The following is a 435,981-nucleotide window of genomic DNA, read 5'->3' as shown; positions in this document are numbered from 1 at the left end:
TCGGCCGTCGTGCTGCCCGCATTTCCATTCAGCACGTAGTTGCCCGCATCGGCGCCCGTCAGCTGGCCCGTCGCCACCTGATAATCGACCACTTTTCCGGTGCCCACATGCTTGTCGCGGAAGCTGCCCTGCAAGCCGGCCATGCTGACCTGGTCGCCCGTCACCAGGCCTTCAAAGTAGCCGTTCAGGCCAGCCTGCAAGGTGCCGTCGTAGACGCGGCTTTGCGCGCCCGTGACGCCATAGTTCAGCACGCGCGCGCTGATGTACGCCGTGCCGTCCGCCGTGGTCGCGGCCAGGCTGTAGTTGCCCAGCTCATTGCCGCCCAGGGCCAGGCCGCTGGCATGCACGGCCTTGCCGTTGCCCGCATTCTTGTCGAGGAAGGCGGCGCTGCCACTGATGCTGATGTTGTCGCCCGCCACCACATTGCCCAGCACGAAATTGGCGCCGTCGTAACCCAGGGTGCCGTCATAGATCTTGCCATTGCCGCCGATGCTCACCGTCAGCGCGCGCGGCGTGATGGCGAAGGTCGTCGTGCCGCCCAGGCTGATGTCGTACTTGGTCGACCACAGGCCTGTCGCTGCATAGCTGCCCACATTGCGCGCGTTGCTGCCGTAGCCGAGGCTGCCATTTACGCCCGTGTCGCCGTCGATCAATCCCACATAGCCGATCGAACCGAGGAAGGCAGCCAGCTGGCCATCGTAGACCTTGCCCGCAGCATTGCCAGAAAGATTCACTTGCAGCGGTTTCAGGAAAGCCTTCAGCATCGGCGTCGTGTAGCCATCGTAGATGCGCCACACGCTGCTGAAATTGTAGTCGTTGAACATGCCCTGCTGCTTCATCTGCGCCGTGCTGCGTCCGCTGGAACCACCGCCATCCATCAGCACCAGCGATGTTTCATAATTAAAAAAACCATAGCTGAACGGGGAACCGGAAGACACGCGGCCGGCTACCGCGCCCACTGCCGCATAGCCGCTGCCAGTCACGGCGCCACTGCTGAAGACATGGCTGACGCTACCCGTGCTTTCGCCGACCAGCCCGCCCATGTTTTCCCAGGCGAGGATGGGATCGGCAACGCCGGCCCGGCCCACGGCACCGCTGGCATACGCATCATCGATGCTGCCGCCGTTCAGGCCCACCAGGCCGCCGATGCTGCGCGCGCCAGTAACATTGCCGGTGGCATAAGACTGGCTCAGCGCGCCCTGGTTATTGCCAACCAGGCCGCCGATCATTTCACGCGCGCCCGTCACCACGCCGGTGGCATACGAGGTCGTGATGCTGGCGCCGGACGCATTCAATCCCGCCAGGCCGCCGATGGCGCCGCCGCCATCGGCATTGATGCCGGTGACGGCGCCGCTGCTGGCGGACAGCGTGATGGCGCCCCCGTTGCTGCCCACCAGGCCGCCAACATTGCGCTGGCCGCTGACGGCCATGCTGCTGTTCACGCCATCGATGTTGCCGCTGACGACCTCGCCCGCCAGCGCGCCCACGTTGGCCGTACCGGTGACGCTGCCGCCGCTCAACGTCAGGTTGCGCAAGGTGCCGCCCTGGACGGTGCCAAACAGGCCTGCCGCCGAACCGGACGCCAGGCTGCGGTCGATTTTCAAGTTACTGAGAGTAAATCCGGCGCCATCGAACACGCCGGAAAAACCGCTGCCGCTGCCGGCAATCGGCACAAAACCCTGGCCATCGTTCCAGTTCGCCGTGCCGCTGGCGTCGATATTGCCCGCCAGGCGATAGCTGTTGCCAAGGCCAAGGCTGCCGATGCCTTGCAAGCCATGGATATCGGCGATCAGATAGGGCGAGGACGAGCCGCCGTCGCCGCCGGCCGCGCGCAGGAAGCTCCCCTGCGCAATGCTGAAACCGCGCGCGGAAAACGCGGGCAGGCTGGCGCTGTTCTGCACCCATTGGCCGCCATCGAGCAGGAAGTTGCCGCCCACGCTGACGGCGCCGCTCGCACTGATGTTGCCGCCGGAAGCCAGGGTCAAGCCCTTGGCCACGTTAAGGGGGCCGTTCAGGTTGATATTGCCGCCCGTGCGCAGCACAAGCTGGTTCAACTCGCCTTGCGACGCCAGGTCCATCGCGCCCACGAGATTGACGACGCCGGCAAAACTGTCGCCGCCCACCTGCACGGTGCCAGCGCTGATGGTCTTCAATTCCGCTTCGCTCAAACCCAGGCTGCCGGCATTGTCCGCCGCGCCCGTGCCCAGGGTGATGGCGCCCACGCTGGAACGGCGGTTCAGGCTGACGGTGCCACCCGCCGTGGCCGCTATCGATTGCGCGCCGCCGCCCAGGCTCATATTGTCGGCAACCAGATTGACCGCGCCGGCGGACAAGCCGCCGCCACTGGCAAGCGACAGCAAGCCGCCGGCCGTGGCGGTGAGACTGCTGCCGTCCTGGCGCAGCGCCAGCGTGTTCGAGACGAGCACATTGCCGCCGCTTTCGAGCACCAGGTTTTTCACGCCGCCGCCCGCCGCGACCGTTGCCAGGTCGATCGCCTGCTCCACCGTCAGGTCGCCGCCTGCAGCGCTGCCGATATGCACGCTGCCGGCGGCGATGCGGTTCAGTTCGGCGTTTGTCAGGCGCAGGCCGCTGCCGGGCTTGTCACCCAGCGCGATCTGCCGTCCCGCGCTGAACGCTTGCAGGGTTACCCCGGCATTGCCGGCGGCGCCGCCCACATTGATGGCGCTGTTGATGCTGATGTTGTCCGCCTCCAGCAGCACCGTCTGACCGGTGACGCCACTGCCCAGCAGCTGATCGCCGCTGCCCGTCAGGTCGATGGATCCACCGGCGACATTCGCGCGCAAGGTCAAATTGCCGTTGCCGACATTCACGGAGCCGACGCCGAAAGTGACGCCGGCGCCGGACAACCGTACATCGCCATTGCCGCTGCCGAGCGCCGCGTTCAGATTCACATTCGAGCCGGCGCCATAGGCCATGCCAGCGGCCGCATCATTGGCCGACAGCGTGATATGGCCGCCATTGGTGGTGATGGGCGCATTGACATTGATGATCTCGCCCGCCTGCGCCGTCAAGCCCACGCCTTGCTGCGCGATGTTGATGGCGCTGTTGAAATTGATGCGGTGCAGGGCCTGCAGCGTGACGTTGCTGCTGGCGCCGGAAATGAGGTCGGCGCCGATGCTGGCGTTGCCGGTGGCCGGAGAGTCGGCGAATTGATCGAAGGAACTCAACTGCCCGCCCGAACCGGCGACCACGGTGATATCGTAAGGATCGAGCAGCCAGTTGCCCCGCTTGCCATGCTCCGCGCTGGTATTGACGCGGATGCCATCGACGGCCAGGTAATGGCCGGATGTTTCCACGAAGCCCCCGTCGCCGCCCTGCGCGCCGCCGCGCGCGGAAATGCTGCCGTGTACCTGGGCCGATTCATTGCCCCAGGCGATGACCTTGCCGCCGTTGCCGCCATGGACGGCATCGGCATTGACGCTGGCGTCCTTGCCGACGAGCACCTGCCGCGCATTCTGCACGGCCGCGTTCTTGCCCTGGTAGTCGCCGCCCAGCAAGACCGTGCCGCCGCCCGTGGCGCCGCTGGCGTCGATTGCCGCATTGCCCAGCAAACCCACCTGCTCGCCCAGCACCTGGATGTCTCCCCCCCTGCCCACCGCGCCAGTGGCGCTGGTGACGCTGCCCGCCTCGAGCAACGCCTTGCCGCTGGCCTTGAGCACGATCCTGCCATTCTCGCCGACGACGGCGCTGTTGGCGTTGAGCACGCCGCGCTGGCTGACCAGCGCGCCGGCCATGCCGATGCTGCCGCCCTGGGCGATGATCTGGCCCAGGTTCAGGGCCTGATCCGCTGGTGCCGAGACCAGCACGCGCAATTGCGGATTGCCGGGCTCGGCCAGCTGCACGCTGCGTCCGGCCGCCAGGATCACTTCGCCATTTGGCGCCGTGATGATGCCCGTGTTTTCCACGTTCGGCGCGATCAGCAGCACTTGCCCGCCCTTGCCCGCCTGGATCAGGCCCGCATTGCTGACACCGCCGGCCACGCCGCCGGCCGTGAACTGGCGCTTGCCGGCCAGGAAATCCTCGTTCGTCATGCCCAGGCTGGACGCCACCAGCCCGTTCACGTCCACTTTCGCGCCCTGGCCAAAGACGATGCCGTTCGGGTTGATCAGGAAGACCTTGCCGTTCGATTCGAGCGCGCCCAGGATCTTGCTGGGGTCTTGTCCCGTGATGCGGTTGAGTACGGCGCTATTGCCGTTCTGCTGGATGAAACGCGTGATTTCGCCCGCATGGATGGAAAAGCTCTGCCAGTTGATGATGGTGTTGGGCGTGTTCGTGATCGAGAAGATGTTGCCCTGCTGGTTGAACGTCGCCTGTCCGTTGACCACCTGCGGCAAGGCGGGGTTGGCCTGCGCCGCGCCGAAACAGCCGGCCAGCAGCAGCGCCAGCGCCGTGCGGCGCAGGGGCAGCGCAAAGGGTGACGAAAAGGATGGCGTCAGGATGAAAACGGAAGCGTGCTGGACATGGTTGTGCATGGTGTTCATCCTGATACTAGTAGGCCAAGGCGAGGCGGAAATGCAGGCGGTTGGCGCCCCGCTGTCCCGTGTCGCCGCCATTGACGACATGGGCGTAATCGAGTTGCAGATTGGCATAGCGGCTCAGCAGTAAACGCAGGCCGAGGCCGCCGCTGCTGATGCCTTGCGACGCGCTTTCGCCGGGCAGCCCATGGTTGCGGCGCAGCCATGCCGTGTCATAGAACGCCAGTGCGCGGCATTGGTAGCCGAGTGCCTGGCCGCACCAGTTCGGCGTATACAGTTCCAGGTTCAGGTTGACGCCCGAATCATTCGATACCTCGCGCTCGGCAAAGCCGCGCACGGACGCGGCGCCACCGGCGCCGAACTGCTCGCCCGGCACCAAGGCGTCGGGCGTGACTTGCGCGTTGACGAGCGCGCGCCATTGCCAGTCGCCGGCCATCACGCGCCCCGAACTGGCGCTCAGGCGCAGGGTGTTGTAGGCCGCCTTGGCATGCGCGCGCACGCGGTCGAAATCGGCTTGCGCGCCATGCTTGCCGCCAGGGATATTGTGCGCGAAGGTAACCGCCACGCTGGTCTCGCCCGTGGGCAAGGTCCAGCTGCCGATGTAGCTGACGCTGAGCGGATGCACGGTGACGTCGGCGCCCAGCTCCATGCCGAACAGCTGCACGCTGTTGCGGTAAGCCTTGTAATCGACGCCGTACACGAGCTTGGGTTCGAAGTCGCCGCTGCGGGCAAAGTTCTGGTTGTAGCGGATGCCGGCCATGCTGCCCTGGCCGCTGACGGCCAGGTCGAAGATGCCGGCCGAGACGCTGCCCGAATCGACGTTCGAATAGCTGGCAAAAAAGTCCATCGAGTCGCCCAGCGCATACAGCGGCAGGTGGTAGCCGGCGCCATACACGCCCACCTGGTCCGGCTTTTCCAGGCTGCTCGTGTATTGCAGGCTGGCGACATGGTCGCGGCCGAACAGGTTGGCATGCTGCAGCACCACGCCCACGTGCGTCTTGCCCGTTTGCGCATTGCCCGTATTGTCGACGTTGAGCATGGCTTTCCAGGGCTTTTCATCAGCCACCGTGACGATGGCGTCGATGGCGCCCGCCGGCTCGTCCGCTTGCAGGCGCACTTCGATCTTGCGCGCCGGGTTTTCATTGGCCAGCTTCAGGCTTTGCGACAGGGCCGGCACGTTCGGCGTCTCGCCTTCGCGCAGGGACGGCAGGGCGCGCCGCACGTTGGCCTCGTCGACATGCGCGTTGCCGCTGATGGCGAGCTTGCCCAGCGGCGTTTGCAGCACGCTCAGGCGCACCACGCCCCGTTCCAGTTCCTGCTCGGGCAATTGCACCTGCACGGCGCTGTAACCGCGCTCGCGGTAGGCCGCTTCCAGCGCCTCGACGGCGCGGGCGATGTCGGAAAAATCGCGCTGCGCGCCCGTGTAAGGTGCCAGCAAGGCTTGCACCTGCGCGGACGTGAGCAGGGTATTGCCCTGGACGTCGAAGCGGCGGATCTCGAAGCGCGGCACGCCGTCTTCCTGCGTGGCAGGAGCAACTTCATCCATGGGAACGGTAGCGCCGGCGGCGCCGACGGCGAACAGCAGCGCGGAACCCGCAAGCAGGTGCACCAAACGATATGTCATGTGAAGGATTTCTTGTGTAACCGGACAAGCGCGCGGCCCGCAGGCGCCAGCATGTCCGGCAATGGATTGAAGACAAATTTTAGACGGCTTTTAGTTTCCAGTCAGAAATTTCTAACATTTCTCCCTGATTTTTATCGCAGCGCAACAAACCGTGCGCCGGCGAGGGTGAAAAATGCCGCCATCGCTTGCATTTTCGGGCGCGATGGCGGGCTATTTGCTATGCAATGCTGTCACGCCATCCCAGTCGGCGGGCGGCGGCGCGTTGCGGTACTGCTCCAGGCGCGCCGCGTACAGCCGGTACAGGCCGTCATCGGGAAAGTCCGCCTGCAAGCGGGCCAGCTGCGCGCCAGCCTGCTCCCAGTCGCGCGCGCGCAGACTGGCCAGCACCGCATGCCAGCGTTCCAGCTGCGTCAGCTCCGCTTTGCCGGCGTCGGCCAGCAGGCCGCGCGGCTCGAAGATGGCCACCGCTTCCTGCTTGCCCAGCACGCGTATGCGATCGAGCTCGCGGTACAGGAAATCCGGGGCGGCGGCGCGCGTGGCCTCGCCCACCACGATGCCCACGCCATACAGCTTGCTGGCGCCTTCCAGGCGCGCGGCCAGGTTGACGCTGTCGCCCATCACGGTATAGGCGCGGCGGATGCGCGAGCCCATGTCGCCCACATGCATGGATCCCGTATTGATGCCGATGCCGATGCGCAGCGCCGGCCAGCCGCGCGCGCAAAACTGCCGGTTCAGCCGCGCCGCGCTGCCCTGCATCAGCAAGGCGCTGGCCACGGCCCGGCGGGCGTGGTCGGCGAAGGCGACGGGCGCGCCCCAGAACGCCATCACGGCGTCGCCGATGTATTTGTCCAGGGTGCCGCCATGGCTGTCGCGGATATCTTCCGACATGGCCGTCAGGTACTCATTGATGTATTCGCGCAGCGCGGCCGGCGCCAGCTGCTCGGAAATGGCCGTGAAACCGCGCACGTCGGCAAACAGCACCGTCAGTTCGCGGTTCTCGCCCTCCATGGTATAGCGCTGCGGATCGTCAGCCATCTCGGCCACCAGCTCGGGCGCCACATATTCGCCGAAGCGCGCCACCAGCGCGCGTCCCTTGCGCACCTCGAAAAAATAGCCCCACGCCAGGTTGGCGATGAACAGTGCAAGGATCAGCAGCAGCAGCACGGCGCCGCCCAGCACCAGATCGTGCGCGGCGTACAGGTATAGGTTGATGCCGATGGCCACCGCCAGCGCGCCCACGGTGGCCAGCATCACGCCGGCCGGCGGCAGCACTGCCAGGGCGCCCGCCAGCAGCAGGCCACACAGCACGATCTGCACCAATTCCAATGCCAGCGCATAGTCGGGCCGCGCCTTGAAGCGCCCGTCGAGCATGGACTTGATCAGGTTGGCGTGCACCTCCACCCCCGGATACTCGGCATTCACGGGCGTGGCGCGGATATCGTTCAAGCCGGGCGCCGTGGTGCCCACCAGCACGATGGCGCCCTTCAGCAGCGCGGGCGGCACCGTGCCGGCCAGCACGTCGGACGCCGAGACGTAGCGGAAGGCGCCGCCGTCGGGGCCGCCCGTGCCGCGGTACTGCACCGTGGTGGTCAAGGCTTCGCCCACGGGAATCGTCATCGCGCCGCGCGGGGTGAACAGCATGAGGTGTTCGAGTCCGCCGTTGGCCAGTTCGCGCGCCGACAGGGTGTCGGCCGTGCCCGTGAAGCGGGGAGCGATGGCGCGCGCCTGCAGGTAGACGGCGACGGTGGCCAGCGACAGCGAAGGATAATAGCCGTCGCCGATGCGCTGCAACAGGGTCGAGGAACGCACCACGCCATCGGCGTCGGTCAGGGCCGTGAAGATGCCCGCGCCTTGCGCGGCCGCCTGCAGGGGCGCGATATTGGCTTCGTAGCCGCGCGCCACGTAGGCCGTGACGCTGCGCCCGTTCAAATCGGCCACGGTGAAGGCCGGCTTGGGCAGCACGCCCTTCCTTTGCTGCTCCGAGACGCTGTAGCCGAGCACCACGGGCTGGCCGCGCATGGCCTCGGCAAACAGGCCGTCGTAATCCATGGCGGGGCGCAGCTTTTCCAGCTGCGCCGGCAAGCCGGCCACGCCCGCCAGTTCGCCATGCGCCAGGCCTTGCAGCACGGCGTAGCCGGAACTGGTGTCCGCTTCGGGAAACGCGATATCGAAGCCCAGCGCAGACACGCCGTAATGGCCGGTGAGCTGGCGTACCAGACGCGCCTGGATATCGCGGCTCCAGGGAAAACGGCCCACCCGGGCCAGGCTTTGCTCGTCGATGTCGACGATGACGATGCGGCGGTCGAGCTGCGGCTTTTCCGCGCGCATGCGCCAGTCGCCCAGCATGGCGTCCAGGCGCGCGATGTTGTCGTTGCCGGCCAGGCACAGCACGGCCGCCGCCAGCGTCAGCAGTATGCCCAGCAAGCAGCGCGCCCCATGCTTGCGCAAGGCCAGCGACGGCGTCAAGGGGTATAGCCTGGAATGGCCGCCTCGTCGACGGCATCGATCTGGCTCGGATGCATGTGCTTTTCAGCGAAGGTCAGATAGACTTTGCTGCGGATGAAGACGTCGAACAGCTCCGGGTCGATATGCCCGTTCAGGCTGAAATTGCCGAGGATGCGCAGGGATTCGGACAGCGGCTTGCCCTTCTTGTAGGGCCGGTCGCGCGCCGTCAGGGCCTCGAAAATATCGGCGATGGCCATCAGCCGCGCCGGCACCGACATCTGTTCTTTCGTCAGCCCGCGCGGATAGCCCTTGCCATCCATGCGCTCGTGGTGACCGCCCGCATACTCGGGCACCTTTTGCAGGTGCTTGGGCCACGGCAGCGCTTCGAGCATGCGGATCGACACGCTGATATGGTTGTTGACGATGGCCCGCTCGGCCGCCGTCAGGGTGCCGGCGCGGATGGTCAGGTTTTCCGTCTCGTCGGCATCCAGAAAATCGCGCAGTTCGCCATCGGCCGCGCGCCAGCGGCGCCTGGCGATCTGCCGCACGCGCTCCTGGTCCGCCTGCGCCATGCTTTCGCCGCCGATGTTCACCCTGCGGATGAAGTCGCGCTCTTCGCGCAGCGCGGCCTGCTCCTGCGCCAGCGCGCGGGCAATGGCATCTTTCTGCTGCGGCTGCGCCGCCTGCTGGCGCAGGGCCGCGATCTCGGCGTCGCGCAGCAGCACTTCGTAGCGCGTATCGATCAGGGCGATGCGGTCAAAAATGGTTTCCAGCTTGGTCGCCTTGTCGACCACGTGCACGGGCGTGGTGATCTTGCCGCAATCGTGCAGCAGGCCGGCCAGCCACAGCTGCTTGCGCTCGTTGTCGCTGAGCCGGAAATCGGCCAGCGGCCCGGTGTCCGTCGCATGCGCGGCGTCCGCCAGCAGCATCGTCAGCTCGGGCACGAACTGGCAGTGGCGTCCCGTGTACGGCGACTTTTCATCGATGCCGATATTGATCAGGGTAACCAGCGATTCAAGCAACTCTTCCAGCTGCGAGATGAGCAGTTGATTCGTCAGCGCCACGCCAGCCTGCGCGGCCAGCGCCTCGATGAAGCGCTGGTCGGTGGAGGAAAAGGCGCGCACCTGCCCCGTTTCCCCATCCTTGGCATTGACCAGCTGCAGCACGCCGATCAAGTCGCCCTCGTGGTCGCTCATGGGCACCGTCAGGATCGATTGCGTGTGGTAGCCGTGGTGGCGGTCGAACTCGCGCATGCCGGAAAAATTGAAGCCCTCGTCGCGGTAGACGTCGGCGATATTCACACTGCGGCGCAGGTTCGCCGCATACGCGGCCACCGATGCCAGATTCGGCTGGCCGGCAGCGTCGAACAGGGGCACGCCAGGCAAGCCCATGTCCGCCCCCTGCGCGATGCCCAGGCTGTCGTTGACGCTGATGTCGAACGCCAGCTGGCGGCCCTCGGCCATGGGCCGGTACAGGGTGGCGCCATCGGCGCCGCTCATGCTTTTTGCCAGCAGCACGATGCGCTGCAACAGCGCGCCGATATCGTGCCCCTCGCCGCCCAGGCCATGGCCGAGCGCGACACTGAGTTCGGTCAATTGCTCCAGTCTGTGGGCGATTTTCTCAGGGTGCAGCTGAGGCATGTTGGCGGCAATCAGGTAATGGGCAAGCAAAAAAGGGGAAGTCGGCAAGCGCCAGTGTAACGGCCACCCTGCGCACTGTACATTACTTAGTTACAACAAAATGAAATAACTTTCCGTATCGCAACACGCATAAATGTTGCCGCCAATCTCATTAATTAGAATAGAATCAACAATAATTACACCGTAACAAGGTACTGAATGAAATTCACGTTCAGGGGCGTGCGCGGCTCCATCCCCTCTCCCGGCCCGCGCACGGCGCGCTATGGCGGCAACACCACGTGCATCGAAGTACGCACCGACAGCGATAGCCTGATCATTCTCGATGCGGGCAGCGGCATCTTCTCGCTGGCGCAGCAACTGCCGCCAGGCGAGCCTGTCGACGCGCACGTCTTCATCACGCACAGCCACTGGGATCACATCCACGGCCTGCCCATGTTTTCGCCCCTGTTCGTGGCCGGCAACCGCATGCGCCTGTACGGCGCCCACGATGCCGTCGCCGGACGCGGCATCGAGCACGTGATGGCGGTGCAACTGCAAAACAGCTATTTTCCCGTCAGCGAAGCGGCCATGGCGGCCTGCATCGAGTACCGCACGCTGGCGCCCGGCGAGGCCGTCGAGGTAGGCGGCGCGCAGGTGCGTGGCGCGGAAATGAACCACCCCGTCGTCAACCTCGGCTACCGCATCGACTGTGGCGGCGCCGCGCTGTTTTTCAGCGGCGACCATGAACCGTTCTACAACCTGCATCCGCCCGGCCATGCCGAGCATGCGGCCTGCGCGGCGCGCAATGCACAGCGCCAGGCCGGCATCGACGCACTGGTCGCCGGCGTCGATGCGCTGATCATGGATTGCTCGTACACGCGCGAGGAATACCCGGGCAAGCAGGGCTGGGGCCACGGCACCTTCGACGCCGCCTTCGACCTGGCCCTGCGCTGCGGCGCGCGGCGCCTGTACTGCACCCACCACGAACCGACCCGCAGCGACGAGCAGCTCGAAGCCGTGTTTGCCGACGTGATGGGCCGCTATGCGAGCCGCCTGGACGGCTTGCAGGTGTTTCTCGCCTATGAGGGGCTGACGGTGGAACTGGCCGGCGCATAAAAAAAAGGAACCTTGCGGTTCCTTTTTTTGAATGTGCCCAATTGGCCCAAGGCCCTTTGAAAACCGTAGCGAGCAAGCCCGATATCGGATTGAGTAGCGGAGCTGTACTTTAGTACAGTGAGCAACGGAGATTCGATAGGGGGCTGCGCAGTAGGTTTGCAGAGGCGCCTTACATGATGTGGTGGCCAATCCACCAGGCAACTGCGGCAACGAAGGCGGAAGCAGGAATCGTGAAGATCCAGGCCCACACGATATTGCCCGCCACGCCCCAGCGCACGGCCGACATTTTTTGCGACGAGCCGACGCCGACGATGGCGCCCGTGATCGTGTGCGTGGTCGACACGGGAATGCCCAGCGCCGTCGAGACGAACAGGGTGATCGCGCCACCGGTTTCGGCGCAGAAGCCGCCCACCGGTTTGAGCTTGGTGATCTTCTGGCCCATGGTCTTGACGATGCGCCAGCCGCCGAACAGCGTGCCGAAGCTGATGGCCGTGTAGCACGAGATGATGACCCACATCGGCGGCATGGCATCGGCCGCGCTCGAGTAGCCGGCGGCGATCAGCAGCATCCAGATGATGCCGATGGTTTTTTGCGCATCGTTGCCGCCGTGGCCCAGGCTGTAGGCGGCCGCCGATACCAGCTGCAAACGGCGGAACCACTTGTCGACCTTGCGCGGCGTCGAACGCACGAATATCCACGACACGAGCAGCATCATGATCGAACCGAACACAAAGCCCAGCACGGGTGCGATGACGATGAAAGCCACGGTTTTCCACAGGCCGGCCGCGACCAGCGCGCCCGTGCCCGATTTGGCGACAGCGGCGCCCACCAGGCCGCCGATCAGCGCGTGCGAGGACGACGAGGGAATGCCGTAGTACCAGGTAAACAAATTCCAGAAGATGGCGCCCATCAGCGCGCCGAAGATCACGTACTGGTCGATCACCGCCGGGTCAATGGTGCCCTTGCCCACCGTGGCGGCCACGGTCAGCTGGTGGAACACGAAGATGGCGACGAAGTTGAACGTGGCGGCCATGGCAACCGCGGTCTGCGGTTTCAATACGCCCGTCGAGACCACCGTGGCGATCGCGTTGGCGGCATCATGGAAGCCGTTCATGAAGTCAAACAGCAGCGCGAGGACGATCAACAGGCCTAGCACGTAGATGCTGATTTGTATGGTCATTGTAGTTTCTTTTCTGATTCTGGTTCAGGACAGGCCCAACGCTTACGCGTTTTCGACGATGATGCCTTCGATAATATTGGACACATCTTCGCAACGGTCGGTCACGGTTTCCAGAATTTCGTAGATCGCTTTCAGCTTGATCAGGTTGCGCACGTCCGGCTCATCGCGGAACAGCTTGGACATGGCGGCGCGCATCACGTGGTCGGCATCCGATTCCAGGCGGTCGATCTCTTCGCAGATGGCGACGATCTTGCGCGAGTTGTCCATGTTGTGCAGCATGGCGACGGCGTCGCGCACTTTTTCGGTACAGGCCAGCACCAGTTCGGCCAGGCGCTTGGCTTCCGGCGTGACGGCTTTCAGGTCGTACAGCGAAACGGTTTGCGCCGCATCTTCCAGCAGGTCGAGGATGTCGTCCTGGCGCGTGATCAGCTGATGGATGTCGTCGCGGTCGATCGGCGTGATGAAGGTCTTGTGCAGCATTTCCACGGTGGCGTAGGTGACTTTGTCCGCCTGTTTCTCGATGCTTTCGATCGCATGCACGCGGTTTTCCAGGTCGTCGAAATTGGTCATCAGGCCGAGCATCTCTTTGGCGCCCTTGACGCACAGTTCCGCGTGCTGGTTAAACAATTCAAAAAACTTGCCCTCAGTGGGCATCAAGCGTCCAAACATGTCATTCTCCGTTAAGCATTGAGTCGTGTTATTTACTACAGAAAGCCGCCCCTTTTGATGAAGGGGCGGCCAATGGAATATCAGTGCTGCTGTGTTAGTCGCCTTGGTAAAGCGCCAGGCCACCACTGTAATTGCCAAATTTGGTGTACTGCCCCATGAAGGTGAGGCGGATGCTGCCGATTGGACCGTTACGTTGTTTACCGATGATGATTTCGGCCGTTCCCTTGTCTGGCGAGTCGGGGTTATACACCTCGTCGCGGTAAATGAACAGGATCACGTCGGCATCCTGCTCAATAGCGCCCGATTCGCGCAAGTCGGACATGACAGGACGTTTGTTCGGGCGTTGCTCCAGAGAGCGGTTCAGCTGGGACAGCGCGATCACGGGGCAACCGAGTTCTTTCGCCAGGCCTTTCAAGCCCCGTGAAATCTCGGAAATCTCCGTGGCGCGGTTGTCGCCCGGCGTATTGGCCGACATCAGCTGCAAGTAATCGACGATGATCAGGCCCAGCTTGCCGCATTGACGCGACAGGCGGCGCGAGCGGGCGCGCAATTCGATCGAGTTGAGCGCAGGCGTTTCATCGATGTACAACTGCGCGTCGTTCATCTTCTGGATCGCATTCGTCAGGCGCGGCCAGTCCTCGTCGTTCAGGCGGCCTGTGCGCAGGCGGTGCTGGTCGAGCTGTCCGACGGAGCCGAGCATACGCATGGCCAGCTGGGCGCCGCCCATCTCCATCGAGAACACGGCCACGGGCAAGCCGCTGTCGATGGCCACGTTTTCGCCGATGTTGACGGAAAACGCCGTCTTGCCCATCGACGGACGGCCCGCCACGATCACCAGGTCGCCCGGCTGCAGACCGGAGGTCATGCGGTCGAGGTCGATGAAACCGGTGGGCACGCCCGTGATTTCACTCTGGTTGTCGCGGCTGTACAGTTCGTCGATGCGCTCGACCACTTGCGTCAGCAGGGGCTGGATGGCGGTCCAGCCCTGAGCGCCGCGCGCGCCCTCTTCGGCGATGGCGAAAATCTTCGATTCGGCCTCGTCAAGCATCTGCTTGACTTCCTTGCCTTGCGGGCTGAAGGCCGTGCCGGAAATATCGTCGGCGACGGTAATGAGCTTGCGCAGCACGCCGCGGTCGCGCACGATCTCGGCGTAGCGCCGGATGTTCGCGGCCGATGGCGTGTTTTGCGCCATGGCGTTCAGGTAAGCGAGTCCGCCCACATCATCGGCCTTGCCGAGCTGGGTCAGGGTTTCAAAAACAGTAATGACATCGGCTGGCTTGGAAGCGTTAACCATCTTGACGATTTGCTCGAAGATGATGCGATGGTCATAGCGATAGAAATCCTCCGCATGCATGAAGTCGGCGATGCGGTCATACGCGGCATTGTCGCGCAGCAGACCACCAATGACGGATTGTTCTGCTTCGATCGAATGCGGCGGAATACGGAGGGAATCCAGTTGCGGATCAGAGGGGGCGTTCATGGCGCGAATTATACCCGCTTCGGCGTGCTGGCAAAAATAAAGGGCTGAAATTGAGCGAAAAAAAGGCCACAAAAAAGCCGGGCGAACCCGGCTTTTCATAGTGCGGCAGCGCTTGCGGGCAAGGCCCGCAGACGATTACGCGTTCGCGTCTGGTACGACAGCGATAACAACTTCCACAACCACGTCGGTGTGCAGAGCAACCGAAACGTTGTGCTCGCCAACGATCTTCAGCGGGCCGGTAGGCATGCGGATTTGTGCTTTTTCAACAGCAAAACCTTGCTTGGTCAGCGCTTCAGCGATGTCGAAGTTGGTGACGGAACCGAACAGACGGCCATCAACACCAGCTTTTTGAGCAACTTGAACGGTCAGGCCGCTCAGTTTTTCGCCCTGGGCTTGCGATGCGGCCAGTTTGGCGGCAGCAGCTTTTTCCAGTTCGGCGCGCTTGACTTCGAATTCAGCCACAGCGGTTGCCGTAGCACGACGTGCCAGGCGTTGCGGGATCAGGAAGTTACGTGCGTAACCGTCTTTGACTTTGACGACTTCGCCGAGGTTACCGACGTTAACAACTTTTTCTAACAGAATGATTTGCATAGTTCTTCTCCAGGAATATCTGACCGATTAAGCGTGGTGCAGATCGGTGTATGGCAGCAGCGCGAGGAAGCGAGCGCGCTTGATTGCGGTGTCAACTTGGCGCTGGTAGTGCGCTTTGGTACCGGTCAGGCGTGCTGGCATGATCTTGCCGTTTTCTTGGACGAAGTCTTTCAGCGTGTCGACGTCTTTGTAGTCGACTTGCTCAACGTGAGCTGCGGTGAAGCGGCAGAACTTCTTGCGTTTGAACAACGGGTTTTGCTGTTTGCGTTTTTCTTTAAGCTTGAGCTTATTTTTGTCGAACTTTTTACCGAATGCCATGTCAGGCTCCTGTATCTAAAATGCGCTAGTCAGAATTGACTGCACTAAAATCAATGATGTGAAACACCAAACTCTTGCTGTTGCGGCTCTTCCTGGCCAGGAAACCCGTGAACTGATACACCCCGCCCAAGCTTGCCTGACTGAACCTGCCTGAAATTTCGCCAGCGGCTAGCGCGGCAACATCAAACTCGGTCAAACGGGCAATCCCTGCTTCCATCTGCTGCGAACTGTGTTGCAATACTGCATTCACAATCGGCAGCCCTGCCGGGGTATAGCGCAATATTTCGCGCTCGGCAATGATGGCGGTGACTTGTAGCTGGTTCAGCGCACGATCCTGGTCAAGAATTAAGCTGCTGCTGCGGCTGGAGCGGCTGCTGGTGCTTCGGTGCGGTGGCTTTTGGCCGCGTCTTCGCGTTGTACCGATTTCATCATCGGCGAAGGAGCTGTTTCAGCTTTCTTCATTTTAACGGTCAGGTGACGCAACACGGCATCATTGAATTTGAATGCTGTTTCCAACTCGACCAGGGTCTCGTTGTCGCATTCGATGTTCAGGCAGATGTAGTGTGCTTTAGGCAGCTTTTGGATCGAGTAAGCCATTTGACGGCGGCCCCAATCTTCCACGCGGTGAACCGAACCGCCGCGGGTGGTTACGCTGGCTTTGTAGCGTTCGATCATCGCGGGCACTTGCTCGCTTTGGTCCGGATGGACGATAAAGACTATTTCATAATGACGCATGCAAACTCCTTCAGGTCGGATTGATAATCGCCCACCCCGGCGTCAAGACGGGTGTGGGAAGGTCAGCCGAAGATTATAACCGCCTTTTGCAAACGTTTCAATCATTCCTTCCACAAGCGCCCGAAAAGCCCGCGCGCCACCGTGCTTTCCGCCCATGGACAAGTATTTCTTGCGAAATTCGCCTAAAACACGGAAATCCCCTTGCATAGTGGGCGATACTGTACAAAAATACAGACTGTTCATATAGACAGCATTTTAGTATGCACCCACCGCTCATGATCAAGCTGACAGCACGACAAGAACAAATCCTGAACCTGATCAAGGACGCGATTGAAAACACGGGCTTTCCTCCCACCCGTGCCGAAATCGCCAATGAACTGGGTTTCAAATCGGCCAACGCGGCCGAAGAGCATTTGCAGGCCCTGGCCCGCAAGGGCGCGATCGAGATTTCTCCCGGCACCTCGCGCGGCATCCGCCTGATCGGCGCGGCCGCTGAAGCCCTGCCATCGAAAGTGCCGGCAGCGCTGCTGATGTCGCTGCCCCTGATCGGCCGGGTGGCGGCAGGCTCGCCCATCCTGGCACAGGAAAACCTGGAAGCGAGCTACAACGTGGACCCCGCCCTGTTTTCGGCCAAGCCCGACTTCCTGCTGAAGGTGCGCGGCTGGTCCATGCGCGACGCCGGCATCATGGATGGCGATTTATTGGCCGTCAAGAAGGTCGATAGCGCCAAGAATGGCCAGATCGTCGTCGCCCGCATCGGCGACGAAGTCACCGTCAAGCGCTACAAGAAAACGGGTTCCGTCATCGAATTGCTACCGGAAAACCCCGACTTCAAGGTCATCACCGTATCGCCGGAAGATGAATTCGCCCTGGAAGGTTTGGCGGTAGGCTTGATGCGCAGCTGGCATTGATTGAGCGCGCCCTCATAAACCTACTGCGCAGCCCACTCTCGGGCATCCGTTGCTCGCTGTACCAATGTACAGCTCCGCTACTCAACCCGATATTGGGCTTGCTCGCTACGGTTTCTGAAGGCACGAAGACATTACCATTGAACGGCGAAAAACAAAGGGCCGCAACAGCATGACTGTTGCGGCCCTTTTCATTTATCCGGCGACTTATACATCGAGTGCCTGACGGAAATCCTCGAGCAAGTCCGCCTCATCCTCGATACCCACCGACACGCGGATCAGGGATTCGGCGATGCCCATGCTGGCGCGGCGCTCGGCGCCCATCTCGTAAAAGATCGTATGGGCGACGGGAATGACCAGGGTGCGCGTGTCGCCGAGATTGCTCGCTGGAATGGCAAGATTGAGACGATTGAGGAAATCGAAGCAATCGATGCCATCCTTCAGCTCAAAGCTGAACAGCGAGCCATAGCTGCGGAACAAATCCGTTGCCAGCGCGTGCTGCGGATGCGCGGCCAGGCCCGGGTAATGCACGGCCGCTACCCGCGGGTCGGCAGCCAGCATGGTGGCCAGCGCCAGGGCGTTCGAGCAGGTACGGTCCATGCGCAAGGCCATGGTTTCCGCGCCGACGGCGATATGGTGCGCCGCCTCCGGCCCCAGGGAGGCGCCGAAATCGCGCAAGGCCTTGGCGCGGATTTGCGCGATGCCCCACTGCGCCGGCGCCGCCTTCTTGTAATTGTCGAAAATGTTCGGATACTGCGTCCAGTCGAACACCCCCGTGTCCGTCAAGCTGCCGCCCAGGGCATTGCCGTGGCCGCCGATGGATTTTGTCAGCGCATTGACCACCAGGCCCGCGCCCACGGCTTTCGGGCGGAACAGGTAGGGTGTCGTCATCGTGTTGTCGACGATGTACAAAATGCCGCGTTCCTTGCACAACGCGCCGATCTTCGCCAGGTCGGCGATCTGCGTGCGCGGATTGGCGATGGTTTCGACAAACACGATGCGCGTTTGCGGCGTGATGGCGGCGGCCACATTGGCCACGTCCGTGGCGTCGACGAACGACACGGCGACGCCCTGCCCCGTCACCGTTTGCCACAGGCTGTTGGTGTTGCCAAACAAAAAGGCCGACGACACGACATGGTCGCCAGCGCGCAAGAGCGCCTGCACCACGGCGCCGATGGCGCCCATGCCGGTGGCGAAGCACAGCGTGGCGACGCCATCTTCCATCTTGTTGACCTTGTCTTCCAGCGCGGAGACGGTCGGATTGCCCTGGCGGCCGTAGCGGAAGCCGGGCTCCTTGCCCTGGAATACGGAAGCGAGCTGGCGCGCATCGCCGTAGCCGAAGGCAACGGAAGTATGCACGGGCTTGTGCAGGGAACCGTGCTCGATGCCCTTGCGGCGGTCGTTATGCAGGATGGTGGTGGTAAAGCCGTAGTTTTTTTTATCGTTCATGATCGCGGAGCAAAAAAAGCCCGGCGCTAGCCGGGCAAGATAATTACGCTTCTGTTGTCGCCAGGTTCAGGTTCAGCTGGGAACGCGGCGTATCTTCGGGCGCTGCCGCCTTCGGATGGTGGCGCGCATATTCCAGGCGGTCCAGGTATTCCTGCGACACGTCGCCCGTCACGTACACGCCATCGAAGCACGACGCTTCGAAGTTGGTCAGGGCCGGGTTGACGTCGGCGATCGCCTGCTTGAGCGCGCCGATATCCTGGTACACCAGGTAGTCGGCCGTGATTTCGCGGCACACTTCTTCCGTCGTGCGGCCATAGGCGATCAGTTCGTCGCGCGTCGGCATGTCGATGCCGTACACGTTCGGGTAGATCACCGGCGGCGCAGCCGAGGCGAAGATGACTTTCGTCGCGCCCGCTTCGCGCGCCATCTGCACGATTTCACGGCTGGTGGTGCCGCGCACGATGGAATCGTCGACCAGCAGCACGACCTTGTCCTTGAATTCGGACGGGATCGCGTTGAGCTTCTGGCGCACGGATTTCTTGCGCGCCGCCTGGCCCGGCATGATGAAGGTACGGCCGATATAGCGGTTCTTGATGAAGCCTTCGCGGTACTCGATGTTCAGCGCCATGGCCAGCTGGATGGCGGCCGGACGCGAGGAATCGGGAATCGGCATGACCACGTCGATATGCACGCCTGGCAATTCGGCGCGGATCTTCTCGGCCAGGTACTCGCCCATTTTCAGGCGCGTGGCGTACACGGAGGCACCGTCGATGACGGAGTCGGGACGGGCCAGGTAGACGAATTCGAACACGCACGGGTTCAGGCTGGCATTGTCGGCGCATTGGGCGCTGTGCAATTGCTTGTCAGCATCGATGAAGACGGCTTCGCCGGGACCGATGTCGCGCACGAAGCGGAAGCCCATGCCTTCCAGGGCCACGGATTCGGAAGCGATCAGGTATTCCGGACCTTGCTCCGTTTCATTGATGCCCAGGCACAGCGGGCGGATGCCGTGCGGATCACGGAAGGCCAGCAAGCCCACGCCGGCGATTTGCGCGACGGCGGCGTAACCACCCTTGACGCGGCGGTTCAGCACGGTAACGGCCTTGAAGATGGCTTCCGGGTCCAGGTTCAGGCCCGTCGTCGCTTCCTGGATTTCATGCGCCAGCACGTTGAGCAACACTTCCGAATCGGAATCGGTATTGATGTGGCGGCGGTCATTCTTGAACATTTCCAGTTTCAACTGTTCCCAGTTGGTCAGGTTGCCATTGTGCGCCAGGGTGATGCCGAACGGCGCATTCACATAGAACGGTTGTGCTTCCTCTTCGCTCGACGAACCGGCCGTCGGGTAGCGGCAATGGCCGATACCCGTCGTGCCTTGCAGCGAACGCATGTTGCGCGTACGGAAGACGTCACGCACGAGGCCATTGGCTTTGTGCATGGAAAACATACTGCTGTGATTGGTCGCAATCCCTGCCGCGTCCTGACCGCGATGTTGCAGGAGCAACAATGCATCATAGAGCAATTGATTGACAGGTTGATGGGAAACGACGCCGACGATGCCACACATGGTGTGCTCCTAAACTGTGCTACTGATTTTAAAAAAAATTCAAAATTTCACATGCTGCGCGTAAGCGGCAGGCAGATAAGGCTTGATGGCGCGCGCGCCCTGCTCCGCGAGCGGGCTGAGCTGCGCGTTTTTCCAGAATGGCTGCTGCGGTATGGAAGTCATGCCACACAAGATGACGGCGGTCAGCACGATCACAAGGCCCCGCGCCACGCCGAACAGGCTGCCCAGGGTGCGGTCGGCCAGGCTCAGGCCCGTCACCTTGACGAGCGCGTCAACCGTCATGGACAGCAATCCCATCAAAATGCGTACGCCGATGAACAGCACCACGAAAGCCAGCAACAAACGGACGGCTTCGCCCGGCACGGCTTCCGGCAGGAATTTCGCCAGCGTGGCGCCATAGGCGTTGGCAATGACGAAAGCCACGATCCAGCTGACCAATGACAGTATTTCCTTGACCAGGCCACGCATCATGCTGATCAGCACGGACGTCACCAGCACGAACAGCACCAGGTAATCGAATATCGTCACGCGCGCTCAGCCTTGCAACATCACGCCGGTACCAGGCTGCCGCCCAGGCCCAGCTTTTGCAGCTTGGCGCGGGTCTTTTCGGCGTCTTCGCGGCTGCCGAACGGGCCCACGCGCACGCGGATGCGCTCGCCCGCCGGGCTGGAGACTTTTTGCGTGTACGACTTGATGCCCGCTTCGCGCAGCTTGTCCTGCAATTCGTCGACCTTGTCCTGCGTCGCCAAGGCCGCCACCTGCACCACGAACTTGCCGCTGCCGGCGTCGTGCGCCTTGTCTTGTACTTTCTCTTGCGGCTTGCCTTCCAGGATAGCCAGCGCGCGCGCGGCATCGTCGGCCGATTGCGCCGGCTTGGCAGGCTTAGTCTCGGGCTTCGCTTCCGGTTTTACCTCATGCTTGGGCTCGGGCTTGGGCTCGTGTTTCGGCTCAGGCTTGGGTTCGTGCTTCGCTTCCGGTTTCGGCTCCACCTTGACCGGCTTGGGCTCAGGCTTGGGCTCAGGTTTCGGTTCCACATAGGTCGGCTTGACCGTTGCAGGCTGCACGGCGGCCAGCACGGGTGCCGGTGTGGGCGTAGGCTTGGCTGCAGGCGGCAGCGGCGCATCGACGATTTCCTCGGACTGGTCCAGGCCATTCGCTGCGGCCTGGGCCGGAACGGCCGGCACGGGCGCCGGTGCAGGTGCGGCGGCCTTTTCCTTCGACGGAATGTCGATGGCGATATCGTTGAAGGGCGCCTTCGGCTCGGAATCGAGCAGCATCGGCAAGCCGACAGCTACGCCCAAGGCCAGGGCAATCGCCCCGACCAGGCGGCGGCGTGCGCGCTTCTTTTCAGGCAAGACCGGATCCGGCGCTTCCTTGCCGCCACGGCGCGATCCGCCGCCACCGGAGGTGTTGGCTGCGCGCTTGCGGGTCGGCGACTGTGCTTCGCCAGGGACATAAAAGCCGCTGTCTTCGCCAGAGGATTCTTGCTTGTTTTTAAACAGTTTCGAGAACAAGCCCATGCGTGATTTTCAGTCGAGTGCGTTTCAGTGAAGTGAGGATTTTCGGGCCTTCATCACGCCGGCAACGGTGAGGAAAGAACCAAAGACCACAATTCTATCATTCTCACCGGCCCGGCTCATTGCATTTGCAAAAGCTTGTGCCGGATCATCGAAAATAGACACAGTATGTTCGCTGCTGTCGGGCTTGTCTTCGAGCATGATCTGCACCTTGGCGGCCAGTTCGGAGGCCGTGGCCGCGCGCGGCGAAGGCAGGCCCGTCAGGCACCAGTGGTCGACGTGCTCGCTCATCGCGGCCAGTACGCCATCGATATCCTTGTCCAGCATGGAGCCGAACACGGCATACGTGTACGGGTGGAAACCCATATTGCCCAGGTTCTGGTTCAGCGCCGAGGCTGCATGGGGGTTGTGCGCCACGTCGAGGATCACGCTGGGGCGGCCAGGCAAGACCTGGAAGCGGCCCGGCAGTTCCACCGTCACGAGGCCCGTGCGTACTTCCTGCGCACCCACGGGCAGTTTCAGCTTCAGCACTTCCAGCGCGGCCAGCACCGCCGTCGCATTGAGGATCTGGTTGGCGCCGCGCAAGCTCGGGTAAGCGAGCGAATTGCGGCGCTGCTCGCGCCCGCCATAGTTCCACTGCTGCTTGTCGCCCGAATAATTGAAATCGCGGCCCATCAGCCACAGGTCGGCGCCGATGGCTTCCGCATGGTCGATCAGCGACTGCGGCGGCACGGGGTCGCTGCAAATGGCCGCCTTGCCCGGACGGAAGATACCCGCCTTTTCAAAGCCGATCGCTTCGCGCGTGTCGCCCAGGTAATCCGTGTGATCGATATCGATGCTGGTGACGATAGCCACGTCGGCATCGATCACGTTGACGGCGTCGAGGCGCCCGCCCAGGCCCACTTCCAGGATGGCCACGTCCAGCTTGGCCTGCGACAGCAGGTGCAGGATCGCCAGGGTGGTGAATTCGAAATACGTCAGCGGCGTGTCGCCGCGCACGGCTTCAACAAAGTTGAAGCTGGCAACGAGCTGTTCGTCGCTGGCCATCTCGCCCAGCACGCGGGCGCGCTCGTTAAAATCAAGAAAGTGCGGCTTGATGTACAGCCCCACTTTGTAGCCGGCACGCAACAACACGGATTCCAGCATGGCGCAGGTGGACCCCTTGCCATTCGTGCCTGCCACCATGATCACGGGGCAAGTAAACGCCAGCTGCATGCGCGCCTTGACGGCTTGCACGCGGTCCAGGCCCATGTTGATCTGGGTTTCCGAATGGCGGGTTTCCAGCAGGGCTAGCCAGTCCGGCAAGGTGGTGGGGAGGTTTTGCATGGGAGACTTCTTGAAAAGAGTGCGCGAGGCGGAAAAGACATGAGACCCAAACCGAAGACTGGGGTCGGACCCTGAGGGTCCGACCCCGGCAGTTCAGGTTTTGGGGTAAATCAAATTACGCAAGTACTTCGACAGCCTGGTTTTGCAACAAGGCCAGCAGGCGGGCGATTTCTTCGCGCATCTTGCGGCGGTCGACGATCATGTCGACGGCGCCCTTGGTGACGAGGAACTCGGCGCGCTGGAAGCCTTCCGGCAGTTTTTCACGCACGGTGTTTTCAATCACGCGCGGGCCGGCAAAGCCGATCAGCGCTTTCGGTTCAGCGATGACCACGTCGCCCATGAAGGCGAACGAGGCGGACACGCCGCCCATGGTCGGGTCGGTCAGCACGCTGATGAATGGCAATTTCTTTTCCGACAGCTTGGTCAGCATGGCCGTGGTCTTCGCCATCTGCATCAGGGACAGCAAGCCTTCCTGCATGCGCGCGCCACCGGTGGCAGTGATGCAAATGAACGGCACCTTCTGTTCCAGCGCGATCTGTGCGCCGCGCACGAAGCGCTCGCCCACGACGGAGCCCATGGAGCCGCCCATGAATTCGAATTCGAAGCACGCCACGACAACCGGCAGGCTCATGATGGCGCCGCCCATGACGACCATCGCATCCGTCTCGCCCGTCGCTTCCATGGCGGACTTCAGGCGGTCCGGGTATTTCTTGCTGTCCTTGAATTTCAAGGTATCGACGGGCAAGATTTCCTGGCCGATTTCATAGCGGCCGCCCGCGTCGAGCAGGCTGTCGAGGCGTTCACGCGCGCGGATGCGCATGTGGTGGTCGCATTTCGGGCACACGTGCAAATTCGATTCCAGGTCCGTACGGTACAGCACGGCTTCGCACGACGGGCACTTGACCCACAGGCCTTCCGGCATGGTCTTGCGCGCGGCAGCATCAGAACGCTGGATGCGCGGTGGCAGCAGTTTTTCCAACCAACTCATATTTTCTCCTTGGGCCCTTGTAGGGGTAGCGTCGGTGGACGCCCCCGGCAGACGGTAAACGGCGACGCCCCCGCAGGGCGCCACCAAAAATTTTATCTATTGCACAATAACAGGCAAATCAGTGGCCGAAGTGTAGCCGTTTATCGCCGGGCTGTCGAACTTTGCCGCCACCCGAGCTTGCGTAAACAACAAGCTTACTCAGGCGTCCAGTGCGGCGCGGATGCTTGCAGTAAAGCTGCGCACGGCGTCGACGGCGCCACCTTCCGGCGCATTTTCAATCTCCTGGATGATGCGGCTGCCGATCACGACGGCATCGGCCACCTTGGCAACGGCCTTGGCCGTGGCGCCATCGCGGATGCCGAAGCCCACGCCGATAGGTAATTTTACATGCTGGCGGATGGCCGCGAGGCGCTCTGCCACCTGTTCCGTATCAATGTTGCCGGCGCCCGTGACGCCTTTCAGCGACACGTAATAGCTGAAGCCGCCGCCAACCTTGGCCACTTGCGCAATGCGCTCTTCGGTCGAGGTGGGCGCCAGGAGAAAAATCAGGTCGAGGCCCGCCGCGCGCATGGCGGCGGCGAATTCCTCGCACTCTTCCGGCGGATAGTCGACGACGATGGCGCCATCGGCGCCGGCCGCTTGCGCCGCATCAATAAACGCGGCGCTGCCGATGCGTTCGATGGGATTCGCATAGCCCATCAGCACGACGGGCGTCGTCTGGTTCGTTGCGCGGAACTGGCGCACATAGCCGAACACATCGTGGATGCCCACATTGAATTTCAAGGCCCGTTCGCAGGCACGCTGGATGACGGGGCCTTCGGCCATGGGGTCGGAAAACGGCACGCCCAGCTCCAGCACGTCGGCGCCGCCCTCGACGAGCGCGTGCATCAGGGGCACGGTGGCGTCAGGGCCGGGGTCGCCGGCGGTAATGAAAGTGACCAGGGCGGTCTTGTTGTTGGATTTTAAGTTGGCAAAAGTGGTGGCGATACGGGACATGATGAGCTTTCTTAATGATGGATAGATGGAATGATTTCAACCCAAAGCAAAGGCTGGGGTCAGTCCCTGCGGGATCGGAATGCGCACCACTGGCGCGCACTCCCCCGGCGGGTCTGACCCCGTTGACACGCTGTTAGTTGAAATTGAGTCCCATGCGCTCCGCCACGGTATGCATGTCCTTGTCGCCACGGCCCGACAGGTTGGCCAGTACGATCTGGTCTTTCGGCAAGGTGGCCGCCAGCTTGGCCGCGTAGGCCAGCGCGTGCGACGATTCCAGGGCCGGGATGATGCCTTCGATATGGCAGCAATCGTGAAACGCCTGCAGCGCCTCGTCATCCGTGATCGACACGTATTGCGCGCGGCCCGAATCTTTCAGCCACGCATGTTCCGGGCCCACGCCCGGATAGTCGAGGCCGGCCGAGACGGAGTGCGTCTCGATGATCTGGCCATTTTCGTCCTGCAGCAGGTAGGTACGGTTGCCGTGCAGCACGCCCGGAAAGCCCGCCGTCAGCGAGGCCGAGTGCTTGCCCGTATCCAGTCCTTCGCCGGCCGCTTCCACGCCGATCAGTTTCACGTCCTTCTGGTCGATGTACGGGTAAAAGATGCCCATGGCATTCGAGCCGCCGCCGATGCAGGCCAGCACGTAGTCGGGCTGGCGGCCCGTCATTTCCGGCATCTGCACCAGGCATTCCTCGCCAATCACGGACTGGAAGTCGCGCACCATCATCGGATACGGATGGGGCCCGGCCACGGTGCCGATGATATAAAAGGTATTTTCGATATTCGTGACCCAGTCGCGCATGGCTTCGTTCAGCGCATCCTTGAGGGTCTTGGAGCCGGATTCGACGGGCACGACGGTCGCGCCCAGCAATTTCATGCGGTACACGTTCTGCGCCTGGCGCTTGACGTCTTCGCTGCCCATGTAGACCACGCATTCGAGGCCGAAGCGGGCGCAGATGGTGGCCGTGGCCACGCCATGCTGGCCGGCACCCGTCTCGGCGATGATGCGCGGCTTGCCCATGCGCTTGGCCAGCAGGGCCTGGCCGATCACGTTATTGATCTTGTGCGCGCCCGTGTGGTTCAAGTCTTCGCGCTTGAAATAGATTTGCGCGCCGCCAGCCATCTCGGACCAGCGCTTGGCGTGGTAGATGGGCGACGGACGGCCAACAAAGTGCTTGAGCTCGTAGCGGAACTCTTCGAGGAATTCCGGGTCCGCGCTGTAGCGCGCGTAAGCGTCCTTCAGCTCGGCCAGCGCGTGGGTCAGCGTTTCGGCGACAAACGAGCCGCCGTACGGGCCGAAGTGGCCGCGCAGGTCAGGAAATGGGTAGTCGGTAGCGTGGAACAATGCGGCGGCGGCGCCGGGCGCGTTGGTATGGTCATTCATGGTGGTTTCCTCTGGCAATGATGGCATCGGCATCCTGCACCGCGGCGATAAACGCGCGGACTCGGGATGCGTCCTTGATGCCCTTGGACGCTTCGACACCACTGCTGATGTCGACGGCGTAAGGGCGCACGCGCACCACTGCGTCAGTCGCGTTTTGTACGCTCAAGCCACCACTTAAAACGACCCGAGGCGCGAGTTCTTTTGGAATGAGGGACCAATCAAATACCTTTCCTGCACCGCCGTAGGCATCCACATAGGTATCGAGCAAGAGGCTGGAGAACAAGGGACTGGCGGCGCGATAGCGCTGTTCGTATTCTAGCAAATCTTCAAAGGAGGTGTCGGGTTTGACGCGGAACACTTGCGTAAAGGGCGTATTCACGGCGCCCGCCAGCGCGGCGCTGTGTTCGGGCGTCTCGTCGCCATGAAATTGCAGCAGGGACAAGGGCGCCACGGCCCTGGTGGCCCGCACCTCGTCCAGCGTGGCATTGACGAACAGGCCCACCGTCGTCACGTAGGGCGGCATGGCGGCGATCAGGCTGGCGGCCTGCTGCGGCGTGACGTAACGGGGGCTTTTCGGATAAAACACGAAGCCGATGGCGTCGGCGCCCGCGGCCACGACGGCCTGGATGTCTTCGGCGCGGGTCAGGCCGCAGATCTTGGTGCGTGTGCGAGGCATGGCAATCCTTTACTTGATTTGATGCAGATCAAAACCAGGGCAAAGCGCTACTACTGTCTTGCGGCAATGCCCATTTCGGATCGTAATCGATCTGCGCCAGGTACAGGCCGTCCGGCATGAAGGTGGGCGCCGCCGCGTGGCGGTCTTTACTTTCAAGCAAATGCCCCAGCCAGTCCGGCTTTTCGCGCCCCGTACCGATGTAGACGAGCGAACCGACCAGGTTGCGCACCATGTGGTGCAGGAAGGCATTGGCCGTAATGGTGAAAATCACGCAATCGCCGCGCCGCTCGATGCGGATATCGTGCATCAGCTTGACGGGCGACTTGGCCTGGCATTGCGCGGCACGGAAGGCCGTGAAATCGTGCCAGCCCAGCAGCGGCTGCACGGCTTGCCGCATCAGTTCCACGTCCAGCGGACGGAAAAAGAAACCGGCGCGCCCTTCCACCAGCGGCGAACGGGTGGCGTTGTTGTACAACACATAATGATAGGTGCGCGCGCGCGCGCTGAAACGGGCGTGGAAGAAGTCATTGACCGTCGGATCGCCTTCGAGTTCCTTGGCCCAGCGCACGGCGATGGATTTCGGCAGGAAGGCGTTGACGCCGCGCACCCACGAATGCACGTCGCGGTTCAATTCCGTATCGAAATGCACGACTTGCTCGAGCGCATGCACGCCCGTATCCGTGCGGCCGGCGCACGTGGTGGCCAGGCGCACGCGGGCAAATTGTTCCAGCGCGTTTTCCAGCTGGTCCTGCACCGTTTGCCCGTCTTCCTGTTTCTGGTATCCATGCCAGGCCGTGCCGTCGTACTGCAGGCCGAGGACGATACGCTTCAATGGCGTTGCTGTCGTAATATTTTGCATCGAAGCATTATACCGGCGCAAAGGCGGCCCCGCCTTCCGGCCACACAAGCGCCTGAGACGGCGTTCAGGGCAAGGCGCGCGGTCGAAGACAGTACGAATAGTACAAGGTGAACGCCATGACCGTGCAACGCCGCCATGGACGTCGTATCAGGTGCTTAACTGAGCAAAGCTCTCATGGTATTCGCTTTCTTCACCTGCTCTTCGCTGCCGCCCTTGATAACCTCATCGATCAGCTCGCGCGCGCCTTCCTTGTCGCCGATTTCCTGGTAAGCGATCGCCAGGTCCAGCTTGGTATCCATTTCCATGTGGATGGCCGACAGCGGGTCGTCCACGCCAGCGCTGGCCGTCTTGCCATCGTTGAGGTCCAGGTCGATGCCGGACAGGTCGAATTCCTGTGCCGGCGGTATGGCTTCCGGCAAGGTGGCGGGCGTTTGCGCGTCGTCGAACAGGCTGTCGAGGGAAGGCTCGGCCGCCGCGACCGGCGCGGCAGCTGGCGCCACCGGTTCGTCGAGGTCGAAATGGGCCAGGTCGACATCCTTCAACGGATCAGGCAAAGGCGTCAGGCCGGCGCCTACGCCATTCACGGGACCGGCTGGCGGCTCGAGGTCCAGGCCGAAATCCATGCTGGCGTCATACTGCGCATCCTGCGCGGCGGAGACCGGCTTGCTGTCCGGTCCCGGCATGACGATCGGGTCGCTGGTGGAAACGGGCTCGAAATCGAGGCTGTCGAGGTCGAAGTCGAGGGGCGCGCGCGTATCGCGGGCCGTCACGGAGGACACGGGCTCGGCGGGCGCCAGGTCAGCCGCCGGCGCTGACTCAGGAGCAGACAGATCGTCGGACAAGTCCATGCTCTGGCCATGCAAGTCGTCGCCCGCAGCCTTGCTCAGGCTGACAACGGCGTCGTCTTCCGTATCGCCATACAGGGGATTGGTGGGATCGAGCGCCAGGCCCAGCGCGGCCGCCTGCGGCCACTCCTCGCCCTGGCCACGCGTCAAGCTGTACAGCTCGCTGGCCTGGTCTTCAAATGCGCGCACGTCGTTGCGGGCCGAATAAATCTCAAGCAACTTCAGGCGGGCCGCATGGCGTTCCGGGTGGATACGCAAGGCTTCCTTGAGGATATCTTCCGCCTGGCCATCGCGGCCGTAGGCGATATACACGTCCGCTTCGGCGACCGGGTCCGTTTCATTCGCATCGAGCATGCTGGCACCCGCTACGGCGGCCACGCCGGCAGCGGCGGCACCCGTGCCGAACAGGTGGTTGCTCGCTTCGGACTGCTGGTCTTCCGGCGCCAGGCCGGCCGGCGGCGTCACCGGCGCTTCCGGCTCGAACACGGGGGCAACATTGTCGGTGGGCGGCGGCATCTCCTTGCGGCGGCGCGCAATCACCAGCGCGGCCACGGCGGCCAGCAGCGCGGCCAGGCCGATGCCGATGGCACCCATATGGTCATTGATCTTGTCGGCGAAGGTCGGTTCCAGCGGCGACGGTTTTTTCACTAGCGGCACCGGTTTCGCCTTCGGCACGGGCGGCTGCGCCTCGGCGGCCGGGGCAGGAACGCTGGCCGGTGCGCTGGCAGCGGTCTCGGCCGGCTTGGCGGGCGCCGGGGCGCTCTTGTCCGCCATGGCCTTGCTCTTGACCGCCATCAACTTTTCCAGGTCGCTGACGTTCTTTTCCAGCTCTTTGACGCGCGCAGCAGCTTCATCGACCTGCTTCGCCTTGGCGATCTTGTCTTCCTCGCTGGCGACGGCGCTCTTGCCGGCCGACTTGGCCGCTGGCTCCGCCTTCGACAGTTTCAGCTTGTCTTGCGACTCGCTCACGGCCGTCGGCTTTTCCTGCACCTTCGTCGCGCCGATCTTGCCAGCCGTGCTTTGCGTCGCTTGCGCCGCCTTGGCCGGCTTGCTTTGCGACACCTGGCCCGCCAGCTTGTTGCGGTAGGCTTCGAAATCGATGGCGTGCGCCGTCACGATGCCCTTCGCTTCAGCCGCGCCCGTGGCGCGCACGGTGTCCGCGCCCGGCACGGCCAGGATGCGTCCGGCCTGCATGCGGTTCATGTTCTCGCCCTTGAAGGCATCGGGATTGGCGCGGTACAGGGCGACGAGCATCATGTCGAGCGAAACGCCCGAAGGCTTCAGCTCGCTGGCGATGCGGCTCAGGGTATCGCCCGCCTTGACCTTGTATTCGCCTGCCGCCTTTTTCGCGGCCGGTGGCGCAGCATCGGCCGCGGCAGCCGGTTTGGCCTTGCCTGGCTCGACTGGCGCCGTCACTTGCGCGCCGCGCGTCTGGCGCGCCTCGGGCGTGTCGAGCACAAACGCATATTCGCGCACCTGGCGACCGCTCTTGCTGCTCAGCTCCAGCAAAAGATCCACCATGGGTTCGGCCACCGGTTGCGCCGAGCTGATGCGGATGAAGGGCTTGCCATTGCGGTTTTCCACGGCAAACGTCAGCGCGTTCAGGGCGGGATTGAATTCCACGTTGGCCTGGCGGTAGGCGTCCGGCGGCGCCAGCTTGGCCAGCAGGTTCGCGGCCTCGCCTGGCTTGACGGCCGATAATTCGACCTCGGCGCGCAGCGGCTGACCGGCGGCGGACAGCACCGTGATCTTGCCCAGCTCGGCTGCGGATGCCGCCGGTGACAATAACACCGCACAGGCGACAGCACTGCTGAGTGTTTTAATGGCAAGGGAGGCGACCCGGGGACGAGTGTGTACAGGCATAGTTGGCGGCATCTTAGTTGACATGGGAAAACTGTTACTTTTCCAGAGGTATCAACATATCATCATGCCCAGAGCTATGCAAGCTCCGCATCGTTGAGCCTTGAGGGGCTCAGGACGAAAAAAAAGCCGGGAAAACAGCCCCGGCTTGATCTGGATCAGCAATTTATTACTGATTTATTGCCCTTACGCGTCCAGCAGGATGCGCAGCATGCGGCGCAGCGGCTCGGCCGCGCCCCACAGCAACTGGTCGCCCACGGTGAATGCGGACAGATATTCGCCGCCCATGCTCATCTTGCGCACGCGGCCGACAGGAATCGTCAGGCTGCCCGTGACGGCCGCCGGCGACAGGTCGCGCACGGACGCTTCGCGCGTGTTCGGCACGAATTTCACCCATTGATTGTTGCTGGCGATGATGTCGTTGATTTCATCGAGCGGCACGTCTTTTTTCAGCTTGATGGTCAAGGCTTGCGAATGGCAGCGCATGGCGCCGATGCGCACGCACAGGCCGTCCACCGGGATTTCCTTGGTGCCAAAGTCGATGCCGCGGCCCAGGATCTTGTTCGTTTCCGCGCCCGCTTTCCACTCTTCCTTCGACTGGCCGTTGCCCAGGTCCTTGTCGATCCACGGGATCAGGTTGCCGGCCAGCGGCGCGCCGAATTGCTTGATTTCATCCGGGGAATAGCCGTGCTGGGTGGCCAGCACCTGGCGGTCGATTTCCAGGATGGCGGAAGCCGGGTTGTCCAGCAGCGCCTTGACGGAACCGTTGATGGTGCCAAATTGCGTCAGCAGTTCGCGCATGTGCTGCGCGCCGCCGCCCGATGCCGCCTGGTAGGTCATCGACGTCATCCAGTCGATCAAATCGTGCTGGAACAGGCCACCCAGGCCCATCATCATGCACGACACGGTGCAGTTGCCGCCGATGTAATTCTTGACGCCCTTGCCCAGCGCATCCTTGATGACGTGCAGGTTGACGGGGTCGAGCACGATGACGGCGTCTTTTTCCATGCGCAGGGTCGATGCCGCATCGATCCAGTAGCCATTCCAGCCCGCTGCGCGCAGCTGCGGGAAGACAGCGCTCGTGTAGTCGCCGCCCTGGCAGGAAATGATGATGTCGCACTTGGACAGTTCGGCGATGTTGTTGGCATCCTTGAGGATGGTTTCATTCTTCGCCATGGCCGGCGCCGCGCCGCCCGTGTTCGAAGTGGTGAAAAACACCGGTTCGATATGGGCGAAATCGCCCTCTTCCTGCATGCGCTGCATCAGGACCGAACCGACCATACCGCGCCAACCTACCAAGCCAACTAATTTCATTACCATTCCTCAAGATGAGACGGCGACTGCCGTCATTAGACTATTTTATCCCAGCGCTTTTACAACTGCATCACCCATCGCCTCGGTACCGACCAAAGTCGTGCCCGCTTCATGGATGTCGGCCGTGCGCAGGCCCTGCGCCAGCACTTGCTTGACAGCAGCCTCGATACGGCTTGCCTGCTCTTCGCGGTTGAGCGAATAGCGCAGCATCATGGCCGCCGACAAGATCGTCGCCAGCGGATTGGCGATGCCCTTGCCCGCGATATCGGGCGCCGAGCCGTGCGACGGCTCATACAAGCCCTTGTTGTTGGCGTCCAGCGAAGCCGACGGCAGCATGCCGATCGAGCCCGTCAGCATGGCGGCCGCATCCGACAGAATGTCGCCGAACATGTTGCCGGTCACCATGACGTCGAATTTCTTCGGCGCCCGCACCAGCTGCATGGCCGCGTTGTCGACATACATGTGATCGAGCGCCACATCCGGGTATTCCTTGTGCACGTCGGTGACGATGTCTTTCCAGAACTGGAAGGTTTCCAGCACGTTCGCCTTGTCCACGCTGGTGAGGCGCTTGTCGCGCTTTTGCGCGGCCTGGAAAGCCACGTGGGCGATGCGGCGGATTTCCCCTTCCGCATAGCGCATGGTGTCAAAACCTTCGCGCTGGCCCTTGAACGGACCGTCCGGGCACTCGCGCACGCCGCGGGGCTGGCCGAAATAGATGTCGCCCGTCAGTTCACGGATGATCAAAATGTCCAGACCGGACACCACTTCCGGCTTCAGGGTCGAGGCGCCCGCCAGTTCCGGATACAGAATGGCCGGACGCAGGTTGGCGAACAGGCCCAGGTTCTTGCGCAAGCCCAGGATCGCCTGCTCCGGACGGAACTGGCGCTCCAGGTTGTCGTACTGGTAGTCGCCGACAGCGCCGAACAGCACGGCATCGGCCGCTTTCGCCAGGGCCAGGGTGCCTTCCGGCAAGGGATGGCCATGGGCCGCATAGCCGGCGCCGCCCACGGGCGCCGTTTCCAGCTCGAACGATTCGCCCAGCACATTCAAGACCTTGACGGCTTGCGCGACGATTTCAGGACCGATGCCGTCGCCGGGTAAGATTGCAATTTTCATATTTTAATCGTTTAAATGACGTTGGCCAGCCAGGGCTGAGCAGAAAGATGGCGTTCTTCGAAGGCGCGGATATCGTCGGCGTGGCGCAGGGTCAGGCCGATATCGTCGAGGCCATTCATCAGGCAATATTTGCGGAAGGCGTCGATCTCGAACGGATACGAGACGGAACCATTGCTGGTGCGCACGCATTGCTGCTCCAGGTCCACCACCAGCTTGAAGCCGGGGAAAGCCTTGACTTCATTGAACAGGTGCTCGACCTGGCTTTCCGACAGCACGATGGGCAGCAAGCCGTTCTTGTAGCAGTTATTGAAGAAGATATCGGCAAACGATGGCGCGATGATGGCGCGGAAGCCATATTGATCCAGCGCCCACGGCGCGTGCTCGCGCGAGGAGCCGCAACCGAAGTTCTTGCGCGTAAGCAAGATCGAAGCGCCCTGGTAGCGTGGCTCATTGAGCACGAACTCCGGATTCAGCGGACGGCGGCTGTTGTCCTGCCCAGGCTCGCCATGGTCGAGGTAGCGCCATTCATCGAACAGGTTGGGGCCGAAGCCGCTGCGGTGGATCGATTTCAGGAATTGCTTCGGGATAATCGCGTCGGTGTCGACGTTGGCGCGGTCCAGCGGGGCGACCAGGCCTTCGTAAATCGTAAATTTATCCATGCTGTTTCTACTCGGTAGGACGCGCGGCGCGGGGCGCCGGCACGTCGCGGTTTATTTTCCGCCGGCGCCAGTGACGACCTGGCCGACTTTCTGCACATCGCGGCCGATGCCGGAGACGGTGTTGCAGCCAGACAGGATGACGGTGGCGATGAGGAGGGCGAAGAGTTTTTTCATGATGATTTCTTGATAGTAAGTAAGGGACCGGGAACGCTAGTGTAAACCAGCGACGCCGGTCCCTGCCGTCATCGCAATCCCCGCACGTCGACAAAGTGGCCGGCGATGCCTGCCGCCGCCGCCATCGCGGGCGACACCAGGTGGGTACGGCCGCCCTGCCCTTGCCGGCCTTCGAAGTTGCGGTTCGACGTAGACGCGCAGCGTTCGCCCGGCTCCAGGCGGTCCGCATTCATGGCCAGGCACATGGAGCAGCCCGGCTCGCGCCACTCGAAGCCGGCATCCTTGAAGATGCGGTCCAGTCCCTCGCGCTCGGCCAGGTCCTTGACGAGGCCGGAACCTGGCACCACCAGCGCCAGGGTGACGTTCGAGGCGCGGTACTTGCCGCGCACCACGGCGGCCGCCGCACGCAAATCCTCGATGCGCGAATTGGTGCAGGAACCGATGAATACCTTGTCGATGCGGATGTCTTCGATGGCCGTGTTGGGCTTGAGGTTCATGTAAACCAGCGCCTTTTCCATCGCATCGCGCTTGACGCTGTCTTTTTCCTGGTCGGGGTCCGGCACGCGGCCATCGACGCCGATCACCATCTCGGGCGAGGTGCCCCAGGTCACTTGCGGCACGATGTCTGCCGCGTTGAGCGTGACGACCAGGTCGAAGCGGGCGCCAGGGTCCGAATGCAGGGTGCGCCAATAGGCCACGGCGCGCTCCCAGTGCGGACCTGCCGGGGAAAACGGACGGCCCTTGACGTAATTGATGGTGGTGTCATCCACGCCGATGATGCCGGCCCGTGCGCCCGCCTCGATGGCCATGTTGCACACCGTCATGCGGCCTTCCATCGACAGCGCGCGGATGGCCGAGCCGCCGAACTCGATACAGTAGCCCGTGCCGCCGGCCGTGCCGATCTTGCCGATGATGGCCAGCACGATATCCTTGGCCGTCACGCCGGCCGGCAAGGCGCCGTCGACTTGCACCAGCATGGATTTGGATTTCTTTTGCAGCAAGGTTTGCGTGGCCAGCACGTGTTCCACTTCGGACGTGCCGATGCCGTGCGCAAGCGCGCCAAACGCGCCGTGCGTGGACGTGTGCGAGTCGCCGCAGACGACCGTCATGCCGGGCAGGGTCGCGCCCTGTTCGGGGCCGATCACGTGCACGATACCCTGGCGCTTGTCGTTCATGTTGAAGTAGGTCAAGCCGTAGTGCTTGGCGTTCTTGTCCAGCGTTTCCACCTGCAGGCGCGAGACCGGGTCGGCAATGCCGTCGACGCGGCTGGTGGTGGGCACGTTATGGTCGGCCACGGCCAGGTTGGCGGAAATGCGCCACGGCTGGCGGCCCGCCACGCTGAGGCCATCGAAGGCTTGCGGGCTGGTGACTTCGTGCAGCAGGTGCCGGTCGATGTACAGAATTGTCGTGCCATCATCTTCGGCCCGAACAACGTGGGATTCCCAAAGTTTGTCGTAAAGCGTCTTCATCATGATTTATGCAGCGTTGCCACAGCCTGTTTAAGTGATCAAGTGATACCAGTTCATACGGTGATCCACAAGGATTATGCCATATATTGGGAAATACAGAACCGAAACAGGCAAAAGCGTGGGATTGGCGATACAAAGTTTGGCCGCATTGTTCGATATGAGCTGGAAATTGCCGATATCGGCTTATCAGCGCCATCACAAGCCCATCCGCATGCGGCTTGCCGAAGGACTGACGGCGGCGGCAGAAAGGCATGTTTTTTCCTCAATCTTTCGTGTATTGTGTTTCGACAATAATGACCGGCGCACGCGCGCCACCACACTGGGGACTTCGATGAAACTGAACTTGTTGGCGCTGGCCGCCCTGACCCTGGCCGGCGCCCATGCGGCGGCGGCCACGCCGGGAGAAACATGCGTACAGGACTTGCGCGCCATTGCGCCCTTCCTGCTGGAAAATGACACGGGCGCGCGCCAGCACCTGGAACAAAAAGGACAGGCGTATTTCGACCTGGCGCTGGCCACGGCCACCACGGCGGCGGCCGGCGCGGCCGATGGTCAGGCCTGCGATGCGGTCCTGGAAAACTATGCGCGCATGTGGCGCAAGGGCCACCTGCATGTGAAGCCGGGCAGCGCGCTCGATATCGCCAAACCGGCGCCGGCACGGCCCGCCGCGCCGGGACAGGCGGCAGCATCGAAGGAACCGGCGCTGCGGATATTGTCGGACTCGACTGTACTGCTGACCTTGCCCAGCTTTCACGGCAGCTACCGCGCCGCCGTGGCCGCCCTGCTCGATACGCATCGCTCGGCACTGGCGGCGCGCCCCAACTGGATCCTCGACGTGCGCCGCAACGGCGGCGGCAGCGACAGCACGTATGCGCCGCTGCTATCCTGGATCAGTTCGGGAGAGATCGTCCGCATGGGCGCCGAATGGCTGTCCACGCCGGCCAATATCGCAGGCCAGGAAAACGTCTGCGCGCTGCTGGCACCCGGCGACCAGGCCTGCACCGCCTTTGCGGCCCAGGCCGTGACGCAGATGCGCAGCGTCAAGCCGGGCCAATATGCGCCGCAGCAAAGCAGCGGCACCATCAGCTATATGCGCGCGGACACGCCGGAACCGCGCCGGCCTGCGCGCGTGGCCGTGCTGGTCGACCGCGACTGCGCCAGCTCCTGCGAAGAATTCCTGCTGGCGGCGCGGCAAAGTTTTCATGTGAAATTGATCGGCCGCAACAGTTACGGTGCACTCGACTACTCCAACCTGCGCCTGCACGCCCTGCCATCGGGACAGCGCCACCTGCAATACGCCACCTCGCGCTCGGCCCGCTTGCCGCAGCTGCAGGTGGATCTCGGTGGCATCATGCCCGATATCTACCTGCCGCCACCGAAGGACGAGGCGGAGCGCGCTCAGGAAGTGCTGCGCGTGCAGCGCTGGCTTGAAGGGGGCACGCTACGCCCGGACAACATCTGACATCGCTGGCGCCATAAAAAAAGCCCGCTATACCTGGCGGGCTTTCTAATGAATAAGGCAAGACTTAGGCTGCCAACCGGACGCTCCCCCGGCACCCATCCATCAGGAACGACAGGCCGACAACCAGCACCAGCTCGCCCTCGGCCGAGCGGGCCGTACCCGTGATGCCTTCCACGGTGATGGCCGTCATCGGCTTGATCACCAGGTCGGCCGTGCCATCGACGGCTTCCACGGCCAGGATGTACGGCTGTGGCGCAGCGACCACGATGCCGACACGCTCGCTGCACGATTCGTAGCCCAGGGAGCCAGCCAGCGACCGCACGGGCAATGGACGGCCCTGGTCTTTCAGCACGGGCGCGCCGCCCACTTCCATAAAGGTTTCCGGCAATTCGACGACGCGTTGCACCACCGCCATCGGCAGCGCCAGCGCGGCACCCGACGTCGACACCAGCATGGTCGGCACGATCGACAGTTCGATCGGCAGGCGGATGGCAAATTTCGTGCCCTTGCCCAGCGCCGACTCGATATGAATGGCGCCGCGGTTTTTCTCCACGGCCGTTTTCACCACGTCCATGCCCACGCCACGGCCGGAGACGCTGGACGCGACTTCCTTGGTCGAGAAGCCCGGCAGGAACACCAGCTGGAAGCATTCATCATTGCTCAATTGCGCGTTTTCGCTGATCAAGCCCTTTTGCTGGGCCTTGCTGCGCAGGAAGGCCGGATCCATGCCCTTGCCGTCATCCTGCAGCACGATCATGACACTGTTGGCTTCCTGCCATGCCTTCAGTGAAATATACGACTTGGCGGGTTTGCCGGCAGCCAGGCGCGCTTCCGGCGATTCGACGCCATGGTCGAGCGAGTTGCGCAGCATGTGCACGAGCGGATCGTACAAGCTGTCGACCACCACTCGATCGACTTCCGTCTCCGCGCCCTCGATGGTCAGCTCGACATCCTTGCCCAGGTCCTTCGCCAGCTCGCGCACCAGGCGCGGGAATTTCTGGAACAGACGGCCCACGGGCTGCATGCGCGTGGCCAGGGTGGCCCGCTGCAGTTCCGTCGAGTAGCGCGAAGCGCGTTCCAGGGTTTCCGCCAGAGTCGCCATCAGGGTGGCGGCCTGGCCTTCGAATTTGAATTGCAGCAAGCGCTCAAGCAGCACGGCAGCCTGGTTGGCGGCCTGCACGGATTCGCCGGCCACTTCCAGCAGGGCGTCGAGCTTGACGGCGTCGACGCGGATGCTATCTTCCTTGACGGGCGCGGCATGGCGCACTTCCGGACGCTCTTCGCGTCGTTCGGCGCCATCCCAATTCTTGGCGGCCGGCTTGGCGGCAGCGGCAGGGGCTGGCGCGGCGGCCACGACGGCAGGTGCAGCGGCGACGGCGGACACCGGCGCGGCAGCGACCCGGCTGCCCTCGGGCACGACGGCGTTATACATGCCTTCCCAGTCCAGGCCATCGGCGCCGGCGGTGGAAACGGCGGCGACGGGCGCGGCCACGGCAACTTCTGCGACCTCGGCAACGACCACGGCCGCTTCCGCCACCACGACGGCGGCCGGCGCAGGCGCGTCCATGCCCTTGCCTTCGATGGCGTTCGTCAGGATATGTTCCAGCTCTTCCGGCATGGCCGGCAAGCTTTCCGGCGCGGCGCCATTCGCCAGTTCCGTCAGCTGGTCAGCCACGAAACCGGACGCTTGCAGCGCCGCCTCGATGGCGATGGGGGTTACCGGCGCGGCGCCCGTGCGCAAGGCGTCAAACAGGTTTTCCGTCAGATGGCAGGCCGCCACCAGCGCGGGCAAGCCCATGAAGCCGGCGCCACCCTTGATGGTGTGGAAAGAACGAAACACGGCATTCAGTGTTTCCTTGTTGTCAGGATCACGCTCGAGGCGCAATAAGTGCTCTTCAACATTAACCGCAAGATCCATCGCCTCAACGACGAAATCTTTGAGCATATCGTCCATTAGAATCCCAAATCCGCAAGAAGGTCGTCTACATTATCCTGGTCCAGCGCCACCGACGGCACGGACGGGCCCTGCATCAGCGGCACCGGCTTTTGCGCCAGCTTTTCGCGCACCTCGGCCGGCGCGTTGTCGCGCAGCAGCTGAGCCAGCTCGTGCTCCACCGTCTTCGTGATGTTGACCACTTTTTTGATCAGCTGGCCCGTGATGTCCTGGAAGTCCTGGGCCATCATGATTTCCAGCAAGCGTGCTTTTTCCGCTTCCGTTGCTTCGGCAACGGCTTGCGCGAACTGGCGTGAATCGCCGGCCAGGGCCTTGAATTCTTCCAGGCTCAGCTTGCCATCGAACAAGGCTGTCCAGCGGCTGTCCATGTCCTTGGCTTTCTTCGACAGCACGTCTTGCGCCGGCATGCCTTCGTCGAGCGTATTCAGGACCTTGTTGGCGGCCTGCTCCGTCAGGGTGGCGACATATTCCAGGCGGTCCTGAGCGTCGACGATCTGCGACGACGCTTCCGTCAATGCCTTGTCGTAGCCCAGTTCGCGCAGCGAGTCGTGCAGCAGGCGCACGATGCCGCCCAGGCGCTCGAACATCGGCTTGTCGGACTGGTCGACCGGATCGGCCGCTTCGCCAGGCGCGCCGGCGCCGGCCACGGGGGCCGCTTCCGCTGCGGCTGGCGCGGCAGCCACCGGCGCCGCTGCGGCTGCAGCTGCCGGTGCGGCGGCGCTGGCCGACACGGAGTCGAACAGCGCGTCAAAATCGTCATCCGCGATCACGGCGGGAGCGGGCGCGGCGGCAGGCGCCGGCGTGGCTGCGGCCGCGCTTTGCGCGGATACTTCATCGAATAATGCATCGAAATCATCAGCGGCGTTGGTCATATCCCTGCTTCTCCATAATTTGTCAAAATTCCGCCTGAACTGTGCGTTTTACAGACTGATACCCACAATTTCTCGATTAAGATGATTTGAGGCAATACCGCTGCGATGGTGCGAGTGTAGCAGGGCGCCGCCCTGTTGGTAAATCTCAAAACGCGCTTCCCGGTGCAAAGCGGGCCCACAAGAGCTTTTCCGCCAGGAAATAAGTGTTCCTGCTGTTGTATTTTGAAATACTACCATTGGCGTGCGTGCAAGACCACGCGCCGCACACGAAATCCTGCCCGCGGGCGCCTGCGCAACAGCGCCATATGGATATCGCTGGGACATCGTTGCACCTTAAACACGATCTTTCTGCCAATGTTGTCTATACTGAAGGTGCAGTAGTATTGACAATTATCAAGTCTTTACATGAATACAATGCTGCCGCCACGTCTACAATAAGAGGCGTTGCGCGCGCTGAGTCATCGCCAAAGGACCTGCCATGTATAAGAAAATTCTGATCGCCACGGACGGCTCCACCGTCTCCAACTTGACGGCCTGCGCCGGCGTTGCCTTTGCCGAACAGATGCACGCCGACATCCTTGCCGTGTACGTGGCACCCGAGTACCAGTACCCGGTGTATATCGAAATCATTCCGCCAAGCTATCCCAGCGAAGAGGAATACCGCATCGCCATGCGCAAGGCGGGCGCCGACCACTGGCAGCCCATCCTCGACGCGGCTGCCAAGCGGGGCCTGCAGGCGACGGGCTTGACGGCCTTTTCCGACAGCCCGGCCCTGAAAATCGTGGAAGTGGCGCAATTGCAGCAATGCGACCTGATCTTCATGGGCTCGCATGGCCGCAGCGGCTGGGGCCAGTTGCTGCTGGGCAGCGTCACCAACAAGGTGCTGTCGCACTCAAAATTGCCCGTGCTCGTGCATAGGCTGATCAAGGAACCCCCGGCAAAATAAGGGGTCACATGGCCACGGAGGCCGCCGTTGCCGGCACAGCAAGAAAAAGGCAAACGTGCGGCCACTTCAGTTAAAATGACAACATTTCTCGTTTCTTAACATTTGATTGTCCGGTAACGGACACAGCAGATTACACGCCACCAGATTGCCCGCCTATGATACGTATTGTGATTGCCGACGACCACACCATCATGCGTGAAGGATTAAAGCGCATCCTTGACGGCGCGCCGGATATCGACATCGTGGGTGAGGCCATCGACGGTTTTGAAGTCCTCAACCACGTGCGCCAGGGCGGCTTCGACCTGCTGCTGCTCGACCTGTCGATGCCGGGCCGCAGCGGCGTCGACCTGATCCGGCAAATCCGCAGCGAGGCGCCCAAGCTGTCCATCCTGATCCTCACCATGCACGAGGAAGAGCAATATGCGGTGCGCGCCATCCGCGCCGGCGCGCAAGGCTATCTGACCAAGGAAAGCGCGGGTACCCAGCTCGTGGGCGCCATCCACAAGGTGGCGTCGGGACGCCCCTACATCAGCGCCGAGGTGGCGGAGCAGCTCGTGCTCAACATCATGATGCCGAATGAAAGCTTGCTGCATAAACAGTTGTCGGACCGCGAGTTCGAAGTCTTTTCCCTGCTGGTGGCCGGCAAGTCGATCACGGAAATTGCCAACAATCTTCATCTGAGCGTGAAGACGGTGAGTACGCACAAGACGCGCATCATGCAAAAGATGGGCATGAGTTCCCTATCGGAAATGGTCCAGTATGCCGTCGCGCACCGCCTGCTATCGCCCTTCAAGACGTGATCCTCCTGGCGCGCGTCCGCGCGCCAACTGTAGGAACAATCCTACCTCACCTACCGCAGCTCCTACTGCCATATTCAGCCACTGCTGATATTAATTGCATACGGTTGTTGGCATACTGAAACCAGTCATCAAGTTGCTGGAAAGTTATTTCATCACACAGCAAGTCTTCAGCGAATTGAGCATTACCTGCCTGGACGCGCGCCGCCGACCCTTGCCCGCCCGCCGCCCCGAGCACCCCGTCATTCAACTCTGAACTACCTGTCACCAGGAGATGAACATGCTGTCCACGCAAACGCCCGACACCCGCGCTGCCTCACCGTCGCTGGCCCCCTCCTCCCCGATGGAAGCGGGACGCCAGCGCCAGGGCCGGCTCTGGTCGAACCTGAAGGAGGTGTGCGACCTGCTGCATATCTCCAGCGCCTGCACCATCGCCGCTGACGAACTGCTGTTCCAGCACGTGCAATTCAAGACGGGCCAGCGCGTGCATACCATCGGCCAACCGTTCGACACCCTGTACATCGTCAATTCGGGCTTCCTGAAAACCGTGCTCATCGATGAATTCGGCAATGAGCAGGTACTCAGCTTCCCCATGAAGGGCGACATGCTGGGCGTCGACGGCATCCACTCGCGCCATTACTCCTCGGAAGCGGTGGCCCTGTCCGACTGCGACCTGATCCTGCTGCCGTTCAAGAAGCTGACGGCGCTGGGCAGGGTGCACCTGGAACTGGAAAACGTCATGTATGGCGTGATGAGCCGCGAACTCGTGCGCGAGCAAGCCATGATCGGCATGCTGGGCGCCCTCAGCGCCGAAGCCCGCGTAGCGCGCTTCCTCGTCTCGCTGGCCGACCGCTTCGCGCAGATGGGCTATTCGAGCAAGCTGTTCAACCTGCGCATGACGCGCCATGAAATCGGCAGCTACCTGGGCCTGACCCTGGAAACGGTCAGCCGCACCTTGTCCGCATTCAATGAAATTGGCCTCATCACGGTTGACCAGCGCACCATCGGCATCAAGGATCCGGATGCCCTGAAAACCCTGCGCCGCTTGCCGCCGTCGCGCTCGCGCGCCAAGCAGCTGGCCGCCGCCAAACTCAAGGCCGATACCACCGCGGCCGCCACCGCCTCGGCGCAATTGCTGGCCACCATTTAGCGCCATCCCGATTTCTTCAAGCTTGGCACAGGCTTGGCCCGGCCAAGGCGCGCAACGCCTTGCCGGGTCTTTTTTGCGGCCACTCCCCTTCCGCGCCGCGCCAGCGGCCACCTTTGCGCAGCAGCATCTTCCACGCTGCCATCTCACCGCAAAAAAGCGCGGATTCCACACAAATAAGCCTTGCTTTTCGGGCCACATTCAACAATAATGCAAATACGAATCATTCTCAACTGAGATAAAGAAAGCCCAACATGCAAAGCTCAAAACCAGCCTTGATCCAGGATGCCGCTACCGCCCACGTCCGTCCTCCCGTCAGCATGGCCCAGCCGGCGCGCCGCATTACCAGCGAAGCGCTGCTGCAGCAGGGCCGCGAAGTGGAGATTGAGCACAGCGGCAAGATCTATCGTCTGCGCGTCACCCAGTTGAACAAGCTGATCCTGACTGCCTGAAGCAGCACGGCAGCCAGTCACCACACTCGCCAGCCAGTCGCGCTCCGTGCGCGCAGCCAGCCAAACCACCGCACAGGAGTGTTTGATGGCGAACGACCGACCTTCCACGATGTTTCCTTCCCCGCAAGGCCAACAGCCTGAATTGCTGCTGTCGGCCGTGCTGCATCTGATGTCGCACTACCATGCGGGCAGTCCCTGCGAGAAACTGGCCGGTGTCATCGAACGCCATCTGCAAGTGCTGTCGAATTCGCCCAGCCTGGGCCCCGTGCTGCAAGCGACGTGCCAGCAGCTGTCGCAGCAGTGGGCCGCCCTGGTGGTGCTGCACCGGCCCGCGCCGCCGAAGACCACATTGCTGGAGCGCCTGGCACGCATGCTGAGCGCCAAGCGCCCTGCCTCGCCCCTGCCGCAATAATTTCTCTTCAACACTGCCACCGCCCAACAGGATACCGCCATGTGTGACAAAGACCAGTCCTTGCCCGTCATCAGCAATTGTTCCAGCGACGGAGCCGAAACGGCCGCGCTCGCTTCGCGCCGCCGCCGGCTGTGGGAACTGTCGCATACCTGCCATTGTCCGCTGGTCGGCGTGGGCTTGCCATTGGGCTACCTGCGCAAGCTGGTGGGCAAGATGACGGGCGGGCGCGTGCTGGCAGACGACTACGAAGTGCACGTGGGCGCCGTGACGGAATGCGGCGCGCGCAACCGCCTGTCCGAAGCGCTGCAAAAGGAACTCGAACGCCGCTACGCTCCCGTCATCCTGCGCTTTCGCGGCGCCAAGACCACGGAGCAGGTAGCGCAACTGTGGCGCACGGCCGTCGCCAACGGCGACGTGTCGGGCGCCTTCTGGGCTGGCCTGACGCACCCGCGCTGCGATGCCGAGCTGGAAGAGCAGATGTGCAGAGACTTGCACATGATCCAGCACCAGGCCGGCGCCTGCGTGCGCGCCGACATGGGCAAATTTACGGCCTTGCAGGAAGAAAACGCGCGCCTGGCGCATGAACTGGCCAAGCTGCAACAGCGCAGCCAGGCCGCACTGATGGAAAAAACGGGTGAGCTGGAGCGTCAGGAAGCCGTGCTGCTGCGCACGCGTGCCGAGGCCATCGGCAAGGATAGCGTGATCGATGGCTTGCGCGCGGAACTGGCGCAATTGCAGGCCGCCATCCCGGCGCTGGAATCGCGCACGCGCCTGGTCGAACGCCTGGCGCAAATGGATGAGCGCGAAAAGGAATTGCGCCAGCAAATCGCGGAATTGAAACAGGCCCAGCCACGCCCAAGCGCGGCCGTGCCGCCACCGGCACCGAAGCTGGAAGTGCCGACCGGCGGCAAGCTGAAAATGCCGATCCGCCTGGTCGATCAAAGCGTCCTGTGCGTGGGCGGGCGCAGCGGCAATGTCGCCACCTACCGCGCCCTGATCGAGCGGGTCGGCGCGCAATTCGCCCACCACGACGGCGGCCTGGAAGACAATGCCAACCTGCTCGATTCGAGCCTGGCGGCGGCCGACCTGGTGATTTGCCAGACGGGCTGCATCAGTCACAGCGCCTACTGGCGCGTCAAGGATTATTGCAAGCGCACGGGCAAGCGCTGCGTCTTCATCGACAACCCCAGCATCTCCAGCCTGGCACGGGGCTTGCAGGAAGTCAGTGGCGAGATGGAGCCAGCCGCACTGGACGCCTCCGACTAAAACCTAGGCCTGCAACTCGCGCGCGATGGCTTCGCGCAAGATCGCATCATCGGTCGTGGTGTCGGGCGCGAAACGCCCCACCACCTTGCCGTCCTTGCTGATCAAAAACTTCTCGAAATTCCACAACACGTCGCTCGGCTGCTCCTGCGTGATGCCGTAACCGGCCAGCTTGGCGCGGAAATCGCTGCCCGGCTTTTCCTGCGCCCGCGGCTGCTCTTGCACCAGGCGCTGGTACAGCGGATGCTGGCCCGGACCCTTGACGACGATTTTCTCAAACATGGGAAATTGCACGCCAAACGTGCCACGGCAAAAGTCCGCGATCTCGGCATTGGTGCCCGGCTCCTGCGCACCGAATTCATTGGCGGGAAAACCGGCCACCACCAGGCCCTCGGCCTGCTTGTCGGCGTAGAGTTTTTCCAGTCCTTCGTACTGCGGCGTCAAGCCGCAGGCGGAGGCCACATTGACCACCAGCACGACCTTGCCGCGATAGGCGTCCAGGCTGGTGGGTTCGCCATTGATGCGGCGCAAGGGAATGTCGTAAATGCTGTCGCTCATGATGTGTCTCCTCGGATGAAACAATCATGATAGCCGTGTGTGCGCGAACGCGCTGGCGGCGTCAAAAACTCAATACACGTCGCGCCGGTAGCGCCCTTCGGCCGCCAGCGCGTCGAGCGCGGGCCGACCCAGCATCTCTTGCAGGGCCTGGTCGACGCCGCCCGCCATACCGGCCAGGCTGCCGCAAATGTAGATGGCGGCGCCCTGTTCCAGCCACAGTTTCACCTCGTCGGCATTGCCGCGCAGGCGGTCCTGCACGTAGGTCCGCTCCGCCTGGTCGCGCGAAAACGCCAGGTCCAGGCGCGGCAAGTCGCCGCTGGCGTGCCACTGTTCAATTTCATCGCGATAATGGAAATCGTGGGCCAGGTTGCGCTCGCCAAAGATTAGCCAGTTGCGCCGCTGCCCCGCCAGCACGCGGCTCTTCAGATGGCCGCGCAAGCCGGCGATGCCGCTGCCGTTGCCAATTAAAATCAGGGGCCGCCGGGCATTGTCTTCCAGGCGGAAACGTTTGTGCTGGCGCAGGCGCAGCTGCACCACGTCGCCGACCTTGGCTTGCGCCGTGAGCCAGCCCGAGGCCAGGCCCAGGCTGCCATCGGGATGCGCATGCTGGCGCACCAGCAAGTGCACGCCGCCATCATGCGGAATCGAAGCGATCGAGTATTCGCGCGGCTGCGACGGGTCGGCCGGGGCGGTCACCTGCACCAGGTCGCCCGATTGCCAGTCAGGCAAGCTGCCCGCCACCGGCGCCAGTTCCACGTGGTAGATGGCGCCGCCGGCGCTGCCAGGGTTGAGGTGGCGCCGCTGCGTCAAACGCCAGTCGCCAAAAGCGGGGGCGCTCCAGTCGGGCGCGTCGCTGGTGCCGGCCAGGTGGCTCAGGTGCTGGAACCATTGCTCGATGGCGGCGCTGGCGCTGCGGTCGACTTCGATGCGTTCGAACAGGCGCGACCCGCCCTGCGCCGCCAGCCAGGCATCGAGCGCGCGGCCGAAGCCGCAATAATGGCCATAGCTGCGGTCGCCCAGGGCCAGCACGGCATAATGCAATTGCGGCAGCGCCAGCTCGCCCGTCATCAGGCGGCCCATGAAGGCGGCCGCATTGTCGGGTGCGTCGCCTTCGCCATACGTGCTGACCAGGAACAAGGCCCGCTCGGCTTGTTGCAGATCAATGGCCGTGACGTCGGCCAGCGCACACAGGCGCACGGGGATGCCGGCCAGTTGCAGGCTCTGCGCCGTTTGCGTGGCCAGTTCCTCGGCATTGCCCGTCTGGCTCGCGTACGCCACCAGCCAGGCGGGATTGTTGGCCAGCGCCGCCCTGGCGGCGTCGGACGCGCGGCGCTTGGCGCGCGCGCGCAGCCAAGGCGCCAGGCACACGCCCGCATAACTGAGGGACAGGGCGGCCAGCAAGGCCAGCCGCGTCGTATCGTGCGTAAAAATCATGGAATCAATCGTTCATTCGTCGAGCATGGCCAGCATGTGGCTGCTCAGCGTTTCGTGGTAGCCCTCGCCGTTGCGCTGCAGGAAGCGCGCGGCCAGGCCCTGCTCTTCGGCCAGCGCCATGCCGGCTTCCGGCCCCAGCACGGTCAGGGCCGTCGACCAGGCATCGGCCGCCATGCATTCGGCATGCACGACGGTGACGGAAGCGAGTTGATTGGCGATCGGCATGCCGCTGCGCGGATCGATGGTGTGGGAGAAGCGAACTGTCCCGTCCTGGAAGAAACGCCGGTAGTCGCCCGAGGTCGCCACGGACAAGCCGTGCAGCGCCAGCAGCATTTCCGCCGGATGCTGTGCAGCATCGGCGCTATCGACCTGTTCCAGCATGACCCACCACGGCTGGCCATCGGGCTTGCTGCCAGCGCCGCGCAGCTCGCCGCCCACTTCCACCAGGTAATGGTGGATACCCTGGCTTTCCAGATAGCGGGCCAGGCGGTCCACGCCGTAACCCTTGGCCACGGCGGACAAATCGAGCTGCAAGCCGCCCGGCTGGCGCGCGCGGCGGGCCGGCAAGTCGAGTTCCAGGCGGCGGCGCTGGCGCTGCGCCAGCAGCAGCGCCACGGTATCGTCTTTTGGCGGCAGGAAGCCAGGCTCGTCATAACGGTTGCGGGGGCCGAAGCCCCACAGGTTGACGAGCGCGCCCGCACCCGGGTCGTACGCGCCGCCGGACGCTTGCGACACGTGCATGGCAAAGCCCAGCACCTCGCAAAACGCGGCGGGCAGGCTGTGCCAGCTGCCAGGCTCGGCCCGGTTGAAGCGGCCCAGGTCGGACTCGTCGCTCCAGTGGCTCATTTGCGCCACCACCAGATCCAGCTGCTGCTGCAAGCCCTGCTGCAAGTCGGCGCTGCCCGCGCGTCCCGGCATGACGGACTCGAGCAAGCGTACCGACCAGCTGGTACCCATGCTCAGGCCGCGCAAGTCCCGGATCGCGGCGCCGGGCGGCGCGACCTGATCGGAAATATGCTGCGGCAGCAGGACCCGGCGCATCGGCGCTCTCGTGACGATGCCGCCGCTTACTGCGGCAACACTTCCACGGTGGCCGCGTACGTCATGCGGCGCTCGGGCATGGCTGGCGGCTGGCCGGCCACGGCCGGTGCGGCCGCTGGCCAGGTGCTGCTCAGGTAGTACATGCCAGCCGCCGGGACCGTAAACGTGATCTCGCCCTTGGCATCCGTGCTCTGGCGGATTTCACCGAGCACGCCACGGTAGCGCACGCCGCCTGGCACGAGGCTGAAGGCCTGGTTCGCCGCCGGCTTGCCGTCGACCAGGAAGCGCCACGTGGCTTTCTCGCCGGCGCGCAAGTCGTTCGGGTGCGTCACCGGCACGAATTCCAGGCCCACGCCTGTCGGCTTGAACACTTCCGTGCTGGTTTCGCCATTGCTGAAGAAGGTTTCCAGGCGCGCTGCCGTGCGCGTGATTTTCAGTTCTTGCGCGTCAGCCGGCACTTCCTTCTTGAACGTTTCCTCGTTGCCACGGAAACGCTTCTGCTCGCCATTGAGCTTGTAGCTGCCCATCACGTTTTGCGACACGATGGCCGCTTTATACGTGCCAGGTTTTTCCATTTTCACATCGAAAACGCTGCGCAAACGGCCCGTGACCGTGTTCGCCGGCGTGACTTTGGCGCCGTCCGGACCGGTGACTTGCAGCGCGTCCAGGCGCAGCGGCTGGTGGTCGATCTCGAACAGGCCGTCGGACACGGCTGCGTCCACCGTCACCCAGGCGTCCTTGCTTTCCACCATCGTGCTCGATGGCACCATCCAGCCGCGGTGGGCGTGGGCGTTCATGGCCAGGCCGGCCAGGGCCAGGGCGATCAGGGATTGGTTGAATCGATTGAACATGATGTGCGCCTTATGGTTTGAGTTGGACGACGACATTGCCGAGTTCTTCCTTGCCTTTGGCAGGCACGGACTGGGCCGACTTCAGCGGCCACTGGAACGGCACGCGCACCAGCTCGCGTCCACCCGCTTCACGCGCCGCTTCCACCACCACCTGGTATTCGCCGGCCGGCAGCTTGTCGAGCAAAGCCTTGGCACCGGGGAAAGTCAGGGTATGTTCGCCCGGCGCACGCGTGGCGCCGCTGACGCCGTCAACGGGCATGGCCAGGTCGCGGCCGCTCTTGCGCCACCATTGACGCATGTCCTTCAGCCATTTTTCTCCGGCCTTGTCCTTCTTTTTCACGTCATACAGCACCGTCAGATTGCCGACGACCTTTTGATCGGCCGTTTCCAGCCATGCCGCCACGTAGGGACGGTGGTACTCCGCCACGTTCAGTTGCGGGATTTCAATCTTGAGGGCCAGGTCGGCCGCCATCGCCGAAGTGCCGATCAGGGGAAGGCCAAGCGCCAGGGAGTAGCGTAATTTCATGGTGTGCCTGTAAAAAGGAAAAATAAAAACGATCAGTGAATAAACAGCAAGGCGATCGCGCAAGGTATCAAGATACCGAGACCAACCATCGGCCAGGTAAATGGCCGGTTGGCCGCGTGGAACTTCAAAATCAATAGCCCCGTCAGGCAAAACACGATGCAGGCGCCGGCAAAGATGTCGATGAACCAGCTCCAGGCCACGCCCGTGTTGCGGCCCTTGTGGACATCGTTGAGCCAGGATACCCAGCCCCGGTCCGTCAATTCATATTCGGCGGCCCCGTCTTCCAGTCCGATGCGCACCCAGGCATCGCCGCCCGCCTTGGGCAGCGGCAAATACACTTCGTCGAGCGACCATTCGGCGGGACGGCCGCCCGCATTGAGCGACCATTGCTGCTTGAGCCAAGCTTCGGCGGCGGCCGGCATGGGCGCATTGGTACCATCGTGCTTGGCGGCATACGCGGCCAGTTCCGTGACGAGGGGTGCCGGCAACTCCGCCTTCTGGCGCGTGATCGCCGGCTTGGATTCGATCTGGCCTGCGTGGTTCAGGGTGATGCCGGTGATGGCGAACAAAAACATGCCCAGCAAGCAAAGCGCTGAGCTGATCCAGTGCCATTGATGCAAGTTCTTCAGCCAGACGGCGCGGCTGGCGTTGTTCTTGGCCTTGTCTGCGGCGCCCGCATTAGCCATCGAGCGCTCCCGGCAAGGAGCGGGCCAGGTGGCGCGACAAGTCAGTGTGCTTCATTCCCATCCTTCAATCAAAGTTCATGCCTACATTTTCAAACAAATGATAATGATTATCATTTATTAAGTCAATACATGGGGCGCCCCGCCGGGCCAGCGTTTTGTAACAGCTTTGAAACATGCACAACACGACAGGGCCATGCGCGCCGCTACGTAAGCTGCCGTACAGAGCCGCGAGCCATGCCCGCCTATGCTGTTGTTCAGGACAATCAAACAGGAGCACAATATGCAAGCGTATTCCAGCGAACAACTGGCCAGCATCGCGGCCAAGATCAAGGATGTCAAATTCGGCATGCTGACCACCAGCGACGACATGCGCACCCTCACCAGCCGGCCGCTGACGCAGCAGCAGGTCGACAAGGAAGGGCAAATCTGGTTCTTTGTCTCGGACGAGGCCGCCTACACGCGCGATTTGCTGAACAATCCACAAGTCAATGTCAGCTTTGTCGACACGGGCGACAGCCTGTATGTATCCGTCTGCGGCCACGCGCAGCTGCTGAAGGACCGCGCCAAGGCGGAGGAATTGTGGAACCCGCTGGTCAAAGCCTGGTTCCCGGGCGGACTCGACGATCCGAAGCTGTCGCTGATCAAGGTGACGATCCAGTCGGCAGAATACTGGGATAGCAGCGCCAGCAAGATGATGCAATTCTATGAAATGGCCAAGGCCGCCATTACGGGCGAGCCGCCGAAGGACCTGGGCGAACACGGCAGGGTCGATCTGTAGCCGAGTCGCCAATGTTACCCGCGCCGGCAAGCAGCCGGCGTTACTCCCCGTATGGTGAAATGGCCAGCCGGCGTGCGCGAACACGTCCAACGGCTGGCCCTGCGGGGATTACCAGACAGTCAAGAAGGGAAGCTCAGACGCCGGTACTGCCCGTGGTATCCGGCCCATCGTCGGCACTCTGCCTGCTCTGCCCGGCGGAACCGGACTGGTGATGGGGCAAGCGGTCGGCGCGCCGCACTTCGCCGATGGAAAACAGATCATCGCCGATATCGAGACCTTGCTCGCTATCGACCAGCACAAAGTTTTCAGCCGAGTCGGCCGTGCTTTGCTTGCTGCCCGCCGTGGATGGCGTGCCGCCCTGGCTATTGCCCGGTTGCGGCGTATTCGAGTTGCCCATTATCTTCTCCCTGATCATCGATGCGGTTGACTGCGAGGTGATTGCCAGGTGATCGCACATTGCCGGCGCAGCTCATTCATCATAGTCCATGCCTGCTGCATTGCATCAAAATTTTGCGGCTGCCGGACAGATGCGGCCATGGCCAGCGGCGTGCCTGCCTGCCGCTGGCCATGATCACTTGCTACTGCTCATGACTACTACTTGCACTACTGCTTGTTGCGCGACCCCGAGCTCGATCCCGAACCGCCGCTTTGCTTGTTGCCACTGTCGCGGTTGCCTTCCTGGTTCATGCTGGCATTGTCGCGCGAGCCGCTGGAGCTGGTTGCGCTTTGCCGGCTGGCATCGTTCTTGTGACTTTGGCTGCCTGCGCGGCGGGCCTCTTCCGAGGTGAATTCATGCGCCGTGCCTTTTTCATGCGCGGCACGCCCCCCTTCGCTGGCGATTTCGCGCTGCTGGGCGGGGTCCATGGAAGCGAAGCCCCGTTTGCTGGTATCGCTTTGCTTGTTGCCGCCGCTGCTACTGCTACTGGTTTTACTACCTTGCTGTTTATTGTCGCTCGATGTGGCCATGATGATCTCCTTGATCGATGGAATCAGAAACAGTGCAAACCATGCAATTCTTCCCCCTCGCATGGCAAGGGAACAGTCATCTTAGTGCGCACATGGGGCACAAGAAATAGGAGGATGGCAAGAGCGTATGTAGGATGTGTCCCGCCTACGGTAACGCAGTTACTTTCAGTTTTCCACCAAAAGTACCAGACACTCAGCAGTTAGCGGGTAGTGCGAAAATCGCCGCGTCGGCCGTCACGTAGACGCGCTCGCCAGCGGCTGGCCGCACCGCATGGCCGCCCGTGAATGCGCCAAACGAGGGCAGGATGGCGCGATGCTGGCCCAGCAGGAAACACGGCAGGCGCAAGCCGCCCCTTTCAGCGCGCAAGTGAAACACGGGATGCACGTGGCCGGCCAGCACATAACCGGGCGCGGCGGTGTCCGGGTGATGGCAGAACGACAGATTGCCCACCTGATGCGGCTCATCGACCATGCTGATCCCCAGCGCGGCGGCCGGGTCGCCCGCATGCGCATCGTGGTTGCCGCGCACCACCGTCAGTCGCACGTCCGGATGGCGCGCGCGCCAGGCCAGCATGGCGGCCACGGTGGCGGCCCCATGCGCGGCGCGCGCGTGCAAAAAATCGCCGAGAAAGACGATTTCCTCGCAAGCGTAACTGGCCAGCAAGACGTCGAGCGCCAGCAGGTTTTGCGTGGTGGTGCCGCGCGGCACGGGCACACCCAGCGCGCGAAACGCCGCCGCCTTGCCGAAATGGATGTCGGCGATGACCAGCATCCTGCGCGCGGGCCAATACACGGCCTTGTGCGCCAGCAGCCACAGGATCTCGCCGGCCAGTTCCACCACGCAGTGCGCTTGCTGCGGGCCGCTCATGCTGCCGCCTTTTCCAGCGCGCTGACCAGGCGCGCCACCCGGTCCGACAGCTTTTCCGTCGTCAGCTGTTCGCGGAAGCGCTCGACCATCAGGCCGAAGGCAAACGGCGATGCCCGCTCCAGCGCTTGCAGGGAAATCTGCCGGCCGTGCAGCTCGCGCAAGGTGGCGCGCAAGCGCGTCAATTCCAGTTCCTGTTCCAGCACTTCGCGCTGCGCCTGCGTGAGCAGCAAATTTGCCGCGTCGTGCTTGCGGAACACTTCAAAGAAGAGCGAGGAAGACGCCTGCAGCTGGCGCGCGCTTTTCGGCTGGCCCGGATAACCCTGGAACACGAGGCCGGCGATGCGGGCGATTTCGCGGAAGCGCCGCTGCGACAATTCCGTCGCGTTCAGGCTGGCCAGCACGTCTTCCAGCAGATTGTCCGTGCTGAACAGGGCAATATCGGCGCCGCTGGCGGCCGTCAACAGCGGCGCATAATCGATGTCGTCCGCGCCCAGCAATTCAAAGCCGTAATCGTTGACGGCAATCGACAAGGTCGCCGGCTGCACGCGCGCGATGCGGTACGCCAGCAGCGACGCCAGGCCCAGGTGCACCGAGCGGCCCGCAAACGGATACACGAACAGGTGCTGGCCTTCGCGGCTGGACAAGGTTTCAAGCAAGAGGCTGGCGCGCGTGGGCAAACTCGACCATGCCTGCTGGATGGCCAGCAGCGGCGCCAGCGCGCGCATTTCCGGCCCGCTGGCCTTCCCTTCTTGCGCCAGCTGCAACTGGTCCAGCACGGCATGCGCGAGTTCCGACGACAGCGGCATCTTGCCGCCCTGCCAGCGCGGCACGGCGCCGCGGCTGCCTGTTGCGCGCCGCACGTAGGCCGTCATCTCGTGCACGCGCACGAATTCCAGGATGCGCCCGCCAAACAAAAAATGGTCGCCCTGCTTCAGGCGCGCGATGAACGATTCCTCGATGCTGCCGATGCGCGCGCCACCGAGAAACTTGACCTGGATCGCCGCCTCCGACACGATGGTGCCGATGCTCATGCGGTGGCGCCGCGCCAGGGCCACGTCCGGCACGCGGTACACGCCCTCATCGTCCGGCAGCACTCGCCGGTATTCCGGATACACGGTCAGGCTTTGCCCGCCGCGCGCAACGAAGTCGAGCGCCCATTGCCACTCGTCCAGGGTCAGGTGGCGATACGACCAGGCGGCGCGCACTTCCTCATACAATTGGGCCGACTGGAAGCCGCCGCCCAGGGCGATCGTCACCAGGTGCTGCACCAGCACATCGAGCGGCTTGTCCGGCACGGGCCGCGCTTCCAGGTGGCCCTGCGCCAAGGCAGCACGGGCAGCGGCCGCTTCCAGCAATTCCAGGCTGTTGGTGGGCACCAGGGTGACGCGCGAGATGCGTCCCGGCGCGTGGCCGCTGCGCCCGGCCCGCTGTACCAGGCGCGCGATGCCTTTCGCGCTGCCCACCTGCAAGACCCGTTCTACGGGCAGAAAATCGACGCCCAGGTCCAGGCTGGACGTGCACACGACGGCTTTCAGTTCGCCCGTTTTCAGGTGCTGTTCGACCCACTCGCGCACTTCACGGTCCAGCGAACCGTGGTGCAGGGCGATCAGTCCCGCCCAGTCGGGCCGCGCATCGAGCAAATGCTGGTACCACAGCTCGGCCTGCGAACGCGTGTTGGTGAATACCAGGGTGGTGGCGCTGCCCTCGATCTCGGCGATCAGGGGCTGCAGCATCTGGATGCCCAGGTGGCCGCCCCAGGGAAAGCGCGTGGGGTTGACGGGGATCAGGCTGTCGACGAGGATGCGCTTTTTAATTTTACCTTCCACCAGCACGCCGGCGTTTTCCTCGCCCAGCAAGACGTCCTGCGCCTGCTGCAAGTTGCCCAGGGTAGCCGACAAGCCCCACGTCATCAGGTCTTCCTGCCAGCGGCGCAAACGGGCCAGGGCCAGCTGCACCTGCACGCCGCGCTTGCTGCCCATCAATTCGTGCCACTCGTCGACGATCACGGTTTCCAGCAGGCTGAAACGTTCCCGGGCGTCCGCCTGGCTCAGCATCAGGGACAGGCTTTCGGGCGTCGTGACGAGCACCTCGGGCCAGGCCTTCGCCTGCCGCGCCCGCTGCGCGGCGCTCGTGTCGCCCGTGCGCGCCTCGATGCGCCAGCCGGGAGCGAGCTCCGCGCTGGAGCCTTGCAGCGCGCGCACGGTGTCGGCGGCCAGTGCCCGCATGGGCGTGATCCACAGCACGCGCAAGCCCTGCTTTCTCCCCTTGCGCGCCAGCCGCCCGGCGCGCAGCAAGGCGCCGAACCACACGGCATACGTCTTGCCGGAACCCGTGCTCGCATGCAGCAGGCCGGAGCGGCCCTGCGCGCCAGCACGCCAGACGGCGCGCTGGAACGGAAACACCGTCCAGCCGCGCGTGACAAACCACGCATCGATGCGCTGCGCCGGCGTGCTCATCGCTTGCTCATGTGGTCTGGGCCAGCATGGCCTTCAGGGTGGCCAGCGTGTCCGCGTCGGCGATGGCCTTGTCTTCGCGCAGGCGCAGGATGCGGGGAAAGCGCACGGCGATGCCCGCCTTGTGGCGGCTCGACGCAGCGATGCCTTCAAAACCGATCTCGAACACCATCGTCGGCCGCACGCTGCGTACGGGACCGAATTTTTCTATCGTCGTCTTGCGGATGGCGGCATCGACCTGGCCGATCTCCGCATCCGTGAGGCCGGAATACGCCTTGGCGAACGGCACCAGCTTGCGCTCCTCGCCCCCCTCCTCATCCCACACGGCAAAGGTGTAATCCGTGTACAGCGACGCGCGCCGGCCGTGGCCCGCCTGGGCGTAGATCAGCACGGCGTCGATGGCATACGGGTCGATCTTCCACTTCCACCAGGTGCCCACATCCTTCGTGCGGCCCACGCCATACGCGGCCGACACGGCCTTGAGCATCAAGCCTTCCACGCCGCGCGCCCGCGATTCAGCGCGGATGGCCGCCAGCGCCTCCCAGCTTGCCGCCTCGATGCGCGGCGACAGGCGCAGCGCGGGAGAATTCACGCCGGCCACCACGGTTTCCAGCAGCGCGCGGCGCTCCAGCTGGGGCAGCTGGCGGACATCGACGCCATCGATTTCCAGCACATCGTAGGCCACCAGCACGGCAGGCAGCTCGGTCAGCAGCTTGGGTGACACAGTCTTGCGGCCCATGCGTTGTTGCAAGTCGGCAAATGGCGCAGGCACGTCGCCCGGCTGCCAGATGAGGATTTCGCCATCGAGCACGGTCCCCTCGGGCAAGGCCAGCTGCGCCAGTTCGGGAAAGCGCTCCGTGATCAATTCCTCGCCGCGCGACCACAGCCAGTTCACGCCCTCGCGGCGCAGCAACTGGGCGCGCATGCCGTCGTATTTCCATTCGGCCAGCCAGTCGCCGATGTCGCCCAGCGTCTCCGGCCCCGCCTGCAAGGGGTGCGCGAGGAAGAACGGGTAAGGCTGGCCGCCGCGCAGCGCATGCTCGCCCTCCGACTGCGCGGCGATCAGTTTGAGAAAGCCCGCACCCGTGGGGCTGACCTTGCCATCGGTCCAGCCCATCAGGCGCTGGGCGATCAGCTTGCTGTCGACGGCCGCGATGGATGCCAGCGCGCGCGTCACCAGCAATTTTGACACGCCCACGCGAAAGCCGCCGCCTATCAGTTTGATCAACAAAAACCGTTCGCGCGTTTCCAGCTCGTCCCAGTAGGCCAGCAAGTCGGCGCGGATGGCGTCGGGCGCCGCGCCGCGCAACGGCGCGATGCGCTGCTCGACCCACTCGGCCAGGCCGATGTCGCTGCGCCTGGCGGGCGCGGGCAGGATCAGGGCGATGGTTTCGGCCAGGTCGCCCACGGCGTGGTAGGCCTCGTCGAACAGCCAGGCATCGAGGCCCGCCCGCTCGGTCGCGTACTCGCGCAACAACCTGGTGGGCACGGCCTGGCGCGGCTTGCCGCCGGCCAGGAAATACACGGCCCAGGCCGCATTTTCGGGCGAGGCGCCGCGAAAATAGGCTTGCAGCGCCGCCAGCTTGCGGCTGGTGGAGGTGGTTTCGTCGAGTTCCGCGTACAGCCGGGCAAAGTCACGCATGGGTGACGTCCTCCGCTGCCGTGGACGCACCGGGCGCATTGTCATCGGCCTCGTCGTCGCCATATTCCGTCTCGAAGCCGCCCGCCTGCCAGCCGTTCTGCTGCAGCCAGCGCACCATCACGGGAATCGAGCCATGCGTGACGATGATGCGTTCAGCCTGCGTGGCCCGGATGGCTTGCATCAGGCCGGGCCAGTCGGCATGGTCGGACAGGACAAAACCCCGGTCCACGCCGCGCCGCCGGCGCGCGCCGCGCAGCAGCATCCAGCCGCTGGCAAACGCATCGCTGTAGTCGCCGAAACGCTTCATCCACGGCGAGCCGGCGGCCGACGGCGGTGCGATCACCAGCGCCGTCTTCAGGGCCGCCTTGTCCGTGACCTCATCGACCATGACGGTGGCGGGCAAGGCCACGCCGCACTCGCGGTAGACCTGCGTCAATGCCTGCGCCGCGCCATGGCAGATGATGGGACCGATGGTCGCGTCCAGTCCCGCCAGGATGCGCTGCGCCTTGCCGAAGGCATAGCAGAACAGCACGCTGGTGCGTCCCTCGGCCGCATTCCTGCGCCACCACTGGTTGATATCGTCATAAACCTCTTGCGGCGCCTGCCAGCGGTAGATGGGCAGGCCGAAGGTCGATTCCGTGATGAATGTATCGCAGCGCACGGGCTCGAACGGTGCGCAGGTGGGGTCGGGCTGCAGCTTGTAGTCGCCGGACGCCACCCACACTTCACCGCCATGCTGCATGCGCACCTGGGCCGAGCCCAGCACGTGGCCGGCCGGATGCAGCGACACTTGCACGCCGTGGTGTTCGATCGTGTCGCCATACGCGAGTGCCTGGATGGAAACGGCGCCCATGCGCGCGCGCAGCACCTGCTCGCCGGGAGCGGCGCACAGGTAATGCCGGTGTCCGACTCTCGCATGGTCGGCGTGCGCGTGCGTGATGATGGCGCGCTCGACGGGGCGCCACGGGTCGATGTAGAACTGACCCGGCACACAATACAAGCCTTCCTTGCGCACCACCACCATATCTGCCATGCCCTGCTCCCTGCGTTAAAAAAGCGCGTTGGAATGGGCTGATTCTAGCGCGCTTGCGCCAGATCACTGTTCGGCAGCGCACCATGGCTTCATGCGGGGACAACGAATTCCGCCATGAAGGTACGCGTGGTGTTTTCTGGAAAGGCAATGGTGACCTGGTCGCCCGCCACGGACAGCACGGTGCCGATCTGATAGCGGGGCACGCGCACGCGGCTGCCGACGGCGATCTGGGGCGCCGGTGCCGGCGCAGGTACCTGGACAGGCGCCGGCGGCAACTCGTCCAGCGTGATGGGCGCGGCCAGTGCGGGCGGCGACAGGCAATTATCGCAAGTGCAGCAGCGCTCGAAATCGCCGGCATCGCCGGCATCGCCAAAGTAATCGAGCAGCAGTTTCCAGCGGCACAGGCCACTTTGCGCATACGCCACCATCTGCTCGAGCGCCTGTTTGTCGCGCTCCTGCTTGTCGACATAGACTTGCGCCAGCTGCGCAAACGAGGGCGTGGCGGCCGAGGGGGCTTTCAAGCTGTAGCCCAGCTTGCGGTCCTGGCGCAGCAGCTTGCCGTCTTTCAACAGTTTCAGGCACACCTTCAAGTGGCCATCGGAAAACTCGGGCAGGCTGGACGCCAGCGCAGCGAAAGCAAACGTGGCTGGCAGTTCTTGCGCCACCGCCACGATGGCCGCCAATTCCCCTTCCGTTGGGTAATGCTTCGCCAGAAAGAATTGCTGCACCCGCTTGTCTTCCTGGAAATACAACAAGGTGCAGTCGGCGGGCAAGCCGTCGCGCCCAGCCCGGCCCGATTCCTGGTAGTACGCTTCCAGGTTGGCCGGCACCTGCAAGTGGATGACGAAGCGCGTGTCGGGCTTGTCGATGCCCATGCCAAAGGCGTTGGTGGCGACCATGATGCGGCGTTCGCCATTCATGAACAAATCCTGGTTGTGCTTGCGCTCGCGCGCCGCCAGCTTGCCGTGGTAGCACGTAACGCTCTCGCCCAGTTCCGCCAGCCGCGCCGCCAGGTCCTCGACGGCCTTGACGGTGGCCGCATACACGATGCCCACGCCCGCCGTCTCGCGCAGCAGGCGCAAGACTTCGTCCTGTTTCTCTCCTGCATTCGTGACCTGGATCACGCGGTAGCGCAAATTGGCCCGGTAGATGCCGGTATTGATGACCTGCAGCTTGCGCGCTTCCAGTTGCGCGTCGATATCGTCTACCACTTCGCCGGTGGCCGTGGCCGTCAGCGCCAGCACGGGCGGACGGCCCAGCCCGCGCAGGGCGGCCGCGATTTCCAGGTAGGCGGGACGGAAGTCATGGCCCCACTGGGAAATGCAATGGGCTTCATCGATGACGACCAGGCTGGGCGGCGAGGCTCCCAGCAGGGACAGGAAGGCGGCACTGGTCAGGCGTTCCGGTGTGCAAAAGATGATGATCCTGCCGCCCTGGCCGATGCGGGCGATGGCCTCGTCCTCTTCCGCGCGCGACAGACTGCTGTTGAGCTGCACGGCCGTGATGCCCAGTTCTTGCAGCTTTTCCAGCTGGTCTTTCATCAGCGAAATCAGCGGCGACACGACCAAAGTCGCGCCGGGCAACAGGGCGGCGGGCAACTGGTAGCACAGGGACTTGCCGCTGCCGGTGGGCATGATGGCCAGGGTGTCGCGCCCGGCCAGCACGCTGTCGATGACATCCTGCTGGCCCGTGCGCAGCCGCGCCACGCCAAAGACCGAGCGCAGCAAACGCTGGATGTACTTGCCGGGCTTGCCGGGCTGGCCGGATTGGTTCGCTGCACTGCTCATCATTGTCGTCCCGAAAGTAACACTGCGATAAGGTGCAGCTACTTTAAGGCCGGGCCTGGCGCACCGCCATAGGACGGGCGCCACAGCCGGCGTAGGAATTCAGGAAGCAAACAGGATGGCCCAGAACAGCATCAGCAGACCGGCAATCGACACGCACCAGACGAGCGTGCGCACGACAGGCACGCCAAACGCGTACAGGGGCAAATACAGCACGCGCGCGGCCAGGTACAGGGCGGCGCCGTACAGGGTCAGCGCGCTTTCCTGCGCCGTCACGTGGGCGATCAGCACGGCGGCGGCGAACAGGGGCAGGGTTTCGAACAGGTTCGCCTGGGCCCGCCGCAAGCGGCCCGTGATCTTGCCCACGGGCGGCCCGTCGCCGTCGCGCGCGCTCACGTTATAGGCCGTGCCTGTTTCGCGCGTGCGAAACAGCGCGGGCAGCAGGATTTGCAGCAGCGCCAGCACCAAAGTGCAGGCCAGCATCGTCAATTCAGGGGTCATCCTTTACCTCTGCGGGTGAGACAGGCAAGCCGTGCCGGCGCATGCCTGTCAGGGTTGGTCGAGTGCCGCTTGCAACTCCATCAAATCATAAGGCTTGCGCAGGACGCTGGCGGAAAAGCCCAGCTCATCCATCGATTCCTTGCCATAGCCCGTGGAAAAGATGATGCGCATGTCCGGTTTATCGCGCAGCACCATGCGTGCCAGGGCGATGCCGGACATGCCGGGCAGGCTGACATCCGTAAACAGGATATCGAAGTCTTGCTCGTTGAGCAGATCCCACGCCGCCTCGCCATCGGACACGCCGCTGACCGTGTGGCCCAGCATACCCACCAGTTCGCACACCATCAGCTGCGAATCGAGATTGTCTTCCACCACGAGTATTTTCATCGATGTCGGCATGTCACCCTGCGGTGTTGGCGCATGGCCCGTCAAGTCCAGCCCCGGCGTGCCGCCGCCCCGCACGCTGGCCGAGGTGCTGCCGGCCACCGGCGCGCCGGACCGTTCAAACTGGCGCGCGCGCATTTGCTGCTGGCGGTTGGCCAGCACATGGCGCAGCTTGCGCGCCAACTCTTCGCGCCGGTACGGTTTGCTGAGCAATTCGACCCCCGCGTCGAGACGCCCTTCGTGCACGATGACATCCTGCGCGTAGCCCGAGGTAAACAGCACGGCGATATCGGGCTGCAACTCGCGCGCCTGGCGCGCCATTTCCGTGCTGCTGACGGGACCGGGCATGATCACGTCCGTAAACAGCAAGTCGATCTGCGCGCCGCTGTGCAGCACGGCCAGCGCGCTTTCGCCATCCTCGGCCTTGAGCACCTTGTAGCCGAGCGCCCCGAGCATGTCGACCACGGTGGTGCGCACGCCCACGTCGTCTTCCACCACCAGCACCGTTTCCGTGCCGCCCGTGACGACGCCGCTCAATTCCAGTTCCTCGTCCGCTTCCGCCATCAGCGAGCGGGGCAAATAGATTTTGACTCCCGTGCCCACGCCAGGTTCACTGTAGATGCGGATATGGCCGCGGCTTTGCGTGACAAAGCCATACGCCATCGACAAACCCAGGCCCGTGCCCGCGCCTTCCGGCTTGGTCGTGAAGAACGGCTCGAACGCGCGCTGCAGCACGGGGCCGCTCATGCCGCGGCCCGTATCCGTCACCGACAGCATCACGTACTGGCCTGCCGGCACGTCGACCAGATTATGCACATACTGTTCGTCGAGCACGACGTTGCCCAGCTCGATGGTCAGCTTGCCCACGCCATCCATGGCGTCGCGCGCATTGATGGCCAGGTTGAGGATGACGTTCTCGATCTGGCTGCGGTCGATCAGGGTATTCCACAGTCCGCCGCCGCCCACGAGCACGATGTCGATCGCTTCGCCCAGGGCGCGCCGCAACAGCGCATCCATGTTGCGCACCACGCGCGCCAGATCGGCCACCACGGGTTGCAAGGGCTGGCGCCGCGCAAATGCCAGCAAATGCGACGACAGCTTGGCGCCCCGCTCGACGGCGGCAATCGCCGTGTCCAGGCGCTGGCGCATCAAGCCATCCGTACCCGCCAGGTGATGCAGCAAATGCAAATTGCCGGAAATGATTTGCAGCACATTGTTGAAATCGTGCGCGATCCCCCCCGTCAGCTGGCCCACGGCTTCCATCTTTTGTGCCTGGCGCAAGGCGTCTTCGGCCTTGGTGCGCTCACCCACTTCCTGTTCGACCCGGTGTTCCAGCGTTTCGTTCAATTCATGCAGCGCTTTTTCCACGCGGCGCCGGTCCGTGATATCCGTCTTGACGGCGATCAGGGAACGCGTATGACCCTGCTCATCGACCAGGCGGCTGACATTGCTCGACACCCACACTTGCGAGCCATCGGGCTTCAGGTAGCGCTTTTCCAGCGAGAACGACTCGCCCGTTTCCACCAGGCGCTGGAACAGCACGCCGTTGCCAGGCACGTCTGCCGGATGCATGATGTCGTTCATGTTCAAGCTCAGCAGCTCTTCGGCGGAACGCCCCAGCATGCGGCACAGGGCGCCGTTGACACGCTGGAAGCGGCCATCGAGGCCCAGCTCGGACAAGCCCACGGAAGCCTGGCCGAAAATGGCGGCCATGCGCTCCTGGCTGGCGTTCAGTTCATCTTCGATGTGGCGCCGCTCCGTCACGTCGAACGACACGCCGACATAGCGGCGCTGGCCCGGCACGCGGCCGGCCACCACCTCGCCCTGGCGCGCGATCCAGCGCAGCGCGCCATCGGCGGGACGGCGGATCCGGTACTCCACGTATTCGAGGGGATTGGGCGCCAGATCCAGCTTGCTGGGTCCGACCTTTTGCTGGTCGCGCGCATCGACCAGGCTCACCAGCAGGCGTTCCGTCACCACTTCCTCGTCGGCAATGCCCCACAGGCGGCGGAAGGTAGGCGACACCACCATCGCGCCCGTATCGGGGAACCATTCGAAGGTGCCGATGCCGCCCGCCTGCTGGGCCAGGCGCAGCCGCTCCTCGCCTTCCATGCGCTCGGTGACGTCGATGCCTTCGACGAGGATGCCCGTGACCACGCCCTCGTCATCCTTGATGGGCTGGTAGACGAAGTCGATATGGCGCTGGCCCGTCAGCCCGTCAGCCGTCTGCAAATCCACCTTCACCTGGCGCCCTTCGAAGGGCACGCCCGTGCGGTAGACCTGGTCGAGCAGCTCGATGAAACCTTGCGCCTTGACTTCGGGCAAGGCCATTTCGACTGTCTTGCCGAGCAAATCGCGGTGCCCCACCAGGCGCAGATAATGTTCGTTCGCCAGCTCGAACACATGCTGCGGCCCGCGCAGCATGGCCATGAAGCTGGGTGCCTGCTGGAACAGGGCGCGCAGCAGCGCGCGCTCCTCGCCCAGGCGGCGGTTGGCCTCGCGCACGGCCTCGCCCTCGGCCTGCAAGGTGGTGTTGAGTTCGCCCAGCTCGGCCGTGGCCAGCTTCAGCTGGCGCCCCTCCTCCATGCGCGCCGTCAATTCCAGCGCCGTGCACAGTACGCCATCCACCTGGCCGTCGGCGCCATGCACGGGCGTGTAAAACAGGTCGAAACAGACGTCCGTGCGCTGTCCGTCACGCAACAGCGGCAGGCAGCACTCGCGGTGCACCTGCGTCTCGCCGCGCAGCCCCGCTTCGAGGATGCGCGCGTTCCAGTCCCATATCTCGGGCCAGACGGCCGGCACCGTGCCGCCCAGCGCCGCCGGATGGCGCTCCCCGGCGATCTGGATGTAGTCGTCGTTGTAAATCATCACGTGTTGCGGCCCCCACATCAGCACCATCGCCATCGGCGAATGGAGGACGATGTCGACGCTGGTGCGCAAATTCGCGGGCCAGCCATCGAGGGCACCCAGGCTGGTGGCGGACCAGTCGCGCCGGCGCAGCAGCTCGCCCATGCTGCCGCCGCCGCGCGGCCAGGCTGGCGCGCTCATGTGGACAGTCCCGCTTGCACGCGCACCTGGCACTGGCGCGGGATGCGCACCGTCGCCACCGTGCCCTGCGTCGCCGTCGAACTGAGCTCGACCGTGCCACCGTGGGCCTTGACGAACATATTCACCGTGTACAGGCCCAGCCCCAGACCCTGCCCCGTCCTGCGCTTCTCGCCCGCCTGCTGGAACGGTTCGAACAGGGTCGGCAGCAAGGCGGCCGGGATGACACCACGATTGGCGATGCGCAATTCAATGCTGTCGGCATCGCGTCCGTCCAGGGCCAGTTGCACCGGCGTGCCCGCCTCGCCATGCGTGATGGCATTGCATAACAGATTCGAGATGACTTGCGACAACAAGCCCGCATCACATTGCCCGTGCAGCTCGCCCACGCTGCTGATCTCGACCAGCGGGGCCTGGCCCGCCGTCTCGAACTCGTCGACGATGGCGCGCGCCAGCGCCAGGTAGTCGTGCGTGCTGCTGCGCAACTCCATCGTGCCCGAGCGGATGCGCGCCAGGTCCAGCAACTGGTCGACCATGCGGCCCATGCGCTTGGCGCTGCTTTCGATGCGCTGCGCCGTGACGACCACTTTAGGGTGGTCGCTCATCATCGGCAACAGCATGGCGCCGTTCATCACCACCGACAGGGGCGTGCGCAAGTCGTGGCCCAGCACGGCCATGAACAGTTCATTGAGGTGCAGCGCATGCTTCAGCTCGTCGAGCTGGGCCGACAACTCGCGTTTCTGCTGGTACAACTGGACCAGCACGGCCACCTTGCTTTGCAAGGCTTTCACGTCGATGGGCTTGTACAGGAAATCGACGGCGCCCGCCTCGTAGCCACGGAAGCTGTAGCTCGGTTCGCGCGACGCGGCCGTGAGGAAAATCAGGGGAATGCTGCGCGTGCGCTCGCTGCCGCGTATCAGCTCGGCCAGCTCGAAACCATCCATCTGCGGCATTTGCACGTCGATCAGGGCCAGCGCCACTTCATGCGTCAACAGCAATTCCAGCGCTTGCGCGCCCGAGCTGGCCTTCAGGATGATAATACCGGGCCGTGCCAGCACGGCTTCGGCGGCGACCAGGTTTTGCGCGATGTCATCAACGACGAGGATATGGATAGGAGCGGTCACGGATCGGTCTTCAGGCATCGTCACGGCAGTGCCATAATGTTTTGATATGGAAATTAATATTGTTTCAGTCTTTGCATATATATTACACGCACTGTCATGCCGCCATTCACTTGTCCTCCCCGTTGTCCAGCAGAGCCAGGCTGGCGGCCATCTGCGGCAAATCGAGCACGCGGTCGGCGCCAGCCCGCTTGAGCGCGGCGGCCGGCATGATGCCATAGCTGGCCCGCTGCGGGTCTTGCACCCAGGCACTGCCGCCCAGCTGCCGCACGCGCGCCAGGCCCGCCGCGCCATCGGCCGAGGCACCCGTCAGGATGATGGCCAGCATGGCGCGCCGGTAGGCGTACGCGGCTGTTTCAAGCAGAACATCGATGGACGGGCGCGAAAAATACACGGGCGCTTCCTGCGACAGGGAAAAACAGCCATCGGGTTCGACTTGCAGGTGGTAATCGGGTGGGGCGAAATACACGACCCCCGTCTCCAGAGGTTCCTTGTCCTGCGCCTCGCGCAAGGGCAAGTGGCAACGTTCCGCATACAGATGCGGCAACTGGCTCGAGCGGCCCGGCGCCAGGTGCAGCACCACCACCACGCTTGCGCGGCAGGTGGCGGGCAAGGCGCGCAGCACGATGCCCAGCGCTTCCACGCCGCCGGCCGAGGCGCCGATGGCGATCAGGCGCAGGCCGGCGGGCGGTGGCGCGATGTCGCTGGTCGGCAACATGTCAGGCACGCTGGAAGATGCGTTCAGCCGGGCTCAGCTCGTTGAAGCTGGCCGCATGGCGGCTGAAGTGCAGGCTTTCCTTCATGCCCAGGCCCAGGAAGCCCCGGTTCACCAGCGCTTCATGGAACAGGCCCAGGCTGCGGTCTTGCAAGTCTTTATTGAAGTAAATCATGACGTTACGGCAGGAAACCATGTGCACCTCCGAAAACACGCTGTCCGTCGCCAGGCTGTGGTCGGCGAAAACGAACTGGCGCCGCAAGCGCCGCTCAAAAATGGCGCCCTTGTAGGCGGCCGTGTAATAGTCGGACAGCGAGCGCTTGCCGCCCGCCAGCTGGTAATTCTCGCTGAACTGGGCGATGCGCTCGATCGGATAGATGCCCGCTTCGGCCGCAGCCAGCGCTTCCACATTGATATCGGTCGCGTAAATCATGCTGCGCTCAAGCAAGCCCTCTTCTTCCAGCAAGATGGCCAGCGACCACACTTCTTCCCCGCTGCTGCAGCCGGCCACCCAGATCTTGATGGAGGGATAGGTATGCAGGATGGGCACGACTTTTTCGCGCAAGGCGCGGAAATACGCGGGATCGCGGAACATCTCGCTCACTTGCACGGTGAAAAACTGCAGCATCTGCGCGAACATGGCCGGCTCGTGCAAGATGCGGTCCTGCAATTGCGACAGGCTGGCGCAGCCGAAGCGCTCCATGGCCTGGCGCATGCGCCGGCGCAGCGACGCGACGGAATAGTCGCGGAAATCGTGCTGATACCGCAGCAGTATTCCCTCAAGCAATAACTTCAGTTCTATATCGAAAATATCGTCATCTAACAACATCCACCTCATCGGATACCAGACCGTTGAACACAGTGCAACGCACACCATGCAGCACTGCCAAATGCTAGCAGATCACTGGCGATTATCCCGCAGGGAAAGTATCAGTTAGGTACGCTGGCGTACACTGCGCCATCTTTTTCAGGCATCCACGCCTTTCATCCCTTCCTCCGTGTAGCGCGCGCCCGCTGCCATGCCCAAGGGAAAGGCGGCGTTCATCGCCGCCAGTTCGGCCCCGTCCAGATGCACGGTCAGCGCGCCGAGGTTGTCGTGCAGGTAGGCGATGCGCTTGGTGCCGGGAATGGGAATGATGTCGTCGCCTTGCGCCAGCAGCCAGGCCAGCGCCAGCTGGGCCGGCGTGCAGCCTTTTGCGCGCGCGATGCCCTTGACTTGCGCGACGATGGCCTGGTTGCGCGCCAGGTTCCCAGCCGCGAAACGGGGATTGAACTGGCGAAAGTCGCCCGCGTCGAGACTGGCCCCATCGGCAATGGCCCCCGTCAGGAAACCGCGCCCCAGCGGGCTGTAGGCAAAGAAACTGGCGCCCACTTCGCGGCAGGCGGCCAGCACGCCCTGCTCCGGTTCGCGCGTCCACAGCGAATATTCGCTCTGCACTGCGGCCACGGGGCAAAGCGCCGCCGCGCGCAACAGGGTGGCGGCACTTACTTCGCACAGGCCCACGGCGCGGATCTTGCCCTCTTGCAGCAGCTGCGCCAGCGCCCCCATCGATTCCTCCAGTGGCGTCTCCAGGTTCAGGCGGTGCAGGTAGAACAGGTCGATGCTCTCCACGCCCAGGCGCGCCAGCGACGCTACACATGCCTGGCGGATGTAGGCGGGGGAATTGTCGACGCGGCGCGCGTAACTGCCCGCCTCGCGCGCCAGGCCGCACTTGGTGGCGACCAGGGCCTGTCCGCGATGGGCTGCCAGGAAGCGCTCCAGCAATTGCTCGTTGTGGCCGAAACCGTAGGCGTCGGCCGTGTCGAACAGGGTCACGCCCGCCGCCAGGGCCGCTTCCAGGGTGGCCAGCGATTGCGCCTCGTCCGTCGCGCCATAGAATTCCGACATGCCCATGCAGCCCAGGCCCATTGCCGAGCTGGTCAAGCCGCTATGGCCGATCCGTCGTTGTTGCAGTTGCATGTAGATCTCCCTCACGTTGACTCAATGCAGCCAGTCTAGGCCGCACCGGCTGGCGGGGGAATGCGCGATTTCGTGATACCTTTCTGGTATGAGAGCCCTCGATACCCATGCCTTGACCCTGTTTTGCGCCGTCGCCCGCTGCCTGAACTTCCGCCAGGCGGCAGAACAGTTGCACATGACCCAGCCGCCCTTGTCGCGCGCCATCAAGGGGCTGGAAGAGCGGCTGGGCACGCGCCTGTTCGAGCGCGACACGCAGGGCGTGGCCTTGACGCAGGCGGGCCGCACCCTGCTGCCGCAGGCGCTGCACATCCTCGATTTGCTGGAGACGGCGCAAGAATCGCTGCAGCGTGACAGCGCGCCCGCGCGCCTGCGCCTGGGCCTGACGAGTGCCGTGGCGGCCGGCCTGTTCCGCCCGCTGCTGGCGGCGCTGGAGGGGCAACTGGGCAATATTCGCCTGGAACTGACGGCCGCACCATCGCCGCGCCTGGTCGCGGCCGTGCGCAAGGGCCAGCTGGACGCGGCCCTGCTTGCCTTGCCCAGCGCCACCTTCGAGCTGGCCGTGCAGCCGCTGGCGCGCCAGCCCATGATGCTGGCCCTGCCCGCCGGGCACCGGCTGGCGAAAAAGCGCAAGCTCAGCCTGGCCGACATCGCGGCAGAATCGATTTACTGGTTCGAACGGGCGCGCCAGCCCGCCTTCTTCGACCATTGCCAGGTAGTTTTCCGCCGGCATGGTTTCGCGCCGCTTTTCCTGCGCGAAGCGCCCGACCACCATGTGCTGCTCGGCGATGTGGCGGCCGGCAAGGGCATGGCCCTGCTGGCCGATTCCTTCCGCGCGCTGCGCCTGGCCGGCGTGGTCTACCGGCCATTGGTGGAAGGCGAGGAATTGGCGGCCGGCATCGGCCTGGCCTGGCGGGAAGAGCATGGCCATGCGGCCCTGCCCCTGCTGCGCCAACTGGCGCAAGAACATCTGAAAAAATGAAGGCCGGGCGCGGATGCGCCAGACGCGCTACCATGGTGCCTTCCCCATTTTCGAGCGCCACCACGACCATGACGTTTACCCTCAGCGACGCCGCCTACGGCACCGATACTCCCGCAGCCAAGCAAGCCATGTATGCGGACCTGCGCTCCCAGCTGCAAGGCTTGCTGTCGGGCGAGAGCGACTTCATCGCCAATACGGCCAACTTCAGTTCGCTGGTCTTCAATACGATGCCGGGTCTCAACTGGGCCGGCTTTTACTTCCTGAAAGGCGAGGAACTGGTGCTGGGTCCGTTCCAGGGCAAGCCGGCCTGCATCCGCATCAAGAAGGGGCGCGGCGTGTGCGGCACCACCGTGGTCGAAGGCAAGTCCATCGTCGTGCAGGATGTGCACGCGTTTCCCGGCCACATCGCCTGCGACGTCAATTCCCGTTCGGAACTGGTGGTACCCGTGTTTGCGCAGGGTCAAATCATCGGCGTGTTCGACCTCGACAGCCCCTTGCCCGGCCGCTTCGACGATGTCGACGCGCAAGGCGTCGAATCGCTGGTGCGCGTGCTGGAAGCGGCTATCGTCGCCGAGTAATTAACTAGTTGCCCGCCTTGACGGCGATGAATTCGCCCTTGCCGACCGTCGCCAGGCACGTCGTGTAGCGGCTGTCGGCGCGGATGGCCTCGACAAAACCGGCCATGTCCGCGTAGTGCGAACTGGCGTTGTCGACCACCAGCACGCCGCCGGCCGCCAGCACCCGGTCCAGTTGTGGCCACCAGGACTCATATTGCTGACGCGCGGAATCGAGGAAGATGAAATCGTAGGCGCCGTCGGCCGCATCGCGCAGCACGTCGCCCGCGTCCGCCAGCAGCTGGCCGATCACGCCCTGCAATTGCGCGCGCACAAAGTTGGCATGCGCCATGTCGAACTTGTCCTGCGCCTTTTCCACCGTCACCACGCTGCCGCCCAGCGCCTGTACCGCGCGCGCCAGCCACAGGGTGGAATAACCGTTCGAGGTGCCGATTTCCAGCACCCGTCGCGCACCGCGCGCGTGCACCATCACGGCCAGCAATTCGCCCGTGTCGCGCGTGATGTTGAGCATGCGGCTTGCCCGCTCCACATGCGCCGCATCATTGGCGTTGCCGAATGCTTCCAGTTCGCTTAATAAGGTATCGAGGGTATCGATGCTGTGCATGCCGCCTCCTTGTGCAAAGCATCAGCATAGCAAGAAAACTAGGCTTTGGCACGGCGCAGGGGGCGCTTCAGGTATTGCACCATCACCACGCCCAGCAGGGTCACGCCGCCGCCGATCACATCGTAGCTGTGCAAGGTTTCACCGAGGAACAGCATGGCGATGATCACCGTGAACACGGGCAGCAGGTTCATCAAAGTAGTGGCGCGGCTCGGTCCCAGCTTGGCCAGGCCATGCATCCACAAGAACGGCGCGATGATGGACGCGGGGATGCCGGCAAACAGCACCAGCGGCAAGCCGGCGCCGGTCACGGGCGGCGCGGACTGGCTCAGGTAATACACGAACAGCACGGGCACGGCGCACCACACCTGGATCAGCAGCGAGTGCCAGTTATTCAGGGGAATCTTCCAGCGCTTGAGCAGCACGCCATAGCCCGCATACGACAGGCAGGCAAGCAGCATCAGGGCGTCGCCCACGGCCGCGCCATGGGAAATCAGGGCGGCCGGATCGCCATGGCTGAGCAGATAGCCGAGTCCCAGCAGCGACACGAGGCCGCCAAACACGCCGCCCACGGTGGGCGCTTCTCCCAGCAGCAGCACGGACAGGCCCACGGCCAGCAGCGGCATCAGGGAAGCGAGGATGCCCATATTCGTCGCCGTCGTCGTTTGCGCGGCAATGTAGGCGAGGCACTGGTACATGACCATGCCCAGCATGCCCAGCACAAACAGTTTTCCCAGATACGGTTGCACCACGGCCCGCTGCTTCCACACGGCGCGGCTGAAGACCAGCGCCAGCAGCACGCCGGCCAGCAGCCAGCGGTAGAACGAGATGGCGGCCGGATCGATCACGCCCACGGCCATCTTGCTGACGATGGTATTGATGGCCCAGATCAGCACGGCGATCACGGGAAACAGGTAATGCTTGGCTTGCATGCGGCGTACTCCATTATTCAACGAGCGTCATTTTCGCATGGTCTGATTCCATGGATATAATGAATACCGGACAAATGATGCGAAGAACAGGACAAAGACACCATGGCCAGCAACCAGCATTTCCCCGCCGTTTCCGACGCCCTGCCCTATCCCGTGTATTTCCGCCTCGACGATTACCACGCGCACCAGCAATTCGATTACCAGAGCCATCCGTGGGGCCAACTCACGTATTGCTCCACGGGCGTGATGGAAATCATGGTGGCGGGCCAGCGCTATCTGTCGCCGCCCCAGTACGCCGTGTGGATACCGCCCGAGACCTTGCACGACGGCTATATCCGTCAGGATGTCGTATTTCACTCGGCCTATATCGATGCCAGCCTGTGCGCGCAGCTGCCGGCGCAGCCGTGCGCGCTGGTACTGAGTCCCTTGCTCAAAGCCATACTCGGCGACTTTGCCGAACGCGGCGTCACCACGCCCGCCACCCTGGCCGACCAGCGCCTGGCGCAAGTGCTGGTCGACCAGCTGCAGCTGGCGCCGTGCAGCCGCAACTACCTGCCGGGCAGCGACGAGCCCGTCATCGCGGCGCTGCTGGCGGCCCTGCAGGCGGAGCCGGGCAGTAACCGCTCACTGGCAGAGTGGGCCGCGCAACTGCATGTCACGGAGCGCACCCTGGCGCGCCGCTGCCAGCGCGAACTGGGCATGCCGTTCGGCGAATGGCGCCAGCGCCAGCGTTTCCTGGCCGCCCTGCCCCTGCTGGAACAGGGAGACACCGTGCAAGCGATCGCGCTGGAACTGGGCTACAGCACGGCCTCCGCTTTCATCGCCATGTTCCGGCGCCAGAGCGGCGGCACGCCCGACCAGTTCCGCCGCGGCCTGCGCTGAAAAAGCGGACCAGGGCTGTCGGCTTTGTCATATGGGGATGCTAAAATTCAAACATCTTTCCAGAGAGCAAAAGGACGCGCATGAACCCCAGCACCGACACGGCCACCGATACCCAAGGCAGCGAGGACATGCCCCAGGCATCAGCAACGGCCGTAACGGCGCCAGCGCCCATCAAGCTCGACAAGGAAGAGATACCCACCGTCCTGGGCAAGCTGCGCACCCTGGTGCAGGACAAGACGCGTTTCGAGCCGCACGACATCACGCCGCTGGGCGAAGAAGACGTGCTGCAGGATTTTTCCCTGCAAGCCAATTACGCACTGGAAGCGCGCTTCGAGCAGCGCGTCATCAATGGCTATTTCGCGCCAGCGGGCAATGACTGCCACTGTGGCTCCCACGAGGTGGGAGCACTCGCTCACGCGCAGGAAAAGGAACGGCTGCGCCGCGCGGCGGGCAAGCTCGACAATGCCTTGCGCCAGGCGGGCCAGGCCTACAACGGCGTCGAAGCGGGCGTCTACCTGCCCCATGCCGTCAAGTACTGGCACCTGGACACTTGCAGCAACTGCATCGGCAAAGGCCGCATCAGCTGCCACACCTGCCACGGCGCGACGACGGAAACCTGCTGGAGCTGCCACGGCGGGCGCACCGTCAGCTGCGACGCCTATGGCTGCTACGGCAGCGGCAAGGTATCGTGCTCGTATTGCAGCGGCAGCGGCACGGTGTCCGAGCAAGTCACCGACTACATCACGGTGCAAGTGCCCACTACCACCTACAGCAACGGCAGCTCGCACACCAGCTACCACAGCGAAACGCGGCCCCAGTACCGCACCGAATACCGCTCTTGCTACCATTGCAACTACGGCAAGGTCAGTTGCAGCACTTGCCACGGGTCCGGCAACATCAATTGCGGCACCTGCCGCGCCAGCGGCAGCGTCACCTGCCGCACCTGCAGCGGCGTGGGCGACTTGCGCTGCAACCCCTGCGACGGCTCCGGCAAGGTGGGCAAGGCGGCCTGGGTCGACGTGCACGTGGCGCCCGGCTACAGCGTCAGCCTGCCCAAGCAGGCGCCCGACGACGCGCGCCGCATCCGCGACAAGGAAAGCGTGCACTCACTGGCCGCCATCGCCAGCAGCCTGACCCTGGCGAAAGTGAGCATTTACAATGAAGACCAGCCGCAGGAAGTCGACGCCCTGTATGCGGCCAAGCTGCGCATCGTGCGCCTGGACGCATCGTGCAACGCAGAAAAGCACCACCTGGTGGCGTACGGCACGGACTTGCGCTGGCTGACCCTGGACGACATCGTGGAAAAGCTGCTGCGCGGCGACCTCAAGGCGCTCAGCGATGCGCTGGCCGGCAGCGCCGACGACGGCCTGTTCTCGGCCCACGTGCAGGGTTTATTGACGCCGCTGCGCGACGTGGCCGCCTCTGAACTGAATGCGGACGTGATCGAGTCTGTCCTCAGCGGCGACGCGGACCACGCGCACGTCGATGTCGTCTCCGCCGACTATGCGCAGAATGTGCGCACCTGCGTGCTCGGCGCCCTGCGCCAGGTCTACACGCGGCTGGCCAAGCAATTCTGGTGGAAAAGCACGCTGGCCGCCCTGGCCGCCGCCATCGCCACCTGGTTCTTCGCCGGTCGCGGTGCGGCCGCCGTCGCCGGCTTGCTCGTCACGGGCGCCGGCTACTGGCTGTTCAACCGCAAGGTGAAGGCCGTGCTCAGTGAAGCGCTGGGCGGCGAGCAGCAAGCCGAACGGGCCATGGGCATCGCCGGCAAGGGCCGCCGCAACCAGCTGGCGCAAGTGCTGATCCTCGTTCCCGCCAGCCTGGCCGTGCTGGCCGCCAGCTATGGCTTGCCTGTGCGCGTGCGCCCGGTTTCTGCGCCGCCGCAGGCGGCCATGGCGTCCGTGCCTGTCGCGCCCCATGCGCCGGCCGCCGTGCCGCCGGACGCCAGTAGCGCCAAAGCCGTCAAGCTGTACGAAAATGGCGACAAGGCGCAGGCGCTGGCCATGCTGGAAAGCCTGGTCGGCAAGGGCGACGCCGGCGCGTATGGCCTGTATGGCTGGATGCTGCTGATGGGCGAAGGCAAGCCCGGCCCCGTCACGGCACCGACGGCGCAGCAGCGCGAAGCGCGCCAGCTGGCCGCCAAGCCCCTGATCGGCAAGGGCCTCGTGAAGAACGACAGCTATGCGCTGACGGCGAAAGGCGTGATGCTCGCGGAAGGCTGGCAGGAACCGCGCAACATGGCGCGCGGACTCGACCTGCTGAAACAGGCCGCGAACAAGGGCAATGCGCAAGCCATGCACTTATTGGGGCTGTACCATGTGCGCGGCTACCAGATCCCCGTCAACCACAAGGAAGCGCGCAAATGGTTCACCCTGGCCGCCGACAAGGGCAGCGCGGGCGACATCTACAACCTGGGACTGATGGACTGGGAAGGCGCGGGCTTGAAACGCCCCGACCGCGCCAGCGCCATGCAGCGCTGGAAGATCGCCGCCGCCATGGGAGAAGAGCGCGCGATCAAGGCCGTGGCCCAGGGACAGCCTTAAGGAGCACCTGAGAAAAAGCCCATGGCGTTGTTGCGTTGCCTGGCCGTACGTTCGTACTGCCTGCGGCAACGCGCCTAGCCCTGAGCATTTTTCAGGCGCTCCAGCAGAGCGGCGGAAAAAGTCGCCGCTTTTTGATTTTTACACCGCCGCCAGCGCCTGCAAGGCCATCGGGTTCGGCGTCGGCTCGCCGACTTTGGTCAGCAGGTTGCGGTCCGTATGGTGGAACGGTTCATCCTTGCCACGGATCAGCATGACCGTGTCTTCGTCGTAGCCCCAGGTGCCATCGGCGTGGATATCGACCTTGATGCGGTATTCGACGGTGGTGAACGCATGTTCGAGGAAAGGGTTCGAGCAGATGCCGTAGGCCGTCGAATCGCGCTTGGCCACCAGTTCGAAACTGGTGGCGTCCGCCGTCGTCGTGCCGGACGCCATGGCGATCTGGCCGCGCGGGATGGCCAGGGTCTGGATCACGGCGCCCGTGGCCGGCTCCCACAGCCAGTAGCCGACCTGTTCATGATACGTTTTGACCTGATCCGGCTTGGTGATGTGGATGTAGTAGCGCAAGCCGTAGAACAGTTGCGGGCCGTTGGTGACGGGGTCGATCGGTTGCAGTTCGATGCGCTCGACGAAAGCCTGCTTGCGCGGGCCGTCGGCCTTCGGCTTGACGTCCAGGCCGCGCGTGCCTGTCCAGATGCCGGCCATGCCGGTCAATGGGCCCAGGTTGTTCAGGGTGTGCACGTCGGCGGACGGCTCGGTATAGATATCTTCGGGAAAATCGCTCATGCGGAAATCTTCAAAATGGGGCAACAGTGCTTGCCGCCATTGTAAGATGCGCGCCGCCCGGCGGCAAAGCGCCAGCCGTCAGGGAAACTGCGTAGTGTGGCGCTCGATAAACAGCAGGGCCGCGGCAGCCAGCGCGGGGCGCTGCGTTTCAAACACGGCTTCATCGCGCGTTTGCAGCAGGTTGGCAGCCACCTTGGGCAGGCCCAATGCACCGGCGATGATCGCCGCCACCGCGTCGATATTCGCGTACAGGGCGCTATCGAAGCCTTCCCAGTCCACATAGGCCAGCCACTCGGCCAGCGTGAGCACGCATGCCACTTCCGGCGCCAGGGCCGCGATACGTTCGGCACGCAGCACGCTGTCGCTGCGGATGCCTTCCTGCTGCAGCACGGCCAGCGCCACGTGCTGCAGCGCGTCTTCCGGATCGCGCCGGTACTTGTTCAGCAGACGCTGCGTGAGCGTGTAGCGTTCCACGTCGATGCCGCGCAGGGCGGCCGCCACGTCATCATCATGCAGCGCCAGGTGGCGCGCCGCGCAAGCGACATCCACGCCGGCTTTCGCGGCGACGATATCGGTGAGCTGCTGCCGGCGCGCGTCATCCATGCTTACACCAGCGGCGCGGTCGAACCGGTCAGGGTGAAGATTTCAAAGCCCGTTTCCGTCACGGCCAGCGAGTGTTCGAACTGCGCCGACAGCGAACGGTCTTTCGTCACCGTCGTCCATTTGTCCGGCAAGACCTTGACCTGGTAGCTGCCCACGTTGAGCATCGGTTCAATGGTAAAGATCATGCCCGGTTCCAGCACGATGCCCGTGCCGGCGCGGCCATAGTGCAGCACTTGCGGCGTGTCGTGGAAGACCTGGCCCACGCCATGGCCGCAGAAGTCGCGCACGGAGGAAAAACCCTGTGCCTTGGCCACCGCTTCAATGGCGGCGCCCACGTCGCCCAAGGTAGCCCCGGGACGCACGGTGTGGATGCCGGCCATCATGGCGTCATACGCCGTGTTGACGAGGCGGTTGGCCAGGATGGAGACGGCGCCCACCTTGAAGGTGCGGCTGGTGTCGCCAAACCAGCCGTTGAACTTCGGCGTCACGTCGATGTTGAGGATGTCGCCCACTTTCAGGATCTTCGTTTCGGACGGGATGCCGTGCGTGACCACGTGATTGACGGAGATGCAGCTGGCGTGCTTGTAGCCGTGGTAGTCGATGGTGCCGGGGATGGCGCCGGCGGCGCGCATGAACTCTTCGCACAGGGCGTCGAGTTTGGCCGTCGACACGCCCGGTTTCACGAAGGGTGCGATGTAGTCGAGCGTGTCGGCGGCGATGCGGCCGGCCGCGCGCATGCCGATGAAACCTTCTTCGTCATGCAGGGGAATTTTCTTGCCGTGTTCAAGCTGGGTGGAATAGCGCATGGTTTTCTTCTTGGTTAGTGTGTGGTGTGGGCGGCCCAGCCGCGCACGGCATCGTGCGAGGCGCGCAGCATGGCGTCGACGCTGGCCGGTATCGGCCGCTCCTGGGTCAGGTAAGGCTTGACGACGGCCACGGGGGCGTCGATCAGGACGAATTTGAGCAGCATGTGATCGAGGTCCAGTTCCGTGGTGGCGGGCATGGCTTCGGCGCAGCGGACAAAGCAGGCGTCGAGCGCGGCCTGCTCTTCTTCGACGGCGGCCAGCAACTCCTCGCTGAGGCCACTGCTGAAATCGGGGCTGTCCGCGCATTGCAGCAGGAAGCGCGCATACACGGGCTTGCGCCGGCACCAGTCCAGCAAGCCGTGCACGCCGGCCCAGGTGTCGCCGCCGAGCCAGCGGCTGGCTACTTCCTCGCGGAAGTCGCTCTTCACGCGCAGCCAGGCGCGCGCCAGGATGGCGTTGCGCGAATCGAAGCGGTGATACACGGAGCCGATGGGCGCACCGGCCTTGACGGCGATGGCGGCCATCGAGACGGCACCCACGCCGCACTGGGCGGCGACGGCAATCGCGCTGTCGATGAAGTTGTTTTCGTTGAATTTGGCTAGTCTGACCATTCAAATAGAATACAGATTCTATTTGAATCCGTCAAGCGCTCCCGTTCGGCGAAGACGGGACAAACAAGAGTTGCCTCGCTGCCTTACAATGGTATGCACGAACCGCCACAAGGAGAATCCGCTTGCTTACGCCCCCCTTCATCGCCTCCTCCCGCTTCGACGATCCACGCCTGGCGCTGGAACAGGTGCAAGCCATCTACCGCAGCAGCATCGAACACTTGCGCGATGCGCTGCAGCGTTTTGTCGCCGGCGAAGACATGCACGAAAGAGTGCGCGCCTGCTACCCCTTCGTGCGCATCCAGACGGACACCGTGGCGCGCGCCGACTCGCCGCTGGCCTACGGTTTTGTCGCCGGCCCCGGCGTATTTGAAACCACCCTGACGCGCCCCGACCTGTTCGGCGATTATTACCTCGACCAGTTCACCCTGCTGCTGAAAAACCATAACAGCGGCCAGAAGGTGCACCTGGAAGTGGGCGTGAGCGCCCAGCCCATTCCCGTGCACTTCTCGTTCGCCGAGCATGACCATATCGAAGGCAATATGGACGCGGGCCGCCGCCTGGCCATGCGCGACCTGTTCGACCTGCCCGACCTGTCGGCCATGGACGACGGCATCGCCAACGGCACGCACGAACCGGCGCATGGCGAAGCGCAGCCGCTGTCGCTGTTCACGGGGCCGCGCGTGGATTACTCGCTGCAGCGCCTGCGCCACTACAGCGGCACGTCGCCGCAGCATTTCCAGAACTTCGTCCTGTTTACCAATTACCAGTTCTACATCGATGAATTCATCCGCCTGGGCCACGCCATGATGGACCGCGCACCCGATGCGGCCGCGCCATCGGACGACGATGGCTATATCGCCTTCGTCGAACCGGGCAACGTCGTCACGCGCCGGGTCGGCCAGACGGTCGAAAGCGAGGATGCGCTGGGCGCCGCGCCGCCGCGCCTGCCGCAGATGCCCGCCTACCACCTGCTGCGCGCGGACGGCAGCGGCATCACCATGGTCAATATCGGCGTCGGTCCCGCCAATGCGAAGACCATCACCGACCATATCGCCGTGCTGCGTCCGCACGCCTGGCTGATGCTCGGCCATTGCGCGGGCTTGCGCACCACGCAAAGCCTGGGCGACTACGTGCTGGCGCATGCGTATGTGCGCGAAGACCATGTGCTCGACGAAGACTTGCCGCTGTGGGTGCCGATCCCGCCGCTGGCGGAAATCCAGCAGGCGCTGCAGACGGCCGTGGCGGAAATCACCCAGCTGACGGGGCACGATCTGAAACACATCATGCGCACGGGGACCGTGGCCAGCACGGACAACCGCAACTGGGAACTACTGCCGCAACGCACGCCGGAGCGCCGTTTCAGCCAGAGCCGCGCCATCGCGCTGGACATGGAAAGCGCGACGATCGCCGCCAACGGCTTCCGCTTCCGCGTCCCCTACGGCACCCTGCTGTGCGTGAGCGACAAGCCGCTGCACGGCGAAATCAAGCTGCCCGGCATGGCCAATCACTTCTACCGCGAGCGGGTCGACCAGCATCTGCGCATCGGCATCCGCGCTGTGGAACTGCTGCGCCGCCAGGGCGTGGACCGGTTGCACAGCCGGAAATTGCGCAGTTTTGCCGAGGTCGCGTTCCAGTAACACCCGCCATGCGCCACGTCAGCCGCCCTCGCCGGGCGGCTTTTTTTTGCCACGCACCCAGTCACGGCAATGCCGCACCCCGCCTTATACGACGAAAATATCGTCACAAAAAAACAACAGCTGTCTAGACAGGCAACAGACAAACACCGAACTTTCAACGATCATTTTTCCTAATGGCAAATTTAATTTATTTAACAATTGGAATTTAATACTTTCCTGCTCATCACAAATTCAATTCATGTCTCGTCATTCTGGCGCGTGCCATGCGCATGCACAAATGCCCGGCAGTTCTTGACAGTCAAGATCAAAAAATGGTCTGATGAATTGCAAATTTAAAATACTAAATTTGTAAACATGGTAACTTTGAAAATAATTTCAAATAGCTAAATAAAACCCTAAGGAAACTAAAGTTTCCTAGTTGGAGGACAGACAATGATTGAAAAGAAATTAAGCAAATCCTTGCGCATGATGTTTGCCGGTACCTTGGTCATGAGCGCAGGTTTCATGCACCAGGCCGCCCAGGCGCAGGAAGCCAAGGCTGACGAGAAATTGCAGCGCGTGGTCGTCACCGGTTCCGCCATCAAGCGCGTGGATGCGGAAACCGCCGCGCCAGTGGAAATTTACAGCAAGAAAGATATCGAGCGCACGGGCGCCACCAGCGTCGCCGAGCTGGTACGCAACCTGGCCTCCATCGACATCAATGACCAGGGCGAACTGAGCGCCAGCTCGCCGTCCGGCTCCGGTACTACCAACATCAAGATGCGCGGCTTGAGCGAGCGCAACGTGCTGATCCTGTTGAACGGCCGCCGCTTGCCGACCAATGCGCTGGCTGACGGTTCGGGCGCGGGCGCCGCGGTCGACGTCAACGCCATCCCGCTGAGCGCGCTGGAACGCATTGAAATCCTGAAAGATGGCGGTTCCGCCATTTATGGCGCCGATGCGGTGGCCGGCGTGATGAACTTCATCACCAAAAAGAACTACCAGGGCCTGGAAGCGAAAACCAGCTACGGCCAAAGCTCGCGCTCGGACGCCAAGGAAAAGACGGCCAACCTCGTTTACGGTTTTGGCGACTATGACACCCAGGGCTTCAACGTGCTGGCCACGGTCGACGTGTTCAAGCGCGATCCGATCTACCGCAAGGACCGCGACCTGACCCGTTCGGCCGACTTCCGCCGTTTTGGTGGTCCCGATGGCCGCAGCGGCTTCCATCCTAGCGGCAATATCGCCGGCGGCGGCACCCTGGTGCCATGCCCACCGGGTGATCTGAGCGCCGGCTCCTGCCGTTTCGACGTCAACAAGACGTTGCTGACCTCGACCAATGGCGCCGACCGCGCCAGCGGCATGCTGATCGGCAGCCTGAAAATCAGCGACAGCATCCGCGCGTTTGCGGAATTTACGTATTCCGAAAGCAAGGATGACTTCGAATCCCAGGCCGCACCTGGCAATTTCCAGGTCAACGGCAAGACTGTTGCCGGCCGCTTCATGCAAATGGGTCCGCGCAAGACCAACCGCAAGGGCACAATGACCCAGTTCTCGACGGGCCTGGAAGGCACGACGCGCGGCATCGACTGGGATGTAGCCATCGGCAAGGGCGTGAGCAAGGCTACCAACCGCGATTCGAACTACGCGCACTACGATCTGTTCAACGAAGCGATCGAGAATGGCTCGATCGACCCGACCCGTACCGACAACGCGCAGGCAGCCGTCGACAAGATCCGCCTGACGCCTACGCGCGCCGGCAAGTCGGAACTGACCTTCTTCAATGCCAAGGCTTCCGCGCCGATCATGGACCTGGCAGGCGGCGCGATGGCTTACGCCGTCGGCGTGTCGTACAACAAGGAAACGCTGAGCGACCAACCCGACCAGAACCAGATCGATGGCGTGGTCTTCGGCAGCATCCAGCAGGCTGCCGTCAAGGCGGACCGCAATTCCAAGGGCATCTTCGGCGAACTGTCGATTCCATTTCTGAAAAACGTCGAAGCACAGGTCGCCGTGCGCTATGACGACATCTCGAATGTCGGCAGCAAGACCAGCCCGAAACTGGCCTTGCGCTACCAGCCGCTGAACAACCTGATGTTCCGCGGCTCGTATGCGGGCAGCTACCTGGCGCCATCGCTGAAACAGATGTTCGGCGGCGTCGATGCCGGCGCCTACACGACGAACGACAAGGAAGTCTGCAATGCCTTCCCTTCGATCTCGGGTAACTGTACCAACTTCTCCTACTACCAGGTCTCCGGCTCCAACAAGGACTTGAAACCGGAAACGGGCAAGACCTACAACCTGGGCATGGTGTTCTCGCCAGTGAACTCGCTGACGGTCAGCATCGATTACTTCAAGATCGACAAGAAGAACGAAATCGGCACCCTGTCGGAACTGAAGGCCATCGAACGCGGCAACGTCGAAATCAAGAATGGCGACGCCCGCATCCTGCTGAACAACCAGAACCTGGCCACCACCGAAGTGCGCGGTTTCGATACGGACCTGCGCTACACCTCGCCGCAAACGATGTTCGGCAAATTCACGATCCGCAATGCGTCCACCATCTACACCCGCATGGAAACGCAGGATACAGAAACCGATCCGGTGCAAAGCACGCTCAAGACGTTCATGAATCCGAAGTACCGCAACACGTTCACGGCCAGCCTGGAAAAGGACAATATGTCCGGCTCCCTGGTCATCCGCACGACAGGCGACATGATCGACTCGGACTTGCGCCGCGACGAAATCAAGCCTGGCACCCGCACGATTCCTTCGCACACCGAAGTGGATCTGACGGGCCAGTACGTGGCGATGAAAAACCTGACCTTCACGGCCGGCGTCAAGAACCTGTTCGACAAGATGCCGCCGTTTAGCATCATGGGCGCAGGCAACCAGTACGGCACCCTGGGCTTTGCCCAGTTGTATAACGTGCGTGGCCGTTACTTCTACATCGGCGCAGGCTACAAGTTCATGTAATGCAGCGCAATCCCCCGGTGGCCTGAAATGGCTGCCGATACTCTCCCAAAAGCCGCATATTCATGCGGCTTTTTTCATTCCCTGCAGACGAAAAAAAACCGCTGCAGGCAGCGGTTTTCAAGACAGGCAATCGCTTACAGGAAGCGGTCGAGTATCTTCCGTGTCGTCTTGTCGATATTAAACATGTCGCGGATCAAAAAGTGAATGCCGTGGTTATCGGCGATCAGCAGCGAAGTGGCGCCGATGCGGCGGATGTCTTCCTCGCCTTTCAGCACGAACTGCGTCTCGCCCCGGTCCGTATCGACATGCCAGGTGCATGGCGTGGCGAAGCTGCTGACGCTTTTCACGCGCGCGATCTCGGGCATGAATTCGCGCCCTTCCAGCTCTTCCTGCAGCAGGCTGCGCGCCGGCTCCGGCAAGGCGTCGATGCGGTCGATCCACGCCACTTCCTTGCCATTGCCCAGCACCAGCGAAATGCCTTCGTCGGGCGACTGGATGGGGAAGGCGCGCACGGGCGCCACGCCCTCAAAGACCTGGCCGTCCGTGTCCGTCATCACCAGCTTGCCGAAGGTGTCGCGGCTTAATGTAAAAGTTGTACTGGCCATGCTTATTCCTTGTCATCCAGGGCGAGTTCGTTGTTGCGCGCCTGTGCTTCGTAGAGGCGGAAATAGGCGCCCTCTTTCGCCATCAGTTCATCGTGGCTGCCCACTTCGACGACCTGGCCGCGGTCCAGCACCACCAGGCGGTCGGCCCGGTGCAAGGTCGACAGCCTGTGCGCGATGGCGATCGTCGTGCGGCCCTGCACCAGGTTGTCCAGCGCCTTCTGGATCTCTTTTTCCGTTTCCGAGTCGACCGACGATGTTGCTTCATCCATGATCAGGATGCGCGGGTCGATCAGCAGGGCGCGGGCAATCGAGATGCGCTGGCGTTCGCCGCCGGACAAGCCCTGGCCACGCTCGCCCACCATCGAATCGTAGCCCTGCGGCAGGCGCAGGATGAATTCGTGCGCATGCGCGGCGCGCGCGGCGGCGATGATCTCCTGGCGCGTCGCATGCGGCTTGCCGTAGGCGATATTTTCCGCGATGGTGCCGAAGAACAGGAACGGCTCCTGCAGCACCAGGCCGATGTTGCGGCGGTAGTCGGACACGGCAAACGAGCGGATGTCGACGCCATCGAGCAGGATCGCGCCTTCCGACACGTCATAGAAGCGGCAAATCAGATTGACCAGCGTGCTCTTGCCGGAACCGCTGTGGCCCACCAGGCCGATCATCTCGCCCGCCTTGATGTTCAGGGTGATGCCGCGGTTGACGGCCCGGTTGCCATAACGGAAACCGACTTCGCGCAAATCGATGCGTCCTTCGATCTTGTCCAGTTTGACGGGCTGCGCCGGTTCCGGCACGCTCGACACATGGTCGAGGATGTCGAAGATGCGCTTGGCGGCGGACGCCGATTTCTGCGTCACGGAAACGATGCGGCTCATGGAATCGAGTCGGCCATAGAAACGCGTGCTGTAGGCGATGAAGGCGGTCAGCACGCCGACGGTGATTTCGCCGCGCGACAATTGCCAGATGCCGAAGCACCAGATGACCAGCAAGCCCATCTCCGTCAGGAAGGAAACGGTAGGCGAGAACAGCGACCAAACCTTGTTCAGCTTGTCGTTGACGGCAAGATTGTGCGCGTTGGCGTCGCGGAAGCGGGCCGCTTCGCGTTTTTCCTGCGCAAACGCCTTCACGACGCGGATGCCGGGGATGGTATCGGCCAGCACGTTGGTCACTTCGCTCCACACGCGGTCGATCTTTTCAAAGCCCGTGCGCAAACGGTCGCGCACCAGGTGGATCATCCAGGCGATGAACGGCAATGGCGCCAGAGTCATGATGGCCAGCCACGGATTCATCGACCACAGGATCACGCCCGTCATGATGATCATCAGCACGTCGGACGCGAAATCGAGCAAATGCAGCGACAGGAAGACGCAGATGCGGTCGCTGCCGCTGCCAATGCGCGCCATCAGGTCGCCCGTGCGCTTGCCGCCGAAAAATTCCAGCGACAGCTTCATCAGGTGTTCATAGGTGGCCGAGCGCAAGTCGGCGCCCATGCGTTCGGACACCAGGGCCAGCACATAGGTCTTGCCCCAGCCCAGCAGCCAGGCCAGCAGGGCCGAACCGAGCAATCCGCTCATGTAGTACACCACCAGCCAGGGGTCGATATGCTTGCCGTTCTGATACGGGATCAGCACATTGTCCATCAGCGGCGCCGTCAGGTAGGGCGGAATCATGTGCGCGGCCGTACTCAGCAGCATCAGCATGAAGCCCAGGGCCAGCTGGCCACGGTAGGGGTGGGCGAAGCGCCACAGGCGGAACAGGGTCCAGGTCGATGGCGGCGTGTGCAGTACCTTGGCGCAGATCGGGCATTCTTCCTGCTCCGGTTCCAAGGGCGCCTTGCAGCTGGGGCACACTTCCTGCTCCGCTTCCAGCACGGGCTGGCCCGTCAGGTGGCTGTCGAGGCGCTCGACGAACTGTTCCAGCACACGGATCGCATGCAGGTTCTGGCCCAAAGTAAAACGCCACGACGCCAGGCGACCGTGGTCGTCGAACAGTTCCAGGTGGCCGACACCGGCGTGGTCATGGTGCGTCAGGCGCAGTCCGGGGCGGAAAGACCAGCTTTTCCAGACGGTATCACCCGGGGAACGGGCCAGTAAACGCTTCTCTGTGACAACAATTATGCCTTTTGTGAAACGTAATCGCGCATCGAGGTCAACCTCAACGCTACTTAAAACGTTCTCCCCTGGAGAAAGGTTGCTTTCCACTTCCGCCAGCCAGTGTTCCGGCAGCGAAGTGAGGGGAATAGTTGTTGCAGGAACACTCAGTTCAGTTGTCATCGTAAAGCATACTCCGGCTCGAGGCCAAGCCCTTCAGGGCGGGATTTGGGGGATGGGGCAGACGCCCGATCAATGTTTGTGTACTGCGCGATGGCGAGGCAGATGCACCAGTGGCAATTTCCTGTATTGTATCGAATGGATGCCTGCCGGTAAGGAATGATGGCAAAACGGAGCAAAAAAATGAGCGGCCATCGACCAGCGGCAAGTATACAACAGCCCGCTGTTGCGCAAATGCTCCAGCTTAGCCCAGAGTCGGTATCTTTATAACAAGTATGGCAACAATTAGTAACAATTAGAATGACAACACCAGCAGAATACGAGAAGCAAACGCGACAAGAGGCCGCTAAAAGTGGCACACTGCGCATACCCGGGATAAAGAACCAAGCACGAGCCTGAAAAGACTCTGTAGAGCCAACATAAAGTATCTGGCGCCCAGACGCCTGGCTTGTTATCAAGAAACCACTTACATGATCAAGAAGAAGAACATCGAATTTGCCCGCGTCACCCACTTGCGCGGCCCCAACATCTGGACTTACCGCCCGGTGATTGAAGCCTGGGTCGACATCGGCGAACTGGAAGACTATCCATCCAATACCTTGCCCGGCCTGTACGAGCGCCTGGTGGCGTGGCTGCCCGGCATGATCGAGCACCGCTGCGGCGTGGGCGAGCGGGGCGGCTTTTTCGAGCGCCTGCGCGAAGGCACGTGGTCGGCCCACATCCTCGAACACGTCGTATTGGAACTGCAAAACCTGGCAGGCATGCGCACGGGCTTCGGCCAGACGCGCTCGACCAGCCAGCGCGGCGTCTACAAGATGGCCTTCCGCACGCGCGAAGAGCACGTGGGCCGCGCCGCCCTGGCCGCCGCGCGCGAACTGCTGATGGCTGCCATCAATGATGAAGCCTACGACCTGGAAGCGGCCCTGGCGCCCCTGCGCGACATGGTCGACGCGCGCTGCCTGGGCCCGAGCACGGCCAGCATCGTCGATGCGGCCACCGAACGCGGCATCCCTTCGCTGCGCCTGAACGACGGCAACCTGGTGCAACTGGGTCACGGCGCCGCGCAGCGCCGCATCTGGACGGCCGAAACGGACCGCACCAGCGCGATCGCCGAAGGCATCGCCAGCGACAAGGACCTCACCAAATTCCTGCTCAAATCGTGCGGCGTGCGCGTCCCCGAAGGCAGCCTGGTACGCAGCGCCGAAGCGGCCTGGGAAGAAGCGCAAGACATCGGCGTGCCCGTCGTCGTCAAGCCGTATGACGGCAACCATGGCCGCGGCGTATCGCTGAACCTGATGACGGAAGCGGACGTGAAGGCAGCCTACGAACTGGCCGCGCGCAAGGGCGACAGCTCGGCCGTGCTGGTGGAAAGCTTCATCACGGGCGACGAACACCGCCTGCTCGTGGTCGGCAACAAGCTGATCGCGGCCGCCAAGGGCGAATCCCTGTGGGTTGACGGCGACGGCGTCTCCACCGTGCTGGAACTGGTCAACACGCAGATCAATACCGACCCGCGCCGCGGCGAAGGCGAAGATTTCCCGCTGGGTACCGTCAAGCCGCATGAATCGGGCGAAATCGTGCTGGAACTGCAGCGCCAGGGCATGACCGCCCTGTCCGTGCCGCAGGCGGGCCAGAAAGTGCTGATCCAGCCGAACGGCAACGTGGCCATCGACGTCACGGACGAGGTGCATCCGTCCGTCGTGCATGCGGCCCTGCTGGCCGCCAGGGTCGTGGGCCTGGATATCGCCGGCATCGACCTGGTCACCACCGACATCACGCGTCCGCTGGAAGAGCAGCGCGGCGCCATCATCGAAGTCAATGCCAGCCCTGGCCTGCTGGCGCACATCAAGCCGGGCGTGGGCCTGCCCCGCCCTGTCGGCGCGGCCATCGTCGACCACCTGTTCGCGCCCGAGGAAACGGGCCGCATTCCGCTGATCGGCGTGACGGGCACGCGCGGCGCCAGCCTGATCGTGCGCATGCTGTGCAAGCTGCTCAACCTGTCGGGCCTGCACACGGGCGCCGTCTGCAGCGAAGGCATGTATCTGGACCAGCGCCGCGTCGTCAGCAGCGATTGCGTGAACTGGGACGCGGGCCAGCGCCTGCTGCTCAACCGCACCGTGCAGACGGCCCTGTTCGAGAGCAATCCGCGCATGATCCTGGCCGAAGGCCTGGCCTACGACAAGTGCCAGATCGGCGTCGTCACGGACATGGGCAGCCTCGATAGCGTCAAGGATTTCGACGTGCTGGACGAAGCGGGCCTGTACAAGGCCGTGCGCAGCCAGGTCGACGTGGTGGTGCCAACGGGCGTGGCCGTGCTCAATGCCGCCAACGCGCACGTGCTGGAACTGGCCGAGCTGTGCGACGGCACGGTGACCCTGTATGCGCAGGATGGCAGCCTGGCCGCCATCGCGGCGCAACTGGCCGCCGGCCAGCGCGCCGTATTCGTGCGCGGCAACCACATCGTGCTGGCCGAAGGCGGCATCGAAACGGTCTTGCTGTGTCTGGACCTGCTGAAACCGGCCACGGCCGGCAATGTCGACAGCGTGCTGGCCGTCGCGGCGGCCGCCTGGGCCCTGAACCTGCCCGTCGATCTGATTTGCGCCGGACTGCGCACCTTCGACGCGGCCCCCGGCTGCATCGGCAACTGACAGCACAGGCAAAGCAGCACTCAAGCCCGGCCATGAAGGCCGGGCCCACAAGAACACAACAGGATTACGGTTTAATTATGGAAGTATCTCGCGTACGGGCCTTGCGGGGCCCTAACCTCTGGAGCCACGACACCGCCGTGGAAGCCATTGTTTCCTGCACCACGCAGGAACTCGACATCGCCCAGCTGCCCGGCTTCGAAGCCCGCCTGCGCGCGCGCTTTCCGCAACTGAGCCCGCTGCAACCGCTGGGCAATTACAACGCCGCGCCGATGGCGCAGGTGCTGGAACTGGCGGCGCTGGGCCTGCAGGCGCAAGCCGGCTGCCCCGTCACCTTCAGCCGCACTACGCCGACCCTGGAAACGGGCATCTTCCAGGTCGTCGTCGAATACTCGGAAGAAGCCGTCGGCCGCCTGGCGCTGGAACTGGCGCAGCAGCTGTGCCAGGCCGCGCTCGACGATGCGCCGTTCGACCTGGCCGGCGCGCTGCACCAGTTGCAGGAACTCGATGAAGACGTGCGCCTGGGCCCATCGACGGGCGCCATCGTCAACGCCGCCGTGGCCCGCAACATCCCGTTCCGCCGCCTGACCGAAGGCAGCCTGGTAACGTTCGGCTGGGGCAGCAAGCAGCGCAAGATCCAGGCCGCCGAAATGGACGGCACCAGCGCGATTGCCGAAGCCATCGCGCAGGACAAGGAACTGACCAAGAAGCTGCTGGACTCGGCCGGCGTGCCGGTGCCGCACGGGCGTGTCGCCGTCGACGCGGACGATGCCTGGGCCGCCGCCTGCGAGATCGGCCTGCCTGTCGTCGTCAAGCCGAAGGACGGCAACCAGGGCAAGGGCGTGACCGTCAATGTCACCACGCGCGAACAACTGACGGCCGGCTTCCTCGCGGCGCAGGAATTCCGCGACGATATCCTCGTCGAACGCTATCTGCCGGGCCACGATTTCCGTTTGCTCGTCATCGGCAACAAGATGGTGGCAGCCGCCCGCCGCGACCCGCCGCAAGTGGTCGGCGACGGCCAGCACACGGTGCGCGAACTGGTCGACCAGGTCAACCTGGATCCGCGCCGCGGCAGCGGCCACGCCACCTCGCTGACGAAAATCCGCTTCGACGACATCGCCCTGGCCAGCCTGGCCAAGCAGGGCTATGTGGCCGAATCCGTGCCGCCCGTGGGCCAGCGCGTGATCTTGCGCAATAACGCCAACCTGTCGACGGGCGGCTCGGCCACCGACGTCACCGTCGACGTGCATCCGGAAGTGGCGGCGCGCGCCGTCGCGGCCGCGCACATGGTGGGCCTGGACATCTGCGGCGTGGACGTCGTCTCCGAAAGCATTCTGAAACCGCTGGAAGAGCAGAACGCCGGCATCGTGGAAGTGAACGCCGCACCGGGCCTGCGCATGCACCTGGCGCCGTCGTTCGGCAAGCCGCGTCCCGTGGGCGAAGCCATCATCGCCGCCATGTTCGCCGAGGGCGACGATGGCCGCATTCCCGTGGTCGCCGTCACGGGCACCAACGGCAAGACCACCACCGTGCGCCTGATCGCCCACCTGCTGACGGCTTCCGGCCTGCGCACGGGCATGACCAACACGGATGGCGTGTATATCGAAGGACGCCAGATCGACAGCGGCGACTGCAGCGGCCCGCGCAGCGCGCGCAACGTGCTGCTGCACCCGGACGTGGACGCGGCCGTGTTCGAAACGGCGCGCGGCGGCATGCTGCGCGAAGGCCTGGCCTTCGACCGCTGCCAGGTCGCCGTGGTGACCAACATCGGCGCCGGCGACCACCTGGGCCTGAACTACATCACCACCGTGGAAGACCTGGCGGTCCTGAAGCGCGTGATCGTGCAGAACGTGGCCGACAGCGGCGTGGCAGTCCTGAACGCCACCGACCCCGCCGTGGCGCGCATGGCCAAGAATTGCAGCGGCACGGTGACCTTCTTCGCCGCCGACAAGACGCATCCGGTGATGGCCACGCACCGCGCACAGGGCAACCGCGTGGTGTACGTGGAAGACGGCAAGCTGGTCGCGGCGCAGGGCAAGGAACGCCACGAAATCGCCCTGTCGCAGGTGCCGATCACGCGCAACGGCGCCATCGGCTTCCAGGTCGACAACGTCATGGCGTCGCTGGCCGCCGCCTGGGCCGTGGGCCTGGACTGGAAAACCATCGCGCTGGGCCTGAAAACCTTTGCCAATGAAGCCGACAATGCGCCGGGCCGCTTCAACGTCTTCGATTATCGTGGAGCCACGCTGATCGCCGACTACGGCCACAATCCGGACGCCATCCTGGCGCTGGTGCAAGCCGTGGAAAGCATGCCGGCCAAGCGCCGCTCGGTGGTCATCAGCGGCGCCGGCGACCGCCGCGACGAAGACATCCGCCAGCAGACGGAAATCCTCGGCGCCGCCTTCGACGATGTGCTGCTGTACCAGGATCAATGCCAGCGCGGCCGCGCCGACGGCGAAGTCGTGGCGCTGCTGCGCCAGGGTTTGAACGGCGCCAAGCGCACCAGCCATATCGATGAAATCAACGGCGAATTCGTCGCCATCGACAAGGCCCTGGCGCGCTTGAACGAAGGCGATCTGTGCCTGATCCTGATCGACCAGGTGGAAGAAGCGCTGGCGCACATCGCCAAGCGCGTCGCCGAAGCATAAGCGCAGTATCATCGCGCACAAGGGCGGCCTGCGGGCCGCCCTTTTTTATGCGCGCGCGCCGCCTCCCTGCGCGCACCCGCATGGTGCAAAAGCCCCCTTGCAAGCTTGTAAATTCAGGCATGGAAATTGCTCAAAAGAAAACATAAATGGGCTGACAAGAAGGTGGGGCACGCATGGTGGGCAGAATCTCGCGCATGATCGGGAAATTGACGGTGGGGCGCAAACTGGCGCTGATCTATTTGCTCGACCTGTCCGCCGTCATCTTCATTTCCGGCATCCTCATCAACGAAAAATACATCGCCATCGATTTCTCGCGCAAGGAGATGGCGGGCAACGACTACATCGCCGCGATCCGCGATGCGCTGCTGTCCCTGGCACGCGCGCAAGCCGATGCAGCCGGATCGGCAGCTGCCATCGAACTGGCCGAGCGCCAGTTCGGCAGCGATATGCGCAGCGCGGAATTGAGCAGGGAATTTTCCGCCCTGCTGCGCCAGTCCGGCAGTACGCCCGTTGCGCCGGACGACGGCATCGCGCCCTCGCCCGCCTTCGTTGCCGGACGCGCACTGCTCACGCGCGTGGGCAACCAGTCGAACCTGATCCTCGACCCGGACCTGGACAGCTACTACACCATGTCGCTGGTGATCCTGCGCTTTCCGGAACTGCTGGAAGTGATCAACAGCACGCGCGCCCTGGCCCTGCAACTGGCGACGGCCGAAGGCGCGCAGCGCCAGCGCCTGCAAACCCAGTTCCTGATCCTGGAAGGGCGCATGGACGCCACCATGGGCGGCATCGGCAGCGACTACACGGAGGCGTTCGCGGCCAGTACCCCGCTGCTGCGCCAGCACCTGGACGGCTCGCGCGCGGCCCTGCAGCAAGCCGTGGCGCAGTTTCGCGCCAGCACCCAGGCGCTGGCCGGCGCGCCTGTCCGTGCCGCTGGCAGCGCCGCGCTGCTGCGCCACGATGCAGCCGCCTCTGCGGCCCTGCTGCATGCCTGGCGCGAAGCGGAAGGCGAATTGCACCGCCTGATCCAGCTGCGCGTAGACGGCTTCTTTACGCGCATGTGGCTGCACCTGGGCACGGCCGTGCTGCTGCTGGTAATGATATTGGGCCTGGTGTTTTTCGTCGCGCGCCAGATCGCCCTGCCCATCCGCCGCCTGGCGCGCGTGGCGCAGGAAGTGCGCGAAACGGGCGACCATAGCCTGCGCGCCATCTGGGACAGCGAAGACGAAACGGGGCGTCTGGTCAGCGCCTTCAATACCATGCTGCAGCAGCTCGACTTCCAGCGCATGGCGCAGCAGGAACTGGTGGCCAGCGCCAGCGCGGCCGATGCACAACGCCAGCTGGTCGACGCCATTCCCATCCCGCTGATGGTCACCTCGATCCCTCATCACCAGGTGCTGCACGCGAACCAGGCCGCGCACGCGTGGCAGGGCGGCCTGGAACTGGACCCGTGGGTGGGCGGCATGAGTCCGCAAGCCCGTTCGCGCTTCTTCCAGCGCTTGAGCGACCTGGGCGCGGTCGATGAATTCGAAGTGTGCTGGAGCGGCAGCGGCACGCCAACGTGGGCCCTGATTTCCGCGCGCCTGATCGACTACCAGGGCCAGCGCGCCGTGCTGTCGACCTTCACGCCGATCAACAAGATGAAGCTGATGGAGTCGCGCCTGGAACTGTGGGCCAAGGTCTTCGAGGCGTCCGCCGAAAGCCTGATCGTGATGGACGCCGGCATGCGCATCATCACCGTCAACCAGGCCTTCCGCCGCCATTCGCTGTACGACATGGTGGAGCTGATCGGCAAGCGCCCGGCCTTTTTGCTCGCACCCGACAATAGTCCCGAGCAGCTCGACAGCCTGCGCCGGACCCTGGCGCGGCGCGGCTACTGGCAGGGCGAGATCCGGGTGCAGCGCAAGTCGCTGGAAAGCTATCCCGCCTGGCTGGTGATGAACGCCGTGCGCGACCTCGATGGCGTCACCACCCATTTCATCGCCAGTTCGCTCGACATCAGCGAACGCAAGGCCAGCGAGCGGCAGATCGAGCACATGGCCCACCACGACGCGCTGACGGGACTGGCGAACCGCCACGTGTCGAACCTGCGCCTGGCGGCAGCCATCGCGCAGGCGCGCCGCAGCGGCGAAAAGGTGGGCGTGCTGTTCGTCGACCTGGACCGCTTCAAGCACGTCAACGACGCGCTGGGCCACCACGTGGGCGACGCGCTGCTGCAATCGGTGTCGGCGCGCCTGCTGCAGCTGGTGCGCGAAGGCGATACCGTCAGCCGCCTGGGCGGCGATGAATTCGTCGTCATCCTCAATGGCATCGGCGACGCCGCATCCATCGCCGCCCTGCTTGACACGCGGCTGATACCGGCCATGCGCCAGCCGCACCAGGTGGAAGGCAACGAGCTGTATGTCTCGTGCAGCGTGGGCGTGGCCATCTATCCGGACCACGGCGGCGACATGGATACCCTGATGCGCCACGCCGATGCGGCCATGTACCAGGCCAAGAGCGGCGGACGCGATCACGCGCGCATGTTCACGCCGCAGATGCAGGAGCAGCAGTTGCAGCAGTTGCACCTGGAAAGCGATCTGCGTCACGCCATCGAACGGCAGGAACTGGTGCTGTACTACCAGCCGCGCATCGATGCGAAAAGCAGCCGCCTGAATGGCGTGGAAAGCCTGATCCGCTGGCAGCATCCGCAGCACGGCCTGATCGCGCCCGACAGCTTCATCCCCGCCGCCGAGGAATCGGGCCTGATCGTCTCCATCGGCGCGTGGGTCATCCGCGAGGCGTGCCGCCAGCAAGTAGCCTGGCGCGAGGCGGGCGCGGGCGACATCGCCGTGTCGATCAACCTGTCGGCCATCCAGCTGAAAAGCGGCGGCCTGGTGGCCACCTTGCGCGAAGTGCTGCGCGAATTTCCCGTCACGCCGGGACAGATCGAATTCGAGCTGACCGAGTCCATCCTGATGGACAACGTGGACGACACCATCGCCACCCTGCACGCCATCAAGGCGCTGGGGTTTGCGCTGTCTATCGACGATTTCGGCACCGGCTATTCGAGCCTGAACTATCTGTGCCGCTTCCCGCTCGACAAGCTGAAAATCGACATGAGCTTCGTGCAGGACATCCACGGTTCGCCGCAGAATCTGGCGGTGACGAAAACCATCATCGGCCTTGGCCATACCCTGGGTCTGACGGTCACCGCCGAAGGCGTGGAAAGCGCGGCCGATGCCGACGTGCTGCGTCATGCCGGCTGCGATGAATTGCAAGGGTATTACTTTGCCCGCCCCATGCCGCAGGCGCACTTCATGGCCTGGCTGGCGCACAGCGCCGCACCCTGCGCCGCCTGACACCTCCTGTGGAGCGCCCGCAACGCGCAGGCGCCAGGTTCGACAACGCACGGCGGCCGCCAGGGCGCATGAATGCAGCAGGGATACCGGAATCGGTATTGACATCGCAAAAGAAGTCATTTGTGGGGCAAAGTCATTCCCACCTACCATGTTTCTGAGCAAGTTCCAGCTCTGGCGGCGACTGCCGCAGCGTTCTCAACATAACTAAAATACAGGTGGAGACAAGATGAAGCAATTGATGGCAACGGGCACCCGCACGTCCCGACAAAACACACGGTTGACCTTGAAGGCCACGGTGGCCGCCCTGGCCGGCGCCGGCCTGCTGAGCAGCGCTTCCGTCTGGGCGCAACAGGCACCCGCCGTGGACACGCCGGTGGAAGAAACGGCACCGGCAGCAGCACCGGCGGCCGACAATGCCGGCATCGCCGTCGTCGCCGTCACCGGTGTGCGTCGTGCTGCGCAAAGCGCGCAGACGATCAAGAAAAACAACGACCAGGTGGTCGATTCCATCGTCGCCGATGAAATCGGCAAATTCCCCGACAAGAACGTGGCCGAAATCCTCGGCCGCGTGACGGGCGTGCAGATCCGCCGCGAAGGCGGCGAAGCGGGTACCGTCATCATCCGCGGCTTGCCCGGCGTGGTGACCTTGCTCAACGGCCGCGAAATGTTCACCTCCGTGGGCCGCAGCCTGTACCTGGCCGACATCCCGACGGCCATGCTGCAGCGCGTGGACGTGTACAAATCGCAGGGCGCCGACATGGTCGAAGGCGGCACGGCCGGCGTGATCGACGTGCGCACCAACCGCCCCTTCGACTTCAAGGGCTTTACGGCATCGGGCAACGTGCGCGCCGAGCACCGCGACAAATCCGGTTCGACGGACCCGAACGTCAGCGGCATGGTCTCGAACCGCTGGAAGACCCCATACGGCGAATTCGGCGCCCTGCTCGGCCTGTCCTACCAGCGCGGCAAATACTATGACGAGACGATCTGGAATGCCGAACCCGTCAAGCGCCCCGAAGCGGGCAATATCACGGGGCCCGATTCCGTCGGCATGATCCCGACCGTGGGCGACCGCAAGCGCTATGCGGCGAATGCCGCCTTCCAGTGGCGCCCGAACTCGCAGGTGGAAGTGTATGCGGAAGGCATGTCGACCCTGATCAAGCACGCGTTCGACAGCCAATTCTTCGTCGGTTCCCTGCCGTGGGGCCAGAACCCGGACATCACCCTGATCCCCGGCACCAATCAGGCGGCCACGGTGGGCAAGATCGACGGCCCATGGTCACCGTTTACGCTGGGCTCGACCCAGGCGCGGCGCGACCGCTCGATCGGTTCGCAAGGCGCCATCGGCGCGCGCTGGGACATCACGCCGCAGCTGCGCGCCACCACGGAACTGGCGCGCACGGTCAGCAACTTCGAGCGCGAATTTCCCATCCTCGACTTTCTCGCCCATCCGACCAGCGTGATCGGCAGCACCAACGTCAACGGCGGCGCGCAGATCAGCTACCCCGGCTACAACATGACGGATCCGAAGAACTACACCCTGCTCGGCTTCTACGACAATCACAGCCACGACGAAGGCAGCTCGACCGACTGGCGCGGCGACGTTACCTACGACATGGACAGCACGGGCTTCTTCCGCGAATTCTCGGGCGGCGTGCGCCTGGCCAAGCGCAAGGCGGAGTCGATACGCGAAAAGAACGTGCAAGGCGGACTGACGTCGATCATGACTGCCGATGCCCTGCCCGGCCTGGCCTGCACTTCGCACAAGAACACGGGCAATTTCGGCCTGCAAAGCTGGCTCACGCCATGCCGCGACTTCATGCTCAACAACACGGATACCTTGCGCCAGCTGTTTACGGGCAGCAGCGAGCGCAGCCCGGACGATCCGATGACCCACTTCAAGGATGTGGAAAAAACCAATGCCGTCTACGGCAAGGCGCGCATCGGCTTTGACCTGGCGCAAGTACCGGTCGATGGCACCCTGGGCGTGCGCGTGGTGCAGACCAAGCAGGACTTGCAAGGCAATTCCTCGCAAAACGGCATCATCACGCCCGTACGCGTGAAGACTTCGGATACGGACGTGCTGCCCAGCATGACCCTGAAAGCCATGCTGCGCCAGGACCTGATCGCCCGCATGACGGCAGGCAAGGCCGTGCAGCGCCCGAACTTCGCCGACTTCAACCCCGGCGTGACCCTGGGCCAGAGTCTGGAGATGGTGCGCCCGACGGGCAACGGCGGCAATCCCGACCTCAAACCCGTGGAAGGCAAGAACCTCGACGTGGCGCTGGAATGGTATTTCGCGCAAACGGGTTCCGTCACGGCCACCGTGTTCCGCCACAACTTCAAGAATTACATCCTGTCCGGTTCGGCCAAGGAAACGTATGGCGGCATCGAGTACGACATCACGCGTCCGCGCAACACCTCGAAAGGCCATCTGCAAGGCGTGGAAATGGCTTACCAGCAGTTCTACGACAAACTGCCCGGCTGGATGAGCGGCCTCGGCCTGCAAGCGAACGCCACCTACATGACGGGCGAGCTGGAAGAATTGAATGGCAGCGTGCATCCGTTCACGGGCATGTCGAAATGGTCGGCCAATATCGTCGGCCTGTACGAACAGGGACCGTGGTCGGCGCGCCTGGCCTACAGCTGGCGCGACAAGTACGTCGACGACTACAACTACCGCGGCAAGGGCATCCACCTGACCGTCGCGCCAACCAAGACCCTGGACGCGTCGGTCTCGTACAAGCTCAACCCGAACACCACGGTGACGCTGGACGCGAACAACCTGCTCGACTCGACCTACCGCGACTACCACGACACGCCGGAGTATGTGCGCGATGTGCGGCGCTACGACAAGGTCGTGGGACTCTCCGTCCGCTGGAGCTACTAGCCCGTCCCCCACCCTTTCTTCCTTGCGAGGGTTTTCAGCGCCAGCCGGCAACGGTTGGCGTTTTTTTTCTTTGCGGAATCTATCCGACAGTGGAATTGATTTAACGCAAAATGGCGCCGCCGGGGGCTTTTATGCTGGCAGCTTGACTAGCGAACCCGGCGGGGACAGCATGCGCAATGCACGGCACGTCGACACACAGTTATTTCAACCCGACATCCCGGTGCGGCTCGACATGCGCACGGCGGCGCTGGTCGAGCATGCGCTGGCCTTGCAGGAAATGGCCGGCACGGGCGCCGCCGCCCTGTTTTTGCACTGCCACGACGTGCCGCTGCCCACCGCCCTGCGCGTGCTGACGACGGGACCGCGCCGCAAACCGGCCGGGCCGCACCTGTTTGCCCGCCTGCGCCCGCGCACGGCCGCGCTGGCGCAAGGCTTGCCGCTACCGGCGCGCTGACGAATCCTGTACCATCGCCGCAACCGATCACATGAGGCACGGCGATGCAGGCAGCGACACCCCACGACTCCTATGCGGCACTGATGGACCTGATCAAGGCACGCCATGCGGAACTGAGCCCGCAATTCCAGGCCGGCGCCCGCTACCTGGCGGACCATCCGGACGAAGTGGCCGTCTCATCGATGCGCAGCATCGCCGCGCGCGCGCAGGTGCAGTCGGCCGCCCTCGTGCGCCTGGCGCAACAGCTGGGCTTTGCCGGCTGGCCGGAACTGAAAGCCATCTTCGTCGAGCGCCTGCGCACCGCACCGGCCGGCTATGCGGCAAAGGCGGACGCGCTGGCCGACAAGGACGGGAACCTGGTCACCGAAGTGTTCACGGTGCAGCAGCGCAACCTGGCCGCCACGGAAAGTGCCAACCACGCCGCCCTGGATGCGGCCGCCAACCTGCTGCAGGCGGCGCCGCGCGTGCATGTGGCCGGCTTTCGCGCCGCCCACCCCATCGCCTACACCCTGCACTACCTGTACCGCTTGCTGCGCCCCAGCGTGCAGCTGCTGAGCGGCCAGGGCGGCACCCTGGAAATGGACTTGCGCGCCCTGCAGGCAGACGAAGCCGTCGTCGTCGTCAGCTTCGCGCCCTATTCCAGCGAAGCGCTGCTGGTGGCGCAGACGGCGCGCCGGGCTGGTTGCCAGCTGGTCGCCATCAGCGACAGCCCCCTGTCGCCGCTGGCCCTGCAAGCCGATGCCAGCATCGTCATCGCCGTCGACAGCCCCTCGTTCTTCCCCTCCATCGTGGCCGGCGTTGCCGCCGTCGAAAGCCTGGTGGAACTGCTGGTGGCGCGCGCGGGGCCCGATGCCGTCACCGCCATCGGTGCGGCGGAAAGCCAGCTGCGGGCGCTGGGCGCCTACGCAAAAACATCAAATGATGCAAATTAAAAACAAATACATCAAACGTTGCCAGGCAGCGCAACGCCTTCTATAATCGGTCTTCCCCTTGCCGATAAGAAAGCGATGCCATGAGCCATGTCTTCCACCGCAGCTTGACCGCCAGCTATCCCGTCGCCACGGGCGGCGATGGTCCCTACCTGATCGACGCCGACGGCAAGCGCTACCTGGACGCCTGCGGCGGCGCGGCCGTCTCCTGTCTCGGTCATGCGGATGCGGCCGTGATCGCGGCAGTGCAGCAGCAGGTTGCCAGGATGGCGTACGCGCACAGCTCGTTTTTCACCAGCGAGCCGATGGAGCAGCTGGCCGATTTCCTCGTCGCCCGTGCGCCTGCCGGCATCGACAGCATGTATTTCGTCTCGGGCGGTTCGGAAGCGGTGGAAAGCGCGCTCAAGATGGCGCGCCAGTATTTCGTGGAACGGGACCAGCCGCAGCGCCGCCACGTCATTGCGCGCCGCCAGAGTTACCACGGCAACACCCTGGGCGCACTGGCCACGGGTGGCAACGCCTGGCGCCGCCAGCAATTCGAACCGCTGCTGATCGACGTGACGCACGTGTCGCCCTGCTACGCCTGGCGCGACCAGCCAGCCCATGAAACGGATGGCGACTACGTGGCGCGCCTGGGCCAGGAACTGGAAGACACTATCGCCGCTCTGGGCGCGGACAAGGTCATGGCCTTCATCGCCGAACCCGTCGTCGGCGCCACGGCCGGCGCCCTGCCCGCCGTCGCCGGCTACTTCCAGCGCATGCGCGACATTTGCCAGCGCCATGGCATCCTGCTGATCCTCGACGAAGTCATGTGCGGCATAGGGCGCACGGGCAGCCTGTTCGCCTGCGAGCAGGAAAGCATCACGGCAGACCTGATCTGCATCGCCAAGGGCCTGGGCGCCGGCTACCAGCCCATCGGCGCCGTGATGGTCTCCAAGGACATCCGCGACACCATCCGCGCCGGCACGGGATTCTTCCAGCACGGCCACACGTATATCGGCCACGCCACGGCCTGCGCCGCCGCCCTGGCCGTGCAGCGGCAGATCGAGGAACGCGGTCTGCTGGTCAACGTGCGCGCGATGGGCAGCTTGCTGAAAGAGCGGCTGCTTGCGCGTTTCGATGGCCATGCGCACGTGGGCGACATCCGCGGCCGCGGCCTGTTCCTGGGACTGGAACTGGTGCAGGACCGTGCCAGCAAACAGCCTTTCGACCCTGCCCGCCGCCTGCATGCGCGCATCAAGGCGCAAGCCATGCACAACGGACTGATGTGCTACCCCATGGGCGGCACCATCGATGGCCTGCATGGCGACCACATCCTGCTGGCGCCGCCCTATATCATCGACGCCAGCCACGTCGATGAAATCGTCGACAAGCTGGGCACGGCCATCGATGCTTGCGTGGCGTAGCCGCGCATGCATCGATGGCAGAAATGCGCCAAGGCCTCGACCAGCAACTTTTGTTCACTCCTTGCCAATATTAATTGACTTATTTTAAACAATCGTTTTAAATCAGGAAGTTACTCAAAATCAATCATCTTGAGCATTCAAACATCGCATTACCCTTTTCGATGCTGGAAGCCCACGTTGATGCACTCTGAAGCCAAGGTATATGGAACTGCTCGACTCCCTGCGTCAGCCCCCACTGCAAGACGACACGATCAGCGGGCACTATGAAGTGCGCCGCTTGCTGGGCGAAGGCGGTTTCGGCCATGTATTCGAAGCCTGGGATGCCAAGCTGTGCCGCAGCGTGGCGCTGAAACGCCTGAAACCGCAAGCCGACGTGCTGCATCCGGAAAAACTCATCAATGAAGCGCGCCTGGCCGCCTCGCTCAAGCATGCCGCCTTCGTGCGCATTTTCGCCATCGAAGGCCAGGGCACGAGCCAGTCCATCGTCATGGAACTGGTCGAAGGCCAGACCTTGGGCCAGTTCATGCACAGCGGCAAGGCTGACCTGCAAGCCGCGCTCGACATCGCCTACCAGATCGCCGACGCCATGGACGAGGCGCACGCCATGGACCTCGTGCACGGCGATCTGAAACCATCGAACCTGATGCTGGAGGCAAACGGCAAGGTGCGCATCCTCGACTTCGGCCTGGCCCGGCACATCGACCCGCAAGCAACGCAAACGACCACCCTGTGCGACTTGCAGGGCACTATCGCCTACATGGCGCCCGAGCGCCTGATGGGCCGCCTGCCCGACACGCGTGGCGACGTGTATGCCCTGGGCGCCATGCTGTACGAAATGCTGGCCGGCCAGCGCCACTTCGCCCACCTGAACGGCCTGGCCCTGGCCGCCGCCCACATGCAGGCGACGCAGCCGTGGCCCGACCTGCCCGACTCCGTCCCACCCGCCATCAACGCCCTCGTGCGCGCGATGACGGCGCACGCCCCGGCGGAACGGCCACGCACCATGCGCGCCGTGCGCGAGGCGCTAGGCGCGCAGCGCGGCGAACCGCTCACCTTGGCTGCGCCCCTGGCCGACGAGCCGCCTGCGAAGGAAGAGCCGCCCGCCAGCGTCTCCATCCGCCTGCCCCTGCCCCGCAAGCGCACCCTGAAATGGGGCGCGGGCGTGGCACTGCTGGCCGTGCTGGCAGGATGGCAGTTGCCCAATATTGTTCCTGCCGTCAAATCGTTCGTCACAGGCGAAAAGGCGCCCGCGCCATATTCGGAAATGGCCAGCATGGCGGCGGGGATGGAGGCGTTGCGGGTGTTTGATCGAGACACCAACCAGCAACTAGCCATCCAGGAATTTACCAAGGTTCTGACACATACTCCAAACCATTCAGCGGCGGCCGCCGGTTTGTCGCTGGCATCCGGCCTGCGCTACATCGGCAATGGCCGCGATCCCACCTGGCTGCAGCGTGCAGATATCAGTGCCAAATTGGCATTAGCAGCGGACAATCAACTTGCACTCGCCCATGTGGCGCAAGCCTGGGTCCTGGAATTTCAAGGAAAACGCGCCGAAGCCATGCAACTGGCCAACGCGGCCCTGAACCTGGAACCCAACAATGTCATGGCGCTGTATGGGAAAGTGCGCCTGTTGATCCATGCACAAAGATTTGAGCAAGCACAGGCTTTGTTGGAACATGCCATTGCGACCTATCCACAGGAGCGTCTCTTCATATCTCAGCTTGGCGCCATGTACTACAAGCAGGCTAACTATATGGCTGCCGAGCATGCTTTTCGCAAAAGCATCAAAATGGATCCGCAAACGCCCGGCTCCTATGCCCAGCTGAACGCCGTCCTGCTACGCCAGAATCGTCCAGATGAAGCATTGCAAGTATTGCAGCAGGGATTGCAGGTACGTCCTGACTGGGAGCTATACACTAATTTGGGGACATCGCTATTTGCCAAGGGCGACTATTCGGGTGCCGTCCAGGCATTCGAGAATGCCGTTTCCGACAATAAGGGAAATCCCGGTAACTATTGGCTGTGGGCAAATCTGGCCGATGCCCAGCGCTGGGTGCCGGCCCAGGCGAAAGCATCGCAGCGCTCCTACGAACGGGCCATCGAACTATTGACGCCGCTGCTGAAACGCCTGCCCCATGATCCCACATTCAACTCCAGGATGGCATTGTATTGCGCTTACGCAAATATCAAACAGTCAGCCCTAGCTCATGTGAAACAGGCTGTCACGCTGGCGCCCGAGGCGCCCGATATCCATTTTCGCGCCGCCTTGACCTATGAACTCATAGGAAATCGAGCTGAAGCATTCACCGCCCTGACGCAGGCGATCAAGCGTGGCTACCCTATCAATCTGATCGAATCCACACCCGATCTGTTGAATCTTCGGCGAGATACTCGCTACCAGCAATTACTTGATATAGAAAGAAACGATAAAAAATGACCTATGTAAGCCCTTGGATGAAATTGTCCGTGCATTTTGACGCAGATCAGATCACCAATCAACTCGACTACAGCTTCACCTCGTGCGATGGTACGGCCGATCCACGTCACGGCCCCTACATGGGCGGCGTGCACTTCCAGAAAGGCCAGCATGTCTATCTCGACGTCACCTGCTGCGGCTCCAAGGAAAGCGGCTTCACCTCGTTCCAGATCGTCGACTGCTGCATCATCAGCGTGCCGCAGCTGACACAGATCGGCCCGAAAGTAGCAACCATCTACTCGCCGCCTTCGCCCTTCCTGCAAGCCGTAGGCGCCACTTATAGCTTGCCGCTGGACTTCGAAATCCAGCAAATACTGGGCGAACCGGAACTGCCGGCCCTGCACCGCATCCGCCAGGAATGGAAGCACAATCTGGATGTGGGATATGCAAGCGGCCGCTGGGAATTGTCTTTCGTCATGACAGTGCGCATCATGCGCGGCGAAGGCGTTCAACCAGAGCTACGCGTTTTTTCCTTCGACCCGGAAAGCTCAGTTGGCGGCAATACCGACTGGTAAAACTCCTTGTCCCGCCATATGCCAGCATGGCGGGACCCACCAGCCAAAAACGCATCGGTAAACACAGGCTACCTACAGGCACTCACCGGGGCCAGGGTCAGTTCTGCCATCCAGACACGATCCGTGTCGTCACGCTCTCCGTTGAGCACAGCATAGTCAACTCCCAGGCCCCCACACCGGCGCGGCTTTTTCACATCCGCACGCAATACGCCGCCCCGCCCGCCGAAAGCGGTAAAATGACGGCCTTGAAGCCAAGCTCCGCCCCCTGGCGCGGCCTTGAACGCACACAGCACCACCCACAGCCCGGCAGGCACGCATTTTCCGGCCGCCGGACCAACGACAAAGAACACATGACCACCGTCCCAAAAGAAATCAACGCCGCCGCGGCAAAGAAAAATTCGGCTGAAAAGCTTACTCCAATGATGCAGCAATATCTGGGTATCAAGGAAAACCACCCGACGATGTTGGTTTTCTACCGCATGGGCGATTTCTACGAGCTGTTTTTCGAGGATGCGGAGAAAGCCTCGCGCCTGCTGGGCATTACCCTGACGGCGCGCGGCGTGGCCAGTGGCAACCCGATTAAAATGTGCGGCGTGCCGTTTCATTCGCTGGACGGCTACCTGGCCAAGCTGGTCAAGCTGGGCGAGTCGGTGGCCATTTGCGAGCAGATCGGCGACCCGGCCACCAGCAAGGGTCCCGTCGAACGCAAGGTCATGCGCGTCGTCACGCCCGGTACCCTGACGGATGCGGACTTGCTGCCAGAGAAGGCCGAGCGCCCGCTGCTGGCCATGTGCAGCATCACGCAGCGCAAGACGGTCACCACTGGCCTGGCCTGGCTATCGCTGGCCAGCGGCGCCTTGAAGCTGATGGAGTTTTCCGGCGACAGCGGCACCGTGGCCGTACGATTGCAGCAGGAACTGGAACGCATCGTGCCGGCTGAAATCTTGAGCGGCGACAATGGCAACCTGTTCGACGACTACGCGGGCACGCACATCAACCGCGTGCCGGACTGGCATTTCGACGTGGTGGGCGGCCACAAGGCCCTGCTCGATCAACTGGGCGTGGCGACCCTGACGGGCTTTGGCGCCGATGGCCTCGGCGCCGCATTTGGCGCGGCCGGCGCGCTGCTGCGCTATGCACAGTCGACGCAGGGACGCGGCTTGCAGCACGTGCGCTCCCTGACGACGGAAACGGAAAGCGAATTCATCGGACTGGACGCGGCCACGCGCCGCAACCTGGAACTGACGGAAACCATCCGCGGCCAGGAATCGCCGACCTTGTTCTCCTTGCTGGATCATTGCCGCACGGCCATGGGCTCGCGCATGCTGCGCCACTGGCTGCACCATGCGCGGCGCGACCAGAACGTGGCGCGCGCGCGCCATGAAGCCATCGCCGCGCTGGCGCAAAGCGAAGCGGCCGGTCCGCTCGCTGCCACCCTGGCGCAAGTGCCCGACATCGAACGCATCACCACGCGCATCGCGCTGCTGTCGGCGCGTCCGCGCGACCTGGCCGCCCTGCGCGACGGCTTGCTGCAACTGCCGGCCCTGCGCGGCGACGTGGTCCGTTGCTATAGGGGTGAACAATGCGGCCAGGGCGGCGAAACCGGTTTGCTGGCCGCCATCCATACGGCCTTGGCCACGCCAACCGCCTGCCTGGACTTGCTGGTGCGCGCCGTGGCGCAGGAGCCGGCCGCGATGGTGCGCGACGGCGGCGTCTTCGCCACCGGTTTCGACGCCGAACTCGACGAATTGCGTGCACTGTCGGAAAACGCGGGCCAGTTCCTGCTCGACCTGGAAACGCGCGAACGGGCGCGCACGGGCATCGCCAACCTGCGCGTGGAATACAACAAGGTGCACGGCTTCTACATCGAAGTCACGCACGGCCAGACGGACAAGGTGCCGGACGACTATCGCCGCCGCCAGACCTTGAAAAACGCCGAGCGCTACATCACGCCGGAACTCAAGGTGTTCGAAGACAAGGCCCTGTCTGCGCAAGACAAGGCGCTGGTGCGCGAAAAGCTGCTGTACGACCTGCTGCTGGCCGACCTGGCGCCGCACATTGGGACTTTGCAGACCATTTCGCAAGGCCTGGCCCAGCTCGACACCCTGAATGCGCTGACGGAACATGCGCAGCAACACAACTGGGCCGCGCCGCAACTGGTCGAGGAACCGTGCATCAACATCGTCGAAGGCCGCCACCCCGTGGTGGAAAAGCAGATCGAACGCTTCATCGCCAACGATTGCCGCTTCGTCAACGAGCGCCGTTTGCTGCTGATTACCGGTCCGAACATGGGCGGTAAATCGACCTTCATGCGCCAGGTGGCCCTGATCACCCTGCTGGCCTACGTGGGCAGCTACGTGCCGGCCGCTTCCGCCACCATCGGCCCCATCGACCGCATCTTCACGCGTATCGGTGCCACCGACGACCTGGCGGGCGGACGCTCGACCTTCATGGTGGAAATGACGGAATCGGCGGCGATTTTGAACGGCGCCACCGAGCACTCGCTGGTGCTGATGGATGAAGTGGGCCGCGGCACCTCGACCTTCGACGGCCTGGCCCTGGCCTGGGCCATCGCGCGCCATCTGATCGATACGAGCCGCAGCTTCACCCTGTTCGCCACGCATTACTTTGAGCTGACGCAACTGCCGGACAGCCACCCGAGCGCCGCCAACGTGCATCTGTCTGCCGTCGAGCACAAGGACAGCATCGTCTTCCTGCACGCCGTGCAAGCCGGTCCCGCCTCGCAAAGCTATGGCTTGCAGGTGGCGCAACTGGCTGGCGTGCCGCAGCCCGTGATCAAGGCGGCGCGCAAGCACCTGGCGCGCCTGGAAGCGCAGGCGCTCGACGCCACGCCGCAGCGCGACCTGTTCGCCGCACCGGCAGCCGATCCGTATGCACAGGAGGAAGAAGAGGAAGCGGCGGCGCCGCTGGCCGCGCTGAACGCGGCGCAGCAAGCCTTGCTCGATGCCATCGCCGACCTCGATCCCGATGCGCTCACGCCGCGCGATGCGCTGGAACAGCTGTACCAGCTGAAACGGCTGGCCGCCGCATGACCTGCCGGCGCAGCTCGATACGCCTGCTGGCCGCCGGCTTGCTGGCTGCCAGCCTGCCATGGCAAGCGGCGCTGGCCGCCCCGGGCGACCAGGCCGGCTTCGAGTTTGCCGTGCTGGGCCATTCCTTCAACGCGGGGCCGGACGATGGCCCCCTGAAAAAAGCCATCGCCGACACCAGCGCCTTCAATGCCTCGTTCGTCGTGGCCACCGGCATCAAGGCCGCCAGCGAATCGTGCAGCGACAAGCTGTATGGCCAGCGCAAGGATTTGCTGGACGCCAGCGGACCGCCGCTGATCGTCTCGCTGTCGGCCAGCGACTGGGCCAACTGCCGCAATTCGCGCGGCAGGGTCAACGCCATCGAACGCCTGAACCGCCTGCGCGACGTGTATTTTGCCGATGATCAGAGCCTGGGCCAGCGCAAGCTGACCCTGTCGCGGCTGTCGTCGACGGCGAAGTTCCGCAGCTATGCGGAAAACGCCCACTGGGAATACGGCGGCGTGCTGTTTGCTACCGTCAACCTGCCCGCGAACAACAACCATTTCTTGCCAGAAGCGGGACGCAACAGCGAATTCGAAGACCGCCTGGTCGCCAACCGCTCCTGGCTGCAGCGCCTGTTCGCCATGGCGCAGCGCAAGCAGCTCGACGGCATCGTGCTGTTTTCCGATGGCGACGCGGGCGTGCTCGATGAAGACGACAATTCGCTGCTGCCCAGCTTTAGTTCGAAACAGGACGGCTTTGCCGGACCGCGCAAGCAGATCCGCACACTGGCGAAGAAGTTCAGCGGCAAGGTGTTATTGGTCGATACGCAGCGCGATGGCGACACGGATGGCAAGGAGGGGAAAACCAAAAAAGCCGCAGCCAAAACAGGCGGGCCGAAGATCAGCTGGAAAGGCAACCTGGGCCACGTCAGCATCAACAACGACTGGGCCGCCATCGCCGTACGGCCAGGCAAGACGCCCTTCTTTGAGGTGCGTCAACGCGCCGTCAGGCCATCGGCGCAAGCCAGGGCCAGGGCGTCGACTGTGCGCCGTTAGCGCATAAGCAAACAGGCCGGCATGTAGCCGGCCTGTTTTCATTCAAGCAGCGTCACGCCCAACAGACGTCACGACGCCTGACAAAACCGTAGCGAGCAGCTGCGCGGCGTGACCGAGAAGCGCAACCGTACTAGAGTACGGTGAGCATCGCCGGCCGCGCCCCGCTGCGCGCAGCAGGTTTGGTCAGGTGTTAATGAATAGGGTGGGTGCGGAAGTGATCGCCCTCTTCGCCTTCATCATCTTCATCGCCATGGTCATGGCCGTGTGCGCCATGCACGTGGCCATGGGCGATTTCTTCGTCGGTGGCTGCGCGCACGTCAGCGACGGTCAGCGAGAAGCGCAGCGCGATGCCGGCCAGAGGATGGTTACCGTCCAGCACAACCTTGTCGTCGGCGATATCGGTGACCGTGAAGATCATCGCTTCTTCGTCCGGCGAGTCGCTTTCCGGCATGCCTTCGAACTGCATGCCCACTTCCAGCGGCTCAGGCAGGCGATTGCGCGGCTCGACCTTCACCAGGGCTGGATCGTATTCACCGAAAGCATCATCCGGTTCGATCTGGATCGTGTTGGAATAGCCAACTTCCTTGCCGTCGAGCTCTTCTTCGATCTTCGGCAGGGTGTTTTCATAATCACCGTGCAGGTAGACCATAGGCTGACGGCCGTCTTCGATCAGATTGTCTTGCGCGTCTGACAGTTTGTAGTTGACAGTCACGACCGTATTTTTGGCAATCTTCATTATGCTTCCTTTCATTGTATAAGCTGGCAAATTATACCTTCACGCTGCCAACGGCAGGCGCATTCCTGCATTTCCGGTTGTTATAATGGGCGCATGAAAAAATTAACTCTCCTCGGCGATATCACGCCGGCGCAATTCCTGCGCGACTACTGGCATAAAAAACCCTTGTTGATCCGTCAAGCCGTGCCTGGTTTCAAGGCACTGTTCGATTTCAAGGCCCTGGCCGAGCTGGCTACCCTGGACCACGTCGAATCGCGCCTGGTCAGCCATGCGGATGGCCACTGGAACATGCAGCAAGGTCCATTGACCAGCCTGCCCTCGCTGAAACAGAAGGAATGGACCTTGCTGGTACAGGGCGCCAACTTGCACAGCGCCAAGGCTGACGCCCTGCTGCGCCAGTTCCGTTTCCTGCCGGACGCGCGCCTGGACGACCTGATGGTCAGCTTCGCCACCGATGGCGGCGGCGTGGGCCCGCATTTCGATTCGTATGACGTGTTCCTGCTGCAAGGCCAGGGCAAGCGCCATTGGCGCATCGGCGCGCAGAAAGACCTGAGCCTGATCGACGGCTTGCAGCTGAAAATCCTCAGCAACTTCACGCCCGACGAAGAATTCACGCTGGAACCGGGCGACATGCTGTACCTGCCGCCCCACTACGCGCACGACGGCGTGGCCATCGGCGACTGCCAGACGTATTCGATCGGCTTCCGCTCGCCATCGTTCCAGGAACTGGGCGAAGCCTTCCTGCAATTCATGGCCGACTCGATCGACTTGCCGGGCATCTATAGCGATCCGGACCTGAAGGCGTCGGGCAAGCCGGCGGAGATCCCCCGTGAAATGCTCAGCACCATCACGGAAGAAATGAACAAGGTGCGCTTCACGGAAGAAGATGTGACCATTTTCCTCGGTGAACACCTGTCGGAACCGAAGCACAATGTATTTTTCACGCCGCTGTCCAAGCCGCTGACGGTGGGCCGCTTCGCGGACGCCGCACAGAAAAAGGGTGTCGTGTTGTCGCGCAAGACCCTGATGCTGTATCGTGGCAAGAATGTCTTCATCAATGGCGAATCGTTTGCCATTGGCAAGGCCGATAAAACGGCCCTGGAAACCCTGGCCAACGAACGCGCCCTCGATGGCACAGCCGTAGCCCAGGCTTCCGATGACGTGATGGATGCCTTATATACCTGGTATCAGGATGGCTGGATCGAACTGGCTTGAATGGGTGCAGCGTAGTAAAAGTGGTATTACAGCAGGGGGAGTATCGGCATCTGCGCTAGCGCAATAAAACATATTATTTTTATATCGTTTTGTCGCGCTTTCGCAAATCGCTTACACTTGCTTGCAATTTGCTTCGGCAAATATTGCGATATCACAAAATAGTTGCGAATTTGCCTCTTGCTCCTATTGCGACGCACCAAAAATCGCTATAATATTCGGTTAGGAAGTTTCCGTTGTCTGGCAGGCACCACCTGGTACGAAAAGCCTTCGAAGACGACCTAACGAGCGATAATTACCGGTAATTATTCATCGCAACAATATTGATTTATTTTTTGAAATAATTAAGGAAAACAAATGAAAAAATCCCTGCTGATCGCCTCCCTGATGGTTGTTGCTCTGGCTGCTTGCAGCAAAAAAGAAGAAGCTCCTGCACCAGCACCAGTAGTTGAAACCCCAGCACCAGCACCAGCAGTTGAAGCTGCTCCAGCTGCTGCTGCTGACGCTGCTGCTTCGGCCGCTACCGACGCTGCTGCTGCTGCTTCGGCTGCCGCTTCGGCCGCTACCGACGCTGCTTCGGCTGCTTCGGCTGCTGCATCGGCTGCTAAGTAATTTAGCACCCTGCACTAAAGAAAGCCGGCCTTCGGGCCGGCTTTTTTATTGGGCAAACGCCCAAGCAAACCTGCTGCGCGCCGCGCTTTGCGGCCTGCGATGTTCACCGGCTCGGCGCCCCCGTACTAAAGTACGGTTACGCTTCTTGGCCACCAATCACTGTCGCTCGCCACGGTTTTGCTGGGCGTCGCAAACACCTATTGCATACCCAAAATAAAAAGGCTGACCCGGTTTGCACCGGACCAGCCTTTTTTATGATGTGTGACAGCTTTTGATAGCCGCCACTCAGCGAACTTATTTCAACTGGTCGTTCAGCAGACCCAGGATCTTCTCTGCCACTGGCGAGACATCCGGCTGGCCTTCGTTGCTGAGGATGCTGACCAGGCTGGTCGAGCCATTGCCTGCCTTGACCAGAACGCGGTAGCGCTGCGCGCCCTTGTCCTTGTCGGACGACGAGCCCCAGCTGAACAGTTTCGAGAAGAAGCCATCTTTCTTGACGGCATCCGGATCGACGTAACGCACGAAATACGTGCCTTGCGTGCGGTCGCGGTCTTCCACGGTGAAGCCAACGCGGTCCAGTGCCAGGCCGACGCGGCGCCAGGCGCGGTCGAAACTTTCATCGACTTCGATGGCGCGCGCCGGCGTGGCGGCGTCGCCCACCAGCTTGGCGTGCTGCGGCTGCACGATGGCGGCATCGACAGCCGTCTTCGCCTGCGCATCGTCGCTGGCCGCGCCCAGGCGCGTCATCAGCTTGGCAAGGAATTGCGCTTCCAGGCCCGGATCGTTGGGACGCGCGGTCCAGGTGGTGGTTTCCTTGTCGCGGCCCGTGACAACCTCTTCCACGCCACGGTGGCTGATGTAGATCTCGGTCGAACCATCGGCCAGGCGCTCCACGCGGGTACGGTATTTGTCTTTTTCACCGCTCGAATACAGGCCGTCGAAAGCCTTGCCGATGGTGCTGCGAATAAAGTCCTGCGGGATCTTGGCGCGGTTTTCGTTCCACTCTGTTTCCATGATGCCAGCCGTCGGCTGGTCGATGGCAATGGTAAAGCCCGAATCTTCCCAGAATTGCTTGAGCTGCGGCCACAGCACTTCAGGCGACTGCTTGACGACCAGCCAGCGCTGGTTGCCCGCGCGCTCGACCTTCACGCCGCCTGCCGTGACCGGCACGACGCCCACCACGCCGTCGGCGCCCACGACGACGGGCGTACCGGCCGTGGCGTTGCGCTGCGCGTTGTAGCCGGAAGCCGTGGCCACGCCATTTTTCGAATCCGGCAAGGAATAACGGTTGTCCTGCTGCAATTGCGTCAGATCAGGCGGCACGTCCAGGGTGCCGGCTTTCTTGACCGACTTGTAGTCGACCTTGTCGCCGCCGACTACCGAACTGATCATGCCACAGCCCGCGAGGCTGGCTGCGACGGCGCCGATGACGATGCCGCGGACGGCGATGGTGGCAGGCGCCGATTTGGTTTTCTTGCAATTAGTCATGTCGTAACTGGATAAGAAGCTAAGTAGCAGCTGGAATCAGGGAAGGTCCGGACTGGTCGAGTCCGGGCTTGAAGTTCGGCTTAAGACAGGATGCCAGCGTCGCGCAAGGCATCGCGCACGGTGGCATGGCAATTCTCAGCCAGCGGCACCAGTGGCAAGCGTATGCCGGCTGGCATCAGGCCCATTTCGGCCAGCGCCCATTTGACGGGCACCGGATTGGGCTCGACAAACAATTTCTGGTGCAAAGGAAAAACTTTGTTATTGATGGCAATCGCCGTGGCGCGCGCGCCCGCCATGGCCGCGACGCACATGTCGTGCATGGCGCGCGGCGCGACGTTGGCCGTCACGGAGATATTGCCGTGGCCGCCGCAGAACATCAGTGCCATGGCGGTCGGATCATCGCCCGAGTACACGGCGAAGTCGGCCGGCACGAGGCGCAGCAGATCGATGCCGCGGCCGATATTGCCGGTCGCATCTTTCACGCCAACGATATTCGGGATGGCGGACAGGCGCACGATGGTTTCGTTGCTCATGTCGGCAACCGTGCGGCCAGGCACGTTGTACAGGATGACGGGGATGTCGACGGCTTCGGCGATGGCCTTGAAGTGCTGGTACATGCCTTCCTGGGTAGGACGGTTGTAGTACGGTACCACTTGCAAGACAGCATCGGCGCCCGCTTCTTTCGCGTAGCGCGTCAGTTTGATGGCCTCGGCCGTGGAGTTGCCTCCGGCGCCGGCGATGATAGGAATGCGTCCCTTGGCATGTTCGACGGTCAACTGGATCAGTTCGCAGTGTTCTTCCACGCTGACTGTTGCCGATTCGCCCGTCGTGCCAACGATGACGATGCCGTCCGTACCCTCGGCGATATGCCAGTCGATCAGCTTGCGCAGGCCTGGAAAGTCCAGACTGCCGTCTGCGTGCATCGGGGTGACGATTGCTACAATGCTGCCCTTGATCATAGTAAGTTTATAGCGCCGATAAATAAAACAACGATTGTAGCGGATAGCCCGCGCCTGTGGTGCATTCTGACATAGTATGGCCGCTCAAAACGTCGGCAGCAGGGCTGCCAACCGTGGAAAATCCGGCCGGACGGCACAAATTCGTTGCACCAGAGCAGCTTTTGGCTGTTCCACGCGCCCATCCTCATACGCTACCACACGCAAGCCGTGCTGGACCGCCCAGGTCAGCATTTCGCCTTCCTTCAGCAGGAACTTCGGATTCGACGGCTTGCCGAACTGCTCATTGCCTTCAGCAAACGTTTCATACAGCAGCACGCCATCGGGCGCCAGGCTGGCAATCATGGCTTCCAGCAGGGGCCGGTGCAGGTAATTGGTGACGACGATGCCGGCAAAACGGCCGGGGGCGAAGGGCCATACGGCGCCCGGCCCTTCCAGGTCCACCAGCGACGTGGTGATGCCCGCGCCGGCCGCCTTTTCCAGCATTTCCGGATCATGGTCGAGCGCGATCACGGGATGGCCCAGGCTCACCAGGTGACGCGCGTGGCGGCCCGCGCCGCAGGCCAGGTCCAGCACTTCGCCGCCGGGGATCAGGGGCGCCCAGCGGCGCAGCCAGCCGGAAATCGCTTCGGTTTCTAAAATTGGTTCAGTTACTTGCATCGGTACTTCCATCAATTATTTGCGTCCATCCAGTTGCTTGCATCAAGTCAACAGGGCCGTCAGGGGCGTGACCAGGGTGACAAAAATGCCAATGACAAATTCGATCGCCGCCAGCAAGGCGCGGTTCAATACGCCCGTGTACATCAGCAGCACCAGGGCGCCGAAGACATACAGGCTGTAGCGCTCGATACTGGCGTAAGGACGCGCCAGCTGCATCGGCAGCAAGCCCGTCATGATGCGTCCGCCATCGAGGGGCGGCACGGGAATCAGGTTAAAGACAAACATGGCCGCATTCACGCTGACGCCGGCGCCCGCCATCTTGCGGAAAAACATGCCCATTTCCGTCGGCGGCATCACGCTGAGCACGACAAAAGCGATCATCCAGCCCAGGCCCATGACGAAATTGGCGCCAGGACCGGCAAACGCCACCCAGGCCATCTGCTTCTTCGGATTGCGCAGGCGGCTGAAATCGACAGGCACCGGCTTGGCATATCCGAACGGCACCTGGATCGTGAAATACAGCATCAGGGGCAGCAAGATCGTGCCGAAAGGGTCGATATGCCGGATGGGATTGAGGCTCAGCCGGCCTTCGTTCGAGGCCGTGGGATCACCGAAATAACGGGCGGCATAGCCATGCGCCGCCTCATGCAGGGAAATGGCAAACAGCACCGGCACCAGGTAGACCGCAACGGTCTGGACTATCGTATTGAAATCGCTCATGACCGCGATTCTACCAGAGGCGTCCCAGCCCCTTTCTTACGTTGTCATTAAGAACACCTGCCAAAACCTACTGCGCGTCGCGATTTGCGGCCTGCGATGCTCACTGTGCTTCTTAGCCACAACTCCCTTCCGCTCGCTACGGTTTTGTCAGGTGTTGTAAAGATAGGTAAATGCAATCTCCTACAAACCCAGCACGGCCGGGTCGCCGCGTCCCACGCGCACCACTTCCGGCTCCGCTCCCGTCAGGTCGATCACGGTGCTGGGGCCATGCGCGCAGACGCCGCCATCGATGATCAGGTCGACCAGTTTTTCCAGCCGTTCGCGGATCGTGTCGGCGTCCGTCAGGCTGTCTTCATCGCCGGGCAGGGTCAATGTCGCGCCCAGCAGCGGCTGGCCCAGCTCTTCCAGCAGGCATTGCACGATGCGGTGCTGCGGCACGCGCAGGCCGATGGTCTTGCGCGAAGGATGGCTGAGGCGGCGCGGCACTTCCTTCGTCGCTTCCAGGATGAAAGTGTAGGCGCCCGGCGTGGCCGCCTTGAGCAGGCGGAACTGGCGGTTGTCCACGCGGGCATACACGCCCAGCTCGCTCAAGTCGCGGCACAGCAAGGTTAAATGGTGCTTTTCATCCACGCCACGGATGCGGCGCAGGCGCTCGACGGCACCCTTGTCGTCGAGCTGGCACACCAGCGCGTAGCAGGAATCGGTCGGCAAGGCCACGACGCCGCCGGACTGGATGATCTGCGCCGCCTGCTTGATCAGGCGCATTTGCGGATTGTCAGGGTGAATCTGGAAAAATTGACTCATGTGTAAGCGTTCTGGCGAACCAGCTTGTTAAGTTAGCATTATTGTACGCCGCGCAGTGCGGCGATGCGTTGTTCGAGGGGCGGATGGGTGGCGAACAGCGCGCCCCAGCCGCCATTGCCGCCGCTGATGCCCAGCGCCTGCATCGATTGCGGCAGCTCGCCCGGCGGCACGCCGCCCAGGCGGGCCAGCGCGTGCATCATCGGCGTAGGGCTGCCCAGCAGCTTGGCGGAACCGGCGTCGGCGCGGAATTCGCGCTGGCGCGAGAACCAGGCCACGATGATGGAAGCGAGCAAGCCGAAGATCACTTCGCACACCATCACGGTCACAAAGTAACCGATGCCGCGTCCGCCGCCTTCGCGGTTGTTATTTTTCAACAGCACGTTATCGACAAAGAAACCCACCACGCGGGCCATGAAGACGACGAAGGTATTTACCACGCCCTGGATCAGGGTCAGGGTCACCATGTCGCCATTTGCCACGTGGGCGATTTCATGGCCCAGTACGGCTTCGACTTCATCGCGGTTCATGCTTTGCAGCAAACCGGTGGAGACGGCCACCAGCGCGGAATTCTTGAAGGCGCCCGTGGCAAACGCATTCGCGTCGCCCTCGTACACGGCCACTTCCGGCATGCCGATGCCGGCCCGCTCGGATAAGGCGCGCACGGTATTGACCAGCCACAATTCCGTCGACGAAGTCGGGTTGTCGATGACGCGCGCGCCCGTGCTCCACTTGGCCATGGGCTTGCTGATCAACAATGAAAAGATCGAACCCGTGAAGCCCACCACCAGCGAAAACACCAGCAGGCTGCCCAGGTTCAGGGTGCTGCCGCGTGCCGGATTGCCCACGCCCAGCAAACTGAGCACGAGCGACAGCACCAGCATCACGGCCAGGTTGGTTGCGATAAAAAGGACGATACGTTTCATGGGCGATGGCTCCGGATGACTATGTATAACAAGAATAACAAAAAGATATGCACGCTAACGCAGATTTCAAGCAGCGACACGACGGCGCATCGGCAGCCAGGAAAATCGTCGCGAGCGGCAGTGATTTGTGGCCGAGAAGCGCAACCGTACTGGAGTACGGTGAGCATCGCCGGCCGCAAAGCGCGCCGCGCAGCAGATTTGCCTGGCTGTCAGCTAAAACCAGTCGTGCCAGATCGGGGTGACGTTGGCTGGCAAAGGCGGCAGCATGGCAAAATCCACGCGCGACTCGCCCGGCGCATGGAAATCCGTGCCGCGCGAGGCGAGGAAGCCGTAGGCGTTGGCCAGCTGCGCGTATTCCGGATACTGGTCCGGACTGTGGCTGCCCGTGACGACTTCGATGGCCACGCCGCCGAGTTGTTTGAATTCATCGAACAGCACGCCTTGCGCCATGTCGCTGAAGCGGTAGCGGCCCGGATGGGCGATGACGGCCACGCCGCCCGCGCCGCGTATCCAGCCCACCGCTTCGGCCAGGGTAGCCCAGCGGTGCTCGACGTAGCCCGGCTTGCCTTCCGACAGGTATTTCTTGAACACGTCGGGAATGTTCGCACATTTGCCCGTTTCCACGATGTAGCGGGCAAAGTGCGTGCGCGACATCAGGTCTGGGTTGCCGACGAACTTCAAGGCCCCTTCATAGGCATCGGGGATGCCGGCCAGGTCCAGCTGGCGGGCGATTTCGCGGCCGCGCGCGTCGCGCCCGGAACGCGTCTGGTGCAAGCCCTGCACCAGACCCGGATTGTTTTCATCGACTTGCAAGCCGACGATGTGCACGGTTTCGCCGGCCCACGTAATGGAAATTTCCACGCCCGCCACGAAGCGCATGCCCAGGTCCAGCGCGGCCGTGCGCGCGGCGGCAATGCCGGACACTTCATCGTGGTCCGTCAGCGCCCACACGTCGACGCCCGCCTTGCGTGCGTGCGCAGCCACGGCGGCGGGGGACAGCACGCCGTCGGAGATATTCGAATGACAATGCAGGTCGACTTTAAGCATGTGAAAACAATACCCTGCACGGGCTCAGCATGGAAGAAGTTTTCATTGTACGCTGCTTGTCAAATAGCGCTGCAGCGTTCCCGACACACATCAGGCCAAAAAGGCTTCCACCAGCCGTGCCAGTGCCTGCGGCTGGTCATGATGCAGCATGTGGCCCGCGTCCAGCATCAGCTCGCAGCGCACATCCTTGATGCAGGCCAAACGCCGGTCGATCTCGACGCGCGCCTGCTCCTTGGGCCCCATCCATTGCCACATATTCGTGTCATCGGCCTCCACCCACAGCACGGGCGCCGTGATGCGGCGCCAGCAGGCCATCACCTCTTCCACCTGGTACAGGATGGGATTGACGCGCTTGTGCTGCGGGTCGCCCATGATGTCCCACTCTCCCGCCTCATTCTGCGCCGACCAGTGTTCGGCGAGAAAAGCCGCGCGCTCGTCCGGCAGGCGCGGATTGGTCTTTTGCAGACGCCCGGCCACGGCCTGTTGCGTGGGATAGCTGCGCATGGCGGGCGGCTCGCGCAATTCGTCCAGCCACTTGGCGTAGCGGCCCGGCGCCTGCTCCGGCTTGGTGGCCATCATGCCGAAGCCTTCCAGATTGATGAAGCGGCTGATGCGCTCGGGCCGCACGCCCGCGTACAGGCCGGCCACGTTGGCGCCCATGCTGTGGCCCAGCAGGTTGACGGGTGCGTCCGGCGAATAGTGCAGCAGCATGGCGTCCAGGTCGGCCAGGTAGTCGGGGAACCAGTAAGTATCCGATTGCGTGTAGTCGCTGAGGCCAAAGCCGCGCCAGTCGGGCGCGATCACATGCCAGTCGCCTTGCAACTCGTCGACGACGAACTGGAACGAGGCGGCCACGTCCATCCAGCCATGCACCATGAACAGGATGGGTGCGCCTTCGCGGCCCCAGTGGCGCACATGCGTGCGTGCGCCGCGGATGTTGATGAATTCGGAACGGGAAAGTTTCATGGGTTTCATCGGATGCCTGCCTTGAAAGTGGCGCAGATGGCGCCACATGCTGTGTCTGTAGATAGGGCGCGTATAAAAGTACGACCGTTCGATAATTATACCGGATTAACGCCCGGCGCTCGGACTTGCCCTGCAACAGCGTAAAATAGCGCAAAACTTCCGCGTCCGGCCGTGCCCGGCGCTTCCACCACCGCCACAGGCTAACGATGACACTCTACCAATTGGGCGCCGATGCGCCGCTGATTGATGCTTCCGCTTTTGTTGCCGACACGGCCAATGTGATCGGCAAGGTGACCCTGGAAGCGAATACGTCCGTATGGTTCGGCGCCACGATTCGCGGCGACAACGAACGCATCACCGTGGGCGCCAACAGCAATGTGCAGGAAGGCGCCGTGCTGCATACGGATCCGGGCTACCCGCTCGACATCGGCCGGAACGTCACCATCGGCCACCAGGCAATGTTGCATGGCTGCACGATCGGCGATGGCGCCCTGGTCGGCATCCAGGCCGTGATCCTGAACGGCGCGAAGATCGGCAAGAACTGCCTGGTCGGCGCGGGCGCGCTGGTCACGGAAGGCAAGGAATTTCCCGACAATATGCTGATCATCGGCTCACCGGCGAAAGCCGTGAGGGCCCTGACGGCAGACGATATCACCAGGCTACAAGGCAACGCCGTGAACTATGTGCAACGCGGCCAGCTATTTAATACGCAACTCAAGAAGATTGGATAAAAGAATGACGACTGAAACCACGGGCGCAGTCAGCGCAGCCCTTACCGGCCAGGATACCCTGCAAAAATTTATTTTCGACAACGCCGCCGTGCGCGGCCAGTTCATCGACGTTTCCGGCACCTGGCAGGAAGTGGTCTCGCGCCACGCCTACCCGACGGCCGTGAAAAAAGTGCTGGGCGAAATGGTGGCCGCCGCCGCCCTGCTGTCGGCCAACCTGAAATTCAACGGCTCCATCATCATGCAGATCCACGGTGACGGTCCCGTGCGCCTGATGGTGGTCGAGTGCGATTCCGACCTGCGCCTGCGCGCCACGGCCAAGCTGGACCCGGATGCAGCCATTCCCGATGTGGCCACCGTGCCGCAACTGCTCAACGCCACGGGCAAGGGCCGCTTCATCATCACCCTGGACCCGGCCGACAAGGTGCCGGGCCAGCAACCGTACCAGGGCATCGTGCCGCTCGACGGCGACGACATGGCCACCGTGATCGAAAACTACATGTTGCGCTCGGAACAGCTCGACACGCGCCTGTGGCTGGCCACGGACGACACCGTCTCACGCGGCCTGCTGCTGCAAAAACTGCCCCACCATGGCGGCAAGGCCGAAGCGACGCCCGTGTCGGAAGAAGATGCGCTGGACACGTGGAACCGCGCCGTGATGCTGGCGTCGACCCTGAAAGAGGCGGAAATCCTGTCGACGGACATCGATACCCTGATGCAGCGCTTGTTCTGGGAAGAAACGATCCGCGTCTTCGACCCGCTGCACCCGAGCTTCCATTGCACTTGCACGCGCGAAAAAGTGGGCAATATGCTCAAGATGCTGGGCGAGGAAGAAGTCAACAGCACCCTGGAAGAAGTGGGCCAGGTGGGCGTGAACTGCGATTTCTGCGGCCAGCACTACGAGTTCGACAAGGTCGATTGCGCGCAACTGTTCATCACGGATGCGCCGGCCGAAGTGCTCATCCCGCCAGCCGCCAGCATTAACTAATTGTAATAATCCCCGCGCCGCCCCTCAGGCGGCGCAATTATTTCTACTGTCATTTTCCCGTCATCAGTTCGTCATCAGCCCGTCACGCGCCGCCGTTACGCTGCGCAGCTTGTATTACTTCCCACTTTCCACAGGCTGATGATGACCACCCACTTGACGCTGGCCCTGCGCCGCCATTCCTTTCACGTGTTGCTGGGCGCTTGCGCCGCTGGCTTATCCTTGCCGGCCCTGGCGCAAACGGCCGTCGCCGCCGCCGTGGCGTCCGCCGCCACCGACATGGCCGCTGCTGCCCCGGCTGCCGAAGACAATGCCCCGATCACCACCGTGGAGATTTCCTCGCGCAAGACGCGTTCTTCCGTCGCCCTGAGCAAGAGTGAAATCCAGAAGATCTTGCCCGGCACGAATCCCCTGAAAGCCTTGCAAACCTTGCCCGGCGTCAGCTTCCAGACGGCCGATCCATGGGGCAACAACGAGCAGAACCTGTCGCTGTTCGTGCATGGCTTTTCCGGCCAACAACTAGGCTACACCATGGATGGCGTGCCGCTGGGCGACCAGCAGTACGGCAACTACAACGGCCTGTCGCCGCAGCGCGCCGTGATCAGCGAAAACGTGCGCAGCGTGGTGCTGTCCTCGGGCGCGGGCGACCTGGCCACGGCCTCGACCAGCAACCTGGGCGGCACCATCGAAACCTATTCCAGCGACCCGCTGGCCACGCAGGGCGCCAGCGTGCAGCAAACGGTGGGCAGCCACCGTACCTCGCGCACGTTTGCCCGCTACGACACGGGCGCCTTCGGCGACGGCAGCAGCGCCTATTTTTCCATCCTGCACCACGAAGCGCGCGCCTGGGACTTCGATGCGCGCCAGGGCGGCGACCAGTTCAACGCCAAGTACGTCAACCGCAGCGAGGCGGGCAAGCTGACCCTGTTCTTCAATTACTCGGACAAGATCGAACCGAACGAAGACAGCACCGTGCACGTGGCCGGAGAAACGAGCTCGCCGTACACGCGTCCCTTCCTGTATCCGGATTTCAAGGCGGCCCTCAATTACCTGTCGCCGACGGGCGCGACGCCTGCCGCCGACGGCAACAATTACCGCAATTACTACAGCGATGCGCAGCGCACCGATTACCTGGCCTACGCCAAGTTCGACGCCAATTTGTCCGAAGGCATGACATGGTCGAACCAGGTGTATTACCACAAGGATGACGGCGCGGGCGTGGTGGCCGGCCCCATCGGCGTGGCCGGCTTGCCGGGCCTGTTCAGCGTGTACTACCCGAAGCAGAACCTGAAGGAAGTCTTCGGCAACTCGGGCTACGCCGTGCGCACGACGGAATACGACATCAAGCGCGGCGGCTTCATTTCCACGCTGCGCAAGGAAATCGGCGAGCATCAGCTGGAAGCGGGCCTGTGGCTGGAACAGAACCGCTCGTCCGCCTACCGCCGCTGGTATGCGCTGGACGTCAACAATCCGACTTCGCCGTACGACCGCCCCAGCAATCCCTTGATCACGCAATACGGCAGCGAGATCGACAACAAGGTGGTGCAGTTGCACTTGCAGGATGAGTGGCGCATCCGTCCCGATATCGCCCTGCAGGCCGGTTTCAAGTCCAGCCTGCAGTTTGCCGATGGCCAATTCCCCGTGCAACCGGCCAAGGGTGCCATTTCCGGCGGCTCGACGGCCTTGCCGGTCGGCACCATCAATACGAAAAAATGGTTCTTGCCGCAAGTGGGCGCGCGCTGGGATTTCACGCCGCAAGACCAGCTGTACTTCAATATCCAGAAGAACATGCGCCAGTTCGTCACCTACGGCGGCGGCGGCGCCTCGCCGTGGAGCTTGTCGAGCCAGGCCGCGTTTGATTTGTTCAAGCGCGATGCCAAGCCGGAAACGGCCCTCACCTATGAAGTGGGCGTGCGCGGCAGCCACGCCTTGAACCTGGGCGCCATCACGGCCATCGATGGCCAAGTCAATGTGTACCACGTCGATTTCAGCAACCGCTTGCTGCAGATCAGCCCAACGCCCGTGATTTCCTCCATCATCGGTGGCAACCCCGTGCTGGCCAACGTGGGCAGCGTGCGCACGGACGGCATCGATATCGCGGGCACCGTCCACTTTGGCAACAATTTCTCGTTCTACAATGCCCTGTCGTACAACCGCTCGCAGTACGCGGACAATTACAACAATGGCGCCGCGCTGGTGCAGACGGCGGGCAAGAACGTGCCGGGCTCGCCGGAGTGGCTGAACAAGTTCGTGGCCTCGGCCACGTTTGGCGACATCGAAGTGCAACTGACGGGAGACTATGTGGGCAAGCGCTACGCGACGTACACCAACGATCTGTCCGTGCCCAGCTATTTCCTGATGGGCCTGGGCGTGTCGGGCAAGCTGCCGGCCATGGCCGGCTGGCTGAAAAATCCGCGCTGGAGAGTGAATATCAGCAACCTGGCCAACCGCGAAGGCTCGCTGAACGTGGTGGTGGGCGCGGCCGACAAGACGTATAACACCTTCCCCATCGCCCCGCGCCAGGGCTTCCTGACCTTGACGGCGGATTTCTGATGCGCGCGCCCGCTCTTCCCCGGCGTCACTTTTCGCGCCGCAGCTTCGTCCAGGCGGCCGTCGGCGGCCTGGCCCTGGCCGCCGCGCCCGGCTTTGCGGCCGGCCTGCTGGAAACAAAACCGGCCCGTCCGCTCGTCTTCGCCCACCGCGGCGCCAGCGCCCTGCGCCCTGAACACACGCTGGCGTCCTACGCCAAGGCCATCCTCGACGGCGCCGACTACGTGGAGCCTGACCTGGTCGCCACGCGCGACGGCATCCTCGTGGCGCGCCATGAAAGCAACCTGGTCGACACCAGCGATGTGGCGCGCCGTCCCGAGTTCGCCAGCCGGCGCGGCAAGAAGCTGGTCGACGGCGAATGGCACGAAGGCTGGTTCGTCGACGACTTCACCCTGGCCGAGCTGAAAACCCTGCGCGCCATCGAGCGGCTGCCGAAAGTACGCACCGGCAACACCTTATACGATGGACAATTCCAGATCCCGACGTGGGAAGAAATCATCGATTTTGTTGCAGCGCAATCGGCCGCCAGCGGGCGCATCATCGGCCTGGTGCCGGAACTGAAAAGCTCGACCTACTTCCGCGATGCGGGCCTGGCGCTGGAAGACCGTTTCCTGTCGACCATGCTGGCGCACGAGTACACGCGCCGCGCGCCGATCGAAATCCAGTCCTTCGAAGTGGCGAATCTGAAATACTTGCGCGAAAAGCTGGGACGGCGCGCCAACGTGCGCCTGATGCAGCTGGTGGTGGGCGGCGATGTGCGCCCGATGGACGTGGCCAAGGCGGGCGGCAAGCTGACCTTCGGGCAAATGATCACGCCGGCCGGCCTGCGCGACATCGCCGCCTACGCGGATGTGGTGGCGCCGCCCACGCGGGGTGTCATCCCATTGGGCGCCGACCAGCGCCTGGCCAAGCCCTCTTCCATCGTCGACGATGCGCACCAGGCGGGCTTGCTGCTGCACACGTGGACCTTCCGTCCGGAAAACCGTTTCCTGGCGGCCGACTTCCGCGACGGCAATGGCGAGAATGCGCGCAACGAGGCCGGTTCCGTGGCGGAAATGCGGCGCTATATCGAGACGGGACTCGACGGCTTTTTCAGCGACGATCCGGGTCTGGGACGCATCGCCGCAGGATAAACATTTCGTAACAAATTCATTTTCAGGGCGTGGCCGATGGCTACGCCCTTATTATGCGTTTCTTGAATTTCTGAAATTGGAATTTGAAATTGGACGCATATCGCAAACTCCATTATTGTGCAATGCAACAACAGACCATTCATGGAGGGCATATGTCCACTTTTACCAACACCTACAGCAACGACAACAACAATTACTTCAGCAACCTGGGCCGCGCCACGCGCGCCTTCCTGGGCGCCCTGCTCGCTTCCAAGCCATACAGCGAACTGGCGCAGAAGGAAGTCATCGCCAGCAGCGTCACCGATGAAGAACAGCGCTATGTGCGCCCAAGCAAGCGCGATTTCGCCCTGCTGAACTCGGAAGCGAACCGCTACGAAAAGCTGATGCCGAATCTGGCCGCAGAACTGCGCTTCCTGGCGTCGCGCGGTTAAAAAGCGTTCATGGCGGCATTGCCTGCGCCTTGCCGTACTGACGTACTGTCTTCGGCTTGGCGCCTGGCCCTGGACGTTTTTTAGCTCACTAAATATTAACAAGGAATTTTTATGATGTTTCTCGAAACCGCATTGATCGCCGTGGCCGTCGTGGTCACCGGCATCCATTTTTACCTGATCACGACCGGCAAGGCCCGTTTCTGATCAGCAAGCAGCAAGGCAGTAGCAGCACGCCGCGCCATGCGGCCAGTCGTGTGCAGCAGTACAAGGTAATAAGTACAAGGTAGTCATGTGATATGTCAGCCTGGCAATCGGTCCAGGCTGGCAAGTGGGAAGTTAGTACTGTCTTAATGTGGCGCAGCAGCGTCCACCGGCGTTTCCAGCAGTGGCGGGGTCTGGCCCTTGCGCACGATCTGCACGAAAATCTCATTCTGTTTGACCATGCCCAGCTCATAGCGGGCACGCTCCTCGACGGCGCCCGTGCCATCTTTCAGGTCGCGCACTTCGGATTCAAGCTTGGCGTTTCGCGCCTTCAATTCCACGTTCTTCTTGTTGGCCACCGCCACTTGGGCTTCCATGTCGGCAACACGCAGCCAGCCGCCTTTACCCAGCCAGAGGGGAAATTGTATCAACAGCAGCAGGGCTGCCAGGGCGAGCGTAATCAGGCGCATGGGGCATTCAGTTAAAAAACCGGCCGGAACATCTCCGGCCGGCCAGTGGGTTTTACATCAGCTTACTTCAGATTATAGAACGCATCGCGGCCAGGGTAGCTGGCGATGTCGCCCAGGTCTTCCTCGATACGCAGCAGCTGGTTGTACTTGGCCATGCGGTCCGAACGCGACATCGAGCCGGTCTTGATCTGCAGGGCGTTGGTGGCAACGGCGATATCGGCGATGGTCGAGTCTTCCGTTTCGCCCGAGCGGTGCGAAATGACGGCCGTGTAACCGGCGCGCTTGGCCATTTCGATGGCGGCGAAGGTTTCCGTCAGGGTGCCGATCTGGTTGATCTTGATCAGGATCGAGTTGGCGATACCTTTCGAGATGCCTTCTTTCAGGATCTTGGTGTTGGTGACGTACAGGTCGTCGCCGACCAGTTGCACTTTCTTGCCCAGTTCCGCCGTCAGGATCGCCCAGCCGTCCCAGTCGCCTTCATGCATCGCGTCTTCGATCGAGATGATCGGGTACTTGTCGCACCAGGTCGCCAGCAGGTTGGTGAATTCGGTGGCCGTCAGGCTCAGGCCTTCGCCTTCCATTTCGTACTTGCCGTTCTTGTAGAACTCGGACGCGGCGCAATCGAGGCCGATGGCGATCTGCGTACCTGGCTCGTAGCCCGCTTCTTCGATGGCCTGGATGATCAGCTTGATGGCTTCTTCATGGTTGGCCAGCGATGGCGCGAAACCGCCTTCGTCGCCCACGTTGGTGTTCAGGCCCTTCTTGTGCAGGATCTTTTTCAGCGTGTGGAATACTTCCGCGCCGTAGCGGACGGCTTCCTTGAACGACGGTGCGCCCACGGGAATGATCATGAATTCCTGGATGTCCAGGTTGTTGTCGGCGTGTGCGCCGCCGTTGATGACGTTCATCATCGGCACTGGCATCTGCATGGCGCCCGAACCGCCGAAATAGCGGTACAGCGGCAAGCCCGCTTCTTCAGCGGCAGCCTTGGCGACAGCCATCGAGACGGCCAGGATGGCGTTGGCGCCCAGGCGCGATTTGTTTTCCGTGCCGTCCAGGTCGATCAGGGTACGGTCCAGGAAAGCCTGCTCATTGGCGTCCAGGCCCATGATGGCTTCGGAGATTTCGGTATTGATGTTTTCGCATGCTTGCAGCACGCCCTTGCCGAAGTAGCGCTTGGCGTCGCCATCGCGCAATTCCACGGCTTCGCGCGAACCGGTCGAGGCACCCGACGGCACGGCCGCACGGCCCATCACGCCCGATTCCAGCAACACATCGCATTCGACGGTCGGGTTACCGCGCGAGTCCAGGATTTCGCGACCGATAATATCAACAATAGCACTCATGTCATTCTCCAAAGTTAAGCGTAACAGGGGCTGCACACTGCGTTCTGATGCGCAATTGCACAAAGTGGGCAAAGAAACTCCCGGCGGAGACTATCAGGCCGGGAGCTGTCTTACAGGTAATACTGTCGCTATCGACCGGCGTTATTCAGCGACGGCGTTGGCTTCCTTGTGCGCCAGCGCTGCCTTGATGAACGAGGTAAACAACGGATGGCCGGTGCGTGGCGTCGACTTGAACTCAGGATGGTATTGCACGCCCATATACCATGGGTGGGCATTCTCACCCGTGCGTGGCAATTCCATGATTTCGCACAAATCTTCGCTCGGCGTACGGGCCGACACGATCAGGCCAGCCGCTTCGACACGGGCCAGGTAGTGATTATTGGCTTCGTAGCGATGACGGTGACGCTCGGTCACCACGCTGCCGTAGATCTCGGCGGCGAGGGTGCCCGGATTGACGGCGCAGGTCTGCGCGCCCAGGCGCATGGTACCGCCCAGGTCCGAGTTTTCATCGCGCAACTCGACTTTACCATCGTGGTTTTGCCACTCATTGATCAGCGCAACGACAGGTTGATCCGTATCAAGGTCGAACTCGGTCGAATTCGCGTTCGGCATGCCTGCCTTGTTGCGCGCGTATTCGATCAGGGCCACTTGCATGCCCAGGCAGATGCCCAGGTAAGGGATCTTGTTTTCACGGGCGAACTGGGCGGCCTTGATCTTGCCTTCCACGCCGCGCTTGCCGAAGCCGCCCGGTACCAGGATGGCATCGTACTTGCCCAGGTTGTCGCAACCCGTCGTTTCGATTTCTTCCGAATCGATGTACTCGATGTTGACGCGGCTTTCCGTGTGGATGCCGGCGTGGCGCAGCGCTTCGATCAGCGACTTGTACGACTCGGTCAGTTCCACATACTTGCCGACCATGCCGACGGTGATTTCCGCCTTCGGATGTTCCATCGTATAGATCAGCTTGCTCCAGATCGACAGGTCGGCCGGCGCAGGATCGAGGTCCAGCGCGTCGCAGATGATCTTGTCGAGGCCCTGGTCGTGCAGCATTTGCGGCACTTTGTAGATGGTGTCGACATCCCACACGGAAATGACGGCGTCTTCCTCGATGTTCGAGAACAGCGAGATTTTCGCGCGCTCGTCTTCCGGGATGGCGCGGTCGGCGCGGCACAGCAGCGCGTTTGGCAAGATGCCGATTTCGCGCAGCTTTTGCACCGAGTGCTGGGTCGGCTTGGTTTTCAGTTCACCGGCCGAGGCGATGTAAGGCACCAGGGTCAGGTGGACGAAAGCCGTGTTCTTGCGGCCGGCGCGCAGGCTCAGCTGACGCGCCGCTTCCAGGAATGGCAGCGACTCGATATCGCCGACGGTGCCGCCGATTTCGCACAGGGCCACGTCGTAGCCTTCGGCGCCACGGCGGATGTAATCCTGGATTTCATTAGTGATATGCGGAATCACCTGCACGGTCTTGCCCAGATATTCGCCCCGGCGTTCCTTGCGGATCACCGATTCATAGATCTGGCCAGTGGTGAAGTTATTCACCTTTTTCATGCGGGTGGAGATGAAGCGCTCGTAGTGACCGAGGTCGAGGTCGGTTTCGGCCCCGTCATCGGTAACGAATACTTCACCGTGCTGCATAGGGCTCATCGTGCCAGGATCGACGTTGATATACGGGTCGAGCTTGAGCATGGTGACTTTAAGGCCGCGCGATTCGAGGATCGCGGCGAGGGAGGCGGCGGCAATCCCTTTTCCAAGGGAAGACACAACGCCACCAGTGACGAAGACAAATTTGGTCATTGCAGATGGTGCCGAACGGCACGTGCGGGAAATTGAAATTATACACTAAAGCCCGCCTGCGTCGCTCCCCGCGCGCGGAAATTTGCGCCAAATGACGACTATCCCTCCCCCTCCTGCTGTCTACGCGCAACAAAATTACCCAATAACAATAATTGAAATATTTCCAATTCCATATTTTGTGTGGGAGACCGAACAGACCCTGCCACGGCATACGTCCAGACTGGAATTTTTCAACGGAGGTACATCATGAGCTACGAAGAACGCGACGCCTACGGCATGTATGTCAACCGCGGCCACAAAGGCCCCGGCCCTGAACTGATGGGTGCAGACACCCTGATCGGCGACCATGTGCACAACGCCAAGGATGAACATCTGGGCGAAATCAAGGAAATCATGATCGACATGCGCAGCGGCAAGATCGCCTACGCCGTCATGTCGCACGGCGGCGTCTTCACCATCGGCGAAAAGCTGTTCGCCGTGCCGTGGGAAGCGCTGCTGCTCGACACCGTCAACAAGCGCTTCACCCTCAACGTCGACAAGGAACGCATCGAAAACGCCCCCGGCTTCGATACGGATAACTGGCCGAACATGGCCGATACCACATGGGTCAATTCCATCCATAGTTACTACGGAACCACACCACGCTGATAACACCTGACAAAACTTACTGCGCGGTGCGCTTTGCGGCCGGCGATGCTCACTGTGCTATAGCACAGCTGCGCTTCTCGGCCACAAATCACATCCGCTCGCTACAGTTTTGTCAGGCGTCGCCGCTTTGCTAAAAAACTAGAAGCGGTACTCCAGCCCCGCCACATACGTCCTGCCCCGCGCCGTACTCATCGGCGTATTGTCGTTCGACTGCGACGGCATCGAGTTCAAGCGGTTCAGCGCTTCCGAGTAATTCTTGTTCATGGCGTTTTGCACCGACAGGCGCAGGAACAGGTTTTTCGTCACCTGGTAGCTGGCATACAAATCGATCACGGCAGGGATCTTCGGATTGTCGGCCTTGAGCACTTCGCCCGTCGCTTCATCGGCTTCATTATCCGGCGACAGGCGGCGGTTCGATCCCGTGTGCTTGATGATGGCGCCCACTTCCAGCTTGTTGTCCAGCAAGCGCGTGCCCACGTCGAGGTTGTAGTACACGCTGGGCAGCTCGCTGATGTCGGCCGCGCCAAACCACGCGCTGGCGATCGAGGTGGGCTGGCTGGTCTTTTCACGCGTGTACGACAGGCGCGCATAGGCAGGCCCCAGCTGGTACTGCGCTTCCAGTTCCCAGCCGCGCGTATGCACGGGTGTGGCCGAGTTAATGTAGATATACATATTCGTCACGTAGGCATCGACGGTCTCCCAATCCGTGGCGATCACTTCCGATATATTGCACTTGCGCCCGTTATCGCACACGAGGAAGGATTGGCTGGTGATATAGCCATCGATCTTGCTCTTGAAATACAGGGCCTTGAAGTTCAGCGCATCGTTCTTGCTCAGCAAACCATGCAGGCTGGAATTAAAGCCCAGCTGATAGGTCGTCGCTTTCTCGCCCTTCAGGAAGGGGTTCATCGACGCCCCGCCGTCATTCGAGAAAAACACTTCCTGCGGATTCGGGCCGCGCATGGTGCGCTCGGCGCTGGCAAACGGCTGGAACCAGGGCGTGAACTGGGCCGACAGCAGCAGCGACGGATTGATGCCGTGTTCGTTCAGCGCGATATGCGCCGCCCCTTGCGGGAAACATTTCACGCGCTCGTCGCAAGCCGGCTTGTAGCCCGTCAATTCGAAACGCGTGTAGTTCAGCCCCGCATTGAGCTGAACAATGCCGCGGTTATATTGCAGGCCAGCATACAGGCTGTCGATCTTTTGCTTGCCGGCGGGACCAAAGGTATTGTTTTCAATCGATTGCAGGTTCGCGTCCGGGTTGTCCGGGTCATCGACGAGGCTTTCCACGTGCTTGCTGTATTGATTGCGCATCAGCTTGCCGCCCACGGTCACCAGCGCATCGCCGCCCGCCAGCTTGAAGCTGCTGGTGTTGTTGATATCGAAGGCGTCGGCGCGGTTGGCCGTGCTGGTGTTGACGAAATTGATCAGGGCTTCCGGCATGTATTTCTGCTTGCCGCGGCTGCTGCTGGCCACCACATTGAGATCGATCAACTCGGAAAACGGCGTGTAGTGATATTTTACGTAGTAGTCATCGCTCCGGATATCGCGGCGCGTGAACGTATTGCGGTAATCGCGCGCCGACAGTTCCAGCGCATGGAAGTCGCTCAAAGCGAGGTCCAGTTTGAGCAGTTGCGACTTCGGCTTCTGCTTATAAAAACGGTGGTAGCCGAAGCCGAATTCCTCGCTGTCCGTGCCATTGCCATTCTTGTAGTTGTTGCCGATCACGCTCGCGCTGGTGGCGGCCATGAAACCCACGCTGCCGCCGTCGAAGGCCGGATTTCTCATGCCCACGGCCAGCATGGCGCTGCGCCCCACGCCATTGCTGCCGGCGGACATCTTCGTGCGCGCCCCCGCCTTTTCCCCGGCGAACACGACGTCATCGACGCCGATGGCGCGGAAATTGGCGCTGCCGCCCAGCGCATTGACGCCGTCGCCGCCGACGGCATTGCCGCGCGACACATCCACGCCGATGATGAAGTTCGGGTCGATCAGGGCGCCGAACTGGCTGCTGGGCACGCTACCATGCGCCACTTCCGATGGCGCGCTGCCATAGTAATTTTGCGTCACGCCATCGACCATGGTGTTGACCCGGCCAAAGCCGGACAGGCCGCGGATATTCACGCTGACGGCACCCTGCGCCGGATCGATCTGGGTAAACGTGCCCGGCATGCCGCGCAGGATCTGGTCGACGGGCTGCAAGCGCGTGTCCGGCCCGCGCGCACTGAAGGCGCCCGGTTTTTCCAGCGCCTGCTGTTCCACGGGAACCGTTTCTCCCGAAACATTCAGCGGCGAAAACTCCACCTTGCCCGCCGCATTTTCCTGCGCCTGTTGCGCCCATCCCTGCTGCGCCAGCAACGCCATGCAGACGCCCACGGCTCGCGCCATTGTCTTGATATGCATACACCCTCGATTTGTTATGGATAGATTTTTGAATGAAAAACAATCGGCATCCTCATGCCTTGTCCTGTCCTGGCTCCAGCTTGAACGAGACGGGCAAGGTGACGGTCACCGTGCCCTGGTGCAGGACGTTATCGGGTGGCGCCGGCAACGGTTGCGCGCGCTCAAGCACTTGCAGCGCTTCGCGGTCGAGCAGCACCGTGCCCGATGAAGTGACCAGTTCGCTGGCCAGCAGCTTGCCGTCGCGGTCCACCTGGAAGCGTACCCAGGCGGCGCCGGCCCGCTTGCGCTGGCGCGCATCGCCCGGATAGCGCTTGAAGTGGGCCAGATGGCCGAGCACGCGGCTTTGCCAGCTGGCCGGCGCCGCGCTGGCGGGCGGCGTGTCGCTATTGAACGGCGCCGCCTGCGGACCGCGCACGGCGGCCGGTGCCGGCGTGGCGCTGCTGCTGGCCTGCGCGGGCACGGATGCTTCCTTGGCGGCATCCTTGCCCGGCTCCGTCGACGGGCTGGCAGCCGCCTTTTCCTCTTTTTCCGCCGCGACGATCTCCGGCGCGGCGGCGCGCGCCAGCACGGGCAACGCCTCTTGCCGGATGGCGCTCCTTGGCGGCCGGGCCGAGCTGGAGGCAGCCGACTGGCGCGCGCCCACGGCATGCGCGACCTGTATTTCCGGCGACATCGCCTGTGCGGCAAATACCACCATCACGCTGGCCGCCGGGTTGGCGGGCGCCACGGCGACAGGCTGCCAGCTGGCCCACAGCAGCAACGCCAGCATGCCCGCTACCACTAGCGCCGTGGCGATGCCCCAGTTCAATACGGGGCGCGGATTCACCCACCCTCCCGGCCGACCAGGCCCACTTTCAGATAACCGGCCTGGCGCAGGGCATCCATCACGCCCAGCACGTCTTCATACGCCGCTTGCTTGTCGGCCTGGAAAAACAGGGGGCGTTGGCGGTCGCCGCCCGTCTGGGCGTCAAGCAAACCGCCCAGCTGCTCACGCGCCACGGGCGACTCGCCCAGATACAGGCTGTGGTCCGCTTTCAGGGAAACGAACAGGGGCTTTTCGGGGCGCGGTTCCGGCTTGGCCGTGGCGGCCGGCAAGTCGATTTTCAGGTCGACAGTGGCCAGCGGCGAGACCACCATGAAGATGATCAACAGCACCAGCATCACGTCGATGAAGGGCGTGACATTGATCTCGCTCAACTCCGGCATGTCGGCCGTGTCGTCGTCCGATGAAGGAAAGAGGCTGGCCATGGCTCAGGCCTGCTTGCGCGTGTCGAGGTCGCGGCTCAGCATCAGCAGCACTTGCGCGGAAGCGGCCCGCAGCTGCGCCTTGTACTGGTTGATGCCACGGCTGAGCACGTTATAGATGACGACGGCGGGAATCGCCGCCACCAGGCCCAGGGCGGTGGCCAGCAAGGCTTCCGCGATGCCGGGCGCGACGGTTGCCAGATTCGTGCTCTGGCTGACGGCGATGCCGATAAAGCTGTTCATGATGCCCCACACGGTGCCGAACAGGCCGACGAACGGCGCCACGGCGCCGATGCTGGCGAGCAGGCCGATGCCTTGCGTCATGGCACGCACCTGCTGCGCAATGAACTGTTCCTGGCGAAAGCCGGCCCGCTCTTTCAGGGCCGCCGTCGGCGCGCTGGCGTGCGACAGATCCAGCTCCTGCTGCACATCGTCGAGCAACTGCTGCGCCAGCGAAGTGCTGCCTGCCCCCTCCACCTTGGCGGCCGCGTCAGGCAGCGAGGTGGCCGTCTTCAGCATGGCGACGGCTTGCGCCGCTGCGCGCCGGGCTTGCAGCAAACTGGCGCCCTTCACCAGCAACACCACCCAGGTGGCCAGCGCGGCAATCAGCAAGCCGATGAGCACGCTTTTGACAACCTGGTCGGCGGCGAAAAACATGCCCAACGGCGACATATCGTGCGGCAAGGCGGACGCTTGCGCGGTGGCGTGGAACAGGGAAAGAAACATGCCGCCAGCGGCGGCTTTGATACGGAACAAGGGGGTACGCATGGGAGCTTCAACAGGTAACAGGCATGGCTGCGCCAACGGCGCGCACGCGCATGCAAAAAAATCGGACGGACTACCTGGCTGCTGCGGGGAAGCTTGCTGGGGGAGAATGCCGGGCTGACCGCCCGGCGGAGGTGAAACGGCTTACTTGGCGCTGGCGATGGCGGATGCGGCAACCGGCGTGAACCAGACGAAATCCGCCTGCGGCGCCAGCACCGTGGCGCCCTTCTGCGCCAGGACCAGCACCAGCGGCGCAGGTCCGCCCGTCAAGTCCTGCACGTGCAGCGGCACGCCCAGGTCCTTGTGCGCATGGTAGGCGCCGGCGATCAACACGGCCGGCGCGGGCGCGGCCAGCAGGCGCTCGGCCATGCGGCGGTCGCGCTGTTGTTGCACCGACAGCATGGCGGCCAGGCGCGGTTCGTCGATCTGGTTGTCATGCATGACGCGGATGATGTCTTTCAGCTTGGCATGCACCTTGCCATCGTTGGCCAGGTTCGAGTGCTTGCCCTGCACGGCCGGCTTGTCGACAAACATTTGCTTGATCTCGCTGCGGTCCAGGTTGGCCGACCAGACGGGATACGGCGCGCGCATCACGGTCATGACCATGTCGCCATACTGCTCCCACTTCCAGCTGGGCTGCCAGGCCAGCAGCTCGGCCACGTGCTCGGGGCGCACGACGGGATCCGTCTGCAGCCACGGCTTGACCTTGTCCACCTTGGCTTGCTGGTCCGGGTTCAGCATTTCCAGCAGCACGCTGCCTTGCGGGCGCCGGCCCTGCAACTGCAGCAGCAGCCATTGCTCGATCTGGTGATGGCTGAGCTGGTCATGCTGCTCGCCCACGATGATCCTCGGCGCGGCAGCCAGCTGGGCCAGCAGTTGTTCGGCAGTCACGCGCTGGCCGCTGCGCAAGTCGACGATCTCGCCCAGCTGGCGCACATCCTGCGCGGCGGACGTCGCGGCGGCGCCGGTGGCCGCGCCAGTTACGGGGGCGACACTGCTGCAGGCGCTCAGGGCCAGCACGCAGGCGGGCAGGACGGCAGCGATGGACAGAGAGAATTTCATGGGCATGGCCTTTCGGGTTGAAGCACGCATTGCAAAATAACTACTGGCGGGTATTTTAATAGAAATGATTCTCATTTACAACCAATGCATGGCGAACCATACAGATTTTTTTACTACTGGCAAAAACCAATATGCTGCTTCGGTGAAATCCCCGGGCGCGGAGTAGAATAAAAAAAACGGAGGACTTGCGTGAATCAAACTGACCAGTTGGCGGTACTGAAAAAACCGCTGCCCGTATCCCTTGCTGCCGTACTTTCCCTGATCTTTGCCGACCGCTTTTCCATGACCCAAGCCATGCGCGAACACCATGGCCGCGACGAGTCGAGCTATCCTCCCATGCTGCCGGACGCCGTCATCTTCGCCCATTCCACCGAGGAAGTGGCCGCCGCCGTCAAGCTGTGCAGCGCGCACGACGTGCCCATCATCGCCTACGGCAGCGGCACTTCGCTCGAAGGCCACGTGCTGGCCCTGCATGGCGGCGTGACGATTGATCTGTCGCAAATGCACCAGATGGTGGCGGTGCATGGCGAAGACTTGACGGCCACCGTGCAGGCAGGGGTGACGCGCAAACAGCTGAACGAGGAAATCCGCGACACGGGCCTGTTCTTCCCCATCGACCCGGGCGCCAATGCGTCGCTGGGCGGCATGGCCGCCACGCGCGCCTCGGGCACGAACGCCGTGCGCTACGGCACCATGCGCGAAAACGTGCTGGCCCTGACCGTGGTGACGGCCGATGGCCGCATCATCAAGACGGGGACCAGGGCGAAAAAATCGTCGGCCGGCTACGACCTGACGCGCCTGTTCGTCGGCAGCGAGGGGACGTTGGGCATCATCACGGAAGTGACCGTGAAACTGTATCCGCTGCCGGAAGCCATCTCGGCTGCCGTGTGCTCGTTCCCCGGCACGGGCGAAGCCGTCAGCGCCGTGATCCAGACCATCCAGATGGGCATTCCTGTGGCGCGGGTCGAGTTTCTCGATGAAAATGGCGTGAAAGCCATCAATGCCTACGACAAGATGGCGCTGCCGGAAAAGCCATTATTACTGTTTGAATTTCACGGCACGCCGGCCAGCGTGGCCGAGCAGGCGCAGTTGGTGCAAGCCATTACGGCGGAGCATGGCGCCAGCGATTTCGAGTGGGCCAGCCGTCCCGAAGACCGCTCGCGCCTGTGGGCCGCGCGCCACAATGCGTATTTCGCCCTGCTGCAACTGCGCCCCGGCAGCCGCGCCATTTCCACTGATTGCTGCGTGCCGATTTCGCGCCTGGCCGAATGCATCCTGGCCACCAAGGCCGATTGCGAAGCGCAGGGGCTCGTCTACGCCATCATCGGCCACGTGGGCGACGGTAATTTCCACGTGCAGATGCTGGTCGATCCCGATGACCCGGCCGATATCGCGCGCGCGGAAAAGGTCAACAGCGACATGGTCACGCGCGCCATCGGCATGGACGGCACCTGCACGGGCGAGCACGGCGTGGGCATGCACAAGATGGCCTTCCTGGTGGAAGAACATGGTGCAGGCGCGATCGACACCATGCGCGCCCTCAAGCACGCGCTGGATCCGAAGAACATCATGAATCCGGGAAAGATCGTGCGCTGGTAACTATAATGCCATGCGCATCGGCACGAAAGCGATGCCGCCCTCCTCCACCTTCGGCCCCGTGGCGACAAAGCCCAGGCTTGTGTACAGGGGCAAGGCGTACAGGGAGGAATTGACGGTAAACGCCGTCACATCGCCTTTGGCCAGCGACGCATCGCGGGCTGCCTGCCACAGGCGGCGCGCCATGCCGCGCCGGTGCCAGGCGCGCGGCACGAACATGTGGAACAGATGCGTGTTATCGCGCATGGCCACCACGCCGGCCAGTGCGCCGTCGATATGCGCGAGCTGGTACGCATAGCGAGTCTGCGACAGATAGCCTTCGATGGCCGGCTGGCGGCAATGTTCGATGAATTTTTCCGCTCCCGCGCCATCCGGGTGCAGGGTCAAAAAAGGCATCAGGTCGTCGATCAGGGCGACGATGGCGGGCGCGTCGGCGACCAGGGCGGGACGCAGTGTCGGTTCGGGCAAGGTTGTCATATTCAAATAATGCCATGCCCTCCTCCCCGCCGGCAACTCTCAACAGAAATCGCGGCTGCTGGTCCGCAAGCGTCCCAGCAAATGCGACATGTCGACCAGGCGCTTGGCCACCAGGTTGCGCACGATGCCTTCGCGCTGCCACACGCCGTACACGCCCAGCAGCGGCGCGCTCAGCACTTCGCGCCGCTGGCTTTCCACCAGGTCGGGCCAGACGATGACGTTGACCGTGCCCGTTTCGTCTTCCAGGGTCATGAAGATGACGCCCTTGGCCGTGCCCGGCCGCTGGCGCACGGTGACGATGCCGCAGGCGCGCGCCAGCTGTCCGCTCGTGTAAGTCATCAAGGTGGACGCGGGCAGGAAACGCTGTTCCAGCAATTGCCTGCGCAGCAGCGCCAGCGGGTGGCGGCCCAGGGTCAGGCCTTGCGCGCGGTAGTCGCTGACGATGCTCTCGCCTTCCGTCGGCGCGGCCAGCACGGGCAAGTCTTCCTCTTGTGTAGTGGCGCGCAGCAAATCCCTGTCGGGCACGGCGCCGGCCGCCTGCCACAGCGCCGCGCGCCGGTGCCCGGCCAGCGCGTGCAGGGCATTGCCGTCGGCGAGCACCTGCAAATCATGACGGTCCAGGCCGCCACGGAGGGCCAGGTCGGCCACGTCGGCGAAAGCAGCAATGGCGCGCGCATCCTCGATGCGCCGGGCCGCTTCCGCGCGCATGCCGAACAGGCTGTTCAAACCCAGGCGCACGGCGGGTGCGACACCCCGCCCCCCCTGCTCTTCCAGCTCCGCCTCCCAGCCGCTGATGGCCACATCGACGGGCAGCACTTGCACGCCATGCCGGCGCGCATCCTGCACCAGTTGCGAGGGACTGTAAAAGCCCATGGGCTGGCTGTTGAGCAAGGCGCACAGAAAGGCGGCCGGTTCGTGGCATTTCAGCCAGGAACTGGCGTACGTCAGCAGCGCGAAACTGGCCGCGTGCGATTCGGGAAATCCGTATTCGCCAAAGCCCTCGATCTGGCTGAAGATGGCTTCCGCAAACGTCCGATCGTAATCATTTTTGACCATCGTTTCGACGATGCGTTTCTTGTAATTGTTCATGCCGCCCTTGCGTTTCCAGGCCGCCATGGCGCGCCGCAACTGGTCCGCTTCGCCGGGCGTGAAATCGGCCGCGATGATGGCTACCTGCATCACCTGTTCCTGGAAGATGGGGATGCCGAGGGTGCGTCCCAGCGCCTTTTCCAGGCCCTTCGGATAATCGATTGGCTCCTTTTTCTGGCGCCGCTGCAGATACGGATGCACCATGCCGCCCTGGATGGGGCCGGGGCGCACCAGCGCCACCTCGATGACGAGGTCGTAGAATTCCCGGGGGCGCAGGCGTGGCAGCATGCTCATCTGGGCGCGCGACTCGATCTGGAACACGCCGATGGTGTCCGCCTCGCACATCATGTCGTAGGTGACGGGGTCTTCCGCGGGAATATCCTGCAGGCGGAATTCCTCGCCGCGCCGCGCCCCCACCAGTTCCAGCGCACGGCGCAGGGCCGACAGCATGCCCAGCGCCAGCACGTCGACCTTCATCAAGCCCAGCTCCTCGAGGTCATTCTTGTCCCACTCGATGACGCTGCGTTCGGCCATGGCCGCGTTTTCAATCGGCACCAGACGCGACAACTTGCCCTGGGCAATGACAAAGCCGCCCGGATGCTGCGACAAATGACGGGGAAAGCCCAGCAACTGCTGCGCCAGGCCAGCCCACTGCTGCGACAATGCCGCTTCCGGGTCGAGCCCGCATTCGGCCAGGCGCTCGAGCAGATCGCGCTTGCCATCGAACCAGCGGTGCGCCTTGGCCACCTTTTCCACGATGGCCAGGTCGATCCCCAGCGCCCGGCCGCTGTCGCGCAAGGCGCTCTTGGGCCGGTAGCTGATCACCACGGCCGCCAGCGCGGCCCGCTCGCGGCCATATTTTCCGTAGATATATTGAATCACTTCTTCGCGCCGCTGGTGCTCGAAATCGACGTCGATATCGGGCGGCTCGTTGCGCTCGCGCGACATGAAACGCCCGACCAGCGAATTGCCGCGCGCCGGGTCCACTTCCGTGATGTGCAAGCAATAGCAGACGGCCGAATTGGCGGCCGAGCCCCTGCCCTGGCACAGGATATTTTGCGAGCGGGCAAAGCGCACGATGTCGTACACGGTCAAAAAGTACGCTTCATACGACAGCTCCGCGATCAGTTCCAGCTCCTGCTCGACCTGCTCCTGCACGTTCGCCGGAATGCCCAGCGGAAAGCGGATACGCGCGCCCGCATACGTTTCTTCGCGCAGATACGTCGCCGGCGTGTGGCCGTGCGGCACCAACTCGTCGGGATAGTCATAGCGCAAACTGTCGAGCGAGAATGTGCACAGCTCCGCGATGCGCAGGGTTTCCGCCAGCGCCTGCGGCGGATACACATTGGCCAGGCGCAAGCGCGCGCGCAGGTGCTGCTCCGCGTTTTGCGCCAGCGCATAGCCGCATTCGTCCACGGGTTTACCCACGCGTATCGCGCACAGGGTGTCGAGCAGGGGCTTGCGCGAACGCACGTGCATGCACACGTGGCCGACGGCCACCACGGACAAGCCCAGCGCTTGTGCCGCGTCCTGCACGGCGCTGCGGTGCGCGTCATCCTGCGCCCGCTGCAGCAGGTTCAGGCCCACCCAGCTGCGCTCGCTGCCAAAGGTAGCCGCCATCCATGCCCCCTGCGCGCACACGGTTTCCGGCTGGGCCGGATAGCTGGGCAGCAAGATCATCAAACAGCCCGGCAGCCCCCGCAAATGGGCAAACTCGGGCGATGACGCGGCGAAATCATCGGGCGTCAGCAAATAGCGCCCCTTGGCCGCCCGCGTGCGCGCCATGGTGATCAGTTCCGACAAGTTGCCGTAACCGTCGATGTCTTGCACCAGCGCCAGCAAGGACAAGGCCGGACTGCCGTCGGACTGCGTCAAATGAAAATGCGCCCCGATAATCAGGGGAAAATCGGCCCGCTTGGCCACCGCATGGGCACGCACGACACCCGCCAGCGAACACTCGTCGGTAATGGCCAGCCCCTTGTAACCGAGCTGGACGGCGCGCGCAACCAGCTCTTCCGCATGCGAGGCCCCATGCAGGAAGCTGAAATTACTCAGGCAGTACAACTCAGCATACTCGGGTAAGACTGCGCCCCACATGATCTACCTCAATACTGTATATAAACACAGTATATTATACTTATCTGGAATCGGGCTTATCGTTTATGCTGGTGTTTTACCTCGACATCGACCGCCATGATCGTCCATCTCTTGAAATGTTTCGGCGCCGCACCCGGTGGCGGCAATGCGGCACTGGTCGTGGAAAACGACGACAGCAACGAAACGGCGCGCCAGCAATTCGCCCAGGAGCGGCAAGTGAGCGCCTGCGTCTTCATCGACCGGCAGGCGGACGGCGCGGAGGGATGCCTCGTGCTCGACTATTTTTATCCGCACACGCGCAGCCCCCTGTGCCTGCACGCCACCCTGGCGGCCGCGCATGTGCTGCTGACGGCGCCCGGCGCGCCGGCAACCCTGACGGTCGCCACGGCCATGCGCGGACAAGCCTTGCAGCTGGTGCGCCGCGCGGAGGGATTATTCATCGGCCTGGCGCCGCAGCCGGCGCCTGCTGTCATGCTGGAAAAATATGTGCCGTCCGAACTGATGGGCCAGCATATGCACTTGCTGTCGCCGCCGGTGATCGCCTCCGTCGGCAGCCCGAAGCTGCTGCTGGAGGTGGCCGACCGCACCACCCTGCGCGCGCTGCGGCCGAACCTGGAACTGATCGCCGACTGGAGCGCCTTGCATCAGATCAGCGGCTGCTATGCGTATTGCCGCACGGGCGAGCATGAGTATGAGGGGCGCAACTTCAACCACCTCGATCCGGCGCTGGAAGACAGCGCCACGGGCGTGGCGGCGGGCGCGCTGGCGGCGCATTTGCAACAGTCGCTGCGTCTGCACCAGGGCCACGTGACGCAGCAGCCGTGTTTGATCGAGGTGCAATACAGCGCGCAGACCATCCGGGTGGGCGGCATGGTGCAACGCAGCACCTGAATGGGGCGCGCCGCACCAGCACAAGGCAAGCCAGGCAGAGGCCAAAAGATAATCAACCAGGAAACAACAGTTACAGAAAATTTGTAATAACAAAACAAAGTATCGCTGGTGAATGCTGAAATGATGGCACTAGAATCAAGTCACGAATCTTGCTCATCAGCCACTTGGAGATACTGCGTGCCGACCCTCACCACCTTGCGTAAAGCAGTCCTCATCAGCCTGTACGGCAGCGCCGCCCTGGCCGCCTTCAGCCCTGCCGCCATGGCCCAGAACACGGAAGCGGCCGCCACAGAAGGCCCCGTGCAAACGGTCAGCGTGGTCGGTTCGCGCCGGGTCGCCAGTTCCGCTACCGATACGATGGTGCCGGTCGATATCATTCCGATTTCCAAGGTGGCCGAGCAAGGCGGCCAGTTTGACCTGGCGCAATCGCTGCAATACATCTCACCCTCGTTCAACTCCACACGCCAGACAGGCGCCGATGGGGCCGACCTGATCGATTCGGCCGCCCTGCGCGGCCTCGGCTCGGACCAGACCCTCGTGCTGGTGAATGGCAAGCGGCGCCACACGACGGCCCTCGTCAACCTGTTCGGTGCGCGCAACCGCGGCAACACGGGTACGGACATGAATGCGATTCCTTTGCTGGCGATCAAAAACGTGCAAGTGCTGCGCGACGGCGCCGCCGCCCAGTACGGCTCGGACGCCATTGCCGGCGTGATCGACATCGAACTCAAGAAAAGCCTGGGCTGCGAAGCCGTGGCCGGCTACAGCCAGTATTCCGAAGGCGACGGCAAGAATTACATGACCTCGGCCTATTGCGGCATCGCCCTGGGTGACAAGGGCACCCTGGCCATCACGGGCGAATACCTGGACCGGGGCCGCTCGAACCGCGCCGATGCCGACAGCATGCGCATCATCGGCGACACCAAGTCCAGGAACAAGACGCTGTACCTGAATGGCGACTACGCCACCAGCAGCACAGGCAAACTGTACTTCACGGCCGGCGCGCAGACGCGCGACGCCTCCAGCGCCGCATTCGGCCGGGGCGGCATCGGCAGCGACGATATTCCGTCGCGCAATTCCGCCGCCATGTATCCGGACGGTTTCGTGCCTTTCATTAACGGCAAGATCGACGACCAGTACGCCACCATCGGCCACCGCAGCCAGATCGGCGAATGGCATGCTGACTTTTCGCAAACCTATGGCTACAACAAGATGCGCTACGACATCAGCAACACGCTGAACGCATCGATCGCCAATCTCGACCTGATGAATGGCGGCAAGGGCGTCAGCGCCAGCAGCTATGACGCAGGCGGCTTTTCGTTCCAGCAGCTGACCAGCAACGCCGACTTCAGCCGCTATTACGACACGGTGATGCGCGGCATGAACGTGGCCTTCGGCGCCGAATACCGCAGCGAGGAATACAAGATCATGGCCGGCGAACCGGGCTCCTACAGCGACGCCGACGGCGTGGGCGTGGGCGGCAATGCGGGCAGCCAGGGCTTTCCCGGCTTCCAGCCTGGCGACGCCACCAAGGCCAGGCGCCACAGCATCGCCGCGTATGGCGACGTGGAACTGGACTGGTCGGAACGCCTGAAAACCCAGGCCGCCCTGCGCTATGAGAAATTCAGCGACTTCGGCTCCACCGTGACGGGCAAGCTGGCCGCCAGCTACAAGCTGGCGCCGAACGTGCTGCTGCGCGGTTCGGCCAGCACGGGTTTCCGCGCGCCATCGTTGCAGCAAGTGTATTTCTCGTCCACCTTCACCGACTTCATCGGCGGCGTGCCTACCGACGTGGTGCTGGCGCCGAACGGCGGCGCCGTCGCCAACGCGGCCGGCATTCCCAAGTTGAAAGAGGAAAAATCCACCAGCTTCACGTTTGGCACCACCTGGACGCCGACGCAAGCCATTTCCGTGACGGCTGACTTGTACAACATCAAGATCAAGGACCGCATCGTGCTGTCGGGCCGCTTCAATGCCGACAACTATCCGGACCTGGCCGCCCGCCTGGCCCTGTTGGGCGTGGGCGAGGCGCAATTCTTCGTCAACTCCATCGACACGCGCACGCGGGGGCTGGACCTGACGGCCTCGCACAAGGGCGAGCTGGCCGGTAACCGCCTGAACACCTTCCTGGCCTTGAATTTGAGCAAAACGGAAGTGACGAAAGTCAAGACGCCCGCCTCGCTGACGGGCTTCGAGGATGTCCTGCTGTCCGAACGCGAACGCCTGTTCATCGAACAGGGCGGCCCGCGCGCGAAAGCCACCTTGGGCTTCGACTACATCACGGGCAAGCTGGAATCCGACCTGCGCATCATCTACTTTGGTCCGCAAACCCTGGGCACCTTCAGCGGCACGGCCGAAGGCGTACCGAATGCCCGCTACAAGGCCAAGACGTCCGCCGACCTGAGCTTTACCTACAGCATCAGCAAGAACACCAAGCTGACCTTTGGCGGCAACAACATCTTCAACGTCAAGCCCACCACGCAGAACGCGGACGAAACGGATAACGGCTTCAAATACGACAGCGTGCAGTTCGGCCTGAACGGCGCTTCGTACTTCGGGCGGCTGTGGGTGAAGTTCTGATCACCGTGTCCGCATAAAGACAGCGGCTGCGCCAGCTTGGGCAGCCGCTGTTTTGTATGTCGGCATCAATACCCGCATGTCCAACCTGGATTGTCGCTGGACTTGAAATGATTAAAGAGCGACTCGTAACGCCAGCCGTCCTGGGCCACGACACTGCAATCGGTGGCGTGTACGCAGTCATGGAGCAACTTGACTGGATCAGCAATGACTGGAACAGCTAAGGTATCCAATATCCGTTTCTTGGCAGCAGGAAATTCAGCGTACTCCTCCAGGTAGTCCTGCTCGCTGAACCGCGCGGTCCGTCGCATCTCTTGCAGCTTGCCACTATCGGAAAATTTGAGCAGGTCACGCCAGTAGGGCAGTGCCAGCATCATGGCAATCAGTTCAGTGAGATTGGCAGCGATACAGCCAGCCTGTCCCTCGGATGTGACATGGAGGATAGGGCATCGTTCGATCTCGCCGTCGCCGTACGCAAGAAAAACGCCACCGCCGCTTTCACCGGCCAGTACCATGAAAGCCTTTTCTGGCAGCAGCTTGATCCAGGAGCTGTCCCGCGCAGCACGGCCAAGGTCAAAATCGAACTGCGATGCGAGCTCGTCCATCAAAGCTTGCGTTTTTTGTATATCAGCAAGAAGAATCATGGTAGAGAGATAACTTTCAGTGCGGTAGGTGAAAAACCATGAACTATCAGCCTGCTTCATAGGGGAACATGCCTCTTCGACCTGGCCCCGGCGGCTCCCCGCCAGCCCGGCCGCCGCGAACAATCTTTGCCCTGCGGCGGAAAGCACGGATAATAGCGGCTAACTTACTTATGCACATATTGGATTACCATGGAAATTAAAGTCAACTTTCTCGACAAGCTGCGTCTCGAAGCCAAGTTCGACGATTTTACGGTCATCGCCGACCAGCCCATCCGCTACAAAGGCGATGGCTCGGCGCCAGGCCCGTTCGATTACTTTTTGGCATCATCGGCACTCTGCGCGGCCTACTTCGTGAAGTTGTATTGCGATACGCGCAATATTTCCACGGAAAATATCCGTTTGTCGCAAAACAATATTGTCGATCCAGAAAACCGTTACCAGCAGATTTTCAAGATCCAGGTCGAGTTGCCGGCCGATATCTCGGCCAAGGACCGCCAGGGCATCCTGCGCTCGATCGACCGTTGCACGGTAAAAAAAGTGGTGCAAACGGGCCCCGAGTTCGTGATTGAAGAGGTCGCAAATCTGGATGCCGATGCACAATCCTTGCTGATGCTCAATCCGGCCGGCGAAGCCCGCACCTATATCGTCGGCAAGGACTTGCCGCTGGAACAGACCATCGCGAATATGTCGGGCCTCCTGGCGGGCCTGGGCATCAAGATTGAAATCGCCTCGTGGCGCAACATCATCCCTAACGTGTGGTCGCTGCATATCCGCGATGCGCATTCGCCCATGTGTTTCACCAACGGCAAGGGCGCGACCAAGGAAAGCGCGCTGGCGTCGGCCCTGGGCGAGTATATCGAGCGCCTGAGCAACAACCATTTCTACGCGGGATCGTTCTGGGGTAACGACATCGCCAACGCGGATTTTGTCCATTACCCGAACGAGCGCTGGTTCAAGCCGGGCCGCAAGGATGCGCTGCCGAAGGAGATTCTCGACGCCTATTGCCGCGACATCTACGATGCCGATGGCGAGCTGCGAGGCTCGCACCTGATCGACACCAACTCCGGCAATGCCGAGCGCGGCATCTGCTCGCTGCCGTATGTGCGCCAGTCCGACGGCGAGGTCGTGTATTTCCCGTCCAACCTGATCGAAAACCTGTACGTCAGCAATGGCATGAGCGCCGGCAATACCCTCGTCGAAGCGCAGGTGCAATGTCTGTCGGAAATTTTTGAGCGGGCCGTCAAGCGCGAAATCCTCGAAGGCGAGATCGCCCTGCCCGACGTGCCGCAGGAAGTGCTGGCGAAGTATCCCGGCATCCTGGCCGGCATCGTCGGCCTGGAAGAGCAGGGTTTCCCCGTGCTGGTCAAAGATGCGTCGCTGGGCGGCGTGTACCCGGTGATGTGCGTCACCCTGATGAACCCGCGCACGGGCGGCGTGTTTGCCTCGTTCGGCGCGCACCCGAGCCTGGAAGTGGCGCTCGAGCGCAGCCTGACGGAATTGCTGCAGGGCCGCAGTTTTGAAGGCTTGAACGACTTGCCGCAACCGACGTTTGCCAGCGAAGCCGTCACCGAGCCGAATAACTTCGTCGAGCACTTCATCGATTCCAGCGGCATCGTTTCGTGGCGCTTCTTCAGCGCCAAGGCCGATTATGATTTTGTCGAGTGGGATTTTTCCGGCCACGGCGAGAACTCGAATGCCGAGGAAGCGGCGACCCTGTTCGGCATCCTCGCCGGCATGGGCAAGGAAGTGTACACGGCCGAGTATGACCAGCTGGGCGCCAAGGCCTGCCGCATCCTCGTGCCCGGTTATTCCGAGGTATATCCGGTCGAGGATTTGATCTGGGACAACACCAACAAGGCGCTGCTGTTCCGCGCCGACATCCTGAACCTGCATGGCCTGGACGATGCCAGCCTGGAAGACTTGCTTGACCGTCTGGAAAACAGCGAGCTCGACGAGTACGGCGACATCGCCACCCTGATCGGCATCGAGTTTGACGAAAATACTGTCTGGGGCCAGCTGACGACCCTGGAATTGAAGCTGCTGATTCATCTCGTCCTGCAGCAATTCGAGGAAGCGAAGGAGCTGGTGGAAACCTTCCTGCAGTACAACGACAACACGCTCGAGCGCAAACTGTTCTATCAAGCCTTGAACGTGGTGCTGGAAGTGGAACTCGATGACGAGCTGGAGCTGGACGATTACGTCGTCAATTTCCGCCGCATGTTTGGCGACGCCCGCATGGATGCGGTGCTGGGCTCGGTGGACGGCAGCGTGCGCTTCTTCGGCCTGACCCCGACCAGCATGCAACTGGAAGGCCTCGACCGGCACCAGCGCCTGATCGACAGCTTCAAGAAATTGCACGCGGCGCGCGCCAAGGCGGCGGCGCGCTAGGACGACAAGCGGGGGCCGGCGCGGCAGTCGCGCCCCGGCGCAGGAATCAACCCTGCGCGACCGCATGGAAAAGAGACCATGGCCACACTGGAATTCTGGTTCGATTTCGGCAGCAACTACAGTTACCTGAGCGCCATGCGCATCGACGCGCTGGCGCGTGAAAAGCAGGTGCAGGTCATCTGGAAACCCTTCCTGCTGGGCGTCGTCTTCAATGCGCTGGGCTGGCAGACATCGCCCTTCATCTTGCAAAAGCTCAAGGGCGATTACACGTGGCGCGACATGGCGCGCCAGTGCGAGAAATACGCATTGCCATGGCAGCAACCGAGTTCCTTCCCCCGCACGGCCCTGCTGCCCATGCGCGTGGCGCTGATCGGCGCGGACCAGGGCTGGATTGCGCCCTTTGCGCGCCGCATGATGACGATGAATTTCGCCGAAGACCGCGACATCGACCACATCGAAGCCGTCAGCGAAGCCCTGGAGGGGCTGGGCCTCGATGTGCGCACCGTTCTGGCGCTGGCTGTGACACCGGACAACAAGCTGCGGCTGCGCCGCCAGACCGAGCAGGCACAAGCGCTGAACCTGTTCGGCGCCCCCAGCTTCGTCAGCGCTGGGGAATTATTCTGGGGCAATGATCGGCTCGAGGATGCACTGCTGCATGCGGTAGCCAGCCGCCGTTAAACCCCACTCCCCGCCAGCGCCGCAATCTCCTTCTGCATGTTTTCAATGGCCCGCTCGTTGTACTGGTCGGCAAAGTACGCATCGCCAAACAGCTGGCCCGCCTGCGCCTTGCCGCACAAATGCTGCAGGGCCAGGCCCCGCTGCTCGTTGAAGCGCACCGGGTCCACGTGCGCGTATTCGCGGACGATGGCTTGCGTATAGGCCTGGTACACCTCGTCATCCTGGCCCAGGATGGCCAGGTCGGCGCTGAGCATGGCGTCTTTCAGCGGATGGCTGATGCCGGGGCCCTGGAAATGGTCCGTAACGCGTATCAATTGCGCCACATCGAGGTTGTCGCCCGCATCGAGGCCGCTCGCCAGCCACAGCTGGGCGCTCGCCTCTTCGCTCGAATACAGGGCATCGTCGTCGTGGCTGTAAACGGCGTCGTGGAACCAGAACGCCTTCTTGACCAGCGCGCTGTCGCGCTTGGGCGCAAAAGTATTGTCGGCCCACACGCGGATCTCGGACAGGCCGTGCACCAGGTGGTCGAGGTTGTGATAGTGGCGGTCCGCGCCGCCATACGCCTGCGGCCCCGTCAGGTACGCGAACCAGTGGTCCGCCAGCGCGATGTCCGCTTGCGAGGCGGTGGCGTAGTTCCACAGCGCTTCCCACTCCTTGCGCAGGCAGTCGAGTATCCACGCCTGGTAGGCCGGGCCGGGGACGAATTTCTTCATGGTCCAGTTCCAGCCGACGGGACCTTCCAGCGCCTTGACGAAGCTGGAACTGACGGAGCCGAGGTCGCGCGGCGGCATGACGAAAATCGTCTTGGCGCCCTGCAGCACGTCCACATTGGTTTGCTGGATCAGGTTTTCATAGTCGAAATCGGCCGTCGTGCGGATGCCGCGGATCAGGTAGTCGCAGCCATGCTTTTTTGCCGCGCGCGCCGTGTAGTCGCCCTTGACGATGACCACCTGCACATTGTCCCAGCCGCACTCGCGCGCGCTCTGCTCGATGATGCGCTTGCGGTCTTCGGCGGGAAATTGGGGGCGTTTGGCAGGGTTTTGCGACAGGAACACGATCACCTCGTCGGCGAGCGAACGCGCTTCGCCGATCACCCACATGTGGCCGTTGGTGATGGGGTCGAGGGTTCCTGAAAAGCCGATCTTCTGCATGCTGCGCTCCATTTGCTTGAATGCTTATTGCGCAGACAATATATGCCAGCGGCGCGCGCGTCAATGCAACATGCCAAAGATCATGATCAAAACGTTATTTTTTCACGGCTTGCGGGAATTCCACGCGCACGCACAGGCCGCCCAGGCGCTCGGACTTGTCCAGCACCAGGCGCGCGCCGTGGCGCTCGGCGATGGCCTTGATGATGGCCAGCCCCAGGCCGCTGCCGTTGGCATCCGTGCCGGGCACGCGGTAGAAGCGGCTGAAGACGCGCTCGCGCTCTTCGGGCGGGATGCCGGGGCCGTTGTCTTCCACGGACAAGGTCACGCCGACGGGGCTGGCGCGCAGGTCGATGTCGACCGTGCCGCCCTGCGGCGTGTACTTGATGGCGTTGTCGACCAGGTTGCGCAGCATGATGTTGAGCGCATCGGCCTGGCCCGCCACCTTGGCCGCATCCATGTGATGCAGGCCCAGGTCGATCTTGCGCGCCTGCGCGATGCCGGCCATGTCGCCCAGCGCGCGCTTGACGACATCGTTCAAGTCCACAGCCTGCAGCTGGTCGCCGCTGGCGGCGCTCGCTTCCTGGCGCGCCAGCACCAGCAACTGCTCGACCAGGCGCGTTGCCCGCTCGATGCCGGCGCTCACGCGGGAAATGGCCAGACTGCGCTTTTCTTCCGATTCGGCCCGCTCCAGGCTCAATACCTGCAGTTTCAAGGCCGCCAGCGGCGTGCGCAATTCATGCGCGGCGTCGGCAACGAAATGCTGCTGCGCGTCGAACGCCGTCTTCACGCGACCGAACAGCAAATTCAGTTCATGCACCAGGGGCCGTACTTCGTCGGGCAAGCCCGCTTCCGAGACGGGCGACAGATCGTCCGCCTGGCGCGCCGCCACCTGCTTGCGCACGCGCGAGACGGGTGCCAGCGAGCCGCTGACAACCCACCAGACGACCAGCATCAATATCGGCGCCATCAACGCGATGGGCCCCACCGTGCGCAGCGCCAGGCTGCCGGCCATGCGCTTGCGCACGGCCATGTCCTGGGCAATCTGCACGGTCTGGGAACTGGTTTGCACGGAGAAGATGCGGTAGGTCGTGCCGTTGGCCTTCACATTCGAAAAGCCCAGCACGGCGCGCTGCGGCAGTTCCGCGCGCGTGATCGAGCGGAACACCTGCACGCCGTCCGGCGTCCATACCTGCACCACCATGTCGTTGTTGACGGGGTCGGCCGGCAAGGCTTGCGCATGGTTGGCCAGCGGCGCGCCGGAGCGCAGCGACAGGGCCATCTGCTGCATGTGATAGTCAAAAATCTGGTCGGCGTCGTACAGGGCGCTGCGGTAGGCGATCGACGCCTGCGCCAGGGCCGCCATGATGATGGCCGCCAGCAAAAACCACAGCAGGCGACCGCGCAGCGAGTGCGTCACCGTGACCTTCATCCTCATGCCTTGGGCACCATGTAACCGAGGCCGCGCACGTTCTGGATCAGATCGCTGCCCAGCTTCTTGCGCAAGCCGTGGATATACACTTCCACGGCATTGCTGTTGACTTCATCCTTCCAGCTGTACAGCTTTTCTTCCAGCTGCGCGCGCGACAGCACGATGCCGGGACGCGCGATCAGCGCTTCCAGCACGGCCCATTCGCGCGCCGACAGGTTGACGGGATGGCCCTCGGCGATCACTTCGCGCGTCAGCGGATTGATACTCACACCCTGGTGCTCGAAGATCGGTTCCGGCCGGCCCGAGGCGCGCCGCAGCAGGGCGCGTATGCGCGCCAGCAATTCGTCGAGGTCATACGGCTTGAGCACGTAATCGTCGGCGCCCGCGTCGAGGCCGGCGATGCGCTGCTCGATGGCGTCGCGCGCCGTGGCGACCAGCACCGGCGTGTCGAGCTTGCGCAAACGCATCGAGCGCAGCACATCGAGGCCATCCTTGCGGGGCAGGCCCAGGTCCAGCAGCACCAGGTCGTAGGTTTGCGTCTGCAGGGCCGTATCGGCCATGTCGCCATCCTTGACCCAGTCCACCGCGTAATGCTCGGCGCGCAGCAGATCGAGCACCACCTCGCCGATCATCGTATCGTCTTCTACCAGCAATAAGCGCATGGCTTGCCTCTCTCTAGTTACTCTTGTTTTCAGCCCAAACGCACGGGAATGAAGATCTTGTCCGGTCCCCGCTGGATCAGCAAGGCCACCGACTTGGCGGATTTTTCCACCACGTCGCGCACCTGCTCGACCGTGTTGACGGGACGGCCATTCACCGACAATAGCACGTCGCCCGGCTGCACTCCGGCATTCGCGGCGGCGCCGCCCGCGTCTTCCACCAGCAGGCCGGCACTGATGCCCGCCTCGCGTTTTTCATCCGATTGTAACGGACGCAGGGCCAGGCCCAGCTTTACCTTGCCGGCGGCGCTGTCGCTCTTCGCCACTTCGGCCACCTTGTCGGCCGCATTGCCCAGGGTCGCCGTCAGGCTGACGATCTTGCCGTCACGCCAGACATCCATGCTGATCTTGTCACCTGGCAAAGAGGTGCCCACGAGCGCCGGCAAGTCGGCCGAACCGATGATGCGCTGGCCATTCACCTTGCGCACCACGTCGCCCGATTTCAGGCCCGCCTTGTCGGCCGGGCTGCCCCGCTCCACGTTGGCCACCAGGGCGCCTTCCGGCGTGGCCAGCTTGAACGAGTCGGCAAAGCCCTGGTTGACTTCCTGCACCGTCACGCCCAGCTTGGCATGACTGGCCTTGCCGGTGGCGACGATCTGGTCCTTGATGCGGCCCGCCAGGTCGATGGGGATGGCGAACGACAGGCCCTGGAAGCCGCCCGTCTGGCTGTATATCTGCGAATTGATGCCGACCACTTCGCCGCGCGTATTGAACAGCGGGCCGCCCGAGTTGCCTGGATTCACCGCCACGTCCGTCTGGATGAACGGCACATTGCTATCGTCCGGCAAGGAACGGCCCTTGGCGCTGACCACGCCGGCCGTCACCGTGCTGTCGAAGCCGTATGGCGAACCGATGGCCAGCACCCACTCGCCCACCTTCAAGTCGCTGGAATGGCCGAGCGGCACGATGGGGAGGTTGTTGGCGTCGATCTTCAGCACGGCGATATCGGTCTTCGGATCCGTGCCGAGCACCTTGGCGCGGAATTCGCGGCGGTCGTTCAGCTTGACGGTCACTTCGCGCGCATCGCGCACCACGTGGGCATTCGTCATGATGATGCCGTCCGGACTGACGATGAAGCCGGAACCGAGGCCATGCGTGGGCACGTCGCGGCCACCGCGCTGCCCGCCTTGCGGACCCTGGAAGCGGCGGAAGAACTCGAAGAAGGGGTCGTTGCCGAAATCGTCGTTGCCGGCCTGGGCCGAGGGGTCGTATGCTACCTTGGTGCTGCCCGTAACACTGATATTGACGACGGCCGGGCTGTTGCGCGCGGCGATCTGGCTAAAGTCGGGCAAGGCCACCAGCGGCGCGGCGGCGGCGGGCGCCACGGCGGCAGCCACGGGAGCGGCAGGTACGCCAGCGGCGGCATTCGCGCCAGCATTATTCTGATGCACCACCATGGCGCCACCGGCGCCCAGCACACCGATCGCGGCCAGCGCGGCTACGGTGCGTTTGATTTTCAGGGATGCGATATTCGTTTGCTGTTCCATGAATTGCTCCTCATTCAATGAGATTTTGATGTATGCAATATTGGGCCACGAGTCTTAGGCGGTGCTTAACATTTTTCTATTTGGAAACAGGCATTTGCGCCTTTAAGCATGGTTTAATCTTGCGTGGCATGGGCAACCAATGGAAGCCCTCAATGCGGCCCGAACGGACTCCAGACGTGACACTGGCCGGATCAACCGGCCAGTATTTTACTGCATGGGGAAGCGCTGTTCCCTCCCGCCGATGCCAGCGCGTGGCGCCGGGATCAGCTCAGATCACATCAGGCTGCCTGACGCTGTTCCAAAGTGCTGACGGTGGCGCCAGTGGTGGTGCCGATCTCGATCTTGCGCGGTTTCAGCGCTTCCGGTACTTCACGCACCAGGTCGATGGTCAGCATGCCGTTTTCAAACGTGGCGCCCGTGACCTTCACATGGTTGGCCAGCTGGAAGCGCTGTTCGAAATCGCGGGCAGCGATGCCGCGGTGCAAGAACGTGCGCTCGACGCCATCTTTCTGCTTGCGGCCCGTGACGTGCAGGGAATCGCGTTCGGTGATGATGTCGATCTCTTCACGCGAGAAGCCGGCCAATGCCATCACGATGCGGTACTTATCTTCCGACACCAGTTCGATGTTGTACGGCGGATAGCTCGGTTGCGCATCGGCGCGCTGTTCGTTGAGGAGCTGTGCCAGGCGGTCAAAGCCAATGGCGGAACGGTACAGGGGAGCAAGGTCAAAAGTACGCATGATAAATATCCTTTTCAAATGAAGCGATAAGAGGGGCGGACCTCTCCATGAGCATCCGCTTGTTACCGATATACGGCCTCTCCAGCCCCTTTCAAGGCCTTGAAATTGGCGAAAAGCGCCCCAGACGCCGCCAAATTTGTAAGAAATTTTTACATGGCCAGCCCAAGAGGATTTTGCATGGCGTCCCCCATGCGGCACCGGCTTTTGGTGTATGCTGGCGGCATGAACAATGACACCGACATCCAGCTCAGCGGCCCCTTCAAGGCCACCGACGGCTCCGGCCGTGCCCACGACATCAAGGCCATCCGCATCTTCGACGAAGGTTACGGCATCATCGACGTCTACGTCGATTTCGCCGCCCCGCTCGAAGCGGGCGCCTATAAGGACAAGACCCTGGTCGGCCACATCCTGGCGCGCCTGCGCAGCCTCGGCTACGTAGGCCCCGACTTCGGCCATGGCGACCTGGGCTTGCAAGACAAGAAACTGATCGTTCTGGAAGCGCCCGAGGAATTTTCGGCCTTTGCCGTAAGCAAAGGCTGGACGGATCTTTCGGCGGAGTTTGACGAAGACTGATCCTCTTTCTCCCCATCTGCGCCGTACCCGCGACTTGCCGGTACGGCGTTTTTCATGGGCGACCGCTTGCTTACTTAGCTGATATAGCGCGCGCTCCAGGCAGCGATGACGTTGGCAACGTAGGCCGCGTCATCGCGCCCCGTCAACAGATGGTCGGCATCGTCGAGCGAAACGAAACTTTTCGGGTGCTTGGCGGCCGTGAAGATGTCCATCGCGTTCGACAGGCTCACCGTCGTGTCGTTCGGCGCGTGCATCACCAGCAGGGCGCGGCGCAGGCCGGTGATGTGGGTCTTGAGGCTGTGGCTGCCCGCGTCGTCGACGAATTGCTGGCGGATGCGGAAAGGCCGCCCTTCCAGCTGCACCAGCGCTTCGCCTTCGGCGGCGATTTGCTCCAGGTGGTCGCTGAACATGCGCGTCACGTAGGCGGGCGTGCTGGGTGCGGCCAGGGTGGCGATGGCGGTCGCTTCCGGCACTTGCGCGGCAGCGGCCAGCACGGCCGCGCCGCCCAGGCTATGGCCGATCAGCAATTGCGGCGCGGCGTGTTTTGCCCGCAGAAAATCCGCGGCGGCGACCAGGTCGTCGACGTTCGACGAGAAATTGGTGGCGGCAAACTCGCCCTCGCTGGCGCCCAGTCCCGTGAAGTCGAAGCGCAGCACGGCGATGCCGTGTTCCGTGAGACCTTGCGCGATGCGCCGCGCGGCCAGCACGTCCTTGCCGCAAGTAAAACAGTGGGCGAACAGCGCATACGCGCGGATGGCGCCGTCGGGCGCATCGAGGCGCGCCGCCAGCACATGGCCGTGCGCGCCAGGAAAATCTTGCCGGGTGGATTTCATTGTCTCAGATCAAAGCTGCCGCGCAGGGCGGCCGATGGCGCATTGTAGCGCCGCCCGGCCACTTCCTGCTTTAATCCCGCTTGGGAATATTGACTCCTTTGGCAACGGCTGGCCTGGCCAGAAACGCGTCCAGCGCGCGCTGCACATGCGGGAAATTGCCAAAGCCGACGAGGTCGCCCGCACCATAGAAACCCACCAGGCAGCGCACCCACGGGAAGATGGCGATGTCGGCAATCGTGTACTGGCTACCCATGATCCAGTCGCGGCCCTGCAGGCGCTGCTCGAGCACGCCCAGCAGGCGCTTGGCCTCGCCGATATAGCGTTCCAGCGGCCGCTTGTCCTCGTAATCCTTGCCGGCGAATTTATGGAAGAAGCCCACCTGGCCAAACATGGGGCCGATACCGCCCATCTGGAACATCAGCCACTGTATCGTTTCATAGCGCAGGCCTGCGTCCTGGGGGATGAACTTGCCCGTCTTTTCGGCCAGGTACAGCAGGATGGCGCCCGACTCGAACAGAGCCAGCGGCTTGCCATCGGGACCGTCCGGGTCGAGGATGGCGGGAATCTTGTTGTTCGGATTGAGGGACAGGAAGGCGGGCGACAGCTGGTCATTCTGCTCGAAGCTGACCAGGTGCGGCTCGTACGCCAGGCCCAGTTCTTCCAGCAGGATCGAAACCTTGATGCCGTTCGGCGTGGGCAGCGAGTACAGCTGCAGGCGCTCGGGATGCCGGGCAGGCCATTTTTGGGTGATGGGGAAGTCGGAAAGCTGTGTCATGGATATCCTTCATTTCAATTAAAGATGCGGCGCCGGGCAGCCAGTATAGCCAAGCATGGCAGTTTCAGCAGGACAGCGCATTCAGCCAAACAAGCCATGCAAAAACCAGCGCGGCGCGGCATCTTCTCCGCTGCCGGCGATGCGTTCACGGTAGACCCAGTAGTGGGCATGGTCGAGGCCTTCGGCGATGAAGTAATCGCGCGCCTGCGACTGGCCCCACCAGCCCGCTTCGATGCGCTCGGCGACAGAGACCATTTTCAGGGGCGAGCCATAGAATGGCCGGTGCTCGCGCATCAAGAGCGCGATGGGCTGGGCCAGCAGCCAGCCGGGACGGGGCATGCCGGGCAAGCCGGGCGGCAAGTCCGGCACCGCGTTTCTGCCGCCGGCCTTGGCAGGCAGCGGCAGCCACTGGTTGGCCGCCTCGGGACGGTAATCGGCGCGCGGCGCGGCCTGCAAGACATTGTCCGTGCCCAGGCGCGCCACCAGCAATTCCATCAAGCGCTGGCGCTCTTGCGGCGTGCCGCCCGGTTCGGGAAACAGGGTGTCGCTGGGCGGCGCCATCGGCTGCACCTGCAGCGCTTCCAGGGTGAGGCCGATCACGGGCGCGTCCAGCGCCAGCTGCGCCAGGCGTTCCTTGAGCAGGCGCACCAGGTGCTTGTCGCGCCAGACGGCCTCGCCCAGCGCCAGGTCGATGACGGTGGGCGCACGCGCCACCCGGCCCCGCTCGTGCGCCAGCAACAATTGGATGCGCTCGACGGCAAATTGCCGCGCGCACAGCCAGCCCGTCATTTGCTGCAGCAGCCGGCGCGCGCCGAACAGCAGCGCGTCGGCGTGCTCCACGCGGTCGAACAGTTCCAGGCTGGCGCGGAACGTGGGCGGCGCTTCGAGCCACAGGTACAGTTCCGTGCCGTGGCCATGCGCATCGTCAAGCATGTCGAGCAAGGCCCCGCCGCAGCGGCGCTGCAAGCCGGGCCGGGGCAAGTGGCGCAGCTGCCCCAGGGTGCGGCAGCCGATGCCGTCCAGCCATTCCAGGTAGGGGCGCGCCGGCGGCAGCAAGGCGCACGGCAGGCGGTCGAGGCGGCGCACCAGGCTGGCCATGCTCAATGTCCGGCCCCGGCGCGTCCCGGCGCGCGCCAGCAGCCAGGCGCCGCGCGCCGTGGGGGCGCAGGACAGCTGGGCCGTGTAGCCGAGCGCGCGCAAGCTGGCCGCGATTTGCCGGCACAGGGCGCGCACGCCGCCGAACAGGCGCAGGCTGGCGCCCGCATCGACGAGCAGGGTCGCTTCCTCGCCCTGCGCCACCAGCGGCGAATATTGCAGCAGCGCCAGCGCTACCGCTTGCAGGGCTTGCGCTTCCAGTTCCTGGGAGCGTTCGTGCAGGCGCGCCTGCGGCGCCAGCATCAGCGCGCCGGCGCGGCGCATGCCCGGCCGGATGCCGGCTGCCCGCGCCAGCGGCGACACGGCCATCACTTGCTCCTGCTCCAGCACCACGCCGAGGCTGTCAACCGACCAGCGCGGGCAAAACACTTCGAGCGGGAGCCGGGGCAGGCACAGGCCGATCCAGAGTCGCATGGCGTAGCAGTAATGAAGGAGGTTGCAGGGGCAGGAACAGGGGCGCGTCGCGCTGCGGTCCCCGGCGCTTGATGAAGCCGATCTCGATGCCGCCGGCGGCCGGACGCACGGACAGGCGCAGCGGCGCCGGCGATGCATCCTGCGCGCCGTGCAGCGGGCGCAGCATGCAAAACAGGGTGTTGCCGGACTGCGCGGCCAGGTGCAGCCGGCGCAGGCTGTCGGCGCGCACGTGCGGCTGCCAGAACAGCAAGGCGCCGCAACTACCGCTGCGCAAGATGTTTTCCGCCGCCCACAGGGCATCCTTGCTGCTGGCGCTCTTGAGCCACAGCAGCTGCGACGGCGCCAGCCCCTGCGCGGCCAGGGCCAGCGCCTGCGGCGGATGGGGCGGCTGCAGCAGCACGATGGGCAAGCCCGGCAGCTGCGCCAGCGCGGGCGCCAGCAGCCGCAATTCGCCGCTGCCCGGCTGCTGCACCAGCAGATCGATGAGGCTGCCGCTGGGCCAGCCGCCGCCGGGCAGTTGCGCGGACAGGGCGGCAAAGCCCGTATCCAGGCAGCGCGTGGCGCCCTGCCCCAGCTGCGATGCGCGCCACAGGGACGGGTGCAAGGCTTCCGGCGAGGCCATCAATTGGTAATGTTGCATAATTGTATATAAATATAAATACTGTATGCATATACAGTACTATCCAGCCCCGCATTTGGCAAGGCTTATCTGCGCCGCAGCTCCCCGGGGGACGTCCCGCCACGTCCGAAAAACACCGTTTTTCACATCGATTGCTGTACCATAAGCACTCTCCTTACCGTCTGGCAACGTACCAGTCGGCCTCCTCCGTCCATAAGGAAACGCATTTGACCACCATCCAAATCATCAGCGCCATCGTCTTCGGGCTTGCGCTCATCCACACCTTTGCCGCCAAGTCGTTTGAAACCTTGTCGCGGCGCCACCCCCGCCATGCGGGCCTGCTGCACTTGCTGGGCGAAGTGGAAGTCGTGTTCGGCTTCTGGGCCTTCATCTTGATCATCATCATGGCCTTTGTCTCGGGCGGCGATGCTGCCATCGAGTATGCCGAGTCGCGCCATTACACGGAGCCGCTGTTCGTCTTTGTCGTCATGGTCGTGGCTGCCTCGCGCCCCGTGCTCGACGCCGTGCAGCGCCTGTTGAAAGGCGTGGCGCGCGTGATGCCGCTGCGCACGGAACTGGCCCTCGTCTGGCTGGGCCTGGCGCTTGTGCCCCTGACGGGTTCGTTGATCACGGAACCGGCCGCCATGACCCTGGCCGCGCTGATGCTGGCACCGCAAATCTTCCGCCCGGGCATCCCTGAATGGCTGAAATACGGCGCGCTGGGCGTGCTGTTCGTCAACGTTTCCATCGGCGGCACGCTCACCTCGTACGCGGCGCCGCCCGTGCTGATGGTGGCCACCACGTGGAACTGGGATAGCGCCTACATGGCTAGCCATTTCGGCTGGAAGGCGGCCATCGCCGTCCTCGTCAACGCCACCGGCGTGAGCATTTTGCTGCGCAAATACCTGCACAGCAACACCTCCGACATCAAGCCGAAGGCCGGTGAAGTCGAAGCGCCAAAAGTGCCGCTGGCCGTCAGCCTGGTGCACATGATCGTGCTGGCCGGCGTCGTCGCCCTGGCGCACCATCCCGTGCTGTTCATCGGCCTGTTCCTGTTCTTCCTCGGCTTCGTGCAGGCGTATGAGCGCTATCAAAGCCCGCTGATCCTGAAAGAGGGTTTATTGGTCGGCTTCTTCCTCGGCGGCCTGGTGGTACTGGGCGGCATGCAGCAATGGTGGCTGCAGCCCATCGTTTCCAGCCTGAAACCGCTGGCCCTGTTCTTCGGCGCCCTGGGCTTGACAGCCATTACCGACAATGCGGCCCTCACTTACCTCGGTTCGCTGATCGTCGGCATGACGGACGAAGCGAAATACATGCTGATGGCCGGCGCCGTGGCCGGCGGCGGCCTGACCGTCATCGCCAATGCGCCGAACCCGGCCGGCGTGGCCCTGCTGCGCCGCGGCTTCAAGGATGAATCGATCGGCGCCGTCGGTTTGCTGGCCGGCGCCCTGCTGCCGACGGCCGTGGCGGGCCTGGCCTTCCTGGCCCTGTAAGCCTCATCACGGGGCGGCTGCCGGCCGCCCCTGCTCTCCCTCAGTTCCCCCCTCAGTTACCCTCATACACGAGGAAATGCAGCCGGTCATAGAACAGGCTGTAGGCATAGTCGAACGTGCCCACGCTGCGAAAACCCTTGTGCAGATACACTTGCAGCGCTTCGCTTTTTTCCCATACCGTCAAGGTGATGCGCGCACAGCCCTTGCGGCTGGCCAGGTCGCGGATTTCATGGAACATCTGCCGGAACAGGCCCTGCCCCCGGTATTTCTCGTCGATGGCCAGGCTGCTGACGAAACAGTCGTCGGTGCGCGCATGCGCGAGCACGAATGCGTCATACGCATCGTCGAGCGCCTTCATGTCGTCCCGGTAATACGAGACGGCGCCGCAGGCCTGGAACTCGGCCATCGTGGCGGCCGTGAAGAAGCCGATGAAACGCCCGTCTTCGTCATGCAGGCCGTGGATGTGCTGCAGATACGGGTCGATATTCTGCCGCCGCTGCAATTCGACGAACTGCAGATTGAGTTTATTACCGAACGAGCAGTATTCGAGATAGCTGGTGGCAAACAGCAGTTTCGCCATGCGGTTCTTCGTCTCATCGCCCAGCAGTTCACCCGGCACCAGCTTGAGCGGCGCATGCGACAGCAGACCCGCCTGCGTCTCGTCGCCGGACGGGACGGCATCGCTGGCGACCGGCATGCGGCTGCCGTGGCGGCCCACGGTCGGGCGCCAGAAATCGCCAGCGGCAATATGCCGCGAACGGTGGGCCAGCAGGTAGCGGCAAAAGACGCCATTCACGCGATCGAGCTGCGGGTCGTCCGACAGCACCGAGTAATAGTGAAAATGGTCGATGTCCGCCCGCAGCTGGGCCGCATACGCCATGCGCGGCACTTCCTCGATATCGAACACATCGACGATGTCGGGCAGGCTCAAAGGATCGTCAAGCTGCCAGCCGATTTCGTCGAGCCTGGCGACGCAGCGCGCATACGCGCGCCGTTCCTCGTCACTGAGGGGAATGTGCACGTCGGTAATGATATCGTCCAGCAAGCGCATGCCCCGGATGCCGCCCGCCACCGCTTCCCGCGCACCGTCATACAGCACGCAATAGCGCTGGTAGAACTCGGCATGGCTGAGCAGGGTCACGCCCAGGTTTCTCTTCCATTCGGCATAGAACTGGCCAAACAGCTGCGCCTCGAATTGCGGGCAGGAACGAGGAATCCGCGCATCGATACCCGCATAGGCGATGTTCACATTGCGCTGGATCACACGCAGCGCGGCATCGTTCTTCTTGGCGATCAGCATGCCCGTTTCATCGAGAAACAGATTCATCCAGCTGACATGCTGGCGCTCTTCGCTGTCGCCATCCTTGCGCTGGAAATAATCGGGCACTTCCGGCTTCATCAGGAAAATCGTCGCCGGATTGTGCGGGATCGTATCGACATCCATATACATGCCGCCGTATTCGCACATGATGAGGATGCGGAAATAATCGGATAAGGTGGCGAAGTAGCGCTGCATATGCAGGGTATCGAGTACGCCGAAGCGGGCCGGCGCGAAATCCAGCGCCAGCGCGCGCAGCGAATTGATATGCAGGGTCGTGCCGCCGATGGCGTAGCGGCCTATCGTGTAGCGCCCGGCGCCGCCCGTGGGGCTGAAGCGCTCGTCATTGCGCAGCTGCTGCGCATCCCACACCCACAGGATGGAGACGTACGGCGCGCCGCCGTTGTGCCGCACCGCTTCCAGCGCCGCGCCCCACTGCTGGATCGCTTCGGCTGCGATGGCCGGCAACGGTCCGCCCATCCAGATGCGGTGCAGGTAGCGCTCATCGTCGCCGAGCGCGCGCGTGGGAATGCAGCTCAGCGACGAGCAGCTTGCTGCATTGAAATGGTTGAAGTTCAGGGCGACGAAGCTGCGCAGGGCCGCGATGCCCGCCTGGTGCTCCACGGCCAGTTGTTCCAGGTCGCTGCCGGCCGGCCGGACATCGGCCAGGGTGATGTAATCGAGTTTCAGCCGGTTGATGCGGAACTCGTATTCCAGGTTGAAAATCTTTGCTTGATCGTGTTTCGAGGCCAGGTCATCTATTTTCATGGGCGCACCATTTTCCGCAGGAGAGTGTCAATAAACTTCGCAGGAGGTAAAACAAGGTCGACAACATGCGCATCGCTGCGCCATCAGTGCCGGGCGAGCAGCACCTCGCTTTCCCGGCGCCCCGCCATGCCCCGCGTAAATAGCAGCAGGCAGGCGGCGATGACCACGATGACGGGGATATTGAGCAGCGCATACGTTTCCAGCGCATAGCCGAAACGCTGGCACAGCACGTTATAGAGCTGCAGCCAGGCGGACAGATAAATGCAGTACAACAAGCTCATGGCAGCCGTCGTCAAGGTCACCGATTCCTTGCTGGCCGTAATCGCGCTGCGTATCAGGGCGCCATTGAACAGACCGAAGCCGATGGAATAGACAAACATGCAGGCGGCGAACACGTCGACGTGATGGCGGCCCGCGCCGGCGCCCAGCATGCCGGCGGCCGCGACCAGCCCGCCCAGGCGCAGCAGATGCACGAGGGGGAAATCCTGGCGCAGGCGCTGGATGGCGATGCTGCTGAGGACAAAGCCCGACAAAATCACGCATTGCAGGGCGATATACGTGGCGTAGGAGGCGCCCATTTCCTGCAGCACGAAGATGGGCGAAAAGCCGATCCAGGCCGTCAGGGGCACGGTGGCCAGCCCGGCCGTAAACATGCCGAACATGAAGCGCTTGTTGCTGAAAATGGCCGCGTAGCTGCGCACGATGGCGGCAAGGTCCAGGCGCGTGACCCTGGGGGCCGCGCGCGGCATGGTCTTGAACAGGCCCAGCAAGGACAGCAGCGCCAGCAGGCCGGAGAGGAAAAAGACGTAGCGCCAGTCCAGCCGGCTGATGATGGCGCTGCCGAGGATGGGGCCGGCCAGGGGCGCGAGGATGGTGGTGCTCGACAGGATGCTGCTCAGCTTGACGGCAGCCATGTCATCGAACAGTTCATGGATCATGGCATAGCCGACGAAGATGAAGCAGCAGCCCATGCCCTGGATGAAACGCGCGGCGAGAAATTGCTCGATCGACGCGGCAAATGGCACGGCCAAGGTGGCCAGCAGGAACAAGGCATTACCCGTGAGCACCAGCTTGCGCTTGCCGATGCAGTCGGCCAATGGCCCCAGGAAAATCTGCAGGGAACTGCCGCCCAGCAGATACAGGCTCAGGGACAGGGGGACGAACTTTTTCTCCGCCTGGAACTCCTCGACGATGCCCAGCATCGCCGGCATGATCATGTCATTGGACAGATAAATATTCAGTTCAAAGACGAGAAAAAACGCAAAAAACCACAGCAACTGCTTGGACTTGATGGACATGGCGCGTTCCGTAACGTGGGTGGCTGCCGTCAGTGCGTGCCCGCCGTCGGGGCATGGGACGGTGGACACGGTTTCACACTGAAAACGTGTACCAATTGTATACCAGTTCGTATTTTTAACGCCGATTTTTGTGTTTTTTAAATACCGCAGCAATACCACTTACAATAACTCCGTGGCATTACAGCATGTAGCGCCTGCCCTGAAAAGGGCGCGGCCAGCATGCCGGCGCGCTGGCGCGGGCATGCCCGGAAGGGAAGATCGATGCGTACCAGTGGGCGCGCGGCGCGGCCGCTTACCGGCGGCGGTGGCTGGCGAAGAAATCGAGCAGCATCTTGCTGGCGTCGGGCTTGGCCTTGTCGTTGAACGGCAGGCTGGCGTCGCCGCCGCTCCACGCATGCTCGAGGTGCTCGACCTGCGCCACGCGCAGCAGCACCTCCTTGCCCACCTGATAATCGTGCAGCGCATACGCATGGGCCGGATTGCGTCCGCCCGCCGCGCCGCCAGGCAGACGCTGCGCCGTCACCACGGTATCAAACGGCAAGCGGTTCACGCGCACGCTCTGGCGGACCAGCTGCGTCTGGTTGATGGGCCGCACCACCTTGTCGGCCAGTCCTTGCAGCAGGATGGTGGGCAGGCCGGGAAACGCGGGCTGGCGCGCCAGCACTTCATCGATGGCCGCGTCGGCACGGGCGGCAGCGCCATGCTGCATCACGCCCAGCGCGCCGATCAGGTTATGCCCGGCGCCAAACACGGGCCCGGAATGCAGGCCCAGCGCGGCGAACAGATGGGGATGGTTCAAGGCCACGATATGCGCCATGCCGGCGCCGGCGGAAATGCCGCAGATATAGATGCGCGCGCGGTCGATCGCATAGCGGGCCGCCACCTGCTCGATGGCGCCGACGATCAGGCGCACGTCGCCGCCGCCCTCCTGCGTCAGCTTGTCGTACCACTTCCAGCAGCGGCGCGCATGCGAGCGCAGCGATTGCTGCGGATACAGCACGGCATAACCCTTGCGTTCGGCCAGGCGGTTCATGCGCGTGCCTTCGGCAAACTGCGTGGCGCTCTGCTCGCAGCCGTGCAGCATCACCAGCAGCGGCCGGCCACGGCTGCGCATGGCGGCGCTCGGCGCCTTCTCGGGCAGGTACAGGAAATAGGGCAGGCGCCGGCCCGGCAACTGTCCCAGTTCCGGCAATGGCGCATAGTGGGCGGCCAGCCACTTGCCTGGCGGAGGCGGCGTTCGCTTGCGCACGCGCGGGGGCGACAGGGGCGTGGCAAAGGGCGCCAGCGAGGGCACGGCGTCGCTGGCGGGCCTGGCGCGCGGCGTCGGCCTGGTCTTGGCCACGGGTTTGCTGCGGGGCTTAGGTTTAGATTTAGGCGTGGGCTTGGCCGGCACGGGCCCGAACAGCACCTTGGCCAGCTTGGTCGCCGTGCGCTGCTGCGCCTTACCGGCGCGCAATAACCCGCGCAGCCATTTGGTGGCGGGCTTTACCATGGCAAGCGGCGCCCATGTCGTGGTGGAGCGTACCGCAAGTTCATCCCACTGCATCGTTGCATCGTCAGCATGTGCGGCCTCCTCTTTAGAACGCATAGAGTACCGCAATTGGCTGACCACACCGTACGCTTGCACACCGATAAAAGTGCCGCTGGCACCATTGAGGCAGATCAAGCGCGACTTGGTGCACATGCGTAATCTGGGTGTTCGATCAGCACTTCACGAGGAGAGAACACCATGAGCTATCTGGACCGCGACATCCTGGGCATGTACCGCAACCACGACGGCCCGGGGCCGGCCCTGATGGGAGCTGACACCCTGCTCGGCGACGATGTCTACAATCACAACGACGAGGAACTGGGCGACATCAAGGAAATCATGCTCGACATGCGCACCGGCCAGATCGCCTATGCCGTGCTGTCCTTCGGCGGCATGCTGGGCATGGGCGACAAGCTGTTTGCCGTGCCCTGGGAACGCCTGACCCTGGACACCGTCAACAAGCGCTTCCTGCTCAACGTGGACAAAGACTTGCTGAAAGAGGCTCCCGGTTTCGACAAGAACAACTGGCCCGACATGGGCAGCGATGCCTGGAACCAGCAGATGGAAGCGTTCTATGGCAGCGGCATGCGCTACGGCAGCGGCGCCATGGCAGGCAGCCGCATGCCATCCGGCAGCGACCTGCGCAGCGGCGCCAGCCTGCAATCGGGCAGCGAAGGCAGCCTGACCGGCACCTCCATGAGCGGCAGCCGCGCTGGCACGGGCAGCAGCCAGGGCGACCTGGGCTCGCGTTCGGCGCTCAGCGATGATGAGTTCGATAAACATGGGTCGGGTAGGTCGGATTAGCGGCTAGCCGCGTAATCCGACACCACCAGCGACACCGTTAACACCGTTGACACGGCACCACCGGTCGCGCCAACGATGTTGTCGGATTACGCGTGGCTTTGCCCCGCTAATCCGACCTACCGCTGCATCGACTCCCACACTTTCTGCAAACGCTTGGCAGAAACAGGCATCGGCGTGCGCAACTCCTGCGCAAACAGCGACACGCGCAGCTCTTCCAGCATCCAGCGGAAGTCGACCAGTTTCGGGTCCGTATTCTTGCCGGCCTGGCGGTCCTTGGACTGGCGCAGATACGGCGCGGCGGCCGATTGCCATTCGGCCATCAACTTGGTGTCGCGCGCGGGGTCGGCGCGCAGCTTTTCCAGGCGCACATTGATCGCCTTCAAATAGCGGGGGAAATGCGCCAGCTGCGTGTACTCGTTTTCCGTCAGGAAGCGCTTATGCACGAGGCCTTGCAGCTGCGACTGGATATCGGTCGCCGCCGCTGCGGGAATGTTTTGCAGCCGCTTGGGCAAGCCGTGGAATTCCGTCAGCACTTGCGACAGCAAACGGGCGATTTCATTGACCAGCAAAACGAGGCGCGACTTGCCCTCCGCCTGGCGCTTGGAAAACGAGGCGGCGTCCAGCGGCAGCGGATCTTGCAGGCAAGCGATGTCGAGCGCCTTGTTGATGATTTGCTCGCGCAACTCTTCCTGCGAACCGAGAGCCATGAATTGCATGCCCATCTGCTGCAAACCAGGGATGCTTTTCTCGACGTACTTGATCTGTTCCTTCATTTGCAGCGCGAACAATCGGCGCAAACCCACCTTGTGCGTGCGGGCGGCTACGGTCGGATCATCGAACACTTCCAGGTCGCAATGCGTACCCTTGTCGACCAGGGCGGGGAAGCCGATCAGGGTCAGCTTGCCCTGCACGATTTCGAGCAACTCCGGCAACTCGCCAAAAGTCCAGCCCGTCAAGCCCATGTGCTGCGAGACGGTGGCATTCGGGGACGCCGGCGCTGCAGCGGCAGCCACTCCCTTTGCCGGCGCGCCGCCCTTGCCTGCTGCCGCGTTGGCGGCGGCGCCCTGGGCTTGCGCCTGCAGCCGCGATGCCACTTGCGCGCCCGCCACCTTGGCACCGGGCGTGCCCGTGCCGGAAACGCCCGACACTTCGGCCAGCTTCTGGAAACTCTGGCGCGCCTGGCCGCCGAATTCCGCCTGCAAAGTGGCCAGGTTGCGGCCCATGTCGAGCTGGCGGCCATGCTCGTCGATCACCTTGAAATTCATGAAGTGATGGGCAGGCAGGGTTTCCGGCTTGAAGTCCGTCGTCAGCACATTGATCGTGATCTGCGTGCGGATGTCGGCGATGATGGCATCGATCAGGTCACCGCGGCCAAACACGCCCGCCTCATGCACGCGCTCGCAGAACTTGGCCGCGTAATCGGGCAGCGGCACGCAGTGGCGGCGCAGCTTTTGCGGCAGGGATTTGAGCAGCAGATGCACTTTTTCCTTCAGCATGCCCGGCACCAGCCATTCGCAGCGCTCGCGCGGCAACTGGTTCAAGGCATACAGCGGCACGCTCAAGGTCACGCCATCGCGCACGCTGCCCGGCTCGAAGTGGTACGTCAGGCCCATTTCCAGGCCCGTCACGGACATGGTCTTCGGGAACAGGTCCGTCGTCACGCCGGCCGCCTCGTGGCGCATCAGCTCTTCGCGGTTCAAATACAGCAGCTTCGGGTTTTCGCGCGTGGCTTCCTTGTGCCATTTCTCGAAACCGGCGCCATTGCACACGTCCGCCGGCAGCAGCTTATCGTAGAAGGCGGCGATCAGTTCATCGTCGACCAGCACGTCCAGGCGGCGCGATTTGTGTTCCAGGTTTTCGATATCCTTGATCAGCTTGTGGTTGTGTGCAAAGAATGGCGCGCGCGTGTCGAAGTCGCCGCCCACGAGAGCATCGCGGATAAAGATTTCGCGCGCTTCCGGCAAGTTGAAATTGCCGTAATTGATGCGCCGCTGGCTGTACACCACCAGGCCATAAAGAGTAGCCCGTTCGGACGCCGTCACTTGCGCCGAGCGTTTTTCCCAGCGCGGTTCACCCCAGGATTTCTTCAGCAAGTGTACGCCGACTTTTTCCAGCCATTCGGGCTGGATCTGCGCCACGCAGCGCGCGTACAAACGCGTCGTGTCGACCAGTTCGGCCGCCATGATCCACTTACCCGGTTTTTTCAACAGCGAGGAACCGGGCCAGATGTGGAACTTGATGCCGCGCGCCCCCAGGTAGCCGGCGCCCGGTTCGTCTTCGCCCTTGAAGCCGATATTGCCCAGCAAACCGGTCAGCAAGGCCATATGCAGGTTGTCATAGGTGGCCGGTGCCTCATTCAATCGCCAGCCCTGCTCCTTGACGATGGTCAGCAACTGCGAATGCACGTCGCGCCATTCGCGCAAGCGCATCTGAGACAGGAAATTCGTGCGGCAATTATCCTGCAACTGGCGGTTGGTTTTCTTGTGCTCGATGGCGGACTCGAACCAGCGCCAGATTTTCAGGTAGCTGAGGAATTCCGACTTTTCATCGGCGAATTTCTTGTGCGCCTCGTCGGCCGCCTGCTGGTGTTCCATCGGACGGTCGCGCGGGTCTTGCACGGACAGGGCCGAGGCGACGATCAGCACTTCCGTCAGGCACGCGTTATCGAGCGCGGCCAGAATCATGCGGCCCACGCGCGGGTCCAGCGGCAGCTTGGCCAGCTTGTTGCCCAAGGGCGTGAGTTTATTGACTTCATCGACGGCGCCGAGTTCCTGCAGCAACTGATAACCGTCCGCGATCGCGCGCGCCAGCGGAGGTTCGATGAACGGAAAGGTTTCCACGTCCGTCAGGTGCAACGATTTCATGCGCAGGATGACGGCCGCCAACGAGGAGCGCAGGATTTCCGGCTCCGTGAATTTGGGCCGCAGCAAATAATCCTGCTCTTCGTACAGGCGGATGCAGACGCCGTCGGCGACGCGGCCGCAACGCCCGGCGCGCTGGTTGGCGGCCGACTGGGCGATCGGCTCGACCTGCAGCTGCTCCACCTTGTTGCGATAGCTGTAGCGTTTCACCCGCGCCAGGCCCGCATCGACCACGTAGCGGATGCCGGGCACCGTCAGCGAGGTTTCCGCCACGTTAGTGGCCAGCACGATGCGGCGCGCATTGCTGGTTTTAAAGACGCGCTCCTGCTCTTCGGCCGACAAACGGGCGAACAGGGGCAAAATCTCCACGTGCGGCGGATGGTGCTTGCGCAGCGCCTCGGCGCAGTCGCGGATTTCGCGCTCGCCAGGCAAGAACACCAGCACGTCGCCCGAGCCGATGCGGCACAGTTCTTCCACGCCATCGACGACGGCATCCATCAAGTCGCGTTTTTCACGCGCGGCGGCCGTGCGCTGGCCCGGCTTGTCGGCGTTCGCGCCCGAACCAGGCATGGCTACCTGCTCGCGCTCCACGGGACGGTAGCGCACTTCGACCTGGTACAGACGGCCCGACACTTCGATCACGGGCGCCGGTTTTTCCGGCGTGCCGAAATGGCGCGAGAAGCGTTCCGCATCGATGGTGGCCGACGTGATGATGATTTTCAGGTCCGGCCTGCGCGGCAGCAGCTGTTTCAGATAACCGAGCAGGAAATCGATGTTCAGGCTGCGTTCGTGCGCCTCATCGATGATGATGGTGTCGTAATTTTTCAACAACGGATCGGTCTGTGTCTCGGCCAGCAAGATACCGTCCGTCATCAGCTTGACGGACGCGCCACGGCTCAGGGTATCGGTAAAGCGGACCTTGAAGCCCACCGTTTCGCCCAGCGGCGTACCGAGCTCCTGCGCGATGCGCTTGGCCGTCGAGGAAGCGGCGATACGCCGCGGCTGCGTGTGGCCGATCATGCCCTTCTGGCCGCGTCCCAGTTCCAGGCAAATCTTCGGCAACTGGGTCGTCTTGCCGGAACCCGTCTCGCCCGAAACGATGATCACCTGGTTTTCCATCAGGGCCTTGGCGATTTCCGCGCGCCGGCCCGAGACGGGCAAGTCTTCCGGATACGTAATCGGCGGCAGCGGATTGCGGAAAGCCTTTTCCGCCTCGCGCGCGGCGCGGGCCGCATCGCGGGCTTCGCGGCTTTCCTGCCCCTCGCGCGGCGGGCGCGCGGCCTGTGGCTTGCCGTCTCCCGATCGCTGCTGCTGTTGCTGTTTCTGCTGCTCCGCGCGCGGCGGCTGCTGCCTTTGCTGGCTCACGGGCGGGCGCTGGCGGCCCTGCGCAGGCGTGGCGGCAGGCGCGGAAACATCCCCGCTGGCGGGCACATTTGCAACGTTGGAAGGAGGGGAAGACTTATTGCTGGCTGAAGACATTGTTTTTTACAGGTATTTTAAGCGCGCACATCGCGCAGCGAATTATAATGCGCTTAATGGAAAACCCTACCCAATTCGTCCAATGGCTGCGCTCAGTCGCGCCCTACATCCACGCCTTTCGCGGCAAGACCTTCGTGGTCGCCTTCCCCGGTGAACTCGTCAGCGCCGGGGCGCTGCAGGTGCTGGCCCATGATTTGTCCCTGCTGCATGCGCTGGACATCAATGTCACCGTCGTCTACGGCTCGCGGCCGCAGGTGGCGGAACAACTGGCCCTGCGTAACGTCGAAGGCCGCTTCCACAATGGCGTGCGCATCACGGATATCGCCGCGCTGGAATGCGCGAAGGAAGCCGCCGGCGAGCTGCGCCTCGATATCGAGGCAGCGTTCAGCCAGGGCTTGCCGAACACGCCCATGTCGCATGCTGCCATCCGTATCATTTCCGGCAACTTCATCACGGCGCGCCCGCTGGGCGTGATCGATGGCGTGGACCTGGAACTGACGGGCATCACGCGCAAGGTCGACGCCGAAACCATCCATTCCATCCTCGGTTCGGACGGCCTGGTGCTGCTGTCGCCGCTGGGTTTCTCGCCGACGGGCGAAGCATTCAACCTCACCATGGAAGACGTGGCGTGCAGCGCCGCCATCGCCCTGCACGCGGACAAGCTGATTTTCATCACCGAAACGCCGATGATGGAAGACGCCACGGGCGTGGAAATCCGCGAACTGTCGTCGCACCAGGCCGAAGCCGTGCTGATGGCGGGCTTCCTGCCCGACGCGACGGCGTTTTACCTGAAACATTGCGTCAAGGCATGCCATAACGGCGTCGAGCGCTCGCACATCGTGCCGTTCTCGATGGATGGTTCTGCCCTGCTGGAATTGTTTACCCATGATGGCGTGGGCACCATGATCAGCCATGAAAACCTGGAAAGCCTGCGCCAGGCCACCATCGAAGACGTGGGCGGCATCATCAAACTGATCGAACCGCTGGAAGCGGACGGTACTTTGGTGAAGCGGGGCCGCGAGCTGATCGAACGCGAAATCGATTATTTCTCCGTCATCGAGCATGATGGCGTGATCTTCGGCTGCGCCGCCCTGTACCCGTTCCCCGCGCAAAAAATGGCGGAAATGGCATGTTTGACGGTCAACCCGGAAGTGCAAGCCCAGGGCGACGGCGAGCGCATCCTGAAACACATGGAAAACCGCGCCCGCGCCGCCGGCCTGAACAAGTTGTTCGTGCTGACTACGCGCACCTCGCACTGGTTCAAGAAACGCGGCTTCGTGCCGGCCACCGTCGACGATTTGCCGAAGGATCGCCAGCATATGTATAACTGGCAACGTAAATCCCAAGTGCTCATCAAGACACTGTAAAACTGAAAAAGCCCGGCATGCCGGGCTTTTTTTACATTCAGATCGTTATTTGATATTCAATGGGGCAAACGACTTGACCAGGTCGTCCAGCGCCTTCAATTGCGCCAGGAATGGCTCCAGCTGATCCAGCGGCAAGGCGCTGGGGCCGTCGCAGCGGGCGTTGTCGGGGTCAGGATGGGCTTCCAGGAACAGGCCGGCGATGCCGACGGCCAGGCCGGCGCGGGCCAGGTCCGCCACTTGCTGGCGGCGGCCGCCCGAAGCGGCGCCACCGGGATCGCGCTGCTGCAGCGCATGCGTGACGTCGAAGATGATCGGCAAGTCGTCGCAGGTTTTCTTCATCACGCCAAAGCCCAGCATGTCGACCACCAGGTTGTCGTAGCCGAGGCAGGTGCCGCGGTCGCACAGGATCAGTTGATCGTTGCCCGCTTCCTTGAATTTCTCGACGATATTGGCCATCTGGCCAGGGCTGAGGAATTGCGGCTTCTTGATGTTGATGACTTTGCCCGTTTTCGCCAGGGCCACGACGAGATCCGTCTGGCGCGCCAGGAAGGCGGGCAATTGCAGCACGTCGACAACTTCGGCCACCTGCTGCGCCTGCCATGGCTCATGCACGTCGGTAATCACGGGCACGCCGAACGCCGCCTTGACGTCCTGGAAGATGCGCATGCCCTCTTCCAGGCCCGGACCGCGGTAGGAATGGATCGACGAGCGGTTGGCCTTGTCGAAGCTGGCCTTGAACACATATGGAATACCCAGTTTTTGCGTCACGCGCACATATTCTTCGCAGGCGCGCATGGCGAGATCGCGCGATTCGAGCACGTTGATGCCGCCAAACAGCGCGAAGCTGCCGGTATTGCTGACATCGATGCCATGGACTTTCACTGAGGTCATAGGGATTCCATCTTGGTTAATTACTACTACTTGGTTGGAAGGGGCGCAGCCAGCGGCTGGCGCGATAAGGCATCTTACTAGCTAGGGCGGCGCAGATCAAATTTGATCCAGCGCAAGGGCGCGGCAAACGGCGTGCAGCCAAGCCGCGACGACCCCGCGAGGGCAGGCGCAAAGTGCCTTATAATCACGCTTTATCTCTACACTGATTCAGGAGCACAGATGGCCCGCACAATCCACTGCATCAAACTCAACAAGGAAGCCGAAGGACTGGATTTCCCGCCGTACCCGGGCGAACTGGGCAAGAAGATTTACGAATCGGTGTCGAAAGAAGCCTGGGCTGCCTGGCTCAAGCACCAGACCATGCTGGTCAATGAAAACCGGCTGAACCTGGCCGACGCGCGCGCCCGCAAATACCTGGCCACGCAGATGGAAAAACATTTCTTCGGCGATGGCGCCGATGCGGCCATGGGCTATGTCCCGCCGACCGAGTAAGTTTTTCCGTATTCCCGCCCGTGGCCACCGCGCCGCGGGCAGTTTCCCCTTGATTCTCCCCTTTCCCTTTCACGCCGCCTGACGCTGTTTCACGGCTGCCCTTTCCCGTTTCGTCGCACACGGCTCGCCGCCCCCGCCGCCGGCTGGCACAGTACGTCCATCGACAACCTCACACCAAGGCGGACACCATGTTGCAGCAAATCTTCAGCCACACTCCCCTCTACGTCTGGGCCATCCTGGGCTTTCTCGTCTACCGCGGCGTGCTGGCCAGCCGGGCACGCGAAGTGAGCTTGCGCAAGCTGTGCATCATTCCCCTGGTCATGCTGGCCCTGTCCCTGAGCGGCGTGTACGGCAGTTTCGGCCTGGCCGGCGTGGCGCCGTTCGCCTGGGGCGCCGGCGCGCTGGCTGGCGCGGCGCTGGCATGGTCGCTGACCAGGACAGCCACCATCGTGGCCATTCCCCAGCGCGGCAGCGTGCAGCGTCCCGGCAGCTGGGTGCCGTTGATCTTGATGATGAGCATTTTCTGCCTGAAATATGCGGTCGCCGTGACCCTGGCCATCGCGCCGACCTATGCCCATGCGACCAGCTTCATGGTGCCTGTCTGCCTCGCCTATGGCTGCTTCAGCGGCATCTTCCTCGGCGGCTTGCTGCGCACCGTGGCCGTGTACCGCGAAGCGCAAATGACAAGCGGCCCGCAAGGGGCCGCCGTTTAAAACATCTATGCCGGCGAACGCCGGCTATCATCTTAGTACGCCAGGGTACGCACGCCTTCCGGCATGCCCAGCAGGCAGACATTCGCGCCGCGCACGGCGAACAGGCCAACGGCAATGACGCCGACGATCTGATTGATCTGCTGTTCCAGCGCCACCGGGTCGGCAATTTTCAAGCCCAGCACGTCGATGATTTCGCCGCCGTTATCCGTAATGAACGCTTCGGTAGTACCTGCCTTCAGGCGCAGGCGGGGCGTGCCGCCCAGCGCAGCCAGCTGGCGCGATACGGCAGCGCGCGCCATCGGCACCACTTCCACCGGCAGCGGGAATGCGCCCAGCGTTTCCACCAGCTTGGAACCGTCGGCGATGCAGACGAACTGTTTCGCGACGGAAGCAACGATCTTTTCACGCGTCAATGCCGCGCCGCCACCCTTGATCATGGCGCCGCTGGCCGTGATTTCATCGGCGCCGTCGATATAGACGGCGATCGACTCGACATCGTTCAGGTCGAAGACGGGAATGCCATGGCCAGCCAGGCGCGCGGCCGTCGCTTCGGACGAGGCGACCGTGCCCTTGATGGTGTCCTTGATCTTGGCCAGTTCATCGATGAAAAAATTGGCGGTGGAACCGGTGCCGACGCCGATGATTTCACCTTTTACTACGTAGTCGATGGCGGCGCGGGCTACGGCTTGCTTCAATTCGTCTTGGGTCATGGCATTCAGGCTAAAGTGAGGAATGGCGCTATTTTAACGGATTGCCAGCCTGGCCAGCCGGCCAGCATGCCCGGCGATGCGACTCAATACAACAGGCAAGCGGGAAAACTTTGCCCTAGGGCAATCGCGCACCCAAATACACTCTATGCCCTCTAAAATATGCGAAAATGGCACGATAGCCCGATATGACGTTTCAGGAATAGCACATGAATCACAGTAAACAGGTACTTGTTGTCGATGACAGCCGGGTTTCACGTTTGATGTCGCATCAATTCATCCTCAGCAAACATGCCGACTGGCAAGTGATTGAGGCGGCGACGGGTGAGGAAGCCCTGGAAAAAGTCAAGACCGTCAACCCTGTGCTGATACTACTGGATGTCAACATGCCCGGCATGGGCGGCATGGCGGCGGCAGAACAATTGCGCGTACTGTGCCCGCAGACGCACATCATTCTCGTCACGGCCAATGTGCAGAACGCCACCCGCAACCGCGCCAGCGAACTGGGCGTGGGCTTCATGGAAAAACCGATCACGGAAACGCGCATCCACCAGTTGATCGAATCACTGGGACTGTGAGCATGGTCAATCTTTCCGAACTCGAGAACGACGCCCTGGTAGAGATATTCAACATCGGGGTGGGCCATGCGGCGGCGGCCATGAGCGAGATCGTGAATGAAGAAGTCACCATGTCGGTGCCGTCGATCACCTTCCTGAACCGTGCCGACGCGGCAGCCTTGCTCGGCAGCAAGAAGGATGGCGAACGCATCTGCGGCGTCAGCCAGCATTACGATGGCGCTTTCGCCACCGAAGCCATTCTGATGTTCCCGGAAGACAAAAGCCTGGAAATCGTGCGCCTGATGGTGGGCGACGCCATGCCGCTGCAGGAGCTGACGGAGATGGAACAGGAAGCGATGAGCGAGATCGGCAACATCATCCTCAATTCCTGCGTCGGGACGTTGGCCAACCTGTTCGACAGCGAACTGCATGGCTCGCTGCCCCTGTACCACGTGGGCACCAGCGCGGAAATCCTCTCCTCGTTCGGCGGCCAGGATGACGAAGCCGTCGTGCTGATGCTGCATATCGACTTCGTGCTGTCCAAGCACCAGATCCACGGTTATGTAGCATTCGTGCTCGACCTGTCCGCCTTGCACGACCTGAAACAGCAAGTCAGCCGCTACCTGGCCAAGGTGCTGGGACAGGCGTGACGATCATGCCGGATGCCTTGCATCGACTCGCCCTGCTCGAGAGCATACTCGGCGCCGTCAACCTGGGCGCCATCGTGCTCGATGAGCAGCATCGCATCGTGCTGTGGAACAAGTGGATGGCGCGCCACTCGGCCTGCCAGGCCGACGCCGTGCTGGGCCAGGATTTCTTCGCCGTCTTTCCGGAACTGCGGCACAAGCGCATGGATTCGGCCATCACCCAGGCACTGCGCGACAATTTCCAGTCGCTGCTGTCGCAAACCCTGCACAAGGCGCCGTTTGCGCTGTACACGCATGGCTCGGCCACGGGCGGCAGCGACGGCGAGGAACGCATGCAGCAAGCCATCGCCGTCACGCCGATCAACCTGCCCGGCTCGCCACGCCATTGCCTGATCCAGATCAATGATGTCACCATCGCCGTGGGGCGCGAAAAGCTGCTGCGCGAACAGACCATGGTCTTGCGCTCGCAAACCTTTTCCGACGGCTTGACGGGCATCGCCAACCGCCGCCATTTCGACGTGGCGATCGAGAAGGAAATGCGGCGCGCCATGCGCACCAGCAGCCCGCTGTCGCTGCTGATGATCGATATCGACCATTTCAAGGATTACAACGACCATTACGGCCACCAGCAGGGAGACGATTGCCTGATCCGCGTGGCAGCCGAACTGGCCGCCATGCTGCAGCGCCCCACCGACCTGCTGGCCCGCTATGGCGGCGAAGAGTTTGCCGCCATCCTGCCCGACACGGACGCGGCGCAGGCGCTGCGCATGGCCGAGGCGATCCGCCAGCACGCGGCCGAGCTGCGCATTCCGCATGCCAAGACGGGCAATGACGTCAAGCACATCACAGTGAGCATCGGCATCGCCACGCAGCAGCCGCAGCAGCCGCTGGCCATCCCCGCCCTGATCGGCGCGGCCGACCGCGCCCTGTACCTGGCCAAGCGCGCCGGACGCAACCGCGTGATGGCGCAGCCGCTGTAAAAAAAGCAACATCGAAGAAAGGATTCCAGTAGACATCTTTACGGCGTGTGCGTAGACTCGTCATTGCTTGCAGCAACAATAACAAGAATTTATCTGTGGTATCTATCCCTGCGCATGGCCCCACCATGCGGGACATGGCCAGGAGCGCTTGTGAATCTCGATCCTCCCCTCAGATCAGGCTTGCCGGGTGCCGGCATGGATACGACCATGGTGAACGGCATGCGCCTGCTGCTGTCGAGCGCCACCCTGCTGACCCTGTTCATCGATCCCGAAAGCGCCGGCAAGCTGACCAAGATCACCTGGCTGATCTTTTCCGCGTACACCATGCACAGCCTGCTGCTCTACGTGCTGGCCCTGCTGGGCCTCAGCCTGCCCCAGGACATCTTGCTGTACTGGCTCGACGTGGCCTGGTATGCGCTGATCGTGTTTTCCACCAGCAGCCACAACAATTTATTCTTCCTGTTTTTTTTCTTTGCCATCCTGACATCGTCGTTCCAACGGGGCTTCGAGGAAGGCGCGCGCGTCACCCTGGCCTCGGCCGGCCTGTTCGCCGCCACCGCCCTGTTCGGCGAAACGGATGCGGAACTGTCGCGCCTGCTGCTGCGCACCACCTTCCTGCTGGCACTCGGCTACATGATCGCCTACTGGGGTGGTTCGGCCATCACCCAGCGCAGCCACCTGGCGCTGCTGCGCGATGTCAGCCAGCTGTCCAATCCCCGCTTCGGCGTCGACCAGACCATCACCTCGGTGCTGGAAAAAACCCGCAGTTATTTCAACGGCCGCAGTTGCCTGCTGATCATGCAGGACAAGGGCACGCGGGTCTGGTCGCTGCGCAGCGTGATTCACACGGGCACGGGCGTCGTGCATACCAGCTCGCTCCTCAGCGACGACGCGGCCAGTCCCCTGCTCGCTTTCCCGCACGATAAAATCGCGCTGTACAACCAGCCCGCCGGCCCTTGGCTGCCATGGATAGGCGGCGCGCGCATGCTCGAGCCAAACAGCGGACGCTGGCTGCGGCATGACGACGCGGCGGGCGCCCGCCTGGCCGAACTGCTCGAAGCGCACGCCTTCATCAGCGCGCCGCTGCCCCTGCGCAATGGCAAAGGCCGGATCTTTATCGTGTCCGCCACCAGCATGAGCAAGACGGACGCCCTGTTTCTCAGCCATATCGGCGCGCAGGCGTTTCCCGTCATTGAAAACATCAACCTGCTCGACCGCCTGGCGTCGCAGGCGGCCTCGCGCGAACGCGAAAAGATCGCGCGCGACCTGCATGACACGGCCGTGCAACCGTATATCGGCTTGCGCCACGGCCTGGCCGCCCTGCGCAACGAAGCCACGCCGGGCAACCCGCTGCTGCCGGAACTGGAAAAGCTGATCATCATGTCGGGCCAGGTGATCACCGACCTGCGCAGCTACGCGCGCACGTTCAAGAATGGCCAGGTACAAAGCGAGCCGGAACTGCTGGTCGCGCTGCGCCGCCAGGCCACGCAGATCCGCGAATTCTATGGCATCGACATCGCCCTGCATATCGAAGGCGACCTGCACATCAACGACCGCCTGGCGGCCGAGGTGTTCCAGATCGTCAACGAAGGCATGAGCAATATCCGCAAGCATACGTCGGCGCGCCACGGCGCCGTCAAGCTGACCTGCGTGCAGGGCGCGCTGCACATCAGCATCGACAACGAATGCGCCGCCGCGCACGTCCCCGATTTCCTGCCCGACTCGCTGGCCGAGCGCGCCGCCGCCCTCGGCGGCACGGCCCGCGTCACGCATGGCATGCTAGGCAACACCTCCGTCCAGATCGAGATCCCCATATGAATGACGTACGCCACATGCCACCGGCCAGCCATGTCATCAGCGTCATGCTGGTCGACGATCACAAGACCATGCTGTGGGGGCTGGAGCGCCTGATCGGCGGCGAGCACTCCGGCATGCGCGTGGTCGCCACGGCGTCCGACGGCACCGAGGCGCTGGAGCAGGCGAAGGCGCTGCAACCGGACGTGATCGTACTGGACCTGGACCTGGGCGGCATCAGCTCGCTGGCCATCCTGCCCGCGCTGGCGCAATGCGGCGGCACGCGCGTGCTGGTGCTGACGGCCAGCCACGACCAGGCCGTCCTGGACCAGACGGTACTGAAAGGCGCGCGCGGCATCGTCAGCAAGGATGCGCCGGCGGAGATGGTGTTGAAGGCCATCGAAAAGGTGTACCAGGGCGAGCTGTGGCTGGAACACGCGATGCTGGGACGCATGCTGACGCAGTTGACCCAGCCCGGCGGCGGCTCGGCGCAAGCCATCGCCATCGCCAGCCTGACCCTCAAGGAAAGAAAGATCATCGCCGCGCTGGTGCACGGCAGCGGCACGCCGGCCAAGCTGCTGGCGGACCAGCTGTTCATCTCCGAACACACCTTGCGCAATCACCTGACATCGATCTACCGCAAGCTGGGCGTGTACAACCGCCTGGAACTGTACGCCTACGCCACCAAGCATCAGCTGGGCCAATTGCCGCCCGGCGCCTGATACCACTGTCCTCCTGCACGGCCGCTGCACGGCCGCGCATTCCCTCCCTCCCATCGCCAAGCAGCGGCGCGGCATGCGCCCCTGCGCTCCTGCGCGCGCCAGACTCGAGCATGACAATTGTCACGAAAAAAACGAGCAGTTCCTCCTTGCAATAAAAGGATGTTCTTCTGATGTAGATCAAGGTGCCGACTTCTATAGTGGATTTACCGGAGTGCAAATCACCGCGCGGCCCACCACGACACGGAGCACAGCATGCGCCTTGACAAGTTTCTTCCGACAGCCCTGATCACCTATTTACAGGGCAAGGAAAAGGCTGCGTTCTATCGCTATGCCCTAGTGGCGGCCCTCATGGCGGTGGTCTGCATCATCGGACTGCTGGCACTGGGCGAAAGCCCATGAGAGCCAGGTCGTAGCACCAGGAAGCAACGCTGCAAAACCGTTTCATCCACCGCAGTACCTTAACCACCACCAGGAGTTGTCATGAACCTCATCAAAAACTTTATCCGCGAAGAAGATGGCGTCACCGCAATCGAATACGGCCTGATCGCTGCCCTGATCGCCGTGGTGATCATCGCCGCCGTCACCATCGTCGGTACGCAGCTGAAAAAAACCTTCAGCACCATCGGCACCAAGCTGACCACCGCCAATGCCTGACGCGCTGCTGTCCGGGCCGGCCCAGCGCCAGCCCGGACTACGCTGCCCAATATTCCCGGCACGCCCACCTTGACGAACGCATAGCGAGGCCCATCGTGAAATCTTTCTTCAGCCGTTTATCCGACGAGTCCGCCGTCACAGCGATCGAATACGCGCTGCTGGCCGGCCTGATCGCGGCAGTGCTGGTGGTCACGATCACCGTGCTTGGCGACCAGGTCAAGCTGCTGTTTGTCTACGTCAAGGACCAAGTGGTCCTGGCCCTGTCATGAACACCCTGCGCGCCTCGCTGCGCACCCACCGCGCCCTGCTGCTGATCGTGCTGCCGTACGCCGCCGTGGCGACGCTGCTGGCCGGCGGCCTGCCCAGCGCATCGGACACCCTCAACGTGCTGGCCGGCTTCTTCATGGCCATCCTGATCGGCCCCGTCTTCATCCTGTGCGGCTACACCATCCATGTCATGGTGATGAAACGCCCGCACCGCCTGTGCCACTATCTGTACCACGATCTGCGCCGCTACCTGAGCAACGAGCGCCTGCTGCACGCGCTGCCGGCCATGCTGCTGATCCCCGTCTTCGCCTCCAGCTTCACCGTCATCAAGGGCGCCATCCCCCGTCTGCATCCCTACACCTGGGATGCCACCCTGTCCGCCTGGGACATCGCGCTGCATGGCGGCAAGGCCCCATGGGAAAGGCTGCAGCCACTGCTGGGCCACCCGCTCGTCACGGGCTTGCTCAACTTCAGCTACCACTTCTGGTTCTTCCTGTTCTACGCCATCCTGTACTGGCTCATCCTCGACACGCGCCGCCCCCTGCTGCGCATGCAGTTCCTGCTCAGCTTTGCGCTGACCTGGATCGCCCTGGGCAGCATCCTGGCCGTGCTGTTTGCCTCCGTCGGCCCCTGCTACTACGGCCACCTGCATGCCAGCGATCCGTATGCGCCGCTGATGGTCTACCTGCATGACGCCAACCAGCACGTCCCCGTCTGGGCCCTGCAGGTGCAGGAGATGCTGTGGCAAGGCTATCAAAGCAAGGGCGCGAACGGTGAACTGGGCATCTCCGCCATGCCCAGCATGCATGTGGCCACGGCCGTGCTGCTGGCCATGATGGGCTGGCGCGTCAACCGCGCCGCCGGGATCTCGCTGACCGCCTTTGCCGTACTGATCCTGCTCGGCTCCATCCACCTGGGCTGGCACTATGCGCTCGACGGCTATGTGGGTGCGGCCGGCGCGGCGCTGGTGTGGCGCCTGGTGGGACGGCTGCTGGGCAGCCAGGCCGCGGCGCCGGCCATGCACATGACCACGGCGCCCTGCATGAGCAAGGAAGGACTGACATCATGAACGCCCACCTGCCCATGCTGCTGTGCCTGGCCGTACTCGCCACCCTGCTCGCCGCCGCCCTGTGGCACGACCTGCGCACGCGCCGTATCCCGAACCGGCTGGTGCTGTGGGGCACCCTGGCGGGACTGATCATCAACAGCTTCGTGCCGTCCGGCGCCGGACTGTTCGACGCCTCCTTCGGCGGCCTGGGCCTATTGCAGGCGCTGGCCGGCGCCGCCGCCGGACTGGCCCTGCTGCTGCCCATGTATCTGCTGCGCGCCCTGGGCGCCGGCGACGTCAAGCTGATGGCCATGTGCGGCGCCTTCCTCGGTCCCGACGCCGTGCTCGAAGCGGCCCTGCTGACCTTCCTGTGCGGCGGCGTGCTGGCCCTGGCCGCCGCGCTGGCCGGTCAGCGCCTGCGCCAGGTACTGAAAAACACCTATCACATGATGCTGGGCGCGCTGCTGCACAGCCTTGCCGGCGGCGCCGCCACGATCGCCGAACCGCCGCCTGCCACCGGCAAGCTGGCCTACGCCTTCGCCATTGCCAGCGGCACCGGCTTGCAGGTGTTCCTGCACTACACCCACCTGTGGAGCCTGCGCTGAAACGCGCCGCTCCGACGACCAGCCCCCTAGGACCTGACCATGCACACCCTCGCCACCCTCTGCCACTCGCGCCACGCCAGCCTGTTCACCAGCATCGCCATGGCTTGCCTGTGGACGTTCTTCGCCAGTGCCCACGTGATGGGATTCCTGCACAGCGGCGACTGGAGCTATCTGCTGTTCTGCGCCGCCGAAACCCTGGCCGCCCTGTTCTTCATCGTGCGCACAGCCCCCGTCAGCGTTTCCACCGATGCGGGCGACTGGCTGCTGGCCATCGGCGCCACCTTCGCGCCCTTCCTTTTGTCTCCCGCCGACATGGCCATCTGGCCCGGCGCGCGCTACCTGCTGGCCGTCGGCAGCCTGCTGCAGATCGCCGGCCTGCTGTCGCTGAACCGCAGCTTCGGCCTGGTGGCGGCGCAGCGCGAAATCAAGACGGGCGGCGTCTACCGCGTGATACGCCATCCGCTGTATGCCAGCTACCTGATTTCCCTGAGCGGCTACCTGCTGGCCAACACCTCGCCCGCCAACACCGTCATCTATGTCGCGACGATGAGCATGATGGTGATGCGCCTGCTGCGCGAAGAGCGTTTCCTGTCCACCGACGTGCGCTATCGCGTCTACATGCGCCAGGTGAAGTACCGCCTGCTGCCTTTCATCTTCTGATATCCGGCCACCCGAACGAGGAGTACCCATCATGCCTGACACCTATCCAGAACGCAGCGACGGCGGCGGCGTCGAACCGGCGGCCAAGCGCGCGCCACGCACGGTCGAGGAAACGGGATTGCCCTTCCTGTTCCTGGTCGAACTGCTGGTCAAGATACTCTTCCTGCGCGGCCAGATCGGCCTGCCCGCCCTGTCGACACACGTGAAACTGGGCGCCGGCGTGCTCGAACCGCTGCTCACCTTCATGCGCGCCGAAAAGCTGTGCGAAGCGCGCCGCAACGGCGGCAGCGGCACCGACGCCGACCTGTGTTACCTGCTGGGCGACCAGGGCCGGCTGCGCGCCGCCGAGTACATGCGCCGCAACGCCTACAGCGGCCCCGCCCCCGTCACCCTGGCCGACTACAGCAACCAGGTGCTGGCGCAAAGCGTGGCGGACATGCAGGTCACCCGCGATGACGTGCAGCGCGAGTTCCGCGACGTGGTGGCCAGTTCGGCCGTGCTCGACCAGCTGGGCGCGGCCATGAATTCCGGACGCGCCCTGTTCTTCCACGGCCCTGCCGGCAGCGGCAAGAGCTACCTGGCCGAGCGCCTGAACGGCCTGCTCAGCGGCGCCATCGCCCTGCCTCATGCCGTGATGGTCGATGGCGAAGTGCTGCCCTTCCTCGACCCCATGCTGCACACCCTGTCGCGCGGCGGCCTCGTGCCATCCGACCCGCGCTGGGTGCGCGCCGAACGCCCCGCCGTGCTGACGGGCGGCGAGCTGACGCTCGACATGCTGGACCTGCAATTCGACCATGGCAACCGCTTGTACCAGGCGCCACCGCACCTGAAGGCCAACAACGGCATCTTCGTCATCGACGACCTGGGCCGCCAGCGCTGCTCGCCCGTGGAACTGATGAACCGCTGGATCGTGCCGATGGCGCGCCACATCGATTACCTGTCGCTGCACACGGGCTACAAGTTCCCCGTGCCCTTCGACGTCATCGTCGTGTTCTCGTCGAACCTGGCGCCACAGCACCTGGCCGACGACTCCTTCCTGCGCCGCATCGGCTACAAGATCCATGTCGGCCCCCTGAGCGCCTACCACTACCTGGCCGTGTTCCGCAGCACCTGCGCCCAGCTGGGCATCAATTTCGACGAAGCCTCCTACACCTACCTGCTGCACCTGCATAGCCTCTACAAGCGGCCCTTGCTGGCCTGCTATCCGCGCGACATCCTCGCGCAGATCTGCGACCAGGCGCGTTATGAAGACCACCCGGCGCAACTGTCTCCGGAAGTCCTGTTCTGGGCATGGCAAAACTATTTCGGCAGCGATGACGACCTTGCAAGCACACACACCGGACCGGAAGCGGTCCAGCACAAAGGGGAAGCAAAATGAGAAACGCACGCGCTCTGACGATGATGGCCATTGCGGTCATCCTGGCGTTCGCCGCGGTCATCGTGGCCGCGCGCTGGATCAATGCCCAAGCCTCGGGCAACATCAACAAGGTGGCCGTGGCCCAGGTCGACATCAGCCTGGGCGCGCGCCTCACGCCCGACATGGTGCGCATGGTGGACTGGCCATCGAACGCGCTGCCGCCGGGCGCCGTCAACGATCCGAAACTGCTGGAAACGCGCGTCACGCGCACCAGCATCCAGCACGGCGAACCGATCATGGAAGGCAAGCTGGCGCCTCCCGGCACGCAAGGCGGCCTGTCGGCCGTCGTCGCCGAGGGCAAGCGCGCCATGACCGTGCGCGTCAACGATGTGGTGGGCGTGGCCGGCTTCGCCCTACCCGGCAATTTCGTCGACATCCTCGTCAATACCCAGGGCGAAGGGGCCCGCAAGACGCCGGACCGCGACCCGAACATTTCCAAGATCGTGCTCGAACGCATCCTCGTGCTGGCCATTGCCCAGGAATCGAGCCGCGACGACACCAAGCCCAAGGTGGTCAACGCCGTGACCCTGGAGCTGACGCCGGAGCAGGCGGAAAAACTCGACCTGGCACGCAGCGTGGGCACCCTGTCGCTGGTGCTGCGCAACCAGGTCGAGGACAAGCCCGTCAACACGGAGGGCGCCACCAAGTCCAGTTTGCTCGATGAAAAGGTCACCATGGCAGCCCCCGCCGCCATGGTGCAAGCCAAGCCGCTCCCGCGCCGCCGTCCTGCAGCCACAGCCGCGCCACAGGCCGGTCCGCGCGTCGATGTCATCAAGGGGCTGGAACGCAGCTCCCAACAATTCTAACCTGCACCAGAGGAGTCACGCCATGAGCACATATTGCACAGCAAGCGGAAGCCGGGTACTCAGCCTGGCGCTTGCCCTCGCCATGATCGGCGCCCTGGCGCCCCAGGCACGCAGCGAACCCGTTGCCGCCACCGCCGTTGCCGCCGACACCGGCGCCGCCCGGACCAGCCGGGCCGCCGCCCGCCCCAAGGCCACGCCGCCGCAAAGCGAATCGCGCGCCGGCCGCACCGAGATGGCGCCGCAAATGAGTCTGGCCGAAGGCAAGTCGACCCTGATGCGCCTGCCGTTCGCCGCCAGCCGCATGTCCGTCGGCGACCCGCGCATCGCCGACGTCATCCTGCTTAATCCCAACGAGGTGTACCTGCTGGGCCGTTCCGTCGGCACCACCAACCTGATCCTGTGGAACAAGAGCAATGACGCCACCATCATCGACCTGGCCGTCGGCATCGACAGCAGCAGCCTGCAGGCACGCATGGCCGAGCTACTGCCGAACGAAAAGATCAACGTCACGGTGGCGGGCGACACCCTGATCCTGTCGGGCATGGTCAGCGATGTCGTCAAGGCCGACCAGGCCCTGTCGCTGGCCAACGCCTATGTGCAGCGCAGCGCCCGCAGCGGCAACGCCGCCTCCGGCGCCGCGCCGGCCGCAGGCGCCGCCGCGCCCGCTCCCGCCGCTGCACCGGATGCGGGCATGCCGCGCGTGATCAACCTGCTGTCGATCGCCGCGCCGCAGCAGGTGATGCTGGAAGTGAAGGTGGCCGAAGTGTCGAAAGTGCTGGTCGACCAGCTGGGCGCCAGCCTGGGCATCAACAAGACCATCGGCAGCTGGTCGTACTCGCTGCTGTCCAGCCTGCTCAGCAACAATCCCAGCGGCTTGAGCGGCGCCAGCAAGAACAACTTCTTCAACCTCGACGCGCAAAAACGCGATGGCCTGATCAAGGTGCTGGCCGAACCGAACATCATGGCCATCAGCGGCCAGGAGGCCAGCTTCCTGGCCGGCGGCAAAATCTTCATTCCCGTCAGCCAGACCAACAATAACGGCGTGCCGACCATCACCCTGGAAGAGAAGGAATTCGGCGTGGCCGTGAAATTCACGCCCACCGTGCTCGAAGGGGGACGCATCAACCTGAGGGTGGCGCCGGAAGTGTCGGACCTGAACAAGGACGGCATCGGCATCACCGCCACCGGCATCTCGGCCACGGCCATCCTGCCATCGTTTACCACGCGGCGCGCCACCACCACGGTGCAGCTGTTCGACGGCCAGAGCTTCGCCATCGGCGGCCTGATCAAGAACAACGTGACCAGCAATATCAAGGCCCTGCCAGGCCTGGGCGAAGTGCCCGTGCTGGGCGCCCTGTTCCGCAGCACGGACTTCCAGACGGACCGTTCGGAACTGGTCTTCATCATCACGCCGCACCTGGTCAAGCCGCTGCCGCCCGACTACAAGCTGCCCACCGACGGCTATATCCAGCCGACGCGCGGCGACATGTTCATGCAGGGAAAAATGGAAGGCAGCGCACCGGCGCCCGCCCCCGCAGCGGCACAGGCACCGGCCCCCATGCAGCCGCAAGCGGCCGCGCCCCAGCCTGCCGCCGGCTTCGACCTCAAATAGGAGAACACCATGAAAACCGCACATCGCCTGCCTTGCGCCGCCCTGTTCTGCCTGCTGACCGGCTGCGCCGCCACCACCACGCCCGTGCTCGATTCGCATTTTGGCGAATCGGTGGCCCTGCTCAAGGCGCAGCAGATCATGTATCCGGACGCCTACCGCAATGCCAACCCGGTCAGCGGCATCGACGGCAAGGCCGGCGTCAGCGCCTACCAGCGCTACCAGAAATCGTTTGCGGCGCCGGAACCGCAACCGAATGTCTTCACCATCGGCGTGGGCGGACGCCAGTAGGCGCCAGTCCCGCGATGCACCCACCCAAGGCCACCAGGAGACAGCCATGAACACCGCATTTCGCAGGCACGACAAGCAGCAGGGCGCGATCGCCATCGTGCTGGGGCTGACCCTGGTGGTGCTGTTTGCCATGGGCGGCCTGGTGCTGGACCTGGGCCACCTGTACATCGCCAAGACGGAGCTGCAGAACGGCGCCGACAGCGCCGCCCTGGCCGGCGCCGTGGAACTCAACCAAAGCGCCACCGGCATCGACAACGCGCAGGCCAAGGCCATCGCCATCGCGCAAAAGAACCGCTACGACTTTTCCACCACGCTGACCCTGACGGCCGCCAACATCAGTTTCGGCCCCAGCCCCGACGGGCCGTGGTCTTCCGGCGCCAGCGCCCGCACCAGCCCGCAGGGCCAGACCTTCATCCGCGTCGACACGGGCAGCAAGACCTTCGCCACCTACCTGATGGGCATCGCCGGCATCGCCAGCACCAGTACCTCGGGCGTGGCCGTGGCGGGCCGCTTCGTCAACGACGTCACGCCGATCGGCGTGTGCGCCGTCGATCCGGCCAACAAGACGGCGCAATACACGTATCCGGCCGCGCCGGCCGGCACGGGCCTGACGGAACTGCTGGAATTCGGTTTCCGCCGCGGCGTCACCTACAACCTGTTCGGCCTCAATCCGCTGGGCGGCCCGTCCGACCCCTACCTGATCAATCCCGTCGACGCCCCGCCCGGCAGCTGCAGCGCCTCCCATTCGAGCGCCGCCTCCACCGCGCCGTTCATGTGCACGGGCAGCAGCGCCGTCATCACCAGCGGCACGGGCCAGGTCTACACGAACACGGGCATGTCGGCCTCGCTGGCCGCCTCGCTCAATTCGCGCTTCGACGATTACGGCGGCCCCTCCGTGTGCGACCCCGCGACGGCGCCGCCCGATACCAACATCAAGGAATATCCCTGCGTGGGCGGCGCGTCGCCCTGCGCCGCCACCGCCGCCAACTCGCCGCCCGCCGGCTGGATGCAGCCGGGCGCCAGCACCCTGCCCAGCCAGCAGTCCGTCAGCCTGTCCGGCAACAAGCCGAATTACCAGCTGCCGTCGGCCGGCGCCGTCCCCGCGCCCTCGGCCACGTTCGCCCAGTTTGCCGGCTACGGCGTGCTGTGGTCCTACGGCCCGGCCTACCAAAGCAATGGCGCCACTCCGGCCAAGGCCGGCACGGCGTACAGCGTCGCGGACGCCAACGCCAACCCCATGTACAGCACGGCCAAGGCGAATTACTTCGACACGGCCAGCTACCCCGTCAGCCCAGGCGCAGGCTTTCCTGCCAGTACGCCGCCTTCGCCGTACAACCAGACCAGCGGCCCCACGTTCCAGGCGCCTTCGGCCGCCCATCCGGGCCAGCGCAACCGGCGCATCCTCAACGTGGTGCTGGTCGACTGCCGCACGGCGCCCGTGGGGCCGGCTTCGTGCGGCACCATGAATGCGGTGGGCATCGGCAAATTCTTCATGACGATGAAAGCCGATTTCAGCGGCGGCACCAAGCGCCTCGACGTCGAGTTCGCGGGCCTGATCGAGCCCGTGCCGAATTCCGAAATCAAACTCTACAAGTGAGGCGGCCATGCGCATCCACCTTTCCCCCCTCAGGCAGCGCGGCGGCGCCGCCGTCGAATTCGGCATCGTGCTGGCCCTGCTGATCACCCTGCTGGCGGGCATCTTCGGCTTCGGCCGCGCCTTCTGGTACTACGACGCGCTGACCAAGGCCACGCGCGATGCGGCGCGCAACATGTCCGTCAAGGCCAAGGCCGGCATCGCATCGCAGGGCGTGCCTGCCGCCAAACAGACGGTCGTCGATGCGGCCACCAGCGCCGGCATCAGCGGCTTCACCACGGCCAACGTGACGGTCACCTGCCTGGATGCGGCGTTCAACGACAGCAGCTGCACCGATGGCACGGCGCCGGGCGGCATCCGCGTCGAAGTCGTCAACTACACGCTGTCGGTGGGCCAGTACCTGCCCTTCGTGATCGGCGCGGCCAGCAGCTATGCCACGCCGCTCTCGCCGCGCACCACCATGCGCTACATGCTGTAAGGAGAACGCCATGCGCCACCGCCTTTCATCGTCTCCTCCAGCCGGCCGCCAGCGCGGCGCCGCCGCCGTCGAATTCGCCCTGGTGGCACTGCTGTTTTTCACCCTGCTGTTCGGCATCCTCGAATTTGGCCGCATGCTGTACCTGTACAACACGGTGCAGGAAGTGAGCCGCCGCGCCGCGCGCGAGGCGGTAGTGCGCTGGATCGACCAGACGGACACCGTCAAGACGCTGGCCCTGTTCGGCGGCACAGCCCTGCCTGCCGCGCCGGAACTGACGGCCGCCAACATCACCATCCGCTACCTGAACAAGAGCGGCGCCGAAGTGACCTTGCCGCCGCTCGATCCGGGCGACAACCTGTCGGCCTGCGGCGACATCACGCGCACGGCCAGCTGCATCGACAGCGTGCGCGTGTCGATCGACAACGTCAGCTATACGCCGATGGTCAGCCTGTTCGGTTTTCTCAATATCGCCGTGCCAGCCTCGGTCGTGGTCATGCACGCCGAAAGCCTGGGCTTCCAGATCAACTGAACGCCATTACCGGGAGTACCAAGTGAATATCGTCATCGTCTCGAAGAATGAAGTCCAGCTCAAGCGGCTCACCCGCTTGCTGCGCGAACGCAGCGCGGCCGACCGCGTCGCGCTGCTGGCGAGCATACCGGATGTATTCGACAACGGCGCCACGCCGGACTTGCTGCTGCTGGAGCAGGAGCAGGCGGGCGAGACGGAGCTGGAACGGCTCGAACTGCTGGGCGGGCGCCATCCGAACCTGGCCATCATCGTGCAATGTCCGCAGCAAAGTCCTCAATTCCTGCTGCGCGCGATGCGCGCCGGCGTGCGCGAAGTGCTGCTGCCGGACGACGACGCGGCCCTGTGCGCCGCGCTGCGCCGCATCGAGGACAAGCTGCAAAAGCAGGTCACGCGCAAGGGCCAGGTGCTGGCCTTCGTCTCGTGCAAGGGCGGCAGCGGCGCCACCTTCATCGCCGCCAACCTCGGCTACGCGCTGGCCGCCGGCGAACAGCGCAAGGTGGCGCTGTTCGACCTGAACCTGCAGTTCGGCGACGCCGCCCTGTTCGTCTCGGACCACAAGCCGGCCACCACCCTGTCGCAGCTGTCGCAGCAGATCGTGCGCCTCGACGCCTCGCTGCTGACCGCCAGCATGATCCAGATCACGCCCGCCTATAGCGTGCTGGCCGCCGCCGACGATCCCGCCCATGCGGCCGACGTCGAGGCGGACCATATCGACCGTTTGCTGACCCTGGCGCGCAGCCAGTACGACTACATCCTGCTCGACGTGGGACGCGGCCTCGACCCCGTCAGCGTGCGCGCGCTGGACCGGGCCGACCTGATCTTCCCCGTGCTGCAGGCCACCTTGCCGTATGTGCGCGACGGCAAGCGCCTGCTCGACGTATTCCGCGGCCTCGGCTACCGCGAAGACAAGATCCGCCTGATCCTGAACCGCTATGCCAGCAGCGACAGCATCCGCGTGGCCGACCTGGAAGCGGCGTATGGCAAGCACGTCTACAAATCCATCCCCAACCACTACGAGGCGGTGGCCGCCTCCGTCAGCCAGGGCGTGCCCATCCTCAAGCTGGCGTCGCACAATTCCGTCTCGCGCGCCCTGCAGGAACTGGCCGCCAGCCTGGCCGGCGAAACCCCGCCCGCCGCGCAAGGCTGGGTTTCGCGGCTGCTGGCGCGCGCTTGATTCCCTACAGCGCGCCTGATACCCCATTCACCGGAGACCGACCATGACTGCCGAAAAACTCACCCTGCGGGACCGCCTGGGCTATGCCCAGGATGACGCCAGCCTGAATGACGATGCCGCGCACCAGGGCGCATCGAGCCAGAGCTACCAGCAACTCAAGCACCGTACCCACCAGGCGCTGCTCGATCGCGTCGACCTGGAAGGCATGCAGCGCCTGTCGCGCGAGCAGATCCGCGAAGAGCTGAAAATCCTCGTCAGCGACGTGCTCACGGAAGACAATGTGGTGATCAACGAGCTGGAACGGCGCTCGCTGATCCGTGACATCCAGGACGAGGTGCTGGGCTTCGGCCCGCTCGAACCGCTGCTCGCCGATCCCGGCGTGTCCGACATCCTCGTCAACACCTACCGCCAGGTGTATGTCGAGCGCCACGGCCGCCTGGAGCTGAGCGACATCTGCTTTACCGACGACGCCCACCTGATGAAGATCATCGACAAGATCGTCTCGCGCGTGGGCCGGCGCATCGATGAATCGAGCCCCATGGTCGATGCGCGCCTGCCCGACGGTTCGCGCGTCAACGCCATCATCCCGCCGCTGGCCATCGACGGACCGGTGATGTCGATCCGCCGCTTCTCGGCCCAGCCGCTGCGCCTGGCCGACCTGATGCTCAAGCACAGCCTGACGGAGGAAATGAGCACCACCCTGCAGGCGCTGGGCAAGGCCAAGGTCAACATCCTGATCTCGGGCGGCACGGGCAGCGGCAAGACCACCATGCTCAATGCGATTTCCGGCTTCATCAGCACGGCCGAACGCATCGTCACCATCGAGGACGCGGCCGAACTGCAGATGCAGCAGCCGCACGTGGTGCGCCTGGAAACGCGGCCCGCGAACATCGAGGGCAAGGGCGAAGTGACGCAGCGGGCGCTGGTGCGCAATGCGCTGCGCATGCGTCCCGACCGCATCATCCTGGGCGAGGTGCGCGGCGCCGAGGCGCTCGACATGCTGGGCGCCATGAACACGGGCCACGAAGGCTCGATGGCCACCATCCATGCGAACACCCCGCGCGACGCGCTGACGCGGCTGGAAAACATGATCAGCATGGCCTCGGCGGGCCTGCCCGTGAAGGCCATGCGCCAGCAGATCAGTTCTGCCGTCAGCGTGGTGGTGCAGGTGGCGCGCCTGACGGATGGCAAGCGCAAGATCATTTCGATCCAGGAAATCACGGGCATGGAGGGCGAGATGATCACCATGCAGGAAATCTTCACCTTCCGCCAGACGGGCATCGGCGAGGACGGCACGGTGCAGGGACATTTCCATGCCAGCGGCGTGCGGCCGCACTTCCTGGAACGCCTGCGCGCCTTCGGCATCAGCCTGCCGGAAACCCTGTTCGATCCCGCCCGTCAGTACCATTAAGGGGAGCATCATGGACTATCTCTATTACGTATTCGCCATCCTCACCTTCATCGCCGTGGTGCTGCTGATCGAGGGGGTGTACCTGGCGTGGAACACCTCGCGCGGCCCGGAAGCGGAAAGGGTGGCGCGCCGCCTGCGCATCATGTCGGCCGGCGCGCATGGCGACACGGGCAGCTCGATGATCAAGAAGCGCCTGCTGAGCGACACCCCGGCCCTGCAGCGCCTGCTGCTCAGCGTGCCCCGCGTGCATGCGCTCGACCGCCTGCTGGAGCAATCGGGGCTGACCTGGAGCGTAGCCAGCTTCGCCGGCGTGATGCTGGCCACGGCCGGCGCCGCGTTTTTGCTGTTCAGCTACTTCGGCGTGCCGTGGATGCTGCGCCTGCCGCTGGTGGCTGGCGCGGCCCTGCTGCCGCTGCTGGTAGTCTTGCGCGCCAAGGCCAAGCGCCTGCAGCGCATCGAACAGCAATTGCCCGATGCGCTCGACCTGATGGCGCGCGCCCTGCGCGCCGGCCACGCCTTCCCCACCGCCCTGAAAATGGTCGGCGATGAAATGAACGCGCCGCTGGCCGTGGAATTTCGCGCCACCTTCGACGAAGTCAATTTCGGCATCGCCATGCAGGACGCCCTGATGAACCTGGCCACGCGCGTGCCCAGCACGGACTTGCGCTACTTCGTCATCGCCGTGCTGATCCAGCGCGAAACGGGCGGCAACCTGGCCGAGCTGCTCGACAGCATCAGCCGCATCATCCGCGAGCGCATCAAGCTGCTGGGGCAGGTACGCGTGCTGTCGGCCGAAGGCAGGCTGTCGGCCTGGATCCTGTCGCTGCTGCCCTTCGGCGCGGCGGCCATGATCCACCTGACCAATCCGCAATTCCTGGAAATGCTGTTTGTCGACCCGGGCGGACGCAAGATGCTCGTCGGCGCCCTGCTGCTGATGGTGTGCGGCGTCCTTGTCATGCGCAATATCATCCGCATCCGTGTCTGAGCCCGCAAGGAGAACCCTCATGAACCCCGTCCATTTTGCCTTTCTCGCCCTGCTCTTCATTGCCGTCTTCGGCACCGTGCTGGTGGCCATGCGCAGCTTTGCCCCCGATCCCTTGCGCCAGCGCATGGACAACGCCACCGGCAAGAGCGCGGCGGCGCCTGGCGCATCGGCCCCCAGCCCATGGCTGGCGCGCATGGTGCGCCTGAGCGGTCCGCTGGCCAAACTGTCGCTGCCCGACCAGGGCTGGGAAGGTTCCGTGATGCGCCGACGCTTCATGAATGCCGGCCTGCGCCAGGCATCGGCGCCCATCCTGTTCTTTTCCGCCAAGACCATGCTGGCCATCGGCCTGCCCCTGCTGCTGTTCCTGGGCTTGAGCGCGTCGGGCAGCCAGATGGCGGGCAAGGCATTGCTGTTCTGGCTGCTGATCGTGGCCGCCATCGGCTACTACCTGCCCAATATTGTCCTGGCACAAATGATCAAGCGGCGCCAGCGCGATATCTTTGAAAGCTTTCCCGATGCGCTGGACTTGATGACGGTGTGCGTGGAAGCGGGCCTGGCCATGGATGCCGCGCTGGCCCGGGTGGCCGCGGAGATCGCCCTGAAAAGCAGCGTGCTGGCCGAGGAATTGCACCTGGTGATGCTGGAACTGCGTGCCGGCAACACCAAGGAGCGGGCCCTGCGCAACCTGGCCCTGCGCACGGGCGTCGAGGATGTCGACGCGCTGGTGGCCATGCTGATCCAGGCCGAACGCTTCGGCACCAGCATCGCCGCCTCGCTGCGCGTGCAGTCGGACCAGCTGCGCACCAAGCGCCGCCAGATGGCCGAGGAAGAAGCGGCGAAGATCGCCCTCAAGCTGCTGTTCCCGCTGATCTTTTTCATCTTCCCTTCGCTGCTGGTCGTTTTGATGGGACCAGCCTTCCTGCAAATCTACCGCGTGCTCCTGCCCAGCATGGGCAGCGGCAGCTGACCGGAGAACCGCCATGTCACAGCACACCACCCTGATGCTCATGCTCGCCTGCGCCGGCCTGCTGCCCGCCTGCGGCCACCTGCCCGGCCCGGCCAGCCAGAGCAATCATGTTGCGCCACCCCAGGCGCACATCGATGACAGCCCCGCCACCCGCACTGCCGCGTTCTGCAAGCTGGGCAAGCGCATGCTGGAACTGGGCGACCCGCGCGCGGCGCTGGCCGCCTACCGCGAAGCCCTGCTGCTTGAGCCCGACTCGGCCGATGCGCGCAATGGCGCCGCCGTGCTGCACGCGCAGCTGGGCCAGCTGGAAACGGCCCGCAGCATGCTGCAGGCGCTGGCGCTGCAAGCGCCGACGGCCAGGACCTACAACAATCTCGGCTACGTGCTGTACCTGCAGGGAGAGTATGCCCAGGCGGCCGATGCACTGCGCCAGTCGCTGCAGCTCGACAACGGCCAGCAGCCGGCGCGCGCCAACCTGGACCTGGCCATCGCGGCACTGGCGCGCAGCATCGGCACAGTCGATGCCACCGCGGAGGCCATCGCGCCCGACCTGGCGCCCGCGCCCATGCCAGCGGCGCCGGCCAGCCGCTTGCAGCTGACGCAATTGCAGCCGAATATCTTTGCGCTGAGCTGGCGCGACGCGCCCGTGGTGGCGCAAGCCGCGCCAGCGGCTATCCCCGCCCTGGCCAAGCCGGCGATGCCGCTGCCACGGCTGGAAGTCATCAACGGCAATGGCGAAACGGGAATGGCGGCGCGCATGCGCGGCATGCTGGGCGGCATGGGCATCAGCGTGCTGCGGCTGGGCAACCAGCGGCCGTACGGCATCCAGGCCAGCAGCATCGTCTACCGTCCCGGCCACGCCGAGGCAGCAGCCGCCCTGGCCCTGGCATTGGGCGGCATGCCGCAACTGCAGGCGGCCGGCGACAGCGGCATCGGCGCGGGCGCCGACCTGCGTTTATTGCTGGGCAAGGATGCGGCGGCCAGCCTGCGCGCGCCGGACATGCGCCTGGCATCGAACACGGCGCCGTAGCAGTGGCATCAGCGACGGCGTCAGCGTGGCAGCAGGCGGCGGTCGGCAGGGTTGATCAGGAAGCCCTGCAGGATATCCTGCAGCTGCGGCAGTTTCGCCACGTAGGCGGGTATGCCCAGCTGGCGCGCGCCGAAGTAGTGGGCGATGATGTCGCCCTGCTGCTCCATGTTGAAGTCGGACAGGACGCCGCCAGCCTGCGCATCGTAGCGGTAGGCGCGTTGCCCGATGTAGCCGCCGCGCAGCGCCAGCAGCACGCCATGCAGCAGCACGCCGTAGCCGAGCTGGTACTGCCACACGTGCACCATCTCATGGATGAAGAACAGCTTGCCGCTGTTGCCTTCGCGGGAAAAATCGTCGCGGTACTGGGCCGGCATGAAGTGCAGGCTGCCACGCGGCGTCATGGCCGTGTTCTGGTCCTGCAAGCCAAACGGAAGAAAGGAGCCGCGCACGACGCGCACGCGCGCGTAGTCGATGGCGCCCTGGAAGACGCTGCGGGCCATGGCGGTTTCGCCGATGGTGAGGGGACGGCGCAAAACTCGCATGAGAGAAAGAAATAAAGCGCGGCAAGCGGGAAGCCTGCCGCGCCGGAGCCGCTTACGCTGAACGCAGGCCGCTGGCCGCTTTCGCGATTTCCGTGATGCGGTCCCAGTTGCCGGCCGCGATCGCGTCTTTCGGCGTCAGCCACGAACCGCCCACGCAGGCGACGTTCTTGCACGCCAGGAACTGCGACGCCGTCTCTTGCGAGATGCCGCCCGTCGGGCAGAACGTGATGTCCGGCAGCGGGCCGTAAATCGCGTTGAGCATGCCGATGCCGCCCGCCGGCACGGCCGGGAACAGTTTCAGCTGCTGGAAGCCGTTTTCACGCGCCGCCATCACTTCGCCTGGCGTCATCACGCCTGGCAGCAATGGCAGGCCGCTGCTTTTCGCCGCCGCCACCAGGGCGGAAGTCAGGCCTGGCGAGACGCCGAAGACGGCACCCGCATCGCGCGCCTGCGCGAATTCCTCGGGACGGGTCAAGGTACCGACGCCGACGATGGCGCCCGGCACTGCCGACATGGCGCGGATCGCCTCGAGGCCGTGCTTGGTGCGCAGGGTCACTTCCAGCACGCGGATGCCGCCCGCCACCAGCGCGCGCGCCAGCGGTACGGCGTGTTCAGGATCGTCGATCGCAATCACGGGGATCACGCTCGAAGTGCGCATAATTTCCAGTAGTGTCATGGTCATCTCTTATTTCCTAGCCAAAAAGTCTTCATCGGAACCCGGTACGGTATCACCGACATTGTCGGCGTCGTGCAAGGCGACGGTGGTGGGAATCGGCGACGGCAGGCCGAAGGTGGTGGCACCCTCTTCCGCCGCGCTGACGGTGGAACGGAACATGGAAAACAGCTCGCGGCCCATGCCGACGTGGTTCGGCGACAAGTCGGCCGTGACCAGCGAACGGGCGTGCCAGACATCGGCCGGCACCAGCGCTTCCAATACGCCGGTAAAGGCGTCGAGACGGATGATGTCGCCGTCACGCACCAGGCCCAGCGGGCCGCCGGCGAGAATCTCCGGCGAGACGTGGATGGCGGCCGGCACCTTGCCCGACGCGCCCGACATGCGGCCATCGGTGACCAGCGCCACGTGACGGCCCGCATCCTGCAGGTTGGCCAGCGCTGGGGTCAGCGCATGCAGTTCCGGCATGCCGTTGGCGCGCGGGCCCTGGAAGCGCAGCACGGCAACGAAATCGCGGTCCAGGGTGCCCGCCTTGTAGGCGGCCATGAAATCTTCCTGCGAATTGAACACCAGCGCCGGCGCTTCCACCGTGCGGTGCTGCGGCTTGACGGCCGAGACCTTCATCACGGCGCGGCCCAGGTTACCCGCGACCAGGACCATGCCGCCGTCCGGCGCGAACGGGTTCGAGGCGGGGCGCAGCACGTTTTCGTCGGCGCTGGTGGCCGGTGCATCTTTCCAGAAGACCTTGCCGTCTTCGCCGAGGAACGGCTCCATGCAGTGGGCGCGCAAGCCGTGGCCCAGGATGGTGTTGACGTCGTCGTGCAGCAAGCCCGCGTCCAGCAGTTCGCGGATCAGATAGCCCGTGCCGCCGGCCGCGTGGAAATGGTTCACATCGGCGTCGCCGTTCGGGTAGATGCGCGTGAGCATCGGCACGATGGCCGACAGTTCATTGAAATCGTTCCAGTCGATGACGATGCCGGCCGCCTTGGCGATCGCCACCAGGTGCAGGGTGTGGTTGGTCGAACCGCCCGTGGCCAGCAAGCCCACGACGGCGTTGACGATACATTTCTCGTCAACGATATGGCCGACCGGCAAGTAGCTGGCGCTTTGCGCCGTGATGACGGCGGCGCGCTGGGCGGCCGCTCTTGTGAGCGCATCGCGCAGCGGGGTATTCGGCGTGATGAAGGCGGCGCCCGGCAAGTGCAGGCCCATCACTTCCATCAGCATCTGGTTACTGTTCGCGGTACCGTAGAAGGTACAGGTGCCGGCGCCGTGGTAGGCTTTCGATTCGCCTTCGAGCAAGTCTTCACGCGTGGCCTTGCCTTGCGCATACAGCTGGCGCACCTTGGCTTTTTCCTGATTCGACAGGCCCGACGTCATCGGACCGGCCGGCACGAAAACGGCCGGCAAATGGCCGAAGTGCAGCGCGCCGATCAACAGGCCCGGCACGATCTTGTCGCACACGCCCAGGTACAGGGCCGAATCGAACATATTGTGCGACAGCGCCACCGCCGTCGACATGGCGATGGTGTCGCGCGAGAACAGCGACAGTTCCATGCCCGGCTGGCCTTGCGTCACGCCATCACACATGGCGGGCACGCCGCCGGCGAACTGGGCCACGGCGCCTACTTCGCGCACGGCTTGCTTGATGATCTGCGGGAAGCCTTCAAACGGCTGGTGCGCCGACAGCATGTCGTTGTACGAGGAAACGATGGCCACGGAAGGTTTCTTGTATTCCTTCAGCGACAGCTTGTCGTTGGCGGGAAAGGCGGCAAAGCCGTGCGCCAGGTTGGTGCACGACAGGGCGCCGCGCTGCACGCCCTGGATGCGGGCAGCATCCAGATGCGCCAGGTAGGCGCCGCGCGATGGCCGGCTGCGCGCGATGATGCGCGCTGTTACGGATTCGACTACTGGATGCAGCGCCATATGGATTTCCTTAAAAATGAGTATTTCGTGAAATTTTACTACAAAATGGTCGTGCAGAAGCACTCTTGCAGTGGCCAGTGGCAGAAATAATCCATTTTTCCACGACCTTTCAAGGCAAAACAACAGCGTGCCACGCCCACTCGTCTTGCGTGCCTATCTATTACAGCACGGATAAAACGCTGAAAAAACGCTGAAAATGCCAAGCGCCTGCACAAACTGTAGTGAAATTACGTTTTTCTGATGTATTATTCTCATACCAATGCCGGATCCGCTGTTCGCCATCACGAACGCGCCGCGCCCCTTTCAACCGAGACAAGCACCCAAGCCGACCGCCATGCGCCAGCCAGCACCTACTCCTGCCATCACCGCCACCGCCAGTTTCCAGTCCCTGCAAGCGTATGGCGCCAGCCTGCGCGACGTGCATCTGCGCCAGCTGTTCGCGGCCGACCCCGCGCGCTTTTCCAGCATGACGGTCGATGCGGCCGGCCTGCTGCTCGATTACTCGAAGAACCGTGTCGACGCCACCGCCATGCGTCTGCTGATGGACCTGGCCCGCGAGCGCGGCGTGGAAGCGCAGCGCGAAGCCATGTTCACTGGCGAGAAAATCAATCTTACCGAACATCGGGCCGTTCTGCATACCGCCTTGCGCGCGCCACGCGGCACCAGGCTGGTGGTCGACGGCCAGGATATCGATACCGACGTGCAAGATGTGCTGCAACGCGTCAAGGCGTTTACGGACAAGGTGCGCAATGGCAGCTGGCTCGGCTACACGGGCAAGCCGATTTGCGACATCGTCAACATCGGCATCGGCGGCTCGGACCTGGGCCCGAAAATGGCTTGCCTGGCCCTGCGCTCGTATGCCAACCCGGGCCTGGAAATGCACTTTGTTTCCAACGTCGACGGCCACGACATGGAAGCGACCCTGTCGAAGGTCGATCCGGAAACGACCCTGTTCATCGTGGCCTCGAAAACCTTCGTCACGGCCGAAACCATGCTCAACGCCAACACGGCGCGCGCCTGGTTCCTGCTCGAAGGCGACGAAAAGGATCTGGCCCAACATTTTGTGGCCGTTTCGACCAACACGCAAGCCATCGTCGACTTCGGCATTTCGCCGGACAACATGTTCCCGTTCTGGGACTGGGTCGGCGGCCGTTACTCCGTCTGGTCGTCGATCGGCCTGGCCGTGGCCCTGTCCATCGGCTTTGAATACTTCAGCGATTTCCTCGCCGGCGCGCATGCGATGGACCAGCACTTCCGCCAGGCGCCGCTGGAACAGAACATGCCCGTCGTGCTGGCCATGGTGGGCTTCTGGAACCGCCAGTTCCTCGATTGCGGCTCCGTTTCCATCGCGCCATACCACCAGGACTTGAGCCGCTTTGCCGCCTATTTGCAACAGCTGGACATGGAAAGCAACGGCAAGCGCGTCACCAAGGATGGCGTGCCCGTCGACGTGCCGACCGGCCCCGTCATCTGGGGCGACTGCGGCACGAATGCGCAGCATGCGTACTTCCAGCTGCTGCACCAGGGCACGGACATCACGCCCATCGATTTCATCGCCGCCCTGCGCGCCACGCACGATTTACCGGGCCACCACGACGCCCTGCTGGCGAACTGCTTTGCCCAGTCGGAAGCCTTCATGACGGGCAAGACGGGCGATGAGGTCCGCATTGATCTGCAGGCGCAAGGCTTGCCGGACAGCGAGATCGAGGCGCTGGTACCGCACAAGACGTTCCCCGGCAACCGCCCCAGCAACACCATTTTGATGGACCAGCTGACCCCGACCACCCTGGGCGCCCTGATCGCGCTGTACGAACACAAGACCTTCGTGCAGGGCGTCTTGTGGAACGTCAACAGTTTCGACCAGTGGGGCGTGGAACTGGGCAAGGTACTGGCCAAGAAAATCCAGGCCGAACTGACGGGCGAAGCCCGTCCCGACCACCACGACAGCTCGACCAATGGCTTGATTGCGCTGGCTAAAGCTGCAAAAGCCGCATACTAAAAGAGATAGATGAATATTTACGAAATTAAAGTAGTCAGCGACAAACCCATGCAAGTGGGCGAATGCCCGCTATGGCATGGCAAGGAAGCGGCCCTGTACTGGGTCGACATCGATGGCCGCGCCGTGCACCGCCTGCACCCGGCCAGCGGCAAGCATGACCAGTGGAGCATGCCGACGGAACCGTCGGCGCTGGCGATCAACGCGGGCGGCGGCCTGATCGTGGCCTTGCGCAGCGGTTTTGCCCACCTCGACACGAAGACGGGCAGCCTGGCGGAAATCGCCCCGGCGCCGTTCGACATGGCCACCACGCGCTTCAACGATGGCAAGGTCGACCCGGCAGGCCGTTTCTGGGTCGGCACGATTTTCGAGCCGCGCAACGCCGATGCGGCGGAAATGTTCGTGCTGGAAAAGGGACAAGTGCGCAAGGTCTGGTCGGGCGGCATGACCGTCTCGAACGGCCTGGGCTTTTCCCCCGACAAGCGCACCATGTACCACTCGGATACCACCACGCACCGCATCGACCGCTACCATTTCGATGCGGCCAGCGGAGCCATTTCCGCGCCGCAGCCGTTCCAGCGTTTTTCCATGGACAAGAAAGCTGCGGACTACGGCGGGCGCCCCGATGGCGCGGCCGTCGACAGCGAAGGCAATTACTGGTCGGCCATGTTTGAAGGCGGCAAGATCTTGCGCTTCGCCCCCGATGGCCAACTGCTGGGCGAAATTACCGTGCCCGTGCGCTGCCCCACCATGGTGACGTTTGGCGGCCCCGACCTGCGCACCCTGTACATCACCAGCGCCAGCCATAACCGCTCGGCCGAGGAAATTGCCAACTACCCTTTGACCGGCCACGTGCTGTCCGTGCGCGTGGACGTGGCGGGCCAGCCGGAGACGGCTTACCAGGCGTAATCGTTCCAGACATGAAAAAGCGCCGGCACCTGCGAGGGTCCGGCGCTTTTTTTACGCTCACGTAGGTCGGATTAGCGGGGCAAGGCCCCGCTAATCCGACAACAGTGTTGGCCATGGTGGCGTCGGATGACGCGGCGTACACCGCTAATCCGGCCTACGGTTGCTTCAGCTTACCGCGCCAGCACCTTGCGGATGGTTTCAGCCAATTCGGCCGCCACAAACTTGGCCACATAACCATCGGCGCCCACGCCCTTGACGTGGTCTTCGTTGGTCGAGCCCGTCAGCGACGAGTGGATCACCACGGGGATGTTGGCGAAGCGGCCATCGTTCTTGATGTTGCGCGTCAGGGTAAAGCCATCCATTTCCGGCATTTCCAGGTCGGTCAGCACCAGCGCCACCTTGTCTTTCGCCGTCTTGCCTTCCGTGGCCGCCTGGGCCGAGATGGCCTGCAGGCGTTCCCATGCTTCCTTGCCTGTCTTGGTCATGATGAAAGGCACGCCCATCGCTTCGAGGCCCTTTTCGATCAGCGAACGGGCCAGCGAGGAATCGTCGGCCGCGAGGATCACGGCGCCGGCAGGCAAGCGCACTTGCGGGCCGATGCTGTTCTCGTCCACGTCCGGGTCGCCCGACGGCAGCACGTTGCGCAGGATTTGTTCCACGTCCAGCACTTGCGCCAGGCGCGTCTTGTCCGTATCGCCATCGAGGCGCGCGATGCTGGTGACGAGACCGCCGCCGACGCTCGATTCGGCCGACAGCACTTGGTTCCATTCCAGGCGCACGATTTCATCGACCTCTTCCACGGCAAACGCCTGTGTCGAGCGGGCAAATTCGGTCACCATCAGTATCTTCAAGCCATTGCTCTTGCAGCCGACCGCCATCGGCAAGTCGATCACGGGCACGATCTGGCCGCGGATGTTGACCACGCCCAGCATGTGCGGGTGCGAACCGGCCACGGCCGTGATGGCCGGCATTTCCATGATTTCACGGACTTTGAACACATTGATGCCGAATAGTTCGCGGCTGGTCGAGTGATCACTGGTACCCAGCTTGAACAGGAACAGTTCGAATTTGTTATTGCCTGTCAGGCTGGTGCGTTCATCGACATCTTGCTGCATTGAATTCATTGTGTCCCCTTGAGCCGTCTTGTAAAGTTAAGTCGCCTGCCCTGATGCTGCGGACAGTGCGGACTGCACGTCGCATGGACGTCGGATGGCGGGTTCGGGGCATGGCCGGCGCTAGCGGTGCAGTGTATATCGTACAATTTCTTACAACCAATAGTTGCTATCGATTCGAGCTTGAATTATACGGTTTTTTACTTTCTTCAAAGCTACTTTACGCTGCCAACAGCGATCCTGACAGCATTTCTTGATTTGCTTGTTGCTACAGCGCAAATGATGACGGAGAGAACTAGAAATTTCCCTGGTAACCATGGTTGCTTTGAAAAGGCTATGAAAAGCAGGACACCGCGCCGGCACCGGCGAACGGCATATAATGGCCATGCCGGCGCCGCTGGCGGGCATACCGGGCAAAATGGCGACGGCAGGGGATGGAATGTAGTAAAATTTCTTGCAATTGCCTGTTCTACGTAGTAAATTTACACCACCGATTATAGTAGCGACAGACTGGCACTTCCGGTCGGCTTCCTCCCCGCTCCGGCCCTTTTACTTTTGCGACGACACTCACTTATGGCACTTACCGATTTTGACCTGGTCCTGTTTGGCGGCAGCGGCGATTTAGCAATGCGCAAATTGTTGCCTGCAATGTATGCGCGCGACGTCGCGAACGATTTGCCGCCGACGGCGCGCATCATCTGCGTGGGCCGCCAGGACAGCGGCCAGGATGCCTTCCTGAAAATGGTGGAAAGCAACTCGCGTCCCCACATCAAGGCCAGCACCCTGAATGCCGCCACCTGGAGCAAATTCTGCGCGCGCATCGTGTATGTGTCGCTCAACGCCAGCGATGCGGCCACGTACGCGCCGCTGGTCGAAGCGCTGCGCGGCGATGCCGACCTGACGCGCGTGTATTACCTGGCGACGCCGCCGCATCTGTTCGCCCTCATCTGCGACAACCTGGAAGACAACGGCCTGGTGACGCCGAACTCGCGCGTGGTGCTGGAAAAGCCGCTGGGCCGCGACCTGGCCAGCGCCAAGCAGATCAATGCCGAAGTGGGCAAGGTTTTCCAGGAATCGCAGATCTACCGTATCGACCATTACCTGGGCAAGGAAACCGTGCAGAACTTGCTGGCCCTGCGCTTCGGCAATATCCTGTTCGAACCGCTGTGGCGCCGCGAGTGGATTTCCGACGTGCAGATCACCATCGCCGAGAAACTGGGCGTAGGCAACCGCATGGGTTACTACGACACCTCGGGCGCGCTGCGCGACATGCTGCAAAACCACTTGCTGCAACTGCTGTGCATCGTCGCCATGGAACCGCCGACCTCGATCGCGCCGGACGCCGTGCGCGATGAAAAACTGCAAGTGCTGCGCTCGCTGAAAAAATTCACGCCCACCACCCTGGCTCAAAACATCGTGCGCGGCCAGTACCGCGCCGGCCACGTCGACGGCGCCACCGTGCCGAGCTACCGCGACGAGCCGGATGCGCCAGAACATTCGCGCACCGAAACCTTCGTGGCGCTGAAGGCGGAAATCGACACCTGGCGCTGGGCCGGCGTGCCGTTCTACCTGCGCACGGGCAAGCGCATGGCCGACAGCCTGGCCGAGATCGTCGTGCGCTTCAAGCAGATTCCGCACTCGATCTTCAACCAGCCCACGTCGAGCTTCCAGCCGAACTGCCTGGTGATCCGTTTGCAGCCGGACGAAGGCTTGCGCATGAACCTGATGGCGAAAACCCCGGGCGACGGCATGCGCTTGAAACCGGCGGAACTGGAACTCGATTTCCGCGAATCGTTCAAGACCCCGCGCATGGACGCCTACGAGCGTTTGCTGCTCGACGTCCTGCGCGGCCAGCTGACCCTGTTCATGCGCGGCGACGAACTGGAAGCGGCCTGGGAATGGGTCGAGCCGATTCTCGACAACTGGGAACAGAACGACAGCGCGCCGATTCCGTACACGGCCGGCACCTGGGGCCCTGCGGCCGCCAGCGCCCTGATCGGCCGCGATGGCTTGCAGTGGCGTGAAGAAGCGCTTCCTGAAGACTAGTTTGGAAGCGCAAGGAGTCTGGCCTTGCAAGGCCAGACCGTTACGCAGGCGTGGAGCGGTGCTCCACGAAACCCCTGCTTCACCCCTGCCTGAAGACTAGTTTGGCAGCGCAAGGAGCCTGCCCATACATGGGCAGGCCGTTACGCAGACGCGGAGCGGTGCTCTGCGAAACCCCTGCTTCACCGCTTCCCGAAAACAGAAGACAAATTTAATGCTGCTTGACTCCATCCGCACACAGCTCGATTCGCTCTCCAAGTCGGAGAAGAAGGTCGCGCTGGCCGTGCTTGACCAGCCTAACCAGACGGTTAGCCAGAACATCACGGCGCTGGCGAAAAGCGCGCAGGTATCGGAACCAACCGTGGTGCGCTTTTGCCGCACCCTGGGTTATGACGGCTGGCATGAATTCAAGCTGAAGCTGGCGCAGGGCCTGGCCCTGGCCATGCCGGGTGCAAACGAACAGCCGGCGCAGGACGACCTGGCGGCCGACCTGGTAAATAAAATCTGCAGCCGTTCGATCAACACCCTGCTCGACCTGCGCAATAACCTGAACCCGGAAGCGATCCAGCGCGCGCTCGACATCCTGTCGCGCGCCAGCAAGATCGAATTCTATGGCCAGGGCACGTCGGGCATCGTGGCGGCCGACGCCCAGCACAAGTTCTTCCGCTCGGGCGTGCCGACGGTGGCCTACAGCGACCCGAACATCCACAGTATCGCGGCGGCCCTGCTGCGCGGCGGCGACTGCCTGGTGGCCATCTCGCAGCGCGGCAACAGCCCCGCCCTGGTCCGCTCCGTGAAACTGGCGCGCCGCGGCGGCGCCGACGTCGTCGTGCTGGCCCCATCAGGCACGCCGCTGGCCGACCTGGCGACCGTGCTGATCCCGATCGACCTGGTCTTCAATACCGATCCCTACACACCGATTTCCGCCCGCCTGGCCTACCTGGTCGTGATCGACGTGCTGGCCGTGGGCCTGGCCCTGCAACGGGGCCCCGAGTTCCGCAAGAAGATGCAGAATGCACAGAAGGCGCTGCAGGAATTCGACATGCAGTTCGATTCCTTCATCGGCTGATTCCATGCCGGCGCCAGCCGGTTGCCTATCCGTCATTCCCTGTGAGGCTTGCGGGGAATGCCATAGAAGGGATTTTCAATTTCTTGCCTGCAAAACTGCCCCCGGCGAAGGCGGTGTCACTTAGGGGAAATTTGCCAAACTCCGCCGGGCCGCACGGGTAGCTCAATGACTTAGCCTGACTTACACCGTCTTCGCTTGCTCCACTGCATCGGCAGATCTGTGATGGGCCACCGCGATACCGCGCTGTTCCTTGTGCAAAACAGGTAGCATGCCCGCATACTGAGCGCCCGACGGCTTGAAGGTATCCGATCCCATGTAAATTGACCGAAAACGCAAGTAGCCACCTCCCAGGAGTCTGTTCTCGCGTCCGCCCTTGTCCGGCTCGATCGCATCCATTTCATTTTCAGTGCCTTTGACAGCTTTGTATCGCAGCAATTGCTCTTTTTCCTTATTGCTCAAGCTATAGGGATTGGGTTTACCAGGGTCGGCATTCGGTCCGTTCTCCCAGTCACGGGCTCGCTCTTCCTGAGCCACAAGCAATTCCAGCGCGTACCACAAGTCGGGAATGTCTTTCCCCAACGGCTTGAACCACGCGCGCGAGTCATGCACGAATTGTTCAAAAAAATTGTTTACTTCCGCGGGTGGTACTGGCTTGTCCCAAAATTCGGCGATAGGTTCCCATTCAGGATTACGGGGCCGCCCTCTACTGCTGGTCGTGCGCTGATTGGCGCGCCATTTTTCAAAGCTCGCAACCTCTTCTTCCAGCTCCTTGTCCGCCATAGTGAGATCAGTAAAATCGAATTTCCCGCTTTTATAGCTTGTTGCCAGATTCTTGACATTCGGTAAATCTCCCATCTTGCCTAGCATTTTCTTGCGCCACTGTATGTACAGCATGTGCTGGAATTCCATGACCCTATGTAGCCGCAATGATGGCTCGGCGCCTTGCTGCGCATGGCAAAAGCCGATATACGCATTGAAAGTGGCTATTGTGCGCGGATCGATGCGAAAGGCCCGCTTCGTCGCTTCACTGGCCTCTTCCAGCTTCAGCGGCACCCCGGCCAGGCGGGCAGCCCGATACATCGTGGCCAACGTAATGCGCGACATCAAGTCGCCCCCGCTTGGATCTGTGCCGCGCCCTTGTTCTCGCGGCAAATAGCCGCCCCCGATGTCCGAATGAACGCCAGGAAAAACAATTTCCGTGCAATTAGGGGGAATATTGCCCAGGTGAGCAACGGAGTCCAAGGGAAAAGACCGGCGTACTTCATGCGCCGACACCAGATGCAGGCATTTGCTTGGCCCCGGTGATGTGGGTATTCTGAGCGACACTTCGGCGTCGGCCCAGCCGCCATGTCCATCCACCATCCTGTTCGGGAGGGGCACTGAAGCCGCCAAGCCAACCGAAGCGACGGTATCGAACAGGCCCATAAAGTCGAAGGTCACCTCGATAGTGCCAATACTTAACTGGCGAGCCTTGACGCCCTTGCTAGCGGTCAGTTGCGCATCGAGCTTGCATAACCAGATGAACCAGTTGGCAAACGAGCGCGCTTCGGCCGCGCCACGCGAGAAACCGAACATCGACACGAAGATATTGAGCACCTTGCCTTTATTGACGCTTTTCGCCGGCGCATCGGTTGGCACAAATGGCCGCAAATTGCCGTGCAACTTTTGCAGAGCCTGCGTGAAAGCGTTCACCAGCGCCTCTGAAGGCTGCACTTTGCTGGGCAAACTGAGCGTATTGAAGTCCTTTTTAAAGGACTTATCGTCCACCAGTGGAGCATCGGTATAATATCTGTGCACATTATTGAGTGCTTCCACCAATGCCCAGATGATGCGATTTTCTCCCTTGTAGGCAAAGGCCAGGCCACGCGCCCGGTCGCTGGTGAGAGCGCTAAATCCCTCTCCCGTATCACCAACCTCGTCGAAACGTGTTCCCACTCCGGGAACGTAGGTACGAAAGTAACTCTTGTGGTATTTTGCATCCAAGTCCGGCCACGCCTCGCTGCCATGCGTATCTTTATCACCTGGAAATGCATGATACAGGCGCGCCACATTACTATGCGAATGAAAAGCCAGATCCCGTTTCATATTATTATTGGTGCCATCGAAGAAGAAACCGAAAAATAGATTCGCATCGCATGATGGGGGGAATCCTGGGGTGGGGCATTCCCTTTTCCTGACTAAATCACCTAATATTTTTAGTTCTGTCTCATCATCAAAAAACTTAGCTGAATCTGCTGGTTCATTTTTCTCAGCAGAATAAATAGTGGCCAAAAATGCAGTCATGGATGCATTCCCTCAAGGCTCTGGATGAGTTTCTTCTTATACTCAATTACATCCTTTAATTCATCAACTTCAGCAGCCGTCATCTTATGACTATTACGCTCCAATCCTTTTTCCATTGTATCTAACCATTTTTTTTCCAATTCTATTTTTGCCTTACGACGCTCGTCCCGATACTCCTTCGTCGGCACCGGATATCCCTTGATTTTCCCCGGCCACTCCGGCCGGCTCGGTCCGTAATGCGACGCCACAGCTCCCACGCTGCCATCTTCATAGACGATCAGCCAGATATCACCGCCCCTCCCATCCGGATAAGGCGGAATGCTGACCGTCTCGCGATGAAAGGTCGGGTCCGGGGACAACTGATAGACCACCACCACCTTCAAATCCGCATGCCACTTTTCCGGCACGCTGAAACAGCATATCGATCCGCCCTGCCCATATGGACGGATCGAATCGCCACCGCCGCCGCTGTTGGTATTGCCCGGATTTTCAACCGCAATATAATTGACCTCGCGCGAAGAATAATTCAATGCCTGAATACTCGCGGCCATGGCGACGCCGGGTAAACATGCGGCCAGCAAGACACCTCGCCACAGCCACTGCCTGAACAAGATAATCATGACTTTGTCTCCACTGATAAGGTCGGCACATCGACAGAGGATTGCTCTGCCATCCATCGTTCAAACAATGAATCTGGCGTTTGTGCCCGGGCAGGTTCTGCGAGCCAGGACGCAAGTTGCGGCCGCGCTTGCAGACCTGGGTTTTCGAGGCCAAATATGCATACGTCCAATCGATCTGGCGGTGTTTCGAGCCGCGCATGATCGGCACAACCCAGCCAATATTCGACCAGGGCATGGGCCTGTTCTGCAGCATGGGGCTCTAACAAGCGAGGGCTGGTCGCGCGCACCTGGAACAGGATAGCGTCGCCTTCCGCCGCGCGCATCAGTTGAGCGCATTGCTGCTCGCTTAACGATATGCCAACCGCCGCCGGAAGCGCTTCTGCAGGCAAGATCAAATCACCCCAGTCACCGTTGCGCGTGACATATTGCCAATGGTGTGCCGGCCCGCAAAACTGGCCCAGTTGCTGCACCGTCAAGGTCTTGAAAAGTTGCGGCAAAATGCGGGTATCGGCAAACGACAATGCCACCGTATGGTCTGCCGCATCGACGATGCACCATGGCGCCAAGCGGGCTGCCAGTTGATGCAGCGGCTCCGGCGTGACGATTAAGCTGAGCGCCGGATGACCATTGGCTTTCTCAAGCAGCCGTTCCCAAGTAAAGCGACCTGCATCGCAAAACTCAACCAGCAGCGGAGAAACTGTCAACGTTTCTTCATCAGCACATGGCGTACCTGCAAACAACGCCTCATATCGCAGGTGCCGGGCACGCTTAAGCAATGGATAACACGACTCGTCAAAAACGCCATCGATCAGCGCATAAATATACGCCTCGGGAAACTGACGTCGAAACGCCTGCAATCGCGTGTGCAATGACACCTTCCAGTCAGAGGGAAACATATTGATACCCACTTAGTCATGCTCCTCTAACGTTGTTTTGGCTATTCACTCTTCCACCATGGAAAAAGGAGAACCTGATTCGGCGGCGTTAAGCCTGCATCGTTTGCATATGGAACGAGAAAATCTGGGCAATGGATAAGCCAGCCGTGTCGGCCCGACAAAACTCTTCTTGCCTGCAAATACGGTGATCTTGCCCGGACACTGGATGGTGATGTTCCCGCCCTCGACGGTGATGTTGGCGCCCCCCGCCGTCGACAGGCGGATGCTTTTTGCCGCGGCCCAGTCGACATGTGCGTTGGCGCTAACGATATTGACCTCGTCGCGCGCCTGGAGCCGCAAGGTGTCGCCTTGCGCCTGCGCGTCGATGATGCCCTGGGCGGCGATCAGCTGCACCCCGGCATCCCCCTCCCCGGCCTTGACGGCGCCGCCCAACATGCCGATGGCCTGGCCCGTGTGCAGGCGCCACTGGCCGCCGCTGCTCCATTGCGTGTCCTGCCCGCTCATCAGGACGACGCTCTCGCCATTGGCCAGTTGCAGGTCCTGCCCGGCGATCAGGCCCAGGTCAGCCTTGGCGGCAATCGCGATCAGCGAGTCCTTGGTGTGCGGCAACTGTTCATGCATGCCCGCCACGCTGGCCTGCATGGCTTTCAGGGGCGCCGCCTGCTCGTCGAGTTCGCTGGCATTCGGTGCGGTGACGCCCACATGGCTGGCGTAGGCCACCGTTTCGTGCGTTTTGGCGGCAGCGCTGAAGGTGTCGCCCAGCATCACTGCCTGCTTCAATAGCGCGATGCCGCCGGCATTGTCGCCGGCCGGATCGCGCTGCGACGCGTCGTGCCCGAGCAGATAGCTGGTCACCAGCAAGCCTGCCCTGGCGCGCACCACGCCATACGCATCGGTGCGCAGCTCGGCGCCGGCGCCGCGCAGGCTGCCACGGTAATTGTCGGCGCCGTGGATCAGATGGCCCAGGCTCAGCTCGCTGGCCGCATGGCTGCTTTTCAACTGTACCCGGCCCTGGCTGTCGGTATCGTCGAACAGCAGCTGGTTGTAACCGGCCATGCCGCCCGCCTTGCCGAACTCCTTGCTGCGAACTCCCCATTGCGCGCTGGCATTGCGGTGCGCCGCGCTGGCGCCTGCGGCGCCATGCCACAAGGGACTGTTGCCGCCCGCCAGATTACCCTGGCCCGCTACCGCATGATCGTGTGCCGGCTGGAACACGCCAGCGTCACCTGACTCGCCCCCGACGCCGCCCGGGGTCGGTTTGGTGCCGCCCTCGCCCTGTCCGTTGTACAGCGCGCCGATGATGACGGGCCGGTCGATATCGTTTTCCAGGAATTGCACCAGCACTTCCTGGCCGATGCGCGGCAGGAACTGGCTGCCCATGCCGCCGCCGGCCGCGCGCTGCGCCACGCGCACCCAGCAAGTCGCGCCCGTCTCCTGTTGCCAGTGGAAACGGATGCGCACCCGGCCCAGCCTGTCGCAGTAAATTTCATCGGCGCCGCTGGCCACGTCATTGCCATCGGCGCCGACGACGATGGCGCTCTGGCTGCCCAGGGCGGTCCGCGTGGCGTGCTGGCGCGCATCGTTGCCATCCTGCAACGGACGCCACGGCGTGCTTGCGGTGATCATCTCGATGCAGTTGGCGTAACCGCTGGCTTGCGCCTGGGCGATCGCGGCAGCGACATCGGGAAACCCTGCGCCCCACTCTGCCACGGTTTCTTCCAGCAATTCCGGTATCGGGCCGAACAGTTCCGCCAACCCCTCCAGGGCAGGCGCCGGCAGGTTGTTGACACCGATGCTGGCCACGCGCAGCACGACATACTCGGGCGCCGCCCCATCGGCTGGCTGCAACGGTCCCTGCGTCAGGGTAAAGCGCGTGCCGGCGCGCAGGGTGCGCACGGTCGAACGGGCCTGCCACAGCTGGGCGCGCGCTTCATGGGCCTGCATCTGCAACTGGGCGTAGCGCTGCGCCTGGGCGGCGCTGGCGTACCAGTACTGGCCCGGTGTGTCGTAGCTTTCCAGCACCGGCGCGTTCTTGCCGCCAAGCGCGATGTTGGCCGGCACGCTGGCGGTCACGGCCTTTTTCGCCTTGTAGTCATAGCTGAGCACGCTGCTCAGGCCCACCTGCAGACTGCGCCGCGCGCTCAAGGCTTGCACGCTGTCGCCCGGCTCGCCGACGCGCGCGCCATGAAAGCGCAGTCCGCCCGCCTGTGCGCTGCTGGCGTCTTCGGGCGTGGCGCAGGGCTGGCTACTATCGGCGAACAGGACCAGTGTGTGCGCCTCGAAGCGCCAGGCGATGCCCTCTTCCGTCAGCAGGCGGCGCACGAAATCGAAATCCGATTCGCGGTACTGGCAGCAATAGCTGCGTTCGCCCGCGTCCTGCATGAAAGATGCGACCTCGTCGCTCCAGCGCCACAGCGCATCTGGCGCATACGCCTGCAATACCTCGTCGATGATGGCGCTCACGCTCCGATCTTGCCAGACGCGGCTGTTACGCACTTGCGTCAGCAGAAACAACCAAGGCGTGATGCGCAGCCGGTAGCGCGCCAGGCCGCCATTGCTGCCCAGCATGGCCGCTTCGCTGACATAGCCGGAAAACTGCGTGCGCGTACCATCCGCCAGGCTGATATGCAAGGCGGCGGGCTGGCCCAGCAGGGACGCCAGCGCAACATGGGCGCTGGTCGACAAGGCAATGATGTCGCGCGCGCCGACCTCCTGCAGCCCTTCGTCAGCGGCAAAGGCTTCGACCAGCAAGCCGCTGTCCTGGCCATCGTCGCCGATAGCCAATGCATACAGGCGGGCCGCGCCGTTGAAGGCGGCCACTGCGCTAACGATATCTTGTGTCAAAAGATGCTCTTCATCTGGAGTGTGGCATCGCACATTGCTTATCAGAACAGTGTGCAAAATAAACAAGTCCAGGCAATTATGCGCGAGTTCTCAAAAAAGCAAGATTCAATTGAGCAAGTAGCGCACGGGGAAGACATTAGTCGATGCTTGATGCAACGGATTCGGTACAATACTCCGGCAAGCCCATTCACTCTTTCCCGTGCAGCCATGAACCAACTCGAACAACTGAAGCAATTTACTACCGTGGTGGCCGACACCGGCGACTTCCAATCGATCCAGGCTTACACGCCGCGCGATGCGACGACGAATCCGTCGCTGATCCTGAAGGCCGTGCAAAAGGATGAATACAAGCCGCTGCTGGAAAAGGCCGTGCGCGACCATCCGAACGCCTCCACCGCCGAAATCATCGACCGCCTGCTGATCGCGTTTGGCGTGGAAATCCTGCAAACCATCCCCGGCCGCGTCTCCACCGAAGTCGATGCGCGCCTGTCGTTCGACACGGAAGGTACTGTCGCCAAGGGCCGCGACCTGATCGCCCTGTATTCGAACGCCGGCATTCCACGCGAGCGCGTGCTGATCAAGATCGCTTCCACCTGGGAAGGCATCCGCGCCGCCGCCACCCTGGAAAAGGAAGGCATCCGCTGCAACATGACCCTGCTGTTCTCGCTGGCCCAGGCCATCGCCTGCGCCGAAGCGGGCGCGCAGCTCATTTCTCCGTTCGTCGGCCGCATCTACGACTGGTACAAGAAATCGACGGGTATCGACTATGTGGGCGCGGAAGATCCGGGCGTGCAATCGGTCCGCCGCATCTACAACTACTACCGCAAGTTCGGCTACAAGACCGAGGTGATGGGCGCGAGCTTCCGCAACACGTCGCAAATCCTCGAACTGGCCGGCTGCGACCTGCTCACCATCAGCCCCGACCTGCTGCAAAAGCTGGCCGACAGCGATGCGCCGGTGGAGCGCAAGCTGAGCGCCGAAGCGGCGCCATCGACCAACATCGTACAAATGTCGCTGAACGAGGAAGCCTTCCGCTTCATGATGAATGAGGACGCGATGGCGACGGAAAAACTGGCTGAAGGCATCCGCGCCTTCTGCGTCGATTCCGGCAAGCTGAAACAGATGATCTCGGCACTGCGCTAAGAGCCTATCCCGGTAGGGAGCGTCTTCTGCTGGCAGCACATCAGGAGCGCGGACAAGGCGTGAGGAGGACGCGTGGCGAGCCACGCGACGACGATCAACGCAGTCCCCGCTTCTGAGGCGCGCCAGCGGGGGATGTATTCATCTACCGGGATAGGCTCTAGGCACGACGTGCATAAAAAAAGCGGCGCCCGTGCAATGCACGGCGCCGCTTTTTTCATGCCCGCGTGATCAGGAACAGCGGAAGGTGGCCACGCCCTGGTAATTGGCGCCATTCGCCATGACCACCTTGTAGCCGCCCGTGACGAGATAGGTTCCCGTGCCGCCGTCACCCAGCGCCAGCAGCATGCCCGAGCTGCCGCCCAGGAAGCCACCGCTGATGACCGTCATGTCCGGCGTATTGATCGTGCCGGTGCCGCTGGCCTTGCCGGTGCTGCCGCCAGCCGTGGCATCGACCGTCATGGCCAGTGCGGCGCCCGCCGCGCCGAAGGACAAGGTGGCGCTGCCGCTGGCCGTGCCGAAATAGCCATCCTGCTGCACGCTGCTGCCGCCCGTATAGCTGGGCGCCGTGAACTTGCCCGCATCGCATTGGAAGGCGCCGGTGAAGGGCAAGGCCGCCACCGTGTTGTAGACGCTGTAATGGGCGCTGGCATTGTTGCCGCTCATGACCGTGCTGCCGCTGCTGCGCGTGATGGTGCCGGTGAACCAGCGCCCCTGCGCAAATGCCGCGTCGCCGCTGATGTCGCGCGTGATGGCGGGTGTGCCGCCGAAGCTGGCGCCCGATATCTCGCTCAAGGCGCCGGAACTGTCTTGCGCCACGCTGCCCAAGGTACCGTAGGCCTGATTGGCAACGGCCAGCAGCAGGTAGCGCGGGCTCAGTCCCTTCGCAAACGGCGCGCTGATGCTGCCCGTGTCGCTGCCGGAGGGCAGCGGGGTGACTGGCGTTACCGGGGCGACTGGATTGACTGGCTGGGCCGGATTCACGGCAACCTGGGCATCGGAGGAGGAAGAGCCGCCGCCGCAGGCACTGAGGGTGGCAGCCAGCAAGACTGGCAGAACAAGGAAGGAAGCGCAGATTGGTTTTTTCATGTATCTCTTATCAGTCAAAAAAAGGCAAGGACGGCACGCTTGCAAAGCATCTTTAGTTTTCAAATAATATTGCTTTTTCCTCTCAACTGTCGCACGCCTGCCACCTTCCTTTGGCGCGGCATGACGCTACAATAGGCAATCGCCACCAGCCGCCACGCGCATGTCCTTCCCCCTGCCTACTTCGTCCGCCATCACCATCCGCCTGGGCCGCCGCGCCCGGGCGCGCATCGCCGACAACGGCTTGCGCGCGCTTGACGTCGCCATCGTCCCTGCTGCCGCAGGCGGGCCAAAAGGCTTGATCCTGCACCAGCTCGATTGCTGGCTGTTCGGCGACTTCCTGGCCCAGGCGCCACGCCCGCGCCATTTCGTCGGCGCCTCGATCGGCGCCTGGCGCATGGCCGCCGCCGTGTTCCCCGACCCGGTGGCCGCGCAGCGCCGCCTGGTGCGCGAATACGTGGGCCAGCGCTATCCCGACAAGCCCGATGCGGCGCACGTCAGCCGCACCTGCCGCGCCCTGCTCGACGCGGTCCTCGATGGCCAGGATGCACAGCTGCTGCGGAACGAACGCCATAGCCTGTCGGTGCTGGCCGTGCGCGGCATCGGCGCGCTGGCGCAGCCGGGCAAATGGCGCGACCGGCGCGGCTTCCTGCTGGCCGCCGCAGGCAATGCCGTGGCACGGGCGCACTTGGCCGCCTCGCTGGAACGCGCGGTGTTCCATGCGGGGCCGGACGGCGCCAGCTGGCTGCGCTCGCGCTTCGACGCCTTTCATTCGCATTTCGTGCCCCTGGCGCAAGAGAACCTGCGCGACGCGCTGCTGGCCTCCGGCTCCATCCCGCTGGTGCTCGACGCCGTGACGGACATCGCCGGCGCGCCGCCCGGGCGCTACTGGGACGGCGGCCTGGTCGACTACCATCTGCACCTGCCCTACCAGCGCGAACCGGACCTGGTGCTGTACCCGCATTTTGCCGACCATATCGTGCCGGGCTGGCTGGACAAGGCCATGCCCTGGCGCCGCGCGCGCAGCGGCGATAGCGCACTCGACAACATGATCCTCGTCTCGCCCTCGCCCGCCTTCGTGGCCAGCTTGCCGAATGGCAAACTGCCGGACCGGCGCGACTTCCCCCATTACGGGCAAGACCACGCGGCGCGCATGCGCGACTGGCGCCGCGCCATCGCGGAAAGCGAGCGCATGGCGGCCGCCTTCGCCCGCTGGGCCGAGCAGCCGGACCTGCGCCAGGCGCTCGATCTGTAGCAAGGGCGAGACTGCAACACGCGCAAAAACAAGCGCGCTTTTCCCTCGCCTATTGGTCACTTATCAGTGCATACTATGTCGCACAGGCAACCTTCAATCCCTCTGCGACAGGAGTTTCAACCATGCACGCCCTCTCCCACCTTCGTATCGGCACGCGCCTGGCTGCAGGCTTCGCGCTGGTGCTGCTGCTGTCCGTGATCTCCACCTCGTACGCGCTGTACAGCGCCCATGTGAATGCCGAAGCGACGCGGCAAATGATGGAAAAACCGCTGGCCAAGGAACGCCTGGTATCGGACTGGTACGTGCTGATCTACTCGGCCATCGCGCGTACCTCGATGATCGCCAAAAGCACGGATGAAACCTTGTCGAGCGTGTTTGCCGACACCATCGCCGACAGCACGAAACAGGGCAGCGAACTGCTGAAGAAGATCGAGGCGCTGCTCGACAGCGATGAAGAAAAAGCCATCTTCAAGTCGTCCATCGCCGAACGCGTCAAGTACCAGGATGCCAAGACCCTGGTGATGAATGCGCGCAAGGCCGGCAACGCGGCGCAGGCGGAAAGCGCCTACCGCGACAGCTTCGCGCCGGCCGCCGCCAAATACCAGAACAACGTCAAGGCCCTGCTGTCGCAGCAGCGCCAGGCCATCGACGCCACGGCGCAAGCGATCGAGGAAGCCAACGGGCGCAGCTTCACCCTGCTGCTGACCTTGTGCGCGCTGGTGGTGGCGCTGGGCAGCGTCTGTGCCTGGCTGATCACGCGCTCGATCACGCAGCCATTGAAGGCCGCCGTGAAGGTGGCTGAAACGGTGGCCGACGGCGACTTGCGCACGCATTTCGGCACGCCCGCCAGCGATGAAATCGGCGACCTGATGCGCGCGCTGCACGGCATGAACGAGGCGCTGCGCAAGGTGGTGTCGGAAGTGCAGACGGGCACCAATGCAATTGCCACGGCCTCCGGCGAAATCGCCGCCGGCAACCAGGATCTGTCGGCGCGCACGGAGCAGCAAGCCAGTTCGCTGGAAGAGACGGCGTCGTCGATGGAGGAATTGACCAGCACCGTCAAGCAGAATGCGGACAATGCGCGGCAGGCCAACCAGATGGCGGTGGCCGCTTCCGGCGTGGCCGAACGGGGCGGCAGCATCGTCAGCCAGGTGGTCGACACCATGGGCGCCATCGACACGGCATCGACGAAAATCGTCGACATCATCGGCGTCATCGACGGCATCGCCTTCCAGACGAATATCCTGGCCTTGAACGCAGCCGTCGAAGCGGCGCGCGCCGGCGAGCAGGGGCGCGGCTTTGCCGTCGTCGCCACGGAAGTGCGCAGCCTGGCGCAACGCTCGGCCGCGGCGGCGCGCGAAATCAAGACCCTGATCGGCGACTCGGTGGAACAGGTCAACAATGGCACGCGGCTGGTACATCAGGCCGGCAGCACCATGAACGAAGTGGTCGACAGCGTACGCCGCGTCACCGACATCATGGCCGAAATCACCGCCGCCAGCGCCGAGCAAAGCATGGGCATCGACCAGGTCAACCAGGCCATCGCGCAGATGGACCAGGTGACGCAGCAAAATGCGGCCCTGGTGGAGGAAGCGGCGGCAGCGGCCGAAAGCATGCAGGACCAGGCCGCGCGCCTGGCGCAGGTGGCGGCCGGCTTCCAGCTCGAACACATGGCGACAAAGGCGCCGGTACGCGCCGCGCGGCTGGCGCCCACCCAGCTGGCCAAGCCGGCGGCCAGGAGCGCCGCCAAGCAGCCAGCCATCGCGGCCAGGAGCGCGCCTGCTGCGCGCAAGCCCCAGGCGCAGGTGGCTGGCGAGCAGGATTGGGAAGAGTTTTAAGACTGGCAACAGGGCCAGTCAAAAGGGTTTGACAGCGCCGTGGCGCGCGAGGATACTTGTTTCAGGTGGCAGGGCGCACCACCGGCAGCAATACGTGTTGCGCCTGACATCGTTCTGCGGGAGCACGAACATGAAATGTATCCGCCGCGTCAGCGCACAACTGCGCCTGGGCCTCCTGTCCCCCTTGCTGCTGTGTGCAGCCCTTGCCGGCTGCGCCACGGCACCCGCCACCCCGCCTCCGCCCGACCTTTTCAACGATGCCAGCTTTGCCGCGCCGGCCGTGCCGGTCGACCCGCGGCAGGCGTTTGCCATGAGCGACGCCATGCGGCAGTATGTGCGCGTCGATATCGCGCGCGAGGGGCGCAGCAAGAATCCCCGCCGCGCGCTGGCCGATGCCTTGCGCAACAGGGCCGGGCTGCAGCTTGAATATGATGCCGCCATGACGCGCACGGCGGCACAGGCGTTCGATGCGCGCAGCGGCAATTGCCTGTCGCTGGTGCTGATGACGGCCGCGCTGGCCAAGGAAATGGGACTCAATGTGCACTACCAGCTGGTTCTGGGAGAAGAGAGCTGGAGCCGCAGCGGCGGCATGTATTTCGTCGCCGGCCACGTCAACCTCGCGCTGGAACGCCGTGCCGCCGGCAATACCGTCGGCTACGAGGCCGACGCCATCATGCTCATCGACTTCCTGCCTGGCGAAGACCTTGCCGGCCAGCGCACGCTGCAAATCAGCGAGGCGACCATCCTGGCCATGTACCTCAACAATCGCGCCGCCGAAACCATGGCCAGCGGCGAGCTCGATCAAGCCTACTGGTATGCGCGCGCCGCCATCCTGCAAGACCCCACGTTTGCGGGCGCCTTCAATACGCTGGGCATCATCCAGCTGCGCCACGGCGACATCGAGCCGGCGCGGCGCACGCTCGCTTACGCACTGGAACGCTCGCCATCGAATACCGTGCTGCTGTCGAACCTGGCGCAGGCACTCGACGGCCTGGGGCGCGCGAACGAAGCGCAGCTGCTAAGGCGCAAATTGCTGGCCCTGCAGCCGGAACCTCCGTTCCACTTCTTCAACCTGGGCCAGCGCGCCATGGAGGCCGCCGACTATCAGGAAGCGGCGCGCCTGTTCAAGCGCGAGATCGCGCGCGACCCGTACTACCATGAATTCCACTTCTGGCTGGCGCAGGCATATGCGCGCATGGGACAACTTTCGCAGGCGGGCAGGCAACTGGAACTGGCGATGGACAACAGCACCACGCGCAGCGAGCACGGGCTGTACGCGGCCAAGCTGCAGCGCCTGCGCGCCGCCACCGCGCACTAGCGCATCAGACCGCGTCAGTCTTCCAGGAACATCTGCTGCAGGTCGTTCAGGAAGCACAACCCCCGCTCCGTCGGGCGGATGACCTGGTGGTCGCGGTACAGCAAGCCTTTCGCTTCGGCCGCGTTCAGCGGCTGCTCGATGGCGTTGATGGCCAGGCCCGTGCGCTCGGCGAACAGGTTCGGTGTAAAGCCCTGCGTCAGGCGCAGGGTATTCAACATGAACTCGAAACCCATCTCCTCGCGCGCCAGTTCGCGCTCTTCCTGCACCGGCTTACCGGCCAGTACCGCGTCCATGTAGGCGCGCGGCTGCTTGTAGCGGGCCTGGCGCAGCACGCGGTGCGGGAACGAAATCTTCGAGTGGGCGCCCGCGCCGATGCCCAGGTAGTCGCCGAATTCCCAGTAATTGCGGTTGTGCTTAGCCTGGCGGCCCGGCTGCGCATAGGCCGACACTTCATAGCGGCCGTAACCGGCCTGCGCGGCGCGCGCGGCCACCATGTCGGCGATGTCGGCGCTCTCGTCGTCGTCCGGCAGCACGGGCGGATACTTGGCGAACAGGGTGTTTGGTTCGAGCGTCAGGTGGTACAGCGACAAGTGCGGCGGCGCGAACGACAGCGCCGTTTCCAGGTCCTGCTGCGCCTCGGCCAGGGTTTGCGTGGGCAGCGCGTACATCAGGTCGAGGTTGAAATTGTCGAAATTGGCGTGCGCGATGTCCACCGCGCGGCGCGCCTCGTTGTCGTCGTGGATACGCCCCAGCGCCTGCAGGTGGCGGCCATTGAAGCTCTGGATGCCAATCGACAGGCGGTTGATGCCGCTGGCCCGGTAGGACTTGAATTTTTCCGCTTCAAAGGTACCCGGATTGGCTTCCATGGTGATTTCGCAGTCGGGCTCCAATGGCAGCAAGGTGCGCACGTCCGACATCAGCCGGTCCAGGCCCGCCGCCGACATCAGGCTGGGCGTGCCGCCGCCGATGAAGATGGTGTGGATCTTGCGGCCCCAGATCAGCGGCAGCGCCATTTCCAGGTCCAGCCGCAGGGCCGCCAGGTATTCCCCTTCCGGCAAGTCGCCGCGCACCTCGTGCGAATTGAAATCGCAGTACGGGCATTTTTTCACGCACCACGGGAAATGGATGTACAGCGACAGCGGCGGCAGTGCCGTCAGATTCAGCGCGCCCGGCTGCAGGTATTTCAGGGCCGCCCCGGCCGCGCCGGAAATGCCTTCCTGCGGCGCGGGAGCGGCTCCCGCCCTGGCTGCCGGCTTGGCGGCGGCGCCCACCAGTTTGATCGGGATCATCGCAGTTTTTCCACCAGCGCGCGCAGGGCCTGGCCACGGTGCGACAGCGCGTTCTTTTCATCGGACGTCAATTCGGCCGCGCACTTGCCCAGCGCGGGGAGGAAGAAATGCGGATCGTAGCCGAAGCCGCCGTTGCCGCGCGGCGTAGCAATCATCTCGCCATTCCAGCGGCCGTCGGCGATCACCGGCTGCGGGTCGTCCGCATGGCGCACATACACCAGCACGCAGTAGTAGTACGCGGACTTGTCGGCATGCGCTTCCAGGTCGGCGATCAGCTTGACGCTGTTGGCCGCATCCGATTTCGGCTCGCCGGCATAGCGGGCCGAATACACGCCCGGCGCGCCACCGAGCGCATTGACGCATACGCCCGAATCGTCGGCCAGCGCCGGCAAGCCCGTCAGGCGCGACGCATGGCGCGCCTTTTGCAGGGCGTTTTCAACGAAGGTGTGGAATGGTTCGTCGCTTTCCGGCACGGCGTACTCGCCCTGGGCGTGGACGGAAAAACCGATGGTCGAGAGCAGCTCGTTGAATTCCTTGAGCTTGCCGGCGTTATTGGAGGCGAGGATGAGGCGTTGGGTCATGTCAGTAGTCCGGTTGAAGTGCCGACATTGTAAACCTTTTGCGCCCCCCTCACCCTGGCCTGCCGCTGCCGCAAAAAGCGGCAGCCGTGGGCTTTTTGCCCGGCGTGGCGGGCAACAGGATGTAAATCTATGTAAAGATCAGATCCCCAATGCCTGCTTCTGCAGGGCGATGAGGTCGGCGATGCCGCCCTGCGCCAGGTCCAGCAGACGGTTCATGCCGGCGCGGTCGAACGCGGCGCCTTCGGCCGTGCCCTGCACTTCGATGAAGTGGCCCGCCTCCGTCATGACCACGTTCATGTCCGTGTCGCAGCCCGAGTCTTCCACGTAGTCCAGGTCCAGCACCGGCATGCCCTGGTAGACGCCGACCGAGATGGCGGCCACAAAGCTTTTCACGGGAATGGCGGCAATCGCGCCGCGTGCCTGCAACTGGGAAAACGCGTCATACGCGGCCACCATGGCGCCCGTGATCGAGGCCGTGCGGGTGCCGCCATCAGCCTGGATGACGTCGCAATCGAGGTGCAGGGTGCGCTCGCCGAACGCCTGCAAATCGAAGGCGGCGCGCAGCGAGCGGCCGATCAGGCGCTGGATTTCCTGCGTGCGGCCGGACTGCTTGCCGCGCGCCGCTTCGCGGTCCATGCGCGTGTGCGTCGAGCGTGGCAGCATGCCGTACTCGGCCGTCAACCAGCCCTGGCCCTTGCCTTTCAGGAAACCCGGCACCTTGTCTTCGATGCTGGCGGTGCAGATGACCTTGGTGTCGCCGCACTCGATCAGCACCGAGCCTTCGGCATGCTTGGTGTACTGGCGGGTGATGCGGATGGCGCGCAGCGCGTCGACGGCGCGGCCGCTCGGGCGGGATTCAAATGTCATGGGATGTCCTGTGTGATTGGGGTTGCGGCAGCGATTTTACCACCGCGCGCCCGTCTATTTGCAGTCATGCAACAGCGCAAGACGCAATGGCAGGCGGCGCACACATGATCCCTACAATCCTGCCCCGCCAAACACAATTTTCTTTACAATGCCGTAAAACGCACACTATTCAGCAATTTTCAGGCCATCGTGCTCTTCGGTCCTGTTTTGCGGCGCGGGCGGTATTGCCTGCGCTGGCTGATTAAGTGTATAAGTGACTGTATACAAGATCAAATCGGGGAATCCTTTGAGCATTTCAAGCATGACAGGCTACGCGGTTGCCACCAGCGAAGGTGCTGCAGGCACACTGACAATTGAAATCAAGAGCGTCAACTCGCGCTTTCTCGACCTGCAATTCCGGATCAACGACGATCTGCGGGCCCTGGAGCCAGACTTGCGCGCCGCTGTCATGTCCGCCATCACGCGCGGCAAAGTCGAGGTACGCCTGAGCTTTGGCCGCAAGGCCGCGACGGCAGGCACGCAGGCCCTGAACCTGCCCCTGCTGGCCGAACTGGCGCGCCTGCAAAACGAAGTAGGCCAGCATTTTGTCTCCGCCCCCGTCATGACGGTGGCCGAACTGCTGCGCTGGCCTGGCATCATCGAAGAAGCGCAAGTGGGGCAGGAGTCCTTGCAGGCGGACGTGGGCGCACTGACCAAGCGCACCGTGGCGGCCTTCGTCGACAGCCGCAAGCGCGAAGGCGCGGCGCTCGAAGCGGTGCTGGTGTCGCGCATCGAAGCGATGGAAGCCATCGTCAAGCGCATCACGCCATTGATACCGCAAGTGGTGGCGGCCTTCCAGCAAAAAGCCATCGAACGCATGCAGGATGCGCTGGGCCTGGCCAGCCAGGGCTCGAATTCGGCCCTGTCGCGCCAGGACGCCATGGAACGCATCCGCCAGGAAGTCATCCTGTACGGCATCCGCATCGACGTGTCGGAAGAACTGGCACGCCTGTCGGCGCACCTGGGCGAAACGCGCCACATCCTCACCAAGGGCGGGCAAGTAGGCAAGCGCCTCGACTTCATGATGCAGGAACTCAATCGCGAAGCCAATACGCTGGGCGCCAAGGCGTCCGTCAAGGAGCTGGCCGACGCCTCGATGGACTTGAAGCTGCTGATCGAGCAGATGCGCGAACAAGTGCAGAACCTGGAGTAAGCCATGGCCACGCCACGCACAGGGACATTCGCCGCCTTGCTGGCGCTGCTGGCGGCCGGAGCGCAGGCGCAAACGGCGCAGTTGCCGTCGCCATATGCGATCGAAAGCTGCACGGCCGGCTGTTTTGCCCTCAAGGAGCGCGGCGCATCCATCTACACGGGCGCCGATGCCGCCTCCTACCGCATCTGCTCGCGCAGCAGCCTGGGCGCGGAAGTGTCGGTCGACAGCACGGTCGTGCGCATCAGCAACCGCGACTGTACAGATGTGAATGGCCGGGCCATCGTCCTGAACACGGGCGAAATCACGCTGGGACGGCTGCCCCGCTGAAACGCCCCGGCCAGCTTGATTTTTTACCATGTCGCCAGCGGGGGCTGGCCCGCCGCCTTGCCTCTTGGTAAAATACCGGATTGGGCGGCGCCCGTGCAAGCGCAAACGCCGCCATCACACGCATATGGAAAGATCCGCATGAGCCACCCTACCGCCTTCTCCGGCAGCCTGTTCGTGGTCGCCGCGCCATCGGGCGCCGGCAAATCGACACTGGTCAATGCATTGCTGGCGCAAGAGCCCGGCATCAAATTGTCGATCTCGACCACCACGCGCGCCCCCCGTCCGGGCGAGCAGCACGGCCGCGAGTACTATTTCACGACGGCGGAAGACTTTGTCGCGCGCGCCGACCAGGGCGAATTCCTGGAATGGGCGGAAGTCCATGGCAATTACTACGGCACCTCGCGCATCATGGTGGAACAGCAAATGGCCGCCGGCACCGACATCCTGCTGGAAATCGACTGGCAAGGCGCGCGCCAGGTGCGCAAGCAATTCCCCCGCGCGGCCGGCATTTTCATCCTGCCGCCATCGATCGATGCCCTGGAAGAACGCTTGAACAAGCGCGGCCAGGACGAGCCACACGTGATCACGCGCCGCCTGCTGGCGGCTGGCGGCGAAATCGCACACGCTCCCGAGTTCGAGTATGTTATTATCAATGAAGAGTTTACGGTCGCTTTGTCCGAACTGAGCGCGATCGTGAGAGCGGCCCGTTGCCGGTTTGCGCAACAAGCGGCCCGCAACGCATCGCTATTCGCCCAGCTGGGCCTGCACGCAGAGTAATTAGTCTGCACGCCAGTTCACACAGCGCCCCGCACCACGCATAAAATTTAGGAGTTACTATGGCCCGTATCACAATCGAAGATTGCCTGAAGCAGATCCCTAACCGTTTCCAGCTGACCCTGGCTGCGACTTATCGCGCACGTCAGTTGTTGCAAGGCCACACCCCAAAGGTGGAAGCCAAGGACAAGCCTACCGTTGTCGCACTGCGTGAAATCGCTGCCGGTAAAGTCGGCATCGAAATGCTGAAAAAGGTCCCGATGTAGTGGGAAGCCGCGTGCCGGAACAGTGCTGACCCCTGGTTCTACCGTATCCTTTATTCACACTGTGAAGCAACGCGACGTTTTATGAGTCTGACCCCAGCCGACACGACTTCCGCAGCACTGCCGTCCCTGGCCTCGCGCCAGGCGGCAAAATCGCAGGGCGCTTCCGCGCCCGGCACCGGCACGTCCGGCAGCAACACCCCCGCAGCACCGCCAGCGCCCGCCTTGGGCGTGGCCTCCGTTAGCCACCTGGCCGACAAGCTGGCCGAATACCTTTCCCCTGCCGACCTGAAAAAAGTCAAGGAAGCCTACCGCTTCTCCGACGAAATGCACCTGGGCCAGATGCGCCGCTCGGGCGAGCCGTATATCTCGCATCCGATCGCCGTCGCCGAAATCTGCGCCGACTGGAAGCTCGACGCGCAAGCCATCATGGCCGCCCTGCTGCATGACGTGATGGAAGACCAGGACGTCAAGAAGGATGAATTGATCGAGCGCTTCGGCGCACCCGTGGCGCACCTGGTCGACGGCCTGTCGAAGCTGGAAAAGATCGAATTCCAGAGCCAGATCGAAGCACAGGCGGAAAACTTCCGCAAGATGCTGCTGGCCATGGCGTCCGACGTGCGCGTGATCCTCATCAAGCTGGCCGACCGCCTGCACAATATGCGCACGCTGGATTTCATGACGGCGGCAAAAAAGCGCCGCATCGCCAGCGAGACCATGGAAGTGTACGTGCCGATCGCGCATCGCCTCGGCCTGAACAATATTTACCACGAGCTGCAGGACCTGTCGTTCTCGCACCTGTACCCGATGCGCTACCGCACCCTGGCGAAAGCCGTCAAGGCGGCGCGCGGCAACCGGCGCGAAGTGGTCAACAAGATCATGGAAGCGGTGAAAAGCACCTTGTCCATGGCCGAGCTCGATGCCGACGTCACGGGCCGCGAAAAGACCCTGTACGACATCTATAAGAAGATGCGCAGCAAGCATTTGTCGTTCTCGCAAGTGCTGGACGTGTACGGCTTCCGCGTGGTGGTCGGCAGCTTTGCCGACTGTTACGTGACCCTGGGCACCCTGCACAGCCTGTACAAGCCCATGCCGGGCAAGTTCAAGGATTACATCGCGATTCGCAAGCTGAACGGCTACCAGTCGCTGCACACGACCGTCATCGGCCCCTACGGCACGCCCGTCGAATTCCAGATCCGCACCCAGGAAATGCACCGCACGGCCGAATCCGGCGTAGCGGCGCATTGGCTGTACAAGAGCGGCGAATCGAACCCGTCCGATCTGCAGCAGCGCACCCATGCGTGGCTGCAATCCTTGCTCGACATCCAGCAGCAGACGGGCGACTCGGCCGAATTCCTCGAACACGTCAAGGTCGACCTGTTCCCCGATTCCGTCTACGTATTTACGCCGAAGTCGAAGATCATCGCCCTGCCGCGCGGCGCCACGGCCATCGACTTCGCCTACTCGATCCATACGGGCATCGGCGACCAGACCGTGGCCGTCAAGATCAACAACGAAACCTCGCCCCTGCGCACCGAGCTGCACAATGGCGACATTGTCGAGATCATCACCGATTCCTCGTCGCGCCCCAGCCCGACCTGGCTGTCATTCGTGCGTACAGGCAAGGCCCGTTCGGCCATCCGCCACCATTTGCGCACGATCAACCTGCCCGAATCGATCGCCCTCGGCCAGCAATTGCTGTCGCAGGCGCTGCACACCCTGAACATCGACGCCGACCTGCCGGCGCCATTGATCGAACGCCTGCTCAACGAATCGAGCGCCAATTCCATGGACGAGCTGTACGCGGACATCGGCATCGGCAAGCGCATGGCCACCCTGGTGGCGCGCCATATCTTCGGCCTGATCGGCGGCGAAGCGGCCAGCATGCCGGTGGAACACAATAGCGGCAGCGAGCTCGACCCCGTCACCATCTGCGGCAGCGAAGGCGTTTCGGTACAGCTGGCGCCATGCTGCCTGCCGATCCCGGGCGACCAGATCATCGGCCAGCTGCGCCGCGACCAGGGGCTGCTGGTACACACGAGCGACTGCTCGCAAGCGAAGCGCCAGCGCGCCAAGGAACCGGACCGCTGGATCGCCGTGCGCTGGGGAACCGAACTGAACCGTCGCTTCGACTGCCGCATCAAGGTGCTGATCAACAGCGAACGGGGCATCCTCGCCCGCGTGGCCGCCGAAATCGGCGAGTCCGACGCCAACATCATCTATGTCGGCATGGACGAAGACAAGGACAACGTCCTCGACCAGCTGCGCTTCACCGTGCAAGTCAAGGACAGGGTCCACCTGGCCGCCCTGCTGCGCAATGTGCGCCGCGTCGCCGGGGTCAACCGCATCCTGCGCGAACGTAACTGATGCACGCGGCAAAGAGCCGGGGTCAGACCCGCCGGGTCTGACCCCAATTTTCCGCTGCAGGCTACCCGATACTTTCCGTAACTCGTCGTAAAAACGCCTGATCTCCTACCGCAAATTCGGCATTGATTGCTTCACGCAGTTGCCCGAGACAACGCTCGCCTAATGCATCCTGAAATAACGATTGGTATGTTTTTTGCCGTTCAGACGCGTCATGTCCAAGCATCCAATACAAGGAATGCGGAGACAGCAGATCATCCTGCCCATCAAGAAAGCATGCTTGGCGATTCACTCCACGCTGCATCACATGCAGCGGAACGCCGGGCAAGACGAGCCGAAGGCGGCGGGGCATGGCAACTCCTGATACCGACTAAATGATCAGTGTGCCTGTACGCGCATCAGACACTCTGCGCCACCGCAAACTACCCCTCCCCCGGCGCCGGATACGTCACTTCCAGCAACTCCAGTTCCTGCTCGCCCAGCGGCGTGGTGAGGGTGATCACGTCGCCTTCGCGCGCCTTGGTGATGGTGCGGGCCATGGGCGAGATCCAGCTGATCTTGCCGTTCAGGGGGTCGAATTCATCGATGCCGACGATGGTGATCGTGTGCGTTTCGCCGTCGCTGGTGCGGTAGCTTACCGTGGCGCCGAAAAACACCTGGTCGTTGCCATGGTGCACGCTGGGGTCGACGATGGCGGCCAGGTCCATGCGTTTCGTCAGGAAGCGGATGCGGCGGTCGATTTCGCGCAGGCGCCGCTTGCCGTAGATATAGTCGCCATTTTCCGAACGGTCGCCATTCGACGCCGCCCAATGGACGATGCGCACCACTTCCGGACGGTCGACGTCGATCAGCTGCAGCAGCTCATCCTTGATGCGCTGGTAACCGGCCGGCGTGATGTAGTTCTTGGCGCCGGCGGGAATGGCCAGCGCCAGCGCGGCCGCTTCTTCATCGTCGTCGTTGTCGGATTCTTTTACAAAGGCTTTATTCATCTGCCTATTGTAGCCCCGCCAGGGACCCGCAGGCACACGGGATGCGGGGGCAGACGGGCTTTTTTGACGTATCATCGTGGCAATCGCGGCAAACCTGCGCCGCACACGGAGACGGATGAAAAAATTCTACAGAGTCAGGCGCTGGCTGTTCGCGCCGCTGGTCTACCTGGCCGCCATCTTCCTGCTGATCGAGGAATGGCTGTGGGCGACCGGCGCGCGCATCATGCAGGTGGTGGCGCAATTTCCGCCCCTGCATGCACTGGAAGCGTGGATCAAGCGCCTGCCGCCGTACTGGGCGCTGGCCATCTTCGTGCTGCCCGCCGTGCTGCTGTTTCCCGTCAAGCTGCTGGCCCTGCTGGCGATCGCGCGCGGCCATGCGTTTTCCGGCATCGGCGTGATCGTCATCGCCAAGCTGGGTGGCGCGGCCGCCGTGGCCCGCCTGTACAGCCTGACGCGCCCCACTCTGCTGACCTTGCCGTGGTTTGCGCGCTGGCATGGCCTGTTCATGGAAACCAAGGACCGCTGGATCGCCCGCCTGCGCGCCACGCGTCCGTGGCGCAGGATCAGCCGCCTGTCGGCCGCGCTGGGCCGCGCCCGCCGTGCTTGGTGGCAACGCTTGCGCAAGGGCACGCCAGGCCGGCATAATTCCCGCCCAGCCAGAGTGCTGCGCCGCTTCGCCGCCTTCTGGCGCGCCCGCCGCTGATGAAGAAAGACGACTCCATGCACGACACTCTCCAGCTGGCCCCCGCCATGCGCGCGGCGGCGCCGGAAATCTACCTGTACGACTCTGCCAGCTTGCAATTGCTCGATGCCAACGACGCCGCCTGCGACAACTTGCAGTACACGCGCCAGGAATTGCTGGCGATGACGCCGTTCACGCTGGCGCCGCAGCTTGACGCGCAGCACTTGGCCGCCGTGCTGGCGGCCCTGGACGACAGCATCGGCGCGCAAGCCCGGCTGCATGTACAGCAGCGCCGCCGCGATGGCAGCCTGTATTCGCTCAGCCTGCAACTGTCGCGCGCCAGCCGCCAGGGACGCGCCCTGCTCCTGGCCGAGGGCGAAGACTTGCACACGCCGCAGGCGACGGCGGCCGCCCTGGCGCAGGTGCAGTCGCGCTTCAACGCCATCGTCTCGAATACGCCTGGCCTCGTGTACCAGTTCTGCCTGCATACGGATGGACGGGCATCCTTTGCCTACCTGAGCGACGGTTGCCAGGCCCTGCTGGGCCTGGGGCCGGCACAGCTGCATGCGCGTCCGGAACTGTTCTATCAATTGATCCTGGCCGACGATCGCGCCTCGTATCTGGAATCGATGCAGGCCTCAAAAAACGCCTTGTGGAGCTGGAACTGGGAAGGCCGCATCTGGATCGATGCCTGGAAAGACGTCAAATGGATCAACCTGCGCTCCACGCCGCGCGCGCTGGCCGACGGCACGGTGCAGTGGGAAGGCATCATGACGAATATCACGGAAAGCCGGCTCGAACAGATCGAAGTGCGCCAGTCGCGCGCCCGCCTGGCCGAGCTGACTGCGCATATCGACAAGGTCAAGGAACACGAACGCACGCGCCTGGCGCGCGAACTGCACGATGACCTGGGCGGCAATTTGACGGCGATCAAGATGGCGCTGGCCATGCTGGCGCGCCGCCTGCCGCCGGACGACCCGCTGCTGCAGGAAAAGGCCGACTATGTCGATGCCCTGGTCGACCGCAGCATCGACGCCGTGCACCGCATTTCGCTGGACTTGCGCCCCTCCATGCTGGACCTGGGCCTGGTCGCCGCGCTGGACTGGCAAGTGAAGGAATTCGCGCGCCAGGCCGGCATCGAATGCCAGTTCATATCGAACCGCCAGCACATCGAACTGGAGCTGGATCAGGCGACCAGCCTGTTCCGCATCGCCCAGGAGGCGCTGACGAATATCGCCAAGCATGCGCAGGCGAGCAAGGTCAGCGTGCGCCTGGCCCGGCAGCGCCAGCATCTGCGCCTGACCATCGCCGACAACGGCGTCGGCATGCGCCTGTCCGACCGCGCCAAGCCGCAATCGTTTGGCATCCGCGGCATGGCCGAACGCGCCAGCGCGCTGGGCGGCACCTTGAGCCTCATGGACGGGCCGGACGGCGGCACCATCCTCAGCATAAAAATCCGGCTGACCACGCCACGAGAGGCGATAATAGCGGCTGCAGCCAGTGCGCCCGCGCACAGCGGGCCGCCACCAGAAGCGGCCAGTGGGTGAATTAGATAGGAAACAACGCAGTCATGAAAGAAAAAGCCACCATCCGGGTATTCATCGCCGACGATCACGCGATCGTGCGCGAGGGCTTGAAACAAATCCTCGCCGATACGAAGGACATCATCGTGGCCGGCGAGGCCGAAAATGGCCACGACGCCATCAAACTGTTCCGCGGCTCGAAATGCCAGGTGTTGCTGCTCGACATCTCCCTGCCCGACCGCAGCGGCATCGAGGTGCTCAAGCAGATCAAGAAGGAAAAGCCGGAACTGGCCGTGCTGATGCTTTCCATGCACCGCGAGGACCAGTACGCCATCCGTTCGCTCAAGGCGGGCGCAGCCGGCTACCTGACGAAACAGAGCGCGCCGCGCGAACTGGTCACGGCCATCCGCCAGGTGGCGCAGGGCTTGAAATACATCAGCGCATCGCTGGCGCAGGAACTGGCCAACACGGTGGGCGAAGACCACGAAACGGCCTTGCACGATACCCTGTCGGACCGCGAATACCAGACCCTGGTCATGATCGCCTCGGGCAAGGCCGTGGGCGCCATCGCCGAAGAGCTGAAATTGTCCGTGAAAACCGTCAGCGAATACCGCGCCCGCCTGCTGGTCAAGATGAAACTCAAGAACAGTGCCGAACTGACACATTACGCCATCCGCAACCAGCTGGTGGATTGACGGCAAAGCGGCATGCATGCTGGCATCGGGCGAATTGACAGGACTTCTCCTTGCTTCTCGCACAATAAGTTCTTTGCCAACTCGCATATCATGAGGATAATGAGAAATATCTAAAAAGGCTGTGCCTACATGTCCAGTAAATTGCCATCTTCACCAGCAAGCGCTCCTGCTGGCGCCACGAGTACTGTCGCCGCTGCGGCGATGAACCCGGCCGATATCGCCCGCGAAGCGTTTCGCCGCCTGGCCACCCGCCGCATCGCCCCCACGCCGAGCGCCTACCGCGATATCTACAATGAAATCGCCGGCATCAGCGAACCGGCGGACAGCCCTGCCGCGCCGGGAGCCGTGCTCGCTGCCAGCGCCAATGTAGAAAAAGGCGCGGAAAGCGGCGCGGAAAACGTCCTGACGCAGTTTGCCGCCAAGATGAGCGAATCGGCGGGCGAACTGGGCGACTTTGGCCGGCGCTTCCAGCGCGCCCTGAAAGCGCGCGACTGGGACAGCTATGCGCGCACCCTGGCACAACTGGCGGAAAAACAGGTCAAGAAAGGCGGTGGCATCGAATTGCCGCCCCTGCCGGACGGCGAACAGACGCGCACCCTGCGCGAATTGCTCAGCCGCACCCTGGGCTTTGCCGTCGCTACCTTGCTGACGGGAACGCCCGCGCTGGTGGAAGAAGCCGAATCGCTGGGCGCGGCCATCAAGCTGGCCCACACGGAAGAAGCGCTGAACGAAGCTGCCCTGCGCCTGAAACAGCTGTGCTACCAGATCGAATTGAAAAGCGGCGACACGGCCGAACAGCAGGAATTGCTGCTGCGCCTGTTCAAGTTGCTGCTCGATAACGTCAGCCAGTTGCTCGACGACGACAGCTGGCTGCGCGGCCAGGTCGATGCCGTGCAAAACCTGATCGCCGGCCCGCTCGACCAGCGCGCGCTGGAAGACGCCACGCGCAGCCTGAAGGAAGTCATCTACAAGCAAGGCCAGCTCAAGCACAGCCTGTCCGACGTCAAGCTGACGGTCAAGAACATGATGATGACCTTCATCGACCGCCTGGGGCAAGTGGCGGCCAGCACGGGCGACTTCCATGAAAAGATCGGCGGCTATTCGGAAAAGATCAGCCAGGCGGAAAATATCAGCGAACTGAACAGCGTTCTCGACGAAGTCTTGCGCGAAACGCGCATGGTGCAGAACGAAGCCTTGCGCGCGCGCGACAAGATGGTGCTCGCGCGCCAGGAAGTGCAGGATGCGGAACAGCGCATCCACACCCTGGAAGCGAAGCTCCAGCATATGAGCGAACTGGTGCGGGAAGACCAGCTGACGGGCAGCCTGAACCGCCGTGGCCTGGACGACGTGTTCGAGCGCGAGACGGCCCGCTCCGACCGCCGCGGCACGCCGCTGTGCATCGCCATGCTGGACCTGGACGATTTCAAGCGCCTGAACGACACGTATGGCCACCTGGCTGGCGATGCGGCGCTGAAACACCTGGTAAAGATCGTCAAGGAAACCTTGCGCTCGATGGACGTCATCGCCCGCTTCGGCGGCGAGGAATTCCTCATCCTGCTGCCGGAAACCACGGTCGAGGCGGCCTCGTCTACGATGACGCGCCTGCAGCGCGAACTGACACGGCATTTCTTCCTGCACGACAACGAAAAGGTCTTGATCACCTTTTCCGCCGGCGTGGCCCTGCGCCTGCCCAACGAAGACCAGGCCGAGCTGGTCAAGCGCGCCGACCGCGCCATGTACCAGGCCAAGCAGACGGGCAAGAACCGGGTGGTGGTGGCGGACTGAGCCACTTCACACGGTACGCGCCAATAGAAATGCCGCTCATCGAGCGGCATTTTTGCATTCCGGCGCCAGTTGGGCACTTGGCGGGGAGCATCAGCGGTAAGGATGCTCGTCGGCAAAGAAATCGATCAAGCCACCTTCGTGCTCGATCAGGATGGACTTGGCGATAATGCCCTCGCGCGCCATTTCCGCGGCGATATCGCGCGCGCGCCATTGCGTGGGGATGATGACCACGTCGACGGGCGCTGTTTTCAGCACGTCGCGGTAGACGATTTCCTGGCCCAGGCCCGGCACGAAGGTGCCGGCCTTGTCGGGATCGGAATCGACCACCAGCGGGAAGCGCTGCGCATCGGCGCCGAACTGGTGCATGAAGGCGGCGGCCTTGCCCGTACCGCCCCAGATGGCCACGCGCTGGCCGCCCGTGGCCAGGGTGTCAAGCTGGGCGGCAATGGTCTTGCGGCTGCGCTGGGCGGCAACGGCAAACGCATTGCTGTGGCGCGCCTGGTCGCGCAGCGCCTTCGGAATCTGCAGGCGCACCAGCGCATACACCACTTCGCCGTCATAGCCATGCGCCAGTTGCACCACCTCGCCTGCGCGCTGCATCAGGGTACGGAACGATTCCGTCGTGAAATGCGACATGTGCTCATAGAAGAAATCGGCCAGGCGGCCCGTGGCGAAGACCCGGTCGATGCACGGCACTTCGGCAAACAGCCAGATTGGTTTGTCGGAGCGAGAAGCGGCCCACGCCATCTGCTCGACCAGCGAAGCAGGATCGGTCAGGTGTTCCAGCACATGGCGGATCACCAGCGCATCGGGCGCGAATTCGGGCACGTCCTGCAGCGGCTGGAAATAGCGCGCGTGAAACTCCACGCCACGGCCCGTTTCCGGCGTGGCGTTCGGATCGAAGCCGATGAAACGCCCCTGCTCGCTGCGAGCGTCGGCCAGCGCGCGCACGAAATGGCCTTCGCCGCAACCGATGTCGATCACCGTGGGCGAAGCCGGCAACTGGGCCAGCAGCACGTCGCGCGTATCGGCCAGGTGGCCTTTCCAGATACCGCCCTTGTTGAACATGCGGTTAGGATTGTTTTGATAGGGAATGGCGTCATAGGAAAACGCGCGGTTCCATACGTGGGTGCACTGAGGGCACTGCACGAAATCGTGTGGCTGCACGGCCATTACCTGCGCTTCGGCCGCACTGGCCGGCCAGCCCAGGGTAGCCAGGGCTTGCTGGCCGCCGTCGAAAAACGCTGCCGCCACCGTGTGGGCACAGACCGGGCACACTGCCGGGAGCAATTGCTGTTTCATGCGAAGATCACTTTCTTGAAATAGGCAATAGTTTCTTTCAAACCATCATGCAGGCTCACCGTCGGCTCCCATTCCAGGGCGGCGCGCGCCTTGGCGATGTCGGGCTGGCGGCGCACGGGATCGTCGGCCGGCAAGGGACGGAAGACCAGTTCGCTTTTCGATTCCGTCAGGCGCAGCACCAGCTCGGCCAGTTCGCGGATGGTGAATTCGGCGGGATTGCCCAGGTTCATGGGGCCGATTTCCTGCGTCTGGTTCATCATGCGCACCATGCCTTCGATCAAGTCGTCGACATAGCAGAACGAGCGCGTCTGCTGGCCATCGCCATACAGGGTGATCGGATCGCCGCGCAGCGCCTGCACGATGAAGTTGCTGACCACGCGGCCATCGTTCGGATGCATGCGCGGGCCATAGGTATTAAAGATGCGCACGACGCGGATATCCACGGCCGACTGGCGGTGATAATCGAAGAACAGGGTTTCGGCGCAGCGCTTGCCCTCATCGTAGCAGGCGCGCGGGCCGATCGGATTGACGTGGCCCCAGTAATCCTCGCGTTGCGGATGCACTTGCGGGTCGCCATAGACTTCCGAGGTGGACGCCTGCAGGATGCGCGCGCGCTTGCGCTTGGCCAGGCCCAGCATGTTGATGGCGCCCAGCACCGAGGTCTTGGTGGTCGAGGTCGGATCATTCTGGTAATGCACGGGGCTGGCCGGGCAAGCCAGGTTGTAGATGCGGTCCACTTCCACGTACAGCGGCAGCCAGACGTCGTGGCGCAGCAGTTCGAAGCGCTTGTGGCCCAGCAGGTGGCGGATATTGTCCTTGCTGCCCGTGTAGAAATTATCCACGCACAACACATCGTGGCCATCGGCGATCATGCGGTCGCACAGGTGCGAACCGAGGAAGCCGGCACCGCCGGTAATCAGGGTGGTACGGGCCATCATTGTTCTCCTGCGTTGTCAATCACAGCCATCCGCGCCTGCCACATGCCCCACATGGCGTCTTCGAAATGGCGCGCAAAACGGGGCGCATCGTACAGGGGCGAGGCCAGTACCTGGGCACGCAAGCCGGCGCGCAGGGCCGCCAGCTGCGCCAGGTCTCCGGCTTTCCGGGCCGCGATGGCCACATATTCCTCGTCGTCCGCGGCGACCCAGTCCGGCAAGCCCGCATTGTGCAGTACCGATTCCCCTAAATGCGACAGGAAACTTTTGCCGCAGCGCGTGACGATGGGCAAGCCCATCCATAGTGCTTCCATGCTGGTCGTGCCTCCCGGATACGGGAAGGGATCGAGCACAATGTCGGCTTGCTGGTAGGCGGCCAGCAGTTCGTCGCGCGGCAAGGCGCCCTCCAGGCGCAGGCGGTCGGCGCCAATGCCACAACTGGAAAACCGGGCAATAGTACGGCTGCGTACGGCTGCGTCACCCAATTGCAGCGCTCTCAGAAACAGTCGGGAACCGGGCACGGCATGCAAGATCCTGGCCCACACGGCCACCACGCCATCATTCATCTTGTTCAGTTTATTGAAGCAGGCAAACGTGACAAAGCCGTTTTCCAGGGCGGGCAAGGGGCTGACGGAAATATCAAAGTCTGGCGGAGTGAAGCACAAATAGCTGTCCGGCATATGCCACAGCGTTTCCGTGAAAGCGCCGCTCTCTTCCAGCGGCGCGACAAAGCGGTCGCCCAGCAGATAATCCATCTGCTGCACGCCCGTGGTGGCGAAATAGCCGAGCCAGGTGGTCTGCACGGGAGCGGGCCGCCAGGCAAACAGCGGCAACCGGTTATCGGCCGTATGGCCAGACAGGTCGAGCAAGACATGCACGCCATCAGCTTCGATCATTTTCGCGGCCTCCTCGTCTGTCTTGTTGACAATGGGACGCCAGGCGGAAAAATGCGGAGCGATGCGGTCCGTCAAGTCATCCACCTTGATCACGGTCGGATAGGCAATCAGTTCGACTCGCCGCGTGTTCAGCGATGCCAGCATGCTTTCCAGGAAATATCCGACCGGATGCTTGCGCAGGTCGCCCGAGACGATGCCGATGCGCAAGCGCGCGGCATCGCGCCGGCAAGACCAGCTTTCGAAAGGCTTGCTGGCACTGGACGCCACCGCTTTGCCGTACCGCCTGGCTTCGGCCAGGTGGCGACCTGTGGCGCTCGTGGCGCTGTAACTTTGCAACATCAGCAAGTTACTATGGGCACTGAAAAACTCGGGCATCATGGTGATCGCCCGGCGATAGCTGAGCTCCGCCGGGCCGAGCCGCCCCAATTCCTGCAGAACCAGCCCCATATTGTTCTGCACTTCCACATCGCGCGGCAATAGCCGGATAGCCTTTTGTATGCACGGCAACGCGGAGCGGAGCTGCCCCTGCATCAACAAGGCCAGTCCCAGCATCTTCCAGGCCACGCCGTCATTCGCCTTGCGGCGCGTCAGCGCGCGCGCCTCACGTTCCAGCTCAGCATAGCGTTGCTGATCGAATAGCACATTCATGTGGGCATTCGGCTGTTGATCGGACTCGGACGGGGTCCTTGCCGGCGTCGATTGCATTGCTGCCCCATCGGGTATGCCATTCATGCCCAAAAGCAATGCCTGTTGCAAGCGGTCCGCGTCCAGGCTATCGAGCCCATGCTTGCGCCCCAGCGCCAGCATTTGCTGTGCCGTTTCATGCTGGCCAGACAGGATCAACGCTTCAATATAGTCGAGCCAGCTCGTGGATTGATCAGGTTGCGCCGCGAGTACGACAGCAAAGCAAGGCACGGCAGCGGCCGCGTCGCCAACCCGCATCCACAACAAGCCAAGTTGTCGATTAGCAAATGGCTCCTGCGGCGCCAGTTCGAGGACCGCCAGGAACAGTTGTGCGGCTAGGTCCAGCTCGTTGTCACGCAAATGCTGCTGCGCCATGTCCAGCGCCGCATTGATGGCCTGTGTTACCTCTTGCGACAGCGGCGCGGCGGCGGAGCTGTTTGCGTCCATATCAGTCGTTATCATAAAAGCTCGAAGTTAGGCCAGATCGCGCTGCCACGACAGCCACGGCAGGCGGAATGTGCGATTTGGTAACAATATTACCAGCTACGCCTTGCGCCAAGACGAGGAGTATGAGGGGAAAGGGGGGGGCTTATAGATGCTTTGCAGAATGATGAGGAAGGCCCTCATCACTCCTGTGCACGTAAAGCAGCCGCCCAAAATACTGAAAATAAAAAATTTTCCACCCTCAAGTTTTTCCCACACCTGTCGTCTAGCGTGCCGCGGCACGGAAAAATGAGGGTGAAAAAATAAAATAAAGAATGTTTTTCCCTATCAACTTTTTCAGGCAGCCACCGATAAACATTACAACGACGGTTTGATTGCTTCAAAGTATAGAGGCAGACCAACGTGACTAGCACATAGCGCAATGTAGTACCTGTCTGGAGAATTAAAATGGCTGCAGTAATTAACACCAACATCGCTTCCCTGAACTCGCAACGCAACCTGTCGACCTCGCAATCGGCCTTGAGCACCTCGCTGCAACGCCTGTCCTCCGGTCTGCGTATTAACAGCGCCAAAGACGATGCCGCCGGCCTGTCGATTTCCGACCGCATGACGTCGCAAATCAACGGCATGACGCAAGCCACCCGCAACGCCAACGACGGCGTATCGCTGGCGCAAACGGCTGAGGGCGCACTGTCGAGCTCGGGCGACATCCTGCAACGCATCCGCCAACTGGCCGTGCAATCGTCGAACGCCACCAACTCGGCCAGCGACCGTCAAGCGCTGCAAACCGAAGTCGGCCAGCTGAATTCGGAACTGAACCGTATCGCTACCACCACCTCGTTCAACGGCCAGGCTTTGCTGGACGGCACGATGGGTACGGCGAACTTCCAGGTCGGCGCCGATGCCAACCAACTGATTTCGGCCAATGGCGCGAACTTCCTGACCAGCACCTACGGCAACAACCGCGTGGAAAATGCCGCAGTCCAAGCCGGCACGGTCAGCAAAGCCGCCGCTGGTGCCCTGGCAATTTCGGGCAAGTTTGGCGCCGCAACCGTTGCCACCGCAACCACTTCGTCGGCCAAGTCGATCGCTGCCGCCGTGAATGCCAAAACTGCCAATACCGGCGTAACGGCTGACGCGCGTACCGACGCCAACCTGACGTTGGGCGTGGAAGCATATTCCTTCAAGATCAATTCGGATAACTCCGCCCCAGCGGACGCCGTCACCGTATCGTTCGCCGTCACTGGCACTGCCGGTACAGCTGCCGACTTCGCCGCTGGCATCAACGCAATCAATGCGCAAACGGCCAAAACCGGCGTGACTGCCCAGTACGATGCTTCGCAAGGCGGCATCAAACTGAGCAACGCAAGTGGCGCAGACATCCAGATCACCAACACGCAAACCAATACGGTATTGAGCGTGGGCACCTATGATGAAAAAGGTGTCAAGCTGGCTTCGCCGCAAACAGTTGCAGCGTCGACGGCATCGGCAGTTGCCAACGGCCGCGTCACCTTCGACGGCGACAGCAGCTTCTCGGTCAGCGAAACAACCGCAACTGGCTTGGGCCTGTCGGGTGCAGCTGCTGGCGTGAACAAGGGCTCGACCCTGAAAGCAGTGTCCACCCTGGATGTGACGACCTTTGATGGCGCTCAGCTGGCACTGAAGATCACGGATGCAGCCTTGTCCACGGTCAACAGCCAACGCGCACAGTACGGCGCTTTGCAATCGCGCTTCTCCTCGGCGATCAGCAACCTGCAATCGACGACGGAAAACCTGTCCGCCTCGCGCAGCCGCATCGTCGATACCGACTTTGCTGCAGAAACGGCCAGCCTGACCCGTGGCCAGATCCTGCAACAAGCTGGTACCGCCATGCTGGCACAAGCGAACTCGCTGCCAAACGGCGTGCTGAGCCTGCTGCGCGGCTAATCTTCGATTAGCAACGCCACATCGCTGGACTCAGGTTCCCCTGCCGGATTTCTTCGGCAGGGGAATTTTCACTAGGGGAGCAACATGACTATCGACACCATAGCTGCCGCCTCCGCAGCGCGCATCGACAAGAACTATCCATCCGCGGAAGCGGCTATCGCACGCCCGCAGACGGCCCGCAGCGCGAACACCGGCATCGACGCGACGGCCAACAAAGCCAAGGAACCGAGCCGCGAAGAGTTGGACCAGGCCGTTTCGGAACTGAACCAGTCGCCACAGGTCAAAACCCAGGGTTTGCAATTTTCCATCGACGAAGACAGCCAGCGCACCGTGGTCAAAGTGATTGATCAGGAAACGCAGGAAGTCCTGCGCCAGATCCCCACCCGGGAAGCGCTGGAAATCGCCAAGTCATTTGCCTCGGCAAAAGGCCAGCTGATCAGCCAGAGCGTCTAGGCCCATGCCGACAGCAAGCGCAGAACCAATGCAGTATCGCAACATAGCAAGGGAAGCGCGAGCCAGGGCCAGCCAGATAACCTCCGGTCTGGCCCTGCCTTTTATCATGCCACTCATGCAACAGTCCTCCGCATTTCCCGCCTGACTTTTCCGCAAATAGGAAACAGGGCCATAAAAGCCCCTCTCAAGTCCTGATTAATTCTGCCGATAACAGCTTATATTAGTGTTTTCCTAGGAGCAGACAGTGGCCATCGCACCAACCTTATCCTCTCCGGGCATCGGCAACAGCATCCTGGACGTGAACTCCATCATCGAAAAGCTGATGACCGCCGAATCGGCGCCCCTGGCAGGCTATGACAAGAAAACCGCTTCCTACCAGGCCAAGCTGAGTGCGCTGGGCACCCTGAGCGGCGCCGTGGGCGCCTTCCAGACGTCGCTCTCCGGCCTGAGCAACAGTAACAATTTCCGCGCCGTCTCGGCAATGCCTGGCGACCCGCTGGTATTTACGGCCACGGCCGGCGCCAAGGCCGTGGCCGGCAACTACAATATCAATGTCAGCCAGCTGGCGCAATCGCAAACCTTGACCTCGGCCGGCTACGCCAGCAAGATTTCCACCATCGGCTCGGGCGCCAAGACGACCATTTCCTTCCAGCTCGGTAAAGTTGCCGGCGGCACCTTCGGCATGAACGGCACGGCGCTCAGCGGCGCGACTTTGCAAAATGGCATCAGCAACGGCTCCCTGACACTGAATGGCACGGCCATTCCCACGGATAGCACGATCAAGAGCGCGCGCGCGCTGGCCGAAGCCATCAATGCCAAGAGCAGTACCACGGGCGTGACGGCCACTGCACAGCCGGCCGCCAGCAGCGCCACCCTGTTCGCCGGCTATGGCAATGTTGCCACCGGTGCCGATGGCACCTATGCGCTATCCGTCGGCGGCATCAATATCGTTACGCAAGGCAATGGCGTAGCTGCGGGCGCCGGCATCACTGGCGCCTCGCTCGACACCACCCTGGCCGGCCCCAACGCCATCTCGAATGCGCTGGCCGATGCCAATATCACCGTCACCGGCAAGGCTGCCGACGGCACCTTGCAATTTACGCGCGCCGACGGCACGAACATCCAGATCGAGGAAGTGGTGACGGGCGACGTCAAGGGCGGCATCGGCCATGCGTCCACGGCCACCAACACGGGCTTCAACGTCACCGTCGCCAGTTCCATCACGCTCAGTTCGACCAACGGCAGCCCCATCACGGTTGCCGGCAGCAATCCGGCCGCGGCCGGACTGACGGCCGGCACGGGCGGCGCCTATATCGGTAGCGGCTTTACGCAGGATGCGACGCAGGCGACGGGCACGGTGGTCATCGATTCCACGAACAACTCGCTGCAAGGCATCCGCGACGCCATCAACAATGCGGGTCTGGGCGTGACCGCCAGCATCGTTTCCGATGGTTCGGACAAGCCCCACCATCTGGTGCTGAGCTCGGCAAAGTCGGGCGCCAATTCAAGCATGAAGATTTCACTCAGCGGCAGCGATGGCCAGCCAGCCGACAGCGCGCTGAGCGACTTGCTGTCGTACGACGCGTCGGGCACGCAAAACCTGAAACAGAACAGCGCCGCGCAGAACACCATGCTCAGCGTCAATGGCATTCCCATCACGAACACTTCGAACAGCATCGACAGCGCCATCGAAGGCGTCACCCTGAACGTGCTGAAGGTGGGCAGCAGCTCCTTGTCCGTTTCCAAGGATACGTCGACGGTGAAGACCAGCGTCACCGCCTTTGTCAAGGCTTACAACGACTTGAACGCGTCGATCGCCAAGATGACGTCCTACAATGCGGAAACCAAGCAGGCCGGCGTCATGCTGGGCGATTCGACCACGCAATCGATCCAGTCCCAGCTGCGCAAGCAGCTGAGCACCTCGATCAGTGGCTTGGCCGGCAACTTGAAGACCCTGGACCAGGTCGGCATTACCTTCCAGAAAGACGGCAGCCTGGTGCTGGACTCGGCCGTGCTGGACAAGGCCATCAGCGCCAACTTCTCGGACGTGGCCGGCCTCTTCTCCGCGCTGGGGAAAACCACGGACAGCAACGTCAGCTTCACCAGTTCGACGGCCGCCACCAAGCCTGGCACGTATGCGCTGAACATCACCAACATGGCCAGCCAGGGCACCCTGAAGGGCGCCCTGACCTTGCCAGCATCGACGACGATCGCCAGCGACACCACCTGGAGCGTCACCCTGAACGACACGGACCCTGCGGCGGCCAAGAATACGGCCACCGTGACCATTCCTGCCGGTAACTATACGCCCGCCCAGCTGGCTGGCATGATCCAGTCGTCGATCAACGGGGTGAAGACCTTCAGTGAAAACGGCGGATCGGTGACGGCTTCGATCGATGGCAGCGGCCGCCTGGTAGTAGCGTCGGCCCGGTATGGTTCCGTCTCCAACCTGGCCGTGGCCAGCGTGACCGGTACGGGCGTCGAGTCGCTGATCGGCACCGGCATCACCCCCACCAAGGGCACGGACGTGGCCGGCACCATCGGCGGCCAGCCCGTCATCGGTTCGGGCCAGACCCTGACAGGCGCGCCCGGTTCGCCGGCCGACGGCCTGAAGGTCGAAGTGACGGGCGGTGGCCTGGGCGACCGGGGCACGGTGAGCTTTTCGCAAGGCTATGCCTACCAGCTGAACAACATGGCCGCCTCCTTCCTTGGCACGGACGGCCTCATCACGGGCCGCACCGCGGGCATCAATAACAGCATCAAGGATGTGGCCGACCAGCGCCAGCGCTTTGCCGACAAGCTCAATACCATCGAGGCGCGCTACCGCGCCCAGTATTCGCGCCTGGACGTGACGCTGAGCAAATTGACGTCCACGCAAACTTATTTGACCCAGCAGCTGGCCTCCATCGCCGCCAACCGCTAAGCCCAACCATCAGGAGAACATATGTTTGGAACCCAACAACGCGGCGTCAATGCCTATGCCAAGGTCGGCCTGGAAACGGGCATCGTTTCGGCCTCGCCGCACAAGCTGATCGTGATGCTGTACGACGGCGCCCTGGTGGCCGTGCTCAGCGCGCAGATGCACATGAAATCGGGCAATGTGCCGGAAAAAGGCAAGTCCATCTCGAAAGCCATCCAGATCATCGACAATGGCTTGCGCGCCAGCCTGGACAAGGAAGCGGGCGGCCAGATCGCCGAAGGCCTCGACGCCCTGTATGAGTACATGAGCGCGCGCCTGCTAACGGCCAACCTGAACAACGATGTTACCCTGCTGGAAGAAGTACAGCGCCTGCTGACCGACCTGCGCGAAACCTGGAACGCCATCGGCGCCACCCCCGCCGCCATTCCCGGTGCCGATTTGAAACGTATGCCCAGCCTTGCGAGCGCCTGACCCATGATGACGAATCAAGAAGTCCTGACCACCTACGAAGCCATGCAGACCCTGACGGGCCAGATGGTAACCGCCGCCACCAACGCCGACTGGGACGAGCTCGAAGCGCTGGAACAGCGCATCAGCGCGCATGTAGCCACGCTGAAGGCGAATGAAGAAAAAGTCGTGCTGGAAAGTGCTGGCCGCCAGCGCAAGGTTGCCCTGATCAAGCAGATCCTGGAAGACGACCGCAAGATCCGCGACCTGACCATGCCATGGATGGCACAATTGTCCAAGCTGATCAACAGCACCGGCACTGAACGGCGCCTGGCCAACGCCTACGGCGCGTAAGCGCACACGGGGGCGCCATGTTGCCGAAGATGGATGCGATCGGCATGACGCCCTTGACCCCGGTCAAGGCCACGCGGGTGGCCGATGCCGTCGCCGACCCGCGCCAGGCCGAGTTCCAGCGCTCGCTGCAGGGACTCATCGGCAAATCCATGCAGGGACAAGTACTGGCCCGCATGGGCGACGGCAGCTTCCTCGTGCGCGTGGCCGGCACTCCGGCCCGCATGCAGCTGCCCGCCGGCGCCCAGCCGGGTACGGAAATCCCCCTGACCTTGATCGGCATCAATCCCCGCCCCTCTTTTCAGATCGGCAATAACCGAGACCAGCCCGCCAGCGCCCTGCTGACGTATGCGGATGCGGACGCAGAACCGGACGCGGCCGAAACGCGTGGTCCCCAGGCCGGCGCCGCCCAGGCGGGCACGCGCGCCAGCAGCACGGCCGCCACCCTGCTCAGCCGTGCCCCCCTGACGCCAGCCAATCTGCTGCCCGCCCTCGCAGGCGACACGCCTGCGCCCGAGCTGAGCACCACCGCGCGCGCCATCAGCAGCGTGCTCAGCCAGGCCGAAAGCGTGCCCGGCGCGCCCCTGTCGCTGGTCGGCAAGACGCCGCTGATGACCACGCCGGGCGCCGCTCCGGCCCAGGTAGCCCAGAACCTGCGCGACGCGGTCGGCAGCAGCGGCCTGTTCTATGAATCGCATGTGGCGGAATGGGCCGAAGGCAAGCGGCCGCTGGCGTCGCTGCTGCTGGAGCCGCAAATGCAGAAGGCGGCACAGGGCGACATGGCCAAAACGGGTACCGACCTGGCCTCGGCGCAACTGATCAATTTACAGCTGCATACGCACGAACAGGCGCGCGTGCAGTGGCAGGGCGAAGCCTGGCCCGGCCAGAAGATGCAGTGGGATATCAGCAAGGATGCGCCGGAAGGACAGCAGCACGATGGCCGCGATGGCGACGAGGAAGCGACGGCCTGGCGCAGCAATGTGCGCTTCCAGTTTCCCCTGCTGGGCGATCTGGCCGCGCACGTGGTCTTGCAGGGCGGCCGCGTGGCCATCCAGCTGCAAGCGGGCAACGAAGGCAGCGCCGACACCTTGCGCCAGCATGCGGCGCGGCTGGAAGCGTCGCTCGACGCGGCGGGATGGCCATTGTCGTCGCTGACGATCGCCGGCAAGCCGGACGCTGCCGAGCCAGCGGAAGCAGATGATGCTTGACGACACCAGGCGCAAGGTGCCGCAGACGGCCGTCGCACTGGCCTACCAGAGCGGCACGCCGGCGCCCAAGGTGGTGGCCAAGGGCAGCGGCCTGATCGCGGACCAGATCATCAGCACGGCGCGCGAACACGGCGTCTTCGTGCATGAATCGAAGGAATTGGTGGCGCTGTTGATGGATGTCGACCTGGACCGCCAGATTCCACCCGGCCTGTATCGGGCGATTGCGGAACTGCTGGCCTGGTTATATCATATTGAATCTGCGAATGGCGGGCCGATCCCGCCGCCGCCCGACACCAGCGTCAACCTCACCGATACATAGACAGGCATCAATGCAAGCACATATTATGGATTCCGGCCTCGAAAACTGGCATGATTTTGAAGTGGAATCGCGGCGGGAAATCATCGCCTTGCTGCGCAGCATCAGCGAAAAGAACCAGCTGATCCGCATGCTGATCCACGGTGAATCCGATGTGTGCGTCACCTCCATCCTGGAAGTCGATGCCGAACGCGATACCGTCATCCTCGACCGTTCCGTGAACGCCGACCAGAACCGGCGCATGGTGGCCGCCACTGGCATCTCGTTTGAAACCTCGCTCGACAAGATCCGCATCCTGTTTGCCAGCGCCCTGGTGGAAGAGTGCACTTACGGCGGCACGCCCGCCTTGAAAATTGCCATTCCAGAAACGCTGATCCGCTTGCAGCGGCGCGAGTATTACCGCATGACGACGCCCGTGAGCAATCCCGTGCGCGTGGCGATTCCCCTGCCGCCATCGCTGGGCGGCGCCGACACCCTGTTCCCGCTGGCCGACATCAGCTGCGGCGGCATCGCCATCCTCGACAATAAACTGATGCTGGGCGAAACCATCGGCAGGGACTATCCCGGTTGCCGCATCGATTTGCCCGACGTCGGCATCGTCACCGCGACTTTGCAAATTCGCAATTCGCTGGACATGACCCTGCTGAACAACAAGCTGAACCGCCGCCTGGGCTGCCAGTTCGTCGACCTGCCGCGCAGCATGCTGGCGCACGTGCAGCGCTATATCACGCGACTGGAGCGCGAACGGAATGCACGCATGGCGGGGTTGGGCTAAGCGTCAGTTGACCCAGAACGCAAGGGCTGGGTCATCAACAGTTAAACCTGCATATTCATGATCTCATGATATGCCGAGACTAACTTATTGCGCACCTGCACCGTCGCCTGGAATTCGATGCTCGACTTTTGCATCGACACCATCACGTCCGACAGGCTGACCTTTTCATCGCCCATGGTAAAGCGCTGGCCCAGCGCCGACGAGGCCTTTTGCGCGCCGCTCACGGAGTCCAGCGCGCTCTTGAAGGCATCGGCAAAATTCACCTTCGCTGCCGGCACCTCGGTCTGGATCGCCGGTATTTTCGCCTCCGGCCGCGTGGCCGCCGACTTCAGTTGCGCGATCATCGCCTCGATCCTGCTGCTATCGATACCGCCTGTTTTCACTTTGCCTCCCGATTCTGGTCTGCTGCATAACTGTTCCTTGCCTGTTGCACCCAGAGAACAAAACCCTGGTTTGCCAGGCAACGACGGGTACAATAACTTCCGTCACATGTTGCCAGGGTTCCACAATACCAGCGCCAACGCCAGCCGCTCGGCCGAGCAGGCGGCAAAAGCGCCTTCTATTTGGACGATTGAAGCGCGTGACAGTGGCGGATAATTCTGCATATCGCCCCTCCTCCCGAGGAAGCGGCCCCACGCAGCACCGAATACCCGTCAAACCACACGCCCTGGAAGGCAATCATGGCTGTAGCCGAAGAAATCGATGTAAACCGCATACCGCCTGAACCGGCGCCTGCCCGCTCGCCCGTGGAATCCGTGCAAGCCTTCGCCAAGACGCCGATGGGCAAGAATTTCCTGCGCGGCCTGGGCGTGGCGGCATTGATCGCCATCGGCGTGGCCCTGTACATGTGGAACCAGCCGCCCGAATACAAAGTCCTGTTCTCCAACTACACGGACCGCGACGGCGGCGCCATCACCGCGTCGCTGGACCAGCTGGGCATCAAGCACAAGTTTTCCGAAGGCGGCGGCGCCATTCTCGTGCCATCCGAACAAGTCCACGATGCGCGCCTGAAACTGGCCGCGCAAGGCTTGCCGAAAGGCGGCAACGTGGGCTTCGAGCTGATGGAGAACCAGAAGCTGGGCGTGTCGCAATTCCTGGAACAGGTCAATTTCCAGCGCGCGCTGGAAGGCGAACTGGCGAAATCGATCGAATCGGTATCCGCCGTCGACACGGCGCGCGTCCACCTGGCCCTGCCGAAACCGTCCGTCTTCGTGCGCGAACAGCAAAAACCGACGGCTTCCGTGCTGCTGAACCTGCACCCGGGCCGCGGCCTCGACCAGCTGCAGGTGAGCGCCATCGTGCACCTGGTGGCGTCCAGCGTGCCGGAATTGCTGCCAATCAATGTCACCGTGGTCGACCAGGCCGGCACCCTGCTGTCGAACCAGGAAAAGGACAAGGACCGCGCCAACGGCATCAAGAGCCTGGACCCGAACCAATTAAAGTACGTGCAGCAGTTGCAGCAAAGCGTGATCAAGCAAGTCGAATCGATCTTGCTGCCCATCGTCGGCGAAGGCAATGTGCGCGCCGAAGCGACGGCCGACGTGGATTTCTCGCAAAGCGAACAGGCCGCCGAAACCTACAAGCCGAATTCGCCACCGGAAGCGTCCACCATCCGCAGCCAGCAAACGAGCGAATCGACGGGCGCCGGCAATGCCAACCCGTCCGGCGTGCCGGGCGCGCTGTCGAACCAGCCGCCAGGCGTGGCAACGGCGCCACTGACGGCCGAGGCACCAGGCGCCCCGGGCGGCGCACCGACGGCGCCGACACAGAAGGAATCGACGACGAATTATGAAGTTGATAAGACCGTGCGCTACGAACAGAAATCCATGGGCGGCCTGCGCCGCCTGTCGGTCGCCGTCGTCGTCAATTACCGCCGCACCTTCGACAAGGATGGCAAGGTCACGGTCAAGCCGATTTCCCCTGCCGAAATGGTCCAGATCAATAATCTGGTGAAGGAAGCGATGGGCTACAACAAGGAACGCGGCGACAGTTTCAGCGTGGCCAACTCGCCCTTCGACGGCATCGACCGCGCGCCGGAAGGCAAGCTGGAGTGGTGGCGCGACCCGGCCAACTTGCCGCTGGCCAAGGAACTGGCGAAATTCCTCATCACCGCCCTGATTCTGCTGTACATCTTCATCAAGATCGTGCGTCCGATGCTGCGCCCCGTGATGCGCAAGATCGACGATTTCGGCGCGCCGCCGCCCGTCATCGAGCCGGAACTGGCCAAGGACGGCGAAGAAAACGAAGTCCTGCTCAGCGAAGCGGAGCTGGAAGAACTGGAAGAAGATACGGCCCGCGGTTATCGCGAAAACCTGGCGATGGCCAGGAAGCTGGCGCAGGAAGACCCGCGCGTGGTGGCCAACGTAATCAAAGCATGGATAGGCAATAATGACTGAGACAACGGGACTGCAAAAAGCATCGATCCTGATGCTGGCACTGGGCGAGAGCGAAGCGGCCGAGGTCATGAAATTCCTCGGCCCGCGCGAAGTGCTGAAACTGGGCGCCGCCATGGCCACCATGAAGGGCATCGCGCACGAGCAGGTGGTCGAGGTGCTCGACGACTTCCGCGCGCAAACGGAACTCAACTCCACCGTCGGCCTCGATTCGGACGAATACATCCGCCAAGTCCTCACCAAGGCGCTGGGCGATGACAAGGCGTCCGTGCTGCTGTCGCGCATCCTGGGCGGCAAGGATGCGTCCGGCATCGAATCGCTGAAATGGATGGATTCGCAATCCGTGTCCGAGCTGATCCGCAACGAACACCCGCAGATCATCGCCACCATCCTCGTCCACCTGGAACGCGACCAGGCTTGCGAAATCCTCGGCCACTTCACGGACCGCCTGCGCAACGACGTGGTCTTGCGCATCGCCACCCTGGACGGCGTACAGCCGGCCGCCTTGCGCGAACTCAACGACGTGCTGACGAAACTGCTGTCCGGTAACGAAAACATCAAGAAATCGTCGCTGGGCGGCGTGCGCGCGGCGGCCGAGATCCTGAACTTCATGAGCGGCGAGCAGGAAGGCTCCGTCATGGACAATATCAAGAATTACGACAACGACATGGCGCAAAAGATCATGGACGAAATGTTCGTGTTCGACAACGTGATCGATATCGACGACCGCGGCATCCAGCTGCTGCTGCGCGAAGTGCAGTCGGAAATGCTGATCATCGCCCTGAAAGGCGCCTCGCAAGAGCTGCGCGACAAGATCTTCAAGAACATGTCGCAGCGCGCCGGCGAGATGATGCGCGAAGACCTGGAGTCGAAAGGCCCCGTGCGCCTGTCGGAAGTGGAATCGCAGCAGAAACAGATCCTGCAGATCGTGCGCCGCCTGGCGGACGAGGGGCAGATAGTCTTAGGCGGAAAAGGCGAGGATTCGTTTGTCTAATTTGATTCCCAAAGAGCAGCAAACCGCCTACCAGCGCTGGGAAATGACCTCGTTTGGCGACGAGCGTCCCAGCGTGGTGGCGGCGCGCAAGCTGCTCGAACCGGACCCCGAGCCCGAGTTCGACCCATTTGCCGAGCTGCACGAGGAAGAACCGGCTCCGCCGCTCGAATATCCGACGCAGGAAGAACTCGATGCCATCCGCGAGGAGGCGCGCGCCACGGCCTTCGACGAAGGCCGCGCGGCAGGCTATGCGGAAGGCCATGCGGCCGGACATGCCGATGGGCACGCGCAATCGTATGTGGAAGGCAAGGCGGCTTCCGCCATCGAGCTGGCGCATCTGCAAACCATCGCCGTCGACTTCGGCACGGCCGTGCACCAGGCCGACGAACTGATCGCCAATGACGTGATGGAACTGGCCCTGCAGCTGGCCAAGGGCATGCTGAAGACGGCCTTGCCCGTGCGTCCCGAACTGATGCTGCCCGTGGTGCGCGAAGCCATCGAATACTTGCCTGTACTGCAACAACCTGCCTTGCTGATGCTCAACCCGGAAGATGCGCAAGTCGTGCGCGACGGCATCGGAGACGAGCTCGACAAAGGTGGCTGGCGCGTCATCGAAGACCCCAGCGTGGAACGCGGCGGTTGCAAGATCGACACGGCCAGCAACCAGATCGACGCGCAGACGTCCACCCGCTGGCACCGCCTGACGCATGCGCTGGGCAAAGACCTGGACTGGCTGGCGCCGTGAGCGAGCCCGTCAAAGGCTCCACAGCCCATGCGGCGCGCTGGCGCGCCTACCTGAGCGACTGTTCGGCCGTGGTCGGTTTTGTCGAACCGATGCAGATTTCAGGCCGGGTCACGCGCGTGGCCGGCCTGGTGATGGAAGCCGTGGGCCTGCGCCTGGCCGTCGGCGCCGCCTGCACCGTACCGCTGCCGAATGGCGGCCGGGTCGAGGCGGAAGTGGTGGGCTTTGAAGGCGAACGCCTGTTCTTGATGCCGCAAAGCGACGTCGAAGGCATCGTGCCCGGCACGCGCGTGTTTTCCGTCGAACCGGCCATTCCCCGCCCCGGCAGCGTGGCGCACCCGCGCCGCCGTCCCAGCGACCGCGCGCGCCACCTGCCCGTGGGCCCGCAACTGCTGGGCCGCGTGCTCGATGGCGCGGGCCGTCCGCTCGACCAGCTGGGCCCGCTGCACACGACCGACAGCGCCCCCATCAACGTGCGCCCCGCCAATCCCCTGGGCCGCGCGCCCATCGTCGACACGCTCGACGTGGGCGTGCGCTCGATCAATGCCATGCTGACCGTGGGCCGTGGCCAGCGCATGGGCCTGTTTGCCGGTTCCGGCGTGGGTAAAAGCGTGCTGCTGGGCATGATGGCCCGCTACACGGAAGCGGACGTGATCGTCGTCGGCCTGATCGGCGAACGGGGACGCGAAGTCAAGGAATTCATCGAGCAGATTCTCGGCGCCGAAGGCCTGGCCCGCTCCGTCGTCGTGGCCGCGCCGGCCGACACGCCGCCGCTGATGCGCCTGCAAGGGGCCGCATATGCGACGGCGATTGCCGAGTATTTCCGCGACCAGGGGCAAAACGTGCTGTTGATCATGGATTCACTGACCCGCTACGCCATGGCGCAGCGCGAAATCGCCCTGGCCATCGGCGAGCCGCCTGCCACCAAGGGCTATCCGCCGTCCGTCTTCGCCAAGCTGCCCGTGCTGGTGGAGCGGGCCGGCAATGGCGAGGAAGGCGGCGGCTCGATCACGGCCTTCTACACCGTGCTGACCGAGGGCGACGACCAGCAGGACCCGATCGCCGACTCGGCGCGCGCGATTCTCGATGGCCACATCGTGCTGAACCGCCGCCTGGCCGAAGCGGGACACTATCCGGCCATCGACATCGAGCAATCGATTTCGCGTGCGGCCCATTCGATCACCACGCACGAGCACCAGCAGCAGGCGCGCAAGCTGAAACAGCTGTATTCGCGCTATGAACGCAGCCGCGACCTGATCAGCGTGGGCGCCTACAGCGCCGGCACCGATCCCGTGCTGGACCAGGCCATCGCCCTGCATGAAAAGATTGAAGCGTTTTTACAACAGCAAATCACGGAGCGGGTCAGCATGGACGAGAGCTTGGGGCAACTTACCGCTCTATTCGAGTGATTAGGGCTTGCATAGCGGGAATATAATCAGTCATGGCTTCTCCTTCCCAACTTGCAACCCTGATCGACCTTGCCCAGCGCGAAACGGACGACTGTGCCAAGCGCCTGGGCGCGGCCCTGAAAGCGCTCGACGATTGCCGCGAAAAGCTCGACATGCTGTCCGGCTACCGCGACGACTATGCCAAGCGCTTCGAGGCCAGCATGAGCAGCGGGATCACGCCCATGGCTTACCGCAACTTCCAGGCCTTCATGGTCAAGCTCGACAGCGCCATCCTGGGCCAGCAGCAAGTGGTCGAGCATGCGCAGGCGCGCAGCGACAATGAAAAGATGCGCTGGCAGCTGGCCGAACGCAAGCGCATGTCGTACACCACCCTGAACAACCGGGCGCAGGAACAGGCGCTGAAGCTGGAAAACAAGCGCGACCAGAAAGCAATGGATGAGCACGCGGCGCGACAAGCCTATTACAAACGCTAAGCAACACTGAGGCAGCATCATGCAAACCCAGCCAACCCCGATTTCCCAGATAGTCTCGCCGAATGCCACGCCGGGCGCCGCCAACCGCAGCCAGCCAGCCACCAGCGGCACGGCGGGCGACTTCCAGCGCACCCTGAACCGCCAGATCGAGCAACGCCAGGCCAGCCGCAATATGGCGCCAGCGCAAGTACAAGCACCTGCGCCGACGGCCCGCCCTGCTGCCACGCCAGCACCCGCCCAGGCGCCAGCGACCGAAGCGAAGCCGGCGCAGGCAGACACCGAACAGGCGGCCAGCAGCGAACAGCCGCCAGCGCCATCGAGCGAGGCGGCGACACCCGACAGCGCCACGGCCAAAGCCAGCGTGCCTGCCGCCCCCGCCGTAACAGTCACGCCGCCAGCCGATCCGGCCGCCGAGATGCTTGCCCTGGTGGGCAGCATCCAGCTGGCCATCCAACCGCCAGCGGCCAAGGCCGCGCCGGAACTGCCGGCGCGCGCCAGCGTCAAGGCCGAGGGCAAGAACCTGGCAACAGGGCCCTTGCTGGCAGCCGGCCAGGGCAGCGGCAAGGCCGCCGCCACCGTCATCGCGCAAGCCGACAGCGGCGACTTTGCCGACAGCCTGCTCCAGGCCCAAGGAAAGACAGCCGCCACGCCAGGCGCCAGCGTGCCGGCCGGCAAGGCCGAACCTGGCAAGCTGGCCATCGATGCGCAACTGGCAGCCACCGCCAAGGCTGGCGCCGCCATGGCCGAGCCGATCATCAAGGAAACACCTGCCGACCTGAGCCGCCTGGCGGCCCAGTTGCAGCCGGGCGCGCTGCAGCAGGCCGCGGCCGCCGTGGCCGTGCCGAGCGACAAGCTGGCGGGCCGGGTCGGCACGCCGGCCTGGGACCAGCAACTGGGACAGAAAGTCGTGTGGATGGCGGCCGGCGGCGACCAGAGCGCCACGCTGACCCTGAATCCGCCCGACCTGGGCCCCGTGCAAGTGGTACTGACGGTCACCAATGACCAGGCCGATGCCGCCTTCATGTCGGCCCAGCCGGAAGTGCGCCAGGCGCTCGAAGCGGCCATGCCGCGCTTGCGCGAAATGATGAGCGAAGCGGGCATCGCCTTTGGCAACGCCACGGTCTCGGCCGGCACGCCGGAACAGCAGGACCAGGGTAACCGGGAAGCATCTGGCGGACGCCGTGGCAATGGCCAGGGTGGCGGCGTCTCCGGTGGCGAGATCGCCATCGCGCCGGCGGCGGGCGGACGCAGCCGGCCCAGCCTGAGTGCCGTGGATACCTTTGCCTGAGGACAATTCGTCGTCCGCCAGCCACCGGCGCGCCCCAAGGCGTAACTTTTCGTCTAAAAACAGCGAGTTGAGGGCGCTTCCGCCCTCTTTTCACTGCATCCTTCTGCGCAGAATTTGCCGATAATGACATAATGGCGTCGTGATCCACTTCCATGCACTCGAGTACCATTGAAAGCAAATCCAAAAATGAAAGCAGATCCGAAAGCAGATGCAGGCCTGGCCCCGGCCGGCGCCTCGAAAAAGAAGCTTCTGATCATCGTGCTGGCCTCGGTGCTGGTGGCTGGCGGCGTCGGTGGCGGTGCCGCCTGGTATTTCCTGCATGGCAAGGCCGATAAGGAAGAAGCGGCGCCCAGCAAGAAGAAACATGCCGCTTCCAAGGCAGGTCCGCCCGTCTTCGTGCCCATCGATGCCTTCACCGTCAATTTGCAGCCGGAAAATGGCGAGCAATACCTGCAAATCGCGTTTACCTTGCAGGCCAGCAGCCCGGAAGAAATGGACTTGATCAAGATCAACATGCCGAAAGTGCGCAGCCGCTTGCTGCTGCTGCTGTCCGGCAAGAAGGCGTCCGAACTCAATACCGTGGAAGGCAAGCAGCAACTGGCGGCCGAAATCATCAATCAGGTGAACCAGCCGTTCGAGGACAAAGGGCCGGAGCAGGACGTGACGGACGTATTATTTACCGCATTCATCATTCAATAAGCAGCCATGGCCGATAATTTCCTCTCCCAGGAAGAAGTCGATGCCCTTCTGAAGGGCGTCAACGGAGACCAGGACGACGCGCAGGCGCCGGAAGATGTCACGGGAGTTCGTACCTACAACCTGGCAACCCAGGAGCGCATCGTGCGCGGCCGGATGCCAACGTTGGAAATTATCAACGAGCGTTTCGCCCGGCTGCTGCGCGTGGGCCTGTTCAACTTCCTGCGCCGCAGCGCCGAAGTGTCGGTCGGTTCCGTGCGCGTATCGAAATACAGCGAGTTCATCCGTAACCTGGTGGTGCCGACCAACCTGAATTTGGTGCATATGAAGCCGTTGCGCGGCACGGCCCTGATGGTCTTCGATCCGGGCCTCGTGTTCTTGCTGGTCGACAATCTGTTCGGCGGCGACGGACGTTTCCATACGCGCGTCGAAGGGCGCGACTTTACGCAGACGGAGCAGCGCATCATCCTGCGCATCCTCGACATCGTCTTCGAAGCCTACACCAAGTCGTGGGAGCCGGTCTTCCCCGTCGAGTTCGAATATATCCGTTCAGAAATGAACACGCAGTTCGCCAACATCGCCACGCCGAACGAAGTGGTGGTGGCGTCCACGTTTACGGTGGAATTGGGCTCCGTTTCCGGACAAATCCACTTTTGCATGCCGTATTCGATGATCGAGCCGATCCGCGATTCGCTGACCTCGAGCCTGCAGGGCGAGGCGCTGGAAGTGGACAAGCGCTGGATCCGCCTGATGACGCAGCAGATCCAGATCGCCGAAGTCGAGCTGGTGGCGTCGCTGGGCACGGCGCGCGTGTCGTTCGATGAAATCCTGAACATGAAGGTGGGCGACATCATCCCCCTGAATATTCCCGAACTGATCGCCGCCACCGTCGACGGCGTGCCCGTGATGGATTGCACCTACGGCGTGTTGAACGGACAATATGCATTGAAGGTGGAGAAACTCCTCGCCAATGCCGATAACATGAATAACCACTAAATAAAATACCCGGGCCGCTGCGGTCCGTATCTGTACAACAGGAGAAACACATGTCTGACAACCAAGACGACCAAAGCGCGGAAGACGATTGGGGCGCGGCCATTGCCGAGCAGGCCAAGGCGGAAGCCGAAGCGCTGCAGAACCAGGCCGCCAATACGGCCAGCGCGGCCAGCGCCGCCGTGTTCAAGGACTTTTCCAAGCAGGCATCAAAGTCGGAAACGCACAACGATATCGATTTCATCCTCGATATCCCCGTGCAACTGACGGTCGAACTGGGCCGCACCAAGATCGCCATCAAGAACCTGCTGCAGCTGGCACAGGGTTCCGTGGTCGAGCTCGACGGCCTGGCCGGCGAACCGATGGACGTGCTGGTGAACGGCTGCCTGATCGCCCAGGGCGAAGTGGTGGTGGTGAATGACAAGTTCGGCATCCGCCTGACCGACATCATCACGCCTTCCGAACGCATCCGAAAATTGAATAAATGAAGCCTGGCCTGTTGATTTCCACCGTGCTGCCGCTCCTGGCGGCATGCAGCATTGCCCAAGCTGAACCGGCAGCGGCCTCAGCGCCGGCGGCCAGCACCGCCAGCGCTTCCGTGGCGGTGGCAAGCGAGACGCCGCCAGCCGCCGCAGCGGTGCCGGCCTCCGCGCCTGCCGCCGTCCTGCCCGCCATGCCGCCCGGCGCGCCGATGACGATGGCTCCGACCAGCTCGGCCGGCAGCCTGCTGCAAACCATCCTGGCGCTGATGTTCGTGCTGGCCCTCCTGATCGGCCTGGCCTGGTTCATGAAGCGCTATGGCCCCAAGGTTATGGGCGGCAACAACAAGATGCGCGTCGTCAGTTCGCTCAACCTGGGCGGACGCGAACGCATCGTCCTCGTCGAAGTGGCCGACCAGTGGATCGTCGTCGGCGCCTCGCCCGGCAGGATCAACGCGCTGGCCACCATGCCGCGCCAGGAAGGCGATCTGCCGCAACTGGCCACGGCGCAAAACGGCCCCGCGGCCGCCAATTTTTCCGAGTGGCTGAAACAGACCATCGAAAAACGCAATGGGAAATAAGCAGCAGATGGCGTGGTCCACCTTGAAGACTCCCCTGACCTGGCTGCTGGCGGCGGCCGCCCTGGCCTTGCCGCTATGGGCCATGGCCCAGCCGGGCATCCCTGCCTTCAACAGCACCCCGGCGCCGGGCGGCGGCCAGAATTACTCGCTGCCGGTGCAGACGCTCATCCTGATGACGTCGCTCACCTTCCTGCCCGCGGCCTTGCTGATGATGACCTGCTTTACGCGCATCATCATCGTGCTGTCCCTGCTGCGCCAGGCCATCGGCACGCAATCGGCGCCGCCGAACCAGGTGCTGGTGGGCCTGGCCCTGTTTTTGACCCTGTTCGTCATGGGCCCCGTGTTCGACAAGATTTATACGGATGCGTACCAGCCCTATCAGGAAAACAAGATCACCATGCAGCAGGCGATGGACAAGGGCGTCGATCCCCTGAAAACCTTCATGCTCAAGCAGACGCGCCAGGCCGACCTGGCCCTGTTCGCCAAGATGTCCCGCTCGCCGGCCCTGCAAGGTCCGGAAGACGTGCCGCTGCGCATCCTCGTGCCGGCCTTCGTCACCAGCGAACTGAAGACGGCGTTCCAGATCGGCTTTGCCATCTTCATCCCGTTCCTTATCATCGACATGGTGGTCGCCAGCGTGCTGATGTCGATGGGTATGATGATGATGTCGCCAGCCACGATCTCGTTGCCGTTCAAGCTGATGCTGTTCGTGCTGGTCGATGGCTGGCAGTTGCTGCTGGGCTCGCTGTCACAGAGTTTTTACTAGGGGAAATACGATGACACCCGAAAGCGTCATGACCCTGGGCCGCCATGCGATGGAAATCACCCTGATGGTGGCGGCGCCCATGCTGCTGGTGGCCCTCATCATCGGCTTGATCGTGAGTATCTTCCAGGCGGCCACGCAGATCAACGAGGCGACCCTGTCCTTCATCCCCAAGCTGGTCGGCATTTTCGTCGCCATCGTCGTGGCGGGCCCCTGGATGCTGTCCGTCATGCTCGACTACATGCGCCAGGTCTTCACGGGCATCCCGAACCTGGTGGGTTAGTGCAGCCATCGCTGATCCTCCTATGCTGACCCTGTCCAGCATCGAACTCAATACCTGGATCGCAGCACTGCTGTGGCCGCTTAGCCGCATCCTTGGCCTGATCGCGGCCGCTCCCCTGTTCGGCAACGCGGCCGTGCCCGCCACCGTCAAGGTGACTCTGGGCGGGCTGCTGGCCATGATCATCGCCCCCACCGTGCCGGCCTTGCCGGCCGTCAACCCGATGTCCTTGCCCGGCTTGCTGATCCTCACGCAGGAGATGCTGGTGGGCCTGGCCATGGGCTTTTCCATCCGCATCGTGTTTTCCGCCATCGAAATGGCCGGCGAGATCAGCAGTCTCACCATGGGCCTGGGCTTCGCTTCGTTCTTCGATCCGCAAACCAAGGGCAGGTCTTCGGCCATCAGCCAGTTCCTCGTCATGCTGGCCACGTTGATGTTTTTGACCGTCAACGGCCACCTGGTCTTGCTGGCGGCGCTGGCGGAAAGCTTCGTCAGCCTGCCGATTTCATCGAGTCCCATCAGCGGCGGCGGTTTCCAGCAATTGGCGGCCTGGGGCGGGGAAATCTTCCGTTCCGGCCTGCAAATTTCACTGCCCATCATCGCTGCCTTGCTGCTGACCAACGTGGCGCTGGGCATCTTGACACGGGCCGCGCCGCAGCTGAACATTTTCGGTATCGGCTTCCCCGTCACCCTGGGCGTGGGCTTGCTCGTGATCGGCATGGTCCTGCCCTACCTGGCCACGCCCTTCCAGAACATGTTCCTGCGCGGCATAGAAACAGCGCGCCTGCTGCCGCGCGGCTTTGCCACGCGCGACCGGCCACCGCCGCCCGCGCCGCCGAATCCATTACGCCCTCCGGCGCCGGCCGCGCCGGCGCGCTAACTCACCGCTGGTCGCTGCTGAGCGCGAAGCGCCAGCGCCGCAGGTCGACATTCAAACGCAACTGGTGATGCCTGACCAGGTAGCGCACGCCGACGAGGGCCGCCGCCAGGCCCGACAGGGCGGCTATGCCCAGCGCCCAGCGCGGGCCGAAGGTGTCGGCCACCCAGCCCACGATAGGTGCGCCCAGCGGCGTGCCGCCCGCCGAGATGGCCAGCAGTATCGCCATCACGCGGCCCCGCATGGCGGGCGCCGTCGACAGTTGCACGCTGCTGTTGACGCTGGTGGTAAAGGTTTGCGCGGCGATGCCGATAACCACCAGCATCATGCCGAACAGCCAGTAATTGGGCATCACGGCAGCCAGCGCGCAGGCCAGGCCGAACAGCGCAGCCGCCCCCAGCAGCAGGGCCAGCGTGGGCTGGCCGCGCCCCGCCGCCAGCAAGGCGCCGGCCACGGAACCGCACGCCATGATCGAACTGAGCACGCCATACTGGCCGGCGCCCGCATGGAAGGCCGTCACCGACATCGTCGACAGGAAAATCGGGAAGTTCAGTCCGAAGGTGCCGATCAGGAACAGCATCAGCAGGATAGCCATCAGGTCGGGCCGCTGGCGCACATAGCGGAAACCCTCGCCCAGGCTGGCGCGCGTGGCCTTCAGGCGCGGCGCGCGGCGCAGCAATTCCACGCGCAGCAGCAACAGCGAACCGATCACGGCGGCAAACGAGACGGCGTTGATGATGAAGACCCAGCCGCTGCCAACACTGCTGATGAGCAAGCCAGCGACCGCCGGGCCCAGCATGCGCGCCGCATTGAACGAGGTGGAATTGAGCGCCACGGCATTCGTCAAATCTTCTTCGCCGACGATTTCGGCAACAAAAGTCTGGCGCACGGGCGAATCGAAGGCCGTCACGCAGCCCAGCAGGAAAGCAAACACATACACGTGCCACAGTGCTACCTGTCCACTGATGCACAATATCCCGAGTCCCAGCGCCAGCAGTCCCATGGCCGCCTGCGTGCACAGCAGCAATTTCCTGCGGTCAAGCAAATCGGCCGCCATGCCAGTGAGCGGCAGCAACAGCAGTTGCGGGCCGAATTGCAAGGCCATGACGATGCCGACGGCGCTGGCATTGTGCTGCGTCAATTCGCTCAGCACCAGCCAATCCTGCGCCGTGCGCTGCATCCAGGTGCCGATATTCGACACGAGGGCACCGCCGGCCCAGATACGGTAATTGGGAATGCGTAGCGAACGGAATGTGTTGTTCATCTGGGCGTGCGGGCTCCTTGCCGGGGTCGTGGTGAAAAATTCAGCGGATCACTCCGCCAAGCGTTTGAGTAATGCCACCGCCTTGTCCAGTTCGGTGACTTCGTCCGGCGTGAGCCGGGTTTCGATGGTGCGCGCCAGCCAGTCTTCGCGCGCGGCGCGGCTGGCCGCGATCCAGGCGCGGCAGCTGTCCGTCAGCGTCAAGATGGTTTGCCGGCCGTCAGCCGGATCGGGCGAGCCCGTCACCATCTGCGCTTCCGTCAACGCTTGCACGGTGGCGGCCATCGACTGGGGCCGCATGCCTTCGGCGCGCGCCAGGCTGCTGGCCGTGGCCGGACCGTCGCGTTCGAGGCGGCTGAGCACGGATGCCTGCGACATGCTGACATCGCCCAGGTGCGCCTCTTCGCGCAGGCGGCGGCGCAATTTGCCGACCAGGATGCGCAATTCGCCGGCCAGCTGCAGAACTTGTTCGTGGTCTTCTTGTGGGGTGCGCATGCTAGCCGTGTGGTGGATCAACAGCCTCTACTATAACAGATAGACAGGTAGACTGCACAGTTTGACTGCACATCTTGTCAAGACGGCCATCTTGCAGACGCAAAAAAGCCGGGGCGGGAGATGTCCTCCCTGCCCCGGCTTGCCGCTCATTCTGCGATGCCGGCCGCTTAGCTGATGTAGTTGAACAGCGACAAGCCCGAGATGGAAGTGAATGACTTCTGCGCCGCCTGCAGGGTGATCTGCTGCTGGCTGAACAGGGAAATCGCCTTCACCATGTCCAGATCCTGCAAGCCCGACAGGGTGCTTGCATATTGCAGGTCGAGGTCGTCGCCGGCGCTGTCGAGGGTATCGAGTTCCTTCAGGCGCGAACCGACTTCCGCGCGCACCGACAGCACGTTGTCGTAGGCCGTGTCGAGCAGATCGTGCGCCGCGTTCAGGCTGGCCGTCAGGCGTGCCTGCCCCGCGTCGCCCGTGGCCGGCTGGCCCAGTGCGCCGATCAGGTTGGTAATCGTGGTAAAGATCGATTCCTTGCTGCTGGGCTCCAGGGTGAACTTGTCCAGGTCGGCCGGCTTGCCCGCGATATTGACTTGCTGGCCGTCAAAGTTGATGGCGTCGCCCGACTTGTAGGCCACCGGCACGGCGGGATTCGGGATGGTCTGGCCCAGGGTCACGTCCGTCACGGTATAGGTCGTCTTGGCATCCGTGCCCGTGCCCGTCACCTGGAAGTCGATCGTGTACTTGTGTCCCGTCAATTTTGTGGGATCGGTGACGGTGCCGCCGGAAATGATGCCTGCGCCGCCGCGCGTGAAGTTGCCCGGATCGGCCGCCGTGGTGAACTTGCCGTTGCCCGTCAAATTGTTCTCGAATACGGTCGCGCCCGAGTCGCTGGTGGCCAGGTAGCGCGCCGAGCCCACTTGCAGCTCGCGCTGGCCCTGGTCGCCCACATAGGTGGCGCCGCCCGGCGTCTGGCTGAACGGCTGGGTGGTCGATTTGTAGCCGGAAAACAGGTAGCCACCCGCGTTGTCGGACGTGTTGGCGATGCCCATCAGGTCGGTCAAGCGGCCTTTCAGCTCCGTGGCCAGGCTCTGGCGGTCGATATCCTTCAATGCCGGATTACCAGCCTTCAGCACCAGTTGCTGCACATCGGCGATCAGCGAGGTGGTGCTGGCCAGCGCCAGCTCTTCCTGCGACAGGAAATTCTTGGCGTTCGAGCGGTTCGTCACGAATTGCGTGTTGATCGTCTGCGACTGCGTCACTTCCAGCGCGCGCGCCGAGGCGATCGGATCGTCGGCCGGCGTCAGGTTGCGGCGATTCGCCGACAGCTGCATCTGGGTGCGGTTCAACGCGCCCTGCAGATTGTTCAGCTGCGTGCTGCCCGCGTCATAGATCATTTTGGTACTGATGCGCATGATGCTGCCCTTCCTGATGGCGGCGGGGCGCTATGCGCCGCCGCTTGAATAATTAACGTCCGAGGCCGATGACCACGTCGAACAGGGTACTGGCGATCTGCATGACCTTGCCGCAAGCCTGGTAGGCTTGCTGGTAGCGCAGCAGGTTGGCCGCCTCTTCATCGAGATTGACGCCGGAAACGGCCTGCTGCTGCGTGCTGGTTTGTTGCAACAACGCAAGACTCGCCAGGCCGCTGACCTGTACTTCGCGCGTCTTGTTGCCGACATAGCTGACGGTTTCCGCGTACGAACCCTGGAACGTGGCCTTGCCGCCATCGAGAATGTTCTTCGTCTGCAAGCCCGCCAGCAAGGAGGCATTGCGGTTGTCGCCCACGCCGCCCGAGTTCGGCGCGATGGTGAATTTATCGCCCTGCGCAGGCGCGCCCGTCATGTTGACGTTGATGCCGCCAAAGCTGAAGCTGTCGCCTTCCGTGTACGGGATATTCGCCGTGCCGGCCGGGTACGTGGTGGTGGCACCGTTCAAGCCTTTCACCGTCACGGCCTGGCCCGCCGGGAAACCCGACAGCGAAGTGGTCGCCTTGTCGTACGTCAGGGTGACGGTGCCCGTCAACGCGTTGCCCGGCGTTAGATACGCCTTGTCCACGCTACCTGCGCCGAGCTTGCCGCTGCCCGTGTTGCTGACGGGCGCGCCCGTGGCGATCGGCGCGCCGGCGGCCAGCTTGTTGCGGTCGGTAATCGCCACGGCCAGGTCGGAAGCGCCGTGCGCGGTCGGCCTGACCATGAAGTTGTCGCCTTCGGCAGCCGCGCCCGTGATCGAGAAATCCACGCCGTCGATGGTTTGCGGCACGGTTTGCGGATAGGGGTTGATGGTCGTTTTCGCGCCGTCGCTCTGGCGCGTCACCACATAATTGGCGCCGTCATACTTGACGGCATAATCGCTGGCCGTCAGCTTGGTCGGATCGCTGACCTTGGCCGACAGCACGGTCGTGCTGGTTGCGTTATTGCGGTAGTCGGCGCCGATGACGGGATCGGGCAACTTGAAGAAATCGCCCCCCATGTCGCCATTCAAGTCCTGGCCCAGCTTGTGCTGCTCATTGAAGGTGGAGGCCAGCGCGATGGCGACCTTGCCCAGCGAATTCTGGATGCGGTCCAGGCTGCCGCTGCGGAATTCCAGCAAGCCGCCCAGCGCACCGCCACTGAGGGAACTTTCCGACAGCTTGGTGACGGAAGTGCCCGTCACATAGCCCACGTCCAGGCGGTTCGGGTCCGTCGGCGACGGCGTGGTGGCCAGTTCAAAGTTCTTGTCGCCCACCACCAGCGGCTGGCCCGAGCCGATCGAGACAGTAATCGAGTTGCCGGCGCCAGGCTGAACAGTTGCCTTGACGTATTTGTTCAGCTCCGTGATCAGCTGGTCGCGCTGGTCCAGCAAATCGTTGGGCTGATTGCTTTCATTCACGGTGAGGTTGGTAATCGCGGTATTGAGTTCCGCGATCTGCTTGGCGTAGGAGTTGATCACCTTGACGTTCGAGGTGATCTGCGAATTGACGCCGTCGCCGATTTCCGTCAGGCGCGCGCTGAGGCCCTGGAAGCGCGCGGTCAGCGAATTTGCGCTCGACAACAATGCCTGGCGCGACGAGACGGAAGATGGATTCGAGCTGAAATCCTGCACGCCCTTGAAGAAATCGGCCATCGCCGGCGACAGCCCGGCCGTGGGGTCGGCCAGCATATTGTCGATCTGGCTGATCTGCGTGTAATACGCATCGAGCGAACTGGTGGCCGACTGCGCGCCATTCACCTGGGCCGCCATGAAACCGTCGTACTGGCGCTTGACTTGCGATACCTCGGTACCATTGCCAACAAAGCCATAACCGGCATTATTGAACTGCGCCGTCTGCTGCAGCACCACCTGGCGGTTGTAGCCGTCCACGTTGGCATTGGTGATGTTATGCCCGGTCGTCGACAGGCCCACCTGCGCTGCAAGCAAACCGCTCTTACCGATGCTGAGTAGATTCGAAGTCATGGTGTCTTATTGGTTACCGTCAAATGTATTTACGGCAGCCGCGGCGAAAACTTGAAGCGCGCGGCCTGCACAAGGGTATGGACGCGGCTTAGCCGACCAGCGAATTCTTGATGATTTTTGTCAGTTTGGCAGCGTAATTCGGATCCGTCGCGTAGCCGGCCTTTTGCAAGCCGTGGGCGAACGTGCTGGCGTCGCCCGCGCTGGCCAGCACTTTTTCGTAGCGCTTGTTGTTGGTAATCAACTGCGCATAATCCTTGAAACTGTCCGCGTAGCTGTCATAGGCGCGGAATTTTTCCACCTTGCGCTGCGCCTTGCCATTCACGTATTCCGTGGTGACGGCTTCCGTGACCTTGCCCTTCCAGTCGCTTGATGCCTTGATGCCGAACAGGTTGTGGCTGCTGCTGCCGTCGCGGGCGATGATTTCGCGCTTGCCCCAGCCCGTTTCCAGCGCCGCCTGGCCCAGCATGAACTTGGCCGGGATGCCGGTGGCGCGGCTGGCTTCTTCCGCATGCACGCCCAGTTTTTCCTGGAAGGCGCGCACGTGCGGCGCCTGCGTGGCGTTGGCCTTGTCGCTCAGGGTCTTGCCGCTGGCGGCCGCGCTGCCGGCGCCTTCCGTCAGGGCGCCCTGCTGCTGGCGGAAGGCGGCCAGCGCCTGCGCCATGCTCGATGAACGGGGCGACGGCGCTTCGGCGCCATCGGCGGCCAGCGCCTGGTTCGACGACGACAGTTGGCGGATCAGCACGTCGGCCAGGCCCGTGCCCCGCTTGGCCAGGTTCTGGCTCGTCTGCTGGTCCAGCATCGAGGTGTACATCTTGCTTTGCTGGCTATCCATGATGCCGTCCTGCGGCGTGGCTTCGCGCATGCTTTTCATCATCATGTTGATGAACATGGCTTCGAATTGCGTGGCCGCCTCTTTCAGGGCGGCGGGATCCTTCGCCTTGGCGGACTGGCGCAAGCCATCCATGCCCTTGACGTCATAGGCGGCGGTATTGCTGAGGTCGGTTTGACTGATCATGGCGTGCCCATCAAATGATTTCGAGTTCGGCGCGCAGCGAACCGGCCGCTTTCATCGCCTGCAGGATGGCCAGCAAGTCTTGCGGCGAGGCGCCGATGGCGTTGAGGGCCTTGACCACGTCGGACAGCGAGGCGCCGCCCTTGACCAGCATGACTTTGCCCGGTTCCTTCTTGATATCGATCTGCGCCGTCTGCGTGACCACCGTGCGCCCGCCCGACAAGGGCGCCGGCTGGCTCACTTGCGGCTCGACATTGATGGTGACGGACAGGTTGCCGTGCGAAATGGCGCATGTTTCCAGGGTCACGGACTGGTTCATCACGACGGAACCGGTGCGCGCATTCATGATGACCTTGGCCGCCAGGCGGGCCGGATTGACTTCGATGCTTTCCAGCTGGCCCAGGAAGGATACGCGCTGGTCGCTGCCGCTGGGCGACTGCACCTGGATCACGCGGCCGTCGAGCGCGGCGGCCGTACCGGCGCCGTAGCGGCTGTTGATGGCGTCGACCACGCGGCTGGCGGTGGCGAAATCGGTGGCATTCAATTCCAGGCGGATGGTGTTGTTGGCGCCCAAGGCCGAAGGCACGCTGCGCTCGACGGTAGCGCCGCCCGAGATGCGGCCCACGCTCAGGTGATTGATGACGACGGAGCTACCGGCCGCCTGCGCGCCCACGCCGCCCACCAGCACGTTGCCCTGCGCCATGCCGTACACCTGGCCATCGGCGCCCTTCAATGGCGTCATCAGCAAGGTGCCGCCGCGCAAGCTTTTCGCATTGCCCATCGACGATACCGTCACGTCGAGCAACTGGCCCGGCTGGGCAAACGCGGGCAAGGCCGTCGTCACCATCACGGCGGCCACGTTTTTCAGCTGCAAACTGGTGCCTTGTGGCAAGTTGATGCCCTGCTGCTGCAGCATCGCCGCCACGCTCTGGATGGTAAATGGGGTTTGCGTGGTCTGGTCGCCGCTGCCGTCGAGACCGACGACGAGGCCATAGCCCATCAGCTGATTCTGGCGCACGCCGGCGATGCTGGCCAGGTCCTTGATGCGCTCGGCATGCGCCACGGGCGCCAGCAGCGAGGCAGCCAGGCCGCAGATGGCGAGAAAACGGGGAAAGGTCAACGTTGCCATGATCAGAAAGGCAGCAGGCTGAGGAAGAAGCGCGACGCCATCGAGGCCATTTCGGCGCGGTCGATCTGGCTGTTGGTGCGGTATTCGACGCGCGCTTCGGCCACCTGGGTCGATGGCACGACATTGCCCGTGCCTATGGTGTCGGGATTGACCATGCCCGAGAAGCGGATGAATTCCGTGCCCTTGTTCATGGCGATCTGTTTTTCGCCGGCGACGATCAGGTTGCCATTCGGCAGCACTTCAATGACCGTCACGCCGATCACGCCGGAAAACGTGTTGCTGGCGGACTGGTTGTCGCCATCGGCAAATTTCGTCGCGCCATTTGCCGCCACGGCGCCGCCCAGGCGGCCCTGCAGCATGCCCGGCGTGCTGAAGCCCACGCTGCCCGACTTGTTGCCGGAACTGGCGCCCGCCTTGACGGCATTCGTGCGCTCGGTGATGGCGATCGTCATGGTGTCGCCCACGTGGCGCGCGCGGCGGTCTTCGAAGGCGGGACGGTAGGTCGACGGCTGGTAGATGGAGCCGTTGTTGACGACCACCGGTTCCGGCATCGGCGCGCGCGTGCTGGTCGGATATTGCACGATGGACGTAGGCGTGATGGCGCAGCCGGACAGCAGGACTGCAGAGAACAAAGCGATGATGGGGTATTGCATGGCGAACCTCCGCTGCCATCCGGCGGCGGATGGCATGACGACTATGAAAATTAAAGTTGCGACAATTTCTGCAGCATTTGATCGGATGTGGTGATGGCCTTGCTGTTGATCTCGTAGGCGCGCTGCGTCTGGATCATGTTGACCATTTCTTCGGCCACGTTGACGTTCGATGTCTCGATATAGCCTTGCATCAGCACGCCGGCGCCGTTCGTGCCCGGGGTGTTGGTTTGCGCCACGCCGGAAGCGCCCGTTTCCATGTACAGGTTTTCGCCCTTCGATTCCAGGCCGGCGGGATTGACGAAGGTGGTCAGTTGCAGGGAGCCGATTTGCGATGGAGCAACGGTGTCGGGCAAGGTGACGGACACAGTGCCGTCGCGCGCCACGGTCAGGCTCAGCGCATTGGTCGGCACGGTGATGGCGGGCTGGATGACGAAGCCTTCCGAGGTGACCAGCTGGCCGTTGGCATCCGTCTGGAACGAGCCGTCGCGCGTGTAGGCGGTGGCGCCGTCCGGCATCAGCACCTGGAAAAAGCCCGTGCCGTTGACCATCACGTCGCGCGAATTGCCCGAGGCCTGGGGATTGCCCTGCGTATGGATGCGTTCGGTTGCCACGGTGCGCACGCCGGTGCCGATCTGCAAGCCCGATGGCAGCTGGGTTTGCTGCGACGATTGCGCGCCCGGCTGGCGCACATTTTGGTAGAGCAAGTCTTCAAACACGGCGCGCGACTTCTTGAAGCCCGTGGTGCTGACGTTGGCCAGGTTATTGGCGATCACGTCCATCTGCGTCTGCTGCGCTTCCAGGCCGGTCTTGGCAATCCAAAGGGAACGAATCATGATTTTTCTCCAATAACAGCGCTAACCAGCCCTGTAGACTATTTCTATGTGACCATTATGCGGTGGCCCCCGTCAATTCAAAGCGAGGATCTGGGTGGCTTTCGCCGCGTTATTCTCGGCATTCTTCAACAAGCTCATTTGCGTTTCGAACTGGCGCGCCAGGGCGATCATGCTGACCATGGAGTCGACGGGGCTGACATTGCTGCCTTCCAGCGCGCCCGTGGTCAATTTGACGGCCTGGTCGGCTTGCGCTACCGTGCCATCCTTCAGGCGGAACAGGCCGTCATCGCCGCGCACCAGTTGCTGCTCGGGCGGGTTGACCAGCTTGATGCGTCCCAGCACCGTCGACGGGCCTGGCGGCACGTCGGTGGAAATCGTGCCCACCGTGCCATCGCTGGCGATGGCCACCGTCACGCCGGGCGGAATCGCCATGGGGCCCGTATCGCCTTGCACCATCAGCCCGCCCTGCGTTTGCAGCATGCCGTTTTCATTGAGTTTCAAGGCGCCGTTGCGCGTGTAGGCTTCGGAACCGTCGGCCGACTGCACCGCGATCCAGCCGCCGTTTTCCACGGCCACGTCGAGCGCGCGGCCCGTGTGCTGCATCGGACCTTGCGTGAAATCGGAACCGACCGTCGAATCGACGACAAAGGCGCGCGTCGGCATCATGCCGTCGGCCACCACGGGCACGGCGCGGAACGAGTCGAGCTGGGCGCGGAAACCCGTGCTGGTGGCGTTCGCCAGGTTATTCGCCGTGGTCGCCTGCTTGTCCAGGATGTGCTTGGCGCCCGAGCCGGCGGTGTAGATGAGACGGTCCATTTTTTATTTCTCCTGTTGCCTTCAACCCAAGGCAAAAACCGGGGTCGGACGGGGACGCCAAGTCCTTAAGGTCCGACCACAGCCTTTCGCCGTCAGGGGTTCAAACGATTAGCGCAAGTTCACCAGAGTCTGTAAAACGGAATCCTGCGTCTTGATGGTCTGCGCATTCGCCTGGTAGGCGCGCTGGGCCGTGATCATGTTGACCAGTTCCGCCGTCAGGTCGACGTTCGACACTTCCACGGCCGAGGCGCGCAAGTTGCCCAGGTTGCCCGTCTTGGGCTCGCCCGTGACGGGCTTGCCCGAGGCCGAACTTTCCACCCAGGCGTTGTTGCCCAGCGGCTCCAGACCGTTCGGGTTGACAAAGTTGCTCAACACCACCTGGCCCAGGCTGCGCGTCTTGCCATTGTTATACTGACCCTGGATGACGCCGTCGTCGCCGACGATGAATTGGCTCAGCTGGCCCGCCTTGTAGCCGTCCGCTTCCGTTTTCTTTTCCGCCGTGGCGGTGCCCAGCTGGGTCGACTTGGTGAAGTCGACCTGGACCGACAAGGTCGCATTCGCGCCCGTGGCCGGGAAGATCGGCAGGTTGACGGTGACAGGCAAGGTTTGCGGCGGCGTCAGGGCCAGCATGGCGGCCCGGTCCAGGCTGCCGACCGTGTTGAAGACCAGCGAACCGGTCTTGACGGCTGGCACCACGGTCACGGCGCGGATGGCAGCGTCGATCTGGTCGGGCGTGCGGCTCGAGTTGACGCCATTCGGCACGGCACTGCCGTAGGTGGCGGCGATGGCGGCCAGTTGCGCCGGCGTGGCGCCTGCGGCAGCGGCGGCGGCCGAGACGGCGGCACCGACCGCATTGCCATAGGCGACGGCGGCCGTCGTCACATTGGCCGGCACCAGCGGCACGGCCGTGGCGGCAGCCTGGTAGGCGGCGCGCGCGGCCAGCGAGGCCGGGTCCGTCTGCAGGGCGGCCGCAACCTTCATGCTGGTTACTTCCGTGCCGTCAATGGCCGAGTAGACATCCCAGGTATTGGTGCCCGTCTTGACGTAGAAATTGGCCATGTTGTGGGAATTGCCCAACGAATCGAAGACTTCGACGGGGAACTGCTTGTGGTACGAGGTGTCGTCCGTCGACTTGAACGGCACCGTGGTCGGCATGGCCGTGTTCGAATTGAGGTTGACTTGCGTGTCGACCTTGGTCGTTGCCTGGGGCTTCATGTCCGACTGGTCGATCTGCAGGGGCACGACGGCGCCGGCGACGATCTTGCCGTTGACGTCGGCCGGATAGCCGGTCAGCTGCGCCAGCTGGGCGTTGACGATGAAGCCGCTCTTGTCGACCTGGAACTGGCCATTGCGCGAGTACTGGATGGCGCCGTTGACGCTGGTACGGAAGAAGCCGCCGCCATTGATGGCGATGTCGAGGGGATTCGACGACGTTTCCAGGTTACCCTGGTTGAATTGCTGGGCGATTTGCGAGACCGACACGCCGATCCCCGCCTGGTTGCCGCCCACGCCGTACAGCGAGTTGGCATAAATGTCGGCGAACTGGGCCTGCGACTGCTTGAAACCCACGGTCGACGAGTTGGCGATGTTGTTGCCGATGACGTCCAGCGATTTGGCGGCGCCATTCAAGCCGCTCAGGCCTTGTTGGAAAGACATTGTGTTCTCCTGGTAGAAATTAGGGGTAGAGGGTCACGCTAAGGGGAAGCGGCTTACAGAATCTGTTTCACGTCGGCCATGGTGATGCTGCCCACGCCCGGGACATTCAATTTCACGCCATTCGCGCCCGTCGACACGCTGGCGACCGAACCGAACATCAGCGCCGTCGCATCCTTGAGCTTGGTGCCACCGCGCGTGGCTTCCACCGTGAAGGTGTAGGCGCCATCGGCCAGCACGACCGGCTTGCCATCCTTGTCGAGATCGGCGGTGGAACCGTTCCAGCCCAGCGGCAAGGTGCCCGCCGCCTGTGCGCCCAGGTCGATGGAATGGACTTCCTTGCCATCCTTGTAGATGACGACCTTGACCTTGTCGGCTGCCGTGGCCAGGTCCACGCCCAGCAGCGCGGCGCTCTTGCTCAGGTTGATATCCTTGCCCGCTGTCAACACGCCATGGCCGATGATGTTGGCCGCCTGCATCGATTCGGCTTGCTGGTAGCTGGCCTTCAGGGTTTCCAGGGTCGTGTTGAGCTTGTTGACGCCCGTCACGGTGGACAATTGCGCCAGCTGGCTGGTCAATTGGGCATTGTCCAGCGGATTCATCGGATCCTGGTTTTTCAGCTGGGTGACCAGCAAGGTGAGGAATTTGTTCGTTTCCGCTTCGACACTGCCTGCCTCGGCCGTGCTCTTCTTCGGATTCATCGTCGCCATCAGGTCGGTGGTGACGGCGGTATTGGTATCGATGGTTGCCATAATGATCAGTCAGCCTTATTGGCCGATGGTGAGGGTTTTCAGGAGCAGCGACTTGGCCGCGTTCATGGTTTCCACGTTGGTCTGGTACGAGCGCGAAGCCGACAGCATGTTGACCATCTCGTCGACCGTATTCACGTTCGGCATGGTGACGTAGCCCTTCTCGTCGGCCAGCGGGTTCTTCGGGTCGTAGACCAGCTTCATCGGCGACGGGTCTTCGATCACCTTCTGCACCTTGACGGCCGTGGCGCCATTGGCCATGGGCACGGCTTCGAACACCACCTGCTTGGCGCGGTAGGCTTCGCCCGTGGCGCTGGTGGCGCTGTCGGCATTGGCCAGGTTGCTGGCCACCGTGTTCAGGCGCTGCGCCTGGGCGCTCATGGCCGAACCGGAAACATTGAAGATATTAAATAGCGACATGATTATTGTCCTCCCTGGATGGCCGTCAGCATGCCCTTGATCTGCGAGTTAAGGAACGTCACGGCCGCCTCGTAGCGGATGGCATTGTCGGCAAAGGCGTTGCGCTCGAGATCCATGTCCACCGTATTGCCATCGACGGCGCCCTGGGCCGGCGCGCGGTACAGCAGCGGCGTGCCGTCGGCCAGGGTCTCGACCTTGCCGCCGCCGGCTGCGCCCGCAGCCGCGGCCACGCCCTTGCCCGGCATATGCTGCGGCGCCGTGCCCTTCAGGGCCGGCGGCACGCCATCCTTGCGCGCCATCGCGCCCTTCAGCGCGGCGGCGAAATCGACATCGCGCGCCTTGTAGTTGGGCGTGTCGGCATTGGCGATATTCGAGGCGAGCAATTCCTGGCGCGTCGAGCGCAGGCTCAGCGCCGTCTCGTTGAAGCGCATGTAATCGTCGAGTTTCCCTATCATGTCAGGCTCCGGAAAGATCTGCCACTGGCGCCCGAGATGGCGGAAGGATGGCGGATTAGTGATGACAGGAAACATAGTACGGCGCCCACCAGCAAGACCATCGCCGGATCAGACCGTACTTTTACCCCTTAATCGGGGCTTCGAACGGGGCCGCGCGCACTATCATGGCACTATTCCAGAGGCCTATCACCATGAAAACACCGCTTGCTTTCCTCTTCGCTCTTGCCTCCCTGCCACTGCTGGCCCAGGCGCAAAACGCCGGCCGCCAGACGCCGGAAGCGCTGCGCAACAGCGTGGAACAATTCCTGCAAGTGCAAAGCAACGGCTTGCCCGGCAAGGTGACGGTGACCGTCGGCGCCGTCGATCCGCGCCTGAACCTGGCCGCCTGCCCCGCGCCGCAAGCATTCATGGCGCCGGGCGCGCGCGCCTGGGGCAAGACCACCGTCGGCGTGCGCTGCACGGCGCCAAGCAACTGGACCATCTATCTGCAAGCGAACGTGGCCGTCGTCGGCGATTACGTGGCCAGCGCCGTACCGCTGGCGCAAGGGCAAGCCATCGACGCCAGCCAGCTGGTAACGATGCAGGGCGACCTGGCCGCATTGCCGGCAGGCATCGCCACGGACATGGCCCAGGTGGTGGGCGCCAGCACGAATATTTCCTTGCCACCCGGCACGCCGATGCGCCTCGACACCCTGCGCCGCAAGCCGGTGGTGATGCAAGGCCAGCTGGTACGCGTCGTTTCCAGTGGCAATGGTTTCCAGGTGGCATCAGAAGGGCGCGCCATCGGCAGCGCCGGCGATGGCCAGACGGTGCAGGTACGCACGCAGAGCGGCCAGCAGATCAGCGGCGTGGCGCGCGCAGGCGGCTTGGTCGAGGTCGCCTTTTAAACACGGATGGACAGCGATATTGTGGTCTGGCGCACTAAAGTTTCGGGAGAAGGTGCCGATAATGACACATATCCCGGAGTTTTTTGACTTCGACCAGACGAGGATCACGCTGTGAAAATTACCGACAACACCATTAAAAGCAATCCCGGCCTGCCGGTAGCGCCCGCGAGTACCTCCGGCGCCCGGAATGCCGAGAAAGCCCAGGCAACACCGACAACGTCGGACAATGTACGCCTGTCGCCGCAAGGACAGGCATTAGCGGCCAGTGCAACTGCCGGCAGCGGCGCCGTGTTCGACACGAAAAAAGTCGAACGCATCAAGCTGGCGATCGCCGACGGCCAGTTCCAGGTCAACTCAGAAAAAGTGGCGGACGGTCTCCTCGACACGGTCAAGGACTTGCTGCACTCACGAAATAGATAGGTTCCCTCATGCAATCAGTGACTCCGTTTTCCAGCCTGCGCGACGAGCAACAGCTCATGACCACATTGCTGGCATTGATGAAAGAAGAACAGCGGCATCTGGTTGCCGCTGACATCGATGCAATCACGGAGCTCACGGTGCGCAAGACGGCACTCGTAGGACAATTGAGCCAGCTGGCGGCGCAACGCCACCAGGCGCTGGCGGCGGCCGGTTTCATGGCGGCCGAAGCGGGCATGGAAGACTGGCTGGTGGGCGCCGGCGAAGCGGAAGCGGCGCCCCTGTGGAAGGCCCTGCTCGAGACGACGCGCGAAGCCAAGGAACAAAACCGCCTGAACAGCCTGCTCGTCAACAAGCATATGGTACATACGCAAGGCGCCCTGAACGCCATGCGCCCCCCGGCCCAGAGCGGCAATTTCTACGGCCCCAGCGGCCAACCGACGACGAACACGGCCAGCCGGCGCGTCGTCATCGGCTAGTCCCCCTTAGTTAACAGCAACCCGGCAAGGCGCAGCGGCCTTGCCAGCTCAACCGTGCGCGGGACGCCCCGCATGCTGGCGGTATTTCGCCACGATGGCTTGCGCCCTGGCGCTGGCCGCGGCTTGCTGCTCCGGCGTCAGCTCCGCCTGCAGCCAGTGCCAGTACTCATCCTGATACGGATTGGTGACGCCGGGCGCGAGGATATCGTCGTAGACCTGGCGCAGGGCCAGCAGGTAGCCATACGCTTGCGGCGCATCCTTCCGCACCACCTCGCCATCGCGCAAGTACGCCATCATCAGGGTAGCCACGCTGGTCAGTTCCGCCTCGTCCGCCTGCGCCGTCAGCTGGGCGATGGCTTGCCGCTTCCATGCCTGCACCAGCGGATCGTCGGGACGGTTGCGCAGCGCGCTGCGGTCGCCGAACGGACCTTCCGACAGGAACAGGGTGGCCGCGCCCGGCACGCCCGCCTTGGCGGCGGTGGCCAGATAGCCGAGCCGGTCCTCGCGCTGGCGCTGTGTCAGGCCCGCGCACAGCTGCTGCTGGGCGGCTTTTTCTTCCACCGTCATCTCGCGGCCCAGCTCGAATTCCATGCCCGGCAAGCGCCCTTCGTGCTGGAAGACGATGCAGTCGTCGATCAGGCTGAACGCCGCATACGCGTCTTCCGCCCTGCCGCTGGCGGCCAGGCGCGCAAGCTGCCGCGCCAGGGTCACGGGAACGGGTGCGGCATCGGCGACGGGGGCGGCGTCGATATTCAGATACGACGCCAGGCTGCGCCCCGCCGGCGCGCTGGCGGCAGCCGCATCCGCTTGCGGCGCGCCGGCGTCGGGCGCGGGCCAGTACACGAGCGCCAGCGCTGCCGCGATGGCAGCGGCGCTGGCGATGCCGGTCAGTTTGCTATTCATGATGAGGTGGCGCATAAAAGGAAATGCACGTTACCACAGGCCTGCGGCAGCGGGCCGCACGCCTCCGCACGCTCAGCCGCCGGCCTTTTTCGGCTGGTGGCCCAGCTTGACCAGCGCGGCAAGGATGGTGTCGACATGGTCGCCCTGCACCTCGATCACGCCATCCTTGACCGTGCCGCCCGAGCCGCACTGCGTGCGCAACTGCTTGCCCAGCAGGGCCAGCGCGATGGCGTCCAGCGGCAAACCCTTGATCACGGTGACGCTCTTGCCGCCACGGCCCTTGGTCTGGCGCGAGACGCGCACCACGCCATCGCCCGCGGGCGCCGCCTTGGCTTGCGCCTTGCATGCGCATTGCGCCAGCGGCTGGCGGCAGGCGGGACACATGCGGCCCGTTTCGGTGGAATAGACGAGACCGCCCAGGGAGCTGCTTTTCATGATGGAGAGAAAAAAGGGAGAAGGCGCGATTGTACCAAGCGGCAGCCCGCAATTGACGAGCGTCAGTTGGCTGGCGCAGGCGCCACCGGCGCCGTCGGCACTTCCGTCACCGTTTCGGGGATGCCCGACAAAATCGTCACGGCGACCCGGCGGTTGCGCGCGCGCCCTTCCGCCGTTTCGTTCGGCGCCACGGGGATGTTGTCGGCGTGGCCGACGGCCGTCAGGCGCGACGCCTTGACGCCGCTGGCGATGAACAGGCGTACCACGGCGCTGGCGCGCGCGGCCGACAATTCCCAGTTCGAGGCAAAGTTGGAATTACTGATCGGCTGCACGTCCGTATGCCCTTCCACCTGCACGTCGTGCGTATCGTCCTTGAGCAGCACGGCGACGGCGCGCAGGGCCTGGTCCGATTCCACCGTCAGGCGCGCCGCGCCCGGGTCGAACAGCACGCTGGCATTGATTTCCACGCTCACGCCGCGGCTCGTCTGCGTGACCCGCACCTTGCCTTCCTTCACCAGCGGCGCCAGGGTGGAGGTCAGGTCCTGCGCCAGGCGCGTCATGTGTTCGCGCTCGCGGCGGATGGCTTCCGTGCGGCGTTTCAGGGCCGGGTTCGGCAGCGGAATGGCTTGCGGCGCTTCCATGAGGATGGGCGGCGCGCCCTTTTCCAGGCTGAAGGCCTGGCCGATGGCATTCTGGAAGACGCGGTATTTGCCTTCGTTGACTTGCGAAATCGCGTACATGACAACGAAGAAGGCGAACAGCAGGGTGATGAAGTCGGCATACGAGATCAACCAGCGGTCCTGGTTGTCCGGTTCCTCGTCATACTTCCTGCGCGCGCGCCGCATCATGGTCAGTGCTCGCTCAGTGCTCGTGAAGCAGGCTGGCGACGCGCTCTTCGATGATGCGCGTATGGTCGCCCGTGGCGATGTCGTACAGCACGGCGGCCGTGATTTCGTACTGCAGCACGCGGCGCGAGACGATGGCCTTGAGTTTATTCGCCACCGGCAGGAACAGCAGGTTGGCCAGGCCGACGCCATAAATCGTCGAGACAAACGCCACGGCGATGCCGCCGCCCAGCTTGCTCGGATCGGTGAGGTTTTCCATCACGTGGATCAGGCCCAGCACGGCGCCCAGGATACCGATGGTAGGCGAATACCCGGCCGCCGATTCCCACACCTTGACGGCCTGGCGTTCGGCCATTTCATAGGCGGAGATTTCCACGTCGAGCAGCTGGCGCAGCTTGTCGGGCGCGATGCCGTCGACGATCATCCTCAAGCCTTTGGCGTTGAAGCGGTCGGCCGTGTTTTCCATCAGGCGCTCGAGCGCCAGCGGGCCGTCGCGCCGCGCCGTCAGGCTCCACTGCCCGATGTCGCGCGCCAGCGCGGCACGCGTGTCGGCCGGTGGCAGGAAGACCCAGCGCAGCATTTCCAGGCCGCGCACGAAGGTGCGCAGCCGCGTTTGCAGCAGCACGGCGCCGAAGGTGCCGATGACAACGATGGCAAAGGCGGCCGGCTGCAGCAGGGAGGCCATCTTGCCGCCTTCCAGTGCCTGGCCGACCAAAAGGCCCGCCAGCGCCAGCGCCAGCCCGATTACGCTGGACCAGTCCACGCCTGCTCCCTCAAGGTTGCGCGCAGGCGCGCGACGGCCTGGGTATGCAGCTGCGAGACGCGCGATTCCGACACGCCCATCACCGCGCCGATCTCCTTCAGGTTCAGCTCTTCTTCGTAATACAGGCCCATGAGTATTTTCTCGCGTGGTGGCAGCGCGTCGATGGCATCGATCACGGATTGCCGGAAATCAGTATCGAGCAGGGAACGCAAGGGATCGCTGTCTTCGTCCACGCAGTGGCGGTCGAGGAAGCTGTCATTGCCGTCCGGGTCATGAAAGTCTTCGTAGTACACGAGCTGGTGGCCGCCGCCGTCGCCCAGCATTTCCTGGTAGTCGGCCAGCGACATCTTCAGCAGCTTGGCCACTTCCGACTCCGTCGGCGGATGGCCGAGGCGCTGCTGCAAGGTGCTCATCGCCTCTTCGATCTTGCGCATGTTCTGGCGCATGCTGCGCGGCAACCAGTCGCTGGTGCGCAATTCGTCGAGCATGGCGCCGCGGATGCGCAGCACGGCATACGTCTCGAACTGCGCGCCATGTGTCTCTTCATAGCGGCTAATGGCATCGAGCAGGCCTATCATGCCGGCCTGGATCAGGTCATCGACCTCGACCGAAGGCGGCAATTTCGCCTTCATATGGTGCGCCAGACGCTTCACCAGCGGAATGTGCTCCGTCAGCAAATAGTCCTTGTTCGATTTCCCTTTGACCGTGTACATAGGCTGCTTATTGTTTTCTCATCTTATCTGGTGCTACGGTTCGATTCAGGCGCTGAACTGGTGCGGGCTCCCCGTCTGGTACAAGGTGCCGCCAAGCACCGGTGCCGCCGAACGGGCCAGCCGCTCGGCCAGTCCGCGAAACGCCACCGACGCGCCCGCCAGCGGAAACGCATCGACCACGCTGCGGCCCAGCCGCGCCGCGCGGTGCAGATACTCGTCGGCAGGCACCGAACCCATCGAGGTCAGCTTCACGGCCAGGTAGCGGCTCGCCGCCTGCGCCATATTATCGTATACCACTTTTGCCTCGGATTCGGAAGCGCCGGTGACGAGAATGCCGAACGGACGGCGTCCCAGTTCCTGGCTCAGGCGCTTGATCAGGCAGTACGCCGCCTTGATCGAGGTAGCGCTGGTCGAGACTTGCACGACGATATCGGACGACGCCATCAGCGGCACGGGGAAGCAATCACCCTCGTCTGCCACGACGCCGTCGACCAGCACGATGCCGCTCTGGCGCGCCAGCACCTCGAACGTCTTGCCCAGGCGGCGCAGTTCGTCCTCGCCCGCATAGTCCATGCTGTCCATCAAATGGTTGCGCGCACCCAGGCTGGCCACGCCAAAGCCTTGCGGCACCTGGTGGATGACCTGGTTCAAACCGCACTGCTGGCGCGCCACGTCGCGCAGGCTGGCGCCGTGCGCCAGGCCCAGGCGCGCCGCCACGCCATCGCTGCCGCCGCTGGCGTCGAGCAGCAGCACGTCATTGCCGCCGTAGACGAGCGACGCGCCCAGATTGACCAGCATGGCGCCCTTGTCGTCCTGCGGCGTGGCCGAGAGGAACGTCATGACGCGCGGCTGCGGGCCGGCCAGCATGCGGCGCAAGCCTTCGGCCTGGTCGAAATCGAAATTAGCCAAGGTGCACCCCGCGCGCTTCACTGTTGCGGGCGGCCGCCTGCGCCATCAGGAGCGGCAGTTCAGCATCGGAAAACTGCGTCGCCGCCGCATCGCGCTTGAGCTTGAAGGCGCGGTCGATCAGGTAGCCGCGGTCGGCCAGGTACAGGTCTTCCGGCACGCGCTGGCCGTTCGACACATAAAACAGGTTCAGCTTCTGGCGGATCACCACGTCGAGCACGTTGCCGATCGAGGCCGCTTCATCGAGCTTGGTCATGATGCAGCCGGCCAGGCCGCTGCCCTGGTAGGCGCGCACCACTTCGTTGAGGGTTTCCTGGGTCGCCGTGGAGTTCAGGCACAGCAGGCGTTTCACATCGGCGCCGGCGCCCGACAGCATGGCCACCTGCTCCGTGACCATCTGGTCGCGCTGGCTCACGCCGACCGTATCGATCAGCACCGTGTGCTTGTTCTTCAATTCCTTCAGGGCGATGCGCAAGTCCGCCTCGTCCTTCACGGAATGCACCATCACGCCGAGGATCTTGCCGTAGATGCGCAGCTGCTCATGCGCGCCGATACGGTAGGCATCGGTGGTGATCAGGGCCAGCTTTTCCGGGCCGTGGCGCATCACGCAGCGGGCCGCCAGCTTGGCCGTGCTGGTGGTCTTGCCGACGCCGGTCGGGCCCACCAAGGCAAACACGCCGCCCTGCTCCAGCATGGCGTCTTCATTGGCCACCGTATTCAGGTTGCGGCTGAGGACGGTCTTGATCCAGCGCATGCTTTGCGCACCATCGAGGCCGGCCGGCAGCTTGTCGATCAGGTAGCGCGCCAGGCTGGCCGAGAAGCCGGCGGCCAGCATTTCGCGCAGCACGACGGCTTTTTGCGGCTCGCGCTGCTGCGTCGAACCCCACGAGATTTCCGCCAGCTGGGTTTCCATCATGCCGCGCATGGCGCGGATTTCATTCATCATGCCGCTCATCTCGGCGGCGGCGTTCTCTTTGACGTGCGCCAGCGCGCTGGCCATCATCTGCTGCATGCGGGCCATGTCCACTGGCTCGGAGGCAGCCTGGCGCGGTGCGGCGGGACGTGGCGCAGCCGGGCGCTGGGCCGGGGCGGCCGGACGCTGCGGCGTGGCGAACTGGGTCTGCAACTGGGGACGGGGCTGGGCCATTTCGGAGGCGGCCGGCGGCGACGCCAGCGAAGCGGCATCGTCATTGGCCAGCGCGAGGATTTCCACCACGCCATCGGCCTGGCGGTTCGACAGGATCACGGCATCGGGGCCCAGCGCTTCACGCACCTTGCGCAGCGCATCGCGCGACGAGGCGCCCGTAAATTTCTTCACATTCATGACCGGCCTCCCACGGCGGGGGTGGCGCAATATTGGCTGAACTGTGTGACCATCATCGACTCCTGTTGCTTGAGTGCTGTCTTCCACATGGACACAGATCACCCGGACAGTTTCCATTATTAGCGATGCTTGCAGGAAACGATCGAAGGAACAGGACGGGAAAGTACCCGTTATTCAGTTTGCCGAGAGGAAATTGATGTTTATTTGACCAAAGGCAAGGGCCGGGGTCAGACCCGGCGGGTCTGACCCGGTACTAATGCTGTCAACTACTGCGCCCCCACCAGCGCCGTGACGCGGATGGTCTTGGTTTCCGGCACTTCCGCATGCGACAGCACTTTAAGCTGCGGCAAGGCGCGGCGCAGGAAGCGCGACAGCAAGGCGCGCAGCGGCGCCGGCACCAAGAGCACTGGCGTCAGGCCCAGCGCTTCCTGCTGCTGCGCAGCCAGCCCTGCCTGGTGCGCGATGGTGTCGGCCAGGCCCGGCTCGATGCCGGCGCCGTCGCCGCCATTGCCCATGGCTTGCATCAGCAGGCGCTCCAGGCGGCTGTCGAGGGTCATCACGGACAGTTCGGCCGAGCCGGGGAACAGTTGCTGCACGATGGCGCGGCCCAGGGCCACGCGCACCAGCGCCGTCAGGTCGTTCGGGTCTTGCGTGCTGACCGTATGCTCGGCCAGGGTTTCGATGATGGTGCGCATGTCGCGGATGTGCACGCCTTCGGCCAGCAGGTTCTGCAGCACCTTCTGCAAGGTCGACAAAGACAGCATCTTCGGCACCAGGTCTTCCACCAGGCGCGGCGACTCCTTGCCCAGGTGGTCGAGCAGCGACTGCACTTCCGCGCGGCCCAGCAGCTCGGAAGCGTGCGAGGTGATCAGGTGGTTCAGGTGCGTGGCCACCACGGTGCCCGCATCGACCACCGTGTAGCCCATCGACTGGGCCTGGTCGCGCAAGCTGGCGTCGATCCAGGTGGCGGGCAAGCCGAAGGCGGGGTCGTTCGTGGCCAGGCCCGGCAAGGTGCCGCTGGCCATGCCGGGATTAATCGCCAGGAACTGGCCGTTGAACGCTTCGCCCACGCCCACTTCCACGCCCTTGAGGGTGATGCGGTAGGCCGATGGCTTGAGTTCCAGGTTATCGCGGATATGCACGGGCGGCGCCAGGAAACCCACTTCCTGGGCAAATTTCTTGCGGATGCCCTTGATGCGCTTGAGCAATTCGCCACCCTGCGTCTTGTCGACCAGGGGAATCAAACGGTAGCCCACTTCCAGGCCCAGGGTATCGACGGGCATGATGTCTTGCCAGCTGGCTTCTTCCTGCTCGGGCGCCACGGTCGCTTGCGGCACTTCAGCCGGTTTTTCGGCCGCCTCTTTTTCCTGCATGCGTTTCTTGCTGATCAGAAAGGCGGTACCGGCCAGCAGCGAGGCCAACAGCAGGAAGACCATGTTCGGCATGCCGGGAATGAGGCCCATGCCGCCGATGATGGCGGCGGTAATATACAGTACTTGCGGTTTCGCAAACAGCTGCCCCACCAGCTGGGTGCCGATGTCCTGTTCGCTGGCCACGCGCGAGACGACGATACCGGCCGCGGTGGAAATGATCAGCGAAGGAATCTGCGCCACCAGGCCGTCACCGATGGCCAGCAAGGTGTAGTTCTTGAGCGCGTCGGCAAAGCCCATGTCGTGCTGCAGCAAGCCCACCAGCAAGCCGCCGACGATATTGATGACGGTAACCATGATGCCGGCGATGGCGTCGCCGCGCACGTATTTGCTGGCGCCATCCATGGCGCCATAGAATTCCGCTTCCTGCGCCACTTCCGTGCGGCGGCGGCGCGCTTCGTCTTCACCGACCAGGCCGGCATTCAGGTCGGCATCGATGGCCATCTGCTTGCCAGGCATGGCGTCCAGCGCGAAGCGGGCGCCCACCTCGGCGATACGCCCCGCGCCCTTGGTCACCACGGTAAAGTTGATGATCGTCAAAATGATGAAGACGACGATACCGACCGTGTAGTTGCCGCCGATCAGGAAGTGACCGAACGCCTCGATCACTTTACCGGCCGCGTCGGCGCCCGTATGGCCTTCCGTCAGCACCACGCGCGTGGACGCCACGTTCAGCGACAGGCGCAGCATGGTCGACACGAGCAGGATGGTCGGGAAGGCCATGAAGTCGAGCGGCTTGACCGTGTACAGCGCCGTCAGCAGCACGATGATCGACAGCGCGATATTAAAACTGAAGAAGATGTCGAGGATGAAGGCCGGCAGCGGCAGCACCATCATCGCCAGCAGCATGATGATGATGACCGGCGCGGCGATGCCCTTGCTGGCGTTGTTGCCCATTCCACTGAGCCAGGCTGGCATTCTCAGGCCGTTCATGGTGTACTTCCTTTATTATTGTCTGCCGCGCCTGCTGCGGGCGGTGTCTGCGATGCGGGGTTCTGCGGGTCGAGCTCGGGCGGCACGTCGAGCTTCTTCGGCTTGTCGGGACGCTCGCCCTGACCCTTGCCATAGCTGCGCAGCTGGAACACGTAAGCCAGCACTTCGGCCACGGCGCCATACAGCGCCTCGGGGATCTCGTCGCCGATATCCGTGTGCTTGTACAGCGCGCGCGCCAGGGCCGGCGCTTCCAGGATGGCAACCTTGTGTTCGCCGGCCAGTTCGCGGATCTTCGCCGCCACCTCGTCGATGCCCTTGGCCACCACCTGCGGCGCGCCGCGCGAATTCTCGCCATACTTCAAGGCCACCGCGTAGTGGGTAGGATTGGTCACCACCACGTCGGCCGTCGGCACATCGGCCATCATGCGGCGGCGCGACATTTCATGCTGCATCTGGCGTATCTTCGCCTTGATCTGCGGATTGCCGTCCGACTCTTTCGACTCTTGCTTGACTTCCTGCAAGGACATTTTCATCTTGTTGGCGTAGTGCCACATCTGGTACGGACCGTCGATGGCGGCAATCAAGCCCAGCGCGCCGACGATCAGCAAAAAGGCCGTGATCAGCAAGCTGATCAGATGAGCCGATCCGGCGCGCAAGGATTCCACCGACAAGCCCAGCACGGCGTCCTTTTGATGCTGCATCACCATCCAGGCGACGACGCCGACAACGAGGGTCTTGGCGATGGCCTTGAGCAATTCCACCAGCGCATTCTTCGAAAACATGTTGCCCAGGCCGCGAATCGGGTTGAGCTTGCCAAAATTGGGGGTGAACGCCTTGGAACTGAACAGCCAGCCGCCCACCAGCACGGGCGAGGCCAGGGCGACGAGCATGATGGCCAGCGCGTACGGCAGGCAAGTCAGCAAGACGGAGCCCACGTCGTAGCCGATGCGCAACATCATCGCATCGGGATTGAGTATCTGCTCCCGGTCCAGGGTCAGCCCGGAAACCATGACGGCCGTCAACCGCCGCACGATGGCGTCGCCGGCAAACCACAGGCAGCAGCCGGACGCCATCAGCACAGTGAACGTTGCCACTTCACGCGATCGCGGAACGTCGCCTTCCTCACGCGCCTGCTCGAGGCGCTTCGGTGACGCGGCTTCGGTCTTTTCTGCGTCGCTGTCTTCCGACATCAATCAACTCCGGTGAAGTCCTGCGGCCTGGCTAGGCGCAATACGGACTGGGCATGTGGCATTATCGGTTCAATTACCGCAACGCCATCAAGGGAAAAGGAGGGCGAATCCCCTGCTTTTCCTTTGCCTAAATGAAACAGCCGCAGGCGCCCACTTCAAAGGAGACCGAAAAATGGTCAGGGCAAGGCGCAGCCCCGAAGACAGTACGAACAGTACGGCGAGGGGTTGCAACGCAGTCATGGCCATTTTCTCGGGGCTCCTAACGGCTTTTTCTCGCCTCGGCCTGTTTCACGGTCTGCTCGATGGCGCCAAACAAGGACTTGCCGTCGTCCCCCAGCATCTCCAATCGAACAACATCACCAAACAACAGAAATGGCGTGCTGGCGACGCCATCGGCGATCATCTCCTGGTTACGTCGCTCAACGATACTGGAAAACCCCTTCTTGACTTCCTTGTTGGCGACCCCGCCCGCGCTGACCACGCTGCCGGCGCGCGCGTTGCGCGTCTGGCACAGATGGGCGAGCAATTGCGGGTAATTGAACGCCATGTCGGCGCCCGCGTGGGGCTGGCCCGTCAACTTGCCGTTCAGGCTGCAGCGCAGGGCGTGATGCACCTTGCCGCCGCGCCAGGCATCGCCCAGCTCGTCAGGCGTGATGGCGACAGGAGAGCAGGCCATGGCCGGTTTCGCTTGCAGGAAACCATAACCACTCGCCTGCTCGTCCGGCACCAGGTTGCGCAGGGTGATGTCGTTGACCAGCATCAACAGCTTGATGTTCAGGTGCGCCTGGTCGGGCGTGGAGCCCATGGCCACGTCGTCCGTGATGGCGGCGATGCCTGCCTCGTAATCGATGCCCCATTGCTCGTGCGCCAGGATGATCTCGTCGTGGGCACCGAGAAAATCGTCGCTGGCGCCCTGGTACATGCGCGGTGCGTCGCGCAAGTTGGCCGGTACCTCGCGGCCTGCGGCCTTGCAGGCCCGCTCGATCTGCGGCAGGTAGGAGGCGCCGGCCACGCGCAGGCTGCTGCGCGGCAAGGGCGCCATGCAGTTGGCGGGGTCGAACTCGAAGGCGCGATGGCCGCGGCCGCTATTGATGGTCTGGTACAGCAAATCGAGCTGGGGCGCGATGAAACTCCAGTCGTCGAGCGCCTTTTGCAGGCTCGAGGCAATGCCATCGGCCAGATGGGCCGTTTTCAGGTCGCGCGACACGACAGCCAGCTGGCCGTCGCGCGTGCCATCCTTCAGGGTAGCTAATTTCATGGGCGGGAAACTTCGTCAAATGCAGGCAATGGAGGCTAAAGACGCCAAAAAGCCGGGGCATCCCCGGCTTTGGCGATCAGGAAGGGACTAGGCCAGGAGCGCGATCTGCTCGGGCGTCAGGTAGCACCACTCGCCTTCGGCGATGCCCAGCGATTCCAGGGTCAGGCTGCCGATGGCGGAACGGTGCAGCGCGCTGCAATGGTTGCCGGCGGCGGCCAGCATGCGCTTGACCTGGTGGTACTTGCCTTGCTCGAGCACGATTTCCAGTTGGTGTTCGCCCCGCTTGACGCAGACGAGGGCCGCCAGCGGGGCCGGCTCGTCGTGCAATTGCACGCCGGCCAGCAGCAGGGCCACCAGCTCATCCGTTACGGGTTCTTGCGTGGTGGCCTGGTAAATCTTGGGAACGTGGCGCTTCGGCGACGATTGTGCATGGATAAACGGGCCATCGTCGGACATCAGCAGCATGCCGGTCGTATCGTGGTCGAGCCGGCCGACGGGCTGGACTTCGCGCCAGGTGAATTGCTCCGGCAGCAAGGTCAACACGCCAGGGTGATGACTGGGCTTGCGCGAGCATTCGAAGTTGGCGGGCTTGTTCAGCGCCAGGTACAGGTGCTGGCGGACCACCCACTCTTCTTCGAACACGTGCAGCACCAGGCCTTCGGTCTCGACGGTGGTGCGGTAATTGGTCTGGGTGACGCCATCGATGACGACATCGCCATCCTCGATGAGGGAACGACAATATTTACGGGTGCCAAAACCCTGCGATTGCAGGATGCGGTCTAGGGATAATTTACTCATGGGCGTGACTTTACCAGAAGCGGCTGGCAGCGTGAAGCGGCGGCACCTGGCGCCCGCGCGGCGGTCCAGGCAGCATGAAACCATGGCACACGCAGAAATACCAAAAAGAACAAGGTGAGATTTGGCGAGAAATGGTTGATTCCTTTGAGAAATATCAAGCGCTCGGAATATCGCATTGATAGACTGAAACTTCGGTAGGAATCCGCCTAACGAGCTTTAGGAATAATAACCAGGCAACGACCCACAAGGACATTGTATGAAGCATACCGATACCATCGCCTTACAAGGCAGCATCGCCGACATGCGCCAGCGCATCGCTGCGGAACAGGCGGCCATGCACAAAGTCAGACTCGGCGTGGCACGCTGGAGCAGCACCCCTGCGCCGCAGGATGCGGACGCGCCGCCATCACCAGCCAGCCAGACGCACTGGCATGCCGAGGCGCAATGCCATTTCATGTGCTGGCTGGAACTGGGTGGTTTTGCGCACGCGGATGCGGAAACCGACAGCGTGACCGCGCCTGCCATGGCGGACACGCCGTCCGACACCAACGCCAGCGTCGGCGCTGCGGCAGCCAGGCAGCCGCTGCCCGCGCACTGCAACGGCTGCGCCGTCTGAGCGCGGCCCGTCCGACCAGCCATGCCCTGCCTTCGCATGCCTGCCTTGCCAGCGCACCCAGCCCCATCCGCCGACACCGGCCCATCCAGCACACACAAAAGGAAACGGCGGCATTGCGCCGCCGTTCCCAAGCCCCATCGGGACTTTAGTGAGGAATGTAAATTCACTCAAAACCACATCTGCGATGCGGCGAGTAGTTCCAAGACCTGCCAATCAAGTTAGTACTGACAACATAGTTGATATATCGCCCCTCCTTGAAAAGAACTACGCTTTCACTATAGCCCAAGCAGCCCCGTTTTCAAGCCAATTTACCACCTTATTGAAAATCATTCTCGATTGGCTTGCCTGCCAGCCAAGAGTGATGTCCTCACCGCAACGCCGGTTGTGACTGCTGCACGGCCGCCTTCATGGCGCCTGCGCCCATGGCGGCGCCAAACTTTTTGAGCACCCGTTCCGGCAAGCCTTCATGCTGCGTGTAGTCGACGATGTCTTCCGCCTTGACGATATCGCGCGCCACGCTGTCGACCGTGCCGAAATCGTCGGCCAGGCCCATTTCCACGGCTTTCGCGCCCGTCCAGTACAGGCCGGAGAAGGTATCGGCCGTTTCCTTCAGGCGCTTGCCCCGTCCCGTGCGCACGACGTCGATGAATTGCTGGTGGATTTCATTGAGCATGCTCTGCGCATACGCCTTGTGTTTTTCCGTCAGTGGGCTGAACGGGTCCATGAAGCCCTTGTTCTCGCCCGCCGTCAGCAAGCGGCGCTCGACGCCGACTTTTTCCATCACGCCCGTGAAGCCGAAGCCATCCATCAGCACGCCGATGGAACCGACCACGCTGGCCTTGTTGACGTAGATGCGGTCGGCGGCGGCGGCGATGTAATAGCCGCCCGAGGCACACATTTCATCGACCACCACATATAAAGGCTTGTCCGGATAGCCCTTGCGCAGGCGCTGCATCTCGTCGACGATCATGCCGGCCTGCACAGGACTGCCGCCCGGACTATTAATATGCAGCACCACGGCCACCGAACCGGCATCGGAAAACGCCTTGTCCAGCGCGGGGATGACGACGGCGGCCGAGCCGCTGCCTTCGGACTCGATGGCGCCGCTGATGTCGATCAGGGCCGTGTGGCGGCCCAGGGTTTCGCTGTCGTCGGCCGTGTTGTAGTCATAAAACACCCACAGGGCGAACAGCACGATCAGCAGGCTGAAGACCTTGAAAAAGATGCTCCAGCGGCGGTGTGCGCGTTGCTCTTGCAAAGTGGCAAATACCAGCTTTTCCAGCACGTCGCGCTCCCAGTGTCCCGCAGGGGCGCCGTGGCCGGCGGCTGGCGCGCTGCTGGCCAGCTTGTCATTCGTGTTATCGCTCATGGTTCACTTTGCTTAAATTACAGAAAGCCCGTCACGGCCTCAGGCCGGCAGTGGCTGGACATATTCGTCGGGTTGCCAGTACAGCTGGCCATCGCGCTCGGCCACGGCAATCGGACGCAAGCGCCCGCCCTTGCAGGGGCCGCCCGCGCACAGGCCGCTTTCCGGCACATAGATGGCGCCATGCGTCGAACACATCAGGTACAAGCCGCTGGACTCGAAAAACTCGCCCTCGGCCCAGTCCAGTTCGATCGGCACGTGGGCGCAGCGGTTCAGGTAGCCATACGCCTTGCCGCCGTGGCGCACGACAAAACCGGTGGTCGCTTCGCCACCGGCCGAGACGGGAAAGCGCACGCCCTTGCCGCCATCGGCCACGGCGTCGGCGGCGCAAATGAATACATCGACAACATCGTTCATCATGCGTGCTCGCTCAGCCATTGATGCAGGTCGGCCACCGTGGCGGCCGAATACAGGGGATGGCAAGCTTGCAACTGCTCCACCGGATGCGCTCCATACTCTACGGCAATACTGGCCGCGCCTGCATTGCTTGCCATCAACAAATCATGACTGGTGTCGCCGATCATCACGGTGCGGCGCATATCCTGCCCCAGTTCGCGCGTCAGTTCCTGCAGCATGGCCGGATGGGGCTTGGAAAAGGTTTCGTCGGCGCAGCGCGTCGCATCGAACAGGGACAGCAGCTTGACGGCATTCAAGGAGCGGTTCAGGCCGACACGGCTCTTGCCCGTGGCCACCGCCAGGAAATACGCCTGCTGCGACAGTTCCTGCAGCATTTCGTAGACGCCCGGAAACAGGGCCAGCTCATGGTCGCGCGACAGGTAGTGATAGCGGTAGCGCTCGGCCATGCGCGCATGGTATTTCGGCTCCACGTCGGGCATCACCAGCTGCATGGCTTCCTGCAAGCCCAGGCCGATCACATGCGAAGCGAGCAACTCGGTGGGAATTGGCAAGCCCAAGTCTTTGGCCGAAGCCTGGATGCACTTGACGATGGTCGAGGTACTGTCTATCAGGGTACCGTCCCAATCGAAGACGATCAGATCAAATTGCTTTCTTGCCATGTTTCCCGACGGCATAGCCGTCGGCTCCTTGAGAATGAATAATGGCCTGACTATCTTGTGGATAGTCCCGGCCACACTTAACGTGGGGCAACGGCCAATGGTTTGCCCAAGCTTACCAAGAAACGTTCGCATTCGGCAGCCAGCGGCGCGTTCAGGGTCATCGTCTTGCCCGTTTCCGGATGCGTAAACGTGATCTGGTGCGCGTGCAGGAACATGCGTTTCAGGGCGCCGCGCGTGCTGTCGGCTTTCAACAGCGCACGGTTGAGGGCAAAGTCGCCATATTTATCGTCGCCGGCGATGGGAAAACCGGACGAAGACAGGTGCACGCGGATCTGGTGCGTGCGTCCCGTCTTCAATTCCGCTTCCAGCAAGGCGAAGTTGTGATATTTATGCAACAGTGAAAACACCGTGTGCGACGCCAGGCCATCAGCCTGCACGGCCACCCGTCGCTCGCCTTCGGCCGTCGTATATTTATGCAGCGGCAACTTGATATGCTGGCGCGCATTCTTCCAGTCGCCGGCCACCAGCACCAGGTAGCGCTTGTCGGTGACGCCATCGCGCATCTGCTCGTGCAAGTTCGTCAACGCCGAGCGTTTCTTTGCCAGCAACAGCAGTCCGGACGTGTCGCGGTCCAGGCGGTGCACCAGTTCCAGGAACTTGGCGTCGGGGCGCGAAGCGCGCAATTGCTCGATCACGCCGAACGACACGCCCGAGCCGCCATGCACGGCCACGCCGGCCGGCTTGTCGATGACGAGCAGCTGCGCATCTTCAAAGATGATCTTGAATTCGGCGGCCGGCGCGCCCGTGGGCGCCTTTTCGGCCACGCGCACGGGGGGAATGCGCACCACGTCGCCGGCGGCGAGACGGTACAGCTGATCGATACGGCCTTTATTGACCCGCACTTCTCCCGATCGCAAGATCCGGTAGATGTGGCTTTTAGGCACTCCCTTGCACACTCTTAATAAGTAGTTGTCGATGCGCTGGCCTGCTTCTTCCTCGGCGATCGTTACGAATTGGGCTTGCGGCTGAACCGGGGGTGTTGAAGGGGGAACAACATCATTTTGACTCTTCATTTACTATGTCTTCCCAGAAATCTCTCTAAGTCCTTCATTTTGAATATATAATTGTTTTTGCTGCGGCCCTGGCTGCTGCGAGTGTAAGAATAAAAGCACATTTTACACAGGGGCGTCTCCACCGGCCTCGCCAAATTGCAAATTCGGTGGAAAAAAATGTATATGCACCATCCCTGCGCGAATCAAGGTTGCACCGTAGTTGTAATCGGATAACGCGTGGAGATGCTGAAGTGAGTGTATTGGATTATAAGGATAAGTACCCGTTAGCGCGACTTATCGAGTCGGGCTCGCGGGTTGATGAAGTTGATAACGCTTGCCGTTTTCGCCAAACCCCGTATGCGGCCACAATACTGAGGGTTGTCGATGAATAGGCTGAGGCCAAGCCTCGCCATCGCGATCCCTGTAATGAGCCGGCTTACGATTTGGCTCTGAATTTGCTGACCACTTGCATTCTCTGCCCCCGACATCCGGGCTGCTTCAGATGAGTTGCAAGTGTCCTGTGCACTCGGCATGACGATCGACCTCACCGCGCCTGTTGCGGCCGTAACGTATACCTCGTACGCGTTGTTGCTCCGCACGCCTAGGCATTTCCCCCGCCAGCACTCCCGTTCTCGCATATATCCCTGTACTTCGCCGCTTCCCCGGAAGCGGCTTTGAGATGGCCTACGGGTCGCGGAGTTATAAAAATGAAACGCATGTTGTTTAATGCCACGCAGCAAGAAGAACTGCGCGTAGCGATTGTCGACGGACAAAAACTGATCGACATCGATATCGAGACAGCCGGGCGCGAACAGCGCAAATCCAACATCTACAAGGGCGTGATCACGCGCATCGAGCCATCGCTCGAAGCGTGCTTCGTCAGCTATGGCGAAGACCGCCACGGCTTCCTGCCTTTCAAGGAAGTTGCCCGCACGTACTTCCGTGAAGGCGTGGACGTGCGTAACGCTTCCGTCAAGGAAGCGCTGCGCGAAGGCCAGGAAATCATGGTCCAGGTGGAAAAGGAAGAGCGCGGCAACAAGGGCGCCGCCCTGACCTCGTTCGTCTCGCTGGCCGGCCGTTACCTGGTCCTGATGCCGAACAACCCGCGTGGCGGTGGCGTATCGCGCCGCGTGGAAGGTGAAGAGCGCCAGGAATTGCGCGAAACCATGGATAAACTGGACTTGCCTGCTGGCATGTCCGTCATTGCCCGCACGGCAGGCATCGGCCGCAACGTCGATGAGCTGCAGTGGGACTTGAATTACCTGATGCAACTGTGGCGCGCCATCGAAGGCGCCGGCAAGTCGGCCAACGGCGCCTTCCTGATCTACCAGGAATCGTCGCTCGTCATCCGCGCCATCCGCGACTACTTCCAGCCCGACATCGGCGAGATCCTGATCGACACCGACGAGATCTACGACCAGGCGCACCAGTTCATGAGCCACGTGATGCCCGACATGGTGCACCGCGTAAAACGCTACAGCGACGACGTGCCGCTGTTCTCGCGCTTCCAGATCGAACACCAGATCGAAACGGCGTACAGCCGCACCGTGCCGTTGCCATCGGGCGGCGCCATCGTGATCGACCATACCGAAGCACTGGTCTCCGTCGACGTCAACTCGGCCCGCGCCACGCGCGGCTCGGACATCGAGACGACCGCCTTCAACACCAACTGCGAAGCGGCCGAAGAAGTGGCCCGCCAGCTGCGTCTGCGCGACTTGGGCGGCCTGATCGTCATCGACTTCATCGACATGGAAGTGGCGAAGAATCAGCGCGAAGTGGAACAGCGTCTGAAAGATGCGCTGCACCATGACCGTGCCCGTGTACAAATGGGCAAGATTTCCCGCTTCGGCCTGATGGAACTGTCGCGCCAGCGCCTGCGCCCTTCGCTGTCCGAAGGCTCGCACGTGACGTGCCCGCGCTGCTCCGGCACCGGCCACATCCGCGATACGGAGTCGTCCGCCCTGCAGGTGCTGCGCATCATCCAGGAAGAGGCGATGAAGGAAAACTCGGCCACCATCCACGTGCAGGTGCCCGTGGACGTGGGCGCCTTCCTGCTGAACGAAAAGCGCGGCGAAGTACTGAAAATCGAGAACCGCCACCGCATCGCCGTGATCCTGATTCCGAACAAGCATCTGGAAACGCCGCACTACAAGCTCGAGCGCATCAAGCACGACGATCCGCGTCTGGAAGACAGCCAGGCCAGCTACAACCTGGCTGAAAGCGCTGAAACCGACATGGCTTACAGCAAGCGCCAGAAGGAAGAAGCCAAGCCGCGCCAGGAAGCCGTCGTCAAGACGATCACCCCTGACCAGCCGGCACCGCTGGTCGAGCGCAAACCCGTCGAAGCGAAACCGGCTCCAGTGGCCGCGCCTGCCGCACCACAGGGCCTGATCGCCAAGATCATCAGCTTCTTCACCGGCGCCCCGGCACCGGTGGCACCGGCACCCGCCCCTGTCGCACCAGCCAAGCCGGCCGGCGCCGACCGCGGCGACCGCAACAGCCGTGGCCCGCGTGGCCGTGGCCGCAACGGCAAGCCTGGCCGCGAAGAGCGTGAACCGGGCCAGGGCCGTCCAGCCCAGGACGATGCAGCAGCGGAAGCACTGGAAAAAGCGGCACGTCCGCCACGCCCACCGCGTCCGCCACGCGAACCGCGTGAGGCCCGCGAAGGCGGCGATGCAACGGCAGCGCCACGCGAACGCGGCGAACGTCCTGAGCGCGCCGAGCGTCCGGAACGCGCAGAACGTCCGGAACGTGCAGAACGTCCGCCGCGCCAGCCACGCGAAGGCCGCGAACCGCGCGCCGACAAGGCTGTTGTTGCTGAAGTGAAAGCTGAAGAGCTGGCACTGGTTGGCGCCACCGCCAGCGCAGTGAATGTCATCGTGCCGTCCCACGGCCCGGAATCCGACGCCGCACCGGCGAACCTGCTGAAAGCGCCGGCCAATGCCGGTCCTGAAGGCGAAGAGACGGAAAACGACGTGGAAGGCGAAGAACCGCGCCGCCGCCGCCGCCGTGGTGGCCGCAACCGCAACCGCCGCGACCGCGAAACGGGCGAGCTGATCGAATCGGCAAACGGTGAAAACGAAGGCCAGGACGCACCGGTAATCAGCTTCACGGTTGCTCCGGCGCCGGAAGCTGCCGCCGAGGCCGCTCCAGTAGCCGTCGTGGCTGCCGCCGCTGTCGTCGCCGTCGCTGCGCCAGTGGAAGCTGCTGCCGAAACCGCTCCTGCCGTCGTGGCTGAAGTGGTCGAAGTGGTCGAAATCGCCAAGGTCGCGGACATCGCCAAGGTCGAAGAAGCCGCACCAGCCGCTGAAGTGATCGTAGCGCCAGCCCCTGTGGAAGCGGCTGCAGCGCAAGCTGAACCAGCCGCTGCCGAACCAGTGCCAGCTGCCGAGTACAGCTTTGCCGAGAAAACGGAAGCTGCACCGGCGCAAGCGCCTGCTCCAGCGGAAGTCATCGTCGAAGCGGCGCCAGTCGTGGAAACGGTTGCTGTCGTGGAAACCGTCGCCGTAGCTGAAGAAGCGCCAGTCGCCGAAGCGGCACCGGCCGTGGTGGAAGCGGCCCCGGTGGTTGCCGAAGTGGCTCCTGCACCTGCTCCGGCGCCAACCCCTGTGGCGGCTCCTGCTCCTGCTCCGGCTCCTGCTGCGCCAGTCGCCGCGCCGCTGGACTTGAGCGCAGTGCTCGGTTCGGCCGGCCTGACCCTGGCTGCCACCGATCCGGAAAAACTGCGCCTGGCGCAGGAAGCGGCCGCCAAGGCAGTCGCTCCGGTCCGCAAGCCGCGCGAACGCAAGCCATTGCCGCCGCAATCGGATGAGCCGTTGATCCAGGTCAACACGCAACGTCCATAAGCGCGCCGGGTTCGCCCAGCCGCCAATGATGAAAGGGGAAGCTCAGGCTTCCCCTTTTTTACGTCCACTCGCCAGCCATCCGCCCGCCATGCACGAGAACGCCAATCAAGCTCCCGCCCCCGTCAGCCTGCGCAACGCCTTCCGCTACTGGCTCAAGCTCGGTTGCGTCAGTTTTGGCGGCCCTGCCGGGCAAATCGCCATGATGCATGCGGAGCTGGTGGAAAAGCGGCGCTGGATTTCCGAGCAGCGCTTCCTGCACGCCCTCAACTACTGCATGCTGCTGCCGGGGCCGGAAGCGACCCAGCTGGCCATCTACATCGGCTGGCTGATGCACCGCACGCGCGGCGCGCTGGTGGCGGGCCTGCTGTTCTTGCTGCCCTCGCTGCTGGTGCTGATCGTGCTGTCCTGGCTCTACATGGCGTATGGCCACGTGGGTGCCATCGCCGGCGTCCTGTACGGCATCAAGCCGGCCGTCGTCGCCATCGTGCTGGCGGCCGCCTGGCGCCTGGGCCGGCGCACCTTGCGCAGCCCCGGCCTGATCACCATCGCGGCGGGCGCATTTGTCGCCATCGCCGCGCTACAGCTGCCATTTCCGCTGATCGTGCTCGCCGCCGCCCTGCTGGGCATGGCGGGCGGGCGCTGGCTGCCGGGCCACTTTCATCTGGGCGGCACGCAACATGTCGGCGCAGCCCGCTACGGCGCCGCCCTCATCGATGACGACACGCCCACGCCGGAGCACGCGCGCTTCAGCTGGCCGCGCCTGCTGGCCACCTGTGCGCTGGGCCTGGCCCTGGCCTTCCTCGCCTGGCTGGGCCTGGCGCTGGCGGGCGGCGCGGACCAGCCGCTGGCGCAGATGGGCGTGTTTTTCAGCAAGGCGGCCCTGCTCACGTTTGGCGGCGCGTATGCCGTGCTGCCCTACCTGGTGCAGGGCGCCGCCGACCACTACCACTGGATCACCAGTGCGCAAATGATGGATGGCCTGGCGCTGGGCGAAACGACGCCCGGCCCCCTGATCATGATCGTCGCCTTCATCGGTTTTGTCGGCGGCTGGAGCCATGCCGTGACAGGGGAGCAGCTGTGGCTGGCGGGCGTGTGCGGCGCGCTCGTCGCCAGCTGGTTTACCTTCCTGCCCTCGTTCATCTTCATCCTGGCCGGCGCGCCGCTGGTGGAAGCGTCGCGCGGCAATCTGCGCCTGAGCGCGCCCCTGACGGCCATCTCGGCGGCCGTGGTGGGCGTCATCGCCAGCCTGGCGCTGTTCTTTGGCCGCCATGTCTTCTGGCAAGAAAACCCGCTGCCGCACTGGGACTGGCTGGCGATGTTCATCGCGCTGGCGGCCGGCGTGGCGCTGATCAGGTTTCAAGTGGGCACCATCAAATTGCTGCTCGCCTGTGCCATCTTCGGCCTCGTGCTATCGTATCTGCCTTGAACGACTCAACGTAAGTGGTATCACCTTTCATGGCTGACAAGATTATCTACCTCGCCGAAGCCCGCAACGGGGCACCGGCGATCCCTGCGCAGCTGGAAAGCCCCAGCGGCAATGTGGCCGACAGCCTGGGCCGGCCCCTGCACGACTTGCGCATCTCGATTACCGACCGCTGCAATTTCCGTTGCGTGTATTGCATGCCGAAGGACGTGTTCGACAAGAACCACGTGTATCTGCCGCACACGGATTTGCTGTCGTTCGAGGAAATCACGCGCATCGCGCGCCTGTTCGTCGCGCACGGGGTGGAAAAGATCCGCCTGACGGGCGGCGAACCGCTACTGCGCAAGAATATCGAAAAGCTCATCGCCATGCTGGCCGAACTGCGCACGCCGTCGGGCCAGCCGCTGGACCTGACCTTGACAACCAACGGCTCATTACTGGCAAGAAAGGCGCAGGCGCTCAAGGATGCGGGCCTGAACCGGGTCACCGTGTCGCTCGATTCGCTCGACGATGCCACCTTCAAGCGCATGAACGATGTGGACTTTGCCGTGGCCGACGTGCTGCACGGCATCGATGCGGCGCACCAGGCAGGACTCGGCCCCATCAAGATCAACATGGTCGTCAAGGCCGGCATGAACGAGCAGGAAATCGTGCCCATGGCGCGCCACTTCAAGGGCACGCCGTACATCCTGCGCTTCATCGAATACATGGACGTGGGCGCCTCGAACGGCTGGAACTTGCAGGAAGTCATCCCTTCGGCAGAAGTCGTGCGCCGTATCGGCGCGCAGATGCCCTTGCTGCCCATCAACCCGAACTACACGGGCGAAACGGCGGCGCGCTGGCGCTATGCGGATGGCAGCGGCGAAATCGGCCTCATTTCCAGCGTCACGCAAGCGTTCTGCGCCGACTGCAGCCGCGCCCGCCTCTCGACCGAAGGCAAGCTGTACACGTGCCTGTTCGCCAGCAGCGGCCACGACTTGCGCAGCCTGCTGCGCGGCGGCCACAGCGATGCGGAAATTTCCTCGGCCGTGGCGCAGCTGTGGCGCGGCCGCGGCGACCGCTATTCGCAATTGCGCACCAGCCAGACGGATTTGACGGGCGGCGCACTTGAGCACGGTAAAAAGAAAGTGGAAATGTCGTACATCGGCGGCTGAATCGGGAGCGGCGCACGCCTGCCGCTGCTACCATGGCGTATGCATCCACATTTTCGCCTCTCATGATCAATCAACACGACATTACCGGCCTGATCCTGGCCGGCGGCCTCGGCACGCGCATGGGCCAGCGCGACAAGGGCATGCTGCCCCTGCATGGCCAGCCCCTGGTCCGCCACGTGCTTCAGCGCCTGGCGCCGCAAGTGGGCCAGCTGGCCATCAGTGTCCATGCGGATGCCGGAGATTATGCGCGCTTCGGCCTGCCCGTGTGGCCCGATGCGCTGCCCGGCCAGCTCGGTCCGCTGGCAGGCTTGCACAGCGGCATGCAGCATGCCACCGCCCCCTATCTGCTCACCGTGCCGTGCGACTCGCCATTGCTGCCGCACGACCTGGCAGCGCGCCTGGCCGCCGGCCTGGCCGAGCACAATGCGGACCTGGCCATCGCCGTCACCGAGGACATCGATCCCGCGACGGGCCAGACGGTGCGCCGTCCGCACCCCGTCTTCTGTCTCGTCAAGACTTCCGCCCTGTCCCAGCTCGATGCGTATCTGCGCGGCGGAGAGCGCCGCATGCGCACCTGGCATGGCCCCTTGAAACTGGCCGAGGTGCTCTTCGAGAACAATAGCGCGTTCGGCAACATCAATACCCCGGACGAGCTGGCGGCCCTGCAGGCGCAGGGCCTGTCCGTGCCGATGGCGCAAGCCATCCTGGCCGACACCGTCGCGCCTGTCGCCGAGATCGAGGAACTGCCGCTGCCGCAAGCGTTCGAGCGCATCCTGGCGGCCGACATCATCTCGCCCATCAGCGTGCCCGCTCACGACAATTCCGCCATGGATGGCTACGCCCTGCACGGCGCCGACCTCGGTGGCGACACTGCTGTCACCCTGGCCGTGGTCGACACCATCCTGGCCGGGCGTCCAGGCACGGTCAACATTGGACGCGGCCAATGCGCGCGCATCATGACGGGCGCCGTCATGCCGGACGGCTGCGACAGCGTGGTGCCGCAGGAACTGGTGCAGCACGCCAGCGCACAGCACATCACCGTGGCGCCGGACTGCATCCGCCCCGGCGACAACCGCCGCTTCAAGGGCGAAGACCTGATGCAGGGCCAGCCTGCCCTGCTGCAGGGCAAACGCCTGGGTCCTGCGGAACTGGGGCTACTGGCTTCGCTGGGCATCGCCACGGTGCCCGTGCGCCGGCGCCTGCGCGTGGCCTTCTTTTCCACCGGCGACGAATTGCGCTCGATCGGCGAGCCGCTCGACGCGGGCTGCATCTACGACAGCAACCGCTACACCCTGCTGGGCATGCTGACCCGCCTCGGCTGCGAAGTGCTCGACATGGGTATCGTCAAGGACAATCCGCAAGCGCTGGAAGCGGCCCTGCGCGGCGCCTGCGCCTCGGCCGACGTCATCATCACGTCGGGCGGCGTGTCCAGCGGCGCGGCCGATTTTACGCGCGACATCCTCGCGCGCCTCGGTGAAGTGGCCTTCTGGCAAATCAACATGCGCCCGGGCCGCCCCATGGCCTTCGGGCGGATTGCCAGCGAAGGCGAATCGGCACTACTGCTGGGCCTGCCCGGCAACCCCGTGGCCGTAATGGCGGCGTTTTATTTCCTCGCCCGCCCGACCCTGCTGCGCCTGATGGGCGCCGCTGCGGACACGGCCAGCCTGCCGCTGCTGCAGGTGGCGGCGCAAGCGCCCATCCGCAAGAAGCGGGGCCGCACGGAATACCAGCGCGGCATCGTCGAACGGGGCGCGGACGGGCGCCAGCACGTGCGCGTGACGGGAGCGCAAGGCTCCGGCATCCTGCGCTCGATGACGCAAGCCAATTGCATGATCGTGCTGCACGAAGCGCAAGGCCACGTGGCGGCCGGCGACCTGGTCGATATCGTGCTGTTCCATGGATTGACCTGATGTCCTACCACCGACCAGGCTGACGCGCTGGCCGGGCCGCATTCCACGCTGCGTCACCTGCGTTTCGCCCTCCTCTTCATAACGGCCCGCCCTGCGCGGGCCGTTCGCATTTCCCCTTCGCAATCAATTTATCCTGCACGGCAACTGTTCGGCTATCAAGATAAAAATATTAATCATTTCCACAACGAATAAATCAATAAAGACAACACTAATTGTAATAATTTTATTTATTAGTTGATATTGAAGTTTCTTTGGTGATAACATTCAAACTTGTATAAAATTCAATTTTGATATTGTTTTCATGAGGAAACTAACAATGAGACACAGCTCATGGATCGCGGGAGCCAGCATGCTGGGCGTGGCATGCCTGCTTGCTACCTTGTCCCTGGCGCCCTTGACCGCCAGCGCGAAAGGCATCGCGCGCGCCGGTGTGCTGGATAACTGTAACTGGAACCGTCCAGGCGTCGACCCGTTCATGGGTGACGTGGTGGCGGCGGTAGACCGCTATACGGATATCGCGCCGCCAGTGCGCGAACAATTGAAGGAGCGCATGCGCGCGCGCCAGTATGATGAGATCGTGGTGATCAGCCGCGACGCCATCCGCGGCAAGGGCAACTACAACACGCGCATCAGCGACATGCATTTCGGCCCTGGCCGCGTTTGCCGCAATGTCACACGTGCAGGCTGGAGCGAACAGATGCAGGAACGGGGACTCGTGTATTGCGTACAGGGCCAGTGCATCCTCGTGCCGACGATTTGCCGTAACGTCAGCCGTATCACGCAGGCACCCGCGTCGGCGCCGCCGGCGGCAGGCGCCGCGCCCGGCGGTGCAGCGCCTGTTGCGGCCGCCCCCGCCGCCCCGGAAGCGGCAGGCGTGCCACTGATCGACAATCCCGACGCCTTGCGCGGCGGTTCTTTCACGGGCGGCGCCATGCCGCCCGAGGTGGCCAGCATTCCATTACTGCCTTTCAACAATTATGTGCGCACCGTCGGCGGCATCACGCCGCCGGCCGGCATGGGCGGCGGCGGTGGTGGCGGCGGTCTGCCGCCGGACCAGGGCAGCAGCATCATCGTGCCGCCCACCGTGATCATCCCCACCTTTCCGCCCACGGTGCCGACGGTCTTGCCGGCCGTGCCCGAACCGCAAACCTGGGCCATGCTGCTGGCGGGACTGGCGCTGGTCGGTTACAGCGCGCTGCGCCGCCGCACTGTGCGGGCGGCCTGAGGCGGCGCGCTACTCGCCGTCGACGGCGTCCGCCTTACCCAGCAGCAAGGCGGCCGCCTCGCCCGGCAAGGCTTCCACGGATTTCAATTTGCGCGCCATCTGCCGGCTGCGCACTTCCGCGCTTTCGATATTCTTCGCCGCCTTTTCCAGGGTCAGCCGGGTTTGCGACAGCACGTCGCCGAACTTGCCGAACTCCGTCTTCACGGCGCCCAGCACTTGCCACACTTCCGACGAGCGCTTTTCCAGCGCCAGGGTGCGGAAACCCATTTGCAGGCTGTTGAGCAAGGCCGTCAACGTGGACGGTCCGGCGATGCTGACCCGGTGCACGCGCTGCAATTCGTCGGCCAGGCCCGGGCGGCGCAACACTTCCGCATACAAGCCTTCCGTGGGCAGGAACAGGATGGCAAAGTCGGTGGTGTGCGGCGGCGCCAGGTATTTCTCCGCGATGGTTTTCGCTTCGCCGCGCACGGCCCGTTCCAGCTCGCGTCCGGCCAGGGCCACGCCGTCGGCATCGGCCCGCTCGGCCGCCTCGACCAGGCGCTCGTACTGTTCCTTGGGAAACTTCGCATCGATCGGCATCCACACGGGAGGGCCGCCATCGGAGAGGCCCGGCAATTTCAAGGCGAATTCCACGCGCGCGCCGCTGCCGGCCACGGTTTCCACGTTCTTCGCATACTGGTCGACAGTGAGTACCTGCTCCAGCAGCATTTCCAGCTGCACTTCGCCCCAGGTGCCACGCGTCTTCACATTGGTGAGTACCCGCTTCAAATCGCCCACGCCCAGCGCCAGCTGCTGCATCTCGCCGAGACCCTGGTGGACTTTTTCCAGCCGCTCCGACACTTGCTGGAACGACGCACTGAGGCGCGTTTCCAGGGTGGCGTGCAGTTTCTCGTCGACCGTCTTGCGCATCTCTTCCAGGCGTGCGCCATTGTCGGCCTGCAAATCGCGGATCTTGTTCTCGAGCGTGGCGCGCACTTCCAGCATGCGCTGCGCATTCGATTCCGTCAGTTGGGCCAGGGTTTGATTGGTACTCTCGGCAAAGCGCGCCAGGCTTTGCGCCTGCTCTTCGCGCCCGACTTTCCCCTGCGCCTGCATCTGCGTGCGCAGGCTGTCGAGCTGTTGCAAGGTCGCCGCCTGGAATTGCGCCAGGCCGGTGGCCAGGTCCTGGCGCGTCGCTTGCGCCGATGCCTGCAGTTGCAGCCGCACTTCGCGCTCGACCCGGTCGATGCGCTCCAGGCTTTGCTGCTGGTGCTGTTGCACCAGGGCCAGGGTGGTGGCACCATCGCCGGCCGCGCCACGCGGGCGCAGCAAGATCAATAGCAACAGGACGATGGCGACGATGGCGGCGCCCAGCAGGCTGTAAAACTCGATTGGGCTCATGGGTGTCAGTCAGGCTTGTTGCGCATCCAGTCGGCCGTCTGATAGAACGATTCCATCAGGCGTACGCGCAAGGATTCTTCGATGCCCGTGTCTTCCATGGCCCAGGCCATGGCGCGCAGCCACTGGTCGCGCTCGCTGGTGCCGATGGCGTAGGGCAAGTGACGGGCGCGCAGGCGCGGGTGGCCGAATTTCTCGATATACAAATCCGGTCCGCCCATCCAGCCCGTGAGGAAGAAATACAGCTTGTCGCGCGAGCCGTCCGTCGATGGCGGATGCATGACGCGGATGCCGGCGAACTCGGCTTCGAGCTCCATCAAGTCATAAAAACGGTCGACCATTTCGCGCAGCACGGGGGCGCCGCCGATGGTCTCGTACAGGGTGGGGGCAGTGGTATCAGTCATGGCCGCCATGATAGCGCAAGCGCTGGCGCCTCATGCGGCGGCAGCTGTCGCTGCCACAATAAAAAGCAATATACTTGACTACTCAAGCTTATATCAACTACTATGCAATCTTTAAACACGGGAAGATACAGCATGTCGACCACCGCAGAATCCCACTTGATGCGCAATACCAACTTCCGCTGGCTGCTGGGCGGCGGCCTCGTGTCCATGCTGGGCGACCAGTTCAGCATGCTGGCCCTGCCGTGGCTGGTGCTGAGCCTGACGGGCGATAGCCTCAGCCTGGGCATCGCCGTGGCCCTGATGGGCGCGCCCCGCGCCGTGCTCATCTTGTTGGGTGGCACGGTCGCCGACCGGCATTCGCCCCGGCGCGTACTGCTGGCAAGCAAACTGGCCAATGCCGCCATCCTGCTGGCGCTGGCCGGGCTGCTGCTGCTGGACCAGGCCAGCCTGGCGCTGGCGTATGCGGCCGCGCTGGCGCTGGGCATCGCTTCCGCCTTCGGCATTCCCGCCGGCACGGCCATCCTGCCGCAAGCCGTGCCGTCGCAGTCACTGCAAGCGGCCAACAGCCTGCAGATGGGCGCGCGCCAGTTGTCCTTGCTGGCCGGCCCCCTGCTGGCGGCGCTCGTGCTCGGCACCCACGATGGCGCCCGGCACACCGGCATGGCGTTGCTGGCCGCCGCCTTTGCCATCGATGCGCTGACGTTCCTGTTCTCGGCCTGGACCTTGCGGCAAGTCAGCCTGCGGCCACTGGCCGCGGCGGCGGCGCAGGGCATGTGGCGCGACATGGCGGCGGGCCTGGCCATGGTGTGGCGCGACATTCCCTTGCGCAGCTGCTATGTGTACTGGGCGGTGGTGGCCTTCTTCGTCATGGGGCCGCTGCAAGTGGCCTTGCCCGTGCTGGCCAGCGAGCGTCTGCACGGCGCCGCGGCGCTGGGCGTGCTGATGGGCACGCACGGTGCGGGCACCCTGGCCGGCATGCTGGCGTCCAGCCTGGGAGGCGCCTGGCTGCGCCGCCGCTTCGGCGCCACCCTGCTGCTGGTCGATGCGGTCGTGGGCCTGCTGCTGATGGCGCTGGGGCAAATCGGCACGGTCTGGCAGGGCGCGGCCTTGCTGGCCGTCACGGGAATGCTGGGCGGCCATGTGCAGGTAGCCATCTTTACGTGGATACAGCGGCGCGTGGCGCCCGCCATGCTGGGCCGGGCAATGGCACTGTTCATGGGCATCTTCCTGGGACTGGCGCCCCTGTCGGCGGCGGCCACGGGCGCGTTGCTGCGCCACCTGAGCGTGGGCGAGCTGTTCTGCGCTGGCGGCGCCCTGCTGCTGGCCGCCGCCTTGGCCGCCATCCTGTGGACGGATATTCCCCGCATCGGGGCAAGCGATTATGCAGTTCAACCTTAAGGCAGTCACAGCATGGATAAACCACGACAAGCGGCCCTGAAAGCGGCCTACCGGCAACAAGCGCCCGCGCTGGGCATCATCGCGCTGCGCCACTTGCCCAGCGGACGCACCCTGCTCGAACGCAGCCGCAATGCCCCTGGCGCGCTGAACCGCCATCGCTTCGAACTGAATCTGGGCAAGCACCGCAACGCCCTCCTGCAGGCGGACTGGCAACGCGACGGCGCGGCGGCCTTCCGTTTCGAGCTGCTCGATGCCGTCAAGGTGCCCGACGATCCCGCCTTCGATGCGGATGCCGAACTGGACGCCCTGCTGGCGCTGTACCAGGCACAGCTGCTGGAGCAGGGACAGGCACGCTATTGAGCGGCCATGCTTTACACTTGCGCACTCAAGCACTTCGCAGCGAATTGAAAGGACGTCATGATCGATCACACTCCCCCGCCGCCGGACGGTGCCAGCGCGCTGGACTTCTGCCTGCGCCTGGCGCGCGCCCAGGCCGTGCTGGTGCGCCGCTTCGACAGCATCCTGGGCAATCTGCATGGCCTGAGCTTCAGCGATTATCAATTGCTGTACCACTTGCAGCGCGCGCCTGGCGGCCGCCTGCGCCGCATCGACCTGGCCGAACGCCTGGCGCTGACGGCGTCCGGCATCACGCGCTCCTTGATGCCGCTGGAAAAAATCGGCCTGGTGGCGCGCCAGGCCGATGCGCGCGATGCCCGCGTCGGCTATGCCGTCATCACGGAAGCGGGACAAGCCCTGCTGCTCCACGCCGATGCGACAGCGCAGGCACTGGGCCAGGAATTGCTGGGCAGCGCCAGCGCGGAACAGCTGACACCGCTGTCCATGCTGCTGGCCGGCATCGCCGGCAGCCAGCCAGCGAACGGCTGACGCATCGCCCTTACACGAGCGCCAGCTTGCGCAGGCGCCGTGTCGACTGCCAGTGCTCCACGCCCGTTTCGTCGCGAATGGCGGCGCAGGCGGCCAGCACTCTTGCGCACTCATCCTCGCGCAAGCCCGCATTCAGGGTCAGGCGCACGATGGCGCGGTTCTTCGCCGTAGCCGGGGCACAAAACATGGCGCCGTAAATGCCGTGCCGTTCCAGCGCCTGGCGCAGGGCCAGGGTGGCCGGTTCGCCGCCAGCCTCCAGCGCCACGATCTGCTCCGTGCCATCGCTGACGTTGTAGCCCAGCTCGCGCAAGCCGTCACGCACCTGCAGCGTGTGGCGCCGCAAGGTGGCGCGGCGCTCATCGGCGGCCATGATGAAATCGAGCGCCGCGCCCAGCCACGCCAGCTCATGCGCCAGCAGGCAGGAACTGAAGATGGCGGGGCGTGATTCGGACAAGAAATACCCCTTGAAGCGGCTGGAACAGCTGATGAAACCGGCCCGTCCCGCGAAGGCCTTGGCCAGCGATGCCGTGCGGAAATGCACGCGGTGGCCCAGTCCCCAGGCTTCCACCAGGCCCGCGCCCTGCGGGCCGTGCGTGCCCAGTGAATGCGACTCGTCGACCACCACCACGCAGTCGCTGCGCTCGGCGATATCGAGCAGCTCCAGCAGCGGCGCCAGGCTGCCGTTGGTGCTGTACAGGGCATCGACGACAATCACCCCGCGGCCATGCTTTGCCACCTGCCGCCGCAGGTGCGTCATGTCGTTGTGCAGGAAGGGCACGGCCTGGGCCTGGGCCGACAGCACGCCTTCCCACAGCGACGCGTGAGCCTGCATATCCAGGTAGACGGGAATGCCGGGGCCGGCGATACACTGCAGCAAGCCGATGTTGGCCGCCATGCCGGACTGCGCCAGGATGCCATCCTCGCAGCCCATGAAGCGGGCCAGCCGGCTTTCCAGCCGGTGCTGTTCGCTGCCTTCCTGCAAGTACACGGCCGACATCAGCATGCCGCCCGCATGCGCCTGCAGGCATGCCACCTGCGCCGCCACCAGCGTCGGCTCGGCGGCGATGGACAGGTAGTCATTGCCCGCCAGGAAAATAGCATGGGCGGGGGTCGGTTGCCATGCATGGGGATGCTGGCCGCCCAGCAGTTTTTCGATGCGCGTGATGTGATGCGCATCCATGCGCCGCACGATGTAGTCGGGCAGGCAGTGTTCGGCACGGGCGAAAGATGGGGTATGCACGCTGGTAGCGATGGTCATGGTTTTTCTCCTAGGGAAAGGTTTGCTGCAAATTAAAGCCTTGACCGTGTTGCAAACCCATCCATTGACGTATATCAATGTCCGACGAGATAACCGTTCAACCAGGAAAATTTACGCGATGATAATGTTCTGAAGAGAATCTAGGCAGAGTCATGACGCAGCAATTGCAAGGACGATGGACACACTGGCGCAGGCGCCTGCTCCATTCGCTGCTGCATGAGCGCGTGCCGCATGAGGACCTGGCCGGCCGGGTCGCCATGCTGGCCGCCGTGGGCACGGTGGCGATGCCGCTGTACTACCTGCTGTGGCATTACTTTTTTCCGCAAGCCTATGAAAACCTGACCCTGCGCCTGACGGGCGTGGGCATCTGCATGGCTGGCCTGTTTGCCCGCCGCTTCTCGGTCCGCTGGCTGTCGCGTTACCTGCTGTTCGCGCTCAGCTACATCCTGCCCTTCTTCTTTACTTTCATGTTTCTGATGAACCATGCGTCGTCCATCTGGAGCGAATCGCTGCTGATCGGCCTGGTCGTGCTGTTTCATTTCGAAACGAAACTGGCGTGCTGCGCCTACCTGATCGGCACCAGCGCCGCCTGCCTCGCCGTCATCCTGCAGGGGGAAGGCGACTTCCTGCTGCAACGTGAAGTGCTGCAGCAACTGCCCGTGCACTGGTTCACCATTGCCGCGCTGTCCGTGGTGAAAGTGGGCAGCAAGGTGCTGGAACTGGAACGGCTGGCAGGCCTGGCGGCCGGGCTCGGTTCCGTGGCGCACGAGCTGCGCACGCCGCTGACCAGCGTGGAAGCCAATGTGCGGGGCATGCGCCGGCTGCTGCCGCAGCTGGCCGACCAGGCGGACGACATGCCCCCGTTACAGGAAGCCCTGTCGCGCATCCAGTTCGAAGTGCGCCACATGCATCACATGATCGATCTGTTCCTGATGAGCGCCAGTGCCGTGAACCGCAACCTCCAGCCTAGCCAGGCGCTATCGATGCTGGAGATGGTGAACGCCGTGCTCAAGCGCTACCCATTTACCAGCAACAGCCAGCGCAGCAGCGTCAAGGTGGACGTGCGTGCCGACTTCCAGTTCGCCGGCCAGGACGAACTGTGCGTGGTGATCCTGCTGAATCTGCTGAGAAACGCGCTGAAAGCCATCCAGCGGGCAGGCAAGGGACGCGTGCGCATCATCATCGACGGCGCCCGCCCCGTGCCCAGGCTGCTGTTCATCGACACGGGCTGCGGTATCGCGAAGAACCGCCTGCCGCTGATCTTCGAGCGTTTTTACTCCTATCCCGTACATAACGGCAGCGGCATCGGCCTGGCCCTGTGCCGGCAGATCGTCACCGCCTGGCAGGCGCGCATCCGCTGCGTGTCGCGCGAGCATGCCTATGCGATTTTCATTCTGGAATTCCCCCAGCCCGTGCCTGCCCGCTTCCAACCCTCTTCCCCCGCAAGGTGACGCATGCAACTGCCCGTCTACACCCATCCGACCCTGACCGTATTGATCGACGACAGCGATTCCTTCCTGAAAAGCCTGGCGTTCCAGCTCGATCCCGGCCTGGCGCGCAAGACCTTCCACGACACCAGCAGCGCCCTGCACTGGTTGCGCCAGAGCACGCAGCCGGGCGAAACGCCGCTGCACGTCAACTTCGACACGCAAAACCTGCCGCCCGACCAGTGCAACGTGGCGCTCGACATCGAACGCATCTGGCGCATCAGCGGCCAGGCGCAGCGCTTTGCCGTGCCCTCCGTGCTGGTGGTCGATTATTCGATGCCGCAGATGAATGGTCTGGAATTTTGCCAGGCCGTGCGCGACTTGCCGTGCAAGAAGATTCTATTTACGGGCGCGGCCGATGAAAAAGTGGCCGTGACGGCCTTCAACCGGGGCTTGATCGACCGCTACATCAAGAAGAGCGACGACGATGCGCTCGACATCCTGGAACAGGAAATCGTTGCCCTGCAGCGCGAGTTCTTCCTGCAGCAATCGGAAACCGTACGCGACTTGCTGATGCTGCACGACTACAGTTTCCTGCAAGACGAAGCGCTGGCCGCCGTCGTGCACGAGCTGTGCCAGCGCCATGGCTTTGTCGAATACTATATTTTCCCCAATCCCAGCGGCATCCTGTTCTTCACGCGCGAAGGCCACGCCAAGCTGATGATCATCGAGACGGAACGCAGCCTGCATACGCAGTACGAAATGGCGCGCGACAGCGACGCGCCCGAGTCACTGCTGCTGGCCCTGCTGGAAATGCGCGTGATTCCCTACTTTTCCGACGCCGACAGCGACGGCATGTACGCGGCGCAGATCGGCGAAAACTGGTTCCGCTACTGCGCCGCGCCCACCATCTGCCTGGGCCGCATGACGTATTTCTGGGCCCTGTTCGACGTGCCGGCGCACCAGCTGGGGCAGCCGGTGATGTCCTACGCGCAATTTCTGCGGGCGGGCGCAGGCGATAGTGTCAGCGCTTAAGACTAGCCTTCCCGCAAGGTCTGCAGGGGCGGATGTTTCAGCACGTTACGCAAGCCCAGCCAGCCGCCGGCAATCGCGCACAGGGCGCCGGCCAGCAAACCAAAGGCCCACACGCCGGGCGCGAAGCTCCAGGCGAACTTGAACTGGTACGTGGCCAGCGCCCAGCCCATGGCGGCCGCGCCCGATGCCGCCAGCAAGCCGGCCAGGGCGCCGACGAGCGAAAACTCGATCAACTGGGCCTGCGCCAGCTGGCGCCGCGTGGCGCCCAGCGCGCGCAGCAGTCCCGCTTCGCGCGTGCGCTCGTCCTGCGATCCCATCAGGGCCGCATACAGCACCAGCAAGCCCGATGCCAGCGTGAAGGCAAACAGGAATTCGACGGCCGTGACCACCTGGTCCAGCACGCCCTGGATTTGCTTAAGCACGCCGCCCACGTCGACCACCGTCAGGTTCGGATAATCGCGCAGCAAGGCATTGCCCAGGTCCGCCTGCGCGGGCGGCAGGTGAAAGGCCGTGATCCACGTCTGCGGCGTGTCCGCCATGGCGGCCGGATTGATGATGACAAAGAAATTGACGCGCATCGAGCCCCATTCCAGCTTGCGCAAGCTGGTAATGGCCGCTTCCACGGGCTGGCCGGCGATGTCGAAGCGCAGCTTGTCGCCCAGTTTCAGTTTCAATGTCTTGGCGATGCCCTCCTCCACCGATGCCTCGGCCGGCGCACCGGGCCCATTGCCGAACCACTTGCCGGCGACCAGCTTGTTTTCTTCCTGCATGGTGGCCATCGTCGACAGGTTGAATTCGCGGTCGGCCAGGCCCTTGGCCCGGTCATCCTCGTAGGTGGTTTCCGTGATGGCGTTGCCATTCACGGCCACCAAACGCCCGCGTATCATCGGATACAAGGGCGCGTTGGCCACGCCGGCCTGGGCCAGGCGCGCGGCGATCGGGTCTTTCTGTTCCGGCAGGATATTGATCATGAAGCGGTTCGGCGCGTCCGGCGGCGTGGCATTGCGCCAGGCCACCATCAGGTCGCCGCGCACCACCGTCAGCAGCAGCAAGGCCATCAGGCCCAGCGCCAGCGACACCACCTGGATGACGGTGGCGCCCGGGCGGCGCTGCAGGGAAGTGACGGCAAAACGCCAGCCCTGGTGATTGAAGGCGCCGCGCAGGGTTTTCAGCGAGCGGATGCCCAGCCAGCCGGCCAGGCCGAACAGGGCGAAGCCGCCGAGGAAGCCGGCCGCCGTCAGCAGCGCCAGTTTCACGTCGCCCGCCTGCCACAACAGCAGCACGACGAAGGCGGCGATGCCCAGGCCGTACGTGGCCACGGCCAGCGCCTGCGGCGGCTCCTGTTCGCGGCGGATCACGCGGTTATGGGGAACATTGCGCAACTGCAAAATCGGCGGCAGGGCAAAGCCCAGCAGCAACAGCATGCCGGTGGCCACGCCCTGCAGCGCGGGCAGCATCGAGACGGGCGGCAAGTCGCTCTGCACCAGCTTGCCCAACAGCTCCAGCAATACCAGGTGGCCGCCGAAGCCCACCATCACGCCGACCACGCTGCCGGCCAGGCCAACGAGCAGGAATTCGATCACGTACATGGCCGTGACCTGGTTTTGCGTCAAGCCCAGGCAGCGCAGCATGGCGCAGGCATCCAGGTGGCGCAGCATGAAGCGGCGCGCCGCCATGGCCACGGCGACGGCCGCCAGCATGGCCGACAGCAAGCCGACGAGCGACAGGAAACGGTCGGCGCGGTCCAGGGTCGACTGCATCTGCGGACTGCCCGATTCCAGCGACTCGATGCGCACGCCCTTGATGGCCTGCGTCTTGATCTGGCTTTCCAGCCAGGTTTGATATTGCGCAAGCTCGGCCGCCTTGGCGGGTGGAGCCGACAGCAGCAGCCGGTATGACACGCGCGAACCGTTCTGCACCAGCGCCGTGGCGGCAAGATCACTGAGGGGCAGCATCACGCGCGGCGCGAAATTGAGGAAGGAGGCGCCGCGGTCCGGCTCGCTGGCGATCAGTTGCGTGACCGTAAATGCCTTGTCGCCCAGGGTCAGGGTGTCGCCCAGCCTGGCGTTCAGGCTGGACAGGATGGCCGCATCGACCCACAGGGTGCCGGGCGCCGGCACCTGGTCGGTTGGCCGTCCCACGGCATCCTGCGCCTCGCTCGGTTTGGTCGTGATTTTCAGCTTGCCCCGCTGCGGGTAGCCGGGCGAGACGGCCTTGATGGACGCCAGCTGCGACAGCGACTGTTCGCCCTCGCCCGCCTGCGCCATGCTGGGAAACGTCACCGTGTCGGCCAGGAGGAAGCCGCGCTTCTGCGCTTCCGCGCGCCATGCGGCATTGACGGGCTGGTCGGCGCTGATGACCAGGTCGGCCCCCAGCAGCTGGTGCGCGTCGCGGTTCAGGCCCGCGCGCAGGCGGTCGACGAAGAAACCCACGGCCGACAGGGCCGCCACGGCGACGATCAGCGCGACGAGCAGGAAACGCAGTTGCCCGGCGCGCCAGTCGCGGCCGGTCATTTTCAGGGAGAGGCGGAACATGGGCGGCGGGTCTTTATGAAGATGTTATTGCGCGCTGCCGTGGGCGGCCGCGTGCTGGGCGAAATACGCATCGACGGTAGCGAGGAAGGCGTCTTTCTGCGCTTGCGGCAGGAAGGCGGCGATGAAACCGTTGCGCGCCAGGCGCTGCGCGTGGGACAGGCCCAGCGGCAAGGCGTCGAAGATGGCGTCGAAATTGTCGTTCATGTAGCCGCCGAAATACGCGGGATCGTCCGAGTTCACCGTCACCAGCAAGCCCGCGTCGAGCAGTTGCACCAGGTTGTGGTCATGCATCTGGTCGAACACGCGCAGCTTGGTGTTCGACAGCGGGCAGACCGTCAAGGCGACCTGTTCGCGCGCCAGGCGGGCCGTCAGTTCCGCGTCTTCCAGGCAGCGCACGCCATGGTCGATGCGTTCGACCTGCAAGTCGTCGAGTGCCGTGCGGATGTAGGCTGGCGGACCTTCCTCGCCCGCGTGAGCCACCAGGTGCAGGCCCAGCTCGCGGCAACGGGCAAACACGCGCGAGAATTTCTCGGGCGGGTTGCCCACTTCCGACGAGTCGAGACCGATGCCGATGAATTTGTCGCGGTGCGGCAGCGCGTCTTCCAGGGTCTCGAACGCTTCTTCCTCGCTCAGGTGGCGCAGGAAGCACAGGATCAGGGCCGCGCTGACGGGACTGTCCTGGCAGGCGCGGTGGATGCCGTTGATCACGTCGGCCATGGCCACGCCGCGCGCCGTGTGGGTTTGCGGGTCGAAGAAGATTTCCGTGTGCAGCACGTTATCGGCTTCGGCGCGGCGCAGGTAGGCTTGCGTCATGTCATAGAAATCCTGCTCTTTCAAGAGCACGCTTGCGCCAGCGTAATAAATGTCGAGAAAAGACTGCAAATCCGTAAAAGCATAGGCGCTGCGCAAGTGTTCCACCGATTCATAGCCCAGCGGCACGCCATTGCGCTCTGCCAGTGCGAAAATCAGTTCTGGCTCCAGCGAGCCTTCGATATGGATATGCAGTTCGGCCTTCGGCATGCCGCGGACGATCGCGCGCAATTGGGGGTTCATCATGGGTGTTCCTTATAGGGTGACGATAAAAATGCTGGCTCGCACGCGCCGGGCGCGGCGCGGAAGACGCACGCGCGGCGCGCAGGGCCATCAGACATGCAGGCATCTTAGCGCAAGATGGCCGGCCTCACCGGCGCCCGGCCGCCATGGCGCAGGCCGCGGCAACGCCATGGCCGGCTCCGGCACGCGCTGGCGAATTGTCGTATGATGATTTAAAAGGTACAAAAAGGTTCATTGAAATTGATGGAAAATCTGATGATTTATCCAATTAAATCAACAATTTACAAACAAGTATTAAGGATATGCTGACATATCTTTTGACTTCCTGATCCTTTAGAGCAATAATAAATTTCATGGGGTAAAGGTAGGTGCAACAAGCGCTATCAACAGTGAAAAAAAAGCCGGCTGGCTACGTCAGCACACGGCATCAAGCGCCAGTTTTTTGGTCCGGGCAATCCGGACTCGCAAAGACAGCCGGGCTTGAAACAACAATAAAAATCGATACGGGGTACAGGAAAAGTTCAGACGGCAAGCCCAGGCGAGTGCCAGGCGGGCGGCCATGGTGACTGGCAGTACAGGTTTACATTAAAGGACATTGACATGACCATTTTTGATAACTATGCAGCACGCTACGAGCGCACCCGCGAAGAGGAAATGTCGCTCACCGAATACCTGGCCCTGTGCAAGAAGGACAAGCTGACCTATGCCAGCGCGCCTGAACGCATGCTGGCCGCCATCGGCGAGCCGCAACTGGTCGACACGCGCAACGACACGCGCTTGTCGCGCATCTTCGCCAACAAGATCATCAAGATCTATCCCGCCTTCCGCGAGTTCTACGGCACCGAGGAAGTCATCGAGCAAGTCGTCTCGTATTTCCGCCACGCGGCGCAAGGCCTGGAAGAACGCAAGCAGATCCTGTATCTGCTGGGGCCTGTCGGCGGCGGCAAATCGTCGATCGCGGAAAAGCTCAAGTCGCTGATGGAGCATGTGCCCTTCTATTGCCTGAAAGGCTCGCCCGTCAACGAATCGCCGCTGGGCCTGTTCAACGAGGAAGAGGACGGCACCATCCTGGAAGAGGATTACGGCATCCCGCGCCGCTACCTGCGCAACATCCCCAGCCCGTGGGCCGTGAAGCGCCTGCATGAATACAATGGCGATATCAACCAGTTCCGCGTCGTCAAGCGCTACCCGTCCGTGCTGAAACAGATCGCCATCTCGAAAACGGAGCCGGGCGACGAAAACAACCAGGATATTTCTTCGCTGGTGGGCAAGGTCGACATCCGCAAGCTGGAAGACTATGCGCAGGACGACCCGGACGCCTACAGCTATTCGGGCGGCCTGTGCCTGGCCAACCAGGGCTTGATGGAATTCGTGGAAATGTTCAAGGCGCCGATCAAGGTCTTGCATCCGCTGCTGACGGCCACGCAGGAAGGCAACTACAAGGGCACGGAAGGCTTCGGCGCCATCCCGTTCGACGGCATCATCCTGGCCCACTCGAACGAGTCGGAATGGAAGACCTTCAAGAACAACCGCAACAACGAGGCGTTTCTTGACCGTATCTATATAGTCAAGGTGCCGTACTGCCTGCGCGTCTCCGATGAAATCAAGATCTACGACAAGCTGGTGGCCAATTCCTCGCTGGTCAAGGCCCCATGCGCGCCCGGCACCCTGCGCATGATGGCGCAGTTCGCCATCCTGTCGCGCCTGAAAGACCCGGAAAACTCCAGCATCTTTTCGAAGATGCTCGTCTACGATGGCGAGAACCTCAAGGATACGGACCCGAAAGCCAAGTCCATGCACGAATACGTCGATTACGCGGGCGTGGATGAAGGCATGAACGGCTTGTCGACGCGCTTTGCCTTCAAGATCCTGTCGAAAGTGTTCAACTTTGACAATTCCGAAGTGGCCGCCAATCCCGTGCATCTATTATATGTACTGGAACAGCAGGTCGAGCGCGAGCAGTTCGCGCCGGAACTCGAGCAGCGCTACTTCTCCTATATCAAGGAGCACCTGGCGCAGCGCTATGTGGAATTCATCGGCAAGGAGATCCAGACGGCTTACCTGGAAAGCTATTCGGAATACGGACAGAACATCTTCGACCGCTATGTGACGTTTGCCGATTTCTGGATACAGGACCAGGAATACCGCGATCCGGACACGGGCGAAAGTTTCGACCGCGAATCGCTGAACAATGAACTGGAAAAGATCGAGAAGCCGGCGGGCATTTCCAATCCGAAGGATTTCCGCAATGAAATCGTGAACTTCGGCTTGCGTGCGCGGGCCTCGAACGGCGGCAAGAATCCCGCCTGGACCAGTTATGAAAAGTTCCGCACCGTGATTGAAAAGAAAATGTTTTCGAATACGGAAGAATTGCTGCCCGTGATTTCCTTCAATGCCAAGGCCAGCGCCGACGATGCCAACAAGCACGCCGACTTCGTGGCCCGCATGGTGGAAAAAGGCTATACGGCCAAGCAGGTACGCCTGTTATGCGAATGGTACTTGCGCGTACGCAAGTCGTCATAGCGCGGACAGCGAAGGCGCGCTCCCGCCCGATGGATGGCGGGGCGCGCGAGACGAGAGGCAAGGAGGCACCCTTTGACATATCTCATCGACAGGCGCTTGCAAAGCAAGAATAAATCCGCCGTCAACCGCGAGCGTTTCCTGCGGCGTTACAAGGGCCAGATCAAGGATGCCGTGGGGCGTGCCATCAAGGGGCGCTCGATCACGGACGTCGAGAATGGCGAGAAGGTCAGCATCCCCGTCAAGGACGTGGGCGAACCATCGTTCGGCCACGCGCATGGCGGCGTATGGGAAGTGGTCAACCCCGGCAACAAGGAATACCTGAAAGGCGACCAGATCGCCCGGCCGAAAGGCGGCGGTGGCGGCGGGCGGGGCAAGGCGGGCAATAGCGACGAGACGACGGAAGACGATTTCATCTTTGAATTGTCGCGCGAAGAATTCATGAATTATTTCTTCGAGGACTTGGAATTGCCGCATATGGTGAAAACCCAGCTGACGGCCACCACGGAATTCAAGAACCAGCGCGCCGGCTACAATATGTCGGGCACGCCATCGAACATCCATGTGCTGCGTTCCTTGCGCGGCGCGCTGGGGCGGCGCATCGCCGTCGGCGGCGGCGCCCGCAAGCAGCTGGCGCAGGCCGAGGAAGACCTGGCCGAACTGCTGCACGAAGGCGCGCCCGACAGCGACCCGCTGGTGACGGAACTGCGCCGCCTGATCCACCACCTGCACACGCGCCTGCTGGCCATTCCCTTCATCGACCCGTTCGACTTGCGCTACAGCAACCGCGTCAAGGTGCCCAAGCCGATGACGCAAGCCGTCATGTTCTGCATCATGGACGTGTCCGGCTCCATGGACGAATCGCGCAAGGACACGGCCAAGCGCTTCTTCATCCTGTTATATCTGTTCCTCAAGCGCGTCTACGACAAGATCGAAGTCGTCTTCATCCGTCACCATACGGCGGCGGCCGAAGTGGACGAGCATGAATTCTTCAATTCGCGCGAGTCGGGCGGCACCGTCGTATCCTCCGCCCTGCACTTGCTCAACACCATCATCGACGAGCGCTATGGCGCCGGGCAATGGAACAGCTATGTGGCGCAGGCGTCCGACGGCGACAACTGGGACAACGATTCCGTGCTGTGCCGCCAGTTGCTGATCAACACCATCATGCCCAAGGTGCAGTACTACACCTATGTCGAGATCACGGATGGCCCGCAGCAAAACCTGTGGGAGCAATACGCGGGCGTGCTCGACCATCACGCCCATTTCGCCATGCAAAAGATCGTCACGCCGGCCGATATCTACCCGGTCTTCCGCGAACTGTTCAAGAAACAGGTGAAATGATGAGTGCAGCCTTTGACCGCGCCAGCAACACCCCGGGCGAACCGTTCGTGCGCCTGCGCCACCCGAACGCCCTGCCCGAGCAGTCGGAATGGACGTTCGAGCTGATCGAGCAAATCCACGAGGAAATCCGCCGCGTAGCGAAACAGTTTGGCCTCGATACCTATCCGAACCAGCTGGAAATCATCACGGCCGAACAGATGATGGATGCCTATACCTCGGTGGGCATGCCCGTCTCCTACAACCACTGGTCTTTCGGCAAGCACTTTCTGTCTACCGAGAAAAGCTACAAGCGCGGCCAGATGGGCCTGGCCTACGAGATCGTCATCAACTCGAACCCCTGCATCGCCTATCTGATGGAGGAAAACAGCCTGACCATGCAGTCGCTGGTGATCGCGCATGCGGCCTACGGCCACAATTCCTTCTTCAAGGGCAATTACCTGTTCCGCGCCTGGACGGATGCGGACGCCATCATCGACTATATGGTGTTTGCCAAGAATTACATCGCCGAATGCGAACAGCGCCATGGCGTCGATGCCGTGGAATTGTTGCTCGACTCGTGCCACGCCATCCAGAACTATGGCGTGGACCGCTACAAGCGCCCGGCGAAACTGTCGATGGCGAAGGAATATGCGCGCCAGAAAGAGCGCGAAGCCTATGTGCAGTCGCAGATCAACCAGCTGTGGCGCACCCTGCCCCGGCGCGAGGATGACGAGGAAGAGGACGATCAGCGCAAGGCCGCGCCCCGCTTTCCGCCCGAACCCGAGGAAAACCTGCTGTACTTTATAGAGAAGTATGCGCCGCTGCTGGAACCATGGCAGCGCGAGATGGTGCGCATCGTGCGCAAGATTTCCCAGTACTTCTACCCGCAACGGCAAACCCAGGTCATGAACGAGGGCTGGGCCACCTTCTGGCATTACACGATATTGAACCAGCTGTATGACGAAGGCGTGGTCGGTGACGGCTTCATGATGGAATTCCTGAAAAGCCATACCAATGTGGTCTACCAGCCGCCCATCGACAGCCCGTATTACAGCGGCATCAACCCGTATGCGCTGGGATTTGCCATGATGAGCGACATCCGCCGCATCTGCGAGCACCCGACGGACGAAGACCGCGCCTGGTTTCCCGACATGGCCGGCAGCGACTGGCGCAAGAGCCTGGACTTTGCCATGCGCAATTTCAAGGATGAAAGCTTCATTGCCCAGTATTTGTCGCCGCGGCTGATCCGCGAATTCCACTTCTTTGCCGTGCTTGACGACGACAAGAATGAAAAACTGGCCATTTCCGCCATCCATGACGATGCCGGCTACCGCTACGTGCGCCAGCAGCTGGCCGAGCAGTACAACCTGGGCAACCGCGAGCCGAACATCCAGGTGTGGTCCGTGAATACGCGCGACGACCGCGCCTTGACCCTGCGCCACACGCAATTCCAGCGCCGCCCGCTGAACCAGCAGGCAGCCGAGGTGCTCAAGCATGTGGCGCGGCTGTGGGGCTTCGATGTGCACCTCGATACGGTCGATCCCCAGGGCGTGGTCCTGGGCACCCTGAATTGCCGGCGCGAGAAGCGCAACCGGCGCGATGACCCGGTTGTCCGGCCATGAAATGTTTTGTTGATAATAATCAATAGCAAGAATATAAGCGCTTCCTATGCCCGTATAGGAATTCAGTATGGCCTGACGGCCTCAAATAGGCCTCCAGGAGCGCCTTTTTTGACCTGGGTGAAGTGCGTTCCGCACCCGTTTGGTGCGCACCGAAGGCTAAGTGGTCTGGTTCAGAGCCAAAACATTTCCATAAAGAAAGATTTTTCTCCAAATTTAGCAGTTTCCATATTGGATATCACGAAATATAATTCCGCCATATAGGCACATCGGAGAACTTAGCAGCGGTCGTCCAAAACGGCTGTAAAAAACCGATAAGACCGCCTTTTTTTCTGTCCGAAAGCGTGCAAAGATGACATAAGCAAGTACGTTTTCAGGGCGCAAAAGCGCCAAAAATTTAACCGGTTTTAGGCGTTAAAAATCTGTGTAAAATAAAGAATTCGTATGTATAATTCGGCGACGTCCCGGATACGGCTGGAGCTTTGTGTCGTCATTTTGGGGTTCAGTTGCAAGACAAGAGATGGTATTTGGAGAAAGCAGGCATGAATTTTTCGAACGAGAAAAGTCCCAAGAACTACACAGGCATAACTGTCGTTGTCCTGCTGCACGTTCTCGCGGCTTACGGGATCGCGACGGGCTTGGGCAAGCGGTTAGTTACCAAAATGATGGAACCGGTTGAAACCAAGATTATCGAGGAAGTCAAACCGCCTCCACCGAAGGATCTTCCACCGCCACCACCGCCGCCAGAAATGAAGGCGCCACCGCCGCCATTCATTCCGCCAGTCGAGGTGAACGTGCAGCAGCCGCCGCCACAACAGAACGTGATTGCAAATACGACTGCTGTGAAGCCAGCCACGAATGTATTGGCACCGCCAGCACCGCCTGCACAGCCTGCGCCAACTCCTGGACCAGCCAAATCGGTGCGTACACCGGCCGTGGTTGACTTCAGTGTCTGCGAAAAACCGGCTTATCCAAAGTCGTCGCAGCGCAATGAGGAAACCGGTGTGGTGACACTGTCGTTCCTGATCGGTGTAGACGGCAAGGTCGCTGATTCGAAGATCGTGAAGTCCAGCGGCTTCAGAGACCTGGACAAAGCCGCGGTGCAAGGTATTAGCCGCTGTACATTTAAGCCGGCAACAGTTGACGGCAAGCCGGAACAAGGCTGGCAGCAAATGCAATACGTTTGGTCGCTGGATTAAAACCCGAGACAGTTATCCCCTGTCTCACACTATGATTTCGTTGTCATTACGTTCAGCGATCTGTTATTTTTAATTTTGGAGGAAGCATGTTTAAGAATACCCGTTTGTCCGCATTTTTTGCCGCGGTTCTGTTGTCCGTTACCGCTACTACCGCTCTGGTAGCAGCTCCGGCATTCGCTGACGCGCCAGCATCGGCTGCCGCTTCGGCTCCTGCGGCAGACGCTGCACCAGCACCAGTTGCTGCAGATGCAGCCGCTCCAGCAGCAGACGCAGCAGCTCCAGCCGCTGATGCAGCAGCTCCAGCCAAAACCGAAGAAGTGCACAACCCGTTCGGCCTGTCCGCAGTATGGGACGGCGGCTTCGTGCCACGCGCTACCCTGATCATCCTGTCCATCATGTCGATCGGCAGCTGGTACATCATCATCACCAAACTGCTGGATCAAATGAAGATCTTCAAGCAAGCCAAAGAAGCCGCTTCCAAATTCTGGAAAGCTCCTTCGATCGCTGCTGGTTCGGCAACCCTGAGCGAAGGCTCGCCATTCCGCTTCATCGCTGAATCGGGCACCAAGGCAACCGCACACCATGACGGCGCCCTGCTGGAACAAATCGACCTGTCGACCTGGGTGACGATGTCGATCCAGCGCGCTTCGGACAAAGTCCAATCGCGTCTGCAAGATGGCCTGTCGTTCCTGGCAACCGTTGGTTCGACCGCACCGTTTATCGGTCTGTTCGGTACCGTTTGGGGTATTTACGGCGCGCTGACCGCTATCGGCATGACCGGTAACGCATCGATCGACAAAGTTGCAGGTCCAGTTGGTGAAGCACTGATCATGACCGCTTTCGGTCTGCTGGTCGCCGTTCCTGCCGTTCTGGGTTACAACTGGCTGGTTCGTCGTAACAAATCCGCAATGGAAGACATCCGCTCGTTCAGCGCCGACGTTCACTCGGTTCTGGTTTCCGGCGTAATGTCGACCAGCGAAGCTGGCCGTGCTGCCGGCGCTAAAAAGATCGGATAAGAATCATGTCGATGTCCGTCGGCTCCGACAGCGGAGATGAAGATCAAGTAATGTCAGAAATCAACACGACGCCGCTCGTCGACATCATGTTGGTTTTGCTGATCATTTTCTTGATCACCAGTCCGGTTGTCCTCAAATTGCAGAAAATCGATCTGCCGATCGAGGCCAACCAAGCCCTTCAAAGCAAGCCAGAAAACGTCAACATCGTTGTTAACAAGGACGGTGAGATTTACCTGGGCCAGACCAGACTGAAAGACACGAACGAATTGTTCGATTATCTTAAAGTTGAAGCAGTGAAAGTACCGCAGCCGGAAGTACACGTTCGTGGCGACCAAGAAACACGCTACGAATCGATCGGCCGGGTTATTTACACGACCCAACGTGCCGGGATCCAGAAGGTCGGCTTCATCACCGAACCACCTGACAAGGGCTGATAGCGACTGGCGGCGGCGTCCCGGCAACATGGGGATGCCACCGCCAGAAGCTGACCGGGCGGCAGTTTCGCCCGGTGCTTCGTTGGACTTCTTAAAGGAAACACTATGAGTATGAATGTCGGTTCGGGAAGCGCAGCAGGCGCGGATCCGGAACCAATGATGGAACTGAACATGACGCCCCTCATCGACGTGATGCTGGTGCTGATTATCATGTTGATCATCACGATTCCTAAGCAAAACCACTCGGTGAACTTGAACATGCCGGTCGGCACCCCGCCGCCACCGACAACCGAACCAGTGGTCGTCACGATCGATGTCGATTTTGACGGTACGATCTTGTGGGACAATCAGGTCATTCCTGACCGCGCTTCGCTGGAAGCCAAGCTGAGCAACGTTGCTGCGCAAGCAGACCAGCCGGAAGTGCATTTGCGTCCGAACAAGCTGGTGGAATACAAAGTCGTCGCCGGTGTGATGGCGTCGGCGCAGCGTCTGGGCGTGACCAAAATCGGTCTGGTCGGCAACGAGCAATTCCAGTAAGCTGCAGCAATCAGGTTCTCTTTACATCCGAATAGGCAGGACTTCCTGCCTATTCGCTTTTTACTGAAAGACTTTCTTATGTCCAAGTTTCGTCTCGCTCATCTCGGCCTCGTCATGGCCGCTATCGGTTTTACCGCAGCAACTCCCGTAATCGGCCTGGGCTCGCTGGCATACGCCGCGGACACCGTGCGTGCCGAAGTGGGCAAGCCACTGCAAGAAGCGCAAAAACTCGCTAGCAGCGGCAAAAACAAGGAAGCGCTGGCCAAGCTGCGCGAAGCTGACAGCGTCGGCGGCAAGACCGCCTTTGAAAGCTACCAGATCGAACGCGTGCGCGCTTCGGCCGCTGCCGCCGCCGGCGACAACGGCACCGCCATCAAGGCCTTTGAAGCCGTCATCAATTCCGGCCGCCTGAGCGCCGCCGAAGCCCCGAAATTCACGCAAGCCCTGGCCGGCATGTACTACCGCGCCAAAGACTGGCCGAACACCATCACCTGGATCAAGCGCTCGCTGAAAGACCGCGACGATGCCCAGATGCGCGAACTGCTGATCCAGACCTACTACGTCAGCGGCAACTACGCCGAAGCGGCGAAAGAACTGCAATCGCGCGGCGGCAACTCGGAAGCAAGCCTGCAAATGCTGGCCAACATCCAGTTGAAGCAAAACGACAAGGGCGGCTACGTCGCCACCCTGGAAAAACTGGCATCGAGCTATCCGAAAACCAGCTACTGGGCTGACCTGCTGAACCGCGTTTCGGGCAAGCCTGGCTTCTCGCAACGCCTGGCCCTGGACGTCCAGCGCCTGCGCCTGGCCAACGGCCTGTTCAGCAAACCTTCCGAATACATGGAAATCAGCCAGCTGGCCCTGCAAGCAGGCAATCCTGGCGAAGCGCTGAGCATCATCGAGCAAGGCTACAAAAAAGGCGTACTGGGTACCGGCGCCGATGCGCCACGTCACCAGCGCCTGAAAGACCTGGCCCTGAAAACCCAGGCCGAGCTGAAAGCCAACGCCGCCAAGTCGGAAGCGGAATACGTCAAGAACAAGGACGCCGACAGCTTGAGCAAGCTGGGCTTCGCCCTGGTCTACGACGGCCAGGCCGACAAGGGCCTGGGCTTGATGAACGATGCCGTGAAAATGGGCACCGCCAAGTATGCGGAGGAAGCCAAGCTGCATCTGGGCATCGCTTACATTCACGCCGGCAAGAAGTCCAATGCCTCGACAGCACTCAAAGCCGTCAAGGGCACGGATGGCGCTGCGGACCTGGCCCGTTACTGGACCTTAATGAATAAATAAGACAACACGTCCAGGGCGTTGTTGCCGCGTCTCGCCGTACATTCGTACTGTCTTCGACGCGGCGCCTAGCCCTGAACATGTTGTCAAGCCGTTAGTTCCCGAAAAGCGTTGCCAGCACACCCGCCGGCAACGCTTTTTGTTATTTCAGCAGTGAAATTCGCCCTGTGCCCGCCCTGCCGGGTGTGCATCCCTGAAACAGTCCGTATAATCCCCCTTTTGGCACAGTTTTTCATCAGATTCCTATGAAGGTATTCCGCGGACTTCCCAATGCCCAGGCACGAGCGCCTTGCGCTCTGACCATCGGCAATTTTGACGGTGTCCACATCGGCCATCAGGCCTTGCTGGCACGCGTGCGCGGCGCCGCGACCGAACTCGGCATTGAAGCGGCCGTGATGACGTTCGAGCCGCACCCGCGCGAATTCTTTGCGCAGCGCGCGGGCGACCTGTCAAAGGCCCCGCAGCGCATCGCCAACTTGCGCGACAAGCTGCAATCGCTGGACGATGCCGGCATCGACCGTGTCGTCGTCGAGCACTTCAGCGCCCAGTTCGCCGCCTTGACGCCGCAGGAATTCACGGAAAAAGTCCTCGTCGACGGCTTGCACGTGAAATGGCTGATGGTCGGCGACGACTTCTGCTATGGGGCCCGGCGCGCCGGCGACGTGGCCATGCTGCAGGAAGCGGGCCGCCAATATGGCTTCCATGTAGAAACATTGCCTACCGTGATGAGCGGCAGCACGCGCATCTCGTCCTCGGCCGTGCGCCTGGCGCTGGCCGCTGGCGATTTCCCGCTGGCCACGCAGTTGCTGGGCCATCCGTACGCCATTTCCGGCCACGTCATCCACGGCCAGAAGCTGGGCCGTACCCTCGGCTTCCCCACCCTGAACCTGCGCGTGGCGCACCGCCCCGCCCTGTCCGGCATCTTCATCGTGCAAGTGCATGGCCTGGGACCGGTGCCGCTGCCGGCCGTGGCCAGCCTCGGCGTGCGTCCCACCGTCGACGACAGCGGCCGCGTCTTGCTGGAAGTGCATCTGTTTGATTTTGCCCAGTCCTGCTATGGCAAGCTGGTGCGCGTGGAATTCCTGGAAAAACTGCGCGACGAAGAGAAGTACGACGATTTGCCCACCCTGACGGCCGCCATCGAGCGCGACTCGAACCAGGCGCGCGCGTATTTTGAGCAGCGCAGCGGCGCCATTACCGCCACCGACCGAATTTGACGCCGGCCAACTCCACCGCCTGGCGGCACCTGCCGCCGCCAACCCGCTGCAAAAATATACTCCATACCATTAAAGAAGATTATGTCCGATCAAAACAAGCCAGCCACGCCCAAGCAGAACAAGAAGCCTGAAAGCAAATACCCGGTCAACATGACGGAAACCCCGTTCCCGATGCGCGGCGACATGGCCAAGCGCGAGCCGCAATGGGTACAGCAATGGCAAGACAAGAAGATTTACGAGCGCGTGCGCAAGGCTGCCGCCGGCCGCCCGAAATTCATCCTGCATGACGGCCCGCCGTACGCGAATGGCGATATCCACCTGGGCCACGCCGTCAACAAGATCCTGAAGGACATGGTCGTCAAGTCGCGCTCGCTGGCCGGCTTCGACGCGCCGTACGTGCCGGGCTGGGATTGCCACGGCATGCCGATCGAGATCCAGATCGAAAAACTGCACGGCAAGAACCTGCCGACGGCCGAAGTGCTGGAAAAGGCCCGCGCCTACGCCAACGTGCAGGTCGAGCGCCAGAAAAAGGATTTCATCCGCCTGGGCGTGCTGGGCGAGTGGGACAACCCTTACCTGACGATGGCGCACGGCAATGAAGCCGACGAATTGCGCGCGCTGGGCAAGCTGCTGGAAAAAGGTTATGTCTACCGCGGCCTGAAGCCCGTCAACTGGTGCTTCGACTGCCAGTCGGCCTTGGCCGAGGCGGAAGTGGAATACGCGGAAAAACGCGATCCCGCCATCGACGTCGGATTCAAGTTTGAAGAGCTTGAACGAATCGCGCAAGCCTTTGGCTTGCGCTCCCTGCCGACCGATAACGGTTTCATCGTCATCTGGACCACCACGCCGTGGACCATCCCGTCGAACCAGGCCCTGAACGTGCACCCGGAAGTCAAATATGCGCTGGTGAAAGCCGAGCGCGATGGCCAGCCGCTGCTGCTGATCCTGGCGCAAGACCTGGTCGTCGCCAGCCTGGCGCGCTTCAAGCTCGATGGCACGACCATCGCCACGTGCGACGGCGCGGCCCTGGCCGGCATCAGCTTCCGCCACCCGCTGCATGCGGCTGACGCGTTCTATGACCGCTTGTCTCCTTTGTACCTGGCCGAATACGTGACCACGGAAAGCGGCACGGGCGTGGTGCACTCGGCACCAGCCTACGGCCTGGACGACTTCATCTCGTGCAAGGCGCACGGCATGAAGGACGACGACATCATCAAGCCCGTCATGGGCGATGGCAAGTTCGCCTCGACCCTGCCCCTGTTCGGCGGCATGACCATCTGGGAAGCGTCGAAGCCGATCTGCAACGCCTTGCGCGAAGCCGGTGCGCTGTTCGAAGTCAAGATGTTCGACCACAGCTACATGCATTGCTGGCGCCACAAGACGCCGATCATCTACCGCGCCACCTCGCAGTGGTTCGCCGGCATGGACGTGACGCCGAAGGACGGCGGCGCAACCCTGCGCGAAACGGCCTTGCAAGGCATCGCCGACACCGAGTTCTTCCCGGACTGGGGCCAGGCGCGCCTGCACGGCATGATCGCCAACCGTCCCGACTGGACCCTGTCGCGCCAGCGCCAGTGGGGCGTGCCGATGGCCTTCATCGTGCACAAGGAAACGGGCGACCTGCATCCGCGCACGCCGGAACTGCTGGAGCAAGTGGCCAAGCTGATCGAAAAGGACGGCATCGAGGCATGGCAGGCGCTGGACTTGAAAGACCTGATCGGCGACGAAGCGGCTATCTACGCCAAGAACAAGGACACGCTGGACGTGTGGTTCGATTCCGGCGCCACGCACCAGACGGTGCTGGGCGGCCCGCAAGGCCATGGTTCGCACTCGACGCAGCTGCAATTCCCGGCCGACCTGTACCTGGAAGGCTCGGACCAGCATCGCGGCTGGTTCCACTCGTCCCTGCTCGTATCGTCGATGCTGAACGGCCGTCCGCCGTACAAAGCCCTGCTGACGCACGGCTTCACGGTCGATGGCGAAGGCAAGAAGATGTCCAAGTCGCTGGGCAATACCCTGGCGCCGCAAAAGATCTCGGACACCCTGGGCGCGGACATCCTGCGCCTGTGGATCGCGTCGACCGACTACACGGGCGAGCTGTCGATCTCCGACGAAATCCTGAAACGCGTGACGGAATCGTATCGCCGCATCCGCAACACCCTGCGCTTCCTGCTGGCCAATACGTCGGACTTCAATCCGGCCACGGACGCCGTGCCGGTGGCGGAAATGTTCGAAATCGACCGCTATGCGCTGGCCAACATGGCGTCGCTGCAAACGCAGATCGAGAACAACTACGCGCGCTACGAGTTCCACCCGGTGGTGTCGAAGCTGCAGACATACTGCTCGGAAGACCTGGGCGGCTTCTACCTCGACATCCTGAAAGACCGTTTGTACACCTCGGGCCTGACGTCGCACGCGCGCCGTTCTGCGCAGACGGCCCTGTGGCACATCACGCAAAGCCTGCTGCGCCTGATGGCCCCTGCCCTGTCGTTCACGGCCGAAGAAGCATGGGCCGTCTTCGCAGGAAGCGAAGCCTACGCCGCCAGCGATGAAACCATCTTCACGCAAACCTGGTGGCAGCTGCCGGAAGTTTCGGACGCCGCCGGCCTGCTGGAGAAATACACGGCACTGCGCGCCGTGCGCACGGACGTGACAAAACAGCTGGAAGACCTGCGCACCTCGGGCGCCATCGGTTCGTCGCTGCAGGCGGAACTGACGATCAAGGCCGCGCCGATGAAGTACAAGCTGTTGACCACCCTGGGCGAGGACTTGAAGTTCGTCTTCATCACCTCGCAAGCCACGGTGGCCGAGGTGGCCGACGAAGCGGCCGAGGAAGTGGTCGTAACCGCGTCGACGGCGCCGAAGTGCGAGCGCTGCTGGCACTACCGTAGCGACGTGGGCACGGACGCCGCGCATGCTACCCTGTGCGGCCGCTGCGTCAGCAATCTGTTTGGCAAGGGCGAATCGCGCCGTTTCGCATAGACTGTCACCCCGGGGCGCTGCCTGCGTCCCGCTTCCAACCGCCGCCTGCCACCAGGCGGCGGCTTTATCTTCCCTGGAAAAATATGGCCACTAAAAACCGTTTTTCATCGAAATCGTCATCCTCGGCGTCGCTCGTGCCCTGGCTGGGCATTGCCGCCATCGTCATCCTGTTCGACCAGATCACCAAGATCACGATCCTGAAGACCTTCCGCTATGCGCAAGAGATGGTCATCACCTCGTATTTCAACCTGGTGCTCGCGTATAACAAGGGCGCCGCGTTCAGCTTCCTGTCCGACCAGGGTGGCTGGCAGCGCTATTTCTTCACCGGCATCGCCCTGGCGGCCGCCATCTACATCATCTATCTGCTGAAAAAGCACGCCGGCCAGCGCATGTTCTGCTGGGCCCTGGCGCTGATACTCGGCGGCGCGCTGGGCAATGCCATCGACCGCCTGATGTACGGCCACGTGGTCGATTTCCTCGACTTCCACTGGAAAAGCTGGGGCCATTTCCCCGCTTTCAATATCGCCGACAGCGCCATCTGCATCGGTGCGGCCCTGTTCATCATCGATGAACTGCGCCGGGTAAACAAATAGACACGCAGGAGAACGGCATGGAATTGTCCGGCAAAAAAATCGTTCTGGGACTTTCGGGCGGCGTCGCCTGCTACAAGGCGGCGGAACTGTGCCGCGCGCTGACAAAGGCCGGCGCCTCGGTGCAAGTGGTGATGACGGATGCGGCCAGCCACTTCATCACGGCCGTCACGATGCAGGCCCTGTCCGGCCACCCCGTGCACACGAGCCAGTGGGATGCGCGCATCGACAACAACATGGCGCATATCGATTTGACGCGCCATGCGGATGCCATCCTGATCGCGCCGTGTTCGGCCGATTTTCTGCGCAAGCTCGCGCACGGCGTGTGCGACGACCTGCTGTCGACCCTGTGCCTGGCCCGTCCTTCCCACCTGCCCCTGCTGGTGGCGCCGGCCATGAACGTGGAAATGTGGCAGAACCCGGCCACGCAGCGCAATGTGCAGCAGCTGCGCGACGACGGCATCAAGCTGTTCGGCCCGGCCGCCGGCGAACAGGCGTGCGGCGAAGTTGGCCTGGGCCGCATGCTGGAGCCGGAACAGCTGCTGACGGAGCTGATCGCCGCCTTCCAGCCGAAAGTCCTGGCGGGCAAGCGCGTGCTGGTCACGGCCGGCCCCACTTTTGAAGCCATCGACCCCGTGCGCGGCATCACCAATCTGTCCTCGGGCAAGATGGGCTATGCGGTGGCGCGCGCGGCGCGCGAAGCCGGCGCCGAGGTGCTGCTCATTTCCGGCCCCACGGCGCTGGACGCGCCCTTCGGCGTGCGCCGCATCGACGTGCAAAGCGCGCAGCAGATGCATGATGCCGTGCTGGCCCACGTCGACGGCCAGCATGTCTTCGTCGCTGTCGCCGCCGTGGCCGACTGGCGCGTCGCCAACGCCAGCGACCAGAAGATGAAAAAGCAGGCCGATGGCTCCGTGCCCGAACTGCAGTTCGCGCAAAACCCCGACATCCTTGCCACCGTGGCGGCGCGCACCAACCTGGCCGGCTATCCGTACTGCGTGGGCTTTGCCGCCGAATCGGAAAACCTCGTGGAATTCGGCTCGACCAAGCGCGAAAAGAAGGGCATCCCTCTGCTGGTCGGCAACATCGGCCAAAACACGTTCGGCCAGGACGACAACACCATCATCCTGTTCGATGAAGAGGGCCATACCGTGCTGCCGCGCGCCTCGAAACTGAACCTGGCGCGCCAGCTGATTTCGGAAATCTCGAAGCGGCTGGCAAAAAATTCACTGCTCAAATAATCCATTTTTAGACGACTTAGCTTCAATGAAAAATATCGACATCAAGATCCTCGACGCCCGCATGAAAGAACTGCTGCCAGCCTACGCCACGCCGGGCAGCGCCGGCCTGGATCTGCGCGCCTGCATCGATGAAGCCATCACCATCGAAGCCGGCCAGACCGTGCTCATTCCCACCGGCCTGGCCATCCACATCGGTGACCCGTCGTATGCGGCCATGATTTTGCCGCGCAGCGGCATGGGCCACAAAAACGGCATCGTATTGGGGAATCTGGTAGGCTTGATCGACTCCGATTATCAGGGCCAGCTGATGGTATCGACCTGGAACCGGGGCCAGAGCGCTTTCACGCTCAATCCCATGGAACGCCTGGCGCAACTGATTATCGTGCCGGTGCTGCAAGTGGGCTTTAACGTCGTCGAGGAATTCGGCGACAGCGAACGCGGTGTTGGCGGTTTCGGCAGCACCGGCAAACATTAAGGATTTTCTCATGCCAGGTTTCCGCCATCTGATCCCAGCCCCGACTTCGCTGCGCCATCTGGCCTCGCCACTGCTGGTGGCTTGCGTTGCCCTTCTCTCTGCCTGCACCACGCCAACGACGCATGTCAGCGGCCCGTTCAACGTCGTGCCGGCACCCGATGCGCCCGCCCCGACGGCGCAGCAAAAGGCGGCGCAGGAAGAACTGGTGAAGATGGTGGCGCTGCAGGACCGCCTGTCGAAAGTCTCGGCGCCCCTGCTGATCAACAATGCGGACCTGTGCAAGACGTATGCGCGCAACCTGCTGGGCTTCACGGCGCAGAATAAGTATTCCTACCCCGGCATCTATGCCGACGCGGCCCAGGCGGCCCTCGGCTACGGCGAACAGATGCAGGTCTCCGGCGTCTTGCCGGGCAGCGGCGCCGCGCGCGCCGGCTTGCGCAAGGGCGACGGCTTGCTGGCCGCCGAAGGCAAGCCGCTGCCGGCCGGGCCGAAAGCGGAAGGCCCGTTCGGCGCCATCGTCGGCCCGCTGGCCTCGAAAAGCGCGAGCCTGAACATGACCATCGCCCGCGATGGCCAGCAGCAGGACCTGAAAATTCCCGTCACGCGCGCCTGCGCCTTCCGCGTCGCCCTGGGCAATGCGGACAATGTCAACGCGTACTCGGACGGCGCGCGCATCATGCTCACGCGCGGCATGGTCAATGCGGCGCAAAACGACGAAGGCATCGCCTTTGTCATCGCCCGCGAAATGGCGCACAACATCCTCGACCACGCGCGCAGCCAGCGCACGGCAGGCACGGCCGGCAGCATTATCGACAGCCTGGGCGCCGTGCAGCCCGACGTGTCGATGCTGACGGGCGCCGCTGGCATCAAGGCCATGCCGCAGGAACTCGACGTGCAAGCCGACACCCTGGCCATCTACCTGCTGGCGCGCGCCGGCTACAACGTCGACAACGCGGCACGCTTCTGGCAGCGCCTGGCCACGCAAGTGCCGGCGACAGTCGCCAACGGCTACACGGCGCTGCATCCCGGCACCAACTCGCGCATGGCCGCCGTCAACCGCGCCGTCACCGACGTGCGCGCCAAGCAGGCGGCGAAGAAACCGCTCAAGCCTTAGAACGCCTACCATAACCTACTGCGCGTCGCGCTTTGCGGTTTGCGATGCTCACTGTGCTCAAGCACAGTTGCGCTTCTCGGCCACAAATCGCTGCCGCTCGCTACGGTTCTGTCAGACGTTCTTCATCCTGATCAAACAGGGTTTGCTCAGGCGCCCGGGAAGTTGGGGAAGTAGGTGCCCATGATCCAGGTCAGGGCACCGCAGAACACCACGGCTAAAAACAGGACGATGAGCAGCTTGCCGAACTTGGGAATACCCTCTTCTTGCGTCTTGACTTCATTTGACATGAAAATTCTCCGCAGGGTGATGGAACAGGTAGTATATCCACAATCTTGAATACTTTTCCATACTTTGCCGCGTACCTGCGGCTTTCCTCCTGCGCGCCATGGACAGCATCGACCTTGAAGTTCTGAAAACCAGCGCCGCCTGGCTCGACGCCGGCCACCGCTGCGAACTCGTTACCGTCATCAAGACCTGGGGCTCCAGCCCCCGCCCCGTGGGCGCCACCCTGGCCATCTGCGACGATGGCACGGTGGTCGGTTCCGTCTCCGGCGGCTGCATCGAAGATGACTTGATCGACACCGTGCGCGTGCACGGCATCGTGCGCACGCAGCCGGAAATCGTCAGCTACGGCATCAGCGCCGACGAGGCACACCGCTTCGGCCTGCCCTGCGGCGGCACCATCGAACTGGCCATCGAGCCGCTGCATGCGGGCAGCCGCGTGGCCGAACTGCTGGCGCGCCTGGAAGCCCATGAACTGGTCGAGCGCCGCCTCGACTTGCGCAGCGGCGCCGTTACCCTGCAGCGCGCCACGCCGGGCGCCGTGCTGGCCCTGGACGATGGCGTACTCACCACGCAGCATGGCCCGCGCTGGCGCCTGCTGATCATCGGCGCCAGCCAGCTGTCGCGCTTCGTGGCGCAAATCGCCACGGCCATGGATTACCACGTCATCGTCTGCGACCCGCGCGAGGAATACCGGGGCGGCTGGAACGTGCCCGGCGTGCCCCTGCTGCACGCCATGCCCGACGATCTCGTGCTGGAATTAAAGCTCGACAGCCGCAGCGCCGTCGTCGCCCTCACGCACGATCCCAAGCTCGATGACCTGGCCCTGATGGAAGCGCTCAAGTCCCCAGCGTTTTACGTGGGCGCCATCGGCTCGCGCGCCAACAACGCCAGGCGCCGCGAGCGGCTGCTGCAGTTCGACGTCAGCGCGGAACAGCTGGCGCGCCTGCATGGCCCCATCGGCCTGTACATCGGCAGCAAGACGCCGGCCGAAATCGCCATTTCCATCCTGGCCGAACTGACGGCCGTGAAAAATGGCGTGCCCGACGCCCTGCAGATCCAGCACGCGGCAGCCCTGAGTCCGCCCACCACCGACATCTGCGCGCGCTGAAGGCAAACAGCAAGAAACGCGGTGCGTCCGCATCGCCTCCCTGATACCGTCCCTGACTTTGGCCCACCATGACCCTGCTGCACTGGACCCTCCCTCTGCCCGCCGGCTACCGCCGCGACGATGTCATCGCCTTCCACAGCCGCGACGGGGAAGCCGTGGCCGAACAAGTCACGCCGACGGGCCTGCGCAAGGGCATTTTGCTGCGCGGCGTGCCCGTGGTGCTGGACGTGGCGTTCACGGACGCTGCCGCCGTCTGCCGCACCGAGATCGACAGCGATGACGCTGCCGGTCTTCAAACGCCGCTGCACGGCGCCCTGCTCAATATCCTCGGCCTGCGCATCGACCCGCAGCCGTTCGCGCAACTGGCCGCCGGCGACACGCTGCTGGCGCCTTTGGTCCGGCGCAATCCGGGCTTGCGCATCGTGCAGTCGGCCAGTCCCTTCGAGGCGCTGACCTGGGCCATCATCGGCCAGCAGATCAACCTGCCGTTCGCCATCGCCCTGCGCCGCACCTTCATCTTGCAGGCGGGACGCCAGCACGGCGACGGCTTGTGGTGCTATCCCGAGGCGCGCGACGTGGCCCGGCTGGAAATCGAGGATTTGACCAGCCGCAAATTCTCGCGCGCCAAGGCCGAAACCGTGCTGCGCCTGGCCCACCTCGTCAACGACGGAGCGTTGTCGCTGGAGCTGCCGCCCTCCGGCGACGTGGCGGCCATTTCGCAGGCGCTGCTGGCCGTGAAGGGCATCGGCCCGTGGACCGTCAATTACGCGCTGCTGCGCGGCTACGGCTATGCCGACTGCTCGCTGCACGGCGACGTGGCCATCCGCGCCGCCCTGCAAAAGCTGCTCGGCGAAGAGAGCAAGCCGGACATGGCGCGCACGGAGCAGTGGCTGCGCCAGTACGCGCCGCACCGCACCATGGCGGCCGCCCACCTGTGGGCCAGCCTGCATGCGCCGGAAATAAATATTTTGCCTGCGCGGGAATAAACGGCGGGCGGCACGCGTCTATCCCTTGCAAGCCCTCAAAACCTCAAGGAGACCATCATGCGCTTTACCACTTTTGCCGCCACCGCCCTTTTCACCGCCTTGTCCGCCCCGCTGGCCTTTGCCGCCGACGTCATGCCGGCCAACGGCATGCTGGTCAACGCCAGCGGCATGACCGTGTATGTGTTCGACAAGGATGTCGCCGACAGCGGCAAGAGCGCCTGCAGCGGCGGCTGCCTGGTGGCCTGGCCCGCCGTCATCGCCACCGAAGCGGCGCCCGCCGCCCCGTATGGCAGCATCAAGCGCGAAGACAACGGCGCCATGCAGCTGACCTACAAGGGCAAGCCCCTGTATTTGTACAAGGAAGACAAGAAACCGGGCGACGTGGCCGGCGACAACTTCAAGAACGTGTGGCACGTCGTCAAGCCCTAAGCCCCCCATCCCGCCGCCACGATGACCACGCAAGAGGACAGCCGCACACTGCAAGCCTGCCTGCCCGGCCTGCGCCGCTATGCGCGCGCGCTGGTGGGCGCCGTGCACGCGGACGACCTGGTGCAGGACACCGTGGAGCGGGCCTGGCGCAAGTTCGACCAGTGGCAACGGGGTGGCGAGATGCGGCCCTGGCTGTTTTCCATCATGCACAACCTGCACGTGGATCAATTGCGCCGCCCCGGCCTGGCGCTGCAGGAACTCGACGACGACGCCCTGCTGCCCGCCCCGGAGCACGCGCCGGGGCAAGCCATCGCCATCGGCGAAATGGATGCGGCGCTGGCCCGTTTGCCGCTGGGGCAGCGCGAAGTCATCCTGCTTGTCGCGCTTGAACAGATGCCGTATGAGCAGGTGGCGTCCACCCTGGGCATCCCCGTCGGCACGGTCATGTCGCGGCTGTCGCGCGGGCGCGAGCGGCTGCGCGAACTGCTCGATGGCCGCCCCGCCGGCAGCCATGGCGCCCCTACCCTGAAAGTCGTGAAATGACAACGCAAGCCATCAGCGAAGCGCAATTGCACGCCCTGGCCGACGGCGTCCTGCCCCAGGCGCAGCGCGCGGCTGTCGACGCCCACCTGCACGCACACCCCGAGGATGCCGCCAGGGTGGACGCCTGGCGCGAACAGAACCGGCAATTGCGTGCCCTGTTCGACCCCGTGCTGGACGAAGCCGTGCCGCCGGACCTGCTGCAAGCGGCATCGCCACCGTCGGCGAACGGCGCCTGGCAGCGCCACGCCATGCAGGCGGCAGCGGCCATCGTGCTGGTGATCGCAGGCGGCATGGGCGGCTGGATGCTGCGCGGCGATGGCGGTGACATGCGGACCACCAGCGCCAGCCCGATGTCCCTGGCGCGCAGCGCCGCCATCGCCCATGCCGTCTACACGCCCGAAGTGCGCCACCCCGTGGAAGTGGGTGTCGAACAGGAGGCGCACCTGGTGCAATGGCTGTCGAAACGCCTGGGCAGCAAATTGCAGCCGCCCGCGCTGTCACCGCTCGGCTATCACCTGATCGGCGGCCGCCTGCTGCCCGGCGATGGCGACGGCCCCGTGGCGCAATTCATGTACGAGGATGGCAGCGGCAAGCGCCTGACCCTGTATGTGGCGAAAGAACGGGCCGGCAGGCAGGAAACAGCCTTCCGCTACACGCAGGAAAAGGAGCTGAGCGTGTTTTACTGGATCGACGGCCAGCTTGGTTACGCCCTCTCGGCGAGCCTGCCCAAACGGGAGCTGGGCAAGATCGCCAACGCCGTGTATGCGCAGCTGGAGCAAGCCCGCTAAGCCCCGCCATCCATGCGCAAGTGCGCTGAACGCCAGCCCGGTATCAGTCCAGCGCACGCCGCAGTTCCGCATACGCGTCGACCAGCCGCTCCTTCGAATAGCCGCGATTGAGCCCACTGGGATTGGGTAATATCCACACGCGCGCGCCGCCGAAGCGCTCCGGCTGTTCGCCCCACGCCAGCTGGCGTTTCCCCGTCATCGCCGCGTAGGCAGCTTTGCCCAGGAAGGCGATCCACTGCGGCTGCAGCAATGCCAGTTTATGCTGCAGGCCCGCCGCCGCTTGCGCAAACTCGTCCGCCCCCACCTGGTCCGCGCGGCTGGTCGGGCGCCCGACGGCCGCCGTCAAACCCAGCCCGAAACCGAGCACGCTGGCATCGTCTTGCGGCGCCACCAGATGCGGCGTGAAGCCGGCCAGGTGCAGCACCGGCCAGAAGCGGTTGCCGCGGCCGAGAAAATGGTGGCCGGCCGCCGCCGCGTCCACGCCCGGATTGAGGCCGCAAAAAACCACTTGCAAGCCGGGAGCGAGGATGTCGGGCAAGCCCGGCGCCGTTGTGAGGTATGTCATAAAAACTCCGCTATCAGAAGCCGCAGTATGCCACCGGCCCCATGTCCTGCAGCGCAGGACGGGCGGTGCTACCATCCCGTACTGATGCGCTCATCCGTATGGTGGATGGCCGTCGCGCTTTCCCGCACCATCCCACACCGAGGAATACACATGACGACCCTGACCATCAATGGCAAGCAGCACGAGCTTGCGCTGCCTGAAGACACGCCCCTGCTGTGGGCCCTGCGCGACGAACTGGGCATGACCGGCACCAAATTCGGCTGCGGCATGGCCCTGTGCGGCGCCTGCACCGTGCACCTCGATGGCGAAGCCATCCGCTCCTGCGTGACGCCGATGTCGGCCGCCGCCGGCAAGAATATCACCACCATCGAAGCCGTGGGCGAAGACAAGGTCGGCCTGGCGCTGCAGCAGGCCTGGCAGGAACACGGCGTGCCCCAATGCGGCTACTGTCAGGCCGGGCAGATCATGTCGGCCACGGCCCTGCTGCACAAGACCCCAAGGCCGAACGACCAGCAAATCCGCGAAGCGATGAGCGGCAATATCTGCCGCTGCGGCACCTATACTCGCATCCACGCGGCCATCAAGCAGGCCGCGACCAGCATCCACGCGAAAGGAGCGGCCAAATGAGCATGCATGACACTCCTGCCGCACATTCGCCTGCGCGGCGCAACTGGCTCAAGGCCGCCGGCGCGCTGGCCGGTTTGACCCTGGTGGCCGGCCCTTCCGGCCTCGTGATGGCGGCCGATGCCGTCAAATACGGCGGCGAGAAGATGGCGGGCGGCGTGGTCGACGACAGCCTGGTCTTCCTGTCGGTCGGTGCCGACGGCATCGTCACCATCGTGGCGCACCGCTCCGAAATGGGCCAGGGCATCCGCACCAGCCTGCCCATGGTGGCGGCCGACGAACTGGGCGCCGACTGGGCGCAGGTGCGCGTGCAGCAGGCGCCCGCCGACGAAGCGCGCTACGGCAGCCAGGATACGGATGGCTCGCGCAGCATGCGCCACTCGTTCCGCGCCATGCGCCACGTGGGCGCCACGGCGCGCCTGATGCTGGAAACGGCGGCCGCCGTGCGCTGGGACGTACCCGTGACGGAAGTCAAAGCCGTCAACCACGCGGTCGTGCATGCGGCCAGCGGACGCTCGCTGTCCTTTGGCGCCCTGGCCGAAGAAGCGGCCAAATTGCCGGTGCCGCCACGCGCGCGCATCAGCCTGAAAACGGCGGGCGAGCTGCGCTACATCGGCCAAACCAGCACGCGCGGCATCGACTTGCACGACATCGTCACGGGCAATACCCACTTCGGCATCGACACGCGCCTCGACGGCATGGCGTACGCCGTCATCGCCCGCCCTCCCGTCTTTGGCGGCAAGCTGAAAAGCGTGGACAAGACGGCGGCCCTGAAAGTGCCGGGCGTGCTGCGCATCGTCGAACTGGCGGGCAGTCCGCCGCCAGCCATGTTCAATCCGCTGGGCGGCGTGGCCGTCATCGCCAGCAACACCTGGGCCGCCATCAAGGGCCGCGAAGCGCTGGTGCTGGAATGGGAAGATGGCCCGAACGGCAGCTACGATTCGAAGACCTTCCGCAAGACCCTGGAAGCGGCCGTGCGGCAGCCGGCCAGCCCGGCGCGCGACCAGGGCAAGACGGTGGCCACGCTGGCCGCCGCTCCCGCCGCGCGGAAATTCAGTGCCGAATACTATCTGCCCCACCTGGCCCACGCCACCATGGAGCCGCCCGCCGCCACCGTGCGCATCGCCAACGGCAAGGCCGAAGTGTGGGCCTGCGTGCAGGCGCCGCAAGCGACGCGCAGCAATGTGGCCAAGGCCCTGGGCCTGGCGTATGACGACGTGACCGTCCACGTGACCCTGCTCGGCGGCGGCTTCGGGCGCAAATCGAAACCCGATTTCGCCGTCGAGGCGGCGCTGCTGTCGAAAGCCATGGATGGCGCGCCCGTCAAGCTGACGTGGACGCGCGATGACGACCTGCAGCACGACTACCTGCACACGGTATCCGTCGAACGGCTGGAAGCGTCGCTGGACGCGAAAGGCATGCCGACGGCCTGGCTGCACCGCACGGCCGCACCCACCATCACGTCGACCTTTGCCGCCGGCGCGAACAGGCAGGCGCCGTTCGAGCTGGGCATGTCGGCCATCAACGTGCCGTTCGCCATTGCAAACATCCGCGTCGAAGTGCCCGAAGTGCCGGCCCACACGCGCATCGGCTGGTTCCGTTCCGTGTCGAATATCCCGCACGCGTTTGCCATCCAGTCGTTCACGGCCGAACTGGCGCATGCGGCGAAGAAGGATCATCGCGACTACCTGCTCGCGCTGCTGGGCCCCGCGCGCAAGATCAACCCGGCCGACCTGTCGGACGGCTGGAACTATGGCGAAGATCCGGCGAAGTATCCGGTCGACATCGGCCGCATGCGCCACGTGATCGAGCTGGCGACGGCCAAGGCGGGCTGGGGCCGCAAGCTGCCCAAGGGACGGGGGCTGGGCCTGGCCGTCTCCTACAGCTTTGTCACCTATGTGGCGGCCGTGATCGAAGTGGAGATCAATGCGGCCGGCGAAGTCATCGTGCCGAGGGTCGACATCGCCATGGATTGCGGGCCGCAAATCAACCCGGACCGCGTGCGCTCGCAGATCGAGGGCGCCTGCATCATGGGCCTGTCGCTGGCCATGAGCGGCGAAATCAGTTTCAAGAATGGCCGGGTCGAGCAAAGCAATTTCCACGACTACGCCGTGCTGCGCGCCGCCGACGCGCCGCGCGTGATCCACACGCACCTGGTGCCGGGCACCCTGGACATGGAGTTGGGCGGCGTGGGCGAACCGGCCACGCCGCCCATCGCGCCAGCCCTGTGCAACGCCATCTTCGCGGCCACGGGCAAGCGCATCCGCGCCCTGCCCGTGGGCATGCAGCTGGCGAAAAAGGCTTAAGTCCGCCGCGCGGCAGGCAACTGCAGTAGCAACGCTGCGGCGGCGACCAGGGCGGCACCGGCCGCCAGCAGCCACATGGGCCAGTCGAGCAGGAGCAGCACCCCGCCGGTGGCCGCGCCAATGGCGCTGCCCAGGTACAGCGCCGATTCGTTGAGGGCGATGGCCAGGTTGCCATCGCCCTGCCGCGCGCGCACGGCCAGCAGTTGCTGGTTTTGCGGCACTTGCAGGGCCCAGCCAGCCGCACCCCACAGCACGATCGGCGCGAGCATCAGCCAGGCCGACCAGCCGGCCGCCAGCGGCAGCGCGCACAGGGCCAGCGCCAACAGCAGCAAGATGAAGCAGGTCAGTTTCGGCGCCGCCACCTTGTCCGCCCACGGTCCGACCAGCACGCTGCCCGCGATCCCCCCCACGCCCCAGGCCCACAGGAAGGGAGTGGCGGACAGCGCCGCCCCCTGCGCCGACCACGCCAGCAACGGCGCGATAAACGTGTACATGCCCAGGCTGGCGATGGCCGCCAGCAGCGATACCAGCAGGATGGACAGCACCTGCCCATCGGCCAGCAAGACCAGCTTGCGGCGCAGAGTCGTGGCCGGCACCGCCGGCAGCGCGGGCAGCTTCCACAGCAAGCCCGCCAGCGCCAGCCCGCCAAGGACGGCGACCAGCCACAGGGCCGCGGTCCAGTCCAGCTGCTGCGCCAGCAGCAAACTCAAGGGCACGCCCAGCACCGTGCCGCCCGCCATGCCGCCCATGATCACGCCGATGGCCTTGCCCCGCTGCTGCGGCGCCGACACGCCGGCCGCCGCCGCGATGCCCAGCGCCAGGTAGACACCAGCACCGACGCCGGCAATGGCGCGCCATGCCAGCAAACCGCTGAAACCAGGCGCCAGCGCGCTGGCCCCGTTCGCCAGCACGAACACGGCCAGGGCGATCAGGAGGCCCGAGCGCTGCGCGCGCGCCGGCAGCAAGGCCACCACCAGCGGCGAGCCGAGGCCATAGGCCAGCGTAAACGCCGTCACCAGTTGCGCGGCCATCGCCAGGGAGATGGAAAAGGCACTGGCAATCATCGGCATCAGGCCCGCAGTCACATACGACGCCATGCCCAGCGCGAACGCGCCCATGGCGATCAGGTAGACGGTGGCAGGCAGCGCGGCGATGGCAGGCGCGAGGCTACTGGAGGAGGAAGAGTCGGACATGGGCAAGCTTTCGGAAAGAAAGCAGGCATTCTGGAATACAATATAAACAATTACAATTTAACTGTTTATGCTATTACTGATAGCAACAGGCTTACCGGAAAGGCATCACCATGCGCACCTTGGCCCGCACCCGCCACGAACTGGCCACCTACCTGCAGGCGCGGCGCGCACGCCTGTCGCCGGAAGACGTGGGCTTGCCCGGCGGTGGAAGGCGGCGTACACCAGGCTTGCGCCGCGAAGAAGTGGCGGCGCTGGCCGGCGTGGGGCTGACCTGGTACACCTGGCTGGAGCAGGGGCGCGACATCGGCGTCTCGAGCGCCTTTCTCGACAAGCTGGCCGAAGTGCTGAAACTGGACGCGGGCGAGCGCCGCCACCTGTTCCTGCTGGCGCATGCGCGTCCGCCGGCCGAAGAGGGCAAGACGTTTTGCGTGGTGCCGCCGCTGGTGCGCCGCCTGATGCACGAGCTGGCGCATCCGGCATATGTGCTCAATTTGCGCTGGGACGTGCTGGCGTTCAACGGGGGCGCCGACACCCTGTTTGGCTTCGGCGCGCATGCTGCCTCGCGGCGCAATCTGCTGTGGCTCTTGTTTACCGACCCGCTGCTGCGATCCCGCTTCGCGGCGTGGGAAGAGCAGGCGCCGCTGATGCTGTCGAGCTTTCGCCGCGACTATGCGCGCGCCACGCAGGAAGCGGATATCCACGCGCTGGTGGAGGAACTGGAAAAAGTCTCGCCCGAATTCAAGTTATGGTGGCGCCGCCACGACGTGCATGCGCCATGTGCCGGCGTACGCCGCCTGACAATCGACGGCGGGGAGGTCGCATATGAACATACCTCGCTCACCATCGATGCGGACCGCCATCTGCGGCTGGTGGTGTATGCACGCCAGGCGCAGGAGTGAACTGCAGCGCACAACGAAAAAACCGCTGATTCTCTTGCGAGAAATCAGCGGCTTCGAATTGGTTGCGGGGACAGGATTTGAACCTGTGACCTTCGGGTTATGAGCCCGACGAGCTGCCAGACTGCTCCACCCCGCAGACGAATTATATACCAGATTGTTGCGCGGCGTAAAGGCGTGAATTGACAATGTCATTCCTGCCCCGTCTGCCGGATATTGTCGTTGTCCAGCAATGGAAAAAGCCGCTGATCTTTTGCAAGAATCAGCGGCTTTCCGGTATTGGTTGCGGGGACAGGATTTGAACCTGTGACCTTCGGGTTATGAGCCCGACGAGCTGCCAGACTGCTCCACCCCGCACAAGAATTATAAGGGCAAACGGGTGGCTTAGGCAATAGCTATCTCAACTTAGGCTGCAATAGAGCTATTTAATTAAAAACCCCGGCCAATTGCCAATTGGCATTGTGTCCTCCCGACACGCCACGCCGCGTGCAATCGGTGTACAGTAAGCGTTACACTAGACTTCCATTTTCCCAAGCCCGCCCATGAAATTCTGCTCCGAATGCGCCCATCCTGTCAGCCTCTCCATTCCGGAAGGCGACAACCGTCCGCGCTATGTCTGCGCCAACTGCGACGCCATCCATTACCAGAACCCGAAAATGGTGGTCGGCTCCATCCCCGTGTGGGAAGAGGATGGCCAGCTGCAGGTCTTGCTGTGCAAGCGCGCCATCGAGCCGCGCCTGGGCTACTGGACCCTGCCTGCCGGCTTCATGGAAAACGATGAAACGACATCCGACGCGGCCGAACGCGAAACGGTGGAGGAAGCGGGCGCGAATATCGAACTGGGCCCTCTGTTTTCACTGCTGAACGTGCAGCGCGTGCACCAGGTGCACCTGTTTTACCTGGCGCGCCTGCGCGACCTCGATTTCGCGCCGGGCATCGAAAGCCTGGACGTGCAGATGTTTACGGAAGCGCAGATACCCTGGGATGACCTGGCCTTCCCCACCATCCGCGCCACCCTGGAACTGTTCTTTGCCGACCGCGTGAAAATCCGCGAAGGCGGCAGCTATGGTTTCCATACGGGCGACATCACGCGCCCGATGGCGCGCACGGATGCAGAGCAAGCCCCCGAGTAAGCCTCCACCAACTGCCACCTTTGACGCCGCATGATTCCCTGGCTCGATACCCACACCCCGTTTCCCGACGTTTCGCGCGCCCTCACCGACGAGGCGCCCGGCCTGCTGGCGGCCGGTGCCGACCTGTCGCCCGCGCGCCTGCTCGACGCCTACCGGCGCGGCATCTTCCCCTGGTTTTCCGAAGGCCAGCCTATTTTGTGGTGGAGCACCGATCCGCGCATGGTGCTGATGACGGGGGACTTCAAGGTCTCCGACAGCCTGGCCAAGGCGATCCGCAAGGTCGAACGCAGCGCCGCCACGGACGGTCGCTGGCAGCTGCGCTTCGACGGCGATTTCGACGCCGTCATGCGCGCCTGCGCAGCGCCGCGCAAGGATGGCCCGGGCACCTGGATTTCCGACGAAATCATCGCCGGCTACACGGGCTTGCACAAGCTGGGCTACGCGCACTCGTCGGAACTGTGGCTTGATGGAGAACTGGTCGGCGGCGCGTATGGCGTGTCGATCGGGCGCATGTTCTATGGCGAATCGATGTTCGCGCGCGTGACGGATGGATCGAAGATCGCGCTGGCGCACCTCGTGCGCTTTCTGCATGCGCGCGGCGTGGCCATGATTGACTGCCAGCAAGAAACGAAGCACCTGGCCTCGCTGGGCGCGGCGCCCATTTCGCGCGCGCGCTTCCTCGCCCATGTGCGCGTCGCCATTGAAGCAGCGCAAATCACGGATTGGCAAGCTGCACCACCGGCATAAAAAAGCTATGATATCTCCACGCAGACTTCCATTGCCGCGGACAGACCAGACAGGATCAGCATGACGCACCTGAACGAACTACCGTTTGCCACCCTGCAGTTCTACACGACGGCGCCCTACCCGTGCAGCTACCTGGACGACCGCCAGGCCCGCTCGCAGGTGGCCACGCCTTCGCACCTGATCAACAGCGACGTGTATTCGGAACTGGTGCGCAACGGCTTTCGCCGCAGCGGCATTTTCACCTACCGCCCGTATTGCGACGGCTGCCAGGCCTGCATTCCCGTGCGCGTCGTGACGGGCGAGTTCACCCCGAACCGCAACCAGCGCCGCGCCTGGAGCCGGCACGCCGACCTGCAGGCGGGCGTGGCCACCCTCTCCTTCCTCGACGAGCACTACGAACTGTACCTGCGCTACCAGAGCACGCGCCACGCGGGCGGCGGCATGGACCAGGACAGCCGCGACCAGTATGCGCAATTCCTGCTGCAAAGCCGGGTCAACACGCGCCTGGTGGAGTTCCGCGATGCCGAAGGCATCCTGCGCATGGTCAGCATCATCGACGTGCTGGCCGATGGCCTGTCGTCCGTCTACACTTTTTTCGATCCCGACGTGCCGGGCGCCTCGTACGGCACCTACAACGTGCTGTGGCAAATCGCCCAGGCGCGCGAGCTGGGCCTGCCCTACATCTACCTGGGCTACTGGATCGCGCAAAGCCCGAAGATGGCCTATAAAATCAACTTCAAGCCGCTGGAAGCACGCATCAAGGGGCAGTGGGTGATCCTGTAAAACCTGGGATTATTTAGTAGGTCGGATTAGCGCGCAAGCGCGTAATCCGACACTGCGATGCCAACAATGGTGTCGGATTACGGCGCTTCGCGCCTGATCCGACCTACTTGCTCTTGTCCGGAAACGCCGGACGCTTGGGCTGCGCGGGCGGGTTCTTCGCCAGTTCGGCCTTGATCACCTCGATCGCCTTTTCCAGCTGCGGATCACGTCCGGCGATGACGTCGGCCGGCGTTTGCTCGACTTCGATATCGGGCGGCACGCCTTCGTTTTCCACGCCCCAGCCATTTTCGCGCGTCCAGAACGCCAGGTTCGGCGCCGTGATGAAGCCGCCATCCATCAGCACGGGGAAGCCCAGCACGCCCACCAGGCCGCCCCAGGTGGCCTTGCCGATCAGCGGGCCCATGTTATTTTTGCGGAACATCCACGGCAGCAGGTCGCCGCCCGAACCGGCCGTCTCGTCGACCAGCATGGCGCGCGGCCCCTGGATCGAAGCGGATGGCGTCTTCATGTCGGCGCCATAGCGCATGGTCCACCAGGCGATTTCCTTCTTCTGCAGGATCTCGATGTAGTAATCGGCCACGCTGCCGCCGCCATTGAAACGCTCGTCGACGATGATGGCCTGCTTGTCCGCCTGCGGGAAGAAATAGCGCTTGAAGTAGGTGTGGCCCAGGCCCGCCGTATTCGGCACATACACATACGCCACCTTGCCGCCGGTGGCCGCATTGACCTTGCGCATATTGCCTTCGATCCAGTCGCGGTTGCGCAAGGCATCCTCGGTCGGCACGGGCACCACGGTGATGGTGCGCGCGCCCTTGCCGTCGGCCGATGGCCCCACGGTCAGGTCGATGGCCTTGCCGGCCGTGTTCTCGAAGGCGCTGTAGATATTCGTCGGCGGCAGCAAAGGACGGCTGTCGACGGCCAGCAGGTATTCGCCCGCCTTGACGTTCAGGCCCGGCTCCGTCAGCGGCGCGCGCAGGGCCGGATTCCAGTTCAAGCCGCCATATACCTTCTTGAAGCGGTAATGGCCATCGCGCACTTCATAGTCGGCGCCCAGCAAGCCCCCCGGCACCTTCTTCGCCTCGATAAAATCATCGCCGCCGCCACCGCGGTGGTGGCCCACGGCCAGCTCGCTGCACATCCACTGGATCAACCGGTTCAGGTCCGCACGGCTGGCCAGCTCGGGCAGGAAGACGGCGTACTTGTCGCGCATGGCTTTCCAGTCCACGCCATGCATGCCCGGGTCATAGAAATAATCGCGGTTGATGCGCCACACCTCGTTGAAAATCTGCGTCCACTCGGCGCGCGGATCGGCCTTCACTTCGATGGCATCGACCTTGATCTTGCCTTCGCCCGGCGCCAGCAGCTTGCCCGTGGCGCTACCCATGGCCCAATTCTCCTTCTGGCGGTACAGCAGCTTCTTGCCATCGGCCGACACTTCGAATTCATCGGCTTCCGCCACCACGGTTTCCGCCTTGCGCTCCTTCAGGTCAAAACGCTGCACGGCCTTCTTGCCGTCGCTTTCGCGCAGCAAAAAGATCTGCCCTGCGGCGCCCGCCGTCAGGCTGGAGAACTGCGCGGCCGGCAGCGGCAAGTCGACGATGCGCGTGGCGATGCCGTCGAAATCGATGCTGATCGGCGCCACGGGCGGCACCAATACTTTCGGGTCGTCGCGGCCCGTCTTCGGATCGACCTTCGGTTCGTTCTTCGCTTCCGGCTCCGCCTTCGCCGTGTCTTTTTTACTCTCCGCGCTGGCGGCCTTTTCCTCGTCGCTTTCCTTGATCAGGGGCGATGGCAAGTCGCGCCGCAGCACGGCCATCCACACGGTGCGCGTCACCAGGTTGTCTTCATTCTGCTGCGAGAACCAGTTGTTGCTGGGACCAGCGTTCGTCGAAGCGAAGAAATACAGGTATTTGCCGCTCTTGTCGAACACGGGCTGGGCCACGTCGGACAAGCCGTCGGTCACGGGCATCGACTTGTTCTGCTCGACGGAATAGATGTAGGCGCTGCGCGTATAGGTGGGCGAATTGAGCGTGTAGGCCAGCCAGCGCGAATCGGGCGCCCACGAGGCGCGCATGCTCTTGTCGACGCCATACATCGGTTCCGTGGCGACCTTCTGCACCTTGCCCGTGCCGACATCGATCACATACATGCTCCAGCCATTGTCGGCAAACGCGATCTTCCTGCTGTCGGGCGACCAGACGGCGCTGTCATAGAAGCCGCTGCCATTCAGCTTGAACTTGCGCACGGCACCCTTGCCATCCTGCGCCCGCACATGCAGTTCATACTCGCCCGACTCGTCCGAGAAATACGCGACCGAGCGGCCATCGGGCGACCAGATCGGCGTGCGCTCGTGGGCGCCGGCCGTCTGCGTCAGGTTGCGCACATCGCCCTTGTCGGCGGGGATGGTGACGATCTCGCCCCGGTACTCGAATGCGATGCGCGCGCCCGACGGCGAAATCGACGCGTCGCGGATATATTTCGCGTTCTTGACCCAGCGCGGGCGCGTCTGCCCCAAGTCGCTGGCCACGGCGATGCTCAGCTTGTGCGCCTGGCCGCTGGCGATATCGAACGAGTGCAAATAGCCGGCCTGCTCGTAGACGATGGTGCCGTTCGCGGCCGACGCGTTCAGCACGGGGAAATCCGCATGCTGCGTCAGCTGGCGCACGGCTTTCGTCTTCACGTCATACGCAAACAGGTTGAATTCGCCGTTGCGGTCCGAGCGGAAGTACACGGTGTCGCCCAGCCACATGGGGTCGACGTCGTTCGAGCGCGTGGTGGGCTGGGGGATTTTCTCGATCGATTTGTCGGCGGAAGAGAATAGCCACAGCCAGGAATTGGTGCCGCCCCGGTAGCGCTTCCACTGCTTGAAGGCCGGCGCCAGCGGGTTGTAGGCGATGCGCTTGCCATCGGGCGAATAGGCGGCGCGCGAGGCGTTGGGGATTTCCAGCTGGGTTTCCACGCCGCCCGCCACGGGCACCGTAAACAGCTTCTGGAAGCGGTTGTTGAAGGCGGCGCGGGGCGAGGTGAACATCACTGCCTGGCCATCGGGCGTGAACGACTGCGCCAGGTCCGCGCCCGGGTGGAAGGTCAGGCGGCGCGGCACGCCGCCGGCCGCCGCGATCACATACACGTCGACATTGCCGTCGATGTTGGCGCTATACGCGATCTGGCTGCCGTCGGGCGAAAACACGGGATGGGATTTGTCGCCTAGGTCGGAAGTGAGGCGCCGTGCGCCGCCGCCATCGAGGTTCGACAGCCACAGGTCGCCCGCATAGATGAAGGCGATGTGGCGGCTGGAGACGGCCGGTTCGCTCAGCATGCGGGTGTCTTGCGTATTGGGCAGGGCCAGGGCCGGGTGGCTCAGCAGCAGTGCGCTGGCGGCCGCGATGGCCGTCAAGATGCGTGTCTTTTTCAATCGATGTCTCGCTTATGAAGTAAACAGAACAGAGAAGAAACAGGAAAGTCCAAGGCCGGATGCGGATTATCAATGGGTCAATATTGCATTTGGCCAACAAGAACTATACACCCGACCGCTGCGTGGAACACGGTAAAATACGGCACTTATTTCGCGTGCCGCCAGCCCTTCCCGGCGACACGCACACCTACTCAAAGCGCCCCATGTCTGAAAAATTCCTGTACTCCCTCGCTCGCCCGCTGCTGTTTTCGATGGATGCCGAAGCGGCCCACCATCTCACCCTGCCCGCCCTGAAACGCGCTAGCGCGCTGGGCCTGACGAAGCTGGCCGGCAAACCGGCAACGGACCCGCGCACGGTGATGGGCATCACCTTCCCCAATCCCGTGGGCCTGGCCGCCGGCCTGGACAAGGATGGCGCCTACATCGACGCGCTGGCCGACCTGGGCTTTGGTTCCATCGAAGTGGGTACCGTCACGCCGCGCGCGCAGGCGGGCAATCCGAAACCGCGCATGTTCCGCCTGCCGCAAGCGCAGGGCATCATCAACCGCATGGGCTTTAACAATGGCGGCGTGGACGCCTTTGTCGCCAACGTGCAGGCGTCGAAGTTCTACCAGGACCGCGCCGGCGTGCTGGGCCTGAACATCGGCAAGAATGCCGACACGCCCATCGAGCGGGCGGCCGACGACTATCTGCTGTGCCTGGAAAAAGTCTACCCGTATGCCAGCTATGTGACGGTGAACATCTCGTCGCCAAACACCAAGAACCTGCGCCAGCTGCAGGGCGCGTCGGAACTCGACGCCCTGCTGTCGCAGCTCAAAGATGCCCAGGCGCGCCTGGCGGACAAGCACAAACGCTACGTGCCGCTGGCCCTGAAAATCGCGCCGGACATGGATGGCGAACAGGTGAAAAGCATTGCCGAGTCGCTCACGCGCCACCGTATCGATGGCGTCATCGCCACCAACACGACCCTGTCGCGCAGCGCCGTGGAAGGCATGCCGCACGGCGCCGAAGCGGGCGGCCTGTCGGGCGCGCCCGTGTTCGAACTGTCGAACAATGTCATCCGCCTGCTGAAGGCCGAACTGGGCGATGCGCTGCCCATCATCGGCGTGGGCGGCATCATGCAGGGCAGCGACGCCGTGGCCAAGTTCGAGGCGGGCGCGCAGCTGGTGCAGCTGTACAGCGGCCTGATTTACGCCGGTCCCGCGCTGATCAAGGATTGCGCGCGCGCGCTGCGCGGCAAACAGGCGACATGATCGCCAGGGTCAAGCTCGGCGCCAGCAACCTGGAAGTGAGCCGGATCTGCCTGGGCACGATGACCTTCGGCGAGCAGAATAGCGAAGCCGAAGCGCACAGCCAGCTCGATTACGCGCTCGAGCGGGGCATCAACTTCGTCGACACGGCCGAGATGTATCCGGTGATGGCCAGCGCGCAGACGCAGGGCAGCACGGAGCGCTACATCGGCAGCTGGCTGAAGAAAAGCGGCAAGCGCAGCCAGATCGTCCTGGCCAGCAAGGTGGCCGGGCCGAATTCGCGCATGCACTGGATACGCAAGGGCAAGACGGACCACGACGCGGTCAACATCCGCGCCGCCGTCGAGGACAGCCTGCGCCGGCTGCAGACGGAGCACATTGACCTGTATCAATTGCACTGGCCCAGCCGCAACCTGCCCATCTTCGGCGCCAGCGTGTACAACCCGCGCAAGGAGCACGCCTCGGTCGCCATCGAAGACACCCTGGCCGTGCTGGGCAAGCTGGTCGACGAGGGCAAGATCGGCCATATCGGCGTGTCGAACGAATCGTCGTGGGGCGTGTGCGAATACATCAAGCAGGCCGAGCTGAAAGGCTTGCCGCGCATCGCCTCCATCCAGAACCTGTACAACCTGACGGCGCGCCATTTCGAGACGAGCTTGCTCGATGAAACCTGCCACCGGGAAAATATCAGCTTGCTGGCCTACAGTCCGCTGGCGTTCGGCCAGCTGACGGCGAAATATATCGATGATCCGCAGGCCAAGGGCCGTTTGACGCGCTTCCCGGCGGGCTGGAGTCCCCGCTACGTGCGCCCCGCTACCATCGCGGCAGCCAGCCAGTATGCGGCGCTGGCCCGCGCGCACGGCTTGACGCCGGCGCAGCTGGCGCTGGCCTGGTGCTACTCGCGCTGGTTCGTGGCCTCGACCATCATCGGTGCCACCAGCGTGGCGCAGCTGCAGCAAAATATCGACGCCCATCAAGTTACCCTGTCGCCGGAACTGGTGGCGGCCGTCGACGCCATCCACGCCAGCCTGCCCAATCCGGGACAGTAGGCGCGCTCCGTCTGGCGGCGCATGCCGCCGCCAGGCTCCCCACGCTCATCGCAGATAGTCGTATTTATACAACAGCTGGCAATTTACTGCTGTGCAGCATTGCGGCCTTGCCGTGCCCGGTCGTATGCTGGAAACGAGGCCATATGCGCTACCCGCGCCATTTGGACGTGTATCAGACATTTATTGCATATCGATAGACAGAACGATTCGTAAGCACGCCACAGGCCCACTGTTACTCTGATGTCATCACCGGACCGCCATGGTTCGCGCATCCACCAACCGAAGAGATATTGTCGATGAGTTCAAGCACCGCCCGCTCCCAGCTTCCCGCCCTGCCCGTGAAAACCGTTATCGCCGCCAGCCTGATCGCCTGCTTCAGCCTGCCAATGCAGGCGCAAGCGCAGCAAGAGCTGCCGGCCGAAGGTGAACTGCAATCGGTGGTGGTCACCGGCACCTTCGCCAAGAACCGCCGCACCATCGATTCCGAATCGCCTATCGACATCCTCACCTCGCGCGACCTGCAAAGCACGGGTTCGGGCGAGCTGGCCACCGTGCTGGCGCGCCTGCTGCCATCGCTGAACTTTGCCCGCGCCACGGGCGCCGACGCCAGCGACGCCGTGCGTCCGGCCCAGCTGCGCGGGCTGTCGCCCGACCAGACCCTGGTACTGGTGAACGGCAAGCGCCGCTACACCTCGGCCGTCGTCAACGTCAACGGTTCCCTGGGCCGCGGCTCGGCGCCCGTCGACCTGAACGCCATCCCGCTGGCCGCCATCGACCACGTGGAAGTGCTGCGCGATGGCGCGGCGGCCCAGTACGGTTCCGATGCGATCGCCGGCGTAATCAACATCATCCTGAAAAAAGGCGCGGCCGGCGGCGACGTCGAAGTGGGCTATGGCCAGACGCAGGAACGCGACGGCAAGCAAAAATCCATCAAGGGTTCGGCCGGCTTCGCCCTGGGTGACGACGGCTGGGTGCGCGTCTCGGCGGAAGTGGCGGAACGCGACCCGACCAACCGTGCCGGCGCCGACTTCCGCAATCCGCTGGAACCGCGCTACGGCAAGGTCAACCAGCGCTATGGCGATCCGGAAAGCAAGCCGGCAACGATTTTCCTCAACAGCGAATACCGCATCAACGACAATATCGACTGGTATGCCTTCGGCAATTATGGCAAGCGCGACACGTCGGCCGCCGCCACCTGGCGCACGGCCCTGATCCAGGACCCCGTCACCAAGGTCTACTCGCAGCGCACGCCGATCTATCCGGAAGGCTTCTTGCCGCTGCAAAACAGCACCCTGACGGACCAGTCCCTCGTCACGGGCTTGCGCGGTGAAGCGGCCGGCTGGCGCTGGGATGCCAGCATCAATTACGGCAGCAACAAGTTCGAACTGGACCTGGACAACACGGTCAACCAGTCGCTGGGCGCGAACAGCCCCACGCATTTCTATGCCGGCTCGCTGAAGAATGAACAGACCGTATTCAACCTGGACGCGGCGCGCGAGTTTCCCGTCTCTTACTTTACGGGTCCGCTGACTGTAGCCGTCGGCGCGGAAGCGCGGCATGAGAAATACAGCATCGGCGCCGGCGACGCAGCGTCGTACACAGGCGGCGGCTCGCAAGGCTTTGCCGGCTTCCGCCCTGTCAACGCAGGCAGCCACTCGCGCCACAACGAATCGATCTATGTGAATCTGGAAGCGGAAGCGACGAAGAAACTGTCGGGCGGCGTGGCCCTGCGCCATGAGCGCTACAGCGATTTCGGCAGCACCACCTCGGCCAAGGGCTCGGCCCGCTACTCCTTCACGGACGCGCTGTCCCTGCGCGGCACCGTATCGAGCGGCTTCCGCGCGCCATCGCTGGCGCAGCAGTACTACACCATCACCACCACCAACTTCCAGGTCATCAACGGCAACAATACGGCCATCGAGACGGGCACCTTTGCCGTCAACACGCCGCAGGCGCGCGCCTTGGGCGCACAGGACCTGAAACCGGAAAAAGCCCGCAACTACAGCCTGGGCCTGCAGTTCCAGCCTAACCGCAACTTCACCACGACGGTAGACGCCTACCGCATCGACATCGACAACCGCATCCTGTTCTCGGCCAACCTGGCGCTGAACGACAAGCTCAAGGCCCAGCTGGCGACGCAAGGCTCGAGCGTGGGCGCGGCGCGCTACTTCACCAACGCCGTCGACACGCGCACGGAAGGCGTAGACATCGTCAGCACCTACCGCATCGACCTGCAGGACAAGGACCGCCTCGATCTCACCGTGGCCTACAACCATAACAAGAGCACGGTACAGAAAATCGCCGACAATCCAGCCATCCTGACGGCCAACAACCTGAAACTGATCGACCGCCAGAGCATCGACCGCATCACGGTGGCCTCGCCGAAGGACAAGTTCAGCCTGGCCGCCGACTACGGCTTCGGCATCTGGAATGCGCATGGCGTCGTGACGCGCTACGGCAGCTTCACCGTGCCGCAGAACGATGTCAAGCTGGACCAGACGTATGACCCGCAATGGGTGCTGGACGTGTCCGGTTCCGTGAAACTGGGCAAGAACTGGCGCCTGGTGGCCGGCATCGACAACGTCACCAACCGCTACCCGGCGCAAGTGACGAGCGCGGGCAACCTGAACGTCAACGGCACCCAGCCGTACAGCATCTTCGCGCCGAACGGTTTCAACGGCCGCTACTACTACGCCAAGGCTGGCTATAGCTGGTAAATAGTGCTCTGCCATGCAAAAAGCCCGGAACGCATCGCGTTTCCGGGCTTTTTCATGTCTTGCGCCCGCAGGCGCATCAGGCTCAGGCGCGGCGGCGGCGCGCGACAAAACCGACCAGGCCCAGACCCAGCATCAGCATGCCGTAGGTCGCTGGCTCAGGCACGGCAGAGACGGAGTTGTACGCGCGGAAATTGCTCAGGCCACGCGGCAGGTTGGCAATGCTGAAGACCGTATTCGCGGCAAGCGGCGTGTCCCAGTGGAACAACAGTTCGCCACGGCCATAATGCACGGCCAGGTAGTCAAAGCTGGAGTTGACGGTAAACGAACCGGACTTGCTGCTGGCCAGGTCGCCCTGGGAGGCAAAGACCAACGAGCCTGCGCCGCTTGAGGGCAGGCCAAACTTGCTGCTGACCAAGCTCTTGATGGCGGCCGCGCTTTGCGCACCGGCCGGGTTGGCGCCGTCATAGACCCAGACCGCGTCCGCTGCCACGCTGCCATAGGTGACGGTATTGCCGCCCACCAGGAAGCCGCTCATGGCAGGGTCGGTGATTTCCACCCAGCTAGCAGCCTGTGCCAATGGCGCCAGGCAAGCCGAGACAGCAAGGCAGAGACCCAGCACGGTATGTTTAGTCATGTTCATAGTTTCCCCTATCGATGAATTTCAAAAACTACAATGTTGATTATATTTTTGTTATATTTTTTTGCGATTGGACAAAAGATATCATCCAGGAAATCTAAATGCAATAAAAGAAACATCTTCGGCCATTGAAAATTTCAATTGGTCTTATCAATTTATTGGCGAGGCCTGCTATCACGGGGCTTGCCGCCATCGTTGCCATGAGCGCTCGCCGTCCCGGGGAACAGGATTGTTGTATCTCAGCACATGTAAAGCGGCAGGGTCGCCCTGTACCAATGGCAAGCCGGAAGGTATGCGTGGTCATCCTGACAGGCAATCGGCTACCATGGGTCTTACTCTTTTTGATCACGGATAAGCAACCATGCCCAGCTGGCACCTGGCCGACGCCGCCGAACTGGCGGCGCGCCATCCCTACACTTTTTATAAATCGCCACCCGAGGCCATCGCCCAGGTGCGCCCCGGCGAGGTGGTCAAGCTGATCTTCGCCTTCCACAGCGACGATCCGCAAGCGCCGGGCGCCGAGCGCATGTGGGTGCTGGTGGATACGGTCGAACCGCATGGCCACTTCACCGGCAAGCTCGACAACATGCCCGGCTACATCCAGGATTTACAGGCCAAAGACCCCGTCGCCTTCGATGCGCGCCACATCATCAATACCCAGCACGACGATGACGATAACCTCGTCAACCGCTACGCGGGCCTGTGCTTCGTGACGAAAAAAGTGCTGGAAGACGGCGCGCCCGTCGGTTATCTGTACCGCGAGGAGCCGGACAACGACGACGACAGCGGCTGGCGCTTCACGGCCAACGACGAGAGCGACGACTACATGCACGACAGCGCCAACGTGGCCCTCGTGTCGCTGGGCGCCGTGCTCAGCGTGGACGACCGTTTTATTGCCCTGCTGGATGCTCCGGCCGGCGCGGCCTATGCCTTCGACCACAACACGCAACAATTCATGGCGGTTGATGAATGACAATAGATGAATTGAAGGAATTTTGCGCGGCCCTGCCCGGCGCGCAAGCCATGCTGTACGGTGCGCCGTCAAATATCCTCGTGTATGCAGTGGCGGGGAAAAAATTTGCGTATTTCAAGACCAGCATGCCGGAACAGTGGCGCTTCAGCCTGCGGGTCAGCGCCGGGCGCTTTATCGAACTGACGGACATGCCGGGCGTGAAACCGGCCCGTTACATGGGCCGTTTTCACTGGGTGACGATCGTGGATGTGGCGCGCTTCCCGGCCGATTATCTGGCGGAACTGGTACAGGATAGCTACGCGCGCGCCGTGGCCAGCCTGACGCGCGCGCAAAGGGCAGCCATCGCCTAGAGGGCGTCCTCGCCCGCCATGGCACGGTCGATGTCTTCGCGCGTCAGGTCCGGCGCCAGTTGCAGGATGAACTCATAGGCGTACGCGCGCAGGTAGGCGCCGCGGCGCACGGCCAGGCGCGTCGTGTTGGTGGCGAACAGATGCGACGCTTCCACGGCCCGCAAGCCCTTGTCGCGGCCATGGTCAAAGGCCATCGAGGCGACGATGCCCACGCCCAGGCCCAGCGCCACGTATTGCTTGATGACGTCGGAATCCATGGCAGTGAGAATAATATCGGTCGCCACGCCCGCCTTGGCGAAGGCGTCGTCGATATGGCCGCGTCCCGTGAAACCCTTGTCGTAGGTAATCAACGGATATTTCGCCAGGTCTTCCAGGCGGATGGGCGAATGCTCGAGCAGCGGGTGGCCGTCCGGCACGACGATCAAATGGCTCCAGCGGTAGCACGGGAACGACACGAGGTCGGGGAACTGGCTCAAGCCTTCCGTGGCGATGCCGATATCGGTCTTGCCGGACAGCACCCATTCCGCGATGTGCTCGGGCGCGCTTTGCTGCAGCGCGATACGCACGTCGGGGAAAGCGGCGCGGAAGCTTTGCACCACTTTCGGCAGCGCATAGCGCGCCTGCGTGTGCGTGGCCGCCACGGACAAGGTTCCGCTGGTCTGGCCGCTGTATTCGAGGCTGGCCTGCTGCAGGTTTTCCGCCTCGATCAAGAGGCGGTCGACGATCTTCAGGATACCCTTGCCCGGCTCCGTCAAGCCCGTCAAACGCTTGCCGTTGCGCTCGAAAATCACCACGCCCAGCTCATCCTCGAGTTCGCGGATTTGCCGGCTCACGCCCGGCTGCGACGTGAACAGGGCGTTGGCCACTTCCGTCAGGTTATAGCCGCGGCGGGCCGCTTCGCGGATCGATCGCAATTGTTGAAAGTTCATGGCTATCCTGTATCAAGTTCGGGTGGGTTCAACAAATACATGGAGGCGTTTCGGGCGGACAACCAATGTCTCGCCTTCCTTCAGCTGCAGATGGGTAAAACGCTCGTTCGACATCACCGCTTCGATCAGCTCGCTGTTATCCACGCGCTGCAAATCCAGCTGGGCCAGCGGGCCGATCGCATGGGCGCGGCTCAGTTTCACAACGATGCCTTCCGCGCCCTGCGTGTAGCGGTCGATTTCCAGGTCATGCGGACGCACATAGGCCGTACCCTTGCTGTCGCTCACGCCCGCGTAGTCGGGCACCTCGAAGCTGGCGTCGCCGGTGGCCATCACGCCGTCGTGCACGCGGCCGTGGAACAGGTTGACGTTGCCGAGGAAACCGTAGACGAATGGCGACGCGGGATGGTTATAAACTTGCTCCGGGGAACCGAGTTGCTCGACGGTGCCCTTGTTCATCAGCACCACCTGGTCCGCCACTTCCAGCGCTTCTTCCTGGTCATGCGTGACGAAAATGCTGGTCACGTGCAAGTCGTCATGCAGGCGGCGCAGCCAGCGGCGCAATTCCTTGCGCACCTTGGCATCCAGGGCGCCGAACGGTTCGTCCAGCAGCAACACGCGGGGCTCGACGGCCAGCGCGCGCGCCAGGGCGATGCGCTGGCGTTGCCCGCCCGACAGCTGCGGCGGATAGCGGTCGGCCAGCCAGTCCAGCTGCACCAGTTCCAGCAAATCCTTCACCTTGCGGCGGATCTGGTCTTCCGAGGGGCGCTCGCTGCGCGACTTCACGCGCAAGCCGAAGGCCACGTTCTCGAACACCGTCATGTGCTTGAACAGTGCGTAATGCTGGAAGACGAAACCGACTTGGCGCTCGCGCACGTGGCGGTTCGACGCGTCTTCCGCGTCCAGCAGCACCTGGCCGCTGTCCGGATGTTCGAGGCCCGCAATAATGCGCAGCAGGGTGGTCTTGCCGCAACCGGACGGGCCCAGCAGGGCCGTCAATTCGCCGGCGGGAAAGTCCAGCGAGATATTGTCGAGGGCGACGAAATCGCCGAAACGCTTGTGGATGTTTTTAACTGCGATGGTCATATCAGTGCTCCGTAGAACGTAAGGCGGAATCGTCGGCGTCGCTCTCGTTCAAACGCCACTCAATGAAGGCTTTCAAGGCCAGGGTCACCAGGGCCAGCAGGGCCAGCAGCGAGGCGACGGCGAACGCGGCGGCGAAGTTGTACTCGTTGTACAGAATCTCCACCTGCAGCGGCATGGTGTTCGTTTCACCGCGGATATGGCCGGAGACCACGGACACGGCGCCGAACTCGCCCATGGCGCGGGCGTTACACAGGATCACGCCATACAGCAGACCCCACTTGATGTTCGGCAAGGTGACTCGGCGGAAGGTATTCCAGCCCGACGCGCCCAGCACGATGGCGGCCTCTTCCTCTTCGCTGCCCTGCGACTGCATCAGCGGGATCAGTTCACGCGCCACGAACGGGAAGGTAATGAAAATGGTGGCCAGCACGATGCCGGGCACGGCAAACAGGATCTTGATGTCGTGCGCCTGCAGCCACGGGCCGAACCAGCCCTGGGCGCCAAACATCAGCACATAGATCAGGCCGGAAATCACGGGCGAGACGGAAAACGGCAAGTCGATCAGGGTCAGCAAGATGCTCTTGCCGCGGAAGTCGAACTTGGCGATGCACCAGGATGCAGCCACGCCGAACACCAGGTTCAGCGGCACGGCGATGGCTGCCGTGATCAGGGTCAGCTTGATGGCGGAAATCGCGTCCGGATCGATGATGGCGGCGATATACGCTTCCCAGCCCTTCTTGAACGCTTCCGCAAACACGGCCACCAGGGGCACAATCAAAAAGGTCGTCAGGAACAGCAGGGCGATGGTGATCAGTACCGTGCGCACCCACAATGGTTCCAGCACGACGGGGCCGACATTCGGCTCGAAGCGGCGCGCCGTCGGGCGCGCATTGTCCACGCCAGCGATGGCAGTCGTATTCGTACTCATGATTTCTTCGCCTTTCCGCGCGTCCATGCTTGCAGCAGGTTAATCGTCAACAACAGCAAAAAGGAGACCACCAGCATCACCACGGCGATGGCCGTGGCGCCCGCGTAATCGTATTGCTCCAGCTTGGTAATAATGAACAGCGGCGTGATTTCCGACACCATGGGCATATTGCCGGCGATAAATATCACGGAACCGTATTCGCCCGTGGCGCGGGCGAAAGCCAGCGCAAAGCCCGTCAGCAAGGATGGCAAAATCGTGGGGAAGATGACGCGGATAAATGTTTGCAGGGAATTGGCGCCCAGGCTGGCGGCCGCTTCTTCCAGTTCCTTTTCCGCGTCTTCCAGCACCGGTTGCACGGTGCGTACGACAAACGGCAAGCCGATGAAGGTCAGCGCCACCACCACGCCCAGCGGCGTGAATGCCACCTTGATGCCCAGCACGCCTTCGATGAACTGGCCGAACCAGCCGTTCGACGAATACAAAGCCGTCAGGGTGATGCCGGCCACGGCCGTCGGCAAGGCGAACGGCAAGTCGACCAGCGCGTCGATGATGCGCTTGCCGGGGAATTTATAGCGCACCAGCACCCAGGCCAGGATGCCGCCAAACACCACGTTCAGCAGCGCGGCGATCAGCGAAGCGCCAAACGTCAGGCGGTACGACGCCATCACGCGGTCGGACGTGACGGCGCTGAAGAAGGCGTCCCACGTCATGGTGAAAGTTTTCAGGAACACCGACGACAGCGGAATGAGGACGATCAAGGCCAGGTAAAAGAGCGTGAAGCCCAGTGACAGCTTAAACCCCGGCATGACCCGAAACGGCGCTCCGCGCGCCTTGAGCGGTGCTGCTGATGCTGCAGACATAGAAACTCCTTCTTATTACATTTTTGAGTTATAGGCTGCAATAATCACATGCAATCGTTATAAAAAGAACTAACCATTTCTCATTTGCTTAGATGGATTTTGCATACTTGCCGATGGAAATGCTGGGCGAAAAAAAAGGGGTCGGACCCTGTGGGTCCGACCCCGGCTTTTGGGGTGGGGTTGGGCACACACTTAACCCAACACCTTGACGGCTGAGGTCAGACCCATTGGATCTGACCCCGTTCTTACTTGTTCGGCTGCGGCGTGAGGCGCAAGTATGGTTTCGCTGCCGTAAAGCCCTTCGGATATTTCTGCTTGATCACGTCCGGGTCTTGCACGGTCAATGGAATGATGACGTCGTCGCCATCTTTCCAGTTGCCGGGCGTGGCCACCGTGTAGCCGTCCGTCAGCTGCAGGGCATCGATGACGCGCAGGATTTCATTGAAGTTGCGACCCGTGCTCAGCGGATACGTGAGGATCAGGCGCACTTTCTTGTTCGGATCGACGATGAAGACGGAGCGCACGGTGGCCGTGACGGACTGTTCCGGGTGGATCATGTCGTACAGCACCGATACTTTCTTGTCGACGTCGGCGATGATGGGGAAGCCCACCACCGTGTTTTGCGTCTCTTCGATATCCTTGATCCAGCTCTTGTGCGATTCGGCCGCGTCCACGGACAGGGCGATGGCCTTCACGTTGCGCTTGTCGAATTCCGGTTTGAGCTTGGCCGTCAGGCCCAGTTCCGTCGTGCACACGGGGGTAAAGTCGGCCGGGTGGGAAAACAGCACCACCCAGGAATTGCCCGCCCACTCGTGGAACTTGAGCGGGCCGATCGAGCTGTCTTGTTCAAAATCAGGGGCGACATCGCCCAGGCGTAAAGTCATCGTGATCTCCTTGTGAGGTTGTGTGGCAATGGGATGTGCGTCGAATCAGGCTGCCTGACGGTGGCGCTTCTCGCTTTGCGCCAGATCAAACAGTGTTTGCAGTTGCGCCTGGCCGTAGACCCAGTCACCGAGGCGCGACTCGGCGTTGATATGACCCAGCGCACCGCCATCAATATACTTGCAATTCCAGCGCCGTGCCCACTGCGCCGCGTGTTCGGCCGTCATCCATGGGTCGGTCTGGCTGGCGATCAATATGCCGGGGCAAGGCAACCGCTTTTGCGGCAATGCCTTCGCCACGCCAAACTTGTCGGGATCGGCCGGCCCCACCAGCAGCACGCCAGCCACGCCCTGCGGATCGCGGGCCAGGCTGTGCGCCGTCGTCAGGCAGCCGAAGCTGTGGGCGACGATCAGGGTCGGGCGCGCATCCTGCCGCCGCACCTGGTCCAGGCGCGCCGACCAGGTGGCCAGGTCGGGAGCGTTCCAGTCGTCCTGCTCGACCCGCTCGAATTGCGGATACAGGCGCTGCCAGCGGCTCTGCCAGTGCTCGGGACCGCTGTTATGCAAGCCCGGCACGATCAGTACCCGGTAATCGGAAAAGCTGCGCAGCGCCATGGTGGATCCTTTTAGTAACGGTCTGGCAATCGTGCCATCCGATCTTATTTAGGCTGGTAGATCTGGTCGAAGATGCCGCCGTCGGCAAAGTGCGCCTTCTGTGCCGCCGTCCAGCCGCCCGCCACTTGCTCGATGGTGAACAGGTTGACCTTGGCAAATTGCGACGCGTATTTCTTCGCCGCCTTGTCCGTTGCCGGACGATAGTAATTCTTCGCGATGATGTCTTGCGCTTCGTCCGTGTACAGGTAGTTCAGGTAAGCCTCGGCCACCTTGCGCGTGCCGTGCTTGTCGGCAAACTTGTCGACGACGGCGACAGGCGGTTCGGCCAGGATGCTGACGGACGGCGTGATGATGTCAAACTTGGTCGGACCCAGTTCCTTGACGGCCAGGTAAGCCTCGTTTTCCCAGGCGATCAGCACGTCGCCGATGCCGCGCTCAACAAACGTGGTGGTGGCGCCGCGCGCGCCGGAATCGAGCACGGGCACGTTCTTGTACAGTTTACCGAGGAAATCCTTGGCCTTCGCTTCGTTGCCGCCCGGCTGGCGCAGCGCGTAGCCCCACGCTGCCAGGTGGTTCCAGCGGGCGCCGCCCGAGGTTTTCGGGTTCGGCGTGATGACGGAGACGCCCGGCTTGATCAAGTCATTCCAGTCCTTGATGCCTTTCGGGTTGCCCTTGCGCACCAGAAACACGATGGTCGAGGTGTACGGCGAGCTGTTGTGCGTCAAGCGCTTTTGCCAGTCGGCGGCCAGCAGCTTGTGCTCGGCCAGCGCATCGATGTCATAGGCCAGGGCCAAGGTCACGACGTCCGCTTCCAGGCCATCGATGACGCCGCGCGCCTGCTTGCCGGAACCGCCGTGCGATTGCTTGATCTTGACGTTGTCGCCCGTCTTGCCTTTCCACTCCTTGGCAAATGCCGTGTTCACATCCTGGTACAGCTCGCGCGTCGGGTCATACGACACGTTGAGCAGGGTGATATCGGCAGCCTGCGCCGTTTGCAGAATGGCAAACGCGCTGATGGCGGCGGCAATGATGATTTTTTTCGACAGCATCTAAGATCCCCGAGTGGTTGAACTTTCAGAACCACCAGATTACGGCGCTATGGCCGCAAAGAGAACGAAGCGTTTCGCCGTTTGATATGCGATTTTCGCATATGGATGGCGCGCACCGGGGATAAAGCAGTTAAAACCAAGGACACCTGACAAAACCGTAGCGAGCGGAAGGGAGAGGCGGTCGAGAAGCGCAACTGTGCTTTAGTACAGTGAGCATCGCAGGCTGCCTATACCGACGCGCAGTAGGTTTTGACAGGTGTTCAATAGAAACGGTTAAAGAGGACCACTGCCCAGGCGGCGAAGGCCAGGATGCAGGTCAGCAACACGGCCGCGCTGCCGAAGTCCTTGGCGTTCTTCGACAGCGGATGGCGTTCCAGCGAGATGCGGTCGACCACGGCTTCCAGCGCGGAATTGATCAGCTCGACGATCAGTACGAGCAGCAGCACGCCGATCAGCACCAGCTTTTCAAAGGCGGAGATGCGCAGCAGCAAGGCGATCACCGTGCCGACGACGAACAGGCCCAGTTCCTGGCGGAACGCGTGTTCATGGCGCCAGGCCGCCTTCAAGCCATCGAGCGAGTAGAAAAAAGCGGAAAAGATCCGCTTCAAGCCACTCTTACTTTTGAATTCATTTACAGGTTGCATAGTTTTCCATATGTAAATCAAGTGCAGTGGGCACATTATGGGGGCGACATAGCACTGTGACCATTTATTCGCTGAATATCTCGGAACATTTCACTATTTTTTCACATTATGGTATAAAGAAGCATGAATACTGCATTGCACCAAATCCATCATGAAAATTGAACCGGTCGCGGCCCCCAAGACAACGATACAGGTGATCGAACGCATGGTCGCCCTGCTTGATGCCCTGGCGAAATATTCGGACCCGGTCAGCCTGAAGGAATTGTCGAAGGTTTCCGGCCTACACCCCTCGACGGCGCACCGCATTCTCAACGACATGGTGCTGACGCGCTTTGTCGACCGCATCGAACCGGGCACGTACCGGCTGGGCATGCGCCTGCTGGAACTGGGCAATGTGGTGAAAAGCCGCCTCAGCGTGCGCGAAGCGGCGCTGGACTTCATGCGCCAGCTGCACAAGAAAACCCAGCAAACCATCAACCTGTCCGTGCGCCAGGGCGACGAGATCGTCTACATCGACCGCGCCTTTTCCGAACGCTCGGGCATGCAGGTGGTGCGCGCCATCGGCGGCCGCGGCCCGCTCCACCTGACCTCGACCGGCAAGCTGTTCCTGTCGGTGGACGAGCCGAAAGCCATCCGCGCGTATGCCACGCGCACGGGCCTGGCCGGACACAACAAGAATTCCATCACGGATCTGCAAAAACTCGAGCGCGAACTGAGCCTAGTGCGCGAGCGCGGCTATGCGCGCGACAATGAAGAGCTGGAACTGGGCGTGCGCTGCATGGCCGCCGGCATCCGCGACGACTCCGGCAAGCTGATCGCCGGCCTGTCGATCTCGGCACCGGCCGACCGTCTGCAGGATGAGTGGCTGGTGGACCTGGTGGAAACGGCGAACCAGATTTCCGTCACGCTGGGCTATATCCCGCAAGACTAAATATACAGGGCAGCTACGCTACCCTGTATATTTTTAGCCGCCGGGCAGGCTCATATTGGCTGGTTTCAGTGCTTCGAGCCACTTGCGCATGCGTCCCGCATCGGCCGTACGCGACTGTTTCCCCTTGGAATCGAGGAAGACCATGATCACGGCCCGCCCTTCGATGACAGCCTGCATCATCAAACAACGCCCCGCCTCATTGATGAACCCCGTCTTTTGCAAGCCGATCTCCCAACCGGGGTTGGCCACCAGGTGATTCGTATTGCCAAACTGCATGGGCTGGCCGCTGGCTTCGACGATGGCTTTCGGGTCCGTCGAGTATTCGCGCAGCAGCGGATGGCGGAAAGCGGCCATGGCCAGCTTGCCCAGGTCGCGCGCGCTGGCCACGTTCATTTTCGACAAGCCGCTGGAATCGACGTAATGCGTATCCATCATGCCCAGCTGGCGCGCCTTGCTGTTCATGGCATCGACAAACGCCGGCAAGCCGCCCGGATAGTTACGGCCCAGCGCCGAGGCGGCGCGGTTTTCCGAGCTCATCAAGGCGATGTGCAGCATATTCGCGCGCGTCAATTGCGAACCCACTTTCAGGCGCGAACTGCTGAACTTGGCGCGGTCAACGTCCTCGTCCGTGATCGTCAGCACTTCATCCATGTCCTGGCGCGCTTCGACCACCACCAGGCCCGTCATCATCTTGGTGATGGAGGCGATGGGCAAGGCCACATTGGAATTCTTTTCAAACAGCACTTCCGCATTGGCCTGGTCCAGCACCAGCGCCACGCTGGACTTGAGGTCGAGCGGATCGCGCGTCAGGTTCAGGCCGGCCAGATCGCCCATGGTCGGCATCGGTGCGGCCATGGGCACGGCCACGCTGCTGACTTTTTGATAGATGACTTTGCGCTTGCCGCGCACCATGACGACCCGGCGCACGGTCTTTTCGCGCGGCGCGGCCGTCGCGCCCTTGCGCAGCACGACTTTGACTTTCTTGGTATTTTGTTTCTTGGACGCAGAGGATTTGCCGTTCGCTTCCTTGGCTTGCACGGCCGCAGCCGGCGCCAGCGCAAACAGCAGGGAAGCCAGGATACCCAGCGCAAGTTTAAACTTAGCCATTCGATAATTCCCCGTGAAGCTGTTGCCTTATTGCAGTGTAGCGAAATGCAGAGTAATCGCAAGTCTATTTAACAGTTAGGACAGTATTTATTGCAGCAATGAAATACAAATCGTTGGCGATCAGCAAACAAACTCATCCTTAACCGCTTGTTTGACCGTGTCCGTCGCCAGTAATGTCTATTTGTCCATGAATTTAACAAAGCCGGCCAGCGGCTCGCGTTCCGTGTTCAGGCGGTTCTCGACCTTGTCCGGGTCGGCATAGCCGAGGGCCATGCCGCACACCACCATTTCGCTGGCCGGCACGCCCAGCTCGTCGCGGATGATGTCATGGTAATGGATGAAAGCCGCTTGCGGGCACGTGTCGAGTCCCCGCGCACGCGCTGCCAGCATGATGTTTTGCAAGAACATGCCGTAGTCGAGCCAGGAACCCTGTTCCAGCACCCGTTCGATAGTAAAGATCAGGCCCACGGGCGCATCGAAAAACTGGAAATTGCGTCCATGCTGGGCCGCCATGCCGGCCGTGTCGCCACGCTCCAGGCCCAGCAGCTGATACAGGTCCAGGCCGATCTTGCGGCGGCGCTCAATGAACGGCGCCGTCCACTGGCGCGGGTAATAGGTGTACGACGCCGTGCGCGCGGGCGCATCGGCTGCCTTGGGCGCGTCGTAGGCGGCCAGGATGCGGCGCGACAGGCGCAGGCGCGCTTCGCCCGACAGCACATACACTTTCCACGGCTGCATGTTGGCGCCCGATGGCGCGCGCGCCGCCACCTCCAGGATGCGCGCAATATCGTCCTGCGCCACCGGCGTGGGCAAAAAGGCGCGGATCGAACGGCGCGACACGATGACGGCGTCCACGGCTTGCTGCGCCGACTGTGTTTCAGATGCTTGCTTGCTCACTGCCCTGCTCTCCCGCTATATCTAGTCTATTTCTTGACCACGAACACCACACCGACCACGGCCACCAGCATGCCGGCGATACCCAGCATATTGAACGCTTCGCCAAACATCAGCCAGGCCATCACGGCCGTCGTGGGCGGCGTCAGGTACAGCAGGCCCGTCACTTTTGTCGCATCACTGCGGCGGATCAGGGCGAACAGCAGGAAGATGGCACCGATGGACAGCACGAGTACCGACCACAGCAAGGCGCCGATAAAATTCGCCGTCCATTGCACATTGCTGAAATGCAAATCCAGTCCTTCGTAATACAGGGCGAATGGCAAGACCACCACGATGGAGGCGGCAAACTGCACCACCGTGCCGGTGCGCAAGTCGAATTGCGGGCAGTGGCGTTTTTGGTACATGGTGCCGGCCGTCATCGACAGCAGGGCGAACACGCACAGCAGCACGCTTTCCACCGTCAGGCCCACGAGGTTGATCTTCGCATACACGACGAGGGCCACGCCCAGCAAGCCAAAGAACAGGCCCAGCCACTGGCGCGGACGCACGGATTCGCCGATCAGGGGCGCGGCGCAGGCCGTCAGCACGGGCTGCATGCCGACAATGAGCGCGGAAAGGCCGGCCGGCATGCCCAGCTTGATGGCGCACCAGACGCCGGCCAGGTAGCCGGCCTGCATCAGGATGCCGGCCACGGCGATCTGGCGGAACTGTCCCACGGGCCATGGCGCGCGCAACAGCAGCACCAGCGGCAGCAGGATCACCAGCACGCCCAGGAAGCGCAGCAGCAAAAAGGTCAGCGGCGGCGCATATGGCAAGCCGAACTTGGCGACGATAAAACCTGTGCTCCATAACAACACAAAGAAACCGGGCAAGGCCATCGGCGCCAGAGTGGTCAGTAAAGAGGCTTTGCCGCTGGCGCCAGCCGCGGCGGGGAGATTGGACATGGTATCAACTCGGGAAACGGGGGTCGGCACCGGGGCGCTGCGCCAGTGCGGGAGGCAAAGTCTAGCATGCTGCGCCGCGATCGTCCCCGCAGCCTGTGGAAACGATAGTTTAAGTCCAAACCATTAACAGGTAGAAATCAAATATTTCTCTTTAGAAACAATGACTTTTGACGCAAATCTATTCAATTGTTGCATCGCACAAGAATCGCTTGACTTCGTTTTTTTTCGCCGTAGAATAGGGTTTGTTGCGTTGCACAATTCTTGTTCAGCTTGAAAAATTTAGATTCACCTGCTTTCCCAAACGGTACACGCAGCATCAAATTAACCAGATTTCGATTTTTTGGAGATTTATATGTTTTCAATTCCTGAGCAATTTTCGTCCGCTACCAAAGCCAACCTGGAAGCCCAATTCGCCCTTTTCTCGTCGCTGACGGGCAAAGCCTTCGAAGGCATCGAAAAGATCGTCGAACTGAACCTGACCGCTGCCAAGGCAACGCTGGAAGAATCGACCGCCGCCGCCAAGCAATTGCTGTCGGCAAAAGACCCACAAGAATTTTTCTCGCTGAGCGCAGCCCAAGCCCAGCCTAGCGCCGAAAAAGCCATCGCTTACGGCCGTCACCTGGCTGCCATCACGTCCGGCACCCAAGCTGAATTCAGCAAAGCAGCTGAATCGCAAATCGCTGAAACCAACCGCAAAGTCCTGTCGCTGGTGGAAGAAGTGACCAAGAACGCGCCAGCCGGTTCGGAAAACGCCGTTGCCATCCTGAAAAGCGCCATCGGCAACGCCAATGCAGGCTACGAGCAATTCTCGAAAACCAGCAAGCAAGCCGTCGAAGCCATCGAAGCGAACCTGACTTCGGCCGTGAACCAGTTCACGCAAGCGGCTGAAAAAGCCGTTCCGCGCACTGCCAAGTAATTCCTGCGCGACCGCTACGGCGGTCCGTTGTTAACAGCTCCTCCAGGCATCCATCCCGTACTTCCCCGACGGATGCCATTATGCCCCAGCCCAGCTGGGGCATTTTTTATGCCTGATCCCTCTTACTCCCCCAGATACGCCGCCTTCACGCGCGGGTCGTCGAGCATGGCGGCCGCGTTGCCGCCCATGGTGACCAGGCCGGAATCCATCACATAGCCGCGGTGCGCCGCCTGCAGGGCCAGGCGGGCATTTTGTTCGACCAGCAAAATCGTGATGCCTTCGGACGACACCTTGCGGATCACCTCGAAAATTTTCTCGACCATGATGGGCGACAGGCCCATCGATGGCTCATCGAGCAGCAGCAGCTTCGGATGACTCATCAGGGCACGCGCCATGGCCAGCATCTGCTGCTCGCCGCCTGACAGGGTGCCGGCCATCTGCGCCGCCCGTTCCTTCAGGCGGGGAAACACGTCGAACCAGCGGGCGATATCGTCCTCGACGCCCGCCTTGTCCGTGCGCGTGTAGGCGCCCATCATGAGGTTTTCGCGGATCGACATGCGGGTAAACACGCCCCGCCCTTCCGGCACCATGGCCAGTTTCCTTTCCACCAGGTGAAACGATTTCGTGCCCTTCAGCGACTCTCCCAAGTAGCTGATCGTGCCCTCGATCTTGCAGGCAGGCAAAGTACCCGTGATGGCTTTCAAGGTCGTCGTCTTGCCGGCGCCGTTCGCGCCGATCAGGGCGATCAGCTCGCCCTCGTTCACTTCCAGGTCGATGCCTTTCACTGCCTTGATGCCGCCGTAGGCCACGTGCAGGCCCGCCACCTTCAATATATTACTCATGCGTGCGATCCCCCCAGGTAAGCCTCGATGACGGCCGGATTTTGTTGTATTTCGGCCGGCAAGCCTTCGGCGATGCGCTTGCCATACTCGAGCACCGTGATGCGGTCGCACAGTCCCATCATCAGTTTCACGTCGTGCTCGATCAACAGCACGGTCTTGCCTTCTGCCTTGATTTTCACCAGCAACTCGCGCAAGGCCAGCTTTTCCGTCGCATTCATGCCCGCCGCCGGCTCATCGAGGGCCAGCAGGGTCGGATCGGTGGCCAGCGCGCGGGCGATTTCCAGGCGCCGCTGGTCGCCATACGACAGGAAGCGCGCCGTGCGGCTGGCGAACTGGGCGATGCCGACGAAATCGAGCAGCTCCATGGCCCGCTTGCGGATGGACGCCTCTTCCTCGCGCGCCGCCTTGTGGCGAAAGATGGCGCCGAACACGCCCTGGTGCGAGCGCACATGGCGCCCCACCATGACGTTTTCCAGCGCCGTCATGTCGCCAAACAGGCGGATGTTCTGGAAGGTGCGCGCGATGCCCGCCTTGGCCACCTTGTGCGGCGCGGACGGCGAATACGGCTTGCCGGCCAGTTCGAAGGTGCCCGTATCGGGCTGGTACAGGCCGGTGATCACGTTGAAAAACGTCGTCTTGCCGGCGCCGTTCGGGCCGATCAAGCCGTATATCTGGCCTTGCCGGATGGTGATGCCCACGTCGGTCAGCGCCTGCAAGCCGCCGAAACGTTTATTCACGCCGGCAATATTGAGAATGATCTGTTCGCTCATGCTATCCCTCCCTTAAGCGGACACGACGCCGGTGGATTTGTTAGGCTGGTCCACATCGTGGTCGGGCCGGTCTTCGTGCTTCGGCGATGGCCACAGGCCGGCAGGACGGTTGAGCATGATCAACACCATGGCCAGGCCATACAGCAGCTGGCGCAGCACTTCCGCCTCGATCACCACGTGGCCAAACAGCGCCTGCTGGGCCGGTTCCACCACGTGGCGCAGCACTTCCGGTATCGAGGCGAGGATCACGCCACCGAGGATCACGCCGGGGATGTGGCCGATGCCACCCAGCACCACCATGGCCAGCACGGCGATCGACTCCGTCAGCGAGAACGATTCCGGCGAAACAAAACCCTGGAACGAGGCAAACATGGCGCCGGCCACGCCGCCGAACGAAGCGCCCATGGAAAAGGCCAGCAATTTCACGTTGCGCGTATTGATGCCCATGGCCTTGGCGGCGATCTCGTCTTCGCGGATGGCTACCCAGGCGCGGCCCAGGCGCGAATGCTGCAGGCGCTTGGTGACGAACACGACGGCGATGCACAGGAAGAGGAACAAAAAGTAATAGGCATTCACGGACGGCATGGAAAAGCCCGCCACCATGACGGTGCTGTTGGTGCCCGCCTCGCCCGCCAGGTTGACGCCGAAGATGCGGATGGGGTCGATCAGATTGATGCCTTGCGGCCCATTCGTGAAATTGATCGGGTCGTTCAAATTGTTCATGAAGATGCGGATGATCTCGCCAAAGCCCAGGGTCACGATGGCCAGGTAGTCGCCGCGCAGTTTTAATGTGGGCGCACCCAGCAGGGCGCCGAACAGGCCGGCAACAAAGGCGGCCAGCGGCACGATGATCCAGATCGACAGGTGGATGCCGTTTTCGCGGATTTCCGGACCCATCAGCTGCACCAGGGTTTCGCCCAGCACCGGATACTGGTTCACCACCGATTCGAGCAGGATGGCGAACTGGGGCGAGGCCAGCAAGGCCGTCAGGTAGGCGCCCACGGCATAGAAGGCGATGTAGCCGAGGTCAAGCAGGCCGGCAAAGCCGACGACGATGTTCAGGCCCAGGGCCAGCATGATGTACAGCAAGGCCATGTCGATGATGCGCACCCACGAGTTGCCGAACTGGGCGGCAAAAAACGGGAACACCATCAGCAGCGCGGCCAGGCCCAGCATGCCGGCGTAGGCTTTGGTCGGATTTTTCTTAGCGTCAAAATCGAGTAGTGCCATGATTTATTCTCCCAGTTTCACATCAGGCACGGTCGGCCACGCGTTCGCCCATGATGCCGGACGGGCGCAGGGTCAACACGATGATCAGCACGACGAAGGCAAAGATATCCTGGTAGTGGCTACCCAGGAAACCGCCCGTGATGTCGCCGATATAGCCAGCGCCCAGACTCTCGATAATACCCAGCAAGATACCGCCCAGCATGGCGCCATAGATATTGCCGATGCCGCCCAGCACGGCCGCACAGAAGGCCTTCAAGCCGGGAATGGCGCCCATGGAGAACTGGATGGACGCGTAGTTGGCGCCCCACATCACGCCCGCCACGGCGGCCAGCGCGGCGCCGATGGCAAAGGTGGCAACGATGACCTTGTCGGAATCGACACCCATGAGTCCAGCCACGCGAGGATTTTCCGCCGTGGCGCGCATGGCGCGGCCCATTTTCGTTTTTTCCACCAGCAACACCAATCCGCCCATCGACAGCGCGGCCAGGGCCAACAGCAGCACTTGCGTTTGCGAAATCACGGCACCGCCTATGTTGATGGGGTCGGTCGACAGCAATTGCGGAAAGGGCAAGGGATTGCGCGTCCAGATCATCATGGCGAAGGTTTGCAGCAGGATGGAGACGCCGATGGCGGTAATCAGGGGGGCGAGGCGGGGGGCGTTGCGCAGGCGGCGGTAGGCGACCCGCTCGATGATGATATTGACCAGAATACAGATGGGAATGGCGCCGAGGATGGCGGTGGCCAGTTTCAGGTAACCGGGCCAGTCGGGCACATAGATGCCCAGCAGCTTGAGGATGGTCAAGCCCACCATGGCGCCGATCATGAGCACGTCGCCATGGGCGAAGTTGATCAGGTTCAGAACGCCGTACACCATTGTGTAACCGAGGGCGACTAAGGCATACATGCTGCCCAACACCAAGCCGTTAATGATCTGCTGGATGAATGTATCCATGATTGCCCTATCAAATATGCATTTTTCGGGAACAACTTCCGCCAGAACATGGGTCGCTGATACAAAAACGGCACCGGAGGAAGAATTCCTGCAGTGCCATCCCTGGACCGTTCTCACCAGCATGGTGCACGCACTGAAAACGGGCGTGACCTTGCTTAGTCATAACGACAACATATTCAAGCTTGAGGCAATCATAACGATCTTTTGCAAAAACTAAGCTTGGAATAAATCGATCATTTCCGAATTAAATTCGGTTTTGAGGTAACTATTTCATCGATACTCAACAGCCATACAGACTCAGGCGACGTCGCGCTTGATGCCATCGAGGCCTTTCGGCATCGGGAACGTGACGGCTTCCTGCACGCCGTCGAGCGGACGCACGCTACGCACGCCGCACTCTTTCAAGCGGTCGATGACGGCCTGCACCAGTACCTCGGGCGCGGAGGCGCCAGCCGTCACACCCACGCGCAGCTTGCCTTCCAGCCAGGCGGGGTCGATTTGCGAGGCATTGTCGACCATATAGGCAGGCGTGCCCATCTTCTCGGCCACTTCGCGCAAGCGGTTCGAATTCGAGCTGTTCGGGCTGCCGACGACGATCACCACTTCCACTTGCGGCGCCATGAATTTCACGGCTTCCTGGCGGTTCGTGGTGGCGTAGCAGATGTCGCCTTTTTTCGGCTCGGCGATATTCGGATATTTCGCTTTCAAGGCCGCAATAATGTCGCTAGTGTCGTCAACTGACAACGTTGTTTGCGAAACATAGGCCAGGCTCTCCGGATTGGCGACCTGCAGTTTCGCCACATCTTCGAGCGTTTCCACCAAATGCATGCCCATATCGGCCTGGCCCATGGTGCCTTCGACCTCGGGATGGCCATCGTGGCCGATCATGATGATCTCGCGGCCTTCGCGGCGCATCTTGCCCACTTCCATGTGCACCTTGGTGACCAGCGGGCAAGTCGCATCAAAAATGCTCAGGCCGCGCGATTCCGCCTCGGCGCGCACGGCTTTCGACACGCCATGGGCGGAAAACACGAGCGTATTACCAGCAGGCACGTCATCGAGGTCGTCGATGAAGATGGCACCCTTGTTGCGCAAGTCGGCCACCACATAGGCGTTGTGGACGATTTCATGGCGCACATAGATCGGTGCGCCAAATTGCTGCAAGGCGCGTTCGACGATTTCGATCGCCCGGTCGACGCCAGCGCAGAAACCGCGGGGCTGGGCCAGTAACAGTTCTTTATCCATCGCTACTCCTTACAGGACCGAAATAAGCTTGACTTCAAAGCGCAGCGGCTGGCCAGCCAGCGGATGGTTGAAGTCGAACAGGGCCGAGTCGTCGCGCATTTCGCGCAGCACGCCGGCAAAGCGGCCGCCACCCGGGGCGGCGAAGTCGACCAGGTCGCCGATCTTGTAGTCGGCACCGGGCACCGAGTTCTCGTCCAGGGTAGCGCGCGAGACGGACTGCACCAGCTCCGGATTGCGCTCGCCAAAGCCTTCGCCGGCGGCCAGCTCGAATGTCTGGTGCGTGCCTTCAGGCAAACCCAGCAAACGCTGCTCGAGGAATGGCGCCAGTTGGCCATGTCCCAGCATCAAGGTAGCAGGATTGCCGCTGAAGGTAGTGACAATATCAGTACCGTCAACAGTAGCAAGACGATAATGCAGGGTGAGGTAAGCCGCTTCGGTAACGACTGCTGGTTGCTCGTTGGACATAGTAGTTTTCAGGTAACTGGTGCAAAACGATATTGTAAGCCACCCTGAGCCAGCGCGCCCCATGCCATCTCGGCGCGGCCATGCTTTTGTCAAAAAACATGGCCGCGCAACACATCCGACGCCGGATCGGCGAATCAGACGTTGACGTACGTCAACCCGCCCGCCGTGCTGGCGTGATTGCCGAAGCCGGAGCTGTCCTCCAGGTTGCCGTCGAGCTTCCAGCGTCCCACGGGCCGGTGCACGATGCCATACTGGCCATAGTCATACACTTCCTTGGGCGTCAGCACGCGGTCGTACAGGATGACGTCCGACAACTGCCAGGCGGGCGCGCCCTGCTCCAGCGCATCCACGGTGCGGCCGATCACCAGGGGCGCGCCGCTGGCCTGCACGAATGGCGTCGCCATCTTGTTGCCCTGCGACATCAGGAAATCGTCGACATACAGGCTGATGGAACCATCATGCTTGACGGTGTAGGTGCAGCGAAACCAGCGGTTGGCGCTATCCACGTTCACGCCGTGACCATTGTTATTGAAGCCAGCACCGGCACTGTTGCGCAGGAACAGGAACGTCTGGATATCCTGCGTCAGCAGCGTCCATCCTTTCAGGTTCGCCTGGCGCGCGACAAACGCCCCGCCCCGGCCCACCATCGTGGAAAATGCCTGTTGCCGGATGCAATACGACAGCGAAAAATCGGCGCTCTCGTAGCGCACGGATGACGGCACGGTAAGCAGGAGGCCCGGCTGGAACTGCAAGGTTTTCTTGACGCCGAAGCAAGGCGTGGGCGGCGCCTGACGGACGGCGTCGTCGCCGCGCAAGGCGTCCCAGACGGCCTTGCGTCCGTTGCTGTAGGCGGGTGTTTCCACCAGGTTCAGACCGGCGTCTGCCATGGGCTTGCCGCCGTTCCAGTCCCAATAGCATGCCAGTTGCACGCCCGTACGGCGTATGGCGCTCAGCAAGGCGTGCAAGTTGTCTTGCCGTTCGGTATCTTGCAACGCCTGCTCCTGCTTTTCCGACAGGCAAAAGCTGCCAAGATAATACGGCTTGCCCAAGGCCTTGGCCGCGCGCTGCATCACTTGCAGGTAAGCGAGCGAAGACGAGACGAAGTCGGCCGGCAGATCCGCGCTGTTGTCCAGGGCGCTGCTCACATATTCATTACCCAGAAACAGGTTTTCACAAAGACAGTCGACCGGGTCCGGATTCATCAATGGCAAGGTTTCCGTGACGTATTGCTGCAACGAGCCTTGCCGGGACGAAGTATGGGCAATGCCCGCGTTACCGGAAGAAATCATGCGCGCCAGGCCATCGTTGCCACGCAGCAATTGCGCCGTCTCCTGGATGATTTCCCGGCAAACGCTCAAGCTCATGTCCGTCACGCCCATCAGTTCCTGCGCAGCCATCCAGGCGGCGATGCCGGCATGGTTGCTGTAGTGCTGCGCAAAAGCCTGCGCAAAGGCACGCATGTAGCGGCGTGTTTTCGACTGCGGATTGGCCAGTGCGACGCGCGCGGCGGCGGCCTGCTCGTCTTTTTTAGCGCCCGCAGGGCCCGCCTCGCCCACCAATTGCGGCACGGCGTAGGGATTCCAGAATGGGCAGGCGATGATGCCGATGCCATTGGCCAGCGCGCAATCGAGCAGCGCCTGGATCGCGGCCCAGTATTCAGGCTTGATATTGAGCGCGGTCAGCGTGTTGTCGGTGGCGAAATTGGGCTTGCCAACGACCTCGCCCCAGTTCCAACCGCCATCCTCGCCGTTGAAAGGCGCCAGCATCACCTGGAGGTACTTGAAGCCGTTGGCGGCAAGATAGGGAAAATCCGTGCTGTAATCAGGATTCTTCACGTCCGGCGTCAGAGGTGCGGTAACGCTCCAGTTGCGGTGCTCCAGATACGCGTGCGCATTGAGGCCGATGCCGCTGACCTTGCCCGTGTTGACGCCGGCGGCGTTGAACTCTTGCATGACTCCATTGATAACTTTGATGTACGGCATGACGACTCCTGTAAAACAAGTGGAAGACATTGAGTTCAGGGCCCTGACTCTCCGCCGCTGCAACTTGCATGAAGTGCAACGACAGGCAAATCATAGCGCTTGAAAATGGCCAGGCCGGGCATCTTGGTTTTTGTTTTTTTCATATGATTCGCCATGAAGACGAGCTAGCGCAGCATGGCCGCCCGGGGAAGGCGCGACAATCGTTGGCAGGCGCCACGACGAGCCGGGCGCGAACGGGAGGCAAGATGGGCATCAAGGATTGGCCGGCCGGCGAACGGCCGCGCGAGCGCCTGATCGAGGATGGCGCGCAGTCGCTGTCGGACGCGGAATTGCTGGCCGTCTTCCTGCGCACGGGCGTGCGCGGCAAGAGCGCCGTGGAACTGGCGCGCGACACGGTCGAGCACTTCGGCTCGCTGCGGGGTCTATTCGGCGCCAGCCTCGTGAGTTTTTCCGCCGTGCACGGCATGGGCAGCGCCAAGTTTGCCCAGTTGCAAGCCGTGCTGGAACTGGCGCGGCGCGCCATCATCGAAGACTTGCAGGCGGGCCAGGCCCTCAATTCGCCGCACGCCGTGAAAGACTATTTGCGCCTGACCCTGGGCCACCTGGCGCATGAAGCGTTCCACGTGTTGTTTTTGGACGTCAAGAACCGCCTGATCACCACCCAGGAAATGTTTCGTGGCACCCTCACCCACACCAGCGTGTATCCGCGTGAAGTGGTAAAGCAGGCCCTGCTGCACAACGCGGCCAGCGTCATGCTGGCGCACAACCACCCGTCCGGCACGCCCGAACCCAGCGAATCGGATCTGTTACTGACGCGCGCGCTGGTGCAAGCGTTGTCGCTGGTGGACGTGCGCATCCTCGACCATTTCGTCGTGGCCGGGCGGCAAGTACATTCCTTCTCGGAACACGGCCAGATCTAGGCCGGGGCTGGCCAGGCAGCAGTTAACCATGTGTAAACAAGGACATACGTGACAGCAGCAAGACGCTTATCTAACAGTAAACAGGGCTGTTTACCAGTGCTTCCACCTATGACGAAGGGGAAAAGTCAAATTGTTAAATTATTTCAATACAACATGACACAATTGTTTTTCGCAAGTCATTGATAAATCTGCTTATTTTGGATATACTCTCGTTTTTCCAATTTGGAATATCTTTAAGGAGTGCGCCATGGCACGTGTTTGCCAAGTCACTGGGAAGAAGCCGATGGTCGGCAACAATGTTTCCCATGCAAACAACAAAACCAAACGTCGTTTTTTGCCTAACTTGCAGAATCGTCGTATTTTTGTTGAATCTGAAAACCGCTGGGTCTCCCTGCGTTTGTCCAACGCCGGTCTGCGCGTCATCGATAAAGTCGGCATCGACGCCGTATTGGTCGATATGCGCGCTCGTGGCGAAAAAGTCTAATTAGCAGAATAAGGGAGCTATCATGGCAAAATCAGGCCGCGACAAAATCAAGTTAGAATCGACCGCCGGTACGGGTCACTTCTACACGACCACCAAAAACAAGCGTACGACGCCTGCGAAAATGGAGATCATGAAATTCGATCCTAAAGCACGCAAGCACGTAACGTACAAAGAAACCAAAATCAAGTAATTGATATTGTGTTCTGTAAAAAGAGCCGCTCCGATGAGCGGTTTTTTTTCGCCCTGATTTTCATCTCGCCGTTCTCCCCTTCTGCCTGGACGAAAAAAAAGGCCCTGGAAACCAGGGCCTTGATATGACGCGACAGCTTACTCAGGCATAGCTGCGCAGGCGCAAGGAGAAATCTTGCAGCGACTTGATGCCAGACGCTTCGGCGCGCGTGCACCAGTCTTGCAGCTTTTGCAGCAATTGCTCACGCGTAAAGTGCGAACGTTCCCAGATGGCGCCCAGCTCCACGCGCATGTGGTGCATGGTTTCCAGCGCCTTGCTGTGCTGGAACAACTCCGACAACTGCTCATGGTGCGCATCGGCCAGCTTGCCCGGCTCGCGCTGCATCAGCTTGCGCGACGATTTCAGGAAGCGCTTTTCCAGCTCGGCCTTGTGCTTCAGGTGTTCCAGCTCCTCCTTCCAGGCATGCTTGATCGATTTCGCATACTTGGCCATCACGTCGTAGCGGTTGGCGATGACGGACTGCAAGGTCTCGAAATCCGCTTCCAGCTTGCCGTGCGAGAACTTCGGCTCCGGCGCCAGCTTTTTCACCTTCGCCAGGCCCAACATTTCCAGCGCGCGGATATACGCCCAGCCGATATCGATTTCATACCATTTCGACGACAGCTTGGCCGACGTCGCATAGGTATGGTGATTGTTGTGCAACTCTTCGCCGCCGATCAGGATACCGAACGGAATGATGTTGGTGGCCGCGTCCGCGCAGTCGTAGTTGCGGTAGCCCCAGTAGTGGCCAATGCCGTTGATGATGCCGGCCGCCGTGATCGGGATCCACATCATTTGCACGGCCCACACGGAAATGCCGATCACGCCGAACAAGATGAAATTGATGACGAACAGGGACACCACGCCCAGCCAGCTGTATTTGGTGTACAGGTTGCGCTCGATCCAGTCCGTCGGCGTGCCATGGCCGTACTTGGCCATGGTTTCCATGTTCTTCGATTCAGCGCGGTACAGCTCGGCGCCTTCCCAGAAGACTTTCTTGATGCCGCGCGTCACGGGGCTGTGCGGATCTTCTTCCGTATCGCATTTGGCGTGGTGCTTGCGGTGGATGGCCGCCCATTCCTTGGTCACCTGGCCCGTCGTCAGCCACAGCCAGAAACGGAAGAAATGGCTAGGGATGGCGTGCAACTCCAGCGCCCGGTGGGCCTGGTGGCGGTGCAGGTAAATCGTGACGCTGGCGATCGTGATATGCGTGACCACCATGGTGTACAGGAAAACTTGCCATGCGGACAGATCGGTAATGCCAGTTGCCATGAACTGCAAAACGTCGTGTAAAACGGAACTCAATGTCATTACTGCTACTCCAAGTGGACAGGGCGTGCGCACGGTCGCTCCAGTGATTCTGGAGGTCCGGCAGAGTTAATTTTAGGCGTGATTGTACGCCCTAATGGGTGCGGTCAGGCAAAATCGGAGGCAGGCAGCGAGGTTAAGGCTGGGTGCCGGATGGGGCGGACTCACCCTCTGCCGCGCTGGCGAGCGGGGCAGGAGGCGTACCAACAATACGCAATTCGCGTTGCGGAAACGGTACAGTGACCTTATGTTCCTGCAAGGTGCGCCAGATGGCGCGGTTCACATTCGACTTCACGCCGCCGGTGCCGTTTTCCGGGTCCGCGATCCAGAAGCCGATCTGCACATCGAGGCCGTCGGCGCCGAAACGCACGAGGGTGGCCGATGGCGGATTGCTTTGCGACACACGCGGCACCTTGGCCGTCGCCGCTTCCAGCAAGGGGAAGATGACATCTAGATCCGTTTCATAGCCCACCGACACGGCCGTCGACAGCCAGACCATGCGGTTGCTCAGCGACATGTTCTGCACGCCGCCGGAAATCAGCATTTCATTCGGCACGATGGATTCAACGCCATCGCCACCCAATAACACAGTATAGCGCGTATTGATTTGCGTGACCTTGCCCGTGAACTGGCCCACCGTGATCATGTCGCCGATGGTGAGGCTGCGGTCCAGCAGGATGATGAAGCCGGACACGAAGTTCGCGGCGATCTTTTGCAAGCCAAAGCCCAGCGCCACGCCGAAGGCGCCGCCAAACACGGACAGCACCGTCAGGTCGATGCCCACCAGCGACAGGCTGACCAGCACGGAAACGAGGATCAGCACGGCGCGGCCCATGCGCGACATCACCACGCGCAAGGAAGTGTGCAGGCCCTGCATTTTCATCAGGCGCTCGTCGAGCGAGGTGCCGGCCCACATGGCCAGCACCAGCAGCACGGCCACGGAAATAGCGGCTTGCAAGATGGCAGCCACAGACACCTTGTTGCGTCCCAGCGGCACGACGATGCTTTCCAGGAAGGTATGCAATTCCGGCCACAGACCCGTGATGTACAGGGCCATGCCGGCCCACACCACGACTGTAAATATCTTCTCCAGCAGCAGCATGGTGGGACTGATGTCGCCATGGCGGGCAAAAATGCGGCGCAGCACATAAAACCCGAAGCGCACCAGCGCCATCGACGTGCACAGGGGGATGGCAATGCTGAGCAGATTGACCGACTGGAACTTGGCGAGGAAATGCTGCGCAATGCCCAGCAGCATGGCCGCCAGCACGGGCGTCAGGATGCGGATGAAACTATCGGTGCGCTGCAAGGTTTCCGGCGTGGCCGGCGTGGCGGCCGCTTCCGCGCGCTGGTGCAGGAACACGCGCAACTGCCGCACCAGCAGCCAGCTCAGCGCCAGGCAGGCGACGATGACCAGCGCCTGCCACAGGATGGCCGGTTGACGGAAATCGTCGACAAAGTCAGTGATCAGGTTGAGCAGCGGGGTTTCGTTCATGGCGGATGGAGTCTGGAAGATGGTGCGGGGGAATAACCGGGCGGGGCGCCCACAGCTTGCGCCAGACAGGCCGGCGCAAGTGCATGGCCACCGCTGCGATGCTGCAGCGGTGGCCCGTGACAGCCTTATTCGGCTGGTTCAGCGTCAACGTCGTCGGCCGGCTTTTCATCGGCGTAGACTTTTTTCGGCATGACCTTGCGTTCGAACACGGCGGCGAAGAAGCCATCGGTCTGGTGCAGATGCGGCAACAATTTCAGGTAGTCGCCCATTTCCAGCTCGATCTTCTGTTCGGCCAGCACTTTGCTCATCGGCACCAGGGTGAAGTCCGGATGGGCCGCGAGGAATTGCTCGGCGATAAAGTCGTTTTCTTCGTTCAGGAAGCTGCAGGTAGCGTACACCAGGCGGCCGCCGCCCTTAACCAGGCGCGCCGCGCCGGCCAGGATGGCAGCCTGCTTGGCTTGCAATTCCACGATCGAGTTCGGCTGCTGGCGCCATTTCACGTCCGGATTGCGGCGCAGGGTGCCCAGGCCGCTGCATGGCGCATCGACCAGCACGCGGTCGATCTTGCCGGCCAGGCGCTTGATCTTGGCATCGCGCTCATGCGCGATCTGCACCGGATGCACGTTCGACAGGCCGCTGCGGGCCATGCGCGGCTTCAGCTTGGCCAAACGCTTTTCCGACACGTCGAAAGCGTACAGACGGCCCGTGTTGCGCATCAGCGCACCCAATGCGAGGGTCTTGCCACCCGCGCCGGCACAGAAATCGACGACCATCTCGCCGCGCTTGGCGCCGACGATCTGCGACAGGATCTGGCTGCCTTCATCCTGCACTTCGATGGCGCCGCTCTGGAACAATGGCAGGTTTTGCAACGATGGCTTCTTGATCACGCGCAAGCCCAGCGGCGCAAACGGCGTCGGCGTGCTGAGGATAGGCGCTTCGGCCAGGGCCAGCATCACGTCCTCACGCGTGGCCTTGAGCGAGTTCACGCGCAAGTCCAGCGGCGCCGGCGCGTTCAGCGCATCGGCCAGCTTCATGGTTTCCGCTTCGCCGAACTGGGCGATCAGCTTGTCGAACAGCCAGGTCGGCATGTTGGCGCGCATATTCGACGGCATCAGGCTGCGGTCGATCTGCGTGATGCGTTCCAGCCATTCCACTTCTTCTTCCGTCAGGCCGCCCAGGGAGTCCGCCCCGACGGCTTCGGCCAGGCCGAGGATGGTCAAACGGCGCATGGTCGGGCCACTGCCCGCTTCGGCGAAGTCCGTGAAGAACGATTTGTTGCGCAGCACGGCATAAATGCCTTCGGCGATGGCGCCGCGTTCGCGCGAACCGAGGCGCGGATGGTCGCGGAAATAGCGCGACAGGGTGGTGTCGGCCGGGGCCGTGAAACGTAAAATTTCGCGCAATACTTCTTCAGCATTGGCAAGTATCGCTGGTGGCAATCTCATTGTTATTCTTCCTGTAATATTTTATTGAGGGTCCACGCGGACCTGGCCATGCTCGACTGACAGTTTATCGTCAATGAACAGGCGGATGGCGCGCGGGTAAAGCAGATGTTCCTCTACCAGCACGCGCGCCGATAAGCTCTCTTCTGTGTCGCCTGGCAAGACGGGGACTTTCGCGCTCGCCACGGCCGGGCCATGATCGAGCTCGGCAGTCACGAAATGCACGGTCGCGCCGTGTTCCGTTACGCCCGCCTCGAGCGCCTGGCGATGCGTCGCCATGCCCGGGAACAGCGGCAGCAGCGACGGGTGGATATTGAGCATGCGCCCCGCGTAATGCTCGACGAAGGGCGGCGTCAGGATGCGCATGAAACCGGCCAGCACGACCAGGTCGGGGGCAAAGCCGTCGATCACGGCTTGCAGCGCCGCATCGAACTGTTCGCGGCTGGCATAATCCTTGTTGGCAACGACTGCCGTCGCTATCCCGTGTTCCGCGGCAAAAACCAGTCCCTGGGCATCGGCCCGGTTACTGATGACGGCGGCAATACGGGCTGGCCATTGCTCGGCTTGCGCCGCGCGCACGACCGCTTCCATGTTGCTGCCGCGTCCGGAAATGAGGATAACGATATTTTTCATAGCGCGCATTGTACCCGCTATGGCGATGCGAATCTAGAAAGGCCGGCATTATTGTTGCGGCGCAACATGGGCGCCGGCGCGCCGCAGCCGCCCGAAGATGCCGATTCTCACCTGCGCGGGAAGCCGGTTTGACGGCGCCGCGGCAAGAGTAAGTATTTACTCGAACGAATAGAAGACGCGGAACGGGACTTTCTTCTCGGCCCAGTAGTCGGCCGCGTCGCGGAATACGTCGAGCAGGATCTCGCGCGCTTCCTTGTCGAATTTTTGCGTATTTGGCAATTGCTCGAGCACCACCAGGAAACCCGTCTGCGTGCCGGCCTTGAACATGGTGTCCGTCAGGCACAGGCGCAGGGCATCGAAATTCTTCGCCAGGTTTTTCGGAAACAGGAATGCTTCTGCAATAATGCCGATGACTTGTTGTTTGGTCTGTCCAGCGTTGCAATGCGCATATAAAAAGTGCTGCCCGAGACGGATCGCCTCGTCTTGTAATTCGGTCACGCGAAAGGCACGGATGGACTGGACAAGGTTGGGCGGCACGGTTAGTAACAAACTCATTTTTCCCTCAAATCGACCTGTTATGTATGGATCTCTTCTAGCTGCTCTTCTTATTGCATCCCCGCACGCGGGTCAATGCGCACGCGGTGATTCGATCTGTATCAACTTTTATGCGATTCAGTGCGATTTTATATAAGCCATACGCGTATTAGGGTAACGTGTTGTCCTGCATGAATCAACCCGAATATGATGTCAAACGCAAGATTTGTTACAAACCGCTGGTTTCAAGTCATTTCAACATCTTGTATCGATTGAAAGTGCATGTTACAGACTGTGGGGCAAGGGGCTTGGGCTGTTACATTTTGTTGCCATGCGAAACACTTGTCCCCGTCTGGCGGGATTACTATAGTCCCAAGTTGTAAAAAATACCCTGAAAGATTCTCTAAATAACGAGGTTACAAATGAACTTGCAAGCCAAATTGATGATGTCAGCCCTTTGTATCGGTGCATTGCCACTCGCCCAGGCCGCCGACTTTGAAGATTTCGGCAAGGTCGTGCGCGTCGTGCCGCAAGTGGAACAGATCAACCGTCCACGCCAGGAATGCCGCACGGAATACGTGCAAGTCCAGGCCCCGCCGCAACAGCGCAGCGCTGGCGGCTCCATCGTCGGCGGTATCGCCGGCGCCCTGCTCGGCAGCCAGGTCGGTGGCGGCAATGGCCGCACGGCCGCAGCGGCCGCTGGCGCGATTGCCGGCGCCGTCGTCGGCGACCGTGTCGACAACCAGAACAATTACCAGGGCGGCATGCAGGAACAAGCCGTCAAGCAGTGCCGTCAGGTCGACCACTGGGAATCGCGCAACAATGGCTACCAGGTCACCTACGACTACCGCGGCCGCAACTACACGAGCATCATGTCCTACGATCCGGGCGAACGCATCCGCCTGCGCGTCTCGATCGAGCCCGCTCAACAGTAACGCCTGACATAAGCTGCTAGGCGTCGTTGCACAGCAATTTAAAATGCCGGTCCCAGTCGTTCTCATGGGGCCGGCATTTTTTATGCCCCCCCGGCGCGGGCTATAATGCGGCACACTTTCAGGCCGCCTTATGCTTATCAAACGAAAATCCATCGAACAAGTCGAATCCTCGCGCCCTGCGCGCAAGCCCCGCTATGCCCCTGTCACCCTGTCGGAAATGGATGGCGTGCGCTATCTGCATTTCGGCACGGAATGGGTGCAGGGCGCCATGCGCATCCGCAAGCCGGACTGGCCGGAGCTCGAGTACGCGCAGCAGATGATGGCGTGGATGCTGTGGATCGAACAGCCGCAGCGCCTCGCCCAGCTGGGCCTGGGCACGGCCGCGCTGACCAAGTTCTGCTACCGCCAGTTCCCGCAGGCGCAGGTCGATGCCATCGAACTGAATCCGTCCGTCATCACCATCTGCGCCTCGATGTTCAAGCTGCCGCCCAACGACGAGCGCCTGCACGTGCGCGAGATGGATGCGCTCGACTACGTCAACGACGACGCCAACCACGGCACTCTGGACGCCCTGCAGGTGGACCTGTACGACGCCACGGCGCGCGGCCCCGTGCTCGACAGCGCCGAGTTCTATTCCGCCTGCTGCGCCTGCCTGGCGCCGCACGGCATCATGACGGTCAACCTGTTCGGCGACCATCCCAGCTACGCAAAGAACATCAAGGCGATGAAGTTTGCGTTTGAACAGGTGATCTGCCTGCCGGAAGTCCATGATGGGAACGTGGTGGCGATCGCTTTCAAGACGAAAGTGGCACTCGATACGGAAGCGCAAGCCGCCCTGCTCGAACGCGCCAAGCAGATCGTCGCCGAGACCAAGCTGCCCGCCAAGTCCTGGGTCAAGGGCATCGTCAGCACCCTGTAACCGCCGGCAAGTCCAGGCAAGGCCGGCAGCCCGGAAAGGCGCCGGCCATGCCCGCATCCCCTCCTTCTCCCGATACGCCGCTGCAACTGCCCCAGCTGCTGGCCTGGCTGCAGGAAGACGGCTTGCTCGATGCGGCACAAGCGGCCGCCATCGACGCCCAGGCCGCCCTGCTGCCGGCACCCGCCCTGCATCCGCTGTGCAGCATCGCCCACGGCGCACTCACGCTCGATACCCTGTGCGCCTGGCTGGCGCAACGCTCCAGCCTGCCGTATGTGCGCATCGATCCCCTGCACATCGATTTCAGCCAGGTGGCCGACGTCATGACGGCCGGCTATGCGGCCCGCTTCAACATCCTGCCCGTGGAAAGCACGCCTGAGCGCATCGTCATCGCCACCGCCCAGCCATATGCGCTCGCTTGGCAGGCACAGCTGGGAAACCTGGCGCCGCGCAAGCTGAGCCTGGTCATCGCCAACCCGCTGCACATCGCCGACGCCATCGCGCAATTTTTCAGCCTGGCCAGTTCCGTCAAAGTGGCCTGGCAAGCCTCCACGCAAGACCTGGCGCTGCGCCACAATTTCGAACAACTGGTGGAACTGGGGCGCAACAAGACCAGCCTCGACGCCAACGACCAGCACGTGGTGCGCATCGTCGACTGGCTGTGGCAATACGCGTTTGCCCAGCGCGCTTCCGACATCCATCTGGAACCGAAGCGCGACGCGGGCCTCGTGCGCCTGCGCATCGACGGCCGACTGCACCAGGCCTACCAGTTGCCGCCCGTGGTCTTGCTGGCCATGACGGCGCGCATCAAGTTGCTGGGGCGTATGGACGTGGTGGAGAAGCGCCGCCCCCAGGATGGGCGCATCAAGACGCGCAATGCGCAGGGCCAGGAAATCGAGCTGCGCCTGTCGACCTTGCCCACAGCCTTCGGCGAAAAGCTCGTCATGCGCATCTTCGACCCGGAAGTGGCCGTCAAGAGCCTGGCCGAGCTGGGCTTTCCGCCGACGGACGCCGAACGCTGGCGCCAGTTGACGGCGCGCACGCACGGCATCGTGCTGGTGACGGGACCCACCGGTTCGGGCAAGACCAGCACCCTGTACAGTACCTTGAAGGCGCTGGCCGGCAGCGAAGTCAATGTGTGCACGGTGGAAGACCCCATCGAAATGGTCGAACCGGCCTTCAACCAGATGCAGGTGCAAACCCAGGCCGGCATCGAACTGTCGTTTGCCGATGGCGTGCGGGCGCTGATGCGGCAAGACCCCGACATCATCATGGTGGGCGAAATCCGCGACCTGGCCACAGCCGAGATGGCCATCCAGGCGGCGCTGACGGGGCACCTGGTGCTGTCGACCCTGCACACCAACGACGCGCCCTCGGCCGTCATGCGCCTGCTGGAACTGGGCTTGCCCGCCTATCTGCTGGAAGCGTGCCTGGCCGGCGTGCTGGCGCAGCGCCTGTTGCGCTGCCTGTGCCCGGGCTGCAAGCAGCTGGACACGGCTCCCGGTGCCGCGGCGTGGCAGCGCCTGACAGGCGGCCAGCTGGAGCGGCCAGCCGCCGCATACCGCCCCGTCGGCTGCGCCCTGTGCCGGCACAGCGGCTATCTGGGACGCGCCGGCATCTATGAACTGCTGGGCGTGACGGAAACGTTCGGCCAACTGGTCAAGGCAGGCGCCGACCTGCATGCCCTGCGCCGCCAGAGCATCCTCGACGGCATGACGCCGCTGCGCATCGCCGGCGCGCGCAAGATCATCGATGGCACGACCAGCATCGACGAAGTGCTGAAGCTCACGGCAGCCCTGCATTAGCGGGCCAGCACTTTCTCACAGGAATGCTTTGCATTCTTTTTCAACTGATATATAATGCGGCCTCTTTCGGGTCGTTAGCTCAGCTGGTAGAGCAGCGGACTTTTAATCCGTTGGTCGCAGGTTCGAATCCCGCACGGCCTACCACGAATACAGCAGTACAGATCAGGGCTACCCGCTTCGGCGCGTAGCCCTTTTTTGCGCTTGCCGCCTGCCCAGCTTAGCGCTGGCCGCTGGCATGCTCCAATGCAGCCACATCGGCCCGCCCGTCGGCCAGCCGCCCGCACACGAATGCCGACACATAGTTTTGGGTCGCCTGTCCATTGACGCCGACGCCGCGCTGCGGAAGGAAGTTACCGACCGGATAGGCACTGGCGATCTTGAAGAGCATTTCCCGCTCAAGCGGATACGCCTGGTCGTAGCGCATGATATTGCGATGCACGTTGTAGCCATTGTTATTGTTCATGTCTTGCGACAGGGGCTTGACCATCACGCGCCCCACGCCCAACTCGCTGGCCCGCATGGCAATGTCGCGCGCCAGCGACGTGGCAAAGGCATAGCGCGCCTGCTCGCCATCGCCTTCACACCAGAAGATGTCGAGCGTGACGCCATCGTAGCGATCGCGCACCATCAGGCGCTTGCGGCTGACGGTCGCCGCCACGTTGCGCGGCGCGGCTGACATGCCGGCCTTGAGCGGATTGAACTTCAGGGCGGAGAAGGCAGGGCCAACGTTGGTTTCGGCATAAGTGTCGCGCTTGCCGCTGTCGTACAGGCGCCAGACGCGGATGCCGACGGCGGCCATGATATCGCCTATGTCGCCGCCTTTCGACAGTTCGTCGGCCAACACCAGCGCATAGGCGCTATGGCCCTTGCCGTCGTTGTCGGGCGTGCGGTCGCCGGCGGTGGTGGCGTACTGGATCAGCGTGTTCGGCCCGGTGCGGATCGACACGGCCTCGCTGTAGGTGACCTTTTCGTCGACCGGCACGTCGCGGCATTTGTCCAATGCCACGACGAGTGCCACATTCTTATCATCCGGCAATTTCTGCAGCATCTCGGCGACGTTGTTGGCATTCTTTTGCAGCAGTTTGAATTGCTCCAGGTCGCCGTCATTCTTGAATGCGGCATGATCCATCCGGAACAGCACCGGCACCGTGAACGCGTGGCCGTGATACTGCATGCCATGGCCGGAATAAAAGAGGAAGACAATCGATCCCTTGGGCAAATCCGACAGGCTGCTGGCAAAGTCGGCGACACGGGCGTTGAAGGTTGCCTGGTCCACATTGCAATAGTCATGGATCTCGAACCCGAATTTGGCCAGCTGGCTCTTGACCAGATCCGAATCGCTGCAAGGATTCTTGAGGTCGGCAATGTAATCGCCCGATGGCGTGGGATCGAATTTCCCGTTCTGGTCGTAATCCCAGTTGCCGATCAATAAGGCGACACGCTTGGGCGGACCGGATTGTGCCTGGCAGGGAAAGGCCAGCAGCAGGGACACGGGGATACAGAGCAAGGCTAGTACGCGTTTGAGCGGATACACGATATCACTCCTCGGTTGGCCAGGGTGGATGCCGGGGCGGACCTAAGCGCTTTTCAGGCCACGCTCGAACAGCGCGGCCTCAAGCTCGCGCCGCAGCACGAGGCCGCGCATATTCGGCACGCCTGTCCACAGCCGCGCCATGGCCCGCAACTCGGCGGGGATGGCATCGTAGGCTTCGTTGACCATGTGCTGGCGGATCATGCGCATCTCGCGATAGCGCAGGCCATCCTTGCGGAAGCTGGCACCGCGGTTGTAGACCAGCGACACGAGCGCGCCCAGGCTGTCATCGGACAGCTTGTCCGTGTTGGGAAGGCGCGCCAGCGTCAGCGCCACGTAGCGCGGCAACAGGCGCGTACGAAACTGCTGATCGGCGATGTCCCACGGAACCGCTACGTCGCGTACCTGCGCCAAGGCATCGCGGGCCTCTTCCGCCCTCAAACCACAGACCTTGCGTAATGTTGCCAGTTCGCCGTCAGCGAGCCGGGCTTCCCAGTCTTCGTTGAGCCAGTCGGCCGTGACGTATCCCAAATCATAGCCAATGCCTATCGTGACGCCCGACTCGCCGGCAGGCCAGATCGGCTGCTGGAACTTCGCCTCGTAGCGCGCGCGGTCGGTCACTTCGAAGGTGGTAATGAGCGTGATGGCGGCTTCCGAGATTGCCCGCGAAGACAAGGGAGTACGCGGCGCAATGGCCCGCGATTCGTACTGCTCGCCGAAGCCCTCGCGACTAGTGCGCGTCGCTTCAAGCAGCGACGGATCGTTGATGGCTTGCCGCAGCAAGGTATCGAATGCATCCGACTGCGCCAGCACCTTGCCGCCAGCGAGCAGGCCCATGGCTCCCAGCGCGACCGCCGCGCCAACAAATTCTCGTCTGGAATGCATCGCATGCTCTCCTCTAGTGTCCGGCAAACATGGCGATACGCCACTTGCAGGCAAAACTATGCGGGATGGCGCGCAGCGCGCCATTGATGCACTTCAATATACAGATATTTATTATTTGAAAATACACAGTTTATTGCACTTGTGCTTGCTTTGTCAGCCCATGCTTTTTTGCTGAAGCATAGCCGCGCATGGCAGTTATACTGGTGCATCCCATGCCGATCCGGAAAGATACACCGTGAAACTTGCCGCCCTGCTGTCCACCCATCTCCTGCTGTGCGCACTGCCGCTGCTTGCGCAGGCGCAAACGCCCATCGTGCTCGACGGCCAGTACAGCGCACGCACGGACGAGATGAGCCTGCAGATCATCGGCAACCGCGTCTGCTTCGCGCCCGACAAGGCCCAGTGGGGCCGCCTGCTCCGCCCTGCCGCCACGCACGATGCATGGTTTTGTTTCAGCAACGATGGCGAGGCGCGCCGGCTGCTGCGCGTGCCCGCGCGCCAGGCCGACAATTGCGGCTGGCAAGCGCGTGCGCGCATCGTCATCGACACCTATCAACCGTATGTGGAGCAAGGCGATGGCAACGACATGGCGCGCCTGGCGTCGGTGGTGAAGGTGGCGCAGCCAAACGCCATCGCCTGCGAGTAATCAGCCCAGTTCGTATTCCTGCAGATACCGGGCAAACAATTCCCCATCGGACAGCGGACACGCCAACCCTGCGCCCCAGTCGGCCAGCAGGAGCTGCTCTTTCAAGGGCAGCAGCATGAGTTCAGGCATGGCGTCGCTGCACCACAGGTCGCACACGATGTCGTCGCCGTCCAGGCCAGCAAACAGGGTCTCCGTCGTCTCGCCGCCAAAGGCCAGCACATTCTTGCATTCCACCCGGTAGCTGCTGTAGCCCGTGTAGACGGCGTCGTACGGCGGCAAGGCATCGGCCAGCGCCAGGCGCAACTGGTCCGCCGTGAGGCCCAGCGCGCGCAGCGGCGATGGCGGCGCCTCGGGCACGTACATCTGCGTCCAGCCGGCGCCGCTGCGGTGCGCGTCGGCAAATGCCTGCTGCTCGCCCATCTGCGTCAGACAGTGCTGCAAATTATCCAGCGGCAGCAGTTCGATCATGCAAAAATCATCTTCGTGATAATAGGCTTCACGCATGCTTCAATTCTCCAGCAAGTCGTGCAGTTGCACATTGCGCCGCGACGTCAGCAGGCCGGCCCAACTGTCGCTCGTCACGGACGGGTAACGCACGGCACCAAAGTTCATCCACGCATCGCGGTATGCCAGCCACAGGCGCTGGGTGGCGCGGATGCCATCCTTGCCCACGGCGCCCGCATGGGTTTGCGCCGGCTTCTTCATGAGCTTGCCGTAGATGGCGTTGAGTTCCTTGTCGAGCGCCGCCGCCTGTTCCCTGGACATGCTGGCCGGCAGCTTGCCCGCTTCGTATTCGCGCAGATCGTGCGCCAGCAGATCAAGTTCGGCCGTGCGGGCGGCGATGCTCAGGGCGGCGCGGGCCGTGCCGCTCAAATCCGTTTCATAGTCCGCGCGCGCATCGGCAAACTTGCTTGCCGCCGCCTGCAGTTTTTGCAGCGACGCTTGCGCCGCGGCAGGCATGCTTGCGCTGGCTTTACCTGTCGCCTGCGTGCGCACGCGTTGTTTCTGGCGCGCATCGATGGCGCTGCACACCCCCATCATGTAGCCGCTGGTGATGTCGTCGCACAAATCGATCATGCCGCGTCCACTGGCATTGATCTTCTGCAAGTGTTCAATGCGCCCTTGCATCTCGGCCGGCGCCGCATCGATGCTGCACGCGTACTTCAGCGCCAGCAACGGGTCTTTCTGCACGCCCTGCCCATTCTGGTACAGCATCATCAGCACGGCGCTGTTCTGCGTGGCCATGGCGCAATGGCGCGCGGGACGCCAGTCCGCCGGCTTGGGCGAGGACATACTCTTGGTATCGTAATACAGGTCTGTTGCCTGGCACTGCTGCAGCGATGCCACGGCGGACGGCGCCGGCAGGTCGGCGGGCGGCGGCGCCGCATCCTTGACCTTCAGGCAACCCGCATACCAGGCCGTGCTTTCCGCGTGACCGACGCCCATGGCGCTGGTATTCGGGTACGGTGCGGGCGCCGCGGCAAAAACCGGGGCGGCCAGCAGGCAGCTCGCGCCCAGCAATATCGTTTTCAATAAGGGTAGACTAATTTTCATGGCCGGCCACAGGTAGCATCAGTAAAAGAACAAGTTTAACTGATCAGCCATGGCGCGCCCGCCCGATACGCGGCCGTCCCACGTGGTAAGTAACGGTACACAACCTTGGCAGTGCAGGAAACGATGGGCAATAATGTTGCCCGCTGTACTTTTTTCACTACCGGACCACGCCCATGACCTCACCCCGTCTTCGCCGTTCCCTCGGCTCCCTGCTGATCGCAGCGGCCTGCGCCTCGCTGGCAACGACCGTCCACGCCGCCGATACCAAGGCCACCACCCCAGTTGCCGCCACGCAAACCGATGCCAGGCACGCCATCACGCATGAAGACGTGTGGCTGATGAAACGCGTGGGCGCGCCCGTCGCCAGCCCGGACGGCAAGTGGGCCGTGTTTTCCGTGGTCGACAGCGCCTACTCTAGCCAAGACCAATCGTCGGATCTGTGGATCAAGTCGCTGCTTGACGACAGCCCTGCGCGCCGCCTGACCTCGTCCAAGGGCGGCGAAAGCGCCGTGGCCTGGTCGCCGGACAGCCGCCAGCTGGTCTTCGTTGCCAAGCGCGACGGCGATGACGCGGGACAGATTTACCGCCTCGACGTGGCTGCTGGCGGCGAAGCGCAGCGCCTGACCTCGCTCACCCTGGGCGCGCGCATGCCGAAATGGAGCCCGGATGGCAAGCAATTGCTGTTCATCAGCGATATCTATCCAGGCAACAAGACGGAAGCCGACGTCAAGCAAAGCGCGAAAGAGCGCAAGGAGCGCAAATACAGCGCCCGTTCGTATGAAACGACGGCGCCCCGCTATTTCGACAAATGGCTGACCGACAAGCAGGTGCGGCTGTTCATCGTCGACGCCGACGCCGCAGCAACCCCGCGCGACATCCTGTCGGGCACACAACTGGTCACCCTGCCGGGCTTTGGCGGCGGCCAGGGCGACGAGGGGCAATCGCTGGATGCCGTCTGGACGCCGGACGGCAAGGCCGTCGTCTTCAACGCGGCCACCAACCGCGATGCGGCCCAGCGCGAAGCCGTCTACTCCCAGCTTTACTTGCTGCCCGTGGCGGGCGGTGAAGCGCAGCGTTTGACGCAGGACAAGCACAGCTATGGCTCCCTGAAATTCGCGGCCGACGGCAAGACGCTGTTCGCGCTCAGCGACGCGCAAACGCCGGGCAAAGTGTATGACGTGAAACGCCTGGCCAGCTTTGCCTGGCCGATGAGCAACCCTGCACCGACCATCCTGACGGCCAAGCTGGACCGCTCCATTTCGCGCTTTGTGCTGCCCGAAGGCAGCAAGCGCGTCATCTTCAGCTATGAACATGCTGGCCTGGAAAAGCTGTACTCGATCGACGCCAGGGGTGGCGACGTGCGCGAGGAACCATCCTTGCCGACGGGTACCATCAACTCGCTGAGCAGCGGCGGCAAGGCCCTGGTGGGCGTGTGGGAATCCGCCATCAATCCGCCGGAAATCTACGCCTTCAACGGCAAGCAGCCGAAGCGCCTGACGACCTTCAACACGGACAAGGCAAGTAAAATCGACTGGCAGGCGCCCGAGCACTTCTGGTTCACCACGGCCGACGGCCGCCAGATCCACAATATGCTCGTCAAGCCGGCCAACTTTGACCCGAACAAGAAATACCCGCTGTTTACCGTCATCCACGGCGGCGCGGCCAGCATGTGGCGCGACCAGTTCGTGCTGCGCTGGAACTATCATTTGCTGGCCAAGCCCGGCTATGTCGTGCTGCTGACGGACTACAAGGGTTCCACCGGCTATGGCGAGGAATTCTCGCGGGCTATCCAGTTCGATCCGCTGAAGGGCCCTGGCGATGAAGTCAACCAGGGCGTCGATGAAGCCATCAAGAAATATCCATTTATCGACAGCACGAAACTGGCTGCCGGCGGCGCCAGCTATGGCGGCCACCTGGCCAACTGGCTGCAAGCGACCACCACGCGCTACAAGGCCATTGTCTCGCATGCGGGCGAAATGGACCTGATCATGCAATGGGGTACCAGCGATGGCGGTTTCGGCCGTGAAACCAATGCAGGCGGCCCCGTGTGGTCGAACCTGCCCGTGTGGCGCGAGCAAAGCCCCGTCATGCAAGCGGGCAACCACGAAAAAGGCACGGGCTTTACCACGCCGATCCTGATCACCGTGGGTGAACTCGACTATCGCGTGCCGGCCAACAATGCGCTGATGAACTTTGCCGTGCAACAGCGCCTGAACGTGCCGGCGAAATTGCTGGTCTTCCCGGACGAAAACCACTGGATTTTGAAGGGCGAGAACAGCCGCTTCTTCTACAGCGAAGTCGAGGGCTGGCTGGCCAAATACTTAAAATAAGAACACCACAGAACAGTCCATGGCGGCGTTGCATTGCCTAGTCTTACTATTCGTACTGCCTTCGGCAATGCGCCTTGCCCTGAACGTGTTCTGAGGCGTTCTTGAAATCTTGAAAAAATGAAAAAGCCAGGCTCCGCTCATGCGGGCCTGGCTTTTTTCATGCGGGCTGGGCGGAGGCCACGGCCGCCTTCTGCCGCTGGATCGCCAGCACCAGCAGCGCGGCGACGAGGCAGGCGGCGCCGGCCGCGAACAGGGCAGGATTGTAGGTCAGCATCAGGGTGCGGATGCGGCCCGCGCCGTAGGCGGCCACGGCGGCGCCCAGCTGGTGGCCGGCGAAGATCCAGCCGAAGACCATGCCCGCCCGCTCCCGGCCAAACGTGGCCCCCACCAGCTTCACGGTGGGCGGCACGGTGGCGATCCAGTCCAGGCCGTAGAACATGGCGAACAGGGACAGGCCGTACAAGGTGAATTCCGAATACGGCAGCCAGAACAGCGACAAGCCACGCAAGCCGTAATACCAGAACAGCAGCTTGCGGTTGTCATAGCGGTCCGACAGCCAGCCGGACAAGATGGTGCCGAACAGGTCGAACGCGCCCATCATGGCCAGCACGGACGCGGCCGGCACGGCTGACAGGCCCGAGTCGCCGCACAGGGAAATGAAATGCGTCTGGATCAAGCCATTCGTGCTGAGGCCGCAGATGAAAAACGTGCCGAACAATATCCAGAAGGTGCGGTTCGCCGCCACGCTGCGCAGGATCATGAACGGCGTGGCAAACGTCATTGTCGCCGCCGGCGCCGCCACCAGGGGCGTGGCCGGGTCGGCGCCGTAGGGACGCAAAGCCACGTCCTGCGGGCGGTTGCGCATGCACAGGAAGGCCAGCACGGCGACGATGGCGCAGGCGGCGAACACGGGCATGACGGCCGTGCGCCAGCCGTAGTGTTCGATCAGCCAGGCGCCCACGGGCAGGAACAGCAGCTGGCCCGTGGCCGAACTGGCCGTCAGCACGCCCACCACCAGGCCACGGTGCGTCTCGAACCAGCGGTTCGCCACCACGGCGCTCAAGACCAGCGCCGTCATGCCCGAACCGAGACCCAGCAGGATGCCCCACAGGGCGACCAGGTGCCAGAACTGCGTCATGCGCGTGGCCAGCAGCATGCCCGCTGCGATCAGGCCCAGGGCCACGCAGATGACATTGCGCAAGCCGAAACGCTCCATCAGGATGGCGGCAAACGGCCCCATCAGGCCGAACAGTACGAAGCGCACGGCCAGGGCCGAGGAAATCTGCTCGGCATCCCAACCGAACTCGCGGCTCAAGGGCTGCATCAGCGCGCCCGGCAAACCCAGCGCGGCCGACGACGTCAAGGCGGTGAGGAAAGTAATGGCGACGATGACCCAGGCAAAGTGCACGCCGCGCCGCTCCAGCCATTGCGAAAAAGATAGGGAAAGCATGCCGTCCTCATGAGAAAAAGTGAATGCCGGTCAGCATCAGCCGACTGGATTTTTCTCATGTTATATTATGATCGTAATTTATACAATCAAAAAAAACTGGAGCCACACTGCTGCGTGCGGCTCCAGTCCCGGCTTTAACGCATCGACAGAATGCGGCTTACTTCACCTTCAAGCCATTCTTCACATCCGTCACGCCTTCCACGCCACGGGCCAGGTCGGCGGCTTTTTTCACTTGCGCCTGCGAAGGCACGAAGCCGCTGAGCATGACGACACCGTTGACCGTTTCCACGTGTACATCGAGTGCTTTCAAGTCGTTGTCCTTGACGAGGTCAGCCTTGATTTTCGTCGTGATGACAGAGTCGGCCACGGCCGTCTTGGTGCTGCCGGCCGCATTGCGCGTCACGCAAGCGGCCTTGGCGCGCGCCACCTTGGCTTCCTCCACGCAGACTTTTTTCGCGTTGCCGCTGTGGGCGTCGCAGGCGGCCTTGGCCTGCTTGTAGTCGGCCGATGCCTTGTCCGTCAAACTCTTGTACGAGGCATCCTGCGCATACGCGGGCGTGGCGGCAAGCAGGGCGCTGGCACTGGCGGCCAGCATGAGTGCGATCATTTTGTTCATGATGGTTCCTCTCTGGTTAGTTGATGCCCAGATTAGACCCCTGCCGCGCGCAAAGCTCCGTGCGACAGCACACGCTGACAGTCCATTCGCATAAAAATCATCGCTTATTTGTCGCCGCTCAAGCCCTTCCGCCACAATACTTGCGCCTGTTCAAATGGTGAAACGGAGTCATCAAATGCACCCGCGCCAGCGGCCAGCGTCAGCCAGGCTTGCGTGGCGTGCGAACCGCCTGCGCCATCGCCAGCCGCGCGCACGCCGCGCATCCAGGCCAGCACATCCTGATACTGCCCGGGGTGGCGTCCATGCATCCACGCCAGGGCCACCAGATCCGCATAGCCCTCTTCGCGGCGCGTCTCGCGCAGCTCCTGCGCCAACGGTGTCAACTTGCTCCGCTGCATGCTGCGCGGCTCGACAAAGCCGCGTGGCAAGGCATGCCAGTCGCCCTGCGCATAGCGCTGGCAGTGGCCGATCTCATGCGCCGTCATCGCTTCCATCATCAGGCCGTGGCGCATGGGTAGCACGCCTTGCAGGACACTGTCCGCCTGCGCATTGCCGCGCAAGGAGAGCACCAGCTTGCAGCGCCCTGCTGCGTAGCCCAGCGCCAGCGGCACGGCGCCGGGGGCATCCTGCGGCTGCACGATGATATCGATGGGCAAGCCTTGCGCACGCGCAAACGCGATGACGGCTTGGCCCGCCTGCAGCCAGCGGGTTTCCAGGTCGGTGAGCTTGGCGGCAGCCACGGCGGACACAGGAGACAAAACGATGAGCAAGCTCATCAGCAAGAGCGGATTTGGCATGGGATCGGCGGGAAAAAGAGGATATACCGCTGCAGAGTAAGCGGTGAAAATATTTCCACAAGGAAAAACTGGCAACTTTTCATAAATAAAGACGAAAAAAAACCGGCGCAGAGGCACCGGCTTTTCACACTGATAATAATCAAGGTCAGCTTATTTCTTCGCCGCCTTGTCCAGCGCGCGGGCCGTGACGAATTCCGGGCGGATATCGTTGGGCACGGCCTTCATCTTGTCGAGCGCCACCTGCACTTCGGGGCGGATCACCACGTACTTGGTCATCAGGTCTTTCGCGCGCGCATAGTCGCCCGTCGCCTCAATGGTCAAGAATTCACGGTCCAGGTCGATCACGGCCTGTTTGATCTTGCCAAAATCGACGCCGAACTTGCCGTCGCCCAGCGATACAAAGCCGCCCTTGTCGAGGATGTAATTCATCTGGATGGCCATGCCGCGCGCATGCGAATCCGTCAAGCCGAAATGCAGGGTGCGGAAACCGGAGGCAAGGAAAGTGTTATACAGCTTGCGCTCGGCCGCCTCGCCCTGGCCCAGGGTGTCATTCAGTTGCCCCTTGTCCATCATGTAGCGCAGCGCAAACAATCCCGTGATGTCGGCCTTGGCTTCCTCGATGGTCGAATAGGCTTCCTTCAAGTCCTGGCGCGGTGTCGATGGCTTGCCGTCGACCACGGTCGCATGCGGACCCAGGCCGTGCATGATTTCATGCGCGAGGATGTGCGTGAAGAAGGAATTGAAATCGACATCCTGCTGCGCCTCGGGCGTGAGCACCAGTTTCGAGATCGGCGTCAGGGTGGCCTTGAACTTGGCTTCCTGCACGTTTTTCAGCATGACGCGCTTGGAGCCGCGCGCGCTGATGATGCGCTCGTCGTTCGGCAAGTTGTAGGCGGCCGTCTGCACGGCCATGTTGCCGTCGCCGGCGCCGTACACCTGGTTGACCACCACCATCGGCGCCAGCGCGCCCACTTTCGGGTTGCGGTAGCGGGCGTCGAGCGGCAGGTTGTCTTCCAGTTCCTGCATGTGCCTGGCGAAGAAATTGAGCTTTTGCGTCTCCGCCTGGTCGCGGATGTTCACGTAAGCCTCGAACGCGGCCTTGTAGCCGAACAATTCGTCGTTATACGTCTCGTACGGGCCGATGGTGATGTCGACGGGCGAATCGAGGTCCATCCAGGCGAAGTCGGACGGCAGATAGTCGTTGTCGAGGAAAGCCTTGGCGCGCAGGGTCAGGAATTTCTTCAGCGATGCGTTGTCCGTGGCGGCGGCCGCCTCGTCGAGCAGCTTGGCCAACTGCTTCAGTTCCACCTTGTACTCGTCGGAATACTTGACGGTCTTATAGGTGCCATCCTTGCCCGCGCGAATCGTCGTGAAGAACCATTGCGCCTGCTGCTTGTCGTCCGCCGTCAAGCCGTTCATCCACGTTTCCAGGCTGGCCTTGGTGGCGCCCTGCGGATAGAAATTGCCCGCTTCCGGCTTGTGCGCGGGAATCGCGATGCCGGCATAGCTGGCAGGCATGAAGGAGGCATGGGCGTCGAGCACCGACCATGGTCCCTTGTTGATCCAGAAATAGTTCAAACGGGCCTGGCCCAGGGCCGACTTGTCTTTCTTCAGGGCTGCCCACAGCGCTTCATTGCCGGACCAGCGCTGGCGCAGCTGCAGCACATCGACCAGCTTGGCCGCTTCGACCAGCTTGGCGATGGCCTGGCGGTCGCCTGCGGACAGGTGCGTGACATCGGCCGTCAGCGCGACGGGCGCATAGCGCGCGCTCATGGCCGTCAGTTGTGCGGCGGTGGCCGGGGTTGCGGGTGCGGCCGCTTGCGTTGCGGCGCAGGCGCTGCCGACGGCGGCGGCCATCAGCAGGGGAATCAGGATGTTTTTCATGGGGCCTCGGTGTGTGGTTCACAGCAAGCAAGCGCCCCGCACCATCACGGCGCGGCCGCTTCCTTGTTCAGCCTGCGATTGTCCCACCTGCCCCATGGCATGGCAAGCGGCTTACCAGACCTTGTACACCTGCCCCGTCTGCGCCCCTTCCACGCTGCGGCTGTAAGCGAGCGCCACGCGGCTGGCGGCGACCGGCTCGAAGCCATAGAAGAAGGGGCCATACGCTTCCAGCGATTCGGCCAGCACCGTGGGGCTGACGACATTGATGCGCACGCCGCGCGGCAACTCGATGGCGGCGCCCCGTACAAAACCTTCCACGGCCGCGTTGGTCATGGTGGCGGCCGTGCCGAAGCGGATCGGCTGCTCGGCCACGATGCCACTCGTGAGGGTGATCGAGCCGCCGTCGTTCAGGTATTCCTGCGCCACCAGCGCCACGTTGACCTGGCCCATCAGCTTGCTGTCCAGGCCCAGCTGGAATTGCTCGGGCGTGAATTCGGCCAGCGGGCCGAAATGCAGCTTGCCGGCCGTGACGACGACGGCATCGACCTTGCCGATGCGCTTGAACAGGGCGCGTACCTGTGCGATGTCGCCCATGTCGGCCTGGTGCGTGCCGCTGCGGCTGCCCACTTCGATGATTTCATGGCGTTGCGCCAGTTGGGCGGCGACGGCCGTGCCGATGGTGCCGCTGGCGCCGATGATAACGATTTTCATGATGCTTCCTAGTCTGGTTGAACGATGGAGCCAGTATGCGCCGCTTACAAAAAGGAATAAATACGCTAGAATTTACAAGATTACTAATCTACAGTTTGCAATCAAGGCGCCATGGATAAATTGCGCAGCATGGAAATTTTTGTCGCCGTCGTCGATGCGGGCAGTTTCACGGCTGCCGCCGAGGCGTTCCAGATCTCGCCCGTGATGGTGGGCAAGCACATCAAATACCTGGAAGAGCGGCTGGGCACGCGGCTGCTGGCGCGCACCACGCGGCGGCAAAGCCTGACGGAAATCGGCCAGCAGTATGTGGAGCAGTGCCGCCAGATTTTGGCCAGCATCCATGCGGCCGAACGGGGCGCGGAAGCCATGCGCACGGCGCCGCGCGGCAAGCTGAAGATCACGGCGCCCGTGTCCTTCGGCAGCGAGTGCATCGCGCCGCTGCTGGCCGACTACCTCGATGCGTATCCGGAAGTGAGCCTGGAATTGAACCTGAACGACAGGACGGTGGACCTGGTGGAAGAAGGATTCGATGCGGCCATCCGCATCGGCAAGCTGGAAGATTCCGCCATGGTGGCGCGCGCGCTGCGGCCGTATGCCATGGTGATCTGCGCCGCGCCCGCCTACCTGACCAGACACGGCACGCCGCGCACGCCGGCCGACCTGGCGCGCCACGAATGCCTGGACTTCATGCAATGGACGCGCCATGTACGCTGGCGCCTGGCCAGGAGCGGCGACGACGATGGCAGCCCCGTGCGCGAGAGCCGCTTCCGCTCGAACAATGGGCAGGCGCTGCGCGTAGCGGCCCTGCACGGCTTCGGCATCGTCATGCAGGCGGAAATCCTGATGGCCGGCGATATCGCCGCCGGCAGGCTGGTGCCGCTGCTGGCCGACTACGTGCCGGCGCCGCGCCCCATGCACCTCGTGTATGCGCGCGACCGCCAGCCCACGCCGAAACTGACGACCTTCATTGATTTTCTGCTGGAACGCTACGGGCCGGCGGCGACACCGCCGCCGGCCACGCTCACGTAACCGGGAAGCTTAGTTCACCTTTGCGGCGGGCGCCGACGCCAGCTTGGCCAGTTCGCCGTCCGGCTGCCAGCCGGCACCTAAAGACCTCGCCACGGCGACGGTCGCCAGCAGGCGCTGGGTCTTGATCTGCGCGGCGGCGCGGTCCGCTGCCAGCGAACTGCGCTGCGCGTCCGTCACGTCCAGGTAGGTCGAGATGCCGCGCTCGTAGCGCGTGCGCGCCACCAGGTAGGCGCGCGCCGCCGCTGCCTGCGACAGGGCCTGGGCGTCGCCCTGCAACTGGCGCTGCTCCACGTCGGACAGCGCATCTTCCACTTCGCGCAAGGCCGTCAGCAGCTTGGTTTCATGGTTCGCCACGGCTTCCGCATAGCGCGCCTTGCTCAAGTCCAGGTTGGCCTGGTTGCGGCCACCGTCGAAGATCGGCAGGGACAGGGCCAGCGGACCAAAGCTGAACTGGCGCGAACCGCCCTGCGCCAGGTCGCGCAGCTTTTCGGAGGCGTAGCCGAAATTGCCCGTCAATTGCAGCGTCGGATAAAACGCGCCTTCGGCCACGCCTACTTGCGCATTCGCCGCGCGCAGGCCCGCCACGCTGGAAACAAGGTCCGGGCGGTGCGCCAGCAGGCTGGCTGGCAGGCCGACAGGGATACCTGGCGGCAGCGGCAAGATGGATGGATCGGCGGCGACCGGCAATTGCAGCGCCGACGGCGGCTTGCCCGTCAGGGTGGCCAGGCTGTTTTCCAGCTGGTTGCGCTGGCGCTTGACTTCATGCAGGTCGGCCTGCGCGTTCGACAGTTCGACTTTCGCGCGCGCCAGGTCCAGCTCATTCGTCAGGCCCGCGTTGAAGCGCGCCTCGACCAGCTGCGCCGATTCGCGGCGCGTATCGAGCGCACCATTCAGTATCGCCATTTCCGCATCGAGGCCGCGCAGCTGCCAGTAGTTGCTGGCCACTTGCGCCGACAGCATCAGCAGCACGCCGTCGCGGTCCGCCTGCGCCGCCAGCGCCTGCGAATCGGCCGCTTCGACCATGCGCTTGACACGCCCCAGCAAGTCGACTTCGTACGACAGCGTGCCACCCACTGAAAAATTGTTGCCGCTGATGGAGCGGTTGCCCAGGGCCAGGCCCTGCGAGGTGTTGGCCGAGGTGCGCGAATTCGAGATGCCCGTGCTGACGTTCACGCTGGGCCCCTGGTTCGCACGCGCCGTGCCGCTTTGCGCCAGCGCCTGCAACAGGCGTTCGCCGGCCGCTTTCACGCTCGGGTTGTCGCGCAGCGCGGCTTGTTCCAGCCGGTTCAGGGTGTCGTCGCCGAACACGTTCCACCATTCGGCCGGCAATTGCGCGGCGTCCGCGCTACCCGCGCCATGGCGGAACGTGGCCGTGTCGATGCCGGCCAGATTGGCGGGCGCCTTGAAATCCTGGCCCACGGTGCCGCAGGCGGCAAGCAGGACGGCCAGCGAGGCGGCTGCGGCGATTTTGGTCATAACTGTGTTCATGATGTGTACCTTCTTGTTCTTGAGGTGTTTGCGTACGCGGTCAATGACCGCCGCCACCGCCACCGGGGGCTTTGAGTTTGTCGGCCAGCCACAGGGGCACGATGCAGGCCAGCAGGATGGCGCCGATCAGGAAGAAGCCGTCGTTATAGGCCATCACATACGCTTCGCGGCGCACGATGCCATCGATCGCCTGCAAGGCCTGGTTGCCGGCCGTGACGGCGTCATAGCCCTTGGCCATGAACGAGGACGTCAACTGGTCGATGCGCAGCTGCGTGGCGCTGGAATAGGCATTGATCGCTTCACCCAGGCGCTGCGAATGGAAGTGCTCGCGGGTGCTCAGGGCCGTGGCCAGCAGGGCGATGCCGATCGAGCCGCCGAGGTTGCGCGTCATGTTGAACAGGCTCGAAGCGGATGCCATGTCCTTCGGCGCGATGCCCTTCATGGCGAAGTTCGACAGGGTCAGCATGACGAAGGGCTGGCCCAGCGCGCGCACCACCTGCGACCACAGCAGCTGGTCGTAGCCGGTGGAAGCGTCCATGTAGGCATTCATCATGCACGAGCCGCCAAACAGCAGCAGGCCGATCGAACACAGGATGCGGTTATCCACCGTCGACGACAGCTTGGCGACGAAGGGCATGATGAACAGCTGCGGCAAGCCCACCCACATGATGACTTCACCGATCTGCATCGGCGAGTAGCCGGCGATCTGGCCCAGGAACAGCGGCAGCAAAAAGGCCGAGCCATACAGGCCCATGCCCGTCACGGCCGACAGCACGGTGGCGACCAGGAAATTGCGCTGGCCGTACAGCGCCAGGTTGACGAACGGTTCGGCGCGCGTGGCGCTGGTGACGACCCAGCCCAGGATTCCCGTCAGGGCCAGCGCGGCAAAGGCGATGATGAAACCCGAGTCGAACCAGTCCTTCGAATTGCCCTCTTCCAGGAAGATGGTCAGGCAACCGAGGCCCAGGGCCATGAAGAAGATGCCCAGCCAGTCGGCCTTCCAGAACAGCTTCAGTTGCAGCGGCTCCTTGTCCAGGCCATAGATCATGCCGACGATCAGCAGCACGCCGGGCACCCAGTTGATGTAGAAGATCGATGGCCAGCCATACAGCTCGGAGAGGTATCCGCCCAGGGTCGGTCCCATGGCCGGCGCCAGGGTCGCCGTCAAGCCAAAGATGGCCATGCCGACGGCGCGCTTCGATGGCGGCAGCTTGAGCATCACCAGGGTAAACGCCATCGGAATCAGGGCGCCGCCGGTGAACCCCTGCAGCATGCGGAAGACGATCATGCTTTCCAGGTTCCAGGCCGCCCCGCACAGGGTGGAGAACAGCAGGAAGAAAGCGGTGGTGCCGATCATGTAGGTACGCAGTCCGAACACGCGCGCCAGCAGCGCGGTGAGGGGAATGACGATGATTTCCGCCACCAGGTAGGCCGTGGAAATCCACGAGCCCTCTTCCTGGGTGGCCGACAGCGAGCCAAGGATATCCTTGAGCGAGGAGTTGGTGATCTGGATGTCGAGCACCGCCATGAAGGCGCCCAGCATGCCGGCGGCGACCGCCAGCCAGGTGCGCCCGGAGACTTTCTCGTCGATCACGGGAAACGCTGGCGGCTTCGCCAGCGTGGTGGAGGGGCTGCTCATGGAAGCTTAGCGGGTGGCAGTCTGGGCAGCGGGAGCGGCGGCGTGGCGCGCAGCCGGCTGCGTTTCAGGCTGGTTCACTTCCACTTCGGCGATCACCGACATGCCCGGCACCAGGCGGCCATTCATGGCCTTGATGTCTTCCGGCTGGAAGACGATTTTCACGGGCACGCGCTGGACGATCTTGGTGAAGTTGCCGGTGGCGTTATCGGCCGGCAGCAGGGCGAATTGCGCGCCCGAAGCAGGCGCGAAGCTGTCCACGGTACCCACCAGTTTCTTGCCCGGCATGGCGTCGATGGTCACGTGCACGCTCTGGCCTCGATGCAGGTCGGCCAGCTGCGTTTCCTTGAAGTTGGCGGTGACCCAGACGTTGTCCTGCACGATGGCCGTCAGTTGCTGGCCCGGCTGCACGCGCATGCCCGTTTCCACGTTGCGCTTGCCGATGCGGCCGGCGACGGGGGCCAGGATGCGGTTGTATTGCAGCTGTTGTTCCGCGTCCTTCAATTGCACGCGCAGCACGGCCACTTGTGCCTTGGCCACGTCGCGCGCAGCTTGCGCCGCGCCAATCTGCGCCTTGGCGGCCGAAGCGCTGTCGCGGCGGGCAGCCAGGTCGGCCACGGCGCTCGAGCGGGCCGCGTTGGCCGCGTCGAGTTCCGCTTTTGATACGGCTTTCATCTGGCTCGTGTACAGCTGGCCATAACGGTCCGCATCCTGTTTTGCGCGCAGCAATTGTGCATCCGCTTGCGCCACTTGCGCCTGGGCGCCGCTGGCTTGCGCCTGCACCTGGGCGATCTGCGCGTCCGCTTGCAGCACTTGCTGTTCGGCACTGGCGATCTGCGCGGCGATCTGCTCGGTTTTCACGCGCTGGTCGAACGGGTCGAGTTCGGCGATCACGTCGCCCTCTTTCACCATTTGATTGTCGTCGATGAAGACCTTGGTGACGACGCCGGAAATGCGCGCCGAGACGGGATGCACGTGGCCGGCTACGTAGGCGTTTTCCGTTTCCACGAAATAGTGGCTGCGGTACCACATGCGGGCGCCAGCGCCCAGGGCGACCAGGACGATCAGGCCGGCGATGATTTTCACGCGGTTGTTAGGTGGTGCGGAGCTGGCGGAAGCGGCGGGCGCGGAAGGTGCGGCAGGGGCCGCGGGTGGGACGGCACTCAGCACCTTGTGCTCTGCCTGGCCTGGCTGGTTGGACATACTTGCTCCGGAAATGAAATGATGTATGTTCATTATTGGGCAAAGAAAAGCCAAAGTCAAGAAATGAAACGATTGCATTTCATTTTAATTTGCACTACAGTGTGAGCCATCACTTACCTTCCACCTTATAAAGAGACCCAGACCATGTCCGATCCCGGCCTCAGCGATACCTTGCCTACCGATAAAGAATCCGACGACGCCCAGGAGCTTTCCTGCTGCGGCAAGCCAGCCGGCCGGCCGCGCGCGGCCGACATGGAAGCGCGCATGGAAAACCTGCTGCACACGGCAGGCTGCCTGTTTCTGGAAAAGGGGTATGGAAAGGTCAGCCTGGAAATGATCGCCCGCGAAGCCCATGTGGCCGTGCGCACGATTTATGTGAAGTTTGGCGGCAAGTCCGGCTTGTTCAATGCCGTGGTGGAATTGCGCCGCGCCGCCTACTTCTCGACCATGCCGGCGCTGGAAACGGATATGCGCCCCCTGCCCACCATCCTGGGCGAGTTCGGCCTGCTGTTCGTGCAACTCGTCACCATGCCGGCGGCCATCCGCCTCAATCGCATGGTGGTGGCGGAAGCGGCCACGCACCCGGAACTGGCGGAAACGTTTTACAAGGTGGGGCCGGGACAGACGCGCGAGATGCTGACCAGGTTTTTCAGCCGCCCCGACATCGCGCCCCTGTTTCGCGCGGAGCTGACGGCCGCCATGCTGTCGCTGCACCTGCTCAATTGCCTGCTGGGCGACCAGATGTCGCGCCTGCTGTTTCCGCCACAGGCACAACCGGATGTGGCGCAATTGCGCGCCAAGGTGGCGGTCAGTCTCGACCTGTTCCTGCGTGGCACCCTGCGCCAGCCGCTGGCGGACTGATGCGGGATGGCTGGCCGGGGAATTCAGCCAGGGCGGCTGCAATCTTCCGGCAGCGCCGCTTCGGCGCGTGCATCGCTCAAGCCCAGCGCCCGCAGGAAAGGCTGGGCCGCCGACGCGCCATCCACACTGAGTGAAGACTCACTTCCATCGTAGCGATCCGGGCCATAGCGCATCAGGTCGAACGAGGTTTCAAAGCGCTGCGCCAGGAAATACGTGCGGAAGTAATCGAAGGAAAACGCCACCTGGCCATCGGTCCGCAACAGCAAGCCATGCGCATACAGCGGCGCCAGCCAATCCCCGGCCGCCATGCTCCAGCCCTTCACGCCACAATAGTCGCTGGCAAAACGCTCCAGTTCCGCCTCGCTGAGGAAGACGGTCTTGGCTTCGAACATCACGAACGCCAGTTCGATCAGGAATTCGCGCGCATCGGCAGCCACGCCGGCGTCCACGCGCTGCCGCACGCCTGCCTTGCCCAGCAAGCCATCGAGATAGGCGCGCTCGCCTGCCAGTTGCGGCAGCAAGGTGGCAAACACATACTCGGCATCCATCTGCCCCGTTTCCTGGCCATTCGGCGTGTACAGCACCGACAGGGCGAAGTTCTTGCTCACGTCATCGAACTCGCGCAGGGACACCGTCCACTGCGTGCCAGCCGCGCCGCCATCGGCCGCGCCCGTGCCAAACTCGAGCACGGCAAACGCCGCCATCTGGCCCTGCGCACTGTACAGGCTGCCGGGATTGCTCTTGAACAGGATGCCCAGCGACTTCATCAGCGAACTGGCATCGCCCGTATGCTGGTGGCCATGGAACACGGCGTGGATATTCTTGTAGTATGCGCGCTGCTCGGCGCTGGCGTGCTCGTCGGCGGAGAAAAAGCTGAAGCCGGCATTGCCCAGCGCCGCAGCCGCGACACCCTGCACGCGGCTGCCCGGCACCAGATAGAAACGCGCGCCGGGCAAGCTGGCCGCCTGCAGCAAGGGGCGCAGGAAGTATTCGTAGACATACACGGGCGTCGTATCGGCACAGGCGTCCAGCGCCACCAGCTGGCCCGTGAAGAAAATCGCATCGATCTTCTTGCCTGCCGCCAGGATAGCAGCCACATCCTGGTACAAGGCATGCAGCATCACGGCTTGCTCTTGCTCATCGGCCCGGCGCAAACGGACATCGGCAATATGAAGGGCGGTAAATTTTTTCATCGTTGCAAAACTCTCTCAGTACAGCGGAATTTGACCGTATCCCACGCTGGCAACATTCCTGGAAAAATCACACGCTTCCGTTGAAGCAAAAGCAAAACATGGTTACAGACCTCCATTCTGCCACTTTTTCCACACGGCAATACTCACCAATTTTCACAAGACACCGCTGCGCCACGTTTTACTATGCCGCAGGTCAAGGGAAATAAAAAAACCGGGAACATGTCCCGGTTTTTCATACTAAAAGTTAACTCTTTATCAGCGCTTGCGCGGCGGCGGCAAGTCCGTGCACACGCCTTCGTACACTTCCGCAGCCATCCCGATCGACTCGCCCAGGGTTGGATGCGGGTGGATGGTCTTGCCGATGTCGGTGCCGTCGCAACCCATTTCGATGGCCAGCGCGATTTCACCGATCATGTCGCCCGCATGCGTGCCGACGATGGTGCCGCCGATGATGCGGTGCGTTTCCGCGTCGAACAGCAGCTTGGTGAAGCCTTCGGCGCGGCCATTGGCCACGGCGCGGCCGGAAGCGGCCCAAGGGAAGTGGCCCTTCTCGACCTTGATGCCCTTGGCTTTCGCTTCGTCTTCCGTGATGCCGGCCCATGCCACTTCCGGATCCGTGTAGGCGACCGACGGGATCACCTTGACGTCGAAGTGCGACTTCTGGCCGGCAGCGGCTTCCGCTGCCACGTGGCCTTCATGCACGGCCTTGTGCGCCAGCATCGGCTGGCCCACCAGGTCGCCGATGGCGAAGATGTTCGGCACGTTGGTGCGCATCTGGCTGTCGACGTTGATGAAGCCGCGGTCCGTCACCTGCACGCCGGCCTTGTCGGCGGCAATCTTCTTGCCGTTCGGGCTGCGGCCCACGGCGACGAGCACCAGGTCGTAGACTTGCGGCGCCGGTGCCGTGGCACCCGCTTCGGCTGCTTCGAACGTGACCTTGATGCCTTCCGGCAGCGCCTCGACGGCCACCGTCTTGGTCTTGGTCATGATGTTGTCGAAGCGCTTCTCGTTGAACTTCTGCCACACCTTGACGGCGTCGCGGTCCGCGCCCTGCATCAGGCCATCCATCATTTCAACCACGTCGATGCGCGCGCCGAAGGTGGAATACACGGTCGCCATTTCCAGGCCGATGATGCCGCCGCCGATGACCAGCATGCGTTTCGGGATCTGGCGCAATTCCAGCGCGCCCGTCGAATCGACGATGCGCGGGTCTTCCGGCACGAATGGCAGCTTCACCACGGACGAACCGGCCGCGATGATGGCTTGCTTGAACTGCACGACTTTTTTCGAACCGTCGCCTGCCGTCACTTCGATATGGTTCGCGGAGAGGAACTGGCCCACGCCAGTGACGACTTGCGTCTTGCGCGCCTTGGCCATGCCGGCCAGGCCGCCCGTCATGTTCTTGATCACGCCTTCCTTGTAAGCGCGGACCTGGTCGATATCGATGGTCGGCTTGGCAAACGTCACGCCCGTGTTCGACATGTGCGCCGTTTCATCGATGACGGAAGCGACGTGCAGCAGCGCCTTCGACGGGATGCAGCCCACGTTCAGGCACACGCCGCCCAGGGTGGCGTAGCGCTCGACGATGACGGTGCTCATGCCCAGGTCGGCCGCGCGGAACGCCGCCGAATAGCCGCCGGGACCGCCGCCCAATACCATCATGTCGACATCGATGTCGACCTGGCCGCTGTAATTGCCGGCCGGGATGGCGGCAACGGCTGCCGGTGCTGCCGCCGGGGCAGCCGCCGGAGCTGCTGCCGCAGGTGCAGGAGCCGCCGCAGGAGCGGCAGCAGCCGCACCTTCAGCTGCTTCCACCACCAGCAGCGCGCTGCCTTCGGCGATCTTGTCGCCGACCTTGACCTTGACTTCCTTGACGACACCCGCGTGGGTCGATGGAATCTCCATGCTGGCCTTGTCCGATTCGACCGTGATCAGGGACTGGTCCACCTTGATGGTGTCGCCGACCTTGACCATCAGTTCGATGACTTCGACTTCCTTGAAGTCGCCGATATTCGGTACTTTTACCTCTACTGTGCTCATCAATCGCTCCTTACAGCAGAATTTTGCGCATGTCGGCCAGGACTTCGCCGAGGTACACGGAGAATCGCGCGCCCATCGCGCCATCGACCACGCGGTGGTCGTAGGACAGCGAGGTGCCCATCATCAGGCGTGGCTGGAAGGCCTTGCCATCCCATACCGGCTTGATCGAGGCTTTCGACAGGCCCAAAATAGCCACTTCCGGCGCATTGACGATAGGCGTGAAGTGCGTGCCGCCGATGCCGCCCAGGGACGAAATCGTGAAGCTGGCGCCCTGCATGTCGGCCGGTTTCAGCTTGCCTTCGCGCGCCTGCAGCGACAATTCCGTCATTTCGCGGGCGATCTGCGAGACCGACTTCTGGTCCGCGCCCTTGATCACCGGTACCACCAGGCCATTCGGCGTGTCGGCCGCGAAGCCGATGTTGTAGTACTGCTTGAGGATCAGGTTTTCGCCCTTGGCGTCGAGCGAAGCGTTAAACGCGGGGAATTTCTTCAGCGCGGCAACGGACGCCTTGATGACGAATGCCAGCATGGTCAGCTTGGCCGCATCCTTGTTCTTCGCATTGGCGGCGTTGGTGTCGACGCGGAACGCTTCCAGGTCCGTCACGTCCGCTTCGTCGAACTGCGTGACGTGCGGGATCATGACCCAGTTGCGGTGCAGGTTCGGACCCGAGATTTTCTTGATGCGCGACAGCGGCAGCAATTCGGTCGTGCCGAACTTGCTGAAGTCCAGCGACGGCCATGGCAGCAGGTCCAGACCCACGCCCGAACCGGCTTTGGCGGCCGGCGCATTTGGCGCGGCGACGGCGCCCGACATCACGCCCTTGACGAAGTTCTGCACGTCTTCCTGGGTGATGCGGCCTTTCGGACCGGAACCGCCCACGCGGGTCAGGTCCACGCCCAGTTCGCGCGCGAACTTGCGGATCGATGGCGACGCGTGCGCCAGCTTGCCGTTGACGGCAGGCGCGGCGGCGGGAGCTGGTGCGGCAGCAGGTGCGGCGGCAGCCACCGGCGCCGAAGCGACGGCGGCCGCTGGTGCGGCGGCAGCTTGCGCGGCAGGTGCAGCAGCGGCAGGAGCAGCGCCGCCCGTCGTTTCCACGACCAGTACCAGCGAACCCTTGGCAACCTTGTCGCCAACCTTGACTTTCAATTCCTTGACGATACCGGCATGGCTCGATGGAATTTCCATGCTGGCCTTGTCCGATTCGACCGTCAGCAGCGACTGGTCGACCTTGATCGCATCGCCCACCTTGACCATCAATTCGATGACTTCGACTTCCTTGAAGTCGCCGATATCGGGCACGGTCACTTCCACCAGCGCAGGCGCGCCGGCAGGGGCGGCAGGTGCAGCGGCGGCGGGGGCGGCTTCAGCGGCAGGTGCTGCAGCGGCAGGTGCCGGTGCAGCGGCAGGCGCGGCCGTAGCGGCCGTAGCGGACGCATCATCCGCCACTTCCAGCAGCAGGACCAGCGAACCTTCGGCGATCTTGTCGCCCACGTTGACTTTCAATTCCTTGACGACACCGGCGTGGCTCGATGGAATTTCCATGCTGGCCTTGTCCGATTCGACCGTGATCAGGGACTGGTCAACCTTGACCGTATCGCCTGGCTTGACCATCAGTTCAATGATCTCGACTTCCTTGAAATCGCCGATATCCGGGACTTTGACTTCCACAATGCTCATAGCTTGCTCCGTTATTTTATTTGTCAGATGGACCCGCACACACGCCAGGGCGGCACTTTCGCGCCGCCCTGGCATCATCGGGTCCGCACAACGATTACTGGGTCACCGGATTCGGTTTGTTCGCGTCGATGCCGTACTTGGCGATCGCCTGCTCCACCACCGACACGTCGATCTTGCCTTCGTCAGCCAGCGATTTGAGCGCGGCCACGGTGACATAATAACGGTTCACTTCGAAGAACTCGCGCAGCTTGGCGCGGCTGTCCGAGCGGCCAAAGCCATCGGTGCCCAGCACTTTATAAGTGCGGCCCTTCGGCATGAAGGCGCGGATCTGTTCTGCAAACGCGCGCATGTAGTCGGTCGTGGCGACGATCGGGCCGTCCGTGTCCTGCATCAGCGACGTCACGTACGGCACGCGCTGCTCTTTCGACGGGTTGACCATGTTCCAGCGTTCCGCATCCTGGCCATCGCGGGCCACCAGGGTCAGCGACGGCGCCGACCACACGTCCGCAGCCACGCCCCAGTCGTTTTGCAACAGCTCGGCGGCGAAGATCGATTCGCGCAGGATGGTGCCGCAACCGATCAGCTGTACGCGCAGCTTGGCGTCAGCCTGGCCTTCCTGCAGCTTGTACATGCCTTTCAGGATGCCTTCTTCCTGGCCTGGCTTGATGCCTGGCTGGGCGTAGTTCTCGTTCATGATCGTGATGTAGTAGAACACATCTTCCTGGTTGGCGATCATGCGGCGCAGGCCGTCCTGGATGATGACGGCGACTTCATGGCTGAAGGTCGGATCGTACGGCATGCAGGTCGGGATGGTCGCGGCGAAGATATGGCTGTGGCCATCTTCGTGCTGCAAGCCTTCGCCGTTCAGGGTCGTACGGCCAGCCGTGCCGCCCATCAGGAAGCCACGGGCGCGCATGTCGGCCGAAGCCCACACCTGGTCGCCGATGCGCTGGAAGCCGAACATCGAGTAGAAGGTGTAGAACGGGATCATGATGCGGTCGTTGGTCGAATACGACGTCGCCGCGGCAATCCACGAGCTCATGCCGCCCGCTTCGTTGATGCCCTCTTGCAGGATCTGGCCAGCCTTGTCTTCGCGGTAGTACATGACCTGGTCTTTGTCGACCGGCTCGTACAACTGGCCTTTCGGGTTGTAGATGCCGATCTGGCGGAACAGGCCTTCCATGCCGAAGGTACGCGACTCATCGACCAGGATAGGCACCACGCGCTGCCCCAGGTTCGGGTCTTTCAGCAGGGTCGAAATGACGCGCACGAACGCTTGCGTGGTCGAGATTTCGCGGCCTTCCGGCGTCGCTTCCAGCACGTTCTTGAAGGCGTCCAGGCCAGGCACCGGCAGGGTTTCTTCCGACTTCTGGCGGCGCTGCGGCAGGTAGCCGCCCAGGGCCTTGCGGCGCTCGTGCAGGTAGACCATTTCCGGCGCGTCGTCGGCCGGCTTGAAGAACGGGATGTCGGCCAGCTTGTCGTCAGGGATAGGCAGCGAGAAGCGGTCGCGCATTTCGCGGATGGCTTCGTCGTCCAGTTTTTTCGTCTGGTGCGCCGTGTTGCGCGCTTCGCCGGACTTGCCCATGCCGTAGCCCTTGATGGTTTTCACCAGCAGGACGGTTGGCTGGCCCTTGTGTTCCTGGGCAATCTTGAATGCCGCGTAGATCTTGTGCGGATCGTGACCGCCACGGGTCAGGCGCCAGATGTCGTCGTCCGTCATGTTGGCAACCATTTCCAGCAGCTTCGGATGCTTGCCGAAGAAGTGCTTGCGCACGTAGGCGCCATCTTTCGCCTTGTAGTTCTGGTATTCGCCGTCGACGGTTTCCATCATGACACGCTGCAGGATGCCTTCCTTGTCCTGTGCCAGCAGGGCGTCCCAGCCCGGGCCCCAAATGACCTTGACGACGTTCCAGCCGGCACCGCGGAATTCGCCTTCCAGCTCCTGGATGATCTTGGTGTTGCCGCGCACAGGGCCGTCCAGGCGCTGCAGGTTGCAGTTGACCACGATGACCAGGTTGTCGAGCATGTCGCGTGCGGCCAGGCCGATCGCGCCCAGCGATTCCGGCTCGTCCATCTCGCCGTCGCCGCAGAAGGCCCAGACCTTGCGGTTGTCGGTCTTGGCGATGCCGCGTGCGTGCAGGTATTTCAGGAAGCGCGCCTGGTAGATCGCCATGTGCGGGCCCAGGCCCATCGACACGGTCGGGAACTGCCAGAAGTCAGGCATCAGCTTCGGATGCGGGTACGAAGACAGGCCCTTGCCGTCGACTTCCTTGCGGAAGTTCAGCATTTGCTCTTCCGTCAAACGTCCTTCGAGGAAGGCGCGCGCGTAGACGCCGGGCGAGGAGTGGCCCTGGATGTACAGCAGGTCGCCGCCGTGGTCGGCCGTTGGCGCGTGCCAGAAATGGTTGAAACCGATGCCCAGCATGTTCGCCAGCGAAGCGAACGAGGACAAGTGGCCGCCCAGGTCGCCGTCGGCGCGGTTGGCCTTGACGACCATGGCCATGGCGTTCCAGCGCATCCACGAGCGCAGGCGCTCTTCGTATTCCAGGTTGCCGGGACAGTGTGCTTCTTGCTTGGTGGGGATGGTATTGACGTAGGCGGTGGTGCTGGAGAACGGAATCTGGGCGCCGCGGCGGCGAGCCAGGTCAACCATGCGCTCCATCAGGTAATGCGCGCGCTCCGGACCTTCATTTTCCAGAACGGCTTCGAGCGCGTCCAGCCACTCCTTGGTTTCCTGCATATCCGGGTCGGTGCCGATCTGTGTCGTTACCTGGTTCAGTTGAGCTGACATCTGTTGAGTCTCCTTTGTGAACGCCCCACCCCGATTTTCCGGATCGCTGTCGGACGGTATTTCGCTGATTATTTACTATTAAGTCGGTTTAGTGTGGGGATTCTAACAGCGTATTTACTATTTTTCAAATTACGATATAGCATTTCACATCATGAAATCACCCTATGAAATTTATGCTGCACTGCCGCAAATTCTGCCCGGAAACTAGGGTGAGCAGAGTGGCAAAAGGAATCAACACCCCAGTCGCCCGCACAGGCTCCCCGGGCCAAGCGGGCCTGAAAAATGTCGAGGGCAAGGCGCAGCGACGCAGACAGTACGCCAGTACGGCAAGGAGCTGCAACGCCGCCATCGGCATTTTCTCAGGCTCGCGTCTCCGGCCCGCTGTTGTTAAGCCTTGCGCTTATAAATGCATAGCGCTGCTTAACTTAGCGGCACTGGCGCCAAAACCGCCCCTTTGCGCCGCCCGGCTTTATAATCTGACTTTTCCCTCCCACAGCTCTCAGCCTCCCTACCATGCCAGCACAACTGATCGACGGAATCGCCCTCTCCCAAAAACTGCGCAGCGAGATCGCCACGCGCGCCGCCGCCCTCACGGCCAAGGGCACCCAGCCCGGCCTGGCCGTGATACTCGTCGGCGAAGACCCGGCCAGCCAGGTGTATGTCCGCAACAAGGTCAAGGCGTGCGGCGACGTGGGTTTTCACTCGGTGCTGGAAAAATATGAAGCGGACCTGTCCGAAGCGGACTTGCTGGCACGTATTGCCAGCCTGAATGCCGACCCGGCCATCCACGGCATCCTCGTGCAGATGCCCTTGCCCAAGCACATCAACCCGCACAAGGTCATCGAAGCGATCGCCACGACAAAAGACGTGGATGGCTATTCCGTCCTGAGCGCCGGCGAACTGATGACGGGCTTGCCCGGCTTCCGCCCGTGCACGCCGTACGGCTGCATGAAACTGATCGAAAGCACGGGCGTGGACTTGCGCGGCAAGCATGCCGTCGTCATCGGCCGCAGCAACACCGTCGGCAAGCCGATGGCCCTGCTGCTCTTGCAAGCGAACGCTACCGTCACCATCTGCCATAGTGCGACACCGGACCTGGGCCACCACACGCGCAACGCCGACATCGTCGTCGCCGCCGTCGGCCGCCGCAATACCCTGACGGCCGACATGGTCCGTCCGGGCGCCATCGTGATCGACGTGGGCATGAACCGCGACGATAACGGCAAGCTGTGCGGCGACGTGGATTTTGCCGGAGTGAAAGACGTCGCGTCGCACATCACGCCCGTGCCGGGTGGCGTGGGGCCGATGACCATCACGATGTTATTAATGAATACCGTCGAGGCGGCAGAGCGCGTGTAAAAACACCGGGGCGGCCTGACCGCCCTTTTATATATGGAACCGACGATGAATACCAATCCCCTGCTTGATTTTTCCGGCCTGCCACGCTTCGACGCGATCACGCACGAGCATGTCACGCCTGCCATCGATACCTTGCTGGCCCAGGCGCGCGCCACGGTGGCGCAGCTGGAAGCGCCCATGGAAGAAGTAAGCTGGGAGAACTTCGTTGCGCCCCAGGACCAGATCGCCGAAACCCTGGGCCGCGCCTGGAGCATCGTCAACCACCTCAACAGCGTGATCGATACGCCCGAGCTGCGCGCCGCCTACAATGCGAACCAGCCCAAGGTGACGGAATTCTGGACCGAGCTGGGCCAGAACGAAATCCTCTTCGGCAAATACAAGCAATTGCAGGCGCGCGCCGATTTCGCCAGCCTGTCGCCAGCGCGCCGCCGCATCGTCGACAATGCCGTGCGCGATTTCCGCCTCGGTGGCGCCGAGTTGCCCGAGGACAAGAAAGAGCGCTTTGGCGCCATCCAGGAAGAACATGCGGCCGTCTCGACGCGCTTTTCCGAAAACGTGCTCGACGCCACCAATGACTACAAGCTGCTGGTCGAGAGCGAAGCTGAACTGGCCGGCTTGCCCGACGACGTGAAGGCGGCCGCGCGCGCCGCCGCCGAAAAGGCTGGCAAAGCGGGCTATGAATTCTCGCTGCACTTTCCCTCTTACTACCCGATCCTGCAATTTGCCGACAACCGCGCGCTGCGCGAAACCATCTACCGCGCCAACGCCACCAAGGCCTCGGACCAGGGCGACGTGTTCAGCAAAAAAGAGGACTGGGACAATACGCACAACATCGTCACTCTGTTGCAATTGCGCGACGAAGAGGCAAAACTGCTCGGCTACGCCAATTTCGCCGAAGTGTCGCTGGTCTCCAAGATGGCCACCTCGCCCGCGCAAGTGATCGCGTTCCTGGAAGACCTGGCGAAACGAGCGCGCCCGTTCGCCGAGAAAGACTTAGCAGAACTAAAACAATTCGCGAAGGAAGAGCTGGGCATTGCGGAACTGCAAGCGTGGGACGTGCCTTACGCTTCCGAAAAACTGCAGGAACGCCGCTACGCATTCTCGGCCCAGGAAGTCAAACAGTACTTCCCTGAACACAAGGTGATCGACGGCCTGTTCCGCCAGATCCAGAACCTGTTCGCCGTCGAGATCAAGCTTGACGCGGCGTCCGTCTGGCACAAGGATGTGCGTTTTTACCGCATCGAGCGCGACGGCCAGCTGGTCGGCCAGTTCTACCTGGATCTGTATGCGCGCGCGGGGAAAAGCGGCGGCGCATGGATGGACGACGCGCGCGGACGACGCGCCGACGCGCAACACGTGCAAACGCCGATCGCTTATCTCACCTGCAATTTCACGGAACCGGCCGTGGTCGACGGCAAGGTACAGCCAGCCCTGTTCACGCACGATGAAGTGATCACCCTGTTCCACGAATTCGGCCACGGCCTGCACCACATGTTGACGGTGGTCGACGAGCTGGGCGTGTCGGGCATTGCCGGCGTCGAATGGGATGCTGTGGAACTGCCGTCGCAATTCATGGAAAACTTCTGCTGGGAATGGGACGTGCTCGAGCACATGACGGCGCATGCCGTCACGGGCGCGCCGCTGCCGCGCGCGCTGTACGACAAGATGCTGGCCGCCAAGAATTTCCAGTCCGGCTTGCAAACCCTGCGCCAGGTGGAGTTTTCCTTGCTCGACATGCATTTGCACTATGACTACGATGCCAGCACGGGCCAAAGCGTGCAGCAACTGATCGACGGCGTGCGCGCCAAGTTTTCGCTGCTCATCCCGCCCCCGTTCAACCGCTTCCAGAATGCCTTTGGACATATCTTCTCCGGCGGCTATGCGGCTGGCTACTACAGCTACAAATGGGCCGAGGTGCTGTCCGCCGACGCCTATGCAGCGTTTGAAGAAGCCAGGGCGCTGGGACCGGCCGCCACCACGGCGGCAGGCAAGCGCTACCTGCAGGAAATCCTGTCCGTCGGCGGTTCGCGCCCCGCGCTGGAATCGTTCACGGCCTTCCGCGGCCGCGAGCCGTCCATCGACGCCCTGCTGCGCCACAGCGGCATGGCCGCTTGATCGCCATGAGCCGCGTCGATTTTCACAGCAATGTGCCGGACAAGCTGGCCTACGCCTGTCGCCTGGCCCGCAAGGCCTACATGGCCGGCAACAAGGTCGTGGTGCTGGCGGCCGACAGCGCCCAGCTCGACGCCTTGAACAGCGCCATGTGGACCATTTCCGCCACGGATTTCCTGCCCCACGTGCTGGCCGGCGATCCGCTGGCGGCGCAGACGCCCATCATCCTGACCGATGACGAAGCGGCCGAACTGCCGCACCACGACATCCTCGTCAACCTGTCGCAATTGCCTCCCGCCAATTACGCGCAATTCCAGCGCGTCTTCGAGATCGTTTCCATGGATGAGCAAGATGCGCAAGCGGGTCGCCAGCGCTTCCTGCATTACCGCCAGCAAAACGTGCAGCCGACCCACTTCGTGGCAGGAAAGACATGAATCAACCGCCATTCGACCAGGGCATCCCCCTGCTGACGGAGGTGCTGCTGGGGCCGGAGGCGGCGCCCGCCATGCCAGTCGAGCCTGTTGTCGAGGCAGTGCCGGCGTTGCCGCCAACGGTGGCGCAACCCGACTGGGACGCCATCGAACAGCGGCTGACGCAACGCATCCTGCACCAGGTGCAGGGCAAGATCGACCATCTGCTGGAAGAGCGCATCGCCCACGTCCTGCAGACGGCCCTGCAAAACGCCCTGATCGGCATGCGCGGCGCCCTGCGCGAAGATCTGCAGCAGTCGCTGGAGCAGATCGTCGCGCATGCCGTGAGCCATGAGCTGGGACACTTGCACCCTCCCTCACAGGCGCTGCAACCATAAACTTGCTGCGCATCGTCGGGTTACGCGCTGCGCGCTAACCCGACCTACCCATCTACCCTATTCCTTCTTGCAACGCCATTCTTTGGTGCGCTCGCGCCTGCGAAATCGGTGCATCGCGCCTCACTTTGGTGATTGTTGCGACAAAATGTAAAAAGCCCGAAATGCGGCTTTGCGCCGCCTGTTTTTTGTTGTACCTTTCTTCACACGTACCGCCTGTCGAAGCGGTTTTCACGAGACGCCGCCGTATCTTTATCCATTGGAGAATGTTTATGCTGCTCAAGACCAAAGTCCTTCCTCTCGCCGTCGCCCTTGCCTTTGCCGGCCATGCGGGCGCACAGGAAATCATCAAGATCGGCCACGTCGCCCCGGTCTCTGGCGCCAGCTCCCACCTGGGCAAGGATAACGAGAACGCGGCCAAGATGGCGATCGAGGATTTGAACGCCAAAGGCTTCAAGATCGACGGCAAAGCCGTGAAATTCGTGCTGGTCCCCGAAGATGACGCAGCCGATCCCAAGCAGGGCACGGCCGTGGCGCAAAAGCTCGTCGACGCCAAGGTCAACGGCGTGGTCGGCCACCTGAATTCGGGCACGACGATTCCCGCCTCGCGCATTTACTTCAATGCCGGCATTCCACAGATTTCACCGGCGGCCACCAACCCGACATATACCCAGCAGAAATTCAACACGGCCTTCCGCGTCGTCGCCAATGACAACAAGCTGGGCGGAACTTTGGGCGCGTATGCCGTAGGCAAGCTGCAGGCGAAGAAAATCGCCGTCATCGATGACCGCACGGCATACGGCCAGGGCGTGGCGGAACAATTCGTCAAGGGCGCCAAGAAGGCGGCCCCAGGCGTGCAAATCGTCGGCAAGGAATTTACGAATGCCAACGCGACGGACTTCAATGCCATCCTGACCAGCATCAAGTCGAAAAATCCCGACCTGATCTTCTTTGGCGGCATGGACTCCGTGGGCGGCCCCATGCTGCGCCAGATGAAGGCGCTGGGCATCAAGGCCAAGTTCATGGGCGGCGATGGCTTGTGCACGGAACCGCTGGGCAAGCTGGCAGGCGACGCCGTGGGCGAAGACATGGTCACTTGCGCGGAAGCGGGCGGCGTGACGGGCGCGCAGCAAAAAGGCATGGACGACTTCCGCGCCCGCTACAAGCAGAAATACAATATGGAAGTGCAGCTGTACGCGCCATACGTCTACGATGCCGTGATGACCATGGCCACCGCCATGGCCGACGCGAAATCGTCGAAACCATCCGTCTACCTGCCTTTCCTGGCCAAGGTGCACTACCAGGGCGTGACGGGCCCGATCTCGTTCGACGCCAACGGCGACATCAAGGATGGCGCGCTGACCTTGTTCACTTACCGCGATGGCAAGAAGACCAAGATGGAAGTGGTCAAATAATAGAACCTACTGCGCGGCGCGATTTGCGGCCTGCGATGCTCACTGTGCATTCGCACAGCTCCGCTTCTCAGCCACAACTCACATCCGCTCGCTACGGTTCTTGCTGTCCGGCCACGTAAGCCAGTAACCCTTCGGCCAGCGCGTCGAAGGTGGCGCGGCAGCGCAGGCTGCCGCGCAAGTCTTCATGCATGGTGATCCAGGTTTCCATCAGTAGCGCAAACGCTTGCGGCAACACGCGCCGCAGGGCCGGATCGCGCGCCGCCAGACCCGCCTGGCACACGCCGACGCCGGCGCCCGCGCGTATCAGGGCCAGTTGCGCCAAGTCGCTGTCGCTGCGCCAGGCAAAATTTTCCCGCGCAAATCCATTGAAAGCCGCGCCCGCGTTGCGCACGAAGGCGCTCGCCTCGTCGTAGCCGATGACGGCATACTGCGCCAGATCGGCCAGTACCAGCGGCGTGCCATGCCGCGCCAGGTAATCCACGTGGGCATGCAGGCCCAGTTCGATATCGCCCACCTTGCGCGCCACCAGCTGTTCCTGGCGAGGCCGCAGCATGCGCACGGCGATGTCCGCTTCCCGTCGCAACAAATCCTGCACCTTGTTACTCAATACCAATTCAATGGTCAAGCCCGGATGGCGCGCACGCAGGCGGGCCAGGATGGGCGGCAGCACTTCCACGCCCACCACTTCGCTGGCCGCGATGCGCACGACGCCGGCCACGCCCTGCCCCTGGCTGCTGGCGGCGCGCTGCATCAGGGCGGCAGTATGTTCCATGGTTTCCGCATGGGGCCGCAGCGCGAGGGCCACTTCCGTGGGCAGCAAGCCCAGCTGGGAGCGCGTGAACAGGGTTGCGCCCAGCGCCTGCTCGAGCGCGGCGATATGCCGGCCGACGGTGGGCTGCGTGATGCCCAGCGCGCGTGCGGCGCCGGACAGGGAACCGTGCTTCAGCACGGCCAGCAGCGAACGGTAGTATTCCCAGGCGATCGAGGTAGTCATACATAAATGTATAGCCCATGGTCGATGCTCGTCAATTCCCAATTAGCCTTGCGCGGCAGATACTGGCTCCATCAACCACACGGAGGACAATATGGACAAAACGGTATTGGTGCTGGGCGCGACGGGCGGCATCGGCGGCGAGATGGTCCGCCAACTGCAGGCGGCAGGCTGGCAGGTGCGCGCCCTGACGCGGGGAGAAACGCCATCGCCACGCGGCGATAACATCGAGTGGCTGCGCGGCGATGCGCTGTCGCGCGCGGACGTGCTGGCGGCCGCGAAAGGCTGCGCCGTCATCGTGCACGCCGTCAACCCGCCCGGCTACCGCCACTGGGGCCGACTGGTACTGCCCATGCTCGACAACACGATTTCAGCGGCGATTGCCGAAGGCGCCACCATCGTGCTGCCGGGCACCGTGTACAACTTCGGTCCCGACGCCTTTCCCGCATCGGGAGACTTACTTGCGGAAGATGCGCCGCAACGCCCGCTCACGCGCAAGGGCGCCATCCGCGTGGCACTGGAAGCGCGGCTGGAATGGGCGAGCACGCAGGGCGCCAGGGTCATCATCGTGCGCGCGGGCGACTTCTTCGGCCCCCGCGCCGGCAACAACTGGTTTTCGCAGGGGCTGGTGAAACCGGGCCATCCCGTGCGCAGCGTGCTGTATCCCGGTACGCACGGCGTGGGCCACCAATGGTCCTACCTGCCCGACGTGGCACGCACAATGCTGCAATTGCTGGCCATGCGCGCCACCTTGCCGGCCTTCTCTCGCTTTCACATGGCCGGCCACTGGGACCACGACGGCCGGCAAATGACGGGCGCGATTGCCCGCGTAGTGGAACAGGCGACAGGAACTGCGCCCGCCATCCGGCGTTTTCCGTGGTGGCTGGTGGCGCTGGCGTCGCCGTTCGTGGCGACCCTGCGCGAAATGCGCGAGATGCGCTATCTGTGGCACACGCCCTTGGCCATGGACAATGCGCGGCTGCTGGCCGTGCTGGGCCAGGAGCCGCATACGCCGCTCGACGAGGCGGTGCGGGCGACATTGGAAGGCATGGGTAATCTGCAGAAGGCAGCGGGCAAAAAAAACGCGCCGGGATTGCCGGCGCGCTGATTGCAGGTACTGCGGCACAGATTATTTCTGTGCGAGTACCCATTTGACCAGGGTGTGGGCTTCCGCATCGCTCACTTGCGGGTTCGCTGGCATCGGGATCGCGCCCCAGGTGCCGGAACCGCCCTTCATGACTTTCGCCACGAGCTTGGCTTCCGCGTCTTTCTGACCGGCATACTTGGCAGCCACGTCCTTGAACGCAGGGCCCACCAGTTTCGTGCTCACCGCGTGGCAAGCCATGCAGTTTTTTGCTTTCGCCAGGTCCGGATTGGCCAACGCTGCTTGCGATGCCAAAGCCGATACGGCCAATACACTCACCAACATAAAACGTTTCATTGTCTTTTCTCCAAAGTTACTTCCTGCGGCATTTTACTGTGTTTCCGCAGATGCACCACGAGCCCAGATCAAGCGTTTCAATGTAGTAACGCAATGTAGTCAGGAGGCATGCATATTCTGCCCCATCTGCGCGTCCATGACCATGTTGTTTGTAAGGCGATGTAACGACAGCCGGCCCCGCGCAGCAAATCGGGGCCGGCTGTCTTACCTGCACAACAGTATCCAACACTTGGCAAAACCGTAGCGAGCGGCAGCGAGTTGTGGCTGAGAAGCACAGCTGTGCGAATGCACAGTGAGCATCGCAGGCCGCAAATCGCGACGCGCAGTAGGTTTTGCCTGGTGTGGTCAGCGCTTCTTCAGTTGGGAGAGATCGCGCACGGCGCCCCGGTCAGCCGACGTCGTCAGCGCCGCATACGCCTGCAGCGCCTGCGACACATAGCGCTCGCGGTTGACGGGCAGCCAGGCCGCGTCGCCCTTCGCTTCCATGGCGGCGCGGCGCGCGGCCAGTTCAACGTCCGTCACGCGCAAATTAATGGTGCGCTCGGGGATGTCGATGTCGATGAAGTCGCCCTCTTCCACCAGGCCGATGGCGCCGCCTTCGGCCGCTTCCGGCGAGGCGTGGCCGATCACCAGGCCCGAGGAACCGCCCGAGAAGCGCCCGTCCGTGAACAGCGCGCACGCCTTGCCCAGACCTTTGGATTTGATGTACGAAGTCGGGTACAGCATTTCCTGCATGCCGGGGCCGCCTTTCGGGCCTTCGTAGCGGATGATAACGACATCGCCTTCATGCACGGTATCGGCCAAAATCGCTTCAACAGCGGCATCCTGGCTTTCGAACACGCGCGCCTTGCCCGAGAATTTCAGGATGCTTTCATCGACGCCTGCCGTCTTGACGATGCAGCCCTTTTCCGCCAGATTGCCGTACAAGACGGCCAGGCCGCCATCCTGCGAGTACGCATGCGCCTTGTCGCGGATGCAGCCCGTGCTGCGGTCCGTGTCGACTGCCGCAAAACGCTCCGATTGCGAGAACGCCGTCTGCGTCGGCACGCCTCCCGGGGCGGCGCGGAACAATTCATGCACGGCCGGATTGTCCGTGCACATGATGTCGTTTTGCGCGATGGCGTCGGCCAGCGTCGGCGCGTGGATGGTCGGCAGGGTCGTGTTCAGCAAGCCGGCGCGTGCCAGTTCGCCCAGGATGCCCACGATGCCGCCCGCGCGGTGCACGTCTTCGATATGGTATTTGTCCGTCATCGGCGCGACCTTGCACAGGCACGGTACCTTGCGCGAGATGCGGTCGATGTCGGCCATCGTGAATTCCACTTCCGCTTCGTGCGCGGCGGCCAGCAAGTGCAGCACGGTATTCGTCGAGCCGCCCATGGAAACGTCGAGCGCCATGGCGTTTTCAAATGCGGACTTGGTGGCGATCGAGCGTGGCAGCACCGAGTAATCGTCCTGCTCGTAATGGCGCTTGGCCAGTTCGACGATCAGGCGGCCCGCGCGCAGGAACAGCTGCTGGCGGTCCGAGTGCGTGGCCAGGATGGTGCCGTTGCCGGGCAAGGCCAGGCCCAGCGCCTCGGTCAGGCAGTTCATCGAGTTGGCCGTAAACATGCCGGAGCAGGAACCGCAGGTAGGACAGGCCGAGCGTTCGATCTCGGCCACGTCGGCGTCGGACACCGTGCTGTCGCCGGCCTTGATCATGGCGTCGACCAGGTCCAGCTTGATGATCTTCTGCGTGCCATTGACCACCTTGACGACCTTGCCCGCTTCCATCGGGCCGCCGGAAATGAAGACGACGGGGATATTGATGCGCATGGCGGCCATCAGCATGCCCGGCGTGATCTTGTCGCAGTTCGAGATGCAGACCATCGCGTCGGCGCAGTGGGCGTTGACCATGTATTCGACGGAATCGGCGATCAGGTCGCGCGAAGGCAGCGAATACAGCATGCCGCCGTGGCCCATGGCGATGCCGTCATCGACGGCGATGGTGTTGAATTCCTTGGCCACGCCGCCGGCCGCCTCGATCTCGCGCGCCACCATCTGGCCCAGGTCTTTCAGGTGCACGTGGCCGGGCACGAACTGGGTGAACGAGTTGACCACGGCGATGATCGGCTTGTCGAAGTCGCCATCCTTCATGCCGGTGGCGCGCCACAGGGCGCGGGCGCCAGCCATGTTGCGGCCGTGGGTGGTGGTGCGGGAGCGGTATTGCGGCATGATGGACCTTCCAAAAGTGTTGGTGCCTGACTGTGCGGGCTTACAGAAAAATTCGCAGTAAAACCCTGCATGCAGTGGGGGTACGCCAGATTGCCTTGCGCGCGCCCCACTGTCAAATATATGATGCACGTGTCTGTGAGTCGCTTTATATATCACAGAACTTATTCCCCATGGAAACGCATATGAACCTTGAACTGCGCCAGCTGCGCTATTTCGTCACCGTCGCCGAGGAATTGCACTTCGGCCGCGCCGCCGCGCGCCTGCACATGACGCAACCGCCCCTGTCGCAAACCATCATGGCCCTGGAAGAATTGCTGGGCGCGCCCCTGTTCGTGCGCACGCGCCGCGAAGTGCAGCTGACGCCGGCCGGCACGGCCCTGCTGCCCGAGGCGCGCCGGCTGCTGGCGCAGGCGTTCGATTTGCCCGCGCTGGTGCGGCGGGCCGCGCAGGGCGAGGCGGGGCGATTGAGCCTGGCGTTTGTTTCCTCGGCCGACTACAGCGTGCTGCCGCCGCTGCTGCGCGCGTATCAGACGGCTTATCCGCAAGTACAGATCCAGTTGCAGGAGGCCACTTCCGACCTGCAGCTGGACGAATTGCTGGCCGGGCGCACGGATGCGGGCCTGTTGATCCCGCCCCTGCCCGAAAAGGCGAAAGGGGAACTCGATTACCTGCCCGTGCTGGCCGAGCCGCTGGTACTGGCCGCGCCGTCCGGCCTCGCCATTTTAAATACGCCGGGCGCCGTGCGCCTGCGCGACGTGCCGTCCCTGCCCTTGATCATTTTCCCGCGCGCGATCTCGCCCGCCCTGCACGACGCCATCCTCGGCGTGTTCCGCGCGGCCGGCATCACGCCGCAGATCGGCCAGGAAGCGATCCAGATGCAAACCATCGTCAGCCTCGTCTCGGCTGGCATGGGCATCGCGCTTGTGCCACAATCGGTATCGAATCTGATGCGCCCGGGCGTAGAATACAGGCCGCTGCAGGACGCCACGCCGCTGGTGGAAACGGGCCTGGCCTGGCGCCGCGACAATCCGTCCGCCGTGCTGCAAGGCTTTCTGGCGCTGTTGCGCAAGCAGATAAGCCACCCGGCACGATAAATTAAGTGACCGCTAAGGCAAAGAACCGCAAGCGCCCCCATACTACGCAACCTTGGCTTTAAACAAAGAAAGAAACCCCCATGCTGATACACCCGATGCCCGACCCGATAGCCATCCAGATCGGCCCGCTCGCCGTGCACTGGTACGGCCTGATGTATGTGCTGGCCTTTGCCCTGTTCATTATCCTGGGCCGCGTGCGCATCAAGCAGCCGCATATCGCCGTGCTGGGCTGGAAGAAGGAAGACCTCGATGACATGCTGTTCTACGGCATGCTGGGCGTGGTGATCGGCGGGCGCCTGGGCGAAGTGCTGTTCTACCGTCCCGAATACTTCATGCACAATCCGCTCGAGATCTTCATGGTCTGGCATGGCGGCATGTCCTTCCATGGTGGCTTCCTCGGCGTCATCCTGGCCATGTACCTGTGGAGCCGCAAGGCGGGCCGCAACCTGTTCGATGTGCTCGACTTCATCGCGCCGCTGGTGCCGCTCGGCTACGCGGCCGGCCGTCTGGGCAACTTCATCAATGCAGAACTGCCGGGCCGCATCGCCCCGGAAACCCTGCCGTGGGCCATGCAATGGCCAGGCATTCCGTATCCCGTGCACCCGTCACCGCTCTACCAGATGCTGGTCGACGGCATCCTGGTGTTCATCATCCTGTGGCTGTATGCGCGCAAGCAGCGTCCGCGCATGGCCGTGGGCGCCATGTTTACCCTGCTGTACGGCTGCGCGCGCTTCTTCACGGAATACTTCCGCACGCCGGACTGGGAAGTCGTGTGGCTGGGCGTGCCGATCACCTCGGGCCAGATGCTGTCCCTGCCGATGATCGTCGGCGCCATCGCGCTGCTGGTGTGGGCGTATAAAAGCCAGGTAATGGGCACGCCGCCCACCAAGGCCCGCCCGGCCAACATGTAAAACGGCCGTTCTCCCGATGGCGCGCCAGGCAGGCGCGCCATTCTCCCTCCCCCGGCAACTTTTCCCTCAAAGCAGCACAATTTCCTTGCGGAATGAATCTTCGCTTGCGATAGCGCAATGATCGCTTTACCCTGCAGCAAGAGCAGGGCATGCAATCATGCTGTGTTGGCAATTCGAGCGGGGAGTCCCATCCATGCAATATGCGAGGAAGACCACGACATTCTGGCTGGCGCTGGCGGGCGGCTACGTGCTGGCGCAACTGGCCTTGACGGCTTGGACCGGGACGCGCGGTCCCGCCGTAAGCTACCTGTTCGGCGTGATGGCGCCACTGCTGGCGCTGGCCGCCTGCTGCCGCAACGCCAGCCTGAGCACCCCCGGCGTCGTGCGCACGGGCTGGGGCCTGTTTGCGGCCGCCATGCTGTTCTGGAGCGTGGGCATGGCGTTATCCGCCTGGCAAGACCTGAGCGGCCATGTGGCGTCCGACACGACGTATTTCTCCGATTTTGCCTATTTCATGTATGGCGCACCCTTGCTGCTGGCCATTTCCTCCGTCAGCGACCGCCACCCTTCGCGCACCCTGCAATGGCTGGACGCCGTGCAAGTGCTGCTGGCAGCTTACCTGACCTATACGGCCATCTTTTCCGTCTCGCCCTTCGACCAGCGCTCAATCGCGCCGATACCCGCCAGCCTGCTGGTGACGACGTACAACGTGGAAAACCTCGTCCTGGCCGGTTGCGCCTCGCTGCGCCTGCTGGCGCACCGCCGCGATGGTGCACAAGGGCGTTTCTACCTGCTGCTCAGCGTGTTCCTGTGGTGCTACGCCGCCTGCGCGGGCGCCTATAATTACCTGACCCTGCATGCGCTGGCCAAAGCCGGTCCCAGCGAGGTACTGCCCAGCCTGCCTTTCCTGCTGCTGGCGGTGCTGGCCATGCGCGTGCAGCCGGGCGAGGAAGAAGCACGGCCGCCGCGCCCGTTGACCTTGCTGATTGACAACTTCAGCCCCATCTTCTTCACGGCAGCCCTGCTGGGACTGGGATTCGTCGTGCTGCGCGAGCATTTCTACCTGGCGGCCAGCGCCCTGTTTGTCGCGCTGACGGTCCACGCGCTGCGCTCGGCCACCCTGCAAAGCCGCTACATGCAAAGCGAACGGGCTTTGCGCGAAGCCCACGACAAACTGGAAAAGCTGTCGCTGACGGATGGTTTGACGGGCATCGCCAACCGGCGCTGCTTCGACCAGACCCTGCAGCTGGAGTGGCAGCGCGCCGCGCGCAACAATCAAGCGCTGGCGCTGTTGATCATCGATATCGACTTCTTCAAAAGCCTCAACGATACCTTCGGCCACCCGTATGGCGACGCCTGTCTGGTGCAGATCGCGGCCGCCTTGCATTCCGCGCTGCCGCGCGCCAGCGACCTGGCGGCCCGCTTCGGCGGAGAGGAGTTTGCCGCCATCCTGCCCGCCACCGATGGTGCGGGTGCGCTGGCCGTGGCGCACAAGATGCAGGAAGCGATTGCCGCGGCCGCCATCGTCCACGCGCCGTCGCGCGGCGGCCTGGTGACGGCCAGCATCGGCCTCGCGCTGAATGACGCAGGACAGACGCCGGAACAATTGCTGGCCGCCGCCGACCAGGCCCTGTACCGGGCCAAGCAGAATGGCCGCAACCGGGTCGAAGGCTAGCCTGTCAGCTTGCCGGTAATGACTTTCCATTGCGCCGGCGTCACGGGCGTGATGGACAGACGGCTGCCTTTCTTGAGCAGCAGCATGTCTTCCAGCTCCGGCATCTGGCGCATCTCGGACAGGGGCAGCAGCGCCGTCTTCTTCAGGCCGCGCACGTCGACGCTGATCCAGCGCGGCTGCTCTGGCGTGGCCTTGGCATCGAAATATTTTCCGCCCTCTTCAAACTGGCTGTGATCGGGATACGCGCCGCTGGCCACTTCGGCCACGCCCGCCACGCCCGGCTGCGGGCAGCTCGAGTGATAGAACAGCACGCCATCGCCCGGTTGCATGCCATCGCGCATGAAGTTGCGCGCCTGGTAGTTGCGCACGCCAAACCACGGCATGGTGTGTTTGGGCGCCGCCATGAGGTCGTCGATGCTCACTTCATCGGGTTCGGATTTCATCAGCCAATATTGTTTCATATTCACTCCCTATCAAAAGCAACAGGCGTAAAAAAACGGTTGCGCATCGATGCTGCAACCGTTTTCTTGGTACTGCAAATTGGGCCCCGCCTGTGCCGCTATGCCGGCATCCCGAACCAAACGGTTCAAGGTGGTCACGTTAGTTCAATTTCGGGTTCGTCGAACGAGCGACGCTCACTCCCATCAAACAAAATTCGCAACCGATGCGCATAAATGGTTCAAGGAATATATGGCAATCGCGAACACCGCAGGGTAGACCCAAGTTTACTCCTTTGCTCGCGCATCGCAAAGACAAATCGTACTGTGTCCGCTTAAAATCCAATTAATAACACTGAACAAAACCGTAGCGAGCGGCGATGAATTGTGGCCAAGAAGCGCAGCTGTGCTTGAGCACAGCGAGCATCGCAGGCCGCAAGGCGCGACACGCAGTAGGTTTGGTTCAGTGTTTAAAAAAGGTTTTCCTGGGGCGTCAATGCACTATCCAACACCGTGTGCATGGCCGAGATTTTCTGCTTCACTTCCAGTATCGTCAATTCCGACAGCGGACCTTGCGGCGACTTCACGGAGAGGAATTCCGCGGCCACGCCCAGGGCGGCCAGCACGGCGATGCGGTCGTTGCCCTTGACCTTGCCCGCGTCGCGGATGGCTTTCATTTTGCTATCGAGATAGATCGCCGCTTCGCGCAGCGCGCGCTCTTCGCCGTCGCGGCACACCATGCTGTAGGACTGGCCCATGATATTGACATCGACACGCGGCATTACGCTTCCTTCTCGTTCTCGCCACTATAGGCGCCCGCTTCCGAAGCGGCTTGCTCCAGGCCGGCTTGCACCAGTTCGGGAATTTTTTCCAGCAACGCTTCCACCCGCTCCTGCGCCTCGCGCATGCGCTGCACATACAGGGCGTTGTCGGCGGCCAGCGCGGCATTGTCCTTGCGCAGTTGCGCGTTTTCACGGCGCAGCGCATGGGTCATTTCGGCCAGCAGGCCTATTTTGTCGGATAATTCGTTGAATTCGGAAATCATCCCGCCACTATAGGGCGGACGCTCCATGGGCGTCAATCGAATCACGCCGCTGTCACACATATTTACATCAATGCAGGGCAGTTGGCGGACAATACACGCTTTTTCCGGCGCTTTTCGCCAAGTGCGCGCATCCGCCGGCGCCGCGATGGCAGCGTTTTACTCGTCGACGTAATCGGGTTCGATATCGAGTCCGCCATAGCGGTTTTCGCAAGAGCGGCGCGTCAGCGTCTGTTGTCCGCCCTTGCCGTCAAGCACCATCGTCAAGTCGCGGCAAGTACGGTGGTAGCTGCCAGGCTTGGCGTCCGTCCCCGAGGGCGTCAGGCGCACTGCCAGCGGCACCGCATTGCCCAGGCCCTTGTTGCTCCACTGGCGCGTCTTGCCATCCTCTTCATCTTTCAAGGTGCGCACGGCGGCCGTCAGCAGCGCTTTCTGTTCCTTCGCATTCAGCTTGGCGATGGTGACGTCGGACAGGAATGGCGGATACACGACGGGCGCCGGGTCCTTGCCCTGCACATCCCAGCGTCCGCTGTTCTGCGAACAGGTGCGGCGGCTCAGGTCCTGCGACTTGTCGCCCGCGGTGACGACGAATTTCAGGTCGCGGCACACGTGCGCCTTCAAGCTGTGTTCCGTCATGCCGGAGTTGCTGAAGTTATATGTGACTTTCACCAGCACGCCGCTGTCGCCGCCGTTGTCCCACACATGGGCTTCCTGGTCGTCGTCATCCTTGTTCAAATCGTTGAACAAGTCATTGAGCAACATTTCCTTTTCCAGCGGCGTCAGGGCCGCCACAGTGATCTCGTCGACGATGGTGGGCGTTTGTGCCGCGGCATTGCCCAGGCAGGCGAGACCGACGAGAGTAGCGCCCAACAGGCGCAGGGCGGGATGGGAAATCGGGAATGGCATGGCGTGCTTTCTGGTGCGAGTGGTGATATTGATATGCAATTGCAATCATCTTATCAAATTTCATAGTCAAACTCTGTTTCCTATGCGTACAGGAACGCCCCCCCTCCGAACGGCATGCTAGAGTCGCGCCTGTTGCTGACGCCCGGGAACGAGGCTTGTGCTGGCGCAAACCCTGTGTAGATGCAGGCTCTGCTCAGCATCTATCTATATGTTCCCCTTGAATAAGCCCTTGAAGTTGACCCTTAGCGTCCCTATAATTAGCACTCGTTAGTAGAGAGTGCTAACAAACTCTTTCGTAGCAATCCTCAGGAAATGATGGTGCTTGCCAGGCCACTGCAGGGAACGCTACGCGGCGGGCGACGCCGCGATGCACCACTGCCGGATACAGGCAAGGACAGGATGACATGGGGTTTGCTTGACCGTTGCGGGCTGCTTTCAACGGCGGTCACTGAAAGCAGGCCTGGCGCTGTGCCAGGCATGTATTCATTTAGCAACACCTATCCATTGAACTTTAAGGAGTTTTGTATGAATCTGCGCCCATTGAACGATCGCGTCATCGTCAAACGCCTCGACCAGGAAACCAAGACTGCGTCCGGCCTCATCATTCCTGATGCAGCTGCTGAAAAACCGGATCAAGGCGAAGTCCTTGCCGTAGGCAATGGCAAGATTCTCGACGACGGCAAAGTGCGTCCTCTGGATGTCAAAGTGGGCGACCGCGTCCTGTTCGGCAAGTACGCCGGCCAAACCGTCAAAGTTGACGGCGATGAGCTGCTGGTCATGCGCGAAGAAGACATCATGGCGATCGTCGTCAAGTAATTGTTTCCACGTTGTAGACAGATACATCCCGAAACTCAGGAGAATTGAACATGGCAGCTAAAGAAGTAGTATTCGGCGACGCAGCGCGCGCCAAGATGGTCGAAGGCGTCAACATCCTCGCCAACGCAGTCAAAGTAACGCTGGGCCCGAAAGGCCGCAACGTGGTCCTGGAGCGCTCGTTCGGCGCCCCTACCGTCACCAAGGATGGTGTCTCGGTAGCGAAAGAAGTTGAACTCAAAGACAAGCTCATGAACATGGGCGCGCAAATGGTCAAGGAAGTTGCTTCCCGCACCAGCGACAACGCCGGCGACGGCACCACCACCGCAACCGTGCTGGCACAAGCCATCGTGCGCGAAGGCATGAAGTTCGTTGCCGCCGGCATGAACCCGATGGACCTGAAGCGCGGTATCGACAAGGCAGTTGCTGCCACCGTCGAAGAACTGGCGAAAATCGCCCGTCCTTGCACCACGACCAAGGAAATCGCCCAGGTTGGCGCGATCTCGGCAAACTCGGACTACTCGATCGGCGAGCGTATCGCTGAAGCGATGGAAAAAGTCGGCAAGGAAGGCGTCATCACCGTTGAAGACGGCAAGTCGCTGAACGACGAGCTGGACATCGTTGAAGGCATGCAGTTCGACCGCGGCTACCTGTCGCCATACTTCATCAACAACCCGGAGAAACAAGTTGCCGTGCTGGACAGCCCATTCGTCCTGCTGTGCGACAAGAAAATCTCGAACATCCGCGACCTGCTGCCGGTACTGGAACAAGTCGCAAAAGCTGGCCGTCCACTGCTGATCATCGCAGAAGACATCGAAGGCGAAGCGCTGGCCACCCTGGTTGTGAACAACATCCGCGGCATCCTGAAAACTTGCGCAGTGAAAGCACCTGGCTTCGGCGACCGCCGTAAAGCCATGCTGGAAGACATCGCTGTCCTGACCGGCGGCCAAGTGATCGCTGAAGAAGTCGGCCTGACCCTGGAAAAAGTGACCCTGGCCGAACTGGGCCAAGCGAAACGCATCGAAGTGGGCAAGGAAAACACCATCGTTATCGATGGCGCCGGCGAAGCAGCTTCGATCGAAGCACGCGTGAAACAAGTGCGCGTACAGATCGAAGAAGCGACCTCGGACTACGACCGTGAAAAACTGCAAGAGCGCGTCGCCAAACTGGCTGGCGGCGTTGCCGTGATCAAGGTTGGCGCAGCCACCGAAGTCGAAATGAAAGAGAAAAAAGCCCGCGTTGAAGATGCACTGCACGCGACCCGCGCTGCCGTGGAAGAAGGCATCGTGCCAGGCGGCGGCGTAGCCCTGCTGCGCGCACGCGCCAACATCACGGTCAAGGGCGACAATCCTGATCAAGACGCTGGTATCAAGATCGTCCTGCGCGCAATGGAAGAGCCACTGCGCATGATCGTGCAAAACGCTGGCGAAGAAGCTTCGGTCGTCGTGGCAGCCGTACTGGCTGGCTCGGGCAACTACGGCTACAACGCTGCCAACGGCACGTATGGCGACATGGTGGAAATGGGCGTCCTGGACCCAGCCAAAGTGACCCGTTCGGCGCTGCAAAACGCCGCTTCGATCGCTTCGCTGATGCTGACGACCGACTGCATGGTCTGCGAAATCGCTGACGACAAAGCAGGCGGCGGCATGGGCGGCGGCATGGGTGGCATGGGCGGCATGGGCGGCATGGACGGCATGATGTAATGTCCGTCGGCCAGTCGCGCAGGCGACGGCGCGACTGGCCGCATACGCAGGGACGGGGCTGGCAGACCAAAAGCTGCCAGCGCCTCCCGGCGGCCCCGAAAGCCACCTTCTACGGAAGGTGGCTTTTTTTCGCCTGTTCATTTGGCAAGCCCGTTAGCAAGCCCGTTTGGCAAGCCCGGCGATTGCCGGGCTGTGCGTTTTGCTTTAGCATGGCCGCCATCGTCCCTCTTTCTCACGCTCACCATCATGCCGCCACGCGCCTCTTCTTCCAAAACCACCATCATCGCCGGCATCCTGGCCGGCTTGCTGGCCGCCGGGCTCGGTGCTTTCTACCTGCATCAGCAGTCCGCGCCGCAGGCAGACAATGCCGCGAGCAGCCAGACGGCGGTGCCGGAGCAGAACGCGCGCGCCGTCGATGCGCTGATGGCTTTGCCGGAAATCAAGGCATGGTCGGCGCATATCGAAAAGGCGTCCGGCGGCCGCGCGCACGGCGCCGTGATGGAAACGTCGCCCGAGACGCGCCTCGTCAATGGCGTCGTTTACTACCAGCTGAGCTTTTTCGAAAGCACGCCCGATGCGGCGCACCGGTGGGAGAGTTTCGTCGTCACGTCCGATGGCAAGCGCATCCTCGTCGACGACATCGTCAGCGGCGACCTGATCAGCCTGGAACAATGGCGCAAGGACAATGCGCCCATGCAGCGCATCGCCACGCAGTAACCCCCCAAGCCAACGCGATGGCCAGGGACACCGGCGTTGCAGCGCAAGCTTTACTTTCTGGCATCGAAGCCCGATACTCGCCCACATGCCCGCCATCACCGTCCGCCCCCTCACGCCAGACGACGCCAGCGCCTACCGCGCGCTGCGCCTGGCCGGCATCGCCGAACTGCCCGCCGCCTTCTGCACCACGCATGCGGCGGAAAGCGGCTTGCCGCTGGCACAGATAGCCGAGCGCCTGCACGCCACCTCCCACCAAATAATATTTGGCGCTTTCGCCAAGGAGCAATTGATCGCCATGGCCGGCCTGCGCCGCGAACCGATCGCCGTCGTGCATGACAAGGCCAGCCTGTGGGGCGTGTACGTGGCGCCGCAGGCGCGCGGGCGCGGCGCGGGACGGCAACTGGTGCAGGCCGCCATCGCCCATGCCTGCGCCATTCCCGAGCTGGGCCGCGTGCGCCTGGCCGTGGCGCAGGACAACCACGCGGCGCTGACCCTGTACCTGGCTTGCGGTTTTACCCTGGAGGACTGTCCCGCATCGGATGGCATGCTGCAAATGCAGCTGTGGCTGCCCCGCCCTGCGCGTGCAAGTGCCGAAAGTAATGTCTTTATGAAAATCAATACCTTACAAATCCCTGCGAAATAGCGGACAGGCCGTTTTTTCTGTTGCAAGCAAACGCGGCAGGCCTTAGCATCGCGGCTTACAAAAAAAACTTGGGGAGAGCCAATGTCATCGGCCGAGACACAAACCGCCACGGGCAAGATGCCCCGGCAAATACCGTACATCATCGCCAACGAAGGCTGCGAACGCTTCAGCTTTTATGGCATGCGCAACATCCTGACGCCATTCCTCATCAGCACCCTGCTGCTGATGATCCCGATCGACCAGCGCACGGGCGAAGCCAAGCACGTCTTCCACACCTTCGTCATCGGCGTGTACTTCTTCCCGCTGCTGGGCGGCTGGCTGGCCGACCGCTTCTTCGGCAAATACAACACCATCTTCTGGCTCAGCCTCGTGTATTGCGCCGGCCATGCCTGCCTGGCCCTGTTTGAAAACAGCGTCAACGGCTTCTATTTCGGCCTGTTCCTGATCGCCTTCGGTTCCGGCGGCATCAAGCCGCTCGTGGCCTCGTTTGTCGGCGACCAGTTCGACCAGACCAACAAGCACAAGGCCAAGCTGGTGTTCGACCTGTTCTACTGGATCATCAACTTCGGCTCCTTCTTCGCTTCGCTGCTGATGCCGATGTTCCTGCGCGACTACGGTCCATCGATCGCCTTCGGCATCCCCGGCCTGATGATGCTGGCCGCCACCATCGTCTTCTGGATGGGCGCCAAGAAATACGTGCACGTGCCGCCGGCACCGCCGAACCCCGATTCGTTCACCCGCGTGGCCCGCACGGCCCTGCTGGCGCGCGTCGACGGCGGTTCGCGTCCCGGCCTGTATGTGGCCTACGTCGGCGTGATCGGCGCCCTGTATGCGTTCTACAGCATTCCCGAATGGGGCTTCGTGATTTCCGCGTGTACGGCGCTGGTATTGCTGCTGGCCTTCGGCAGCATCGGCACGGCCATGCAGCTGGAACGCGCGCGCGGCATCCACCCCGACGAAGCCGTCGAAGGCGTGCGCGCCGTGCTGCGCATCCTCGTCATCTTCGCCCTCGTCACGCCCTTCTTCTCGCTGTTCGACCAGAAGGCTTCGACCTGGATCGTGCAAGCGAACACCATGGAAAAACCAAGCTGGTTCCTGCCGGCGCAGATGCAGGCGCTGAACCCGATGCTGGTGATGCTGCTGATCCCGTTCAACAACCTGGTGCTGTACCCGATGCTGAACCGCTTCGGCCTGGAAGCGACGGCCCTGCGCCGCATGACGGCCGGTATCGGCTTTTCCTCGCTGGCGTGGATCGTCATTGGCCTCTTGCAGCTGGCCCTCGACAGCGGCAATGCCGTCTCCATCATGTGGCAAATCCTGCCGTACGCGCTGCTGACGTTCGGCGAAGTGCTGGTCTCGGCGACAGGACTCGAGTTTGCCTACAGCCAGGCGCCCGTCTCGATGAAGGGCGCCATCATGAGCTTCTGGAATCTGTCGACCACGGTGGGCAACCTGTGGGTGCTGATCGTCAACCGCAGCGTCATGAACGAAGGCGTGATCGGCAAGATCGCCGAAAGCGGCATCAGCGTGACGGCCTTCCAGATGTTCTTCTTCGCCGCCTTTGCCGCCGTCGCCATGCTGGCCTTCGGCCTGTATGCGAAGCGCTACAAGATGGTCGATAACTACCGCCAGGCGGCCATCCCGGCAAAAGCATGATGCCGGTTTGACCTGCCGCAATAAAAAAGGGCGCCCTCGGGCGCCCTTTTTTTACGTCGTCACGGTCGGCCCGTCGCGCCCCGTGCGCGCGCGGATCTGCGCCAGTTGCTCGGCCACGGCGATCAGTCCCGCCAGCGCTTCCTGGGTCGGGATGGCGTGCTGCGCGACATCGGCTTCATAGCGCTCCAGGTACAGGCGCAGGGTGGCGCCTTCGGTGCCCGTGCCGGACAGGCGCAGCACGATGCGCGCGCCGTCCGTCATGACGATGCGGATGCCCTGCTGCGCCGCCACGGAGCCATCGACGGGGTCCGTGTAGCTGAAATCGTCGGCCAGCGCCACCGTGTAGCCATTGACTACCTGGCCCGGCAAGGCGGCCAGCTGGCCGCGCACGGCCTGCATCAACTGCTGCGCGCCGGCGCTGTCGATGTCTTCGTAATCGTGGCGCGAATAATAGTTGCGGCCATACGTAGCCCAGTGGGCGCGCACGATCTCTTCCACCGATTGCTTTTTCTCTGCCAGCAGGTTGAGCCAGAACAGCACGGCCCATACGCCATCCTTTTCGCGCACGTGGTTCGAGCCCGTGCCGTAGCTTTCCTCGCCGCACAGGGTGGCCAGGCCCGCGTCGAGCAGGGTGCCGAAGAACTTCCAGCCTGTCGGCGTCTCGTGGCACGGGATGCCCAGCGCGCTAGCGACCCGGTCGGCCGCGCCCGACGTCGGCATGGAGCGGGCGATGCCCTTCAAGCCCGCGCGGTAGCCGGGGGCCACGGTGGCATTCGCGGCCAAAATCGCCAGGCTGTCCGACGGCGTCACGTCGAAGCGCCGGCCAACGATCATGTTGCGGTCGCCGTCGCCATCCGAGGCGGCGCCGAAGTCGGGGGCCTCATTGTCACCATCTCCGGCCGCCATGATGGAAATCAATTCCTGCGCGTTGACGGGATTCGGGTCCGGATGGCCGCCTCCAAAGTCTTCCAGGGGCACGCCGTTGATGACGCTGCCCTTGGGCGCGCCCAGCATGCCTTCCAGGATGGCCGTCGCATACGGGCCGGAGACGGCGTGCATGCCGTCAAAGCAGATGCGCAAGCCGCCCGCGAACAGGGCGCGGATGGCGTCGAAGTCGAACAGCTGCTGCATCAGTTCCGCGTAATCTTGAACCGGATCGATCACTTCGACCGTCATCTGCTCGATGCGCACCGAACCCAGTTTGTCGAGATCGATGTCGGCTACGTCGCTGATGCGGTATTCGGCGATGCCTTGCGTGCAGGCGTAGATGGCCTCGGTGACCTTTTCGGGCGCCGGGCCGCCATTGGCGATGTTGTACTTGATGCCGAAATCGCCATCGGGGCCGCCCGGGTTGTGGCTGGCCGACAGGATGATGCCGCCGCTGGCGCCATGCTTGCGAATGACGCAGCTGACGGCCGGCGTCGACAGGATGCCGCCCTGCCCCAGCAGCACGCGCGCGTAGCCATGCGCGGCCGCCATGCGCAGCACCGTCTGGATGGCCGCGCGGTTGTAAAAGCGCCCGTCGCCGCCCAGCACCAGAGTCTGGCCGCGGCAGTCGCCCAGCGTGTCAAAAACGCTCTGCACGAAGTTTTCCAGATACTGCGGCTGGCTGAACACAGCCACCTTCTTGCGCAGGCCCGAAGTGCCGGGCCGCTGGCCGGCTACCGGCGCCGTGTTGATGATTTGAATAGCCATCTTGCCTCCATATTAACTTCCGATGGTAACGCATGCCAGGCAAGCGGCAAAGCGTTGTACGCCTGCCACGGTGCGCCAAGCCGCTTAGCGCTACACTCCGGCATGCCATATAATGAGAATCATTCTCATATGCGGCACTCCTGGCTGCGGACTCATACATCGGACGCCGTGGTTGCACGCTATTACCAAGAACTGTTGAACTTTTGCTGGCGCAGCTTGCGCAACCGCGAAGCTGCTGCCGACCTGGTGCAGGAAAGCTATGCGCGCGTGCTGGGCGAAGCGGCCGTGCGCGAACCGCGCGCGCTGCTGTACCGCACGGCGCGCAATCTGCTGATCGACAATCACCGCCGCGCCGCCCTGCGCCAGCATGAGGAGCTCGACGCCCTGCCCGAGGCCGCGCATCCGGCCGCGCCGCGCCACTTGCAGCCGGAGCAGGCGCTCGAAAGCAGCCAGGACTGGCAAGCCTGCGTGGCCGCCATCGACGCCTTGCCGCCCCGCTGCCGCGACGCCTTCGTGCTGCACGTCTTCGAGGAATTGCCGCACGCGCAGATCGCCGCGCGCATGGGCATTTCCGTGAGCATGGTGGAAAAACATATCGCGCGGGGCATGCTCAGTTGCCAGGCGCAGTTGCATTCTTTGCGGGAAGCCACATAATGGCGCCCATGACCGCCCACCCGCCCCGCTACGATTTCGGCCCGTCCGCGCAGGACGAGGCGGACTTGCGCGAGTACGCCGACTTTGCCGCCTCGCAGGACGGCGTAGCGCTGGCCGCGGCAAGCTGGTTTGGCCGGCGCGGCAACCTCGATGCACAGCAACAAGCCGAATTTTCCGCCTGGCTGGCGGCCGACGCGCTGCACGCGCAAGCGTACGCGCAGCTGCGGGACACGCACCGCGTGGCGCGCAAGATTCCCGCGCAGGTCGCCGCGCGCTGGGTCGTGCCCCACGCAGCGCCATCCTCCCGCCCCCGCCGCCACTGGCTGCGCGCGCTGCCGTATGCGGCCGCCGCCATGTTGCTGCTCAGCGTGGGCGCGGGCGGCTACCAGTGGTGGCAACAGCAAGCCGTGTTCAGCCAGTCGTATGCCACCATGCGCGGCCAGCGCCTGGCTATCACCCTGCCCGACGGCAGCAAGGTAGAACTCGATACGGCCACGCAGCTGCACGTCACCCTGTACCGCCAGCGCCGCGAAGTGCGCCTGGCGCACGGCGAAGCGCTGTTCCAGGTGCAAAGCAGACAGGGCCAGCCCTTCGACGTGCTGAGCGGCCCCTTGAAAGTGACGGTGGTGGGCACGCAGTTTTCCGTGCGCAATACGCTCGAACACGACGGCCAGCTGCGCGTGGCCGTGCAGCAAGGTTACGTGCGCGTGGCGGGCGCAGGACCAGACCTGGCCGACCTGCGGGCCGGCCAGGGCGTCAGCGCCGACGCCGGCGGCCGCCTGTCCGCCATTGCCAGCCTGGCCCCAGGCAGCGTGGCGCCATGGCGCAACGGCAGGGTCACCTTCGACAATGTGCCGCTGGGCGCGGCGCTGGCCGAATTCGAACGCTATGGCGACACCGGCTTCGTCGTGCGCGATCCCGCCGTGGCGCAGCTGCGCATCGGCGGCAGTTTCAGCCTGACCCAGCTCGACCGATTCGCCGCCGCCCTGCCGCAGCTGTTGCCCGTGCAGATCGTGCACAGCGGCGGCGCCAGCGAGATCCGCATGGCAGCAAAAATGCCGGCGCAAGCCCCTGCGATGCGACTGCCTGAAAAATAAATGCAAATAAGTCGCATTCGCAGGTGAGGGTTTTGCCAGCTGCCGCGTCTACCAAGTTAATCGACAATAAATTAACCTGGAGAAATGCAACATGTGGTCCCCCCGCCTCAATCTGACACCCGCCCCCCTCGCCCTGGCCGCCATGCTGGCCCTGGGCACCATTTCCCTGGCACAGGCGCAAACGGCGCCCGCCGTCACACTGACCATCGCCGCCCAGCCGCTGGGCCAGGCGCTGAATGAGCTGGCGCGGCAAGCCAATCTGCAACTGCTGTTCGCGCCCGAACTCGTGGCCGGCAAGACGGCGCCCGCCGTCAGCGGCACCCTCAGCGTGGCCGACAGCCTGGAGCGTCTGCTGGCCGGCAGCGGCCTGGCTGCCAGCATCGATGGCAGCAGCGTCATCATCCGCTCCGCGCCCGCCGCCACGGGCAAGGTGACGACCCTGGCGGAAATTACCGTCAGCGCCCGCCAGGAGGCAGTGATCGACAGCGAGCTGACCAAGTCATACGCAGCGCAAGCGGTGAGCATCGGCAAGGGCCAGCAAAGCCTGCGCGAAATTCCCCAATCCGTCTCCGTGCTGACGCGCCAGCAGTTGAATGACCAGAATTTGCTGAGCCTGGATGACGCCATGCGCGGCGTGACGGGCATCACCGTCGAGGCCAGCAGCACGGGCGGCAACCACGGCAACTTTTATTCGCGCGGCTATGCGCTTGACTCGGTGCAGGTCGATGGCGTGATGACGCCGGCCAGCACGGGCAACGACCTGTCGGCCGGCTTCGGGCTGGCCATCTATGACCGCGTGGAAGTGCTGCGCGGCCCCGCCGGCCTGTTCCAGGGCGCGGGCGACCCGGGCGGCACCATCAACCTGGTGCGCAAGCGCGCGCGCGACACCTTTGCCGCCAGCGGCGTGCTCAGCGCAGGTTCCTGGGACCGCTACTACGCGGAAGCGGACGTCACGGGCCCCCTGAGCGCGGATGGCAAGGTGCGCGGCCGCCTGGTGGCCGCGTATGAACACCGGCGCTCCTTCGTCGACCATGTGTATGCGGAAAAACCGCTGCTGTACGGCACTGTTGCCATCGACGTGGCGCCAGGCACCGTACTGACGGGCGGCGTCACCCACCAGCAATACAAGGGCCGTCCCGCCTTCGGCCTGCCCGCGTATGAAGACGGGCGCCTGCTCGACGTGCCCCGCTCCACCTACCTCGACCCGGCCTGGAACCACATCACGGAAAAGGTCACCGAATACTTTGCAGAACTCGATCATAAACTGGCGAACGGCGGCCAGTTCAAGGCGACCGCCCTGTACCGCGAGCAGGACGAACCGTCGCGCAATTTCGGCTGGTCCGACTGTTCCGCCGATCCCGTCACGGGCGACAGCTGCCTGGTCAGCTGGAACTACCGCAGCCACTGGAAGACGCAGGGCCTGGACGCCTACCTGGCCACGCCGTTCCAGGCGTTTGGCCGCAGCCACGACCTGATCGTGGGCGCCGACTACCGCCAGGTGCACAAGAATTTCCAGTATGGCGGCGGAAACAATGCGCCGATCAACATCTTTCATCCCGATAACAATATCGCGCGGCCCAGCTATACCTTTTCCAACGGCAATGACAACCGCACCAAACAGTTCGGCCTGTACGCGCGCACCCGCCTGCAAGCGACCGAGCGTCTGGCCGTCAACCTCGGCGGGCGCCTGACGCACTGGGACAACCATACCGTCAACCGCAACGCGTATTTCAACCAGTTCACCGATGTCAGCAACACCATCAAGGCCAAGTTCACACCGTATGCGGGCCTGGTCTACGAGCTCGACAAGCAGGTGTCGGCCTACGGCAGCTACACGCGCATCTTCACGCCCCAGAGCACCACGGACGCTGCCGGCCAGACGCTGAAACCGCGCACGGGCCAGCAGTTCGAACTGGGACTGAAGGCCGAGCTGTTCGACAAGAACGTCAACGCGCATGCGGCCCTGTTCCGCATGGAAGACGAAAACCGCGTCATGCCCGACCCGGCCAACCCGCTGTTCTCCATCGGCGCCGGCAAGATGCGCAGCCAGGGCATGGAAGCCGAGCTGAGCGGCAGTCCCCTGCCCGGCTGGAACATCACGGGCGGCTATTCCTACACCAGCACGCGCACCCTCGAAGGCAGCGACGACCAGAAGGCGCAGCTGTATTCCTTCATCGCGCCGCGCCACAATGTCAATCTGTGGACCAATTACCGGCTCGCCGGCGCGCTCGATAAAGTCAGCGTGGGCGGCGGCTTGCGCAGCGTCAGCAGCATGTACCGCCTGAACGGGCCCGTGAAATTCGAGCAGGGACCCGTCACCACGGTGGGCTTGCAGGCTGGCTACCGCCTCAGTCCCACACTGGAGCTGTCGCTGACGGTGAACAACCTGTTCGACAAAAAATACTACACGCGCGTGTGGGCCGCCTATGGCTCCAACTTCTATGGCGAACCGCGCAACGCCATGCTGACCCTGCGCGGCCAGCTGTAAACGCCCGCGCTCCTGCGCATGCACGGCCGCCGCCAGCAATGGGGCGGCCGTGCGCGTTGACGGCATCGCTGCGGCTTCATTACCACATCGCTCTCTTGCATGTCTCGCAACCCCGCACTATAATAAGAATAGTTCTCATTCACATTTAGACTCCCACCCGAGTTTGCGCACAGTCGCCTGACTGATGCGCGGCTGGATGACACGCTGCGCCAGCCAGGCACCACCGCCAAGCAAGCCTCCCATACCAAAAACGCCAGCCGCTCGACGGCGGGCACACGAGAAGAAGGATGTTTCATGGCGCGAGCACGTTCGCTGGCCGGCATGGTTGCCGGCCCGTTTTCCCCACCAGTTTCCAATGTCGCCATGCGTCCGCTGGCCATCGCCGTGCATTCCGCATTGCTGACGGCAGCGCTGGGCGCCGGCGCGGCCCTGGCTGCGGAGGCACCCGCCAAGCCCGATGAAGCCACTCTGAGCGAGATCAAGGTAGTGGGCCAGCAAGACAAGGCAGCGACCGAGCACACGGGTTCCTACACCACCAAACAGATGGCCACGGCGACGCGCATGGGCCTGTCGATCCGCGAAACGCCGCAATCGATTTCCGTGGTGACGCGCCAGCGCATGGACGACATGGGCTTGAACAGCCTGGCCGAGGTACTGGTGCAGTCGACGGGCGTGACGGTGCAGGAGAACGACAGCGAACGCACCAGCTTTTCGGCACGCGGCTTTTCCATCGGCAATTACCAGATCGACGGCGTGGCCGTCAATTCAGGCAGCAATGCGCTGTTCGACACGGCCATCTATGACCGCATCGAGATCGTGCGCGGCGCCACGGGTCTGGTCAGCGGCAATGGCGACCCGTCGGCCACCATCAACATGATGCACAAGCGTCCCGGCAAGGAGTTCGCCGCCTCGGCCGGCCTGACCGTGGGTTCCTGGAGCAAGGTCCGGCTCGAAGGCGACATCAGCGCGCCGCTGAATGCGGACGGCAGCATCCGCGGGCGCGTCGTGGTGGCAGGCCAGAACCGCCATTCCTACATGGACCTGTACAAGGAACGCAAGCTGGTGGGCGCCGTCATCGTCGAGGCGGATCTGACGCCTGCAACGTTGCTGACGGCCGGCATCGACTATCAAAAAAACACGCCGAAAGGCACGAGCTGGGGCACCACGCCCCTGTTCTTCTCGGACGGCACGCCGGCCAACATGCCCCGCTCGTTCAACATGGCGGCCAAGTGGAGCAGCTGGGAGCGCGCATTCGAAAACAAATACGTCTACCTCGAACACCGCTTCGCCAACGACTGGAAAATCAAGGCCGCCTACGGGCGCCTGGACAGCTCCTCGAACGGCAAGCTGTTCTACGGCGGCAGCGGCTATCCGAAACGCGACGGCAGCGGCCTGGAAGTCTGGAGCGGCGCCTTCCCCTACGATGAAAAACAGGACAACTTCGACCTGTCGGCCAACGGCACTTTCCCCCTGTTCGGCCGCCAGCACGACCTGGTACTGGGCGTGAACGGCTGGAAGCGCAGCGGCACGACGAATGAAACCTTGCTGCCCGATCCGCTGCCATTTGCCACCACCATCCCCGACTTCCGCAACTGGACCGGCGACGTGCCCGAGCCGGCGCTCACGCGCACGGGTGCGCGCGACGTCGCCACCACCAAGCAGTCCGGCGCCTTCATCGCCACGCGCATCAATGTCACGGACAGTTTCAAGGTACTGGCCGGCGCGCGCGTCTCCAAATGGGAAACATATAACGACCGCTATGATACCCAGGGCCGTTTTGTGAAACGCAGCTCCGCCTACAAGACGGACGATGTCGTCACACCGTACGCGGGCGTGGTGCTCGACGTCAGCAAGAGCACGTCGCTGTACGCCAGCTACACGGACCTGTTCAAGCCACAAAACCTGAAGGACAAGAACAACGCCTTCCTCGACCCGATTACGGGCAGCAATGTGGAAGCGGGCGTGAAGAGCGAATTCTTCGACGGCGCCGTGAATGCCTCGTTTGCCGTGTATGAAGCCAAGCAGGACAACCTGGGCGAGGAAGACAAATCGGTGCCGCTGACCTTTGTGTTGCCGGACGGCAGCCGTCCCTATATCTCGACGGGCAAGGGCACGAAAAGCAAGGGTTACGAGGCGGAAGTGTCGGGCAGCCCCTTGAGCGGCTGGCAGCTGTTCGCCGGCTACACGCACAGCAAATCGAAGACGGGCAAGGGCGTGGTGACCAACACCATCCAGCCGACCAACATGCTGCGCGTCTCGACCACCTACCGCCTGCCGGGCGAGCTGCAAAATCTCACCATCGGCGGCGGCTTGAACTGGCAGAACGAGATCTGGACGACGGCCACCCTGCCGAACAAAAGCAAGATCCGGGTCAGCCAGGGCAGCTACGTGCTGGCCAACCTGATGGCGCGCTATCAGATCAGCCCGAAACTGTCAGCCAGCCTGAATGTCAACAACCTGTTCGACAAGACGTATTTCCGCCGCGTGGGTTTCTATAACGGCGGCTATTACGGCGAACCGCGCAACGTGGCGCTGAACCTGCGCTACCAGTACTGATGCATCGCAGGCCGCTGTCCCCCGGGAGCGCGGCCGCTTTGTCCATTTCACATAAGAAGATAAGGGATACACCATGCACATCACTTCCATCGCGCGCCTCGGCGCCCTCGCTGCCGCCCTGCTGGGCGCGGCCCTCGTTTCCGGCACGGCCAGCGCGCACCAGATCTGGCTGCAGCAGGACGGCAAGGCGGCCAGCGTGTACTTCGGCGAGTTCGGCGACAACCTGCGCGAGGCGTCGCCCGGCCTGCTGGACAAGTTCAGCATCAAGAACGTGACATGGTTGTCGGCCAAGGGTGCGCAGCCGCTGCAGGCGAGCAAGACGGCCGGCGCGTTCATCCTGAATGGCAAGGTGGGTGCCGGCGAAAGCATCATCGTCGAGGAAGACAACTACCCGTCGTGGGAAGAGAAAAAGGATGGCAGGAGCACGCGCACCGTGTGGGTCCCGGCCGCGCGCCTGATCGCCGACGGCAAGGCGCAAGCGCCCGCGCTGACCCTCGACCTGGTGCCGACCGGCAAAGCAGGCCAGTTCCAGGTCAGCTACCAGGGCAAGCCGCTGGCGCAAGCCAAGGTCAACGCCGTGGTGCAATCGGGCTGGGGCAAGGAAGCGTGGAGCGATGCGCAAGGCCTGGTCAGCTTCCCGCTGCCATGGAAGGGCACCTATGTGCTGGAAGTGCAGCACACGGACAAGACGGCCGGCCAGCGCGGCACGCAAGCCTATGACAAGGCCATGTTCGTGACAACCCTGAGCCTGGTGCAGCCGCAAGGCGTGACGCCGCTGCCGGCCGGCCCGGCCCTGCCGCCGAGCAAGGATCACGACTGACCATGCAAGCGCCAGCCATCACTGAAACGATTGAAAAACCTGCGCGCCTGCGCCTGTCCGCCGACGCGGCGTACCGCCTCGGCGTGGCTTCGCGCAGCGTGGCGGCCATCGTTGGCGGCTACGTGCTGGCCGCGCTGGTCACCATGCTGCTGTCGGTGAGCCTGCCCATGGCCCGTTCCGAAGCCGTCATGACAGCCACCCTGCTGTCGTTTGCCATCTACACCTGCGCCGTGATGTGGGTCTTCGCCACGCGCAGCGCCCTGCGCGCCTGGCTGGGCCTCGCGATCCCCGCCGCCGTCATCGCCGCCATCCTGCAGTGGATGGACGCACTATCCTGGAGTTTCGCATGAAAGAAGGTTTCCGCCAGTCGATGGCATGGCTGCACACCTGGTCCGGCCTGCTCGTCTGCTGGATTTTGCTGCTGGTGTTTTGCGCCGGCACGGCCAGCTACTACCGCAATGAAATCACCCTGTGGATGCAGCCCGAATTGCACGGCGCCGCCGCCAGCCAGGTCAGCACCGAGGAAGCGGCCAGCGTGGCGCAGAAGGCGATGGAAGAGCGGGCAGAAGGCGCCACGCGCTGGTTCATCAGCCTGCCCGGCGAACGCAGCCCGGCCACGCAACTGGGCTGGAGCAAGCCTTCGAAGCCCGGCGAAAAGAAACGCGGACGGCGCGGCAATTTTCATAGCGAAAAAGCCGACCCGGCCACGGGCGAAGTGCTGTCCAAGCCGCGCGAGACGCGGGGCGGCGAATTCCTCTACCGCCTGCATTTCGACCTGCATTACATGCCGGCCATCTGGGCCCGCTGGATCGTGGGTTTCTGCGCCATGTTCATGTTCGTCTCCATCATCAGCGGCATCGTCACGCACAAGCGCATCTTCAAGGACCTGTTTACCTTCCGGCCGAAAAAGGGCCAGCGCTCGTGGCTGGACGCGCATAACGTGACGGCCGTGCTGGCCCTGCCCTACCACATCATGATCACCTACACGGGCCTGGTCACGTTGATGTTCCTGTACATGCCTTCCGGCGTCACGGCCGCCTACAAGGGCGACCAGGATGCCTTCTTCGCCGAAGCCTTCCCGGGCCGCTCGGGCGACAGCAAGCCAGCCGGCGTGGCGGCGCCGTTGGCACGGTTGGCGCCCCTCGTGCGCCAGGCGGAACAGCATTGGGGCGGCGGCAAGGTCGAGCGCATTTCCGTCAACCACCCGGGCGACGCCAACGCCACCATTTCGCTGACGCGCGCCGGTGGACGCGACATGTCGTCGAAGCAGCCGTCGATGGAATTCGATGGCGTTTCCGGCAAGCTGTTGTCAAGCGATGGTGACGCGCAGCCCGGCGCGGCAGCCACGCAAGGCGTGATGGTTGGACTGCACGTCGCGCATTTCGGCGGGCCGCTGCTGCGCGCCCTGTTCTTCCTGTCCGGCCTGGCCGGCTGTGCCATGGTGGCCACGGGCGCCTTGCTGTGGGCCGTCAAGACGCGCCAGAAGCAGGCCAAGGCGCTGGCCGCCGGCAAGCGCGCCAGCTTCGGCCTGCGCCTGGTCGAAGCGCTCAACATCGGCGCCATCGCCGGCATCCCGATCGCCTTTGGCGCCTACTTCTGGGCCAACCGCCTGCTGTCCGTGACGATGGAAGACCGGCCGAAAGAGGAAATCGCCTGCTTCTTCGGCGCCTGGGCCCTGGCCGCCATCATCGCCCAGCTGCGCCCGTCGCGCGCCATGTGGCGCATGCAGCTGGCCGCCGGCGCCTTCCTGCTGGCATCGCTGCCTGTGCTGAACGTCTTCACGACCAGTTCGCACCTGGGCGTGACCCTGTTCCTGGGCCGCGGCCCCGTGGCGGTCGCCGCCTTCGACGTGGTGGTGCTGGTGCTGGGCCTGGGCCTCGCGTATGCGGCGTTCAAATTGAAACCGCTGCCCGTGAAGGCGGCCAAGGCAGCAGCGGTGAAACCGGCGCAAACGATGGAGGCCGCGTGATGGAGCTGCTGTCGAACTTCCTCGTGTTTGCCCTGTGCTATGCGGGCCTGTCCTCGCTGTGCCTGGCGATGGATCGCCACTACGCCGACCTGCACGGACGCGGCGCCGAACCGCCCGCGCCACTGCGCCGCCGCTTGCAGTGGGCCGGCTGGCTGGCGCTGGCCGCCGGCCTGGCCTGGGCCATGCACATCGCCGGCGGCGGTTACGGCCTCGTCTACTGGGTCGGCAGCCTGACGGGCTGCGGCTTGCTGCTGATCTGGCTGCTGCCCTATGCGCCGCACCAGGCCATGCGCCTGGCGCGCATCATCGGCGTGGCTGCCGTGCTGGCCGCCGTCGCGCTGGCCATTCTGTAGATATCGTGGCCATGCCAGGCAGTCCGTTCGCGCCCTCTCCCCTGCTGGCCACGCAGCTGGAAAGCCATTACCGCGCACACCACGGCTGGCTGGCGCACTGGCTGCAACGGCGCCTGGGTAACGCTGCCGAGGCCGCCGACCTGATGCAGGATACTTTCGCGCGCCTGCTGGCCGGCGCGCCAATGCAGCCGCAAACGCCGGCCCTGCGCGCCCCCAAGGCTTACCTGGCGACCGTCGCCAAACATCTGCTGATCAACCATTTGCGCCGCCAGTCGCTGGAACGGGCGTGGCTGGCAACGCTCGCCGCCCTGCCCGAACAGCATCTGCCATCGACCGAGCAGCGCGTGGAAATCCTGCAGGCGCTGCAAGCGGTCGATGCCATGCTCGACGGCCTGAAACCGAAGGTGCGCGCCGTCTTCATCATGGCGCAGATCGAAGGCCATGCCTACGCGGATATCGCCGCGCTGCTGGGCATCGGCGAGCGCTCCGTGAAACGCTACATGGCCGAGGCGCTGACGGAATGCGTGCTGCTGGCGCCGGATTTTCCCGCATGAGCGCCGCTGCTTCGCCATATCCTCCGCTGTCGCGCAAGGTGGCGCGCCAGGCCGTCGAATGGTATTTATTGGAGCAGTCGGGCCAGGCCACGCCGGACGACCTGGCCGCCAGCGCCGAATGGCGCGCACGCGACCCGGAACATGCGCGCGCCTGGAACAGGGTGCAGCAGGTGAGCCAGACGGCTGGCCTGCTGCCGCCGGATCTGGCCGTGCCTGTGCTGCGCCGGCCGCAGCGCCGCGTGGCCGTGCAGGTATTGCTGGCGCTGATGGCGGCGCCCGCCGCGTGGCTGCTGGTGCGCCACGAAATGCTGGCCGATTACCGCAGCGGCGTTGGAGAACGGCGTGTAGTGTCCCTGCCCGATGGTGGCACCCTGGTGCTCAACACGGACAGCGCAGTCGACGTGGCGTATGGCGCCGGCGAACGCCTGCTGACCCTGCGCCGCGGTGAAGTGCTGGTGCAGACGCGTCCCGATCATGCGGGCAGCCGCCCTTTCATCGTCGCCACCTGCCATGGCCGCATCCGCGCGCTGGGCACGCGCTTCACCGTGCGCGTCGACGACGACAGCAGCCGCGTGACGGTGCTGGTGCACGCGGTGGAAATCACGCCGCGCGCGCCCTCGGCCACCGTCCGCACGCTCATGGCGGGACAGCAAAGCCGCTTCGACGCCAGCCACGCCGGCCTGCCCACGCCGGCCCCGCCGCAAGCCGATGCGTGGGCGCGCGGCATGCTGGCGGCGCAGGACATGCGCCTCGATGCCTTCGCCTTGGAGCTGTCACGCTACCGCCCCGGCCTGCTGCGCGTGGAGCCGCAAGTGGCGGGCCTGCGCCTGTCGGGCGCCTTCCAGCTCGACGACACGGACGCCGTGCTGGAAAGCCTGGCGCGCATGCTGCCCGTCGACGTGCTGTACCGCACCCCGTACTGGGTCACCATCGCGGCCCGCAAAAAATAGTTGACAAGAATTGGCCCCTTTTTTCGGCATGGCCTGTCCTGTGAGTATTACAACGACACTCACAGGAAAGGCAAGACCATGCACCCACCCCGTTTGACTCCCCTCGCGCGCGCCATAGGCAGCGCCGTGTTCCTGCTGTCGCTGGCGCAGGCGCCGGCCATGGCAGCCGATGCCGCCACGCCAGCCGCCGCGCAAACGGTTTTCCACGTGCCGGCCGGCGAACTATCCACCGCCATCGCCAGCTTTGCCATCGAGGCGAAGGTGAGCGTGGGCGCGGCGGCCGAACTGCTGCAAGGCGTGCGCACGCAGGGCCTGAGCGGCAGCTACACGGTGCCGCAGGCACTGGCCCGCCTGCTGGCTGGCACGGGCCTCGATGCGCTGCCCAGCGGGGAACGCAGCTACGTGCTGCGCAAGGCAGGCACGGTATCGCCCGCCGCGCCGATTGCCGCGACCCTGGGCGAAGTAGCCGTCAGCTCCAGCGCCCTGCGCGACGGCACCACGGAAGGCAAGCGCGGCTACGCGGGCCTGACCAGCGCCACGCGCCTGAACCTGTCGCTGCGCGAAACGCCGCAAGCCGTCAGCGTCATCACGCGCCAGCAGATCGAGGACCAGGGCTTGCGCACCTTGCAGGACGTGCTGCTGCAGGCGCCCGGCATCACGGTCGACCATTCGTCGAGCACGCGCGAATACGACCAGGTATTTTCACGCGGCTTCGAAGTGACGTCGTACATGTTCGACGGCATCCCGACCAGCAAGAACCTGGAAGCGCGCACCTACGACATGGCCATCTACGACCGCGTCGAAATCATCCGCGGCGCCACGGGGCTGATCAGCGGCACGGGCAGCCCGTCGGCCGCCATCAACCTCGTGCGCAAGCGCCCGGGCCGCGCGTTTGCCGCCGCGGCCGGCGCGCAGCTGGGCTCTTGGGACCGCTACCGCATCGAAGGCGATGTCTCGACGCCCTTGACGGCGGACGGCAAGGTGCGCGGGCGCATCGTCGCCGCGCATGAAGACCAGCGCTCGTTCATCGACCGCTACCAGCAGAAAAAGGACGTGCTGTACGCCATCGTCGAAGCGGACCTGACGCCGTCGACGGTGCTCAGCGCCGGCATCAACTACCAGCAGGAAAAGCTCAAGGGCGCGGGGCGCGAATTCCCCATGTTCTATGCCGACGGCTCGCAGACCCGCTTCCCCCGCTCGATGAACGGCACGGCCGCGTGGAGCACGTATGACCGCGAACAGAGCATGCTGTTCGCCACGCTCGATCATTATTTCGACAATGACTGGATCGCCAAGGTGGCCGTCAGCCGTAGCAGCAACCAGTACGATGCCTTGCAGGGTTTTTCCGGCAACGGCTACCCGGACCGCGTGACGGGCGGCGGCATGAAGCTGTGGCTGGCCAACTGGCACAGCAAGCCGCAACAGACCTCGCTCGACGCCTACGTCAGCGGCCCGTTCCAGGCCTTCGGCCGCAAGCATGAACTGGTGCTGGGCATGAGCGCCTCGGAACTCAAGACGAATAGCCCCATCTATCCGGGCTGGCGCCTGACTGGCTACGACTACACGGTGCCGGATATCCACGCCTGGAATGGCGCCATGCCGGTGCCCGACTACAGCGGCACGCGCCTGGGCAGCTCGTACGACAAGGAGCGCGAAAGCGGCCTGTATTCAACCCTGCGCCTGCGCCCGACGGATGCGCTGTCGGTGATTTTGGGTGCGCGCCTGTCGTACTGGAAGCGCGACATCCGCAGCGATTACGATGCCGACACGGACTTGTACGACGCGATGCGCGAAAACGGCAAGATCACGCCGTATGCGGGCCTCGTCTACGACCTGGGCCGGCACTGGTCGGCCTATGCCAGCTACACCAGCATCTTCACGCCGCAAAGCCAGCGCGACGTCAACAGCCGCTTCCTGGCGCCGCTGGAAGGCAAGAACTACGAAGTGGGCGCCAAGGGCGAATTCTTCGACGGTAAGCTCACCACCAGCGCCGCCCTCTTCCAGCTGAAGCAGGAAAACCTGGCCGAAGCCGATCCGGGCAATGTCTGGATCATCGGCACAGGCGGCGGTTCTTACGCCTACCACACGGTCAAGGGCGCCACCACGCGCGGCTTCGAGGCGGAAGTCTCTGGCCAGCTGCGTCCCGACTGGCAACTGACGGCCAGCTATGCGTATAGCCGCATCC

Annotated in this window: 383 protein-coding genes, 3 tRNA genes and 1 other RNA gene (1 of these 387 running past the window's edge); 190 read left to right on the top strand and 197 right to left on the bottom strand. The window is 63.0% G+C overall.

Annotated elements, in window-relative coordinates; all coding sequences use genetic code 11:
- The 4 genes from IGS58_RS05865 to IGS58_RS05850 all read right to left on the bottom strand — a co-directional run.
- Positions 1–4,493 (bottom strand): beta strand repeat-containing protein (locus IGS58_RS05865; protein ID WP_230520863.1); only part of this gene is annotated, 4,493 nt, incomplete at its 3' end.
- Positions 4,494–4,509: 16 nt separating this feature from the next.
- Complete coding sequence (locus IGS58_RS05860; RefSeq protein WP_230520862.1) at positions 4,510–6,120, bottom strand: ShlB/FhaC/HecB family hemolysin secretion/activation protein; 1,611 nt, start codon at positions 6,118–6,120, stop codon at positions 4,510–4,512.
- Between the two features lie 210 nt (positions 6,121–6,330).
- Positions 6,331–8,586, bottom strand: a complete 2,256-nt coding sequence (locus tag IGS58_RS05855) for a CHASE2 domain-containing protein (RefSeq protein ID WP_230520861.1) — start codon at positions 8,584–8,586, stop codon at positions 6,331–6,333.
- Positions 8,583–10,205, bottom strand: coding sequence for a GAF and HD-GYP domain-containing protein (locus tag IGS58_RS05850; RefSeq protein ID WP_070281834.1), 1,623 nt, complete (start codon positions 10,203–10,205; stop codon positions 8,583–8,585). Before IGS58_RS05850 ends, IGS58_RS05855 begins: the two co-directional genes overlap by 4 nt.
- A gap of 198 nt (positions 10,206–10,403) precedes the next feature.
- On the opposite strand from IGS58_RS05850, the gene IGS58_RS05845 reads away from it, so the two are divergent.
- Entirely contained in the window at positions 10,404–11,300 is an 897-nt protein-coding gene (locus IGS58_RS05845; protein ID WP_070260525.1) for an MBL fold metallo-hydrolase, read from the top strand.
- 169 nt (positions 11,301–11,469) lie between these two features.
- Here the strand turns inward: IGS58_RS05845 and IGS58_RS05840 are convergent, their stop codons facing one another.
- The 7 genes from IGS58_RS05840 to rpsF form a co-directional block, all read right to left on the bottom strand.
- Positions 11,470–12,480, bottom strand: a complete 1,011-nt coding sequence (locus IGS58_RS05840) for an inorganic phosphate transporter (RefSeq protein ID WP_034783457.1) — start codon at positions 12,478–12,480, stop codon at positions 11,470–11,472.
- Positions 12,481–12,522: 42 nt separating this feature from the next.
- Positions 12,523–13,149 carry a DUF47 domain-containing protein gene (locus tag IGS58_RS05835; protein ID WP_010400015.1) on the bottom strand — a complete coding sequence of 209 codons (627 nt, stop codon included), beginning with the start codon at positions 13,147–13,149 and terminating at the stop codon, positions 12,523–12,525.
- Between the two features lie 94 nt (positions 13,150–13,243).
- Entirely contained in the window at positions 13,244–14,629 is a 1,386-nt protein-coding gene (locus IGS58_RS05830; protein ID WP_034750488.1) for a replicative DNA helicase, read from the bottom strand.
- 135 nt (positions 14,630–14,764) lie between these two features.
- A complete protein-coding gene (gene rplI / locus IGS58_RS05825) occupies positions 14,765–15,220 on the bottom strand; it encodes a 50S ribosomal protein L9 (protein ID WP_034783456.1) in 456 nt (151 codons plus the stop codon).
- A 27-nt stretch (positions 15,221–15,247) separates the two neighbouring features.
- Entirely contained in the window at positions 15,248–15,538 is a 291-nt protein-coding gene (gene rpsR, locus IGS58_RS05820; protein WP_010400024.1) for a 30S ribosomal protein S18, read from the bottom strand.
- Between the two features lie 25 nt (positions 15,539–15,563).
- The gene (gene priB, locus IGS58_RS05815; RefSeq protein WP_034783455.1) at positions 15,564–15,863 is read right to left on the bottom strand and encodes a primosomal replication protein N; all 300 of its coding nucleotides are present in this window, start codon (positions 15,861–15,863) and stop codon (positions 15,564–15,566) included.
- A gap of 20 nt (positions 15,864–15,883) precedes the next feature.
- A complete protein-coding gene (gene rpsF / locus IGS58_RS05810; protein ID WP_034750499.1) occupies positions 15,884–16,273 on the bottom strand; it encodes a 30S ribosomal protein S6 in 390 nt (129 codons plus the stop codon).
- 275 nt (positions 16,274–16,548) lie between these two features.
- Between rpsF and lexA the strand changes: the two genes are divergently transcribed.
- Positions 16,549–17,184 (top strand): transcriptional repressor LexA, encoded by a 636-nt coding sequence (lexA, locus tag IGS58_RS05805; RefSeq protein WP_034783454.1) that lies wholly within the window; start codon positions 16,549–16,551, stop codon positions 17,182–17,184.
- Between the two features lie 204 nt (positions 17,185–17,388).
- Here lexA and IGS58_RS05800 read toward each other — a convergent pair whose 3' ends face one another.
- The 16 genes from IGS58_RS05800 to leuC all read right to left on the bottom strand — a co-directional run bounded on the left by IGS58_RS05800 (position 17,389) and on the right by leuC (position 35,383).
- Complete coding sequence (locus IGS58_RS05800) at positions 17,389–18,630, bottom strand: cystathionine gamma-synthase family protein (protein WP_230520860.1); 1,242 nt, start codon at positions 18,628–18,630, stop codon at positions 17,389–17,391.
- A gap of 43 nt (positions 18,631–18,673) precedes the next feature.
- Entirely contained in the window at positions 18,674–20,197 is a 1,524-nt protein-coding gene (purF, locus tag IGS58_RS05795) for an amidophosphoribosyltransferase (RefSeq protein WP_034783451.1), read from the bottom strand.
- A gap of 39 nt (positions 20,198–20,236) precedes the next feature.
- The gene (locus IGS58_RS05790; protein ID WP_034783449.1) at positions 20,237–20,725 is read right to left on the bottom strand and encodes a CvpA family protein; all 489 of its coding nucleotides are present in this window, start codon (positions 20,723–20,725) and stop codon (positions 20,237–20,239) included.
- Between the two features lie 20 nt (positions 20,726–20,745).
- The gene (locus IGS58_RS05785; RefSeq protein ID WP_070260521.1) at positions 20,746–21,717 is read right to left on the bottom strand and encodes an SPOR domain-containing protein; all 972 of its coding nucleotides are present in this window, start codon (positions 21,715–21,717) and stop codon (positions 20,746–20,748) included.
- A 24-nt stretch (positions 21,718–21,741) separates the two neighbouring features.
- Positions 21,742–23,040, bottom strand: coding sequence for a bifunctional tetrahydrofolate synthase/dihydrofolate synthase (gene folC / locus IGS58_RS05780; protein ID WP_230520859.1), 1,299 nt, complete (start codon positions 23,038–23,040; stop codon positions 21,742–21,744).
- 115 nt (positions 23,041–23,155) lie between these two features.
- Positions 23,156–24,028, bottom strand: a complete 873-nt coding sequence (gene accD, locus IGS58_RS05775; RefSeq protein WP_010400390.1) for an acetyl-CoA carboxylase, carboxyltransferase subunit beta — start codon at positions 24,026–24,028, stop codon at positions 23,156–23,158.
- 198 nt (positions 24,029–24,226) lie between these two features.
- Positions 24,227–25,024 (bottom strand): tryptophan synthase subunit alpha, encoded by a 798-nt coding sequence (trpA, locus tag IGS58_RS05770; RefSeq protein ID WP_230520858.1) that lies wholly within the window; start codon positions 25,022–25,024, stop codon positions 24,227–24,229.
- A 133-nt stretch (positions 25,025–25,157) separates the two neighbouring features.
- Entirely contained in the window at positions 25,158–26,408 is a 1,251-nt protein-coding gene (trpB, locus tag IGS58_RS05765) for a tryptophan synthase subunit beta (protein WP_230520857.1), read from the bottom strand.
- Complete coding sequence (locus tag IGS58_RS05760) at positions 26,401–27,084, bottom strand: phosphoribosylanthranilate isomerase (RefSeq protein WP_230520856.1); 684 nt, start codon at positions 27,082–27,084, stop codon at positions 26,401–26,403. The genes trpB and IGS58_RS05760 overlap by 8 nt, the downstream gene beginning before the upstream one ends.
- A gap of 28 nt (positions 27,085–27,112) precedes the next feature.
- Positions 27,113–27,943 (bottom strand): tRNA pseudouridine(38-40) synthase TruA, encoded by an 831-nt coding sequence (gene truA, locus IGS58_RS05755; protein WP_174718108.1) that lies wholly within the window; start codon positions 27,941–27,943, stop codon positions 27,113–27,115.
- 155 nt (positions 27,944–28,098) lie between these two features.
- Entirely contained in the window at positions 28,099–30,579 is a 2,481-nt protein-coding gene (locus IGS58_RS05750) for a FimV/HubP family polar landmark protein (protein ID WP_230520855.1), read from the bottom strand.
- Between the two features lie 255 nt (positions 30,580–30,834).
- Entirely contained in the window at positions 30,835–31,962 is a 1,128-nt protein-coding gene (asd, locus tag IGS58_RS05745; protein ID WP_071653756.1) for an aspartate-semialdehyde dehydrogenase, read from the bottom strand.
- Between the two features lie 45 nt (positions 31,963–32,007).
- Positions 32,008–33,078 (bottom strand): 3-isopropylmalate dehydrogenase, encoded by a 1,071-nt coding sequence (gene leuB / locus IGS58_RS05740; protein ID WP_099388745.1) that lies wholly within the window; start codon positions 33,076–33,078, stop codon positions 32,008–32,010.
- An 11-nt stretch (positions 33,079–33,089) separates the two neighbouring features.
- Positions 33,090–33,737, bottom strand: coding sequence for a 3-isopropylmalate dehydratase small subunit (gene leuD, locus IGS58_RS05735; protein ID WP_034783435.1), 648 nt, complete (start codon positions 33,735–33,737; stop codon positions 33,090–33,092).
- Between the two features lie 51 nt (positions 33,738–33,788).
- Positions 33,789–33,911, bottom strand: coding sequence for a lipoprotein (locus IGS58_RS05730; RefSeq protein WP_010400408.1), 123 nt, complete (start codon positions 33,909–33,911; stop codon positions 33,789–33,791).
- Positions 33,912–33,979: 68 nt separating this feature from the next.
- Complete coding sequence (leuC, locus tag IGS58_RS05725; protein WP_230520854.1) at positions 33,980–35,383, bottom strand: 3-isopropylmalate dehydratase large subunit; 1,404 nt, start codon at positions 35,381–35,383, stop codon at positions 33,980–33,982.
- Positions 35,384–35,711: 328 nt separating this feature from the next.
- Here leuC and IGS58_RS05720 point away from each other — a divergent pair, with 328 nt between their 5' ends.
- Positions 35,712–36,842 (top strand): S41 family peptidase, encoded by a 1,131-nt coding sequence (locus IGS58_RS05720; protein ID WP_230520853.1) that lies wholly within the window; start codon positions 35,712–35,714, stop codon positions 36,840–36,842.
- A gap of 64 nt (positions 36,843–36,906) precedes the next feature.
- Here the strand turns inward: IGS58_RS05720 and IGS58_RS05715 are convergent, their stop codons facing one another.
- Both IGS58_RS05715 and IGS58_RS05710 read right to left on the bottom strand, forming a co-directional pair.
- On the bottom strand, positions 36,907–38,796 hold the full coding sequence (locus tag IGS58_RS05715; protein ID WP_230520852.1) for a chemotaxis protein CheA: 1,890 nt from the start codon (positions 38,794–38,796) through the stop codon (positions 36,907–36,909).
- Positions 38,796–39,668, bottom strand: a complete 873-nt coding sequence (locus IGS58_RS05710; protein ID WP_230520851.1) for a protein phosphatase CheZ — start codon at positions 39,666–39,668, stop codon at positions 38,796–38,798. Before IGS58_RS05710 ends, IGS58_RS05715 begins: the two co-directional genes overlap by 1 nt.
- Positions 39,669–40,146: 478 nt before the next feature.
- On the opposite strand from IGS58_RS05710, the gene IGS58_RS05705 reads away from it, so the two are divergent.
- The 6 genes from IGS58_RS05705 to IGS58_RS05680 all read left to right on the top strand — a co-directional run bounded on the left by IGS58_RS05705 (position 40,147) and on the right by IGS58_RS05680 (position 44,688).
- Positions 40,147–40,614: a universal stress protein gene (locus tag IGS58_RS05705; protein WP_070260284.1), complete on the top strand. Its 468-nt coding sequence runs from the start codon at positions 40,147–40,149 to the stop codon at positions 40,612–40,614.
- Positions 40,615–40,769: 155 nt separating this feature from the next.
- A complete protein-coding gene (locus IGS58_RS05700) occupies positions 40,770–41,414 on the top strand; it encodes a response regulator (protein ID WP_034783426.1) in 645 nt (214 codons plus the stop codon).
- Positions 41,415–41,754: 340 nt separating this feature from the next.
- Positions 41,755–42,561 (top strand): Crp/Fnr family transcriptional regulator, encoded by an 807-nt coding sequence (locus IGS58_RS05695; protein ID WP_034783488.1) that lies wholly within the window; start codon positions 41,755–41,757, stop codon positions 42,559–42,561.
- Between the two features lie 251 nt (positions 42,562–42,812).
- Positions 42,813–43,010, top strand: coding sequence for a hemin uptake protein HemP (hemP, locus tag IGS58_RS05690; RefSeq protein WP_034750559.1), 198 nt, complete (start codon positions 42,813–42,815; stop codon positions 43,008–43,010).
- Positions 43,011–43,095: 85 nt separating this feature from the next.
- Positions 43,096–43,422 (top strand): hypothetical protein, encoded by a 327-nt coding sequence (locus IGS58_RS05685; protein WP_230520850.1) that lies wholly within the window; start codon positions 43,096–43,098, stop codon positions 43,420–43,422.
- 39 nt (positions 43,423–43,461) lie between these two features.
- Positions 43,462–44,688 carry a DUF2325 domain-containing protein gene (locus tag IGS58_RS05680; protein WP_151096628.1) on the top strand — a complete coding sequence of 409 codons (1,227 nt, stop codon included), beginning with the start codon at positions 43,462–43,464 and terminating at the stop codon, positions 44,686–44,688.
- A 3-nt stretch (positions 44,689–44,691) separates the two neighbouring features.
- Here the strand turns inward: IGS58_RS05680 and IGS58_RS05675 are convergent, their stop codons facing one another.
- The 6 genes from IGS58_RS05675 to IGS58_RS05650 form a co-directional block, all read right to left on the bottom strand.
- Complete coding sequence (locus tag IGS58_RS05675) at positions 44,692–45,243, bottom strand: glutathione peroxidase (RefSeq protein ID WP_070260294.1); 552 nt, start codon at positions 45,241–45,243, stop codon at positions 44,692–44,694.
- Between the two features lie 69 nt (positions 45,244–45,312).
- A complete protein-coding gene (locus tag IGS58_RS05670) occupies positions 45,313–46,677 on the bottom strand; it encodes a sulfite reductase subunit alpha (protein ID WP_230520849.1) in 1,365 nt (454 codons plus the stop codon).
- A 12-nt stretch (positions 46,678–46,689) separates the two neighbouring features.
- The gene (locus tag IGS58_RS05665) at positions 46,690–47,718 is read right to left on the bottom strand and encodes an FAD:protein FMN transferase (RefSeq protein WP_230520848.1); all 1,029 of its coding nucleotides are present in this window, start codon (positions 47,716–47,718) and stop codon (positions 46,690–46,692) included.
- Positions 47,719–47,744: 26 nt separating this feature from the next.
- The gene (locus IGS58_RS05660) at positions 47,745–48,569 is read right to left on the bottom strand and encodes a DUF4198 domain-containing protein (protein ID WP_034783418.1); all 825 of its coding nucleotides are present in this window, start codon (positions 48,567–48,569) and stop codon (positions 47,745–47,747) included.
- A 10-nt stretch (positions 48,570–48,579) separates the two neighbouring features.
- A complete protein-coding gene (locus tag IGS58_RS05655) occupies positions 48,580–49,095 on the bottom strand; it encodes a DUF2271 domain-containing protein (RefSeq protein ID WP_034783417.1) in 516 nt (171 codons plus the stop codon).
- Between the two features lie 32 nt (positions 49,096–49,127).
- A complete protein-coding gene (locus IGS58_RS05650) occupies positions 49,128–49,781 on the bottom strand; it encodes a PepSY-associated TM helix domain-containing protein (RefSeq protein WP_230520847.1) in 654 nt (217 codons plus the stop codon).
- A gap of 280 nt (positions 49,782–50,061) precedes the next feature.
- On the opposite strand from IGS58_RS05650, the gene IGS58_RS05645 reads away from it, so the two are divergent.
- Entirely contained in the window at positions 50,062–50,559 is a 498-nt protein-coding gene (locus IGS58_RS05645) for a pyridoxamine 5'-phosphate oxidase family protein (RefSeq protein ID WP_070260468.1), read from the top strand.
- A 133-nt stretch (positions 50,560–50,692) separates the two neighbouring features.
- Here IGS58_RS05645 and IGS58_RS05640 read toward each other — a convergent pair whose 3' ends face one another.
- From IGS58_RS05640 to IGS58_RS05580, 13 genes are all read right to left on the bottom strand, one after another.
- Positions 50,693–50,956, bottom strand: coding sequence for a hypothetical protein (locus IGS58_RS05640; protein WP_034783412.1), 264 nt, complete (start codon positions 50,954–50,956; stop codon positions 50,693–50,695).
- Between the two features lie 206 nt (positions 50,957–51,162).
- Positions 51,163–51,525 (bottom strand): KGG domain-containing protein, encoded by a 363-nt coding sequence (locus IGS58_RS05635; protein ID WP_070260302.1) that lies wholly within the window; start codon positions 51,523–51,525, stop codon positions 51,163–51,165.
- Between the two features lie 193 nt (positions 51,526–51,718).
- On the bottom strand, positions 51,719–52,393 hold the full coding sequence (pdeM, locus tag IGS58_RS05630) for a ligase-associated DNA damage response endonuclease PdeM (protein WP_070260304.1): 675 nt from the start codon (positions 52,391–52,393) through the stop codon (positions 51,719–51,721).
- The gene (locus IGS58_RS05625; RefSeq protein WP_230520846.1) at positions 52,390–54,849 is read right to left on the bottom strand and encodes a ligase-associated DNA damage response DEXH box helicase; all 2,460 of its coding nucleotides are present in this window, start codon (positions 54,847–54,849) and stop codon (positions 52,390–52,392) included. The genes pdeM and IGS58_RS05625 overlap by 4 nt, the downstream gene beginning before the upstream one ends.
- A 7-nt stretch (positions 54,850–54,856) precedes the next feature.
- Entirely contained in the window at positions 54,857–56,488 is a 1,632-nt protein-coding gene (locus tag IGS58_RS05620; RefSeq protein WP_230520845.1) for an ATP-dependent DNA ligase, read from the bottom strand.
- The gene (locus IGS58_RS05615) at positions 56,481–57,521 is read right to left on the bottom strand and encodes a ligase-associated DNA damage response exonuclease (protein ID WP_230520844.1); all 1,041 of its coding nucleotides are present in this window, start codon (positions 57,519–57,521) and stop codon (positions 56,481–56,483) included. The genes IGS58_RS05620 and IGS58_RS05615 overlap by 8 nt, the downstream gene beginning before the upstream one ends.
- Before the next feature lie 89 nt (positions 57,522–57,610).
- Positions 57,611–59,311, bottom strand: coding sequence for a RecQ family ATP-dependent DNA helicase (locus tag IGS58_RS05610; protein ID WP_442908353.1), 1,701 nt, complete (start codon positions 59,309–59,311; stop codon positions 57,611–57,613).
- A gap of 96 nt (positions 59,312–59,407) precedes the next feature.
- Positions 59,408–59,806, bottom strand: coding sequence for an MAPEG family protein (locus tag IGS58_RS05605; protein ID WP_034783403.1), 399 nt, complete (start codon positions 59,804–59,806; stop codon positions 59,408–59,410).
- A gap of 48 nt (positions 59,807–59,854) precedes the next feature.
- On the bottom strand, positions 59,855–63,238 hold the full coding sequence (locus tag IGS58_RS05600) for a hybrid sensor histidine kinase/response regulator (RefSeq protein ID WP_230520843.1): 3,384 nt from the start codon (positions 63,236–63,238) through the stop codon (positions 59,855–59,857).
- Complete coding sequence (locus IGS58_RS05595) at positions 63,235–64,359, bottom strand: hybrid sensor histidine kinase/response regulator (RefSeq protein ID WP_230520842.1); 1,125 nt, start codon at positions 64,357–64,359, stop codon at positions 63,235–63,237. The genes IGS58_RS05600 and IGS58_RS05595 overlap by 4 nt, the downstream gene beginning before the upstream one ends.
- Before the next feature lie 106 nt (positions 64,360–64,465).
- Positions 64,466–65,074 (bottom strand): chemotaxis protein CheB, encoded by a 609-nt coding sequence (locus tag IGS58_RS05590; protein WP_230520841.1) that lies wholly within the window; start codon positions 65,072–65,074, stop codon positions 64,466–64,468.
- 1 nt (position 65,075) lies between these two features.
- Positions 65,076–65,900 (bottom strand): CheR family methyltransferase, encoded by an 825-nt coding sequence (locus tag IGS58_RS05585; RefSeq protein ID WP_200880276.1) that lies wholly within the window; start codon positions 65,898–65,900, stop codon positions 65,076–65,078.
- A gap of 138 nt (positions 65,901–66,038) precedes the next feature.
- Positions 66,039–67,031, bottom strand: a complete 993-nt coding sequence (locus tag IGS58_RS05580) for an aldo/keto reductase (protein WP_230520840.1) — start codon at positions 67,029–67,031, stop codon at positions 66,039–66,041.
- A gap of 88 nt (positions 67,032–67,119) precedes the next feature.
- On the opposite strand from IGS58_RS05580, the gene IGS58_RS05575 reads away from it, so the two are divergent.
- Positions 67,120–68,010: a LysR family transcriptional regulator gene (locus tag IGS58_RS05575; protein WP_230520839.1), complete on the top strand. Its 891-nt coding sequence runs from the start codon at positions 67,120–67,122 to the stop codon at positions 68,008–68,010.
- 68 nt (positions 68,011–68,078) lie between these two features.
- On the top strand, positions 68,079–68,588 hold the full coding sequence (locus IGS58_RS05570; RefSeq protein WP_442908369.1) for a GAF domain-containing protein: 510 nt from the start codon (positions 68,079–68,081) through the stop codon (positions 68,586–68,588).
- A gap of 4 nt (positions 68,589–68,592) precedes the next feature.
- Here the strand turns inward: IGS58_RS05570 and IGS58_RS05565 are convergent, their stop codons facing one another.
- Both IGS58_RS05565 and IGS58_RS05560 read right to left on the bottom strand, forming a co-directional pair.
- On the bottom strand, positions 68,593–69,189 hold the full coding sequence (locus IGS58_RS05565) for an O-methyltransferase (protein ID WP_230520838.1): 597 nt from the start codon (positions 69,187–69,189) through the stop codon (positions 68,593–68,595).
- 38 nt (positions 69,190–69,227) lie between these two features.
- On the bottom strand, positions 69,228–70,118 hold the full coding sequence (locus IGS58_RS05560) for a DMT family transporter (RefSeq protein WP_230520837.1): 891 nt from the start codon (positions 70,116–70,118) through the stop codon (positions 69,228–69,230).
- 102 nt (positions 70,119–70,220) lie between these two features.
- On the opposite strand from IGS58_RS05560, the gene IGS58_RS05555 reads away from it, so the two are divergent.
- Together IGS58_RS05555 and IGS58_RS05550 are read left to right on the top strand one after the other, a co-directional pair.
- Positions 70,221–71,000: an AraC family transcriptional regulator gene (locus tag IGS58_RS05555; RefSeq protein ID WP_034783391.1), complete on the top strand. Its 780-nt coding sequence runs from the start codon at positions 70,221–70,223 to the stop codon at positions 70,998–71,000.
- Between the two features lie 80 nt (positions 71,001–71,080).
- Positions 71,081–73,543, top strand: a complete 2,463-nt coding sequence (locus tag IGS58_RS05550) for a tetratricopeptide repeat protein (RefSeq protein WP_230520836.1) — start codon at positions 71,081–71,083, stop codon at positions 73,541–73,543.
- 138 nt (positions 73,544–73,681) lie between these two features.
- Here IGS58_RS05550 and IGS58_RS05545 read toward each other — a convergent pair whose 3' ends face one another.
- From IGS58_RS05545 to IGS58_RS05530, 4 genes are all read right to left on the bottom strand, one after another.
- Positions 73,682–74,326, bottom strand: a complete 645-nt coding sequence (locus tag IGS58_RS05545; protein ID WP_070260323.1) for an FABP family protein — start codon at positions 74,324–74,326, stop codon at positions 73,682–73,684.
- Positions 74,327–74,404: 78 nt separating this feature from the next.
- Complete coding sequence (locus tag IGS58_RS05540; RefSeq protein WP_230520835.1) at positions 74,405–74,929, bottom strand: hypothetical protein; 525 nt, start codon at positions 74,927–74,929, stop codon at positions 74,405–74,407.
- A gap of 2 nt (positions 74,930–74,931) precedes the next feature.
- The gene (map, locus tag IGS58_RS05535; RefSeq protein WP_176376279.1) at positions 74,932–75,735 is read right to left on the bottom strand and encodes a type I methionyl aminopeptidase; all 804 of its coding nucleotides are present in this window, start codon (positions 75,733–75,735) and stop codon (positions 74,932–74,934) included.
- Positions 75,736–75,749: 14 nt separating this feature from the next.
- Positions 75,750–76,346 (bottom strand): TetR/AcrR family transcriptional regulator, encoded by a 597-nt coding sequence (locus IGS58_RS05530; protein WP_034783384.1) that lies wholly within the window; start codon positions 76,344–76,346, stop codon positions 75,750–75,752.
- Between the two features lie 122 nt (positions 76,347–76,468).
- On the opposite strand from IGS58_RS05530, the gene IGS58_RS05525 reads away from it, so the two are divergent.
- Positions 76,469–77,983 (top strand): AMP nucleosidase, encoded by a 1,515-nt coding sequence (locus tag IGS58_RS05525; RefSeq protein ID WP_034750639.1) that lies wholly within the window; start codon positions 76,469–76,471, stop codon positions 77,981–77,983.
- Between the two features lie 432 nt (positions 77,984–78,415).
- Entirely contained in the window at positions 78,416–80,938 is a 2,523-nt protein-coding gene (locus IGS58_RS05520; RefSeq protein ID WP_070260328.1) for a TonB-dependent receptor, read from the top strand.
- 134 nt (positions 80,939–81,072) lie between these two features.
- Here the strand turns inward: IGS58_RS05520 and IGS58_RS05515 are convergent, their stop codons facing one another.
- Together IGS58_RS05515 and IGS58_RS05510 are read right to left on the bottom strand one after the other, a co-directional pair.
- Entirely contained in the window at positions 81,073–81,543 is a 471-nt protein-coding gene (locus IGS58_RS05515) for a cyanophycin metabolism-associated DUF1854 family protein (protein ID WP_230520834.1), read from the bottom strand.
- 2 nt (positions 81,544–81,545) lie between these two features.
- Positions 81,546–83,816: a cyanophycin metabolism-associated ABC transporter gene (locus tag IGS58_RS05510; RefSeq protein WP_081345909.1), complete on the bottom strand. Its 2,271-nt coding sequence runs from the start codon at positions 83,814–83,816 to the stop codon at positions 81,546–81,548.
- A 467-nt stretch (positions 83,817–84,283) separates the two neighbouring features.
- Between IGS58_RS05510 and IGS58_RS05505 the strand changes: the two genes are divergently transcribed.
- The 11 genes from IGS58_RS05505 to IGS58_RS05455 all read left to right on the top strand — a co-directional run bounded on the left by IGS58_RS05505 (position 84,284) and on the right by IGS58_RS05455 (position 105,210).
- Positions 84,284–86,461 carry a cyanophycin synthetase gene (locus IGS58_RS05505; protein ID WP_230520833.1) on the top strand — a complete coding sequence of 726 codons (2,178 nt, stop codon included), beginning with the start codon at positions 84,284–84,286 and terminating at the stop codon, positions 86,459–86,461.
- Positions 86,462–86,538: 77 nt separating this feature from the next.
- Complete coding sequence (gene cphA, locus IGS58_RS05500) at positions 86,539–89,109, top strand: cyanophycin synthetase (RefSeq protein ID WP_070260335.1); 2,571 nt, start codon at positions 86,539–86,541, stop codon at positions 89,107–89,109.
- Positions 89,110–89,282: 173 nt separating this feature from the next.
- A complete protein-coding gene (locus IGS58_RS05495) occupies positions 89,283–92,450 on the top strand; it encodes an EAL domain-containing protein (protein WP_230520832.1) in 3,168 nt (1,055 codons plus the stop codon).
- A gap of 226 nt (positions 92,451–92,676) precedes the next feature.
- The gene (locus IGS58_RS05490; protein WP_230520831.1) at positions 92,677–95,340 is read left to right on the top strand and encodes a TonB-dependent receptor; all 2,664 of its coding nucleotides are present in this window, start codon (positions 92,677–92,679) and stop codon (positions 95,338–95,340) included.
- Positions 95,341–95,509: 169 nt separating this feature from the next.
- Positions 95,510–95,794, top strand: coding sequence for a hypothetical protein (locus tag IGS58_RS05485; RefSeq protein ID WP_070281185.1), 285 nt, complete (start codon positions 95,510–95,512; stop codon positions 95,792–95,794).
- 44 nt (positions 95,795–95,838) lie between these two features.
- Complete coding sequence (locus IGS58_RS05480; protein WP_230520830.1) at positions 95,839–96,726, top strand: MurR/RpiR family transcriptional regulator; 888 nt, start codon at positions 95,839–95,841, stop codon at positions 96,724–96,726.
- Between the two features lie 80 nt (positions 96,727–96,806).
- The gene (locus tag IGS58_RS05475; protein WP_230520829.1) at positions 96,807–98,129 is read left to right on the top strand and encodes an aspartate aminotransferase family protein; all 1,323 of its coding nucleotides are present in this window, start codon (positions 96,807–96,809) and stop codon (positions 98,127–98,129) included.
- Positions 98,130–98,331: 202 nt separating this feature from the next.
- Entirely contained in the window at positions 98,332–100,569 is a 2,238-nt protein-coding gene (locus IGS58_RS05470) for a serine/threonine-protein kinase (protein ID WP_230520828.1), read from the top strand.
- A gap of 17 nt (positions 100,570–100,586) precedes the next feature.
- Positions 100,587–101,123, top strand: coding sequence for a hypothetical protein (locus IGS58_RS05465; RefSeq protein ID WP_070260350.1), 537 nt, complete (start codon positions 100,587–100,589; stop codon positions 101,121–101,123).
- 350 nt (positions 101,124–101,473) lie between these two features.
- A complete protein-coding gene (gene mutS, locus IGS58_RS05460) occupies positions 101,474–104,176 on the top strand; it encodes a DNA mismatch repair protein MutS (protein WP_230520827.1) in 2,703 nt (900 codons plus the stop codon).
- Positions 104,173–105,210: a hypothetical protein gene (locus IGS58_RS05455; protein ID WP_070260354.1), complete on the top strand. Its 1,038-nt coding sequence runs from the start codon at positions 104,173–104,175 to the stop codon at positions 105,208–105,210. Before mutS ends, IGS58_RS05455 begins: the two co-directional genes overlap by 4 nt.
- Positions 105,211–105,400: 190 nt before the next feature.
- On the opposite strand, the gene IGS58_RS05450 is transcribed toward IGS58_RS05455, so the two are convergent.
- Positions 105,401–105,946: an FKBP-type peptidyl-prolyl cis-trans isomerase gene (locus IGS58_RS05450; RefSeq protein ID WP_034783360.1), complete on the bottom strand. Its 546-nt coding sequence runs from the start codon at positions 105,944–105,946 to the stop codon at positions 105,401–105,403.
- Positions 105,947–106,039: 93 nt separating this feature from the next.
- Here IGS58_RS05450 and IGS58_RS05445 point away from each other — a divergent pair, with 93 nt between their 5' ends.
- Both IGS58_RS05445 and IGS58_RS05440 read left to right on the top strand, forming a co-directional pair.
- Positions 106,040–107,161 carry a cupin domain-containing protein gene (locus IGS58_RS05445; protein ID WP_230520826.1) on the top strand — a complete coding sequence of 374 codons (1,122 nt, stop codon included), beginning with the start codon at positions 106,040–106,042 and terminating at the stop codon, positions 107,159–107,161.
- 354 nt (positions 107,162–107,515) lie between these two features.
- Complete coding sequence (locus IGS58_RS05440) at positions 107,516–107,770, top strand: hypothetical protein (RefSeq protein ID WP_034783358.1); 255 nt, start codon at positions 107,516–107,518, stop codon at positions 107,768–107,770.
- 294 nt (positions 107,771–108,064) lie between these two features.
- Here IGS58_RS05440 and bamC read toward each other — a convergent pair whose 3' ends face one another.
- From bamC to IGS58_RS05400, 8 genes are all read right to left on the bottom strand, one after another.
- Positions 108,065–109,258: an outer membrane protein assembly factor BamC gene (bamC, locus tag IGS58_RS05435; protein ID WP_070260356.1), complete on the bottom strand. Its 1,194-nt coding sequence runs from the start codon at positions 109,256–109,258 to the stop codon at positions 108,065–108,067.
- Between the two features lie 80 nt (positions 109,259–109,338).
- Positions 109,339–110,217 (bottom strand): 4-hydroxy-tetrahydrodipicolinate synthase, encoded by an 879-nt coding sequence (gene dapA / locus IGS58_RS05430; protein WP_230520825.1) that lies wholly within the window; start codon positions 110,215–110,217, stop codon positions 109,339–109,341.
- 84 nt (positions 110,218–110,301) lie between these two features.
- Positions 110,302–110,874 carry a class I SAM-dependent methyltransferase gene (locus IGS58_RS05425; RefSeq protein ID WP_230520824.1) on the bottom strand — a complete coding sequence of 191 codons (573 nt, stop codon included), beginning with the start codon at positions 110,872–110,874 and terminating at the stop codon, positions 110,302–110,304.
- Between the two features lie 42 nt (positions 110,875–110,916).
- Positions 110,917–111,594 carry a site-2 protease family protein gene (locus IGS58_RS05420; protein ID WP_034783349.1) on the bottom strand — a complete coding sequence of 226 codons (678 nt, stop codon included), beginning with the start codon at positions 111,592–111,594 and terminating at the stop codon, positions 110,917–110,919.
- 180 nt (positions 111,595–111,774) lie between these two features.
- Positions 111,775–112,398: an L-threonylcarbamoyladenylate synthase gene (locus IGS58_RS05415; protein WP_034783341.1), complete on the bottom strand. Its 624-nt coding sequence runs from the start codon at positions 112,396–112,398 to the stop codon at positions 111,775–111,777.
- Positions 112,399–112,436: 38 nt separating this feature from the next.
- Positions 112,437–113,321 carry a protease HtpX gene (htpX, locus tag IGS58_RS05410; protein WP_035821167.1) on the bottom strand — a complete coding sequence of 295 codons (885 nt, stop codon included), beginning with the start codon at positions 113,319–113,321 and terminating at the stop codon, positions 112,437–112,439.
- Between the two features lie 213 nt (positions 113,322–113,534).
- Entirely contained in the window at positions 113,535–114,368 is an 834-nt protein-coding gene (locus IGS58_RS05405) for a 3',5'-nucleoside bisphosphate phosphatase (protein ID WP_151096656.1), read from the bottom strand.
- Between the two features lie 90 nt (positions 114,369–114,458).
- On the bottom strand, positions 114,459–115,334 hold the full coding sequence (locus IGS58_RS05400; RefSeq protein ID WP_230520823.1) for an alpha/beta fold hydrolase: 876 nt from the start codon (positions 115,332–115,334) through the stop codon (positions 114,459–114,461).
- Positions 115,335–115,540: 206 nt separating this feature from the next.
- Here IGS58_RS05400 and IGS58_RS05395 point away from each other — a divergent pair, with 206 nt between their 5' ends.
- The 5 genes from IGS58_RS05395 to IGS58_RS05375 all read left to right on the top strand — a co-directional run bounded on the left by IGS58_RS05395 (position 115,541) and on the right by IGS58_RS05375 (position 121,161).
- Positions 115,541–116,065 carry a gamma carbonic anhydrase family protein gene (locus IGS58_RS05395; RefSeq protein ID WP_070260363.1) on the top strand — a complete coding sequence of 175 codons (525 nt, stop codon included), beginning with the start codon at positions 115,541–115,543 and terminating at the stop codon, positions 116,063–116,065.
- 4 nt (positions 116,066–116,069) lie between these two features.
- Positions 116,070–117,050, top strand: coding sequence for an Hsp33 family molecular chaperone HslO (gene hslO / locus IGS58_RS05390; protein ID WP_070260365.1), 981 nt, complete (start codon positions 116,070–116,072; stop codon positions 117,048–117,050).
- Between the two features lie 138 nt (positions 117,051–117,188).
- Positions 117,189–119,600: a TonB-dependent receptor gene (locus IGS58_RS05385; protein WP_230520822.1), complete on the top strand. Its 2,412-nt coding sequence runs from the start codon at positions 117,189–117,191 to the stop codon at positions 119,598–119,600.
- Positions 119,600–120,730 carry a glycerophosphodiester phosphodiesterase gene (locus IGS58_RS05380; protein ID WP_230520821.1) on the top strand — a complete coding sequence of 377 codons (1,131 nt, stop codon included), beginning with the start codon at positions 119,600–119,602 and terminating at the stop codon, positions 120,728–120,730. Before IGS58_RS05385 ends, IGS58_RS05380 begins: the two co-directional genes overlap by 1 nt.
- 152 nt (positions 120,731–120,882) lie before the next feature.
- Entirely contained in the window at positions 120,883–121,161 is a 279-nt protein-coding gene (locus IGS58_RS05375; protein ID WP_099394404.1) for a hypothetical protein, read from the top strand.
- A 347-nt stretch (positions 121,162–121,508) separates the two neighbouring features.
- Here the strand turns inward: IGS58_RS05375 and ftsB are convergent, their stop codons facing one another.
- The 3 genes from ftsB to IGS58_RS05360 form a co-directional block, all read right to left on the bottom strand.
- On the bottom strand, positions 121,509–121,832 hold the full coding sequence (gene ftsB, locus IGS58_RS05370) for a cell division protein FtsB (protein ID WP_010400534.1): 324 nt from the start codon (positions 121,830–121,832) through the stop codon (positions 121,509–121,511).
- Positions 121,833–121,894: 62 nt separating this feature from the next.
- The gene (eno, locus tag IGS58_RS05365) at positions 121,895–123,178 is read right to left on the bottom strand and encodes a phosphopyruvate hydratase (RefSeq protein ID WP_034750709.1); all 1,284 of its coding nucleotides are present in this window, start codon (positions 123,176–123,178) and stop codon (positions 121,895–121,897) included.
- Positions 123,179–123,319: 141 nt separating this feature from the next.
- On the bottom strand, positions 123,320–124,972 hold the full coding sequence (locus IGS58_RS05360) for a CTP synthase (RefSeq protein ID WP_034783327.1): 1,653 nt from the start codon (positions 124,970–124,972) through the stop codon (positions 123,320–123,322).
- A gap of 246 nt (positions 124,973–125,218) precedes the next feature.
- Here IGS58_RS05360 and IGS58_RS05355 point away from each other — a divergent pair, with 246 nt between their 5' ends.
- Positions 125,219–125,620: a PRC-barrel domain-containing protein gene (locus IGS58_RS05355; RefSeq protein ID WP_070260375.1), complete on the top strand. Its 402-nt coding sequence runs from the start codon at positions 125,219–125,221 to the stop codon at positions 125,618–125,620.
- A gap of 138 nt (positions 125,621–125,758) precedes the next feature.
- On the opposite strand, the gene IGS58_RS05350 is transcribed toward IGS58_RS05355, so the two are convergent.
- The 5 genes from IGS58_RS05350 to IGS58_RS05330 form a co-directional block, all read right to left on the bottom strand.
- Positions 125,759–128,023 carry a TonB-dependent receptor domain-containing protein gene (locus IGS58_RS05350; protein WP_230520820.1) on the bottom strand — a complete coding sequence of 755 codons (2,265 nt, stop codon included), beginning with the start codon at positions 128,021–128,023 and terminating at the stop codon, positions 125,759–125,761.
- Between the two features lie 52 nt (positions 128,024–128,075).
- Complete coding sequence (locus tag IGS58_RS05345; RefSeq protein ID WP_230520819.1) at positions 128,076–128,849, bottom strand: energy transducer TonB family protein; 774 nt, start codon at positions 128,847–128,849, stop codon at positions 128,076–128,078.
- A complete protein-coding gene (exbD, locus tag IGS58_RS05340) occupies positions 128,846–129,271 on the bottom strand; it encodes a TonB system transport protein ExbD (RefSeq protein WP_230520818.1) in 426 nt (141 codons plus the stop codon). Before exbD ends, IGS58_RS05345 begins: the two co-directional genes overlap by 4 nt.
- A 3-nt stretch (positions 129,272–129,274) precedes the next feature.
- The gene (gene exbB, locus IGS58_RS05335) at positions 129,275–130,036 is read right to left on the bottom strand and encodes a tonB-system energizer ExbB (RefSeq protein ID WP_230520817.1); all 762 of its coding nucleotides are present in this window, start codon (positions 130,034–130,036) and stop codon (positions 129,275–129,277) included.
- A 141-nt stretch (positions 130,037–130,177) separates the two neighbouring features.
- The gene (locus tag IGS58_RS05330) at positions 130,178–131,095 is read right to left on the bottom strand and encodes a ChaN family lipoprotein (RefSeq protein WP_230520816.1); all 918 of its coding nucleotides are present in this window, start codon (positions 131,093–131,095) and stop codon (positions 130,178–130,180) included.
- A gap of 189 nt (positions 131,096–131,284) precedes the next feature.
- Between IGS58_RS05330 and IGS58_RS05325 the strand changes: the two genes are divergently transcribed.
- Positions 131,285–132,694 carry an FAD-binding oxidoreductase gene (locus IGS58_RS05325; RefSeq protein WP_092606577.1) on the top strand — a complete coding sequence of 470 codons (1,410 nt, stop codon included), beginning with the start codon at positions 131,285–131,287 and terminating at the stop codon, positions 132,692–132,694.
- Here the strand turns inward: IGS58_RS05325 and IGS58_RS05320 are convergent, their stop codons facing one another.
- Positions 132,695–133,168, bottom strand: coding sequence for a GNAT family N-acetyltransferase (locus tag IGS58_RS05320; protein WP_071653754.1), 474 nt, complete (start codon positions 133,166–133,168; stop codon positions 132,695–132,697).
- A gap of 39 nt (positions 133,169–133,207) precedes the next feature.
- On the bottom strand, positions 133,208–136,354 hold the full coding sequence (locus IGS58_RS05315; RefSeq protein ID WP_230520815.1) for an error-prone DNA polymerase: 3,147 nt from the start codon (positions 136,352–136,354) through the stop codon (positions 133,208–133,210).
- 96 nt (positions 136,355–136,450) lie between these two features.
- Between IGS58_RS05315 and IGS58_RS05310 the strand changes: the two genes are divergently transcribed.
- Positions 136,451–137,245, top strand: a complete 795-nt coding sequence (locus IGS58_RS05310) for a PhzF family phenazine biosynthesis protein (protein WP_230520814.1) — start codon at positions 136,451–136,453, stop codon at positions 137,243–137,245.
- Positions 137,246–137,422: 177 nt separating this feature from the next.
- On the top strand, positions 137,423–139,825 hold the full coding sequence (locus IGS58_RS05305) for a TonB-dependent receptor plug domain-containing protein (RefSeq protein WP_230520813.1): 2,403 nt from the start codon (positions 137,423–137,425) through the stop codon (positions 139,823–139,825).
- 65 nt (positions 139,826–139,890) lie between these two features.
- Here the strand turns inward: IGS58_RS05305 and IGS58_RS05300 are convergent, their stop codons facing one another.
- Positions 139,891–140,526: a hypothetical protein gene (locus IGS58_RS05300; protein WP_230520812.1), complete on the bottom strand. Its 636-nt coding sequence runs from the start codon at positions 140,524–140,526 to the stop codon at positions 139,891–139,893.
- 129 nt (positions 140,527–140,655) lie between these two features.
- Between IGS58_RS05300 and IGS58_RS05295 the strand changes: the two genes are divergently transcribed.
- Together IGS58_RS05295 and IGS58_RS05290 are read left to right on the top strand one after the other, a co-directional pair.
- Entirely contained in the window at positions 140,656–142,854 is a 2,199-nt protein-coding gene (locus IGS58_RS05295) for an OsmC domain/YcaO domain-containing protein (RefSeq protein ID WP_230520811.1), read from the top strand.
- 78 nt (positions 142,855–142,932) lie between these two features.
- The gene (locus IGS58_RS05290) at positions 142,933–143,532 is read left to right on the top strand and encodes a 2-hydroxychromene-2-carboxylate isomerase (protein WP_230520810.1); all 600 of its coding nucleotides are present in this window, start codon (positions 142,933–142,935) and stop codon (positions 143,530–143,532) included.
- On the opposite strand, the gene coaD is transcribed toward IGS58_RS05290, so the two are convergent.
- The 5 genes from coaD to IGS58_RS05265 all read right to left on the bottom strand — a co-directional run bounded on the left by coaD (position 143,529) and on the right by IGS58_RS05265 (position 149,058).
- Positions 143,529–144,683, bottom strand: coding sequence for a pantetheine-phosphate adenylyltransferase (gene coaD / locus IGS58_RS05285; RefSeq protein ID WP_230520809.1), 1,155 nt, complete (start codon positions 144,681–144,683; stop codon positions 143,529–143,531). The two genes, IGS58_RS05290 and coaD, sit on opposite strands and share 4 nt — an antisense overlap.
- Before the next feature lie 94 nt (positions 144,684–144,777).
- Positions 144,778–146,112 (bottom strand): ATP-binding protein, encoded by a 1,335-nt coding sequence (locus IGS58_RS05280; protein WP_176390130.1) that lies wholly within the window; start codon positions 146,110–146,112, stop codon positions 144,778–144,780.
- A gap of 2 nt (positions 146,113–146,114) precedes the next feature.
- On the bottom strand, positions 146,115–146,774 hold the full coding sequence (locus tag IGS58_RS05275) for a response regulator (protein WP_034783312.1): 660 nt from the start codon (positions 146,772–146,774) through the stop codon (positions 146,115–146,117).
- Positions 146,775–146,803: 29 nt separating this feature from the next.
- Positions 146,804–148,318: a Do family serine endopeptidase gene (locus tag IGS58_RS05270; RefSeq protein WP_070260399.1), complete on the bottom strand. Its 1,515-nt coding sequence runs from the start codon at positions 148,316–148,318 to the stop codon at positions 146,804–146,806.
- 278 nt (positions 148,319–148,596) lie between these two features.
- Positions 148,597–149,058, bottom strand: a complete 462-nt coding sequence (locus IGS58_RS05265; protein ID WP_034783311.1) for an Hsp20 family protein — start codon at positions 149,056–149,058, stop codon at positions 148,597–148,599.
- Positions 149,059–149,280: 222 nt separating this feature from the next.
- Here IGS58_RS05265 and IGS58_RS05260 point away from each other — a divergent pair, with 222 nt between their 5' ends.
- On the top strand, positions 149,281–149,631 hold the full coding sequence (locus IGS58_RS05260) for a hypothetical protein (RefSeq protein ID WP_230520808.1): 351 nt from the start codon (positions 149,281–149,283) through the stop codon (positions 149,629–149,631).
- A gap of 74 nt (positions 149,632–149,705) precedes the next feature.
- Here IGS58_RS05260 and IGS58_RS05255 read toward each other — a convergent pair whose 3' ends face one another.
- From IGS58_RS05255 to imuA, 4 genes are all read right to left on the bottom strand, one after another.
- Positions 149,706–150,464, bottom strand: a complete 759-nt coding sequence (locus IGS58_RS05255) for an alpha/beta hydrolase family protein (RefSeq protein ID WP_230520807.1) — start codon at positions 150,462–150,464, stop codon at positions 149,706–149,708.
- A 70-nt stretch (positions 150,465–150,534) separates the two neighbouring features.
- On the bottom strand, positions 150,535–151,239 hold the full coding sequence (locus tag IGS58_RS05250) for a glutathione S-transferase N-terminal domain-containing protein (protein ID WP_070260403.1): 705 nt from the start codon (positions 151,237–151,239) through the stop codon (positions 150,535–150,537).
- A gap of 81 nt (positions 151,240–151,320) precedes the next feature.
- Positions 151,321–152,808, bottom strand: coding sequence for a Y-family DNA polymerase (locus tag IGS58_RS05245; protein WP_230520806.1), 1,488 nt, complete (start codon positions 152,806–152,808; stop codon positions 151,321–151,323).
- On the bottom strand, positions 152,738–153,448 hold the full coding sequence (imuA, locus tag IGS58_RS05240) for a translesion DNA synthesis-associated protein ImuA (protein WP_230520805.1): 711 nt from the start codon (positions 153,446–153,448) through the stop codon (positions 152,738–152,740). The genes IGS58_RS05245 and imuA overlap by 71 nt, the downstream gene beginning before the upstream one ends.
- 206 nt (positions 153,449–153,654) lie before the next feature.
- On the opposite strand from imuA, the gene IGS58_RS05235 reads away from it, so the two are divergent.
- Complete coding sequence (locus tag IGS58_RS05235) at positions 153,655–154,920, top strand: putative Na+/H+ antiporter (protein WP_070260408.1); 1,266 nt, start codon at positions 153,655–153,657, stop codon at positions 154,918–154,920.
- Between the two features lie 52 nt (positions 154,921–154,972).
- On the opposite strand, the gene IGS58_RS05230 is transcribed toward IGS58_RS05235, so the two are convergent.
- The 3 genes from IGS58_RS05230 to IGS58_RS05220 form a co-directional block, all read right to left on the bottom strand.
- Entirely contained in the window at positions 154,973–157,006 is a 2,034-nt protein-coding gene (locus IGS58_RS05230) for a GNAT family N-acetyltransferase (RefSeq protein ID WP_230520804.1), read from the bottom strand.
- Between the two features lie 83 nt (positions 157,007–157,089).
- Positions 157,090–158,304: an MFS transporter gene (locus IGS58_RS05225; RefSeq protein WP_070260412.1), complete on the bottom strand. Its 1,215-nt coding sequence runs from the start codon at positions 158,302–158,304 to the stop codon at positions 157,090–157,092.
- A gap of 292 nt (positions 158,305–158,596) precedes the next feature.
- Positions 158,597–159,796, bottom strand: coding sequence for an extracellular catalytic domain type 1 short-chain-length polyhydroxyalkanoate depolymerase (locus IGS58_RS05220; protein WP_230520803.1), 1,200 nt, complete (start codon positions 159,794–159,796; stop codon positions 158,597–158,599).
- A 237-nt stretch (positions 159,797–160,033) separates the two neighbouring features.
- Between IGS58_RS05220 and IGS58_RS05215 the strand changes: the two genes are divergently transcribed.
- A complete protein-coding gene (locus IGS58_RS05215) occupies positions 160,034–160,639 on the top strand; it encodes a PRC-barrel domain-containing protein (protein ID WP_230520802.1) in 606 nt (201 codons plus the stop codon).
- A 116-nt stretch (positions 160,640–160,755) separates the two neighbouring features.
- On the opposite strand, the gene hrpA is transcribed toward IGS58_RS05215, so the two are convergent.
- The gene (gene hrpA / locus IGS58_RS05210) at positions 160,756–164,979 is read right to left on the bottom strand and encodes an ATP-dependent RNA helicase HrpA (RefSeq protein WP_230520801.1); all 4,224 of its coding nucleotides are present in this window, start codon (positions 164,977–164,979) and stop codon (positions 160,756–160,758) included.
- A gap of 56 nt (positions 164,980–165,035) precedes the next feature.
- On the opposite strand from hrpA, the gene argA reads away from it, so the two are divergent.
- Entirely contained in the window at positions 165,036–166,346 is a 1,311-nt protein-coding gene (gene argA, locus IGS58_RS05205; protein WP_046685875.1) for an amino-acid N-acetyltransferase, read from the top strand.
- A gap of 45 nt (positions 166,347–166,391) precedes the next feature.
- Here argA and kdsA read toward each other — a convergent pair whose 3' ends face one another.
- Complete coding sequence (gene kdsA / locus IGS58_RS05200; protein WP_034750794.1) at positions 166,392–167,237, bottom strand: 3-deoxy-8-phosphooctulonate synthase; 846 nt, start codon at positions 167,235–167,237, stop codon at positions 166,392–166,394.
- Between the two features lie 219 nt (positions 167,238–167,456).
- Here kdsA and IGS58_RS05195 point away from each other — a divergent pair, with 219 nt between their 5' ends.
- On the top strand, positions 167,457–167,729 hold the full coding sequence (locus IGS58_RS05195; protein ID WP_034750797.1) for an oxidative damage protection protein: 273 nt from the start codon (positions 167,457–167,459) through the stop codon (positions 167,727–167,729).
- 95 nt (positions 167,730–167,824) lie between these two features.
- Complete coding sequence (locus IGS58_RS05190) at positions 167,825–168,442, top strand: DUF6622 family protein (protein ID WP_329958004.1); 618 nt, start codon at positions 167,825–167,827, stop codon at positions 168,440–168,442.
- 32 nt (positions 168,443–168,474) lie between these two features.
- Here IGS58_RS05190 and rpiA read toward each other — a convergent pair whose 3' ends face one another.
- Positions 168,475–169,152 carry a ribose-5-phosphate isomerase RpiA gene (rpiA, locus tag IGS58_RS05185; protein ID WP_034786987.1) on the bottom strand — a complete coding sequence of 226 codons (678 nt, stop codon included), beginning with the start codon at positions 169,150–169,152 and terminating at the stop codon, positions 168,475–168,477.
- A 206-nt stretch (positions 169,153–169,358) separates the two neighbouring features.
- Here rpiA and IGS58_RS05180 point away from each other — a divergent pair, with 206 nt between their 5' ends.
- The 23 genes from IGS58_RS05180 to IGS58_RS05070 all read left to right on the top strand — a co-directional run bounded on the left by IGS58_RS05180 (position 169,359) and on the right by IGS58_RS05070 (position 189,374).
- Positions 169,359–169,727 carry a response regulator gene (locus IGS58_RS05180; protein WP_034786991.1) on the top strand — a complete coding sequence of 123 codons (369 nt, stop codon included), beginning with the start codon at positions 169,359–169,361 and terminating at the stop codon, positions 169,725–169,727.
- A 2-nt stretch (positions 169,728–169,729) separates the two neighbouring features.
- Complete coding sequence (locus tag IGS58_RS05175; RefSeq protein WP_034786994.1) at positions 169,730–170,356, top strand: chemotaxis protein CheC; 627 nt, start codon at positions 169,730–169,732, stop codon at positions 170,354–170,356.
- A gap of 5 nt (positions 170,357–170,361) precedes the next feature.
- The gene (locus IGS58_RS05170) at positions 170,362–171,333 is read left to right on the top strand and encodes a sensor domain-containing diguanylate cyclase (protein WP_230522197.1); all 972 of its coding nucleotides are present in this window, start codon (positions 170,362–170,364) and stop codon (positions 171,331–171,333) included.
- A 150-nt stretch (positions 171,334–171,483) separates the two neighbouring features.
- Positions 171,484–173,151 (top strand): sensor histidine kinase, encoded by a 1,668-nt coding sequence (locus tag IGS58_RS29125; protein ID WP_170846325.1) that lies wholly within the window; start codon positions 171,484–171,486, stop codon positions 173,149–173,151.
- Entirely contained in the window at positions 173,148–173,849 is a 702-nt protein-coding gene (locus tag IGS58_RS05160; RefSeq protein WP_230520799.1) for a response regulator, read from the top strand. Before IGS58_RS29125 ends, IGS58_RS05160 begins: the two co-directional genes overlap by 4 nt.
- Positions 173,850–174,101: 252 nt before the next feature.
- On the top strand, positions 174,102–174,248 hold the full coding sequence (locus IGS58_RS05155) for a hypothetical protein (protein WP_157814672.1): 147 nt from the start codon (positions 174,102–174,104) through the stop codon (positions 174,246–174,248).
- Between the two features lie 81 nt (positions 174,249–174,329).
- Entirely contained in the window at positions 174,330–174,503 is a 174-nt protein-coding gene (locus IGS58_RS05150) for a Flp family type IVb pilin (RefSeq protein ID WP_070281259.1), read from the top strand.
- Positions 174,504–174,598: 95 nt separating this feature from the next.
- Entirely contained in the window at positions 174,599–174,772 is a 174-nt protein-coding gene (locus IGS58_RS29120; RefSeq protein WP_230520798.1) for a Flp family type IVb pilin, read from the top strand.
- Positions 174,769–175,839: a phosphatase PAP2 family protein gene (locus IGS58_RS05140; protein ID WP_230520797.1), complete on the top strand. Its 1,071-nt coding sequence runs from the start codon at positions 174,769–174,771 to the stop codon at positions 175,837–175,839. Before IGS58_RS29120 ends, IGS58_RS05140 begins: the two co-directional genes overlap by 4 nt.
- Positions 175,836–176,423, top strand: a complete 588-nt coding sequence (locus IGS58_RS05135) for an A24 family peptidase (RefSeq protein WP_230520796.1) — start codon at positions 175,836–175,838, stop codon at positions 176,421–176,423. Before IGS58_RS05140 ends, IGS58_RS05135 begins: the two co-directional genes overlap by 4 nt.
- Before the next feature lie 39 nt (positions 176,424–176,462).
- Complete coding sequence (locus IGS58_RS05130; RefSeq protein WP_230520795.1) at positions 176,463–177,083, top strand: methyltransferase family protein; 621 nt, start codon at positions 176,463–176,465, stop codon at positions 177,081–177,083.
- Positions 177,084–177,114: 31 nt separating this feature from the next.
- A complete protein-coding gene (locus tag IGS58_RS05125; protein WP_205412600.1) occupies positions 177,115–178,461 on the top strand; it encodes an ATP-binding protein in 1,347 nt (448 codons plus the stop codon).
- Positions 178,458–179,306, top strand: coding sequence for a Flp pilus assembly protein CpaB (cpaB, locus tag IGS58_RS05120; RefSeq protein ID WP_230520794.1), 849 nt, complete (start codon positions 178,458–178,460; stop codon positions 179,304–179,306). The genes IGS58_RS05125 and cpaB overlap by 4 nt, the downstream gene beginning before the upstream one ends.
- Before the next feature lie 22 nt (positions 179,307–179,328).
- Entirely contained in the window at positions 179,329–180,918 is a 1,590-nt protein-coding gene (locus IGS58_RS05115; RefSeq protein ID WP_092606634.1) for a type II and III secretion system protein family protein, read from the top strand.
- A 9-nt stretch (positions 180,919–180,927) separates the two neighbouring features.
- Entirely contained in the window at positions 180,928–181,206 is a 279-nt protein-coding gene (locus tag IGS58_RS05110) for a hypothetical protein (RefSeq protein ID WP_230520793.1), read from the top strand.
- 46 nt (positions 181,207–181,252) lie between these two features.
- The gene (locus IGS58_RS05105; protein ID WP_230520792.1) at positions 181,253–182,803 is read left to right on the top strand and encodes a Tad domain-containing protein; all 1,551 of its coding nucleotides are present in this window, start codon (positions 181,253–181,255) and stop codon (positions 182,801–182,803) included.
- A gap of 7 nt (positions 182,804–182,810) precedes the next feature.
- Positions 182,811–183,278 carry a TadE/TadG family type IV pilus assembly protein gene (locus IGS58_RS05100; RefSeq protein WP_034787020.1) on the top strand — a complete coding sequence of 156 codons (468 nt, stop codon included), beginning with the start codon at positions 182,811–182,813 and terminating at the stop codon, positions 183,276–183,278.
- 10 nt (positions 183,279–183,288) lie between these two features.
- Positions 183,289–183,807 carry a TadE/TadG family type IV pilus assembly protein gene (locus IGS58_RS05095; RefSeq protein ID WP_099388799.1) on the top strand — a complete coding sequence of 173 codons (519 nt, stop codon included), beginning with the start codon at positions 183,289–183,291 and terminating at the stop codon, positions 183,805–183,807.
- 22 nt (positions 183,808–183,829) lie between these two features.
- Positions 183,830–184,981 carry an AAA family ATPase gene (locus IGS58_RS05090; protein WP_230520791.1) on the top strand — a complete coding sequence of 384 codons (1,152 nt, stop codon included), beginning with the start codon at positions 183,830–183,832 and terminating at the stop codon, positions 184,979–184,981.
- A 43-nt stretch (positions 184,982–185,024) separates the two neighbouring features.
- Positions 185,025–186,392, top strand: a complete 1,368-nt coding sequence (locus IGS58_RS05085) for a CpaF family protein (protein WP_034787023.1) — start codon at positions 185,025–185,027, stop codon at positions 186,390–186,392.
- 10 nt (positions 186,393–186,402) lie between these two features.
- Positions 186,403–187,377, top strand: coding sequence for a type II secretion system F family protein (locus IGS58_RS05080; RefSeq protein ID WP_034787025.1), 975 nt, complete (start codon positions 186,403–186,405; stop codon positions 187,375–187,377).
- A 19-nt stretch (positions 187,378–187,396) separates the two neighbouring features.
- Positions 187,397–188,344, top strand: coding sequence for a type II secretion system F family protein (locus IGS58_RS05075; RefSeq protein WP_034787026.1), 948 nt, complete (start codon positions 187,397–187,399; stop codon positions 188,342–188,344).
- 13 nt (positions 188,345–188,357) lie between these two features.
- Entirely contained in the window at positions 188,358–189,374 is a 1,017-nt protein-coding gene (locus tag IGS58_RS05070) for a LytR C-terminal domain-containing protein (RefSeq protein WP_230520790.1), read from the top strand.
- A 20-nt stretch (positions 189,375–189,394) separates the two neighbouring features.
- On the opposite strand, the gene IGS58_RS05065 is transcribed toward IGS58_RS05070, so the two are convergent.
- The 3 genes from IGS58_RS05065 to edd form a co-directional block, all read right to left on the bottom strand.
- Positions 189,395–189,907 (bottom strand): hypothetical protein, encoded by a 513-nt coding sequence (locus tag IGS58_RS05065; protein ID WP_081345913.1) that lies wholly within the window; start codon positions 189,905–189,907, stop codon positions 189,395–189,397.
- A gap of 61 nt (positions 189,908–189,968) precedes the next feature.
- Positions 189,969–190,598, bottom strand: a complete 630-nt coding sequence (gene eda, locus IGS58_RS05060) for a bifunctional 4-hydroxy-2-oxoglutarate aldolase/2-dehydro-3-deoxy-phosphogluconate aldolase (RefSeq protein WP_070260457.1) — start codon at positions 190,596–190,598, stop codon at positions 189,969–189,971.
- Between the two features lie 3 nt (positions 190,599–190,601).
- Positions 190,602–192,515: a phosphogluconate dehydratase gene (gene edd, locus IGS58_RS05055; protein ID WP_070281272.1), complete on the bottom strand. Its 1,914-nt coding sequence runs from the start codon at positions 192,513–192,515 to the stop codon at positions 190,602–190,604.
- Positions 192,516–192,849: 334 nt separating this feature from the next.
- On the opposite strand from edd, the gene pgi reads away from it, so the two are divergent.
- Positions 192,850–194,514, top strand: coding sequence for a glucose-6-phosphate isomerase (pgi, locus tag IGS58_RS05050; RefSeq protein ID WP_230520789.1), 1,665 nt, complete (start codon positions 192,850–192,852; stop codon positions 194,512–194,514).
- A gap of 9 nt (positions 194,515–194,523) precedes the next feature.
- Positions 194,524–195,420 carry an SMP-30/gluconolactonase/LRE family protein gene (locus IGS58_RS05045; protein ID WP_070260460.1) on the top strand — a complete coding sequence of 299 codons (897 nt, stop codon included), beginning with the start codon at positions 194,524–194,526 and terminating at the stop codon, positions 195,418–195,420.
- 170 nt (positions 195,421–195,590) lie between these two features.
- Here the strand turns inward: IGS58_RS05045 and IGS58_RS05040 are convergent, their stop codons facing one another.
- Positions 195,591–196,544 (bottom strand): chemotaxis protein, encoded by a 954-nt coding sequence (locus IGS58_RS05040; protein ID WP_070281275.1) that lies wholly within the window; start codon positions 196,542–196,544, stop codon positions 195,591–195,593.
- Positions 196,545–197,105: 561 nt separating this feature from the next.
- Between IGS58_RS05040 and zwf the strand changes: the two genes are divergently transcribed.
- Together zwf and IGS58_RS05030 are read left to right on the top strand one after the other, a co-directional pair.
- Positions 197,106–198,578, top strand: a complete 1,473-nt coding sequence (gene zwf, locus IGS58_RS05035) for a glucose-6-phosphate dehydrogenase (RefSeq protein WP_070260463.1) — start codon at positions 197,106–197,108, stop codon at positions 198,576–198,578.
- A gap of 211 nt (positions 198,579–198,789) precedes the next feature.
- Complete coding sequence (locus tag IGS58_RS05030; protein ID WP_034750862.1) at positions 198,790–199,644, top strand: SIS domain-containing protein; 855 nt, start codon at positions 198,790–198,792, stop codon at positions 199,642–199,644.
- Between the two features lie 180 nt (positions 199,645–199,824).
- Here IGS58_RS05030 and IGS58_RS05025 read toward each other — a convergent pair whose 3' ends face one another.
- The 4 genes from IGS58_RS05025 to IGS58_RS05010 are packed head-to-tail and all read right to left on the bottom strand — an operon-like array spanning position 199,825 to position 206,287.
- On the bottom strand, positions 199,825–201,927 hold the full coding sequence (locus IGS58_RS05025; protein ID WP_230520788.1) for a T6SS phospholipase effector Tle1-like catalytic domain-containing protein: 2,103 nt from the start codon (positions 201,925–201,927) through the stop codon (positions 199,825–199,827).
- Positions 201,924–202,547 carry a DUF3304 domain-containing protein gene (locus IGS58_RS05020; protein ID WP_070260465.1) on the bottom strand — a complete coding sequence of 208 codons (624 nt, stop codon included), beginning with the start codon at positions 202,545–202,547 and terminating at the stop codon, positions 201,924–201,926. The genes IGS58_RS05025 and IGS58_RS05020 overlap by 4 nt, the downstream gene beginning before the upstream one ends.
- On the bottom strand, positions 202,544–203,455 hold the full coding sequence (locus tag IGS58_RS05015) for a DUF4123 domain-containing protein (RefSeq protein WP_230520787.1): 912 nt from the start codon (positions 203,453–203,455) through the stop codon (positions 202,544–202,546). The genes IGS58_RS05020 and IGS58_RS05015 overlap by 4 nt, the downstream gene beginning before the upstream one ends.
- A gap of 33 nt (positions 203,456–203,488) precedes the next feature.
- Positions 203,489–206,287 carry a type VI secretion system Vgr family protein gene (locus IGS58_RS05010; protein WP_230520786.1) on the bottom strand — a complete coding sequence of 933 codons (2,799 nt, stop codon included), beginning with the start codon at positions 206,285–206,287 and terminating at the stop codon, positions 203,489–203,491.
- 207 nt (positions 206,288–206,494) lie between these two features.
- Between IGS58_RS05010 and tal the strand changes: the two genes are divergently transcribed.
- Positions 206,495–207,430: a transaldolase gene (gene tal / locus IGS58_RS05005; RefSeq protein ID WP_070259318.1), complete on the top strand. Its 936-nt coding sequence runs from the start codon at positions 206,495–206,497 to the stop codon at positions 207,428–207,430.
- 228 nt (positions 207,431–207,658) lie between these two features.
- On the opposite strand, the gene IGS58_RS05000 is transcribed toward tal, so the two are convergent.
- Positions 207,659–208,516 carry a hypothetical protein gene (locus tag IGS58_RS05000; RefSeq protein ID WP_230520785.1) on the bottom strand — a complete coding sequence of 286 codons (858 nt, stop codon included), beginning with the start codon at positions 208,514–208,516 and terminating at the stop codon, positions 207,659–207,661.
- Between the two features lie 160 nt (positions 208,517–208,676).
- On the opposite strand from IGS58_RS05000, the gene IGS58_RS04995 reads away from it, so the two are divergent.
- The 3 genes from IGS58_RS04995 (at position 208,677) to IGS58_RS04985 (ending at position 212,924) form a co-directional block, all read left to right on the top strand.
- Positions 208,677–209,768, top strand: coding sequence for a patatin-like phospholipase family protein (locus IGS58_RS04995; protein WP_230520784.1), 1,092 nt, complete (start codon positions 208,677–208,679; stop codon positions 209,766–209,768).
- 122 nt (positions 209,769–209,890) lie between these two features.
- Complete coding sequence (locus IGS58_RS04990; RefSeq protein WP_230520783.1) at positions 209,891–211,606, top strand: methyl-accepting chemotaxis protein; 1,716 nt, start codon at positions 209,891–209,893, stop codon at positions 211,604–211,606.
- Between the two features lie 130 nt (positions 211,607–211,736).
- Positions 211,737–212,924 (top strand): tetratricopeptide repeat protein, encoded by a 1,188-nt coding sequence (locus IGS58_RS04985; protein ID WP_211547749.1) that lies wholly within the window; start codon positions 211,737–211,739, stop codon positions 212,922–212,924.
- A gap of 14 nt (positions 212,925–212,938) precedes the next feature.
- Here IGS58_RS04985 and hemW read toward each other — a convergent pair whose 3' ends face one another.
- The 3 genes from hemW to rph all read right to left on the bottom strand — a co-directional run bounded on the left by hemW (position 212,939) and on the right by rph (position 215,661).
- The gene (gene hemW / locus IGS58_RS04980; protein ID WP_070259329.1) at positions 212,939–214,213 is read right to left on the bottom strand and encodes a radical SAM family heme chaperone HemW; all 1,275 of its coding nucleotides are present in this window, start codon (positions 214,211–214,213) and stop codon (positions 212,939–212,941) included.
- A complete protein-coding gene (rdgB, locus tag IGS58_RS04975; RefSeq protein WP_230520782.1) occupies positions 214,210–214,794 on the bottom strand; it encodes an RdgB/HAM1 family non-canonical purine NTP pyrophosphatase in 585 nt (194 codons plus the stop codon). Before rdgB ends, hemW begins: the two co-directional genes overlap by 4 nt.
- A gap of 138 nt (positions 214,795–214,932) precedes the next feature.
- Positions 214,933–215,661: a ribonuclease PH gene (gene rph / locus IGS58_RS04970; protein ID WP_034787067.1), complete on the bottom strand. Its 729-nt coding sequence runs from the start codon at positions 215,659–215,661 to the stop codon at positions 214,933–214,935.
- Between the two features lie 301 nt (positions 215,662–215,962).
- Here rph and IGS58_RS04965 point away from each other — a divergent pair, with 301 nt between their 5' ends.
- From IGS58_RS04965 to IGS58_RS04945, 5 genes are all read left to right on the top strand, one after another.
- Complete coding sequence (locus IGS58_RS04965; RefSeq protein ID WP_034787070.1) at positions 215,963–216,853, top strand: YicC/YloC family endoribonuclease; 891 nt, start codon at positions 215,963–215,965, stop codon at positions 216,851–216,853.
- A 3-nt stretch (positions 216,854–216,856) separates the two neighbouring features.
- The gene (locus IGS58_RS04960) at positions 216,857–217,180 is read left to right on the top strand and encodes a hypothetical protein (protein WP_092608542.1); all 324 of its coding nucleotides are present in this window, start codon (positions 216,857–216,859) and stop codon (positions 217,178–217,180) included.
- Positions 217,181–217,318: 138 nt separating this feature from the next.
- On the top strand, positions 217,319–217,957 hold the full coding sequence (gene gmk / locus IGS58_RS04955) for a guanylate kinase (protein ID WP_080753685.1): 639 nt from the start codon (positions 217,319–217,321) through the stop codon (positions 217,955–217,957).
- A 59-nt stretch (positions 217,958–218,016) separates the two neighbouring features.
- Positions 218,017–218,220, top strand: coding sequence for a DNA-directed RNA polymerase subunit omega (rpoZ, locus tag IGS58_RS04950; RefSeq protein WP_010400723.1), 204 nt, complete (start codon positions 218,017–218,019; stop codon positions 218,218–218,220).
- Between the two features lie 81 nt (positions 218,221–218,301).
- Complete coding sequence (locus IGS58_RS04945) at positions 218,302–220,584, top strand: RelA/SpoT family protein (RefSeq protein ID WP_211547753.1); 2,283 nt, start codon at positions 218,302–218,304, stop codon at positions 220,582–220,584.
- A 61-nt stretch (positions 220,585–220,645) separates the two neighbouring features.
- Here the strand turns inward: IGS58_RS04945 and IGS58_RS04940 are convergent, their stop codons facing one another.
- Both IGS58_RS04940 and greB read right to left on the bottom strand, forming a co-directional pair.
- Positions 220,646–220,933, bottom strand: a complete 288-nt coding sequence (locus IGS58_RS04940) for a hypothetical protein (RefSeq protein WP_230520781.1) — start codon at positions 220,931–220,933, stop codon at positions 220,646–220,648.
- A gap of 70 nt (positions 220,934–221,003) precedes the next feature.
- Positions 221,004–221,570, bottom strand: coding sequence for a transcription elongation factor GreB (gene greB / locus IGS58_RS04935; RefSeq protein ID WP_230520780.1), 567 nt, complete (start codon positions 221,568–221,570; stop codon positions 221,004–221,006).
- Positions 221,571–221,685: 115 nt separating this feature from the next.
- Here greB and IGS58_RS04930 point away from each other — a divergent pair, with 115 nt between their 5' ends.
- The 4 genes from IGS58_RS04930 (at position 221,686) to IGS58_RS04915 (ending at position 226,255) form a co-directional block, all read left to right on the top strand.
- Positions 221,686–222,273 carry a hypothetical protein gene (locus IGS58_RS04930; protein WP_230520779.1) on the top strand — a complete coding sequence of 196 codons (588 nt, stop codon included), beginning with the start codon at positions 221,686–221,688 and terminating at the stop codon, positions 222,271–222,273.
- Positions 222,274–222,290: 17 nt separating this feature from the next.
- Positions 222,291–223,799 (top strand): sensor histidine kinase, encoded by a 1,509-nt coding sequence (locus IGS58_RS04925; RefSeq protein ID WP_230520778.1) that lies wholly within the window; start codon positions 222,291–222,293, stop codon positions 223,797–223,799.
- Positions 223,800–223,822: 23 nt separating this feature from the next.
- Positions 223,823–224,470: a response regulator gene (locus IGS58_RS04920; protein ID WP_034753998.1), complete on the top strand. Its 648-nt coding sequence runs from the start codon at positions 223,823–223,825 to the stop codon at positions 224,468–224,470.
- Between the two features lie 201 nt (positions 224,471–224,671).
- Entirely contained in the window at positions 224,672–226,255 is a 1,584-nt protein-coding gene (locus tag IGS58_RS04915; protein WP_070259341.1) for a diguanylate cyclase, read from the top strand.
- 90 nt (positions 226,256–226,345) lie between these two features.
- Here IGS58_RS04915 and IGS58_RS04910 read toward each other — a convergent pair whose 3' ends face one another.
- The 3 genes from IGS58_RS04910 to IGS58_RS04900 are packed head-to-tail and all read right to left on the bottom strand — an operon-like array spanning position 226,346 to position 230,519.
- The gene (locus IGS58_RS04910) at positions 226,346–227,557 is read right to left on the bottom strand and encodes a class I SAM-dependent methyltransferase (RefSeq protein WP_230520777.1); all 1,212 of its coding nucleotides are present in this window, start codon (positions 227,555–227,557) and stop codon (positions 226,346–226,348) included.
- Entirely contained in the window at positions 227,554–228,495 is a 942-nt protein-coding gene (locus tag IGS58_RS04905; protein WP_046685913.1) for a UDP-glucuronic acid decarboxylase family protein, read from the bottom strand. The genes IGS58_RS04910 and IGS58_RS04905 overlap by 4 nt, the downstream gene beginning before the upstream one ends.
- Positions 228,492–230,519: a tetratricopeptide repeat protein gene (locus IGS58_RS04900; RefSeq protein ID WP_070259344.1), complete on the bottom strand. Its 2,028-nt coding sequence runs from the start codon at positions 230,517–230,519 to the stop codon at positions 228,492–228,494. Before IGS58_RS04900 ends, IGS58_RS04905 begins: the two co-directional genes overlap by 4 nt.
- 444 nt (positions 230,520–230,963) lie before the next feature.
- On the opposite strand from IGS58_RS04900, the gene IGS58_RS04895 reads away from it, so the two are divergent.
- The 8 genes from IGS58_RS04895 to IGS58_RS04860 all read left to right on the top strand — a co-directional run bounded on the left by IGS58_RS04895 (position 230,964) and on the right by IGS58_RS04860 (position 238,912).
- Positions 230,964–232,442: a flagellin N-terminal helical domain-containing protein gene (locus IGS58_RS04895; RefSeq protein WP_070259346.1), complete on the top strand. Its 1,479-nt coding sequence runs from the start codon at positions 230,964–230,966 to the stop codon at positions 232,440–232,442.
- A gap of 84 nt (positions 232,443–232,526) precedes the next feature.
- On the top strand, positions 232,527–232,895 hold the full coding sequence (locus IGS58_RS04890) for a flagellar protein FlaG (protein WP_070281290.1): 369 nt from the start codon (positions 232,527–232,529) through the stop codon (positions 232,893–232,895).
- 244 nt (positions 232,896–233,139) lie between these two features.
- Positions 233,140–235,818, top strand: coding sequence for a flagellar filament capping protein FliD (fliD, locus tag IGS58_RS04885; protein ID WP_230520776.1), 2,679 nt, complete (start codon positions 233,140–233,142; stop codon positions 235,816–235,818).
- 21 nt (positions 235,819–235,839) lie between these two features.
- Positions 235,840–236,286: a flagellar export chaperone FliS gene (gene fliS / locus IGS58_RS04880; RefSeq protein WP_092608516.1), complete on the top strand. Its 447-nt coding sequence runs from the start codon at positions 235,840–235,842 to the stop codon at positions 236,284–236,286.
- A gap of 3 nt (positions 236,287–236,289) precedes the next feature.
- Positions 236,290–236,616: a flagellar protein FliT gene (locus IGS58_RS04875; RefSeq protein ID WP_070259351.1), complete on the top strand. Its 327-nt coding sequence runs from the start codon at positions 236,290–236,292 to the stop codon at positions 236,614–236,616.
- 17 nt (positions 236,617–236,633) lie between these two features.
- Complete coding sequence (gene fliK, locus IGS58_RS04870; protein WP_230520775.1) at positions 236,634–237,821, top strand: flagellar hook-length control protein FliK; 1,188 nt, start codon at positions 236,634–236,636, stop codon at positions 237,819–237,821.
- Positions 237,814–238,140, top strand: a complete 327-nt coding sequence (locus IGS58_RS04865) for an EscU/YscU/HrcU family type III secretion system export apparatus switch protein (RefSeq protein ID WP_034787205.1) — start codon at positions 237,814–237,816, stop codon at positions 238,138–238,140. The genes fliK and IGS58_RS04865 overlap by 8 nt, the downstream gene beginning before the upstream one ends.
- 25 nt (positions 238,141–238,165) lie before the next feature.
- Positions 238,166–238,912: a flagellar brake protein gene (locus IGS58_RS04860; protein WP_081345845.1), complete on the top strand. Its 747-nt coding sequence runs from the start codon at positions 238,166–238,168 to the stop codon at positions 238,910–238,912.
- A gap of 41 nt (positions 238,913–238,953) precedes the next feature.
- Here IGS58_RS04860 and fliE read toward each other — a convergent pair whose 3' ends face one another.
- Positions 238,954–239,256, bottom strand: a complete 303-nt coding sequence (gene fliE / locus IGS58_RS04855; protein ID WP_230522196.1) for a flagellar hook-basal body complex protein FliE — start codon at positions 239,254–239,256, stop codon at positions 238,954–238,956.
- Positions 239,257–239,592: 336 nt separating this feature from the next.
- Here fliE and fliF point away from each other — a divergent pair, with 336 nt between their 5' ends.
- The 13 genes from fliF (at position 239,593) to fliR (ending at position 250,883) form a co-directional block, all read left to right on the top strand.
- Positions 239,593–241,308, top strand: coding sequence for a flagellar basal-body MS-ring/collar protein FliF (gene fliF, locus IGS58_RS04850; RefSeq protein WP_070281292.1), 1,716 nt, complete (start codon positions 239,593–239,595; stop codon positions 241,306–241,308).
- Positions 241,301–242,299, top strand: a complete 999-nt coding sequence (fliG, locus tag IGS58_RS04845) for a flagellar motor switch protein FliG (RefSeq protein ID WP_034787109.1) — start codon at positions 241,301–241,303, stop codon at positions 242,297–242,299. The genes fliF and fliG overlap by 8 nt, the downstream gene beginning before the upstream one ends.
- A 43-nt stretch (positions 242,300–242,342) precedes the next feature.
- On the top strand, positions 242,343–243,044 hold the full coding sequence (locus tag IGS58_RS04840) for a flagellar assembly protein FliH (protein WP_230522195.1): 702 nt from the start codon (positions 242,343–242,345) through the stop codon (positions 243,042–243,044).
- Positions 243,045–243,133: 89 nt separating this feature from the next.
- Entirely contained in the window at positions 243,134–244,450 is a 1,317-nt protein-coding gene (fliI, locus tag IGS58_RS04835) for a flagellar protein export ATPase FliI (protein ID WP_225317475.1), read from the top strand.
- 32 nt (positions 244,451–244,482) lie between these two features.
- The gene (gene fliJ, locus IGS58_RS04830; protein WP_070259362.1) at positions 244,483–244,923 is read left to right on the top strand and encodes a flagellar export protein FliJ; all 441 of its coding nucleotides are present in this window, start codon (positions 244,483–244,485) and stop codon (positions 244,921–244,923) included.
- A 19-nt stretch (positions 244,924–244,942) separates the two neighbouring features.
- On the top strand, positions 244,943–246,211 hold the full coding sequence (locus IGS58_RS04825; protein ID WP_230520774.1) for a flagellar hook-length control protein FliK: 1,269 nt from the start codon (positions 244,943–244,945) through the stop codon (positions 246,209–246,211).
- Between the two features lie 186 nt (positions 246,212–246,397).
- Entirely contained in the window at positions 246,398–246,910 is a 513-nt protein-coding gene (fliL, locus tag IGS58_RS04820; RefSeq protein ID WP_230520773.1) for a flagellar basal body-associated protein FliL, read from the top strand.
- Positions 246,911–246,916: 6 nt separating this feature from the next.
- Positions 246,917–247,903 (top strand): flagellar motor switch protein FliM, encoded by a 987-nt coding sequence (gene fliM, locus IGS58_RS04815; RefSeq protein WP_034754035.1) that lies wholly within the window; start codon positions 246,917–246,919, stop codon positions 247,901–247,903.
- Between the two features lie 50 nt (positions 247,904–247,953).
- On the top strand, positions 247,954–248,388 hold the full coding sequence (gene fliN, locus IGS58_RS04810; RefSeq protein WP_034754038.1) for a flagellar motor switch protein FliN: 435 nt from the start codon (positions 247,954–247,956) through the stop codon (positions 248,386–248,388).
- Positions 248,385–248,960, top strand: a complete 576-nt coding sequence (fliO, locus tag IGS58_RS04805; RefSeq protein WP_230520772.1) for a flagellar biosynthetic protein FliO — start codon at positions 248,385–248,387, stop codon at positions 248,958–248,960. Before fliN ends, fliO begins: the two co-directional genes overlap by 4 nt.
- Before the next feature lie 7 nt (positions 248,961–248,967).
- Positions 248,968–249,726 carry a flagellar type III secretion system pore protein FliP gene (fliP, locus tag IGS58_RS04800; RefSeq protein ID WP_370385431.1) on the top strand — a complete coding sequence of 253 codons (759 nt, stop codon included), beginning with the start codon at positions 248,968–248,970 and terminating at the stop codon, positions 249,724–249,726.
- Between the two features lie 10 nt (positions 249,727–249,736).
- A complete protein-coding gene (gene fliQ / locus IGS58_RS04795; RefSeq protein ID WP_034754044.1) occupies positions 249,737–250,006 on the top strand; it encodes a flagellar biosynthesis protein FliQ in 270 nt (89 codons plus the stop codon).
- Positions 250,007–250,028: 22 nt separating this feature from the next.
- Entirely contained in the window at positions 250,029–250,883 is an 855-nt protein-coding gene (gene fliR / locus IGS58_RS04790) for a flagellar biosynthetic protein FliR (RefSeq protein ID WP_230520771.1), read from the top strand.
- Position 250,884: 1 nt separating this feature from the next.
- Here the strand turns inward: fliR and IGS58_RS04785 are convergent, their stop codons facing one another.
- From IGS58_RS04785 to flgB, 13 genes are all read right to left on the bottom strand, one after another.
- Complete coding sequence (locus IGS58_RS04785) at positions 250,885–252,144, bottom strand: MFS transporter (RefSeq protein ID WP_230520770.1); 1,260 nt, start codon at positions 252,142–252,144, stop codon at positions 250,885–250,887.
- A gap of 48 nt (positions 252,145–252,192) precedes the next feature.
- Complete coding sequence (locus IGS58_RS04780) at positions 252,193–252,636, bottom strand: MarR family winged helix-turn-helix transcriptional regulator (RefSeq protein WP_070253732.1); 444 nt, start codon at positions 252,634–252,636, stop codon at positions 252,193–252,195.
- Positions 252,637–252,803: 167 nt separating this feature from the next.
- Positions 252,804–254,045: a flagellar hook-associated protein FlgL gene (gene flgL / locus IGS58_RS04775; RefSeq protein ID WP_170846374.1), complete on the bottom strand. Its 1,242-nt coding sequence runs from the start codon at positions 254,043–254,045 to the stop codon at positions 252,804–252,806.
- Between the two features lie 52 nt (positions 254,046–254,097).
- Positions 254,098–256,065: a flagellar hook-associated protein FlgK gene (flgK, locus tag IGS58_RS04770; RefSeq protein WP_070253730.1), complete on the bottom strand. Its 1,968-nt coding sequence runs from the start codon at positions 256,063–256,065 to the stop codon at positions 254,098–254,100.
- 88 nt (positions 256,066–256,153) lie between these two features.
- Complete coding sequence (gene flgJ, locus IGS58_RS04765; protein ID WP_070253729.1) at positions 256,154–257,080, bottom strand: flagellar assembly peptidoglycan hydrolase FlgJ; 927 nt, start codon at positions 257,078–257,080, stop codon at positions 256,154–256,156.
- A 10-nt stretch (positions 257,081–257,090) separates the two neighbouring features.
- Positions 257,091–258,206 (bottom strand): flagellar basal body P-ring protein FlgI, encoded by a 1,116-nt coding sequence (locus IGS58_RS04760; RefSeq protein WP_230520769.1) that lies wholly within the window; start codon positions 258,204–258,206, stop codon positions 257,091–257,093.
- 2 nt (positions 258,207–258,208) lie between these two features.
- Positions 258,209–258,859 (bottom strand): flagellar basal body L-ring protein FlgH, encoded by a 651-nt coding sequence (locus IGS58_RS04755; protein ID WP_230520768.1) that lies wholly within the window; start codon positions 258,857–258,859, stop codon positions 258,209–258,211.
- A 50-nt stretch (positions 258,860–258,909) separates the two neighbouring features.
- Positions 258,910–259,692, bottom strand: coding sequence for a flagellar basal-body rod protein FlgG (flgG, locus tag IGS58_RS04750; RefSeq protein ID WP_034754070.1), 783 nt, complete (start codon positions 259,690–259,692; stop codon positions 258,910–258,912).
- A gap of 72 nt (positions 259,693–259,764) precedes the next feature.
- Complete coding sequence (locus IGS58_RS04745; protein ID WP_070253727.1) at positions 259,765–260,508, bottom strand: flagellar basal body rod protein FlgF; 744 nt, start codon at positions 260,506–260,508, stop codon at positions 259,765–259,767.
- Between the two features lie 108 nt (positions 260,509–260,616).
- A complete protein-coding gene (locus IGS58_RS04740; protein WP_070253726.1) occupies positions 260,617–262,164 on the bottom strand; it encodes a flagellar hook protein FlgE in 1,548 nt (515 codons plus the stop codon).
- A 53-nt stretch (positions 262,165–262,217) separates the two neighbouring features.
- Complete coding sequence (locus IGS58_RS04735; protein ID WP_230520767.1) at positions 262,218–262,913, bottom strand: flagellar hook assembly protein FlgD; 696 nt, start codon at positions 262,911–262,913, stop codon at positions 262,218–262,220.
- A gap of 15 nt (positions 262,914–262,928) precedes the next feature.
- Complete coding sequence (flgC, locus tag IGS58_RS04730; RefSeq protein WP_034754081.1) at positions 262,929–263,330, bottom strand: flagellar basal body rod protein FlgC; 402 nt, start codon at positions 263,328–263,330, stop codon at positions 262,929–262,931.
- A 2-nt stretch (positions 263,331–263,332) separates the two neighbouring features.
- Entirely contained in the window at positions 263,333–263,785 is a 453-nt protein-coding gene (gene flgB, locus IGS58_RS04725) for a flagellar basal body rod protein FlgB (RefSeq protein WP_034754084.1), read from the bottom strand.
- Positions 263,786–263,976: 191 nt separating this feature from the next.
- Here flgB and flgA point away from each other — a divergent pair, with 191 nt between their 5' ends.
- The 3 genes from flgA (at position 263,977) to IGS58_RS04710 (ending at position 265,568) form a co-directional block, all read left to right on the top strand.
- The gene (gene flgA / locus IGS58_RS04720) at positions 263,977–264,672 is read left to right on the top strand and encodes a flagellar basal body P-ring formation chaperone FlgA (RefSeq protein ID WP_034787159.1); all 696 of its coding nucleotides are present in this window, start codon (positions 263,977–263,979) and stop codon (positions 264,670–264,672) included.
- 111 nt (positions 264,673–264,783) lie between these two features.
- On the top strand, positions 264,784–265,092 hold the full coding sequence (gene flgM, locus IGS58_RS04715) for a flagellar biosynthesis anti-sigma factor FlgM (protein ID WP_034787161.1): 309 nt from the start codon (positions 264,784–264,786) through the stop codon (positions 265,090–265,092).
- A gap of 8 nt (positions 265,093–265,100) precedes the next feature.
- Entirely contained in the window at positions 265,101–265,568 is a 468-nt protein-coding gene (locus IGS58_RS04710; RefSeq protein ID WP_034787165.1) for a flagella synthesis protein FlgN, read from the top strand.
- Between the two features lie 48 nt (positions 265,569–265,616).
- Here IGS58_RS04710 and IGS58_RS04705 read toward each other — a convergent pair whose 3' ends face one another.
- From IGS58_RS04705 to IGS58_RS04655, 11 genes are all read right to left on the bottom strand, one after another.
- A complete protein-coding gene (locus IGS58_RS04705) occupies positions 265,617–266,471 on the bottom strand; it encodes a hypothetical protein (protein WP_230520766.1) in 855 nt (284 codons plus the stop codon).
- Positions 266,472–266,543: 72 nt separating this feature from the next.
- Positions 266,544–266,906: a translation initiation factor Sui1 gene (locus IGS58_RS04700; RefSeq protein WP_070253722.1), complete on the bottom strand. Its 363-nt coding sequence runs from the start codon at positions 266,904–266,906 to the stop codon at positions 266,544–266,546.
- A gap of 62 nt (positions 266,907–266,968) precedes the next feature.
- Positions 266,969–267,751, bottom strand: a complete 783-nt coding sequence (motD, locus tag IGS58_RS04695; RefSeq protein ID WP_070253737.1) for a flagellar motor protein MotD — start codon at positions 267,749–267,751, stop codon at positions 266,969–266,971.
- A gap of 16 nt (positions 267,752–267,767) precedes the next feature.
- Positions 267,768–268,514 (bottom strand): flagellar motor protein, encoded by a 747-nt coding sequence (locus IGS58_RS04690; RefSeq protein ID WP_070253721.1) that lies wholly within the window; start codon positions 268,512–268,514, stop codon positions 267,768–267,770.
- Positions 268,496–269,227: an RNA polymerase sigma factor FliA gene (locus tag IGS58_RS04685; protein ID WP_010400804.1), complete on the bottom strand. Its 732-nt coding sequence runs from the start codon at positions 269,225–269,227 to the stop codon at positions 268,496–268,498. Before IGS58_RS04685 ends, IGS58_RS04690 begins: the two co-directional genes overlap by 19 nt.
- Before the next feature lie 45 nt (positions 269,228–269,272).
- The gene (locus tag IGS58_RS04680; RefSeq protein ID WP_034785294.1) at positions 269,273–270,136 is read right to left on the bottom strand and encodes a MinD/ParA family ATP-binding protein; all 864 of its coding nucleotides are present in this window, start codon (positions 270,134–270,136) and stop codon (positions 269,273–269,275) included.
- Positions 270,129–271,457, bottom strand: coding sequence for a flagellar biosynthesis protein FlhF (gene flhF / locus IGS58_RS04675; protein WP_230520765.1), 1,329 nt, complete (start codon positions 271,455–271,457; stop codon positions 270,129–270,131). Before flhF ends, IGS58_RS04680 begins: the two co-directional genes overlap by 8 nt.
- Positions 271,458–271,723: 266 nt before the next feature.
- Positions 271,724–273,820: a flagellar biosynthesis protein FlhA gene (flhA, locus tag IGS58_RS04670; protein WP_230520764.1), complete on the bottom strand. Its 2,097-nt coding sequence runs from the start codon at positions 273,818–273,820 to the stop codon at positions 271,724–271,726.
- Positions 273,817–275,010: a flagellar biosynthesis protein FlhB gene (gene flhB, locus IGS58_RS04665; protein WP_070253718.1), complete on the bottom strand. Its 1,194-nt coding sequence runs from the start codon at positions 275,008–275,010 to the stop codon at positions 273,817–273,819. The genes flhA and flhB overlap by 4 nt, the downstream gene beginning before the upstream one ends.
- A 259-nt stretch (positions 275,011–275,269) precedes the next feature.
- A complete protein-coding gene (locus IGS58_RS04660; RefSeq protein ID WP_070253717.1) occupies positions 275,270–276,268 on the bottom strand; it encodes a fumarylacetoacetate hydrolase family protein in 999 nt (332 codons plus the stop codon).
- Between the two features lie 87 nt (positions 276,269–276,355).
- On the bottom strand, positions 276,356–277,066 hold the full coding sequence (locus IGS58_RS04655) for a pseudouridine synthase (protein WP_034785285.1): 711 nt from the start codon (positions 277,064–277,066) through the stop codon (positions 276,356–276,358).
- A 256-nt stretch (positions 277,067–277,322) separates the two neighbouring features.
- Here IGS58_RS04655 and IGS58_RS04650 point away from each other — a divergent pair, with 256 nt between their 5' ends.
- Positions 277,323–277,682 (top strand): hypothetical protein, encoded by a 360-nt coding sequence (locus IGS58_RS04650; protein ID WP_230520763.1) that lies wholly within the window; start codon positions 277,323–277,325, stop codon positions 277,680–277,682.
- A 367-nt stretch (positions 277,683–278,049) separates the two neighbouring features.
- Here IGS58_RS04650 and IGS58_RS04645 read toward each other — a convergent pair whose 3' ends face one another.
- The 4 genes from IGS58_RS04645 to IGS58_RS04630 all read right to left on the bottom strand — a co-directional run bounded on the left by IGS58_RS04645 (position 278,050) and on the right by IGS58_RS04630 (position 281,197).
- On the bottom strand, positions 278,050–279,051 hold the full coding sequence (locus IGS58_RS04645) for a S49 family peptidase (RefSeq protein WP_034785283.1): 1,002 nt from the start codon (positions 279,049–279,051) through the stop codon (positions 278,050–278,052).
- 39 nt (positions 279,052–279,090) lie between these two features.
- Entirely contained in the window at positions 279,091–279,468 is a 378-nt protein-coding gene (locus tag IGS58_RS04640; RefSeq protein ID WP_092608465.1) for a Rieske (2Fe-2S) protein, read from the bottom strand.
- Positions 279,465–280,124, bottom strand: a complete 660-nt coding sequence (locus tag IGS58_RS04635; protein WP_034785432.1) for an HAD-IIIA family hydrolase — start codon at positions 280,122–280,124, stop codon at positions 279,465–279,467. The genes IGS58_RS04640 and IGS58_RS04635 overlap by 4 nt, the downstream gene beginning before the upstream one ends.
- 77 nt (positions 280,125–280,201) lie before the next feature.
- Entirely contained in the window at positions 280,202–281,197 is a 996-nt protein-coding gene (locus tag IGS58_RS04630) for an RluA family pseudouridine synthase (RefSeq protein WP_070253713.1), read from the bottom strand.
- A gap of 686 nt (positions 281,198–281,883) precedes the next feature.
- Here IGS58_RS04630 and IGS58_RS04625 point away from each other — a divergent pair.
- The 5 genes from IGS58_RS04625 to IGS58_RS04605 all read left to right on the top strand — a co-directional run bounded on the left by IGS58_RS04625 (position 281,884) and on the right by IGS58_RS04605 (position 290,733).
- A complete protein-coding gene (locus tag IGS58_RS04625) occupies positions 281,884–285,021 on the top strand; it encodes an Rne/Rng family ribonuclease (RefSeq protein ID WP_230520762.1) in 3,138 nt (1,045 codons plus the stop codon).
- Between the two features lie 88 nt (positions 285,022–285,109).
- Positions 285,110–286,447, top strand: a complete 1,338-nt coding sequence (chrA, locus tag IGS58_RS04620) for a chromate efflux transporter (RefSeq protein ID WP_230520761.1) — start codon at positions 285,110–285,112, stop codon at positions 286,445–286,447.
- 29 nt (positions 286,448–286,476) lie between these two features.
- Entirely contained in the window at positions 286,477–287,598 is a 1,122-nt protein-coding gene (gene moaA / locus IGS58_RS04615) for a GTP 3',8-cyclase MoaA (RefSeq protein WP_092608455.1), read from the top strand.
- A 62-nt stretch (positions 287,599–287,660) separates the two neighbouring features.
- On the top strand, positions 287,661–289,508 hold the full coding sequence (gene moeA / locus IGS58_RS04610; protein WP_070253709.1) for a molybdopterin molybdotransferase MoeA: 1,848 nt from the start codon (positions 287,661–287,663) through the stop codon (positions 289,506–289,508).
- 316 nt (positions 289,509–289,824) lie between these two features.
- Positions 289,825–290,733, top strand: coding sequence for an MHFG family PEP-CTERM protein (locus IGS58_RS04605; protein WP_139144046.1), 909 nt, complete (start codon positions 289,825–289,827; stop codon positions 290,731–290,733).
- A 9-nt stretch (positions 290,734–290,742) separates the two neighbouring features.
- Here IGS58_RS04605 and rmuC read toward each other — a convergent pair whose 3' ends face one another.
- Positions 290,743–292,113: a DNA recombination protein RmuC gene (gene rmuC, locus IGS58_RS04600; RefSeq protein ID WP_070253708.1), complete on the bottom strand. Its 1,371-nt coding sequence runs from the start codon at positions 292,111–292,113 to the stop codon at positions 290,743–290,745.
- 5 nt (positions 292,114–292,118) lie between these two features.
- Complete coding sequence (locus tag IGS58_RS04595) at positions 292,119–292,514, bottom strand: group II truncated hemoglobin (protein WP_034785429.1); 396 nt, start codon at positions 292,512–292,514, stop codon at positions 292,119–292,121.
- Between the two features lie 132 nt (positions 292,515–292,646).
- Here IGS58_RS04595 and IGS58_RS04590 point away from each other — a divergent pair, with 132 nt between their 5' ends.
- From IGS58_RS04590 to IGS58_RS04580, 3 genes are read left to right on the top strand one after another with little or no spacing between them, the layout of a single operon-like run.
- Complete coding sequence (locus IGS58_RS04590; protein ID WP_230520760.1) at positions 292,647–293,912, top strand: MFS transporter; 1,266 nt, start codon at positions 292,647–292,649, stop codon at positions 293,910–293,912.
- 12 nt (positions 293,913–293,924) lie between these two features.
- On the top strand, positions 293,925–294,272 hold the full coding sequence (locus IGS58_RS04585) for a GIY-YIG nuclease family protein (protein WP_151096742.1): 348 nt from the start codon (positions 293,925–293,927) through the stop codon (positions 294,270–294,272).
- Between the two features lie 57 nt (positions 294,273–294,329).
- Positions 294,330–294,797 carry a MarR family winged helix-turn-helix transcriptional regulator gene (locus tag IGS58_RS04580; RefSeq protein WP_070253705.1) on the top strand — a complete coding sequence of 156 codons (468 nt, stop codon included), beginning with the start codon at positions 294,330–294,332 and terminating at the stop codon, positions 294,795–294,797.
- 10 nt (positions 294,798–294,807) lie between these two features.
- On the opposite strand, the gene cqsA is transcribed toward IGS58_RS04580, so the two are convergent.
- Positions 294,808–296,055, bottom strand: coding sequence for an alpha-hydroxyketone-type quorum-sensing autoinducer synthase (gene cqsA, locus IGS58_RS04575; RefSeq protein ID WP_230520759.1), 1,248 nt, complete (start codon positions 296,053–296,055; stop codon positions 294,808–294,810).
- A 152-nt stretch (positions 296,056–296,207) separates the two neighbouring features.
- On the opposite strand from cqsA, the gene IGS58_RS04570 reads away from it, so the two are divergent.
- On the top strand, positions 296,208–297,506 hold the full coding sequence (locus IGS58_RS04570) for a sensor histidine kinase (RefSeq protein ID WP_230520758.1): 1,299 nt from the start codon (positions 296,208–296,210) through the stop codon (positions 297,504–297,506).
- A gap of 3 nt (positions 297,507–297,509) precedes the next feature.
- Positions 297,510–298,517 (top strand): response regulator, encoded by a 1,008-nt coding sequence (locus IGS58_RS04565; protein ID WP_230520757.1) that lies wholly within the window; start codon positions 297,510–297,512, stop codon positions 298,515–298,517.
- Positions 298,518–298,519: 2 nt separating this feature from the next.
- Here IGS58_RS04565 and IGS58_RS04560 read toward each other — a convergent pair whose 3' ends face one another.
- Together IGS58_RS04560 and IGS58_RS04555 are read right to left on the bottom strand one after the other, a co-directional pair.
- Positions 298,520–301,051, bottom strand: a complete 2,532-nt coding sequence (locus IGS58_RS04560; RefSeq protein WP_151096746.1) for an ABC transporter permease — start codon at positions 301,049–301,051, stop codon at positions 298,520–298,522.
- Between the two features lie 24 nt (positions 301,052–301,075).
- Positions 301,076–302,107 (bottom strand): adenosine deaminase, encoded by a 1,032-nt coding sequence (locus IGS58_RS04555; protein WP_070281320.1) that lies wholly within the window; start codon positions 302,105–302,107, stop codon positions 301,076–301,078.
- A 597-nt stretch (positions 302,108–302,704) separates the two neighbouring features.
- Here IGS58_RS04555 and IGS58_RS04550 point away from each other — a divergent pair.
- The 14 genes from IGS58_RS04550 to IGS58_RS04485 all read left to right on the top strand — a co-directional run bounded on the left by IGS58_RS04550 (position 302,705) and on the right by IGS58_RS04485 (position 319,658).
- A complete protein-coding gene (locus IGS58_RS04550; protein WP_034785249.1) occupies positions 302,705–304,627 on the top strand; it encodes a PrkA family serine protein kinase in 1,923 nt (640 codons plus the stop codon).
- Positions 304,628–304,699: 72 nt separating this feature from the next.
- Positions 304,700–305,968 carry a YeaH/YhbH family protein gene (locus tag IGS58_RS04545; RefSeq protein WP_034785247.1) on the top strand — a complete coding sequence of 423 codons (1,269 nt, stop codon included), beginning with the start codon at positions 304,700–304,702 and terminating at the stop codon, positions 305,966–305,968.
- On the top strand, positions 305,968–307,569 hold the full coding sequence (locus IGS58_RS04540; protein ID WP_230522194.1) for a SpoVR family protein: 1,602 nt from the start codon (positions 305,968–305,970) through the stop codon (positions 307,567–307,569). Before IGS58_RS04545 ends, IGS58_RS04540 begins: the two co-directional genes overlap by 1 nt.
- Positions 307,570–308,108: 539 nt before the next feature.
- On the top strand, positions 308,109–308,765 hold the full coding sequence (locus IGS58_RS04535; RefSeq protein ID WP_034785244.1) for an energy transducer TonB: 657 nt from the start codon (positions 308,109–308,111) through the stop codon (positions 308,763–308,765).
- A gap of 86 nt (positions 308,766–308,851) precedes the next feature.
- Entirely contained in the window at positions 308,852–309,781 is a 930-nt protein-coding gene (locus IGS58_RS04530) for a MotA/TolQ/ExbB proton channel family protein (protein WP_167468694.1), read from the top strand.
- Between the two features lie 5 nt (positions 309,782–309,786).
- Positions 309,787–310,215, top strand: coding sequence for an ExbD/TolR family protein (locus IGS58_RS04525; RefSeq protein WP_034785240.1), 429 nt, complete (start codon positions 309,787–309,789; stop codon positions 310,213–310,215).
- 105 nt (positions 310,216–310,320) lie between these two features.
- A complete protein-coding gene (locus IGS58_RS04520) occupies positions 310,321–310,752 on the top strand; it encodes an ExbD/TolR family protein (protein WP_177886013.1) in 432 nt (143 codons plus the stop codon).
- A gap of 78 nt (positions 310,753–310,830) precedes the next feature.
- On the top strand, positions 310,831–312,042 hold the full coding sequence (locus tag IGS58_RS04515) for a hypothetical protein (protein ID WP_034785237.1): 1,212 nt from the start codon (positions 310,831–310,833) through the stop codon (positions 312,040–312,042).
- A 242-nt stretch (positions 312,043–312,284) separates the two neighbouring features.
- Positions 312,285–313,256 carry a bifunctional riboflavin kinase/FAD synthetase gene (locus IGS58_RS04510; protein ID WP_034785236.1) on the top strand — a complete coding sequence of 324 codons (972 nt, stop codon included), beginning with the start codon at positions 312,285–312,287 and terminating at the stop codon, positions 313,254–313,256.
- A gap of 81 nt (positions 313,257–313,337) precedes the next feature.
- Complete coding sequence (gene ileS, locus IGS58_RS04505) at positions 313,338–316,238, top strand: isoleucine--tRNA ligase (protein WP_151096750.1); 2,901 nt, start codon at positions 313,338–313,340, stop codon at positions 316,236–316,238.
- Positions 316,239–316,321: 83 nt separating this feature from the next.
- The gene (gene lspA, locus IGS58_RS04500; protein ID WP_034754175.1) at positions 316,322–316,831 is read left to right on the top strand and encodes a signal peptidase II; all 510 of its coding nucleotides are present in this window, start codon (positions 316,322–316,324) and stop codon (positions 316,829–316,831) included.
- A 17-nt stretch (positions 316,832–316,848) separates the two neighbouring features.
- Positions 316,849–318,069, top strand: coding sequence for a bifunctional phosphopantothenoylcysteine decarboxylase/phosphopantothenate--cysteine ligase CoaBC (gene coaBC / locus IGS58_RS04495; RefSeq protein ID WP_034785232.1), 1,221 nt, complete (start codon positions 316,849–316,851; stop codon positions 318,067–318,069).
- 25 nt (positions 318,070–318,094) lie between these two features.
- A complete protein-coding gene (gene dut / locus IGS58_RS04490; RefSeq protein WP_034785229.1) occupies positions 318,095–318,544 on the top strand; it encodes a dUTP diphosphatase in 450 nt (149 codons plus the stop codon).
- Between the two features lie 10 nt (positions 318,545–318,554).
- Entirely contained in the window at positions 318,555–319,658 is a 1,104-nt protein-coding gene (locus tag IGS58_RS04485; protein ID WP_099388841.1) for a M48 family metallopeptidase, read from the top strand.
- 146 nt (positions 319,659–319,804) lie between these two features.
- Here the strand turns inward: IGS58_RS04485 and IGS58_RS04480 are convergent, their stop codons facing one another.
- Positions 319,805–319,945 (bottom strand): hypothetical protein, encoded by a 141-nt coding sequence (locus IGS58_RS04480; protein WP_162835767.1) that lies wholly within the window; start codon positions 319,943–319,945, stop codon positions 319,805–319,807.
- A 98-nt stretch (positions 319,946–320,043) separates the two neighbouring features.
- Here IGS58_RS04480 and IGS58_RS04475 point away from each other — a divergent pair, with 98 nt between their 5' ends.
- From IGS58_RS04475 to IGS58_RS04455, 5 genes are all read left to right on the top strand, one after another.
- The gene (locus IGS58_RS04475) at positions 320,044–321,051 is read left to right on the top strand and encodes an XdhC family protein (protein WP_230520756.1); all 1,008 of its coding nucleotides are present in this window, start codon (positions 320,044–320,046) and stop codon (positions 321,049–321,051) included.
- Positions 321,052–321,119: 68 nt separating this feature from the next.
- On the top strand, positions 321,120–322,037 hold the full coding sequence (locus IGS58_RS04470; RefSeq protein WP_230520755.1) for a DNA-3-methyladenine glycosylase family protein: 918 nt from the start codon (positions 321,120–321,122) through the stop codon (positions 322,035–322,037).
- Between the two features lie 57 nt (positions 322,038–322,094).
- Positions 322,095–322,466 (top strand): COG4315 family predicted lipoprotein, encoded by a 372-nt coding sequence (locus IGS58_RS04465; protein ID WP_058050557.1) that lies wholly within the window; start codon positions 322,095–322,097, stop codon positions 322,464–322,466.
- Positions 322,467–322,487: 21 nt separating this feature from the next.
- Entirely contained in the window at positions 322,488–323,009 is a 522-nt protein-coding gene (locus IGS58_RS04460) for an RNA polymerase sigma factor (protein ID WP_070253694.1), read from the top strand.
- A complete protein-coding gene (locus IGS58_RS04455) occupies positions 323,006–323,797 on the top strand; it encodes an anti-sigma factor family protein (protein ID WP_230520754.1) in 792 nt (263 codons plus the stop codon). The genes IGS58_RS04460 and IGS58_RS04455 overlap by 4 nt, the downstream gene beginning before the upstream one ends.
- A 43-nt stretch (positions 323,798–323,840) precedes the next feature.
- Here IGS58_RS04455 and mug read toward each other — a convergent pair whose 3' ends face one another.
- Positions 323,841–324,362 (bottom strand): G/U mismatch-specific DNA glycosylase, encoded by a 522-nt coding sequence (mug, locus tag IGS58_RS04450; protein WP_070253692.1) that lies wholly within the window; start codon positions 324,360–324,362, stop codon positions 323,841–323,843.
- Between the two features lie 150 nt (positions 324,363–324,512).
- Here mug and IGS58_RS04445 point away from each other — a divergent pair, with 150 nt between their 5' ends.
- Positions 324,513–324,989 (top strand): (2Fe-2S)-binding protein, encoded by a 477-nt coding sequence (locus IGS58_RS04445; protein ID WP_070253691.1) that lies wholly within the window; start codon positions 324,513–324,515, stop codon positions 324,987–324,989.
- A complete protein-coding gene (locus IGS58_RS04440; protein WP_151096761.1) occupies positions 324,986–327,292 on the top strand; it encodes a xanthine dehydrogenase family protein molybdopterin-binding subunit in 2,307 nt (768 codons plus the stop codon). The genes IGS58_RS04445 and IGS58_RS04440 overlap by 4 nt, the downstream gene beginning before the upstream one ends.
- On the opposite strand, the gene IGS58_RS04435 is transcribed toward IGS58_RS04440, so the two are convergent.
- Positions 327,289–328,485, bottom strand: a complete 1,197-nt coding sequence (locus tag IGS58_RS04435; protein WP_230520753.1) for an MFS transporter — start codon at positions 328,483–328,485, stop codon at positions 327,289–327,291. The two genes, IGS58_RS04440 and IGS58_RS04435, sit on opposite strands and share 4 nt — an antisense overlap.
- 110 nt (positions 328,486–328,595) lie before the next feature.
- Between IGS58_RS04435 and IGS58_RS04430 the strand changes: the two genes are divergently transcribed.
- Positions 328,596–329,384 carry a helix-turn-helix transcriptional regulator gene (locus IGS58_RS04430; RefSeq protein ID WP_230520752.1) on the top strand — a complete coding sequence of 263 codons (789 nt, stop codon included), beginning with the start codon at positions 328,596–328,598 and terminating at the stop codon, positions 329,382–329,384.
- A gap of 59 nt (positions 329,385–329,443) precedes the next feature.
- Here the strand turns inward: IGS58_RS04430 and IGS58_RS04425 are convergent.
- Together IGS58_RS04425 and IGS58_RS04420 are read right to left on the bottom strand one after the other, a co-directional pair.
- Positions 329,444–329,520 (bottom strand) — tRNA-Met (locus IGS58_RS04425).
- Positions 329,521–329,661: 141 nt separating this feature from the next.
- Positions 329,662–329,738, bottom strand: a tRNA-Met gene (locus tag IGS58_RS04420).
- Between the two features lie 185 nt (positions 329,739–329,923).
- Between IGS58_RS04420 and IGS58_RS04415 the strand changes: the two genes are divergently transcribed.
- The 3 genes from IGS58_RS04415 to IGS58_RS04405 are packed head-to-tail and all read left to right on the top strand — an operon-like array spanning position 329,924 to position 332,044.
- Entirely contained in the window at positions 329,924–330,514 is a 591-nt protein-coding gene (locus IGS58_RS04415) for an NUDIX hydrolase (protein ID WP_034785201.1), read from the top strand.
- Positions 330,515–330,544: 30 nt separating this feature from the next.
- Positions 330,545–331,261 carry a leucyl/phenylalanyl-tRNA--protein transferase gene (aat, locus tag IGS58_RS04410; RefSeq protein WP_070256654.1) on the top strand — a complete coding sequence of 239 codons (717 nt, stop codon included), beginning with the start codon at positions 330,545–330,547 and terminating at the stop codon, positions 331,259–331,261.
- A gap of 60 nt (positions 331,262–331,321) precedes the next feature.
- Positions 331,322–332,044 (top strand): arginyltransferase, encoded by a 723-nt coding sequence (locus IGS58_RS04405; RefSeq protein ID WP_034785198.1) that lies wholly within the window; start codon positions 331,322–331,324, stop codon positions 332,042–332,044.
- A 103-nt stretch (positions 332,045–332,147) separates the two neighbouring features.
- On the opposite strand, the gene IGS58_RS04400 is transcribed toward IGS58_RS04405, so the two are convergent.
- Positions 332,148–335,459, bottom strand: a complete 3,312-nt coding sequence (locus IGS58_RS04400; RefSeq protein WP_230520751.1) for a S41 family peptidase — start codon at positions 335,457–335,459, stop codon at positions 332,148–332,150.
- A gap of 203 nt (positions 335,460–335,662) precedes the next feature.
- Between IGS58_RS04400 and IGS58_RS04395 the strand changes: the two genes are divergently transcribed.
- The 3 genes from IGS58_RS04395 (at position 335,663) to IGS58_RS04385 (ending at position 340,475) form a co-directional block, all read left to right on the top strand.
- Entirely contained in the window at positions 335,663–336,712 is a 1,050-nt protein-coding gene (locus IGS58_RS04395; protein ID WP_230520750.1) for a quinone-dependent dihydroorotate dehydrogenase, read from the top strand.
- The gene (locus IGS58_RS04390; RefSeq protein WP_230522193.1) at positions 336,712–337,758 is read left to right on the top strand and encodes an aldo/keto reductase; all 1,047 of its coding nucleotides are present in this window, start codon (positions 336,712–336,714) and stop codon (positions 337,756–337,758) included. Before IGS58_RS04395 ends, IGS58_RS04390 begins: the two co-directional genes overlap by 1 nt.
- A 296-nt stretch (positions 337,759–338,054) precedes the next feature.
- Positions 338,055–340,475 (top strand): TonB-dependent receptor plug domain-containing protein, encoded by a 2,421-nt coding sequence (locus tag IGS58_RS04385; RefSeq protein WP_230520749.1) that lies wholly within the window; start codon positions 338,055–338,057, stop codon positions 340,473–340,475.
- An 82-nt stretch (positions 340,476–340,557) separates the two neighbouring features.
- Here IGS58_RS04385 and IGS58_RS04380 read toward each other — a convergent pair whose 3' ends face one another.
- The gene (locus tag IGS58_RS04380; RefSeq protein ID WP_230520748.1) at positions 340,558–341,109 is read right to left on the bottom strand and encodes a PEP-CTERM sorting domain-containing protein; all 552 of its coding nucleotides are present in this window, start codon (positions 341,107–341,109) and stop codon (positions 340,558–340,560) included.
- A gap of 364 nt (positions 341,110–341,473) precedes the next feature.
- Here IGS58_RS04380 and IGS58_RS04375 point away from each other — a divergent pair, with 364 nt between their 5' ends.
- Both IGS58_RS04375 and IGS58_RS04370 read left to right on the top strand, forming a co-directional pair.
- Positions 341,474–342,085, top strand: coding sequence for an immunity protein Imm33 domain-containing protein (locus IGS58_RS04375; protein WP_070256663.1), 612 nt, complete (start codon positions 341,474–341,476; stop codon positions 342,083–342,085).
- Entirely contained in the window at positions 342,082–342,435 is a 354-nt protein-coding gene (locus IGS58_RS04370) for an MmcQ/YjbR family DNA-binding protein (RefSeq protein WP_230520747.1), read from the top strand. The genes IGS58_RS04375 and IGS58_RS04370 overlap by 4 nt, the downstream gene beginning before the upstream one ends.
- Here the strand turns inward: IGS58_RS04370 and IGS58_RS04365 are convergent.
- The 8 genes from IGS58_RS04365 to IGS58_RS04330 form a co-directional block, all read right to left on the bottom strand.
- A complete protein-coding gene (locus IGS58_RS04365) occupies positions 342,432–343,364 on the bottom strand; it encodes a CysB family HTH-type transcriptional regulator (protein WP_070256667.1) in 933 nt (310 codons plus the stop codon). The genes IGS58_RS04370 and IGS58_RS04365 overlap by 4 nt on opposite strands.
- Positions 343,365–343,376: 12 nt before the next feature.
- Positions 343,377–344,447, bottom strand: coding sequence for a sulfate/molybdate ABC transporter ATP-binding protein (locus IGS58_RS04360; RefSeq protein WP_034747519.1), 1,071 nt, complete (start codon positions 344,445–344,447; stop codon positions 343,377–343,379).
- A 1-nt stretch (position 344,448) separates the two neighbouring features.
- Positions 344,449–345,375: a sulfate ABC transporter permease subunit CysW gene (cysW, locus tag IGS58_RS04355; protein WP_034785420.1), complete on the bottom strand. Its 927-nt coding sequence runs from the start codon at positions 345,373–345,375 to the stop codon at positions 344,449–344,451.
- Entirely contained in the window at positions 345,372–346,181 is an 810-nt protein-coding gene (gene cysT / locus IGS58_RS04350) for a sulfate ABC transporter permease subunit CysT (RefSeq protein WP_099408869.1), read from the bottom strand. Before cysT ends, cysW begins: the two co-directional genes overlap by 4 nt.
- Before the next feature lie 299 nt (positions 346,182–346,480).
- Positions 346,481–347,119, bottom strand: coding sequence for a peroxiredoxin (locus tag IGS58_RS04345; protein WP_034785187.1), 639 nt, complete (start codon positions 347,117–347,119; stop codon positions 346,481–346,483).
- A 45-nt stretch (positions 347,120–347,164) separates the two neighbouring features.
- The gene (locus IGS58_RS04340) at positions 347,165–347,731 is read right to left on the bottom strand and encodes an RBBP9/YdeN family alpha/beta hydrolase (protein WP_230520746.1); all 567 of its coding nucleotides are present in this window, start codon (positions 347,729–347,731) and stop codon (positions 347,165–347,167) included.
- Between the two features lie 44 nt (positions 347,732–347,775).
- A complete protein-coding gene (locus IGS58_RS04335; RefSeq protein ID WP_034785183.1) occupies positions 347,776–348,780 on the bottom strand; it encodes a sulfate ABC transporter substrate-binding protein in 1,005 nt (334 codons plus the stop codon).
- Positions 348,781–349,040: 260 nt separating this feature from the next.
- A complete protein-coding gene (locus tag IGS58_RS04330; RefSeq protein WP_034785181.1) occupies positions 349,041–349,424 on the bottom strand; it encodes a diacylglycerol kinase in 384 nt (127 codons plus the stop codon).
- Between the two features lie 151 nt (positions 349,425–349,575).
- Between IGS58_RS04330 and IGS58_RS04325 the strand changes: the two genes are divergently transcribed.
- Positions 349,576–350,355 (top strand): IclR family transcriptional regulator, encoded by a 780-nt coding sequence (locus IGS58_RS04325; RefSeq protein WP_034785179.1) that lies wholly within the window; start codon positions 349,576–349,578, stop codon positions 350,353–350,355.
- A gap of 33 nt (positions 350,356–350,388) precedes the next feature.
- Here IGS58_RS04325 and pbpG read toward each other — a convergent pair whose 3' ends face one another.
- From pbpG to IGS58_RS04310, 3 genes are all read right to left on the bottom strand, one after another.
- Positions 350,389–351,462 (bottom strand): D-alanyl-D-alanine endopeptidase, encoded by a 1,074-nt coding sequence (gene pbpG / locus IGS58_RS04320; RefSeq protein ID WP_230520745.1) that lies wholly within the window; start codon positions 351,460–351,462, stop codon positions 350,389–350,391.
- Between the two features lie 177 nt (positions 351,463–351,639).
- Complete coding sequence (locus IGS58_RS04315; protein ID WP_070281339.1) at positions 351,640–352,359, bottom strand: nitroreductase; 720 nt, start codon at positions 352,357–352,359, stop codon at positions 351,640–351,642.
- Between the two features lie 26 nt (positions 352,360–352,385).
- Positions 352,386–353,303 carry a DMT family transporter gene (locus IGS58_RS04310; protein ID WP_442908352.1) on the bottom strand — a complete coding sequence of 306 codons (918 nt, stop codon included), beginning with the start codon at positions 353,301–353,303 and terminating at the stop codon, positions 352,386–352,388.
- A 352-nt stretch (positions 353,304–353,655) separates the two neighbouring features.
- Between IGS58_RS04310 and IGS58_RS04305 the strand changes: the two genes are divergently transcribed.
- Positions 353,656–354,219, top strand: a complete 564-nt coding sequence (locus tag IGS58_RS04305) for a phasin family protein (protein ID WP_230520744.1) — start codon at positions 353,656–353,658, stop codon at positions 354,217–354,219.
- A 122-nt stretch (positions 354,220–354,341) separates the two neighbouring features.
- On the opposite strand, the gene IGS58_RS04300 is transcribed toward IGS58_RS04305, so the two are convergent.
- The 4 genes from IGS58_RS04300 to IGS58_RS04285 are packed head-to-tail and all read right to left on the bottom strand — an operon-like array spanning position 354,342 to position 358,013.
- Positions 354,342–355,061, bottom strand: coding sequence for an ABC transporter ATP-binding protein (locus tag IGS58_RS04300; RefSeq protein ID WP_070256673.1), 720 nt, complete (start codon positions 355,059–355,061; stop codon positions 354,342–354,344).
- On the bottom strand, positions 355,058–355,831 hold the full coding sequence (locus IGS58_RS04295; RefSeq protein WP_034785170.1) for an ABC transporter ATP-binding protein: 774 nt from the start codon (positions 355,829–355,831) through the stop codon (positions 355,058–355,060). Before IGS58_RS04295 ends, IGS58_RS04300 begins: the two co-directional genes overlap by 4 nt.
- Positions 355,832–355,843: 12 nt before the next feature.
- Positions 355,844–357,061 (bottom strand): ABC transporter permease subunit, encoded by a 1,218-nt coding sequence (locus tag IGS58_RS04290; protein ID WP_034785169.1) that lies wholly within the window; start codon positions 357,059–357,061, stop codon positions 355,844–355,846.
- A 22-nt stretch (positions 357,062–357,083) separates the two neighbouring features.
- On the bottom strand, positions 357,084–358,013 hold the full coding sequence (locus tag IGS58_RS04285) for a branched-chain amino acid ABC transporter permease (RefSeq protein WP_034785168.1): 930 nt from the start codon (positions 358,011–358,013) through the stop codon (positions 357,084–357,086).
- Here IGS58_RS04285 and IGS58_RS04280 point away from each other — a divergent pair.
- A complete protein-coding gene (locus tag IGS58_RS04280; RefSeq protein ID WP_167468615.1) occupies positions 357,964–358,230 on the top strand; it encodes a hypothetical protein in 267 nt (88 codons plus the stop codon). The two genes, IGS58_RS04285 and IGS58_RS04280, sit on opposite strands and share 50 nt — an antisense overlap.
- Before the next feature lie 80 nt (positions 358,231–358,310).
- On the opposite strand, the gene ispH is transcribed toward IGS58_RS04280, so the two are convergent.
- The 3 genes from ispH to IGS58_RS04265 form a co-directional block, all read right to left on the bottom strand.
- Positions 358,311–359,258 carry a 4-hydroxy-3-methylbut-2-enyl diphosphate reductase gene (ispH, locus tag IGS58_RS04275; protein WP_034785166.1) on the bottom strand — a complete coding sequence of 316 codons (948 nt, stop codon included), beginning with the start codon at positions 359,256–359,258 and terminating at the stop codon, positions 358,311–358,313.
- Between the two features lie 9 nt (positions 359,259–359,267).
- Positions 359,268–359,723, bottom strand: a complete 456-nt coding sequence (locus IGS58_RS04270) for an FKBP-type peptidyl-prolyl cis-trans isomerase (protein ID WP_230520743.1) — start codon at positions 359,721–359,723, stop codon at positions 359,268–359,270.
- A gap of 134 nt (positions 359,724–359,857) precedes the next feature.
- Positions 359,858–361,705, bottom strand: a complete 1,848-nt coding sequence (locus tag IGS58_RS04265; RefSeq protein WP_230520742.1) for a LamG domain-containing protein — start codon at positions 361,703–361,705, stop codon at positions 359,858–359,860.
- 245 nt (positions 361,706–361,950) lie between these two features.
- Here IGS58_RS04265 and radC point away from each other — a divergent pair, with 245 nt between their 5' ends.
- From radC to rpmG, 3 genes are all read left to right on the top strand, one after another.
- Positions 361,951–362,625, top strand: a complete 675-nt coding sequence (gene radC, locus IGS58_RS04260; RefSeq protein ID WP_070256677.1) for a RadC family protein — start codon at positions 361,951–361,953, stop codon at positions 362,623–362,625.
- Positions 362,626–362,872: 247 nt separating this feature from the next.
- Positions 362,873–363,109 (top strand): 50S ribosomal protein L28, encoded by a 237-nt coding sequence (gene rpmB, locus IGS58_RS04255; protein WP_010400928.1) that lies wholly within the window; start codon positions 362,873–362,875, stop codon positions 363,107–363,109.
- Between the two features lie 22 nt (positions 363,110–363,131).
- Positions 363,132–363,299: a 50S ribosomal protein L33 gene (gene rpmG / locus IGS58_RS04250; RefSeq protein ID WP_010400929.1), complete on the top strand. Its 168-nt coding sequence runs from the start codon at positions 363,132–363,134 to the stop codon at positions 363,297–363,299.
- Between the two features lie 141 nt (positions 363,300–363,440).
- Here the strand turns inward: rpmG and IGS58_RS04245 are convergent, their stop codons facing one another.
- The 5 genes from IGS58_RS04245 to IGS58_RS04225 all read right to left on the bottom strand — a co-directional run bounded on the left by IGS58_RS04245 (position 363,441) and on the right by IGS58_RS04225 (position 368,771).
- The gene (locus tag IGS58_RS04245) at positions 363,441–364,649 is read right to left on the bottom strand and encodes a DesA family fatty acid desaturase (RefSeq protein ID WP_034785142.1); all 1,209 of its coding nucleotides are present in this window, start codon (positions 364,647–364,649) and stop codon (positions 363,441–363,443) included.
- 133 nt (positions 364,650–364,782) lie between these two features.
- The gene (locus IGS58_RS04240) at positions 364,783–366,141 is read right to left on the bottom strand and encodes a mechanosensitive ion channel family protein (protein ID WP_034785139.1); all 1,359 of its coding nucleotides are present in this window, start codon (positions 366,139–366,141) and stop codon (positions 364,783–364,785) included.
- 125 nt (positions 366,142–366,266) lie between these two features.
- The gene (locus tag IGS58_RS04235) at positions 366,267–367,586 is read right to left on the bottom strand and encodes an RsmB/NOP family class I SAM-dependent RNA methyltransferase (protein WP_070256678.1); all 1,320 of its coding nucleotides are present in this window, start codon (positions 367,584–367,586) and stop codon (positions 366,267–366,269) included.
- Between the two features lie 21 nt (positions 367,587–367,607).
- Positions 367,608–368,216: a phosphoribosylglycinamide formyltransferase gene (gene purN / locus IGS58_RS04230; RefSeq protein ID WP_034785137.1), complete on the bottom strand. Its 609-nt coding sequence runs from the start codon at positions 368,214–368,216 to the stop codon at positions 367,608–367,610.
- A 156-nt stretch (positions 368,217–368,372) separates the two neighbouring features.
- Complete coding sequence (locus IGS58_RS04225) at positions 368,373–368,771, bottom strand: barstar family protein (protein WP_034747450.1); 399 nt, start codon at positions 368,769–368,771, stop codon at positions 368,373–368,375.
- 401 nt (positions 368,772–369,172) lie between these two features.
- Here IGS58_RS04225 and IGS58_RS04220 point away from each other — a divergent pair, with 401 nt between their 5' ends.
- From IGS58_RS04220 to IGS58_RS04205, 4 genes are all read left to right on the top strand, one after another.
- Positions 369,173–369,685 carry a glycine zipper 2TM domain-containing protein gene (locus IGS58_RS04220; RefSeq protein WP_034785134.1) on the top strand — a complete coding sequence of 171 codons (513 nt, stop codon included), beginning with the start codon at positions 369,173–369,175 and terminating at the stop codon, positions 369,683–369,685.
- A gap of 130 nt (positions 369,686–369,815) precedes the next feature.
- A complete protein-coding gene (locus IGS58_RS04215) occupies positions 369,816–370,604 on the top strand; it encodes a spermidine synthase (protein ID WP_211547855.1) in 789 nt (262 codons plus the stop codon).
- Between the two features lie 47 nt (positions 370,605–370,651).
- A complete protein-coding gene (locus IGS58_RS04210; RefSeq protein WP_230520741.1) occupies positions 370,652–372,406 on the top strand; it encodes a GspE/PulE family protein in 1,755 nt (584 codons plus the stop codon).
- Between the two features lie 68 nt (positions 372,407–372,474).
- Positions 372,475–372,550, top strand: a tRNA-Lys gene (locus IGS58_RS04205).
- A gap of 73 nt (positions 372,551–372,623) precedes the next feature.
- On the opposite strand, the gene IGS58_RS04200 is transcribed toward IGS58_RS04205, so the two are convergent.
- On the bottom strand, positions 372,624–373,940 hold the full coding sequence (locus IGS58_RS04200) for a caspase family protein (protein WP_230520740.1): 1,317 nt from the start codon (positions 373,938–373,940) through the stop codon (positions 372,624–372,626).
- 42 nt (positions 373,941–373,982) lie between these two features.
- Complete coding sequence (locus IGS58_RS04195) at positions 373,983–374,822, bottom strand: hypothetical protein (protein WP_230520739.1); 840 nt, start codon at positions 374,820–374,822, stop codon at positions 373,983–373,985.
- A gap of 235 nt (positions 374,823–375,057) precedes the next feature.
- On the opposite strand from IGS58_RS04195, the gene IGS58_RS04190 reads away from it, so the two are divergent.
- Positions 375,058–375,468 carry a hypothetical protein gene (locus IGS58_RS04190; protein WP_230520738.1) on the top strand — a complete coding sequence of 137 codons (411 nt, stop codon included), beginning with the start codon at positions 375,058–375,060 and terminating at the stop codon, positions 375,466–375,468.
- Here the strand turns inward: IGS58_RS04190 and IGS58_RS04185 are convergent, their stop codons facing one another.
- Entirely contained in the window at positions 375,469–375,972 is a 504-nt protein-coding gene (locus IGS58_RS04185; RefSeq protein WP_230520737.1) for a hypothetical protein, read from the bottom strand.
- 3 nt (positions 375,973–375,975) lie between these two features.
- Positions 375,976–377,022, bottom strand: a complete 1,047-nt coding sequence (locus IGS58_RS04180) for a lysozyme inhibitor LprI family protein (protein ID WP_230520736.1) — start codon at positions 377,020–377,022, stop codon at positions 375,976–375,978.
- Between the two features lie 173 nt (positions 377,023–377,195).
- On the opposite strand from IGS58_RS04180, the gene IGS58_RS04175 reads away from it, so the two are divergent.
- Complete coding sequence (locus tag IGS58_RS04175) at positions 377,196–379,352, top strand: S9 family peptidase (RefSeq protein WP_230520735.1); 2,157 nt, start codon at positions 377,196–377,198, stop codon at positions 379,350–379,352.
- A gap of 157 nt (positions 379,353–379,509) precedes the next feature.
- Here IGS58_RS04175 and IGS58_RS04170 read toward each other — a convergent pair whose 3' ends face one another.
- From IGS58_RS04170 to IGS58_RS04150, 5 genes are all read right to left on the bottom strand, one after another.
- Positions 379,510–380,802 (bottom strand): MFS transporter, encoded by a 1,293-nt coding sequence (locus IGS58_RS04170; protein WP_034786573.1) that lies wholly within the window; start codon positions 380,800–380,802, stop codon positions 379,510–379,512.
- A 157-nt stretch (positions 380,803–380,959) separates the two neighbouring features.
- On the bottom strand, positions 380,960–381,418 hold the full coding sequence (locus IGS58_RS04165; RefSeq protein WP_230520734.1) for a BON domain-containing protein: 459 nt from the start codon (positions 381,416–381,418) through the stop codon (positions 380,960–380,962).
- 104 nt (positions 381,419–381,522) lie between these two features.
- Complete coding sequence (locus tag IGS58_RS04160) at positions 381,523–382,215, bottom strand: hypothetical protein (RefSeq protein WP_230520733.1); 693 nt, start codon at positions 382,213–382,215, stop codon at positions 381,523–381,525.
- A 150-nt stretch (positions 382,216–382,365) separates the two neighbouring features.
- The gene (locus tag IGS58_RS04155; protein ID WP_230520732.1) at positions 382,366–384,099 is read right to left on the bottom strand and encodes a dipeptidyl-peptidase 3 family protein; all 1,734 of its coding nucleotides are present in this window, start codon (positions 384,097–384,099) and stop codon (positions 382,366–382,368) included.
- A 111-nt stretch (positions 384,100–384,210) separates the two neighbouring features.
- The gene (locus IGS58_RS04150) at positions 384,211–384,810 is read right to left on the bottom strand and encodes a short chain dehydrogenase (RefSeq protein ID WP_230520731.1); all 600 of its coding nucleotides are present in this window, start codon (positions 384,808–384,810) and stop codon (positions 384,211–384,213) included.
- Between the two features lie 111 nt (positions 384,811–384,921).
- Here IGS58_RS04150 and IGS58_RS04145 point away from each other — a divergent pair, with 111 nt between their 5' ends.
- On the top strand, positions 384,922–385,839 hold the full coding sequence (locus tag IGS58_RS04145; protein WP_230520730.1) for a LysR family transcriptional regulator: 918 nt from the start codon (positions 384,922–384,924) through the stop codon (positions 385,837–385,839).
- A 9-nt stretch (positions 385,840–385,848) separates the two neighbouring features.
- On the opposite strand, the gene IGS58_RS04140 is transcribed toward IGS58_RS04145, so the two are convergent.
- The 3 genes from IGS58_RS04140 to IGS58_RS04130 are packed head-to-tail and all read right to left on the bottom strand — an operon-like array spanning position 385,849 to position 390,166.
- Complete coding sequence (locus IGS58_RS04140; RefSeq protein ID WP_230520729.1) at positions 385,849–387,327, bottom strand: efflux transporter outer membrane subunit; 1,479 nt, start codon at positions 387,325–387,327, stop codon at positions 385,849–385,851.
- 40 nt (positions 387,328–387,367) lie between these two features.
- Positions 387,368–388,966 carry a DHA2 family efflux MFS transporter permease subunit gene (locus IGS58_RS04135; RefSeq protein ID WP_034786566.1) on the bottom strand — a complete coding sequence of 533 codons (1,599 nt, stop codon included), beginning with the start codon at positions 388,964–388,966 and terminating at the stop codon, positions 387,368–387,370.
- Positions 388,967–388,972: 6 nt separating this feature from the next.
- A complete protein-coding gene (locus IGS58_RS04130; protein WP_034786565.1) occupies positions 388,973–390,166 on the bottom strand; it encodes an HlyD family secretion protein in 1,194 nt (397 codons plus the stop codon).
- 144 nt (positions 390,167–390,310) lie between these two features.
- On the opposite strand from IGS58_RS04130, the gene IGS58_RS04125 reads away from it, so the two are divergent.
- The gene (locus tag IGS58_RS04125; protein WP_034786564.1) at positions 390,311–391,027 is read left to right on the top strand and encodes a TetR/AcrR family transcriptional regulator; all 717 of its coding nucleotides are present in this window, start codon (positions 390,311–390,313) and stop codon (positions 391,025–391,027) included.
- A 23-nt stretch (positions 391,028–391,050) separates the two neighbouring features.
- Here IGS58_RS04125 and IGS58_RS04120 read toward each other — a convergent pair whose 3' ends face one another.
- The 4 genes from IGS58_RS04120 to aceE form a co-directional block, all read right to left on the bottom strand.
- Positions 391,051–392,220 (bottom strand): hypothetical protein, encoded by a 1,170-nt coding sequence (locus IGS58_RS04120; protein ID WP_230520728.1) that lies wholly within the window; start codon positions 392,218–392,220, stop codon positions 391,051–391,053.
- A gap of 255 nt (positions 392,221–392,475) precedes the next feature.
- Complete coding sequence (gene lpdA, locus IGS58_RS04115) at positions 392,476–394,260, bottom strand: dihydrolipoyl dehydrogenase (protein ID WP_070281363.1); 1,785 nt, start codon at positions 394,258–394,260, stop codon at positions 392,476–392,478.
- Between the two features lie 10 nt (positions 394,261–394,270).
- Positions 394,271–395,938 carry a dihydrolipoyllysine-residue acetyltransferase gene (gene aceF / locus IGS58_RS04110; RefSeq protein WP_230520727.1) on the bottom strand — a complete coding sequence of 556 codons (1,668 nt, stop codon included), beginning with the start codon at positions 395,936–395,938 and terminating at the stop codon, positions 394,271–394,273.
- A gap of 94 nt (positions 395,939–396,032) precedes the next feature.
- Positions 396,033–398,729 (bottom strand): pyruvate dehydrogenase (acetyl-transferring), homodimeric type, encoded by a 2,697-nt coding sequence (gene aceE, locus IGS58_RS04105; RefSeq protein WP_034786560.1) that lies wholly within the window; start codon positions 398,727–398,729, stop codon positions 396,033–396,035.
- Between the two features lie 513 nt (positions 398,730–399,242).
- Here aceE and folD point away from each other — a divergent pair.
- The 5 genes from folD to IGS58_RS04080 all read left to right on the top strand — a co-directional run bounded on the left by folD (position 399,243) and on the right by IGS58_RS04080 (position 404,420).
- A complete protein-coding gene (gene folD / locus IGS58_RS04100) occupies positions 399,243–400,088 on the top strand; it encodes a bifunctional methylenetetrahydrofolate dehydrogenase/methenyltetrahydrofolate cyclohydrolase FolD (protein WP_230520726.1) in 846 nt (281 codons plus the stop codon).
- Positions 400,089–400,133: 45 nt separating this feature from the next.
- Entirely contained in the window at positions 400,134–402,203 is a 2,070-nt protein-coding gene (locus IGS58_RS04095; RefSeq protein ID WP_230520725.1) for a M3 family metallopeptidase, read from the top strand.
- A 5-nt stretch (positions 402,204–402,208) separates the two neighbouring features.
- Positions 402,209–402,634: a DNA polymerase III subunit chi gene (locus IGS58_RS04090; protein ID WP_034786773.1), complete on the top strand. Its 426-nt coding sequence runs from the start codon at positions 402,209–402,211 to the stop codon at positions 402,632–402,634.
- Positions 402,631–403,008, top strand: coding sequence for a hypothetical protein (locus tag IGS58_RS04085; RefSeq protein ID WP_230520724.1), 378 nt, complete (start codon positions 402,631–402,633; stop codon positions 403,006–403,008). The genes IGS58_RS04090 and IGS58_RS04085 overlap by 4 nt, the downstream gene beginning before the upstream one ends.
- A 269-nt stretch (positions 403,009–403,277) precedes the next feature.
- Positions 403,278–404,420 carry a branched-chain amino acid ABC transporter substrate-binding protein gene (locus IGS58_RS04080; protein WP_070257968.1) on the top strand — a complete coding sequence of 381 codons (1,143 nt, stop codon included), beginning with the start codon at positions 403,278–403,280 and terminating at the stop codon, positions 404,418–404,420.
- 91 nt (positions 404,421–404,511) lie between these two features.
- On the opposite strand, the gene IGS58_RS04075 is transcribed toward IGS58_RS04080, so the two are convergent.
- Positions 404,512–405,414: a LysR family transcriptional regulator gene (locus IGS58_RS04075; protein WP_230520723.1), complete on the bottom strand. Its 903-nt coding sequence runs from the start codon at positions 405,412–405,414 to the stop codon at positions 404,512–404,514.
- A 91-nt stretch (positions 405,415–405,505) separates the two neighbouring features.
- Between IGS58_RS04075 and IGS58_RS04070 the strand changes: the two genes are divergently transcribed.
- Complete coding sequence (locus tag IGS58_RS04070; RefSeq protein WP_070257970.1) at positions 405,506–406,519, top strand: NAD-dependent epimerase/dehydratase family protein; 1,014 nt, start codon at positions 405,506–405,508, stop codon at positions 406,517–406,519.
- Positions 406,520–406,540: 21 nt separating this feature from the next.
- Here the strand turns inward: IGS58_RS04070 and IGS58_RS04065 are convergent, their stop codons facing one another.
- Both IGS58_RS04065 and ilvD read right to left on the bottom strand, forming a co-directional pair.
- Positions 406,541–406,852 (bottom strand): c-type cytochrome, encoded by a 312-nt coding sequence (locus IGS58_RS04065; protein ID WP_034786554.1) that lies wholly within the window; start codon positions 406,850–406,852, stop codon positions 406,541–406,543.
- A gap of 345 nt (positions 406,853–407,197) precedes the next feature.
- A complete protein-coding gene (gene ilvD / locus IGS58_RS04060) occupies positions 407,198–409,063 on the bottom strand; it encodes a dihydroxy-acid dehydratase (protein ID WP_034786553.1) in 1,866 nt (621 codons plus the stop codon).
- A gap of 182 nt (positions 409,064–409,245) precedes the next feature.
- Between ilvD and IGS58_RS04055 the strand changes: the two genes are divergently transcribed.
- The 3 genes from IGS58_RS04055 to IGS58_RS04045 all read left to right on the top strand — a co-directional run bounded on the left by IGS58_RS04055 (position 409,246) and on the right by IGS58_RS04045 (position 412,743).
- Positions 409,246–410,157, top strand: coding sequence for a LysR family transcriptional regulator (locus tag IGS58_RS04055; protein WP_230520722.1), 912 nt, complete (start codon positions 409,246–409,248; stop codon positions 410,155–410,157).
- Between the two features lie 80 nt (positions 410,158–410,237).
- Complete coding sequence (gene lgt / locus IGS58_RS04050) at positions 410,238–411,068, top strand: prolipoprotein diacylglyceryl transferase (RefSeq protein ID WP_230520721.1); 831 nt, start codon at positions 410,238–410,240, stop codon at positions 411,066–411,068.
- A 193-nt stretch (positions 411,069–411,261) separates the two neighbouring features.
- Positions 411,262–412,743, top strand: coding sequence for a GGDEF domain-containing protein (locus IGS58_RS04045; protein WP_230520720.1), 1,482 nt, complete (start codon positions 411,262–411,264; stop codon positions 412,741–412,743).
- Here IGS58_RS04045 and IGS58_RS04040 read toward each other — a convergent pair.
- The 5 genes from IGS58_RS04040 to IGS58_RS04020 form a co-directional block, all read right to left on the bottom strand.
- Positions 412,740–413,204, bottom strand: coding sequence for an EVE domain-containing protein (locus tag IGS58_RS04040; protein WP_230520719.1), 465 nt, complete (start codon positions 413,202–413,204; stop codon positions 412,740–412,742). The genes IGS58_RS04045 and IGS58_RS04040 overlap by 4 nt on opposite strands.
- A 79-nt stretch (positions 413,205–413,283) precedes the next feature.
- Positions 413,284–413,461, bottom strand: a non-coding RNA gene (gene ssrS, locus IGS58_RS04035) — 6S RNA.
- Positions 413,462–413,650: 189 nt separating this feature from the next.
- Complete coding sequence (locus IGS58_RS04030) at positions 413,651–413,962, bottom strand: cell division protein ZapA (RefSeq protein ID WP_034747344.1); 312 nt, start codon at positions 413,960–413,962, stop codon at positions 413,651–413,653.
- Positions 413,962–414,252 carry a DUF904 domain-containing protein gene (locus IGS58_RS04025; protein WP_329957969.1) on the bottom strand — a complete coding sequence of 97 codons (291 nt, stop codon included), beginning with the start codon at positions 414,250–414,252 and terminating at the stop codon, positions 413,962–413,964. The genes IGS58_RS04030 and IGS58_RS04025 overlap by 1 nt, the downstream gene beginning before the upstream one ends.
- Positions 414,253–414,381: 129 nt before the next feature.
- Entirely contained in the window at positions 414,382–415,128 is a 747-nt protein-coding gene (locus IGS58_RS04020) for a hypothetical protein (protein ID WP_230520718.1), read from the bottom strand.
- Between the two features lie 525 nt (positions 415,129–415,653).
- On the opposite strand from IGS58_RS04020, the gene groES reads away from it, so the two are divergent.
- The 5 genes from groES (at position 415,654) to IGS58_RS03995 (ending at position 420,660) form a co-directional block, all read left to right on the top strand.
- Positions 415,654–415,944 (top strand): co-chaperone GroES, encoded by a 291-nt coding sequence (gene groES / locus IGS58_RS04015; RefSeq protein WP_010400979.1) that lies wholly within the window; start codon positions 415,654–415,656, stop codon positions 415,942–415,944.
- 50 nt (positions 415,945–415,994) lie between these two features.
- Positions 415,995–417,644, top strand: coding sequence for a chaperonin GroEL (groL, locus tag IGS58_RS04010; RefSeq protein WP_034786546.1), 1,650 nt, complete (start codon positions 415,995–415,997; stop codon positions 417,642–417,644).
- 246 nt (positions 417,645–417,890) lie between these two features.
- Entirely contained in the window at positions 417,891–418,361 is a 471-nt protein-coding gene (locus IGS58_RS04005; RefSeq protein ID WP_230520717.1) for a hypothetical protein, read from the top strand.
- 85 nt (positions 418,362–418,446) lie between these two features.
- Positions 418,447–419,004: a GNAT family N-acetyltransferase gene (locus IGS58_RS04000; RefSeq protein WP_052140513.1), complete on the top strand. Its 558-nt coding sequence runs from the start codon at positions 418,447–418,449 to the stop codon at positions 419,002–419,004.
- A gap of 81 nt (positions 419,005–419,085) precedes the next feature.
- Complete coding sequence (locus tag IGS58_RS03995) at positions 419,086–420,660, top strand: POT-type proton-dependent oligopeptide transporter (protein WP_034786545.1); 1,575 nt, start codon at positions 419,086–419,088, stop codon at positions 420,658–420,660.
- 51 nt (positions 420,661–420,711) lie between these two features.
- Here the strand turns inward: IGS58_RS03995 and IGS58_RS03990 are convergent, their stop codons facing one another.
- Positions 420,712–422,355: an alpha-D-glucose phosphate-specific phosphoglucomutase gene (locus IGS58_RS03990; protein WP_230520716.1), complete on the bottom strand. Its 1,644-nt coding sequence runs from the start codon at positions 422,353–422,355 to the stop codon at positions 420,712–420,714.
- 168 nt (positions 422,356–422,523) lie between these two features.
- Here IGS58_RS03990 and IGS58_RS03985 point away from each other — a divergent pair, with 168 nt between their 5' ends.
- From IGS58_RS03985 to IGS58_RS03935, 11 genes are all read left to right on the top strand, one after another.
- Positions 422,524–423,009, top strand: a complete 486-nt coding sequence (locus IGS58_RS03985; RefSeq protein WP_170846370.1) for a sigma-70 family RNA polymerase sigma factor — start codon at positions 422,524–422,526, stop codon at positions 423,007–423,009.
- 8 nt (positions 423,010–423,017) lie between these two features.
- The gene (locus IGS58_RS03980) at positions 423,018–424,106 is read left to right on the top strand and encodes a FecR family protein (RefSeq protein ID WP_230520715.1); all 1,089 of its coding nucleotides are present in this window, start codon (positions 423,018–423,020) and stop codon (positions 424,104–424,106) included.
- Between the two features lie 91 nt (positions 424,107–424,197).
- Positions 424,198–426,594, top strand: coding sequence for a TonB-dependent siderophore receptor (locus tag IGS58_RS03975; protein WP_230520714.1), 2,397 nt, complete (start codon positions 424,198–424,200; stop codon positions 426,592–426,594).
- Between the two features lie 294 nt (positions 426,595–426,888).
- Positions 426,889–429,150 (top strand): TonB-dependent siderophore receptor, encoded by a 2,262-nt coding sequence (locus tag IGS58_RS03970; RefSeq protein WP_081345759.1) that lies wholly within the window; start codon positions 426,889–426,891, stop codon positions 429,148–429,150.
- A gap of 73 nt (positions 429,151–429,223) precedes the next feature.
- Positions 429,224–429,970, top strand: coding sequence for a DUF4198 domain-containing protein (locus IGS58_RS03965; protein WP_230520713.1), 747 nt, complete (start codon positions 429,224–429,226; stop codon positions 429,968–429,970).
- A gap of 2 nt (positions 429,971–429,972) precedes the next feature.
- Complete coding sequence (locus IGS58_RS03960; protein WP_230520712.1) at positions 429,973–430,320, top strand: DUF3649 domain-containing protein; 348 nt, start codon at positions 429,973–429,975, stop codon at positions 430,318–430,320.
- A complete protein-coding gene (locus IGS58_RS03955; RefSeq protein ID WP_230520711.1) occupies positions 430,317–431,939 on the top strand; it encodes a PepSY-associated TM helix domain-containing protein in 1,623 nt (540 codons plus the stop codon). Before IGS58_RS03960 ends, IGS58_RS03955 begins: the two co-directional genes overlap by 4 nt.
- On the top strand, positions 431,939–432,292 hold the full coding sequence (locus tag IGS58_RS03950) for a DUF3325 domain-containing protein (RefSeq protein ID WP_230522191.1): 354 nt from the start codon (positions 431,939–431,941) through the stop codon (positions 432,290–432,292). Before IGS58_RS03955 ends, IGS58_RS03950 begins: the two co-directional genes overlap by 1 nt.
- An 11-nt stretch (positions 432,293–432,303) precedes the next feature.
- A complete protein-coding gene (locus IGS58_RS03945) occupies positions 432,304–432,846 on the top strand; it encodes a sigma-70 family RNA polymerase sigma factor (RefSeq protein WP_070257984.1) in 543 nt (180 codons plus the stop codon).
- Entirely contained in the window at positions 432,843–433,796 is a 954-nt protein-coding gene (locus IGS58_RS03940; RefSeq protein WP_230520710.1) for a FecR domain-containing protein, read from the top strand. Before IGS58_RS03945 ends, IGS58_RS03940 begins: the two co-directional genes overlap by 4 nt.
- A 78-nt stretch (positions 433,797–433,874) precedes the next feature.
- A protein-coding gene (locus tag IGS58_RS03935; protein WP_230520709.1) for a TonB-dependent siderophore receptor crosses the window boundary here: on the top strand, positions 433,875–435,981 show its 5' portion. 341 nt of this gene lie beyond the right edge of the window; only the first 2,107 of its 2,448 coding nucleotides appear in the window; the start codon lies at positions 433,875–433,877; the stop codon falls past the right edge of the window.

The sequence above is a fragment of the Janthinobacterium sp. EB271-G4-7A genome (assembly GCF_020858075.1).
GTDB classification, from domain to species: domain Bacteria; phylum Pseudomonadota; class Gammaproteobacteria; order Burkholderiales; family Burkholderiaceae_D; genus Janthinobacterium; species Janthinobacterium lividum.
Note: the sequence above shows the minus strand (reverse complement) of the source record. Positions and strands in the feature narration are given on the sequence as shown.

Excerpts from the sequence above, each read along its gene's own strand:
- IGS58_RS05860 (WP_230520862.1), bottom strand. The coding sequence starts at position 6,120 with ATGACATATCGTTTGGTGCACCTGCTTGCGGGTTCCGCGCTGCTGTTC.
- IGS58_RS05850 (WP_070281834.1), bottom strand. The coding sequence starts at position 10,205 with ATGCCTCAGCTGCACCCTGAGAAAATCGCCCACAGACTGGAGCAATTG.
- IGS58_RS05845 (WP_070260525.1), top strand. The coding sequence starts at position 10,404 with ATGAAATTCACGTTCAGGGGCGTGCGCGGCTCCATCCCCTCTCCCGGC.
- IGS58_RS05840 (WP_034783457.1), bottom strand. The coding sequence starts at position 12,480 with ATGACCATACAAATCAGCATCTACGTGCTAGGCCTGTTGATCGTCCTC.
- IGS58_RS05835 (WP_010400015.1), bottom strand. The coding sequence starts at position 13,149 with ATGTTTGGACGCTTGATGCCCACTGAGGGCAAGTTTTTTGAATTGTTT.
- IGS58_RS05830 (WP_034750488.1), bottom strand. The coding sequence starts at position 14,629 with ATGAACGCCCCCTCTGATCCGCAACTGGATTCCCTCCGTATTCCGCCG.
- rplI (WP_034783456.1), bottom strand. The coding sequence starts at position 15,220 with ATGCAAATCATTCTGTTAGAAAAAGTTGTTAACGTCGGTAACCTCGGC.
- rpsR (WP_010400024.1), bottom strand. The coding sequence starts at position 15,538 with ATGGCATTCGGTAAAAAGTTCGACAAAAATAAGCTCAAGCTTAAAGAA.
- rpsF (WP_034750499.1), bottom strand. The coding sequence starts at position 16,273 with ATGCGTCATTATGAAATAGTCTTTATCGTCCATCCGGACCAAAGCGAG.
- lexA (WP_034783454.1), top strand. The coding sequence starts at position 16,549 with ATGATCAAGCTGACAGCACGACAAGAACAAATCCTGAACCTGATCAAG.
- IGS58_RS05800 (WP_230520860.1), bottom strand. The coding sequence starts at position 18,630 with ATGAACGATAAAAAAAACTACGGCTTTACCACCACCATCCTGCATAAC.
- purF (WP_034783451.1), bottom strand. The coding sequence starts at position 20,197 with ATGTGTGGCATCGTCGGCGTCGTTTCCCATCAACCTGTCAATCAATTG.
- IGS58_RS05785 (WP_070260521.1), bottom strand. The coding sequence starts at position 21,717 with ATGGGCTTGTTCTCGAAACTGTTTAAAAACAAGCAAGAATCCTCTGGC.
- folC (WP_230520859.1), bottom strand. The coding sequence starts at position 23,040 with ATGCAAAACCTCCCCACCACCTTGCCGGACTGGCTAGCCCTGCTGGAA.
- accD (WP_010400390.1), bottom strand. The coding sequence starts at position 24,028 with ATGAGTTGGTTGGAAAAACTGCTGCCACCGCGCATCCAGCGTTCTGAT.
- trpA (WP_230520858.1), bottom strand. The coding sequence starts at position 25,024 with ATGTCCCGTATCGCCACCACTTTTGCCAACTTAAAATCCAACAACAAG.
- trpB (WP_230520857.1), bottom strand. The coding sequence starts at position 26,408 with ATGAATGACCATACCAACGCGCCCGGCGCCGCCGCCGCATTGTTCCAC.
- IGS58_RS05760 (WP_230520856.1), bottom strand. The coding sequence starts at position 27,084 with ATGCCTCGCACACGCACCAAGATCTGCGGCCTGACCCGCGCCGAAGAC.
- truA (WP_174718108.1), bottom strand. The coding sequence starts at position 27,943 with ATGCAAAATATTACGACAGCAACGCCATTGAAGCGTATCGTCCTCGGC.
- asd (WP_071653756.1), bottom strand. The coding sequence starts at position 31,962 with ATGAAATTAGTTGGCTTGGTAGGTTGGCGCGGTATGGTCGGTTCGGTC.
- leuB (WP_099388745.1), bottom strand. The coding sequence starts at position 33,078 with ATGAAAATTGCAATCTTACCCGGCGACGGCATCGGTCCTGAAATCGTC.
- leuD (WP_034783435.1), bottom strand. The coding sequence starts at position 33,737 with ATGGATAAATTTACGATTTACGAAGGCCTGGTCGCCCCGCTGGACCGC.
- IGS58_RS05730 (WP_010400408.1), bottom strand. The coding sequence starts at position 33,911 with ATGAAAAAACTCTTCGCCCTCCTCATCGCCACCGTCATCCTGTCTGGC.
- leuC (WP_230520854.1), bottom strand. The coding sequence starts at position 35,383 with ATGATGAAGACGCTTTACGACAAACTTTGGGAATCCCACGTTGTTCGG.
- IGS58_RS05720 (WP_230520853.1), top strand. The coding sequence starts at position 35,712 with ATGAAACTGAACTTGTTGGCGCTGGCCGCCCTGACCCTGGCCGGCGCC.
- IGS58_RS05715 (WP_230520852.1), bottom strand. The coding sequence starts at position 38,796 with ATGGACGATATGCTCAAAGATTTCGTCGTTGAGGCGATGGATCTTGCG.
- IGS58_RS05710 (WP_230520851.1), bottom strand. The coding sequence starts at position 39,668 with ATGACCAACGCCGCTGATGATTTCGATGCATTATTCGATGAAGTATCC.
- IGS58_RS05705 (WP_070260284.1), top strand. The coding sequence starts at position 40,147 with ATGTATAAGAAAATTCTGATCGCCACGGACGGCTCCACCGTCTCCAAC.
- IGS58_RS05700 (WP_034783426.1), top strand. The coding sequence starts at position 40,770 with ATGATACGTATTGTGATTGCCGACGACCACACCATCATGCGTGAAGGA.
- IGS58_RS05695 (WP_034783488.1), top strand. The coding sequence starts at position 41,755 with ATGGAAGCGGGACGCCAGCGCCAGGGCCGGCTCTGGTCGAACCTGAAG.
- hemP (WP_034750559.1), top strand. The coding sequence starts at position 42,813 with ATGCAAAGCTCAAAACCAGCCTTGATCCAGGATGCCGCTACCGCCCAC.
- IGS58_RS05685 (WP_230520850.1), top strand. The coding sequence starts at position 43,096 with ATGGCGAACGACCGACCTTCCACGATGTTTCCTTCCCCGCAAGGCCAA.
- IGS58_RS05680 (WP_151096628.1), top strand. The coding sequence starts at position 43,462 with ATGTGTGACAAAGACCAGTCCTTGCCCGTCATCAGCAATTGTTCCAGC.
- IGS58_RS05675 (WP_070260294.1), bottom strand. The coding sequence starts at position 45,243 with ATGAGCGACAGCATTTACGACATTCCCTTGCGCCGCATCAATGGCGAA.
- IGS58_RS05670 (WP_230520849.1), bottom strand. The coding sequence starts at position 46,677 with ATGATTTTTACGCACGATACGACGCGGCTGGCCTTGCTGGCCGCCCTG.
- IGS58_RS05665 (WP_230520848.1), bottom strand. The coding sequence starts at position 47,718 with ATGCGCCGGGTCCTGCTGCCGCAGCATATTTCCGATCAGGTCGCGCCG.
- IGS58_RS05660 (WP_034783418.1), bottom strand. The coding sequence starts at position 48,569 with ATGTTCAATCGATTCAACCAATCCCTGATCGCCCTGGCCCTGGCCGGC.
- IGS58_RS05655 (WP_034783417.1), bottom strand. The coding sequence starts at position 49,095 with ATGAAATTACGCTACTCCCTGGCGCTTGGCCTTCCCCTGATCGGCACT.
- IGS58_RS05650 (WP_230520847.1), bottom strand. The coding sequence starts at position 49,781 with ATGGCTAATGCGGGCGCCGCAGACAAGGCCAAGAACAACGCCAGCCGC.
- IGS58_RS05645 (WP_070260468.1), top strand. The coding sequence starts at position 50,062 with ATGCAAGCGTATTCCAGCGAACAACTGGCCAGCATCGCGGCCAAGATC.
- IGS58_RS05640 (WP_034783412.1), bottom strand. The coding sequence starts at position 50,956 with ATGGGCAACTCGAATACGCCGCAACCGGGCAATAGCCAGGGCGGCACG.
- IGS58_RS05635 (WP_070260302.1), bottom strand. The coding sequence starts at position 51,525 with ATGGCCACATCGAGCGACAATAAACAGCAAGGTAGTAAAACCAGTAGC.
- pdeM (WP_070260304.1), bottom strand. The coding sequence starts at position 52,393 with ATGAGCGGCCCGCAGCAAGCGCACTGCGTGGTGGAACTGGCCGGCGAG.
- IGS58_RS05625 (WP_230520846.1), bottom strand. The coding sequence starts at position 54,849 with ATGAGCACGCCGGCGCAGCGCATCGATGCGTGGTTTGTCACGCGCGGC.
- IGS58_RS05620 (WP_230520845.1), bottom strand. The coding sequence starts at position 56,488 with ATGCGTGACTTTGCCCGGCTGTACGCGGAACTCGACGAAACCACCTCC.
- IGS58_RS05615 (WP_230520844.1), bottom strand. The coding sequence starts at position 57,521 with ATGGCAGATATGGTGGTGGTGCGCAAGGAAGGCTTGTATTGTGTGCCG.
- IGS58_RS05610 (WP_442908353.1), bottom strand. The coding sequence starts at position 59,311 with ATGATGAGCAGTGCAGCGAACCAATCCGGCCAGCCCGGCAAGCCCGGC.
- IGS58_RS05605 (WP_034783403.1), bottom strand. The coding sequence starts at position 59,806 with ATGACCCCTGAATTGACGATGCTGGCCTGCACTTTGGTGCTGGCGCTG.
- IGS58_RS05600 (WP_230520843.1), bottom strand. The coding sequence starts at position 63,238 with ATGAGCGCGCCAGCCTGGCCGCGCGGCGGCGGCAGCATGGGCGAGCTG.
- IGS58_RS05590 (WP_230520841.1), bottom strand. The coding sequence starts at position 65,074 with ATGTTGCCGACCAGCGACATCGCGCCACCGCCCGCCGGCCTGCGCCTG.
- IGS58_RS05585 (WP_200880276.1), bottom strand. The coding sequence starts at position 65,900 with ATGTTGTTAGATGACGATATTTTCGATATAGAACTGAAGTTATTGCTT.
- IGS58_RS05580 (WP_230520840.1), bottom strand. The coding sequence starts at position 67,031 with ATGCAACTGCAACAACGACGGATCGGCCATAGCGGCTTGACCAGCTCG.
- IGS58_RS05575 (WP_230520839.1), top strand. The coding sequence starts at position 67,120 with ATGAGAGCCCTCGATACCCATGCCTTGACCCTGTTTTGCGCCGTCGCC.
- IGS58_RS05570 (WP_442908369.1), top strand. The coding sequence starts at position 68,079 with ATGACGTTTACCCTCAGCGACGCCGCCTACGGCACCGATACTCCCGCA.
- IGS58_RS05565 (WP_230520838.1), bottom strand. The coding sequence starts at position 69,189 with ATGCACAGCATCGATACCCTCGATACCTTATTAAGCGAACTGGAAGCA.
- IGS58_RS05560 (WP_230520837.1), bottom strand. The coding sequence starts at position 70,118 with ATGCAAGCCAAGCATTACCTGTTTCCCGTGATCGCCGTGCTGATCTGG.
- IGS58_RS05555 (WP_034783391.1), top strand. The coding sequence starts at position 70,221 with ATGGCCAGCAACCAGCATTTCCCCGCCGTTTCCGACGCCCTGCCCTAT.
- IGS58_RS05550 (WP_230520836.1), top strand. The coding sequence starts at position 71,081 with ATGAACCCCAGCACCGACACGGCCACCGATACCCAAGGCAGCGAGGAC.
- IGS58_RS05545 (WP_070260323.1), bottom strand. The coding sequence starts at position 74,326 with ATGAGCGATTTTCCCGAAGATATCTATACCGAGCCGTCCGCCGACGTG.
- IGS58_RS05540 (WP_230520835.1), bottom strand. The coding sequence starts at position 74,929 with ATGGATGACGCGCGCCGGCAGCAGCTCACCGATATCGTCGCCGCGAAA.
- map (WP_176376279.1), bottom strand. The coding sequence starts at position 75,735 with ATGCGCTATTCCACCCAGCTTGAACACGGCAAGAAAATTCCCCTGCAT.
- IGS58_RS05530 (WP_034783384.1), bottom strand. The coding sequence starts at position 76,346 with ATGGTCAGACTAGCCAAATTCAACGAAAACAACTTCATCGACAGCGCG.
- IGS58_RS05520 (WP_070260328.1), top strand. The coding sequence starts at position 78,416 with ATGATTGAAAAGAAATTAAGCAAATCCTTGCGCATGATGTTTGCCGGT.
- IGS58_RS05515 (WP_230520834.1), bottom strand. The coding sequence starts at position 81,543 with ATGGCCAGTACAACTTTTACATTAAGCCGCGACACCTTCGGCAAGCTG.
- IGS58_RS05510 (WP_081345909.1), bottom strand. The coding sequence starts at position 83,816 with ATGACAACTGAACTGAGTGTTCCTGCAACAACTATTCCCCTCACTTCG.
- IGS58_RS05505 (WP_230520833.1), top strand. The coding sequence starts at position 84,284 with ATGATCAAGAAGAAGAACATCGAATTTGCCCGCGTCACCCACTTGCGC.
- cphA (WP_070260335.1), top strand. The coding sequence starts at position 86,539 with ATGGAAGTATCTCGCGTACGGGCCTTGCGGGGCCCTAACCTCTGGAGC.
- IGS58_RS05495 (WP_230520832.1), top strand. The coding sequence starts at position 89,283 with ATGGTGGGCAGAATCTCGCGCATGATCGGGAAATTGACGGTGGGGCGC.
- IGS58_RS05490 (WP_230520831.1), top strand. The coding sequence starts at position 92,677 with ATGAAGCAATTGATGGCAACGGGCACCCGCACGTCCCGACAAAACACA.
- IGS58_RS05485 (WP_070281185.1), top strand. The coding sequence starts at position 95,510 with ATGCGCAATGCACGGCACGTCGACACACAGTTATTTCAACCCGACATC.
- IGS58_RS05480 (WP_230520830.1), top strand. The coding sequence starts at position 95,839 with ATGCAGGCAGCGACACCCCACGACTCCTATGCGGCACTGATGGACCTG.
- IGS58_RS05475 (WP_230520829.1), top strand. The coding sequence starts at position 96,807 with ATGAGCCATGTCTTCCACCGCAGCTTGACCGCCAGCTATCCCGTCGCC.
- IGS58_RS05470 (WP_230520828.1), top strand. The coding sequence starts at position 98,332 with ATGGAACTGCTCGACTCCCTGCGTCAGCCCCCACTGCAAGACGACACG.
- IGS58_RS05465 (WP_070260350.1), top strand. The coding sequence starts at position 100,587 with ATGAAATTGTCCGTGCATTTTGACGCAGATCAGATCACCAATCAACTC.
- mutS (WP_230520827.1), top strand. The coding sequence starts at position 101,474 with ATGACCACCGTCCCAAAAGAAATCAACGCCGCCGCGGCAAAGAAAAAT.
- IGS58_RS05455 (WP_070260354.1), top strand. The coding sequence starts at position 104,173 with ATGACCTGCCGGCGCAGCTCGATACGCCTGCTGGCCGCCGGCTTGCTG.
- IGS58_RS05450 (WP_034783360.1), bottom strand. The coding sequence starts at position 105,946 with ATGAAGATTGCCAAAAATACGGTCGTGACTGTCAACTACAAACTGTCA.
- IGS58_RS05445 (WP_230520826.1), top strand. The coding sequence starts at position 106,040 with ATGAAAAAATTAACTCTCCTCGGCGATATCACGCCGGCGCAATTCCTG.
- IGS58_RS05440 (WP_034783358.1), top strand. The coding sequence starts at position 107,516 with ATGAAAAAATCCCTGCTGATCGCCTCCCTGATGGTTGTTGCTCTGGCT.
- bamC (WP_070260356.1), bottom strand. The coding sequence starts at position 109,258 with ATGACTAATTGCAAGAAAACCAAATCGGCGCCTGCCACCATCGCCGTC.
- dapA (WP_230520825.1), bottom strand. The coding sequence starts at position 110,217 with ATGATCAAGGGCAGCATTGTAGCAATCGTCACCCCGATGCACGCAGAC.
- IGS58_RS05425 (WP_230520824.1), bottom strand. The coding sequence starts at position 110,874 with ATGCAAGTAACTGAACCAATTTTAGAAACCGAAGCGATTTCCGGCTGG.
- IGS58_RS05420 (WP_034783349.1), bottom strand. The coding sequence starts at position 111,594 with ATGAGCGATTTCAATACGATAGTCCAGACCGTTGCGGTCTACCTGGTG.
- IGS58_RS05415 (WP_034783341.1), bottom strand. The coding sequence starts at position 112,398 with ATGAGTCAATTTTTCCAGATTCACCCTGACAATCCGCAAATGCGCCTG.
- htpX (WP_035821167.1), bottom strand. The coding sequence starts at position 113,321 with ATGAAACGTATCGTCCTTTTTATCGCAACCAACCTGGCCGTGATGCTG.
- IGS58_RS05405 (WP_151096656.1), bottom strand. The coding sequence starts at position 114,368 with ATGCTTAAAGTCGACCTGCATTGTCATTCGAATATCTCCGACGGCGTG.
- IGS58_RS05400 (WP_230520823.1), bottom strand. The coding sequence starts at position 115,334 with ATGAAACTTTCCCGTTCCGAATTCATCAACATCCGCGGCGCACGCACG.
- IGS58_RS05395 (WP_070260363.1), top strand. The coding sequence starts at position 115,541 with ATGACACTCTACCAATTGGGCGCCGATGCGCCGCTGATTGATGCTTCC.
- hslO (WP_070260365.1), top strand. The coding sequence starts at position 116,070 with ATGACGACTGAAACCACGGGCGCAGTCAGCGCAGCCCTTACCGGCCAG.
- IGS58_RS05385 (WP_230520822.1), top strand. The coding sequence starts at position 117,189 with ATGATGACCACCCACTTGACGCTGGCCCTGCGCCGCCATTCCTTTCAC.
- IGS58_RS05380 (WP_230520821.1), top strand. The coding sequence starts at position 119,600 with ATGCGCGCGCCCGCTCTTCCCCGGCGTCACTTTTCGCGCCGCAGCTTC.
- IGS58_RS05375 (WP_099394404.1), top strand. The coding sequence starts at position 120,883 with ATGTCCACTTTTACCAACACCTACAGCAACGACAACAACAATTACTTC.
- ftsB (WP_010400534.1), bottom strand. The coding sequence starts at position 121,832 with ATGCGCCTGATTACGCTCGCCCTGGCAGCCCTGCTGCTGTTGATACAA.
- eno (WP_034750709.1), bottom strand. The coding sequence starts at position 123,178 with ATGAGTGCTATTGTTGATATTATCGGTCGCGAAATCCTGGACTCGCGC.
- IGS58_RS05360 (WP_034783327.1), bottom strand. The coding sequence starts at position 124,972 with ATGACCAAATTTGTCTTCGTCACTGGTGGCGTTGTGTCTTCCCTTGGA.
- IGS58_RS05355 (WP_070260375.1), top strand. The coding sequence starts at position 125,219 with ATGAGCTACGAAGAACGCGACGCCTACGGCATGTATGTCAACCGCGGC.
- IGS58_RS05350 (WP_230520820.1), bottom strand. The coding sequence starts at position 128,023 with ATGCATATCAAGACAATGGCGCGAGCCGTGGGCGTCTGCATGGCGTTG.
- exbD (WP_230520818.1), bottom strand. The coding sequence starts at position 129,271 with ATGGCCAGCCTCTTTCCTTCATCGGACGACGACACGGCCGACATGCCG.
- exbB (WP_230520817.1), bottom strand. The coding sequence starts at position 130,036 with ATGCGTACCCCCTTGTTCCGTATCAAAGCCGCCGCTGGCGGCATGTTT.
- IGS58_RS05330 (WP_230520816.1), bottom strand. The coding sequence starts at position 131,095 with ATGAAATTCTCTCTGTCCATCGCTGCCGTCCTGCCCGCCTGCGTGCTG.
- IGS58_RS05320 (WP_071653754.1), bottom strand. The coding sequence starts at position 133,168 with ATGACAACCTTGCCCGAACCGACACTGCGTCCCGCCCTGGTCGCCGAC.
- IGS58_RS05315 (WP_230520815.1), bottom strand. The coding sequence starts at position 136,354 with ATGTGGGGCGCAGTCTTACCCGAGTATGCTGAGTTGTACTGCCTGAGT.
- IGS58_RS05310 (WP_230520814.1), top strand. The coding sequence starts at position 136,451 with ATGATCGTCCATCTCTTGAAATGTTTCGGCGCCGCACCCGGTGGCGGC.
- IGS58_RS05300 (WP_230520812.1), bottom strand. The coding sequence starts at position 140,526 with ATGAAGCAGGCTGATAGTTCATGGTTTTTCACCTACCGCACTGAAAGT.
- IGS58_RS05295 (WP_230520811.1), top strand. The coding sequence starts at position 140,656 with ATGGAAATTAAAGTCAACTTTCTCGACAAGCTGCGTCTCGAAGCCAAG.
- IGS58_RS05290 (WP_230520810.1), top strand. The coding sequence starts at position 142,933 with ATGGCCACACTGGAATTCTGGTTCGATTTCGGCAGCAACTACAGTTAC.
- coaD (WP_230520809.1), bottom strand. The coding sequence starts at position 144,683 with ATGCAGAAGATCGGCTTTTCAGGAACCCTCGACCCCATCACCAACGGC.
- IGS58_RS05280 (WP_176390130.1), bottom strand. The coding sequence starts at position 146,112 with ATGAAGGTCACGGTGACGCACTCGCTGCGCGGTCGCCTGCTGTGGTTT.
- IGS58_RS05275 (WP_034783312.1), bottom strand. The coding sequence starts at position 146,774 with ATGCGCTTATTGCTGGTAGAAGACGATACGATGATCGGCGAGGTGGTG.
- IGS58_RS05270 (WP_070260399.1), bottom strand. The coding sequence starts at position 148,318 with ATGGAACAGCAAACGAATATCGCATCCCTGAAAATCAAACGCACCGTA.
- IGS58_RS05265 (WP_034783311.1), bottom strand. The coding sequence starts at position 149,058 with ATGCGTACTTTTGACCTTGCTCCCCTGTACCGTTCCGCCATTGGCTTT.
- IGS58_RS05260 (WP_230520808.1), top strand. The coding sequence starts at position 149,281 with ATGAACAATGACACCGACATCCAGCTCAGCGGCCCCTTCAAGGCCACC.
- IGS58_RS05255 (WP_230520807.1), bottom strand. The coding sequence starts at position 150,464 with ATGAAATCCACCCGGCAAGATTTTCCTGGCGCGCACGGCCATGTGCTG.
- IGS58_RS05250 (WP_070260403.1), bottom strand. The coding sequence starts at position 151,239 with ATGACACAGCTTTCCGACTTCCCCATCACCCAAAAATGGCCTGCCCGG.
- IGS58_RS05245 (WP_230520806.1), bottom strand. The coding sequence starts at position 152,808 with ATGCGACTCTGGATCGGCCTGTGCCTGCCCCGGCTCCCGCTCGAAGTG.
- imuA (WP_230520805.1), bottom strand. The coding sequence starts at position 153,448 with ATGCAACATTACCAATTGATGGCCTCGCCGGAAGCCTTGCACCCGTCC.
- IGS58_RS05230 (WP_230520804.1), bottom strand. The coding sequence starts at position 157,006 with ATGAAAATAGATGACCTGGCCTCGAAACACGATCAAGCAAAGATTTTC.
- IGS58_RS05225 (WP_070260412.1), bottom strand. The coding sequence starts at position 158,304 with ATGTCCATCAAGTCCAAGCAGTTGCTGTGGTTTTTTGCGTTTTTTCTC.
- IGS58_RS05220 (WP_230520803.1), bottom strand. The coding sequence starts at position 159,796 with ATGGTAAAGCCCGCCACCAAATGGCTGCGCGGGTTATTGCGCGCCGGT.
- IGS58_RS05215 (WP_230520802.1), top strand. The coding sequence starts at position 160,034 with ATGAGCTATCTGGACCGCGACATCCTGGGCATGTACCGCAACCACGAC.
- hrpA (WP_230520801.1), bottom strand. The coding sequence starts at position 164,979 with ATGTCTTCAGCCAGCAATAAGTCTTCCCCTCCTTCCAACGTTGCAAAT.
- argA (WP_046685875.1), top strand. The coding sequence starts at position 165,036 with ATGGAAAACCCTACCCAATTCGTCCAATGGCTGCGCTCAGTCGCGCCC.
- kdsA (WP_034750794.1), bottom strand. The coding sequence starts at position 167,237 with ATGACCTCAGTGAAAGTCCATGGCATCGATGTCAGCAATACCGGCAGC.
- IGS58_RS05195 (WP_034750797.1), top strand. The coding sequence starts at position 167,457 with ATGGCCCGCACAATCCACTGCATCAAACTCAACAAGGAAGCCGAAGGA.
- rpiA (WP_034786987.1), bottom strand. The coding sequence starts at position 169,152 with ATGACCCAAGACGAATTGAAGCAAGCCGTAGCCCGCGCCGCCATCGAC.
- IGS58_RS05180 (WP_034786991.1), top strand. The coding sequence starts at position 169,359 with ATGAATCACAGTAAACAGGTACTTGTTGTCGATGACAGCCGGGTTTCA.
- IGS58_RS05175 (WP_034786994.1), top strand. The coding sequence starts at position 169,730 with ATGGTCAATCTTTCCGAACTCGAGAACGACGCCCTGGTAGAGATATTC.
- IGS58_RS05170 (WP_230522197.1), top strand. The coding sequence starts at position 170,362 with ATGCCGGATGCCTTGCATCGACTCGCCCTGCTCGAGAGCATACTCGGC.
- IGS58_RS05160 (WP_230520799.1), top strand. The coding sequence starts at position 173,148 with ATGAATGACGTACGCCACATGCCACCGGCCAGCCATGTCATCAGCGTC.
- IGS58_RS05155 (WP_157814672.1), top strand. The coding sequence starts at position 174,102 with ATGCGCCTTGACAAGTTTCTTCCGACAGCCCTGATCACCTATTTACAG.
- IGS58_RS05150 (WP_070281259.1), top strand. The coding sequence starts at position 174,330 with ATGAACCTCATCAAAAACTTTATCCGCGAAGAAGATGGCGTCACCGCA.
- IGS58_RS05140 (WP_230520797.1), top strand. The coding sequence starts at position 174,769 with ATGAACACCCTGCGCGCCTCGCTGCGCACCCACCGCGCCCTGCTGCTG.
- IGS58_RS05135 (WP_230520796.1), top strand. The coding sequence starts at position 175,836 with ATGAACGCCCACCTGCCCATGCTGCTGTGCCTGGCCGTACTCGCCACC.
- IGS58_RS05130 (WP_230520795.1), top strand. The coding sequence starts at position 176,463 with ATGCACACCCTCGCCACCCTCTGCCACTCGCGCCACGCCAGCCTGTTC.
- IGS58_RS05125 (WP_205412600.1), top strand. The coding sequence starts at position 177,115 with ATGCCTGACACCTATCCAGAACGCAGCGACGGCGGCGGCGTCGAACCG.
- cpaB (WP_230520794.1), top strand. The coding sequence starts at position 178,458 with ATGAGAAACGCACGCGCTCTGACGATGATGGCCATTGCGGTCATCCTG.
- IGS58_RS05115 (WP_092606634.1), top strand. The coding sequence starts at position 179,329 with ATGAGCACATATTGCACAGCAAGCGGAAGCCGGGTACTCAGCCTGGCG.
- IGS58_RS05110 (WP_230520793.1), top strand. The coding sequence starts at position 180,928 with ATGAAAACCGCACATCGCCTGCCTTGCGCCGCCCTGTTCTGCCTGCTG.
- IGS58_RS05105 (WP_230520792.1), top strand. The coding sequence starts at position 181,253 with ATGAACACCGCATTTCGCAGGCACGACAAGCAGCAGGGCGCGATCGCC.
- IGS58_RS05100 (WP_034787020.1), top strand. The coding sequence starts at position 182,811 with ATGCGCATCCACCTTTCCCCCCTCAGGCAGCGCGGCGGCGCCGCCGTC.
- IGS58_RS05095 (WP_099388799.1), top strand. The coding sequence starts at position 183,289 with ATGCGCCACCGCCTTTCATCGTCTCCTCCAGCCGGCCGCCAGCGCGGC.
- IGS58_RS05085 (WP_034787023.1), top strand. The coding sequence starts at position 185,025 with ATGACTGCCGAAAAACTCACCCTGCGGGACCGCCTGGGCTATGCCCAG.
- IGS58_RS05080 (WP_034787025.1), top strand. The coding sequence starts at position 186,403 with ATGGACTATCTCTATTACGTATTCGCCATCCTCACCTTCATCGCCGTG.
- IGS58_RS05075 (WP_034787026.1), top strand. The coding sequence starts at position 187,397 with ATGAACCCCGTCCATTTTGCCTTTCTCGCCCTGCTCTTCATTGCCGTC.
- IGS58_RS05070 (WP_230520790.1), top strand. The coding sequence starts at position 188,358 with ATGTCACAGCACACCACCCTGATGCTCATGCTCGCCTGCGCCGGCCTG.
- eda (WP_070260457.1), bottom strand. The coding sequence starts at position 190,598 with ATGACCATGACACTACTGGAAATTATGCGCACTTCGAGCGTGATCCCC.
- edd (WP_070281272.1), bottom strand. The coding sequence starts at position 192,515 with ATGGCGCTGCATCCAGTAGTCGAATCCGTAACAGCGCGCATCATCGCG.
- pgi (WP_230520789.1), top strand. The coding sequence starts at position 192,850 with ATGCGCCAGCCAGCACCTACTCCTGCCATCACCGCCACCGCCAGTTTC.
- IGS58_RS05045 (WP_070260460.1), top strand. The coding sequence starts at position 194,524 with ATGAATATTTACGAAATTAAAGTAGTCAGCGACAAACCCATGCAAGTG.
- IGS58_RS05040 (WP_070281275.1), bottom strand. The coding sequence starts at position 196,544 with ATGAATTCAATGCAGCAAGATGTCGATGAACGCACCAGCCTGACAGGC.
- zwf (WP_070260463.1), top strand. The coding sequence starts at position 197,106 with ATGGCACTTACCGATTTTGACCTGGTCCTGTTTGGCGGCAGCGGCGAT.
- IGS58_RS05030 (WP_034750862.1), top strand. The coding sequence starts at position 198,790 with ATGCTGCTTGACTCCATCCGCACACAGCTCGATTCGCTCTCCAAGTCG.
- IGS58_RS05025 (WP_230520788.1), bottom strand. The coding sequence starts at position 201,927 with ATGACTGCATTTTTGGCCACTATTTATTCTGCTGAGAAAAATGAACCA.
- IGS58_RS05020 (WP_070260465.1), bottom strand. The coding sequence starts at position 202,547 with ATGATTATCTTGTTCAGGCAGTGGCTGTGGCGAGGTGTCTTGCTGGCC.
- tal (WP_070259318.1), top strand. The coding sequence starts at position 206,495 with ATGAACCAACTCGAACAACTGAAGCAATTTACTACCGTGGTGGCCGAC.
- IGS58_RS05000 (WP_230520785.1), bottom strand. The coding sequence starts at position 208,516 with ATGAAAAAACCAATCTGCGCTTCCTTCCTTGTTCTGCCAGTCTTGCTG.
- IGS58_RS04995 (WP_230520784.1), top strand. The coding sequence starts at position 208,677 with ATGTCCTTCCCCCTGCCTACTTCGTCCGCCATCACCATCCGCCTGGGC.
- IGS58_RS04990 (WP_230520783.1), top strand. The coding sequence starts at position 209,891 with ATGCACGCCCTCTCCCACCTTCGTATCGGCACGCGCCTGGCTGCAGGC.
- IGS58_RS04985 (WP_211547749.1), top strand. The coding sequence starts at position 211,737 with ATGAAATGTATCCGCCGCGTCAGCGCACAACTGCGCCTGGGCCTCCTG.
- hemW (WP_070259329.1), bottom strand. The coding sequence starts at position 214,213 with ATGATCCCGATCAAACTGGTGGGCGCCGCCGCCAAGCCGGCAGCCAGG.
- rdgB (WP_230520782.1), bottom strand. The coding sequence starts at position 214,794 with ATGACCCAACGCCTCATCCTCGCCTCCAATAACGCCGGCAAGCTCAAG.
- rph (WP_034787067.1), bottom strand. The coding sequence starts at position 215,661 with ATGACATTTGAATCCCGCCCGAGCGGCCGCGCCGTCGACGCGCTGCGC.
- IGS58_RS04965 (WP_034787070.1), top strand. The coding sequence starts at position 215,963 with ATGACAGGCTACGCGGTTGCCACCAGCGAAGGTGCTGCAGGCACACTG.
- IGS58_RS04960 (WP_092608542.1), top strand. The coding sequence starts at position 216,857 with ATGGCCACGCCACGCACAGGGACATTCGCCGCCTTGCTGGCGCTGCTG.
- gmk (WP_080753685.1), top strand. The coding sequence starts at position 217,319 with ATGAGCCACCCTACCGCCTTCTCCGGCAGCCTGTTCGTGGTCGCCGCG.
- rpoZ (WP_010400723.1), top strand. The coding sequence starts at position 218,017 with ATGGCCCGTATCACAATCGAAGATTGCCTGAAGCAGATCCCTAACCGT.
- IGS58_RS04945 (WP_211547753.1), top strand. The coding sequence starts at position 218,302 with ATGAGTCTGACCCCAGCCGACACGACTTCCGCAGCACTGCCGTCCCTG.
- IGS58_RS04940 (WP_230520781.1), bottom strand. The coding sequence starts at position 220,933 with ATGCCCCGCCGCCTTCGGCTCGTCTTGCCCGGCGTTCCGCTGCATGTG.
- greB (WP_230520780.1), bottom strand. The coding sequence starts at position 221,570 with ATGAATAAAGCCTTTGTAAAAGAATCCGACAACGACGACGATGAAGAA.
- IGS58_RS04930 (WP_230520779.1), top strand. The coding sequence starts at position 221,686 with ATGAAAAAATTCTACAGAGTCAGGCGCTGGCTGTTCGCGCCGCTGGTC.
- IGS58_RS04925 (WP_230520778.1), top strand. The coding sequence starts at position 222,291 with ATGCACGACACTCTCCAGCTGGCCCCCGCCATGCGCGCGGCGGCGCCG.
- IGS58_RS04920 (WP_034753998.1), top strand. The coding sequence starts at position 223,823 with ATGAAAGAAAAAGCCACCATCCGGGTATTCATCGCCGACGATCACGCG.
- IGS58_RS04915 (WP_070259341.1), top strand. The coding sequence starts at position 224,672 with ATGAACCCGGCCGATATCGCCCGCGAAGCGTTTCGCCGCCTGGCCACC.
- IGS58_RS04910 (WP_230520777.1), bottom strand. The coding sequence starts at position 227,557 with ATGAAACAGCAATTGCTCCCGGCAGTGTGCCCGGTCTGTGCCCACACG.
- IGS58_RS04905 (WP_046685913.1), bottom strand. The coding sequence starts at position 228,495 with ATGATGGCCCGTACCACCCTGATTACCGGCGGTGCCGGCTTCCTCGGT.
- IGS58_RS04900 (WP_070259344.1), bottom strand. The coding sequence starts at position 230,519 with ATGGACGCAAACAGCTCCGCCGCCGCGCCGCTGTCGCAAGAGGTAACA.
- IGS58_RS04895 (WP_070259346.1), top strand. The coding sequence starts at position 230,964 with ATGGCTGCAGTAATTAACACCAACATCGCTTCCCTGAACTCGCAACGC.
- IGS58_RS04890 (WP_070281290.1), top strand. The coding sequence starts at position 232,527 with ATGACTATCGACACCATAGCTGCCGCCTCCGCAGCGCGCATCGACAAG.
- fliS (WP_092608516.1), top strand. The coding sequence starts at position 235,840 with ATGTTTGGAACCCAACAACGCGGCGTCAATGCCTATGCCAAGGTCGGC.
- IGS58_RS04875 (WP_070259351.1), top strand. The coding sequence starts at position 236,290 with ATGATGACGAATCAAGAAGTCCTGACCACCTACGAAGCCATGCAGACC.
- fliK (WP_230520775.1), top strand. The coding sequence starts at position 236,634 with ATGTTGCCGAAGATGGATGCGATCGGCATGACGCCCTTGACCCCGGTC.
- IGS58_RS04865 (WP_034787205.1), top strand. The coding sequence starts at position 237,814 with ATGCTTGACGACACCAGGCGCAAGGTGCCGCAGACGGCCGTCGCACTG.
- IGS58_RS04860 (WP_081345845.1), top strand. The coding sequence starts at position 238,166 with ATGGATTCCGGCCTCGAAAACTGGCATGATTTTGAAGTGGAATCGCGG.
- fliE (WP_230522196.1), bottom strand. The coding sequence starts at position 239,256 with ATGATCGCGCAACTGAAGTCGGCGGCCACGCGGCCGGAGGCGAAAATA.
- fliF (WP_070281292.1), top strand. The coding sequence starts at position 239,593 with ATGGCTGTAGCCGAAGAAATCGATGTAAACCGCATACCGCCTGAACCG.
- fliG (WP_034787109.1), top strand. The coding sequence starts at position 241,301 with ATGACTGAGACAACGGGACTGCAAAAAGCATCGATCCTGATGCTGGCA.
- IGS58_RS04840 (WP_230522195.1), top strand. The coding sequence starts at position 242,343 with ATGACCTCGTTTGGCGACGAGCGTCCCAGCGTGGTGGCGGCGCGCAAG.
- fliI (WP_225317475.1), top strand. The coding sequence starts at position 243,134 with ATGCAGATTTCAGGCCGGGTCACGCGCGTGGCCGGCCTGGTGATGGAA.
- fliJ (WP_070259362.1), top strand. The coding sequence starts at position 244,483 with ATGGCTTCTCCTTCCCAACTTGCAACCCTGATCGACCTTGCCCAGCGC.
- IGS58_RS04825 (WP_230520774.1), top strand. The coding sequence starts at position 244,943 with ATGCAAACCCAGCCAACCCCGATTTCCCAGATAGTCTCGCCGAATGCC.
- fliL (WP_230520773.1), top strand. The coding sequence starts at position 246,398 with ATGAAAGCAGATCCGAAAGCAGATGCAGGCCTGGCCCCGGCCGGCGCC.
- fliM (WP_034754035.1), top strand. The coding sequence starts at position 246,917 with ATGGCCGATAATTTCCTCTCCCAGGAAGAAGTCGATGCCCTTCTGAAG.
- fliN (WP_034754038.1), top strand. The coding sequence starts at position 247,954 with ATGTCTGACAACCAAGACGACCAAAGCGCGGAAGACGATTGGGGCGCG.
- fliO (WP_230520772.1), top strand. The coding sequence starts at position 248,385 with ATGAAGCCTGGCCTGTTGATTTCCACCGTGCTGCCGCTCCTGGCGGCA.
- fliP (WP_370385431.1), top strand. The coding sequence starts at position 248,968 with ATGGCGTGGTCCACCTTGAAGACTCCCCTGACCTGGCTGCTGGCGGCG.
- fliQ (WP_034754044.1), top strand. The coding sequence starts at position 249,737 with ATGACACCCGAAAGCGTCATGACCCTGGGCCGCCATGCGATGGAAATC.
- fliR (WP_230520771.1), top strand. The coding sequence starts at position 250,029 with ATGCTGACCCTGTCCAGCATCGAACTCAATACCTGGATCGCAGCACTG.
- IGS58_RS04785 (WP_230520770.1), bottom strand. The coding sequence starts at position 252,144 with ATGAACAACACATTCCGTTCGCTACGCATTCCCAATTACCGTATCTGG.
- IGS58_RS04780 (WP_070253732.1), bottom strand. The coding sequence starts at position 252,636 with ATGCGCACCCCACAAGAAGACCACGAACAAGTTCTGCAGCTGGCCGGC.
- flgL (WP_170846374.1), bottom strand. The coding sequence starts at position 254,045 with ATGCGCATCAGTACCAAAATGATCTATGACGCGGGCAGCACGCAGCTG.
- flgK (WP_070253730.1), bottom strand. The coding sequence starts at position 256,065 with ATGACTTCGAATCTACTCAGCATCGGTAAGAGCGGTTTGCTTGCAGCG.
- flgJ (WP_070253729.1), bottom strand. The coding sequence starts at position 257,080 with ATGATCAGTCAAACCGACCTCAGCAATACCGCCGCCTATGACGTCAAG.
- IGS58_RS04760 (WP_230520769.1), bottom strand. The coding sequence starts at position 258,206 with ATGGCAACGTTGACCTTTCCCCGTTTTCTCGCCATCTGCGGCCTGGCT.
- IGS58_RS04755 (WP_230520768.1), bottom strand. The coding sequence starts at position 258,859 with ATGCAATACCCCATCATCGCTTTGTTCTCTGCAGTCCTGCTGTCCGGC.
- flgG (WP_034754070.1), bottom strand. The coding sequence starts at position 259,692 with ATGATTCGTTCCCTTTGGATTGCCAAGACCGGCCTGGAAGCGCAGCAG.
- IGS58_RS04745 (WP_070253727.1), bottom strand. The coding sequence starts at position 260,508 with ATGGACCGTCTCATCTACACCGCCGGCTCGGGCGCCAAGCACATCCTG.
- IGS58_RS04740 (WP_070253726.1), bottom strand. The coding sequence starts at position 262,164 with ATGTCTTTCCAACAAGGCCTGAGCGGCTTGAATGGCGCCGCCAAATCG.
- IGS58_RS04735 (WP_230520767.1), bottom strand. The coding sequence starts at position 262,913 with ATGGCAACCATCGATACCAATACCGCCGTCACCACCGACCTGATGGCG.
- flgC (WP_034754081.1), bottom strand. The coding sequence starts at position 263,330 with ATGTCGCTATTTAATATCTTCAATGTTTCCGGTTCGGCCATGAGCGCC.
- flgB (WP_034754084.1), bottom strand. The coding sequence starts at position 263,785 with ATGATAGGGAAACTCGACGATTACATGCGCTTCAACGAGACGGCGCTG.
- flgA (WP_034787159.1), top strand. The coding sequence starts at position 263,977 with ATGAAAACACCGCTTGCTTTCCTCTTCGCTCTTGCCTCCCTGCCACTG.
- IGS58_RS04710 (WP_034787165.1), top strand. The coding sequence starts at position 265,101 with ATGCAATCAGTGACTCCGTTTTCCAGCCTGCGCGACGAGCAACAGCTC.
- IGS58_RS04705 (WP_230520766.1), bottom strand. The coding sequence starts at position 266,471 with ATGAATAGCAAACTGACCGGCATCGCCAGCGCCGCTGCCATCGCGGCA.
- IGS58_RS04700 (WP_070253722.1), bottom strand. The coding sequence starts at position 266,906 with ATGAAAAGCAGCTCCCTGGGCGGTCTCGTCTATTCCACCGAAACGGGC.
- motD (WP_070253737.1), bottom strand. The coding sequence starts at position 267,751 with ATGCGGCGCGCGCGCAGGAAGTATGACGAGGAACCGGACAACCAGGAC.
- IGS58_RS04685 (WP_010400804.1), bottom strand. The coding sequence starts at position 269,227 with ATGTACACGGTCAAAGGGAAATCGAACAAGGACTATTTGCTGACGGAG.
- flhF (WP_230520765.1), bottom strand. The coding sequence starts at position 271,457 with ATGAATGTGAAGAAATTTACGGGCGCCTCGTCGCGCGATGCGCTGCGC.
- flhA (WP_230520764.1), bottom strand. The coding sequence starts at position 273,820 with ATGAACGGCCTGAGAATGCCAGCCTGGCTCAGTGGAATGGGCAACAAC.
- flhB (WP_070253718.1), bottom strand. The coding sequence starts at position 275,010 with ATGTCGGAAGACAGCGACGCAGAAAAGACCGAAGCCGCGTCACCGAAG.
- IGS58_RS04660 (WP_070253717.1), bottom strand. The coding sequence starts at position 276,268 with ATGAAATTAGCTACCCTGAAGGATGGCACGCGCGACGGCCAGCTGGCT.
- IGS58_RS04655 (WP_034785285.1), bottom strand. The coding sequence starts at position 277,066 with ATGAGTAAATTATCCCTAGACCGCATCCTGCAATCGCAGGGTTTTGGC.
- IGS58_RS04650 (WP_230520763.1), top strand. The coding sequence starts at position 277,323 with ATGAAGCATACCGATACCATCGCCTTACAAGGCAGCATCGCCGACATG.
- IGS58_RS04645 (WP_034785283.1), bottom strand. The coding sequence starts at position 279,051 with ATGAGCGATAACACGAATGACAAGCTGGCCAGCAGCGCGCCAGCCGCC.
- IGS58_RS04640 (WP_092608465.1), bottom strand. The coding sequence starts at position 279,468 with ATGATGAACGATGTTGTCGATGTATTCATTTGCGCCGCCGACGCCGTG.
- IGS58_RS04635 (WP_034785432.1), bottom strand. The coding sequence starts at position 280,124 with ATGGCAAGAAAGCAATTTGATCTGATCGTCTTCGATTGGGACGGTACC.
- IGS58_RS04630 (WP_070253713.1), bottom strand. The coding sequence starts at position 281,197 with ATGAAGAGTCAAAATGATGTTGTTCCCCCTTCAACACCCCCGGTTCAG.
- IGS58_RS04625 (WP_230520762.1), top strand. The coding sequence starts at position 281,884 with ATGAAACGCATGTTGTTTAATGCCACGCAGCAAGAAGAACTGCGCGTA.
- chrA (WP_230520761.1), top strand. The coding sequence starts at position 285,110 with ATGCACGAGAACGCCAATCAAGCTCCCGCCCCCGTCAGCCTGCGCAAC.
- moaA (WP_092608455.1), top strand. The coding sequence starts at position 286,477 with ATGGCTGACAAGATTATCTACCTCGCCGAAGCCCGCAACGGGGCACCG.
- moeA (WP_070253709.1), top strand. The coding sequence starts at position 287,661 with ATGATCAATCAACACGACATTACCGGCCTGATCCTGGCCGGCGGCCTC.
- IGS58_RS04605 (WP_139144046.1), top strand. The coding sequence starts at position 289,825 with ATGAGACACAGCTCATGGATCGCGGGAGCCAGCATGCTGGGCGTGGCA.
- rmuC (WP_070253708.1), bottom strand. The coding sequence starts at position 292,113 with ATGAGCCCAATCGAGTTTTACAGCCTGCTGGGCGCCGCCATCGTCGCC.
- IGS58_RS04595 (WP_034785429.1), bottom strand. The coding sequence starts at position 292,514 with ATGACTGATACCACTGCCCCCACCCTGTACGAGACCATCGGCGGCGCC.
- IGS58_RS04590 (WP_230520760.1), top strand. The coding sequence starts at position 292,647 with ATGTCGACCACCGCAGAATCCCACTTGATGCGCAATACCAACTTCCGC.
- IGS58_RS04585 (WP_151096742.1), top strand. The coding sequence starts at position 293,925 with ATGGATAAACCACGACAAGCGGCCCTGAAAGCGGCCTACCGGCAACAA.
- IGS58_RS04580 (WP_070253705.1), top strand. The coding sequence starts at position 294,330 with ATGATCGATCACACTCCCCCGCCGCCGGACGGTGCCAGCGCGCTGGAC.
- cqsA (WP_230520759.1), bottom strand. The coding sequence starts at position 296,055 with ATGACCATCGCTACCAGCGTGCATACCCCATCTTTCGCCCGTGCCGAA.
- IGS58_RS04570 (WP_230520758.1), top strand. The coding sequence starts at position 296,208 with ATGACGCAGCAATTGCAAGGACGATGGACACACTGGCGCAGGCGCCTG.
- IGS58_RS04565 (WP_230520757.1), top strand. The coding sequence starts at position 297,510 with ATGCAACTGCCCGTCTACACCCATCCGACCCTGACCGTATTGATCGAC.
- IGS58_RS04560 (WP_151096746.1), bottom strand. The coding sequence starts at position 301,051 with ATGTTCCGCCTCTCCCTGAAAATGACCGGCCGCGACTGGCGCGCCGGG.
- IGS58_RS04555 (WP_070281320.1), bottom strand. The coding sequence starts at position 302,107 with ATGATGAACCCCCAATTGCGCGCGATCGTCCGCGGCATGCCGAAGGCC.
- IGS58_RS04550 (WP_034785249.1), top strand. The coding sequence starts at position 302,705 with ATGACCATTTTTGATAACTATGCAGCACGCTACGAGCGCACCCGCGAA.
- IGS58_RS04540 (WP_230522194.1), top strand. The coding sequence starts at position 305,968 with ATGAGTGCAGCCTTTGACCGCGCCAGCAACACCCCGGGCGAACCGTTC.
- IGS58_RS04535 (WP_034785244.1), top strand. The coding sequence starts at position 308,109 with ATGAATTTTTCGAACGAGAAAAGTCCCAAGAACTACACAGGCATAACT.
- IGS58_RS04530 (WP_167468694.1), top strand. The coding sequence starts at position 308,852 with ATGTTTAAGAATACCCGTTTGTCCGCATTTTTTGCCGCGGTTCTGTTG.
- IGS58_RS04525 (WP_034785240.1), top strand. The coding sequence starts at position 309,787 with ATGTCGATGTCCGTCGGCTCCGACAGCGGAGATGAAGATCAAGTAATG.
- IGS58_RS04520 (WP_177886013.1), top strand. The coding sequence starts at position 310,321 with ATGAGTATGAATGTCGGTTCGGGAAGCGCAGCAGGCGCGGATCCGGAA.
- IGS58_RS04515 (WP_034785237.1), top strand. The coding sequence starts at position 310,831 with ATGTCCAAGTTTCGTCTCGCTCATCTCGGCCTCGTCATGGCCGCTATC.
- IGS58_RS04510 (WP_034785236.1), top strand. The coding sequence starts at position 312,285 with ATGAAGGTATTCCGCGGACTTCCCAATGCCCAGGCACGAGCGCCTTGC.
- ileS (WP_151096750.1), top strand. The coding sequence starts at position 313,338 with ATGTCCGATCAAAACAAGCCAGCCACGCCCAAGCAGAACAAGAAGCCT.
- lspA (WP_034754175.1), top strand. The coding sequence starts at position 316,322 with ATGGCCACTAAAAACCGTTTTTCATCGAAATCGTCATCCTCGGCGTCG.
- coaBC (WP_034785232.1), top strand. The coding sequence starts at position 316,849 with ATGGAATTGTCCGGCAAAAAAATCGTTCTGGGACTTTCGGGCGGCGTC.
- dut (WP_034785229.1), top strand. The coding sequence starts at position 318,095 with ATGAAAAATATCGACATCAAGATCCTCGACGCCCGCATGAAAGAACTG.
- IGS58_RS04485 (WP_099388841.1), top strand. The coding sequence starts at position 318,555 with ATGCCAGGTTTCCGCCATCTGATCCCAGCCCCGACTTCGCTGCGCCAT.
- IGS58_RS04480 (WP_162835767.1), bottom strand. The coding sequence starts at position 319,945 with ATGTCAAATGAAGTCAAGACGCAAGAAGAGGGTATTCCCAAGTTCGGC.
- IGS58_RS04475 (WP_230520756.1), top strand. The coding sequence starts at position 320,044 with ATGGACAGCATCGACCTTGAAGTTCTGAAAACCAGCGCCGCCTGGCTC.
- IGS58_RS04470 (WP_230520755.1), top strand. The coding sequence starts at position 321,120 with ATGACCCTGCTGCACTGGACCCTCCCTCTGCCCGCCGGCTACCGCCGC.
- IGS58_RS04465 (WP_058050557.1), top strand. The coding sequence starts at position 322,095 with ATGCGCTTTACCACTTTTGCCGCCACCGCCCTTTTCACCGCCTTGTCC.
- IGS58_RS04460 (WP_070253694.1), top strand. The coding sequence starts at position 322,488 with ATGACCACGCAAGAGGACAGCCGCACACTGCAAGCCTGCCTGCCCGGC.
- IGS58_RS04455 (WP_230520754.1), top strand. The coding sequence starts at position 323,006 with ATGACAACGCAAGCCATCAGCGAAGCGCAATTGCACGCCCTGGCCGAC.
- mug (WP_070253692.1), bottom strand. The coding sequence starts at position 324,362 with ATGACATACCTCACAACGGCGCCGGGCTTGCCCGACATCCTCGCTCCC.
- IGS58_RS04445 (WP_070253691.1), top strand. The coding sequence starts at position 324,513 with ATGACGACCCTGACCATCAATGGCAAGCAGCACGAGCTTGCGCTGCCT.
- IGS58_RS04440 (WP_151096761.1), top strand. The coding sequence starts at position 324,986 with ATGAGCATGCATGACACTCCTGCCGCACATTCGCCTGCGCGGCGCAAC.
- IGS58_RS04435 (WP_230520753.1), bottom strand. The coding sequence starts at position 328,485 with ATGTCCGACTCTTCCTCCTCCAGTAGCCTCGCGCCTGCCATCGCCGCG.
- IGS58_RS04430 (WP_230520752.1), top strand. The coding sequence starts at position 328,596 with ATGCGCACCTTGGCCCGCACCCGCCACGAACTGGCCACCTACCTGCAG.
- IGS58_RS04415 (WP_034785201.1), top strand. The coding sequence starts at position 329,924 with ATGAAATTCTGCTCCGAATGCGCCCATCCTGTCAGCCTCTCCATTCCG.
- aat (WP_070256654.1), top strand. The coding sequence starts at position 330,545 with ATGATTCCCTGGCTCGATACCCACACCCCGTTTCCCGACGTTTCGCGC.
- IGS58_RS04405 (WP_034785198.1), top strand. The coding sequence starts at position 331,322 with ATGACGCACCTGAACGAACTACCGTTTGCCACCCTGCAGTTCTACACG.
- IGS58_RS04395 (WP_230520750.1), top strand. The coding sequence starts at position 335,663 with ATGTCTGAAAAATTCCTGTACTCCCTCGCTCGCCCGCTGCTGTTTTCG.
- IGS58_RS04385 (WP_230520749.1), top strand. The coding sequence starts at position 338,055 with ATGAGTTCAAGCACCGCCCGCTCCCAGCTTCCCGCCCTGCCCGTGAAA.
- IGS58_RS04380 (WP_230520748.1), bottom strand. The coding sequence starts at position 341,109 with ATGACTAAACATACCGTGCTGGGTCTCTGCCTTGCTGTCTCGGCTTGC.
- IGS58_RS04375 (WP_070256663.1), top strand. The coding sequence starts at position 341,474 with ATGCCCAGCTGGCACCTGGCCGACGCCGCCGAACTGGCGGCGCGCCAT.
- IGS58_RS04370 (WP_230520747.1), top strand. The coding sequence starts at position 342,082 with ATGACAATAGATGAATTGAAGGAATTTTGCGCGGCCCTGCCCGGCGCG.
- IGS58_RS04365 (WP_070256667.1), bottom strand. The coding sequence starts at position 343,364 with ATGAACTTTCAACAATTGCGATCGATCCGCGAAGCGGCCCGCCGCGGC.
- IGS58_RS04360 (WP_034747519.1), bottom strand. The coding sequence starts at position 344,447 with ATGACCATCGCAGTTAAAAACATCCACAAGCGTTTCGGCGATTTCGTC.
- cysW (WP_034785420.1), bottom strand. The coding sequence starts at position 345,375 with ATGAGTACGAATACGACTGCCATCGCTGGCGTGGACAATGCGCGCCCG.
- cysT (WP_099408869.1), bottom strand. The coding sequence starts at position 346,181 with ATGCCGGGGTTTAAGCTGTCACTGGGCTTCACGCTCTTTTACCTGGCC.
- IGS58_RS04345 (WP_034785187.1), bottom strand. The coding sequence starts at position 347,119 with ATGACTTTACGCCTGGGCGATGTCGCCCCTGATTTTGAACAAGACAGC.
- IGS58_RS04340 (WP_230520746.1), bottom strand. The coding sequence starts at position 347,731 with ATGGCGCTGCGCAGCTTTTCCGATTACCGGGTACTGATCGTGCCGGGC.
- IGS58_RS04335 (WP_034785183.1), bottom strand. The coding sequence starts at position 348,780 with ATGCTGTCGAAAAAAATCATCATTGCCGCCGCCATCAGCGCGTTTGCC.
- IGS58_RS04330 (WP_034785181.1), bottom strand. The coding sequence starts at position 349,424 with ATGCAACCTGTAAATGAATTCAAAAGTAAGAGTGGCTTGAAGCGGATC.
- IGS58_RS04325 (WP_034785179.1), top strand. The coding sequence starts at position 349,576 with ATGAAAATTGAACCGGTCGCGGCCCCCAAGACAACGATACAGGTGATC.
- pbpG (WP_230520745.1), bottom strand. The coding sequence starts at position 351,462 with ATGGCTAAGTTTAAACTTGCGCTGGGTATCCTGGCTTCCCTGCTGTTT.
- IGS58_RS04310 (WP_442908352.1), bottom strand. The coding sequence starts at position 353,303 with ATGTCCAATCTCCCCGCCGCGGCTGGCGCCAGCGGCAAAGCCTCTTTA.
- IGS58_RS04305 (WP_230520744.1), top strand. The coding sequence starts at position 353,656 with ATGTTTTCAATTCCTGAGCAATTTTCGTCCGCTACCAAAGCCAACCTG.
- IGS58_RS04300 (WP_070256673.1), bottom strand. The coding sequence starts at position 355,061 with ATGAGTAATATATTGAAGGTGGCGGGCCTGCACGTGGCCTACGGCGGC.
- IGS58_RS04295 (WP_034785170.1), bottom strand. The coding sequence starts at position 355,831 with ATGAGCGAACAGATCATTCTCAATATTGCCGGCGTGAATAAACGTTTC.
- IGS58_RS04290 (WP_034785169.1), bottom strand. The coding sequence starts at position 357,061 with ATGGCACTACTCGATTTTGACGCTAAGAAAAATCCGACCAAAGCCTAC.
- IGS58_RS04280 (WP_167468615.1), top strand. The coding sequence starts at position 357,964 with ATGCTGCCCAACACCAAGCCGTTAATGATCTGCTGGATGAATGTATCC.
- IGS58_RS04285 (WP_034785168.1), bottom strand. The coding sequence starts at position 358,013 with ATGGATACATTCATCCAGCAGATCATTAACGGCTTGGTGTTGGGCAGC.
- ispH (WP_034785166.1), bottom strand. The coding sequence starts at position 359,258 with ATGGATAAAGAACTGTTACTGGCCCAGCCCCGCGGTTTCTGCGCTGGC.
- IGS58_RS04270 (WP_230520743.1), bottom strand. The coding sequence starts at position 359,723 with ATGTCCAACGAGCAACCAGCAGTCGTTACCGAAGCGGCTTACCTCACC.
- IGS58_RS04265 (WP_230520742.1), bottom strand. The coding sequence starts at position 361,705 with ATGCCGTACATCAAAGTTATCAATGGAGTCATGCAAGAGTTCAACGCC.
- radC (WP_070256677.1), top strand. The coding sequence starts at position 361,951 with ATGGGCATCAAGGATTGGCCGGCCGGCGAACGGCCGCGCGAGCGCCTG.
- rpmB (WP_010400928.1), top strand. The coding sequence starts at position 362,873 with ATGGCACGTGTTTGCCAAGTCACTGGGAAGAAGCCGATGGTCGGCAAC.
- rpmG (WP_010400929.1), top strand. The coding sequence starts at position 363,132 with ATGGCAAAATCAGGCCGCGACAAAATCAAGTTAGAATCGACCGCCGGT.
- IGS58_RS04245 (WP_034785142.1), bottom strand. The coding sequence starts at position 364,649 with ATGACATTGAGTTCCGTTTTACACGACGTTTTGCAGTTCATGGCAACT.
- IGS58_RS04240 (WP_034785139.1), bottom strand. The coding sequence starts at position 366,141 with ATGAACGAAACCCCGCTGCTCAACCTGATCACTGACTTTGTCGACGAT.
- IGS58_RS04235 (WP_070256678.1), bottom strand. The coding sequence starts at position 367,586 with ATGAGATTGCCACCAGCGATACTTGCCAATGCTGAAGAAGTATTGCGC.
- purN (WP_034785137.1), bottom strand. The coding sequence starts at position 368,216 with ATGAAAAATATCGTTATCCTCATTTCCGGACGCGGCAGCAACATGGAA.
- IGS58_RS04225 (WP_034747450.1), bottom strand. The coding sequence starts at position 368,771 with ATGAGTTTGTTACTAACCGTGCCGCCCAACCTTGTCCAGTCCATCCGT.
- IGS58_RS04220 (WP_034785134.1), top strand. The coding sequence starts at position 369,173 with ATGAACTTGCAAGCCAAATTGATGATGTCAGCCCTTTGTATCGGTGCA.
- IGS58_RS04215 (WP_211547855.1), top strand. The coding sequence starts at position 369,816 with ATGCTTATCAAACGAAAATCCATCGAACAAGTCGAATCCTCGCGCCCT.
- IGS58_RS04210 (WP_230520741.1), top strand. The coding sequence starts at position 370,652 with ATGCCCGCATCCCCTCCTTCTCCCGATACGCCGCTGCAACTGCCCCAG.
- IGS58_RS04195 (WP_230520739.1), bottom strand. The coding sequence starts at position 374,822 with ATGCATTCCAGACGAGAATTTGTTGGCGCGGCGGTCGCGCTGGGAGCC.
- IGS58_RS04185 (WP_230520737.1), bottom strand. The coding sequence starts at position 375,972 with ATGCGTGAAGCCTATTATCACGAAGATGATTTTTGCATGATCGAACTG.
- IGS58_RS04180 (WP_230520736.1), bottom strand. The coding sequence starts at position 377,022 with ATGAAAATTAGTCTACCCTTATTGAAAACGATATTGCTGGGCGCGAGC.
- IGS58_RS04175 (WP_230520735.1), top strand. The coding sequence starts at position 377,196 with ATGACCTCACCCCGTCTTCGCCGTTCCCTCGGCTCCCTGCTGATCGCA.
- IGS58_RS04170 (WP_034786573.1), bottom strand. The coding sequence starts at position 380,802 with ATGCTTTCCCTATCTTTTTCGCAATGGCTGGAGCGGCGCGGCGTGCAC.
- IGS58_RS04165 (WP_230520734.1), bottom strand. The coding sequence starts at position 381,418 with ATGAACAAAATGATCGCACTCATGCTGGCCGCCAGTGCCAGCGCCCTG.
- IGS58_RS04160 (WP_230520733.1), bottom strand. The coding sequence starts at position 382,215 with ATGCCAAATCCGCTCTTGCTGATGAGCTTGCTCATCGTTTTGTCTCCT.
- IGS58_RS04155 (WP_230520732.1), bottom strand. The coding sequence starts at position 384,099 with ATGAAAAACATCCTGATTCCCCTGCTGATGGCCGCCGCCGTCGGCAGC.
- IGS58_RS04150 (WP_230520731.1), bottom strand. The coding sequence starts at position 384,810 with ATGAAAATCGTTATCATCGGCGCCAGCGGCACCATCGGCACGGCCGTC.
- IGS58_RS04145 (WP_230520730.1), top strand. The coding sequence starts at position 384,922 with ATGGATAAATTGCGCAGCATGGAAATTTTTGTCGCCGTCGTCGATGCG.
- IGS58_RS04140 (WP_230520729.1), bottom strand. The coding sequence starts at position 387,327 with ATGAACACAGTTATGACCAAAATCGCCGCAGCCGCCTCGCTGGCCGTC.
- IGS58_RS04135 (WP_034786566.1), bottom strand. The coding sequence starts at position 388,966 with ATGAGCAGCCCCTCCACCACGCTGGCGAAGCCGCCAGCGTTTCCCGTG.
- IGS58_RS04130 (WP_034786565.1), bottom strand. The coding sequence starts at position 390,166 with ATGTCCAACCAGCCAGGCCAGGCAGAGCACAAGGTGCTGAGTGCCGTC.
- IGS58_RS04125 (WP_034786564.1), top strand. The coding sequence starts at position 390,311 with ATGTCCGATCCCGGCCTCAGCGATACCTTGCCTACCGATAAAGAATCC.
- IGS58_RS04120 (WP_230520728.1), bottom strand. The coding sequence starts at position 392,220 with ATGAAAAAATTTACCGCCCTTCATATTGCCGATGTCCGTTTGCGCCGG.
- lpdA (WP_070281363.1), bottom strand. The coding sequence starts at position 394,260 with ATGAGCACAGTAGAGGTAAAAGTACCGAATATCGGCGACTTCAAGGAA.
- aceF (WP_230520727.1), bottom strand. The coding sequence starts at position 395,938 with ATGAGCATTGTGGAAGTCAAAGTCCCGGATATCGGCGATTTCAAGGAA.
- aceE (WP_034786560.1), bottom strand. The coding sequence starts at position 398,729 with ATGTCAGCTCAACTGAACCAGGTAACGACACAGATCGGCACCGACCCG.
- folD (WP_230520726.1), top strand. The coding sequence starts at position 399,243 with ATGCCAGCACAACTGATCGACGGAATCGCCCTCTCCCAAAAACTGCGC.
- IGS58_RS04095 (WP_230520725.1), top strand. The coding sequence starts at position 400,134 with ATGAATACCAATCCCCTGCTTGATTTTTCCGGCCTGCCACGCTTCGAC.
- IGS58_RS04090 (WP_034786773.1), top strand. The coding sequence starts at position 402,209 with ATGAGCCGCGTCGATTTTCACAGCAATGTGCCGGACAAGCTGGCCTAC.
- IGS58_RS04085 (WP_230520724.1), top strand. The coding sequence starts at position 402,631 with ATGAATCAACCGCCATTCGACCAGGGCATCCCCCTGCTGACGGAGGTG.
- IGS58_RS04080 (WP_070257968.1), top strand. The coding sequence starts at position 403,278 with ATGCTGCTCAAGACCAAAGTCCTTCCTCTCGCCGTCGCCCTTGCCTTT.
- IGS58_RS04075 (WP_230520723.1), bottom strand. The coding sequence starts at position 405,414 with ATGACTACCTCGATCGCCTGGGAATACTACCGTTCGCTGCTGGCCGTG.
- IGS58_RS04070 (WP_070257970.1), top strand. The coding sequence starts at position 405,506 with ATGGACAAAACGGTATTGGTGCTGGGCGCGACGGGCGGCATCGGCGGC.
- IGS58_RS04065 (WP_034786554.1), bottom strand. The coding sequence starts at position 406,852 with ATGAAACGTTTTATGTTGGTGAGTGTATTGGCCGTATCGGCTTTGGCA.
- ilvD (WP_034786553.1), bottom strand. The coding sequence starts at position 409,063 with ATGCCGCAATACCGCTCCCGCACCACCACCCACGGCCGCAACATGGCT.
- IGS58_RS04055 (WP_230520722.1), top strand. The coding sequence starts at position 409,246 with ATGAACCTTGAACTGCGCCAGCTGCGCTATTTCGTCACCGTCGCCGAG.
- lgt (WP_230520721.1), top strand. The coding sequence starts at position 410,238 with ATGCTGATACACCCGATGCCCGACCCGATAGCCATCCAGATCGGCCCG.
- IGS58_RS04045 (WP_230520720.1), top strand. The coding sequence starts at position 411,262 with ATGCAATATGCGAGGAAGACCACGACATTCTGGCTGGCGCTGGCGGGC.
- IGS58_RS04040 (WP_230520719.1), bottom strand. The coding sequence starts at position 413,204 with ATGAAACAATATTGGCTGATGAAATCCGAACCCGATGAAGTGAGCATC.
- IGS58_RS04030 (WP_034747344.1), bottom strand. The coding sequence starts at position 413,962 with ATGCCGCGTGTCGATGTCAATATCATGGGCCAGTCCTACAGCATGGTG.
- IGS58_RS04025 (WP_329957969.1), bottom strand. The coding sequence starts at position 414,252 with ATGGAGCGTCCGCCCTATAGTGGCGGGATGATTTCCGAATTCAACGAA.
- IGS58_RS04020 (WP_230520718.1), bottom strand. The coding sequence starts at position 415,128 with ATGCCATTCCCGATTTCCCATCCCGCCCTGCGCCTGTTGGGCGCTACT.
- groES (WP_010400979.1), top strand. The coding sequence starts at position 415,654 with ATGAATCTGCGCCCATTGAACGATCGCGTCATCGTCAAACGCCTCGAC.
- groL (WP_034786546.1), top strand. The coding sequence starts at position 415,995 with ATGGCAGCTAAAGAAGTAGTATTCGGCGACGCAGCGCGCGCCAAGATG.
- IGS58_RS04005 (WP_230520717.1), top strand. The coding sequence starts at position 417,891 with ATGCCGCCACGCGCCTCTTCTTCCAAAACCACCATCATCGCCGGCATC.
- IGS58_RS04000 (WP_052140513.1), top strand. The coding sequence starts at position 418,447 with ATGCCCGCCATCACCGTCCGCCCCCTCACGCCAGACGACGCCAGCGCC.
- IGS58_RS03995 (WP_034786545.1), top strand. The coding sequence starts at position 419,086 with ATGTCATCGGCCGAGACACAAACCGCCACGGGCAAGATGCCCCGGCAA.
- IGS58_RS03990 (WP_230520716.1), bottom strand. The coding sequence starts at position 422,355 with ATGGCTATTCAAATCATCAACACGGCGCCGGTAGCCGGCCAGCGGCCC.
- IGS58_RS03980 (WP_230520715.1), top strand. The coding sequence starts at position 423,018 with ATGACCGCCCACCCGCCCCGCTACGATTTCGGCCCGTCCGCGCAGGAC.
- IGS58_RS03975 (WP_230520714.1), top strand. The coding sequence starts at position 424,198 with ATGTGGTCCCCCCGCCTCAATCTGACACCCGCCCCCCTCGCCCTGGCC.
- IGS58_RS03970 (WP_081345759.1), top strand. The coding sequence starts at position 426,889 with ATGGCGCGAGCACGTTCGCTGGCCGGCATGGTTGCCGGCCCGTTTTCC.
- IGS58_RS03965 (WP_230520713.1), top strand. The coding sequence starts at position 429,224 with ATGCACATCACTTCCATCGCGCGCCTCGGCGCCCTCGCTGCCGCCCTG.
- IGS58_RS03960 (WP_230520712.1), top strand. The coding sequence starts at position 429,973 with ATGCAAGCGCCAGCCATCACTGAAACGATTGAAAAACCTGCGCGCCTG.
- IGS58_RS03955 (WP_230520711.1), top strand. The coding sequence starts at position 430,317 with ATGAAAGAAGGTTTCCGCCAGTCGATGGCATGGCTGCACACCTGGTCC.
- IGS58_RS03950 (WP_230522191.1), top strand. The coding sequence starts at position 431,939 with ATGGAGCTGCTGTCGAACTTCCTCGTGTTTGCCCTGTGCTATGCGGGC.
- IGS58_RS03945 (WP_070257984.1), top strand. The coding sequence starts at position 432,304 with ATGCCAGGCAGTCCGTTCGCGCCCTCTCCCCTGCTGGCCACGCAGCTG.
- IGS58_RS03940 (WP_230520710.1), top strand. The coding sequence starts at position 432,843 with ATGAGCGCCGCTGCTTCGCCATATCCTCCGCTGTCGCGCAAGGTGGCG.